Genomic DNA, 454,299 nt, shown 5'->3' with positions numbered 1-454,299 from the left:
TGCCGTCGCGGGCGGTCAGGACTGCGAGGGTGCGGTCGGCGAGAAACCGGGTGATGCCTCCGTCCAGCCGCGGCGGCAGGAGCATCCCTTCGAGCCGGGCGGCTTCGGCCTCGACCCCCGCCCGGTGCTGGACGTCCCGTTCGCCTTCGTGAAATCCCAGACTGTTCATCGTCGCTCCTGTCGGGTCTTGTCCGTCCGATTCAGCCGTGCACGTCGGCCGTGCACGTCGGGTGTGCGTGTGGGCTGTGCGCGTGAGCCGTACGTCTTCCGGCGGCCGGCCCGTGTGTCAGGCGCCGGCGGCCCGGTCGGTGTGGGTGCGCTCGTAGTGGCGGGCGACCCGCGCGCGGTTGCCGCAGATATTGCTCGTGCACCACTTGCGCCGCTTGTTCTCGGCGAGGAAGAGCATCGAGCAGGTCGGGTTGGCACAGCGGCGCAGGAGTCGGAGCCGTTCGGTGTCGGCGAGCAGTCCGATGGCCTCCACGGCGATGGCGGCCAGTGCCGCGTTCCCGCCGTGTTCGGTGTGCCAGCGTTCCTCGCGGCGGATGCCGTCGGCCGTCATGACCAGACGGGGGCTCACGGGAGCCGATGCCGCGGCGGCGTTGATGTCCTCCAGTGAATGGGACCGGGCGTCCCGGCCCTCAAGATGAGCGTCCAGGACGTCACGGATCGCCGCACGCAGTCGGCGCACGGCCGCAGGGTCCGGAACAGGCCCGGGCGGCAGGCTTCCCGACTGCAGAGCCCACCAGGTCGCGGAGGCCTCCGGGGTGCCGATTAGGTCGGTGACCGGTTCGGTCACCGTCATCAGCGTGTCGGCCAGGTCCAGCGCGACGAGCGGTTCACCGCCCATGGGGAACCCGGCGCCCTGCAGCTCATCTACACCCACTCGAATGCTCACCAAGCCACTATACCCATTAGCCCCCCCCGAGCGGAACCTGGAGTCGATCGGCCGATACAGACAGTGAGACGCACGGGCGGGGCGCCTATGCAACGCCCACTTGCGGGAGCTAGCTAATGGTTCTAGGCTCGTTCTATCCATTAAATGCGGGTTCGGTAGCCAAGAAGCCGGGATCACACCGCATCCGGCAGGCACCCACGCAGATCGCCCGCGTTCGACGAAAGGACCGGGCCATGGGACTGTCATGGCAGCAGGGACCGCTCTCCTCCACTGCGCTCGGAAGGTTCCTCACCCCTGAGCCGCTGCCGGAGCGACTGCTCTTCGCGGAGCGGCTGCGCCGCCGGATGAGGGTGAAGTTCGGCGGGGAATGGATCGCGGACAGCGAGGACGTCGTGCTGCTGCACGAGCCGGGACGCTATCCCGTCGCCTACTTCCCGCTCTCGTCACTGCGTTCCGACGTTCTGGAGGCCGGCGGACGCACCACCCAGCACCGTGAACTCGGCGAGACGTCCTGGTTCACCGTGGACGTCGGGGACCGCCGCACCGAACGCGCGGCATGGCAGTTCACCGGGCTCCCGAAGTACGCCGGCGAGCTGGAGGGGCGTGTCGCCTTCGCCTGGAGGGCCATGGACGCCTTCTACGAGGAGGACGAGCGGATCCTCGGGCACGCGGCGGACCCGTACCACCGCATCGACATCCGCGACACCTCGCGCACCCTGGAGGTGCGCTCGGGAGACACGGTGATCGCGCGGACCACCCGGCCGGTGGTGCTGTGCGAGTCCGGGTTCGCACCGCGGTGGTACGTGCCCCGTGAGGACATCCGGGAGAACGAACTCACGCCGGTGGAGGGCCAGACGTTCTGCCCCTACAAGGGGCTGGCCAGTTACTACGACATCGGCGGCGCCAAGAAGGCGGCGTGGTCGTACCGCGAGGCGTACGCCGAGGTCGGACGCGTCGACGACCTGGTCTCCTTCGAGCCCGACAAGGTCGAGGTCCATCTCGACGGTGAGCGGCTGCACCTCGAACCGGGCCAGCAGGTGGTGCCGCACGGGGTCGACCGGGGGCTGGGGACCGACGAGGTCCTCTCCCGCTGAAACCCAGCCCTTCACGGAAGAAGCCCAACCGCCCCAGGCCCGCACCTTCACCCGCTAGTTCTGGGCTTCCTTGATGCGCTGATAGTGGCGTCGGGCCTTCATACGGTTGCCGCACTCGGCCATGGAGCACCATCGGGCGCTGTTGGGTTTGCTTCGGTCGAGAAGGAAGCGTTGACACTCCGGGTTCGCGCAGGGCCTGAGCCGTCCCGGCTTGGTCTCCTGCAGGGCTGCCCAGGTCAGCACCGACTCAGCTGCCATACGGCGGGCGGCGGGTGCCTGAAGCGTCCATTCGAGCTTCCCGCCCGAGACGTCAGGAACGCTGCTGACTCCCTGCAGGAATTCACCCAGGCACACCGGTTCACGCTCGCCTCTCACGACGTCCTGAAGGGCGTCGCGTGCTGGACTCTGACTGACCGTTCAAAGCAATCTTGGAGGTTGATATGAGCAGCGTCGTGCATCACCGCACCGCCACCGTCAACGGTTTGGACGTCTTCTACCGGGAGGCCGGAGACCCCCAGGCACCGGCGCTCGTGCTGCTGCACGGATTCCCGACGAGCTCGCACATGTTCCGGAATCTGATCCCGGCGCTCGCCGACACCCACCGCGTCATCGCGCCCGACATGATCGGCTTCGGACAGTCGGCCATGCCGACGGTCGACGAGTTCGACTACACCTTCGACACCCTCACCGACGTGACCGCCGGCCTGCTGGAACAGCTGGGAGTCGACCGGTTCGCGGTCTACACGCAGGACTACGGGGCGCCCATCGCCTGGCGGCTCGCCACCCGGTCTCCGCGGAGCATCACCGCGATCATCACGCAGAACGGCAACGCCTACACCGACGGTTTCGTCAAGACGTTCTGGGACGGGCTGTTCGCCTACGCCGAGCACCCCACGCCCGAGAACGAAGCCCCCCTCCGCGGAGCCCTGACCCTCGAACTGACCCGCTGGCAATATCTGAACGGGGTCGCGGACCCGAGCCTCGTCAGCCCGGACAACTGGACCATCGATCAGGCGCTCCTCGACCGCCCCGGCAACGACGCCGTCCAGCTCGCCCTGTTCCGCGACTACCCGACCAATGTGGCCCTCTACCCGCAGTTGCAGCAGTACTTCCGCGACAGCCAGGTGCCACTGCTGGCCGTGTGGGGCGCCAACGACGAGATCTTCGGCCCCGACGGAGCCCGCGCCTTCCGGCGTGACCTGCCCGACGCCGACATCCACCTCCTCGACTCCGGACACTTCGCCCTGGAGAGCCACCTGGAGGAAATCACCGGTCACATCCGGGACTTCCTCGCCCGCGTCACCTCCTGACACACACAGCCCGCGTATCCCCGGCGGCGGGCCGGCAGGCCCCGGACCGGCCCGCCCCGTCAACCGTGCCGGCGCAGGTCGAGGAGGGACTCCGGCATCGGGTACGGCACGGTGCTCGCTTCCTTTTCGCTGCGGCTCAGGAGGAGATCGGTGACGGGGTCGTGTGCCGCTGGGGTCCGCTGTCGACCAGGGCGGCGAGGTCGGTGAGTACCGGGTGCGCGGTGACGTCCTTGAGGGAGACGACGCGGTCCAGGGTGATGGCGAGCTTCACCGCCGAGAGGGAGGTGCCGCCGCGGTCGAAGAAGTGGTCGCGGCGTCCGATCCGGTCCTGCGGGACGCCGAGGACCTTCGCCCAGGCGGCCGCCAGCCGCTGCTCGGTCGGTGTGGCCGGCGGCTCATGGCCCTCCTCGGCACCGGCGAGTTCCAGGGCGAGTTCCGAGACGAGTTCCGTGCCGAGCGCCGTCAACGCCTTCTTGTCGATCTTGCCGTTGGCGGTCAGCGGCAGGCTTTCGCGCCAGTGGAAGGCCGCCGGGACCATGTAGGCGGGCAGCGAGGCACCCAGCCGGTCGGTGAGGGTCCCGGTGCCGAGGGGCTTCGGGCCGGAGTAGAAGGCGATCAGGTGCTTGCTCCGGTCGGCGCGTTCGACCGCCACCACCGCACCGTCGCGGACACCGGGGAGACGGAGCAGCGTGTTCTCGATCTCGCCGGTCTCGATCCGGAACCCGCGGATCTTGACCTGGGCGTCTCGGCGGCCGAGGAACTCCAGCTTCCCCGAAGGGTGCCAGCGGCCGTAGTCGCCGCCGAGGTGGAGCCGTGTGCCTTCGCGGTACGGATCGGCCGGATAGGCGGCCCGGGTGCGTTCGGGGTCGTTGATGTAGCCGCGGCCGACGCAGACCCCGGAGAACGCGATCAAGCCCGGGGCGCCCAACGGCACCGGTGCGAGGTGCTCGTCGACGACGTATATACGTACGTTGTTGACCGCGCGGCCCAACAGGACGCGGTCCGGCGCCCGGTCCATCACGTCGTGGTTGGTGTCGTCCGAGGTCTCGGTGAGCCCGTAGGCGTTGACCAGCCGTGTCCCGGGCCGGACGGTGAACCAGCGCTCGGTGAGTTCCTTCTTCAGCGCCTCACCGGTGACCGACACATACCCCAGGGCGGGCAGTGCGCGAGGGCGCTGTTCGAGCTCGGTCAGGACGGCTTCGAGGTAGGAGGGCACGACCTGCAGGACGGTGACCTCGCCGTCGGTGATGGTGTCGAGGAAGCGCGGAACGTCGAGGATGACGTCCTGCTCGACGAGCAGGGTCCGCCCGCCGACCAGCAGTGCGGAGATCAGCTGCCACAGGGAGATGTCGAAGCACTGCGGCGCGGTCTGGGCCACCACCTGTCCCTCGCTGATCCGGAGGTCGTCGATCTTGGCGTAGAGGTGGTTGAGCATGCCGAGGTGTTCGCACATCGCGCCCTTCGGCTCACCGGTGGAGCCGGAGGTGAAGTAGACGTAGGCGAGTTGGTCGGGCGTGACGTGGATACCGAGATCGTCGTCGGATTGGTCTTCTTCGTAAGCCGTACCGACGAAGAGCCTCTCGGCTCCGGGCCGGGAGCCGAGGGCCCGGTCGAGGGTGGCGGTGCTGCCTGGTTCGGTCAGCACCAGGGTGCATGCGGCGCGGGAAAGGGTGGCGGCGATACGTTCGGCCGGAAAGTGCGGCTCGACGGGGAGGTAGACACCTCCGGCCTTGAACACGGCGATGACCGCGGCCAGCCAGTCCAGGTTGCGTTCGGTCACCACCGCGACGACGCCCTCGCGAGCGAGTCCGCGGGCCAGCAGGGCGCGGGCCAGCCGGTTCGCCCGGGCGTTGAGCTCTCCGTAGGTCCACTGCCGGCCGGCGTGCACGGCGGCGATCTCGTCCGGATGCGTCCGCGCCCGGTCCTCGAACAGCTCGTGCACTCTCCGATCGGGCAACTCCCGGACCGGTCCCGCAAGTCGTTCGAGCTGGAACCACAGTTCCTTCGCGGACAGCAGGCTCTGGTGTGCGTGTTCGGCATCGGGGTCGGCGGCGATCAGCGCGAGCGCGGTCAGGTGATATCCGGTGACACGGGCGGCGCTTTCGGCGTCGAGCGCGTCAGTGCGGTAGGTCAGCCGCAGTACGAGTCGGCCGTCGCGGTGGCGGATGCCCACCCGCAGCGCGGTGTCCTCGGTGAGACCCCCGTCGAGCGCGGTGGGATCGAGGACGGTCTCGAACGACGGCCCGGTCAAACCCAGTTCGCGCCTCAGAGCGTCGATGTCCTCGGCCGGCACGTCCTGGTGTGCCCGCAGTTCCGCGGCGACCCGGTGGGTGTTCAGCAGCAGCTCCCGCCATGAGGCGGGGGCCGTGGTGAGCCGGCACGGCAGCGGGCCGCCACCCCCGGCGACGTATCCGGTGGTGATCTCCTGCTCTCCGGACAGTGCCGCGAGCACCTTGGCGTGCGCGGCCAGCAGCAGCGAACCGAGCGGCATCGCCAGCTCGCCCGCCAGTCGGCGCAGCCCGTACACGGTGTCGTGGGGGACCGGTGTCTCGTACTCCCCCACCCCGGTCACCGGGTACAGGGTCCAGCGTAGGGCGGGGGTGAAACCGCCTGCCGTCAGTACGCCGCGCCAGTACTCACGGCCGGTCTGGGTGGGACTCATAAGCGTTGCCATCGGGTCTTTTCCTCTGCTTTTCGTCGGTGTCACGGTGTCAGTTGCCGTCAGATGCCCTCAGTTGCCGCGTACCGGGTCGGCGTGGATGCCGTGGGTGGCGTAGGTGATGTGGGTGGCGTTGTGTTCCCGCCGGCCCTTGAGGCGGGTTTCATCGGCCGCCGTCTCCCGGGCCGGGTTGCCTCCCCACTGGGCGTACGAGGGGATTTCCTCGCCCTTCATGAGGAAGGAGTCGGGGGCGAGCACGGCGCCGTCGCCGATCGTCACGCCGTAGTGCACGAAGGCGCCGACCCCGAGGGTGCAGCCGCTGCCGAGGGCGCTGCGGTCGGACTTGAAAGCGCCGTCCTCCTGCGAGTGGCACTGCATCACGGTCCCCGCGTTCAGCGTGCTGTCGTCGCCGACGGTGACGAGCGTGCGCTCGGGGAAGAAGCAGCCGTCGTCGAAGACCCGCTTGCCGATCCGGGCTCCCAGCAGCCGCCAGACCACGTTCTTGAAGGGGGTGCCGTTGAAGACCTCGATGTAGTGGACCGAGGCCATCTTCCAGAAGCGTTCGTGGCGCCAGAAGGAAGGCTCGTAGATGGAGCAGTACAGCGGCTTCTGCGGCTTGAATCCGGTGGAGGCCCGTTCGATCAGCACGAAGTAGATGACGGTGAAGGTGAGGGTGAGAACGCCGGCCAGGGCGATCGCGAGTGCGCCGAGCGCGGGGTAAAGGCCGACCGCGGCCATGGTGATGAGGGTGATCACGTAGAAGTGGAACAACCGTGCCAGCAGGTACAGGCCGGCGGTCGCGGCATTGTGCCTGTTCTTGGCGGCCAGGCGGCGGCGCAGCTCGTCGCCGGTCTGAAGGTGGTGGAACCTGTTGTCGCGCAGCACCGTGCGCGGGATCTCGAAGCTGGGTGAGCCCAGCAGGCCCACACCTTCGCGTACCGGTCCGTCGATGGGGACCATGACCTTCGTCGCGAGCAGACAGTTGTCGCCGGTCTTGCCCTGTGCGGGGTAGGCGATCTGGTTTCCGAGGAAGTTCCGGGTCCCGATCGACGTACGGGACACACGGAAGGACGTACTTGAGAAGTCGGCGTTCATGAGGGACAGCCCGTCGGCGATCATGGTGCCGCTGCCGACAGAGCTCAGGTACGGGTTCTCGTGGCGCACTTCGGTGCCGAAGTTCGACCCGGTCTGCTGGACGCCCGACAGGTCGTATCCGAGGTAGCGCAGATAGTGGACGATGGCGGAGCTGTCGCCGAAGAGCGTGGTGAGGAACCTCCTGTTGGTGATCAGCGTGATCGCCCGCTGGATGCCGTAGTGGAATCCGTACAGGGGATAGACCTTGCCGGGCCTGATGGCCCGGTGGAGCACTCGCGGGACGGTGCCGACGACCAGGAGGCCGACGAGGACGGCTCCGAAGCAGACGACCAGGGACGTGGCCAGGGCGTCGGTATAGAACGCCGGGCTGGTGAAGGCCACCGTCCGTGGCTCCAGGAGCGACCGAAGCCGGGGGACGTCGGCGAGCAGGATGGTCACGCCGCCCATCGCCAGCGGCAGATACACGAACAGAAGACTCAGCAGTTGCACAACGCAGTAGCGGGTCCTTTTGGCGGTGGCACAGTCGGCGGGGCCGACCGTCCGGTAGTCCACGTCGGTCGGCTGCGCCGGCGAGCCGTGCCGGCGTTCGCCCGCGGGCACCACCTGGCCGGTGTGCAGGGAGGAGGCGTGGCCGAGCTGAGCGCCGTCGCCCATCGAGGTCTCGATGTCGAGGACCGTGTGCTCGCTGACCAGCACGTCGCTGCCGAGGGTGACCGGGCCGGTCTGGATCAGGCCGGCATGGGCTCGGTAGCAGGACATGAGCACGTCCTTGCGGATGACCGTGCCCTCCCCGACCGTGAGCAGGTCGGTGCAGACCGGGATCGTGTGGGAGAGGATCGTGACCCCTCTGCCGATCCGCGCGCCGAGCGCCCTGAGGTAGAGCACGTGGAGCGGTGAACCGGCGAACAGGCGCACAGGGCTGGTGCGGATCAGGGTCTTGACGACCCAGAAACGCAGATAGGCCATGCCCCACAGGGGGAACGCGCCGGAACGCCAGCGGCCGATGAGCGTCCACTTCGCCACGATCGGGAGGGCGCACAGACCCACGAAGACCGCGCCGGCGAACAGGACCGACCGGAGGTAGAGGTCGAACAGGCCCGAACCTGCGGAGATCCACTCATAGCTTTCCTCGGCGACGAGGGCGGCGAGGCAGGAATAGCCCAGGAAGATCAGGAACTGCAGCATTCCGCAGCCGAGGTAGCGCCGTGTACTGGCCGCCGCGGACGCCTTGGTCCGCGCCGGTGCCTCGGTCCGCGTTGCCCCGTCGGGCTGCGCCGCCGCCTCGGTCCGCGTCCCCGCGGCGGTCGGTGTGCGCGCCGGTGCCGACGCCTCCGTCTCCGGTTCCGTCCTCGGTTCCAGAGCCGGGCCCGGAGCCAGGGACGGAGACGGAGACGGGACGGGGGTGGGCGCGGCGTCGGCGAGCGCGGCGTCGGCCAGCGCTGTGGCCAGACCCCGGATGGTGGGATGCTGGTAGATGTCCTTCATCGACACCGAAGGCAGATCCGCCCGTTTCCTGACGCGTGCACAGAACTGGGCCATCACCAGGGAATCGGCGCCCAGGTCGTTGAAGAAGTGACTGTCGGCCGACACCTGCTCAACGCGCGCGACGCCGGCCAGCACCTCGGCCAGCGCCTTCTCGGTGCCGGTCGGCGGGCCGACGCACCCACCGTCTTGGCGGGTCGAGATGTCAGCCGGATCGGCCGTCAAGACCTCCAGAGATTTGCTTAGCACGTGAGCTCCTCGGTGATGTTTCGGTCGGCGTAGTTCGGTGGGCTGGTTCTCTGGGCTGGTTCGGTGGGCTGGTTCGGTGCGGACGGATTCGCGATGTCCGCCTCTCCAGTAGGCCCGGCCGAGGAGTTCATGTCCTGCCCCTGCATTTCGGGGCTTGACGGAATGCACCGGCCTTGATATTTCGACCGCTTTACCGGTCTCGCTCCGTGTTCTCTCGCTTTCTGTGCGTTTTGTCGGGCGAGGCCGCTTATCCTCGAACAGGGGGTATGTCAAGTCCCGAATTTTGGTGGCATGACACGGCTGCCGTGATCCGGGCCTACTGGAGGTGTTCCGGCGAGTCCCCACTCACCGCCGAATTCCTCCCCGAGCCGCACCGAGACGGGTCAGCGGCCGGGAGAACACCCCGTCGCAGTCGAGGAGACAACAATGCCCGTCATATCCGTCCCCCAGGCCTTCAACGAGGACGACCTCTACGTCGACCTTGAGGGAATCGTCGGGCACCGGCTGTTCCTCAAGTGCGAAGGCTTCAATTTCGCAGGATCGGTCAAAATCAAGGCAGCCACCGAAATGGTCGAGGCCGCCGAACGCGACGGTCTGCTGACGCCGGGCTCGGTTCTGGTCGAGTCGTCCTCGGGCAACCTGGGCGTGGCCCTGAGCGTGATCGCGGCCAGCAAGGGCTACCGATTTCTGTGCGTGACCGACTCCCGCTGCAATCTGGCGACCAGGCTGATGATGGAGGCGCTGGGCAGCGAGGTCCACGTCATCACCGAGCCCGACCCCGTCGGCGGCTTCCTCGGCGCGCGCATCGATCACGTCCGCGCACTGTGCGCCTCCGAGGACCGCTACGTATGGCTCAACCAGTACACCAACCCCAGCAACGGCCTGGCCCACTACCGCAGCACCGCCCCGGCCATCGCCCGGCAGTTCCCGGACCTGGATGTGCTGTTCGTCGGGGCCGGCACCACCGGAACCCTGATGGGCTGCGCGCGCTACTTCCGCGAGTGGCACCGGCCGGTACGCATCGTGGCCGTCGACAGCGTGGGCTCGGTGACCTTCGGGGGCACCCCGGCCCGGCGGATGATTCCCGGCCTGGGCACCAGCAGGCGCCCGCCGCTACTGGACGAGTCCTATGTCGACGATGTGGTGTGTGTGGCCGAGGCCGACACCATCCGGGCCTGCCACCGGCTGGCCAGCCACGGGTTTCTCTTCGGGGGGTCCACCGGCACAGCGGTCAGCGGCGCGATGGACTGGCTGGCCGGGCAGGAGGGGCGCGAGCTGACCGCGGTGGCCATCGCCCCGGATCTGGGTGAGCGGTATCTGGAAACCATCTACCAGACCAACTGGGTGCAGGACCTGTACGGCGAGGACGTCCTCGACTCCCGGACGCAGCCCACCGTGCCCCAGCCGGTCTGACCCGTGGGAGGAACCCGTCCTCGCGAGATCGGGGACGCCGGTCCTGAGGGTGGAGGCGGCACGGTACGCCAGGTACCGGGCCGGAGCGCCCGGCCGACCAGTGACCGGGATGTCACACTCGGCCCCCCGTGAACCCTCCTGGCGGCGTGCCGCCCTTCGACCACCGCGGATTCGGTGAGAGCCGTGGCCGGACGCGCCAAGTCGTCCGGGTCGGGCGTCAGTCGGCCGACTGGCGGACCGCGATCGCGTTCGCCACGACCTTGCCGGGAGCCGATCGGAGCGGGATCGGCACTCCGGGGGTTCTCCGCGTCCGCCGGTCGTCTTCTGCGCGTCGCGGCCCGCACCCCGCACATCGCCGGGGTGATCGCCCAGACGCCGAACGTCGGCGGCCCGGCCGCCGCACGCCACGCCGCAACGCCACGCCACGCGTCACCGGAAGCAGCTCGTCCTGCTGCGGCTGCTCGGCCGTGGCGTCCTCGACTCGGTCGGCGGCCTCGTCGGCCGCCCGCCCCTGCTGGTGCCGCTCGGTGGCCCGCCCGGCACCGTCGCCACCCGCCGCCCGCCGCATCGACCTTGCCGCCCCCACGGTTCTCCTGCGTCGCGTAGGTCTCACAGGTCGGCCGGGACGACCTGAGGTCCGTGCCCACCGGCGGGACCTCCGGCCATACGGGACTACAGCGTCGTACGGGATTCGAGGTCGGCGCGGGTGTCGTTGCCGTAGACGCCCGTCTCGTCGCCCCGGATGCCGTACCAGAGCTGGAAGCGCGCGACCGCGGCGGTGAGCGTGGCGTCGTAGGTGCCGTTCGTGGAGCCGCCGTCGTACACGTTCGGGATGCGGAGCAGCCGTTGCTCCAGTTCGGTCACCTCGGAGCCGCTGTCCCCCTCGCGGAGGGTGCCCGCGCCGTCCGGGTCGGCGGCCTGGGACGGTGCCTGGGCGGCGGCCGTCGTGGGTGGGCTGCTCGCGGCCTGCCCGGCCGGGGAACCGCTGTCCGAGTCGCCCGGCAGTACGAACGCGAGAGCGACGCCGACCAGGGCCGCCGCGGTCACCGCGAGGGTGATCGTGGTGCGGCGCGAAGCGGAACCGGCACCATGGCCGTGCCCGCGCCCCGCTTTCGTGGCGTTGCCGAGCCCGTCCGCCGACGCGGTTCGGCGCGTGGTTTCCGACACCCCGCCGCCGACGTAGTCCTCCCCCACCAGGACGGGCGGCAGTTCCTCGGTCTCGTCCTCCACCGGCGGCGGAACGGCCTTCGTCGTGGTGACCGGCAACGGCACCAGTTCGTAGTTCTCGTCCGGGTCGGCCCCCCGCTGCTCCTCGCGCACCTCTCTCAACAGCTCCGCGAGCGCCTCCGTGCGGCGGCGGCGCTGAACATGGGTGGGCTCGATCGCCCGTCGCCTCACGGGCTGCCCTGGTTCGGGCGGTGTCGACACACTGCTCTCCTTCCGTGCGCGCGATCTCACGCCATCCCCGTGGAGTGATACGTGGATATGGGCCCTGAAGTTCAGCGGCGCGGATGGGTCGGGAAATTCGATGGGCATCCTGTCGCGGTCCCGACCCCATGGGATCCGATGAAAACGACGACACAGGCGAACCGGCTCGGACACAGCACGGTCGAGGTCACGCGACTCGGCTTCGGCGGCGGCCCCCTCGACACCTCACCCCACTACGGGATCGGTCACTCCGAGCGCCGGGTGGGCGACCTCCTGCGGACCAAGCCCCGCGAAGCGTTCACGCTGTCGACCAAGGTGGGCCGCCTGCTCGTACCGCAGGATCCCGCCGGCCGCATGGACGAGGGCTTCGAGGCGCCCGCGACACACCGCCGTGTCTGGGACTTCTCCCGCGCCGCCGTGCGCCGCAGGCGGCGATGGCGTTCCCGCTGCTCCATCCCGTGATCGTCGGGATCGTGGTCGGGATGCGCGCGGCCGACGAAGTACGGGCCGACGTCGAGTCCTTCGAGGCCGACGTACCGGCCGGGCTCCGGGACGACCGCCGCGACGAGGGTCTCCTCGCCCCGCGGACCGTCGGCCCCGGGCGCACATGAGCCAAGAAGGCCGCGACGACGGCCCCTCGCCACCTGCCAGGCCCCGGTCCTACAGCGTGAAGAATGGGCAAATATGGGGTAGGACCATCTTCGGGGAGCGGAGAGGGTCGCAGTGGCTGTGAGCGAGGAAAGAGACGTATCGGCCCGCCGGCGCTTCGACATGGCGGATGCCGCACCGCTGCTCCTCGATGCCCATATGACGGTGACCAGCTGGACCGCGGACGCCGAGCGCCTGCTGGGGTACACGCCCGCCGAGGTCCTGGGCCGTCGCGCGGCCGACCTGCTGCCCCCGCAGGACGCGGCACGCATCCCCGAGCTCGCCGAACGGTGCCGCGACGGCGGCGGCTGGGCCGGACTGCTCTCCGCGCTGCACCGGGACGGACACGCGGTCCGGTTGATGGTCCGCGTTGTTCCGATACAGGAGGGCGGCCCGATACGGGAGGGCGGCCCCGTACGGGAGGGCGGCCGGGCGCAGGAGAGCGACGGCCGGACACGAAAGAGCGGTGGGCCGGCACGGTGGGTGGTGCTGCTCGCCGATCTGGCCGACAGCCCCGGCTGGGACATGAGCCGGTCCGTGCTGGAGCGGATGAACGCCCGTTCGCCGGTGGGCATCGCCATCGTGGACATGGACCTGCGGTACGTGTGGTCCAACGCCGCGCTGGAGCAGTTCGGCGGCGGCCCGCCGCAGCAGCGGCTGGGGCGCAGACTCGCCGACGTACAGCCGGGTCTGGACGCCGAGACGCTGGAGGCGCAGATGCGCCGGGTGCTGGAGACCGGCCGGCCGGTCGTCGCCTACGAGCACGTGGGCCGTGTACGGTCCGCGCCGCATCGCGAGACCGCGCACTCCTTGTCGTTCATCCGGCTGGAGGACGACCACGGCCATCCGATCGGTGTGTACTACACCGTCGTCGACGTCACCGAGCGTTACCGTGCCCGGCGGCGGCTGGCGCTGCTGGACCGGGCCGGCGAGCACATCGGGCGCAGTCTGGACGTCGTGCAGACGGCGCAGGAGCTGGCCGATGTCGCCGTACCCGGGCTGGCCGACTTCGCCACCGTGGACCTGCTGGAATCCGTGCTCAAGGGAGCCGAGCCGGTGCCCGGTCCCGTGAATGACACGACCGTGGTGCCACTGCGGCGCGCCGGGCACCAGTCGGTCCGGGCCGGGGTCCCCGAGACCGTCGTCGGGATCGGTGAGGCCGCGACGTACCAGACGGGCTCTCCCCCGGTCCGGTGCCTGGCCGAGGGGCGGTCGTGGCGCGACGAGCGGCTGGACCCGCTGACCAAGGAGTGGGCCGGGGGTGTCGCCGGGGAGCGGGCCGCCTCCTTCCTCGACCTCGGGCTGCGCAGTGTGATGATCGTGCCCATCCTGGCCCGTGGCATCACTTTGGGGATCACCACGTTCTTCCGGCGCGACCGCGAGGAGCCTTTCGACGCGGACGATCTGGCCTTGGCCGAGGAGTTCGTCGGCCGGGCGGCGCTGTGCGTCGACAATGCCCGCCGCTACACCCGCGAGCGTGACGCGGCACTCGTGCTGCAGCGCAATCTGCTCCCGCACCGCTTCCCCGAGCAGGCCGCGGTGGAGGTCTCCGCCTATTACCGGCCCGCGGACGAGCTGACGGGCCTCGCCGGGGACTGGTTCGACGTCATTCCGCTGTCCGGCGCCCGGGTGGCCCTGGTCGTGGGCGAGGTGACGGGACACGGCATCGACGGCGCCGCCGCCATGGGACGGCTGCGGGCCGCCGTACAGACCCTCGCGGATCTGGATCTCTCGCCCGAGGAGGTGCTCGCGCACCTGGACGACCTGGTCAGCCGGGCCGCCCGGGAGGAGGGCACCGGCGCGGACACCCTCACCAGCGGTATGCAGGCCGTCGGTGCCAGCTGTCTGTACGTGGTGTACGACCCGGTGAGCGGGCAGTGCGCCATGGCGGGCGCGGGGCACCCCGCTCCCGCGATCATCGCCCCCGACGGCACCGTCACCTTCGCGGACCTCCCCCACGGTCCCGCGCTGGGCGTCAGCGGACTGCCCTTCGAGGCGGTCGAGTTCACCCTCGCGGAAGGCAGTGTGCTCGCGCTGCACACCGACGGGCTGATCTCCACGGCCCGTACCGGCCGGGACCAGGAGGCGGGCCGGGAGCGCCTGCGGCGCGCGTTGGGGGCGCACCGCCAGCCGTTGGACGGCCTGTGCCGCACCATCGTGGACGATCTCGTGCCGACCCGGCCGTACGACGACGTGGCACTGCTGATGGCCCGTACCCGCAGACTGGGCGCCGAGCGGGTGGCGACCTGGGAGCTGCCCACGGACCCGGCCATGGTCGCCGAGGCCAGGAAGGCGGCCACGCAGCAGCTGACCGCCTGGGGCCTGGACGAGCTGGCCTTCACCACCGAACTGGTCGTGAGCGAGCTCGTCACCAACGCCATCCGGCACTCGGCCGGACCGATCCGGCTGCGTCTGATCAACGAGCACGCCCTGATCTGCGAGGTCTCCGACAGCGGTGCCACCGCTCCGCATCTGCGGCACCCGAAGACGACCGACGAGGGCGGCCGCGGGCTGTTCCTCATCTCCCAGTTCACCCGGCGCTGGGGCACCCGCTACACCCCGGAGGGGAAGGTCATCTGGGCCGAGCAGTCCCTCACTCGGCCCGCGATGTGACGGACGGACGCGGACCAGTACCCGCGTGGTTCAGCAGTCGCGGAACTCGGGTGACTGGTTGAGGATCTGCGAGCGCATCGAGGTGAACCGGGTGTGGGTCGCGCCGCCCCTGCCCTCGGGGCGGAAGACGGCGACGCGGTGGCAGTTCATGAAGGCGAGGGTGACGCCGAAGTGCCGCTCCAGGCTGCCGCGGATCGCGTCGCTGGCGAGCGCCCGCAGCAGCTGACCGCGTTCCTTCTCGGAGGGCGGTGGGGTGTGGTTGTCGGCGAACTCCCCTGTCCCGTCACGGAGTTGGTCGGCGAGGTCGGCGATGAGGTCGTATGCGTACGGCAGGGACGTACGGACGGTTTCCACGAAGTCCGCTTCGCGGACCGGACCGCGTTCGGCTTCGGCGAGCAGCTTCGGGGAGACATCGAGTGACATGGGAGAGGCAGTCCTGTCGCTGGGTGGAAAAGATGGGGCGAATACGAGTGGGTGGTACGGGTGGATGGCACGAAGCCGCGGAACGGATGGATGGCACGAAAGCGCGGAACGGATGGGCGGTACGAGGGCGCGGAACGGATGGGCGGTACGAGGGCGCGGAACGGATGGGCGGTACGAGGGCGCGGAACGGATGGGCGGTACGAGGGCGCGGAACGGATGGGCGGTACGAGGGCGCGGAACGGATGGGCGGTACGAGGGCGCGGAACGGATGGGCGGTACGAGGGCGCGGAACGGATGGGCGGTACGAGGGCGCGGAACGGGAGGGTGGGGTCAGTCGGCGATCGGGTCGAGGGCCGTCGGACCGTGCCGGAAATCGGGGTCGATCTGCGCGGAGAGGTCGCTGCCGGTGGCCCGGTCGGCCCAGGCCGCGGCGTTGCGCAGATGGAAGGCGACGGCGTGTTCCTGGAAGAGCGCCCAGTCCTTCGTACGGGCGTCCAGGGCCGTCCGCATGCGGCGCAGCGCATGGATGGTGTGCGGTTCGAGGTCGCCCGGTGGGCGGCCCTGCTCCCTGGCGCGCACCCAGGAGGAGTGCTGGAGGTATGTCAGGAGGTCGTCGCCGACATGTTCCTTGAGGAAGAGCAGGTCGTCCTCGCCGGTGACCTTGTTGCCGATCACGGCGATGGGGATGCCGAACTCCTCGGCGTGGTCGCGGTACTGGCGGTAGACCGAGACGCCCTTGCGGGTGGGTTCGGCGACCAGGAAGGTCATGTCGAACCGGGTGAACAGTCCGGAGGCGAAGGCGTCGGCACCGGCGGTCATGTCGACGACGACGTACTCGCCGGGGCCGTCGACCAGATGGTTGAGGTAGAGCTCCACCGCTCCGAGCTTGGAGTGGTAGCAGGCCACGCCGAGATCGCTCTCGTCGAACTCGCCGGTGACCATCAGCGGTACACCGCCCACCGGTTGGAGGTGCGGGGTGTGCACCGCGTCGTCGTCGAGGAGACGCAGCAGGCGCGAGCCGCGGCCCGGTGGAGTGGTCTTGATCATGGCCTCGGACGAGGTGATGCGTGGGTTGACGCCGCGCAGGTGGTCCTTGATCTCGCCGAGCCGTGCGCTGAGGGGCGGGGCGGTGAAGGTCTCGTCGTCGCCGAGGCCGAGGGCCTGGGCGAGATGCTGGTTGATGTCGCCGTCGATGGCGACGACGGGCGCCCCGGAGTGCGCCAGATGACGGGAGAAGAGGGCTGACAGGGTGGTCTTGCCGCTGCCGCCCTTTCCGACGAAGGCCGCGCGCATGTCAGGCCTCCAGGCGCAGCAGGCCGCGCTCGTAGGCCTTGGCCAGCCGCTGCGGCACCAGGTGCGCGGTGCCGTCGACCGCGATCGGGACGAGTTGCGCGGGGGCGGCCTTCCAGCGCGCACGGCGATGACGGGTGTTGCTGCGGGACATCTTGCGTTTGGGAACGGCCATGTCGGTCTCCTCGGTAGGTGGACGCCGCCCACGCTATCTGAAAATGGATCTCATTTCCAAGCGGCGCGCGAAGTGTGTACGGAGGTGCACCGGCGCGCCGACACCCTTGTGACCAAGCGAAGTTGACAGATTGTTGACCAATTCCTTGGTGAGTGGTGACCAATTCCTTGGCCAGTGGTGACCGACGCCGCCCTAGGGTCTGCCGCATGTCCTCACACCCCCCACGGACGCCGGCTCTTCCTGTCCTCCCCTATCGCAAACCGACTCGTGACCGGGACTACTGGGTCTTCGACGACGTGCTGCCCGACGCGGATGCCGTCCGGGCCCGGTGCCTGGCCAAGGACGACTGGGTCAAGGGCTACCCGTACACCTCGGAGAGCTGGCCCGGCCTGCGGACGATGCCGGGACTCGAACCGGGCGAACTGGCCCGTGTGGAGCGGCTGGTGAAGAAGGCCACCGGTGCGAAGGAGCTGTGGGTGCAGAGCACGCCGTCCGGGGGCACGCTCAACCACAACTGTGTCCAGGTGGTCGGCAAGGGCGAGGGCGAGCCGCGCCCGCACACCGACTCCCGCGCGCTGTGCCGGTACGCCGCGGTGCTCTATCTCAACCCGGTCGTGCCCAAGGGGTGCGGGACCAGCTTCCACCGGCAGAGCCTGCCCGGCGGCCGGCTCGGCGGGAACGTGGTGGCGGCTCCCCACAACAACCTGGTCGACGCGCTGGGTACGCGGTTCGTGCCGCCGAACTCCTTCGTCGAGGACCTCGAAGTCCCCCATCGCTACAACCGGCTGCTCCTCTACCACGCCAACCTGATGCACAGCGCCACCGATTACTGGGGCAGCACCATGGAGGACAAGCGGATGACGGCGGTCTTCTTCTGGATGGCCTGAGCCACCGCACGCCGCTGGAGCAGTCGGCCGCCCTGCTGCACGGCGGGCCCGCGATCACCGGTTCCGGCGACTCCATCGAACTGCCACGCGGATCCCACTGGGCCGCCGCGCCGGACCACCCCTCCGAGTGCGCCGTCGCCCGCCCCCCGGGGAACACGGGCCGGCGCTGATGCAACGGCCCCGGGATCCGACCGTGCACGCGGGACAGCCGGCCACCCCCGCTCAAGGCCCTCGACCGGACCTGAGCCGCCCCGGCGCCCTGGCGCCCACCGTGGTCTCAGCACTGGGATCAACGCCGCCGAGCCCCTCCCCGCCCCGGGAAAGAAGTGACCACGGGTACGGGATATGACGCTCGTTCTTCGCACGGTGGAGGCGCCCGGCTCGGAAAAACACTTGCGCCTTATACACCTATTTTCTGACATGCGAACACTACGGCTCAGTTACGACGCCCTCAAGTCCTGGTGGACGGGCGGTGAGCTGGTCATGATGGGGGCATGACGTTGGCCTTGCGTGCCATGACGCAACTGGCGAGCTGGCCGGACCTCACGGAGGCCCGACCGAGCTGCGGCACGGGGCGGGCGCTGTGTTCGGCACAGGGCGAGATCGTGCATTTCCATTCGGATCACGACGTCGACCTGCACCTCACAGCCCGCGCCATTCGCCGTTTCGAGGATCATCTCAGGGGCGCGACCGCGGTCCGAATGGTGCCCGGTTCGCGATGGGTGACCATGCGGCTGGAGGTCCACACCGACATCGACCTCCTCCTGACACTGGTGAGCCTCGCCCTGCTGGCCCACCAGACATGGCCGGTTCCGGGCGACTCACCGGCGGCGCACTGCAACGACCGCCGCAGTACGGTACTTCCAACGGGCTGAACGCTTCCCCGTTCGGCACGCGGGACGCTGCCGCCGACCGGTGTGCGGCCGACGGCCGGTTGCTCACCGTCGACGACCACGCGCTCGCCAGGGTGAGCACGTACGGCGATGACATCCCCGGACCTCGCCTTGTCCACGCCGGGTCACCACCGCGGAAGTCGCGGCTCGTACTCGGGGTGGACACGCCGCATGTAGCCCGTGTCGTCGCGGGTGCGCAGACCGGAGGCCAGGTAGCGGCGGTGCAGACGTTCCAGGGCGCCGTGGTCGAGTTCGACGCCGAGCCCGGGACCGGTGGGGACCTTGACCGCGCCGTCGCGCAGCTCCAGGACACCGGGGACTATCACGTCGTCCGCAGAGTTCCACGGGTAGTGGGTGTCGCAGGAGTGGTCGAGGCGGGGGATGGTGGCGGCCACATGGGTCATCGCGGCGAGACTGATGCCGAGGTGGGAGTTGGAGTGCATGGACAGACCGATACCGAACGCCTCGCAGACGGCGGCGAGTTCACGGGTGCGGCGCAGTCCGCCCCAGTAGTGATGATCCGTCAGCAGTACCTGGATCGCGTTCTGTTCGATCGCCGGACGCAGGTGTTCCCAGGCGATCACGCACATGTTGGTGGCCAGTGGCACGGGTGACGTCCTGGCGACCTCGGCCATGCCCGGGATGGTCGGGGTGGGGTCCTCCAGATATTCGAGTACGCCGTCCAGTGCGCGGGCGACACGGTGCGAAGTCTCCACGGTCCAGGCCGTGTTGGGGTCCAGGCGGAGCGGGCTGCCGGGGAAGGCCTCGGCGAGTGCCCTGATCGCGGCGATCTCCTCGTCCGGCGGGAAGACACCACCCTTGAGTTTGAACGACTCGAATCCATACCGTCGGCTCATCATCCTGGCCTGCTCGACGATGCCCGCCGGGTCGAGGGCCGCGCCCCAGTCGTCACCGATCGCCGGACGGCCGTCGAGCGCCGGGTGTTCGGCCCACTTGTAGAAGAGGTACGCGGCGAAGGGCACGGCATCACGGACCGCGCCGCCCAGCAGATCGCTGACGGGCCGTCCGGTGAGCTTGCCCTGCGCGTCGAGGCAGGCCACCTCGACGGCGGAGGTGATCCAGCCGCGCTCGTGGGAGCCGGGCACGGTGGGCAGCAGGGCGACGTCGATCGCGGCGGTGACGGCGGTGGTGTCGAAGACGTCCATGCCGACGACCACCTTCGCGGCGGCCAGCAGCCGTTCGAGCCGGACGTCACCGCCGGGGGTCTCGCCGAGACCGACGGTGCCGTCGTCCAGGACGAGCTGCAGGACGCAACGCAGTGCGAGGGGCTCGTGCACCCCGCTGGAATTGAGGAGCGGCGGGTCGCTGAAGGCGATGGGTGTGACGACGAGTTGAAGGATGCGGCTGCCGGTCGAGCTCATGTGCGGACTGCCTCCAGGTCATGGTCGGTCGGCCGCACCGGTCGAGCCGGTCGAGCCATGCGCGGCGGCGCGGGATCGGGCAGGAGTGCCCGTACGCCGTCGACGGTCTCCTGTCAGGGGCGCACTCTGTTCATGTCCGTGAGCTCGCTTCAGCAATCTGAATCAACGCAATGGGCCGACGCAACGGGCCCCGGCACTCACACGTACTCGGTGAGTGCCGGGGCCCGTCGAAGGGTCATCGAGGTCCGATGACGCCTGGGGTCAGGAGCTGGTGCGCGTCGAGCGTCGACGGCGGGTGACGACGGTGATCGCGCCACCGGCCACGAGAAGGGCCGCGGCGCCGGCGGCGACCGGCAGCGTGTTGCCGCCGCCCGTCTCCGCGAGGCCGCCGGGCGGGGTCGACTGACCGCCGTTCGGCGTGGGAGCCGGCGGCGTGGTCGACTCGGACGCCGACGGGGTGGCCGGGGTCGTCTCCGGGGTCGACGGCTCGGCAGGCGTCGGGCTGCCGGGGGTCTCCGCGGGCGGCGTGGAGGCGGGCGGAGTCGTGGCCGGAGGCGTCGTCCCGGGCGTGCTCGGCGGCTGCGCAGTGCAGTCGTTCTTGCCGCCGTTCCAGGCCGCGATCAGCTTGTCCTTGATGACCGGACGGTCCGGCCCCTTGGGCAGGTCACCGTGCTCGAAGCCGTCGTTGGCGTCGAACTTGCCGTCGAACTTCACGGCACCGCGGTAGAGGTCGATCTGCGCGTAGCAGCCGACGTCGGGCACCGCGATGTCGAGGGAGTCGGTCGCGCCCGGCTGGACCTTGACGCTGTCGAAGTCGTGGAAGACCTGCTCGCCGGAGGTCCCGAAGTTGGCGCCGTGGGCGCGGTACGCCGCGAGGGAGGCGGTGCAGGAGCCGGCGTCGCCGGCCGCGCGGACCTTGATGTGCACCTTGCCGTCGTCGGTGGGCTTGAGGTTCTGGTCGTCGACGCGGACCGAGTCGTAGAAGTTCGTCCCGTCCAGGGAGAACTCGCAGCGATCCGCCGCGGTCACCGTACCGGCGCCCTTGCCGGGCTTGTAGGCACCGTTGTTGCTGTCCCAGCCGTCGCCGCCGGGAGTACCCGTGGCCCAGGCGCTGGTCGTGGCCGCGGAGAGGGCGAGGGCCGCCACGCCCGTCCCCAGCAGGCAGCGAAGGCTGACACGTCTCGCTATGGACATGCAGATCCCATCTTGATGAACAAGACCCGGTCGTCGGCGGCAGGGCAGCGCTGAGCAGCCGGGGGCCGCACCGGGGATGAGTGGTCGAAGAAACACTGGGCCCATTGGTCACTTGGGCCACAGCTCGACCACATCGTCGATCACTGCGGAGGGGCTGTCAACTGCGGTGAATTCACGGCTGCTTCACGGGCCGTCACATTTCACCCACAACAGGAACAAGCCATTCCACCGCGTTGCGACGGGACACGCCACGTTCACCGGGCGGTCGGCAACCGCGCCTCGGCGGGCGGGGCGCCGCCGCCGATCCAGCACGTCGCACGGGCCGGTCACCGAGCAAGCCGGCGAGCGGTTGCAGACGCCGCTCGACCGCGCCGCTCCCCGCCGACCGGCGCAATCCCGCCAGGGTCGGGGCCATGAAGAAGGCCGGCATGGACGTCGCCGACCGGCAGCCGAAGGCACTGACACCGAGGCGGTCCATGCCTCCACCCCTGACATCATCAGGGGCTGCGCCGACGCGTGCCCGGTCTTCCCCGGAAGGCACCGCCTCGACCGGGCGCTCGACGACCCGGCGGGACGCATGTCCCACCACACCCCGCCGAGGCACTCAGTTCCCTCGATCATCTGCACTGAGTGCCATCAGTACCGCGCGATGCTAGGTTCCCGTCCATGAGCGAGGCACTCCGGCACAGCGACACCGCCGACACAACGACGGTGAAACCGCCCATGCGGGACGCACTGGTCGCGGCGGCCTTCCAGCTCTTTCTGGAGCGCGGGTACGAACAGACCACCGTCGACGACATCGTGGCGCTCGCCGGGGTCGGCCGGCGGTCCTTCTTCCGTCACTTCCCGTCCAAGGAGGACGTGGTCTTCCCTGACCACGAGCGCTGCCTGACCGACATGACGGCGTTCCTGGCCGACAGCGCCGAGGAGGACGAACCGGTGCGGCGGGTCTGCGACGCCGCCCGGCTCGTACTGCGGATGTACGCCGAGAACCCGACCTTCTCCGTACAGCGCTACCGCCTGACCAAGAAGGTCCCCGGCCTGCGCGCGTACGAGCTGTCGGTCGTCTGGCGTTACGAGCGTGCCCTCGCGGCGTATCTGCGCGGGCGTTTCGCCGGCCGGCCGGACGGCACCCTGCAGGCCGACGTCATCGCCGCGGCGGTGGTCGCCGCGCACAACAACGCCCTGCGCTCCTGGCTGCGTTCGGACGGGCAGGACGACGCGGACGCCGCCGTGGACCACGCCCTCGGATACGTACAGGCCTCGTTCGGCGGCTCCCCCGGTGACGCACCGCCGGAGCCACAGGAGGACGTGGTCGTGGTCATCTCCCGGCGCGGGGCACCGATGTGGCGTGTGGTGCGGGAGATCGAGTCCACGCTCGGGCGGGAGTGAGACGGAGCCCGGACCGGGCCGATCCGGGGCCGAGACAGGCCGATCCGGGGCAGGCCGAAATCGGGAGAAGCCGAGGCCGGCGGAGGCCGAAGCCGGCCCGCGGCCGACAGAGTCCCGCAATTCCCGCCGGCCGACCGAGGCGTTGACACCCGCTCTGCCAATTGAGGGTACCGAGTGCCTTTACCCGTGGCACTCAGTGCCATATCCTGTGGCTCGTGCACGGCGACCCGGGCACATCGGACTCCGGCCGAGCGCAGGGAGATGACATCGTGTATCACCCAGGAATCGCCCTCCATCCGGGCATCGACCCCGCGACAGAGACACCCGGTACCGACCCCGCGCCGAACGGGACTTCGGCCGCGAACGCCCTTCTCTTCCAGCGGTGCCGTTGGTGCGGCACCGCGATGTACCACCGCCTCCTCTGCCCGGTCTGCGCGGGCAGCGACCTGCGGACCGAGGCGAGTGCGGGAACCGGCGTCGTACGCCATTCCACCGTCGTCCACCGCAACACCCCGGCGGCACGTAACGTCTGCCTCGTCGAGATGACGGAGGGATTCACCGTCCGCGGCCGGGTCATGGGACCGCCCTCCGACGTCCACAGCGGCGACCGGGTCCAGCTCAGCACCGCCCAGGACCCGGTGCGCCGCCAGCCGGTGTTCCAGCTCCTCGACGGCCCCTACCGGAGCTGGAGTTGACACGGGGCGACTGGAACGAACCGGTGCGCGCAGCCAGTTCGTCCAGTCGCCGGGAACGCATCCTCAGCTGTACGTGATGTCGGACGTCGCGTACTTGCAGTAGGTGCTGTCGGGGCCGGTTCCGTTCGTGGTCGGTTCCGCCCCCGTGTTGTTGCCGATGTACTTCTGGCAGGGGATGATCTTCTTGCCGGAGTCCCCTACGATCTTGATGCCCTTCAGGGTCGCACTGTCGCCGTAGTTGGTGTTGATGCCGACGAGCCGGCTTCCCTTGTAGGTGGCCTCAATCGTGTTGAGGTTGATCGTCCGCTTGAACTGGCCGCTCTTACAGTTGCCGCACGAGCGTACGAAGGTGCCGAAGTTCTGCACCGCGAAGTTCGAGACGTTCAGCGTTCCGGCGCCGTTGAACTGGAACACCTTGTCGCTGGCCTCCTTCGCGCCGCCGCCGGAGACGGTGTAGACGTTGGACGACGAGGAGCCGAGGAACGTCGCCGCGTCCTCGCCGACGTCCTCCCACCAGACGTTCTGCAGCGTGCAGCTGCCCAGGCAGTGGATGCCGTCCGCGGCGGGGGCGCCGATGATGACGTTCTTCAGGACGGTGCCGGCGGCCAGTTCCAGGATCGGTCCCTGGTCCTCGTCCTGGCTGTCGGAGCCCAGGTCGCCGGTGCCGTAGAGCCGCTTCATCGCGTAGTCCTTGGTACCGGAGACCGAGATGGTGGCGGAGACCGCCTGGCTGCCGTTGGCGGTCGGCCAGGTGGCGGCACTCGCCGGAGACAGGGCGCCCTCCGCCATGATCATGGCAGCCGAGAGGCCGAGTGCGGCCAGGGTGCCGGTCAGGGCGCGCCGACGGGCGCGCGGCCGTGCTGATGGAGTCATGTCCCGATTCCTTTTCTGCCCGTGGGGTGGTCAGAGCTTTCCGGCGCCCGCGCCGGACGTCACCGAGGCGACGACCGTGGAGGCGGGCTCGGCGGTGTAGCTGTAGGGCGGGGTGGTGAAGGTGCCCACCTGCGAGACCTCGGTGGCGGCTCCGCCCAGGTCGTTGCCGCGCAGGTTGGCGTAACCGTCGACGTCGCTGTCGCGGTTCGTCGTGACGGCGACCGTGGTGGTACGGAAGACGTTGTTCTCGACGAGCATCTGGGCGCCCATGCGGGAGTGCACGGCGGTGTCGGCCCCGACGACGTAGTTGTCGTAGAAGTGGCCGGTGCCGAAGCGCAGGCTGGGGATGCGCGAGTTGACGTTGTTGAACCAGTTGTGGTGGTACGTCACCCGCAGATGCCCGGTGTCCTCGCTCGCGTTGTTGTCGCTGTGACCGACGAGCGAGCCCTTGTAGTGGTCCTTGAAGGTGTTCCAGGACACGGTGACGCCGTCGGAGCCGTGGTTGATGTCGAGCAGACCGTCGTAGTAGTCCTTGTCGTGGTCGAGGTCGGACGAGAACGCGTTGTGGTCGATCCACACCTTCGTGGACGCCTGCACGGTGATGCCGTCGGCGGGCTTGAGCGGCTTGCTGATGTTCAGGTTGCGGACGACGACGTTGGTCACCTTCTTCAGCCGCAGCCCGCCGCCGGTGAATCCGGACGACGAACCCACGCCGAGAACTGTGGTGTTGGAGCCGATGTCGACCTGGCCGCTGAGCGTGATCAGGCCGTTCACACGCACCACCTTGGCGGTGTCGCCCGTGACAGCCGTCTTGAAGGCGTCGAGCGTCGAGACGGTGACGGCGGCGCCGCTCCCGCCACCGGTGGTCCCGGCACCGAAGCCGACCGGCGCGGTGTCGGCGGCCACGGCGGACGGCGGAAGGACGAGTGCGGTGGTCACGGCCAGCGCGGCCCCGGCGGCCGCGACCAGGGCGGGTCCGCGAGAGGGTGATCGTGGGGGGCGAGTACGCATGCGGGTGCGTCCCTTCGGGAGTGCCATAGGTCATATACACGAACGATGGACACCATGATGAACAGCGCGAAGCACACATGACACCCGCACGAAGACTCATCAGCTCCAGGGAGTGCGAACCTTCCCAGGTGGTGCGGCTCGGAGATCTGATGTCTCGTATACGAGATGCCACGCTCGGGTCACGCTACTGAACGGGAACGTAAGGGGTAAGCGCTTTCTAGTCAACGCTTCGCGCAGAACTCATCCGGTCAACTCCCCTGCCGCCCCCGGCCGCGTGCGCACCGCGAGGATGCCGCCCGCGATGGCCGGCACCCCGTGGCCGCCGTGACGGCCACGGGCCCCGTCGCTCCGGACTCGGCCAACTCGTGGTCCGAGGGACCACCCTGCGCACTCGGGCCGCCGTCCCCGGCGGCGTCTGTCGCCCGCGGACTCGCGTCGGCCGTGCTGCCGGGCCTCGTCGTCGCCTTGTCGCGAGTGAACAGCAGTGTCCCGAAACCGAGTTGGTCGTAGCCCCCGCTGTTGGGTCCGTAGTCGCCCCCGCCGCCCTCGGGGGCGGACCTCGCCGCGATGGCGGTGAGGTGCGGTGCCTCCAAGCCCCGGCGCTCGACGTAGTGGTTGGCGATCTGTCGCTGGAGGGCGGCAAGTGGCCGCAGGTCAGTCAGCCGGCGCGCGGGAACGGGTTGCCCAGTCCCGCGGACGTTCCGCCCGGCGGACTGCCTCGCGAACCGTCTCGCGGACTGTCTCGCGAACTGCCCAGGCATACGTTCCGCTTGTGAGCGTCGGGGCGTTTGCCGGATGCGTGAGCCGAGGGCCGTTAGCGTGCAGCTGCCACTGTTCATGTGAGTGTGCACCACGTGCACGAGGGGGGAACGTTTCCATGGGGAAGACACGCGTGCCCAGAGTGCTGGGCCGCCTGGCCTTCGCGTTGCTCGCGGGGGCCGTTCTCGTTCTGACCGGGCCGGGCGCCGCCCAGGCCACGGCCGTCGCCGAGATCCCGGCACCGACCGACGGCGGCATCTCGGCCACCGTCAGGTTCTACAAGCAGACGGTGCCGCAGCCCTACAACCCCGACCCCACCGCCTACTTCGGCGACCGCAAGTGCCTGGTCGTCTACCACGACTACGACCCGACTCCGGGCTGCGGCGGCTTCAAGCTCGACGTCGTCCTGCACAACGTACGCAACCAGCCCGGCTATCTGGCCGGGCTCAGCAGCGTGGGCGGCAGGTTCGCCGCGTACGCCGACACCGCGCGCACCTTCGGCTGTCTGCGTGCGGACGACTCCTTCGACCACGGGACGAGTTTCGTCGTCCGCACCACCCGTCAGCAGCTCCTGGACAACTACTTCTATCCGGACAGCAACTACATCCTGTCCTGGGACCGGGACCACGACTCGGACGAGGGTCCGAAGTTCTACATGAACTTCCCTCCCGTACAGGTGAGTTGCCCCGAGGGCATGACACCGACCCAGTACGGCCTCAAGGTCAGCGACATCACCGTCGGCATCGACGACCCGAATGTCTTCGGGACGACGACCTGGAGCACTCCGGGTCCGTTCTACGGATAGGTGCCGACAGGCACGGATCGGTACGGACACGGCGGACACGGCGGACAGCGACGTGCGAGGGCCCGGCCGGTGCCGGGCCCTCGCACGTTCTTCACTCGGTCAGGGAGATACGAATCCCCACCGTGCCGCTCTCGCCGCGTCGCAGGCGGCTGCCGAAGAGGCTGAGGCGGCCGACGATGCCGTACTTGCGGGCGAGCAGCCCGCGGTAGCGCGCGGTCCCCGCCGCGTCGAGGATCTCCGCCGTGGCGGGGACCTGGTCGCCGGTCGGTCTGCCGCGCACGTCGCACGGGCCCACCAGGACGTCGGCCCGGTTGCGGATCCGCTTCACCTTCCAGGAGTCCGCCCTGGACCAGGCGCCGAGCGCCGCACCGTCCCGGACCACCCACACGGGTGTCGCGACACCCGTGCCGTTCTTGCGGTAGCTCGTGATGAGCAGGTACTTGCCCGCACCGAGCGTCTCCAGCCGCATCTCGTCCATGCCGGGAGTCTAAGCAGTGCGGGCCCAAAGTCTCAGCAGTGCCGACCCGGAAATCCGGGCCGTCGGGTCAGGACAGCTGGCCGTCGTAGTCCGGCAGCTTGAAGGTGCGCTCGGCGTGGCCCCCGACGAGGTCGGAGTCGTTGTTGCCGACGTTGGCGATGATCGTGTAGCCCAGCGACTCGATCTCCGCGCGCTTGCTGGTCTTGTAGGCGCTGACCTGGTCGAACAGGTCGGGCAGGTCGCGCGTGTAGAGACCGGAGACCGGGTAGCCCACGGTCGTCAGGTTCCACTGCGTCAAGGCGGAGATGATGCCCGGACGGGCGCTGATGAAGAAGATGTCGACACCGCGGGAGCGCGCGTAGCGGGCGAGGTCGAGCGAGGGCTTGACCGCCGGGGTGGGCAGCTCGTACCAGGGGTGGAAGTCCGTTTCGAGCGTCGTGTTGTCGATGTCGAAGACGAGGGCCAGCTTCTGACCGGCGGTGTTCGCGGTGCGCTGCTCGACGTACGGCCGTGCCTGGTCGATGACGGCCTGGACATCGCTCTGCCAGGTGGCGTAGTCGACGGCGGCCGTCGTCGAGGCCGCCGCGCTCACCACCGTCTGGGCCGGAGCCGCGGCGGCGGCCCCCGCAGCGGTGACCGTCCCCCCGATGCCCAGCGCCACGACCGCCGAGACCACGCCGATGCGGCGCCCCACACCACGTCCTGTCATACCCGTCCCCTTTTAACGTAGGAGCGGCAAGGGTGCCTCGACCATCGCCGCGGCACAGATGATCGCGCGTATGGATGTACGAAAGAGGAAGACGGAGTTACTGATCGGTAGAGAATCTCGCAGCCGCCGTCCGCGCCGGTACGTGCGGTGGCAGACGGGGGCGTCACGTGTGAGCCTGGGCTCGCGGGTGGCGGGCCGCGATGCCGGACACACGGAGAGAGGCAGCTGGGATGGACGCACCGAACATCGTGATCGTCGGCGGCGGTTTCGCCGGCGTCGAGTGCGCGCGCGGGCTCGAACACGCACTCCAGCCGGGCGACGCCAGGATCACCCTGGTCAGCCCCACCGACTACCAGCTCTATCTGCCGCTGCTGCCGCACGTCGCCGCGGGTGTCCTCACCCCGCAGTCCGTGGCGCCCTCGCTGCGCCGGATCCTGCGCCGCACGGTGCTGATGCCGGGCGGAGTGGTCGGTGTGGATCCCGGCTCCAAGACATGCGTCGTCCGCAAGATCACCGGGGAACTCGCCGAGCTGCCGTACGACTACCTGCTCCTCACCCCGGGCAGCGTGACCCGCACCTTCGACATCCCCGGCCTCGTCGACGAGGCGCGGGGGATGAAGACGCTCGCCCAGGCCGTGTATCTGCGCGACCATGTGATCGCCCAACTCGACCTGGCGGCAGCCACGTCGGACGAGGAGGAGCGGGCGGCGCGGCTGCAGTTCGTGGTGGTCGGCGGGGGCTATGCGGGCACCGAGACCGCGGCCTGTCTGCAGCGCCTCACCACCGCCGCGTCGAAGCGCTACCACCCGCGCCTCGACCCCGACCTCATCAAGTGGCATCTGGTGGACGTGGCACCCAAGCTGCTCCCGGAGCTCGGCGACAAGCTGGGGGCGAGTGCGCTGCGGCTGCTGCGCAAGCGCGGGCTGCACATCTCCCTGGAGACGTCCGTCTCCTCCGTCACCGAGGACAAGGTCACCCTCACGGACGGCCGGGTGCTGCCCTCACGCACGCTGGTGTGGACGGCCGGTGTCGCGGCGAGCCCACTGGTCGATTCGCTGGGCGCGGAGACCGTACGCGGCCGGATCCTCACCGAGGCGAACTTCAAGGTGCCTGGCCTGGACGGGGTGTTCGCGCTGGGCGACGCGGCCGCCGTGCCCGACCTGGCCAAGGCCGACGGCTCCTACTGCGTGCCGACCGCCCAGCACGCCGCCCGGCAGGGCCGGCACGCGGCGAAGAACCTGGCGGCGCTGCTGCGCGGGCAGCCCACGACGGCGTACAAGCACAAGGACCTCGGCCTGGTCGTCGACCTCGGCGGCCACGACGCGGTGTCCAAGCCGCTCGGCATCGGCCTCAAGGGGATGTCCGCGCAGGTCGTGGCCCGTGGATACCACCTGTACGCGCTGCGCACCGGCGCGGCCCGGTTCCGTACGGGAGCCAACTGGTTCCTCAACGCGATCGCGGGCGACGACTTCGTGCGCACGGGTTTCCTCGCCGACCGCAAGGGAACTCTGCGGGACTTCGAGCAGGTCGAGGAGTATCTGACCCCGGAGCAGGTCGCCACCCGTTTCGGTGCGTAGTCAGCGTTCGGCGGTGCTCCCCAGGAGGGCGAGGTAGCGGCGGCCGAAGAGGTAGGCGTCGCCCGGCCAGCGGGCCGAGAGGTACGGGCCGTCCTGGACGACGAACGCGTGGGTGTCGTCGGCTGCGGTGCCGCGCCGGGTGAGCGTGCGGGGGCCGCGTGCGAACTGCTCGTCCGGGACGGCCAGCGCCGCCCTGACCTCGTCCTCGACGTACGCCGGGTAGGTGCGGTAGTAGCGGCCGAGGCGCCAGGCGGTGGTGAGGTACGCCGTGCGTTCCATGTACGTGGGCAGGCAGGTCGTCCGCCGGCCGGCCAGCACGCTGCGGCCGGTGGCAAGGTCCCGGGCGCGGGCGAGCACGAGGACGCCGTGGCAGATCGCGCCGACGGGCCGCTCCAGGGCCCAGAAGCGGGCGATCTGCCGTTGGAGCGGGGTGGAGCCGAGGTACTGCCGCATGCCGGGTGCGTGTCCGCCCGGCAGCAGCAGGCCGTCGTACTCCTCGACGTTCACCTCCGCCCAGGAGACGGTGGAGGTGAACTCCGGTGACTCGGTGAGCTGTCGGTAGAAGCGCCGGGGTTCCTCCGCGGCGCCCAGCTGTCCGAAAAGCACCCCCGTCAGCAGCCGCGGGTCCGCCGCGGGCCGGGTGCCCGCCCGCTCGGTGGCGAGCACGACCTCGTGTCCCGCGTCGGTGAGGATCCGCCAGGGTACGGCCACTTCCGTGACGTCGAAGTCGTGGTCGGGGACCGGCATCAGCACACGCATCCGCCCATCATGGCAGGTGGTGAAGTTACCACTGGTATCACCGGTGAAAGAGTGACAACTTCCCTTTCCGGATGGCCGGTTGGGCCCTACATTGCCGGTTGACACAACATCACAGAAAACGCTCAGGAGCTGATCCCGTGCCCGAGAACCCGGCAGCCTCCCAACTCCCTGCCGAGGGTCTGCTCAGCCGCATCGTCACCACGCGCCCGCACACGGCCCGGATCTGGAACTACTGGCTCGGCGGTGCCGACTACTACGAGGTCGACCGGGCAGCCGGAGAACAGATCCGCCAACTGCACCCGGGCATCGGCGACTACGCCCGGGCGGACCGGCTGTTCCTCGGACGCGCCGTGCGCCATCTGGTCACGGAGTGCGGGATCCGTCAGTTTCTGGACATCGGGACCGGTCTGCCGACCGCGGACAACACCCACGAGGTGGCGCAGCGGCTCGCCCCGGACGCCCGGATCGTGTACGTCGACAACGACCCGCTCGTCATGGCGCACGCCCGTGCCCTCCTCACCAGCACCCCCGAGGGCCGGACCGACCACCTCGACGAGGATCTCCGCAATGTGGACGCCATCCTCGAACGCGCCGCCAGGACACTGGACTTGAGCGAGCCGGTCGGATTGATGCTGCTCGGCGTCGTCATCTTCGTCGGCGACGACGCGGAGGCGTACGACGTCGTGCGCCGGCTGCTGGACAGACTGCCCTCCGGAAGTCATCTGGTCCTCTCGCACACGATCACCGACCCGGCGATGCCGGACGTGGACGCCGCCGTCGCCTACTGGAACCAGCACGGCACGCCCCGGCTCACCCAGCGCACCCCCGAGGCGGTCGTCCGGTTCTTCGACGGTCTCGACCTTCTGGAGCCGGGTGTCGTCTCGTGTTCGCGCTGGCGGCCCGATGCCTCCGAGACCACGGACGGGGCCGAGCCGCCCGAAGTACCCATGCTCGGCGGGGTGGGCCGCAAACTCTGAACCGGAGAACGTGCGGACGGTGAACGCGGGGACACGGGCGCACGTATGGAAGACAGGGCTCACGACCGGAGCCCCGGCGGCGTTGACGCCGCACCGTACGGCTTCGGGAGCCCATGCATGAGGCACGCACGACGACGGATCGTCCGACGAGGGGCGCGACTCGCGGCCGTCGGCGGGGTCCTCTGCGGAGGGTTGATGGTCACGCACGCCATGGCGAGCGAGCCGTCCGCCACGTCGCGTGCCCCGCAAAGCGCCACACAGGCCGCCGCCTACAAGGCGGCGGGCCTGGTGTCGACCCTCGGCACCTCCCGTACGGCGGGCAGTTGGATCGCCGCCGACGGCCGCCCCGTCGTCGCGGTGACCGACTCGGCCACGGCGGCCGAGGTGAAGAAGGCGGGCGCCCGCCCCAAGGTCGTGAGCCACAGCATGCAGGAACTCAATTCCGTGGCGAAGGCGTTCAAGTCGGCGCCGCGGGTGGCGGGCACCGCCTGGGCCATGGACTACGTCAACAACGAGGTGGTGGTGCAGGCCGACAGCACGGTCTCCGCCACCGACTGGTCCCGGATGAAGAAGCTCGCCGAGAGCATGGGCAGTTCGGTCCGCATGGAGCGCACCCAAGGCACGTTCACCACGCGGCTGAACGCCGCCCTGCCGATGTTCTCGACCGGCGGGCGCTGTTCGGCGGGCTACAACGTGACCAACGGGCGCAACGAGTTCATCCTGACGGCCGGGCACTGCGGGCCGGCCGGCTCCGTCTGGTTCGGCGACAACCAGGGCAACAAGCAGCTGGGGCAGACGGTCACCACGGCGTTCCCCGGCAATGACTTCTCCCTCATCCAGTACAACAACGGCCAGAACGACACCGGGAACAACGTCGTCTCGATCGGGGGCAGCAAGGGCGTCCAGATCATCGGCGCCGCCGATGCGACGGTCGGCCAGCGGGTCTTCCGCAGCGGCAGCACCAGCGGACTCCACGACGGTCAGGTGAAGGGGCTCAACGCCACGGTGAACTACCCCGAGGGCACCGTGACCGGTCTGATCGAGACCAATGTGTGCGCCGAACCGGGCGACAGCGGCGGACCGCTGTTCTCCGAGGGCATCGCGCTCGGTGTGACCTCGGGGGGCAACGGGGACTGCACCTCGGGCGGTACGACGTTCTTCCAGCCGATCACCAAGGCGCTCACGGCACTCGGCGTGAAACTGACCGGACCGGGCGCGGCGGCCCAGGGTGCGGGCGGCGGCGCCGCCCAGTCCTCCCCCGCGCCGGCCTCGTCGCCCTCGCAGGGCGCGGCGATCGCACCGGGCTCCGCCGCGCCGGGCTCGGTCCAGGCGGTCGGGGCCGGTGAGTCCGAGTCGCTCCTCGCCCGCCTCACGAACCCGCAGAACATCGGCCCCGGCCTGCTGGTCATCGCCGGCAGCATCATCGCGCTGGTGGCCACCCGCTACATCCGGACGGAACAGGATCGCAACCGCTACCGGCGGCAGTACTCACAGAGTTGGGGCTGAGGCACGGGCGAGGCGGTCGGGAACGGAGGGACGGGACCGGGACTCCGAGAGGAGCTCCGGCCCCGTTCGTCAGGGGACCTGTTCGTCCCCCGTTCGTCGGAGGACATGCTCATCGTGGACTGCGGAGCGGGCTGCCGAGCGAGGTCACGCCGCCTGTGTGGGCGACTGGGGGGCGGCCTCCGCCCACTCCAGGACGAGCCGCTGGTACTCCCGCCGCTCCTCCATGCTCAGCGTCCCGCCGGCCCGGAACCAGAGGGCCCGGATCTCCTCGTTGACATCGGCGGCAGAGCGCGCGGAGTCGGTTTCAGGAGTGGTGGACATGGCGTGAAGCATACGGGGCCCGGCGTGAAGACGATGTGAGTAAAGGTACGCCTTACGACATTACGGACCGTGAACCTGATCACTCGCCGGAAGCCCGGTCCGGTCGAGGATGGCCGATTCGGCGACGGTCGGCCCGGAGGCAAGTGCGGTCATGCGGGGCAGAATCCCCCAGCAAGAACGGCTCCACGACCTTCGATCCGCTCCTCGACCAGCGAAGGACACGCATCCATGACGTTCTCTCTCGGCATCGTCGGCGCCGGGCAGTTCTCCGAGCGGTTCGCCACCCTCTTCCGCGCCCATCCGGGCGTCGACGACGTCCACGTCACCGATCTCCTGTCCGAGCGGGCCGAGCGGCTGGCCGCCACGCAAGGGCTGTCGGGCACCTTCCCCTCGTACGAGGCGATGCTGGAGTCGAAGGCCGTCGACGCGGTCGCGATCTTCACCCAGCGCTGGACGCACGGCCCCCTGGTGCTGCGCGGGCTGAACGCGGGCAAGCACGTGTACTCCGCGGTGCCCATGGCGTTCAGCCGCAACGAGATCGCGGCCATCATCGACGCGGTGAGGACGACCGGACTGACGTACATGATGGGCGAGACCAGCCAGTACAACCCGGCGACGGTGCACGCCCGCGACCGGATCGCGGAAGGCGCCTTCGGGCGGATGTTCTACGCCGAGGGCGACTACGTCCACGACATGGATCTCGGGTTCTACGAGGCCTACCGGTACAGCGGCGGCGAGAACTGGAAGGCGACCGCCAGCTATCCCCCACTCCTCTACCCGACGCACTCGGTGGGAGGGGTGCTGGGCGCCTGGCGGACACACGCGGTGAGCGTGTCCGCGATCGGGGTGCGCGACGAGCGCGGGGACGGCGTCTTCGACAAGGACATCAGCCAGTTCGGCAATGACTTCTCGAACGCGACCGCGCTGTTCGAGGTGGCGGGCGGCGGCTCGTTCCGCACGAACGAGTTCCGGCGGGTCGGCTATCCCTCGCACATCCGGGAGTCGCGTTTCCGCTTCTTCGGTACGGAGGCGAGCATGGAACAGCTCGCCACGGTGAGTTTCTGGCAGGACAAGAAAGGGGTGAAGGACATCACCGAGCTGCTGGAGCCCAAGCCGACGCTCGCGCCCGACGATCCGTCGCTCCAGCACATCGCGCCGACGCTGCGGGCCGCGTTCACGTCCGGGTCGGCGCCGGTGCACGACAGGGCGCGGTTGCCGAGGGAGTTCGACCATCTCCACAACGGCCACGAGGGCAGCCACCACTTCCTGGCGGACGACTTCGTGACCGCGGTCAACACCCGTACCCTGCCGCCGGTGAACGCGTGGGTCGCGGCCCGCTACACCCTGCCGGGCATCGTCGCGGACGAGTCCGCACGGCAGGGTGGGGCCAGGCTGGAGATCCCCGACTTCGGGGACGCGCCCGAGGTGTGACGTCCGTCCGTGGCCGGGCCGGGGCCTGTCAGGTGCCCGGCTTGCGGCCGTACACGAAGACGTCGTCGCCGGTCTTCAGCAGTGACCAGTACTTCTTGGCGGTGGCCGTGGTCATGTTGACGCAGCCGTGCGAGCCCGGCGGGTTCCACATGCTGAGGCCGACCGAGTGGAAGGCCTGGCCGCCGTCGAAGAACTGGCTGTAGGGCATGGGCACGTTGTAGATGCTGGAGACGTGGTCGATGTCCCGCCAGTAGATCTTCTTCAGACCGGTGCGGGTCTCGTAGCCGTTGCGTCCGGTGCGGACCGGCACCGGACCGTAGACGAGCCTGCTGCCGTCCTGGATCCAGCTGAGCTGGAGCGTCAGGTTGACGCAGGCGATGCGGCCCTTGTTGACGGGACACTTGCCGTCCTTGTTGGGCTTGGTACCCACGGCCTTCTGCTTGTTCATGAGGTCCATCACGCCCCAGGTGACGGATCCCGCGTATCCCGCGTTCGGGGTGATGCCGTGCTTGGTCTGGAAGGCCTGGATGGCCTTGCAGTCGGCGGTGGACTGCCGGCCGTCGACCGGCCGGCCGAGGAACTTCTCCACCTGCTTCTGGTACGGGCCGGTCTGTGTCGTGCAGCTCGCGGCCTGCGCGGGCACCGTGCCCAGCGCGAGCGTCAGCGGTGCGAGAAGTCCGGTGATGCCCAACGCGACGGCTCCCCGCCTGCGGATGTCCCCCATGGCGTCCCCTCCGTATGGATGTTTCCTTCGTCGTCTGCCTGATAGACACCCGTCGGGGGACACCCGTTGTACGACTGTTCGGGCTGCGACGAAACGGTGACATGGACGGCAGTCCAGTTTCTCCGAATGGGACCAGGCTCCCGGCACACCGGCTGCCCTACTCTGCCGCCATGCACCCCGCACTCGCCGACGACCTCGCCCGGCTCCCCGAACTCCTGCAGTCCGCCCGCGACCTGGCCGCCGGGGAGGTGAGCGGGCTGGGCGAGCGTCCCGTCGCCCGGCTGGACAAGGCTCCCGAGCCGGAGCCGCTGCCGGCCGGGGGCCGAGGGGCCGAGGGCGCGCTGAACCGGTTCGCCGAGCGCTGGGCACCGGGCTTCTCCGGTTCGGCGGGCCCGCGCTACCTCGGCTTCGTCACCGGCGGCGCGACCCCCGCCTCCCTCACCGGGGACTGGCTGACCGGCGTCTACGACCAGAACGCGTCCGGGAGCGCCGGTTCCTCGGCGGCCGCGCTGGAGCGGGAGACGGTGGGCTGGCTGCGCGAGCTGTTCGGGCTGAGCGAAGCCCACAGCGGGGCGTTCGTGACCGGTGCGACCGTCTCCAACACGGTCGGTCTGGCGATCGCGCGGGAGTGGCTCGGCGAGCGGCGGGGCGTGTCCGTGTCGCGGGAGGGCGCCGCCGCCCTCGGGCCGGTCGACGTCCTGTCCGGCTCCCCGCACTCCAGCGTCGCCAAGGCACTGTCCGTGCTCGGCATCGGCCGGGACCGGCTGCGGGCGGTGCCGGTGCTGCCCGGGAACCGGGAGGCCGTCGACGTCGAGCGGCTGGCCGCCGCCCTGGACGCGCTCGACGGACGCCCGGCCGTCGTCGTGGCGAACGCCGGGACCGTGAACACCGTCGACTTCGACGATCTGCGGGCCATCGCGGCGCTCAGGGAGCGGTACGACTTCTGGCTGCATGTCGACGCGGCGTTCGGCGGTTTCGCCGCGCTGTCGCCGTCGTACGCGCATCTCGTCGACGGGCTCGACGCGGCCGACTCCGTCTGTGTCGACCTGCACAAGTGGCTCAACGTCCCTTACGACGCGGCCGTGCAGTTCACGCGCCACCAGGATCTCCAGGTCCGGGTCTTCCACAACGCGTCGCCCTACCTCGGCCTTCCCACCGGCGACCCCGACTTCCTGCACCTCACGCCGGAGAACTCGCGGCGGCTGCGCGCCCTGCCGGCGTGGTTCTCGCTGATGGCGTACGGACGCGCGGGGCATCGCGAGATCGTCGAGCGGAACGTCGCGCTCGCCCGGGACCTCGGTGAGCGCGTCGCCGAGATCCCGGGCTTGCGGCTGCTGGCGCCGGTGCGGCTCAACGTCGTGTGCTTCACTCTGGCCGACGAGCCCGGCAAGGAGCGCGTCGACGCACTGGCCAGGGCGGTCGCCGCCTCGGGCGAGGCCTTCGTGACGCCGACGTTCTACGACGGGACGCACGGCCTGCGCGCCGCGTTCAGCAACTGGCGTACGACGGAGGCCGACACGGAGCGGGTGCTCTTTGCCCTGCGGTCGGCAGCCCTCGGTTCGGCGGCACTGCGGCAGCGGGGTCCCGACGGGGGCGAGTGAGGAGAGCCGCCGCGACCGTCAGGCTCCCCTGCTCTGCCGTACCGCGACCCGGAAACCGGTGTTGACCGCCGTGAGGCCGCCGTCCACACTCAGCGTGGTCCCGGTGATCCAGGCGGCGTCGCCGGAGGCGAGGAAGGCGACGGCGGCCGCGATGTCGTCCGGTTCGCCGACCCGTCCCAGCGGATACAGCTCCGACGCCAGGGCGAGGTCGTCCTCGCGGCCCTCCCATGCCGTGGTGCGGACCGTGCCCGGCGCGACCACGTTGACCCGCACTCCACGGGCCGCCGCGTGCCCGGCGAGGGTGCGGGTCAGGGACATGAGCCCCGCCTTGGCCGCGCTGTAGGCGTGGTTGCCGAAGTCCTGGATGCCGTTCACCGAACCGATGTTGACGATGGCGCCGTGGCCCGAGGCCACCAGGTGCGGGAGCGCCGCGCGGCTGCAGCGGTAGGCGCCGGTCAGGGTGAGGTCGAGGTCGCGGGCCCACACCTCGTCCGGCTCGTCCTCGAAGAGCGGGGCGTCGGGGGTGCAGCCGCACACGTTGTTGACCAGGACGTCGAGGGAGCCGAAGGCGGCCACGGCGTACGCGACGGCCGCCTCCACCGCCGCCCGGTCCGCCACGTCGCACCCGAAGGCCTCCGCCCGCGCGCCGCGTTCACGGATCGACGCCGCCGTCTTCTCCGCCTCGGCCACGTCGATGTCGGTCACGAGCACCTGGGCGCCCTCCTCGGCCAGCCGGCGGGCGGTGGCCGCGCCGATGCCGCGGGCCGCGCCCGTGATCAGAACTCCGTGTCCCTCGAAGCGTCTCATGACAGATACGGTGCGCTCATGTCCGCGTTCGCACAACAACTTCCGGCACTGATCGGCGTGGTCATCGGTGCTCTGGGCTCGTATCTGGCGATCGTGCGGGGCGATCAGGCCCGCTTCCGCCGGGAGCAGACGGTCCGTTGGGAGGAGCGGCGGCTCGCGGCGTACACCGACTACGCGAGGTGCCTCAAAAGGACGGTCACGCTCACCTACCGGGTCGCCGCCGGTCAGGGGATAGATCCTCACCCGCACCCGCTGACCCCGCAGGAGGCGGCCCCCCTGATGGCCGAGGCCCTGGATGCCCGGGATCCGGCCTGGGAGGCGCTGTTGCTCCTCGGTGCGCCGGACGTGGTGGAGGTGGCCCGCGCATGGGCCGTCGTGGCGATCGACATGGAGCGCGTCCCGCAGGAGCGGATCCGTTCCACGGAGGAGTGGCAGGCGCTGCTCGAACGGCAACGCGCCCACCGCGAGGCGTACTACACCGCGGTCCGTCGCGATCTGGCACTTCCGCCCGGTCATGGGGCCCGCTGGGATCCCCACCTCCGCGTCTGACCTCAGCGATACCCCGTCACATCCGCCGGCCCGCCCGCGTCCTGGACCTCGACGAGGTAGCGCCAGGCGTCGGGGCGGCTCCCGTCACGGTCGGTGAAGCCGTACTCCTGGGCGAGCCGCCCGCTGGAGAGCGACCGTCCGTTCCAGCGCGCGACGTCCGGATCGGCGGCCAGCGCGGCCACGGCACGGCCGACGTAGAAGGGCGTCTCGGAGATGGCGAAGTGCGGGACGCACTCCAGGGCCTCGCGCCAGTTCTCCTCGCTCACGCCGAAGGTGTCGAGCATCATCTCCGAGCGCAGCCAGCCAGGGGTCAGCGCGACCGCGGTGGCGCCGCGCGGGCCGAGTTCGTGTCCCAGGGCGAACGCCATCCGCAGGACGGACGACTTGGCGAGGTCGTAGAAGAAGGAGACGCGATAGGTGTCCCGGCTGTACTCGGCGGTGCCGTCCGTCATTTCGACGACGAGACCGCCGGGGGTGCGCAGCAGCAGGGGCAGCGCGTGGTGGCTGGTGATCGCGTGTGTCTCGACGGCGAGGCGCAGCAGGCGCAGGCCCCGGTCGAGGTCGTGTTCCCAGACCGGGGTGTCCCACTCGAAGTGCTTCTCGCCGCCCCAGATGTCGTTGACGAGGAGGTCGAGGCGGCCCTGTTCGTCCGCGATGCGGGCGATCAGGGCCTCGACCTCGGCGGGGACCATGTGGTCGGTGGGCACCGCGACGCCGATGCCTCCGGCCGCGGTGACGAGGTCCGCGGTGTCCTCGATCGTCTCGGGGCGGTCGTACTCGGAGCGCCGTTCGCGCGTGCTGCGTCCGGTGACGTAGACGGTGGCGCCGGCCGCGCCGAGCTCCACCGCGATCCCCCGGCCCGCTCCGCGGGTCGCTCCCGCGACGAGCGCGACCCTGCCGTCCAACGGCCCTGGCATGTCCGACCTCCGTGCTCGTGGCGTTCACGGGCTGTCTTCGCCCCTGTGTCCCCACGAGGGTCCCTCGGAAGCCGGACATCTCCTGTCGTGATTCGCTGGTGTGTCGCGACGGGCCCGGCCCGGTCAGTGGCCGCGCTTGATCCACTCCTCCAGGTGCGGGGCCTCGGCACCGATCGTGGTCGAGTCGCCGTGTCCGGTGCGGACGACCGTGTCGGCCGGAAGGGTGAGCAGGCGCTCGCGGATCGACTCGACGATCGTCGGGAAGTGCGAGTAGGAGCGGCCGGTGGCTCCCGGGCCGCCCTGGAAGAGCGTGTCGCCGGTGAAGACCGTGCCCAGGCCCGGGTCGTGGAGGCAGACCGCGCCGGGGGCGTGGCCTGGCGTGTGCAGGACGGTCAGGTCGGCGCCGGCCGCCTCGATCACCTGCCCGTCCTGCAGCCAGGCGTCGGGAAGCCGGTCGGGGTGGGTCATCTTCCACAGCGGCAGGTCGTCGGGGTGGAGCCAGATCGTGGCGCCGGTGCGCTCGGCGAGGGCGGGCGCGGCGTCGATGTGGTCGTTGTGGGCGTGGGTGCACACGATGGCCAGCAGCCGCCGGTCGCCCACCGCCTCGGCGATGGCGTCGGCGTCGTGCGCGGCGTCGATGACGATCGCCTCGTGGTCGTCGCCGACGATCCATACGTTGTTCTCGACGTCCCAGGTGCCGCCGTCGAGCGAGAACGTGCCCGCGGTGACGAGATGCTCGACGCGCGCGCCCATCACAGCACCACCACCGAACGCAGCACGTCGCCGTGGTGCATCCGCTCGAAGGCGGCCTCGATCCCGTCCAGCGCGATCGTCTCGGTCACGAACGCGCCCAGGTCGAGCCGGCCCTGCAGATGCAGGTCGATGAGCATCGGGAAGTCACGGGACGGCAGGCAGTCCCCGTACCAGGACGACTTGAGGGCGCCGCCGCGTCCGAAGACGTCGAGCAGGGGCAGTTCGAGCTTCATCTCGGGGGTGGGTACACCGACGAGGACGACCGTGCCGGCGAGGTCGCGGGCGTAGAAGGCCTGCCGGTACGTCTCCGGGCGGCCGACCGCGTCGATGACGACGTCGGCGCCGAAGCCGCCGGTGAGTCCCTGGATCGCCTCGACGGGGTCGGTCGAGGTGGAGTTGACGGTGTGGGTCGCGCCGAGCTTCGACGCGGTGGTGAGCTTCCGGTCGTCGATGTCGACGGCGATGATCTTCGCGGCGCCGGCCAGCCGGGCGCCGGCGATCGCGGCGTTGCCGACTCCGCCGCAGCCGATGACCGCCACCGAGTCGCCGCGGCCGACGTTGCCGGTGTTGATGGCGGCGCCGATGCCCGCCATCACCCCGCAGCCGAGCAGCCCGGCGACCGCCGGGGAGACCGCCGGGTCGACCTTGGTGCACTGCCCCGAGGCGACCAGGGTCTTCTCGGCGAAGGCGCCGATGCCCAGGGCCAGGGACAGTTCGGTGCCGTCCTTGAGGGTCATCCTCTGCTTCGCGTTGTGCGTGTTGAAGCAGTACCAGGGCCGCCCGCGCAGACAGGCCCGGCACTGTCCGCACACCGCACGCCAGTTGAGGATGACGAAGTCGCCGGGTGCCACGTCCGTGACGCCGTCGCCGACCGACTCCACGATCCCGGACGCCTCGTGGCCGAGCAGGAACGGGAAGTCGTCGTTGATGCCGCCCTGCTTGTAGTGCAGGTCGGTGTGGCAGACCCCGCATGCCTGGATCTTCACGACGGCCTCTCCCGGCCCCGGATCCGGCACGACGACGGTCTCGACGCGCACCGGTTCGTTCTTGCCCGGGGCGATCACGCCACGTACTTCCTGCGCCATGGTGGTGAACCCTTCCGTAGATCGACGTTCGTCAACCGACCCTACGGTGTGACCCGCCGGTAACCGACCGGTAGAACACCCGGTGGCGTTCGGCCGCCCCGGTCCAGGTGTGGCGGGCGGCGAGCTTCCGGCCGAGCGTGGCGCGCACCGGGTCGTCCGAGGTGAGGGCGTCGCCGAGCGCCGCGGCGAAGGTCTCCGGTGTGTCCGCGAAGCGGGCGGCGCTCCCGAAGACCTCGCGCAGGACGGGCAGATCGCGGACGACCAGCGGGACACCCGCCGCGAGCGCCTCCATCGCGGCGATCCCGAAGCCCTCCTTGAGGGAGGGGAACGCGAAGGCGTCGGCCGCGGCCACGAGGGGCGGCAGATCTGCTTCCGGTACGACGCCGAGGACGACCGGCTCGACGGCGAGTTCGTCCGCCCGGGCCTCCCACCGCGCCCGGTAGTCCCGGTAGTCGAAGAGGGTCTCGCCGCCCGCGACGACCAGCCGTACGCCGGGGTGCCGGGCGCGCAGGAGGGCGTACGCCTCCAACAGGTCGAGGGAGCCCTTGCGGGGCTCGATCCCGCCGACGGTCAGGACGTAGGGGCCCAGGCGGGAGCGCCAGGCGGCGCGGGCCGCGGGATCGGTGGTCGCGAAGCGGTCGTGGGCCACCCCGTTGGGAATGACGGTGGGGCGGATCCCCCATCCTTCGGTGAGTTCGTCGGCGACCGCTCGTGAGACACAGAGGTGGGCGTACGGCTCCACGATGGCCCGTTCGTGGCAGGCGGCCAGTTCGGGGGTGGTGAAGTGGTCGAGGTGGTGGACGGTGCGGACGCAGCGGCCCGCCGCGTTGGCGCTGATGCAGTCCTGGGCGTGGACGATGTCGTACGCCGGCGCCTGTGGGGCGAAGGCCTCGCGCAGGGTGGCGATGGAACGGAGGATGCGCTCGCCGACGGTCTCGTCCGGCGGGCCGTCGGGGAACGGGACGATCCGTACGCGCACCTCGGCGTCGACCGCGCGGAAGAAGCCGGAGTCGCCGCCCCGGCCCAGCGACCAGACCGTGACGTCCTCGCCGGCCGCGGCGAGCGCCTCGGCGAGGGCGAGGGTGTGGACGACGCCGCCACGCGGCTTGGTGGAGTAGCTGAGCAGGGCGATCTTCACGAAGAGCTCTCCTGACGGGCGACCCGGGCGGCCCGGGCGGTCTTCACGCGGGGTTCGAAGGCGTCTCCCGGTACGCGGTGGGGCGCCGCTCGTCGAGGTGGCGCAGGACGCGGCGGGCGCGGTCGATCTCGGCCGCGATGTCGACCTCGGCGACGGCCAGGCCCGCCTTGGCCCAGGTGCGGGCGAGGATGTCACCGCCGGGGCCGACGACCTTGGACTGGCCGAGGAAACGCATACCGCCCATCGCGCCGGTCTGGTTGGAGGAGGCGAGGACGACCTGGTTCTCGGCGGCGCGCGCCTGGTCGTACAGGTCGAACAGCTTGGCCTGGCGGTCCTGGGCCATGCGCGGGGCGCGGTTGGTGATGCTGGTGGGCCACGCGGAGAGGCAGGCGAGGATCTCGGCGCCGTCCAGGGCGAGGGAGCGCGCGGACTCCGGGAAGGTCTTGTCGTAGTCGATGAGCATGCCGATCCGGCCGACCGGGGTGTCGAAGGCGTCGAAGCGGTCGCCGGGCGCGTACGCGGCGACCTCGCCGGCCGGGAGGTGGACCTTGCGGTGGCGGCCGAGGACACCGTCGCCGCTGACGCACACGGCGGCGTTGTAGCGCTCGTCGCCGCCGTCCTCGCAGTAGCCGACGCAGACCACCATCTCGGCGGCGAGACGGGCCACTCGGAGGATCAGCGGGTCGTCCGGTTTGAGGGCCGGGGGCAGCGCCTCGGGGTCGGGGTGGCGCAGGTCGGCGAGGTAGCCGCCGAGCGCGGCGTCCGGCAGCACGAGCAGTCCGGCGCCCGCGCCCCGGGCATCGTCGATGATCTTGGCGATTCGGGCGAGGTCGAACTCCAGGTCGCGGCCGAAGTGGGCGGCGGCGGCCGCGATCCGGACTGTGTTCATCGGTCGCTCACCGCTCCTCGCTCCCTCCGCGGCCTGCCTCGTTCCTCGGCCGGCCACTCCGCTCGCCGCGTCGGGTTCGCTCCCGTGCTCATGTGCCGGCTGCTCCTGCGTACGTGTAGGTTTCCGGGCGCCGGTCGCGCAGGTGCCCCATGGAGCGGCGGGCGGTCTCCAGGGCCTGGGCGACGTCGAGTTCGGCGATCGCCAGGCCGGCCGCGACACCGGTGTCGGCGAGGATCTCACCGCCGGGGTCCACCACTTTGGCGCTGCCGACGAAGCGTAGCGACCCGAAGGTACCCGCCTGGTTGGCGGAGATCCACACGATCTGGTTCTCCAGGGCGCGGGCCCGGTCGAAGAGGTCGAAGCGGCGTTTCCAGCGGTCGTCGACGAGCTCGGCCGCGGCGTTCGTACGGGAGCCCGGCCAGGCCGAGACGCAGACGCCGATCTCGGCGCCGTCCAGCGCGAGTGCCCGCGCGGACTCCGGGAACGCCTTGTCGTAGCAGATCATCATGCCGATCCGGCCGACGGGTGTGTCGAAGGCGTGGAAGCGGTCGCCGGAGGAGTAGCTCGCGTCCTCGCCGAGCGGCTGGTGGACCTTGCGGTGGTTGCCGAGCACACCGTCGCCGTGCACGCACACCACACTGTTGTAGCGGATGTCGCCCGCGGCCTCGCAGTAGCCCGCGACGACTGTCAACTCACCGGCCAGGGAGGCCAGTCGGCGTATCTCCGGTCCGTCGAGGGCGAGCGCGGGCGGGCCCTCGTCCAGTTCGCTGTCGTCGTCGAGGCTGAGCAGATAGCCGCCGAGGCAGGCCTCCGGCAGGGCGAGCAGACGTACGCCCGCGTCCCGGGCCTCCTTGATCAGCCGCTCCACGACGGCGAAGTCCTCTTCGAGGTCGCGGCCGAACTCGGCGGCGACGGCCGCCATCCGAAGCGTGCTCGTGCTGCTCATGCGGTCCCCATTCCGGTCACCGAGCCGCTGATCGCTTCGGTGATCTCTCCGTCGGGCCAGCGCAGCCCGACTCCCTGTCCCGTGGTCAGTTCCCCGCAGCGCGCGCCGACCGCGGGGCCCGCCGGCAGCGGTGGCGCGTCCCGCTCGTCCGTGGTGAGCATCGCGAAGCCCGGGAAACAGGTGAGCCAGTCCCCCATGGCCGCCGCGTCCGGCCGGGGCACGGCCGCCATGTCGAGCACGGCCCCGCAGCCGCTCGCCTCCGCGAGCATGCCGAGCGTCCCGGCGATCCCGGCCATCGACACGTCCTTCGCGGCGGCGGGCCGGGCGAGGGCCACCGCCGTGGTCATCGTGCGCAGTTCGTCCGGGCGCCGATGGGTGGAGGAGTCCCATTGGCCGCCCCGGTGGCCCGTGCGCCAGCCGCCGCCGAGGTCGGCGGTGAGCCGGACGGCGTGCCCGGGCCGCCCGCCACCGCCCGGCACGGGATGGTCCGAGCGGCCGAGCGCGGTCACGGACAGGGCGGCGGGGACGCCGAGTTGAGTGTGTCCGCCGAGGACCGGTACGCCGTACGCCCGTGCCGCGCGCCCCAGCCCCGCGAGGATCCGCCCGGCGTGCGAGGCGTCCCTGGCACCCACCGCGTCCAGCAGCCCGACGGGTGCGGCGCCCATCGCCGCGAGGTCGTTGACGTTGACGAGGACCGAGCACCAGCCCGCCCACTCCGGATCGCGCTCGACCATGGACGGCACGATCGCGTCGCAGGCGGCGATCACATCGGTGCCGGGGACGGGCGCGCCGTCGTCGCCCACATAGCCATGTGGTCCCGGGGCCAGCGGACCGAGCAGGGGGCCGAGTGCCGCCTTGGTGGCCGTCGCCCGGGCGGCGATCCGGCCGATCGGCCACCGCATGAGAACGTGCGGGGCGGCGGCGACCACGACCTCCCGGACGGTCTGCCAGCCGAGTCGCCCGAACAGCGGTCTGTTGCGGGCCTGAACGGTCGCGTCGAAGCGCAGGACGCCCTCGGCCTCCGCCCGTGCGCAGGCCGCCCGCACCAGGGCCGCGCCGATCCCGGCCGGGCCGCGGGCGCCGGGCGCGACGACCAGACGGCCGCCCGCCCACCAGCCGAGGTCCGGGCCGTCGTCCACGGGGCCCAGCCGGACCCCGCCGACGACCGTGCCGTCCCGGTCCCTGGCCACCAGGACGAGGGTGCGCGGATCCTCGTCGCGGTCGTCGAGGTCATGGCCGGTGAAGAGCCCCTGCTCATGGACGAAGATGTCCCGGCGCAGCCGCCGGTAGGCGCCGAACTCCTTTCTCCCCGAGGCTTCTTCGATGAGAAAGGGGGGCTGTCGGGCGAGGGTGCTGCGGTCGCCGAGCAGGGCGAGGATGTCCTGCGCCCGCTCCGGCGCCGGCACGGTCGTGGATCCGTCGAGGTACACGGCTCACCCACCCGCCGTCCTGAGCACACTGCACGCGCCGCAGGCCGCGCATCCGGCGCCCTGGTCGGCGCCGTTCATGCCCGCCGCGCGCAGCTTCGCGGCGACGCCCTCGGTGACATGGCGCAGCAGTTCGGCGTCCGGTGCGCGCACCCCGTCGCGGGCGGCGAGCGTGCCGCTCATCGGCCGGAAGGGGACGACGAAGGGGTAGACACCCCGGTCGATCAACTCCCCGGCGCCCGCGACGAGTTCGTCGGGGTCCTCGCCGAGCCCGACGAGGAGGTAGGTGGAGACGCGGTTGCGTCCGAACACCCTGACCGCCTCGTCCCACGCGGCCTCGTACTCCGCCAGCGGGACCGTGGACTTGCCGGGCATCCAGCGCCTGCGTACCGCGTCGTCGAGGGACTCCACGTGGATGCCGATCGCGGTGGCCCCGGCGTCGTACAGCTCCTGGATCCACCTCAGGTCGCCGGGTGGTTCGCACTGCACCTGGACGGGCAGCCCGGGCACGGCTTCGAGAACGGCGCGCACGGACCGTACGAGGGTGCGGGCGCCGCGGTCCTGGCCGGTCGTCGTTCCGGTCGTCATCACCATCTGCACGACCCCGTCCAACCGGACGGCGGCCTCGGCGACTTCGGCGAGCTGCGCGGGCGTCTTGGCGGCGACCGTCGCACCGGAGCGCAGGGACTCCTCGATGGTGCAGAAGCGGCAGCGGTCGGACTCCGCGTATCTGACGCAGGTCTGGACGACGGTGGTGGCGAGGACGTCGGCGCCGTGCAGCCGGGCGATCCGCTCGTACGGGACGCCGTCCGCGGTCGTCAGATCGTAGAACTCCGGCCGGCGTACGGCGGTCAGTGTCAGTCCGGTGTCCATCGAGGTCCCGTTCTCGTCGCCGAGCCACACCCGGCCGTCGCGTACGGAGTAGGGGCTCGCGGGGTTGCGGGGCAGCGCGGCGTTGACACCGTCGACCAGGCCGGTGCCCAGGACGAAATGTCCGTCGTCGCTCGGTCCCGCGCCGTCGGGCCGCCGTACGGGAGCCTCGGTCCGCACTCCGTGCAGGGCGAGTTCGGCGCGGGTGGTGATCCGCACATCCACCGCTGTCGACCTGGTGTCAACGCTCACGGTGTGCCTCTCAGAGCTGGTAGGTGGAGTTGATGACGGCGCCCTTGCGCGCGTAGTGGATCAGCGCGTCCTGGACGTCGAGCGGGTGGGTGGGGATCACGCCCTCGATCAGGTCCTCCTCGCGGGCGCCGTGCAGGGACAGGCCGAACCGGCAGCAGAACACCTTGCCGCCCTCGGCGATGAACGTCTTGAGCTGGTTGTTGATGTTGTGCTCGCCGGGGAAGGCGGAGTTCCCGGTGGTCGGGAAGCCGCGGGTGGCCAGGCAGTTGAGGGAGCCGGGGCCGTAGAAGTAGATGGCGGTCTCGAAGCCCTTGCGCAGGGCGCGGGTGGCCTGCAGGACGGCGACGAAGGAGACCGAGGACTCGTGGGCGATGCCGTGCACGAGGGTGAAGTAGGTCTCGCCGTCCTCGGCCTGGTAGTCGGGGAAGACCTTGGTGGAGCCGTAGATGCTGGAGCCCTCGGGGAGGGAGGGGTGCGGGATCTCGCTGAGGGACTTCTGTTCGACGTCGCTCAGTTCGGTGACGGTCTCGGACATGGCTGTCTCCTTGTGTGTGAGGGAGCGGGAGGGGTCGGTTCGTGTGCCGGGAGCGTGGCAGGGTCAGTCGTAGAGGGCGGCGAAGGTGTCCCTGAAGACCCGCTCGCCGAGTTCGCCGCCGCCGGTCGCGGCGGTCATCCGGGCGTACTCGCCCACGTAGTCGCCCCACGGCTGGTCGCTGGCGAAGAGCACGCGGTCGTGGCCGATGCCGCGGCACTCGATCTCCCGGGCCAGCCAGTACGGGGCGAAGCCGATGGCCCAGGAGAGGTCGGTGTAGACGCGTTTCCCGGCCTCGATCCAGTCGAAGAACCGGGAGCCGACGAGCTTGATGTGGCCGCTCATGCCGCCCCCGAAGTGCACGAGGTGGAGGGCGACCCGGTCGGCGTACCGGTCGACGAGATGGCCGACCTCGTCGATGTCGGAGGCGGCGCCGGGCGAGGTGTGGACGTGCACCACGAGGTTCAGGCGTGCGGCCTCGTGGAAGATCCGGTCGAGTACGGGGCGGCAGGCGGGGTCGGAGGCGCGGCCGCCCAGCAGGAAGCTGAGTTTCAGGGCGCGTACGCCGTCCTCGCGGGCCAGGGCGAGGGCGTGCGCGGTGCGGTGCTCGTCCTCGGGACGCGGGGAGACCCACAGTCCGGCCCGGATGCGGTCGTCGGTCTGGGCCGCCTCGACGGCCAGTTCGTTGAAGGAGAAGGCGACGGCGGGGTCGGGGACGCCGTAGTTGGGGATGACGAGGGCGCGTTCGGTGCCCTCGGCGTCCAGGTCCGCGACGAGTTGCTTGACGGTGGCGCGGGCGCCGACGTCCGGGTGGACGGGCGGACCGCCGTAGAAGGGGTGGGCGGGCAGGACACCGATGTGACGGTGTGCGTCGAAGACCATGGCGATGCTTTCAGCCGACGGGGAGAGCGGCGGCGAGTTCGGTGGGGGCGCCGGTGAGGGCGCCGCAGACGTCGGCGAGGCGGCGTGAGGCGTCGATGTGGTTCGCGAGGAACTCGGCGTCCCTGCCGACCGCTTCGAAGCGGCCCGAGCCCCACGAGTGCTGCCAGGGCAGGCCGAGGAAGTACAGGCCGGGGGTGCTGGTGGCGCCGCGTCGGTGCATGGGGTAGCCGCGGCCGTCGAAGGCGGGTATCCCGATCCACCGGTGGTCACGGGTGAAACCGGTGGACCAGATGACGGAGGTGATGCCGGCCCGGGCGAGGTCGAGCGTGTCCGGCTGCTGCGTGGGTTCCCAGACGGGACGGTAGCGGGCCTCGTCCGGGGCCTGGATGCCGTACGCCGTGATGTGCGCGTCGATGGCGTCCTTGATGCCCTCGGCGACGGAGTCGGCCCGGTCGAGGTTGACCAGCAGATCGTCGGCGAACTCCAGGACACCGCCGTCGACTCCGGTCAGCCGCCCGTACAGGCGCATGCCGTCACGGGCGAAGGCACGCAGGTCGATGTCGCGGCCGCCGTCCCGTCCGGTCACGTAGTGGTTCACCCGCATCCGGACGGCGGACGTGTCGTCGAAGCTGTCGATGCTCCTGGCGTAGTGGCCCATCTCGTCCAGCCAGGCCACGCAGTCACGGCCACGGTAGAAGCGGGCCACCCGGGGTGCGCTGCCGACGGCCAGATGGACCCGGCGGCCGGCGAGGTGCAGATCCTCGGCGATCTGGCAGCCGGACTGTCCGGTGCCCACCACCAGGACCGCTCCGTCGGGGAGCCGGTCGGGGTTGCGGTAACGGGAGGAGTGCAGCTGCTCGACGGCGCCGGGCAGCCGTTCGGCCATCCGTGGGATCGAGGGGGTGTGGTAGGGGCCGGTGGCGACGACCACCTGTTCGGCGGTGAACTCGCCCTGAGTGGTGGTGAGTTCGAAGAGCCCTCGGGGAGTGCGGTGCAGTCCGGTGACGCAGACGCCCTCGACGAGCGGCGGCGCGAAGAGGGCGACGTACTCCTCCAGGTAGCGCACGATCTCGTCGCGGACCATGAATCCGTCCGGGTCGGGCCCCTGGTAGGGGTGACCGGGCAGCCTGCACTGCCAGTTGGGAGTGACCAGGCAGAACGAGTCCCAGCGGCGCTCGCGCCACTCGTGGCCGACGCGATGCGCCTCGACGACGACGTGCTCGATGCCGCGCTCGCGCAGGCAGTGGCTGACCGACAGTCCCGCCTGGCCCCCGCCGACGACGGCCACCGGATAATGAGCCCCCGCCAGCCGGGGGCTCACCCTGTGCTCCTGGGTTCAGGCATGAAATCCTCCCTGCGAGGCGTAGAGGTGGTGACACCTCGCCGCTGCTTGTGAGGACCACTTCAGCCAGCACGGGTTGCCGGATCAATTCATCCGGAACAAAGGAGAGTTACCGAACCCTCACTCGTTGCCTCGCAGGCAATCACCGGTCGGACGGTGTGCGAACGGCGTCCGGTCCACCCTGTGCGGCCGGAGGGACTCCGCACCCGCACGATGCCCGCGCCGACGTAGCCTGAAGGGTCCGCGCCGAACTCCCGCTAGGAGCACAGTGAGCATCGCAGAACCGTCCGCCGGCCCGCCCACCTGGCGGCTGCTTCTCGGGTACGTACGACCGCATCGGTGGTCTCTGGTGGCGGGCGCGCTGCTGGCGTTGACGACCGGCGCCACCGGTCTGGTGCTGCCGCTGGTGGCGCGGGGGCTCATCGACAACCTCTCGCACGACCGGCCGATCGGACGGGCGCTTGTCGGCATGGCGGCGCTGGTGGTCACCAACGCGGCGGTGGCGGCGCTGGGTTCGTACGTGCTGCGGCGCACCGCAGAGTCGGTGGTCCTCGGCGCGCGGCGCGCCCTGTCGTCGTATCTGCTGCGGTTGCGCATACCGGCCGTCGACCGCAGCGAGCCGGGTGATCTGATGGCCCGCATCACCTCCGACACGACGCTGCTGCGCGAGGTCACCACCGATTCGCTGGTGGGCCTCGGCACCGGCGGGCTCACCCTGGTGGCGACGGTGGTGATGATGGGCCTGGTCGACGTGGTGCTGCTCGGCGTCACCCTGGGGGTGATCCTGTGCGCGGGGACGGTGCTCGGTGTGATCGTGCCGCGCATCAACCGGGCCAGCAAGCAGGCGCAGGACGCCGTCGGCGTGATGGGCGCCTCGCTGGAACGGATCCTCGGCGCGCTGCGCACGGTCAAGGCCTCCGGCGCCGAGCACCGCGAGGAGGAGACCATCCACGCGGCGGCCGAGGAGTCCTGGCGACAGAGCGTACGGGCCGCCAAATGGTCGGCGGCCGCGGGCAACACGGCCGGTCTGGCGATGCAGATCGCCTTCATCACGGTGCTCGCGGTGGGCGGCGCACGGGTCGCGACCGGCGCCATCGGCGTCGGCACCCTGGTCGCCTTCCTCCTCTACGTCTTCTATCTGATGTCGCCGATCCAGCAGGTCGTCGGCGCGATCACGCAGTACCAGACCGGCTCCGCCGCGCTCGCCCGCATCCAGGAGGCGCTGAGTCTGCCCGCCGAACCGGCCTCCCTGCCCGCGCCGCTGCCGACACCCGGCTCCGCACCGGCCGCGCTCGCCTTCGAGGACGTCCGCTTCCGGTACTCCGAGGACCTGCCGTACGTCCACCACGGGGTGACCTTCGACGTGCCGGCCCGCGGGATGACCGCGTTCGTCGGGCCCTCAGGCGCGGGCAAGACCACCGTGTTCTCGCTGATCGAGCGGTTCTACGACCCCGAGGCGGGCCTCATCACGGTCGACGGCCGGCCGCTGGAGGACTGGGATCTGTCCCGGCTCCGCTCCGCCATCGGCTATGTGGAGCAGGACGCGCCGGTGCTGTCCGGCTCCCTGCGCGACAACCTGCTGCTGGGCAACCCGGAGGCCGGCGACGCCGACGTCACGCGCGTGCTGCGGACCACGCGGCTCGACGGGCTGGTCGCCCGGCTGCCGCGCGGCCTGGACACCCTCGTCGGACACCGTGGCACCAAGCTGTCCGGCGGCGAGCGCCAGCGGATCGCGATCGCCCGCGCCCTGCTGCGCCGCCCGCGTCTGCTGCTCCTCGACGAGGCGACCTCGCAGCTCGACGCCGTGAACGAGGCCGCGCTGCGCGACACGGTCACGGATGTCGCCCGGACGACCACGGTCCTCGTGGTCGCGCACCGGCTGTCCACCGTCACCATGGCCGACCGCATCGTCGTGATGGACGCGGGCCGCGTGCGCGCCGTGGGCACGCACCGGGAACTGGTGGCCGGGGACCCGCTCTACGCGGAACTGGCCGCGACACAGTTCCTCGCGACAGCGGGCTGAGGACCGCGCAGCGACAGCGGGCCGAGGACCGCGCACCGCCGCGCGTTCTCCACACGAAGGTCCCTTCACCCATCGGACAAGGGCCTGCCCCCGGCACCGAGTGCCGGGGGCAGGAGTGGACGGACCTTGCCGACTAGCCCTGGACCGCCGGAAGCAGCCCGGTGACAGGGGCGACCAGGTCGGTGACCTGGTGCAACTGGTTGAGGTCGTTGAGGCGGTTGAGCCCGGACAACTGGCTGGAGATCCGTGGGACTTCGTCCTGGTGCTCCGCGGGGATGTCGCTCACGGCGAGCGCGTCGAGCTGGGTGAGCGGGTTCAGCTTCCCCGCGTCCGGGACCGCGGCGGCGGACGCCATCGGCGCGGCAAGGCCCGTGACACCGACGGCGAGACCGACGGCGGCGACCATACGTCGTGTTGAGATCATGCCTTCAGCAACGGCCCCGGACCGCCCCCGGTCACGGCCCTCCCCCGCCGCTCACCCGAGAAGCGCATCGGGCCGACTGGGCTTGCCGTGACCCCTGCGACGGAGGAGGCTCGGAAGAGAGGCCCTCGCGGCCCGCTCCTTAGCGGACCGCGGCCTTCCGAGGAGGTCAGCATGGGCACCATGGCAGGCCCCGCCTTCGACACCGAAGCGCTACGCCGGGGCATAGAAGGACACAGTGCGGCAGACATGCTGTCGCTCTACGCGGACGACGCGGAACTGACCATCGTCGACCGCAACACCCAACCCAGTCACCCGATGATCAAACACGGCCGTCGTGAGATCGCCGAGATGCTCGACGACGTCTACAGCCGGGACATGACCCACAAGCTGGAGGAGTGCGTCGTGCAGGGCGACCATGTCGCGTTCACCGAGTCCTGCCAGTACCCGGACGGCGTGCGGGTACTCGCCAGCTCGATGATCGCGCTGCGCGACGGGAAGATCGTCGAGCACACTCTGCTGCAGGCATGGGACGAGTAGGAAGGAACTGGCCGAAGGTCCAGATCACCTCCCGTCTGACCTGGACCTTCTCGGCCAAGGCGGCGATGGGTCGCTCGCACCCCCACCGGACTCGGCTGCCCCGACCAGTTTCCGCAGCAGGTCTGCGAGTGTCCGCTTCTCTCCTGCGGTCAGTACTGCGAGCAGCGCGTTCTCGCCCCTGTCCTCCGACACCGCGTGCCGTTCGAACGCGGCGTATCCGGCGTCGGTGATCCGCACCTCCACGCGCCGGCGGTCGGCGGTGTCGTGCGTGCGGGTGATCAGCCCCTCACCCTCCAGCGGACCGAGCCGTGCCGACAGGGCACCGCGGGTCAGGCCGAGCATCTCGGCGAGCCGCGAGGGGCTGGCCGCATAGGGCGGGCCGAGCCTGCGCAGCATCAGCAGCACCTTGAACTGCCAGTGCTGCAGCCCGTCGGAGTCGAGGGTCTCCCGGCGGGCCTGGGCGGCGTGCCGGGCCAGGATCGCGAGCCGGACGAAGATCTCCTCCTTGACCGGGTCCACCCAGTCGAGTTCCTTCGCCCAGACCGCGACGTGCCGGTCTACGGAGTCCGCCGCCGCCGAGGATTGCTTCTTCGAGTTCCTGTGCGCGTCCCCGTGCGCGTCCCCGTGCGCGTCCCCGTGCGCGTCTCTGTGCGCGTCTCTGTGCGCGTCCTGATGCGCGTCCATGTGCGTCTCCGAAATAGTTTTCTTGTGGATAGTTTTTCTGATTACTACTTTTCTCGCCATGGCAAACACCGCAGGCACCCTCCGTACGGCCGTATCGCTCAACGAACTCATCGCAGCGGCAAGGGAGTTGAGGATCGGCGGCCGTTGGGAACGCGCGGCGGCCCTGCTCGACTCGGCCGAGGCGACCGATCCCGGAGCCCGCGCGCGCATCGCCCTGGCCGCCGCCGAAGTGGCCCTGGAGAGCGACTGGTTCGCCGGGACCGCCCTGGCCGGGGCTCGGCTCGACACCGCGCACAAGCTCGTCGAGGAGTCACCGCTCGACAGCGGCTGGGACCTCGGCCTCCTCCGGCTGCGCCACGGCTACCTCGGGCAGATACGCGTCGACGGTACGTTCCGCGCCGGACCCGACGGCAAGGACCCGGCCGCCCTCGCCGCCCTGCGCGGCCGGGCGGAGGGGCTGCGCGACCGGGCCCCGGACGAGGTACGCCGGGGCTGGGCCGAGATGTACCTGGGTCTGATCGCCGACAATCTCCTGGCCGAGCGGGACCTCGCACCCGGCCACTACGAAGCGGCGCTGCGTGCCGCCGGCTCGGGTGACGACCTGCTCGCCCGGGAGGCGCTGCGGCACCTCGGCGATCACGACCACGACCGGGGCGAGAACGGACGGGCACGAGAGCGCTGGAGCCGGGCGACCGAGCTCGGTGCCCGGGCCGGAACCGTCCCCGGCACCCTCTCGCAGCAGCTGCTCCTGGCGGTCCTGGCCCGGGACGCGGGCGACGAGGCCGGGGCCACCGCGCTGGCCCGCGAGATCGCCCGCTGGGCCGGGGCCGTCGGCGCCGTCACCACCGAGGCACAGGCCGAGGGATTCCTGGCCGGGGTCGACCCGACGGCGCCGCCCGCCACGGGCGACTCGACCAGCGACTCGACCGGCGACTCGACCGCCCCGCCGTCGGCGCAGAAGCCGGCGTGACCGACCCTGCCCGGAGCCGGTGGCCGGCCCGCGGACCGGCCACCTACCGCTGCCCCTTCACCCCGATGTGAAGACCGTGCTCGTAGGGGTAGCCGGTGAGTGTCCGAACCTGTTGGTAGCCCGCCTGCCGGAGCCACTCCTCGTAGTTGCCGGCCGGATAGGCCATGCCCTGGCCGCTGGCCAGGGCATTCAGATAGAGCGACAGACGCGCCGCGTACCAGCCGCCGGTCTCGTCGTCCGATGCGTTGTACCCATAGATCAAGACCTGTCCACCGGGCGGCAGCACGTCCATGGCCTTGGCCAGCAGGGTCGTGATCTGTTCACCGGAGAAGATTTCCAGTACGTGGCTGAACAGCACCGTGTCGGCGCCGGTGGGAAAGGGATCGGCGAACAGGTCACCGGGATGTACCGTCACCCGCTCCCCGAAGGACGGGGCGGTGGCTTGCTCGGCAATGCGCGAAACACTCGGCATGTCGAAGATGGTCGAGGTCAGTTTCGGGTACCGGGCGGTCAGCCGCGTGCTGGTGGTGCCGTCGCCGCCCCCCACGTCGAGCAGCCGACGCGTCGCGGCGAACTGTTCGCTCTCCACGAGGGCGTCGACGCTGCGCAGGGTGAAGGCGCTCATGGCGCGGTGGAAGACGGCCTCCAGCCCCGGGTCGTGTGCCAGACGTTGGTAGAGAGTGGGTTCACTGCCCGGATGCGCGGCCAGCGCGGTGTTCGTACCGGCCCTCAGCGCTTCCGTCAGATGCGCGAAGGCGGGGTAGTACACCTCCCGCCAGCCGACCAGGATGTGCCGCCAGCTGTCCGGGGTGTCGCCGGTGAGCATGTCCTCGGCGACCCGGGAATTCCTGTAGTGCCCGTCGCGCCGTTCGAGGAGGCCGGTGGTGCAGACCGCATGCAACAGGACGCGGAGTGAGTGCGGTGGCAGTCCAGTGGCCCCGCGGAGTTCGTCGAAGGACGACAGTCCGCCGGACACAGTGGTGAACAGATCGAGTTCCAGCGCGGTGACCAGGGCGTTGAACAGGGCTGGAGCGTTCACCAGCAGGTGGAAGCGTTCAAGGACGGGGTCCTCGATGCGGTCCTCCATGGAGTCCTCGACGGGGTCCTCGATGGGGTCCCTCTCCTCATACGTCCGTGCGGATTTCATCCTGGTGGGCACCTCCATCGATCGGACGGCGCGCGGAGGCGGCGGCGATCTCGCCGCTCTTGCAGGTGACGCCGGTGAGCGGGGCGGAGCCGGCGAGTGCGCGGTAGATCATGCGGTCGGCATCGCCGTGGTCCAGTACGTAGTTGTGCAGCAGCCGGACGTTGTCCCAGACGGCGATGTCCCCCACTCCCCAACGCCGGCGCACCGTGCGCTCCGGGACCAGGGCGTGGTGAAGGAACAGGTCGAGGAGAGTGCGGGACTCCAGGTCGGACAGTCCTTCGACGGTCGACACGCAATTGGGGTTCAGGACCAGTGAACGGCGGCCGTCGGCGCGCTGGTCGACCGCGACCAGCGGATGGCTGACCACGGGCAGCGCCAGCAGCCGTGCACGCCGGTCCGGGTCGGCGCCCGGTGCGAGCCAGTCGGCGTAGAGCAGCCGCGCGTCGTGTGCGCAACTGAGGCCCTCTGCCAGCGTGCGCAGGGGTTCCGACAACGCGGCGTAGGCACCGGCCAGATCGGCGAAGAGGGTGTCACCGCCCGTCCGCGGAACGCGTGCGGCCTGCAGCAGTGAGTAGGTCGGCACCTCGCGTACGAAGGTGCAGTCCACGTGCCAGTTGGTTCCGTGCCGGTTGTGGATGTCGCGGCTGCGTAGGTCCTCGGGACGGACGCCCCCGGTCTGGTTGGCCAGCACCTCGGGATGGCCTGGCAGTCCCTGTTTGAGGGGATGCGCGGGCAGTACCGGGCCGAGGTGAGCGGCCAGTTCGACCAGGACCGCCGGATCAGTGGACTGACCGGGCAGGAAGATCACCCCGTGCGTGGAGATGAGGGCCTTGAGCCGGTCCGCGGCGGCCGCATCCACGTGCGAGATGTCAAGCCCCGACAGCTCTGCTCCGATGCTCCCGGTGAGGCGTTCGATCTCCCAGGCATTCTCCGACATGTGCTGGAGCCACCTCCTGTTCGCTGGTAGTCGTGGCGAAGGGGTCACCGGTCAGGCGGCGGCGAGCAGCACGTTCTCCATGGCGCCGCCCTGGGCCACACCCACCACGCCGGTGCGGCCGTCGGGGTAGTAGCGCGCGTACACTCCGCCTGGCCTGCCGCCGAAGAGGCAGGGGCTCAGGACCGGGGCAACTGAGGACCGGTAGGGCGTGCAGCCGGGTCCGGCCGCCATCTCCAGCTCGTAGCGGCCGGGTTCGACGTACTCCTGCACGATCGAGTCGCCGGCGTCGACGGCGCCGGCGACCGTCGCCTCCCACTGCGGCCGGGTGCAGGTACGGCCCATCACGACGCCCCGGCCCATCATGCCGACGGCCGGCTTCACCACGAAGGACTCGCGGCGCGTGGTGAGGAGTTGGCGCAGGTCCACGCGCTCGCCCCGCCATTCGACCTTGCCCTCACGGGCGACCCGGGTCCAGGGAACGTACCGGGTCACGAGTCGTCGGTCGCCCGCGGTCATCCAGGGGAGGCCCTCGGAGAGCCACGCCAGCACCTTCTTGTTGGCGACCAGGTAGCTGCTCTCCGGGGGGTACAGCACGCAGCCCGCGTCAAGAATGGCGTGCACCGGATCGAGTGGTTCGCCGCGGGAGACCCAGTCGGCGGGTGCGAAGTAGCGCAGCGCCAGCGGGAACCTCAGCCGTCCGGGTCGGCCGACCTTGTGCGGCAGGTCGCCGGGCTCCAGCACCTGCGCGTCGAAGCCGCGTTCTCGCAGATAGGCGGCCTCGCCGTCGAAGTAGCGGGTTGTCTCGCCCCGGCGGTCCACCCGGTTGCCCACCAGAGCGACCGCTCGTGGCAGGCCGAGCGTGCCGCACACCTCCTCGAACAGTGCGGCGCGAGCCGCGAACGGGTCGTCCACCGTGAAGGGCAGGGGCCGTCCGGGTGCGCTGAACAGGCGGGTCCAGGCCCGGTCGAATCCGTGGGCCTCCGTGGGCCCTCCGAACGCACCGCTGACGTTGAACTCCAGGAAGCGGGGGCCGTCGTGCCCGATGACGACGTCGGGGCGGGCCATCGCATCGCAATGGCGCAGCTCGAAGGCGTCGTCGTCGATGAAGAAGGGCAAGGTGTGGGCGGCGGGCCGGACCCCCAGGGCCGCGAGCCTGCCCGGCCGGTCGGGCGCGGCCTCCAGCAGCGCTTGGCGCAGCAGGCCGAGCAGGCCTCGGGTTGCCGAGAACAGCTCGTCGTAGGCGGACGGGGACACGGCGAACGGTTCGAGGGGAACGGGCTGTTTGTGCACCCAGGTTCCGCAGTCGCGCAGTTCGTCGCGGAGCACCTCGACGATGTCGTCCGCCGGGCTGCGTTCCTGGTGACGGTAGGGGGGTGCGTCGAACCATCGGTGGGTTTCCGATTCCACTCGAACTAGCCTTCCTGGGACCGGTTTCGGACACGGGACGAGCGGTCGGTGCGGCGCGCCCGATCACACATGGGCTCCCGCGTCCGCCTGTTCCTCCGGCGCCCGGTGGGCGGCGGGTCTGGTGCGCAGACGGGCACGGAGCGTCTCCAAAGCCGTGCGCGCGGCGTCCAGTTCACCGATGGGGAATCCGTCGGCCAGGTCCGCGATGTCGGCTGTGTGCGGTGCGTCGAGTGAGCGCGGCCCGGTGGTTTCCCCGTGCTCGTGCAGTTCGTGCAGCGCGGCGTTGAGGCGTCCGGTGAAGCGGACCGTCCCGTTGGCGATGTCCACTCCGTCCGCCGCGCCCACCTGCCGGTTCCATGCGACCGCTGCTTCCCGGGTGAGCCCGGGGGGCAGTGCCAAGCGCAGTGTTCCGCCGCGTATCCGTGCCGGGTAGCCGCCGGGGAGGCCCCACGGCCCCGGCACGCTGGTGTCCCAGTCGGCGCCGTACAGCAGTGCTGCGACCAGTCGGGCAGTGTTGCGGCCGGTCACCAGGTTGAGTCGTTCGCGGCCGGTGGCCCGCTGTGCGGCCAGGTGCTGTGTCACGTCGGGTACGGGCGTGCCGTCCAGCCAGGCGCGAGCCTCGTCGTCGGCCGAGCGGGGGCGGCCGAGGTGGACGTGGTGGGCGAGGACCTGCAGCCGCTTGGGATCGACGGCGCCCAGGGCGTGTGTGAGGGACGAGGCCACCAGCCCGGCGTTGCCGATACCGCACAGTACCGGCAGCCGGAGAGCGTGGAGCAGGGGATTGACCGCGTCCGGGAAACAGGCGTTGACCAGCTGGGTGCTGTGGCCTGCCGCTGCCACCGCGGTGGCGGCTCGGACGGCGAGGTCGGCCTGGAACGGCAGGGTGAGTCCGAAACCCGCTCGGGCGATCAGGTCGGTCCAGGCGCTGGGCGCGCGCTCGTGTTCCCAAGGAGAGTGCGTCGAGGCACAGACCAGCACAAGTTCCGGACGCTCGGCCCTGATCAGCTCACACAGCGCGTGGCCCCCCGTCGCGGCCCGGGCGGCGGTGAAGGTGACGCCCGTACCCGCGACGGCGGCGCGGGCGCCGGCGAGGTAGACCAGCTCCCTGACGGCCGGGTGCCGACGGCCCGTCACGGTGACGCGCAGTCCTGCGTGGCACAGATCCGCGAGGGCACAGCAGGTCGCGGTGGCCAGAGAACCGGTACCGAGGATCAGGACGCGAGCCATTCACTTCGCTCCGACGGCGGCGGCCACATCCGCGACACTCTGCACCAGGTGCGCGTCGCCGTCCTGCAAGGGTTCGTAGTCGGAGCGCGCGTAGGTTCCGGAGCCGTGGACGACGACCGTGCGGTGCGGACCGATGAGTCCGCGTTCCACTCCTTCCCGCACGCCGGTCATCGCCATCAGCAGTGACCACTCGGCGAGTTCGTCCGGGTCCTCGGGCAGGCTGAGTCCGGCATGGGCCAGTGCGGTCCGTACGGCCGGGTAGTGCCGCAGGCACTCATGCCGTGACACGACGATCCCGCCGCCGCCGAACTTGCCGATGATCTCGTTCATCCGCTGGGCGGTGGGCGGCCGGTGCGTGTAGAACGTGGGATCGATGATCTCGCTGGGGCTCTGCGTCGTGTAGGGGAAGCTCGGGTCGACGTCCTGGTGGTACAGGCGCGCGGCGGAGTCCCAGGCGTAGCGCGGCGCGTTGCGGCGATCGAAGCTGCCGAAGCGCTGGCTGAGCACCATGTCCGGGATGTGCAGGTGCTGGACGAGATACGACTCCGGCCGCTGGATGGACACGGCCTCGGGAGCGGCTTCCAGCAGGGACCTGCCGGTGTGATACCCCAGCAGGCCGAAGGCGCTGGAGACGGCGTGGGCGTGCGTGCGTATCTCGCCCGGGGAGATCGGGTCGGCGTCCTCTTCGAAGAATGCCCGGGTGGCGTCCGCCACCATGTAGTTGGCCAGCTCCAGTGAGAACCACATGCGGCCACCGGTGTGCCGGGCCCAGTCGGCCGCGTGTGTGCGGACGAACTCCCGAGCGAGCGGTTTGACGTCTTCGGCCTGTTGGCCTTCGTACAACAGAACGGGGTTGAGTGCGCGCAGTTCGGGGTCGGTGACGAGTCGGCTGCGGCGCAGCTTGTCGCGGCAGGCGGCAGGGCTGATCGTCACGACTCGCAGCTGGTGAGGTTCGGCCAAGCCCAGTTCGAGCGCCCGCAGCACGGCGTCGCGCAGGGCGGTTCCCTTGTTCGCGGAGGTGGGTGTGACCAGCAGGACGGGGATCCCGGTACGACGCAGGTGTTCCACCGCGCGCGCCACGATGAGCAGGGAAGCGGGGGTCTTGGTGGTCTGGGTGGCGGGGTTGGCGGTCAGGTCCAGCAGCCGCATCGGGTGCCCCTGGAAGTCCTCCAGCCGCCGCCAGGAGACGATCGCGGCGGCGAAGTACTCGCGGACCGCTTCATCCAGCTCGGGGAAGTGGAAGCCGGGCCGGAACTCCTCGGGCTGTGGCGTGCCGTGCGGCTCCTGACCGCATGCCGCCACGATGTCGGGCAGCCGGTGGTAGTGCTCAAGGACCGGATTGCGTGTGACGTTGCCGGCGGCCGCGTAAGTCGTCATGACGGCGCTCCGGACGGTGGCCGGCGATCCGTTTCGAGTCTGTTCACTGCGGCCCTTGCTCCCTGGGTTGAGGGGTGTCCGTGCCGAACCGTGCACGATGCGGGAAGGCGCCGAGGGCGCTGGTCGGGCGCCGGAGCGGGATTCAAGTGCCGAGGATCGACTTCAGAACGGCCACATAGTCCGAACCGGTGTCGAGCGGCGTGTATTTGGGCGGTTCGGCCTGGGTGATGAGGGCGTCGAGCGGCGCGACCACCACGCCGTAGTCGGGTCGGTGCTTGTACTGGATGGACATACGGTCCTGGCGCACCGCGCTCACCCGGTGCGGTGCCGCCCGGTGCCGCCCGTTGGACCAGCGCTGGACGTAGTCGGCGACGAAGACGAACAAGGCGTCCGGCTCGGTGGGCACTTCGGACCACGAGCCGTCGCTGCCGCGTACGTCCAGGCCGGGCTGGTCCTGGTGCAGGATGGTCAGCAGTGACAGGTCGATGTGCGGCGACATCGCGTAGTTGACCTTCGAGCCGACGTCGGACAGGTGGCTGGCGCCGTAGTAGTTCAGTCCGAGGCGATGGAGCGGCGTGTTCAGGTAACCGGTGAAGAAGTCCTCGTCCAGGCCCAGGTCGAGGGCGCAGGCGGCGAGGATGCCGTCGCCCAGTTCGGTCAACCGGTGGAACAGCTCCAGGGACCTGGGGAAGTGTTCGTGGTAGAAGTCCACGGACTCGGGAAGGGCCAGTTCATCGGTGACGTTGCCGATCCGGAACTGCTCGCAGGCTTCGGCGCCGCTGTGAGTGCGGCTCCTTTCCCTGCCGAGCCCCCGGTAGCCCAGGAACTGCGACTCCTCCGCCGCGTCGTACTTGTTCTTCTCGTCGGACGGCAGCCGGTAGAAGGCGCGCATTTCCGCGTAGACGTCCCGGATCAGGTCGGCGGGAATACCGTGGTCGAGGACGAAGAAGAATCCTTCGCGTCGACAGATGCCGCCGATGTCGTCAGCGACCGCCTGTCGCTCCTTCGCGGTCCAACCGGCCGCAGGACCTGGCAACTGTACGTGCGGTATCACCCTGTTACCTCCCGTTTCGTCGCCGATCGACGCGGACCGGACCGTTTCCCGGGCCACTTGGCCGCGTCGCGTCGATGGGGCCGGCCGCGCACGCCGCAAGGCCCGGCGGCCTGGCGGCGGGCCCGTCCCGAGGGCTGCGCCGGTAGGCGTCGAATGGAGCGCATGCAGAGCCGCTGAGCGCCGCGCCTGGTCCCTCTGGTGGGTTGTGCACTCCTGGACAGATGGCGCAGAACCCTGGTGGTCGAATGCAGGCTGCCGCGAGAACGGCACGAGGGAAATGAGACCGCCGCTCGCCCGCTTCGTCCGGACCGGGGCAGCAGTTCCTGTGTTGTCCCAGTCATCTTGTGAGCGCTGTGTAACCGCCGCAACCCCAAGGGGTCGACTTTCGGTCACCTTGCGTGCACGGAGCGCACCAGTTGTCGCACCGTGATGTATCTGTCGGGAGACGGCGCCTTTTTAACGAGCCATGACGTATTCACCGGCCACCTTGACGGCGGAAAATGCTCCTGGAATAGGTCGGTCGAATGTCCGAAAGTACGGTGCAGACCGCCGGGCACGGTCTTCCGTTCATCCTGCACATGCCCAACACTGAGGAGCCGCACCGCAGTTGGCGTCGACGATGGGCTGGACTCCGTCCGGCTCGTGCCACGAATACCGCCGCGCCTGTGCCGAGCCTGTGAGCTGTCCCGATGCGGTGCATGACGACAATCGATGGAGCACGCATGATGCTCAACAGTTTCGATGAATGGTCGCCGCTCAAGGAGGTGGTGGTCGGCTCCGCGACGAACTACACCTCGCATCAGCGTGAACTGTCCTTCGACCTCTTCTTCCACGACAACATCGCCGGTGACAACACCTCCCGCTCGGAGTGGTATTATCCGCGACTGACCACCGGTGGACGCAGCGAGTCGGCACCGAGTGGAACGGTGCCGATCAAACAGCGCTACGTGGACGAACTCGGTGAGGACCTGGCGGGCATCGTGGACGCTCTCACCGGGCTGGGGGTGACCGTCCACCGTCCGATGGAGCTGGACGCCGAGACGGCCGAGGTGCGCGCGCTTGCCTGGAGCGCCTCGGTGGTGCCTCCGCTCAACGTACGGGACAACACCCTCATCGTCGGCGACGAGATCATCGAAACGCCACCGATGATCCGGTCCCGCTACTTCGAGACCCAGTTCCTGACACCCGTGTTCCAGCGGTATTTCGAGCAGGGCGCCCGGTGGACGGTGATGCCGCGGCCTCTGATGACGGACGCGTCTTTCGACCTTTCGTACGCCAGGGTCAGCTCTGTCGGTGGCCCGACCGAGCCCATCGCCGATCCGCAGCCCACGAGCTACGACGTCGGCACGGAGATGATGTTCGACGGTGCACAGGTTCTGCGCCTGGGCCGGGACCTGGTCGTGAACGTCTCCACCGCCAACCACGTCCTCGCGTGCGACTGGCTGGAGCGTCACCTGGAAGGCCGTTTCCGCATCCACCGGGTTCACCGCATCAGCGACAGCCACATCGACAGCATGGTGCTCGCGCTGCGGCCCGGTACTCTCCTGGTCCGCGCACCCGAGCTGCGCGACAAGCTGCCGAAGAAGCTCCGCTCGTGGGACCTGATCGTGCCGCCGGCTCCGGAGCGCAACCACTTCCCCTCGTACGACGACGACGATCTGATCCTCACCAGCCCGTTCATCGACCTGAACGTGCTGTCCGTCTCCCCCGAGACGGTGCTCGTCAACGAGGCCTGCCCCGAGCTGATGCGCATGCTGGAGAAGCACGGCTTCACCGTGGTGCCCGTACGGCACAGGCACCGACGGCTGTTCGGCGGCGGATTCCACTGCTTCACCCTCGACACAGTGCGCGAAGGCGGGCTGGAGGACTACCTCGACTGAGCCGGTCCACGCCGGGACCGCCTGCCACCGAAGGAGACCGCGTGCTCGCTCCGGCTCGGCTCATTGGCATCGGGACCGCCCTGCCCCCGGTCTCCTACACCCAGGATGAACTCCTGCGGACCTTCGGGATCACCGATCCGGCGACCCGGGCGATCTTCCTCAACAGCACGATCCAGCGGCGCGGGCTGACCCTGCCGCCCCAACTGCCGGACCGGTCCCGTGCGGTGGAGTCCCAAGGAGAGTTGCTGGACAAGCATCTGACGCAGGGTCTGCGGCTGGGCAGGGAGGCCGTACTCGCCTGTCTCGCGGAGGCCGGAGCCGAGGTGACGGACGTGCGGCACCTGTGCTGCGTCACCTCCACCGGGTTGCTCACGCCCGGGTTCTCCGCCCTGCTGCTCAAGGACATGGGGATCAGTCCCAGCTGCTCCCGCCTGGACGTGGTCGGAATGGGATGCAACGCCGGACTGAACGCGCTGGCCTCGGTGGCGGGATGGTCGCGATGCCACGCCGGCGAGCTGGCCGTCATGGTGTGCATCGAGGTGTGCTCGGCGGCGTACGTCATCGACGGTACGCGGCGTACGTCCGTGGTCAACAGCCTCTTCGGTGACGGCGCCGCCGCCGTCGCGGTGACGGCCGGCGGCACACAACCGCCCTCCGCGGGCCCCGAACTGCTGGCCTTCGCCAGCCGGACCATTCCCGAGGCGGTGGACGCCATGCGATACGACTGGGACGACGAGCAGCACAAGTTCAGTTTCGCCCTCGACCCGCAGGTGCCCTACGTGGTGGGAGCGCATGCCGAAGAGATCATGGAAAGACTGCTGACGGGCACCGGGGTGCGCCGCTCCCAAATCGCTCACTGGGTGCTGCACGCGGGCGGGAAGAAGGTCGTGGACTCCGTCCGGGTCAACCTGGGCCTGAGCCGGCACGACGTCCGGCACACCACGGGGGTGCTGCGTGACCACGGCAACCTGTCCAGCGGGTCCTTTCTCTTCTCCTGTCGACGGCTCGCCGACGAAAAAGCGGCGGCCGGCGGGGACTTCGGGATTCTGATGACGATGGGTCCCGGCTCGACCATCGAAATGGCCCTGGCACGGTGGTGACGGGCCGGGAGGAAGGCGTGACGGTGCGAAGCAGCGGTGAGCAGGACCGGACCTCCGAGGGGCTGGAGCTGAGTCTGGACGTGGACGGCACGGGCCCCCTCCCCCGACTGACCGCGGAGCTCAACGCGGTGTGCGATCGCCTTGAGGAACGCACGGACCGGTCGGTGTTGGGGATTCGGTTGCTGCCGGTCCCGACCGACCGGAGATCCTGGCCCAGCGGCGTCGGTGTGCAGGAAGTCAACCGCTGGGAGCGGGCGGTGCGCCGGCTGGAGCAGCTTCCCGCGATGATCGTGACAACCGCCTCGGGAGTCTGCGGCGGTCCGGCCCTGGACCTGCTGCTGGCCAGCGACTTCCGGATAGCCTCGCCCGACCTGCTGCTGATGCTGCCCGTGAACGACGGGCATTTCTGGCCGGGCATGGCCGTGTACCGGCTTGCTCAGCAGCTCGGCGCCGGGCGTGCCCGGCAGATCGTGCTGTGGGGCGACGATCTCGACGGTGTCCGGGCGCACGAGCTCGGTCTCGTCGACCAACTCAGCGATGATCTGTCGGAAGCCGCTCACACGGCTGTGGTGCTGATGGGCCGCATATCCGACCGTGAGCTCGCGGTGCGCCGACAACTGCTGCTGGAGGCCCCGGCCGCCGAGTACCAGGACGCGCTGGGCGCCCATCTGGCCGCCTGCGACCGGGAACTGCGCCGTTTGGCCGCGATCAGTGGCGGGGAGACTGGCGTATGAGTTCCGCCATGCTTCCGGACACCCCTGCGCTTCCCTCGCCTCCGGTGCCGCGAGGGCAGCTCGCCCCGGACGCCGAGGCACTGCGGAGCTACATAGAGCGGGCAGAGCGTCTGCTGGCCCTGCTGCCGCCCCGGCCCGAGCGGGACACGGCGCGGGAGGCGCAGGCCGAGGCTCTCCGCGATGCCTGCAGGACGGCCCGTCACACGTTTCTGGCACGGCACGCGGAGCAGGTGTACGAGGTACTGACCGAAGGCCGCACGCGACGGCTCCGGCTGAACCCTCTGGTGCAGGAAGCACAGGCGCGATTCCCCGGCCTGGTGCCGGCCGCGGCCAGGCTCGCCGAGGACCGCGACCGTGTCCAGGCCCGGAAGGAAGGCCACGAGATCGATCTCGGTGTCTTCTTCGGCGCCCTGCTGCGCTGCGCCGTCGCCGGCACGCACCTGATGGAGACGATGCTGCACGCGGCACCTGGGTCCCATGACCTGCTGGAGGATTTCCGCCGCACCGACCGGCTGGAACTGAACTCCGTGCTCGTGGAGCGCCGCGGCCACGCCGCGCAGGTGACCTTCCGCAACAGCCACTGCCTCAACGCGGAGGACAACCAGCTCATCGCGGACCTGGAGTCGGCGGTGGATGTGGCGCTGCTGGACGACCGGGTTCGGGTCGGTGTGCTGCGTGGCGGGACGGTCGACCACCCGCGGTACGCCGGACGCCGGGTCTTCAGCGCGGGAATCAATCTGAAGGACCTGCGCAACGGCGCGATCTCCTATCTGGACTTCCTGCTCGGCCGTGAACTGGGATACGTCAACAAGCTCGCGCACGGCCTGCTGCCCGCGGAATCCGGTTGGCGGGTGCCCGCGGCGGTGCACAAGCCCTGGGTGGCCGCCGTCGACGCCTTCGCGATCGGCGGCGGTATGCAGCTGCTGCTCGTGGTGGACCGCGTCATCGCCGAGGACGGCGCGTTCTTCAGCCTGCCCGCGGCGGACGAGGGCATCGTTCCCGGTCTGGGCAACCTTCGGCTCACCCGGCTGACCGGCGCCCGGATGGCACGGCAGGTGCTGCTGTCGGGGCGCCGGCTGCGGGCGGGCGAACCGGGAGCGGAGCTGGTGTGCGACGAGGTGGTGCCGGCCGGCGAACTCGACGCCGCCGTGGAGCGGGCGGTGGCCGACCTGGCCGGCCCGGCGGTGGCGGCCAACCGCGCCATGCTGGCGCTGGCCGAGGAGCCGTGGAGCCACTTGCGCTCCTACCTCGCCGAGTTCGCGGTGGTACAGGCCGAGCGCATCTACAGCGCGGACGTCCTGGCCCGGGTGGAAAGCCGGTGGGCCGGGACATGAGTACGCCCGCGCAGAACCGGGCCACGGCGCTCGGTGTACCGGAGCCGCCCCGGCCGGTCGCCGCGCTGGACCGCTCCCACCTGCACTCCTCACTGACCGATCCACTGCTGAGTGCTGTGGAGTTCCTCAACGAGGTCATGCGCCGGTACCCCGACGCGATCTCCTTCGCCCCGGGTGCTCCGCACCCCGACACCTACTCCGATCTCGACGTGGAACGCTTCATTCGCAGGTTCCTCGACCATGCGGGCGCCGAGTGGGGCCACACACCGTCCGCTGCGCGCCGGCTGCTGTACGAGTACGGGCCGAGCCGCGGCCTGATCAACGGCCTGGTCGCCGATCTGCTCCGCCACGACCGGCAGGTGCACACCTCGCCGGAGGCGGTGGTGATCACTGTCGGGGCGCAGGAGGCGATGCTGTTGGTTCTGCGCGCCCTGATCCGCGGCGACGACGATCTGCTCGCCGTGGCGGACCCCTGCTATGTGGGAATGACCGGCACGGCACGGCTGCTGGGCGTGGAGGTGGTCCCGGTCGCGGAGAGGGAACACGGCCCGGATCTGGCGGCCCTGCGCGCGGCCTGCCGCATGGCCCGCCGCTCCGGGCGACGCGTCCGGGCGTGCTACGTGGCACCGGACTTCTCCAACCCCGGCGGGAACCACATGGATCTGGCCCACCGCAGAGAGCTGTTGGAGTTGGCCGAGGCTGAGGACTTCCTCGTGATCGAGGACAGCGTCTACGGTTTCACCGCCGCCGAAGACGAAGAACTGCCGTGCCTCAAGGCCCTGGATCGCGGCTGCCGGGTCGTCCACATCGGGACCTTCGCCAAGGTGTGCTTTCCCGGGGCGCGGGTGGGATACGTCGTGGCCGACCAGCCGGTGCGCTGCGAAGGCGCTCGCACCACGCTGTTGGCGGACGAACTGGCCCGGCTGAAGACGATGGTGACGGTGAACACCTCACCGCTGTCGCAGGCGGTCGTCGCGGGGATGCTGCTGGAGCACGGCGGATCCTTGGCGGCGGTGTGCCGGGCGCGTTCGGGACTGTACCGGCGCAACCTCGCCCACTTGCTGGACGAGCTGGACGGATTGCGGGACCAGGGGCTGCCGCGGGGCGTGGAGTGGAACCGCCCGACGGGCGGCTTCTTCGTCCGGATGCGCCTGCCCATTCGGGTGGACGACGAACTGCTCGCGCTCTCCGCAGCCGAGTACGGCGTGCTGTGGACACCGATGGCCGCCTTCCACCTCGGCTCCGGCGGCGACCGCGTCCTGCGGCTGTCCTGCAGCTACCTGGACGCCGAGGACATCACTGCCGGCGTGGCCCGGCTCGGCACCTTTCTCCGCGGTGAGGTGGGCCCATGACCTCTTCCCGAGTGCCCTCGCTGCCTGTCGAGCGGATCACTCCCTTCGACCCGCCGCCCGAACTGGCGCAGCAGCGGGCCGCCTCCCCCTTGAGCAGGTTGCGCTACCCCGATGGCCATCTGGGGTGGCTGGTCACCGGCTACCACCTGGCACGCCAGGTGCTGTCGGACCCACGGTTCAGTGCGCGCTCGGAGCTGAAACGGGTTCCGACCGCGCGCCCCGGCATCGAACCGTTCTACGGTGCGCCCGCGCTGCCCGGATGGCTGGTCGACATGGACGCACCGGAGCACACCAGGATCCGGCGGCAGCTGGCCAAGGCGTTCACCGCACACCGGATGCGGTCCCTTCGGCCGAGGATCGAAGTGATCGTCGGCGACTGTCTGTCCGCCATGGGCGAGGCAGGCGATCCGGTCGACCTGGTGGAGTTCTTCGCGCTACCGGTGCCGTCGCTGGTGATCTGTGAACTGCTGGGCGTGCCGTACACGGAGCGAACCGGCTTCCAGCGCGACAGTGCCACGCTGTTCAGCCTGGAGGCGACCGCGGAGCAGGCCGCACGAGCCATGGCGGATCTGGAGGCGTTCCTCACCGACCTGACAGCGCACAAGCGTCGGCGGCCCGGGGAGGACCTGGTCAGTACCCTGGCCGCCGACGGTGAGCTGACCACCGCCGAAATCGCGGGGGTGGCCGCCCTGCTGCTGTCGGCGGGACACGAGACGACCGCGGGCTCCCTGGGACTGGGGGTGTTCGCCCTGCTGAACCACCCCGACCAGCTGGCGAGGCTGACCGCCGAACCCGGTCTTGCCGACAGCGCGGTCGAGGAACTGCTCCGCTACCTGACGATCTTCCACTTCGGCGTGCCGCGCACCCCGTTGGAGGACGTGCCCCTGGCGGGAGAGGTGGTACGGACGGGTGAGGCGGTGACGGTGTCGCTCCCGGCGGCGAACCGCGATCCCGAGCGGTTCGCGGACCCTGATCGGCTCGACATCGGGCGACGCCAGGGGGGTCATCTCGCGTTCGGCCACGGGGTGCACCAGTGCATCGGGCAGAACCTCGCGCGCACCGAGATGCGGATGGCGTTCCCCGCTCTGTTCCGGCGTTTCCCGTCCTTGCGTCTTGCCGTGCCGCCTGAACAGGTGCCCCTGGGACGGGACAACGGCTTTTACGGAGTACACCGGTTGCCTGTGCACTGGTCGTGATCGCGCGGCCGTCGCCGGGCGGCCGCGCGATCACACCTGGTCAGGCGGTGAAGATCCGAGCGAGGCGCTCTTCCACCTCGTGCGCGGCCGAGAGGCTCTCCGCCACGACGCAGTGCAGCAGGGTGTCGTCGCGCCGGTCGAAGGCGCTGCTGATGATGACACCGGTCCGGGTGTCCGGATCGTAGGCGAGCCCCGCGTCGCGGAGCCGGTCGATGGCCGCGTCGAACGAGGGGACCGACCAGCCCCTGGGCCAGAAGCCCTCGAACAGGACCCGGTCCTTCATGTAGTTGCTGCCGACGATCTCGTCCCCGAAGACGCTGTACACATGCGTGGAGCCCGTGATGCGTCCGTTGTACTCGGTGAAGAGCAGTTGCCCGTCGGGGGTGACGATCGCATCGGCACTGAGCCTGCCGCGGTAGCCCATGCTCTGCAGGGGTTCGCACAACTGTCGGCCCTGGCGGGTGAGTTCCTCCAGCGCGTGAGGCGGTACATGGGCCGGTGGGATGATCTGCTTCGTGGTCACCGGCTCCGACAGCATCTCGCCGTGGCCGCCGAACGCGATGAGGTCATCCGTGATCAGGAATTCCGCGAAGCACGCCACGCTGTCGGGGAAATACCTTTCCACGACAAAGAGGTGCCGGTCGTCGTCGGTGAGCCAGTTCCAGCGGTCCTTCAGATAGCGCCGAACAGCGTCGTGGTCGGCGGCGACGACGACGTTCTTCGCTCCGACGGGCGTCACGCCGGGCACCGCGGACACGATCTCGTTGCCGGCGCCTCCTGACATGTAGTCCTTCTTCAGGATGGCGACGTGGCCGGAACCGACGAGTTCCCACACGGCCTCGACGGCGTCGTCCTGATCGGCGCACACGCGTCCCTCCGGCAGACCCGCGCCCGCCCCGGCGGCGATCGCCCGGAAGGCTGTCTTACTGTTCAGCAGGGCGCCTCCGCCCTGCTGGACGAAGGCATGGCCGGGGAGCGCCGCGGGGACCCCGAGGGCGGTGGCCAGACGAGCGACGGAGGCACCGGGCCACAGGGGCAGGATGCCCGTGACGGGGCGACCGGCGAGGGCCGAGCGGATCTCGGCGAGCAGACGCCCGTCGGTCAGGGTGGTCCCCGACAGGGTCTCGGAGCCGCCGTTGTCCGTGGGCGGTACCACGATGTGCAGGGACGATCGCCGTGTGCCCGTCATGCCGGTCACATAGTGAAGGAAGGATTCCTCCGGTGCGGTCGGCAGGACGACGATGTCGTCGTCCTGCGCGAACCACACCACGCGCTGATTCCACCAGCCCGACGCCGGGCGGGTCCGCAGCACCTCGTCGAAGTCATTGCCGACCACCAGGTTCACCATGCCGGGTCACCCGGTCCGGTACGAACTCGGTGTGCATGCGCGCGCGTTCATCATGGATGAGCACCCCCAACGAGTCGTCTTGGGCTGTTTCCTGTTCGGTTCGCCGGGTGACCGTGGTCACTTGGGGTCGCCGACGGACACGTTCTCTCCATTGCTGGGCCGACCGGGATCGGGGTCGGACCCGTGTGCGGGGTCAGCGGTCGTTCCGTACCGCCGGAGCGCGGGAAAGCAGAGCGCGATGAGTGCGATGGCGGCGACGGACGAGAGTCCGCCGGTGAAGAGGCTGACCGACGGACTGGTGGCCGAAGCGACCATCCCGCCCCGGAAGTTGCCCAGGTGCGGTCCGCCGGAGCCGACGACGAAGTCGACCGAGGTGGTACGGCCGCGGAACTCGTCGGGAATGCTCATCTGCACGATGGACCCGCGCAGTACGACGGCAATGGAGTCGGCCGCTCCCGCAACGACGAGCAGGGTGAGCGCGAGCCACAGGTGCCCGGTCAGTCCCAGGCAGGCGAGCGCTGTCCCCCACACGGCGCCGGCGCCCAGAAGCCAGGTGCCTTTGCGCGTGGCGCCACCGACGGGGCCGGACAGGGTCATGGCGAGGACTCCGCCGGCGGCCGGGGCGGCGTTGAGCAGGCCGAGAGTGGTGGGTGAGCCGCCGAAGTGAGAGTCGTTGAGGGCCGGGAGGATCGCAAAGGGCATCGCCAGGACCGTGGCACTGAGGTCGGAGAGCATCGCGCCCGCCACGATCTTGTTGTGACCGACGTAGCGCAGCCCTTCCCAGATCGACCTGATGCCCGGTCGGGAGAGCGTCCCCTCCACGCGCATCGGCGGGAGCCGGAACACGCCGTACAGCGCGGCGACGAAGGTCAACGCGTCGATGACGTAACAGATCCGCACGCCGCCGGCCGCGGCCAGGACGCCGCCCAAGCTCGGGCCCAGGAGGACGCTCGTGTGAAAGGCCAGCATCTGCAGGGTGAGTCCGGCGGGCAGCAGGTCCTTCGGCAACAGCCGGGGCACGAACGTACGGCGGGCCGGTCCGTCGACGGCGAAGAGCAGCGACTGCACGGTGGTGAGGGCGTACAGCAGCCACACGTTCTCGTTGCCCGCGAATGCCTGGACGGCGAAGAGCAAGGAGACCACGGACATGCTGCTGCCGGTCACCAGGACCAGTTTCCGGCGGTCCACGGCATCGGCCAGGGAGCCGCCGATCAAACCCATGACGAGAGTCGGCACGAGGGTCGCCAGCCCCACCGCGCCCACCGCCGCGGACGAGCCGGTGATCTGGTACACCTGCAGCACGACTGCGAACGTTGTCATCCTGCTGCCCAGTGACGACAGCGCACCGCCCGCCCAGAGCCGCCGGAAGGACGCCTCGGCCTTCAGCGGTGTGACATCGACGATCAGGTTTCGCATCGACGCCTTCACCGCGCCCTTCGTTCCGAGCCTGTTGAGCTGCCATACGGCGGCCCCGCCGTGTCCCCGCCGAACACGGCGTATCTGAACTCCGACGTGACTTTGCCCCGGCTGCTCGCGAGCCACAGCCGGTCCGGTGCGGGGATCATCTCGGACACGACGAGGGAGCGGTTCCCCGCCGCCTTCGCCAGGTGGGAAACCTGGCGGACCAGCAGCGGGCTGTCGAGGTCGCAGTAGAGCGGCTTCACCTCTTGGGGGAACTTCACGAACACGTGCCGGGGAAGCCGATGCCTGGTCCGCAGGTCCTGGACGCCCCGGAAGCCGGCAAACCAGGTACGGCCGTGGAACGCGGTGGCCGGCAGGGCCCACATCGCGCGCTGGAGAACCACTCGCCCGTGCACCAGGCGCGGCAGGCTGGGGCGGTCACCGAGGGGTACGGGCAGGCCGTCGACCCGCTGGGGGAAGGAGAACGGGGCGAACGGATTGCGGGCGCGCACCCCCTGCCAGTACAGGGGCGGCGAGGTGAGCCGCAGACCGCGATCGCCACCGGGCCGGTGCAGCCGCAATCCCCGTGCCGTGTCGCTGATCATCAGCTCGTGCAACCGTGTCCGCGCGTGTACCGACAGCGGTGAGCGGTCGCCGGCCTCGACGTCGAGACAGGGAAGGTCGGTGCGCGCATAGTGCTTGCTCCGGTGCCGGTGCGTCACATCGGCGAGGTCTTCGTCCGGCTCCAGGATGGCCCGATAGGCCTCGGCGACCTGTTCACCGAGTGCCTGATCGGGCGATGCCTTTTCCATCCACGGAGCGAACAGGCTGTGCGACAGACCCTCCTCGGCGGCGTGCAGATCCCCTACCACCGCCAGGAAGTCCCCACGGGCCACCGCGTCCGCATCCTCTGCGGCGAGCATCAGGTCGGGGTTGCAGACGGCAGGTGAGGGCTCGTCCGTGAGGGCACGTGCCGCGGCGATCGCCTCGGCGGAAATGTGGTGGACATGCCCGGTCTGCTGGGCCGGTGCGAGGAGCGCCGTCAACGCGACGGACCTGGCGGAGACCACGGCCTCCACTTCGTCGAATCCGGCGGACAGCGCCGCGTCGTGCCGCAGACAGGCGGTGACGAAGTCATGCACCGTGACGGTCGCGCCCGCTCCGAAGACACCCTGGAACCAGCGCCGCATCATCCGGCGCGTCTCCTGCAGCCGGACCCGGGGCAGCACCAGGAACAGGTCGTAGACGAAGGCGAGTTCACGCTCCATCAGACCGGGCAGCGGCTCACCGATCAGCATGGAGCCGTACTCGCTGCTGCAGTCTTCGTTGTAGACGGTGCGATCGCCGTACGTGACCCCTGCGGCCCGCCGCGGGGCCTCGCCCGTCGCCGCGGTGAACGCCGTCTCGACCGCGGTGATCGCGGTGGCTCGGCGGTGCTCGTCGGATGCCGACGCCAGATCCTCCAGCGCGGCTTCCACCGCGTCGAGATGCTGCTCCGCCTTGTGATGGGCGGACTCGACGGCGCGGCTGCGCAACAGTGCCAGCGCGTCGTGGACGCCGTAGGGAAATTCCGGGCCGGTCACCACCGCGCCGAGCTCTTCGAGTGAACGCAGTGCTGTCACCGCTCGGGCTTCGGGCAGGGGCGTGCCGCATACGGCCGCGTCCCGTTCGAGGATCTCGGCCACCGAGCGGCTGCCGTCGCACCAGCGCAGTATCCGCGCCTCGGTTGCGGTGAGGCGGCGCTCCGTCACGCCCGTCACGGCGTCGGGCAGCCGCTCGTGGCGTTGGGCGAAGTCGTAGCTGACAATGCTCACGTCGTTTCCGGCCAGGTGGCAGCCGGGCGTGGTGCGGGGCCGCCACCAGGAGTGGGGGGCGGCTGTGTCCGCGAGGAAGGACTCCTGCAGCCGTTCCGCCGCCCAGTACGAGAGCCGGACCTGCCTCAGCGGCGGACCGGGCTCGCGGCTCAGTCCTTGACGGCTGCGGGACAGCAGAGCCGGAGTGATGGGTCCGACGTGACTGGTCGTCTCGTTCTTCGCGCAGTACCGCTGGAGCATGCGGGTCAGTGTGTCGATCCGCTGCCGGTCCGCGCTGCGCCAGCCGTCCGTGGTGGCGGCTCGTCGGTCCACCCATGCCGACAACAGGCGCCAGAGCGAGGGATTCGCGAACTGAACGGCGTCGCGCAGCGCGGGCTCCTGCTGGAACCGCCGTATGACGGCTGTGGACGTCTCCACCACTTCTGCTTCGTAGGCAGCCTGTGCGGTGGTCGCGTCGCCGTGCCGAAGTGCGGACACCGCCGCACCGGACTGCAGGTTGTCGAGCCAGGAGGAGGGGAGGCCGGCGCTGCGTACGACCACGTGGGGGAGAGCCCGCCAGGGCGCTGGGACTCCGGTCACCTGCCGCTCCGCGCTGGGACGGCGCCCCGGGGCGGTGTTCGTAAGAAGAGGAGAACGTGACACCCCGCTGCCAGCAGGTCGGACACTGAACACCGCCCTCGTTACGTGTGAAACGAGCTGCGCAAGAAGTTCGATCGAGCCTGCCTATGGGGCGACAGCCCTGTCAAGTACGGCCCAGTGGCGTGGGGTGACCGCACAGTGATTTTTGGTCAACTCCTGGGGGTGGCGCAGTGACCCGTCCGGGTCGGCGGACGGCTCGTCGGGGTGGAAAGGGAAGAGACCGGCCGAACCGCTTCGCCTGCCGTCTTGCACAGTTGACCGGGCGCCGTTCTTGAGCGTTGGTGCCGCGGACTCACCACGGTGACCATCGATGGGGAACCAGGGACGGATCCTGATCATCCAAGTCCGTACGCGTAAGTTCGTACGCGTAAGTCCGTACACGTAAGTTCGTACACGTAAGTTCGTACGCGCACGAGAGATCGGGTTACGGGGGAACGACGGTGAACGAGGCAGACACCAGCACCGGGCACAACGGTCGAGCGCGGGTTTCCCCCTGGAGACCCGCTCTGGTCAACCTCGCCCTCGGTGTGCCCGCCGTCCTGCCGCTCTACCTGGCGTGGTGGCTGCTGACCGAGTACCTCCCGATGGACTGCCGGACCACGGCCGACCTCGCCACACCCGGCCTGACCAACTGCAACTACACCACCCTCGACCATGCCGGCGTCGTCATGTTCCTGCTGGCGGCAACCGGCGTCCTCATGATGGCACTGGTGATCGCCGTCGATGTGCTCCGCCCCCGCCGTCGGGGACAGCGCCTCACGACATGGCTCGGCACCGCGGTGTTGATCCCCCTCCCGTTCACCGTGCTCATGACCCTGGCCTGACGAACGGGTCCGTGCCGCGCGCCCGGGCGAGTGTCCCGCGACGGTGCCGGTCGGCACGCCGAAGGCGCTGTCGGGCGACCCGGCTTCGTGTCCTGCGCCCCCGGCGGCAGCGTGCGGCTCCTCGACGCGTACGACGTCGCACCGACGCGGCGCCCGGCAGGGGCGTTTCGGGGGCGCTCAACGCATCCAGGCGCTGTACGACATCACGTCCCCGGCCTTGACGCCGTACTCGGGATCGTCCTTGGTGACGGTGTCCTCGATGCCGAGTACGGCGCCGGTCCTCGGGTCGAGGATCAGCATCCGGCGAGTGGGGTACGCGGTGTCGTCGTACACGTACGCCTGCCCCTGCCTGCCCAGCCGGTCGGTGACCGCTCCGGCCGGGCGCAGCCCCTTCGCGTCGGCGAGGACGCGGAGGAGCGCGGCGTCCTCGCGGGTGCCGAGCGTCCAGTTGTCCAGCAACTCGGCGACGGCGTCGAGGAGTGGGGAGGTGCCCATCGTGCCGGTGCGGTCGGTCTCCGCAAGGTAGGCGCGCAGCCCCTCGGCGTCGTGCGGGGGCCGGGCCTGCGGCGGGGCGTCGCTCCAGCTCGGCGGGTAGGTCTGCCGGCTGAGCACGTGCCCGTCCTCGACCGTGCGGGGGACGGGGTCGGCGTCGGTGAGGACCGGCCTGCCCGGGTGGCGGGGGTCGGTCGCCACGACGAGTTCCGTGTGGCTGCCGTCGGCCTTCCAGCGGACCACGCGTTCCTCGGGGAGGGTGATCGGCGGCCGGGCCCCGGGCCCCAGGCCCATGCTCCAGGTCTGTACGTGGGTGCCCTGGACGAGCCGCAGCGAGCCGCTGGACGCCGCCACCGTGCCGGCGAGCCGGTCCAGGGGTACGGGGGTGGAGTCCGCCTCGACGATCAGTGGGCCCGGTGCGGCCACGGCCGGGGTGGTGGTCGATCCCGACAGCGTGAGCGTCAGGACGACGACACCGACGGCGGCCGCGGTAGCGACGCTCCAGACCCAGCGGCGCAGCGGGCGGGGGCGCCCGCTGTCCCGGTCGGCGTGCAGCAGTCGGTTGAGGCGACGCTCCGCGTGCTGGTCGAGGGGGCGGTCGTGGAAGCGGGGGTCGGCGGCGGTCACCGGGTTGGCGCGGCGCAGGATGTCGAGTTCGTCAGCCATGGCCGTGCTCCTTCGATGTGTCGCGGCCGGGCGGGGCGGTGCCGGCGGCCACGGTGACGTGCATACGGTCGATCTCGGCTCTGAGCCGGCGGCGGGCGCGGTGCAGGCGCATGGTCGCGGCGCGGGTGCCGCAGCCGAGGGCGACGGCGACCTCGTCGACGCCGAGTTCCTCCCAGGCCGTGAGGCGCAGTACCTCCTGGTCGGCCGGGGAGAGCCGGGCCAGGGCCTCGTGCACCCAGTCGCCCGGCGAGGCGGAGTCGGGACTGTCGACGACCTGCCTGCCGTGCGCGCTCTCGTCGTTGCCGAGCCGGTCGACGAGCCTGCGACGGCGCCCGTAGCCGCGTACGGCGTTGGCCAGGCAGTGGCGTGCCACTCCGTACAGCCAGGGAAGCGGGGACGGCGGGAGGTCGGACCGGCGCCGCCAGGCGACGGTGAAGACCTCCGCCACCACCTCCTCGACATCACTGCTCTGGCCGTCCAGTCGCCTCGCCACATAGCGGCTGACCGCCCAGTAGTGCTCGCGATAGGCAGCGGCGAAGATCTCGTCGTTGCTCATAGTCCGTAAGTGTCCGGCAGGGGTGCGATCGTCACAGCTGTCGGTGTGACGATCGTCGCTTCACCCAAGTGTGACGGTGGGCCCGGCGCCGGACACAGGCGGGGCATGGAAAGCACCACAGTGACGACGCCGTCCGCAGCCCCTCCCACGCGTGCGCGGCGTCCTGGATTCGCCGCGGTGAAGTGGCTGACCACCACGGATCACAAGACGATCGGCACGCTGTATCTGGTCACGGCGTTCGGCTTCTTCTGCGTCGGCGGGGTGATGGCGCTGCTGATGCGCGCCGAACTGGCCCGGCCCGGTCTGCAGATCATGTCGAACGAGCAGTTCAACCAGGCGTTCACGATGCACGGCACGATCATGCTGCTGATGTTCGCGACGCCGCTGTTCGCCGGTTTCGCGAACTGGATCATGCCGCTGCAGATCGGCGCGCCCGACGTGGCGTTCCCGAGGCTGAACATGTTCGCGTACTGGCTCTATCTCTTCGGCTCACTGATCGCTGTCGGTGGTTTCCTGACGCCTCAAGGTGCCGCCGATTTCGGCTGGTTCGCCTATGCGCCGCTGTCGGACGCGGTCCGCTCGCCGGGCGTCGGCGCCGACATGTGGATCATGGGTCTGGCCTTCTCCGGCTTCGGCACGATCCTCGGCTCGGTCAACTTCATCACGACCATCATCTGCATGCGCGCGCCGGGAATGACGATGTTCCGTATGCCGATCTTCGTATGGAATGTGCTGCTCACCGGTGTGCTGGTGCTGCTGGCCTTCCCCGTGCTGGCGGCGGCGCTGTTCGCGCTGGAGGCGGACCGAAAATTCGGTGCGCATGTGTTTGACGCCGCAAATGGCGGAGCCTTGCTCTGGCAACACCTCTTCTGGTTCTTCGGCCATCCGGAGGTGTACATCATCGCCCTGCCGTTCTTCGGCATCATTTCCGAAGTCATTCCGGTGTTCTCCCGCAAGCCGATGTTCGGCTACATGGGCCTCATCGCCGCGACGATCTCCATCGCCGGTCTCTCCGTGACCGTGTGGGCGCACCACATGTACGTCACCGGCGGCGTACTGCTCCCGTTCTTCTCCTTCATGACGTTCCTCATCGCCGTGCCGACAGGCGTGAAGTTCTTCAACTGGATCGGCACGATGTGGAAGGGGTCCTTGAGTTTCGAGACCCCGATGCTGTGGGCGACCGGCTTTCTGATCACCTTCGTCTTCGGCGGTCTGACCGGTGTGATGCTCGCCTCGCCGCCGATGGACTTTCCGGTCTCGGACTCGTATTTCGTGGTGGCGCACTTCCACTACGTGATCTTCGGTACGGTCGTGTTCGCGATGTTCTCCGGATTCCACTTCTGGTGGCCGAAATTCACCGGCAAGATGCTCGACGAGCGCCTCGGAAAAATCACCTTCTGGACGCTGTTCGTGGGTTTCCACGGCACGTTCCTTGTCCAGCACTGGCTGGGTGCGAACGGTATGCAGCGCCGTATTCCCGACTACCTGGCGGTGGAGGGTCTGACCACTCTCAACACGGTGTCGACCATCTTCTCGTTCCTTCTCGGCAGTTCCCTCCTGCCGTTCTTCTACAACGTCTGGAAGACCGCCAAGTGCGGCGAGAAGGTCGAGGTCGACGACCCATGGGGTTATGGCCGTTCGCTGGAGTGGGCCACGTCCTGTCCGCCGCCGCGGCACAACTTCCTCACGCTGCCGCGCATCCGCAGTGAATCCCCCGCCTTCGACCTGCACCACCCGGACATCACGGCGGCGGCCGTCCCGCCGGAGGCTCCGCGGAAGGCGCTGCGATGACGGCCATGGACGACCGTCCACCGGCCCCGCGCACCCTCGTCAACGAGTTCGAGGGCTATTTGCTCATCGAGGCCACCCGGGCCGAAGGACGGGCGGAGGCGGCTCGCTTCACCCGCTCCCTGGCCTGGTTGACGGACTCCCAGCGGGAGGAGGTGGAGGAGCGCTACACCGACACCTACCTGGCGCTCAACCGCCGCTCCTGGGAGCGGACGGCTCGGCGGAGCCGCGAACTGCGGTCCGAGTACGAGGCTGTGTACCGCGCCCTACGACGACGCCTGTGCACCGGGGTCGTACTCGCTGCCGCCCTCGCTCTGGTGATGCTCCTCTCCGTCAGCCGACGGTGACCTCGGGGGCGAGGCCGGCGCGCGGAAGCATCCTGGCCGAGGCGTCCGCCAGATCGCGCATCACCGACAAGTAGGGCTCGCCGCCGCCCAGCTCATCGAGAAGACGGTGGGCTTCGTCACGGAACTTGTGGAGGTCCTGCTCGAAAGACATTGCCGAACTCGCGCCAGAGCTCCGCCCTCCCCTTCTCGGCACCCGCCGACGCGGCGGCCATCGCGGTGACCATGCTGAAGGGGGCGCCGGATCTCCCTCGGTACGCCCTGACCACCGAGTCACGCGTGGCGGCACCCGCATCTGCGCGCAGATCACTCGGCTGGCCTTCGGTCGCGACGATCCAGCACCTCACGATCTCGGCCGTCAGGGCGCCGCGCACCGATTCCGCGACGGCCGACGACTGGACGACGAGAGAGGCAGGGGACTTCCGGCGACGACCGCGGCGAGCAGCGCCTCGCCCTCGCCGAGGCCACCGGCACCGGCACCGGCACCGGCACCGGCAGCGCCCTGCCCATCGGCCAGGTCGTCGAGAGGGCACGCCGACGTCCACCACCGCTCATGTACGACAGCCGGCGGCACGGCCGGTTCGGGCGTACCCGTCTCCATGGCGTGCACGATCAGCGGAAGCACCGCCAGCGGGTACTTGAACTCCCGGTTCCGCACGAGTTCCGCGACCGCGGCCCGTACCGCGCCGGACGGTCGCGCTGCGGGACACCGGCGGTGAGCCCTCCGTACCGGCCACAGCGAGCGCGGCCCGCGACCGCTGTCGGCCCCGGTCGTCCTCCCTGTGGAGGACGTGCCGAAGTCATGTCATGCATTCCGAGTAGCCGGGATGTTCGGCACGCGCACGACGACGCGGCAGGTTGTGAGCGGACAGGATGGGTGATGCCCGGAGCGCCCGTGTTCACATCTCGTCTCCGGGCCGTTGGGCCGTGCGGGCCCGCGGCTACCCCCAGCCGTGGGTCCGCCGGCAGGGGGCCTCCTCGAAGCGGAGGCGGTCCCGCCGCGCCGAATCCGTGGGGACGGGGCACGGCGCACCATCCCGGGCCCGGCGGTGAATACCGATGGATTCGCCGCCGGGTTCGAGAACAGGTCGTCTCACTGGGCCCCGGGGCCCTGCGGGCACCACCCCGCCGGTCGCAGAATCCCCAACAGCTGTCGGACCAGTTCCTCGACCACCTCGTCGAGGGTGGCGTCCACCCAGCCGGCGCGCCAGTCGTGCAGGAGGCCGTTGACGCTGCCGATGAAGGCGGTGGCGGCGAGCCGGTAGTCGCGGGGCGCCGCCTCGCCGCGGGCGGCGGCCGCGGTCGCCTCGGCGCAGATGAACTCGACCCAGCGGGCGCGGCGGGCGAGCCGCTGCTCCTCCAACCGCGGGCTGACGCCGATGACTTCGACGAAGGTGATGCGCACGCGGCGCGGATCGCCCGTCACGTTCGCGGCATAGGCCCGGAAGATCGCGGTGGCCCGCTCGGCGAGCGGCAGACCCTGGGCCCCGGCGAGCGCGGCGAGGGCGGCCTCCTCGGCCCAGTCGTTCACCTGGAGGTGCAGGGCGGCCAGGACGTCTTCGAGGGTGCGGAACTCCTCGTAGAACTGACGTGTCGACAGACCCGCCGCCTCGCTGAGCGCCGCGACGGTGGTGGACCGGAACCCGGGGCTGTCGCCGAACAGTTGGAGGGCGACGGCCAGGAAGCGTGCGCGCCGTTCGGCCTGCCGTTCCGCGGCGGTCCTGCCGCCGTAACGGCCGGTCGGCTGTTTGATCCTGCCCGCCACACGTTCCTCCCCCGTCGTGCGGGCGAACCGCTCGCCCTCGGACGATTTTGTCGTGCACGGACCCTTGTGGAGAGGGGCACCCCCTCCTTACTTTCCAGTAAGCAAAATCTGAACGCGCTCGTGTTCAGATTTTTCGGCACCCGCACCCCCCACCTACGACAAGGACCCGCCATGTCTGTCCTCAGACCCGGCCACCTCTGTACGCTCGCCGCCGCCGTCGCCCTCACCTTCACGCTCGGCGGTACGGCGACCGTGGCCTCCGCACAGGCCGCCGCGGCCGATCTGCGCGAAGTGATGTTCGTCGGCAACAACTGGGACGGCACCGCGGACGTCATCAAGTCCACCGGTGACTTCGCGAAGATCGGCCGGATCAATGTCGTCCCGGACAAGGACGCCCGGATGGCGGAGATCAACGCCGATCCCATCAAGTGGATCTACTTCCAGGCCATCCGCAACGGCGTCGGCGAGGGCCACGACCAGCTCGTGGACGACATGTACTCCACGCCCGACGGCAAGTCGGTGGTCGTCTCGCGCCCCAGCTTCGCCGACGTCGTCTCCATCGACCTCGCCACCGACAGGATCAACTGGCGCTTCCCCGTGTCGGGTTACCGCTCCGACCACATGGCGGTCTCCCCGGACGGCACCCGCGTCGCGGTCTCCGCCTCGACCGCGAACACCGTGCATGTGCTCGACATAGACACCGGCAGACAGCTCGGCTCCTTCGCCACCGGCGACAAGCCGCACGAGAACATCTTCACGCGCGACGGCAAGTACATCTGGAACATGGCCATCGGTGATGTGAACACCGCGCTCGACGACCCCTGGCTGGACTGGACGAAGGGCGACCGGCACATCACGGTCGTCGACGCGACCACCTACAAGCAGGTCAAGGTGATCGACATGCGGCAGCGGCTGGACGCGATCGGGCTCACCGACTTCTCCGACGCGGTCCGGCCCGCCGTCTTCAGCCCCGACGAGTCCAAGCTGTACTTCCAGGTGTCGTTCTTCAACGGCTTCCTGGAGTACGACGTCGCCACCGACCGGCTCACCCGGGTGAAGACCCTGCCGATGAACCCGGCGACCAGCACGGACCGCACCACCTGGGTCAACGACTCGCGGCACCACGGTATTTCGATGAACCCGGCCGGCACCAAGCTGTGCGTCGCGGGCACGATGGACGACTACGCGACCGTCGTGGACCGCTCGACGCTGCGGGAGGGCCCGCTCGTCCCCGCTTCCAAGCCGTACTGGGCGACCGTCAGCGGGGACGGCAAGGAGTGCATCGTCTCCGAGAGCGGCGCCGACCAGGTCACCGCCATCGACTTCGCCACCGGGCAGAAGACGGTGTCGGTACCGGTCGGCGACCACCCCCAGCGCGTTCGCCTCGGCCATGTGGAGGCGAACTGGACCAGTCCCACAACCAGTTGACCGCCTAGTTGACCGCGCTCGCGGCCCACGAGGTCAGTTCGGAGCGGGCCGCGCTCAGCAGATCGGCGGACGGGGCCGTCGCCCCGTTCGTGACCAGCGCGTAGTGCAGGGTCCCCGAGTCCGGTGCGGTGAGCAGCAGTCGGCGGCTGCCGGTGCCGCCCGGCTCGGGGGCCGCGGCGATCGGGGTCGTGGTGGTGTAGGCGGGCGGGGAGTACACCGTGCCGAGGTCCGAGACCACGGTGGTGGACGAGGTCGGGAAGGAGGCCGGGAGATGGAGTTCGGTGGGAGCGCTGCCGCCGCCCGAGCGCCACAGCAGCAGCCCGTACTGGCCCGATCCGACCAGTTGGGAGACGCGCGGCAGGGACGAGGGCACCGGATTCCAGGTCAGCGTGGTGGAGCCGTCCCGGGAGCGGTCCTCGTAGGTGAAGGCGACCGTGCTGCCCGAGGTCGCGCTCGGGTAGACCCGGTCCAGCAGGCGGGCGTCCTGGCGCAGTACGGCCGTACCCGAGTCGTCGAGGCGTACGGCGGAGAGGTCCTCGTCGTTCCAGGCGTCACCGGAGGTGAGGACCTTGCTCGCGTTGCCGTTCATCAACTCGTGATGGCGGCCGTTGTAGATGTCCCACTGCCACTGGTTGCCGGAGAGGACCGGGCCGGAGGACGCCGGTCTGGTCCACCAGGTGGCGCCCGGCAGGCGGGAGTCGAGGGCCTGGTACATCGCCTTGTCGACGGTCGGGGCCTTGCCGGCGACCGTTCCCGACAGCGGATGGCCGAACTCGCTGACGATCGCCGTCGTCCCCGCGGCCGAGGCGCGGTCGCGGACCGTCCCGAAGTCGGTGGCGTACTGGCCGTCCTCGGCATTGCCCCACATGAGGATGCCCGAGATGGCCTTCTGGTCGTAGAAGTGGGTGTTGAAGACATAGCGCGGGCCGAGCGTGCCCGCGTCCAGCAGGCCGCCCTCCTGCTTCTGGGAGTCGATGTTGGAGTTCCAGAAGAGGTTGGCTTCGACGAAGGCGGGCTTGCTCTGCCAGCCGGCCGCGTCCATCCGGGCCCGGAACTTCACATAGAACGGCCAGAGCAGGTCCCGCTCCCAGGTGCGGCTGGTCTGCCCGGAGTCATAGGTGCCCGCGTACGGCTCGTTGAACGGGTCGAAGCCGACCAGGCCCGCGAACTGGGCCGTGGTGAGGTGCTGTCTGACGTAGGTCATGGTGGCCTGGGCCGTGGTGAGGAAGGCGTCCTGGAGGCCGTAGGTGTTGTGCCAGAAGTCGTACTGCGCCTGCTTCACGGCCCCGTTCTGGGTGATGTTCTGGCCCCAGAAAAGGCAGATCCCGCAGGACTCACTGGGGTAGTTCCCGGCGTCCACGGCCCACTTGGGGGCGCCGTCGCCGGTGTACCAGCTGCCCGTGTTGAAGAGGTAGCGGGAGTAGAGGTCCTGGTGGAAGTCGGGGTACACACGGATCCCTACGTCCAGGAAGGCGCGCATCTGGTCGGTGGCCGCGGCGAGGTAGGCGGTGTCCACCTGGCCGCGCACGGGTTCGGCGTAGGCCCAGGAGAGCAGGAACCGTACGGAGTTGCCGCCGCCGAGGGCACGCAGGGCCGTCGCGGACTTCTTGGCGTCGGCGACCGAGGCGAAGGGCAGGCCACTGTTCTCTGCGAGTTTTGTCTCGCCGGAGACGTTGTAGCCGCGCAGGACGACCTCGCGGCCGAGGCCGTCGAGGAAGCGGCCCTTGTCGACCGTGAGAGTGGCCGCCGCCGGTGCGTCGAACCACAGGGAGTCGGGGAGTCCGTCCGCGGCGGCGGGCTGGGCGCCCGCCGCCGAGAGGAAGCCGGTGAGAAGTACCAGGACACCGAGCAGACGCGCGCGAAACTTCGGCATGTCCACAACAATCGCCGTTGCGCAAGGAGGCGTCAATACTTCTGACTCTGGAGTAAGTTTCAGCTTCTACACGCCCACTCGGCGCGTCAGGTTCAGCAGATACTCCTTCCGGTCCAGCGGATTGAGATCCGTACGCGGGCGATCGGGGACCACGCCCCGGACGACCGGCGCGTAGTGGTCGAAAGCGCATTCCAGCTCGCCCTCGCCGCGCGTCAGCCCCGGGAGCCGCTGCTCCAGTTCATGCACCCGGGCGACCGGGATCCGGCCCTCCAGCACACACGACGCGCCGTGCGTCCCGCTGGTCTCCGGAGCGGCTCCCCGTTCGGCCAGCGCGGGCAGCAGCACGCCCAGCGTGTCCGCCGGAGCCTCGATCCGGAAGCGGTGCATCGGCTCGTACACCCGGGTGCCCGCCGCCCGCAGCGCGCTCATCACCACCAGCGGGGTCAGCCCCCGGAAGTCGGCGCCCGTGCTGGACATGCTCTTGTCGAAGCCCTGGTGGGAGTGGCTCTGCCGGGGCGAATAGCCGGAATGGGTCATGGCGACCGCGCAGTCGGTGACCTGCCAGCCGTGGATTCCCTGCGCCAGCGTCTCCCGCACGGTGTCCTCGACCGCTTTGAAGAACGCGTACGGCATCGCTCCGAGTTCCACCTCCAGCCGGAATGCCACACCGGAGCCGACCGGCGCCGGCTCGATGCGCAGTCCGACGGTCGCGAGAAAGGGATTGGGGTCCTTTCCGTTGAACTCGACCGCCGCGCCGCCGCCCACCGGCCGCTCGACACACAGGGGGGTCGTCTCGCGGAACAGCACGTCGATGCCGAACTCATCGGCCAGCGTCGCCTGGATGACCTCTTTCTGCACCTCTCCGTACAGCGAGACGGAGGTCTCCCTGCGCAGGGCATCGTGGCGCAGACCGATCAGCGGGTCCTGTTCGGCCAGTTGGGTGAGCGCGGAATGCAGCGCCCCTCTGTCACCCGGCCGGCCGGGAAGGACCACGGTTTCGAGGGTCGGCGGCGAGAAGAGGTGCTCGTCCGCCGACGTCTTGCGCGGTACGCCGATGGTGTCGCCGATGCGGATGTCCGCGAGCCCCCAGAGCTTGCCGATCCGCCCGGCGGCCACGGCGGGCGCGCGCACCGCCGCGCCGCGGTCGAAGACGCTGATCGCCGTGACCTTGGCCTCCTCGGCGTCACCCAGGGGCAGCCGGTCGCGCGTACGCAGCGTCCCGGAGAACATCCGGGCGTACGCGATCTTCTCCCCGGCGGGCCCGCGCTCGACCTTGAAGACGGTGGCCGAGACCGGGCCGTCGGCGTCCCCCTCCGCGCGGGGCAGCAACTCCTTGATGCCCGCGATCAGTTCCCCGATGCCCGCGCCCGTCATCGCCGAGCCGAAGAACACGGGGTGCAGCAGGGCGTCCCCGGTCTGCCGCACAAGGGCGGTGCGGAGCCGGTCGTGCGACAGCCGGCCCTCGACGAACGCGGCCAGCAGTGCGTCGTCGTGCTCGGCGAGCAGGTCGAGCAGCGGCGCGCCGCGCCCGGCCTCGTCGAACAGGGCCGCACCGAACGGGGTGAAGCGGGCGCCCCGGGTGCCCGGTGCGCCGACCTCGCCCATCGGGACGATCGCCGGAGTGAGCCGTGCCGAGATGTTCTCCAGCACCCGCTCGCACCGCGCCCCGCCACGGTCGATCTTGTTCACGAAGACGAGGGTCGGGATCCGCAGGCGCCGCAGCGTCCGCATCAGCACACGCGTCTGCGCCTGTACGCCCTCCACGGCGGAGATCACCAGCACCGCGCCGTCGAGCACGCTCAGCACCCGCTCCACCTCGGCGATGAAGTCCGGGTGTCCCGGGGTGTCGATCAGATTGACCGTCACGTCGTCGATCGCGAACGAGACGACGGCGGATTTGATCGTGATACCGCGCTGCCGCTCCAGCGCGAGGGAATCGGTCTGGGTATTTCCGTCGTCGACGCGACCGATCTCGTCGATGACCCCGACCGAGTACAGCAGCCGCTCGGTCAGACTTGTCTTACCGGCGTCTACGTGCGCCAGAATTCCCAGGTTGAGCATATGCACCGGGTGTCATGTCCTTCGAAATGGGAGTGATTCCTTCCTGGGTGGACATGAGCGGTGTGCGCATTGCTGCTCCCTGATCTCCTGGCGGACGCGTCCCCCGTAGTGCAGCAGGCGGACTCGCGCGGCGGCAACGGATTAACGCTCAACAAATGCCTGCCGCAGCACTCGCCCCTCCCGGGACCCGGTCCTAGAGTGACGCACAGCACGTAAAATGGCTGATACCCCTCACCTTGCTCTCCGGGAGGGCACATGACCCGCATATCGGTGAAGGTGGACGGCACGACGTACGAGGACGAGGTGGAACCCCGCCTCCTCCTGGTCCACTATCTGCGCGACCGCCTGGGTCTGACCGGCACCCCGATCGGCTGTGACACGTCGAACTGCGGGGCCTGCACGGTCGACCTGGACGGGGAGACCGTCAAGAGCTGCTCGGTCCTCGCCGTCCAGGCGGACGGGAGTGAGGTGACCACCATCCAGGGGCTGGCCAGCGACGGGGAGTGGCATCCGCTGCAGAAGGCGTTCCACGAACTGCACGCGCTCCAGTGCGGGTACTGCACTCCCGGGATGATCATGGCGGCCCGGGATCTGCTCCGCGAGAACCCGGCCCCCGGTCCGCAGGACGTGCGGGAGGCCCTGGAGGGCAATCTCTGCCGGTGCACCGGCTACCAGAACATCGTGCGCGCGGTGCTCGCCGCCTCCGGACAGGAGGTCGCGCCGTGACCGACCAGATCACCGAACACGAACGCGAGGTCGGCCGCTCCCGCCCCCGCAAGGAGGACGCCCACCTGGTCACCGGGCAGACCAACTGGACGGACAACATCACCGTCAACGGCCTGCTCCACCTGGCGATCCTGCGCAGCCCCATGGCGCACGCCCGTATCGACCGGGTCGACGTGGCCCCCGCGCTCGAACGGCCCGGCGTCGTCGCCGCGTTCAGCGGCCAGGACCTCGCCGACGGACTGGGGTCGCTCCCCTGCGCCTGGCCGGTCACCGAGGACATCGTGCTGCCCGACCACCCGCCGATCGCGGTCGACGAGGTGCGGTACGCGGGCGACCCGGTGGCCGTCGTGGTGGCCCGCGACCGGTACGCCGCCGCCGACGCCCTGGAGTCGATCGAGGTCGACTACACACCGCTGCCCCCGGTGCTCGACCTGGAGGCCGCCCTCGCCGAGGACGCCCCGCTGGTCCACGCCGACAAGGGCACCAACCGCTGCTATGTCTGGCCGCTGGCCACCGGTGCGGACTACGCGACCGTACGGGAGCGCGCGGACGTCGTCCTCAAGCGCCGCTACCTGCAGCAACGTCTGATCCCGAACGCGATGGAGCCGCGCGCCGTCGTGGTCACCCCGCTCGCCGCCTCCGGCGAGTACACCGTCTACTCGTCCACCCAGATCCCGCACATCCTGCGGATCATGCTGGCCGTCGTCACCGGGATCCCGGAGCAGAAACTACGGGTGATCGCCCCCGACGTGGGCGGCGGCTTCGGCTCCAAGCTCCAGGTGTACGGCGAGGAGGCCCTCGCCCTGGCCGTCGCCCGGCGCCTGGGGCGGCCGGTGAAGTGGACCGAGTCGCGCTCCGAGGGCTATCTCGCCACCCACCACGGCCGCGGCATGATCCAGGACATCGAGGTCGCCGCCACCGGCGAGGGCAGGCTGCTCGGCCTCAAGGTCGACCTGCTCGCCGACATGGGCGCGTACCTGATGCTCGTCACACCGGGCATCCCGATCCTGGGCGCCTTCATGTACCCGGCGATCTACAAGATGGACGCCTACGACTTCACCTGCACCGGCGTCTTCACGACCAGGACCCCCACCGACGCCTACCGCGGCGCCGGACGCCCCGAGGCGACGTACGCCATCGAACGGATCATGGACGAGCTGGCCGTCGAACTCGGCCTGGATCCGGTCGAGTTGAGGCGCCTGAACTGGATCAGGCACGAGGAGTTCCCGTACACGTCCGTCGCCGGTCTGACGTACGACAGCGGCAACTACGAGGCGGCCACGGACAAGGCCCTCGCGCTCTTCGGATACGACGCGCTGCGCGCCGAGCAGCGCGAGCGCAATGAGCGCGGCGACCCGGTGCGCCTGGGCATCGGGGTGTCCACGTACACCGAGATGTGCGGGCTCGCGCCCAGCCGGGTGCTGCGGGACCTGCGGTACGCGGGCGGCGGCTGGGAGGCGGCGAGCATCCGAATGCTGCCGACCGGCAAGGTCGAGGTGGTCACCGGCACCAGCCCGCACGGACAGGGGCATGTGACCTGCTGGAGCCAGATCGCCGCCGATGTGCTGGGCGTGCCCTTCGAGGACGTCGAGGTGGTGCACGGCGACACCCGGGCGGCGCCGCAGGGCATGGACACCTACGGCTCGCGGTCGCTCGTCGTCGGCGGAGCGGCCGTCCATCACGCGGCGCGGAAGGTGGTCGAGAAGGCGCGGAAGGTGGCCGCGCATCTGCTGGAGGCCGATGAGCACGACCTGGAGTTCACCCACGGCGTGTTCTCCGTCAAGGGCTCGCCCGAGGCGCGCAGGACCATCCAGGAGATCGCCTTCGAGACCTTCTCCTCGCACGACCTGCCCGACGGCATGGAACCGACGATCAACGCCGAGCACCTCGTCGACCCGGAGAACTTCTCCTACCCGCACGGCACCCATCTGTGCGCGGTCGAGGTCGACACCGAGACCGGCCGCACCACCATCCGCTCGTACGTCTGCGTCGACGACGTCGGCCGGGTCGTCAACCCGATGATCGTCGAGGGGCAGGTGCACGGCGGGCTCGCGCAGGGCATCGCCCAGGCTCTGTACGAGGAGGCCGTGTACGACGACGAGGGCAACCTCGTCTCCGGCACCATGGCCGACTACCTGGTGCCCTCGGCGGCGGACCTGCCCGCGTTCGTGACCGCCCGGACCGAGACCCCCGCGACCTCGAACCCCCTCGGTGCCAAGGGGGTCGGCGAGTCGGGGACCATCGCCTCCACACCCGCCGTCGTCAACGCCGTCGTGGACGCGCTGCGCCCGCTGGGCGTGACCGAGGTGGTCATGCCCTGCACGCCGCAGCGCGTCTGGGAGGCCCTCGGGGCCGCCCGCGCCGCCAAGGAGGCCTCGACATGATCCCTCCCGCGTTCGAGTACACGAGGCCCGCGAGTGTCGAGGAGGCCGTGCGCACCCTCGCTGAGACGGGCGAGGACGCGAAGGTACTGGCGGGCGGGCAGAGTCTGCTGCCGCTGCTGAGGCTGCGGCTGGCCTTCCCCGAACTCGTCGTGGACGTCGGCCGGATCCCGGAGCTGCGCGGTGTCCGCGAGGTCGGCGGCCGGCTGGTCATCGGCGCGATGACCAGCCACCACGACGTCCTCCACGACCCGCTGGTGCGCCGGCACGCCGGACTGCTGGCGGCGGCCACCGCCACGGTCGCCGATCCCGCCATCCGCCACCGCGGCACCCTCGGCGGCGCGCTCGCGCACGCCGATCCCGCCAGTGACCTGCCCGCCGTGATCCTCGCGCTGGACGCGACGCTGATCGCGGAGGGGCCGACGGGGCGGCGCGCGATCCCGGCCCGCGCGTTCTTCGTGGACTATCTGCAGACCGCGTTGCGCCCGGACGAACTGCTGGTGGAGGTGGAGATCCCGACGACCGAGGGCTGGGGCTTCCACTACGAGAAGTTCCAGCGGGTCGCGCAGGCCTGGGCGGTGGTCGGCGTGGCCGCGCTCGTCCGCCGGGACGACGGGCACCTCGCCGAGTCCCGGATCGGGCTGAGCAACATGGGCTCCACTCCCCTGCGGGCCACGGCGACCGAGGCGGCCCTCAGCGGGGCGGACGCCGAACCGGGCGCGGTGGCGCGGGCCGCCGAGGCGGCGGCGGAGGGCACCCATCCCTCGTCCGATCCGTCGGCCTCGCCCGAGTACCGCGCGCACCTGGCCCGGGTGCTCACGCGGCGGGCGGTACTGGCCGCCCTGGAGTAGCGCGCATGCCCGAGCTGAGCGTGCCCCAGGTGAGCGGACCCGAGGAGGTGCGGGACCGGCTGGAGAAGACGGGCTACCTCGTCGACGACGGGCTCGCCGTGGCCTGCTTCCTCGCACTGCGGCTGCACCGACCGCTGTTCTGCGAGGGCGACGCGGGCGTGGGCAAGACCGCGCTGGCGTCCGCCCTCGCCGAGGCGACCGGCGCCCCGCTGATCCGGCTGCAGTGCTACGAGGGCATCGACGCCTCGCAGGCCCTCTACGACTGGGACTTCCCGCGCCAGCTGCTGCATCTGCGGGCGGCCGAGGCGGCGGGCGTGACGGACGCCGACCGGCTCGAAGGCGAGCTCTACGACCGGCGGTTCCTCGTCACCCGCCCGCTCCTGCGGGCACTGGAGACCCGGCCGTCCGTACTGCTCGTCGACGAGATCGACCGCGCGGACGACGAGTTCGAGGCCTTCCTGCTGGAGCTGCTGTCGGAGTACACGATCACCATCCCCGAACTGGGCACCCTGCGGGCCGAGGTGCCGCCGGTCGTCGTGCTGACCTCGAACCGGACGCGGGAGGTGCATGACGCGCTGAAGCGGCGCTGCCTGTACCACTGGTTCGACCACCCCGGGTTCGGCCGTGAACTCGCCATCGTACGAAGGAGGTTGCCGCAGGTCGCGGCTCGTCTCGCCGAACAGGTGACCGCGCTCGTCCAGGCCCTGCGCGCCGAGGACCTGCTCAAACCGCCCGGGGTCGCCGAGACCATCGACTGGGCGGAGGCCCTGGACGCGCTGGGAGCCACCGAGGTGGACGCGGAACTCGCCGTGGCCACGCTGGGGTCCGTACTGAAGTACCGGGAGGACACCGAGCGGGCCCGCGGGCTCGACCTGTCGGCGATCCTCGCGGCCCGAGAGACGTGACCGGGATGGGCCCGGCCATGGACACCGCAGTGGGGCGGGGCATCGACGCGACCGCCGTGGTCGTCGGCTTCGCGCGGGCCCTGCGCGCCGCGGGTGTCGACGCCGCACCCGACCGGGTGCAGGCCTTCCTCGGCGCGCTCGACGTTCTCGATCCCGTCGCCCGCTCCCAGGTGTACTGGGCCGGCCGGCTCACCCTGTGCGGTGCCCAGGACGATCTGGAGCGCTACGAGCGGGTCTTCGCGGCCTACTTCGGCGGGCGGACCGAGGGCACCCCGGCCCGGCCCGCTCCCCCGCCCCGGCAGCGGGCGGTCGTACGCGGCGCCGATTCCGCTCCCCGCGCGGCTCGGCGGGCCCCGGACGCCGTACCGGTGCCCTCGCTGGCCGCCTCCACCGACGTCCTGCGCCACCGGGACTTCGCCGAACTGACGGCCGCCGAGCGTGCCCGACTGCGGCGGCTGCTGGCCGCGTTCACGCTGCGCGGCGAAGCACGGCGCACCGCGCGACGGCAACCGGCCCGGCGCGGCGACATCGACCCGCGGCGCACCGTACGGGAGCTGCTGCGACACGGCGGCGAACCGGTACGGCCCCGACGGCACGCGCGCTCGGACCGGCCCCGCCGGGTGGTGCTGCTCGTGGATGTGAGCGGTTCGATGGGACCCTACGCCGACGCGCTGCTGCTGTTCGCACACGCGGCCCTGCACGGCGGCCGTACCGGGGGCGCGCACGGCGGCCGTGCGGGAGCCGGGGCCCGCGCCCGCACGGAGGTCTTCACGATCGGGACCCGGCTGACCCGGGTGACCCGGGAGCTGGCGCACCGCGATCCGGACACGGCCATGGCGGCGCTCGCGGCCGCGGTCCCGGACTGGCGCGGCGGCACCCGGCTCGGCGAGATGCTGCGCGGCTTCCTCGACCGGTGGGGGCGGCGGGGCATGGCACGCGGCGCGGTGGTCGTGCTGCTGTCCGACGGCTGGGAGCGCGGCGACCCGGCCCTGCTCGCGGACCAGATGCGCCACCTGCACCGGCTCGCGCACCGGGTGATCTGGGCGAATCCGCGCAAGGCCCGCCCCGGCTACGCGCCGCTGGCCGCGGGGATGGCGGCGGCGCTGCCGAGCGTGGACGCGTTCGTCGAGGGGCACAGTCCGGCCGCGCTGGAGCGGCTGGCGGCGGTGGTGAGAGGAGCGAGCGATGCGTGAGATCCTCCCGGCGCTGAACGGGTGGTACACGGCGGGTGCCCCCTTCGGGCTCGCCACGGTGGTCGCGGTCAGCCGCAGCGCGCCCCGCGACCCGGGCGCCGCGATGGCCGTGGGCCCCGGCGACGAGGTCGTGGGCAGTGTGTCCGGCGGCTGCGTCGAGGGAGCGGTCTTCGAGCTGGCCCAGGAGGTGGTGACGTCCGGCGAGGCACGTCTGGAGACCTTCGGGTACAGCGACGAGGACGCCTTCGCCGTGGGGCTCACCTGCGGCGGTGAGATCACCCTGCTGGTGCGCAGGGTGACGCCGGACGAGGACCCCTCCTTCGGCGCGGTGGCCGGGTCGGTGGCCGCCGGGCGCCCGGTGACCGTGGCGACCGTGATCGGCGGGCCCGCGCCGCTCGGGGCCACCCTCGCGGTGTGGCCGCGGGAGCAGGCCGGTTCGCTGGGCACGACCGGTCTGGACGTGGCCGTCGCCGCCGACGCCCGCGGCGAACTGGCCCAGGGCGCCACGATCCGGCGGCACTACGGTCCGCACGGCGAGCGCCGCGAGGACGCCGTCACCGTCTTCCTGCACTCCTTCGCACCGCCCCCGCGCATGCTGGTCTTCGGCGCGATCGACTACGCGGCCGCGGTGGCCCGCATCGGCGACTTCCTCGGCTACCGGGTGACCGTGTGCGACGCCCGCCCCGTCTTCGCCACGCCGAAACGGTTCCCGGCCGGCGTGGAGGTCGTCGTCGACTGGCCGCACCGCTATCTGCGCGGGACGACGACCGACCCGCGCACAGTGATCTGCGTCCTCACCCACGACCCCAAGTTCGACGTGCCCCTGCTGGAGGAAGCACTGCGCCGGCCAGCGGCGTACATCGGGGCGATGGGCAGCCGCCGTACCCACGACGACCGTCTCAAACGGCTGGTCGACGCCGGTCTGTCGGACGACGAGCTGTCCCGGCTGCGCTCCCCGGTCGGGCTCGACCTCGGAGCCCGTACGCCCGAGGAGGTGGCCGTGTCCGTCGCCGCGGAGATCGTCGCGCTGCGGTGGGGCGGCAGCGGGACGCCGCTGACGGCGACGGGCGGGGCGATCCATGCCGGGCGCCCGCACCTCGACGAGCCGGCCGGAGCGGCAGAAGGAACAGGAGGAGTCGAAAGAGCCGGAGGAGTCGGAGGGGTCGGAGGAGTCGGAGGAGTCGGAGCACCAGGAGGAAGAGATGGAACTGCACCATGAGTTCACCGTTCCCGTACCGGTCCGGGATGCCTGGCGGGTGCTCCTCGACATCGAACGGGTGGCCCCCTGCATGCCCGGCGCGACGGTGGACGACTACGACGGCAAGACCGTGACCGGTTCGGTGAAGGTGAGGGTGGGCCCGATCACGGTGACCTACCGGGGCACCGCCGTCTTCGAGGAGCAGGACGAGACGGCACACCGGATCGTGCTGGCGGCGAACGGCAGGGAGACCCGGGGCCAGGGCACCGCACGGGCCACCGTCACGGGCACGCTCAGCGAACACGACGGCGGCACGGCGGTGTCGGTGCGGACCGATCTGACCGTGACGGGGCGTCCGGCGCAGTTCGGGCGCGGGGTCATGGCGGAGGTGGGCGACAAGCTGGTCGGGCAGTTCGCGGACTGTCTGTCGGAGCGGCTCATCGCCTCGGAAGCACACGACGAGCCGATGGCCTCGGCCGTCCCGCCCGTCGAACGGGCCGGGCCCGTGGAACCGGTCGAACCCGCCGAGCCGATCGATCTGCTGCGCACGGCCGGGATGCCGGTCGCCAAGCGCGTGGGGGTCGCGGTGGCCGCGACCGTCACGGCGGTGGTGCTGTTCCTGCGCCTACGGCGGCGCCGGCACACCTGAGTCCGTCAGTCGGCCTCCGCGGGGGTCCCGGTGCGGGGCGGCAGCCGGTGCAGGGTCACCTCGGTCAGCCTGCCCTCGGACACGGTCGCCGTCATGTACGTGCAGTGGGGCCGGCGGCGGCGGTCGGTCGGGGAGCCCGGGTTGAGGAGCCGCAGGCCGGTCTCGGCGGTGGTGTCCCAGGCGATGTGGCTGTGGCCGAAGACCAGGACGTCGAGGTCGGGATAGCGGTCGGCGCAGCGGCGCTCCCGGCCCTGGGCGGCGCCGGTCTCGTGGACGACACCGAGGCGCAGGCCGTCCAGGTCCGCGCGGGCCACCTCGGGGAGCCGGGCGCGCAGGTCCGGGCCGTCGTTGTTGCCATGGACGGCGACGAGCCTGTGCGCCCGCTCCTCCAGCAGGTCGAGGGTGGCGATGTCCACCCAGTCGCCCGCGTGGACGACCACGTCGGCGAGCGGGAGTTCGGCCATCAGCTGCGAGGGCAGTGCCTTGGCCCGCTTGGGCAGATGGGTGTCGGACATCAGGAGCAGACGCACGGCGTCCAGCCTAGGTGGGCGGTGACGACATCGGCGCGCCCGGCGCACACCGGTCGACGTTCAGTCGCTGGGCCGACCGTCCGCGAGCCCGTCCACCAGCCGCCGTATCACCGCCAGGTCCAACGCGGGGTTCGCGGCGGCCGCATGGGCCAGCTCCTCGTCGTCGAGGAGCTCCGCCAGGCGGGGCGGCGGGAGATTCGGATGGCGGGCCAGCGCGGCGCGTACCCCCGGGTCCGGGTCCTTGGTGAGGCGCTCCACGGTGGCCGGCGCGGTCTCGGGGTCGCGTGCGACCAGGGCTCTGACCTCAGGGTCCTCGTGGTCGACGAAGGCCGCCAGGCCGGCGGTCGGGAAGTTCGGGCGGGTGATGAGGTGCGCGCGCTGGGGGCCGGTGTACTCCAGGAAGCTGCGCAGCAGGAGGGACGCGGGGGCGTCCGGATGGTTCTGGGCGAGCGTGACGCGTACACCGAGGTCGTCGTCGGAGGCGAGGCGTGCCACGAGGTCCGGCGGCAACGAGTGGACCGTGGCCGCCTCCCGGCGCAGCATCGGATGGGCGGAGCGTGCGTCCCGGCGGACGTCCTCGGGGTCCCGGGGCACCTCAGGTGCCTGGCGGAAGCAGAAGCCGCGGTCCATGGGGACCTCGTAGTCGATCGCGGCCCGCTCCGCCTCGCTCAGTGCGGGGTGCACGGACACCGCCAGCCGTACCTTCGGGTCGGGGTCCACGGCGAGCGCGCGGCGCTCGGCGGGCCCGAGATCCGCACGGCGTGCGATCTCCTTCCGTACCTCCGGGTCCGGATCGGCGGCCAGGAGGACCACCACGTCGGCGGGGAGGCTGGGGTTGCGGGCGATCATCGCCCGCTCGCCCTCCCCGACCGGAGCGGTCAGGACACGCTCCACCACGGCTCTGGTGAGCGGCTGGTTGCACAGCATGCCGGTGCGTGTGTGGCAGGACATGGCGGGCAGCGCGCTCTCCACCCACACCGGGTCCTCGTTCCGCGCGTGCAGCAGCGCCGTTTCCCGGACGTCCTCGTCGGGGTCCGCCAGCAGCGCGGCGCGCGCGGCGGCGGGCAGCCGGCCCCAGGCGCCGACCCCGCAGCGGCGGACCTTCGGATCCGGGTGGGTGTGCATGGACCGGCGCAGTTCGGCGGAGATCTGCTGGTGGAAGAAGCCCTCCAGTTCGTCACTCCCGTACGTACTGATCATGTGGATGACGGCCTCGTCCGGCAGCGGCTCGGGGCGGCCCCGGAAGGGCATCCTGGGCCCGTCGGCGAGGTGGGCGCGGACGAACCACTCCGGATCGTCGACCAGTCGTACCCGCCGGGCCGGCTCGACATGGGGATTGCGGGCCAGGAAGCTGCGGGTGTAGGTGTCGGGGTGCTCGATCGCCGCGTCCACCACGGCTTCGGGCAGGGCCCGGTCCCGGCACAGCACCATCCGTACCGCCGCCGGACCGTCGGCGAGCAGCCGCAGCAGGAGCTCCTGCGGAGTGGAGGGGTTGAGCGCCACCCCCGCCAGTCGTCGCGCGGCCGGATCGGCGTCCTCCCAGATCTGCTCAGGCGTGCGCACCATGCCCGGTGACCCCCCGTGTGTCGGTCGGCGCCGCCCCTCGGGGCGCCGGGTGCACGACCTTATCCGTCTCCGTCGAGCAGGACTTCGCTCCACACCTGTTTGCCGCCGCTGACCGGCACGGTGCCCCAGGTCGCCGACATCGCCTCGACGAGGAGGATGCCGCGGCCGCCGGTGGCCTCCCAGCCGATGCTGGTGGGCTTGATGGGCGTACGCGGTGAGGAGTCGGCGACGGAGACCCGCAGCCGGTGGTTGATGAGGGTGAGGTCCAGTCTGACCTGGCCGTCGGTGTGCACCAGGGCGTTGGTGACGAGTTCGGAGACGACGAGGAGCACGGCGTCCATCTTCTCGTCGGCCACGCCCCAGGAGCGCAGCGTGCGCCGGGTGAAGCGGCGGGCGTGCCGGACGGCCTCCGGGACGCGCCAGACCGTCCAGCTCTCCCGCAGCGGACGGGTCGCCAGACCGTCGTAGCGCATCAGCAGGAGGGCGACGTCGTCACTGCGGTTGGCGCCGGCGAGCAGCCCGTCGGCCACCATCCCGAGGTGGGCGGGGTCGGACGCGGCCAGCTCCCCGGCGAGCCGGTTCAGTCCGTCCTCGATGTCGACCTCGGCGGACTCGACGAGACCGTCCGTGGTCAGGGCCAGGATCGTGCCCGGCTGGAGCCGCAGCGGGCTCATCGGGAAGTCGGCCTGTCTGACGACGCCGAGCGGTGGCCCGCCCTCGGACTCGGCGATCTCCGTGCTGCCGTCCGGATGGCGCAGCACCGGCGGGAGATGCCCGGCGCGGACGTACCAGGCGGAGCCCTCCTCCATGTCCACGTCGACATAGCAGCAGGTGGCGAAGAGGTCCGTCTCAAGGTCCATGAGGAGACGGTTGGCGTGCGAGACGACGACGTCCGGGGGGTGCCCCTCGATGGCGTACGCGCGCAGGGCGGTGCGCATCTGCCCCATGAGGGTGGCCGCCTGGGCGTTGTGCCCCTGGACGTCGCCGATGACGAGCCCGACGTGGTTGTCGGAGAGCGGGATGACGTCGTACCAGTCGCCGCCGACCTCCAGGCCGGCCGTGGTGGGCAGATAGCGGGCGACGGCGACCGCGCCGGGGAGCCGCGGCAGGCGGCGCGGCAGCAGGGAGCGCTGGAGCATGCCGACCAGTTCGTGCTCGGCGTCGAAGGCGCGGGCGCGGATCAGGGCCTGGCCCGCGAGGCCCGCGGACGCGGTGAGCAGGGCCCGCTCGTCCGAGCCGAAGTCGTGCGGGGTGTCCCATCCGATCAGGCAGACACCGGCCATGCCGCCGGCCGCGGGCAGCGGCAGCACGGCGAGGCCGCCGGGGCCGACATCGGCGAGCGCGGCTTCCAGGGGCGCCCCGGCGGGCCAGACGACGGGCCGTCCCTCGTTGAGGGCCGACACCAGCGTCGGCATGGCGCGTACGGGCGCGTCGGGCCACTCCGAGCGCCATTCGGCGCGCCACAGCTCGGGCCAGGCGCCCGGTTCGGGCGGATCGAGGAGGGTGACGACGAAGCGGTCGCCCTCCAGTTCGGCGAGAGCGATCCGGTCGGCCCGCAGGGGCCGCCGCAGCGCGGCCGCCACCGCACGGCCCACGTCACGGACGGTGCCCGCGGTGGCGAGGGCCGAGGCGAGCCGCTGGACGCGGGCCACGTCGCTGACGCCGGAGCGCAGCTTGGAGGCGTCGGCGACGGTGCCCACGAGACGCGCCGGGCGGCCCTCTCCGCCGGGCAGCAGACGGCCGCGCAGCCGCAGCCACTTGGGCTCGCCGGAGGGCTGCAGGATGCGGAACTCCAGTTCCCGGTCGCCGATGGACATGTGGTCCGCCTCCACCACGGACATCAGCGTGGGCAGGTCCTCCGGGACGGTCATCGACAGCAGGCTCTCGACCTTGCCGTCGAACTCGGCCGGGCTGAGGCCGAACAGCTCCAGCATCTCGTCGTCGACCTCGACGTGCCCGGTGTCCATGGCGAGGTCGAACGAGCTGGTGGGCGGGGTGTGGGTGGCGGCCGCCGGGCCCGGCGGCGGGCTGACGCAGGCCTCGGCGATCAGGGCGAGACAGTCGCGGTCCTCGGCGTCGAAGCCGTCCGGGCGCTCGGCGGCCGCGACCAGACAGCCGCCGTCCGGCAGGGGCAGCACGGCCAGCCAGAAGTCCTGGAAGGGGAGTCGGCGGGCCTCGGCGCAGCGGGCGATGTCCGCCGGACCGAGCCACAGGGGGCGGCCCGAGCGGTGCACGTCCGCCGCGGGGGAGCCGCCGCCGGTGAGGACATAGCTGTCGCGCAGCCCGTAGAGCGTCCTGGGGACCCCTGCCGACTCGGCCAGGTGCAGTTCGCCGCCGGTGGGCGTGTACACCGCGGCGACGCTCGCACGGGCGAAGACGAGCGCCTGTTCGAGGACGCGGCGCAGTCGTTCGCGCGGGTCCAGGTCCGGGGTGGTGGTCTTGAGGGCAAGTTCGGCACGCAGCGTTCGCCTTCCGCGCTCCGCAGCGCCCTCACTGACCACGTCCGCAATTACAGCGCTTCCGGGGCGCTCGCGCAGCCCCTGTGACCGTTCCGAGGCCGTCGGGCCTGCGGCGAAGCCCATGAGCGGCACCGCGTGCCGCGCGTGGCGCTCGCCGTGCGGGAAGGGCCGACACGAGGGAGCCTTGATCCCTGAGACCCGTCGCGCGGCCCTGCGAGGAGGTGGTCGGCGTGTCCGACTTGCAGGGGTCCGAGCAGGCGCCGGCGGGTCGGCCGATGCCGGTCGGGCAGCCGCTGCTGTCGCTGACGCTGGCCTCGTTGCTGGAGGAGGTGCACGCCCACTCCGGCGGGGTGTACCTGCTGACGCCCGACGAACCCGTGCTGGAGATGGCGGTGATGGCGGGCATGCCCAGGGCGTTCGCGGCGCCGTGGGAGCGGGTGGGGCTCAACGCGCCGATCCCGGTGGCCGCGGCGGTGCGCGAGCGGCGGCTGATCTGGGTCGGCGGTGAGGAGGACATGGCGCGCCGCTTCCCGCGGATCTCCGTGGTGCTGCCCTACCCCTTCGCGCTGGCCGCCCTCCCGGTGGCGACGGCGCAGCGGACGTACGGGGCCGTCTTCGTGGTCTGGCCCGGCTCGCATCCCCCCGACCTCTCGGACCGGGAACGCGACCATCTCACCGCGTCCTGCGACCGGCTCGCGCTGCGCCTGGAGCGGGCGGCGGCCCAGAACCGTCTCATCCGCCCCGAGCCCGATCTGCTGGCGCAGGCCGCCACGGCGGCCACCGGGACGCTGGGCTCGGTGGAGGCGGCGCGGATGGTGGCTCGGCTGCCGTACGGGCTGTGCGCGCTCGATCTCCACGGGCGGGTCGGTTTCGCCAACGCGGCGGCGGTGGAGCTGCTCGGCGTACCGGTCGGCGGACTGCTGGGCAGCCAGTTGTGGGCGTCGGTGCCGTGGCTCAACGATCCCGTCTACGAGGACCGCTACCGGGCCGCGCTGATCAGCCAGCACGTGACGTCGTTCGTGGCGTTGCGGCCGCCCGGCGAGTGGCTGTCGTTCCGTCTCTATCCCAGTACGAACGGGCTGAGCGTGCGTATCTCCCGGGCCCGGGCGGTGACCGAGATGGGGCGCGCCGGGCCGCGGCCGGACGACGGCACCACCCCGGGCCTGATGACCATCTCCCATGTGCTGAGCCTGGCCGGCGCGCTCACCCAGGCGGCGGGCGTGCAGGACGTGGTGCAGCTGGTGGCGGACGAGATCGCGCCCGCCGTGGGCAGCAAGGCCCTGGTCGTCCTCGGCTCGCGGGCCGGCCGTATGGACGTGCTCGGTCACCGGGGGTACGCGGACGCGCGCATCGTGGAGCGTTGGCACGGGGTGCCGCTGAGCGCGCAGACCCCGGGCACCCAGGCCCTGAACACCGGCCTGCCGGCCTTCTTCGACTCCCGTCAGCAGCTGGAGCGGCTCTATCCGTCCCGGAACACGACACACGACGGCATGGCGGCATGGGCGTATCTGCCGCTGATCGCGTCCGGGCGTCCGGTGGGCACCTGCGTCCTCGCCTACGCGCAGCCGCACACCTTCCCGGCGGACGAGCGCGCGGTGCTGACCAGCCTGAGCGGTCTGATCGCGCAGGCCCTGGAGCGGGCCCTGCTCTACGACGCCAAGCTGCAGCTGGCACACGGTCTGCAGGCCGCGCTGCTGCCGCCCTCGCTGCCTTCGCTGCCCTCGATCGAGGCGGCCGCGCGCTATCTCCCGGCCACCCAGGGCATGGAGATCGGCGGGGACTTCTACGACCTGATGCCCTCGCACGGCCTGGCCGCGGCGGTCATCGGCGACGTCCAGGGGCACAACGTGACCGCGGCGGGGCTGATGGGGCAGATCCGCACGGCCGTACGGGCGTACACGACCGTCGGGCAGCCACCGGAGGAGGTCATGCGCAGCACCAACCGGCTGCTGATCGACCTGGGCTCCGAGCTGTTCGCGAGCTGTCTCTATCTGCGCCTCGACCCGGAGCGTGAGGTGGCCGTCATGGCGCGCGCGGGTCACCCGCCCCCGCTGCTGCTGCGGCCGGACGGGCGGGTCCGGGTGCTGGACCTGGCCGGCGGGCCGCTGCTCGGCATCGACTCCGCCGCCACGTACGCGACGACCGAGGTCCCGTTCGTCCCCGGTTCCGTGCTCGTCCTCTACACCGACGGTCTGATCGAGTCCCCCGGTGTCGACATCGAGGACGCCCTGGCCGACCTCGGGCGGCAGCTCGCCGGAGCGGGCGGGCAGCCGCTGAGCCGACTGGCCGACGACCTGGTCGAGCAGGGCGGGGCGACACCGCAGGAGCGACCCGACGACGTCGCGCTGCTTCTGCTGCGGGCGCGACCGCACGGCTGAGTGCGTACGACCGACTGTGTGGTGCCGGAACACGGGTGGGGTCCGGCCCTCCCGCCGGAGGGCCGGACCCTTCCACTGCCGACCGGACCGTAGTGGAACGGCACGGCCGGGTCAGTGGCTCGTGGTCACCGGCGTCACGGGGTGCTGGTCACCAGGCCGGAGCCGGCGTCCATACCGGTGCTGTTGCCGGACTGGTCGTCCGCGGACTGGTCGTCGCCTGCGGCCGGGTCCTCCGTGGCCGCGGGGTCGGTCGCGGCGGGGTCGGTGGCCGCCGGGTCCGTGGCGGCCGGGTCGGTCGCCGCCGGGTCAGTGGCCGCGGGGTCCGTGGCGGCCGCGTCTCCGGCACCCTCGTCTCCGGCACCCGCGTCTCCCGCGCCTGCGGCGTCACCGGCGCCGAGCGTCGCGCCGGTCGCCTCCAGGGCGGTCGTCACCGGCTGGAAGAAGGTCTCGCCGCCGACCGTGCAGTCGCCGCTGCCGCCGGAGGTGAGGCCGATCGCGCTGCCGTCCTGTGTGAACAGGGAGCCACCGCTGTCGCCCGCCTCGGCGCAGACGTCGGTCTGTATGAGACCGGTGACGGTGTCGACGCCGTTGGGGTCGGTCTCGCTCTGGAAGTTGACGGTGGCGTCAAGACCGGTGACCGAACCGTCGTGCAGACCGGTGGTGCTGCCCATCCGCAGAACTTCCTGACCGACCGTGGCCTCCGCGGCCTGGGCGATCTGGACGGTCTGCCCGTTGCCGACGTTGACCTCGCTCGGCGCCTGGGTGGCCGGGTCGTCGTACTTCACGAGGGAGAAGTCGCCGGCACCGGGGAAGGTGGCCTGGTCGACGGTCGCGATCGGCTGGCCGTCCTGCGAGTCCGACCACTGCTTGGCCGCGACACCGCAGTGCCCGGCGGTCAGGAAGGCCGGAGTTCCGTCACTCGCGGTGACATTGAAGCCGAGGGAGCAGCGGACACCGCCGGCGTCCGTCTGGGCGAAGATGGCGTCGCCGCCCGACACGAACGGCTTGAAGGTGCCGGCGGACTTCTTGACCGTGGCCACGCCGGAGCCGAGCGAGTCGACGGTCGACGTGAGCTTGGCCCACTTCGCACCTGTGACCGTACTGTCGGCGCTGACCTGGATCTTGTTCGTCTTGGGGTCGATGGACCATGCGGTGCCGGCGATGGTCGCGTCGGCCTTCAGCGTCTTGGCGGCGGTCTGCAGCGCGGACCAGCTGTTGTCGACGCTGCGGGGAACCGCGCCGGCCTTCTCGATCTGGTTGATCACATTGCTGTTGTCGCCGACGATATTGATGATGATCTGCTGCTTCGAGTCGTCGTAGTACGCGCCGCCGAAGGCCTCACCGATCTGGGAGGCAATGAGGGAGGCCAGATCCGAGGCGTCCGCGGACTTCAGCGTCTTGGGAGCGGCGTCCTTCGCGTCGGTCTGCGAGGCGTTGGCGTTGGGCAGCAGCAGGGCTGCCGCTCCGAGCGCCGCAACACCGCCTACAGCGATCGCGGCCTTGCGCTTGGGAATCCTTTTGTGACTCAACTCTTTGACCTCCTGGGGACGGGGCCGAGGCCACCGTCCGGCGGCTGACTGGGGGGGCGCCTGGATGCCTGTTGATACGCGCGAGCCGCGTGGGCTGTTCAACTGGGTTTGAGAAAAGCAGGAGTTGACTCGACCAAAGGCAGGCAATTACGAGGCAATCGGGCCCTCACGCCGAGTGAGCGGGGAACAATGCCTCGCATGACGCTGAACCTCACAGAAGCCGACAGGATCCTCTCCGCGAACTTCGCTCCCTGGGTGCTCGATCTGGGCCTGTCGGTGACGGAGTTGACCGAGGGCCGCGCGGTACTGCGGCTGCCCTGGTCCACCCGGCTCTCCCGGGAGGGCGGCTCCCTGTCGGGGCAGGCCCTGATGGCCGCCGCCGACACGGCGACCGTGATCGCGGTGTCCGCCGCCCGCGGCGCCTTCGTCCCCATGACGACGGTTCAGCAGTCCACCAGCTTCCAGCGCGCGGTCACGGATGCCGATGTGCTGGTCGAGGCGGTCCTCACCAAGCTCGGCCGCCGGATGGCCTTCGCCGACATCACGATGACCGCCGAGGGCTCCGGGGAGATCGCGGCACGCGCGAGCACCGTGTACGCACTTCTGGGCTGAACGACACGCTCCGCCACCACTCGATGACGGAACGTCTACGAACGGGAACGGAATCCCTGCTTCAGGGAATCTGCACATCGAATACGCAGGCACGTCACGGCGGAGGGTGGATCTGCACAGTCGCGCGCCCCCCGCGCGCGATTGCGGGGGGACTGTCCCTTTCGGCCGCGGGTCCACAAGGCCGGGGACGGAACGATGCCGTGCAGCATGTGAAGAACTGGCTGTCGAGACGTGCGCACGCCTGCACGGTTGGGCCGTCGCCGTGCTCAAGTCCGCAGGTGAGAGCCTTGGTTGATTGGATGCGTGCGCCGCGACCGTGCTTTGATCCGTTGCACCGCGGAGGTCGCGGCAGGCCTCGGCAACGGGGCCGCGCGGTCCTCGGAGACGAGGGCCGCAGGGCGCCCGGACACGGGTGCCGCACCCCCGCGGTGGCGGCCGTCATCTGTCCCCAGAGGGGGGCCGCTCTCCCCCTTATGAATATCCATACGAAGGGAAGTTCCCCCATGAACTCCACCCCCCAGGTCGCCACCGCCGAGATCTCGGACGCCGACCTCGACAACGTCTCCGGCGGTCTGTCGCTGAACGCCGTTGGCACCGTCACCGGCCTGGTCGACGGCATCGTCCCGGTCTCCGGCGTGGTGAACACGGTCGTCGGCACCGTCGAGGGTGTGACCGGCCTGAACACCACCCCGGTCACCGGCCTGGTCGCCGGTCTCTGATCGCATTCTGTGCCGTTGAGTCCCGGAACCACTCCCCGGTTCCGGGGCTCTCCGGTGCCGTGAATCTCTCCGACAGGTGAGGGAAGTACCGTGCAGTTCCGCCAACAGGCCCTCGCCAAGCTGCAGTCGCCCGAAGAACTCGACCTTCCGGTGCGCTTCGCCCGCCCGCAGGGCTGGCTCGCCCTGTCCGTGACCGTCGTCGTCATGGCGGCGGCGTCCGTGTGGGCCGTGACGGGCACCGTGGCGTCCACGGTGAGCGCGCCCGCCGTCCTCACGCACGGGGAGGGCAGTTACGTACTGCAGAGCCCGGTCGCGGGGCAGGTCACCGCGGTCCTGGCCAAGGAGGGCGAGCAACTGCCCGCGAACGCCCCCGTCCTCAGGGTCCGTACGGCGCAGGACGGCACGACCGTGGTCCGCACGGTCGCCGCGGGCCGCGTCACGGCGCTCGCCGCCACCATCGGCGCGATCATCTCGACCGGCGCGAACGTCGCCGCCGTGGAGAAGGTCGCCCACACCGACGATCCGCTCTACGCGACGGTGTACGTCCCCGCGGACAGCGCCGCCACGATCCCCGCGAACGCCGCGGTCGACCTCACCGTCCAGTCGGTGCCGACCCAGCAGTACGGGGTGCTGCGGGGCCATGTGAAGGCGGTCGGCCGGAGCGTGCAGACGCAGGCGCAGATCGCCTCCTTCCTCGGTGACGGTCAGCTCGGCGAGCAGTTCACCAAGAAGGGCAGGCCGGTGGCCGTCCTGGTCCGCCTCGACCGCTCCGCCGCCACCAAGAGCGGCCTGAAGTGGTCCTCGGCGGACGGACCGCCGTTCGCGCTCACCTCCATGACCCTGGCCACGGGTTCGATCCGGCTGGCCGATCAGCGCCCCGTCGATTGGCTCCTGCCGTGACCACCGCACCGGACACCCGGAGCAGACGACGCACCGCCCCGCCCAAACGCACGGTCCCCAAGGCGAAGGGAAGGGCGGTCCGGACGCCCACCGTCCTGCAGATGGAGGCCGTGGAGTGCGGCGCCGCCTCCCTCGCCATGGTGCTCGGCCACTACGGCCGGCACATCCCTCTCGAAGAGCTGCGCATCGCCTGCGGTGTCTCCCGGGACGGCTCGCGCGCCAGCAACCTGCTGAAGGCGGCGCGCGGTTACGGCCTCACGGCCAAGGGCATGCAGATGGACACCGCCGCGCTCGCCGAGGTGAAGGCGCCCGCGATCCTGTTCTGGGAGTTCAACCACTACGTCGTCTACGACGGCATGGGCCGCCGCTTCGGGCGTCGGGGCGTGTACATCAACGACCCCGGCAAGGGCCGCCGTTTCGTGCCGATGGAGGACTTCGACACCAGCTTCACGGGCGTGGTGCTGGTCATGGAGCCGGGGCCCGACTTCCGCAGGGGCGGCCGCAAGCCGGGCGTACTGGGTGCCATGCCGGCCCGGCTGCGCGGCACCTCGGGCACGATGCCCGCCGCCGTGCTGGCGAGCCTGCTGCTGGTCGCGGTCGGCGCGGCGGTGCCCGCGCTCAGCCGGACGTACATCGACACCTACCTGATCGGCGGCCGGACCTCGCTGCTGGGCGTGCTGTTCGCGTCGATGGGCACCTGTGTGGTGCTGACGGTGGTGCTGACCTGGCTGCAACAGGCGAATCTGCTGCACGGCCGGATCATCTCCTCCACCCTCAGCAGCGCCCGCTTCCTGCGCCACCTGCTGCGGCTGCCGGTCACCTTCTTCTCCCAGCGCAGCCCGGCCGACCTGGTGCAGCGGCTGCAGTCGAACGACGCGGTGGCCGAGACCCTTTCCCGTGACCTCGCGGCGGCGGGCGTGGACGCGATCGTCGTCGTCCTGTACGCGGTGCTCCTCTACACCTACGACCCTCAGCTCACGGCCGTGGGCATCGGCGTCGCGCTGCTGAACGTGGTGGCGATGCGCGTGGTGATCCGGCTGCGCGCGACCCGCACCGCGAAGCTGCGCGCCGACAACGCGCGCCTCACGACCACGGCCTACACCGGGCTCCAGTTGATCGAGACGATGAAGGCGACCGGCGGTGAGGACGGCTACTTCCGCAAGTGGGCCGGGCAGCACGCGACCACGCTGGAGGAGCAGCAGCGCCTCGGGGTGCCGAGCGCCTGGCTGGGCGTGGTCGCACCGACGCTCGCGACGCTCAACTCCGCGCTGATCCTCTGGATCGGCGGCCTGCGGGCGGTCGAGGGCCATATCTCCGTCGGTCTTCTCGTCGCCTTCCAGGCCCTGGTCACCCGCTTCACCGCGCCCCTCACCCGGCTGAACGGTGTCGCGGGCCGCATCCAGGACTTCGCTGCCGACGTGGCGCGTCTCAAGGACGTCGAGAACTTCCAGTCCGACCCGCTCTACGCCCGCTCCGGCAGCGGTGAGTCCACCCGCCGGCTCCAGGGCCATGTCGAGCTGGAGAACATCACCTTCGGCTACAGCCCGCTGGACAAGCCCCTGCTGACCGGCTTCTCGCTGACGGTCGGCCCGGGCCGGCAGGTGGCCCTGGTCGGCGGCTCGGGAAGTGGCAAGTCCACGGTCTCCAGGCTGATCTCGGGCCTGTACGCCCCGTGGGAGGGTGTGATCCGCATCGACGGGCAGCGGCTGGAGGACATCCCGCGGGGCGCGCTCGCCGCCTCCGTCTCCTTCGTCGACCAGGACGTCTTCCTCTTCGAGGGGACGGTCCGCGACAACGTGGCGCTGTGGGACCCGTCGATCCCGGACGAGGCCGTGGTCGCGGCGCTGGAGGACGCGGCGCTGTACGACGTCGTCATGCGCCGCCCCGGTGGCATCCACAGCCGGGTCGAGCAGGACGGCCGCAACTTCTCCGGCGGCCAGCGCCAACGCCTGGAGATCGCACGGGCGTTGGTGCGACGGCCCAGCATCCTGGTGCTCGACGAGGTGACCAGCGCGCTGGACGCGGAGACCGAGCAGACGGTCATCGACAATCTGCGCAAGCGCGGCTGCGCCTGTGTGGTGATCGCCCACCGGCTGAGCACCGTGCGCGACAGCGACGAGATCGTCGTCCTCCAGCACGGCACGATCGTGGAACGCGGGCGGCACGACGCCCTGGTGGCGGCCGGCGGTCCGTACGCCGACCTGGTCAAGGAGCGATGAGATGACCACGGTTCACGAGGGCGCACGCGAGGGAGACCTCGTCCTCGGCGCGCTCGGCGGCATGGGCACGCCCATCGACTGCTCCGGCCTGACCCGGCTCGACCTGGAGGGCCCGCAGGTCCTGTGGCTCGTCGCGGCGGGCGCCATGGACCTGTTCGCGGTCGACGCCGTCCAGCAGGGCCACTGGCACCACCTCGGCCGCCTCGAAGCGGGCTCCCTGCTGCTCGGCCCCGTCGCCGGCCCGCAACACACCCTCGTGGGGCGGCCGTTGCGGGACTGCGTGGTGCGCCGGATCGTGCTGCGCGAGCTGTACCAGCCGGTGGACACCCAGACCTGGTCCTACGACGACTACGGCAACCCCCAGTACGTACCGCCGACGTCGAGCCCGCTGGAGCACGCCCTCGCCCTCGGTGTCGGCCGCAGTCTCTCCATTCTCTTCCAGGCGCCGATGGCCACGGAGAACGCCGCCGTGCTCACCGACGACGACGTCTTCTGGATGCAGGTGCCGCCCGGGAGCGTCCAGTACGGCTCCCTGTACGGCGCCGAGGCGGCGGCCGATCTGCTGATGGACTCGGGTGTCTGGCAGGGCATGGTGGACCAGCAGTACCGGCTGCTGTCCACGCTCGACCGCTGGATCGAGCAGTTGGAGGCCAGCCACGAGGACCGTACGGCGGCGGGCATCAAGGCGGGCGAGGCCGTCCGCGCCCAGGCCGACCGGACCCTGCTGGCGTCGATCGGCAAGCAGTCGAAACGTCCGACGGCGGCCGACGCGGACGCCACGTACGCGGCCTGCAAGCTGGTCGCCCAGGCGTCCGGGATCAGCCTCGCGGAGCCCGCGCAGAGCGGGACGGAGAGCGACCGGCTCGACCCGGTCGAGCAAATCGCGCTCGCCTCCCGCGTCCGCACCCGTGCCGTACGTCTCGACGGGCGCTGGTGGCGGGACGACATCGGTCCGCTGGTGGGCCACCGGGCCGTGTCGGGCAGCCCGGTCGCCCTGCTCTGGCGGCGCGGCGGCTATGTGGCCCTGCAGCCGTCGTCCGGGCGGGAGACCCCGGTCGAGAAGGCCAACGCGCCGGAGTTCGAGCCACGGGCCGTGATGTTCTACCGTCCGCTGCCCGAGCGGAAGCTGAGTCCGCTGCGGCTGCTGCTGTTCTGTCTCCGGGGCACGGGCGGCGATCTGCGCAACCTCGCGATCAGCGGTCTCGTCACCGTCGCGGTCGGCGCGCTGGTACCGATCGCCACCGGCAAGGTGCTCGGCGAGTACGTGCCCAAGGCGCAGCACGGTCTGATCGTGCAGGTCTGTCTGGCCATCATGGTCACCAGCATCGTGTCGGCGGCGTTCATGCTGATGCAGAACCTCACGCTGCTGCGGATGGAGGGGCGGATCGAGGCGACGCTCCAGCCGGCGGTGTGGGACCGGCTGCTGAGACTGCCCACGAAGTTCTTCACGTCCCGCTCGACGGGTGAGCTGGCGAGTGCGGCCATGGGCATCAGCGCGATCCGCCGCCTCCTCGCGGGCGTCGGGCCGACGCTCGCGCAGGCGGGCACGGTGGGTGCGATGAACCTGGGGCTGCTGCTCTGGTACAGCGTGCCGATGGCGCTGGCCGCGATCGGCATGCTCGTCGTCATCGCGGTCGCCTTCCTCGGGCTCGGCCTGTGGCAGGTGCGCTGGCAGCGACGGCTGGTCGTGCTCGGCAACAAGCTGAACAACCAGGCGTTCCAGACCCTGCGCGGACTGCCCAAGCTGCGGGTCGCGGCGGCCGAGAACTACGCGTACGCCGCCTGGGCGGGCGAGTTCGCGCGCAGCCGTGAGCTCCAGCAGAAGGTCGGCCGTATCAAGAACCTCACGGCGGTGATGGGCGCGGTGTATCTGCCGCTGTGCTCGCTGCTGATGTTCATACTGCTCGCGGGTCCGGCACGCGGTTCGCTGTCGGCCGCCGACTTCCTCACCTTCAACACCTCGATGACCATGCTGCTGACCTCGGTCACCCAGATCACCGGCGCGTTCGTGTCGGCGGCGGCCGCGCTGCCGATGTTCGAGGAGATCAGGCCGGTGCTCGACGCGGCGCCGGAGGTGCGGGTGGCGAGCACCCGCCCCGGCGTCCTGTCCGGCGCGATCGAGGCCCGGCGGCTCTCCTTCCGGTACGCCGACGACGGTCCGCTGGTCCTGGACGACGTGTCGTTCGAGATCGGGCCGGGTGAGTTCGTGGCGATCGTCGGGCCCAGCGGCTGCGGCAAGTCCACGCTGCTGCGGCTGCTGATCGGCTTCGACAAGCCGGTCTCGGGGAGTGTGCTGTACGACGGCCAGGATCTGGCGGCCCTCGACCAGTCGGCCGTACGCCGTCAGTGCGGTGTGGTGCTCCAGCACGCGCAGCCGTTCACCGGCTCGATCCTGGACTGCATCTGCGGCACCGAGCCGTACACACCCGAGGAGGCGATGGCGGCGGCCGAGCTGGCGGGCCTGGCCGAGGACATCAAGCGGATGCCGATGGGGCTGCACACCATCGTCTCCGGCAGCGGCGCGATCTCCGGCGGCCAGCGGCAGCGGCTGATGATCGCTCAGGCGCTGATACGCCGGCCGCGCATCCTGTTCTTCGACGAGGCGACCAGCGCGCTCGACAACGAGACCCAGCGCACGGTCATCGAGAGTACCCGGGCGCTGAACGCCACCCGGGTCGTGATCGCGCACCGGCTGTCCACTGTGCTGGACGCGGACCGCGTCATCGTGATGGAGGACGGCCGGGTCGCCCAGCAGGGCCCGCCCGCGCAGTTGCTGGCGGACACGGGCGGGCGGCTGCACGAGCTGGTGCGGCGGCAGCTGGCCTGAGGGGTCTTCAGTCCGTCCCCGGCACCGGGGCGCCGGACGGAACTCCGGCCTCGACGTAACGGCCGTAGATCTCCTTCCAGGGCGCACGTGTCCCGGCGTGCGGGCCTTCGAAGCGCTCGCCCCGGGCCTTCGCGTCGAGGCCGGCGAGGCACACCTCCCAGCCGGCGCCGTTGCGCGCGGCGGTGTTCTCGGCCGCGAGGACGTCGGTGAGCGTGAAGTGGGTGCGCTTCTCGTCCAGGGCTTCGAGATCGAAGTGCAGCTCGTCGCCGCCCCAGTCGAAGGAGAGGTGCCGGGGCGGGTCCACGGCGAGGACCCGCCCGGTGGACTCCGGCATGTTCGGGTCACCGCTGAACCTGATCGTGCCGCCGGGGCGCAGCTCGATCTCCGCCCGGGACGGGAACCACTCGGCCAGCTCGTCCGGGTCGGTCACGAACCGCCAGACACGGTCGATCGGGTGGTCGTAGGTGCGGCTGAAGCGGACGGCGGGGCGGCCGTCGTCGAGGGTGAGGTAGCTGCCGGTGAGGGCGGTGGGTTCGGCGGACATATGGCTCAGTCCTCAGGGAGTGGGATCTTCCGGAACGTCCGACGGCTCCCCCGCCGGCTCCCGCGCCGGCTTCCCCGCCGTCGCGTCCAGGCGGCGGCCGAGGGCGTCCAGGCTCTCGTTCCACAGCTTCCGGTACGGGGTCAGCCAGGCGTCGAGTGCGGCGATCGGGGCCGGGTCGAGGGCGTAGACACGGCGTTGCGCGTCCTGTCGTACGCGCACCAGGCCCGCCTCCCGCAGCACCCGCAGATGCTTCGAGGTGCTGGGCTGGCTGAGACCGCACGCCGCCACGATCTCGCCGACCGGCCTCGGACGCTCCAGGAGCAGCGCGACGATCGCGCGACGGTGGGGGTCGGCGAGCGCGGTCCAGAGAGGGGCGTCGGACATGACCCCAATATGCCTGGCCAGTTATATTCCCGTCAAGGAATACATGGCCATGAGCAGCGCTTCTCCCGAGTGTGACGCCCGCCTCACCCGCCAGCCTCTGCGAAACGTTGCCGTTTCGCAGAGGCTGGTCTACTGTCGATGTGTACGAAACGGTTTCGTTTACGACTCCGTCATCCCGTGGTCATGAGCGACTTCCCTGGAGTGGTTCCCGCATGTCCCAGATCCTGACCGAAGGTGCCCGCAAGGGCTCCGTGGACGGCTCGTCCACTCCCTCGTCCAAGAGGTGGTGGATCCTCGCGATCATCGGCATCGCGCAGCTGATGGTGGTCCTCGACGCCACCATCGTGAACATCGCCCTGCCGTCCGCCCAGGCGGACCTCGGCTTCTCCGACGGCAACCGGCAGTGGATCGTCACGGCGTACTCACTGGCCTTCGCCTCCCTGCTGCTGCTCGGCGGCCGCATCGCCGACCTCTTCGGGCGCAAGCCCGCCTTCCTCGTCGGTATCGCCGGATTCGCCGGAGCCTCCGTGCTCGGCGGCGCGTCCACCAGTTTCGGCATGCTGGTCACCTCGCGGGCCCTGCAGGGTGTCTTCGGCGCGCTGCTCGCGCCCGCCGCGCTCTCGCTGCTGAACACGACGTTCACCGACGCCAAGGAACGCGCCAAGGCCTTCAGCGTGTACGGCGCGATCGCCGGTGCCGGCGGCGCGGTCGGGCTGCTGCTCGGCGGTGTGCTGACCGACGCCCTCGACTGGCGCTGGACGCTGTTCGTCAACCTCGTCTTCGCGGTCGTCGCCTTCGCCGGTGGCTGGGTGCTGCTGAGCAATCACCGTGACGCCGCCGACTCCAAGCTCGACCTGCCGGGCACGCTGCTGGTCTCCTCCGGTCTCTTCGCCCTCGTCTACGGCTTCTCCAACGCCGAGACGCACGACTGGAGTTCGCCCCAGACCTGGGGCTTCCTGGCCGCCGGTGGCATCCTGCTGAGCGCGTTCGCCTGGTGGCAGACCCGCGCCGAGCACCCGCTGCTGCCGATGCGTGTGCTGCTCGACCGCGACCGTGCCGCTTCGTTCGTCACCGTCCTGATCACCGGCGCGGGCATGTTCGGTGTCTTCCTCTTCCTCACCTACTACCTGCAGCTGAACCTGGGCTTCAGCCCCACCAAGACCGGTGTCGCCTTCCTGCCGATGATGGCGACCCTGATGATCATGGCGCAGGTCTCCACCACGATCCTGGTGCCGAGGATCGGCCCGAAGGTCGTCATCCCGGCGGGCTTCGCCATCGCGGTGGGCGGTATGGCCTGGCTGACCGGCATCGGAGTCGCCTCCGACTTCTCGACCGCCGTGCTGCCGCCGCTGCTTCTGATCGGCGCGGGCCTCGGCATCGTGATGCCGCCCGCCATGTCCCTCGCCACCAGCGGGATCGCGGCGGAGGACGCGGGTGTCGCCTCCGCGACGGTCAACACCATGCAGCAGGTGGGCGGTTCGATCGGTACGGCGCTGCTCAACACGCTGGCCGCGAGCGCCGCGACGAGCTACCTGGCCGGCAAGGACGCGACCAGCAAGCTGGTCCAGGCGCAGGCGACGATCGAGAGCTACACCACCGCCTTCTGGTGGTCGGCGGGCTTCTTCGCCGCGGGCGCGGTGATCGCCTTCCTGCTCTACCGCCGCGGAGCCCAGGACGCGGACCCGGACGCCGTGCGGGCCGTCCACATGTAAGCCCTTGTGATCACCCCCGGACCGAGGGGCCGCCGTCTTCAGGGAGACGGCGGCCCCTCATGCTTCGTCGGTAGCGGGCGGTCGCGGCGGCCAGCCGGGCCTGCTGGACGACCTCGTTCTGCGGTACGGCCGGTCGGTAGACGACGAGCGCGCGCCGCGCCTTCTCCAATCTCAACCCCCGTGGTGTGGAGGCGACTTCGCCGTCGTAAGCGAGCGCGTCCGCCCCGCCGAGTTCCGCCAGCTCGACCCGGGGCACCGCTTCGGCCGCGTAGACCCGGGAACGGCCGAGCGCACCGGCGAACGCGGAGACGATCACGCGGGTACGGGCGAGCCGGCGGGCCCCGTCGATCAGGCGCAGGTCGAGGAGCCCGTCGTCCAGGCGGGGCCGGAAGGCGGGTGCGAAACCCTGGGGTTCGTAGCGGCCGTTGCCGGCGAAGAGCAGCCACAGCCGGCGACGGCGTCCGTCGACGCTCAGCTCGATGGGGGTCGCGGTGCGCAGCACCCGGACGAGCGCGACGGCCGCGGCGGGCCATTTGCCCCAGCGCTCCTCCAAGTGCTCGCGCTTGCGGACGAGTTCGGGATACAGACCGATACTGAAGGTGTTGAGGAAGCGCACCTCGTGCCCGGCGTCCGACCTCGCCACCCCGACGTCCACGGCCACCGCCTCGCCCCGTGCGACCGCGACCGCCGTGTCCTCGAAGTCCGGTACGCCGACTTCCTGGGCGAAGTGGTTGAGGGTGCCGCCGGGAAACACCGCGAGGGCGAGCCCCCGTCCGGCCGCGGCCCGGGCGGCGGCGTTGACACTGCCGTCACCGCCGCACACGCCCAGCGCCCCGCCCGCCGCCCCGGCCCGCTCGACCGCCCTCTCCACCGCCCGGTCGAGCAGTTCGGCGAAGTCGTCGTCCGGGCCGCATTCGACCAGTTCGGCCCGCGGCAGCAGTCCGCGCAGCCGCTCGGCGGGCGGCAACGGCGTGCCGGGCGCCCCCGTCCCGGCCCGGCTGTTGACGAAGACGACGAGCCCCTCGCCGCCGGGCAGCGCGGGCGCGGGCGCCGAGGGCCGTTCGCGCTCCGGGCGAGCGGGACGCGGCGGCCACCAGCGGCAGGTGAGCGCGGCGGCCCCGATGCCGATGGCCACTCCGGCGAACACATCCGCGGGGTAGTGCACGCCCACGTACACGCGCGAGAAGGCGACCGTGGCCGCGATGGGCGCGATCAGGGCGCCGTATCCGGCGGATTCCAGGGCGACTCCGGTGGTGAAGGCCGCGGCCGAGGCGGAGTGCCCGGAGGGGAAGGAGGTGGTGTGGGGCTGCCGCTTGAGGTGACGGATCGACGGCACATGGTCCAGCAGCGGACGCGGACGCCGGGTACTTGCCTTCACGACGGTGTTGACCGTCAGCGAGGCCAGCGCGAGCGAGCCGACGCCCCGCAGGGCCGCCCGTCGGGCCGTACGGCCCCCGACGACCGCGAGGCCCGCCGCCGCGGCGAACCACAGCCGTCCGTGATCGGCGGAGTGGCTGAGCCGCCGCAGCGCCGGATCCGCGGCCGGCACCCGCGCCACGGCCACCCGTGTGAACAGCCGCCGGTCCAGCTCGCCGAGAACACCCATGCTCCACGGCTACGGCACCGCGCCGCGGTCCGCACCCCCGGGAACTCGGACCGGTGACAGAGCTGCTCCGGGCGGCGGGGGGATCAGCATCCGGCCGAGGGTGAGCAGTACGACGAAGCCCGCCGCGCGAGCAGAGGTCGGGTCTGGGAGCGCCACTCCGATACCAGATGCCTTCCATATGCATCTGCATGGAGTCAGCATTAGGTCAGATCCGGTCAGCCCGCGATCACAGTCAATACATCCGCCCTCAGATTCACCCGTTCGAGTGAACAGAATCTCGTTGCCGGGACCACGGGGATGTTTTCGGCCAACCGGGGTAGCTACCGAGATCAAATGACCCTCGCAGATTCCGGGCTTCCAGCGGCCAATCCCCATGCCCACAGCTATCCGCGTGGCCCGTTCACCGTGGTCGAGGTGACGGGAGAGATCGACATGGCCACGGCGGGCTCGCTCGCCGAGCACCTGTTGGCCGCCACGGCACGCACCGAGCCGGACGTGCTGGTCGATCTGCGCCGGGTCGTCTTCTTCGACTGCTCGGGGCTGCGGGTTTTGTGCCGCGCCGAGACGAGGGCACGGGAGCGCGGCGGACGCCTCCGTGTCGTCTCCGACCGGCCCCGCATCCACCGCCTCCTGCGCGCCGCACGCCTGCTCAGCCGCTTTCCGCCCCTGGCGGATCTGCCGGAACTTCTTCCTCCGCCCCGTCGGGAAAGCGAATCAGAACCCCGCCACCGACCGTGACCCGGGCGCTCGCGCCGATGACCTCGGGATCCTTGCCGAGCACCACCAGAGTGACGAGCAGGTGGACCCCGCCGGGATGAACGGGCAGCAGGAGCTGGGGAGTCGCCGAATACGTTCCATAGGCGTTGGCGTCCCGGGCACGGGTGACCGCGCCGGGGCGCGACGCGTCCCAGCCGTGCAGCGCGACGACCGTGCTCGTCAGCCCGTCCGGACGCCGTGCCCGCGCCGAGCCCGGCCCCGCGTACCCCTCCAGGGGCCCGGCGTCGTCCGCGAGCGCCCACCCCCCTTCCCGTACGGCCGCGCCGCGCGGCCCCGCCACCCGGTGCACCCGGACCTCCCAGGGCCCGTGCACCACACTGGTCGTCTCGACGCGGTGCTCCGCGCCCGCGAGGCGGGCCGTGTGCCAGGAGGCGGCGCGGCGGCCGGCCACGCCCAAGGGGTGGATCCGGCCACGGCGGGAGGCCGCGCCGTCCGCCGCGACCAGCGCGATCTCGTTGTCGATCCCGGACCCCGTGGTGTCGGGCGCGGTCGCGCTGGAATAGGCGAACTTCGTGTAGTGCGGGTTGTGCTCGTCCGGTGCCGGAGGCGGCGGCAGCCGGTCGCTGCCGTGATTCACCAGCCGTACGACGCCGTCGGCGGCCGTCGAGTGCAGCAGCCAGCCCGGGGCGGGCAGCGCCACGTAGGTGTCGGCCGTGTCGACCGGCCCGGGCTCCTCGGGCGCCGTCCACACGGGGTGGTCGGCGGGGAGCAGCAGACCGAGGAAGGCCTTGCTCGCCCAGTACGGGGAGGCGGGCCCGGAGTAGCGCTGGGTGACCGGGAGACAGGGGCGGTACCAGCCCAGCGACAGCAGCCCCTGCTCGTCGGGCACGCCGTGTTCGGCGAAGTGCTTGAGGGCTCCGGAGGCGAGGCGCCTGGTGCGGCCCGGTGCCAGCGGGGTCGCCCCCGCGAGGGCGCCCGCCCACAGGGGGGCGGTGGTCGCGAAACGGTAGGTGAGGGAGCGGCCCTGGTGCACGGGGGCACCGTCCGCGCCGAAGAAGTACTGGTGGACGCCGAGGAATTCACGCAGCCGGGCGCGGTGCAGGGCCACCAGGTCCGGGTCGGCCCGCGGTCCCGCGACGCGCGCCCACAGCATCGGGTAGAGATGCAGGGCCCAGGCGTTGTAGTAGTCGAACTTGCGGCCGTCGCCGTCCGTGTACCAGCCGTCTCCCCGGTACCAGTCCCCCAGCCGCGCCAGCCCCGCGTCGATCTCGGCCCGGCTGTGCGGGGCGCCGACGGAGGCGAGGAACTCCTCGGTGATGACCTGGAAGAGCCGCCAGTTGGAGTCGTTGACCGTCGCGCCGATGAATCCGCTCAGCCAGTCGGCGACCCGGGCGCGTACGGAATCGTCGAGGCGGTCCCAGATCCAGGGGCGCGTCTCGTGCAGGGCGATCGCGACCGACGCGGCCTCGACCATGGGCTGGCCCCGGTCGGTGATGGGCGGCCACCGGTCCGGGCCGTGCGGATCCGTCCCGGCGGCGAGCCCGGCCGCGTACCGCTCGATCAGTGCGGGAGCGACCTGCCCGCCGGCACCCGCGATGCGGAAGGCTGCGAGCAGGAAGGAACGTGCGTAGCCTTCGAGGCCGTCCGACCAGGGTCCGGAGTGGCTCGCCCGGCCCGGCAGCCGGTATTGGGCCCACTCCGGTGACGCGTAGGGGAGCAGACCGTCCAGGAGCCGGTCCGCGGTCGCCTCCCAGTGGGCACGGGTCCAGCCGGTGACGGGTGAGGTTGTGGGGTCGGGGGGCGGCAGGTGTGTCGGGGTGGTCGGCGACACATGCGGCGCGGTCATACGGGGGTGGGTCCTCCGTCTTCTAAGCCCCGGTCGGGGGCGGCTGAACGCTGTCGCGTACGACGATGTGGGTGCCGAGCAAGTGGTGGGCGCCCGCCGCGTGTTCGGGGTCGCGCAGGGCGATGCGGACGGCGGCGCGGCCGAGTTCCTCGGCGGGGGTACGGACGGTGGTGAGCGGGGGGTTGAAGTCCTCCGCGAGCGGGATGTCGTTGTAGCCGACGACGGAGATGTCCGCCGGCACCCGCAGCCCGGCGTCGGCGATGGCCCGCAGGACCCCGGCGGCGACCATGTCGTCCCCGGCGAAGACGGCGGTGAACTCCGGACGCCCGGACTCCCCACCCCCGATACCCCGCGCACCGGCGGCGCCCCGGCCACCGGACGCCGGGGCGTCGAAGGCCGCGGTCTCGGGGCAGGGGACGTACGGGGCCGGGGCTTCGGAGGTCGCGGGGGTTCTCGGGGTGGGGTGGCGGGTGGTCCTGAGCAGTTCCGTCATGGCGCGGTGGCCCGCCGCCCGGCCCAGGCCGCAGTCGACGACGTGGGCGGCCTCGGGGCCGAGGCCGTGTTCGGCGAGTGCGGCGCGGTAACCGGCGACACGCGCGTCGAGGGCCGTGTTGCCGGGCAGGCCGCCCAGGAACACGATCCTGCGGTGACCGGCCGAGAGCAGATGGCCGGTGATCGCGCGTGCCCCGGCCTCGTTGTCGAACTCGACGACGAGCGCCGGGATGTCGGGATCCGGCGCGGGCCTCCCGCACAGCACGAGCCGCGCGCCGGACGAGGCGAGGGCCTGGGCGTAGTGCGCGATACGCTCGCGGTAGGCGTCGTCCTCGACGACCCCGCCGACCAGGATCACCAGCCGGGCGCCCTCCTCGCGCATCAACTGGACGAACTCCAGCTCGCGTCCGGGGTCACCGCCGGTGGTGCCGACCAGACAGAGCCAGCCACGGACGGCGGCCTCCGCCTCGACACCCTCGGCGACCTGGGCGTAGAAGGGGCTGGTGACCTGGCGGAGCACGACGGCGACCATCTTGCGGCCGCCGCCGACGAGGGCGCGGGCGTGCGCGTTGGCGACGTAGTCGAGGTCGCGGGCGGCGCGCAGCACCCGGGCCCTGGTGGACGCGGGCACCGGGTGGTTGCCGCTGAGCACGCGCGAGACCGTGGCCATGGACACGCCGGCCCGCTCGGCCACCTCGCGGATCGTGACCCGCCCCTTCGACGTCATGTCGTTCCCCATCCCCATCCCCATGCCCATCCCCATGCCCATCCCCCGCGCCTCTCCTCCGACCGCCCACGCCGCCTCAGGTGTTGGCGGCGTGGTCCTTCGCGTACTCCTCGGCCATTCTGTCGCCGCCGCGGGCTCGCCATTTCTTTACCGCCGCGTCCAGTTCGGACAGCGGCTGGCGGCCCGCGACGACTCCGGTGACGGTGTCGTCCATCAGCGCCTTGAGCGTGGTGCCCTGGGCGGTGTACGTGCGGGACTGCAACCCGAAGGAGGCGTTGCGGATCGCGACCGGCACCACCTTCACCTGCCAGGCGTGCAGGGCCCGTACGGCATCCGGCATGCCCGGCACGAACAGCACCTGCGGACCCTCGGCGAGGTACTTCAGGGGCAGGTTGGTGTTGTTCTCGACGTCGCCGAGCTCGGTGGCCTCGGGCGAGCCGTCCCGGCCTCGGGTGAAGTGGGTGCCCTCGACGCCGTAGTGGACGAGTTCCCACTCCTTGCTGCCGAAGGGCGCGGCCAGGTGGTTCAGGATGCGCAGCAGCAGCGTGATGCGTTCCTTCTTCGCCTTCTTCAGGACGGTGTAGCCGAAGGAGCGGCGGCCCGCGACGATGCCGCCGGGGGTGCCGTCCACGCTGTACGGCAGTGCGGCGGCCGGGGTCAACAGGCCCTTGGAGTCGAGGTACCTGGGCAGATAGCCGCCGAATCCGTCCTGCAGGGAGCCGACCGTGCCGTTGAGGAAGAGGGTGCTCAGGTCCGACTGGGAGAGGGAGGTGGCGTCGGGGTGGTACGAGCCGTTCTTGCGCAGCCGCGCCTGGTAGGCGACCGCCGCCTTGTAGCGCTCGTCGCCGTAGTTGGCGTGGAAGGTGCCGTCCTTGTCCACGGCCCAGCCCTGCGGGGCGTTGTGCGCGGCGGAGTGCACCGCGTTGCCGAACAGCGAGCCGGCCGCGGCCCCGAGCGCGTACTTCTTGCCGCTCGTCCCCTTCTTGGCGACGGCGGCGAAATCCTCCGAGGTCCAGCCCTCCTTCATCCCCGCGTCGGTGAAGAAGCCCTGGTTGAGCCAGAGGGTGGAGCCGGGCAGCGGGCGCTCCAGGGGGATGCCGTAGATCCGTCCGCCGATCCGGCCCATGTCGCGCCAGGCGTGGGTGGGGATGTTGGCGAGGTTGGGGTGGTCCGCGATCGCCTCGCCGGACAGGTACGGGGTGAGGTCCTCGGCCCTGCGCTGCACGAACTGCGCCTCGCGGGGCAGCACGAAGCCGGAGAAGATGTTGATGATGTCGGGCAGGTCGCCCGGGTCACCGGCCATCACGGTGGCCATCTTCTTCTGGTAGTCGGTCTGCGAGATGATCGTGTACTCGATCTTCACACCGAGCGCCTTCTCGACCGCCGCCCAGAACTTGTTCGCGGAGGCCGGCTTGGGCGGTGTACCGAAGGTCACCGACATGACCTTGACGGTGGAGCCGTCTCCCGGTGTGTCCGGGACCGAGGTGACCAGGTCCGTGGGGTAGGCCGTGTAGCCGGCCTGGACTCCCGCGTCGCTGGGCGCGAGGTCGGGCCGGGGGCCGGCAAACGCCTTGTAGGCGGGCCAAGGGGCGAGCTTCTTGCCCGCGTTGGAGACATCACCGTCGTCCGAGCCGGTCGAGCAGGCGGTCAGGACACCGGGCGCGGCGAGCGCGGCACCGCCCACGGCGATCGAGCGCAGCAGGGTGCGCCGGGACAGGGAAGGCATGGGGGAAACCGACCTTTCCGGGTGGAGTCCGGGTGGAGTCCGGGTGGGCTCCGGGTGGAGGGAGTTAGTCAGCTCTTGATGGCGCCGGTGAGCACGCCCTTGGTGAAGTACTTCTGGAGGAAGGGATAGACGACCAGGATCGGTACGGTGGCGATCACCAGGACCGCCATCTGCACGGTCTGCGGAGCGTTGACGGTGCCCTCGCCCACGGTCGTGTCGGTGAGCCCGGAACCGGCCACCACGTAGGTGCGCAGCACCTGTTGGAGCGGCCAGTGGTCGCTCTCCAGGTACAGGGAGGCGTAGAACCAGGAGTTCCAGTACGCCACCGCGTAGAAGAGGCCGACCACGGCGAGGGCCGCCTTCGACAGGGGCAGCACGACCGACCACAGCACCCGCCAGTCCCCCGCCCCGTCGAGCCGTGCGGCCTCGTAGAGCTCCTCCGGGATTGCCTGGAAGAAGCCGCGCAGGACGACCAGGTTGAACACGTTCACGAGTACGGGCAGGATCAGCGAGCCGTACGAGTCGAGCATGCCCAGCTCCTTGACCAGCAGGAAGCCGGGGATCATGCCCGGTGGGAAGAGAAAGGTGAACAGGACCAGGAGCAGCACCGGTCTGCCGCCGAAGACGCGGGGACGGGACAGGGCGTAGGCGAGCGTGACCGTGCAGGCGAGGCTCAGCAGGGTGCCGACGAGGGTGACGCCCGCGCTGACGCCGAGGGCGTGGGTGACGATGCCGCCGTCGAGGATGTCCCGGTACGCCTTGAGGGTGGGGTGCTCGGGCCACAGCACCCAGCCGCCGTTCGCGACGACCTCGCGCTGGGAGGCGACGGAGGTCGACAGGATCACCAGGAACGGGACGCAGACCAGCAGGACGACGGCGACCAGCGCGACGGCCTTGGCCGCCTGGGTCGCGGGCCTCGGCTTCTCCATCCAGCCGGGCCGGGCGTGGGCGCTCACCGGTAGATCCCCTGTTCGCCGAGACGGTGGGCGGCCTTGTTGGCCGCGTAGACGAGCAGGGCGCCGACGACACCCTTGAACAGGCCTGCCGCGGCGGCGAATCCGTAGTCGCCACCGACGACGCCCTGGTAGTACACGAAGGTGTCGATGATCTCGGCGGCCTGCGGGCCGACCGCGTCGCGCTGCAGCAGCATCTGCTCGAAGCCGACGGAGAGGACGTCGCCGAGCCGCAGGATGAGCAGCAGCACGATCACCGGGCGGATGGCGGGCAGCGTGATGTGCCAGAAGCGGCGCCAGGGGCCCGCCCCGTCGATGGCGGCGGCCTCGTACTGCTGTTCGTCGACCTGGGTCAGCGCGGCGAGGAAGATGATCGTGCCCCAGCCGGCGTCCTTCCAGACGACCTGGGCGACGACGAGCGGCTTGAAGGCGTCGGGGTTGCCGATGATGTCCACGCTGTGCAGCCCGGCATCGCCGAGATAGCTGTTCACCATGCCCGTGTCGCCCAGGACCTGCTGGAACAGCGCGACGACGATCACCCACGAGATGAAGTGCGGCAGATACGCCACCGACTGCACGAAGCGGCGGACGCTGCTCCAGGTGAGGCTGTGCAGCAGCAGGGCGAGGGCGAGCGGGACGGGGAAGTAGAACACGATCTGCAGCAGCGCGATCCAGAGGGTGTTGAGGACCGCGTCCCAGAACTCGCCGTCCTCGAACATCCGCCGGAAGTTGTCGAGGCCCACCCAGGGGCTGCCCCAGATGCCGTCGAACGGCACGTAGTCCTTGAACGCGATGACGTTGCCGAGCAGCGCGCCGTAGTGGAACACCAGGAAGTAGGCGAGCCCGGGAAGCATCAGCAGGAACAGCGTCCGACTGTGCCGTCTTTGAAAACCTTTCCACTTCGTACGAGCGCCGGGTGGACGACGGCGAGCAGCGGTCGCCGTCGTCTTACCTGCGCGCTCCCGCAGCAACGCAGCCACGGAGCCTCCTCACCTCTGGGTGTCGGGTGAGGGGAAGTTAAAACGTTTCCAGAAGGGTGGTCAACACTTCTGACAAGACCGGGAGTTGGCGTGCGGGGATCGCGAGGGCGGCTCCGTCGTATACGACTTGGGCCCACCATGAGGTGGGGCACCGGTCCATCGGCTCCACATGGTCCCGAGGGCCGGCCGGCGGCCCCACTCCGCCTGACCGGCCCTCGGTGCGAGATCGCGCTGCGCTGCGCGACGGGGCTCGCACTTCCCCACCTACAGCCCCCGATCGACGCTCACGAAGGCCGCGCGATCCCGGTCCCTCAGAACGTGAAGACGGTCGTCCCGTAGGAGTTCTTCACGCACTCGTTGGCGAAGGTGCGCTCATAGGCGACGCGCTTGCCCTGCCAGACGCCCTCGACCGTGACGACCACGGGGTTGAACTGCCTGGTGCACAGGACCCCGTTCCTGGCCGGCAGGGCGTCGAAGTCGCCGCCCACTCCGCGGAGTTCGGCACAGGCCTGGAAGGCGGCCGGGTGGGTGCCGGAGGCGGTCGGAGCGCAGTTCAGCGTGACCGCGCGTTCCGGAGTGACGAGGGCGGCGCTCTCGCCGTGGCCCACGGTGAGCACCAGGGCCGAGGGGGCGTAGAGCCCCGAGGCGGCGTGGGTCGTGGCCGCGGGGGCCCGGGTGACGTGCGCCGTGGCCGCGGGGGCCTGGGGGGCCGGGGCCGGGGTGGCGAGGGCGGTCCCTCCGAGGGGTCCGCAGACGGCGGCGGCCGTGAGGGTGAGGGTCGCTGCCCAGCGGGCGGTGGTCGGCATTGTGTGCATCCTTCCGCTCGATCGAATGCCGTACCGGCTCGGTTGAGTGCCGGTGCGGCGAGCGCGAGTCTGCCGAGTCCGGTCCGGAAACACACATCGACCCCATGCGTTTCGGTAACTTTGAGTATTGAATCACTGGCGTGAAGTAACGAAATTCGAACGTTCAAGCCCCGGAACTGCGCGGCCGTTGATCGCCGGAGGCACCCACCTGGCCGGATTCCCCCGGCTCCGCAATAGGCCTGAAACATTCCGGTTCAGCCCCCGGCGGAGCCCCTTGCTTATCCGCCACAACGGAGTAATCGTCATTACATGATTACGACAGAGCAGCACGAGAAGCTGCGCGGCTGGTTCGCCGGCCGCCTGCCCGACGATCTCTTCGAGAGCCTGGCGGAGGTGACGGTCGACCGCGAGGAGATCACCGTCGTCGGCCGCATCCCCGAGCCCAGGCTCACCGAAGGCGCCTCGGACGCCGAGAAGGAGGCCGCCGTCCGGTCCCGTATCCAGGAGTTCCGCGAGCGCACCCGCGACGACCGGGTCGCGGTGGCACGAGAGGCGGAGCACAGGTTCCGCAAGAAGGTCTCCTGGGGAGTGGAGTGCGGCGGCGAACGCGCCCTGTTCACGCACATCGCCGCGCCCGTCATGACCCGGCTGCGCCAGCCCGAGCGCCAGGTCCTCGACACCCTCATCGCCGCCGGGGTCGCACGCAGCCGCAGCGACGCCCTCGCCTGGTGCGTCCGTCTGGTCCAGCGCCACACCGACGACTGGCTGACGGAACTGCGCGACTCACTCGAACATGTGCAGCGGGTCCGGGCACAGGGGCCGGACGCCACATCTCAGGACACCGCACCCGACGAGGAGTGAGCGACCGCGTCACACTGGCGACAGGGGCCGTGTTCACCTACCGATGACGGCTTCCGGCCACCGGGGAATCGGAGCTCACCGTGCCGGACATGGACGAGAACGAGGCGCGCCGCCGGTTCATGACGGCACGGGTGGCGCGCCTGGCGACGGTGGACACCGAGGGGCGCCCGCACCTCGTGCCCCTCGTGTTCGCGGCGCGCGGCGGCGAGATCGTGACCGCCGTCGACCGCAAACCCAAGAGATCACAGCGGCTGAGGCGACTGCGCAACATCGCCGCCCACCCCGCCGTGTGTCTCCTCGTCGACGTGTACGACGAGAACTGGGACCGGCTGTGGTGGGTACGGGCGGACGGCGACGCCCGGGTCCTGCCGCCCGGCCCGCAGCAGGAGTACACCGCGGCGATCGCCCTGCTGCGGGACAAGTACGCGCCGTACCGGCGGCAGCCGCCGGACGGTCCGGTGATCGCCGTCACCGTCCACCGGTGGCACGGCTGGCGCGCCGCGCCCTCGCCACCACACGATGGTCGACCGTGAGCCGCTCCGCCCAGGCGCCGTCTCGTGTCATGTCTCCGGTGCCCATGACGCGGTCGCCGACTGCGAAGCCGGTGGCTTCCGGTCCCACGGCTTCCACCACCCCGGCGAACTCCCACCCCAAGATGATTCGTCCGCCCGGTTCAGGTCGATGAGCTCGATGGCGAACGCGTCGAGCGAGTGGGCCTCTTTCGTCCAGGGGCGCACATCGTCGAGAGCACTTCTGGAAATTTCGGTGTCGCACTGGCCATGATGGCCCGGATCCATGGCCTGCGCCTCACCCTGGTGGTCGATCCGCACATCACATCCAGCAACCATGCGATTCTGAAAAGCTACGGTGCGCAGGTCGAGATGATTGACGGTGCGGCAACCGGAGGCAGCTACTTACCCGCGCGTATCGCGCGCGTGAAAGACATACTGGCCGCCGATCCCGCAGCAGTCTGGATCAACCAGTACGCCAACTCCCTGGGGCCTGAAGCGCATTATCGGAGCACCGCGGAGGAAATAGCCGAGGACTTGCCGAGCCACCCTGACTATCTGGTGGTTGCGTGAGCACAACCGGCACGTTGAACGGCCTGGCACGCCGGCTGAAGGAGTACTCCGAAGGGCTCCAGGTGATCGCTGTGGACGCCGTCGGATCGGTGGTGTTCGGCAACCCTCCCGGACCGCGCCAACTTCCCGGGATCGGTTCGAGCCGGGTGCCGGAGCTGCTTGACGAGAGCCTCATCGACCGTGTCGTCGAGGTGACGGACGAGGAATCGATCGCGGCCTGCCATGACTTGTTGTCCAAAGAGGCGATTTTCGCCGGTGGGTCCTCCGGATCGGTCATCGCAGCCATCCGGAAAATCATCCCTTCCATATGCCCCGCATCCTCCGTCGTCACCCTCTTCCCCGACCGAGGAGACCGGTACGTCGGCCTGGTCTACGGCGCGGCGACCTCCGAGGGCCTGCTCGCCGGGATGTCGGCCGAAGACAGCGATTCCCTCACCGGTGCGAGGGCGGATTCATGACCGCTCCGACGCCGACCGGTGCCACCGACGACTAGGCCGGCCGGCGTCCGTGCTGTCGTCTCATTCACGGAGCTGGGCCGGCTTCCAGCCGCGGAACGCAGCCGGGAGAGGTTCTGATCTCCTCATGGACGATGCAACTGCGCCTGCTGCGGGGGTGGCCGCCGACTTGGCGGAGAGCACCGACACAGGCCGGCTTCCGCCAGGAGAGGGCGTGGGGTCGACCCAAAGCCGGCTGACCTTCCCGAACGGGTCTCGAACAGCTGGACACCGTTGGCGCACTGCGCCTCAACCTATGACCACGGGGAAGGGCTCAAGTGAAGCCAGACCACATCAGGATTCTCGACCGCGCCACCGTGATGCGCTGCCTGGCCGAGGTCGATCCCGTCAGGGTGGTTGAGTCCGCGGTGCGCGAGCACACCCTGGGCCGCTCCGACCTGCCCGCCGAGGGTTACCTGGCCTGGGAGAACTCCGCCAACGCGTATACACGCTCGGTGGCGATGCTCGGACGCGTACAGCAAGGCCGGAGCATGGCGTACGGCATCAAGCTGATCAATGCCTCGGTGACCAACCCTGCCTTGGGCATCGAGCGCGCCGGCGGCTTCACGGTGCTTTTCGATCCGGAGACCGCCCGCCCGGTCACCCTGGTCGAGGCCGGACACGTCAGCGCTGTGCGCACTGCCGCTTACACGGTATCCAGCCTGCGCACGCTCGGCCCCAGGGACTTTGACGCGGTGACCATCATCGGATGCGGCACCATCGCGGCCATGCACGCGAAGCTGCTCGTCCACAACTTCCCGGCAGTCCGAGAGTTCCACCTGTACGACATCGTCCCCGCCCGGGCGGCCGCGCTCGGTCGGGATCTCGCAACGCACCACCCCGATGTGAAAGTCACCGAGCACCCGGACGTCGAGTCGTGCGTGAAGGCGAGCCACGTGGTTGTCACGCTGACAGTATCGTCCGAACCGTACATTCCGCCCGGCTGGTTCGCCCCGGGGACCTTCATCGCACACGTGTCACTCGACGACGTGATGCCGGCCGTGTTCCTGGAGGCTGAGGCGATCTACGTCGACGACATCGACCTTGTGCGGGACAACCCTCGTCGCGTCCTCGGATCGGTGATGCAGGCCGGCGACGTGGTGGCCGACACGGAATCCTCGCCCGGACACGGGCGTGCCGTGGCAAGGCGGTACGGAGAGGTACTGCTCGGCCGCGAAGAAGCGATTCGCCCGCGGGACGGCCTTGTCGTGAGCAACCCCTTCGGCATGGCGATCCTCGACGTGGCCGTCTGCCAGGAGGTGGCCGCACGGGCGGAGGCGGCCGGTCTGGGAACAGTCGTCGATCTCATGGGTGATTGAGAACGGGCAGACACATGAACCTGTTCCAGCCGGAGCCGGGCATCGAAGAAACCGGAGGCGAAACGATGACAGACCAGACGGCCGTTCGGGCTGACGGGCTGCGCCCTGCGCGCAGTTTCATCTCCCTGCACGACCTGACACCCGAGGAGTTGCAGACACTCGTCCGTCGCTCCTGCGCCTGGCACGAGAACAGACGCCCCAAGGAGCGCCCCCTGCAGGATCTTGTGGTGGGCACGCTGTTCACCCACACCTCGACGCGTACCCGGACTGCTTTCACCAGCGGTGCGGTACGGCTCGGCGGTACCGTGATCGCCTTCGGGCCGAACGACCTGCAACTCGCCACGGGGGAGTCGCTGTCAGACACCGGCCGCATCCTGGGGGGAATGCTCGACGCCCTGGTCGTGAGGAGTTCTGTCGGTGAGAATGATCTACGCGAGCTCGCCGGCACAGCCTCGATACCCGTCATCAACGCGATGGTGCGCGAAGAGCACCCGACTCAGGGTCTCACGGACATCGCTCTTCTCTCCCATCGCTTCGGTTCGCTGCGGGGGCTCCATCTCGCCTATCTCGGCGAGGGGAACAACACCGCCGCAGCCCTTGCACAAGGTCTTGCACTGGTCCCCGGAGCCACCCTGACCCTGGCGACGCCTGCCGGGTATGGGCTCGACCCCGCGGTCCTCGTTCGAGCCCAGGAGACGGCGAAGAAGTGGGGCAGCAAGGTCGTCGAGGTGCACCGGGTCGATGGTATCGACGGCGACGTGGACGTCGTCTACACGACTCAATGGCAGACCACCGGGACCAGCAAGAGCAGTCCGGACTGGCGGACGGCATTCACGCCGTTCGCCGTCGACGAGCGTCTGATGGCGCGGTGGCCGGATGCCTTCTTCATGCACGACCTGCCGGCCCGCCGGGGCGAGGAGGTCGCAAGTGGCGTACTCGACGGGCCCCGGTCGCTGGCCTGGGACCAGGCGCAGATGAAGCTGGCCAGTGCGATGGCCGTACTCGATTGGTGCCTGACCTAGACCGTGTCCTATGTGGTGAGACGGATGAGTCGTTTGTAGCAGCAGCAGGCGGCGGCGAGGCCGAGAAATGCCAGGTAGTTGCGGGAATGGCGTTCATAACGGTGGTTGGGTCGGCGACCCGGCTCCCGGAGCGATCTCTCGTTCCGCAGGGGCCGGGAATCGGACCGGGGCACTGTGGATCAAGGGGCCTGCGGTCGAGACCTGGAAGTTCAGTGCGGAGATCGACGCAACCGATCAGATGAAGGTCGCGTCGCCCAGCAGCATCCGGTCGGAGCGGCCCCTGCTGAGATGCTGGTTCATCGCCCCGGGGGTGTTCACGAGTGCCCTGGGCCTGCGGGCAGGGTCATTGCGTGATGAGGATTGGTCTGGTTCACGGGTCTCGTGAGTGATGTGGCGTCAGGTCCGTTGTGCGGCAAGGGGCCCCGGAGAGCAGGGCAGGCACGGCGCTGGTGATCATGTGATCACACACGCCCGCACCCACAAGGCGCGGTTCCTCGGCTACGACATCTGGACCAAGCACAACGACACCTGGCGGACGAAGGGACGACGAGTCCTCAACGGATCCATCGCCCTCGGCATCCCGCCGGAGACCGTCAACACCAGATGCCGGGCCTACCAGCGCGGACAGGGCAAACCTCTGATCCGCAACGACCTGATCCGCACCAGCGACCACAACATCGTCGCCACGTTCGGGATGGAATACCGCGGCTGGGCGCCCGATGTCCAGGGATGAGCCGACCGGCTCCGGCGATGGACGAATGCTCCACCTCGGGTGCGGAAGATGGATGTTTCATCTGCTGGCGCGGGCCTCGGGCTCGGCCTTAGCGTCGGCAGACCTGCCAAGGACGGCATCCGTTCACGCCGCACACCCCAGCGGCGACAACCGGCCATCCGCCCCTCCGCGCCACCATGCGCTCCACCGCCCGCGTGCGGGCACAGGCACTTCGCTGGAGCACCCCCTTGTCCGAGAACTCCCCCGCCACATCGTCGCCGTCTCTCACCGAGGTGGAGACCTACGGTGTCGAGCGCATCCCCGACGCGGACCGCACCGCGTCGCCGCTCGACCTGTTCAGGGTCGCTTTCGGTGGCGCGAACACCTTCTCCACCTGTGTCCTCGGGGCCTTCCCCATCCTCTTCGGCCTCTCCTTCTGGCAGGGGCTCGCGGCCACCCTCCTGGGAGTGGTCGTCGGTGCGCTGATCCTGTGCCCGATGGCGATGTTCGGCCCGGTCAACGGCACGAACAACGCGGTGGCCTCCTCCGCGCACCTCGGTGTGCACGGCCGGGTCGTCGGTTCGTTCCTGTCGCTGCTCACGGCCGTCGCGTTCTTCTCGATCTCGGTGTGGAGCTCCGGCGACGCCCTGGTCGGCGGCGCGCACCGGCTGTTCGGCCTGGAACGCAGCAACCTGTCGTACGTGGTCGCGTACGCGCTCTTCGGCTGCCTGGTGCTCGCGGTGTGCGTGTACGGCTTCCGGTTCATGCTGTTCGTCAACAAGATCGCGGTGACCTCGGCGACCGTGCTGTTCCTGCTCGGCGCGATCGCCTTCGCCGGTGACTTCGATCCGTCGTACGCCGGTGCCTTCACGGCCTCCGCCGACTCGGCGACACAGGCTCTGTTCTGGCCGTCCTTCATCGGCTCGGCGCTGATCGTGCTGTCGAACCCGGTGTCCTTCGGCGCGTTCCTCGGCGACTGGTCGCGCTACATCCCGGCCGACACGCCGCGCCGCAAGGTCGTCGGAGCCGCGTTCCTCTCGCAGATCGCCACCCTGCTGCCGTTCGTCTTCGGCCTGGCGACCGCGAGCATCATCGCGACCAAGGCGCCGAAGTACGTCGACCCGGCGGCCCCCGACTTCGTGGGCGGGCTGCTCGCCATCTCACCGAGCTGGTTCTTCCTGCCGGTGTGTCTGCTCGCGCTGATCGGCGGCATGTCGACCGGCACGACGTCCTTGTACGGCACCGGGCTCGACTTCTCGTCGGTGTTCCCGAGGCTCTCGCGGGTCCAGGCGACGATCCTGGTCGGAGTGCTGTCGATCGCGTTCATCTTCATCGGCCGCTTCGGCTTCGACCTGGTGCAGTCCATCTCGACGTTCGCCACGATGATCATTACCTGCACCACGCCCTGGATGGTCGTCATGATCCTCGGCTTCTACACCCGGCGCGGCTGGTACGACCCGGACGCGCTCCAGGTCTTCAACCGCCGTCAGCGCGGCGGCCGCTACTGGTTCACGCACGGCTGGAACTGGCGGGGCATGACGGCCTGGTGGGTGGCCGCGGTGGTCGGGGTGCTGTTCACCAACATCCCCGGCCAGTTCGTCGGCCCGCTGGGTGACCTGGCGAACGGCATCGACATCAGCCTGCCGCTGTCGCTGGCCGTCGCCGCCGTGCTGTACCTTGCGATGCTGCGAGTGTTCCCCGAGCCCCGGGCGGTGTACGGGCCCGAGGGTCCGCGGCTGGCCCGTGCGGTCGACGTGCCGGTGCCGCCGATCACCGGTCCCGGTGCGGAGAACGACGGCACCCCCGCGGTCCCCGCCATGGAAGGCAGCTGATGGAGTCCTGGCTCGATCTGTCCGTGCCCGTGGTCACCGGAATGCCCGTGTACCCCGGTGACCCCCAGGTGGAGATCTCCAGGGCGCTGCGGGTCGCCGAACACGGGGTCAACGTCCTGCGGCTGCACATGGGCTCGCAGTCCGGTACGCATGTCGACGCGCCGTACCACGTGGACGAGGCGTGGCCCACGCTGGACGAGCTGCCGCTGGAGCGGTTCGCGGGGCGCGCGGTGGTCGCCGACGTCCGCGGGCTGCCGGCGCGGGCGCCGGTCACACCCGACCTGCTGGCGTCCGCGCTGGACCTGGTACGGCTCCGGCCCGGCTCGATCCTGCTGCTGGCCACCGGCTGGTCGGCGCACTGGGGCACCGAGGAGTATCTGGCCCATCCCTGGCTCACGCCCGAGGCGGCCGAGGCCGTTGTCGCGGCGGGGGTCCGTACCGTCGCGGTCGACGCGCTGAGTGTCGACCCCACCGGGGGCGACACCGGGGGCGAGAGTCTTCCCGCGCACCGGATCCTGTGCGGTGTGGGCGGCGTGATCGCGGAGAACCTGACCGGGCTCGACCGCGTCGCCGACGCGCAGGCCGCGGGGTGCTCGGTCGAGGTCTTCCTCTTCCCGCTGCGCCTCGCGGACGCCGACGGCGCGCCGGTCCGTGCGACGGCCCGCGTCCACCCCGACCCGAAGCCCGCGTAACCGCGCGTTTCTTCGGCTGCGGGTGGGTGGGGGCTGAGCGCGCAGTTCCCCGCGCCCCTCAAGACGGGGCCACGCCCCGCATCGCCCGACTACCGGCCGGTGGTGGCTGAGCGCGCAGTTCCCCGCGCCCCTCAAGGCGGGGCTACGCCCCGAAACACCCACCCACCCGGGATCGCCCGGCTACCGGGCAGTGGGGGCTGAGCGCGCAGTTCCCCGCGCCCCTGAGGGCGGGGCTTCGCCCCGTGTCGGGCGGCTTTCGGGCGGTGGGGTTGAGCGGGCGGTTCGCCGTGGCCCTGGCGGGGTGCCAGGCTGCATCCTTCAGCCCGTCCGGCGCTTGAGGACAAGGCCGAAGGCCACACCCCACCCACCCCCACTCACCCACCCACCCCCGGCCCGCGATCCTCCAGCCCGTCCGGCGTTTGAGGACGAGGCCGTTCAGGCCGGTCTCGGGGGTCTGGGGGCGGAGCCCCCAGGTTGAGGATGGGACGGGTAGGGGCGGCGGGGGCGAGAAAACCGTGGGGGAACCGGGCCGGGGCTAGGGTCTGATCGTGCGGGCGATGTCGAGGGTGGGGCGCTGCCAGGGATCGCGGGGGTCGCGGGACGTCAGGGCGTGGATGCGCCGCAACCGGTAGCGCAGGGACTGCGCATGGAGGTGAAGCGCCCGCGCAGCGGCATTCGCCGAGCCGGTGTCGATGTACGCGGTCAACGCCTCCATGAGATGCCGCCGGCCCGGATCGGTGAGCGGACCGAGGACGACACGGGCGACATGCTCCGGCACGGCGGCCGGATGCCCGGCGAGCAGGGCGAGGACATGGGCGTCGGCGTCGGTGAGCACCCGCCCCGGCCGATGGGCGTGGGCGGGCGCCGTGTCGAGGGCGTCGGCGGCGAGCCGATGCGCCACGGCGACCCGGTCCAGGCTCTCCCCGGTGATCGCACAGCCCCGCCAGGCCCGCGCCGCCAGCACGTCCCCCACCCGGGCAGCGGCATCGACCGGCAGCAACAGAACCGCACGGGAGCCTCGTACCGTGGCGGGCGAGGCGACCTCGCCCCCCGGACCGGCCAACGCGTCGACCAGCCCCGTCGCCGCGTCGAGCGCCATGTCGGAGCGCTCCGCACCGATCGGCTCGGCCACCAGCAGACAGTACGGATCCGGGAGTTGGACCCCCAGTCGGGCCGACCGGTCCGCCACGGCGCCCACCGAGGCGTGCCGGCCCGCGATCAGGTCGTCGAGCAGCAGCCGCAACGCCCGGTCGCGGTCCGCGGCGAGGTCCTCGCTGGTGGCGGCGTACGCCGTGGTCATCTCCTCGGAGAGGGTGTCGAGCGCGGTCAGCAGCATCCGGGTGAGGGCGAACCCGTCCACCGCGGCGAGCCCCCGCGACCGGGCCGCGATCTCGTCCGTGAGGACGGTCGCGGCCACCCGGTAGGCCCGCAGCACCGCCTGCACCGGGCGCCCGTCCGCCGCGCGGGCCGCCGCGATGCCGCGCAGCCGCCGCAGGTCGGCCGGTCCCAGGGTGCTGTCGGTGGCCCACAGATGGAGGAGCCGCTCCAGCCCCCAGGCGGCGATGGCCCGCACCTCCGGCAGCCGGCTGTCGTCGAGCGCGGCGTACACCGGGACCTGTTGGTGCACCGCGTCGACGATCGCCTCCACGACACGCGGGTCGGCGAGCATCTCCTGCCGGACACGCTCCCGGGCGGCAACGGGCTCACTTGTCACAGGGTGATGATCCCAGCCGCACGATGTGCGCACCACGGTGGACGGATCTTGTCACAGTCGTAAGGATCGACGGCGTACAGCGCGATCTCAGGGACGAGAGGCGGGACGTACGGATGGCGAAGCACTGGGCCGACTTCCAGTACGAGATCTATCTGAACGGAATGACGGGCGCCGTACCGCGGCTGCCCACCGATCTGACCCGGCTGGAGGAGCTCACCGAGCAGCGGCTCGGACCCGGTCCGGTCGGCTATGTGGCGGGCAGCGCGGGCAACGGCAGCACCGCCAGGGCCAACCGGGCCGCCCTCGACCGGCGCCGGATCGTTCCGCGCATGCTGCGCGACGTGCACGAACGGGACCTGTCCGTCGAGGTGTTGGGGCGCGCGCTGCCCGCGCCGCTCGCGCTCGCGCCCGTGGGTGTGCTGTCGATCATGCATCCGGACGCGGAGTCCGCCGCCGCGCGGGCCGCCGCCGCGCAGGGCGTCCCGTACATCCTGTCCTCGGCGTCCAGCACGCCCATGGAGCAGGTCGCGGAGGCGATGGGGGAGGCGGAGCGCTGGTTCCAGCTGTACTGGGCGAAGGACCGCGAGGTCACCCGCAGCTTCCTCGACCGGGCGAAGGCGGCCGGGTTCACCGCGCTGTTCGTCACCCTCGACACTCCCCTGCTGGCCTGGCGGCCACGCGACCTGGACCAGGCCTATCTGCCGTTCCTGCACGGCGTGGGCACCGCCAACTACTTCTCCGACCCGGCGTTCCAGGCGGGCCTGGCCAAGCCGGTGCACGAGGACCCGAACGCGGCCGTGCTGCACTTCGTGGGCATGTTCGCGGACCCGGGCAAGACCTGGCCGGATCTTGAGTTCCTGCGGGAGAACTGGGACGGGCCGATCGTCCTCAAGGGCGTCCTGCACCCGGACGACGCCCGCCGTGCCGCCCACGCCGGGATGGACGGCGTGGTCGTCTCCAACCACGGTGGCCGGCAGGTGGCGGGGTCGGTGGCGGCCGCCGACGCGTTGCCGCGCGTGGTCGAGGCGGTCGGCGAGCAGCTGACCGTCCTCTTCGACAGCGGTATCCGCACCGGCGACGACGTCTTCAAGGCGCTCGCACTCGGCGCGCAGGCGGTACTCGTCGGTCGTCCGTACGCCTATGGGCTCGGCCTCGACGGACAGGCGGGCGTCGAACACGTCGTGCGCTGTCTGCTCGCCGAGTTCGACCTCACCCTCGCCCTGTCCGGACACGCCCGCCCCGCCACCCTCGGCCCCGACGACCTGATCGAGGAAACCGCATGAGCACGACCCGCACGACCGACACGACCGACTCCACGGCCGCCACGGCACCGAAGAACGTGCTGGCCGTGGTCTCGCCCCACGTCGGCGGCCGCACCGCCGGAGCCGCGCTCGCCGCCGTCTTCCCCGGCGGGGCCCACGTCACCGTCGTCGAGACGACCGACGAGGACCCGGCCGCGCTGCGCGAGGCCCATGTCATCATCACGGGCCTCGGCCCGGTGACCGCCGCGCACCTGGCCGCCGCACCGGACCTGGAACTGGTCCAGTGCGCGAGCCACGGCTTCGACTACGTCGACCTGGACGCCGCCCGCGCCAAGGGAGTACCGGTGTGCAACATCGGTTCCAGCGGCGCCGAGAAGCAGAACGTGGCCGAGCAGACCTTCGCCCTCATGCTGGCCCTGGCCAAACAGCTGGTTCCGGCGCACACCGCGCTCGTCGACGCCGACTGGGCACTGCCCCGGCTGCAGCGCTCCATCACCGAACTGTCCGGCAAGACCCTCGGCATCGTCGGGCTCGGCCACATCGGCGAGGAGGTCGCCCGGCGCGCGGTCGCGTTCGACATGAGCATCGTGTACGCCGGTCCGCGGTCCGTCGGCGCGGAGGCCGAGGCCCGGCTCGGCGGCGCCCGCCACATCGGACTCGACGAACTGCTGCGCACCTCGGACTACGTCACCCTGCACGCGCCGCTCACCGAGGAGACCCGGCACCTGCTCGACGCCGAGCGGCTCGCGCTCCTCAAGCCCACCGCGTTCGTGGTCAACACCTCGCGGGGCGCCCTGATCGACCAGGACGCCCTCGCGGACGCGCTGGAGGCGGGCGCCCTGGCCGGGGCGGGCATCGACGTCTTCGACCCCGAACCGCCCACCGCGGCCCTGCGGTTGCTCAAGTCCCCGAACGTGGTGCTGTCGCCGCATGTCGCGGGCGTCACGCGCGAGACGCTCGTACGGATCGCGCTGGCGGCGGTCCAGAACGCCGCCGAGTTCGTGGCGGGCAAGCCACCCCGGGACGTGGTGTCCTGACCCGGCACGTCGGCCCTGGACGTCGGCCCTACGTGTCGGTCCGGCAGCTCGGCCCTCGGCCTGCCGCCCGGCGCTCCGCAGTCCGCTACAGCCCCAACCGCTCCACCAGGGAAGGCAGTTGGATGGGCAGCGGCAGCACGGGCTGGGAGCTCGCGCGGTCGCCGACGGTCACGGAGCGGGGCTCGGCATCGGACTCCGACGGGGTCGCCGACGGGTCGGCCGACCCCTGCGCCGACGACTCGCCGGGCGACGCGCTCGGCGCGGCGGTGGTGCCCCGCGGGGACGGCGACTCGCTGACCGGCCGGGTCGAGGGGCTCGCCGTCCCCGCGATGGACAGCGACCCGGGGTCGGCCGACGAGGAGTCGGTCCGCCATCGCTGCGCGTCGGAGCCGTCCCGGTCCTTGACCACGATGTCGGCGCTCGGATCGGTGGAACTGGGCGTGACGGCCAGCCCCTCGCGCGACCGGGACAGCAACTCGCCCCGCACGGTGAGGTCGTAGCGCACATCACCGCCGTGCGCGTCGCTCTTCGCGGCACAGCGGTCCAGGACGACGACACCGTCGTCGGCACGCGAGTCCAGGCACAGCGTGGGGTCGGCGACGCTGCGCAACAGGCCGTCGCTCTCGTACGACCACTGCTGGGTCCAGGCGGACGAGCAGACGGCCAGCTCGGCCTCGGCACCGGTCTTCGCCCTGCCACCCCGGATGTCGAGGCAGAGGTCGGCGTCGAGGTTGCGCAGCCGGGTCTGCTCGGTGCCGGCGGACAGTCCGGCGGAGGTCGGGGCCGAGGAGCCGGAGGAGGGAGCCGTGGCGACGGGGCTGGGTGAGACGGTGTGGCTGCTGCCGACGCCCGTGGAGGCGGCCGGGTCGGCGCCTCCGTCGTCGTTGGACCACAGGCTGATGGTGAGCACGGTCACGAGCAGCACGGCCGAGGCCGCGCCCGCCCCCGTGAGCAGGGCCTTCGAGTGCATCTGAGCCGTCTGGACCAACCGTCCGGGTGCGGGGATCCGAGCCAGCAGACGATGCCGTCCAGCACTCCCCTGACGCGCGTCGGTCTCAGGGCTCCCACCGGTCGCGCGCCGGCCGCCGGTGGTGAGACGGCTCTCGGTGCCGACACGTCCGCCGGTGCCGAGAGCTCCGCCGGTGTCCACCCGTCCGCCGTCCGCGGGTCCGGCGCCGAACCCGGAGTCGTCCTGGGGGCGCACTGCTTGCTGCGTGCGCCCTGGGCGTGCGTCGAGATAGCGTCGCGCACCCCAGCCGAGCACCGCTTCGGCGAGCAGGATCCCCAGCCCGCCCTCGAAGTGACTGAGCTGCTCGGCGGCGTAACGGCAGTGGCGGCACTCCCCCAGATGCCGTCGGACATCCGGCAGGAAGGCACCGTCACGACGAATCGGGACGCCCAGCAGTCGGTTGTAGAAGCCGCATTCCTTGCTCGGCGCGAGTTCCCGGTGGGCGCGCACACAGCCCACCCGGAATTGCTCGCGGGCCTGCTCCAGAGCGGCCGCGGCGGTGTCGACGTCCACGCCCGACAGACCGGCGGGTACGGAAATGCGCTCGGCCTCGACCTCGGTGTGCCACAGCAGACACTGGGCGAGGGGCGGGAGCGCGTAGAAAGAGCGCTCGGCGAGCTTTCGGTTTTCGGCGGTGACGGCCTGCGCCGCCCGCATCCCGCGTCCCCCGGCGGGTTTCCTCAAATCCGGCAGAACACCGGATATCCGGTCCTCCCCGGACCACTCATTGACGGTGTCCCGCACGGTCACGAGGAGTCGGGGCCGCAGGGCCGCTCCGGACTCGCCGCGTATCAGACAGTCGAGCGCGTAATGGAAGGAGGTGGCGGCAACCATGGAGGCGACGTTCGCCGAAGAGGCGAGGCAGATGACCGCGTAGTCGTACGTCGGCTGCCAGTGCCGCGCCATCAGCAGGGCGACGGATTGTGTGGCCTCGCCCTCCGTCCGGCCTCTCAGTCGCGCCGCGAGGCCCTCGTCGGACTCCCCGGGGGCGCCGCCGGGAGGATAGGACGGACGAGGGGGATGGGGGGTGGGCACAGAGCGGATTCCTTCCACGGTGCAAGGTGGCACACAGAATTTTCCTGGCCGCCGAAAAGAGAGCCCCTGCCTGGTGCACACCTTTTTGACGGAGCGCCGGGAAAATGGCCGCCGACCCGGAATAATGAACACCGATTTCATACCCGGCCATTGACCCGCGCGGTAAGTTCACCCTCGCACAACACACTCATGACCAACAAGGCACTTGAGCAACATCCACATCTTTGAAAGATAGTCAGGAGACGTGGCAACTCGCGCCGCTCGCACCGGCTTTCGAAATTTCAAGCATCCACGTTCACGTTCCTCGTCGGCGCACCACGTTGATACACCACGTTCACGCGCCCTGTTCACCCGCCATCTTCATGGTCGCGTTCATGGCCGCGTCCATGGTCATATCCTGGTCGCATCCGTGGCCGTGTTCATGACGGCATTCATGGCAGTCTTGATGGCTGTCTTCATGACCGTGTTCATGCTCGCGCCCGTGCGCCCCGCGCACGCGCCGCGCACGCGCGCCCCGTATGAACCGCGCGCTCGGGCCGGAGCCCGTCGCACGCTCCCGGCGCACGCGACTCCGCAGTGCACTGGAACCCGGCCCTTCTCGGAGGCCCCGCGCAGGACGGCGGCTCTCCCGCGCGAAACCGGCCGCCGGCCCTGATCTCCCGCCCTCGGCCGGCGGCCCGGGGCTCAGATCTGCCAGGAGCGCAGCCGGTCGGCCGCGCCGTAGACATCCGACTTGCCCGAGATCAGATCACGCGCGAGGTCGACGAGCGCCCCGTACGGCGGATCGATCCCGACTCCGCTGACGAACATGTACGCCACCGCCGCCGAACAGGCGAAGCGGGCGTTGGCGGCCGGCAGTGGCTTCAGCAGGGCCAGGGTGTGCAGGAGGGCGGCGGCCCGCCAGGCCGGGTCGGAGTCGACGCCGAGGCGGGGCGGGTCGACGCGGTGCCGGGCGACGGCGGCGACCAGGGCCGAGAAGTCGTTGACCGTGGGCTGGTCGGGCAGCACCTCTTCATGGCGCTGCAACAGCCAGGGCACGTCGATATGGATGACGGGAGCCATGGGTCAGGCGGCCCGCCCCTCGCCCTTGCCGGGTGGTTCGTCCTCGGGGAAGGCCGCCGCGAACTCGTCCGCGTGCGCCGCGAAGAAACGGCGGAACACCTCCGCGCCCTCCTGCAGCGCCCGGTACCGCACGATGTCGGCCGCTGCCGCCTCCCGCACCAGGGCCTTCATCGACGTACCGCGCTCCTTGGCGATCTGTCTGAGGTCCTCTAGCTCGCGGTCGCTGAACTCCACATTCAGAGCTGGCATGCCGCCACGCTACCTCGAAGGTACTTACTCGTAAATACCACCAGCTCAGAGCCTATGCGCAGCGGTACCGGAGGCGGCGAGCGGCAGACGGATCCACGAGCGGAACCCCGCCCGAGCGGCTGCGGGCACTCAAGCCCGCCACAGCCCGCGCCTGCGGTAACCCGCCTCCCAGAAGAGCCGGTTGAGGATCCGTACGGGAGGCGGCAGCGCGCCGAGGAACCTGGCGCGGTCGGCGGGCGGCGCCGCGTCGACGATCCACGGTACGAAGAGCGCCGCCCCGCGCACGCCCTGCGTCCTGCGGATACGACCGGTGAAGGCACCCCAGTCCGCGGGCGTCAGCACCTCCTGGATGAGCGGCAGGGCGCTCTCCTCCTCGTGGGCGAGGTGGTCGTCGAGGGTCGACGCCAACGGGTGCACCAGGGCGGGGAGCTCGGCCGATCGGTTCTTCAGGGCCGAGTCGACGGCGGTGAGCAGCGGGTCGAGCCGGGCGTGCTCCGCCTCCATCTCGGCGAGGAGTGCGACATCCCTGGGACGGCCGGCCACCTTGCTCTGCACACGCGGCCACAGATCGCTGTCCTCGGCGGTGTGGTGGATGTGCAGCTGATGCCTGAAGTTGTCCCAGCCGGCCCGGACCTGGGGGGTGAAGGCGGTGCCGTCGGCCGCCGCGTCACGGAGGCGTTCCAGGTCGCGGCGGAAGGCGTCGTGGGCGGCGTACATGACGGTGAGGTCGATGGTGCCTGTGGCGGCTTCGGTGGTCATGAGGTGGCTTCCTCCAGTTCGGGTGCGTACACGGGCAGGGCGTGCGGGTTGGCCGACGGGCCGCGGTGACGGCGTACGGCGAGACAGGCGAGCGCGCCGGTCAGCAGGACGGCGGCCGGGACCAGGACGGCGGGGCCCATGGCGTGCACGAAGCCGTGGCCGAAGACCTGGCCGCCGAGTGCGCGCATCCGCTCGGCGATGTCGTGCGGCACATCGCTCGGCAGTCGCGCCGCCTGCCGCGCGTTCACATCGGTCTCCGCCCGGGAGAAGGCACCGACGAAGCCCTCGCGGTACCCGGCGGGCAGCTGTCCGGCGCGCTGCTGGGCCTGGTCGGTGAGCGAGGAGGCCAGCTGGGCCTGGAGCACGGCGCCGACGACGGCTCCCGCGAGCACCGAGCCGACCTGCCGCAGCGCGTTGCTGACCCCGGAGGCCGCTCCGGAGAGCCTCGCCGGTACGTTGCGCATGACCTCCGTGGCCATCGGTGCGAAGGTGCAGCCGGCGCCCAGGCCGGCGAGGAAGAGAGGGAAGGCGACCGCCGTCCAGCTCGACCCGACGTCGACCGCCGCCACGATCCACACCAGGGCCGCCGCCCAGGCGAGCAGCCCGGTCATCAGGATGTACTTGCCGCCGATCCGGTCCGCGAGGACTCCGGCCGGCCCGGCCATCACGAAGGAGCCGAGCGCGAGAGGCAGCAGCACGAGCCCGGACTTGAGGGCGCTGAAGCCCAGGACGGACTGCAGGTAGATGGTCAGCGGCAGGAACATGCCGATGACGCCGAAGGACACCGTGACGCCGACGAAGTTGATGAGGGTGAAGTTGCGGTCCTTGAAGAGCGAGAAGGGGACGAGCGGGTCGTCGCCCTGCCGACCACGCTCATGGCCGAGGAAGACGGCGAAGAGCAGTGCCGCCGCGCCGAACAGCGACCAGATCCAGGCGTTCCAGTCGTAGCGCTGCCCCTCGGTCAGCCCGAAGGCCAGGCAGAACAGGGCACTTGAGGCGAGCAGTACGCCCAGGGTGTCGAAGCGGTGGCCCACGGTGCGCCGCGAGCCGGGGATGACCGCCGCCGCGAGCCCCAGCACCAGCACCCCGAGCGGCAGGTTCACGAAGAAGATCCAGCGCCAGTCGAGGTGGGTGATCAGCGCGCCGCCGATGATCGGGCCGAGCGCTCCGGAGATGCCCGCGACCACGCCCCAGACCCCCATCGCGGCGCCCCGCCGGTCGGCCGGGAACACCTCCGCGATGATCGACAGGGTCTGTGGCATGAGCAGCGCCGCGCCCAGGCCCTGGACCACGCGGAACGCGATCAGTTGGGCCGGATTCTGCGCGAGGCCGCAGGCGAGGCTGGCGAGGGTGAAGAGGGCGACGCCCGCGAGGAACAGGTTGCGTTTGCCGCGCAGGTCGCCGAGGCGGCCGGCGGTGATCAGCAGGACGGCCAGGGCGAGGGTGTAGGCGTTGACGACCCACAGGATCTCGTCGAGGGAGGCGTTCAGGTCCTGTCCCATGTCGGGGATGGCGATGTTGACGATCGTGAGGTCGAGCAGCGTCATGAAGAAGCCCAGGGAGAGCGTGAGGAGGATCGCCCATGGGTTGCCGTGCCACTTGTCGTGCCACTTCTTGAACACGGTGTCTGTCTCCTTGTGTCGAGGCATCGGACTCGCGTTCAAGAGGGCGTGCGCTTCGACCGGTGTGACACCCCGGAGATCACATGAGACGTACGTCACATTTCGCTCTCCGGATGTCACGTTCGGGCTCGCTTCTCCCCTCGCATTAGGGAGCGCACCAAGGGAGGCAAGGCATGTCCGAAAGCCCCGCGACCGGGACGGCCGACGGCGCGACGCAGGTGTTCGTGCACCACCGCGAGCTGCTCTTCGCGATCGTCTACAACATCCTCGGCAGCGTCGCCGACACCGAGGACGTGCTCCAGGAGACCTGGCTGTCGTGGACGGGCCGCGCCCACCGCACCCCGCTGGAGGCCATCGCGAACCCGCGCGCCTACCTCGTACGCATCGGCGTGAACCACGCGCTCGCGCGGCGCGCCGCGATCACCCGGCGCCGCGAGACGTATGTGGGCCCCTGGCTGCCGGATCCGCTGCTCGACGAGCCCGCCCCCGAGGACTCCGGGGACGACCGGGCCCTGCGGTCGGAGTCGGTGTCGCTGGCGATGCTCGTGGTGCTCGAATCCCTCACTCCGCTGGAGCGGGCGGTCTTCGTCCTCAACGAGGTGTTCGGATACGCCCACACGGAGATCGCGGAGGTGATCGACCGCAGTCCGGCGGCGGTACGGCAGCTCGCGCACCGCGCGCGGGAGCATGTGCACGCCCGCCGGCCGCTCTACCGCGCCCATCCGCGGGTCCGCCGGCAGGCGACCGAACGTTTTGTCGAGGCCGCGCTCGGCGGGGACCTCGCCGCGCTGATGGAGATCCTCGCGCCGGATGTCACGGTGTGGACGGACGGTGGCGGCAAGGGCTCGACCGGGCTGCGGCCGGTGCACGGGCGGGACAAGGCGGCGCGGCTGTTCGCCGGTTACGCCACCCGGCGCGGCGGCAGCCTCGACATCAGCTACCGGCGTGTCAACGGCGACGACTCCGCGGTGCTCTTCGAGGGCGAGTCGCCGTACGCGGTCATGGTCATGGACCTCACGGCGGACGGCGAACAGGTGTCCGGCGTGTACATCGTCACCAATCCCGAGAAGCTCGCGCACGTGCGGCGCGACGAAGCGGCCGGCCCCGAGACGACCGAGGTCGCGGAGGGGGAGCGGGCGTGACGGCCATGGACGACCGGCGCGTGGAGGCGTCCGCCGGCGAGCGTGTCGCCGACTGGTTCGACGGCCGGCTCGGTGTCTACTCCCTCGGCAGGCGCTATCTGCGCAAGATCTTCCCGGACCACTGGTCCTTCCTCCTCGGCGAGATCTGCCTCTACAGCTTCGTCGTGCTGATCCTCACCGGGGTGTACCTGACCCTGTTCTTCCACCCCTCCATGAACGAGGTGACGTACCACGGCGGTTACGTCCCCCTGAACGGCGTCCGGATGTCCGAGGCGTACGCCTCGACGCTCGACATCAGCTTCGACGTGCGCGGCGGGCTGCTGATCCGCCAGCTCCACCACTGGGCCGCGCTGATCTTCCTCGCCGCGATGCTGACGCACATGATGCGGCACTTCTTCACGGGCTCGTTCCGCAAGCCCCGCGAGGTGAACTGGGTGTTCGGCTGGACACTGCTGCTCCTCGGCATGTTCGAGGGCCTCTTCGGCTACTCGCTGCCCGACGACCTGCTGTCCGGGACGGGGCTGCGGTTCGTGGACGGGGCGCTCCTGTCGATGCCGATCGTCGGCACGTACCTGTCGTTCTTCCTCTTCGGCGGGGAGTTCCCCGGCCATGACATCGTGGGCCGCTTCTACTCCCTGCACATCCTGCTGATTCCGGGGATCATGGCGGCGCTCGTCCTCGCCCATCTGATCCTCGTCGTGTACCACAAGCACACCCAGTTCGCGGGGCCGGGAAAGACCGAACGCAATGTCGTGGGCACCCCGTTCCTGCCCGTCTACCTGGCGAAGGCCGGCGGGTTCTTCTTCCTGGTGTTCGGTGTCATCGCGCTGATCTCGGCGGTCGCGACCATCAACCCGGTCTGGGCGTACGGTCCCTACCGCGCCGACCAGGTGTCCACGGGCGCCCAGCCGGACTGGTACCTGGGATTCGCCGAGGGGCTGGTGCGCGTCATGCCGGGCTGGGAGATCGTCGTCGGCGGGCACACACTCATGCTCGGCGTGCTGATCCCCGTCGTCGTCTTCCCGCTGCTGCTGGTCGCCATCGGCGTGTACCCGTTCATCGAGTCCTGGGTCACGGGAGACCGGCGCGAGCACCATCTTCTCGACCGGCCGCGCAACCGGCCGGTGCGTACGTCGCTCGGAACGGCGTGGATCAGCCTCTATCTGATCCTGCTCGCGGGCGGCGGCAACGACATCGTGGCGACGCGCTTCCATCTGTCGATCAACACCGTCACCTGGGCGGTGCGGATCTCCCTGTTCGTCGTTCCGGTCGTCGTCTTCATGGTGACCCGCCGCCTCTGCCTGGGCCTCCAGCAGCGGGACCGCGAGCTGGTCGCGCACGGCCGTGCGACCGGCGTCGTCACACGCCTGCCGCACGGCGAGTACGTCGAGGTGCACCGCCCGCTCGGCCCGGCCGAACTCCACACCCTGACCGAGCACGAACACCGCGGGTCCTCAGACCACCGGGACCTCCAGACGGCTGATCCGCAGCCCGCCGTCGGTGGCACCCGGGTGCCCGCTGGTCAGGACGAGCCGCAGCCGTGAGCCGCGTACCGCGTCGAAGGTGATCACGGTCGGCGCGTCGGACGCGGTGGCCCAGTCGACGGCCGCCCCCTTCACCGGCACATACCGCTCGCCGTCCCACACCGCGGCCTCCACCGACGCGGGCAGCGCGTGGGTGGTGTCGACGGTGAAGGAGACCTCGACGCGGCCGACCGCGCGGGGACGGGCCCACGCGACCGAGACCCAGTCCTCGGGGCGGGCCCCGCTGAACGCGGGCAGCAGGGCCGTGGCCGACTTGAGGAAGGCGTTGGACCAGCCCGTCGCCGCGTCGCCGTCGAGCATGGCGGCGGGCAGGGTGTCCGGTCGGCCCGAGTAACTGGCGTCCGCGAGTGGGTAGTCGGTGGCGCCCGACCCCGGATCGGGGGCGAAGACGGCGGGAGGCGTGGTCACCCTCGAACGCGCGGTCCTCGTGCGGAGGGTGACGGAGGCGCCCCGCAGCCCCGCGGAGCGGGCCGTCACCTTCAGTGCCCCCGGACGCGTGCCGGACCGTACGATCGCGAGTGCCCTGCCGTGGAAGGCCGTTCGCGTACGGGCCTGATAGCGCTCGGCGCTCTCCTCCCGGCCGTTGTCCAGACCGGCGAGCGAGCCGCCGTGCACGTCGAAGGCGATTCTGTGCTCCGCGTCGGGCACGACCACCCCCCGGGCGTCGACCACTTCGGCGGTCACGAACACCAGCGAACGCCCGTCGGCGGCGAGCGACCTGCGGTCGGACGTGAGGCGTATCGCGTGCGGCGCCCCGGCGGTGCGCAGGACGTCGGTGGCGACCGTACGGCCACCGCGGCGGGCCACCGCCTTCAACTCGCCCGGCGCGTACGGCACTTTCCAGGTGAGGTGGAGCTTGCCCGCGCTGCCGTTCGGGCTGGTGTAACTGCCCGGGTAGGGGCCCGAGGTGAAGGTCTTGTCGTCGCCGGTCGCCTCGGTGGTCTCCAGGTACGTACGGCCGTCGGTGGTCGTCTTGGTGTCGAACCGCCGTGTGCCGAGGGACTTTCCGTTGAGGAAGAGCTCCACCGTGTCGACGTTCGCGTACGCCCAGACCTCGACCGTGTCCCCGTCCTCGTGGTTCCACGTCATGGGCACCAGATGGACCATGGGCTCGCTCGTCCACTGACTTCTGAACAGGTGGTACATGTCCTTGGGGAAGCCGGCCGTGTCGACCGCGCCGAAGAAGGACGCCTTCACGGGGAAGACGTCGTACGGCGTGGGTTCGCCGATGTAGTCGATGCCCGACCACAGGAACTCCCCCGCGAACCACTTCCGGTCCCGGTCCTTCTTGTGCCCGTACTCGCCGCTCATCGTCCAGGACGCGAGGTTGTTGTCGTACGAGGAGACCGCCCGTCGGCCCGGTGTGTGATTCTCGCCGGTGTTGAGATGCTCCGGCTCCTGGTAGGTGCCACGTGTCGAGGTCTCGGACGACGACTCCGACTCGAAGAGGAAGAGGTGCGGATAGGCGGCGTGCAGGGCGTCCACCGACCTGGCGGTGTTGTAGTTCAGGCCGAGTCCGTCCAGCTTGGCGAGCATGAGGTCGGCCGCGGAGCCCTTCGTGGGCACACGGCGGTACTTGTCCGAGCCGATGACCAGCGGCCGGGTGTCGTCCGCGGCCTTGATCGCGGCGATGATCCGGTCCGCCATGGCGAGCCCGGCGGTGGACGTCGAGTCGGGGATCTCGTTGCCGATGGACCACAGGACCACGGCGGGCGAGTTGCGGGCCGCGAGCACCATCTCGGTGGCGTCCTTCTCGCACCACTCGTCGAAGAAGCGGCCGTAGTCGTATGTCGTCTTGCGGGTCCGCCAGCAGTCGAACGCCTCCACCATCATCACGATGCCGAGCTCCTCGCAGACCTGGATCATCTGCGGCGAGGGCGGGTTGTGGGAGGTACGGAAGGCGTTGACACCCATCGACTTCATGAGGGTCATCTGGCGGCGTACGGCGTCGATGCTGACGGCCGCTCCGAGCGCGCCCTGGTCGTGGTGGAGGTCGACGCCCTTGATCTTGGCGTGGGTGCCGTTGAGGTGGAACCCCTCGTCCGGGTCGAAGCGGAACGTGCGGATGCCGAACGGGGTGCGGCAGGTGTCGACGGTGGCGGAGCCGACACGCAGTTCGGTCTCCAGGGTGTAGCGGTGTTCCGGGGTCGCGAAGTCCCACAACCGGGGTTTGGCGACGGTGAGTTCATGGGTCTCGTCGAGGCGGTCGGCGACCGTGACCGTGGTGGAGGTACGGGCCGCCGTACGGCCGTCGGGGGCCACGATCCGCGAGATCACCTGGACCTCGGCGGCCGCACCGGACTCGTTGACGACGGTCGTCCGCGCCCGAACGACGGCCTTCGCCCCGGTGATGTCCGGCGTGGTGACGTACGTGCCCCAGCGCTGGACGTGCACGGGCCCGGTGACGACGAGACGGGCCTCGCGGTAGATGCCACTGCCCGAGTACCAGCGGCTGCTGGGGAGTTGGTTCTGCACCTTGACGGCGATGACGTTGGCGGTGGTGCCGTCCGTGTGCAGCAGATCGGTGAGGTCGAACGCGAACCCGGTGTATCCGTAGGGGTGGCGGCCGACCTCCACACCGTTGCAGTAGACGTACGCGTCCATGTAGACGCCGTCGAACTCCACGGAGATCCGCCTGCCGGCCGGCGCGGGCGGCAGGGTGAAGGTGCTGCGGTACCAGCCGAGGCCGCCCGGGAAGAAGCCGGTGCCGCTGGTGGTGCCGTGCTCCGTGGTGGGGGTCTGTTCGATGCTCCAGTCGTGCGGGACGGCGACCTCCCGCCAGTCCGAGTCGTCGTAGCCGGGCTGCGCGGCGTCCTCGTAGGCACCGCTGGGGTCGTTGATCCCACCCGGGTCGACCAGCGCGAAGCGCCAGCCGTCGCGCAGCTCGACAGTGCGGCGCCCCACGGCACTCCCGGGGGAATCCGCCCAGGCGTCGGCAGCGCCCAGGAGCGTTCCGGCCGCGGGTAAGGCGGCTCCTGCGATCAATACCGATCTTCGAGTGACCTTCATGGCGGCTCTCCCTAGTCAAGGGCCCATAAGTCATCACAACTGATCGTGAACAAACAGATTCTGACGGGGTGACACACATTCCCGTCAAGGGTGCGGCACTCACTTCCGTCCCGCGCATCACATCGGCCGGAATCCGTAGTACCGATGTGCCCCTTCGGCCGCCCGTGTCCCGGGTGCGGAACGCGTCCACGCACTAGGCTGGAGCCGGAGTGACCCGCTTGTTCACTGTGAGTGTGCGCAATGGAGTGGCGACGATGAGCCCGGTCCACCCCCTCGACGAGGCCGCCACAGCACGGGCGGTCATCGACGTGAACGGCACCCTCCTCCACTGGAGCGAAGGGGCCCGTCGGCTGCTGGGCCATGCCCCGGAGGAAGTCGAGGGACGGCCCGCCGCCGAACTGCTGGCCGCGGGTGCGGCCGCACCGGCCCCACCGGCCGGTCGCCGCTGGAACGGCACCCTCGAACTGCGCCACCACGACGGCCACACGCTCTCCGTGTGGCTGCTCGCCCACCGCAGGAAGCCGCGGGACGGCGGCCCGGCCACCTGGCTGGTGGTCACCCCGCTGGAGGTCCACGGCCCGCGCGCGCCGGACGACCCGCTGACGACGGCGGTGCTGGCGCAGTCTCCGTGCCCCATGGCGGTCTACGACGACCGGCTGCGGCTCTTCGGGGTGAACGACTCGATGGCCGAGGTGATCGGCCTCCCCGAATCCCGTATCCAGGGCCTCACGTACTCCGAGATCGGCGGCAAGGAGGAGAGCGAGGCCCTGGAGACACAGCTGCAGGAGGTGCTCGTCTCCGGAGTCGGTCGCGACGTGGAGACGTACCTGCAGACGGGCGGCGAGTACCGCGCGCACGCCTGGCTGGCCCGGATCGCCCCCCTGACGGACATCGACGGCCGGGTGCGGGGGGTGTGCGTGGCCGCGCACGACTTCACCGAGCAGTACCGGGCCCGCGAGCGGCTGCAACTCGTCAACGAGGCCAGCGTGCGTATCGGCAGCACCCTCGACGTCACCCGAACGGCCCAGGAGCTCGCCGACGTCTGCGTACCCGCCCTCGGCGACTTCGTCAGCGTCGATCTGCTGGATCCGCCGGAGCACGGGGGCGAACCCCACCTGGAGCCGCCGACCCCGCCGATCACCATGCGCCGCGCCGCCCACCAGTCGGTGAACCCGGGCTGCCCGGAAGCGGTCGTCAAGCCGGGCCATGTGGACGTCTACCCCGTCCACTCGCCGCAGGCGGACTCCCTCACCGCCGGCCGGACGATCGTGGCGCCCGACGACACCGCCACGCTGGCGGAGTGGCTCTCCTGGGACGCGGTGCGCGGCGCGCGCATCGCCGAGTACGGTCTGCACACCAGCATGTCGGTGCCGATCATGGCGCGTGGCCAGACCCTCGGGGTGGCCGTCCTCACCCGGTTCCGGCGCCCCGATCCGTTCACCCCCGACGATGTGCTGCTGGCCGAGGAGGTGACGGCCAGGGCCGGCGTCTGCATCGACAACGCCCGCCGGTTCTCCCGCGAACGCGAGACCGCCCTCGCCCTGCAGCGCAGCCTCCTGCCCCAGTCGCTGCCCCGGACGGCCGCCCTGGAGGCGGCCTCCCGCTATCTGCCCGCGGCGCGGGCCGGGGTGGGCGGCGACTGGTTCGACGTGATCCCACTGTCCGGGATGCGGGTCGCCATGGTCGTCGGTGACGTCGTCGGCCACGGCATCCAGGCCTCCGCCACCATGGGACGGCTGCGCACGGCCGTCCGTACGCTCGCCGACATCGACCTCGCCCCCGACGAGCTGCTCACCCACCTCGACGACCTCGTCGTACGGCTCTCCACGGAGGCCGGCGCCGAGGGCACCACCGGCGAGGTCGGCGCCACCTGCCTGTACGTGGTGTACGACCCGGTGTCACGGCGCTGCGCCCTCGCCCGGGCCGGCCATCCTCCGCCGGTCATTCTCACGCCGGGCGGTCCCCCCGTGCAGATCGAGCTGCCGGCCGGGCCGCCGCTGGGCCTGGGCGGGCTGCCCTTCGAGTCCGTGGAGCTCTCCCTTCCCGAGGGCACGCTGCTCGCGCTGTTCACCGACGGCCTGATCGAGAGCCGCGAGCGGGACGTCGACGCCGGCCACGAGCTGCTGTGCCGTGCCCTGGCGCAGTCCGCGGACTCCCTGGAAGGGGCCTGCCACGCCATTCTGCAAGCCCTGCTCCCGGTGGGCGGGGCCCAGGACGACGTGGCGCTGCTGCTCGCCCGGACCCACGGCCTCGCGCCGTCCCAGGTGACGACCTGGGAGATTCCCGCCGACCCCGCCCTGGTCGCGCCGATCCGCAAGCAGGTCGTCGACCAGCTGGACACCTGGGAGCTGAGCGCGGCCACGTTCACCGCCGAGCTCGTGGTGAGCGAACTGGTCACCAACGCGATCCGGTACGGCGAGCCGCCCATCCGGCTGCGGCTCATCCATGACGCCGAGACCCTGATCTGCGAGGTCTCGGACAGCAGCCACACCGCACCGCATCTGCGCCGGGCCAAGACCTACGACGAGGGCGGCCGCGGACTCCTGCTGGTCGCCCAGCTGACCCAGCGCTGGGGCAGCCGCCACACGGCCGACGGCAAGACGATCTGGGCGGAGCTGGCGCTGCTCGGGGAGTTCTGAAGGCAGCGACGCGGGTACGAAGTCGCGTGCGGGGCAGAGGGTGCGGCGTCTGATCTGATGGTCGGGCACCACGACCGTGTCCCGGAGGACCGAACACTGAACACCCCGCTCGCCGAATCCCTCTCCGTCGTCCTGCTCGCCGCCGTACTCGTCTGCGCCGTGGTCCGCCCCTTCGGCTGGCCCGAGGCGGTCGTCGCGGTCCCGGCCGCCCTGCTGGTGACGGCCACCGGCGCGATCTCCTGGGACCACGTCCGCGCGGAGGCCGGGCACCTGGGGCCGGTGATCGGCTTCCTCGCGGCCGTGCTGGTGCTCGCCCGGTTCTGTGACGACGAGGGGCTGTTCCACGCCTGCGGTGCCTGGATGGCCCGCTGGGCGGCGGGCCGGCCGGGACGCCTGCTGACCGCGGTCTTCGCGCTGGCCTCGGCGATCACCGCGGTGCTCAGCCTGGACGCCACCATCGTGCTGCTCACCCCGGTCGTGTTCGCCACCGCGGCCAGGATGGGCGCGCGTCCGAAGCCGCACGTGTACGCCTGCACCCATCTGTCGAACACGGCCTCGCTGCTGCTGCCGGTCTCCAACCTCACCAATCTGCTCGCGTTCACCGCGAGCGGGCTGAGCTTCACCCGCTTCGCCGCGCTCATGGTGCTGCCGTGGCTGGTCGCCATCGGGGCCGAGTATCTGGTCTTCCGGCGCTTCTTCGCCCGTGACCTGGCCGCGGCCGTCCCCGAGCGGACCGCCGACGAGCCGCCGGAGCTGCCCGTGTTCGCGCTGGTCACCGTGGGCTGCACGCTGGCGGGGTTCGTGGTCGCCTCCGCGGTGGGCATCGATCCGGCGTGGTCGGCCGCGGCGGGTGCGCTCGTGCTCGCCACCCGCGCCCTGGTCCGCGGACGCGCGACCGTCCTCACCGTGGTGCGGTCCGCCGCCCCGGCCTTCCTCGCGTTCGTGCTCGCGTTGGGCATCGTCGTACGCGCGGTGGTCGACAACGGACTCTCCGACGCCCTCGGCCACCTCCTCCCGGCGGGCGGCGGGCTGCCCGCGCTGCTCGGGACCGCCGCGCTCGCCGCCGTACTGGCCAACCTGATCAACAATCTGCCCGCGGTCCTGGTGCTGCTGCCGCCGGCCGCCGCGTCCGGACCGGGCACGGTGCTGGCCGTGCTGCTGGGGGTCAACATCGGCCCCAATCTCACCTACGCCGGTTCGCTGGCGACCCTGCTGTGGCGGCGGATCGTGCACCAGCACGAGCACGGCGTGGACCTGAAGGAGTTCACCCGGCTGGGTCTGATCGCCGTGCCCGCGGCGCTGGTCCCCGCCGTACTGGCACTGTGGTTCTCGCTCCACGTCATCGGCGGCTGAGCCGCCGCACCGTCCGTGGCCGGAGGCCGATGCTCATGCGGGTGATCGTCTGGCTCGTCGAAGGGACCTGGCCGGCCTGCGTGGACGCCGCACGGCGGCACGCACCGCGGGCGACCGAGGTCGTACTGCTGCACGTGAGTGAACCGGGGGTGCCCGGGCTGGCCCACGGTGCCTTCGCCGGGCTGCTCGGCCGCGGGCGTTCCGAGCGCGATCCCGGGGACCGGCTGGAGGATCTCGGCGCCTCCTCGGCGGCGCGGCTGCTCGACGCGGCGGCCGAACGCCTGGGCGGCCCGTGCGTGCGCCTGGAGCGCACCGGGCGTACCGAGCGGGAGGTGGTCGCCGCCGCCGAGGGCGCCGACCTGCTCGTGATGGCCCGGGACGGCGACCGGGCCCGGCTCGGCCCGCACAGTCTGGGACGGGCCGGGCGGTTCGTCGTCGATCACGCCCCCTGCCCGGTACTGCTGATCTGGCCCGAGGCGGCACCGGACGTCACGACCATCCCGCCTCCGCCCCCGGCTCCCGCTCCTCCCCCGTCTCGCCCGTCTCCCTCGACTCCCCCGCACCCCTAGCGGTGCCCCTTCGGTAGGCCCCCGGCGGAGTCCCGTACCGCTGCCGGAAGACCCGATTGAAGTGGAAGGCGCTGGTGAAACCGGAAGCGGCGGCCACACGTTCGACCGGGAGTTCGGTGGCTTCCAGGAGCCGGGCCGCGTGCAGCAGCCGGGCCTCGCGCAGGACCCGCATCGGGGAACGGCCGAGTTGCTCGGTGAACAGGTGGGCGAACCGGGACGGTGACAGGGCGACCGCCCCGGCCAGCGAGCGGACGGTGTGCGGCGCGCCCGGGTCGGCGGCGATCAGCGCCTCCGCCCGGCGGACCCGGGCGTCGACGTCGGGACCGCGCCGCTCCGCCCGGGCCGTGCTGAGCAGCACGATCTCCTCCAGGGAGCAGAGGGTCAGCTCCCTGGCGGCGGTGCCGTGCGCGACCGCGACCTCTCCGTCGGCGTTCGCCGCGCCGGTGGGCGGCGGGCCGGTGGGCGGCGGGCCGTCCCCCGTCCAGCGGGCGTCGGCGAGCATCCGGCGGAACGCCGCCTCGATACGTTCACCGCCCGCCGCGGGGCCGACGGCGTACACCCCGTCGGCGAGGGCGTACGGCCGCAGCCACCCGGACCAGGACGGCCTGGCCTGGCAGTGCGCCCACCAGAACGCCCAGTGCCCGGCGCCCGGTTCGACGGCGTAGCGCTGCGGCACGCCGGGGCCCAGGACCACCAGTTCCCCGGGGTCCGCCACCGTCCGTGTCGCGCCCTGCTGAAGTCGGCCCCGTCCGCCCGTGGTCCAGGTGAACAGCCAACTGTCACTGCCGTGCGGCCGGTTGACCCGGTATCCCGGTCGCTGGTCGAAGCGTCCGACGGTCACCAGGCCCGGCGGCGGGGACGGGGCAGCAGGCTCGGGCAACTCCTCAGCACGCACAGGCATCCTCCCGCAAGGCTCGTCGACCTAGCGTGAGGCACCGGGGACATCGATGAGAAGGGGCGGCTCGGATGACAGTCACGGACAGGAGTGGGCTCGGGCGGTCGGGCTTCGAGGAGCTCAAGGGGTTCGAGGAGTTCGAGGAGAACGGGTTCGTGGTGGTGCGGGGGCTGTTCACCATCGCCGAGATCGACGAACTGTGCGCGGAGTTCGCGGAACTGCGTGCCGCCGGACCGGTGCCGGGTCACTTCGAACCCCGGGTCACCGGGGCCGACGGCCCGGCCGATCCGCTGGACGTCCATCCCCGGGTCATGAACCCGCACCGCGTCAACGCGCTGTCCTGGCGCCGCCTCCTCGATCCCCGGCTGCGGGAGATCCTGGAAACCCTGCTGGGCGAGGAGGCGCTGGCGGCGCAGAGCATGTTCTACTTCAAGCCGCCCGGGGCCCGCGGTCAGGCGTTGCACCAGGACAACTTCTATCTGCGGGTCGAGCCGGGCACCTGTGTGGCCGCGTGGATCGCCTGCGACACGATCGACCGGGAGAACGGCGGACTGGAGGTCGTGCCGGGCACGCACCGCATGGACCTGTTCTGCCCGGAGGAGGCGGACGAGGAGCTGTCCTTCGTACGGGAGTACGTGCCGCCGCCGCCCGGTCTGGCCGTCGTGCCCGTCGACATGGCACCGGGCGACGTGCTGTTCTTCAACGGCAGCCTGGTGCACGGCTCCGGGCCCAACCGCAGCGCCGACCGCTTCCGCCGCTCGTTCATCGGCCATTACGTCGGTCGCTCCACCCACCGCATCGGCCGCCATTACTCCACGCTCACGATGGGCGGCGAGCCCGTCGCCCTGCCCGAGAGCGAGGGCGCGGGCCCCTGCGGCACGGAGTTCACCGCCGCGTCACCGCACTGACGTCGCCCTCGCTGCCCCGGCAGCGCGGCACCCGCGTCCCGGACCGACGGGCGATGCGGGCGGCGGCGTCGAGCAGCACGCTCTTGCCCGCGCCGGGGCCGCCCGTCAGCAGCAGGGACCCGGGCCGCCCCGTCGTGAGGTCGTCCACCAGCCGTGAGAGCAGGGTCAGTTCGTGGTCCCGGCCGACGATCCACTCGTCACCGGGCTGTGTCATGAGGCGGCTCCGGGGATCGCGTCGGCGGTGAAGGCGAGGACGGCGGCGGCGACCGCGCCGGGGTTCTCCAGGAGCATCTCGTGCGTACCGTCGATTCCGACGACCCGCACCGAGGACCGCCGTGCGGCCAGTGCGGCGAGATCGCGGGCGAGCCCCTTGTCGTACGCCGCCATCAGCTCGTCGAACCAGGGCATGCCGGGGACGGACGGCACCGGCCGCGCCGCCCGGCCGAGCAGCAGCGGCCGCCTCGTCCTTGCGAAGAGGTCGAAGAGATCGAAGAGATCGAGGGATTCGATGGCGGCCAGCATCTCCAGCGCGTGCTCGCGTTCGGGCCGCAGCGCCAGCCGTCCGTCGGACAGGTACCGCAGGGAGCGCAGCAGGGCCTCCTCCAACAGCTCGTAGGGGATGCCCAGTTGCTCGGACATCGTGCGTTGCCGGGCGAGCAGGTCCTTCAGGCCGTCGGCCGGAAGGGGTTCGCCGGACACCGCCGCGGCCGCCGACTCCCGTACCCGGGCGAGGCGTTCCTCGACGTGGACGGGGTCGAGGCCCACGTACTGGTCGGGACGGCCCCACCCGTATCCGTCCAGGTTCACCGCGCCCGGCGTCTCCTCCGGGTGCTCCAGCGCGTACCGCACGGCGATCATCCCGCCGAGCGAGTGCCCGACGGGCAGCGCGCCGGGGATGCCGTGCTCCTCCAGTACCGTCTCGATGTCCTGGATCACCCGGGGAAGGCTCCAGGTCCCGGACGGGGAGAGACCGTGTCCGCGCAGGTCCACGGCGAGTACCCGGTGCCGGGGGACGAGGCGCGGGGCGACGGCGGCCCAGTCGGCGAGCGTGCGCCCGGCTCCGTGCAGCAGGAGCAGCGGCGGGCCGTCACCCCCGTGGTCGTGTACGGCCAGTGCGATGCGGTCTCCGTTCATGTCCTGACAATAAGGCCTCGGGTCAGGGCTCCAGGAGCGGACGGAGCGTCGGCAGGGGGCCGCCCGGGAACTCCTGCAGCCGGCCGCCGGAGGCCGACGGGCCGAGGTCGACGACCGCCCGGCCCACCTGCTCGACCAGTCGTGTGACGCGCGCGCCGGCCCCGGGGACGAGTTCGGCGACGACCTCGCCGGAGGTGCGGCCGCCGAGGTCGGCGGCCCTGAAGTCGGGCGGTCCGAGCGGGTCGGTGGTGTCGATGACGATCTCCTCCTCGCCCGACTCGGCGACGGTGGCGGGCCGCAGGGTCTGCCCCGTCGAGGCGGCGAGGTCGCGCAGGGACTGCGGGCCCCGGCTGTCCGGCGCCGCGGGGTGCGACCTTGACGCGGGCATTCTCCAGGCGCTTTGATCTTTGCCGTGCCGAGGCGTGCAGCCGGGCACCCAGAGGTGCGCCCAGCCGGTAGCGGACACCGTCCAAGTCCGGCCAAAGTCGCCAGGATCGCGGGAGCGTCCGAGGCGGGGTCGTACTCGCGAACGATGGAGCGGGCATGCCCGTCACACGTGTTCCGCGCGTCACCGGCGTGGGGGCGGTTGCTTCCCTGGTGGCGCTCGTGACGCTGGTGAGCTGTGCGACCGGGTCGGACGAGCGGACGCCTCCCCCGCAGCCCACGGCCTCCGGGCCGGGCCCGAAGGGCGTTCGGCTCCCTCCGCTCCACGCGGGGTTCGACTACCAGATCGGCGGCGCCTATCGGCCACCGTCCGGTGTCCGTATCGTCAGCCGCGACCGGTCGGCGTCGCCCGCGCCCGGCCTGTACAACATCTGTTACGTCAACGCCTTCCAGGCGCAGCCGGAGGAGTTGACGTCCTGGCCGGCCGACCTCCTGCTGCGGGACGCGCGGGGCAAGGTCGTCATGGACCGTGACTGGGACGAGGCGCTGCTGGACATCGGCACGGCGGCCAAGCGCACACAGGTGGCGGCGCGGGTCAACCGGTGGATCGACGGCTGCGCGGACAAGGGATTCGACGCGGTCGAGCCGGACAACTACGACAGCTACACCCGCTCCGGGAAGCTGCTGACCGCGAACGACGCCACCGCGTTCATCACGCTGCTCTCGGCGCACGCGCACGCCCGGGGGCTGGCCATCGGGCAGAAGAACACCGTGGAGCTGGCCGGGCTCCGAGCGCCGACGGGGCTGGACTTCGCGGTGGCGGAGGAGTGCGGGCAGTACGACGAGTGCGGTACGTACGCGAAGGCGTTCCACGACCGGGTGGTCGACATCGAGTACACCGACAGCGGGCTGCGCAAGGCCCGCGCGGGCTACGGCGACCGGCTGAGCATCGTACGCCGGGATGTGCAGGTGTCGACGCCGGGCAGCACGGACTACGTCCGCCGGACGCGCTGACGGGCGGTGGCCCGGACCGGCGAGGGGCACCGGGCATACTCGCACCGAAGCCGGGCGGTTTCCGGATGAGCGGGTACGCACGGAGCGGACGTATCAAAGGGCATGTCGACATCCATGGCCAGCAGGCAGGGCGAGCGCCTGCCGACGAGCACCGCCAGACCGTCGGGCCGATGCGAGGGACTCCGGCGCCATCGGCGGTGGCTGCTCGGCCTGGCCGTGGTCGCCCTGCTGGCCCAGATGGCGGTCGCGATGGTCACGGCGGCCGTGCAGCAGACCCCGACGATCGACGAACCGGTGTACGTGGGCACGGCGGAGACCTATGTGCGCGAACACAGTCTGCGCTTCAACCCCGAGCATCCGCCGCTGGGCAAACTCATCATCGCGACCGGACTGGTGTTCGCCCATCCGCACCTCGACGACGCCCACTTCGCGGGCGATCAGTCGGCGCTCGGACGGCGGCTGTTGTACGAGTCGGGCAACGATCCCGGGCAGGTGATGCTGTGGGCGCGGCTGCCGGTGATCGTGCTGACGCTGCTGTTCGGTCTGGTCGTCCTCGCGTTCGCCCGTGAACTCTTCGGCGCCGTGGGCGGGCTGGTGGCGCTCGCCCTGTACGCGTTCTCGCCCGACATCATCGCCAACGGCTCGCTGGCCACGCTCGACGTGCCGGCGGCCGGATTTCTGCTGACATCGGTGTGGCTGGTGTGGCGGGCGCGGCGGCAGCGGCCGCTGCTGCACCTCTCGCTCTCGGGAGTGGCGCTCGGCGCGGCGGTCGCCACCAAGATGAGCACCCTGCCCGCGGTTCCGGTGCTGCTGCTCCTGGCGTTCCTCTCCTTCTGGCACGCACACCGCACGCCCGGCCGGGGCCTGCGCGCACAGCCGCGGCTCGTCGGCCTCGGCATCGCGGTGGCGGCGGGCATGGCGCTGACGGCCCTCGCCGTCGTCTGGGCGAGCTATCTGGTCGTCGATCCGCAACTGCGCTGGACGACACCCGCGGACGTCCCGGCCGTGCACGGCCTGCGAGGGCTCGCCATCGACTGGCTGCCGGTGCCGCGGCCGTACCGCGACGGCATGCGTATCCAGTTCGGCTTCGAGAACGACGTGTGGAGCGGCTTCCTGTTCGGACGGCTCTACCGCGGCTCGCTCTGGTACTACCTGCCGGCCGCCCTGCTGGTGAAGACACCGCTGGGCATGCTGGTGCTCTGGCTGACCGGTCTGGCCGTGCTGCTCGCCGTGCCCCGGCTGCGCTCCGCCGCCCCGTACGTCCTTCTTCCTCCGGCCGTGCTGCTGGCCATGGCGATGACCGGGTCCCGTGACCTCGGCGTCCGGTACGCGCTCTTCGTCCCGGTGTTCCTGGCGGTCGCGGCGGCCGGGGCGTCGGCTCTGCGACACCGCTGGGCGCACTTCGCCACGGCGGCGCTGGTCCTGTTCGTCGCGGTCAGTTCGCTGCGCGCGTTCCCGTACTACCTGCCGTACTCCAACGAGGCCTTCGGCGGGCCGGCGCAGACCCATCTGCGGCTGCACGACTCGAACGTCGACTGGGGGCAGGACCTGGGCCGACTGGCCGACCGGCTGGCCGAGCGGTATCCGGACGAGCGGGTCTGGCTGGTCTACAAGGGCAGCGGTGTCCCCTCGTACTACGGGATCGAGGCGGCCGATCCGCGCAAGGCGCCGCCGGGCGAGGTGCACGGACTGCTCGCCGTCTCGGACTCCGCGGTCGCGAAGGCCGACGGCCGGATGGCGGCGCTCCTCGACGGTGCCACCCCCGTCGACGAGGTCGGCCACTCGATCACGATCTACCGACGGCGCTGACCCGAGCGGTCACGGGCGGGACGTGAGCAGGTCCAGGGCCCGTTCCCAGGGGAAGTCCGCGCGCCGGCCGTCCGCTCCCGGCTCCCCGGAGTAGCGGTCGGCGAAGCGCACGCCCATGCCGTGCAGCCGGTCGAGGCTCGCCCGGTAGGCGGGGTGGGCCGCCAGCGCGTCGCTCACGCAGGGCAGTACGGAGATCGGGACGCCGAGGCCGTACGCCTCGTTCAGGGTGCCCAGGGCGAGGGTGTCGGATATGCCGGCCGCCCACTTGTTGACGGTGTTGAAGGTGGCCGGGGCGACGGCCACCGCGTCGGGGGCCGGAAAGGGGCGCGGATCGCCCGGGGCCCGCCAGGCGGACCTGATCGGGCGGCCGGTCTGTGTCTCGGCGGCCGGCGCGTCGAAGAAACCGAGTCCCTGCGGGGTGGCGACGACCCCGACCTCCCAGTTCCGCTCCTGTGCCGCGGTGATCAGTTTGCTGACGTCCTGTGCGATGCCGGCCGCGCACACCACGACGTAGAGGAAGGGCTTTTCGGCGTGTTCACTCACCCGGGAAACCCTAGTGAACCGCCAAAGCCCCGGTGAACCCCGCAATCCCTAGCGAACGGGGAAGGTGTCCCCGCGTTCGGATTCGGGACGCGGGCCGAAGATCCGGCGCTCCTTCTCCTCGATCCGTACGTCGTTGATGCTCGCCTCGCGCCGGGTCATCAGCCCGTGCTCGTCGAACTCCCACAGTTCGTTGCCGTACGACCGCCACCACTGTCCGTCGGCGTCGTGCGACTCGTACTGGAAGCGGACGGCGATGCGGTTGCCGTCGAAGGCCCACAGGTCCTTGCGCAGGGCGTACTCCTGCTCGCGCGTCCACTTCGCGGTGAGGAGTTCGACGATCTCGGCGCGGCCGGTGACGAAGGTGTCGCGGTTGCGCCAGACCGAGTCCTGCGAGTAGGCGAGCGCGACCTTGTGGGGATCGCGGGTGTTCCAGGCGTCCTCGGCGGCCTGGACCTTCTGGACCGCGGTCTCACGGGTGAAGGGCGGCAGGGGCGGACGATCGGACATGAGGGCTTCCTTTCCGTTCCACGAGACGGGAGAACGTGCGTTCTCCACCTCGGCTGCTAACGTAGAGAACGCTCGTTCTCACGTCAAGGAGCAACTCGCGCATGGACACCCCCGCCGCTCGTGAACTCGCCCTCGCCACCGCCCGGGAACAGGCACTGGACGCCGCGGAGGAGCTGTTCTACGGCCGGGGCATCCAGACCGTCGGCATGGACGACATCCGCGCCGCCTCAGGGGTCTCCCTCAAGCGGCTCTACCAGCTGTTCCCGGCGAAGGAGCTGCTGGTCGAGGAGTATCTGAAGCGCCGTGACGTGCGCTGGCGGCAGCGGCTGGCCGAGCATGTCGAGGGATACGGGGAGCCCGAGCCACGGATCCTGGCGGTGTTCGACTGGCTGGGGCGGTGGTTCGCCGAACCCGACTTCCGCGGCTGCGCCTGGATCAACTCGTACGGGGAACTCGGCGCGACCTCGCCGCGCGTGGTCACCCAGGTCGGCGCCCACAAGAGGGCGTTCAAGGAATACCTGGGCGGCCTGGTGTCCGACGCGGGGCTTCCCGCCGCCCTCACCGACCAGTTGTTCCTGCTGGCGGAGGGGGCCATGGTCACCGCGGGCATCACCCGGACCGCGGAGCCCGCCGAGCAGGCCGCCGGGGCGGCGCGGTCGCTCATCGGGGCACAGCGGCGATAGGCCGATCACCGGCGGGGACGGCCGACGCGCGCCGACCGTCCCCGCTCCCGTCCCTGCCCGTGACGAGTGGCGAGTGACGAGTGATCCTCAGCTCTCGGTGACGCTGATCGCGCCCACCGGGCAGGCCCGTGCCGCCTCCCGGACCAGTGGGTCGCCGCCGCCGTCCTCACGGCCGGGCAGCAGTGCGCTGAATCCGTCGTCGTCCTGGGTGAAGACGCTCGGCGCGGTCAGCGCGCACTGCCCCGCGCCGATGCAGATGTCCTTGTCGATGGCGATGTCGATGTCGATGCTCATGGCCGCCAGCCTCTTACCAGGTCACGGGGAGTTCCAGCATCCCCTGGATCGTGTCGCCGGGTTTGAAGGGAATGTCGTCCGCCGGTGCGGCGAGGCGCAGACCGGGCAGCCGGTCGAAGAGCGACAGCAGGGCGATCTCCATCTCGGCGCGGGCGAGGTTCTGGCCGAGGCACTGGTGGATGCCGAAGCCGAACGCGACGTGATGGCGGGCCGAGCGGTGCCAGTCCAGGGTGTCCGGCTCGGGGAAGGTGCCCGCGTCGCGGTTGATGACGGAGGTCGAGAAGACCACGCCCTCGCCGGCGCGGATCGTCGTGCCGGCCACCTCGATGTCCTCGGTGGCCACCCGCAGCAGTCCCTCGGCGATGGAGAGGAAGCGCAGCAGTTCCTCGACGGCGGTGGGCATGAGCGTCGGCTCGGCGCGCAGTTCGGCCAGCTGTTCGGGGTGCCGCAGCAGCGTGAACGTACCGAGCGAGATCATGTTCGCGGTCGTCTCGTGCCCGGCGACCAGCAGGATCGTCGCCAGGCTGATCAGCTCCGCGCGGTCCACCGTCCCCTCGCGCAGCTGCTCCTGGATGAGGTCGTCGAGGAGTCCGTCCCCCGGCTCCCGCAGCTTGCGGTCGATCAGCAGGCCGAAGTACGCGTCCAGTCGCTCACGGGCGGCCTGGGTGTCCTCGGCGGCGGGGCCGCGCAGCAGCCTGCGGGACTGCTCCTCGAAGAAGTCGTGGTCGGCGTACGGGACACCGAGCAGCGCGCAGATCACCATCGAGGGCACGGGCAGCGCGAAGGCGCCGACCAGATCGACGGGTGGCCCCTGCTTCTCCATGGCGTCGAGCAGCCGGTCGACGGTCTCCTGGATGCGCGGACGCAGGGCGGCGGTCCGCTTCAGGGTGAAGCTCGGCACCAGCATGCGGCGCTGGGCGTGGTGTGCGGGATCGTCGAGCCCGAGCAGCGCGACACGACGGTCACGGGAGCCGGCGAACCGCGCCGTGGGCATCGGGAACTCCGGGCGGGTGCGGTCGGAGGACAGTCGCGGATCCGTGAGGAGTGCGCGGGCGGTGGCGTGCCCGGTGACGACCCACACAGCGCGTCCGTCGAACAGGGAGACGCGGGAAAGGGGGCGCGCCTCGCGCAGGGTGTCGTAGGCGGTGGGCGGGTGGTAGGGACACGTACGGTCCTGGGGGAAGGCAACGGGTTCTGTCATGAGTGACCTCGCAAGCGATGGTTCCCTCTTGCCGATCTTGCCGAACACCATTAGATGCCCCAGGCACCTATAGGAGTCACGCAAAGTCCGGCCAGATGCCCTGAACGGAGTATCTGGCCGAACGCCGTCGCCGGTCCGGGTGGCCGCCGGGCTCCCACGGGCAGCGGTCACTGCCCGGGTGCCGCAGATACGGCGCGTGCATGGCTCGATCCAACCGCTTCCTCCACGGTACACACCCCGTGTTCATGGCTCGGCGGCGTCCTTCGTAATTCGCTTGCACGGGCGGCTCGGCGGGCCCCAGGATCTGCCCATGTCCACGATCGAAGCCCTCCTGCCGCCGACCTCCGCCACCGCTCGTCCGGTGCGGGTCCAGCAGCAGCCCGGCCGTCCACGGAGGCCCTCGCTTCCGCGGTCGTGACCGCCGCGCTCGTCGCGGGGCTTCTCGCGGGCTACGGCATCGCCGTCCCCGTCGGAGCGGTCGCGACCTATCTCGTCTCCCTCACCGCGCGTACCTCGCTGAAGACCGGCGGATGCGCGGCGCTGGGCGTGGCGACCGCCGACGGGCTGTACGCCCTGGTCGCCGCACTCGGGGGCGCCGCACTCGCCGCCGCGCTGCAACCGGTGCTCCTGCCGTTGCGCTGGGTCTCGGGGCTGCTGCTGACGGCGCTGGCCGTACGGGGCGCGGTCACCGCGGTGCGCCAGTACCGCGAACAGCGGCTCGCCGCCCGGTCCGTACCCGACCCGGTACGCCCGGCGGGGGCGTACCTGACCCTGCTGGGGATCACCCTCCTCAACCCCACCACCGTGATCTACTTCGCCGCGCTGGTCCTCGGCAGCCGTACGGCCGAGGCCGTGCGCCCCCTGGAGCAGGGGGCGTTCGTGCTCGCCGCGTTCGTCGCGTCCGCGAGCTGGCAGCTGCTGCTCGCCGGGGGCGGTGCGCTGCTCGGCCGGGCGCTGACCGGACGCCGGGGGCGGCTGCTCACGGCACTCGCGTCCAGTGCCGTGATCATGGCGTTGGCGGTACGGATGCTCGTCGCGCCGCCATGAGGATCAGGCGTCGGCGGCGGATTCGAAGGCGCGGGCCACGGCGAGACTGTCCTCGTACACGTGATGCCGTACGACGAGCCCGTCCTCGACCGTCAGATGCAGGGCGAACCGAGCGCTGTAGGCGCGGCCGGTGGCCCCGGCCGTCTGCCGGATCTCACCGAGCACGACGGCCTCGGTCCCGTCGACGAGGATCCGCTCGACCTCGGTGGCCGCGCCGCCGGGCACATGGTGTGCGGCCAGTTCACGGTAGTGGGCGGCGGCGTCGGTACGGGTGGAGCGGTGGCGGATCCACGGGGTCGTGGCGCGCCCGTGCTCCTCCCGCGGCCAGCTGAGCCTCCAGTCGCTCCGTTCGGCGTACAGTTCGGCGATCCGTTCGGGGTCGCCCGCGCCGATCCGGCGCAGCAGCTCCTCGACCACGGCACGTGTCGTCGAGGCATGATCGGTGACCACGGACATCGGCACGGGGTCGCCCCTTCCTGTGGCGTCGTGCGGGAACGGCTCCACCGTGCCGCACACCTCGCGCGGCCGCGATGACCCGCGAGGTAATGGTGCGGATGAATCCTGGTCCGCGCTGGTGTTGAATCATGCCGAGACATCATCAGTACGGTGCGACGAAGGGATGGAAGTCATGCCTCTTGAGGGTGAGTACGAGCCCAGCCCGACGCAGTGGGTGCGGGACCAGGTGGAGTTGTACGAGGGTTCCGGCGGCGCCAAGGGGAACACACTGCTCGACACGGGAATGCCGGTCATCATTCTCACGACCCGTGGTGCCAAGAGCGGCAAGATCCGCAAGACCCCGCTGATGCGGGTGGAACACGACGGTCGTTACGCGGTGGTCGCCTCGCAGGGCGGTGCCCCCAAGCACCCGGTCTGGTACTTCAACGTGAAGTCCGATCCTCATGTGGAGCTCCAGGACGGCGCCGGGCGCCAGGACATGACGGCCCGTGAGGTCACGGGTGCGGAGAAGGCGGAGTGGTGGGAGCGTGCGGTCGCCGCGTACCCCCCGTACGCCGAGTACCAGACGAAGACCGATCGGCAGATCCCCGTCTTCGTGCTGGAACCGCCCGCCTGACCAGCCGGCTGACCGACCGGCCGACCGGCTGACCCACCGGACGGAAATTCACGGGTGCCCGGCGCGCATGAACCGCGGCGCGCCGGGCACCCGTGCCTCAGGCCCCGCCGCGCCCCCCGTCGCGGCGGGGCTTTCCGACGTACGCCGCCGCCCTCTACCGGGCGTCCGGATTCGGTGACACCGTCTACGTCGACCAAGGAGGAGACGGTGGCCAGGTACAAGAAGCACAAGAAACTCAAGCTCCCCCTCGCCTACAAGCCCCTCGGCTTCGCGCTGAGCTGGGCGAGCGGCGCCCTCGCCGGGTTCGCCTTCCAGGCGGCCTGGAAGGCGATCCGCCACGAGGAGGACGCGCCCGACGCCCTGGACAAGGACCGCGGCTGGGGCGAGGTACTGCTCGCGGCGGCCCTGCAGGGCGCCCTGTTCGCGGTCGCCCGCAGCGCGGCGGACCGTACCGGCGCGAAGGCAGTCGAGCGTTCGACGGGGGTCTGGCCGGCGTCGGACAAAGGCGGCCGGGACTGAGGGCCCGCGCCGAGTCAGCCGTGTCGAGCCGCCTGGTCGTCCTCCGCCCGATGCCCGACTCCCGAAGTCAGCCCTGTTTGGGCGCGGTCGACGGCAGGAGACGCAGCGTGAAGGAGTGTCCGGACGGATCGGCGTAGCCGCGTTCCTCGAACGGGCCGGACGGGTCCTTGGTCTCGATCGCACGCCCGCCGAGGCCGATGACCCTCCGTTCCGTCTCGTCCAGGTCCGTCACCTGGAAGTCCAGGTGCACCTGGAAGGAGCTCTCGGGGCGCGGCCAGCTCGGCGGCGTTGCCGTCATGTCCCTGCGGAACGCCATCCGGATCCCGTCCGCGCCCCTGATCTCCACGCGGTTCGCGGTCGCGTCCGTCTCCTCGGCTTCGAGCAGTTCCTTGTAGAAGGCGGCGAGCTTCTCGGGCTCGGCGCAGTCCAGCACCACGACGCCTGCCGTGACCAGTGCCATGTGTCCTCCGTACGGGGTTCCCGGGCGCGGACGGCGGTTGGCCGCCCGCTGTTTCCCGGGTACCCCGTACGGCGCGTTCAGTCCCCCGCGGGCCGCGTCGCTCCTCCCCAGGGCGCACGGGCCAACCGCATGCACGCACCCCCTAACTTCCTGGACAGGTGTCCAGCTATAGTGGGCACCTGTCCAGGAAAAACCTGTCCGGACATGGCTGTGCACGAGGGAGCTTGCTGACGATGGAGACGGTCGCGAACGTGCTGGTGGGCCTGGTGGCCGCGTTGCACGCGTACATCCTGGTGATGGAGATGTTCCTGTGGCAGAAGAAGCCGGGACGGGGACTGCACGGCTTCGACTCCGACATGGCCCGGGCGACCGCGCCCATGGCCGCCAACCAGGGGCTCTACAACGGGTTTCTCGCGGCGGGTCTGGTGTGGGGCCTGATAGCCGCCGATCCGACCGGCTTCCGCGTCCAGGTCTTCTTCCTGGTGTGCGTCGTGGTCGCCGGGGTGTTCGGAGCGGTCACCGCGAACCGCCGGATCCTCTTCGCGCAGGCCCTGCCCGGCGCGCTCGCCCTGGCCGCCGTCCTCGTCGCCCGGTGACGTCCGAGGACCCGCGGGCCGCCCGCACCCGCGAGAAGCTGCGCCGGGCGCTGCTCGCGGAGTGCGCCGAGCATCCGCTCGAAGAGGTCGGCGTCGCCGCGCTGGTACGGCGCGCCGGGGTCGGCCGGGCCACCTTCTACGTACACTACGCCGACCTGGAGGCACTCGCCGTCGACGCCTGCGCCGATGTCGTACGAGAGGCGGTGGAGGCGCTGCACGCGTGGCGCGGCCGGCCCGACCCGGTGTCCGCGCCACCCGCCCTGCTCGCGTTCTTCGCCGACCTCGCCCCGCACGCCGGGCTCTACCGCGCGCTCCTGAGCCCGGGCGGCGGCGGCCCGCTCGGACATGTCCTGCACCGCGATCTGCGCGCCCGCAGCCTGGCCGAGCGCACCCTCGCAGGCGCCGCGGACGCCCCGCTGGTGGCCTCCGCCGTCGCCGCCACCTTCGCGGGGGTCCTCGCCGACTGGCTGCACGGACTGCTGGAGGGGACCCCCGAGGAAGTCGCCGACCAGGTCTGGCAGTTGCTGGTCGCGCTGCACATGAGCCGCTGACGCCGCACGTACCGAGCGGCTCACTTGCAGGCCACGGTGCCCTTCGTCGACGGCCACGCCTCCACGCCGTCGGGTGTGCGGACGTAGGCCGTCGCCCTGTCCGCCGTCAGCCACAGTTCCCGGTCGTGGAGGCGGTATCCCGTGTCGCGGGCGCCCGCGGGCATCCGGACGTCCCCGTCGTACGCGGCGGTGAGCAGGCCGCTCCCGAGCACCCCGTCCGGATCCCGCGCGTACTGCCTGCCGTCCGCGCCGCGGCCCGTCCAAAGGAAGCGCACGCTCTCCCAGTCGCAGTGCTCCGGGCCGACGGAGCTGCTCAGCAGGGTGGTGGGTACGCGGTGTCCCGTGCGGTCGGTCCAGATCTCGTACTCCTTGGTGTCGGTGAAGCTCGCCGGGAGTTCGGCCGGGTCGCAGGAGGCACTGGTCTCCGGGCCCCAACCGGGGCGGTGCGGCTGGTCCTTGGCGACCACCACGGCGACCCTGGTCCTGCCGTCGACGTCGTACGAGAACAGGACGCGGTCCCCTTCCGCGCGCTCCACCCGGTAGCCGTGGTCCGGGACGTCGGGCTGCTCCAGGTCGAAGTACGCGCTGAGACCTTCCTCGGGCGTCGCGCCGCCGTCTCCCTCGCCCCAGCCGTCGCCCCCGCTCCCCGAGTAGATCTCGCCTTCGCACTCCAGCGCCCGGCCGGCCGCGCCCGAACCCTCCTCGGCCTCGTGGGCGCTGCCGTCGGGGCTCTCCTCGAACGGCAGGTCCAGCGGTCCGGCGTACGGCGCGGCCGGGGGCGTACCGGTGACCACCAGGTCGTCGGGCGTCCCCCCGTCGTCGCATCCCATCGCCGTCAGACCGACCAGTACCGCCGTCGCCACGATCCCTTTGCGCATCCCGCCCCCGTTCGCCGTCCCGCGCACCGCGAGGTGCGTTCTCCCTCCTCCGACGCGGGAGTGAGGGTGATCGTTCGACGCTCAGCGGGCCGCCTGGAACGTGCGCCGGTAGGCCCCCGGCGAGACACCGATCGCCGCGTGCAGGTGCTGTCGGAGCGAGGTGCCGGTGGCGAAGCCGACCTCGCCGGCGATCTGGTCCACCGAGAGGTCGCTGGACTCCAGCAGATGGCGGGCCCGGGTGACGCGCTGCTGGATGAGCCAGCGGCCGGGGCTCATGCCCACCTCGTCGTTGAAGCGGCGGGCGAAGGTGCGCGGGCTCATCCGGGCATGGCTCGCGAGATCGGCCAGGGCCAGCGAGTCACCCAGACGGGCGAGGGCCCACACTCGGGTCGCGGCCGTGCTCGTCGCCGCGGGCTCGGGCACGGGCTGCTCGATGTACTGGGCCTGACCGCCGTCGCGCCAGGGCGGCACCACACAGCGCCGGGCCACCTTGTTGGCCAGCTCGCTGCCGTGGTCCTCGCGCACGAGGTGCAGACAGACGTCGACACCGGAGGCGGCACCGGCGGAGGTGAGGATCGTGCCGTCGTCGACGAAGAGGACGTCCGGGTCCAGCTCCACCCGCGGGAACATGCGCCGGAACTCGTCGACCAGCTGCCAGTGCGTGGTGGCCCGCCGCCCCTCCAGGAATCCGGCCGCCGCCAGCACGAACGCCCCCGTGCAGATGGAGACGATGCGGGTGCCCGGCCGGATGAGCGCGAGCGCGGCGGTGACCTCGGCGGCGGGCTCCGCGGTGACGCAGGCCGGGTCGATGGCGGGGATGACCACCGTGTCCGCCGTGCCCAGTATCTCGGGGCCGTGCTCGACGGTGACCGAGAAGTCCGCGTTGCTGCGCACCGGCCGACCGTCGACGGTGCAGGTCAGCACCTCGTACCGGCCGTCCGCCGCGCCGAGGATCCGGCTGGGGATGCCCAGCTCGAAGGGGTAGACGCCGTCCAGCGCCAGGACGACCACTCGCTCCGTTCGCAGCATGGCACGATCCTATCGAAGGTTGGCAATCATGCCATTTTCTTGTGGGGCGGGCACCGACAGGCTGGTTCACCATGAGCACTGTGAACACGATGCGAGTCATCACCCAGAACGCCCTCGGCGGCCCCGAGGTCCTGAAGGAAGTACAGGTGGAGCGACCCACTCCACGGCCCAACGAGGTACTGGTCCGGGTCCGCGCGGCGGGCGTCAACCCGACCGACTGGAAGCACCGCGCGACCGGCGGCTTCCTCGGCGAACCGCCCTTCGTCCTCGGCTGGGACGTCTCCGGCGTGGTCGAGGCGACAGGGATCGGTGTCGCCCGTTTCAAGGCCGGGGACGAGATCTTCGGCATGCTTCCCTACCCGTTCGGTCACGGCTCGCACGCCGAGTACGTCACCGCCCCCGCCCGCGCCTTCACCCACAAGCCGGCCGGGATCGACCACACACAGGCGGGCGCGCTCCCGCTGGTCTCCCTCACCGCGTGGCAGGCCCTGGTCGAGACGGCCGACGTACGGCCGGGCCAGCGGGTGCTGATCCACGCGGCCGCCGGCGGGGTCGGGCATGTGGCCGTACAGATCGCCAAGGCACGAGGCGCCCACGTCATCGCGACCGCGAGCGCGGGCAAGCACGCGTTCCTGCGCGACATCGGCGTGGACGAGGCGATCGACTACCGGGAGACCGACTTCACCGAGGCCGTACGGGACGTCGACGTCGTCCTGGACACCGTCGGCGGCGACTACTCCGTCCGCTCGCTGCGCGTACTGCGCCCGGGCGGGATCGTGGTCTCGATCATTCCGGTCGGTACGGAGGACTTCCACGAGGAGGCCGAGCGTCTCGGCGTACGGGCGGTCAGGATGCTCGTCGACGCCGACCGCACCGGCATGAAGGCGATCGCGGAGCTCGCCGAGGCGGGCAGGCTGCGCGCCACGATCGCCGAGACCTTCCCGCTGGCCGAGGCCGCCAAGGCGCACGCGCTCGGCGACACCGGCCGGACCACGGGGAAGATCGTCCTCGTTGTGGAGCAGTAGAACCAGAAGGAACTAGAAGGTGAGTACGGGCTTGATCGTCTTGCCCGCCTTCATGTCCCGCACCGCCTGCTCGATGTCCGCGAACGGGTAGGCGCTGATCAGGCGGTGCAGCGGGAGCCGTCCCTCCTTCACCAGTTGGACCAGGGCGGGGATGAACGTCTGGGTCTCGCTGTCGCCCAGGGTGAGGCCGACGATCCGCCTGCCGGGGATCAACCCGTTGACGTCCAGCGCCACTTCGGTACCGAAGGGCGGGGCACCGACCACGACCAGGGTGCCGCGCGCGGCGAGCGCGTCGGCGCCCTGGCGCAGCACGGCGACGCTGCCGGTGGTCTCGACGACGCCGTCGGCACCCCGCCCGTCCGTCAGCAGCGCGACGGCCTCACCGAGATCGGCCTCGCTCGCGTCGACGGTGTGCGTGGCGCCCAACTCCTCGGCCAGGGTGAGGCGTTCAGCGACCCGGTCGACCGCGATGATCCTCGTGGCGGGGGTCAGGGCGGCGGCCATCACCGCGGACAGCCCGACCGCCCCGGCGCCGAGCACGACGAGGGTGTCGCCCAGCCGGGGCCGCAGCACGTTCCAGACGGCGCCCACACCGGTCTGCACCCCGCAGCCCAGTGGGGCGATGGACTCCAGCGGTACGTCCGGGTCGACCTTGACGAGGCCGCGCTCGTCGACCAACGCCCGCTCGGCGAAGGAGGACTGCCCGAAGAAGTGGCCGCCGAGCGGCGTCCCGTCCCGGCTGATCGTGCCGGTGCCGTCGGCGCGCCGGCCGCCGATGAGGTTCAGCGGCAGCCAGGTGGCGCAGTAGGCGGGGTGCCCGTCACGGCAGTTGTGGCAGCCGCCGCAGGAGGTGAAGGACAGGACGACGTGGTCACCGGGGGCGACGCCGGTGACGTCCGGGCCGACGGCCTCGACGACTCCCGCTCCCTCGTGGCCGAGGACGCCGGGCAGCGGGAAGGGCAGACCGCCGCCGGCCACACCGAGGTCGGTGTGGCACAGGCCGGTGGCCACCATACGGACGAGGGCTTCGCCGGGGCCGGGCTCGTCGAGTTCGACATCGGCGAGCGTGAACGGCGCGCCCGCGGACTCGACCACGGCCGCGCGAGTGGTGGTGGGCATCGCGTGAACTCCTTCGTAGATCCCGGGCGGGCGCTCAGTCGAGCGAGACGACGACGGACTTGACCTTGGTGTAGGCGGCGAGTGCCTCGGGCCCGTACTCCCGGCCGAAGCCGGAGTTCTTGACGCCGCCGAAGGGGACCGCGGGGTCGAGCATCGCCCAGTCGTTGATCCAGACGATGCCCGCCTGGAGCCGGTCGGCGACGCGGTGCGCGCGGGCGAGGTCGGTGGTCTGGATGCCCGAAGCCAGGCCGTACGGGGTGGAGTTGGCCAGTTCGACGGCCTCGTCCTCGGTGTCGAAGGGCTGGACGGTGAGGACCGGGCCGAAGATCTCCTCCTGGATCACGCGGGAGTCGTTCGGCAGGCCCGCGACGACCGTGGGCTTGTAGTAGTAGCCGCCGTCGAGGTCGAGGCGCTCGCCGCCGCAGACGATGTGTGCGCCCTCCTTGCGGGCCAGGTCGACGTACTCCTCGACCTTCCGGAGGTGCTTCTCGCCCGCCATCGGCCCGACCACCGTCTCGGGCGCCCGGGGGTCGCCGACCGGGACGCCGGGGACGGCGTCGGCGAGGATGTTCAGCAGGGTGCTGTACACCGAGCGCGCCACCAGCAGCCGCGGGCCGCCCATGCAGAACTGCCCGGTGTTGAAGACGAAGCCCTTGATGACCGCGCCGACCGCCTTCTCCAGGTCGGCGTCCTCGAAGACGACATGGGCCGCGTTGCCGCCCAGCTCCATGGTGACCGGCTTGAGCGCCTCGCCCGCGACGCTCGCGGCGTGCCGCCCGACGGCGGTCGACCCGGTGAAGGCGAGCTTGTCGATACCGGGGTTGCGCAGCAGCGCCTCGCCCGCGACCGGTCCGCTGCCGGTGACGACGTTCACGACACCGTCCGGGACTCCGGCCTCCTGAAGCAGCCGGGCCATACGGAGGGCGCTGAGCGGGGTCTCGTCGGCGGGCTTGTGCACCACCGTGTTGCCTGCCGCGAGCGCCGGAGCGAGCTTCGAACTGGACAGGATCAGCGGGAAGTTGAAGGGCGTGATGGCGGCGACCACCCCGAGCGGTCCGCGGCGCGTGTAGGCGAGGGCGTTGAGCGGGGTGTCGCGGGTGGCGCCGTCCAGGGTCTGAGCGAGCGCGGCGCAGTACTCGTACTCGTCGGCCGCGGTGAGCACGTCGACAGGGCGGCACAGGGAGATGGGCTTGCCGACGTCGAGGCTCTCCAGGGCGGCGAGCTCGTCGGCGTTCTCACGGATCAGTTCGCAGACGCGGTGCAGCACCCGGCCCCGCTCCCGCCCGCTCGTCCCGGCCCAGGGGCCGTGGTCGAAGGCCTCCCGTGCGGCGCGCACCGCCGCGTCCACGTCGGCCGCGCCCGCTTCCGCGACCGTCGTGACCACCTGGCCGGTGGACGGATCGATCACGTCCGTACGCGCCCCGGCGGCCGCCTCGCGCCACTGTCCGCCGATGAACAGCCGCCCGGGCTCGCTCTCGAAGGTGGTCGTCATTGCCCACTCCTCAGCCTTGATGCCGTCATCCCGACAGTTTGATCGCTAAGATTTCAACCAACAGGATTCCTGTTGGTCCGCAGTCTCATTACGGACAGGTTTCCTGTCAATGCCTTAGGCTGAACCCATGGTCGGCACCCAGGCAACGAAGGCACCTCCGTCCCTGCTCTACATGGTCAAGCAGGTGGAGCTGGTCGTGCGCTCCCACCTCGACGAACTGGTGAAACCGGCGGGGATCACCGCGCTGCAGTACACCTCGCTCACCGTGCTGGAGCGGCACGACGGCCTCTCGGCGGCACAGCTCGCCCGCGACTCCTTCGTGACGGCGCAGTCCATGGCCGACCTGGTGCGCTCGCTGGAGAACCGCGGGCTGGTGCGCCGCGAGCGCAATCCGCGCAACCGGCGCGAGCTGCTGATCCTGCTGACCGACGAGGGGCGCGAGTTGCTCACGCGGTTCGCCGGAGCCGTGCGGGAGCTGGAGGAACGCATGGTCGAGGACCTCACGTCACACCAGACGGATCAGTTCCGCCAGGCGCTGTCCAAGGCGTGGCACGCACTCTCGTAGCCCGCACACTCATCCCAGGGGACGACTCACCGCCCAAATCGAAGACATATGTCAATCGAACATGCTGAAATTCACTCCATCGAGGGTAACTTGCAGGGCAAGGGGATGTTTTTGTCGACCCTGCCGCACGAACAGATAAGCAGCCGGTTGGAGGCGATGTCGTCGTGACACACGACCCCGCACCGATCACCCACCATCTGCGCGTCCGCCAGGACCGGGGTCATACGGTGCTGGAGCTCCACGGAGAGATCGACATCCTCGCGGCGCTGGAGATCACGCCCTACGTGGACGCGGTCACCGGACGCCCCGAACCGCAGATCGTGATCGACCTGCGGCCCGTCGAGTTCTTCGACTGCTCCGGGCTGCGGCTGCTCTACCGGGCCAGAAGCCGGGTCCTGGCCCGGGGCGGGCGACTGCACCTCGTCTGCACCCGGCCGCTGACCCTGCGCGTCCTCAAGGTGACCGGCCTGGCGCACCTCCTGCCGCCCTCGGCGTCGCTCGACGAGGCACTGGGGCAGCCCGAGGCCACGTCGGGCACCTTATGACCCCTCCCGATCACCGCTCGACGGCCCCTCCCCATCACCTCTCGACGGCCGGCCTCCGCCCGATGCCGGACCCCTGCCGGCCTCCGCCCGGTGCCACCCGCCCGATGCCGCCCGCGGGTTTCCGCCCGGTCACTTCAGGATCTTGGTGACCTGCCCCGCCCCGACCGTCCTGCCGCCCTCCCGGATGGCGAACTTCAGACCTTCCTCCATCGCGATGGGCTGGATCAGCTGCACGTTCATCGTGATGTTGTCGCCCGGCATGACCATCCCCGTGCCCCGGGGAAGGGTCACGACACCCGTCACATCCGTCGTGCGGAAGTAGAACTGCGGCCGGTAGTTGTCGAAGAACGGTGTGTGCCGACCGCCCTCGTCCTTCGACAGGATGTACGCCCGCGCCTTGAACTGCGTGTGCGGAGCGACCGAGCCCGGCTTGATCACGACCTGCCCCCGCTCGACGTCCTCACGCCTGATCCCGCGCAACAGCAGCCCGACGTTCTCGCCCGCCCGGCCCTCGTCGAGGAGTTTGCGGAACATCTCGATGCCGGTGACGGTGGTCCTGGTCTTCCGCTCGTGGATACCGATGATCTCCACCTCGTTGTTGACCTTCAGCACCCCGCGCTCGATCCGGCCGGTGACGACCGTGCCGCGGCCCGTGATGGTGAAGACGTCCTCGATCGGCAGCAGGAAGGGCCGGTCGACGTCCCGTGCCGGCTCGGGCACGAACTCGTCGACGGCCGCGAGGAGTTCGAGCACGGAGGCGCTCCACTTCCGGTCGCCCTCCAGTGCCTTGAGCGCGGAGACCTGGACGACGGGGACGTCGTCGCCGGGAAACTCGTACTCGGTGAGCAGCTCACGCACTTCCAGTTCGACCAGTTCCAGGATCTCCTCGTCGTCGACCATGTCCGTCTTGTTGAGCGCGACGACGATGTACGGCACACCGACCTGCCGCGCGAGGAGCACATGTTCCTTGGTCTGCGGCATCGGCCCGTCCGTCGCCGCGACCACCAGGATCGCGCCGTCCATCTGGGCGGCGCCGGTGATCATGTTCTTGATGTAGTCGGCGTGCCCCGGGCAGTCGACGTGCGCATAGTGCCGGTACTCCGTCTGGTACTCGACATGGGCGATCGAGATGGTGATACCGCGCTGGCGTTCCTCGGGAGCCTTGTCGATCTGGTCGAACGGCGTGAAAGGGTTCAGATCCGGAAACCGGTCGTGCAGAACCTTCGTCACGGCCGCGGTGAGTGTCGTCTTCCCGTGGTCGATGTGCCCGATGGTGCCGATGTTGACATGCGGCTTGGTCCGCTCGAATTTCGCCTTCGCCACTGCAAGCCCTCCTGATCACCTGGGTGACTCCGAGCGTTGCTGCGCCGCCTCCTGGCCGGGGCCGAGCGATGTGCCGAGCGCCGAACGAGGCCGGGCCGCGCGCCGAACGATGTCGAGCCAAGCGCCGGACGAGGTCGGGCCAAGCGCCGAACGAGGTCAGGAAGTGTCGCTCTTCCTGTTTATTCGCTCGCGGGCGCGTCGAACAGGGCGCTGACGGACTCACCGTTGTGAATGCGGCGCACGGCCTCCGCGAGCGCCGGGGCGATGGACAGGATCCGCAGCTTCTCGGTGTGCTCCTCGTGCGGCACCGGCACGGTGTTGGTGCACACGATCTCCAGGATGTCCTCCTGGTCGCTGAGCCGCTTGAGGGCACCCGCCGCGAACAGCCCGTGGGTGCAGGCGACCCGGATCGACCGAGGACCCAACTCCCGCAGCCGCTCCAGGAGTTCGAGGACGGTGCTGCCCTTGGCGATCTCGTCGTCCAGCACGATGACGTCCCGCCCGGTGATCTCACCGATGACGGAGCTGATGCTCACCCGGTCGTCGGCGAACCGCTGCTTGGCACCGGCGGCCACCTGGGCGCCGATCAGCCGCGCGAAGGCGGCGGCCTCCTTGGCGTTGCCCAGATCGGGCGACACGACCGTCGTACGGGACAGGTCGTACCCGCGGAAGTGTGCGGCGAGCTCCCGCAGGGCGTGCAGATGATCGACCGGCACCGAGAAGAACCCGTGGACCTGCGGGGAGTGCAGTGTCATGGCCAGCACACGGCTGGCCCCGGCCGCCACCAGCAGGTCGGCGACCAGCCGCCCGCCCATGGAGATCCGCGGCATGTCCTTCTTGTCCGAACGGGCATACGAGTAGTGCGGCATGACCACGGTGATCCGCCCGGCGGAGGCGCCCCGTGCCGCGTCGCACATCATCAGCAGCTCGACCAGGTGCTCCTGCACCGGGGTGACGAGCGGCTGCACGAGGAAGACATCGCGCTCACGGCAGTTGGCCTGGAGCTGGACCTCCAGGCAGTCGTTGGCGAACCGGCTGACCCGGGTCGGGCTGAGGGGCACACCGAGATGGGCGCAGACCTCTGCCGCCAGCTCGGGATGGGCACTACCGCTGAACACGGCGATGTCACGCACGACCGCTCCTCGCAAGATCGATCCGGGTGCGCCGCCGGTCGGCATGATCGACCCGGGATGCGTGCCTCATGCTACTGGCCCGGGCCAGGTACTCCCACCGGGGGAAATCCGGTTGCGGACGGTCACCGGGGATTGCGTCCTGACGGCCTCGCCGGTGCCCCTCGCCCATGGCTCGCGGTGCTCGCGCACCTGCACGGCGATCAGCAGACCACCGAGGCCGAGCACGACCAGCAGGAGAACGACGAGGACAACTCTGTCCAGGCCTCTGGTGAATGCCACGTCATCTGCCCCGTTCCAAGGATCTCTGGGTGTGCCGGTGTACCGGTGGGCGGACGCGGGTCCGGGCCCGCCCACCGATGGAAACCGGCGCTCTACGATCCGGTGTTGGTCAGGATGTGTACCTTCACCTTCTGGAAGGGCGGTCGGATCGAAGCCGGTAATCTGCACGCCCCGGGAACAGGGGACCCCGACGTCGCCTTCGACGCGATCGCCTTCGTCCCTCACAGCACGAAGGTCACCACGGCATGCGCACTCGACGACAGCGGTATCTGATGGGCAGGAGCAAGCGTCTGGGGCTCGGGCTGGCGGCCGTCGCCGTGGGCGCCGCCCTGGCGGTCACCTCCTGCACCACGCACAAGCAGGACCCGTCCCCCGTCGTCGGAGCCGACGACAAGCCGACGCCGAGCCCGCCGAGTCCCACGCCCTCCTTCACACCTCCGTCTGCCGCCTCCTTGCCCACACACGCTTTCCTGGCCAGTGAGATGCCGCGGTTGGGCGAGTCGGTCGCCATGGCCAAGGGGTACACCGGGAAGGCGTTCCTCGGCCGCCTGTCCAAGACCTGGGGCGTGCCCCTTGGCGCCCCGAAGGAGGAAGAGTTCCCGGGCGACCGGAAGAAGACCGTGGTCACGGGAGACAACGGCAAGGGCCTGTTCCTGCAGATGACGGTCACCAAGAGCGACGAACTCGTCTTCCTTGACTGCATTGCCGGGAAGGGCAACGCGCAAGCAAGTGCATTCCTGCGTGACTGTTCCACGATCGACGCACCTGGTGCCGATCGGGACAAGGTCGCCGACTGGTTCGACCCGGCCAAGAAGGAAGCCGATGACCTGTACCAGAAGAGAAAAGAGGCCACCGTCAGCGGCATTTTCAGCACCGGAAAGATCGTCATGTTCGTGAACAGGCTGTCCGACTCCGAGCACCTGAAGATCTTCGGTGGCGCGGTCGCCGAGAACTACTGACGCCTACCGGACCCGGCCCCTGGTCACCTCGGCGACCAGGGGCCTCCCCCATCCCGCACCGGACGGTCTCGCGAATGGCCGAACATGCCCTTCGGTACTGGTCAAGGAGGCCGAACGACCACCAGTCGACCCGTCACCCCTGGGTCGAAGGTCCACCTCTCGTCGGCCGTTACCACGCGACGGCTGCTCACCGGTCCGCGCGGTCGGCGCGGCCGGTGCGGGAGTCGAGCTGCGGCTGCCGGGACTCACCTACGGGGAGGGCGTCCGGTGGTCCCGACCATCGCACGACCGCCGCGGGTGACCCGGCGGATGCGGTACCGCGTGCGGACGCGACGCGCCCTCGGCGTACGGAGAACCGCGGTGGTCGGTGCCACCGGAGGTGGACGCGCTCCCCTTCGCGCTCCCCAGGGCGGTGCGAATCCGCCAACACGACGGCCTACCAAAGGATTTGGCGGGCATTCGGAGAGCAGGAAGGAGGACCGTCGACATGACGACGTCCATCAAGCGCCTGCCCAAGCGGATGCCGGCCTGGGCCAAGGTGATCACTGCCGTCGTGCTGGTGCTCGTGGTGCTGTTCGCCGGGCTGCGGCTGGCCGTGCTCCCGGGGCTGCGTGACCTCTTCGGTACGGAGACACACGACCGCTCCGGCCCCACCCTCCTCGAGTCCATCCAGGACATGAGCCGTTACGACGCCGCCTCGGGCAACTTCCAGGTGGTGGTGGACTTGGAGAAGGATGCCAAGTACCTGCCCGACGCGATCCGCGGCACCCGCACGCTGTACGTGGGCGCCGGTACGGTCGAGGCCTACGTCGACCTCGGCACGCTCGCCAAGAACGACGTGACGGTCAACTCCGACCGCACGACGGCCACCCTGCGGCTGCCGCACGCGGCCCTGGGCACACCCGCACTCGACCCCGACCGTTCCTACGCCGTCTCCAAACAGCGCGGTCTGCTGGACCGGCTCGGCGACTTCTTCTCCGACAACCCCAACACCGAACGAGCCGTGCAGAAACTCGCGATCAAGCACATCGGTGAGGCCGCGAAGGACAGCCGGCTCACCGCCCGCGCCGAGCAGAACACCACCAGCATGCTCGACGGCCTGCTGCGCTCACTGGGCTTCAAGGAGGTGAACGTCACCTACGGCGCCTGAGCCGCACACCGGAAGGCCGCGGCACGGCATCGAAGCCCGCTTTGCGGGTAACCGCGCTTCCCAAAGGGCAGTTGAAACCGGGAGAATCGAATGGTCCGTACGGCGTCACGCTGGAGCACCCTGCGCACCACCGGTACAACGAAATCCGGTCGGCGGACTTCGGCTCCCCCGCAGGAGCGCAAGTCGCTTCCGCTGCCCGTGCGGCTGCTCGTCATGCTGCTGGCCTTCGTGGCCATGGTGGGATTCGCGGTCGCGCTGGCCCGGGTGACGCTGGAGCCGTCTCCGGCGTCGAAGGCACTGATCCACACCAATCTGCACCCCGGCGACTCGCTGCGGGCCTATCTCGACCAGCCGGCGCTGCGCGACGCGGTGAAGCAGATCGGCGGAAACGTCCTGCTCGGGGTGCCCTTCGGGGTGCTACTGCCCGTGCTGATTCCGAAGGCTCGGGGGGTCCTGCGCGTTCTGCTGCTGACCGCGGTGGTCATGCTGCTGGTCGAGCTGGTCCAGGGCACGCTGATCACCGGGCGTGCCTTCGACATCGACGACGTCATCCTGAACACGTCCGGGGCGCTGGTGGGTTATCTGCTGCTGGGGCGGCGGATGGGCCGGGCGGTGCATCCGCGGCGCAGGCGCCGTACTTGGCGCACCCGGCGTGAGGCTCCGAAGTCCTGAACGACCGTATGCCGGCACCGTCCGCCCGCGGCCCCCACCGCGGGCGGACGGTGCCGGTCTGCCGGGGGCGACCGGTCAGCAGCCCATGGCCCAGGTGTGCGAGTCACCCCGGTCGTTCGCCACGGCGTTGTAGCCGACCTCCTCCCCCGGCGCGAGACAGATCGTCATGTCGCCGCCCTGCCAGGCATCCTCATAGACCTTGACGTGGTCCTTGACGCCCGGTCCGGACAGGCCGTGGTTGGCCCACGAGGAGTCGGTGTCGGCGATCCAGCTCTCCCACCAGCCGTCGTCGCCCGACCAGTTGGCGCGCTGGCCGTCGAAGTTGGCGTTCTCCCAGACGCAGAAGTTCCCGCTGGGGCAGTCGGCCGCGCCGGACGGGGTGGCCAGGGCCAGTCCGCCGGTGAGGGCGAGCAGGGCCGTGGCGGCGGAGAGGGCGAGGCGCTTGGTGATCACGAGGAGGTACTGCCTTTCTTCTGGGTTACCTGGACGGTCCGCTCGGCGTACAGATCCGCCGCGCGGCGCAGTGCGCGGGTGCGCAGCTGCCGATAGGTGGTCAGTTGTCCGCGCCGCTCGGCACGGACCCGGGCCAACAGGGCCGGTTCCAGCCGTGCCCGCAGCCGGGTGAGGCCGCTCTCGCGGCCGCAGCGCGCGGAGACCGCGGGGTCGGGACGGCCGGGGCGGGGCCCGTGCGCCGGGGTGACACAGCGGGTCCAGCGGACGGTCGCGGCGCGGTAGTCGGGGTCGTGTTTCATGCGCTGCTGGGCCTCGGCCCGCAGGTTGTTCACCACGACCCGGGTACGGAACCAGAGCCGCTGGTCGCCGTACAGATCGCGCTGCGCGGCGGCGAGGCAGCCGTCCGTGTGGGCGGTGACGGTGTACCCGGTGGCGAGGGTGACGGAGAGCTCGGGACGGCCACGGCCGAAGAGGGCGCCCTGCAGCCTGCGGTCCGCCGTGTCCCGGGTGCCTTGGGCGTCCGGGGCGTCCGGGGCGTGCCGCAGGGTCAGTCCCTGCCGGGCCAGACAGCGGTCGACGAGTACCTGCTGAGCGGTGTCGATGAGGTCGTCGCGGTCGCGCTCGGTCCTGGGCAGCGGAGGCGTGGCCCGCTGCGCCGTCGCCGTGGCGCACCCCGCCACCGCCAGCGCCGCCAGCGCGGCGGCGCACAGCGCGCGAAGGAGTCGCACGAGTCAGCCGACCTCGCAGCCCATGGGGGTGTCGGCGACGCCGTCCAGCCGGGCACCCCAGGGCCAGTTGTCCGCCAGGTCGTGCGCCCTGATCAGCCGGGCGTAACAGGTGCCGCGTCCCCAGTCGATGGCGTACACGGCGGTGTCGGCGTTGGACCGGAAGGAGGCGGCCTTGTCGTGCAGGAACTCCGGGACGTCCGTATAGCCGGGTGGGGTGTAGCACCACGACGAGCCGTGCTGTCCGGCGGCGGTCCAGAAGCACACGTCTCCGGCGCGGGACGCCCCATGCGTCGCGGCGCCCGCCGGTACGGCGGCGAGGAGGGCGGTCGAGGCCAGAAGACCGGTCGAGGCCAGGAGGGCGGCGGTGGGCACGGCGAAGCCACGGGACATGACGACTCCCAGGAGGAAAGAGGGGCGCCGGGGCGGTCGCGATCACCCGGCAAGATCAACCGTGCCCGCGTGGGAGTGGCCGCATGCGCGGTTCCCACCCATTGGTGATCTTTCCCGAGGTGTGGGGTCATTCCTCCTGAGACAGCTCGCACCGGCGCGAAACCCGCAGGTCCACGCGCTCCCCCACACTGTCGCCCCCGGTCCCGCCCGACAGGGCCTAGTAGATTGTCGCGGCTAATTTTTGGGATAGAGGTGGCGCAGTTTGATGCGTGCGTCGTGGGTGGTGAACTGCCAGTCCACCTGACGCTGGTCAGTGTTGGTGGCGTTCTGCCAGGCCGAGAGTTCAGTGTTGAGGGTGTCGAGGTCGCTGATCCGGCGGTCGAGGCATTGCCGGGTCAGCGCGGAGAGTTCGATCTCGGCGATGTTGAGCCATGACCCGTGCTTGGGCGTGTGGTGGATCTCGGGGCGTTGGGCCAGGGCGAATGCCTCTTCTGGTTCGAATGCCTCGTACAGTGAGGCGATGCCGTGGGTGTTGAGGTTGTCCATCACCAGCACCACGGCCTCGGCGTCGGGGTAGTCCACGCTCAGCAGCTGCTTGACCTGGCCGGCCCAGTCGATCCGGGTCCGCTGGGACAGCGCCTGAACGCGACGCCACCCACGCAGGGGTTCGACCCACACGAAGATCGAGCACGTGCCGCAGCGGATGTACTCGCTGTCCCGGCAAGCGTCGTGACCAGGGCGGGCCGGGAGCGGGTCGCGGACATCGGCGAGAAGCTGGTAGGGCTTCTCGTCCATGCACACCACCGGACGTGCCGGGTCGTAGGGCCGGGCATAGACGGCCAGCACATCTTCCATCCGGGCCGAGAACTCCGCGTTCACCCGTGGTGGGATGGTCCAGCACTTTCTCAGATGAGGACGCAGTTCCGTTTTTTAAGACCCGCCCGATGGTGGAGTGGTCCAGATCGGGGATGTCCTCGGCCAGCGCGACGTGCTTCTCCAACAGCCGCAGCGACCACCGGGTATAGCCCTGGGGTGGCTGTGAGCACGCCATCGCGATCAGTCGGGCTTCGACCTCGCCGGTCACCGGCGAGGGCACCGGTGGGAGGTCACGTCTCTTCCGCGCGATCGTGGCGTGCACATCGCCACCGGTCTCGGCGAAACGCTTGGCAACCAGCCGTAACGTCTCACCGGAGACGCCGAGCCGGGCCGCGATCACCTCCTTGGAATCCACGTCACCCACTGAGGTGTCCAGCGCAAGCAGCACCCGCGCACGCATGATCATCGAGGCCCCACGAACACCCGTCGTGGTCACCCGGACCAACTCCTCACGATCCTGCGCGGTCAACTTGACCGGCCGCTTCTTCTGCGAACCCACAACGACAGTCCTGTCTGGGAAAAAGGAAGGTACCCACCAGACGCCAGCATCCCAACCAGACATGCCATAACTAAGCAGCGACGCGCTACTAGATGAATGAGTCCAAGGGATGGCCTGCGGACATGAGACGAGGGCGTCCAATGTCAGTGTGTGAAGACAGACCTGGACACCCTCGCAACGGCACTCTATGCCCGGATCGACGACGAGTTGAAGGCTTCGCCGTGGCTGGCCCCGTACCGGCCCGCCGTCGGGATCGCACCCACGCTCAGTGACGCCGAACTGGTCACGCTCGCGGTCACGTCGGCGCTGCTCGGTTACACATCCGAGCGGCGCTGGCTGCGCCGCGTCGGGCGGGATTTCGGCCACCTCTTCCCCTACGTGCCCCAGCAGTCCGGCTACAACAAGCGGCTGCGCGCCGCGTCCTCGCTGCTCACCAGCATGATCCGGATCCTGGCCCGGGACACCTCGCTGTGGAGCGACGACGTGTGGCTGGTCGACTCCACCCCGGTCGGCTGCGGATGCTCCCGCGAGACGGCCAGACGCTCGGACCTGGCGGGCTGGGCCCAGTACGGCTACTGCGCGTCGCACTCACGGTACTTCTGGGGGCTGCGGCTGCACCTGGTGTGCACGCTGGGCGGGCTGCCGATCCTGTTCGCCCTCACCGGCGCGAAGGCCGACGAGCGCGAGACACTGCGCGACATGCTCGACACCGCGCCCGATGTCGAAGCAGCCCGCCCCGGGCAGACGATCATCGGGGACAAGAACTACTACGGCCGCGAGTTCGAGTGCGATCTTGCCGAGCGTCACCTGGAGTTGCTGCGGCCGGCCCGCAAGGGGGAGGCCGAACGGGCCGGAGCACACCTGTTCAAGCCGCTGCGGCAGGTCATCGAGTCGATCAACCAGACCTTCAAGGGGCAGCTCGACCTGGAACGACACGGCGGCAAGAGCCCGGCGGGGGTGGCGGTCCGCGTTCTGTGCCGGATCCTCGCGCTCACAGCGGCGATCTGGCACAACGACAAAACCGGACAGCCGATCAAGCGGTCACTGACCGCCTACGATCACTGACCGCAACGACACCCCTTGGACTCATTCATCTAGTGGGGTGACTGGGTCTAGTGGGGTGACTGGGTCTAGTGGGGTGACAGGACCTAGTGGCGTGACCAGGTGAACTTGTCGCCGCCCACCCAGCGCACCACGTCCGGGTCGTCGAGGTCGTGGACGATGATCCCGTGGGCGGCTGCCGCCTTCAGGACATCGGTGATCGCTCTCGCCTCACCGATCACTTCACCGTCGATCTCCACGACCCGAAACGGCGGCGTGCTCGGCTGCACCCCGAGCACCATGATCCGCGGGTAGGAGATGTGAGGGCACGCGATTTCGGTCATGAATAGAGCGTAGAACGATTCCCTCGGGTCAGCGGGGGCACGATTCGACCCCTGCAATCCCGGGCCGTCCGGCGCGGCCGGACACGGCCCGAACCGCCGGGTTCGCCCAGGTGGGTGAGGTGCGCCGTCGTCCCGGCCGACCGCGGCTGGGCAAGGCTGGACGAAGAGCCGGAGGAGCCGGAGGAGCCGGAGGAGCCGGAGGAGCCGGAGGAGCCGGAGGAGCCGGAGGAGCCGGAGGAGCCGGAGGAGCCGGAGGAGCCGGAGGAGCCGGAGGAGCCGGAGGAGCCGGAGGAGCCGGAGGAGCCGGAGGAGCCGGAGGAGCCGGAGGAGCCGGAGGAGCCGGAGGAGCCGGAGGAGCCGGAGGAGCCGGAGGAGCCGGAGGAAGGTCGTGGTGATGGATCCCGTCGAGGCCCTGGACCGGATCGCGTTCCTCCTGGAGCGGACCCAGGCCCCCACCTATCGCGTACGAGCCTTCCGCACCGCGGAGGCCGTCCTGGCCGCGCTGCCCGAAGGGGAGGTCGAGGAGCGCGTGGCCAACGGCTCCCTGGAGTCGCTGAGGGGCATCGGGCCGAAGACGGCGCAGGTGGTGCGTGAGGCGATGAGCGGCCAGGTTCCGGGCTACCTGGAGAAGCTGGAGCAGGAGGCCGCGGGACCACTCGCGGAGGGCGGCGAACGGCTGCGGGCCCTGCTGCGCGGCGACTGCCATCTGCACTCCGACTGGTCCGACGGCGGCAGCCCGATCGAGCGGATGGGCCGGACCGCGGCGCTCCTCGGGCACGAGTGGGCGGTGCTCACCGACCACTCGCCGCGGTTCACGGTGGCGCGCGGTCTGTCCGCCGAGCGCCTGCGCGAGCAGTTGGCGGTGGTGGCGGAGCTCAACCGCCGGTGGACCCCCTTCCGGCTGCTCACCGGCATCGAGTGCGACATCCTGGACGACGGATCACTCGACCAGGAGCCGGAGTTGCTGGAGCGGCTCGACGTCGTGGTGGTGTCGGTGCACTCCAAGCTGCGCATGGACGCACGATCGATGACCCGCCGTATGGTCGCCGCCGTACGCAATCCGCTGGCGGACGTGCTCGGGCACTGTACGGGCCGCCTGCTCACCGAGCGGCGGCGGCCCGAGTCGGAGTTCGACGCGGACGCGGTCTTCGCCGCCTGCGCGGAGTCCGGCACGGCCGTGGAGATCAACAGCCGCCCGGAACGGCTCGACCCGCCGCGGCGGCTGCTGCGTCGGGCGGTCGAGGCGGAGGTGCTCTTCTCGGTGGACACCGACGCGCACGCCCCCGGCCAGCTCGACTGGCAGATCCACGGCTGCGCGCGGGCCGAGGAGTGCGGGGTGCCCGCCGCACGCGTGATCACCACGTGGACCGCGGACGCATTGCTGACCTGGACCTGGGACCGCACGACACCGTCACGTGCGGCCGGCTCCTGACAATGCGTACGGGCGACCGCCTCCCGGCCTGTGGTCGGTCGGCCCGTTCGACCACTGCGGGTGACACACATCACCGCTCATGCCCTGGTCAAGGGGGAACACCTCCCGGTCGTTCCCCGTTGAACCCACCGTGGGCGCGGATGGAACAGTGTCCCCGGGCCTCACCTTTGCCCACAGGGACGATCGTTCGGCTGAAGCCCTGTGGAGCCCCTCGCCGAGAGGCGACCGCCATCCGTGCCCACCACAGACGGCCCCGACCGTGATTCCCCCGTCCGGTCGGGGCCTTTTCATGCCCGCGTTCATGCCTGCGTTCATTCCCGCGTTCATGCCCGCGTTCATGCCCGCGCCGAGGAATCCCCCGCTCCCCGCGACAGCGGCCTCCGTTTGACTTCGAGTGCGCTCCAATCCGTAGCGTCGAACCATGACCACTGCACAGCGCAAGATCGGCTCGGGGTTCGGCGCCCACAGCACCGCCGACGACGTCCTTCACGGCATCGACCTGACCGGGAAACTCGCGATCGTCACCGGCGGGTACTCGGGGCTCGGCCTGGAGACCACACGCGCCCTCACCAAGGCGGGCGCCCGCGTCGTCGTCCCGGCACGGCGCGTGACCGTGGCCCGGGAAGCGCTGGACGGCGTCGACGGGGCCGAGGTGGACGAGCTCGACCTCGGCGACCTCGACAGCGTCCGCGCCTTCGCCGAGCGCTTCCTCGCCTCGGGCCGCACGGTCGGCCTCGTCATCGACAACGCCGGAATCATGGCGTGCCCGGAGACGCGGGTCGGGCCCGGCTGGGAGGCCCAGTTCGCCACCAACCACCTCGGCCACTACGCGCTCGTGAACCGCCTCTGGCCCGCGATCGAGGCGGGCGGCGCGCGGGTCGTCTCGGTGTCCTCGGCCGGCCACCACAACTCGGGGATCCGCTGGGACGACGTGCACTGGGAGCACGGCTACGACAAGTGGGAGGCGTACGGCCAGGCGAAGACGGCGAACATCCTGTTCGCCGTGCACCTCGACCGGCTCGGAGCGGAGTCCGGCGTACGGGCCTTCTCCCTCCACCCCGGCGGCATCCTCACCCCGCTGCAGCGCCACCTCGCCAAGGAGGAGATGGTGGAGCGCGGCTGGATCGACGAGGACGGCAAGCTGCTGCACCCGTCCGCCTTCAAGTCGCCCCAGCAGGGTGCGGCGACCCAGGTGTGGGCCGCGACCTCGCCCCAGCTGGCCGGCCTCGGCGGGGTGTACTGCGAGGACTGCGACATCGCCGAGCCCGCTCCGGCGGCGGACGGCGACCGGACCGGCGTACGCGACTACGCGATCGACCCCGAGCAGGCCGCCCGGCTGTGGGCGCTGTCGGCGGAACTGACCGGGGTGAACGCGTTCGCGTGACACCCGAGCGACCGCACGACATCAGCATCAGCTGTGGGCCATGAACTCCCCTATGTCCGAGGTGAGTTGCTCAGCATGGGTGACGAAGAGGCCGTGGCCCGCGTGCTCGTGGACCTTGAGCGTGCTGTCGGGCAGCAGCTCCGCCGCCCGGCGGCCGGTCAGGTCCAGCGGCACAAAGGTGTCGTGCGTGCCGTGCACGACGAGGACGGGCAGGTCCAGCTTCGGCAGTTCGGGGGCGACGTTCAGGGTCGCTCCGAGGTCTATGAGTGCGGTGCCTGCCCGAACGGTCGACCGGAGGCAGCGGTCGATCAGGTACTCCACGTAGGCCGGGGAGACGTCGTTCCCGGGGAGATCGAGGGCGAAGAACGCGTGTGCCGCACTCGCGAAGAACCCGGCCCGGTCGCGGCGGAAGGTCTCGTTCCCGGCCCGGACGACGTCCGGGCCGATGCCTCCGGGACGGTCCGCGGACCGGACGATCCCCGGCACCATGCCCGACACGAGCACCGCCCTCGCCACCCGCTCGACGCCGTGCCGGGTCAGGCAGCGCACGACTTCGGCGGCCCCGATGGAATGCCCGACCAGCGTCACGTCCCGCAGATCGAGGTGGGTCAGCAGCCCGTTGACGTCGTCGGCCAGGCTGTCGAGGTCGAACCCGCCCCACACGTCCTCCGACCGGCCGTGCCCCCGCCGGTCGAAGCCGACACACCGGTGGCCCGCGGCGGCCAGCGGCAGCATCTGGTACTCCCACATCTCGGTGCCGAGGTAGGAGCTGTTGACGAACACGACGACCGGGCCCGTGGCCGGCCCGTAGTCGACGAAGTGCAGCCGAGCGCCGTCGACGGGGCTCTCGAAGTACGGCATGGGAATCCTCCCGGAATCCGGTGGCAGGGCGAGTGGGTACGTCCGTCATGCTTCCGGAGGGCCGGGGCCGGGTCGATTACCCGCGAGGTCATGCGAAGAGGTCCCGCATGCCACCGGAGCCCTGGATGGAGGGGGTCGCGCAGCACCCGGATCCCGCCGCCGGGGCGGCCGACGCTGCCGAGCGGGAGCTGCGGGACGCTCCCGCGTCAGTGCGGGGAACTCCCGGGTCAGTGCGGGGAACTCCCGGGTCAGTGCGGGGAGCGCTCCTCCAGCGCGGTGCGCCAGGCCGGGGAGGGCCCCTCGCTCAGCGGCTCGGCGCGTCGGCCGCCCCGCGCGAAGAAGTCGGCGAGCGGCAGGATCGCGGCGCCGACCGTGACGGCGTCCGGGCCGAGCCGGCCGAGGTCGATGGTGACGCGCTCGGCCGGGTAGCGCAGGGCGTACGAGGCCGCGTACCGGCGGACGGCGGGCAGAAAACGGGTGCCGAGCTGGAGGCCGGCCCAGCCTCCGATGAGGATGCGCTCGGGCTGGAAGAGGTTGATCAGGTCGGACAGGCCCGCGCCCAGGTACTCGGCGGTCTCCTCCAGGACGGCGAGCGCCACGGGGTCGGGCTCGACGCCCTCCTGTGCCGGGTAGGCCGCGGTGAGCATCGCGGTGAGCGCGGTCTCCTCGTCGGTGTCCTCCGGTGGGCGTCCGCCCTCCTCGCGCCAGCGGTCGAGGAGCGCCTCCGCGCCCGCGTACGCCTCCAGGCAGCCCAGGGCTCCGCACCGGCAGCGGCGCCCTCTGACCCGTACGGTCAGGTGCCCCCATTCCACCGACCGGCCGTGCTCCACGTCCTCCGTGACCAGGCAGGCGCCGACGCCCGAGCCGAAGAGGACCACGACCGCGTTGCGGGCGCCGCGTCCGGCGCCGAACCACATCTCGGCCTGGCCGAGGGTCCGGGCTCCGTTGTCGGCGAAGTAGGGGACGGTGTCGGGGAGTCGGCAGGCGGTGCGGAGCAGGGATTCCAGTGGGACGGCGTCCCAGCCGATCGTCTGGCCGTGCACCACGGCGCCCGACTCGGGCGTGCGGGCGACGATGCCGGGGACGCCGATGCCGACACCGAGGAGTTGTTCCGGGGCGATGTCCGCCTCGGCCAGCACCTCGGCGATGCCGTCACGAATGTGGCCGACGATGACGTCGACGTCGTATTCCTGACGCCTCACCGGCCGCTCCCCACCCCACCCGCGCCCCCCGGACGCCCCCGCCCCGCCCCGCCCCCGTCCACCGGACGCCCCCTCACCCACACGCCCTTGACCTTCGAACGGCCGCTCGCCCTCCGGCCCCCGGCCATCGAGCGGCCGCTCGGAATCGCCTCCCCGGCCGCCGGGCGCCCGACCGCCACCACCAGGCCCCCCACCCTCACCGGCGCCATCGCCATCGCCATCGCCGTCACCATCGCCGTCACCGGACAGCAGTTCAGGCTCGTGCCCGCGGCCCTCCCGCGGCCGCTCCGGCTCGTATCCCTGGCGCGCCAACGGCCTCTCCGTGCGGGCGAGTTCCGTGAGGGTCAGGTCGAAGAGCTCCACGCGGACGCGGGTCTCGCCGACATCGACGCCGATCATGTGGCCGCTGCTGGGCACGACCCGCAGCAGGGTGCGCGGGCGGCCGCCGTCGGAGTCGACGCTGCCGGCCTCCTCGACCAGCCCGTCCGCGACGAGTTCCGCGACCACGTTGCTGATGGAACCGGAACTCAGCCCGGTGGCCGGGCCCAGCTCGAAGCGGCTCATCGGCCCGTCGAAATACAACCGTTGCAGGATGGCGGTCCGATTGCCGCGTCGCAGGTCACGCACTGTCCGCCCGTTCCGCCCCGCCATGTGCATCCCCTCCGGCCGACCCGACCTGCAAGATACCGCTGCGCGATCCCTTGACGCGACTTTCTTGCGGGTCTTAACTCACGTCCTAAATTAAGCCATGAGGGGCGTTCGAGAAGTGAACACACCCGGCTCTCATGGCTCTCCCTCGGGGAAAGGGACAAACGCAGCCATGCGCAAAATCCGAGCCGCGGCCGCCGGTGCGGTCACCATCTCTCTGCTGACCGCCGTGACCGCCTGTGGCGGCGGCTCGTCGACGGGCGGCGGGTCCGACGACTCGCCGAAGACGCTCACGTACTGGGCCTCCAACCAGGGCGCCAGCATCGAGGTCGACAAGAAGGTCCTCCAGCCCGAACTCGACAAGTTCGAGAAGCAGACCGGGATCAAGGTGAAGGTGGAGGTCGTGCCCTGGTCCGACCTGCTGAACCGGATCCTCACCGCGACCACGTCGGGTCAGGGTCCCGACGTCCTCAACATCGGCAACACCTGGAGCGCGTCGCTGCAGGCCACGGGAGCACTGCTGCCGTGGGACGCGAAGAACTTCGCCAAGATCGGCGGCAAGGACCGCTTCGTCGAGTCCGCGCTCGGTTCGACGGGCGCCCAGGGCAAGGACCCGGCCGCGGTCCCGCTGTACTCGATGGCGTACGCGCTCTACTACAACAAGAAACTGTTCGCCGACGCGGGCATCGCGAAGCCGCCGGCCACCTGGGACGAGCTGATCGCCGACGGCAAGAAGCTCACCGGGAACGGGAAGTGGGGCCTCGGTGTGGAGGGCTCGAACCCGTCCGAGAACATCCACCACGCCTTCGTCTTCGCCAAGCAGCACGGCGCCGACTTCTTCACCGCGGACGGGAAGCCGGACTTCACCTCGGACGGCGCGGTCGCCGCGGTCAAGCAGTTCGTCGACCTGATGGCGAAGGACAAGATCATCGCGCCGGGCAACGCCGAGTACGCGCAGAACCAGTCCGTGAGCGACTTCGCCAAGGGCAAGAACGCGATGCTGCTGTGGCAGTCGGCGTCCGCCAATCTCACGTCGCAGGGCATGAGCGAGGACGCGTACGGCATCGCCCCGGTCCCCGTGCAGTCCGGCACCCCGGGGACCGGTACGAACGTCAACTCGATGGTCGCGGGCATCAACCTGGCCGTCTTCAAGAACTCCGACAATCTCGACGGCGCCACGAAGTTCGTGAAGTTCATGACCAGCGACGCCGAGCAGAAGATCCTCAACACGGCCTACAGCTCGATCCCGCCGGTCAGCACCGCTCAGACGGACGCCACCTTCAACACCCCGGCGAACACGGTTCTCAAGGACACGCTGGCCAAGAGCGCCGCCGCGCTGCCGCAGGTCGCCGACGAGTCCCAGTTCGAGACGGCGGTCGGTACGGCCGTCAAGGAACTGTTCGCCGACGCGGCCGCCGGACGCGCGATCACCACGGAGTCGGTGAAGGCCGAGCTCGAAAAGGCCCAGCAGCAGATGCCGAAGAAGTGAGCGCGAGCACCGACATGACCACCACGACCGCCTCCGCGGAGGTCGGCGGCCCGGCGGTGCGCAAGACCTCCCCCGGTGCGGCACGCGGCCCGCGCCGCACCGGGCGGATCCGCCGCGTCGCACTGCCGTACCTGCTGCTCCTGCCGGCCCTGCTCCTCGAACTCCTGGTCCACCTGGTGCCGATGGTGATCGGCATCTTCATGAGCTTCAAGGAGCTCACCCAGTTCTACATCCGCGACTGGGGCACCGCGCCCTGGTCGGGCTTCGACAACTACCGGGTGTCGGTGGACTTCAGCGCGCCCGTCGGCAAGGCACTGCTCCACTCGTTCCTCGTCACCGTCGGCTTCACCCTGCTCTCGGTCGCCCTGTGCTGGCTGATCGGCACGGCGGCCGCGATCTACATGCAGGACACCTTCCGGGGCCGCGGTCTGCTGCGGGCGCTGTTCCTCGTCCCCTACGCGCTGCCCGTGTACGCGGCGGTCATCACCTGGGTGTTCATGTTCCAGCACGACAACGGCCTGGTGAACCACGTCCTGCACGACCAGTTGCACCTCACCGACAAACCGTCCTTCTGGCTCATCGGCGACAACAGCTTCTACGCCCTGCTCACGGTGTCGGTGTGGAAGGGCTGGCCGTTCGCGTTCCTCATCGTCATGGCCGGACTGCAGAACATCCCCGGGGAGCTGTACGAGGCGGCGGCCCTCGACGGCGCCGGACTGTGGCAGCAGCTCCGCCGCATCACTCTGCCGTCGCTGCGCCCGGTCAACCAGGTCCTCGTGCTGGTCCTGTTCCTATGGACCTTCAACGACTTCAACACGCCGTACGTCCTGTTCGGCAAGGCCGCTCCGGAGGCCGCGGACCTCATCTCGGTCCACATCTACCAGGCGTCCTTCGTGACCTGGAACTTCGGCACCGGATCGGCCATGTCCGTCCTGCTGCTGCTCTTCCTGCTCGTCGTGACGGGCGGCTATCTGCTGCTGACCTCAAGGGGAAGGAGGACGGCCGATGTCTAGCACCGCGCAGGCGGCGGCCGGCGCCTCGAAGGCGCCCCGCTCACCGATGGCTCCGCCGCGGTCCTTCCTCTGGTCCCGGCGGATCTTCCTCACACTGCTCACCGGCTTCGTCCTGGTGCCGGTCTACGTCATGGTCTCCAGCTCCCTGAAGCCCCTCGCGGACGTCTCGGGGAAGTTCCGCTGGCTGCCCAGCGGTCTGACGTTCCGCCCGTACATCGACATCTGGTCGACGGTCCCGCTGGCGAGGTACTTCGTGAACTCGCTGATCGTGGCGGGCGCGGCGACGGTCTGCTCGGTGGTGATCGCGGTCTTCGCGGCGTACGCGGTGAGCCGTTACAGCTTCCGCGGCAAGCGCGTCTTCACGGTGACCGTGCTGTCGACGCAGATGTTCCCGGGCATCCTCTTCCTCCTCCCGCTCTTCCTTCTCTACGTCAACATCGGCAACGCCACGGGCATCGCGCTGTTCGGCTCGCGCGGCGGCCTGATCCTCACGTATCTGACCTTCTCCCTCCCGTTCTCGATCTGGATGCTGATCGGGTACTTCGACTCGGTGCCGCGCGATCTGGACGAGGCGGCGCTGGTGGACGGCTGCGGGCCGCTCGGCGCGCTGCTGCGGGTGGTCGTGCCGGCGGCGATCCCCGGCATCGTCGCGGTCGCCGTCTACGCGTTCATGACCGCCTGGGGGGAGGTGCTGTTCGCGTCGGTGATGACCAACGACACCACGCGGACGCTCGCGGTCGGGCTCCAGGGCTACTCCACGCTCAACAACGTGTACTGGAACCAGATCATGGCCGCCTCGCTCGTGGTGAGCGTCCCCGTGGTCGCCGGGTTCCTGCTGCTCCAGCGCTACCTCGTCGCCGGCCTGACGGCGGGAGCCGTCAAGTGACCGACTCCTCATCCCCTGAAGGGACTTCCGTGACCATCGACCTTGCCGCACTCCCCGAGGACTTCCTGTGGGGCACGGCCACGTCGGCCTACCAGATCGAGGGAGCCGTCGCCGAGGACGGCCGCTCGCCGTCCATCTGGGACACGTTCTCGCACACCCAGGGCAAGATCGACAACGACGACCACGGTGACGTCGCCTGCGACCACTACCACCGCTGGCGTGAGGACATCGCGCTCATGCGCCGACTGGGCACCAACGCCTACCGGTTGTCCATCGCCTGGCCCCGGGTGCTGCCGGGCGGCGACGGCCCGGTCAACGCGAAAGGGCTCGACTTCTACGACGCGCTGGTCGACGGGCTGCTGGAGGCGGGCATCACCCCCTCCGTCACCCTGTACCACTGGGATCTGCCGCAGGTGCTCCAGGACCGCGGTGGCTGGGCGTCCCGCGACACCGCGCACCACCTGGCCTCGTACGCGGCGGTCGTGGCGGAGCGCCTGGGCGACCGTGTCCAGCACTGGACCACGCTGAACGAGCCGCTGTGCTCGGCGTGGATCGGCCACCTGGAGGGCCGCATGGCCCCCGGTCTCACGGACCTGACGGTCGCGGTCCGCGCCTCGTACCACCTCCTCCTCGGCCACGGTCTGGCCGTGCAGGCGATCCGCGCGGCGGCGCCGGGCGCCCGGGTCGGCATCGTCAACAACCTCTCCAGTGTCGAGGCCGCCACCGACCGCCCCGAGGACGTCGCGGCGGCCCATCGGCTGGACGGACACACCAACCGGTGGTGGCTGGACCCGGTGCACGGCCGCGGCTTCCCGGCGGACATGCGCGAGGTGTACCAGGTCGAACTCCCGGAACTGCCGGGTGACTTGGAGACCATCGCGCAGCCCCTGGACTGGCTGGGTCTCAACTACTACTTCCCGTCCGCCGTCGCCGACGACCCCGCCGGCCCCGCCCCGCGCGTTCGCACGGTCCGCCGGCTCGGCGTCGAACGCACCGGCATGGACTGGGAGGTCGACGCCTCCGGCATCGAACGACTGCTGCTCCGCCTCACCGACGACTACGGCGCCCACAAGCTGTACGTCACGGAGAACGGGTCCGCCTATCCCGATGTCGTCCGTCCCGATGGCACCGTCGACGATCCCGAGCGCACGCGGTACCTCGAACAGCACCTCGCCGCCTGTGCGTCCGCGGCCCGCAAGGGTGTCCCGCTCGCCGGTTACTTCGCCTGGTCGCTGCTCGACAACTTCGAGTGGGCCTACGGCTACGACAAGCGCTTCGGCCTCGTGCACGTCGACTACGAGACCCAGCGACGCACGGTGAAGGGGAGCGGGCACCGGTACGCGGACATCATCAGGGCCCACCGGGAGAGGGGGCGCAGCGCGGCCTGACGTACGTCCCGGCCTTCGCGCTGGACCTGCGTGTTCCTCGACCGGAGCACGCGTCCGGCCGAAGGCGCGGGTCCGACGGGACGAGGTCGCGCCACCGCACCGAGGCCGTCCTGATGCCGCACGGCCGCAGCGCCCCCGGGCCTGGCGGCATCCGACCTCCAGTACAACAAGTACAGCTGGGCCCGGGACGGGCACCCGATGCGACGTGCCCGTCCCGCTGCCGGGAACGGCGGCTCCACAGCCGTGCCCCAGGTCGCCGACACCCGCCTGTCGACTCCCTACCGACCGATGTCGTCCAGGGCCGCCACGAGCTGCGGAGCCACTGCCTTGCGGGCCCAGGCGACGTGGTCGTCGCCCACGGCACGGGGGACGGTCTCGATGAGCATGATCAGGTAGAGGTAGCTGCGGTAGAGGGCGAGGCGCCGGCGGGCGGCGGCGTCGAAGTCCGCGGGCCCGCCCGCATTTTGATAGCCGGTCAGAAAAGCGGTGTCCTGCTCGATGTCGCCGAGCAGGGCGAGGGAGACGAAGTCCGCCAGGGGGTCGCCCCAGAACATGCGCTCGCCGTCGATGAGTCCGCCGATCCGGGGTGCCCCCTCCGAGCGGTCCACCAGGATGTTTCCCCGCCACAGGTCGAAGTGGACCAGGCGGGGAACGGTGACCGCGTCCAGGGCGTCGTACGCCGCCTTCGCGGTGCGGGCCACGTCGTCCACGGGTCGGGGCAGCCAGGCCCGGTGGCGACGGGCGTCGTCCAGGACGGCGTCGTACATGGTGGCGAAGGCAGTGCGCCAGTCCGGGGCGAGGGGGCCGAGGGCACCGGAGGGGTAACCGTAGCCGGGTCCGGTGACCTGGTGGAGTCGAGCCACCAGGCGGCCCAACTCCATGCGCAGGTCGGCCCGTTCGTATCAGTGAGCGTGTCGTCCCACACCTGGCCCGGGCAGGCCGTCATGAGGAGATGGCGGTCCCCGGTGGCCACGACGCGCGGCGCCGGTACGTCGACGGTGGCGGCCGAACGGTAGAACTCCGCCTCGGAGACGAGGAGTTCACGCTCGTGGCGCAGGGCCGGGGCGGTCTCCGGGGGCGGGACCTTGAGCACATAGCGGGTGCCGTCGGTGAGGAGGAGCTCCTCGACGGTGTTGTACGTGCCACCGTCGAGCGGGCGGCAGCGGGCGAGACGGTCCGGTGGCAGTCCCGCCGCGTCGAGAATCCGTCGTGCCCGTTCCCAGGAGTCCACGGTCATACGCCCCACCCCGTCCCTTCGGTCACCCGGCCGCGTACACGTCCTCCACGTGACGCCCGTTCGCGATCAGCTCGCTCACCCACCTCGCGGCGGCCGCCTCGTCCGCGTCCGGCGTACGGTCCCGGTACAGCATAGGTGAGGCCTCGCGGACACCGGGTGCCCTGCGTGAGCCCGGCCGGCTCGGCCGAGGCCCGCGTCCTGGCGCTGCCCTGCGGGGGCGCGGCCGACCGTACGGAACCGGTGGCCCGCGCCTACGCGCCGGGCGTACCGACTCGCGGGGTGTGGCCGCCCAGGGCCGTGCCCGCGCCCCGAGGCGCGCCGAAGCGGGCGAGGCAGTGCCACACCTTCTTCAGGTCCTGCGGTTCGTGGCGGCCGGTGCGGACGGCGTCCCCGATGGTCCTGGGGTCGAGGTGCCCGTCCTCGGCGATCCGGGCGCCGAGCGCGACGAACTCCGGGCCGCGGAAGTCCGGATGGCGGCGCAGTTCCCCGACCGGGAGTTCGATCAGGGACATCCCGGCCGCGACCCCGAAGGCGGAGGGCTCGGCGGCGCTGTCTGGGTAGCAGAAGGTGGCCCGGCGCAGCGCCGCGCCGGTCAGCCGGAAGTGCGAGGAGCCGAAACGGGGCGCCGCGCCGACGACTTGGCGCCGGAAGTTCAGAGCGCCGTACGCGGGACGCTCGTGCGCGGGCGCGTGGTCGTACGCCGTACCGAAGATCCGTCGCCGGGCCGCGTGAGCGGTTCGCGACATGGCGCAGGGCCCGCTCCCGCAGGGTGCGGCCGTCCCTGAAATCCATTGGATCCCTCCACTGAGGCTATGTACCTTAAGAAAAAACCTAGTACCCCTAGGTTTTGTTGTGTCATCGCCCCCACTACGGAGCCCCCTTTGAGATCACTCACCGAGCAGGACATCCGCAACTCATTCATCAACTGCTCCAAGGGGGAGGCCAAGCGGCTCGCGACCCCTCGCGACCTCGACCTGCGCCCCTGGGACGATCTGGACTTCCTGGGCTGGCGCGATCCCGGGGCGCCCGACCGCAGCTATCTGGTCACCGAACGGGCCGACGGCCTCGTCGGCATCACCCTGCGCTTTCCCCCCTCGCAGCGCGGCTTCCTGCACCGCAGCATGTGCTCGCTGTGCCTGACGACCCACCCGGGCAACGGGGTCTCGCTGATGACGGCCCGCAAGGCGGGCGCGGCCGGCCGCGAGGGCAACTCGGTCGGTGTGTACATGTGCGCCGACCTCGCCTGCTCCCTGTACGTACGCGGCAGGAAGGTCCCGGAGTCCGGCAGCCGCTTCGAGGAGAGCCTCACGACCGAGGAGCAGATCGCCCGGACGGTCGGCAACCTCTCCGCGTTCCTGGAGAAGCTCTACGACTGATTCGGGAGCGGTCCGAGCGGGGTGCCTCGATCAGCACGTTCGGTACACCTTCGAAAGGGGAACAGGCCAAGGATGCGAGACGTACGTGGTGCATGGGCCGTGGCCGGCGCACAGATCCGGAAGTGGCACCAGGAACCCGTGGTCGTCCAGTCGGTGCGGTCGGCGGTGGCCGCGACCGTCGCCTATGTGATCGCGCTGCGTCTCAGCCCCGAGTCCGCGCCGCTCACCGCCCCGCTGACGGCGCTCCTGGTCGTGCAGGTCACGCTCTACTCCACCCTCACCACCGGTATCCGCCGGGTGAACTCCGTGGTGGCCGGTGTCGTCGTCGCCATCGCGTTCAGCGTCCTGGTGGGTCTGACCTGGTGGAGTCTGTGCCTGCTCATCCTCGCCTCGCTGGCCGTCGGCCATCTCGTCCGGGTCAGCGAGTTCGTACCCGAGGTGGCGATCAGCGCCATGCTCGTCCTCGGCGTGACCAGGGTCGGGGACACGGCCTGGGCCAGGGTCCTGGAGACCCTGATCGGCGCGGTGGTCGGGCTCGGCTGCAATCTGCTCTTCGCTCCCCCGGTGTGGGTGGGCGCGGCCGGCGAGTCCATCGAGGATCTGGCACGGCGGGTACGCCGGCTGATGCTGCGCATGGGCGAGGAGGCCGCGGGCCGCACCCCCGTGGAGCACGCGACCGCCCGGCTGCACGAGGCACGCCGGCTGGACCACGACATCGTCCAGGTGGACGCCGCGCTGCGGCAGGCCGAGGACAGCCTCAAGCTCAATCCCCGCGTACGAGAGGGTCTGCTGCACCGGATCGTGCTGCGCACCGGCCTCGACACGCTGGAGATCTGCACGGTGGTGCTGCGAGTGCTCGCCCGCACGCTCGCCGACCTCGCCAAGGCGCGCGACCCCGAGCCGCTGTTCGAACCGCAGGTGGGCGCGGTGATCGAGCAGCTGTTGTCCGAAGTGGCCGACGCCGTGGTGAGTTTCGCCGTCCTGGTGACCACGGACGTCAGCCGCAGCGCCGAGTCGGCGGAGGCCCGGCTCGCCGCGGAGCTCGGCACGGCGGCGGCCACCCGCGACAAGCTGGCCCAGCTGCTGATCGAAGAGGTGCAGCGGGACTCCCGCCAGTGGCATCTGCACGGAGCCGTCCTCACGGAGGTCAACCGCATCCTGGACGAGCTCGACACGGAACATCGCTCACGGCGGCTCCTGGAGGAACTCGACCGCGGCGCACGCGAACAGCGCGAGCGCCGACCGCACCTCACCCGCCTGCGAGAACGCCTCTCGGAACGCCTGCGGATACCGCGAAGGCCGGGCCGGGGTCGGAACCGTCCTCCGGCCTCCGGTCGTTCTATGTGAGGAGAGGCGAGGAAGACCGTGCCGCGCCGGACAGCGGGCGGCGACGAGCGGGGGGAGCGGGCGGATGGCCGACGGCACGGTGCGGATCGACGGGAACACGCTGCGGTTGCCGGGGGGTGTGCGGGTCCGGTTCATGCGGACGCTGCGCCTGCCCGAGACGGGTACGCACGAACTGCCGCCGGGACTCGGCGAGTTCCCCGTCCGCCGCGTCGAGGACCACGCGGACACGGTGCCCGCCGAGTGGCGTGCGCGCGGCGGTGTGATGCTGCCGGTGTATCTGCGCGAGGCCATGTGGCTGGACTTCCAGGGCTCGGCGGAACCGGCCGCGCTGCAGGTCGGCGCCGGCAAGGTGTGCGCGGTCTCGGGCAAGCCGTGGAGTTCCCGGCTCGCCCGGAACCCGCAGAACTATGTGGTGCTGCCCCGCCAGCCGTGGCTCGACGGCATCAACTCGGGCAAGGGCACGGTCCGTCAGTTCGTGGCGGTGCCGTTGGGGCTCGGCGCCACGGTCGAGGGCCAGGTCACGGGCGAGGAGGTGTGGGGCGGCATACAGCTGCAGTCCTTCCCGCTGAATGACGCGGAGCTCGCGAAGTGGCGCGAGTTCGAGCGCCGCCGGGCCGGGAACACCAGGTCGGCCCCGACCCTGTCCGCCTACGGAGCCGCCCCGCCGGCCCCCGGTGCCGCTCCGGCCGCGCCTGCCGCCGCGCCCCCGGCCACGAGCCGCACCAGGAGCGCCCCGGCCATGGGGCTCGGTGTGGGCGGCTCCATGCGCCAGGAGGTCTACCGGGACGACCGGCGGCTCAGCGCCTGGGCCGGGGAGCCCGCCGGGCGCGTGTTCGTCCACCTCGTGACGCCGCCCGAGTGGCGCCGCATCACCGGCGAGGCTCCCCCGCCGTCTCCCGTGGACCGCGCGGCCTACACCCGGGCCGGACTGCCCTGGTTCGAGTACTACGACAACGACGCCCAGGACCTCGCTCCCACCGACACGCTGGGATCGGTGCAGCCGGTCGGCGAGTGGCTCGGCGACGATCACGAGCCCTGGCAGCAGCCGTCGCCCGGCCAGGTGCAGCCGCTCGGGGACGCGCCGGACAAGCCGGTCGAGGACGGTGACTGGTAGGCACGGTCGAGGACGGCGGACCGGTAGGCACTACAAGGACGACGAGTCGGCAGGTCCGGCGGGGACGACGGGTCGGCAGGCGCATGGGCCCGTTGCGTGCTGCGCAACAACCATTGCCGTTCTTGCACTTCCCGGGTGACGCAGGCCAAGGTGGCTGTCAGGACCGACGCAATCGACACCCGAGGTGCAGGTATGAGCAGTGGTGCGGGACCGGCGCGGGGCGCGGGCGACGGCTGGAGCAGGCGCCGGTTCGTCGGAGCGCTCGCGGGTGCCGCCGCGGTCGTGACGGTCCCGGCACCGGCCGCGCCACGCACCGGGCCGACGCAGGCCACGCCCCCGACGGGCGGCAGTCTCCCCTCCTCGGCGCCTTCCGCCGCCTCCTCCGCTCCCCCTCCCGCCGTCCGTCGGCTGTTCCTCGGCACCTACACCTCGGTGGACGGCGGTGGGAAGGGCATCGGCCTGGCGACGTACGACCCGGCGACGGGCGGCATCACGGCCACCGGCACCCTCACCGGTGTCGGCGACCCGTCCTACCTCGCGGCGCATCCCAACGGCCGCACGCTCTACGCCGTCAATGAGCGCCAGGAGGGTGGCGTGACGGCCGTACGGCTCACGAAGACCCCTGCGCCGCCGCAGGTGCTCGGCACCCGGAGCACCGGGGGCGCGGGGCCCTGCCATCTGTCCGTGCATCCGAGCGGGCGCTGGCTGCTGAGCGCCAACTACGGCTCGGGCAGTGTGGCCGTGCACCCCATCGACGACTCGGGTGCGCTGGGCGAGCGCACCGATCTGGTCACGCACTCCCGTCCGGCGCCCGGCCCGGGCCAGGACGGACCACACGCCCACCAGTGCCTCACCAGCCCCGACGGCGGCCATGTCCTCGCCGTCGACCTGGGTACCGACACCGTCTACACCTACCGCCTGGACCAGTCCAGGGGCACGCTCGCCGAGGTCTCCCAGGCGCACACCCGACCGGGTGCCGGGCCCCGCCATCTCACCTTCCACCCCGGCGGCCGCTTCGCCTACCTCGCCGACGAGGTCGACAACACGGTGACCGTCTGCGCGTACGACCCGGCGAGCGGACGGCTCACCCCGGGCGACCCGCAGTCCACGGGGACGGGCGGGGGCACGAGCTATCCGGCGCAGCTCCTGGTGATGTCGGACGGGTCGTACGCCTACCTCGCCAACCGGGGTGACAACAGCCTGACGCGTTACGCGGTCGAGGCGGACGGTGCCCGGTTGAGGCTGCTGGACACCGTGCCGGTGGGCGGCGACTTTCCGCGCCACATCGCCTTCTCGCCGGACCAGCGGCTGCTGTTCGCCGCCAACCAGCGGTCGGGCACGGTCAGTGTCTTCCACGTCGACGCGCGCAGTGGCACGCTCCGGCTCGCGGGCGAGCCGTTCGTCTCACCGGTCGCCGTCTGTGCGCTGCCGCTGTAGCGCGCGGGGGCGGAAGGCGGCGCTCGCCTGTGTGAGCAGCACATGCATCCGCTCGGTGAGCTGCGAGACGTCGTCGGCGGGCATGTGGAACGGCAGGCGTACGTCGCCGTTGCCGCGCGCCCGTTCGATGCGCAGGGTGAGGCCGTGCCGGTCGACGGCGAGCGGCTGGACGCGGACCGCGCCGTGCAGGCTGTCGGGCTCGACGAGACGGGTCAGCCGCTCGACGGCGTCCGGGTGCGCCTCGGCGAGGTGGGTGAGCAGGGTGGCCTCGGCCGTCGCCAGCGGGTCGGGGGCGGCGTCCGCGAACTCGTCGAGGTCGACCACGACCGCGCCGGGCGCCTCGCGCAGCACCACACGGGAGGGCTGGAACTCCAGGTGCCCCTCCGCCAGGACGAACCAGCCGGCGATCCAGAGGCGGGCGCGGACCCGGTTGCGTACCGGAACGGGCGCGACGTCCGCGAACTCCAGGACGGCGGACGGCTCCCCGCGCGGCGCGCAGACCGCAGCGGTGAGCAGCGCGCTGTCCTGCGGCACATGCAGCAGCACACGGCCGTCCGCGGTGACGGTGTGCGCGCCGACGAGTTCCTCGCGGCCGCCCTCCGCGGTCACCGCGCAGGACCATGCCGCGGCGAGCACCGAGCGGGCGCGCTCGGCTGCGGCGGGCGCGGCCGTCCAGGTCTGACGGTCACCCATGCGGTCACCCATCCCAACCTCCCTTAGGTAAGCCTTGCCTAACTTATCGGAGATCGGGGTGTACGCCAACCACGCCACACCTCTGACCTTCCTGTGGGTTACGGCGCGATGGCGCCCAAAAGCGCCCGCGCGCACAGATCGCGCAACTGCTCGCGGGTCAGCTCCGCCCCCCTGAGCCACTCCAGACAGACGGCGGTGGTGAAGGCGAGCCACCCGCGCACGGCGATCCGAAGCTCGGGCCCCGCCTCGGACGCCCCGGCGATGTCCGGGTCCGCGGCGAGCGCGGCCAGGATCTGCCGCTCCTGCGCGGCCAGCGCCCGCTGATAGACCTTGCGCACGGCCTGGTCGCCCGCCGCGTCGGCCCGGTGGAAGGCGCGAAAGCCGTGCGCGTGCGCCTCGACGTACGCCAGGAAGATGTCGAGCCCCGCGCTCAGCTGCTCTCGTACGGGAACGCCGGGCACCGCCGCCGTCATACGCAGCATGCGCTCGCTCTCGCGTTCCACGACGGCCGCGAAGAAGTCCCGCTTGGTCGGGAAGTAGTGATACAGGAGCCCGCGCGAGACACCGGCGATCTCGGCGACCTGCTCGATCCACACCTCGCCGTACGGGCTCTCCGAGAACAGCCGCGCCCCGACGCACAGGAGCTGCTCCCTGCGCTCCTCGGAGCTGAGCCGGCGACGCGTGCGCTCGCCCCGCTCCCCCTGCGCCCCTCGCTCCCCCGGTTCCCCTCGCTCCCCCTGCTCGCCCTGTCCGACCACCATGTCCGCACTTTACTTGACGTCGGTTCAACAACGGGACCAGACTGAAAACCGCTATTGAACCCGCGTACAACAGAGGCGGGACATCAGGGTCGAGCTGCCGCGGGCACAAGGGAGATGACGTCATGGCGGAGACGACAGGGGCCGTACTGCCCAAGGGGTTCCGCAGTGCGGAGCTGGGCTGGCCGGAGCTGCACCGCATCCCGCGTCCGCCGTACCGGCTCCCGGTGATCGGGGACGTGGTCGGCTCCAACGTCCGTTCACCGCTGCAGGACTCGATGCGTTTCGGGCGCCGGCTCGGACCGATCTTCCGGCGCAAGGGCTTCGGCAAGGAGATCGTCTTCGTCTGGGGCGCGGACCTCGCGGCCGAGCTGGCGGACGAGACCCGGTTCGCCAAGCACGTGGGCCTCGGGGTCGCCAACCTCCGGCCGGTCGCCGGGGACGGTCTCTTCACGGCGTACAACCACGAGCCGAACTGGCAGCTGGCGCACGACGTCCTGGCCCCGGGCTTCAGCCGCGAGGCCATGGAGGGCTACCACCCCATGATGCTCGCCGTGGCCGAGCGGCTGCTGGAGCGCTGGGACGGGGAACGGGCGGCGGGGCGCGCGGTGGACGTACCCGGTGACATGACGAAGCTGACGCTGGAGACGATCGCGCGCACGGGTTTCGGGCATGACTTCGGTTCCTTCGAGCGCTCCCGCCCGCACCCTTTCATCACCGCGATGGTGGGCACCCTGACCTACGCGCAGCGCCTCAACGTGCTCCCCGCGCCGCTGGCTCCGGTGCTGCTGCGCGGTGCCACCCGCCGCAACCGGGCGGACACGGCGTATCTCAACCGCACCGTCGACGCGGTCGTGGCGGCCCGCCGACACTCCGGTGGCGAAGGGGACCTGCTCGACCGGATGCTGGAGACGGCGCATCCGGAGACCGGGGAGCGGCTGGCGCCCGAGAACATCAGGCGTCAGGTGATCACCTTCCTGATCGCGGGCCACGAGACGACCTCGGGCGCGCTCTCCTTCGCCCTGCACTACCTGTCCAGGCACCCGGACGTCGCCGCCCGGGCACGCGCGGAGGTGGACCGGGTCTGGGGCGAGGCGCCCCGGCCGGGCTACGACCAGGTGGCCAAACTGCGGTACGTCCGCCGGGTCCTGGACGAGTCGCTGCGGCTGTGGCCGACGGCGCCCGCGTTCGCGCGCGAGGCCCGGCGGGACACGGTGCTGGGCGGTGTGCACCCGATGCGGACGGGTGCCTGGGCGCTGGTGCTGACGACGCTGCTGCAGCGCGACCCGGGGGTGTGGGGCGAGGACGCGGAGCGGTTCGACCCGGACCGCTTCGACCCGGCGGCGGTACGGTCCCGGCCCGCGCACACCTTCAAGCCGTTCGGCACCGGGGCGCGGGCCTGCATCGGGAGGCAGTTCGCGCTGCACGAGGCGACACTGGTGCTGGGCCTGCTGCTGCGCCGCTACGAGCTGCGGCCCGAACCGGACTACCGGCTGCGGGTCGCCGAACGGCTGACGCTGATACCGGAAGGGCTGCGGCTGCGCCTCGAAGACCGCAGGCCCGCACCCGGCTCAGTGCCGGACCGTCCAGTGGTCCGGACGGGCGACTGAGTCCGGCAGCCTGGTCCCGGCGCTGCCCCGGGCCGCGTTCAGCTGCGGCTGGGTCAGGAAGAAGGCGCCGGTCAGGTCCGCGTCCGTGAGATCGGTGTCGCGCAGATCGGCGCCGATCAGGTCCGCGCCGCGCAGATCGGCGCCGGTGAGATCGGCGGCGATGAGGTAGGCACCCCGCAGATCGGCACCCCGCAGGTCGGCGCCCTTGAGACGGGCGCCCATCAGGTCGGCGCCGCGGCGGTCCTTCTTCTTGGCGCGCCCGACTCCCGCGCGCAGGAGTTCGCTGGTCCGCAGCAGCAGGACGTTGACCTCCTGCCGGTGCGCGCCCACGTCCAGCTCCCCCAGCTCCTGCGGGGTCCGGCGGGTCAGCCGCTCCGTCCTGTCGAGCGCACGGCGGACATCTGCGTGTACCGGACGGGCCGCGGGGAGCGTGAGCGCCTCGTTCAAGTACCAGAGCAGTTCGTGGAGTTGGCGGACGACCGGGAACACGTCGAACATCTGCCGGGCACGCTCGGGCGGTCCCGAGCGCCAGTCCCGGCCACCGAAGGTGACCTGGGAGACCTGCTGTCCGGCACCGAAGCAGTCGTACACCGTGCAGCCGGTGAAACCCTTCGACCGCAGCTGCGTGTGGATACCGCAGCGGGAATCGGTCCGCAGGTTCGGGCAGGCCTCTCCGGCGTCCTTGTCGATCGCGAAGTCCGCCGAACGGGCGAAGGGCAGTGCGACACAGCACAGCCCGAAGCACCGACCACAGTCCGCTCGCAGATCGAGGCGCCGGTCCGAGACTGTTCCACCGTCTTCTCGCATGTCACCAGCCTACTGAGCGCCGATGGCCCGATCAGACCTCGTCGCGCGTCAGCGCCAGCAACCGGTCGAGGACACGCGGTCCGCCGGCCCGTACACCGTCGTGCTCGAACTCGTCCGTCACCCAGGTGCGCAGGCCCCGGACAGCCCGCGCGGTGCGCAGCGAGTGCTCGGTGTCGACGTACATGTCGTCGTGGTAGACCGCCGCGGCGACCGGCACCGCGTTGACGGCGAGGCGGGCGGGGTCGTACAGCGGCCGCCAGTCGGTACGGGCGGCGAGTTCCTCGGCGGTCTCGCGCAGCGGGCGCAGCGCCGGGTCGGCGTCGAACATCCAGGGGTGCACGGACTCGCCGGTGAACAGCAGCGGTCCGTCGCCCGTGAGGGTCTTGGCCGCGTCGAACTGCGGGAACTCGGCGCGCACCCGCTCGGCGGACCAGGCGGTGGGCCGGTCGTCCTGACCGTAGGTCGCCTCGTGGACCAGGGCGTAGAGCGGGTGCCCGGCGTACGACAGCAGGCTCTGTACCTCCTCCTGGAAGGCGTCGGAGAGGGCCGGACCCTGCGGGGTGCGGACGAAGGCCTGCTCCAGGAGGTAGTGCAGACGGTGGCTGCCCTCGCTGCCGCCGAGGAGGATGCCGAGGGACTGGAAGGCCTCGACGGTCAGGCGGTATCCGTTGCTCAGGACGGGTTCGTGGCGGACGAGGTACTCGGCGATCTGCCGGGCGCGCTCGATGTCCTGGGGGTAACGCGCGTAGTGTGCCGCGACTTTGCGTTCGACACGGGGATACGCGGCCCGGTAGACGTCGTCCGCGTGCGCGTCCAGCGCGGGCAGTCCGCCGGTGATCAGGGCCGCGCGCAGGCCTTCGGGGGCCGCCGAGAGATAGTGCACCGCGCAGAATCCGCCGAAGCTCTGGCCGAGCACGGTCCAGGGGGCGTCACTGGTGAGCCGGGGGCGAATGGTCTCGCAGTCGCGGACGATGGAGTCGGCACGGAAGTGCGTGAGGTACTCGGCCTGGTCGCGGGGGCCGCCGCGCAGCGGGAGCGTCTGGCGGTTGGCGGGTGTGGAGTGGCCGGTGCCGCGCTGGTCGAGCAGCAGCACCCGGAACTCCTTCAGCGCGCGGCCGAGCCAGGCCTGCTTGCCGACGAAGCGGTTGGCGCCGAAGCCGGGGCCGCCCTGGAGGTAGACCAGCCAGGGGAGGTCCTGGTGCGCCTTCTCGCTCGCGACGACCTCGCGGGCGAAGAGTTCGATGCGCTCCCCCGCCGGGTCGTCGTGGTCGAGGGGCACGCTGAAGCGGTGGTCGGTGAGGACGACACCGGGCTGACGGTAGGTGACGGTCAACGGGGCTCCCGAGACGTACGGATCCAGGCTGCGTCCCAGTTGAACACATGATCCGCGGGCGGCCGAGCCCGGGGATCAAGAAAGCGGTACTGAATGGTCGCTCAGCATGCCGGCCGGTGGGTGTCGAGCCGTGGCTCAGCGTGCCGCCAGGCTGGAGCGGCGGACCACCAGTTCCGGCTGGAGCACCACCCGCCGGTGCTCGTGCGGCGTAAGCGCCGTCTCGGCCTCCGTCTCCTCCAGCAGCAGCTCGGCGGCGAGCGCGCCCATGGTCATCGCGGGCTGGCGCACGGAGGTGAGCGGGACGGCCGCGGCGGCGGCGAACTCGATGTCGTCGTAGCCGACGATGGCGAGGTCGTCGGGGACGCCGACGCCCGCCGCGTACATGGCCTGCAGGACGCCGAGCGCGAGCAGGTCGTTGGCGCAGAAGACGGCGGTCGGACGCTCGGCGAGGCCAAGGAGCCGGGCCCCCGCGTCGCGGCCCGCGGACACGTCGAGGCGCTCGGTCGGCAGCTCCTTGAGCGCGGTGGGCGCGAGGCCGGCCTCGGCCAGCGCGTTCAGGGCGCCGGTGCGGCGGTCCCTGACCTGGTTGAACCCGGGCGGTCCGCTGACGTACGCGATCGACCGGTGACCCGCGTCGACGAGATGCCGTACGGCCAGTGCGCCGCCCGCCACGTCGTCGACCGAGACCGAGCACTCGGTGGTGCCCTCGGCGACCCGGTCGACCAGCACGAAGGGGATGCCGTTGCGGCGGAACGTCTCGATGTTGCGTCCGGTGGCGTCGGCGGGGGTGAGCAGCACTCCGCGGACCCGCTGCTCGGCGAAGAGCGACAGGTAGTCGGCCTCCTCGCCGGCGCTCTGCGCGCTGTTGCAGACCATCACACCCAGCCCGGCCTCCCGCGCGGCGCGCTCGGCGCCGCGGGCCACGTCCACGAAGAAGGGGTTGCCCATGTCGAGGACGAGCAGCCCCATGATCCGGCTGCGCCCGGCCCGCAGCTGGCGGGCGGACTCGCTGCGGACGTAACCGAGCCGGTCTATCGCCGACAGAACGCGCGCCCGGGTCTCGGAGGCGACGCTGTCCGGGCGGTTGATGACGTTCGAGACCGTGCCCACGGAGACTCCGGCGACGCGGGCGACGTCCTTGATACCCACCGACTGGGCCATCAGGCAGGAACCTCCAGGGGGACGAGAAGCGGCGGGCGGGCCTTCACATTACCCGCGCGTCCGCCGGCTTCATTGTTCATGCGGGCAGCCGGAAGTCGACGACGTGCAGCGCCGAGGGCGTGGTCCCGCTGGACTTCTCCTGGTACATGACCGACAGCGTCCCGTCCTGTGAGACGCGCGTCTCATCGATCACGACCTCGCCGAAGGCGTCCAGGCCGCCGCCGTCGTACAGGAGCGTCCAGTCGGTGTACCCGGAGGACTTCGAGGCGCCGGCGATCCGGCCGAAGGGCATGATCGCGTAGACGTTGTCGTACCTGTCCAGGATCAGCTTGGTGCGCTGGCTGGAGTTGAGCGCGATCGGGATCTCGGTCTTGGTCCAGCTGCCCGAGGCGTTCTTGCGCAGGTGGAAGACGCGGCCGTTGTTCGTCCGGTCGGTGACGTAGTTGGTGGTGCACTGTCCGAAGCGGCCGGGCACATAGCTGATGATCGCGTGCGGCAGTCCGGTGGAGTCGGTGGCCTGGCTCTCCTGGTTCATCAGGGAGTGGTCGGGGTTGAGAGCGTCGACGACGAGTCCGGCGTCGGTGACGGCCACCTTGTCGGAGCCGCCGGTGGTGCCGACGAGGGTGCCGGCGTCGTTGCGCCAGGTGCGGCCCTGGTCGGTCGAGTAGACGTAACCGGTGTCGTGGTTGGTGATGCCGCCGCCGTTGCACATCACGGCGGCGTTCTGTTCGCGCCAGGTGAAGAAGGAGTGCAGCCGCCCGTCGACGTCGTAGTCGATGCCGTGCAGGTACATGTTGCGGACGGTGCTGGAGCCGTGCTCGCTGGTGTATGTGCCGGTCGAGCCGGACCACTCCCCGAGAGCGGTCCAGGACGAGCCGTCGTACTCCGCGAGGGCGTTGCGCCCGTTTCCGGAGATGCCCACGCGGTAGCTCAACTGGAGCTTGCCGTCGGGCGTGGAGACGAACTGGGGGTAGGTGAACTGCGTCGTGAGCGCGAGGCCGTCAAGCGAGGTCTGTACGGCTCCGAGGACGGCGGAGGTCCAGGCGGTGGAGGCGGGGTTGTCGAGCAGCCCGGCCACGGACTTCACATAGAAGAAGCCGTCGCTGTGGGAGTCCATGTTGAGGTGCAGCCGGCCGTCGGTCTTCGACACGCCCATGGAGATCACGTTGTGCGAGTCGGAGCTCTTGAGCTGGTGGGCGAGGGTGACTTTCGACCAGCTCGACGCGCCGAGCGCCCGGCGGGCGACGACCGCGCTGCGGTCGGTGGTGTACCAGACGGCGTACTGGTGACCCTTGTAGGTCAACAGCCCGTTCTTCTGGAACGAGTTGTTGTTGACCAGACCGTCGTAGGACACGAAGAAGAGGGCCTGGGCGTCCAGTTGGGTGCTGCCGGTGAGGGTGACCGAGGGGCCGGGGTCGGCCGCGCGGGCCGTGCCGGCGGCGACACCGGGGCCTGCGGCGCCGGTCAGCAGTGCGGTGGCCAGCAGGGTGCGTCTCTTCATGTCCGGGACTCCTGGTGAGGGCTTCGCGCGGGTGTCGACGGAGGTCGGCGGGTGTCGGCCGAGGTCAACGGGGGTCGACGGAGGTCAACGGGTGTCAGGCGAGGTGGAAGACCTCGGTGAGGGGCTTCATGGCCTCGTCGGGTCTGGCGCCGTCCAGCGATTCGAAGAACGGCGCCATCTCCGCCTGCCAACGGGCGTTGATGTCGGTGGCTTCCATGCCGGCCTGCGCGGCCGCGAAGTCCTCGGTCTCCAAGTAGCCGACCAGCAGGCCGTCTTCACGCAGGAAGAGCGAGTAGTTGTGCCAGCCGGTGGCCGAGAGCGCCTGGAGCATCTCGGGCCACACGGCGGCGTGCCGCTCGCGGTACTCGTCGAGGCGGTCCGCACGGACCTTCAGCAGAAAGCACACGCGCTGCATCAAAGACCCCCGGGGTCCTAGAAGTTGAACTGGTCGATGTTCTTGGCGTCGAACACGGTCGGCTTGCCCAGGGTGATCACGCCGTCCTTGCCGATGGTGAAGGAGCCCATGTCACCGGCCTTGAAGGTCTCGCCCTCGGCACCGGTGATCTGCCCCGAGGACAGCGCCACGGCCGTACGCGCGGCGAGTTCGCCGAGCTTCGCCGGGTTCCACAGCTCGAAGGCGTCGACGGTGCCGTTCTTGACGTACTTGCGCATGTCGTTGGGGGTACCGAGACCGGTCAGCCTTACCTTGCCCTTGTACTTGGAACCGGACAGGTACTGGGCCGCGGCCTTGATGCCGACCGTGGTCGGGGAGATGATCCCCTTCAGGTTCGGGTGCTCCTGGAGCAGGCCCTGGGTCTGCTGGAAGGACTGCTGGGCGTCGTCGTTGCCGTACGCGACCTTGACCAGCTTGATGTCCTTGTACTTGGGGTCCTTCAGCTCGTCCTTCATGAAGTCGATCCAGGTGTTCTGGTTCGTCGCGGTCTGCGCGGCGGACAGGATCGCGATCTCGCCCTTGTAGCCGAGCTGCTCGGCGAGCAGCTGGACCTCGGTGCGGCCCAGGTCCTCGGCGCTGGCCTGCGAGACGAAGGCGTTGCGGCACTCCGGGTTGGTGTCGGAGTCGTAGGTGACGACCTTGATCTTGTTGCTCATGGCCTGCTTGAGCGCGGTGCACAGGGCGCCCGGGTCCTGCGCGGAGACGGCCATCGCGTTGACCTGCTGCTGGGTGAGCGTGTTGACGTAGCTCACCTGGCCGGAGGTGTCGGTGGCGCTGCTGGGGCCGACCTCCTTGTACGTGGAGCCCAGCTCCGTCAGCGCCTTCTCGCCGCCCTTGTCCGCCGAGGTGAAGTAGGGGTTGTTGACCGCCTTGGGCAGGAAGCCGACCGTGAGGCCCTTCTTCGTGGCCGCGTTCGGGTCGGCCTTGCCGGTCGCGGCGGCCGAACTGCCCTCGCTCTTCACGTCGTTCTTGGTGGTGCCGCCGCAGGCGGTGACGGCCAGGGCGAGCGAGGTGACGGCGGCGAGCGCCGCGCCGGTGCGACGGAGGGATGACTTGCGCATGGCGGGTTCCTTTTGACGGAGGTGAATGCGGCCCGCCCCTGAAGGGGCGCGGGGCTGTATCGGACATGCGGCTCTGCCGCGTGGGCGCGACCGGTCACAGCCGGCCCGCTGTTCTCGAACGGCCTATCCAGCGGAGCGTGCCGCCCTCGCTACGGAGATCTGCCGCGCGACCCGGGGGCCGAGCACGGAGACGACGAGCAGAACGCCGGTGACGACGATCTGCGACTGCGCGGAGACGTTCAGGAGGCTCATCACGTTCTGCAGCGCGCCGAGCAGGAAGACTCCCGCGATCGCGCCGCCGAGTGTGCCCTTGCCACCGTCGAAGTCGATGCCGCCGAGCAGGACGGCGGCGACGACGGAGAGTTCGAGGCCGGTGGCGTTGTCGTAGCGGGCGCTGGCGTAGTGCAGGGCCCAGAAGATGCCGGTGAGGGAGGCCATGAAGCCGGTGGCGACGAAGAGGATCAGCTTCTGCCGCTTGACGCGGATGCCGGCGAACCGCGCGGCCTCCTCGTTGGCGCCGATCGCGAACGACGAGCGTCCGAAGGGCGTGGCGTGAAGTACTACCACCGCTATCGCGAGGAGCACAAGGAAGGGCAGGAAGGCCTGCGGGACGAAGGTGTTCCCGATACGTCCGGACGCGAAGTCCTGGTACTGGGTGGGGAAGTCGGTCACCGCGTCCGAGCCGAGCACGATCTGCGCGATACCGCGGTAGGCGGCGAGCGTACCGATGGTGACGGCGAGGGACGGCAGTCCGAGCCGGGTCACCAGCAGACCGTTGACCAGCCCGCACACCACTCCCAGGAGCAGACACAGCGGGATGATCGTCTCGATGGTCATGCCCTGGTTCCACAGCGCGCCCATCACCGAGCCGGACAGTCCCGCCGTGGACGCGACGGAGAGGTCGATCTCCCCGGCCACCACGAGCAGGGTCATCGGCAGCGCGATCAGCGCGATGGGCAGCGTGTTGCCGATCAGGAACGACAGGTTGAGCGAGTTGCCGAACCCGTCCACGAACCCGAAGGAGAACAGCAGCAGGACGATGAGGAGGGCGCCGACGACCGTGTCCCAGCGGACGGCGCGCGCGAGGGGCGAGTCAGCCATTGCGGGCGTTCCTCTTCTTCAGTGCGGAGGCCACGCGGAGCGCGACGATCCGGTCGACCGCGATGGCGAGGATGAGCAGGATGCCGTTGATGGCGAGCACCCAGACGGAACTGACGCCGAGTGCGGGCAGCACGCTGTTGATGGAGGTGAGCAGCAGCGCGCCGAGCGCGGCGCCGTAGACGCTGCCGGAACCGCCGGTGAAGACGACACCGCCGACCACGACCGCGCTGACGACGGTGAGTTCGTAGCCGGTGCCGGTGCCGGAGTCGACGTTGCCGAACCGGGCGAGGTACAGGGCGCCCGCGAGGCCGGCGAGGCCGCCGCAGACGATGTACGCGGTCAGGATCCGCTTGCGGACGGGGATACCGGCGAGCCGGGCGGCCTCCGGATTGGAGCCCAGCGCGTACAGCTCGCGGCCGCTGCCGAAGTGCTTGAGGTAGTACGCGGTGACCAGCAGCACGGCCAGGGCGATCAGGGCGAGATACGGGACCGCCGAGATACCGCCGGAGCCGAAGTCGACGAAGCCGCCGGGGAGGTCGGCCGCGGTGATCTGGCGGGAGCCGACCCAGATGGAGTCGATGCCGCGGATGATGTAGAGCGTGCCGAGGGTGACGACCAGCGCGGGCACCTGGCCGAGGCTGACCAACAGCCCGTTGACCAGCCCACAGCCGATGCCGAGCAGAACGGCCAGGAACACCGCGACGACGGGGTTGCCGCCGCCGTGCAGATAGGTGCCGGCGGCGAAGGCGCTGATGCCGAGCGTGGAGCCGACCGACAGGTCGACGTTCCGGGTGATCACCACCAGCGACTGCCCGGTGGCGACCAGTACCAGGATGGTCGCGTTCAGCAGCAGGTCCTTGATGCCCTGCTCGGACAGGAACTCGCTGTTGCCCATCTGGGTGATGGCGATCATCACCAGGAAGACGACCAGGATGGCGAGTTCGCGCATCTTGAAGACGCGGTCCACCAGCCGGGTGCCGTTCGATTTGGGCACCTCGGCGGCGGGGGCGGGGTTGGGTGCGGTCACCGTCATACGGCGGCCCTCCGGGGGATGATCGACGTCTGACGGGCGGCCACCCGAGGGGCCGCCGGGGCGATGCGAGCGTCTTGCTGAAGAAAGGCGAACGTGGCGCGGCCGGCCCAGGCCCACCGGCGGGAGGCGACCGTGACGCGAGCCACCCAGGCCCACCGGGGAGAGGCGACCGTGACGCGAGCCACCCAGGCCCACCGGGGAGAGGCGACCGTGACGCGAGCCACCCAGGCCCACCGGGGAGAGGCGACCGTGACGCGAGCCACCCACCGGGACGAGACGGCCGTGGCGCGAGCGGCCCAGGGCCGCCGGGGGCGGGCAGGCCTGGCGTATTCGGCGCCCTCGACGGTCGCCCGCAGGGCAGTGGCAGACGGGGCAGGGGCAGGCGTCTTCGCGACGGCCGACGCGCTTCGGGCAACCGAACCGGCGGCTCCGAACACCACCCCGGCAGCCCACCCGGCCACAGCCGGAACGAAAAACCGCACGCCCGTCGCGATCACGTCCGGGCCTACCGGTATTCCCGGTGCCGCCGGAACCCCCGGTGCCACCGGAACCACAGAGACCGCCCGCGCCGCCGGAACCGCAGAGACCGCCAGTTCACCCGGTGCCGCCGGGACCACCAGGGCCACCAGGGCCACCAGGGCCACAGAGGCCGTCGGCGCCGCCGGAACCGCAGAGACCGCCGGGCCCCCCGGCACCCCCAGTGCCGCCAGCACGGCCGGAACCGCCGGAACCCCCGGAACCGCGCCCAGAATGGCGCCCTCGGTGGCCGTCACGCGGCAACCCTCCCCGTCGCGGCGGCCATCACGGTTTCCTCGGTGGCCTCGGAGCGGGGGATCTCCGCGGTGAGCCGGCCCTCGTGCATCACGAGCACGCGGTCCGCCATGCCGAGAATCTCGGGCAGGTCGGAGGAGATCATCAGGACGGCGACCCCGTCGGCGGCCAACTCACTGAGCAGCCGGTGCACTTCGGCCTTCGTACCGACATCGATGCCACGGGTCGGCTCGTCGACGATCAGCACCTTCGGGCCGGTGGCGAGCCACTTGGCGAGGACGACCTTCTGCTGGTTGCCGCCGGACAGCGTGGAGACGGTGTCCGCGAGCCGGGCGTACTTCACCTGGAGCTTGACCGCCCAGTCGAGGGACCGGCTGCGCTCGGCCGCACGGTCCATCAGCCCCGCCTTGACCGTCGTACGCAGCCCGGTCAGGCCGATGTTGCGCTCGATGGACATGTCCATCACCAGGCCCTGGGCGCGCCGGTCCTCGGGTACGAGGGCCAGCCCCGCGGCCATGGCCGTGGAGGGCGCTCCGTTCGTCAGGGACTTCCCGTCGACCTCGACCTCTCCGGCGTCCCAGCGGTCGACGCCGAAGACGGCCCGGGCGACCTCCGTACGCCCGGCGCCGACCAGCCCGGCCAGGCCGACGATCTCACCGCGCCGCACATCGAAGGAGACATCGGTGAAGACCCCCTCGCGGGTCAGGCGGCGCACGCTCAGGGCGACTTCGCCCGCCTCGACGTCCTGCTTGGGGTAGAGCTCGTCCAGGTCGCGGCCCACCATCCGGCGTACGAGGTCGTCCTCGGTCATGCCGTCGAGGGGCTCGCTGGAGATCCGGGCGCCGTCGCGCAGGGTCGTGACCCGCCGGCAGATCTGGAAGATCTCCTCCAGGCGGTGCGAGATGAACAGCACCGCCGAGCCCTGCTCGCGCAGGGCGCGTACGACGCCGAAGAGGCGGGCCACCTCGCTGCCGGTGAGGGCGGCGGTCGGCTCGTCCATGATCAGGACGCGGGCGTCGAAGGAGAGCGCCTTGGCGATCTCGACGATCTGCTGGTCGGCGATGGACAGCCCGCGCGCCGGGCGGTCGGGGTCGAGTTCGACGCCGAGACGCTTCATCAGGGCGGCGGTCGCCGCGTGGGTGGCCTTGTGGTCGATACGGCCGAGGGCGCGCCGGGGCTGGCGGCCCATGAAGATGTTCTCGGCGATCGACAGGTCGGGAAAGAGGGTCGGCTCCTGGTAGATCACCGCGATGCCCGCGTCGCGGGCGTCGGCGGGACCGTGGAAGACGGTGGGCTCACCGTCCAGCAGCACCCGACCGGCGTCCGGTCGGTGCACGCCGGCGAGCGTCTTGATGAGGGTCGACTTGCCCGCGCCGTTCTCACCGGCGAGTGCGTGCACCTCGCCGGGGAACAGTTCCAGGGACACGTCCCGCAGGGCGCGTACCGCGCCGAAGGACTTGGAGATGTCCTCAAGCGCCAGCACAGGGGCCGGACCCGCGTCGGACCGGTGGGTCATGGGAGCTCCTCAACGGCGTGGGCGGAGAAGCCCCACGACGTCGTGAAAGGTTTCAACTAGGTTGCCGGGACGTTAGACATGTAGCCCAGGTCACGTCAATGGGTTCGCGTCGAAATTTTCGATAGGCAAAGGTCACGACCGAGTCACGAAGGGCTGTCTGCGCGCAGGGGGTTGACAGCCTTTCGGGGGGCTCATAGCTTCAACCTTCTGAATCGTTTCAGAACGTTTCAGGCAGAAGAGCTGTTCAGGTCAGACAGCGGAGCTGTTCGGACCCACCTCCCCAGTCGTTCGAAACCGAAGCCACACCCGAAGTCACAGGAGCGCCGAAGTGACCGAGCTCGCCGCGGTGAAGGCCGCACTCAAGACCCAGGCAGTAGAGACGCCGTCGTGGGCGTACGGGAACTCGGGAACCCGCTTCAAGGTGTTCGCGCAGCCCGGAGTCCCCCGCAATCCGCGCGAGAAACTGGACGACGCCGCTCAGGTGCACACCTTCACGGGGGCCGCGCCGACCGTCGCACTGCACATTCCCTGGGACAAGCTCGACGCCTCCGACAGCTACGCGGAGCTGGCGAAGTACGCCGAGGAGCGCGGCCTGAAGCTGGGCGCGATCAACTCCAACACCTTCCAGGACGACGACTACCGGCTCGGCTCCATCTGCCACCCCGACGCCGCCGTCCGCCGCAAGGCTATTGATCACCTGTTCGAGTGCGTCGACATCATGGACGCGACGGGTTCGAAGGACCTGAAGCTCTGGTTCGCCGACGGCACGAACTATCCGGGCCAGGACGACCTCCGCGAGCGCCAGGACCGGCTGGCCGAGGGCCTCTCCCAGGTCTACGAGCGGCTCGGGGACGACCAGCGGATGCTGCTGGAGTACAAGCTCTTCGAGCCCGCCTTCTACTCGACGGACGTCCCGGACTGGGGTACGGCGTACGCGCACTGCCTCAAGCTGGGTCCCAAGGCGCAGGTCGTCGTCGACACCGGGCATCACGCGCCCGGCACCAACATCGAGTTCATCGTCGCCACGCTGCTGCGCGAGGGGAAGCTCGGCGGGTTCGACTTCAACTCCCGCTTCTACGCCGACGACGACCTGATGGTGGGTGCGGCCGACCCCTTCCAGCTGTTCCGGATCATGTACGAGGTGATCCGCGGCGGCGGGTTCACTCCGGACGTCGCCTTCATGCTCGACCAGTGCCACAACATCGAGGCGAAGATCCCGGCGATCATCCGTTCCGTGATGAACGTGCAGGAGGCGACGGCGAAGGCGCTGCTCGTCGATCGCCCGGCGCTGGCGGAGGCCCAGCGCGCGGGGGATGTGCTGGAGGCGAACGCCGTGATCATGGATGCCTACAACACGGATGTGCGGCCGTTGCTCGCGGAGGTGCGCGAGGAGGTGGGGCTGGCTGCGGATCCCGTCTCGGCGTACCGCCGATCCGGGTGGGGGGAGAAGATCGCGGCGGAGCGGGTGGGTGGACAGCAGGCCGGATGGGGTGCTTGAGCCGCTGAGTCTCGTCTGCCCAGTGCGGTCCGTTGCAGTCTGCGGGTCCGATGGGGCTGATCGCGCAGTTCCCCGCGCCCCTGACGGGGCGCTCAGCACAGGTATGTCACCTCACTTCACTCCTCTCTTTCTCTAAGGACCAGGAACATGGCTCCCCATCCCGAAGCCGCCGCTCTGCTGGCTCGTTCGCACCGGCTCGGTGCTGATCCGCGCAATACGAACTACGCGGGCGGCAACGCCTCCGCCAAGGGCACCGACACGGATCCCGTGACCGGGGGTGATGTCGAGCTGATGTGGGTGAAGGGGTCGGGCGGTGACCTCGGGACGCTGACCGAGGCGGGCCTCGCCGTGCTGCGGCTGGACCGGCTGCGGGCGATGACGGAGGTCTACCCGGGGGTGGACCGCGAGGACGAGATGGTCGCCGCGTTCGACTACTGCCTGCACGGCAAGGGGGGCGCGGCCCCCTCGATCGACACCGCCATGCACGGGCTCGTCGCCGCCGCCCATGTGGACCACCTGCACCCGGACTCGGGTATCGCGATCGCCTGCGCGGCCGACGGGGAGAAGCTGACCGCCGAGTGCTTCGGCGACACCGTGGTGTGGGTGCCGTGGCGCCGGCCCGGCTTCCAGCTCGGGCTGGACATCGCGGCGGTCAAGGAGGCCAACCCGCAGGCCGTCGGCTGCGTCCTCGGCGGGCACGGCATCACCGCCTGGGGCGACACGGCTCAGGAGTGCGAGCGGAACTCGCTGCACATCATCCGCACCGCCGAGGCGTTCCTCGTCGAGCGCGGCAGGGCGGAGCCCTTCGGGCCCGTCGTCGAGGGGTACGCGGCCCTGGAGAACGCCCGGCGCCGGGAGCGGGCCGCGGCATTGGCGCCGTACGTCCGGGCCCTCGCCTCGCAGGACAGGCCGCAGGTCGGCCACTTCACCGACGCCGAGGTCGTCCTCGACTTCCTCGCGAGCGCCGAGCACCCGCGCCTCGCCGCGCTCGGCACCTCCTGCCCCGACCACTTCCTGCGGACCAAGGTCCGGCCGCTCGTCCTCGATCTCCCGCCGACCGTGGAACTGGACGCGGCGATCGCGCGGCTCGAGCAGCTGCACGGCGAGTACCGCGAGGAGTACGCGGCCTACTACCGGCGGCACGCCGACGCCGGCTCCCCCGCGATGCGCGGCGCGGACCCGGCGATCGTGCTGATCCCCGGGGTCGGCATGTTCTCCTTCGGCAAGGACAAGCAGACCGCGCGCGTGGCCGGCGAGTTCTACGTCAACGCGATCAATGTGATGCGGGGCGCCGAGGCCGTCTCGACGTACGCGCCGATCGAGGAGTCGGAGAAGTTCCGCATCGAGTACTGGGCCCTTGAGGAGGCCAAGCTCCAGCGGATGCCGAAGCCCAAGCCGCTCGCGACCCGGGTGGCGCTGGTGACGGGCGCGGGCAGCGGGATCGGCAAGGCGATCGCCGAGCGGCTCGTCGCCGAGGGCGCGTGCGTAGTGATCGCCGATCTCAACGCGGAGAGCGCCGCCGAGGTCGCCTCCTCGCTGGGCGGGCCCGACAAGGCCGTCGCCGTCACCGTCGACGTGACCTCCGAGGAGCAGATCGCCGAGGCCTTCAAGGCGGCGGTACTCGCCTTCGGCGGCGTCGACCTGGTGGTGAACAACGCCGGGATCTCCATCTCCAAGCCGCTGCTCGACACCACGGCGAAGGACTGGGACCTCCAGCACGACATCATGGCCCGCGGCTCCTTCCTCGTCTCGCGCGAGGCCGCCCGGGTGATGATCCGGCAGAGGCTGGGCGGCGACATCGTCTACATCACGTCCAAGAACGCGGTCTTCGCCGGTCCGAACAACATCGCCTACTCCGCGACCAAGGCCGACCAGGCGCATCAGGTCCGGCTGCTCGCCGCCGAGCTGGGCGAGCACGGCATCCGGGTCAACGGCATCAACCCCGACGGGGTCGTACGCGGCTCGGGCATCTTCGCGGGCGGCTGGGGCGCGCAGCGCGCGGCCACGTACGGCATCGAGGAGGAGAAGCTCGGCGAGTTCTACGCACAGCGGACCATCCTCAAGCGCGAGGTGCTGCCCGAGCACGTGGCGAACGCCGTGTTCGCCCTGACGGGCGGGGACCTGACCCACACCACCGGCCTGCATGTCCCCGTCGACGCGGGTGTCGCGGCGGCATTCCTGCGATGAGCGAGCACGTGAAGAGCTTCGCCGCGGTCGACCTCGGCGCGTCCAGCGGACGCGTCATGGTCGGCCGTGTCGGCCCCGAGTCCCTGGAGCTGACGGAGGCGCACCGCTTCCCGAACCGGCCGGTGCGGGTTCCCGAGGGGCTGCGCTGGGACATTCTCGCGCTGTACGCGGGGGTGCTCGACGGACTGCGCGCCGCCGGGCAGGTCGACTCGGTCGGCATCGACAGCTGGGCCGTGGACTACGGGCTGCTGGACGCCGACGGGGCGTTGCTCGGCAACCCGGTGCACTACCGCGACACCCGCACGGAGGGGGTCGCGGAGAAGGTGTGGGCCACCGTGCCCGCCGCCGAGCTGTACGCGGCGACCGGGCTCCAGTACGCGCCCTTCAACACCCTGTACCAGCTCGCGGCAGCCCGTTCGACGGCGCAACTCACCGCCGCCGAACGGCTGTTGCTCATCCCCGACCTGCTGTCCCACTGGCTCACGGGCGAGGCGGGCACGGAGCTCACCAACGCCTCGACCACCCAGCTGATCGACCCGCGCACCCGCGACTGGTCGTACGACCTCGCGGAGCGGCTCGGCATCGACCTCAAGCTGTTCGCGCCGCTGCGGCAGCCGGGCGATCCGGCCGGTCTGCTGCTCCCGCGGGTCCTGGAGGAGACCGGGCTGAGCGGCCCGGTCCCGGTGACGGCCGTCGGCTCGCACGACACCGCCTCCGCGGTGGCCGCCGTCCCGGCGGTGGGCGAGCGGTTCGCGTACATCTGCACCGGCACCTGGTCCCTCGCGGGCCTGGAGCTGGAGCGGCCGGTCCTCACCGAGGCGAGCCGCGCGGCCAACTTCACCAACGAACTGGGCCTGGACGGCACCGTCCGCCATCTGCGGAACATCATGGGGCTGTGGCTGCTCCAGGAGTGCGTACGCGCATGGGGGCAGCCCGATCTGGGCGAGCTGCTGCGGACCGCCGCGGAGGTGCCCGCGCTGCGGTCGGTCGTGGACGCGGGTGACGCCGGGTTCCTCGCACCGGGTCGGATGCCGGCCCGCATCGCCGAGGCCTGCCGGGCCTCGGGACAGCCCGTGCCCGCCTCGCGCGCCGAGATCACCCGCTGCATCCTCGACTCCCTGGCGCTCGCCCATCGCAGGGCGATCCGCGAGGCCGAGGCTCTCGCCGACCACCCGGTCGACGTCGTGCACATCGTCGGCGGCGGCACCCGCAACGAACTGCTGTGCCAACTCACGGCCGACGCCTGCGGACTGCCGGTCGTGGCGGGCCCCGCGGAGGCGGCCGCGCTCGGCAACGTCCTCGTACAGGCCCGGGCCCACGGCCTGGTCGGCGACCGTACGTCGATGCGGCGACTCCTCGCCCGTACGCAGCCGTTGCGGCGGTACGAGCCCCGGGGCGACGCGGCGGCCTGGCGCGCCGCGGAGGACCGTCTCACCCGTCCGTGAACGGCGACTCGCCCGTGTCCATGAGCGGGGGCTCCCCAGCCGCTCGCCCTCCGCGTACCCTGCACTCATCCGATGATCGATCCCAAGGAGCCGCGATGCGTGTCGCCCTGTTCCTGACCTGTGTCAACGACACGCTCTATCCGGACACCGGCCGTGCCGTGGTGAAACTGCTGACCAGGCTGGGCGTCGAGGTCGACTTCCCGATGGCGCAGACCTGCTGCGGGCAGGCCCACTACAACACCGGGTACCGGCATGAGGCCGAGCCACTGGCCCGGCATTTCTCCGATGTCTTCGGTGCGTACGAGGCGATCGTGACGCCCTCCGGGTCGTGCGGCGCGATGGTGCGGGAGCTGTATCCGCGGATGGGCGAGCGGGCTCGGGCGGAGGGCCGCGGGGACACTCTCGCGGCCACCCTCGCCCCGGTGGTGCCGAAGACCTACGAGCTCACCGAGTTCCTCGTCGATGTGCTCGGCGTGACGGACGTCGGCGCGTACTACCCGCACACCGTCACCTACCACCCCACCTGTCACGGCCTGCGCAGTCTCGGTCTCGGCGACCGGCCCCGGCGGCTGCTCCAGGCCGTCAAAGGGCTGGAGCTGCGCGAGTTGCCGGGCGCGGACGAGTGCTGCGGGTTCGGCGGCACGTTCGCCGTCAAGAACCCCGACGTCTCGGCCGCGATGGGCGCCGACAAGGTGCACAACGCCGAGTCGACGGGCGCGGAGGTGCTGTGCGCCGCCGACAACTCCTGTCTGATGCACATCGGCGGCACGATGGCCCGGTTGGAGACGCGGATGCGGCCGGTGCACATCGCGGAGATCCTGGCCGGCACGGAAGAGGAGCCGAGCGCATGAGCGGTGGCACGTTCGTCGGCATGCCTGCGTTTCCCAAGGCGGCGCACGAGGCGGTCAACAACCCGACCCTGCGCGGCAATCTGCGCCACGCCACCCACACGATCCGCGCCAAGCGCGCGGTCGCCGTCGCCGAACTCGACGACTGGGCCGCGCTGCGCGAGGCCGGCAAGCAGATCAAGGACCACACACTCCGTCATCTCGACAGCTACCTCGTGCAGTTGGAGGAGTCGGTCATCGCGGCCGGGGGCATCGTGCACTGGGCCGTCGACGCCGACGAGGCCAACCGGATCGTCGCCGACCTGGTGAAGATGACCGGGGAGACGGAGGTCGTCAAGGTCAAGTCGATGGCCACCCAGGAGATCGGCCTCAACGAAGCCCTGGAGGCGGAGGGCATCCACGCCTACGAGACCGATCTCGCCGAGCTCATCGTGCAGTTGGGCAAGGACCGGCCCTCGCACATCCTCGTCCCGGCCATCCACCGCAACCGCGGCGAGATCCGCGACATCTTCGTGCGCGAGATGAGCGAGTGGGGCCGCCCGGCGCCGGAGGGCCTCACCGACACGCCCGCCGAACTCGCCGAGGCCGCCCGGCTGCACCTGCGCGAGAAGTTCCTGCGGGCCAAGGTCGGCATCTCCGGCGCCAACTTCATGGTCGCCGAGACCGGCACCCTGATGGTCGTGGAGTCCGAGGGCAACGGCCGGATGTGCCTCACGCTCCCCGAGACGCTGATCTCGGTCGTCGGCATCGAGAAGATCGTGCCCACCTGGCGGGACCTGGAGGTCTTCCTGCAGACCCTCCCCCGCTCCTCGACCGCCGAACGCATGAACCCGTACACCTCCATGTGGACGGGCACGAGGGACGGCGGAGCCGGGGAAGGGGACGGCCCCCAGACCTTCCACCTGGTCCTCATCGACAACGGCCGCACCGACACCCTCGCCGACGAGGTCGGCCGCCAGGCCCTGCGCTGCATCCGCTGCTCGGCGTGTCTCAACGTCTGCCCGGTGTACGAGCGCGCGGGCGGCCACGCCTACGGCTCGGTCTACCCCGGCCCGATCGGCGCGATCCTCAGCCCCCAACTCCGGGGCACCGCAAGCGAGATCGACGCCTCCCTGCCGTACGCCTCCACGCTCTGCGGCGCCTGCTACGAGGTCTGCCCGGTCGCCATCGACATCCCGGAAGTCCTCGTCCACCTGCGCGAACGGATCGCCGAGGGTGGTCAGGTGACGCGGGAGGGCAACAAGGTCGTCCTCAAACCCGCCAAGGGACACGCCGCCGAGCGGGCCGCGATGCGGGCGGCACGCTGGGCGTTCAGCCACCCCGGCGCGCTGCGCACCGGACAGCGGCTCGCCTCCCGCACACGCCGCTTCCATCCGCGCTCACTGCCGGGTCCGGGCAAGGCGTGGAGCGACACCCGGGATCTCCCGACAGTGCCCGCGGAGCCGTTCCGCGACTGGTGGCAGCGTACGCACGGCGGAAAGGACACGGACAAGTGAGCAGCAGGGATCTGATCCTGGGGCGGGTGCGGCGCGCGCTCGCCGACGTGCCGCGGGACGACACACCGTACGAGCAGGCCGTCGAGCGCGGGTACCTGCGCGAGCACGGCGGGCGGAGCGTCGAGCAGACGGTGGATCTGCTGGCCGAGAACCTCGCCGACTACCGGGCCCTCGTGCACCGTTGCGCGGCCGACGAGCTGGCGGCGACGATCGCCCGGCTGCTCACCGGGCACGGTTCGACGTCGGTGGTCGTACCGACGGGCCTGGACGAGGAGTGGCTGACGGCGACCGAGGTGACGCGGGTCCCGGACCGGGCCGAGGACACCTCGGGCGAGCTGGACCGGGTCGACAGCGTCGTCACCGCGTGCGCGCTCGCCATCGCCGAGACCGGCACCCTCGTCCTGGACGGCGGCCCGGACCAGGGACGCCGTCGCATCACGCTCGTCCCCGACCACCACATCTGTGTCGTCCGCGTCCCCGACCAGGTCGTCTCCTCCGTACCCCAGGCTCTGGAGCGCCTCGACCCGACCCGCCCGCTGACCTGGATCTCCGGCCCCTCGGCGACCAGTGACATCGAACTGGACCGGGTCGAGGGGGTGCACGGACCGCGCACCCTGGAAGTGGTGCTGGTGAGCGGGGAGTGACCGGCGCGGTTAGCGTGAGGGGATGATCCGGTTCGAACAGGTCACCAAGCGCTACCCGGACGGCACGACGGCTGTGGACGACCTCTCCTTCGAGGTCACCGAGGGCGAACTCGTCACGCTCGTCGGCCCGTCGGGCTGCGGCAAGACGACGACCATCATGATGGTGAACCGGCTCATCGAACCGACCTCGGGCCGGATCTTCGTCAACGGCGAGGACATCGCCGGCGTCGACCCGGTGCGGCTGCGGCGGCGGATCGGTTACGTCATCCAGCAGGTGGGCCTGTTCCCGCACCGGACGATCCTCGACAACACGGCCACCGTGCCCACGCTCGTCGGCTGGAAGAAGGCGAAGGCGCGGGCACGCGCCGCCGAACTGCTCGATCTGGTGGGCCTGGACCCGAAGACGTACGGCTCGCGCTATCCGGAACAGTTGTCGGGCGGCCAGCGGCAACGGGTCGGGGTGGCACGGGCGCTGGCCGCCGACCCGCCCGTCCTGCTGATGGACGAGCCCTTCGGAGCCGTCGACCCGGTGGTCCGGGAGCAGTTGCAGGACGAGTTCCTGCGGATGCAGGAAGCCGTGCGCAAGACCGTGCTGCTGGTCACGCACGACATCGAGGAGGCGGTCCGGCTCGGCGACCGCATCGCGGTGTACGGGCAGGGCCGCATCGAGCAGTTCGACACACCGGGGGCCGTGCTCGGCACCCCGGCCACGCCGTATGTCGCCGAGTTCGTGGGCGCCGACCGTGGGCTGAAACGGCTGTCGGTCACCGAGATCCAGCCCGACGACCTGGAACAGCCGCCCTTCGCCCGGCTGGACGAGCCCGCCGAGTCGGCCGCCGGCCGGCTGCGGGCGGAGGGCGCACGCTGGGCCGTCGTCCTGGACGCCGACAGCGATCTGCACGGCTGGGTCGGCATCGACGAACTCGCGGCGGGCGGCTCGGTACGCGACCGCGTCCACCGGATGAGTTCCTGGGTGCCGGTGGGCGCCCCGCTCAAGCAGGCCTTCGGGGTGATGCTCCAGCACGACGCGGGCTGGGTCGCGGTGCTGGACGGGGCGCACTTCCTCGGCGTACTGACGCCGGCGAAGCTGCACGAGGCGCTGCGGCGGTCGGTGGACGCGGACGCTTTGGGGGTGGGTCGGGGGGAGGTGTCGTTCGACTCGGTGACCGAGGCGTAGGCGCTCCGCTGGGTTGGGCGGAGGAGGGGGAGGGGGGACTGGGGTGCGTTTCGGAGTGCGGGTCCGATGTGGCTGGGCGCGCAGTTCCCCGCACCCCTATAGGGGCTCGGGGCGCGCGGACAGGCGCACCTCTGGATCCAGGCACCAGTCGAAGGCCGCGGGCCAGGGGCCGTAGCCCGCTTCGAGGTCCAGGTGGGCGGCGCCCGGAACGACGTCGGTGTCGAGGTCGAGGGGCACGCCGTACTCCTTGGCCGCGCCGCCCGGGCAGTACGGGTCGTCGTCGGCGGCCACGAGCCGGGTCACGGAGGCGGCGGCGCGCAGGTGCGCGGCGGTGGCGCCGGAACCGACGAACCCGGCGATGTCCTCGTGGCCGGCCATGACCTCGTCGGACGGCGGCGCGACGAGAAGGACCCGGTCGGCCCGGGCCCGGCCGCGGGCCGCCGCGTGCAGCCAGAGCGGGACGGCGAGGCTGTGGCAGACGACCACACGCTCCTGCTCGTGCCCCAGAGCGTCGAGGTGGGTGCGGAGCCGGTCGAGCCAGAGTTCCAGGTCCGGGTGGTCGGGGTCCGGGAGCTGTGGGTAGGTGACGGCGTGGCCGCGGGCGGTCAGCTCGTTCGCCAGCCAGTGCTCCCAGTGGTCCACGGGTCGGTGGTTCTGCCAGCCGTGCAGGATCAGGAAAGAACGCGAGTTCGAAGTCACCCTTCAGTATCGGCCACCAGGGGGCGGATTCAGGGCCCGTCCTCGGCGGGAACTGGGCACCGCCGGCGCACGTGTGTCGCTCCGCCGCGGGGGCACTCGAACCGCTGGAGGTCCACATGAACGCAAGTGCGACAGCACGGACCGGGCGCATCAGGGCCCGGCGCGCGGCGAGGGGGCCGGCGACGGAGTACGCCGCCCGGGCGGGTCTGACCGCGCGGGCGTGATCTACCTGCTGGTCGGTGTACTGGCGGTACGAATCGCCTTCGGGGACGGGAAGAAGCAGGCGGACCGCAACGGTGCCGTCGCGGAGATCGCCCAGCAGCCCTTCGGCGCGGTGCTGCTGTGGGCGCTGGGTGTCGGTCTCGTCGGCATGGCGGTGTGGCGGCTGTCCGAGGCGTGCCTCGGTTCCGTCGGGCCGGACGGCCGTGCGGCGAAGAAGCGGCTGCTGTCGGCCGCGCGGTTCGTGTTCTACGCGTTCGTCGCCTACTCGGTGCTGTCGTTCGCGGCGGGCTCGGGCAGTGGTGGGCAGGGTTCGAGTGACCAGCAGTCGCGGGATGTGACGGCCAAGGTGCTGGGTTGGCCGGCGGGGCAGTGGATCGTCGGGGCCGCCGGAGCCGGCATCGTCGTGGCGGGTGTGCTGATCGGTGGCCGGGCCGTGTTGCGCAAGTACCACAAGAAGCTGAAGCTCGGTGAGATGTCGACGCGCACACGACGGCTGGTGGATGTGACCGGCGTGGGCGGCGGCGCGGCGCGCGGGCTGGTGTTCGCCGTGGCGGGCTGTTTCGCCGTGCGCGCGGCGATCGAGTACGAACCCGACAGGGCGAAGGGGCTGGACGACACCATCCGCTCGTTCGCCCACACTCCGGCGGGACCGTGGCTGCTGGTGTGCGTCGCCGCCGGACTCGTACTGTTCGGCCTGTTCTCTTTCGCGATGGCGCGCTGGCGCCGGGTCTGAGCGCTCACTTCAGCAGACCCTTGTCCTTGAGACAGGTCCGCGCCACGTCCTCGGGCAGCCGTCGCCAGCTGTCCACCTGCCGGTTCATCGCGGCCAGGTCCGCGGTGGTGAGTACGTCGTTGAGCTTGCCGAGCGCCCTGGTGACGCCCTCGCCGCCCGCGCGCGAGCGGTTGACGACGGGCACGATGTAGTCGGCGTTCTGCAGATGCTTGTCGTCGGCCAGGAGGACCAGCCCGAACTCGTCCAGCGTCGCGTCCGTCGTGGTGGTGAGCACCATCTGGTCCTGGCCGCTCTGCACCGCCCGCTTCGCCTGGGTGGTGCCGACGCCCTTGGGGTCCACGGCGGTGATGTCGATGCCGTACGTCTTCTTCAGTCCGGGTTCGCAGTACGGCCGCTGGACGCACTCGTCGCCCGCCGCGAGCCGCACCGGCAGGCGGGACGCGCCGAGGTCGCTGAGCGTCTTCAGGTGATGCTGCCGGGCGTACGCCGCCGTCACCGCGAAGGCGTTCTGGTCGACGGCCCTGCCGGGGTCGAGGACGGTGAGGCCGCGCGGTGCGGCGAGCGAACGGAGCGCCTTCATCGTGGTGGCGAGGTCGGGCGAGCCCACGGGCGGCGCGTCGGCGCCGTGGGCCTTGGCGTTGAGCCAGTCCGCGAAGGTGGCCGCGTACTCCGGTACGACGTCGATCTGGCCCGATTCCAGCGCGGGTTCGTAGAGTTCGCGGTTGGCGACGGTCAGCAGGGATGTCCTGTATCCGGCCTGGTTCAGCAGCAGCGCGTACATCTGGGCCAGCAGGTCGCTCTCGGTGAATCCGGCCGAACCGACGGTCAGGCGCTTGCTGTCGCCGGGCGGTGCGGTGACCGCGCCGCGGTTCTCCAGGGACGGGCCGGTGGTGCAGCCGGTGAGCAGGAGTGCGGCGATGACGACGGCGGGTCGCCTCATCGCGAGCTCCTCGCCCCGCGCGGCGCGAGTCGTTCGGCGATCTCGAAGATCCCCTCGACGATCAGCGCGAACACGGCGACGAGGACCGCGCCGGCGACGACCTGCGGGGTGCTCGCGAGGTTGAAGCCCGCGGTGATGATCCGGCCGAGTCCGCCGCCGCCCGCGAGCGCGGCGATGGTGGCGGTCGCGACCAGCTGTACGGCGGCGATGCGTACGCCGTTCATGACCATCGGGAGCGCAAGGGGCAGCTCCACGCGAAACAACATCTGTCGCCCGGTCATCCCCATGCCGCGGGCCGCGCGCACCACGCTGCGGTCGACCTCGCGCATCCCGACGTACGCGTTGGTGAGCAGCGGTGGCACGGCGAAGAGGACCAGCGCGACGACGGTCGGGCCCTCGCCCCACTTGCCGAGCGGGGTGAGCAGCAGGAGCACCAGCACGGCGAAGGTGGGGACGGCGCGACCGATGTTGGAGATGTTGACGGCGAGCGCGCCGCCCTTGCCGAGGTGGCCGAGGACGAGGGCGATCGGCAGCGCGATCAGGCAGCTGATGACGAGACAGACGACGGTCAGGACGAGGTGCTGGGCGAGGCGGTGCCAGACGCCGTCGTCGCCCGACCAGTGCGCGGGGTCGGTGAGCCAGTCCCAGGCCTCGGTCAGGGTGTTCATCCGCGGGCGGCCCGGGTCCACGGGGTCATGAGCCGCTGCGCTCCCAGCAGGAACAGGTCCGCGGCGACGGCGATGACGACGCACAGGACGGACGCGGTGAGGACCTGTGCCTTGAAGTAGGTGTTCATGCCGGAGTAGATGAGATTGCCGAGTCCTCCGAAGCCGACGATCGCGCCGACCGTGACCAGCGAGACCGCCGAGACGGTGGCGATCCGCAGTCCGGCCATCGCGGCGGGCACGGCGAGCGGCAGCTCGACGGTGAGGAGGAGGCGGACGGGCCCGTAGCCCATGCCGCGTGCGGCCTGCCGGGTCTCCTCCGGGACGGCGCGCAGGCCCGCCAGGATGTTCCGTACGAGGACGGTCAGCGAGTACAGGACGAGGCCGGCGACGACCAGCGTGGCCGACAGCCCGTAGACGGGCAGGAGCAGCGAGAACATCGCGAGGGAGGGAATGGTGTAGAGGATCGTGGTCACCCCCAGCACCGGGCCGGCCGCCCAGCCCCAGCGGCGGGCGAGGACGGCCAGTGGCACCGCGAGGGCGAGTCCGACGAGCACGGAGACCGCCGTGAGCTGGAGGTGCTGGACGACCGCGTCGAGCAGGATCTGACGGCGGGTGCTCAGATACGCGCCGCAGATCCACTCGTTGCGCACGAGGCAGTCGTCCGGGGGCGCGGTCACGCGTCCATTCCATCGGCGGCGGGCGGGGGCGTCGCGTTCCGGTGACCCGTACGGGGTGCCGCCGAGCGCACCTCGGGATACGCGGTGGTCGCCCGGACGGCCGGACGGTCCGCTCACGTCCGCTCACGAGGCGGTGGGCCCGTCCCCGCACTGGCATCGGCGCGGCCGAGTGGCCCACGATGGACTCGAAGGACGACGGTGCACCACCGCCCGGCTCCCGACCTCGGAGGGGACGATGACGTCAGACGCCCGTTCGGCAGACGACGCGCCACGCGCGGTCCCGGAGGAGCCGACCGCATCCGCCGAGGTGACGGAACAGATCGTCGAACTGCGGGAGGAGATCGACCAGCTGAAGGAGGCCGTCACCTCGCATGCCACGGTGGACCAGGCGATCGGCATGATGGTCGCCCTCGGCCGGGTGACTCCCGACCAGGGGTGGGCCGTACTCCGGGAGGTCTCGCAGCACACGAACATCAAGCTGCGCAATATCGCCGAAATGATTCTCATCTGGGGACGGAAGGGAGATCTTCCGCCCGATATCCACGCGGTCCTGGAAGAGACGCTCGACAGATACGGGCCCACGCAAATTCCCGGCGCTCCCCCCGCTCCGTAACCGCGGAATTTGTTTGAATCGCGTCTGCCCAGGTAGTTCAGAGGGAGGTGGCACGCTGGCCAACCGCTCCCGGGAGGGTTCGGCAGTGAGCTCGCCTCCGACCGCCCGGTCGGGGCAACCCGTCGGGCGGCCGGGTGTGTCCGTCACTCGCGCACGGCGCCGACTCGGCGAGCACCTGCTCCCGCACCGTGGCGCAGCTGTGGCTCAGCAGGCGGGAGACGTGCATCTGGGAGATGCCGAGCTGCTCGGCGATGCAACTCTGTGTCATGCCCCGGAAGAAGCGCAGGTAGAGGATGGTCCGCTCGCGCTCGGGGAGCTCGTGCAGGGCCGGCTTCACCGACTCGCGGTCGATGACCAGGTCGAATCCGGTGTCGGCCGCGCCCAGCGCGTCGGTAAGTGCGTAGCCGTCGTCGGCGCCCGGCAGTTCGGCGTCCAGGGAGAGGGCGGAGAAGCTGTCCAGGGCCTCCAGACCGATGCGTACGTCCTCCTCGCTCAGCTGCGCGTACTCGGCGATCTCGGTGATGGAGGGCCCCCGGCCCGGCTTCGTCTGCGACAGGTCCTTGAGCGCGGCGCGCACCCTGTTGCGCAGGTCCTGGACACGGCGGGGCACATGCAGGGTCCACATGTGGTCGCGGAAGTGGCGCTTGATCTCGCCGGTGATGGTCGGGACGGCGTAGCTCTCGAAGGCGTTGCCGCGGTCGGGGTCGAAGCGGTTGACGGCCTTGACCAGGCCGAGCGCCGCGACCTGGGTGAGATCCTCGACGGACTCGCCCTTGCCGCGGTAGCGACCGGCGACGCGCTGCGCCATGGGCAGCCAGGACCGGACGATCTCGTCGCGCAGTTCCTGCCGCTCGGGCCCGTCGGGCAGCGCGGCGAGCCGGGCGAAGGCCGCGGCGGTGTCCGGGGCGTCGTCGTGGGGGTGTCGCTTGGCGCTGAGTGTGATGGACATGGTGCTCACAACTCCCTCAGGGGTTGCTGACGGGACAGTCCCCATGGGAGAGCGCACACGACATCGGACGGGACACACCCGCGATCTGGCGGACCAGCTCCCACGGACGTGCCTCCTGTCCGAAGCACTGCCACAAAATTACCCCATATCGGGCACCTTGAAACAGTCGAGAAACGTCGTACGGAGAAAACATGGAGGGAAACGGAGAAAACATCGATGCCGTCACAGATAACGTGACGCCCGGCAATGGGGCAGTCCGGGAGCGTCACATATCGACCGCGAATACGCATGCCGCGTATTCGCCGCGTCACCACCGGGCAATCGTCTGAAGATTGACCGGGCAATACACCGCATGAACCGGCGATTCGGGGAACTCGCACCCTCAGGAGGTGTCGATCATGATCCCCATTCTGCTGGTACTGCTTCTGATCCTGGTCCTCTTCGGAGCCGGGTTCGCGGTGAACATCCTCTGGTACGTGGCGCTCGCCGTGCTCGTGCTGTGGGTCCTCGGCTTCCTGGTGCGCGGCTCCGCGGGCGGCGGAAGGGCCCACTGGTACAGGTGGTGAATCGCCCGCCGGAACTCCTGCACGCAGGAGCCCCGGCGCACGGGACATACGGGACCGGCCGCCGAGGCCTCGCAGCCTCGGCGGCCGGTCCCGTTCATGCGGCGCGTCGACGTCGGCGGTCATTCGGGACGGGCGACGCCGGCGGCCCTTCGGGACAGAGTCCCTGAAACAGCAAGTCCTGATGTCGGCACACCCCGTTCGGATGACCGGCGGCGATGTCGCGACCCCAAGCCACCGGCAGCCCGACGACCTGCGCCCCTCACCGCATCACTCCAACTGCGGCGCCGTGCGCGCGATCCCGGATTCACCCGGCTCCCCCGTCGACCGTTGACGGCACAGCCACACCGTGGAAATCTAATGCTCAATGTAGAGAATGCACTTCTCACCTGCGAGATCGGAACTATTCGTCAGCATGGGCGTGCACCGCCTGCGGTCATGGCGTTCGACACCTTGGGCGTAGCGCCCGAACAGGAGAGGCAGCCCCGTGCCCCACTTCGCGAAGCCCGCCGCGGGAAGCTGGACCGCGCAGTATCCCGAACTGGGCACGAGTCCCGTGAACTACGAGGACTCGATCGATCCCGCGTACTACGAGGCCGAGCGCGAGGCCGTCTTCAAGCGGACCTGGCTCAACGTCGGCCGGATCGAGCAGGTCCCCAAACCCGGCCACTACTTCACCCGGGAACTCGCCGCCGCCGACACCTCACTGATCATCGTCCGCGGCCGCGACCAGCAGATCCGCGCCTTCCACAACGTCTGCCGCCACCGCGGCAACAAACTCGTCTGGAACGACTTCCCCGGCGAAGGAGTCAAAGGCACCTGCCACCAGTTCACCTGCAAATACCACGCCTGGCGCTACGACCTCACCGGCAAACTCACCTTCGTCCAGCAGGAGGGCGAGTTCGTCGACCTCGACAAGGACGACCACGGCCTGGTCCCGGTGCACTGCGAGGTGTGGGCCGGGTTCATCTTCGTCAATCTGGCGAAGGAACCGGAGCAGTCCCTGCCGGAGTTCCTCGGCCCGATGATCACGCCTCTCGACGGCTGCCCCTTCGACCGGCTGACCGAGCGCTACGACTTCCGCGCGGACGTCCACTGCAACTGGAAGGTCTTCCTGGACGCGTTCCAGGAGTACTACCACGTGCCCGTGCTGCACTCGCAGGAGGCGACCCCGGCGGCCCGTCCCAAGATGACCGGCTTCGAGGCACCGCACTACCAGCTCGACGGCCCGCACCGGATGGTCACCACCTCCGGTGCGCCGCGCCGGCTGTGGCCCGCCGACTACCAGTACCCCATCGAAATCGCCACGCGCAGCGGCCTGTTCGGCCCCTGGGCCGAGCCGGACCTGGGCGAAGAGCTCGGCGGGGCCCACCGGATCGCGGAACCACTGCCTTGAGCCGACCGCACCACCGAACCAGTGCACCAGTGCACCACTGCACGAGCCGCTCAAGCTCAGCGAACCACTCAATTCACCACCGGCGGGACACCCGCGTTGCGGTGTTCGAAGGGAGCGTTGCACACGGTGAACGACTTCGAGGCGATGAACTTCTTCCGGGACGACGGGCTCGTCGCGGACCCCTACCCCTACTTCGAGGCGATGCGCGGGAAGTGTCCCGTACGGCGCGAGAGTCATCACGACGTGGTGATGGTGACGGGGTACGACGAAGCGGTTCAAGTGTTCAACGACAGCGAGACGTTCTCGTCCTGCCTCTCGGTGACCGGCCCCTTCCCGGGGTTCCCGGTCCCGCTCGAAGGCGACGACGTGAGCGAGCTGATCGAGCGGCATCGTGCCGAACTCCCCTTCAGCGACCAGCTTCCGACGCTGGACCCGCCGACGCACACGGACCACCGCGCGCTGCTGATGCGGCTGATCACACCGAGACGCCTCAAGGAGAACGAGGCGGCGATGTGGCAGCTGGCCGACCGCCAGCTGGACACCTTCCTCGCCCAGGGCGAGGGCGACTTCATCAGCGGGTTCGCGGGCCCGTTCACCCTGCGCGTCATCACCGACCTGCTCGGTGTGCCCGATGAGGACCGCGAGGAGTTCGTCGAGGGGCTGGAGCACCGGCCGCAGGCGGACGGCGGCGTGGGCAGTACGGAACGGGAGATGGAGCACACGCCGCTGGAGTACCTGTACGGGCGGTTCGCGTCCTATATCGAGGAACGACGCCGCGAACCGCGCAACGACGTGCTCTCCGGCCTGGCCTCCGCGACGTTCCCGGACGGCTCGACACCCGATGTCGCCGATGTCGCCCGGGTGGCGACCAACCTCTTCGCCGCCGGTCAGGAGACCACGGTCCGGCTGCTCAGCTCCGCGCTCAAGCTGCTCGTCGAGCGCCCCGAGCTGCAGCGGCAACTGCGCGAGGAGCGCGACCGCATCCCCAACTTCATCGAAGAGGCGCTGCGGATGGAGAGCCCGATCAAGGGCGACTTCCGGCTGTCCAGGGTGCCGACCACGGTGGGCGGGGTCGACATCCCGGCAGGCACCACGGTGATGGTGCTGAACGGGGCCGCGAACCGCGACCCGCGTCACTTCGAGGATCCGGACTCCTTCGACCCCGCGCGTGCCAACGCCCGTCACCACATCGCGTTCGGGCGTGGCATCCACACCTGCCCCGGTGCGCCGCTGGCGCGTGCCGAGGGCCGGGTGGCGATCGAGCGGCTCCTCGACCGTACGGCCGACATCACGCTCTCGGAGCGCGTGCACGGCCCCGAGGGCGACCGCCACTACTCCTACATCCCGACGTACATCCTGCGCGGTCTGACCAACCTGAACGTCGAGTTCACCCTCGCCGAGGAGTCGGCGCGGTGAAGGCGAAGGTGGACGAGGACCGCTGCCGGGGACACGGGGTGTGCTGGTCGCTCTGCCCCGAGGTGTTCGACCTGGTCGACGACGGTTACGCGGTGGTGCTCACGCCCGAGGTGCCCGCCGCGTTCGAGGAGACGGTGCGTACGGCGATGGGCAGTTGTCCCGAGCGCGCCATCACCCTGGACTGACGGTCGCGGCCCGCGTTCGTCGCGCGGGCCGCGGCCGATGCCGCCTCGTCAGGCGGATCGCGGCGGTATCTCGAACCCGGAGACGATCACGACATTGCTGCCGGCCGCGGCCTGCCGCAGCGGCTTCGCCTCCTCGTACGCGGCCGACTCGTACCAGGCGCGGGCCGCTTCCACCGATGCGAATTCGAGCACGACCGTCGTGTCGCCGTGCCATTCGCCCTCCACGACCTGGGGTTGTGAATCCAACGCCAGGACGGAAGCACCGCTCTGAGCCATCGACACCCGGGCCGCCCGGCCGTACTCGGCCATGCCCGCCTGATCCTTGATGGCCTCGGTGAGAATGACATAACCCTTGGGCATTGGTCCTCCTTTGAAGCGGCAGATGGCGCCTGATGACGGTAAGTCAGAAATGAGAGGGAAATAAGTTATGCGAGATATGAGGTACGGCACAGCACCGGGCTCCTTGGCCGTCGGATGAGCACCGACGTGACGGACCTCGAACTGTCCTGCGGGCTCCCGCCGGGTCCCGCCTTCGCGGACCTCGCCGTACTGGCCGAGGAACTCGGCTACTCCAGGGTGTGGATCTACGACTCGGCGCCGCTGTGGGAAGACCCCTTCGTCCACCTCGCTCTCGCCGCGGAGCGGACCGACCGCATCCGTCTCGCCACCTCCGTCCTCATTCCCGACCAGCGGTCGGTGATGGCCATGGCGTCCGGCATCGCCACCGTCGCCCGTATCTCTCGTGGGCGCTTTCGAGCATGCTTCGGTACGGGCTTCACGGCTCGCCTCGCGGTGGGCGCGCGCCCTATGGCGTTGAACGCGCTCGCCGACTACGTCACCTCTCTGCGTCACCTGCTGGCCGGAGAGACGGCGCTCGCCGACGGCAAACCGGTCCGGATGCTGCACGCGGCCGGCCTGGCCCGGCCGCGGCCGATCGAAGTGCCCCTCTGGGTCAGCGTGTTCGGCCCCCGCGGGATCGCACTGGCCCAGAAGGTGGCCGACGGAATCATCGGGCCCCCGCACCCCACGCTCCCGACCGCGACGATCGTCTCCGGCACGGTGCTCGACCCGGGCGAGGACCGGGACTCGGACCGGGTCCGGGAGGCGGTCGGACCGTGGCGGGTCGTCGACTGGCACAACGCGTACGCCAAGGGCGGCGCCGAAGCGGTCGACGCCCTGCCCGGGGGCCGGGCCTGGCGGGAGGCGCTGGAGGAACTCGCCCCCGACGGCGAACGCCATCTGCTCACCTTCGAAGGCCATGTCACGCACCTCCCGGACCGCGATCGCCGGCTCCTCGAACACATCGACCTCAAGACGATGGTCGGCGACGCGGCCCGTGTCGGCAGAAGCCTCGTGCGGCTCGCCGACTTCGGCTTCCGCGAGGTCGTCTACACCCCGAGCGGGCCCGACGTGGCCCGCGAACTGCGCGCCTTCGCCACCGCCCACCAGCGGCGGCAGTCGGTGGCGGAGCGCTGAGCGGCGCCGGGGCCGGGCTCGGAGTCGCTCAGGTGCGGCCGGCTCGTGTCCGGACGGCGGCACACACACCGCCGTCCACGAGGAGGTCGATCCCGCTGAGGAAACCGGCTTCGGACGACAACAGGAAGGCGACGGCCGCGGCGACGTCCTCGGACCGCCCCCGCCGGCCGAGCGGGGTCTGCCGCAGCAGCAGTTCCATCCCCGGGTGGCTCGCGGATTCCTGCCGGCCCTGGGGGGTGTCGATGAGGCCCGGAGAGACCGAGCAGATACGGGCGCCCAGGGGGCCGATGCGCACCGCCTCCCGCTGGACGAAGCGATGCACCCCGCGTTTGGCCCACGAGTAGGCGATACCGGTGTTCTCGATCGCCGGCCCGACGGCCTCGTGGACGCGGTCGAGGAACCGCTCGTCGAGCGGCTCGTCCAGCACCGCGTCGACGGCCGGGTCCGGTTCGGTGCCGCCGAGCAGCGGGGCCATCGAGGCGAAGCACACCAGGGCCGTATCGGCGGTGGCGAGCGGGCGGAGCGCCTCGGCCAGCAGCGCCGTCCCGACCAGGTCGACGGTGAAGATGCGGCGCCAGTCGGCCATGGTGGGCGAGATGCCCGCGGCGTGCGCGACGGCACGCAGGGTGCCGAGTTCGCCGACGCGCGCGGCGAGCCCGGCGAGGCCCTCGGCGTCGGTGATGTCGAGCACGAACGGCTCGGCGGCGGCCCCGTGCCCGGTGACGGCCAGGTCCTTGGCGGCCGCGGTCACGGTCGCCTCGTCCCGGTCGACGAGGACCAGCGTGTCCACCTGGCCGGTGAGCCGCTGCGCGCAGGCCAGCCCCATGCCGCGGCCGGCGCCGGTGACGATCCCGACCGTCGTCATGCGTCTTCCCCCCACAGCCGCTTCAGCCCCGACTGAGCCAGCCGGCTCACCAGTTCGACGCGATAGCCGCTCACCGGGCTGCGCAGGAAGGCGAACGAGGCGCCGTCGGCACCCGAGCGCTTCGCCTCCTCGACGAAACCGTGGCGCACGAGCTCGGCGGCGTCCGCGGCGATGTCGTCGGACCAGTAGCCGACATGGTGGACGGCGCCTCCGGCCGCCGGTTCCCAGAGGGTTCCCGGAACGCGCCGGACGACTTCCAGCCGGGGTGCCGTCGTCGAGAACACACACCCCATCTCGACGACGGTGTCTCCGCCCGGCAGCGTCACCGGGACCGGTCCTCTGACCTCACCGCTCCACTCGTATCCGAACAGGGAGGTGAACTCGGTCAAGCTCGTCTCGAAGTCCTCCACGACGATGCCGAGATGAAACTGGTCCTCGGCCTTCAGCACCCGGCCGACAGCCGCCCGCCCGTACTCCATCGCTTCCAAGGTGTCTCCCTCGTCGTTGAGTTCAACCGCGGAAAGAAGTTCATTCTTTCAAATGAGAATGATATTCTCACCGGATCGGCGAACGCAATGGAGGGGTCGTCGATCAGCGTCAGCAGATCCTCGGCAGCTGTTCCCCGATCGGCAGGTCGACCACCCGGGTGCCGCCCAGCCCGGTGCGGGCCACCACCATGCCCGGATGGGCGTCCACGACCTCGCCGACGACCCTGGACTCCGCGCCGAGGGGGTGGGCCCGCATGGCATCGAGTACGGCGTCGGCGTGCTCGCGCGGCACGAACGCCACCAGCTTGCCCTCGTTGGCGACGTACAGGGGGTCGAGGCCCAGTACGGCACACGCGTTGGCGACGGCGGGCGGGACCGGGACGTCGCGCTCCCGGATGACGACCCCGGTGCCCGAGGCCGCCGCGATCTCGTTCAGGGCGGCGGCCAGCCCGCCCCGGGTGGGGTCGCGCAGCACATGCAGATCCGGGGTGACGGCGAGCATGGCGTCGACCAGACCGCCGAGCGCCGCGCAGTCGCTCTCGATCTCCACCCCGAACTCCAGGCCCTCGCGGACGCTCATGATCGCCACGCCGTGCACCCCGATCGCGCCGCTGACCAGCACGACATCACCGGGCACGACCCGCTGCGGGCGCAGGTCGACGCCCGCCGGGATGAGCCCGATTCCGGCCGTGTTGATGAAGATCCCGTCGCCGTGACCGGCCTCCACCACCTTGGTGTCACCGGTCGCGACCTCGACGCCCGCGGTCCGTGCCGCCGCGCCGAGTGCCTCGGCCACACGGGCGACGGTCTCCATCTCGACGCCCTCCTCCAGGATGAAGCCGCAGGAGAGGTACGCGGCCCGGGCGCCGCTCATGGCGAGGTCGTTGACGGTGCCGTTGACGGCGAGGTCGCCGATGCTGCCACCGGGGAAGAACAGCGGCCGCACCACGAAGGAGTCGGTGGAGAAGGCCATCCGGACACCGCCCAGCGACAGCGCCGCGGCGTCGCCCATCTGAGCGAGCACCTCACCGCCGAACGCGGGCGCGAAGACATGCTGGACGAGTTCGGCGGACAGCGCCCCGCCGCCCCCGTGTCCCATGACGACCCTCGGCTGGTCGCGCAGCGGCGCCGGGCAGGTCCAGACGGCGGGGTCGAGTACGGGCGTACGCAGTTCGGTGGCGCCGATGATGCTGGTGGTGCTGGTGGTCTCAGACAACGGGGGTCGCCTCCCGGGGCGCGGGGGTGATGTCCAGGCGCCGGTAGAGGTAGTACGCGGCGCAGGCGCCCTCGCTGGAGACCATGGTGGCGCCGAGCGGGGTGCGGGGGGTGCAGAGGGTGCCGAACGCCTCGCACTCGTGCGGCTTGAGCAGGCCCTGCAGGACCTCGCCGCTGCGGCATTCGGCCGGTTCTCGGGTCTGGATGCCCTCGACCGAGAAGCGGTGCTCGGCGTCGTAGGCACGGTATTTCGCCGACAGCCGCCAGCCGCTGTCGGGAATCACGCCGATGCCGCGCCAGGCCCGGTCGGTGACCTCGAAGACGTCCTCCAGCATGGCCCGTGCGGCCGGGTTCCCCTCCGGGCGGACGGCTCGGGAGTAGGCGTTGTCGACGGTGTGTTCGCCGCGCTCCAGTTGGACCACGGTCCGCCGTACGCCTTCGAGGATGTCGAGGGGCTCGAATCCGGTCACGACGATCGGGACGCGGAAGCGCTCCGCCAGCTCCGGGTACTCCCCCACCCCCATCACGCTGCACACATGACCGGCCGCGAGGAAGCCCTGCACACGGCAGCTCGGGGACCGCATGATGGCCTCGATGGCGGGCGGTACGCGCACATGGGACACCAGCAGGCTGAAGTTCGGGATGCCGAGCTTGCGGGCCTGATACACCGTCATCGCGTTGGGCGGCGCGGTCGTCTCGAAGCCGATGCCGAAGAAGACCACCTCACGGTCGGGGTGCCGCTGGGCGATCCGCAGGGCGTCGAGCGGCGAGTAGACGACCCGTACGTCACCGCCCGCGCTCCGCACCTGGAACAGGTCCCGTCCGGTGCCGGGAACGCGGAGCATGTCGCCGAAGGAACAGAAGATCACCCCGGGCCGGGAGGCGATCTCCAGCGCCTTGTCGATGACCTCCAGGGGTGTCACACACACCGGGCAGCCCGGACCGTGGATCAATTCGACCTGGTCCGGCAGGAGTTGGTCGATGCCGTGCCGGATGATGGTGTGCGTCTGGCCGCCGCAGACCTCCATCAGCGCCCACGGCCTGGTGACCGTGGCGTGGATGTCGTCGAGCAGCCTGCGCGCCAGCTCCGGGTCCTGGAACTCGTCCATGTACTTCACTTCCGCGCCTCCTCTCCCCCGGGCGGCAGCGTTTCGCCCGCCTCGGCGGCCATCTCCCAGGGGTCGCCGAACTCCTCCTGCAGCAGGCCGAGGGTGGCGAAGAGTTCGAGCGTCTGCTTCGCCGACTCCTCGTCGAGGCGCTGCAGCGCGAATCCGACGTGGACGATGGCGTACTCGCCGACCTTGAGGTCGGGCAGGTACTCCAGGCACACCTCCTTGACCACACCGCCGAAGTCGACGTTGGCCATCCGGGTGCCGTCACGTTCCTCGATGTCCAGCACTCTGCCGGGTACCGCCAGGCACATGGGCCTCTCCTCGCTGTTGGTCAGTCGTTGGCTCGGACACGGTCCTCGGCACGCGCGGCCACCACGAGCTGGCCCAGCGCCAGACCGCCGTCGCCCGGGGGGACCAGATGGTGGCGCAGGACCGTGAAGCCGTCCGCGCCGAGGGCCGCCGCGCAGGCCGAGGAGAGCAGCGAGTTGGCGAACACACCGCCGGTCAGCGCCACGGTCCCCACCCCGTGCCGCTCCCGCGCCCGTGCACAGAGGTGGTGCACGAGACCGGCGACGGCCCGGTGGAAGCGGGCCGCGACGACGTCCGGTCCGGCACCCGCGCGCAGATCGGCCACGATGGCGGCGAACACGGGCGCGGGGTCGGCGACGACGGGGCCCTGATCCGCCGGGCCTCGTGCGCCGGGTCCGCAGGCGCCATGCGTCCTCGGGGGCCCGCCGTCGCCCGGCCCGGCCGGCCGGAGGGCGAAGGTGTAGGCGCCGGGATCCCCGGCGGGAGCCCGCAGTGCGGCGGCCTCCAGTTCGACCGCCGCCTGGGCCTCGTATCCGGACCGGTGGCAGACGCCCGCCAGGGAGGACACGGCGTCGAAGAGGCGACCCATGCTGGAGGTGGGGACACAGTTCAGGTCGCGCTCCAACTGCCGTTCCAGCACGAGCCGTTCCTCGCGCGGGCAGGCGGCCACGCAGGCCAGCCCGTCCGACCAGCCGATCCCGGCCGCACGCAGATGGGCGAGCGCCATCCGGTACGGCCGCCGCACCGCCGCGTCACCGCCGGGCAGCGGCACATGGGCGAGGTGCCCGAAGCGGAGGAAGCCGTCGTAGTCCGCGAGCAGGAACTCGCCGCCCCACACCGCCCCGTCGTCCCCGTAGCCCGTGCCGTCGAAGGCGACCCCGATCACCGGCCGGCTGCCGTCCAGCCCGTGTTCCGCCATCGCGGCGGCGACATGGGCGTGATGGTGCTGGACGCGTACGACGGGCCGGCCCGCCGCGTTCCGCTCGGCCCACCGGGCCGAGCGGTACCCGGGATGCCGGTCGGCCGCGAGCAGTTCCGGTCGTACGGGGGTGATCGACTCCAGTTGCGCCGCGGCGCGTTCGAAGGCCCGCTGGGTGGCGAGGTCGTCCATGTCGCCGATGTGGGCGGACAGCCAGGCCCGGCGGCCCTCGCCGAGGCAGAGCACGTTCTTGAGGTCCCCGCCCACGGCGAGGGCCGGGCGCACGGGCACCGGAAGGGTGAGCGGCAGGGGCGTGTAGCCACGGGCGCGGCGCACCAGCAGCGGTTCGCCGTCGCACACCCGCACCACGGAGTCGTCGCACGGCACATGGATCGGCCGGTCGTGGGTGAGCCAGCCGTCGGCGAGGTGCGCGAGCCGCTCCACCGCTTCCCCGTCGTCGGTCACGATCGGCTCCCCGGACACGTTGCCGCTGGTCATGACGAGCAGCCGGGGCCCCTCCGGGTCACCGGGCAGACCGAACAGCAGGTGGTGCAGGGGGGTGTACGGCAGCATGACGCCGAGGTCGGGGCTGCCGGGGGCGACGGAGTCGGCGGGCCGAGGTCCCCCCGCCGCCACCGATGCCTCCGTACGGCGGCGCAGCAGCACGATGGGACGGGTGGCGCCGGCGAGCAGGCTCCGCTCCTCGGGACCGATCCGTACGAGGTGCTCGATGTCGTCGAGGCCGCGGGCCATGACGGCGAACGGCTTGTCCCCCCTGGCCTTTCGGCGGCGCAGCAGCGCGACGGCCGCCGGATCCGTGGCGTCGCAGGCCAGGTGGTAGCCGCCCAGTCCCTTGACCGCCAGGATCGCTCCGCTCGCCAGCAGCCCGCGGGCCTCGGCGACGGGGTCCGCCGCTGCGACGGGCTCCGGTGGACCGTCCGCGCCCGGTCGCGGCACGAGCAGCCGCAGTCGTGGGCCGCAGGCCGGGCAGGCGACGGGTTGCGCGTGGAAGCGGCGGTCGGCGGGATCGGCGTACTCGCGGGCGCAGTCGGAGCACATCGGGAAGCCGGCCATGGTCGTGTGGGAGCGGTCGTAGGGCAGTCCGCCGATGATCGTGAACCGGGGGCCGCAGTGTGTGCAGTTGATGAAGGGGTGGCGGTGGCGCCGGTCGGCCGGATCGGCGAGTTCGCGCAGGCAGTCGGCGCAGGTCGCGGTGTCGGGCGGGATCAGGGTGCCCGCCGGGCCGTGCGTGCGGGAGGCGAGGATGGTGAACGCGGCGTCGCCGGTGACGGGTACGTCGTCGTGGTGCACGGAGTCCACGCGGGCCAGCGGCGGTGCCTGGACGGCGATCCGGTCACAGAACCGGGCGACGGCGGAAGGGGTTCCCTCGACCTCCGCGATGACGCCCTCGGGGGTGTTGGTCACGTGCCCGGACAGGTCCAGGCCGGTGGCGAGCGTGTAGACGTACGGCCGGAAGCCGACGCCCTGCACCACACCCCGTACGGTGACCCGTCGGCGCAGCGGCGTCCCGTCGGCGACGGTGGTCGGGGACGGTGAACCGCTCACGGGTGGGAGTGCGCCATGGCGCCGGTGCCGTGCGGGTGGTCACTGCCGTGCTGGTGCTCATGGCCGTGCTGGTGAGGGTGGGGGTGGGAGGAGGTGTCCGGTCGGCGGGCCATGACCGGCTGGTGGAGCGGCGCGCCGTCCGCGGCCGCCAGCGCCCGGTCGAGCAGGGCGCCGACGCCCCGGTCCCGGCGGGCGGAGGTCAGCAGGACGTCCACTCCGGGGTTGACCCGTTCGACGTTCGCGCGGAACGCCGCCTCGTCGAACTCGACGGCCTCGGCGATGTCCGTCTTGGTGACCACCACCAGGTGGGCGAGGCCGAAGGCGGTGGGGTACTTGAGCGGCTTGTCCTCGCCCTCGGTCACGGAGGCGAGCACGACTCTCAGCGTCTCCCCCAGGTCGTAGGAGGCCGGGCAGACCAGGTTGCCGACGTTCTCCACGAACAGCAGCCGGGTGTCGTCGGGCAGCCAGCCCTCCAGGTGGCGGCCGAGCATCCCGGCCTCCAGGTGGCACAGCCCGTCGGTGAGGACCTGTTTGACCGGGACGCCCGAGCGCGCCAGCCGGTCCGCGTCGTTCTCGGTGGCGAGGTCGGCGGTGAGTGCCGCGACCGGCACGGACCGCTCCCGCGCCAGCACCAACTCCCGCTCCAGCAGGGCGGTCTTGCCGCTGCCGGGGCTGGACAGCAGGTTGACGACCGTGGTGCCGCGGGCGGCAAGCCCGGCGCGCAGGGTGTGCGCGGTCTCGTCGTTCTTGGCCAGGACGGCCTGCTGCAGGTCGACCACACGACACATGGTTCAGCGCTCCTCGGGAATCGGTTCGCGGACGGGTGCGCGCGCCGGGCCGTCCTCCCACCGCACGCTGACGATCCGCAGTTCACGGCCCGCCAGCAGATCGGTGGTGGCTCCGTCGCACCGCGGGCAGGTCAGCAGGGGTGGCATGCCGACGGCCCATTCGTGCGCGCACGGGGCGCAGCGGGCTCGGCCCGGGACCGCGTCGGTGACCAGTTCGGCGCCTTCCAGGACGGTTCCGGCGCAGGCCAGTTCGAAGCAGAAGGAGAGGGCATCGGGTACGACACCGGCCAGCTCGCCCACCTGAAGCCGTACCGAGCGCACGGCCGTGATGTCACCGGCGCGCTCCGCCGCCTCTTCCACCTGGCCGATCACCGCCAGCGCGATGGACATCTCGTGCATCGATCGGTCTCCGTCCCGGTGGAGGCCCGTCGGTCGGGCAGGGCGTCCGCCGCCCTCATTAGAGGGGAGGCGTCCCAGGGCGGTGGACCGGCACGCCGTCGCCACCCGGCCGCGTACGCCGTTCGCCGCAACGGCACCGCGACGTCGGCCGGGGAGCACGGGTGGCGGTTCACATGTTGTGCATCCGCAGGTAGCGCCTGATGTCGGGCAGGGACTGCACGACGGCGACGGCGACCACGACGGCCACCGCGCCCCCGATGAGGGTCCTGATCATTGCGTCTCTCCTCACTTCGCGGCTTCGGCGGCCGTGGCCCGCGGCGCGGACTCTCCCGGCTCGTCGGCCCGCCACAACTCTTCGATCAGCCGGACGGCCTCCGGTACGGCGGCCGACACCGGCGGGCTGAGACCGATCCTCTCCTCCACCGAGGCGGGCTCGCATCCCACCACCAGCGTGCGCCGCGGGGGCTGCCCGCCGGTTCCGGCACAGAGCGTCCCCAGCAGCGCGAGTACGGTGTCGGGAGTCATCCGGTGGCCGTCGATCGGTACGCCGTGCGAGGGGCCGCCGGCGGCGCCCTCGTGCTCGATGACGTACAGGGTGCCGGGTGCCTCGCCGCGCGCGGTGGCGTCCACCAGGATCAGGGTGTCGTAGCCGTCGAGAACCTGGAAGGCGAGATGGACTCCGCGTACCCCGATGTCCACGGCCTCGACGTGCGGGGGCAGTCGTCTTCCGGCGAGGGTGTGGACGGTCTCGACGCCGAAGCCGTCGTCCCCGAGGAAGATGTTCCCGATTCCGGCGACGAGGACCCGGCCTCGCTCCTGGCCGGACGGGTCGGGCGATCGGCTCATGCCTCGTCCTCCAGCGGTGTGACCTCGTCGGGCTGGAAGTACAGGAAACGGCCCTGTTCACGGCGGATGTCCGCGCCCGGATCGTCGTCCACCGTCACCGCCAGGTGCACTCCGCCGTCCACGTCGTGCAGGACGGCCTCGACCTTCGCCGTACGACCGGCCAGGAACAGGTCCTGGGCGTCGGTGCGCCGCAGGCCCGGTCGGAGCAGCACCCTGCTGCCCGCGCCCAGTGAGCGGCCGTCGACGACGACCCGGTCCCGCCCCGGGTCGAAGCCCGCCTCGCTCGCCGGGTCCCACCACGGGGTGTCCGGACGCGGGACCCCGTACTCGTCGGGAAAACCGTCCGCGGCCGGGGCGGTCGCCCCTGCCCCCGTCCCGCCCGCCCCCGTCACCTCGCGCAGACTGCGTACCGCCCCGTGCAGTCGCTCCAGCACCTCGGGGGGCATGGTGTCCGCCAGGTCGATCACGGCGGCCGCCCGCTCGTCGGTGCCCCGGGCCTCCCGTTTCTCCTCGTCGGTGAGGGCGGCCGTCCGCAGGGCGAGGATCTCGTCGATCTCGGTGGCGTCGTACAGGGCCCCGGGGCTCTCCGGCGCGATGGCAGGGTGGTCCTCCAGGATGATCGGCGAGGACAGCACCACATCCGCGCGGCCGGGTGCACCGGCGAGCACGGGCCAGGTGTGCAGATTGCGGCAGGACGCGATCGCGCCCTTCGCCCACTCGGGGGGATCGGTCATCGACAGGAACGATCCGGCGCTGAGCCCCATCAGGAGGTGGGCGGCGACCAGGGAGCGCGGGAGCGCCGCGTCGCGGTCGGCCGCCGAGCCCGCCGGGGGTGTCCAGGGGCTGGTGTTCTCGACGATCGCGGTCAGCCGCAGGACCCGGTAGGGCCCGTCGAGTTCGTCGGCCGACAGCCGCAGTACGCCGCTGATGTCCTCGTAGCGGCGGATCATACGGCCGGCCGTGTCGCCGTTCTCGTCGAGGACGGGCTCGGTCTCCTCCCCGGCGGGGCGGCCGAAGGGGACCCTGACTCCGTCGCCGAGGAGTTCGTCGACCGGCACGACCGCCTCGACGCGCTCCTCGCTCCCCTCGTCCCAGGGGACCAGGATCCGGTCCCCGAGCCGGAGTTCGGTGACCGTCTCGAAGCCGCCGTCCGGGAGCGCCCGTTGGACGGTGCGCCGCCGGGCGCGCAGGAAGCGCAGCTCGACGGCGAGGGTGGCGTCCGCCTTGGGTTCCATCAGGCATTCGGTGTGCTGGAAGTCGTGCTCCTCGCAGTCGGCGCCCCAGCCGGGCGGCACCAGTACACCGAACTGCCAGCGCAGCCGGTTCTTGGCCGCGGAGGCACGGTACGGGTAGAGCACATAGCCCTCGAAGAGGACGGCGTCGGCCACCTGCCGGGCGAGGGCGAGGCGGCCCTCGGTCTCCGGGGCGAACGTGGTCACGCTCACGGAGCGGTCCTTCCGCTGGTACTTGCGGTGCTGGCGGTACTGGTGAGGGCGAACCCCGGCCGCCGGGGTGGGTCGGGAGCCGCCGTGCCGTTCTCGTCGAGGTCGAGCAGGGCCCGCACGGTCGCTTCCCAGGAGGGCAGGGCCCGTCGGGAGCGGAAGGCGAGGAGGGCGTCCATGGTGTCGCGGGGCAGCCGGATCCAGCCGCAGCCGGGGAAGTGCTGTTCGACCATCTCCCGCCAGGTCGCGACCGGCATCCGGAAGAGGGCCTCCCGGTCCCACGGGACGGGTTCGACGCGGAATCCGCCCGCTCCGGTGAACGCCGTCCCGGAGAACAGCATCAGCAGGGGCACCTCTCCGGTGGTGAGCGCGGCGAAGTAGCGGGTCGCGGCGATGTCCATGTCGTAGGTGCAGGGCACGACCAGGTCCGTCTCGGTCTGTCCGGTGAAGGCGGGGACCATGACGGAGACCTGGGCGAACTGCACCGGTTGGAGGGTGCTGCCCCAGCGCGAGCGCTCACCGAAGAGGTCGGCGAGCCCGTCGGCCTCCTGCGTCTCGTAGCCGCGCTTCGCGGGCTCGATACGGATCTGGCAGCGCAGGGCCATGGCATGGACCGGTTCGTCACCGGTCGCGGTGATGCGCAGCCGGAAGACGAGCGTCGGTCCGGCGGCGAACCGGTCGGCGCGGACGCCGGTGCAGGCGAAGGAGAACTCCGTCACGGCCGTGCCTCCCGGCCCACGGTCCGGGCGCGGTGCGCGACCTGCTCGAAGAAGGCGTCCAGGGCGGCGCGGGCCTCGGCCCCGCCGTCGAAGCCCTGCCACAGCAGTCGCATCCGGCCGACCAGTTCGTAGCAGATGTCGATGGGCACGAGGTAGCAGACGCAGCGGCCCTCGGTGCGGCGCAGCAGCAGCGCCTCCACGTCGGGTTCGAGCAGCTCGGCCAGGCGGCTGTCGCCGAGGACGGCGGTCCAGGTCGCCGGGTCGAGCTCGCTCTCGGTGGCCCCCGCCGGGCTGGGGTAGAGGGCCACCAGCCGGTCGAGCGCGGCGTTGCGGAAGAAGAAGGCGACGCCGACCGGGATCTGCAGCGCCTCCCAGGCACGGTCGTCGAGGCGATGGTCCGGGTCGGTGAGGTAGCGGTCCGGTACCGCGCGGAAGCGGCCGAGGGCGGCGCCCGGCTGCTCCATCAGCAGGGCGCAGGACGTACAGGCGCAGGCGATGGCCCGCTTCTCGGTGTCCACCAGGTGGCGATGGCGCGCCTCGTCCACCGCCACCGCGCACAGCCCGCACCGCTCCGGCTGCGGCTCGCGCCCGGTCAGGAACCTGCGCAGACCGGCGGCTCGGGTGGCCGGGCGGCCCACGGAGGGGGCGCTCACGGGGTGTTCGCCGGAGCGGGACGGGCGGTGCCGGCACCGGCCCCGGGGCCGGTGCCGATCTGGAGCAGTGCGGGCTCCCCCGACCGGCCGACCGGCTGCACTTCGACGGCCGTGACCTCCGGTGCGAAGCAGGCGAGCGCGTCCTCGACCGCCTGCTGGACCGTCGTGGCGCTGCCGCAACCGCAGCCGCCGCCCCCTGCCACGCGCAGCGTGAGGGTCCCGGTCGTCTCGTCGAAGTCCACCACGTCCAGCTCCTGGTCGCGGACGGTGTCGAGCGCGCGGCCGATCCGGGTCGCCCGGTCCTCGGGGTGCAGATCGTGCAGGACGAGGAGGCTCGCGACCAGTTCGTCGCCGAGCACGCCCCCCAGGGGATCGCCGGGGGGTCTGCGGCCCTCGGACGCGGACAGCAGCTGGAGCAGCCGGGCCAGGCCCGCGCCGTAGAAGTCCATGAGGGCCTGCACGAGTTCCTCGGCCGCCGCGTGGGCGGCCGGGTCCCCGGTGGCGGCGAGCCGGTCGAGCACGTCCTCGATCCGCCGCCCGGTCCGCACCGCGTCCACTGCCGGTGTCGCCTTCTTCGGATCGATCGCCTTCTTCGGATCGATCGTCGTGCCCGCGCTCATCCGCCCAGTCCGCTCAGGCCGGTGGGAACGTGCATCTTCTGTACGGTCCTGCCGCCACCGACGTACATGTGGACACCGCAGGGCAGACAGGGGTCGAAGCTGCGGACGGCGCGCATGATGTCGATGCCCTTGAAGTTCTCCGGGGAGTTCTCCTCGAAGATCGGTGTGTTCTGCACGGCGTCCTCGTACGGGCCGGGCGTGCCGAAGGTGTCCCGGGTGCTGGCGTTCCACGGGGTGGGCGGGTACGGGTGGTAGTTGGCGATCTTGCCGTCGCGGATCACCATGTGGTGGGAGAGCACACCGCGTACCGCCTCGGTGAAGCCGACGCCGATGCTCTCGTCGGGGACCTCGAACTTCTCCCAGGTCTGGGTGCGTCCGGCGCGGACCTCCTCAAGCCCCTTCTCCGCGAAGTGCAGGGCGACGGCGGCGGTGTAGGCCTGGAAGTAGGTGCGCGCGCGGTTGCGTTCCAGCGCGTTGCTCCACTGCGGGATCTTCCACTCGAAGGTGGTCTCGGGCTTGGTCATGGTGCGGGGCAGGTTGATGACCACGCTGTTCCCGGTGGCCTTCACATAGCCGGTGTCGACGAGTCCGGACAGGGCGGTGGACCACAGGCGGGCGATGGGGCCGCCGCCGGTGTCCAGGGCGAGGTGGTCCTTGCCGTCGAACCAGCGCGGTGACATGACCCAGCTGTACTTGTCGTCGAAGTTCCGCTTCTGCGGGGCGGGCATGGTGTGCTGGTTCCAGGGGTGGCGGGGGTCGACCGGGTTGCCGAGCGGGTCGTGGGTGACGAACTGCTCCTGGCCCTGCCAGTCCTCGTAGTACGAACTGCCCAGCAGGATGCGGATGCCGAGGTTGATCTCGGTGAGGTCGTTGGTGACCAGCCTGCCGTCGACGATGACGCCGGGCGTGACGAACATCCGCCGGCCCCAGTCCGTCATGTTGGCGTAGGTGAAGTCGCAGTACTCGGGGTCGTTGAGCGCGCCCCAGCAGCCGAGCAGCACCCGTCGGCGCCCGACTTCCTCGTACCCGGGCAGCGCCTCGTAGAAGAAGTCGAACAGGTCGTCGTGCAGGGGGACGACACGCTTCATGAACTCCACGTACCGCATCAGACGGCTGAGGTAGTCCGTGAAGAGCTGGACGGAGGCGATGGTGCCGACGCCGCCCGGGTAGAGCGTGGAGGGGTGCACATGGCGGCCCTCCATGAGGCAGAACATCTCCCGCGTGTAGCGGCTCACGTGGAGGGCCTCGCGGTAGAACTCGCCTTCGAGGGGATTCAGGGACCGCATGATGTCGGCGATCGTGCGGTAGCCGTGCTCCGCGGCGTGCGGGGCCTCGGTGCGCTCGGCGAGTTCGAGGACGCCCGGGTTGGTCTCCTTGACCATTTTCTCGCAGTAGTCGACCCCGACCAGGTTCTCCTGGAAGATGTTGTGGTCGAACATGTACTCCGCGGACTCGCCGAGGTTGATGATCCACTCACCGAGGTGCGGGGGCTTCACGCCGTACGCCATGTTCTGCGCGTACACCGAGCAGGTGGCGTGGTTGTCCCCGCAGATGCCGCAGATGCGGCTGGTGATGAAGTGGGCGTCGCGGGGGTCCTTGCCGCGCATGAAGACGCTGTAGCCGCGGAAGACGGACGAGGTGCTGTAGCACTCCGCGACCCGCTTCTGCTTGAAGTCGATCTTCGTGTGGATGCCCAGGCTGCCCACGATCCTTGTGATCGGGTCCCAGGCCATCTCCATCAGGCCGCTACCGTCGCCGGCCGCCTTCGTCTTCGGTGCCATCGTGTGTGTCGTGCCCTTCTTCGCGCGGGTGGTCCGGGAGGGGTGGACGGGGTGGTGGGGATGTGCCTCAGGGGTGGCGGGGGCTCACCACGGCGGCCGGTATCCGGTGGTGAGCTTGTCCTTCCGGTGCCGCCACTTCGGCTCCTTGTCCACGGTCTCGATGGTCAGCGACCTGAGTCTGCGGATCACCGCGCCGTAGGCGCCGCTGGCCTTGGTGGACAACTTGGCGCCCGGGGGTTCGTCCATGAACGGCATGAACTTGTCGGGGAAGCCGGGCATGGTGCAGGCGATGCAGATGCCGCCGACGTTCGGGCAGCCACCGATGCCGTTCATCCAGCCGCGCTTGGGCACGTTGCACTTGACCACGGGGCCCCAACAGCCCAGCTTCACCAGGCACTTGGGCGAGTCGTACGTCTCGGCGAACACGCCCTCCTCGTAGTAGCCCGCCCGGTCGCAGCCCTCGTGGACCGTGGCGCCGAACAGCCAGGACGGGCGCAGCTTGTCGTCGAGGGGGATCATCGGGGCGGAGCCGGCCGCCTGGTAGAGCAGATAGGTGAGCGTCTCGGCGAAGTTGTCGGGCTGGATCGGGCAGCCGGGGACGCACACGATGGGGATGCCGGCCTGCGACTTCCAGTCCCAGCCGAGGTAGTCGGGCACGCCCATCGCGCCGGTCGGGTTGCCCGCCATGGCGTGGATACCGCCGTACGTGGCGCAGGTGCCGATGGCGACGACGGCCAGCGCCTTGGGCGCGAGCCGGTCGATCCACTCGCTGGTGGTGATCGGCTGGCCGGTCTCCGGGTTGTCGCCGAAGCCGCACCAGTAGCCCTCGGGCTTGATCGACTCATTGGGGATGGACCCCTCGACCACCAGCACGAACGGGTCGATCTCGCCCCGCTCCCCCTTGAAGAACCACTCGATGAACGTGTCCGCGCCGCCGACCGGGCCGCACTCGAAGTCGATGAGGGGCCAGTGCACGGCGATCTTCGGCAGGCCGGGCAGCTCGCCGAGCACGATCTGCTCGATGCTGGGCTGCATCGCGGCCGTGAGCGCGACGGAGTCGCCGTCGCAGCTGAGTCCTGCGTTGATCCAGAGGATGTGGATCGTGGGCGTCTCGCCGACGGGCGCACCGCCGGCGTCCGTCGCGCCGGCCGTACTCGGTGTCGCCGCTGTCATGGGACCGCCTCCTCGGGGAGGTGAGGGATAAAAGGCCGCATTTCGACCATCAGCTCTCTTGCTACCAGCCCCCGTCCCCAGTGAGAGGTCATCCAGGGCCGTTCCGGTGACACGGGCTGTGTCGGAGGTGCCGCGGCGTGGACGCCGGTCGTTCCTTGTGGACGAACGCGCGCCGCAGCGCGTGGTAGGGAGCTTCCGGGTCGTCGAAGGTGCGGCGCATCCGGGCCAGCTCCCGCTCCCGGAAGGCGGCCAGGGGCTCACCGCACTCCAGACGGTCCAGTTCCGCCTTCTTCGCGGCGATCCGGGACCGTGATCCGGGCAGTTCCGCCAGCCGGGCCGCGAGGCGGCCGACCTCCGGGGCGAAGTCCTGCGGAGCGCAGTCGACCACCCGGTCGACGAGCCCGAGGTCGCGGGCGCTCACGGCGCTCATCGGCAGGGCCTCGCGCAGCAGTCGGTCGGCCGTCGCCGTTCCCACGCGGCGCGGCAGGGTGTACGTCCAGTACTCCGATCCGTACAGACCCATGAGCCGGTAGTGCGGGTTGAGTACGCAGCCGGTGCGGCACCAGACCTCGTCGGCGGCGAGGGCGAGCATCACCCCGCCCGCCGCGGCGTTGCCCGCCACGGCCGAGATCACGAGCCGGTCCGTGGTGGTCAGGATCGCCTCGACGAGGTCGTCGATGGCGTTGATGTTGGCCCAGGACTCGGCGGCGGGGTCCTCGGCGGCCTCGATGGCATTGAGGTGGATGCCGTTGGAGAAGAAGTCCCGCTGCCCGCCCAGCACCAGCACCGAGGTGGGCCGGGCGCAGGCCTCCCGGTAGGCGTCGAGAAGGCGCCGGCACTGCGCCGTGCTCATCGCTCCGCCGGGGAACGAGAACGAGAGGAAACCGGCACTCCCGTCCTCCCGGTACTCGATCTCCGTCCATGTGCGCCGCCGGGGGTCCGCGGAAGTCGGCGGGGGGAGTTCCGGCAGCCGCGGCAACCGGTCGCCGAGGGCCTGTACGGCGGGCAGTTTGAAGGTGGGCGGCTGTCCCGGACCGCGTCGGCGGCGCAGTTCGGGGATCCAGACGGCGCCGTCCTTCGTCGCCCGGCAGACCGCCCCGGCCCGGGTGGCCAGCAGCTCCCCCGGGGTGCCGCGCAGGCCGCCCTCGGGGTGGCCGCCGTGCAGGTACCACTCGGCGCCGAGCAGGACGTCCAGTACACCGGGCTGCGAGTCCGCCGCGCGCAGCTTGCGCAGGACGGTCGCCGTGCCGTCCGCGTCCCAGTCGATCCGCCGGGCGCCCTGGTCGAGGTACGGGCGGCTGCGCACCGCGGTGTCCGGTGCCCGTGCCGAGCCCTGGGCGCGCGGAGTGTAGGTCCCGGAGGCGAAGCGCTCCACGGCGAGCAGGACGGCCGACAGCGCGGCGTCGGCGATCTCGCCCCGGTACAGGTCGCTCTTGCCCACCGGCGGGAGCGGGCAGGCCACGGACGCCCAGACGTCTCCGGCGTCCATTTCCTCGTCCGCCTGCAGGACCGTCACACCCCACCCTTCGGCGCCCTCCTGGATCGCCCGGTCGAGCGAGGACGGCCCCCGGTCCCCGAAGGGCCCCGGGTGGACGATGAAACACGGGTACGCGGCCCACACCTCCCGGGGGATCGCCGTCCTCAGCATCGGCGCGAGGACGAGCCGCGGCGCGTGCCGCCGGACGGCCTCGGCCAACGGACGGTCGGGCAGGGCGAGTTCCACGGCGACCGTGTGCCCGTGGTCGCGCAGCTCGGCGTGGACGCGCTGGGTGAGGCTGTTGAACGCGCTGGCCACGAGCAGGATGTGCACGGCGGGCTCCCGGCGGCGGACGGTGCGGGCGGCGATGCCCCGGTCGACTGCGATGCTCGGACACGCCGAACCGCCCGGCCCCGGCGACAGGCGGTGGGGTCACCCGAAAGCGGGTGCCCGGCCGCCACCCGGCGGCGCGGGGCGGGGTACGCCCGGGTACCACTCGGTGATCAAATGGGATGTAGCGTCGAACGCCTTCGCAGGACACGGTGGTTCGACCGTCGAGGGACCGTCCAACCGGAAGGGATCGGAATCGATGAACTCGGAATCGACGAACGACGTCACGGCCGAGGAACAGATCGGCTCGCTGAAGGAGGCCGTCGGGCGGTACGGCATCTGGAGTGTGGGCCTGCGGTCGGAGGATCCGGAGCGACAGGGGGAGCTCGCCGAGGCCGCGGCCGAGCTGGAGCGACTCGGCTTCGGCGCGGTCTGGCTGGGCGGCAGCAGCACCGCGGGCAACGCGGCGCCGCTCATCGCGGCGACCGAGCGGCTGATCGTGGGGACCAGCATCCAGAGCATCTGGACGCACGAGGCCTCCGAGAGCGCGGCGAGCTTCGCCGAGCTGGAGGCGGCCCACCCCGGCCGCTTCGTGCTCGGCCTCGGCGTGAGCCACGCCAAGCTCGCGGACCAGTACCGTCGGCCCTACGCGAGCATGGTCGACTATCTGGACACCCTGGACGCGGCGGGGGTGCCCGCAGGGCGCCGGACACTGGCCGCCCTCGGCCCGAAGATGCTGGGCCTGTCACGCGACCGGGCCGCCGGGGCGATCCCCTATCTCGTGACACCCGAGCACACCGCACAGGCCCGCGAGATCCTGGGCGAAGTCCCGCTGCTGGCACCGGAGTTGAAGGTCGTCCTGGAGACGGACCCGGACCGCGCCCGTTCCTTCGCCCGGAGCAGCCTCGGTCCCTATCTTTCGATGCCGAACTACACCAACAGCTTTCTGCGGCTGGGCTTCGCCGAGTCCGACTTCGCGGCCGGCGGCAGCGACCACCTCATCGACATGCTCTTCGCCTGGGGCGACGAGGACCGCATCCGCGCCCGTGTCAACGACTTCCACGAGGCGGGCGCGGACCACGTGGCGCTCCAGGTGGTCGACGACCAGTCCCGCGACATCCTTCCGCGCGAGGGGTGGCGCCGCCTCGCCGCCCTCCTCGCCTGATCCACGCCGCACCCACGCCGCACCCGGGGTGAACGCCGCGGGTGCGGCGCCCGCCCTGGCGGCACGACAAAATCGCGTGCGCCGGTTTGCGGAGTCCATCTCGTGGCCACACGGTGATGAAAGGTGCGCCGACCCGGCCGCACGCCTCTTTACCGGCGCGTTCGAGAGGGAAGCGATTGTGATGATCAAGGGCAGTGCCAGGACGCAGCAGATCAAGGGCAAAATGAGGGAGACCCTCGGCAAGGCCCTGGGCGACAAATCCATGCAACGGGCAGGCCGCAGCGAACAGCTGCGCGGCAAGGCCCATGAGATGACCGAAAAGGCCACGGCCCAGATCCGCAGGCGGATCAAGCACTGACAACGGGTGCCGGAGCGGCCACGGGCCGTGCGAGCACGACTGCCCGGCGGACGGCTTCCGACGCACGGCGACGGCTTCCGGCGGACGGCTTCCGGCACACGGCGACGGCTTCCGACTTCCGGCGGACGACTTCCGGCGGACGGCTTCCGACTTCCGGCGGACGACTTCCGACTTCCGGCGGACGACTTCCGACTTCCGGCGGACGACTTCCGACTTCCGGCGGACGACTTCCGACTTCCGGCGGACGACTTCCGGCGGACGGCTTCCGACTTCCGGCGGACGGCGGACGGCTTCCGGCGGCCGGCGGACGGCGGACGGCTTCCGGCGGACGGCGGACGGCTTCCGGCGGACGGCGGACGGCTTCCGGCGGACGGCGGACGGCTTCCGGCGGACGGCGGACGGCTTCCGGCGGACGGCGGACGGCTTCCGGCGGACGGCGGACGGCGGACGGCTTCCGGCGGACGGCGGACGGCTTCCGGCGGACGGCGGACGGCGGACGGCTTCCGGCGGACGGCGGACGGCTTCCGGCGGACGGCGGACGGCTTCCGGCGGACGGCGGACGGCTTCCGGCGGACGGCGGACGGCTTCCGGCGGACGGCGGACGGCTTCCGGCGGACGGCGGACGGCGGACGGCGGACGGCTTCCGGCGGACGGCGGACGGCTTCCGGCGGACGGTCTACCGCTGGCCGGGCCCGCCGGCAGGGGCTCGTCGGCGACCGACCGTACCGACCGGTCCGGGTACTCCGGCGAACACCGTTCCGGGTGCCGGGCCGGCGAGGAGCATGGGCGGGCCCGCACACAGCCGCGTTGCCGGGTTCACCGGGCCGGGTCCGAGGGGCCCGGAACCCCTGACGGAGGGCACCGAGCGCCATGACTCCTCAGCATCCCGCCGACCGCGGCGGCGACCGACGCGGCAGATTCGAACGGTTCGCCGAGGCCACATCGACGTTCACCAGTTCACCGCTCTTCTTCGCCTTCTGCCTCGCGCTGGTGTCCCTCACGGTCGCCGTGCACTTCGCCGGATTCCCCGTGAAGTGGTTCCTCCTGGCCGGCGAAGCCATGACCGCGGTGACGCTCCTGCTCCTGGCCCTGCTGAAGAACTCGGAACTCCGGGCGGAGCGAGCGATCCAGCGCAAGCTCGACGCGATCGCCGCCGCGCTGGTCGAAGCGCAGGAGGGCAGCCCCGGCAAGGCGCACGAGAGGCTCAAGGCCGTGATCCGGCTGGAGGACGAGATCTGAGGTTCTACCCCTGACTCCGTGACGTGGCGGCGCGGGCCTCGTCGTCGGCGTTCGCGACTCGGAGTTGCAGGTCGACCTCCTGGTCACCGGAGGAGGATCCGGACACCTGGACGGCGAAGGCCGAAGCGAGGGCTCCCCGCAGCCGGTCCACCGCCACCGGAGTGCCCTGGAGTTCCATGGTGACCGGACCGGTCAAGGACGTGTCGGCGGCAAGCGCGGCGCCGCGCGACACCAGAAAGGTTCCGGTCCATGTGTCGGGGCGGGCACTCGTGTCCTGTCGTGGCGTTTCGCCGCCGTGCTCGGCCGTGAAGCGCGTGCTCAGCGTGCGCAGGACGGTGTCCGCGTCGGAGGCGGAGCAGGTGTCCAGTACGACCTGGACCAGATCCTCGGGGAAGTCCTGCCGGGCAGTCGGTCCGGCGGACAACGAAGCGTCGTTCACGGTCGCCTCCTGTGATGTCGGCCCATCGGCATGACGTACCGGGTGGCCGCTCCCTGCCACGGCCATACCGATTTGCGCCATATTCACCGCTTTTCCCATCCCCGCGCTCCGAAACATCCGCGGCGTCAAAGGGCCCACCAGCAATACAGACGGTTTCCCGCCGAGCGCGCCCGGTCGGCCAGGCCCGAGAGGAGGTCCACCATCTCGGCCGCGGTCTCGGCGGTGACTCCGTGCTGTCGAAGTTCGTCGGTCTCGGACCACCGCCCGGCGGCTTCGGCCGGCGCGGTCCGCGTCGCCGAGGCCAGTGCCTCCCACAGGGTGTCGGACACGCTCATGATGAAGGCGCTCTCGGCTTCCGGGGACGAGAGCAGTTGCCCGGAGCGAGGGCGCTGGGACGCCTCCTCGTAGGTGCAGCCGCTCAGGATCGCTTCGAGCCGAGCCATCGCCACGACCGGATCCACGCCCTTGAGCGACACCACGTCGAAGACCGAAGGAGCCGGCCCACCGGGCTGCTCAAGAACGCGGACAGCCGTGTCGTCGTCGGGAGCCGCGAAATAGTCGCACATCACCATGCGGCGATACTCGCATCCGGCACCGACAGGGCCCCGCCCGAGCTGCCAAGGAACTCGGTGACGCCGGAGCGTCGAGCCCTCGATACGCACATTCGGGGTCCGGTCCGGTCAGGCGTCCAGGCCGCCTCGCTCGACGAGTTGGCCGACGATGACGTTGCGCTGGATCTCGTTGGTGCCCTCTCCGACGATCATCAGCGGGGCGTCGCGGAAGTAGCGCTCCACGTCGAATTCGGTCGAGTAGCCGTAGCCGCCGTGGATGCGGACGGCGTTGAGGGCGATCTGCATGGCCGTCTCGGAGGCGAACAGCTTCGCCATGCCCGCCTCCATGTCCACCCGGCGGCCGGCGTCGGCCTCGCGGGCCGCGTGCAGGGTGAGCTGACGTGCCGCGGTCAGTGATGTGGCCATGTCCGCCAGGTAGTTGCCGATCGACTGGTGCCGCCAGATCGGCTTGCCGAACGACTCCCGTTGCTGCGCGTACGCGAGGGAGTCCTCCAGGGCCGCCCGGCCGACGCCGAGCGCACGGGCGGCGACCTGGAGCCGACCGGTCTCCAGCCCCTTCATCATCTGCGCGAATCCCCGGCCCTCCACCCCGCCGAGTACGGAGTCGGCGGGCGCCCGGTAGTCGTCGAAGGACAACTCGCAGCTCTCGACGCCCTTGTAACCCAGCTTGGGCAGGTCGCGGGAGACGGTGAGTCCGGGGCCGTGCCCGACGAGAAGGATGGAGATCCCCTTGTGCGCGGGCGTCACGTCCGGGTCCGTCTTGCACAGCAGGGCGATCAGCCCGGACCGCCGGGAATTGGTGATCCACGTCTTCGAGCCGTCGACCGCATAGCCGCCTGGGACCTTGCGGGCGACCGTGCTCATCGCCTGGAGGTCGGACCCGCCACCGGGTTCGGTCAGAGCCATCGTCGCCCGGATCTCACCGGTGGCCATCCTCGGGAGGTAGCACCGCTTCTGTTCCTCGGTGCCGAAGCGCAGCAACAGTTTGGCGACCACGGTGTGGCCGCCCATCGCACCGGCCAGGCTCATCCAGCCGCGGGCGAGTTCCTCCGTGACGAGGACGTAGCACGAGGTGGAGACCGGTGTGCCGCCGTACTCCTCGGGGACGGCCAGCCCGAAGACGCCGAGCTTCTTCATCCGCTCGATCAGGGACTCGGGGTAGGTGTTGGCGTGTTCGAGCTCCCGTACGACGGGCTTGACGTCCTTGTCCACGAACTCGCGCACCGTGCCGACGATGAACCGCTCGTCCTCGGACAGGATGTCCAGAGTGCTCATGCTGTGCGGCTCCTTGAGGAAGGGATACGGGGCGGCCTGGCCGTCAGACGACCCCGTCGGCCCGGAGGGCGTCGATGTCGGCCGCCCGGTATCCGAGCCCGGCAAGGATCTTCTCGGTGTGCTCGCCGACGGCCGGGACGGCGTCCATCCGGGGTGTGATGCCGCCCAGATCCACCGGCGGCAGGAGGGCGGGCACCACGGCCCCCGGAATGTTCACGTCGCGCCAGCGGCCCCGCGCGTCGAGCACGGGATGGTGGAGGAACTCCTCGACGTCGTTGACCCCGGCGTTGGCGATGCCCGCCACGTCCAACAGGCGGCCCGCCTCCTGGCTGTCCAGCTCGCGGAACCGCTCGGACACGAGGGCGTTCAGCTCGTCCCGGTGCGCCACGCGGTCCGGGCCGGTGGCGAAGCGCGGGTCGTCGGCCAGTTCCGGTCGCCCCAGGAACCGCTCGCACAGGGCGAGCCACTCGCGCTCGTTCTGGATCGAGAACAGGACTTCCTTGCCGTCGCCCGCGGTGTAGGCGCCGTACGGGGCGATGGTGGCGTGCTGTGTGCCGACCCGCGGTGGCTGGGTGCCGCCGTGGCGCGTGTAGTACGCGGGCTGGCTCATCCACTCCGCCAGTGCCTCGAACAGCGAGACCTCCACGGGACGAACGACGCCGGTCGTCGCCCGGGTGAACAGGGCCGTGAGGATGCCCGAGTAGGCGTACATCCCGGCCGCGATGTCGGCGATCGACACCCCCACCCGGGCGGTCTCCTGTTCGGTGCCGGTCAGTGAGACAAGCCCGGTCTGGCACTGCACGAGCAGGTCGTACGCCTTGCGGGCGGCCCATGGTCCGCTGGTCCCGTACCCCGAGACGGTGCACGGGATGAGGGCCGGGAAGCGTTCCGCCAGGGCGTCCGCCGCCAGCCCCAGACGGGCGGCCGCGCCCGGTGCGAGGTTCTGTACGAACACGTCGGCCTCACCGAGCAGTCGCTCCAGGATGTCCCGGCCGCGCGCCGCCTTCAGGTCCAGGGTCACGGACTCCTTCGAGCGGTTGAGCCACACGAAGTAGCTGGACTCGCCGTGCACGGTGGTGTCGTACCGGCGGGCGAAGTCGCCCCCTCCGGGGCGCTCCACCTTGATCACGCGGGCACCGAGATCGGCCAGTTGACGCGTGGCGAACGGCGCCGCCACCGCCTGCTCGACGCTGACGACGGTGATCCCCGAAAGCGGAAGCTCGGTCATCGGGCGGCCTCCACACGGCTGGCTCGGCTGGCTCGGATTTACTCGATCGGGCGGCTCTTCACCATGCGTCCCCTCATGTACGGGGTGTCATACCATCATGGGCACTCATGTACGCGTCCGTGAAATAGCCAGGCGTGATGAAGCCATGCCGGATACCGATGGCCGGATGCCGATGTCTGGGTGCGGACAGCCGGGTGCGGATGTCAGGGAGAGCAGGTCGTGGACGTCAGACAACTCAAGGCACTCGTCACCGTCGCAGAGGTGGGCAGCGTCACGCGAGCCGCGGAGCTGCTGCATCTGGTGCAACCCGCGGTCACCCGTCAGATCCGCACACTGGAACAGGAACTCGGGGTCTCGCTGTTCGAGCGGACACGGCAGGGCATGCGGCCCACGGAGGCCGGCACGATCATGGTCGATCGCGCTCGCCGCGCCCTGAACGAACTGGAACGCGCGCGTGCGGAGGTCCAGCCGTCTCCGGACGTGGTGACCGGCATCGTCACCGTCGGCCTGCTGGAGAGCGCCACCGACCTGTTGGCGGAGCCGCTGGTGGCCGCGATCGCCCGCGACCGGCCCGGTATCGAGCTGCGCCTGATGACGGCGTACTCCGGTCATCTGCAACGGTGGCTGGACGACGGCGACCTGGACCTGACCCTGCTGTACAACCTGGCCAGCGGCCCCTCGCTGAACGCCCGCCCTCTGGTGCGGGAGAACCTGTGGGTGGTCGCGCCCCCTTCCGAGGCTCTGCGCGCCGACCACCCCGTCCCCTTCGCGCGGGCCGCCGCGCATCCGCTGGTCATGCCCGCTCCCGGCCATGCCCTGCGCAGCCTGATCGACGCCGCCGCCGGCCGGGCCGCGATCGAGATGGAGATCGCCGTACAGACCAACTCCATGCGGGTGCAGAAGCACCTTGTGGCGGCCGGTCACGGCTGGACGATCCTGCCCGGGGTGGGTATCGCCGAGGACGTGGCGCGCGGCGAACTCAGTGCCGCGCCGCTCTGCGAACCCGAGGTCTGGCGCTCGATCGTCCTGGGGACGCCGAGGACCGGGCGGACTCCGCCCGCGGTGGAGGTCGTCGCCCGAGAACTGGTCGGCCAGATCGAGTCGGCCGTACGCCAGGGCAGGTGGCCGTCCGCGCGGCTGCACACGGAGACCGCACCCTCCGCTCACGACTGATCTCGACTGATCATGACTGACGGCACGAGAAGCGGGTGTCGGCCCTCGCCCTCCCCACCGCGCGCCCAAGGACAGAAAAGGGACAGAAGGACGATGCAGCCCTCCCCGGCCTCGATCGGCTCGTATGTGGATTCATGGACTCCGGCACCGGTCACGGACGAAGACTCCCTGCCCGTCGGCCCGGTCGCGGCCCTCTCGGCGCTCCTCGACCTTCCGGATCCCGCCGCGCGGGCCGGAGACCCCCTGCCACCGCTGTGGCACTGGCTGTATTTCCTGAACTGGCCGCCGCAAAAGGATCTCGGAACCGACGGACACCCCCGCGACGGGCACTTCCTGCCACCCGTCCCCCACCGCCGGAGGATGTTCGCCGGAGGGCGCTGCGAGATCACGGAACCGCTCCGCCTCGACGAGCCGGCCGAACGCGTCAGCAGCCTGGGCGCCGTGACCGCCAAGCACGGCAGCACGGGTGAGCTCCTGTTCGTCACCGAACGCCGTGAATTCCGGCAGTACGGCCGCACGTGCCTGGTCGAGGAACAGGACATCGTCTACCGGTCCGAGCGCCGCTCCGCCGGGCCGAGCCCGGTCGTACTCGACGAGTCCGCGGTCCCGGAGGCCGAGGACGCCTGGCAGGTTCCGCTGCGCCCGGGCCCGGCACTCCTGTTCCGGTTCAGCGCCCTCACGGCGAACGCGCACCGTATCCACTACGACGCGCCGTACGCCAGGAACGAGGAGGGCTATCCGGGCCTCGTCGTGCACGGGCCGCTGCTGGCCGTGCTGATGCTCGAACTGGCCCGCCGCAACGCCCCGGGGCAACAGGTGCGCTCGCTGTCCTACCGGCTGCGACGGCCCGTGTTCGCCGGCGAGCACGTGCTGGCCTGCGGTACCCCCGCCGCGGGGCGGGCGGAGCTGCGCGTCGCCACCCGGCGGGAGGCACGGCACGCCTCCGCCGAGGTGACCTTCGCATGACCGGTGACCGCCTTCAGCCGGGCCTGCGTCCGGGCCGCGAGCAGCACCCGGGCGCCCTCGCGGGCGAACAGCCGAGCCGCCGTGGCGCCGCGGCCGCCCATTACTCCGACGATCCCGAGGTGACCGAGCCGGTGGGTGAGCTCCTCGCCGGCAGCGAGGAGTTCACCCGGCTGTGGGCCTCCCACGCCATGTGTGCCGAAACCACCCTGCACAAGACGCCATGGACGTGTCCCGCTCAACCACACCGATACGCCGGGGGTGTGACACGCCTGGTCAGCGGGACGTGCCGAAGTCCTGCGTCCAGTAGCTGCCGGGCTGCGCGAGGCCGACGCCGATCTCCTTGAAACCGCAGTCGAGGATGTTGCGCTTGTGGCCGGGGCTGGACATCCAGCCCGCCATGACCTGCTCGGGGGTGGAGTATCCGTAGGCGACGTTCTCGCCGTAGGCACTCCAGGTGTAGCCGGCCGCTGTGATCCGTTGGCCCGGATCCGAGCCGTCGGAACCCGTGTGCGACATGTTCTGGTGGCTCGCCATGTCCGCGCTGTGATCCTGGGCGGCCTTCGAGAGCTTCGCGTTCAAGGTCAGGGGGGAGCAGCCGACCTTGCCGCGCTCGCTGTTGACCAGGGTGACGACCTGGGCCAGGGCGTCGGATGCCGGGGTCGCCGCGGCGGAGGTGCTCGGGGACGCCGTGGCGGTCGCGGTGGGCGCGGAGGGGGCCGTTGAAGCGGGCGCCTCGGGCGCAGCGGTCGCGGTGGGGGCGGACGCGGCCGATGAAGCGGGCGCCGGGGACTGCGGGGTCCACGTGCCGCCCTTCCCCCACTGCCCCGTGGAGGCGTTCTTCCAGTTCTTCCACTGACCGCCGGATGCGGCATCGGTGGAGGTCGGATCGCTGCTACAGGCTATGGCGGCAGTCGGTATTGCCAGCGCGCTCAGTGCGACGGCAGCGATGGTCATCTGCCGGTAGCGCGTCGTCCTGCGGTGCTTGCTCATGCGGGCCTCGCTCGGTCGTGGCAGGGGCGTCTCCGGTGGGTCGGCTCTGCACGGACGATGTGCCTGAGCTGCGGTGACACCTTGTGGGGCCGTCATTGTTAAAACCTGAGTGAGTGTGCGGCAACGAGCGCCACTACTACCCGGCCCCGTAGCCCTCCACCGCCCTTGAATCGGGCGCACGGGTGTGCTGACCCGGCTGACCGGAGCGCGGCGACATCTGTCACTCCGTCAGGAGGCCCCATCCGCCCGGCGAGCGGAGCGACGGAACCGCGTGAAGTGCATGCCATCGAGTCATGTGCACCGTATGCCTGTTTCGGGGCGGCAAATCCGGCTATATCGCCCACAGGTCATGTACTACCGAAGCACGTTGATACGAGTTGCCGACGTGATGGATGTCACTGCGAGCCACTGCAACCATTCCCGCCGGAGGTGCGAGCGCCCCCGATGGTCGCGCCCCCGGCCCCAGTCCCGAGCAGGGCCTCCGCCCTCCGACGGCTATCCGGCGGTCGACGCGTTCAGATCACGGTTGACGGCGCGGGCAGCGCGCTCGACGGTCGCGACGCCGTCGCTCATCGTTCGGTTGTCCTGCGAGAGCACGGCCATTCCGTAGTCATGACCGCCGCCGGTGAACACACCGACGCTGTGCACCCGCCAGCCGTGGGTCGCACGCGACAGCCAGCCGTTCTTGACCTGGACGGTCGCCGTCGCGGGGGCCCCGGCCGGCGCTCCCCACCGCTGCTCGGGGATGACTCGGCTCATCAGGCGGAGGGCGTAGGCACGGGCATCCCGGTCGAGGACCGAGTTGTCCGAGGTGAGCAGCCGGAGCAGCTTCACCTGGTCGTCGGCCGTGACCTGGGTGCGCCCCCAGTAGCCCTTGGGCCCGGGGACGGTGTCGTGCATTCCCGCCACGGTCAGGAAATGCCGGATGCCGGCGGGGCCGACCTCGCGCCACAGGGCGTTCGTCGAGTCGTTGTCCGACTTGGTGATCATGGCGGTGGTCAACTCCACCTCGCGCGGGGTCAGACCCCTGTGCTGCTCCATGGCCTGACGCAGCAGCGCCCCCAATACCGTGACCTTGACCACGCTCGCCGAGTCGAAGGCGGTATCCGCCCGGAACGTGCACGACGTCGCCGTGGTGCGGTCGTACAGGGCGAGCGCCGAGGCGCCGTCGCGTCCGTGGAGGGCACCGGCGATGTCCTGCGCCAGTCGGCCCGCCAGCCCCGGCCGCTGCGAGGTGCACCGCACCTGCGAGCCGCCCACGGCGGCGGTAGCGGTGGTGCTCGCCTGCGCCGGAGCGGCGGCGGCGAGCGCGGCGAACACGGTTCCGGCGGCCAGCGTCGCGGCGAGTCCTCGCCGCGCGCGGCCCAGTATGTGCGTTCCCGGCATGGAGGTTCCGTCCTGCTCTGTGTCTGCGGTCGGTCGCATCGACAGTGCGCGGAAGAGGCCTTCGATGCGTTCTCTGGCAGGCGAACCGGAAGCGTCCCAGTTCCCCGAACGACGGCGACGCTACAGGGGCGGAGAAGGCAGTGATGCCCGGGATTTATAGATATGTCCGTATTGGGCGTTTTTTAGTGGTGTGACATTCATCAACCCATTCATCCGGCCATGGCGACCAGGGCTTGCCGGGGCGTGCCTGTCGCGGACGGTGCGCCCCGTACGGCGGGGCGCACCGGGTATGTGGTCTTCGCCGGATCCACCACTGGATCCCCCAGCACGATCCGGCCCGCCGCGTGCAGTGCGTCGCACTCGTCGGTGGGCAGGGCCACATGGCAACCTCCGCGCCCGGAACCGGAACTGACGGGTTGCCAGTAGCCGTACCGGCGACGCCCGTTGGCGTGCACCGTGAGGCAGACGGGAACGCGCTGCACGGTGATGAGACGCAGAACCTCGGCACCGCCCGGGCTGAGGGGAGCGGGCGTGCGCGGGAGTGGTCGGAGCATCGTCAGCGGTCTCCGTTCAGGGCTCGCGGCACGGCGCGGCGGCGGAGGGCTGGCGTCATGTGCGGGCGGCCTTTCGACGGACGGGTTCGATCAGATACCGCTGAGAGCGGTGACGTTCTCGCTGCTCAGCATTGTTGCGGATGGCACTGACAACGCGTTCGCGGCCGCTCCGGACGACTCCCCCGGATCCCGCTCACCGGTGGTGGGGCGGCGTCTGCACGCGAGGAGTGTCACCAGGGCAGGAAGGCGTGCACGTCCTTCCCGTCGGGCCGCACCACGACACTCACCTGAAGGCAGAGCGCATGGATGAGGTACCAGCCGATTCCGCCCGCGCCGCGGGACGGGTCGACTCGACGTGGCACGGGGGGCGTGGTGCTGCTGTCGCACAGCGTCACCTGCACGCCGTCGAAAGTGGGACGCATCCGGAGTTCGAAGGGACCCGGCGCGTACTGCACCGTGTTCGCGGCCAGCTCCGTCACCACCAGCAGAATGTCGTCCCGCTGCTCGGCCGATCCGGGGGGTGACGCCCGCGCCAGCTCCCGCAGATAGCCCTCCGCCGCGAGGCGCGCATCGGTCACGTTGCGCAACCGACCGGGAAACGTGCTGGTGAGGCTCCCGGACTCCTCGTCCGACAGTTGCTTGTCCCCACTCGGATCGTTGTCCATCGCCCCTCCCCGGTCTCGCCGCCGGGATGTCTCCCTGCTTCGTGCTTCGTGCTTCGTGCTTCGTGCCTCGTGCCTCGTGCCTCGTGGCTCGTGGCTCGTGCCTCGTGCTTCCGGCTTCCGGCTTCCGGCTTCCGGCTTCCGGCTTCCGGCTTCCGGCTTCCGGCTTCCGGCTTCCGGCTTCCGGCTTCCGGCTTCCGGCTTCCGGCTTCCGGCTTCCGGCTTCCGGCTTCCGGCTTCCGGCTTCCGGCTGGCGGCTGGCGGCTGGCGGCTGGCGACGGGTGTCCGCTTCGCACCACGGGCGACACTCACTCTTCGCGCCAGATCGCCTACGTACCGGTGCCCCAAAACCTCCGGGCGACCGTACGTCGCCGCAGCGCGCGCCGTTCCGCCTCGCTCATCCCGCCCCAGACGCCGATGGTCTGGCCCGTGTCGAGCGCCCAGCGCAGACACTCCTCTCGGACGGGGCAGTGCCCGCAGACCGCCTTCGCCTCCTCGATCTGCGGAAGCGCGGGGCCTGTGGTGCCGACGGGGAAGAAGAGATCGGGATCGACGGTCCGGCAGGCCGCGGACTCGCGCCAGTCGTCCATGAGGGGCCTCCTGTGATGCGATGGCGTGTTCGTGAAACTTCGGTCCCCCTCCGGGTCACCTTGATCGCACCCGCGAAACAGAAGGTTTTGCAGGGGCAGCGCTGCTTGAACGTGAAACAACGCGCACGGCCGTGCGCGGGCAGGCGGCCGACGGCGCCCGTCCGGCGCGGTGGAGACGCCCCGGTGGCAGGATGGGAGCACGGATGAGCGCCGCCGGCGCTTCGACGAACGAGCAGGTGGCACATGGCGCACGAGCCCGGCGAGGTCTGGGAGCAGTTCGCCGTCGCTCTCGCGGAAATGGCGCGGGATCTGCTGGCCCAGGACTCGGTCCAAGGCACCCTGGACCGCATCGTGGAGCATGCGACGGTGCTGATCAACGGATGCGACGACGCCGGCATTCTCACCGTACGACGGGGTGAAGTGCACGCTCTTGCGGCGACGAGCGACGTGGTGCGCCGTGCGGACCGGATCCAGCAGGATCTGCGGGAGGGGCCGTGCTTCGACGCCGTGACCGACCGCCGGCAGATCTACACCATCGAGGACCTGCGTCAGCCGCATGAGCGCTGGTCCCGGTTCGCCCCCGAGCTGAGGAAACTGGGCATGGGGAGCATGATGGGTTTTCTCCTCTTCACCGAGGACGACGCGCTCGGCGCCCTCAACCTGTACTCCCGCGAGCCGGGCACCTTCGACGAGGCCGCTCAGCGCGCCGGCTGGATCCTCGCCTCGCACGCGGCCGTGGCCTTCTCCGCCGCCCGTACGCATCAGCAGCTCGGTCACGCCCTGGAGACCCGTCACGAGATCGGCGAGGCCATGGGCATCCTCATGGAGCGCTACGAGCTGACCGAGGACACGGCTTTCAAGTTGCTCAAGAAGGCGTCCCAGGACCACAACATCAAACTGCGCGAGATCGCCCGCCGCATCTGCGAGACCGGCGAGAAGCCCGGCTGACCACCCGTTGCGCGGGCGGGGGTCGCTGCGCGACGATCACCGAAGTGTCGGCGCTACCACTGGTAGGGGAGGTACTTGCCGTCGAGGGTGATGACGACCCGGTCGCCCGCGGGGTCGGGCACGCGCCGCACGTCGAGGCGGAAGTTGATGGCGCTCATGATGCCGTCGCCGCACTGTTCGTGGATGAGTTCCTTGATGGTGGGACCGTAGACCTGAACGACTTCGTAGAGCCGGTAGATCGTGGGGTCCACGGGGACGGCGGCGTCCAGGGCTCCTCGGGTCGGCTGGAGCTGGAAGGCGAGCGTGGCGTCGTCGCCGAGTTCGAGGAGCGCCGCGGCCCGCGCCGCCTCGTCCTTGCCCATGGGGTGTTGGCCCAGCAGGGCAGCCGTGGTCCAGGCGAGCGGTTTACCCACGGCTTCGGCCAGTTGAGCCCATGTGATTCCGGTCCTCACCTTGGCCTGACGGACGGCTTCGGCGGCTTCGCGCTTGCTGAGCATGCACATCTCCGTTCCCGGGCAACGGTCCTGACGACACCTCGCGCCGACTGTAGTGCCCCGACGGTTCGGTCGGGACGAGGTGGGTGGGCGGTGCGCCGCCAGGCCTCAGGTGGTGCGCTGACGGATGAGGGCTCGGGGCCCTGTGCGCGGGGAGAACGGATCCGGTGCGCGGAGAGTAAAACCCACCCGGGACTCCGTCCTACACTGAGTTCCCCATCACGCCGAAGCGAGTTCCCTCGGGGTCCGGACGACCGTGTTCTCGTCGGATCCCCGGCGTGGAGCACCCGACAAGGAGCGCGTATGTCCGATGAGGCGATGGGTGACGACGTCTACCAGCCGGACGGGTCCGAGGTACAGGACGACGCCGGATTGCTGGACGTCTCCGACACCCTCGACGACCGGGGTGTCGACGAGGCCCTCGACGAGGGCTACTCACCCCCGGAGAGGCCCTGGGGGGTGGAGCACACCGGCGTCACGGCGGCCGAGCGGCAGCACGGGGAGAGCCTGGACGAGCGGCTCGCCGAGGAGGTGCCGGACATCGCCGTCCAGGACGGCGACGGCATCGGCGACCTCTGGGACGGTGACGGTGAACTCGTCGACGACGAGGTCGGAGACCAACGGGCCGGCCGCCTCGTGGCGCCGGACGAGGGCGCGCACGAGGACACCGAGAAGGACCTGATCGCCTACGACACGGGCATCGACGGGGCGGGTGCGTCGGCCGAGGAGGCCGCGATGCACGTGATCCCGGACTCCGAGTCCTTCTAGACCCTCCACTGGACCGGTCGAGGCTAGACCCGCCACTGGACCGGTAGGAGCCGCCGGCGGCCGCGCAGCCGCCATGACAACGACGGAGAGTTCATGGACGCACGGACGTGGGACGCGCTGGTGGAGTCGATGAAGAGCGCCTACACCACAGGCCTCGGCGAGGGCTCCGTACCGCGCCCGGTCATCATGCCGCTGGTGCGCGGCGAGTTGGTCGGACTGATCTGGGTGCGCCCGATCGAGCCCGGCGACGACGCGCTCAACGGGATCGCCGAGCTCTCGAACATCGCCGCGGCGGCCGGCGCCGACGAGGTCGTCCTCGCCTGGGAGACCCACGACGTCGCCACCGCCTGCCGACTGCCGCTCGTCGGCCCGGCGCCATGTCTGAACATGGTGCACGCCACGAAGGACGGTCACGTACTGCACCGGTTCCCCTACACCGCACACCTCCCCGCCCCGTCCCCCGGGGGCCCCGCCCCGGTCGAACCCGAGTGGCTGCCCGCACTTGAGCCGCAACCGGGCGGCGAGTTGGTCCCACCGGTCCGGGCCGCGGTCGACTACTCCTTCGTCCCGCTCGAACTGGACCACCCCTCCCCGTTCGGCGTCACCGTCGTCCTCATGGAGGAGGACGGTTACAGCGTGCGCCTGGCCGAGGCGTTCGCCGGCGGCTGAGCAGCGTCCGACGGCACTCGTGGGTCATCCTGGAGTGGGTGACCGCGGCCTGAGGGCACCGTCCAAGCCCTCAGGCGCCGCCCGGTCCCACGTCGTGGCCGTGACCCCGCGTTCACGCAGTTCCGCCTTGCGCACCTTGCCCGTCTCGGTGAGCGGCAGCTCCGCCACGGTCTCGATGTAGCGGGGAACGGCGAAGACGGGCAGCTCGCGCTCGCAGTGCCGTACCAGGTCCAGGGGATCCAGTGCGAGACCCGGCCGTGGGAGTACCGCCACCATCACCTCGTCCTCGGCGAGCTCCGAGGCCACCGGGAAGGCCGCGGCGTCGGCTACCGCGGGATGGGCGCGGATCGCCGACTCCACCTCGTACGAGGAGATGTTCTCGCCGCGCCGCCGGATGACGTCCTTGACACGGTCCACGAAGCGGAACCAGCCGTCGGGTTCGCGCACGACCCGGTCGCCGGTACGTCGCCAGGAGGCGGAGGCCGGCTCGGGTTCCCCCAAGTAGCCGTGGGAGAAGGCGAACGGGCGGTGGCTGCGGACGACCAGCTCGCCCGGCGTGCCGTCGGGGACGGGGGCGAGGTGTGCGTCGACCACGCGCGCGGAGAAGCCGTCGCGCAGCGTGCCGACGTAGCCGGGCCGCTGGTCCTCGGGGGTCGATCCGATGACGAGGTTCGTCTCCGTGGAGCCGAATCCGTCGACGAGCGTGACCCCGAAGCGCTCGCGGAAGGGCTGCCAGGCGCCACCCGGGGTGGCCGGGGAGAGACCACGCCAGGCCCGGTGCGCACGGTCCTGGGGGCCGGGGGGCTGTGCGAGGAGCATCGGCACCATCGCGCCGAGCAGGTAGACGGCGGTGGCGCCGGACTCGACCACCCGCTCCCAGTACCGCGTGGCGGAGAACCGCTCGTCGATGGCGCAGGTCGCGCCCACGGTCAGGGCGTGTGCCAGCGTGTTGAGGGCGTTGGTGTGGAAGAGCGGGAGACAGGTGTACAGGACGTCGTCGGCGGTGAGCCGCAGCGAGTCCGCGACGTTGTGGCCCCACCAGACGGTCTGGGCGTGCGGGCAGCGCACCCCGCGCGCCATGCCCGTGGTGCCCGAGGTGAACAGGACGAAGGCGGTGTCGTACGGGCGTACCGGGGCCGGCGCAAGCGCGCGGGCCTGGCCCGGTGCCGGGACATCGTCCTCGCCCACGGTCCACAGCGTGCCCCGGAAGCCGGCCTCGACCACGCGTCCCGCCGTTTCGGGCTCCGCGAGCAGGTACGCCGGATCCGCCTCGCGCAGCACGTGCCGCAGCCCGGCCCCGCGCAGACCGGTGTTGAGGGGGACCAGGACCGCGCCGAGCCAGGCGCAGCCGAGGATCAGGTCGACGAACTCGATCCGGTTGCCGGCCATGACGGCGACACGGTCACCCGGGCCGCAGCCGCGCGCCGCGAGTGCTCCCGCCATCGCAGCCGCCGTCGCACGGGCCTGCTCGTACGTCAGCGTCGCGTCCCCCACGCGCAGGAAGACACGGTCGCCGAACTCCTCGGCGGCCGCGTCGAGGAGCCCGGGAAGAGTGCCAGGAGGTCTCTCAGGAACAGGAAGAAGACCGGGAGCGAGGCCGGGAGCAGGGCCGGGAACCGGGCTGGTCACCGCAGGACCCCGGCGTCCCGCAGGCGTTGGATCCGTTCCGCCGGGAATCCCGCCACCTCGCTCAGTACGGCATCGGTGTCGGCGCCCAGTACGGGGGCGGGTTCGCGGATGCCGCCGGGTGTGCGGGTGAGACGGATCGGGACACCCTCGTGGAGGTAGGCGCCCGCCACCGGGTGCTCCCCGCGCACGTAGAAGCCGCGGGCCCGCAACTGCGGGTCGTGCTCGACGAGTTCGCGGCCGTCCTGCACGGCTCCGGCGGGGACCCCGTGTGCCTGCAGCAGTTCGGCGGCGGCATCGGCGGGCATCGTGCGGGTCCATCCGCCCAGGGCGTCGTCGACGAGGGCGGACGCGTGTCTGCGCGCCGGTGCCGTGCGGGTCCGCTCGTCGGTGGCGAGTTCAGGGCGGCCGATCACCTCGCACAGCGCCGCCCACTCGGTGTCGTCGCGCACGCTGACGGCCAGCCAGCGGTCGTCGCCCAGGCACCGGTAGACGCCCTGCGGGCTCCAGGTGGGGTGGGTGTTCCCGGTCGGGCCCGTCCCCGGTCCGGCGAGCAGACTGGTGCCCATGTGGGCGGCGATCGCCTCCAGTTGGGACAGGTCGATGTGCTGGCCCCGGCCGGTCTCGGTGCGGTGTTCCAGCGCGGCGACGGTGGCGAGCGCCGCGTGCAGACCCGCGACGATGTCCCCGTGGCCGTAGATCACCCCGACCACGTCGTCCGGTCCCCAGCCGGTCAGCCCGGTCAGCCCGGCGCTCGCCGAGACCGTGTCGGCGTACGACACCCAGCCGTTGCGCGGTCCGGTGTGTCCCATCCCGGACATACTCACGTACACGATCCCCGGGTTGATCCGGCGCAGCTCCTCGTAGCCCAGGCCGAGCTTCGTCATGACCGTGGAGCTGAAGTTCTCCACGAGGACGTCGCAGTGGGCGATGAGTTCCCGCAGTACCTCGACGCCTTCGGCGGTCCGGGTGTCGAGCGCGATGCCGCGCTTGTTGCGGTTGACCTCGTTGAAGTAGCCGTTGGTGTTCGGGTCCGTGTGGGGGCCCCGGGAGAGGTGCATGAAGGGGGCGAAGCGCGTGGGGTCGGGTCGGCCCGCGGACTCGACCTTGATCACTTCGGCGCCGTGGTCGGCCAGCACCTTGGTGCAGTAGGGCCCGGCCAGCACCCAGGTCAGGTCCAGGACGCGAATGCCGTCGAGGGCGGGTCGCACGGAGTCCCGCGGCGCGGCGACCGGCCGGGGCGCGCGCGGCTGGTCGAGCGATCCCTTGCCCTCGCCGAGCAGTCCCTGGTCCTCGTCGAGCAGTCCCTGGTCCTCGCCGGGCCCCGCCACGGCGAGTTCCGTACGGCGACGGCCTTCGGGGAAGGCGAAGGGGAATCCGAGGTCGGTCCGCTCCCCCCGCGGCGTCCGTACCCGGGTGAAGAAGTCGCGGGCGGCGAGCTGCGGGTTGTCCGGCAGTTCGTGCGGCAGGTCGACGGCGGCCCAGGGCAGTTTTCTGGCCTGGGCCAGCTCCGCGAACTCGGCCTTCGGCCACCGGCCCGCGAAATCCTGGACCACCTTGAACACATGCTCCTGGTACTTCTTGCGCTCGACCGGATCCTGCCAGCGCGGCTCCGCGAGGTCGGCCTCGGCGCCCTCCTCGCGCAGCCAGTCGAGCAGTGCGTCCCACATCCGGGGGCTGCCGCCGAGCCCGCCGCCCAGATGACCGTCGGCGGCGCGGAAGAGCCCGTGCGGTACGAGCGGATGCACGCGTCCGGGGCGCGGCGGCACCCGGTCCTCGTGCAGATAGGCGAGTGCTCCGGCCTCCAGCGCCGCCGCCGCGCAGGCCTGCGCGGAGACGTCGACGAGTTGCCCGGGCCCCGTGCGCCGGGCGCGCAGCCCGAGCAGGGCGGCGATCGCCGCGCCCACGCCCGCGAGTTGTTCCGCCTGGTTCTCGGGCAGCCGCAGCGGCGGGCCGTCGGGGTCGCCCACCTGCGCGAGCATCCCGCCCAGCGCCGCGACCACGAGGTCGGTGCCCTGCCAGTCGCTGCGCGGGCCGACCAGCCCGAAGGGGGTGACCCGTACGTGTACGAGATGGTCGAGGCCCTCGGCGATCGGCTCCGCGCCCGCGGTGGTCCCGTCGAGCAGCACGTCGGCGCCCTCCAGCAGACGGCGCAGCCCGGCGGCTCCGTCGGGCGTGGCGGCATCGAGGGTCACGGAGCGTTTTCCGGCGTGCCAGTGGACGAAGGCGTCGTCGCCCGGTTCGTGTCGGCTCGGGTCGCCTTCGGGGGGCTCGACCAGGATCACCTCGTAGCCGAGGCCGACCAGCAGTCGTCCCGCGAACCGGGTGAACGGGCTGGAGAGTTCGACGACTCGGAGCACTTTTCCTCCCGGAAGGGTCAGTGGTGGCGCTGGTTCAGGAAGCCGGTGACCACGCGGTGGTAGTCGTGCGGCCGTTCTTCCTGGGGGTGGTGGGAGGCCTCGCTCATCACGTGCAGATTGCCCCGGGGCACCATGCGGGCCAGCATCAGCGGATAGTCGGGGGTCAGGAACGCGTCGTACATGCCCCACAGGAAGAGCGTCGGCGCGACGATCCGGCCGAGTTCGGCGGTGAGGTCCTGCCAGTCGCCGCGCGGGTTGTCGGAGGCGCCGGCGAGCGCGGTCTCCTCGGGGTCGAGGCTCTGCTCGTAGCGGAGGGTCACGGTGGCGTCGGGGACGGCGTCGGGGTTGTACCACTCCAGACGTGCGATCAGCTCACGCATCTTCTGCCAGGAGGGGCCGGTGCCGCCGTAATAGATGTCGCGGGCGTTGCGTCCTCGGCGGCCGCCCTCCGGAAGGGGGGCGAGCGGGCCGTGGAAGACGGGCATGCTGCCGGTGATCACCAGCGACCGTACGCGCTCGGGGTACTTGGCCGCCAGGTTGAGCGCGATGGTCCCGCCCCACGAGTTGCAGACGAAGTCGGCGCGTTCGATGCCGAGGGTGTCGAGGAGCGCGACGGTCTTCGCGGCGTGGTAGTCCCACATGGGGCCCTCGATGACGGGCTTGGCGGACTTCCCGTACTGCAGGATGTCGACGAGGAGACACCGGCGGTCGGCGGCGAACAGCGGCGCGACCTGCCCGAAGTCCGACCAGCCGGTGCAGCCGGGGCCGCCGCCGTGCAGGAACACGGTCGGATTGTCCTCCCCCACCAGCTCGACGTAGTGGTACTTGACGCCGTCCGCTTCCGCGTAGGTGCCCTCCGGGGGCACCTGGATGTCCATGAGGTCCATGTCCCGATGGTGGGACGGCGGCGATCTCCGCCCAAGCGGATCGGTCCGCTGAGCGGGCCGGTTCCATGGCGGCCGACGGGGGCGGTCCTTAGCGTCCGGGCACGGGATCACCGCGGAGCAGGGAGGCGGCACATGTCCAGGAGCGCCGATGTGGAACTGGCCGAGGAACGGGCCCGGGCGTCGATCGGGAGCTGGGAACGGCGGTCGATGGGTGTCGTACGGGCCGAGGACGCGGCGGAGTTCGCCAGGGCGGCCGGAGAGCGTGCACCGCGTCTCGTCGATCCCGCCCGCGCCGACTTCACCGTCCATCCGATGTACGCGGTCAGTCTGTTGCGCGGGGCGCCCGGGGCCGATGCGGCGGAGTTCCGGCCCGACGGCATGTACCGCGACGAGGTCCCCGGTACCGCCGGGCTCGACGTCCGGCTCATGGCGGGCGGCCAGGACGTGCGCTGGAGGGGCGAGGTGCGGCCCGGTGACCGGATCGAGATGCGGCGCGTGCTCACGGCCGTGGAGCGCAAGGGCGGCGAAGAGGGATTCCTGCTGCTCACCGTCGAGAAGACGTACGGCGCGGCGCGCGGCACACTGCTTGAGGTCACGGAGAGGTTCATCGTCCGATGACGGATCATGTGCGGCGGGTCGTGGTGGGCCAGGAGGTGCCGCCGGTCGAGCTGACGCCCGACGCGATCACCCTGCTCCGCTTCGGCGCGGTCACCCGCAACGCCCACCGCATCCACTACGACACCGGGTTCGCCCACTCCGAGGGGCTGGCCGGACCGGTCGTCATGGCACAGCTCCACGGCTGTCTGTTCCACCGTGCCGCCGCGGAGTTCGCGGGTGCGGGCGGGCAGGTGCGGGAGGTGGGGTGGCAGAACCGGGCGCCGGCGTACGTCGGTGACCGGCTGGTGGTGACCGGTTCCGTGCGGTCGGTGGACCCGGTCGGCGGTGAGGTCACCCTGGACCTGGTCGAGCACTGCGGCCCCGGCGGCGTGGTGTGCTGCCGGGGCCGTGCGGTGGTCGTCCTGGGGTGAGGTCTCTCAGCGCAGTCACTCTCCGCCCAGTCACTCGCACCCCGTTTACTCGCCACCCAGTTACTCTCAGCCCAGGTCGAGCACCACCTTGCCGATCGCCTCCCCGGTACGCAGCCGCTCGGTGGCCTCGGCCAGCGCGTCGAGGCCGTGGCGTTCGATCTCCAGGGTCAGCTCCCCCGTCCGCAGCTCCGCCAGCAGCCCCTCCGCGTCCGCGGCGACCTCCTTGCCCCGTGACATCAGGTTGACCGGCAGCAGGGACACGTCGGCCAGCAGGAAGTCGGCGAGGTCCACGCCGAAGTCGCGTCCGGCGGTGTAGCCGACCAGCGCGGCGCGTCCGCGCGGCCGGACCAGCGGGAGGGCGTCCCGGAGCACCGGACCGCCCACGGTGTCGATGAGCACGTCGACCTGCCCGCCCACCGACTCCACGGACATCTCGGCGGCGAGGAGGGGCTTGGCGGGAGCCGGGACATGGCCGAGCTTGGCCGGGCGGCCGACCACGCCGACCACCTCGGCCCCGGCCCGCGCGGCGACCTGCACGGTCAGCGCCCCGACCGCGCCCGCCGCGCCGGTCACGAGCACCCGCTCCCCGGGCCGTACGTCCGCGACCGCGTGCACCGCCGCCCAGGCCGTGCCCGCCGGTGAGAACCAACTGCACGCCAGGGCCGGGTCCGTACCCTCCGCGACCGGTTCCACGGCGGCGTCCGGTACCAGCGCGTGCTCCGCCCAGCAGCCGTCCCGGCGCAGCCCGAGCCCTTTCCCGCCGAGCCTGACGAGGCTGCCCTCGGGGTGCGTGTCCGAGGCGAGGACGACCCCGCATCCCGTGGTGCCCGGCACCGCGGGCAGGTCGGGGAGGATGCCGAACTTGCCGTCCACGACGTTCAGATCGAGGTGGCCGACCTGGGCCGCCCGCATCCGTACGAGGGTGTGGCCGGGGCGGGGCTCCGGCACCGGGCGCTCCACCAGACGGGGCAGCGAGCCGAAGCTCTCCAGTACCAGGGCGCGGGACATACCGGTAGTCACAGCTTTACTCCGTATCGACGCAGGACTCGGGACGCCACGATCCGCAGCACGCGGTCGAAGACGAACCCGAGGATTCCCAAGGTGATGATTCCGACGAAGACCCAGTCGATCCGCCCGTAGTTGCGGGAGGTCCAGATCAGCGAGCCGAGCCCGACCCGTGAGGCGACGATCTCGGCGGAGACGATGGTCAGGAAGCTGTTGCCCATGGCGAGGCGCGCACCGGTGGCGATGTGCGGCACGGTCGAGGGCAGCACGATCCCCTGCAGGATCTGCCGACGGCTCGCGCCCAGGTTCTGTGCCGCCCGCAGCTTCGACTCGCTCACCGCCATCACACCGGCGCTGGTGTTCACCGTGACGATGAAGACGGCCGTGTAGAAGATCAGGACGACCTTGGACGACTCGCCGATGCCCAGCCACACCACCGCCAGGGTCACGAAGGCGACCGGTGGGATGAAGCGGAAGAACTCGATGTAGGGCTCCAGGAGTTGGCGCACCACCGGGACCTGCCCGACGAGCAGTCCCACCGGTGCGCCCACGAGCACGCCGAGCCCCCAGCCGATCAGGATGCGGCGGCTGGAGGCGACGATCGAGTTGGTCAGCGTGCCGTCCGCCGCCAACTGGCGTGCCGCGCTGAGGGTTTCGCTCGGGGAGGCGACCAGCGAGGAGCCGTACGCCATCGCCAGCAGCTGCCAGACGCCGAGGCCGACGAGGACGGACAGGGTGTACATGCCGAGCGCGCGCAGCCGTCCTGCGGTCACCCAGACCGGGCGTTTCCTGGTGGTCCCCGCGCCGCCGGCGGCGGCAGCTGTCGCGACGGTCATCGGTCGTCCTCCTCGGTGTCGAGTCCCTGGTCGTCGAGGCCCTGGTCGCGCAGCGCCTTGCGGACCTCTTCGCCGATGTCCTCCCGCAGTCGGCGCCGCAGTTCGACGGCGGACGGATCGTCCTCGTCGCGGGGCCTGGGGAGGTCGACGGGGTAGACGGACTTCACCGAGGCCGCCGGGCCCGCGGTCATGACGGCGATCCGGTCGGCCAGCAGGATCGCCTCGTCGATGTCGTGGGTGACGAAGACGACGGTGCAGCCCGAGGCGCGCCAGATGCGGTCCGTCTCCTCCTGCATCACCTGCCGGGTCTGCGCGTCGAGCGCCCCGAACGGCTCGTCCATCAGGACGATGCCCGGTTCGTTGGCCAACACGCGGGCGATCTGCACCCGTTGGCGCATGCCGCCACTCAGCTGCCCCGGAAAGCGGTCCGCGCAGTGCCGTAGCCCCACCAGGCCGAGGTACTCGTCGGCCACCTTCGCCTGTTCCGCGCGCGAGGCGCCGCGCATCCGCGGCCCGAACGCCACGTTCTGACGCACCGTCATCCAGTCGAACAGCGCCTCACTGCTCTGGAAGACCATGCCCAGCTCCGGGTCGGGACCGGTGATCGGGGATCCGCCGACGGACAGGCTGCCCTCGTCCACGGCCACGAAGCCGGCCATGGCGGACAGCAGCGTGGACTTGCCGCAGCCGCTCGGGCCGAGCAGGCACAGGAACTCACCGGCGGCGATGTCGAGGGAGATGTTCCGTACGGCCTGCAGGGAGTCGAAGCGGATACCGACGCCCTCGGCGGTCAGGGCCGCGCCGCGACCGCTGACCTGCGGGAGGTGGGTTTTCACGGCCTCCGTCATCATGATCCCTTCAAGTTCTTGGTGAACCAACCGCGTTGGACGGCCTTCGTCACATCCGGCTCGGCCTTGACCTTGCCGGTGTCCACGAAGAACTGGGCCGTGTCCGCGTATCCCTTGAGGTCCGCGTCGGTGAAGTCACGGGTTGCGAAGTCGATCTCCTTGATGGCGGTCAGGGTCTGGGCCGCCGGGACCTTCACCGCCTTCTCGGTCGCCTGGGCCGCGGCGTTCGGGTCGCTCTCGGTCAGTCGCGCCGCCTCCTCCAGGGTCTGGGCGACCTTGGTGGCGGTGTCGGGGTTGGCCTTCAGCCAGGCGGCACTCGTGAGCAGCCACTGGGAGTAGGTCACTCCGTAGGCGCCGGTGTTCTCCAGGATCCTGCCGCCCTGCGCGACCCCCTTGGTGGGCCACGGCTCCCACAGGACGTACGCGTCGACGTCGCCCTTCTTCATCAGGGCCGGGATCTCGGGCGGGTCGGCGGTGACGAAGTCCACCGACTTCGGGTCGATCCCCTTCGACTCCAGGAACCGGGTCGCGGCGAGTTCGGACAGCCCCGGGGAGACTGCCATCTTGCGGATCTTGGCGGGGGAGGTCACCTTCGGGCCGAGAACGACCTTGAGGTACTTGCCGGACTGCTCGTAGACCATCAAGGACCCAAGGTCGGGATCCTGGGGCAGCATGCTGATGGTGGTGGTGTCCGAGTTTCCGGACATCTGCACCTGGCCTGCGACCAGGTTGTTGACGCCTTCGCTGCCCTGCCCGAACTGGACGAGCTCGACGTTCACACCGTGCTTGGCCCACAGCCCCTTGGCGTCGGCGAGGAAGAAGGGTGCGTACGAGGCGTCGATACCGACGCCGATGCGGATCGTGGGGCCCGCGGCGTTCTTGCCGGAGCCGGCGGCCGAGTCGGTGGTGGCCGCGCTGCACGCGGTGAGCGAGAGCAGTGCGAGGGCGAGGGCGGCGGGGCCTGCGAAGGGGCGCCTGGACGTGGACCGTGTCTCCATGAACACCTCGGGGGTCGGTGGGAGACCGCCGGTGGCGGCTGGTCGTCGGGGGGACGGCCCGGGATGTGGCGCACGGTAGACCGGGGGGTGTCGTACACGCATCGACATGGGTCCGCTGAGCGGGACGCGCCGGTGAGGCCCGCTGTCCGAGCGATGTCCGCCGCCTCGCCCCGGGCCCCCGCGCCCGGTGACGCCGCGTACATGCGCGGTGCGTTCTGCTCAGTGGGACAGGTCCCTTGGGCGGATCCGCGGGCTCGCCGCATGCTCACTGTCACAGTTCACCCGGCAGCAGGAGGACACGCACGATGACGGTCGAGGATTCTCCCGACGCACAGACCACTGTCCGGAGCCGCCGCAGACCAGCCGGAGAACCCGGACGCCAGGACTGGAAGTCGTGGCCCCACTACGACGCGGCGGCCGCGGGCTTCCGGGGCTACTGGTACCCGGTCACCTGGTCCAGCCAGATCACCGCCGAGCCGCTCCCGTTCACGATCTGCGGTGAGAAGATCACGCTGATCCGGGACAACGGCACGGCGTACGCGCTGCACAACCGCTGCCCGCACCGCGGGGTGCCGCTGTCCGAGGGCAATCAGCAGTTCCCCGGCACCGTGAGCTGCCCTTACCACGGCTGGACCTTCGACCTGCCCACCGGCAAGCTCGCCGCGGTCATCACCGACGGGCCCGGCTGCCGCCTGACCGGCAAGGTCTCGGTGCGGACGTACCCGGTCGAGGAGCGTCTCGGCATGGTGTGGGTGTACATCCCCCTCACCGACGAGGAACCGCACCCCATCGACTCGCAGCTGCCCGAGGAACTCGTCTCCAACGCCTTCGTGATGGGCGGCCGGATCGACCCGCGCAGCGGCAACTGGCGCTTCGCCTGCGAGAACGGCTTCGACGAGGGACACGCCAAGTACCTTCACCGCACGGCACTTTGGCGGCTCTTCAAGCCCATGCCCACCTGGAACGTGACCCGGGTCGTGCCCAAGGGCCGCTGGATCTTCCGGGTGCAGGACGAGGTCTACTGGGAGGCCGACTTCCCCGGGGTCGGCCGCTGGACCAACAAGCGCTGGTGGAAGGCCCAGCCGCCGAAGGAGACCTTCAACATCGGCAACACGGGCAAGCCGGACAAGGTCGACCCGACGATCGAGGCCCAGGAGTTCCCCGGCTTCGCGTCCCTGTCGATGCCCGGCGTGCTGCGTATCGCCTATCCGAACTTCATCCACTACGAGTTCTACGTCCCCGTCGACGAGGACAACCACCGCTATGTCGGTGTGATGGTCAACTTCACCGAGGGCTGGGAGACCCTGCGGTTCTACGCCAAGTACCTGGGCGCGATCCGCTGGCTGTTCCACGGCCAGTTCTCCGGCCAGGACGCGTGGATGGTCGACATCACCGACGCTCCCCCGGAGAAGCTCTACCGCCCCGACATCTCGCTGACCGCCTGGCGGAACCTCAGCGAGGAGGAGTACGGCAAGAAGCTGGCCGGCACCGGCATGGACGCAGGCACGGATTCCGGCTCCGGCACCGACGAGAAGAAGGCATGACCATGGGCCGCACACTGTTCACCCTGCTGATCGGGGCCGCGATCGCGGTCGGACTCCCCTTCGCCAGGAAGCGTTTCGGGCGCACCACCATGACGCAGGTCCACAGGATCAACCAGTGACCGGCTCCCGGGAGTTGACGGGACTGGACGACCGGCGGGCGGGCTGGGTCCGCGACGCCTGGCAGAACGTCACCGGCGACCGGCTGCGCGAGCTGATCATCGGGCTCGTCGACATCCCGAGCCCCACCGGCGACGAAGGCCCGCTCGCCGCCCACATCGCCGACACACTGACATCCGCGGGGTGCCGCGCCACCGTCCAGCCCCTCGACGACCGGCAGGCCAACGCCTGGGCCCGTCTGGACGGCGACGGAACCGGCCCCGACCTCATGCTCTACGCGCCGATCGACACCCTGACCGTGGGCGAGGAGAGCGAGGATCTCCCGTGGATCGGCCCCGAGCTGCGGGACGACATGCGTCCGCGGGCCACCGTCTACGACGACCTGGTCGTCGGCCTCGGGGCGTCCAACCCCAAGGGCCACGCCGCGTGCGTGATGATGGCCGCCGAGGCGATCGCGCTCGCCGGGGTCCCGCTCACCGGTGACCTGGTCGCGGCGTTCGGCGCGGGCGGCATGCCCACCAACGCCCGGCCGGTCGGCACCCGCCGCAACACCGGGCAGGGGGCGGGGTGTTCGTTCCTCCTGGAGCAGGGCCTGTGGACCGACTACGCGGTCATCGCCAAGCCCGGCTGGACGGTGTCCTGGGAAGAGGTCGGTCTCGTCTGGTTCGAGATCACCGTACGAGGCACGCACACCTACGTCGGCTCGCGCCACCGCCTCCCGTACGACAACGCCGTCGCCCGCGCCGGTGAGGTCGCCCTGCACCTGGAGGAGTGGTTCGTCGAGTACGCGGAGCGGCACACCACCGGGACGGTCGCGCCGCAGGGCATCGTCTCCTCGGTGCGCGGCGGCTGGCCCCGGATGGCGGCGGTGACCCCGGCCGTCTGCACCCTCATGGTGGACCTGCGCATCGGCCCGGACACCACACCCATGCAGGCCAGACGGGAGTTCATGGCCGCCGTCGACGCCCTCCGCGGCAAGCTGCCCGCCCTCGACGTCTCCGTCGACATGGTCCTGGCGATCCCCGGGACGCGGACCCCTCCGGACAGCTGGATCTGCCGCAGCGCGACGGCCGGCTGGGCGGCGTTCGAGGGGCGGGAGCACGAGGTCCTCCGGGGCAACAGCGGTGCCACCGACGCCAACATCCTGCGCGGGCGCGGCATCCCCACCGTACGGGTCGGCATGCCGAAGGTCGCCGAGGCCCCGTTCGACATCGACTTCGCCCGAGGCATGAACACCGTCTCCGTACGGGCCATGGAGAAACTGACACGCCATCTGATCCGCACGGCGGTCGACACCGCCACCCGGTCCCGCGACGAGGTGGAAGGAGTGACGTCATGACCGAGATCGTCCTGGGTGTGGGCGCGTCGCACAGCACGCTGATGAACACCCACTGGGAGGAGACCTTCCACAAGGACCGCGCCGAGCGGTTCCGCGACGCGCTCGGCGAGGCACGCGAGGCGCTCGCCGCGGCCCGGCCCGACACGGTGGTCCTGGTCGGCTCCAACCACTTCCGGGGTTTCTGGCTGGACCTGATCCCGAGCTTCACCATCGGCGTCGGCGAGTGCGTGGCGAGCGGGGAGTCCGGTACGCCGAAGGGCCCGCAGCCGGTGGACGTCCCGCTCGCCCAGCACATCGCCGACTCCCTTGTGGAGCAGGGTGATTACGACCCCGCCTTCTCGGCCAGGCTGCAGATCGACCACGGCCAGTCGCACGCGATCCAGTACCTCCTGGAGGGGCTGGACGTCGAGATCGTACCGATCGTCGTGAACGTCTTCGCCCCGCCGCTGCCCACGCTCACACGCTGCGAGGGGCTGGGCCGGGCGATCCGGGACGCCGTGCTGGCGTTCCCCGGTGACCGTCGCGTCGCCGTCATCGGCTCGGGCGGACTCTCGCACCGGCTGCCCTGGCCGGACTGGCGCGCACCGCACGGCGAGGACGAGGAGTTCATGGTCGGCGCCTGGCTGAACGGCCGGAACAACTGGCAGGACTACGACGTCAGGCGCCGCGAGATCATCCGGGCCGCCGAGGCCGCGCTGAACCCTCGGTTCGACGACGAGTTCCTGTCCCTCGTCGAGAACGGCGAGACGCACCGCATCACCGAGTACACCACCGACGAACTGGAGAAGGTGGCGGGCAACGGCGCGCAGGAGGTGCGCACCTGGCTGCTCATGTCGGCGCTGCTCGACCACATACCCGGCCGGCGGCTGGCGTACGAGCCGATGCCCGAGTGGCTCACCGGCATGGCCGTCGCCGTCCTCGACCCCGCACACACCGACGAAAGGCAGTCAAGGCAGTCATGAGCATCTGGACCGAACTCTCGGGCATCGACTACCGGCACGCGTACGTCGAGACCGGCGACGTCACCACCCGCGCCCTGCAGGCCGGCCCCGAGGACGGCGAGCACGTCGTGTTCCTGCACGGCACGACCGGCCACCTGGAGGCGTTCGTCCGCAACATCCCCGCGCACGCCTCGGCCGGCTACCGCTGCCACGCCATCGACATGCTCGGCCACGGCTACACCGGCAAGCCGGACCGCCCGGGTGAGATCCCGGCGTACGTCGAGCATCTGATGGCGTACCTCGACGCGGTGGGAGCCGAACGCGCACACCTGGTGGGCGAGTCGCTGGGCGGCTGGGTGTCGTCCTGGGCGGCGAGCGAGTACCCGGACCGGGTCGCCTCCCTCCAACTGCTGTGCATGGGCGGCACCAAGGTCAACCCGGCGGTGATGGAACGGCTGAAGACCTCCACCCGCGAGGCCGCTCTCAAGGAGGAGATCTCCTACACCCGGGAGCGGCTGGCGCTGCTGTGGGCCGAGTGGGACGAGGACCTGGGCGAGGAGCTGACCCGGGTGCGGTACGAGATCTACCACCAGCCCGAGTTCCGGCGGAACCTGCACAACCTGCTGGCGCTGCAGGAGGTCGAGGCACGCGAACGCAATCTGCTCCGCCCCGACCGCATGGCGCGGATCAAGGCCCCGACCCTGGTGGTCTGGGGCAACAAGAACCCGCTCGGCGACGTCCCGGAGGCCGAGGCGATCGCCGCCGCGATCCCCGGCTCCCGCCTGGAGGTCTTCAACGAGTGCGGGCACTGGCCGCAGCACGAGAAGGCCGAGCTCTACAACCCGCTCAGCCTGGCGTTCCTCGCCGAGACGTCGTACGCCGACCCGTCGTGAAGTCCTCGCCGTGGCCCGTCGACCGCGAAGCCCTCGCCTCGGCCGTCGGCCGTCAAGTCCGCCGCAGCCGCTGCCGGTCGAGCCCTCGCCGCAGTCGCTGACGGTCACGTCACCGCCGTAATCGCCGACCGTGAAGTCCTCGCCGTAACCGTTGATCGTGAGGTGCCTGCCATGACCGTCGTCCCGATCGCCCGCGCCGCGGCCCCCGCTCCCGCCGCGTCGCCCGCTTCCTGTCCCGATCCGATGAACTCCGTCCTCGGCAAGGTGCGGCCCATCCTGGAGGCGTTCAGCGTCGACGACGACTCGCTTTCCCTCGCCGACCTCGTGCGCCGTACGGGCGTGGCGAAGGCCACCGTGCACCGGCTCTGCCAGGAGCTGGTGGTCTGGGGGCTGTTGGAGAGAGCGGGCTGCGACTACCGGCTCGGGCTGCGGCTGTTCGAGATCGGCCAGCGGGTGCACCGGCAGCGGATCCTGCGCGAGGTGGCGCAGCCGTACATGGAGGATCTGCTCCTGGCCACCCAGGAGACCATCCACTTCGCGATCCACGACGGCCTCGACGTCGTGTACCTGGAGAAGATCCTGCCGCACCGGGGGCTGAGCGAGGAGTCCCGGGTGGCGGGCAGGCTCCCGCTGTACTGCACCGCCACCGGCAAGGCGATCCTGGCCTTCTCCCCCGCCTCCCTGTTCGGCGATGTGGTCAGCAACGGGCTGAAACCGTTCACCCGCCACACGATCACCTCCCCGGGGCGGCTGCGCGGCCAGCTGGAGCGGATCCGGGAGCAGGGCATCGCGACCGAGGCGGAGGAGATCAGGCTCGGCTACATGAGCATGGCCGTGCCGGTCTTCGGCCGGCAGAACGCGCTGGCGGGCGCGTTGTCGATCACCGCGCCCACCTACCGGGTGGACGCCGCCGCGCACGCGAGCGCGCTGCGCACCGCGGGGCTGGGCATCAGCCGGTCGCTGCGGTCGGCCCTGTGAGCACGCTGGACGAGGTGCTGGCCCGGGCCCGCGGTCTGATCGGCCGCTGGGAGGACGAGGACTGCGGCACGGTGACCGTCAAGGACTTCTGCCGGTACGCCGCGGCACTCAACGACGTCGACTACATCCGCCGGGCCCGGGCGCGGGAGGCCGAGGGTGCGGCGGTCGAGGCTCCCGCCCTGTTCCTCGCGGCGACCATGAGCTGGGAGGACGGGCCTGCCGAGCAGGAGCTGCGGCCGGACGGGCTGGCCGTCCGGGAGTCACCGTGCACCCAGGGCCTCCCGGTGCGTCAGGTGCACGGCGGCCAGTCCGTACGGCTGCTCCGCGCCCCGCTCGCGGGTACCCGGGTGACCGCCTCGCGTGCGGTCACCTCCGCCGAGCGGAAGCGGGGCCGGTCCGGGGCCTTCGTCCTCCTCGGCCTCAGCACCCGCTTCACCTCGGCGGACGGAGAGGAGCTGACGACCGTGGACGAGACGATCGTCGTACGGGAGGCCATCGGCTCCGGAGCGGCCTCATGAGCGCCCCCGCCTCCGTCCCCGCCCCTGTCCCCGCCCCTGTCCCCGCCGTGGGTGACATCTGCCCGCCGCGGCGGTACACCCACACCAGTGTGCAACTGTTCCGCTTCGGCGCCGTGTCGTGGAACTCCCACCGCATCCACTACGACGCCGAGTTCGCCGCCGCGGAGGGCTTCCCCGGCGTGGTCGTGCAGTCCACCCTGCACGGCGAGACGCTCACCCGGTACGCGTTGGCGTGGGCCGGACCCGACTCCCGCCCGACGGCGGTGAGTTGGCGCAACCTCGCGACCGCGGTGGCCGGCGAACCGCTCACCTGGACCGCGACCGTCCGTACGGTCGAGGGCCCGCGCGTGTCGCTCGACGTGGCGATCCTGAAGTCCGACGGCACCCCCTGCGTCACGGGGACCGTCGAGCTGGACCTGGGCTGAGCGGTGAGTCACCCGGTGTCCCGTCAGGCGGACCGGTTCCGTAGGGCGGAGCGGCAGGCGTCCCTACGCTCCTGGACCATGAGCGTTCTTGCTGATGAGCCGGTCACCACGGGCGATTCCCCGGTGGTCGAAACCGACATCCTGATCATCGGTGCCGGCCCGTCGGGCCTCTACGGCGCCTACTACGCGGGCTTCCGCGGACTGCGCGTCACGGTCATGGACGTACTGCCCCAGCGCGGCGGCCAGATCAGCGCGATGTACCCCGAGAAGCCCATCTTCGACATCGCCGGCTTCCCGGCGGTGCGCGGGCGCGACCTGGTCGACAACCTGGTCGCGCAGGCGGAGCCGTACGGCGTCCGCTATCTCCTCGGACAGCGGGCGGTCGAGCTGTCCCACCGGCCGGACGGCCGTCCCGTCGTCCGCAGCGACACGGGAACGACCGTACGGGCCGGGGCCGTTGTGATCACCGGCGGTGTGGGAACCTTCACCCCCAGGCCGCTTCCGGCGGGCGAGCGCTACCTCGGCCGCGGTCAGGTCTACTTCGTGCCGGACCCGGCCGACCACACCGACCAGGACGTGGTCGTGGTCGGCGGCGGAGACAGCGCCTTCGACTGGGCGGCGACGCTCGCCCCGATCGCCCGGTCCGTCACGCTCGTCCACCGCACCGCCCGCTTCCGCGCCCACCACGCGAGCGTGGAACGGGTGCGGACCCTCGGCATCGAGATCATCACCGACTCCGAGGTGAGTGCGCTGCACGGCACCTCGGCGGTGGAGCGGGTAGAGGTCCGGCACCGCGCCACCCGGGCCACCCGGCTGCTCCCGGCGCACACGGTCGTCGCCGCCCTCGGCTTCGTCGCCGACCTCGGCCCGCTCCAGAACTGGGGACTGGAACTCCAGGCCCGGCGGATCGCCGTGGACACCCGGATGGCCACCAATCTGCCCCGGGTGTTCGCCGCCGGCGACATCACCGACTACCCGGGCAAGGTGCGGCTGATCGCCGTGGGCTTCGGCGAGGTCGCCACCGCCGTCAACAACGCGGCCACCGTCATCGATCCGGAGGCGGCGCTGTTCCCCGGTCATTCCACGGACAACGGGCATGCCCCGGACAAGGAGAACTGACATGGCCTATGTGATCGGCCCGGCCTGTGTCGACATCATGGACCGGTCGTGCATGGAGGAGTGTCCGGTCGACTGCATCTACGAGGGCGAGCGCAAGCTCTACATCAACCCGGTGGAGTGCATCGACTGCGGCGCCTGCGAGACCGCCTGCCCGGAGCAGGCGATCACCGTCGACCGCCTGGCCGACCCGGAGTTCCGCACCGACAACCGCCGCTTCTTCGAGATACCCCTGCCGGGCCGTACGACCGCGCTCGGCACACCGGGCGGGGCGAGCGGCCTCGGCCCGGTCGGCGTGGACACTCCTCTGGTCAACTCCGCTTCGGGCAGCACCCGATGAGCGCCGCGGAGGTCGCGAAGGCGGCCGACTCACTCCTGGAGGCCACGCGGACCGGCGTGACCTGCCCGCCCCTGCGCACCCGCCTCAGCGATGTGGCCGCCGCGTACGCGGTGCAGCGCGTGAACGTCGAGCGGGGTCTGGCCGCCGGGCGGCGCGTCGTCGGCCGCAAGATCGGACTGACCTCGCCCGCCGTGCAGAACCAACTCGGTGTGGACCAGCCCGACTTCGGGACGCTCTTCGCCGACATGGCGGTCCCCGAGGGCACCACGATCGCGGCCGGGCGGCTCATCCAGCCCAAGGTGGAGGCCGAGGTCGCCCTCGTCCTCGGCGCCGAACTGCCGCACCGCGACTGCACGGTGGCCGACGTACTGCGCGCGGCCGACTTCGCGCTGCCCGCCCTGGAGATCGTGGACAGCCGTATCGCCGACTGGGACATCGGCATCGTCGACACCGTCGCGGACAACGCCTCCAGCGGCCTCTTCGTCCTCGGCGGGACGCCCGTGCCGCTGAGGGGCCTCGATCTGCGGGGCGTACGGATGACGATGACCCGGGGCGGCGAGGTGGTGTCCGAAGGGACCGGCGCCGACTGCCTGGGCAGCCCGCTCAACGCGGCGGCCTGGCTCGCCTCGACCCTGGCCACGATGGGCGATCCCCTGCGGGCCGGAGACATCGTGCTGACCGGCGCGCTCGGCCCGATGGCGGTCGTGTCCCCCGGTGACCGGTTCGAGGCACGCATCAGTCAACTGGGCCGTGTGCAGGCAGAGTTCGCAACAGAAGAGGGGGACAAGGCATGAGCACCCGCACCAAGGTGGCCGTCATCGGCTCCGGGAACATCGGCACCGATCTCATGATCAAGGTGCTGCGGTTGTCCGAGACCCTGGAAATGGCCGCGATGGCCGGTATCGACCCGGACTCCGACGCCGACCGCCTCCGCCCGAGGCGCGCCCCGCGGTGGCGAGGGCGGACCTCGGCCGGGCGGGCTCCTTCTGGACGCCCGGACCGCATCTCCACGAGATCGGCCCCGCGCCTGCCCCGTCCGGGAGCAGGGCCATGCCCTTCGACACCGCGGACGCGCACGCACGGGGCGCCGCCGCACAAGCCCGTCCCGACCAGCCGCAGCACCGCCCGAGGTGCTGCGGCTGCGGGGCGTGTCAGACCGTCCCGGTGGGGTCGGCCAGCATGCGGGCGATGCCCTGCTCGCTGAAGACGTCGCGGCGGGCGAGGGCGATACCGCCGTGGATCGCGGAGTTCTCACCGAGCTGGGTCGTGGTGATGGTCAACTTGCGGGTGGCCAGCGGCAGGGCGCGCTGATAGACCACGGCACGGACCCCTGAGAGCAGGTCGTCGCGCAGCTCGCTCAGCGGGCCGCCGAGGACCAGGGTGCGCGGGTTGAACATATAGACCAGCATGGCCACCACCTCGCCGATCTGGACGGCGGCCTGGGCGCAGGGCGCGTACGGCGGGCGGGTCGTTGTTGGCGACACGTTCCGCCAGTGTGTGGGCCCCGTACAGCGGATCCTCGTCGGTCGACTCGGGGATGCCGAGGCTGAGCAGAACGGCCCGGTGGGAGGCGAGCGCCCCGACGCAGCCCATGTTGCCGCAGGCGCACAGGACGTCGCCGCCGCTCACGGCTCGGATGTGCCCGACGTCGCCGGCCGCACCGTCCGCCCCTCGGAACACCTCGCCGCTCTCGGTGATGATCCCGGCCCCGATACCGGAACCGATCTTGACGCACAGCAACGGGGTGTCGACCTGGTCCTGGACGGCCTCGCCGAGGGCCATGAGGTTGGCGTCGTTGTCGACCACGGCGGGGGCACGGAAGATCTCGCGCAGCTTCTCGGCCGCGGGATAGCCGTCCCAGCGGGGCATCCCGGTCGGCCGCATCGCGCAGCCGCGCTGGGTGTCCACCGGCGCCGGCAGGCCCATCACCACTTCCCTGACCCGGTCCGGGTCCCGCCCGCACCTCTCCACCAGGCTCAGCAGCCGCTCGGACACCGCCTTGAGCACGACTTCCGGGCCCGCGGCGAGCGGGACGGCCACACTCTCCTGCGCGAGCACCCGCCCGCTGAGATCGGCGATCGCGACCTGCGGTTCGGCGCCCGACACGTTCCTCGGCAGCGCGAGCCAGACGGCCCGCAAGGCCCTGGACGCGGGCCGGATCGGCACCCCGATCGGTGCCTCGGCGTTCATCGGCCACAGCAAGGCCGAGACCTGGCACCCGGACCCGCGTTTCCTGTTCCAGCCGGGTGGCGGCCCGGTGATGGACATGGGCCCGTACTACTTCGCGATCCTCGTGAACCTCCTGGGCCCGGTCCGTTCCGTCACCGCGGCGAGCCGGATCGGTGCCCCGACGAGGACGGTGACCGCGCCGGAGCGTGCCGTCGACTCCATCGAGGTCACGGTCCCCACCCACGCCGGCGCGGTACTGACCTTCGCCTCGGGCGTCATCGGCACCACGCAGATGAGCTTCGACGTGTGGGACACGGACCTGCCCTTCATGGAGATCTACGGCACCGAGGGCACCCTGTCGCTGCCGAACCCGAACCACTTCGACGGCGACGTACGCCTGCGGCGGCACGGCGAGACCGAGTGGCGGGTGCTGGAACCGACCGTCGGGCCGTTCGGTGCCGTGGGCACCCGCGAGCAGGCCCGGCGCGGCCTCGGCGTGCGCGACCTCGCGGACGCGGTCGAGGGCGGCCCGCACCGCGCGAACGCCTCGTTCGCCTTCCACGTGCTCGAAGCGCTGTGCGCCGTCGACGAGGCCTCCCGGCAGGGGCGCGTCGTGGAACTGGACAGCACCTGCGACCGCCCGCGGCCCCGCTACTGAGCCAAGCCCTCCGTCGCACCGGAGTCCCGGGCCGCACACGAACGAACGTACAGCCGCCGTAATTCAGCCAGGGAGGCTCGCAGTGCCCGACGCTTATGGATTCACCGCGTACGGCGGACCGGAGGTACAGCGGTTCCTCGATCTGCCCAAACCCGTACCCGGACCTGACGAGTTGCTCGTCACGGTGTACGCGGCAGGGGTCAACCCGGTGGACTGGGGAGTCCGCGCCGGTATGCACCGTGCCTTCCTCCCCCTCGGCCTGCCGGCCGTTCTCGGGCGTGAGGCCTCGGGCGTGGTGGAGCGGCTCGGCGAGGGGGTCGAGGGGTTCGCCGTGGGAGACCCGGTGTTCGGCACCAGCTTCCGGGGCTCCGGCGGCTACGCGCGCCACGCGCTCCTGACCGCGAGCCAAACGGCCCACAAGCCCCGCGAGGTCTCGTTCACCGACGCGGCCGTACTGCCGGTGGCAGCCGTCACCGCGTACGACGGGGTGCGGCAACTCGGTGTGGCGGCCGGCGAGACCCTGCTGATCCTGGGAATCGGCGGCGGAGTCGGCGTCGTGGCGGCGCAACTCGCCCGCGAGGCCGGAGTGTCCGTCGTCGGCACCGCTTCCGCGGCCAAAGGGGAGTTCGTCGAGTCGTTGGGCGCCACAGCGATCGACTACGACGGCGCCGACTTCGGCAAGCGGCTTGCGGCGGCCCTGCCTAACGGGGTCGACGCGATCTTCGACCTCGCGGGCGGTACCGCGCTCGACAGCGTCTCGGCGGTGTTCTCCCCCGGCTGCCGGGTGATCTCGGCCGCCGACCCCGGGACGGCGGCCCGGTACCGCGCCGGGTCGATGTCCCGCACGAGCTCGACCGCCACGCTCACCGAGCTGGCTCGGCGGGTGGCGGAAGGCCGGCTCGATCCCCAGGTCCGCCAGGTCTTCCCCTTCGCGGAGGCCGAGGCCGCACTGCGCGAAGTCGAGTCCGGTCACCCCTGGGGCAAGGTCGTCCTGGATCTGCGCGACACCTGACACGCACCGTCCGCCACGGCGTCGGCTCGGCGCCAAAACGGGGCGAACGCTCCCATCAACCCACCCTCGTTCACCCATGGTTCCCCCGAACACCCCAAGGAGCATCGATGTCACTGACCAAGTCGGCCCGGCCGCGTCGACTGATGGCGAGCGCCGCCGCGGGCGCGGCACTGCTCACGTCCGCCGCGTGCAGCGCCGCCACCCAGCCCACCGGCGCGCACTCCGCGACCGCCGGCCCGGTGCGCAACGGAGGCACCCTCGTCGTCGCGCAGACCAGCGATGTCGACCCCGGCTCCTTCCTCAAGACCTCCTTCGGCAATCTGCTGTCCGAGTACCAGGTCTTCGAGACGCTCACGGTCATCGGCGCCAGGACCGGCCGGCCCAGCGGCGTCCTCGCCACGTCGTGGACGCTCGCCCCCGACGCCAGAAGCATCGACATCACCCTCCGGGACGACGTGACGTTCCACAGCGGCCGCAAGCTGACGGCGAGCGACGTCGTCTTCACCCTGAAGAAGGTGCAGGACCCGGCGACCGGAGCGGCCAACCAGCCGATCGCCGCGCGAATCTCCTCGATGAAGGCCAACGGCGACCATCAGCTCACCCTCACCTTCTCGCAGCCGACGCCGAACATCTTCGACCTGTTCGAGACGATGCCGATCCTCAACCCGTCGGCCTACGCCGACTACGCGGCGGGCAAGGTCGTCGACGGCACCGGTCGTTTCACCTGGAAGTCGTGGACACCCGGCGGCAAGGTCGAGCTCACCAAGTACGCGCAGTACCGCGACGCCAAGAACACGCATCTCGACAAGATCGAGATCAACATCATCAACGACCCGACCGCCATCGTCTCGGCGATCCGCAGCGGTCGCATCCAGTACGGCGTCGGAATGCCCTCCCTCGACGCCCGCAGCCTGAGCAAGCAGCAGGGCTACGCGCTGGTGACGTCGGGCGGATCGGCGATACCGCTCGCCCTCGACGTGACCAGGGCTCCGTTCGACAACAAGACCGTCCGCCAGGCGGTCCAGTACGCGATCGACCGCGACCGCATCGTCTCTCAGGTCGAAGGCGGCCAGGCGCAGGCGACGGACCTGCCGTGGCGTACGTCCACCGTCGGCTACAACGACACCCAGGCGAAGCACTACACGTATCAGCCGGACAAGGCCAAGAAACTGCTCGCCCAGGCAGGCGTGAAGAACGCCTCCTTCGACGTCGTCACGCTCAACACCCCCGAAGCCACCGGCATCTTCCAGATCGTCAAGAACAACCTCGCCGCCGTCGGCCTGAACGCCAAGCCCGTCCTGCTCAGCGCCACCGAGTACGACGAGCGGATCGCCAGACAGAACATGGGGACACCCGCGGTCCTGATGATGAGCAGCAACGCGCTGTCACCGGCGACCCAGGTCGTCAGCCGACCGGAGTTCGTCGCGAACGGCAACCTCCTGAAGCTCGAGAACGCGCAGTACACGAAGTTCGTGGAGAAGATCGGCACCGCGACCTCGACCGATGACCAGAAGGCGGCGGTGCACGACTACAACGACTACTTCCTCGACCAGGCGTTCGCGGTCCCGCTGATCACACGCCCGACCATGACGGTCCGGTCGACGTCCGTCGGTGGCATCAAGGCCGCCCGGACAGGCTTCCTGGACCTCGGCACGGCGTGGCTGTCGAAATGATCCGGTTCCTGATCCGCAAGGTGCCGTCGGTGGGGTTCGTGCTCCTCGCCAGCTCGATCGTCGCCTTCGCCCTGCCCCGGCTCGCCCCCGGAGACGTCGCCGTCACCCTCGCCGGCTCGGACCCGACCGCCGCCAACATCGCCGCCATCCGGCGGCAGTTGGGGCTGGACCGACCGCTCGTCGTGCAGTACGGGGACTGGATCTCCGGGCTGTTCCACGGCGATCTGGGCCAGTCCTACCTCCTCCATCGCAGCGTTTCGAGCCTCATCGGCGACCGGCTGGAGAGCACCGTCGAACTGGCCGTGTTCGCCACCCTGCTCGTCGTCCTCATCGGGACCACGCTGGGAGTGCTCGCCGGCTCGACCAGGCGGTGGTGGGCGCGGGCGGCCCTCGACATCGGCAACAGCGTCCTGGTCGCCGTACCGTCGTTCCTCACCGCGCTGGCGCTGATCCTCGTCTTCGGCGTGTACCACCGCTGGCTGCCCGTCAGCGGCGAGGTGAGCGTGCTGCACGATCCCGCGATCGGTATCCAGTATCTGGTCCTTCCCGCGGTCGCGCTGGCGCTGTCCCCCGCCGGGGGTGTGGCCCGACTCCTCCAGACGGAGATGGCCCGCGTCCGGAACGAGGACTACGTCGATCTGGCCCTGGCCAAAGGGGTCTCGCCCCGGCGGATCACGCTGCGCCATGTGCTGCGCAACAGTTTCGGCACCGCGGTCGTCGCGATCGGACTGGAGATCGGCACCCTGCTCGCCGGCGCCGTGGTCATCGAGGCCGTCTTCAACCGCAACGGCCTCGGCCAGCTCGCCGTGTCGAGCGTGCAGACACGCGACTTCACCGTCCTTCAGGTGCTGATCCTCGGTGTGGTCTGCGTGGCGGTGATCTGTCAGATCGTCACCGAGATCGTGTTGGCGGCGCTCGACCCGAAGATCAGATTGGGAGACCGGTCATGACCGATGTTCCCCTCATGCCGTCCGCCGCGGCGCCGGTGGCGACGCGCCGGAGGCTCCATCCGACACTGGCCCGCTATCTGTCGGCCTTCCGCACCCCGAAGGGCGTCATCGGGCTGACGATCCTCGTGGGCATGGTGCTCGCCGCCCTGCTCGCTCCCGTCCTGTTCTCGGCGGGCTTCGACCAGCAGGGGCCGGACACCTTCGCCGGACCGTCGAGCCGGCATCTCTTCGGTACGGACGAGTTCGGCCGCGACATCTTCGTCCGGAGCGTCTACGGTCTGCGCGTCGACCTGAGCCTCATCCTCACCGCGGTGCCGCTCAGCATGGCGGTCGGCACCCTGCTCGGTCTGTGCGGCGCGCTCTCCGAATGGCTCGGCTCGGGAGTGCAGCGACTGCTCGACGTGGTCATCGGCTTCCCCGGACTGATCCTCGGGGTCTGCCTGGTGGCCATCCTCGGCCCCGGCTGGTTCGCGTTGTTCCTCACCATCCTGATCGGCGGTCTGCCGAGCGCGGGGCGTCTGGCCCGCGGCGCCTGGCTCACCCAGCAGGGCAGGGAGTACGTCCTCGCCGCCCGGGTGCTCGGCGTCTCGCGCCGGCAACTGCTCGTCCGGCACGTCCTTCCCAATGCGATGGACGCCATCGTCGTGAACGGGGCCGTCTGGATGGTCATCGGCGTCTACATCGAGGCCGGACTGTCCATCGTCGGCCTCGGCGTACAGCCACCGACGCCCTCGCTCGGCGTACTGCTCAACAACGGCCTTCGGTTCGTGACCCAGTCCCCCACCTACATCATCGGCCCCGCGGCGCTGCTCCTGCTGCTCGCGGTGGGCGTCGGCCTGATGTCGGACGCGCTCAACGAGGCGGTGAATCGCCGATGAACCCGACGACCGACCCAGCCATGACCGAACCTCCGCCGCCGACGGCGGCCCCCGGCAGGGGCGTGCCGCTGCTGCGCGTCGAGGGCCTGGGCACGGAGTTCCGGCTGAAGAGCGGCGACGTCAAAGCCGTCAACGACGTCAGCTTCGACATCTACCCGGGCGACGTCCTCGGCATCGTGGGCGAATCCGGCTCGGGCAAGTCCGTCACCGCGCGATCCATCATGCGGATGGTGCGCCCGCCGGGCGAGATCGTCGGCGGTTCGGTGCGGTTCGACGGCGAGGATCTGCTCGCGCTGCCCGAGAGCGAGATGCGGCGCCGGCGCGGCAGCAAGGTCGCGCTGGTCTTCCAGGACCCGCAGGCCGCGCTCAACCCCGTCATGAAGATCGGCGACCAGATCGTCGAGGCCATGACGGTCCACGGCGTCGACAGGAAGACCGCGCGCTCGCGGGCGGTCCGGCTTCTGGAGCAGGTCGGCATACCCGACGTCCGGACGAAGATCGATCAGTACCCGCACCAGTTCTCCGGTGGCATGCGCCAGCGCGTCGTCATCGCGATCGCCCTGGCCAACGATCCGGCGCTGCTCATCGCCGACGAGCCGACGACGGCTCTCGACGTCACGATCCAGGCCCAGATCCTGCGGCTGCTGGCCAGGCTGCGCACCGAGCTGGGCATCGCCGTCGCGATCATCACGCACGACATGGGTGTGGTCGCCGAGCTCTGTACGGACGTGGTCGTGATGTACAGCGGTCGTACGGTCGAGAAGGGAACCGTCGAACAGGTCTTCGAGCATCCGCGCCACCCCTACACCGCGGCGTTGCTGGAGGCCATGCCCCGCCTGGACGACGAACGGATCGGCCGGCCGCTGCCGGCGATCCCCGGCGCCCCGCCCGATCCCGCCGCGCTCCCGCCCGGCTGCGCGTTCGCGCCCCGCTGCCGGTTCGCCGAGGACAGGTGCGCGCACGAACCGCCGGCGCTGCTGCGGATCGGGGAGTCGGCGCAGACCGCGGCATGCTTCGTGGCCCAGCGCGGCGTCGACGTCTGCGCAGGCAGCACTCCTGGGGCAGCGCGCGCCAAGGACACGGCACCCGTACCGCGGACCGCTCCCACGGCGGCCGAACCCGTTCTGGAGATCCGCGACGTCAGGGTCGACGTCGGATCGCGACGGCGCGGACTGTTCCACCGGGAACCCCCGGTGTACGCCGTCGACTCGGTGAGCCTGACCGTGCACGCGGGCCGCACCCTGGGGCTCGTGGGCGAGAGCGGCTGCGGCAAGTCGACGCTGTCGCGCGGTGTCGTCGGCATCAACCCGATCACCGAGGGGTCGATCGTCGTCGACGGAACCGATGTGAGCGCGATGCGCGCGGAGGACCTCAAACGGGTCCGGTCCTCGGTGCAGTACGTGTTCCAGGACCCCTACGCGTCGCTGAACCCACGGCGCACGATCCGTCAGTCCCTCACCGAGGCGCTGGCGATCCGGGGCATCGCCGGACAGGCACTCGAAGCGGCCGCGTGCTCCCTGATGGAGCAGGTGGGGCTGCGCCCGGAGCATCTCGACCGCTATCCGCACGCGTTCTCGGGGGGACAGCGCCAGCGGATCGGCATCGCGCGGGCGCTGGCCCGCGAACCGCGCACGCTGGTCCTCGACGAGCCGGTCTCGGCGCTGGACATGTCGGTCCAGGCACAGATCATCAACCTGCTGGAGAAGCTGCAGAACGAACTGGGACTCGGTTACCTCTTCATCGCCCACGACTTGTCCGTCGTCCGCCACCTCAGCGGCACGGTCGCCGTCATGTATCTCGGCAGGATCGTCGAGTACGGCGACGTCGCCGATGTCTACGGCAACCCTCAACACCCGTACACCGCCGCGCTGTTGTCGTCCTCGCCGGTACCGAGCGTCGCGGCGCGCCCGCGGGAGGGCATCGTCCTGCGGGGCGATCTGCCGAGCCCGGCGAACCCGCCCTCCGGCTGCCGGTTCCGCACCCGGTGCCCGATCGGCCCGTTGGTGCACTCGGACCGCACGATCTGCGCGGAGAGCGATCCGCGTCTTGCCCTCACCCCCTCCGGCCAGCGGGCCGCCTGCCACTTCCCGGGCGAACTCGCGGGTCACTCCTGAACCACGTCCCGACCTCACCCCGGCTCCGGGCTGCCCTCGCCCCGAAGGCACGCCCCGAAAGGAACTCGTATGCGTATCGCGCTCAACCCCATCCAGTGGATGGCCAGCGACGACGGCTGGATCGACCCGTCCAAGGCACCCGAACGGCAGCGGCTGCTGTCCCTGATCAAGCAGGCCGGCTTCGACTCGGTCATGGCCGAAGTCCCCGCCGACTGGACCGTCGTGCGCTACCGGGCGGTCCTGGACGAGGTCGGCCTGACACCGGCGCCCGGCTACTTCGTGTGCCGTTCGGACGGCCGGGACGGAAACGAGGACGACGTGGTCGCGAGCGCCGCCGCCCTCGCGCGTCAGCACGCCGAACTCGGCATGACCGAGATCGGCCTCGGCCTGGCGATGGGCAAGGACATGCCGCGTGTGGCACACCCGGCACAGGGGTACGACGCGGATCCGTCCCGCGTCGGGGCCGTGACGGCGTTGATCGGGAGGATCGCCGACGTCATGGTCGCCGAGGGCGTCCGGCCCAACCTGCACCCGCACGTCGGCACCTGGATCGAGACCGAGGAGGAGGGCCGCGCCGTGCTCGACGCCCTCCCGGAGTCCCGGCTCGGCTTCCTGCCCGACACCGGGCACCTGGCCTGGGCGGGCTCGGACGTCGGCAAGTTCGTCGCCGACTACGCGGAGCGGATCCCCTTCGTGCATGTGAAGGACTGCCGGCTCGGCGTCGCCGCGCGGGGCCGTGAGAAGGGCTGGGGCTACCAGCAGACCGTCCTGGCCGGCCTCTGGGCCGAGCCCGGCCGCGGCGAACTCGACCTCGGCGGAATCATCGGCAACCTCCCCGGCACGTTCGACGGCTGGCTGATGGTCGAGGTCGACCGCCCGGACATCGCCGACCCCTACGAGAGCGCCGTCACCTCGGCGCGCTGGATGCACGCCAAGTTCCCCGAGGCGGAAACGCCCTGACGACACCCGCGCGCCTCGACGTCTCCCGTGCCGCGCCGACCGCCGGGGTGTGCGCGCCGCCCCCGGCCGGTCGGTGGTCCACCACGGTACGGATCCCGGACGCGGCCGTCCCCGCCCCGACCCGGCCCACAGGTGGATCTGGTCGGCCACCTGCCCGCGGCTCCGGAACCGTTCCCGCACCCTCATTCGGGTACCGCGGCGCGGCCGGGGTCCGGGCGGATCAGCGGTTGCGCAGTACGGCCAGCGTGGCGGCCAGGTCGGTCGCGCGGGGCCGGTTGTGCGGCAGCTTGGCGAGCACGGCCGCCATGCCGCAGGTGTTGGTGACCGCGGAGAGGACGAGGGCGCCCGCGACGCCCGCCGACAGGAGTTGGAAGGCCGGGTGCGCGACGAGACCGAGGCCGAGGCCGACGAGCACGACCGTGCCGGCGGTGAGGCGCACCTGGCGTTCCATGCTCCAGGTGGCACGGGGGAGGTCGCAGACCGCGGGCCGGTGCAGGTCGTGGCCCTCGGCCGCCCAGGCGCCGGTGCCGCCGGCCAGGGTGGCGGCGGGGATGCCGTGCTCGGCCAGCAGCCTGCAGGCGTTCTCGGAGCGCGCGCCCGAGGCGCACACGACGAGGACGTCGCCGTTCTCGGCGGCCTGCCGTATCTCGGGCAGTGCGCGCCGGACGTGGTCCAGGGGGATGTTGAGGGCGCCGGGCAGATGGCCCGAGGCGTACTCGCCCGGGGTCCGTACGTCGATGACGGTCAGCTCGTGCAGCCGGGTGCGGGCCTGCTCGGTCCCGAGGACGGCGGGCGTGAGGGCAGCGGTCATGGCTGGTGGGATCCTTTAGTGTTCGACGGTACTGAGTACCGGGGCGTACAGTACCCCTAGGGGTATATACGGAGGAGTGGTCGTGGAACTGGATCTCGCGGGTGCGGAACTCAAGTCCGTGCTGAACCGGCTGCGCCGGGCTCAGGGCCAGATCGCCGGTGTGATCCGGATGATCGAAGAGGGCCGTGACTGCGAGGAAGTCGTCACACAGCTCGCCGCCGCCTCCCGCGCCCTGGACCGGGCGGGCTTCGCGATCATCGCCACCGGTCTGCAGCAGTGCCTGACCGACACCGAGAAGGCACAGCGCAACGGCGAGACGACGGAACAGATGCGCGCCCGGCTGGAGAAGCTCTTCCTGTCGCTGGCCTGAGGTATCCGGACGTCGGCCGCCCCGCCGGGCACCACCGGGCGGTCGGCGCGCGTCACACGATCACGTCGATCAGCATGAAGGCGGCCACCGCCAGCAGCACCAGGGCGAAGATCCGCTGGAGCGCGCCCCCGGAGACCTTCGCGGCCAGGCGCCTGCCGTCCCACGCGCCGAGGATCGCGGCCCCGGCGAAGGGGGCGACGACGGCCCAGTCCAGCCCGTCGGCCGTACCGGCGCGTGTCACCAGCGCGGCCAACGAGTTGACGGAGATGACCAACAGGCTGGTGCCCACCGCCTCCTTCATCCGCAGTCCGAGCACTCCCACCAGGGCGGGTACGGCCAGGAAGCCGCCGCCGACCCCCAGCACACCGGTGACCGCGCCCAGCCCCGCACCGGCTCCCGCCGCGCGCCCCGGACGTACCCGTCCGGCGGCCGCCGTGTGCCCGGGTCGCAGCATGCGTACCGCGGCCAGCCCGGCGACGGCGGAGAAGGCGCAGGTCAGCGCGGCGTCCGGCAGTCGTCCCGCGAGCGCGCCGCCGAGGACGGCCGGGCCGATCCCGGCCGCCGCGAACAACAGCCCGACGCGCCAGCGGACATGGCCGTCGCGGGCGTGTGCGGACAGGGCGGTGGCCGAGGTGACGGTGACGATGACCAGGCTCGCGGTGGAGGCCGCGACCGGGGTGAAGCCGAGCAGATAGATCAGGGCGGGCACGGCCAGCACACTGCCGCCGCCCCCGAGCGCCCCGAGCGCCAGACCGATGACGGCCCCGGCGACCAGGGCGAGTATCAGAGCACTCACGCGACCGTGCCGTCCTCGCCCCGCGCGTTCACCACGGGCAGCCCGGAGCCTGCCCAGTCCCGCATCCCGCCGATCACGTCGACGGCCTCGGCGCCCCGGGCGGTCAGCAGCTCGGCCGCCTGCCGGGAACGGTTGCCGGAGCGGCAGACGACGACCAACGGCCGCCCCCGGACCTCGGCGGGCAGACCGGCCCCGGCCTCCAACGCCGACAGCGGCAGGTGTACGGCCCGGGGCGCGCGGCCCGCCTCCCACTCGTCCGGTTCCCGGACGTCCAGCAGTACGGCGTCACCGCCTCCCGCGGCGGCGTCATCGCCGCCGGTGCGCGCCACCGCCTGTCGCACCGTGATCCGCCCCGGCTCACCTCGGAACACACTCATCGAAACCCTCCGCCCCTCACGACTCGGCATGGACCGCTGCGACAGCCGTCGCGGTCAGGCGTTCTTGACGGTGAGTCCGGCCTTCTCGGCGTTGTCGTAGGCGTCGTCCACGGCGACGACATCGCGGCCCGCCGCGTCCAGCAGGGAGGCGGCGATGGCGGCACGCATTCCGCCGGCGCAGTGCACCCACACCTCGCCCGGAGGGATCTCGTCGAGCCGGCGGTGCAGGGTGTGCAGGGGGATGCGGACCGAGCCCTCGACGAAGCCACCGGCCTGTTCGGAGGCGCGCCGGACGTCCAGGACGACCACGCCTTCGCTCCCGGGCCGCCGCGCGGCGAGGTCGGCGAAGGTGGCTCGCCGGAAGGACCTCGGCGCCTCGCCCTCGCGCACCCAGCCCGACGGTCCGCCCGTGGCCGCGGCGGCGGGCCGGTCGATGCCGACCCGGACGAGTTCCCGCTGCGCGGCGGCCAGTTGCCCGGCCGATTCCGCGAGCAGGGTCACGGGCTTGCCCCACGGGATCAACCAGGCCAGATAGGTGGCGAGTTGGCCCTCGGCCTCGAAGTTGAACGAGCCCGAGACATGCCCGGCGGCGAAGGCGACACGGTTGCGCAGGTCCGCCACCCACTCCCCCGCGGCCAGCCGGGCGGCGATCTCGTCGGCGTCGGACACGGCGGGCGGGGTGAGGTCGACCGGCGCGGGCCCCGCGGCGTTGGCCGGGCCCATGTGGGTGTAGTACGCGGGGACGTCGTCCAGTCCGGCGAGCAGCTCGGCGACGAAGGTGTCGACGTCCCGGACGAGCGCCTCGTTGCCGGCCTTCTCCTTGCCGATGGTCGTGTCGCCGCCGTCCGACTGGCCGGCGGAACAGAAGCTCCCGAAGCCATGGGTGGGCAACACGGCTGTCTCGTCCGGGAGTTCGGCCGCCAGGCGGTGCGCCGAGGCGTGCTGGGCGCGGGCGAGTCGCTCGGTCAGGCGCGGCTCGACGAGGTCGGGGCGGCCGACCGTGCCGAGGAGCAGCGAACCACCGGTGAACACCGCGACCGCCGCCCCGCTCTCCTCCAGCACATACGCCGTGTGGTGCGGGGTGTGCCCGGGGGTGGCCATCGCCCGCAGGGTCAGCCCGGCGCTGCCTTCGCCGTGCTCGGCGTCGTCGATGGACACGCGGTCCCCGTCATGTACCGGTGTCCGTGCGTACGAGACCCGGGCGTCGGCGGGGACCAGGTAGGTGGCGCCGGTGATCCGTGCCAGCTCCGGTCCGCCGGTGACGTAGTCGTTGTGGAGGTGCGTCTCGACGACGTGGGATATCCGCACCCCGCGCCGCACCGCGGCCGCCAGCACCCGGTCGATGTCGCGCGGCGGATCGACCGCCACCGCGGTGCGCTCACCGCCCGCGAGGTAACTGCGGTTGCCGAGGCCTGCCAACTCGATGACGTCGACGAAGAACACGCCGGTGACTCCCTTCCAGTGGAGAATTACCCCCGGGGGTATGTAATCGACACTAGCACAGGTACCCCCGGGGGTATCCGATCAGGAAGGTGGAGCGCCACCGCTCCGCTATACGAGGCCCTTGAGCATGCCGTGCCAGTACAGGGCCGGCAGGCCGTAGCGCTTGAGCAGCCACATGTCGCGGCGCTCCTTGGCGGTGTCGAGCAGGGGGATGCTGGGGGCGGGCTGCTGGTCGTAGTCGAACTCCGCGAGCAGCATCCTGTCCCGGGCGGTGACCAGCGGGCAGGACGTGTAGCCGTCGTAGCGGCGCGGCTCACCACGCCGCTCACCACTCCGCCCACCCTTCATCTCGGCCAGCAGGTTGGCGACCACCACCGGGGCCTGCTTGCGGACGGCGGCGCCGGTCTTGGAGGTGGGCAGGTTGGCGACGTCACCGAGGGCGAAGACATTGCGGTGGCGCGGGTGTTGAAGGGGGTACCGGTCCACCTCCACATAGCCGTAGGGGCTTGCGGGGTCGGCGAGCGGGCTGCTCTCGACCCAGTCGGGGGCGCTCTGCGGCGGTACGGCGTGCAACAGGTCGAACGCGAGGCTCTCCTCGGTGCCGGCGGCGTGGTCGGCCAGGGTCAGTCGGCGGGCGGCGCCGTCGACGGCGGTCATCTCGGAGTTCAGCCGGACCTCGATGCCGTAGCGGTCGGCGACCCGCTCCAGGGCCCGGCGCCAGACCGGCACCCCGAACATGGAGTCGGCGGGCAGCACGAGGACCACCCGGATCCGGTCAAGGAGTAGTTGCTGGAGACGGCACCGTGCCCGACGGCCGCGTCCAGACCGGGAACCCCGTCCCAGTCGAGTTGCAGACCGGGCGCCATCACCAGGTAGTCGTAGCCGATGGTGCGCTCGGTGGTGGTGACGGTCCGCGCCTGCGGGTCGACGGCGGTGGCGGCCTCGCGGATCCAGCGCACCTTCCCCGGTATCACGGAGGCTTCGGCGCGGCGGGTGATGCCGAGCGGGGCCCGACCGCCGCCGACCAGGGTCCACAGCGGCTGGTACCAGTGCGTGCGAGCCGGTTCGACCACCGCGACGTCGGTGACACCTGCGCGCCGGAACCGGGCGGCGGCCGTGATCCCGGCGGTTCCCCCTCCGACGATCAGCACACGGTGATGGTCCCGGGCGGGACGGGGGACGGAGGACGTGGATGGCATGAAGGACACCTCGCCGTCTGGCGAATATACCCCCGCGGGTATTCCACGACGACAGGACGAAGCGGGCGCCAGGGCCAACGACGGCACCGGAAATTGCCACACAGGCAAGAGGAGTTCCTGCGCCCATGCGCGGGCCGGTGACATGAAGCGCATCTTGCGGACACTGTCCGCAAGTCCCTGTGTTGGCCCTGCCCGGAAGTCCGCACCAACCCACCACGAGGCAGTGACGTGACAACCCATCAGACACAATCGAAGGCCACCGAGCGGGCAGGCACCGGCGGACGCGGCGTGGTGGCCGCACTGCTCCTGGCCGCTTTCGGCGCCGGCCTCGCGCAGACGGTCGTCGTCGCCGCGCTGCCCGCCCTGCAGAGCGACCTGAACACCTCGATCACGGACTGGTAGTAGCGCGCGGCCCAGTGGGCGTCGAAGCCGGCGTCCTCCAGGATGACCGGAATCGCCTCGGTCAGCTTCAGCACGCTGGGGCCGCGGTTGCCTCGTGTGAGGACCAGATCGGTCAGGCCCTGGTAGGCCAGCAGCTGGGAACGCATCGCGTGGGCGAGTGTGCGCAGCCGGTCCTCCCAGGGGCCCTCGTCGGCAGCCGGAACGGGCAGATCCCGGTCGGCGATCGCGTCGGCCACCAGGTCGAGCAGGTCGTCCTTGTCCGAGATATGACGGTAGAGCGCCATCCGCGAGACACCGAGCCGGTCCGCCGGCCGCCGGATGCTGAGGGCTTCCAGCCCTTCGTCACGGGCGATGTCCAGGCCCGCGGCCACAATCTGCTCCCGGTTCAGGGTGCCCCAGGGCAGCGGGGATCGAGCCGGGGAATTCGGCTGCCGGTCCATGCTGGGGAACGTACTGTGCCCCCCCTGGCGGATGCGCCCGGCGGGGCGTTCGCGGTGAGCCCTTCGCCCCACCGTGCCGCACAGAGCGACGAGCGGGCGGTCGGCCGAGCGGGCGGGGCCAATGGCCGTAGGTCGCGCCGCGGCGTCAGGCGGGTCTCGGAGGTCGGATCCATCCCAAAGACCGCTCGACCGCCTGCTGCCAGCACTCGTACTCCCCCTCTCGCCGTACGGGGTCCATGTCCGGAAGCCACTGGGCGGCCCGGTGCCAGTTGCGGCGCAGGACCTCCAGGTCCGGCCAGTAGCCGGCCGCGAGGCCGGCGGCGTAGGCCGCGCCGAGCGAGACCGTCTCGGCGACCATGGGCCGTACCACGGGCACATCGAGCACATCGGCCAGGAACTGCATGAGCAGATTGTCGGAGGTCATGCCTCCGTCCACCTTGAGCTCCCTCAGGGCTAGCGCGGAGTCGGCGTTCATGGCGTCGACGACCTCCCGCGTCTGCCAGCCGGTGGCCTCCAGGACGGCGCGGGCCAGATGGCCCTTGGTGATGTACGAGGTGAGCCCGACGATCACACCGCGGGCGTCGCTGCGCCAGTGCGGAGCGAACAGACCCGAGAACGCGGGGACGATGTAGCAGCCGCCGTTGTCCTCGACGGTGCGCGCCAGGGTCTCGATCTCGGGTGCGCTGCTGATCAGCCCGAGCCGGTCGCGGAACCACTGGACCAGCGAGCCGGTGACCGCGATCGGGCCCTCCAGAGCGTAGGCCGTGGGCTGGTTCGCGATCTTGTACGCGACGGTGGTGAGGAGCCCGTGCCGGGACCGGACGACCTCGGTGCCGGTGTTCATCAGCAGAAAGCTGCCGGTCCCGTAGGTGCACTTCGCCTCGCCGGGCGAGAAGCAGGTCTGTCCGAAGAGGGCCGCCTGCTGGTCGCCGAGGGCGGCCGTGATGCGGACGCCCGGGAGCACCGAACGGTCCTCGCCGTAGATCTCGACGGAGGGCCGGATCTCCGGCAGCATCGCGCACGGCACTCCGAAGAACTCGTTCAGCTCTTCGTCCCAGGTCAGCGTTCTGATATTGGCGAGCATGGTACGGCTGGCGTTGGTGGCGTCGGTGATGTGCAGGCCGCCGTCCGTACCGCCGGTGAGGTTCCAGATCAGCCAGGTCTCCATCGTGCCGAACAGCACCTCACCGTCCTGGGCGCGCTTCTCCAGCCCTCCTACGTGGTCGAACAGCCAGCGGATCCGGGGCGCGGAGAAGTAGGTGGAGGGGGGAAGGCAACAGCGTTCGAGGAAGAACTCGTCCCCGGGGTCCTTGCTCAGCTCCTCGACGAGGGGACCGGTGCGGGTGTCCTGCCAGACGATCGCCCTGCCCAGCGGGACACCGGTCCGCCGGTCCCAGAGCACCGTCGTCTCCCTCTGGTTGGCGATGCCCATGGCGGCGATCTGTCCGGCGTCCACGCCGACGTGGGACAGCGCTTCGGGGACGATGCGCTGCAGATTGCGCCAGATCTCGACGGCGTCGTGCTCGACCCAGCCGGGCCGGGGGAAATGCTGCTGGTGCTCCCGCTGGGCAACCGTCACCAACCGCCCACGGTGGTCGAACAGGATGCATCGCGTAGAGGTCGTGCCCTGGTCGATGGACATCACATACCGTTCAACCATGATCGGGCCTGCCTTCCGATCCATCGTGGAGGTTCTGGGACCTACCAGCGGGCCGCGCCCAGCTCTCTGGAAATCACCCGCGCGGCCTCTCGGAGCAGCGCGACCAGGGCCGGTCGAGGCCGGCCTTTGGCGTCGCAGATCCGCTCGACCGGACCGGACACGCCGATCGCGCCCACCACGAGGCCGCCGTGCCCCCGGATCGGCGCGGCGACACCGGCCTCGCCCATGGTCATCTCCTGCACCTCGGCGCCCCAGCCGAGCTCCCGGATCTCGGCGAGCGCCCGGCTGAGGTCCTCCGGGCGGACCAGGGTGTGCCGGGTGTACGACTCCGGTTCGGACACCAGCAACGGGTCGACCGGCGTGGCCCCGAAGGCCAGCAGGACCTTGCCGAGCGAGGAGGCGTGCAGCGGCAGCAGCGCGCCCACCTCCAGGGTCTGGAGGGTGTCGTCCGGCCGGAAGACATGATGGATCACGAGCACCTGGCCCTCCAGGGGCGTGCCCAGGCGGACGGTCTCCCCACTGCGGGCGGCCAGGGCGTCGGCCCAGTTGATGGAGCGCGACCGCAGCTCGTTGACGTCCAGATAACTGGTGCCGAGGTGCAGCAGCGCCGCTCCGAGCTGATATTTGCCGGTCGCCGTGTCCTGCTCCACGAAGTCCACGTGCTGCAGGGTGCGCAGAATGCCGTGCGCGGTGCCCTTGGCCAGCCTCAGTGACGACGCCACCTCACCGAGGCCGAGCCGACGGGGACCGCCGGCGAGCAGACGCAGGATCGCCGCCGCCCTCTCAATGGACTGGACTGGGCCGGCCATAAGGCGATCCTAGTCCGTTTTCTCCCTATTTCGTGACTGGCGTTCGGTAATGGCGACCGCCATTCATTGACCGCCCTCGTTTCGGTCCTTAGCGTGACACAACGCCCGGCCTCCGGTCGGCGGCGCGGCCTCAAGGAGGAGGGCACATGACAGTAGCGCAGCTCAATGCCGCGCCCGGCGAGGACGTCGAGTACGTCTTTCCGCTCCCACACGCACCCAGGGCTGCCTCGGCGGTACGCCATCGCGCGCACTTGGTCCTCACTGGCTGGAACCTGCCTTCGGACAGCGCCGAAGACGTACTCCTGGTGGTCTCGGAGCTACTCACCAATGCGATCGTCCACGCTCTGCCCCCGGCGAAGCTGCGGCTGTCGCGGGTGCTGGTGGGCGGGCAGGCGGCCGTACGCGTCGAAGTGACCGACACGGGGCCCGCGGCGTCGGCCGGGCTGTCGGCTCCCGCGCTGGATCCGGACGAGCACGGCCGCGGGCTCTGCATCGTCACCGCACTGTCGGCCCGGTGCGGTGTGGCACCGCGCCCCGGCGGGACCAGCCGATGGGCAGAGGTGCTCGTGGCGTGAGATCACGGCCGAGTCGGGATACCGGCCGGGGCCGGATACCGACGGACTCCGGTATCTACCGAGCCCGGTACCGACGGAGCCCGGTCACCGGCTGATTCCGGCCTTGTCGCAGGCGGGCCGGAGGTCCGGGGTGCAGATCTCGTCGATGGTGTACATGCCGCCCTTGACGAGGGTCTTCTCGATGTCGCCGACCATCACCGCGCTCGGAGTGAGCAGAACGGTGGGGATGCGTTCGTTCGTGGGACTGTCGGTCGTCGTCCTGGCAACGCCGCTGAGATCCTCACCGCGCCCCAGGGCAACGGCCATGGCGGCGGCCGCGTCCGCCTCCGCCCGGAAGGGTTTGTACACCGTCATGTACTGCTCGCCCTTGACGATGCGCTGCACGGCGTCGAGGTCGGCGTCCTGGCCGGTGACGGGGGGAAGCTCGCTGACACCGGCGCTCTTGAGAGCGGCGATGGCACCGGCGGCGATGGAGTCGTTGGCCGCCAGGACACCGCCGATGCGTTCCGGGCCCAGAGCCGCCACGGCGGCGGTCATGTTGGCGTGGGCGCTGTCCGTGCTCCAGCGCATGATGTCGTACGACCTGCCGACCTTCACCTTGCCCGCGAGGACGGACAGCGCGCCGCGCTTGTACCAGGTCTCATTGGGGCTGCTCGGGTCGCCGTTCATCACGACGACGTCCCCGCTCTTCGCCCTGTCCTCCATGGCCTTCAGGAGCGCCTCGCCCTGGAGCCTGCCGACCTTCGCACCGTCGAAGCTGACATAGCCCGAGATCGGGCCTTCGGCGAGCCGGTCATAGGCGACGACCGGGACACCCGCCTCGTGTGCCTCCTGGAGCGAGGAGCGGATCGCCTTGGTGTCGACGGCGTCGAGGATCAGGACCCGGGCCCCTTTGGTGATCATGGACGTCACCTGTTGCCGCTGCCGCATCGGGTCGTTCTCGGCGTTGGCGTACTCCACGGCGCAGCGGGGACACAGTTCCTTCAGCCGCTTCTCGATCAGTGGCCTGTCGGACTGCTCCCAGCGGGGGACCGCTCGGCTCGGAAGCAGCAGGCCGATGGTGAAGCTGTCCTTGCCCGTCTCGTCGTCTCCCCCACAGGCGGCCGGCGACATCGTCATGAGTCCCACGACGAGCGCCGCGACGATGTGTCGCGTACGGATTCTCCTCATGGCAAACCCCCTCGTTTCATGGCAAACCCCCTCGTTCCCTTCGGGGTCCCTGGTCCTCGTCCTCGGGAGCCGACTCGGACCGCGGTACGACGATCTCGCTCCACACCTGCTTGCCACCGGCCACCGGCATCGAGCCGAAGGACTCCGACACCGCTTCGACCAGAAGCAGTCCTCGGCCGCCGGTCGCCTCCCAGTCCATGATCACCGGCTTGGCGGGGGCACGCGGGGAGGAGTCGCTCACGCAGATGCCTATCCGGTCTCCGCGCAGGGCCAGATCGAGACGGACCGGGCCCTGGGTGTACAGCAGGGCGTTGGTGACCAGTTCGGACACGACCAGCAACGCCGCGTCGGCCACTTCTTCGACGTTCCACCGACGCAGCGTGCGCGCGGTGAAACGGCGGGCGTGCATGACGGCGTCGGGCAGCCGCCACACCTCCCAGCCGACCCGTATCGGCCGGGTCTTCATGCCGTCGTAGCGCAGCAGCAACAGCGCCACGTCGTCCTCACGACGGTCGACGTCGCCGAGCAGCGCGTCCGCCATCCGCCCGGGATCCACCGGATCAGCCGCGGCGAGCGCGGTGCGTGTCCGCCGCATGCCCTCGTCCAGGGGCAGGTCCGTGGCCTCGACCAGGCCGTCGGTGACCAGGGCCAGCACCGTGCCGGGGGCCAGCGCGACCGCGGTCATCGGGAACTCCGCGTCCGCGAGAATGCCCAGTGGAAGCCCGCCCTCGACCTGTATCTCCTCGGTTCTGCCGTCGGGATGGCGCACCAGCGGAGACAGGTGTCCGGCCCGGACGAACAGCGTGTTGCCCTCCTCCATGTCCAGTTCGACATAGCAGCAGGTGGCAAACAGATCGGTCTCCATACCGACGAGGAGCCGGTTGGCGTGTGAGACGACCACGTCGGGCGGGTGGCCCTCCACCGCGTAGGCCCGCACCGCGGTACGCATCTGGCCCATGATCGTCGCGGCTCCGGCACTGTGCCCCTGCACGTCACCGATGACCAGCGCGACCCGACCCTCGGAGATGGCGATGACGTCGTACCAGTCACCGCCCACCTGCAACCCCCGTCTGGCGGGCAGATAGCGGGCGACCGCCGTCCCCCCGGGCAGCTCGGGGAGGCTCCGGGGCAGCAGACTGCGCTGCAGCATCGTCGCCAGTTCCTGCTTGGCGTCGTGTGCGCGCGCCCGCTTGAGTGCCTGCCCGACGAGCGCCGCGGTGGCGGTCAGCAGGAACCGCTCCTCCGGGGCGAACGTGTGCGGCTGGTCCCAGCCGACCAGACAGACTCCGGCGACCCAGCCCTTGGCGGGAAGCGGCAGGACGGCCAGGCCTCCGGCGCCGATGCCCGCGAGTCCGGGTTCGAGGGCCGTACCGGCGGACCACAGATCCATACGTCCGTCCCGCAGCGCCAGCTGCAGGGTGGGCAGGGCGCTGATCGGTGCGTCGGGCCACTCCGAACGCCACTCGGAACGCCATGCCTTCGGCCAGGCCGCGGGCTGCGGCGGGTCGAGCACGGTGACCACGAGCCGGTCCTCCTGCAACTCGGCGAGCGCCACCCGGTCGGCGCCCAGCGGCTCACGCAACGCGGTGACCACCACCCGGCTGACGTCACGGACCGTTGCGGCGTCGTCGAGCGCGGCGGTCAACCACTGGATCCTGGAAACGTCGTCGGCGCTCTGCCGCAGGACCGTGGTCGCCGTCATCACGCCCAGCACCTGCTCCGGCCGGGCGTCGGTGCTCACCACCACCCGGCAGCTCAGGCTCAGCCAGCGCATTTCACCCGTGGGGCGGCGGACACGGAACTCCAGCTCCCGTCGGCCGAACGCCTGGGTGGACGGCTCCAGGACCGACATCAGCGCGTGCATGTCCTCGGGGAGGGCACGCGCGAGCAGGGTGTCCGCCTTGCCGTCGAAGTCGTCCGGCGTGATGCCGACCAGGTCGAGCAGAGTCTTGTCCGCCTCGATCAGGCCGGTGTCCGGCACCAGGACGAACGAGCCGACCCGCAGACTGCGCAGGGCGGGACCCAGCAGCGACGACGGCGCGGGTCGGCCGGGACCGGCCTGGCTCATGTCCTTGATCGCGTCGGCGTACCGCTCCAGGAAGCGCCGTTGCTCGGCCTCGAAGCCGTCCGCGGAAGCACCCACGAGGACGAGGCAGCCCAGCCGTCCGCCCTCCGTCCCCAGGGGCAGCGCGGCGAGCGACACCTCCGCTCGTGACGACGTCGGCCCACCCTCGGGGTAGGAGGCGAGTGCCGCGGAGTTCAGCCACAGCGGTCGGTCGGTGCGGAAGGCCTGCGCCGCGGGTGAACCACCGGACAGGGGCAGACACTCCGGGAGCTCGTACTCGCAAGCGGCGACTCCGGCCGTTTCCACCAACCGGAGCTCTTCCTTCTCGACAGCGGGCAGATAGACCGCTGCCAGCGCCGCTCCGGCGAACGTCAGGACAGGATCGCTCGCGGCAGCCTCCGGCACCGGAGGCGGTGAACCGGTGTCCGCGGCGTCGGCCTCGGATGTCCGCAGCTCCGAGACTCCGGCCCGGACACCGCCGTCATGAGGCATGTCCGCGACCTACCTCCCGTTCGTGCGGCTGGTGGCGACGGGTTGAGATCGGGCACCCCACATACCAGAATCGCATATATGGATGAACCAGACGATTCGCTCGATTGCCATCAGTGGCGGGCCGGGCCTCCAGTCCTTCCGCGCCGAACCGTGTCGGACCATGACGGACCATGACGCGGTGGTTCGTTCCTGCGTTCGCAGACCACATCGGCCGGTGTCACACTTACGACGTGGTCGTCCTGCCACTGCCGCGGTGGGTTCCAGGCGGATGTCCGGCGCCGGCATCGTGGCCGTCTGTCGGCTGCCGGACTCGTGCCGGCGGTATGCGTGGCCGGGCGAGGAGGCCTGTATGACCATGCGCGATGCGGGAGCCGCCGGTGCCGGGCCGGTCGGGTCGACGGCCCACGTCTTTGGGACGGCCGCCGACGCTCCGCGACCGCAGGAGCCACGCCTGCATGAGCCACGCCCGCAGAAACCGCAGCCTCAGAAGCCACAGCCGCGGCCGCGCGTGAGAGCGGGGACCGGCGTTGGCCGGGATCTCCCTGCCGACCTGGCCACCTGGTGCCGCGCGACCGGCACCGTGGCACCCCGCCAGACGCGGCCCGTACGGCCCGTCCGCCCCGCGCACGAGCAGTCCACGGCCCGCTGCCCACGCGCCGTTTCCCCCGCGCCGCGCAAGAAGCCGAAGGGCAAGGGAGGTCTCTCACATGAAGGCCTGCATCCGGGGCGCGGCATTGGCCATGACCGCGATCTCGACGGCCGTCGCTCTCGCGGCCTGCGGGCAGGGCGTCGGGAACAACTCCGACGGGGGAGACACCTTGAAGATCGGTCTGCTGCTGCCGGACGCCACCACGGCTCGTTGGGAGACACAGGACAGGCCCTTGCTCGAGAAGAGGATCATGCAGCTGTGCGCCAACTGCAAGGTCGAGTACGCCAATGCCAGGAACGATGTGGCCTTCCAGCAGGAACAGATGGACTCGGTGATCACCAAGGGTGTTGACGCCATCCTGCTCGTGGCCGTCGACTCCAAATCGCTCGGGGCCGCGGTCAGGAAGGCCGCCGCGGCACATGTCCCGGTCATCTCGTACGACCGTCTCACGGAGGGCCCGGTCTCGGGTTTTGTCTCCTTCAACAGCGAGGAGGTCGGCAGGCTCCAGGGCAGTGCGCTGCTGAAGGCCATGGGTGACAGGGGGCACCAGCCCGAGATCGTCATGATGAACGGCGATCCCAGCGACCCCAACGCGGTGGCGTACAAGAAGGGTGCACTGTCCGTACTCAAGGGGAGAGTGAAGATCGGCAAGGCGTACGACACCCACCAGTGGAGGACGGAGACCGCGAACACGAACATGTCCGGCGCCATCGCCACCCTCGGTACCGACAACATCGACGGGGTCTACGCGGCCAACGACGGTCTCGCCGCAGGCGTTATCTCCGCGCTGAAAGCCAACAAGGTCCACCCGCTGCCCCCCGTCACCGGGCAGGATGCCGAGCTGGGAGCTTTGCAGCGCATCGTCGGCGGTGATCAGTACATGACCGTCTACAAGCCCTTCAGACCCGAGGCTTCCGCGGCCGCCGCCATGGCCGTGGCCGCGGCTCGCCGTGAGGACCTCGACCGGGTGGCCATGGGCAAGGTGCGGACCAGCGACGGGAAGACGGTTCCGGCCGACATTCTCACCCCCGTGCCCGTGACCGCCGACTCCATCAAGGACACGCTGGTGAAGGACGGCGTGTACACGGTTCGGCAGATCTGCACCCCTCGGCTCGCGGCCGCGTGTGACAAGGCCGGACTTACCTGACAGGACAAGGCCGGACTCACCTGACAGGTCGGCTCCAGCCAGGTCCGGGTCCGGGGAAGGAGGTGGTTTCCTTGCCGGCTCCCCCTTTGCTGGCGCTGCACGGCGTGTGCAAGCGCTTCGGCGTCCTCGACGTCCTGACGGAGATCGAGCTGGAGATCTACGCCGGCCAGGTCGTCGCTCTTCTGGGCGACAACGGGGCCGGGAAGTCCACTCTGGTCAAAGTGATCTCCGGTGTCGCCCCGGCGGACAAGGGCGCCATCGAGTGGAAGGGCCGGACGGTCTCCATCAGGCGCCCCCACGACGCCCGGGACCTCGGTATCGCCACCGTCTACCAGGACCTCGCGCTGTGCGGGAACCTCGACGTCGTCGGCAATCTGTTCCTCGGACGGGAACTCAGCAGATTCGGGTTCCTCGACGAGGTGGAGATGGAGCGCCGCACCAGACAGTTGTTGGAACGCCTCACCAAAGGTGTCCCCGATCTGCGTGCTCCCGTCGCCTCACTGTCCAGCGGCCAGCGGCAGGCGGTCGCCATCGCCCGCTCGCTCCTCGGCGACCCGCGGGTCCTCCTCCTGGACGAACCGACAGCGGCTCTGGGCTTCGAGCAGACCATCGGGGTCCTCGACCTCGTCGACCATCTGCGCGACCGCGGCCTGGGAGTACTGCTCATCAGCCACAACATGGGCGATGTCAAAGCTCTCGCGGACCGGGCCGCCGTGCTGCGGCTGGGTCGTAACAACGGCTTCTTCGACGTGAACACCACGTCTCAGGAACAGATCGTCGCCTCCATCACCGGCGCCACGGAGAACGCGCCCCGCCGGACGGCCCCCCAGGAGGCGGGGTGGTGAAAGAGGTGCGCAACATGGCGGACAACACGCGGGTCGATCCCAGCGCCCCCGAGGCCGAGGGCCAACAGCCGCGCCACGGGCGGGCCCTCGCCCTCGCCGTGGAGCGCTGGGGTGCCGTCTTCCGGCGCAAGCTGAGCACCGGCGGACTGGGCTCACTCCCCGTCGTGCTGGTCCTCGCCACGGTCTGGATCACCTTCCAGTCCCTCAACGAGAACTTCCTCTCCCCCCGGAACCTGTCCAATCTCAGCGTGGACATCGTGGGCACGGGCCTGATCGCGGTCGGCATGGTCTTCGTGCTGCTGCTCGGTGAGCTCGACCTGTCGGTCGGTTCGATCAGTGGTCTCGCGGCGGCCGTCTTCGCCGTTCTGAACGTGAACAACGGCGTACCCGAATGGCTTGCCGTCATCGTCGCGGTGCTCTTGGGCACCCTGGTGGGAACTCTCCAGGGCTTCTCCTTCGCCAAGACCCGGGTACCCGCGTTCGTCGTCACCCTCGCGGGGCTGCTCACCTGGAACGGCCTCATGCTCTACGTCCTCGGGACCAGCGGCACCGTCAACCTCGACGAGAACGGGCTTGTCGCCAAGCTGACCAGCTACTACTTCACCAACGACGGCGCCGCCTACGGCCTGGCGGCGGTCGGCGCGGGCGCGGTCTTCCTCGTGTCGTACCAGGACAGGCGGCGCCGCAAGGCCGTCGGCATACCGCATCGCTCGCTCCGGGGAATCGTGCTGCGCACGGGAGTGATCGCGGTGATCGCGTTCGCCGCCGCGTACATGCTCAACCGTTTCCAGGGGCTGCCGCTCGCGCTCCTGATCCTCCTCGTGGTGGTGGCCGGCCTCGACGTCGTCCTCCGTCGCACCCGCTACGGGCGGCAGGTCTACGCACTCGGTGGCGGCGTCGAGGCAGCCCGTCGCGCCAGCCTCAGTGTGACGGGGGTGCGGACCGTGGTGCTCGCGGTCTCGGGCACCATGGCCGCCATCGGCGGCCTGTTCCTGGCCTCGCGCATCACCTCGGTGAGTCAGACTTCAGGCTCGGGCGTCCTGCTGCTCAACGTCATCGCGGCGGCCGTCATCGGTGGCACCAGCCTGTTCGGCGGACGCGGCACCACCTGGTCCGCGGTGCTCGGCATGCTGATCATCCAGTCGATCGCCTCGGGCATGGCGATCACCGACACCCCCGCCGCGGTCCAGTTCGTCATCACGGGCGGGGTGCTCTTCGCCGCGGTGGTCATCGACTCACTGTCACGACACTCGCAGGAGGCACATGGGCGGGCCTGACACGTCTGTCTCGGCGGCACCGACAAGGGCCCACGCGGCGGAAGCACTCCCGCGGCGCAGCCCGCCCGATCGCACGAGCCTTGGCGCCTCAGCCGTCGGAGGCGAGGCGGTCCAGCCACTCGCTCAGCAAGTACCGCTCCGCGCTGCTGAGAGTCGTCTGTTCGGGCAGCGCGGCGCGCAGGGCGCGGGCGGCGCCGGCCGGGCCCGCGTCCTGCACGGCCGGCTCCTGGTTGGTCACCGCGGCGACCATGGACTCCCGCAACGCGGCCAACAGGGCCGGATCGCGCCGGTCTTCGGGCAGGGACAACCAGGTGAGCACCGCACCACGCGCCGTGGCGTGGATGAGCATGGCCGCAAGCTCCTCGTCGACGCGCAGCCAGCCGCCGGCGGCGAGGCGGCGGATACGGCCCATCAAGATCTCCATGCCGGCCTTGAAGGCATCCGACGTGACTCTCCGGGGCTCGCTGTACATCAGCCTGTACAGGGCGGGATGGGTCAGACCGAACTCGACCGCCAGGTCCCAGCCCGCCTTCAGGTCCTCGATGGGATCTTGCGGGTCGGGGTCGACGTGCTTGGCCGCGAGAAACGTGGCGTAGCCATGCTCGGCCACCGCTTCGAGCAGCCCGTTCTTGTCGCCGAACAGTCGATAGATGACCGGTGCCTGCATGCCTGCCGCAACCGCGACCGCGCGGGTGGTGACGGCGTCGCGGCCCTCACGCTCCAGCAGGTCGGCGGCGGCATCGATGACGCGTTGCCGGGTCTGCTCACGACCGCTGACTGCGGTGTCCGGGTCCGACGCGGGGTCGGGGTCGACGGCGGCAGCGCTGTCCTTCGCGGGTGATCGTGGCGGCATATATCAACGATACCGCACACACGCTTCCGTCGTTATTATCAATGATACGGTGATTCTGATTCCACTGGAAATGCCACCGGAACCAGACCCCTGGAGCGCAGCATGATCATCGTGACCGGAGCCACCGGACAGCTCGGACGCCAGATCGTCGAGCGGCTGCTGACCCGCGTACCGGCGGACCAGGTCGGCGTCAGCGTCCGCGACCCACAGAGGGCGCACGCCTTCGCCGACCGGGGGGTACGGGTGCGGCGGGGCAGCTTCACCGACGCCGACAGCCTCGCCCACGCCTTCGAGGGCGCCTCCCAGGTGCTGATCCATCTCTGTCGACAAGATGGGCGAAGAGGCCGTACGGCAGCACCGTGCCGCGATCGACGGGGCCGCCAAGGCCGGCGCCCGCCGCATCCTCTACACCAGCCACATGGGGGCCGACGCCTCATCCCGTTTCCAGCCCTGCCGCGACCACGCCGCCACCGAGGAGGCGCTGCGCGCCTCCGGCGTGCCGTTCACCTCGCTGCGCAACGGCTTCTACGCCGCCAGCGCCATGCAGTTCCTCGGTCACGCCCTGCGGTCCGGCCAGGTCGACCTCCCCGCGGACGGACCGGTCGGTTGGACCGCCCACGCCGACCTCGCCGACGCGACCGCCGCCGTCCTGGCCGACGAGGGCCGCATCGACGGCCCCACGCCGCCGCTGACCGCGGCACAGGCGCTGACCTTCGACGACATCGCCCGCATCGCCACCGACGTCACCGGCCGCACCATCACGAGGACCGTCGCGGCCGACGACGAGTTCCGGCAGCAGTTGGTGGGGCGCGGCGTCCCCGCCGAGGCAGCGGACCAGTTGCTCGGCATCTTCGCGGCCGCCCGCGCCGGCGAATTCGCCGCGGTCGACTCGACACTGGCCACCTTGATCGGTCGGGAACCCATCGCCTTGAGCACGCTCCTGCGCGAGCAACTGTCCGACGACGGGCACTGACGGACTCCCTGTCCACCTGACGACGGGCAACGGTCGTTGACAGGTTTCGCGTCTTCGTGGTTCGTGGCGCTCCGGTGAGGGGCGCGGCGGGCGCCGTGTCCCTCACCGGTCGAGCAGGACGGGGGGACCGGGCAGAGGAGCGCTTTTGCCGCCATGTGCCATGTGCAGATCAGCAGACCGTATGCTGAGGGCGCTCATGGGGCCGCTCGACAATGACGTTCATGCGGAGGGGTACGTGGAAGCGCTGGAACCCGAGGATCCGCGTTCCGTCGGGGGGTACGAGTTACTCGGACGCCTGGGAGCGGGCGGTATGGGCAGGGTCTTCCTCGGGCGCTCCCCGGGCGGCCGGAGCGTCGCGGTCAAGGTGGTGCACGCGGAACTGATGCGTGAGCCGGATTTCCGCACCCGGTTCCGCCGGGAGGTGCAGGCGGCCCGGCTGGTGAGCGGCGCGTTCACCGCACCGGTGGTCGACGCCGACCCGGACGCCCGTCGGCCGTGGCTGGTCACGAGTTACATCGCGGGCCCGTCGCTGCAGCAGGCCGTCAGCAGCCAGGGGCCGCTTTCCCCGCCCGACGTGCTGGCCCTGGCCGCCGGGCTGGCCGAGGCCCTGACGTCCATTCACGGGGCGGGACTTGTCCATCGCGACCTCAAGCCGTCCAACGTGCTGCTCGCCGAGGACGGACCGAGAGTCATCGACTTCGGCATCGCCCGACTCATCGAGGCCAGCATGCTCACCAGGACCGGGTTGATGGCAGGCTCCCCGGGCTACATGTCCCCGGAACAGATCAGCAGCGGTGAGATCACCCCCGCCAGCGATGTGTTCTCCCTGGGCGCGGTCCTGGCCTACGCGGCCACCGCGAGGAACCCGTTCGGCGACGGACCCACCCCCGCGCTGCTCTACCGCCTCATCCATGCCGAGCCGGACTTCGACACCGTCACCGACCCCGCCCTGCGCGCCCTCATCTCCGAATGCCTGGCCAAGGATCCCGGGTGGCGCCCGACGCCGCGTCAGATCCTCGCCCGGATCGGTAACGGCGGCCCCGCGGCGGGCCCTGTCGACCCGCGGTCGGCCCACGGCCTGCCGCCCGTCGCCGACCGTGCCCACATATCCACCGCGTACGGCCCTGCCACCGCCGTCGCGGACACGGCGCTCCAGACCACCGCCGTGCAAACTCCCGCGCGGCCCGGCCCGACCCAGTTATATCCGCCCGGCTCGCCGGCCCCGGCCGTCGGGGAAGGCCGTACCCGCCGGGCCCTCCTCCTGTCAGGCTTCGCCACCGTGGCCGTGGCGGCGGGCGTCACCACCGGAGTTGTCCTCACCCGGTCCCACACACAGCGGTCCGCCGCGTCTTCGTCCACCTCACCCGGCTCGTCCCCGTCCTCCGCGCCACCGGCGGTCGTCCTACCGACGCCCGTCGGCTCCTGGCCACTTGACGAACGTTCCGGTACGTCCGTGTCCGACGCCGTCGGCGGCCACAACGGCATCGCATCCGAAGTCCAGTGGCAAGCAGGCCCGGACGGTGCCGCCCAGTTCGACGGTGTCGGTAGCCAGATCACCACCGAGGGCCCGGTACTGACCACCGGTCCCAGCAGCAGCTTCACCGTTTCGGCGTGGGTCTATCTCCCCAAGATCCCCAACTTCTTCGCCACCGCCGTCAGCCAAGAGGCAGACCCCGACAGCGGCTTCTACCTCCAGTACTCGAGCGACGACCTCCGCTGGGCCCTCTCCCGCCCCGGCATTCGCGCACTGTCGATCAACGCTCCGGCCACGAACACCTGGACCCATCTGGTCGGTGTCTGCGACGCCGTCGGCGACACACTGCGCCTCTACGTCAACGGCGTACAGGAGGGCACCACGGCCGACACCAAGTCCGTCGACTCCACCGGTCCCCTGGTCATCGGCCGCGCCAAGTCCGCAGGCCGTCCGACCGACTTCTTCCCCGGCAGCATCAAGAACGTCCAGGTCTTCGACCAGGCCCTCTCCACGGCCCAGATCAAGACCCTGGAGTGACGTACAGGCGGCGGCGCGGGTGAGTGCGGCGACAGAGAGGAACCGTCTGCCGAGCGCCTGCGGCGGCGCGCCGCGCGAGTTGCGGGTCACGGGCTCCGCGGATTGACCGCGTCCGGCAGGCCGACCATCTGAAACCGGCACACCCGAACCCGGCGGCCGGTGTCGACCGCGGCAGTGAGCGCGGCGGGATCGGCTCCCACCAGGCTTCCAGGCACCCGCCCCCTACAGGCTTCAGCCAGCGGCAGTCCCCCGGCGGTGGGCCTCGAAGCCGGCGCATTCCGGGAAGTGGCGGGCGGCGCCGGCCGAGTCGGAGGACTTCCCGCACCTGGTCGAAGCCCTCGACCACGCGGACCGCAAGCTCACCGGACTCACCGGACTCACCGGACGTCGGCGGTTCGAGCGGACGACCACGGTCCGCTCCCCGGCGACCGAGCAGGCCTCGACTACGTTCGCCCAGGTCGCCAGGCACTACGGCGTCGGAGTCGACGCCGGCAGCCGGGTCCATCACCCGCAGGACCAGACAGGTCCAGACCCGACCGACCGGACCTCAAGCCCCAGTGACTCCAGCAACCCCAGCAACCCCATCGACCCCATGAAGGCGCCCGGCGTGACGCACCTCATCCTGCTTGCAGGAACCAACGACATCGTCTTCTCCATCACTCCCGGCGAAATCGACCATGAGTTCGCCGGGATCATGAAAACCGACGCGCCCGTTGGAACCGCAGATCTCATCCGCGCGTACCGACAGATCCTCGAACGAGCACACGCGCACGGCGTGACGGTGTTCGGCGCCACCCTCACACCCATCGGCGGTTCCGACTTGAGCACCCCGGACGGAGAAGCGGCCCGCCAGCGAACCAACGACTGGATCCGCACCAGCGGGGCGTTCGACGCGGTCCTCGACTTCGACGCCGTATGGCGCGCCCCCGAAGACCCCGACCGCATCAAGGACGGTTTCGACATGGGGGACCATCTGCACGGCAACGACGCCGGCTACACAGCACTCGCAGACTCGATCGACCTCTCGTTGTTCGACTGATCGCTCTCAGCCCCGATCGTTCATGAGTCGTCATGGGTTCGCCGACGGTGACTTTGCGCTTGCCCGGTGGGGGATTCGAGGGCTGAGGCAGGTTGGCGGCCCGCCTGTCGCGTCGGGTGAGCGCCGGGTTCCACTACTCCGGTGTGCTGCTGCGGCTCATCGGGCACCCCACAACCGCCGCCCTCGACAAGACCTACGGAGAGGACCCGGGACACCTCTTCACCTGGAGGGTGCTTCTTTCCGTGCATCTGACAGGGCAGAAGGATGAGCCGGGCCCGCACCACCGCAATGGTGACGCGGGCCCGCGCGTATGTGTGCCGGTCGGTACTGCACGCCGGGTGACGCCTTACACGTCGGCGTCCCTTCGTGCCCACGGCGTGGTTCGGCCCGCCCCGCGCGCGTGCTGCGACGCCGCGCGACCAGGGGCTGGACACGCCTGAGGGGCCGACACATCGTGCCGGCCCCTCAGATTCCAGTAGCGGGGACAGGATTTGAACCTGCGACCTCTGGGTTATGAGCCCAGCGAGCTACCGAGCTGCTCCACCCCGCGTCGGTTAACTCCACCCTACGCCAATTATCCGGGCCCCGAGACCATGATCGCCTGCCCGCAGTGCCGAACGGATCCCAAGACGGGCCGGCCTTCCCCGCCCTGGCTCTGTCCACACCGGCATCGACGTCTACGGTCGACGAATGCGTACGGACGCACACCGTCGAGGGAGCGGATGAGGAACGGGGAGCAGTCGCCGTCCGCCGTGAAGGCGCCGCGTGAGCTCGGACGGACGGCCGGACACGGCTGGAAGCCGGCAGCAGAACTCTCTCCCCCGCGTAGACAAGACCGTCAAACGCCCCGAGCCCTCACCGAACACGACCGGTCGAGAGGTCGGAAATCAAGCTCTAGGGTCACGGTATGTCCAGAACAATCATATGGCTCCTCGCATGCGTCGGGTTCGGTGTGACCCTGTGGCTGCTGACCAGCGCACCCGACATCAGCTCGGGCTACCCCCGCTCCAACTGCCACGCCGTCCTCGGCACCGAATGGAGCCCCAGCTACGGGTCGATGGACAAAGGGGTGGAGACGACGTGTGCCTCCTTCCAGACACGACGCCTGGGGTGGGCGGTGCTGGTATCGGTGCCGACGGTGGTGCTGGCGGCGGCAGGACTGCGCAGGCGAGACGCCTGAGCTTGTTTGCGATCCCGCGATCGAGACGGCATACAGTTCAATCTGATGCTCAGTTCCCGGACGGGCAACGGCACTTGATCAGCGCCCCGATGTGCTGACGCCCACGAGACGACGCCGGGATGCCATACATGTTGGTGAGCGAGTTCCTCAGTCGCGAGGGGGTCGAAACGGTGAAGAACGCACTGGAGGGCTTCGCGGGCCAGACGAGCGATGAGGAATGGGGGGCGGCCGTCGATCTGGTGGCATGCCGTGTCATCGCCGTCGACACGGCCCGGATCAAAGCCCATGCTGTCCAGCAGAGGCAGGGTCCCTGACGCTTGAACAGTTCGTTCTCCGTGGTGTGGATGCGAAGGAGAGCGAACGCCTGGCACCGGTGATGCGGCCATGACCGAGCTGGAGTCCGAGTTGTTGCCTCGTGGACGCCCAGCCCCGCGCAGCCACTGACGGCCTTCGCGGGGCTGAAGATCTTGCCTGCTTCCACTGCACTGGCGGCGGACCGGCCCGCGCATGAGGCCGGGGCGCGGCGCGCGCTGGCCCAGGATCCGAACTTCCCGCACTGGAAGGTGGACGGCAATGCCTGTTCCGAGCCTGCTCACGGTCTTTGCCCACCCGGACGACGAGTCCCTGTCGGCGGGCGGAGTGCTCGCCCGTCACGCGGCCGGCGGCGCTCGCACTGCAGTGGTCACGGCGACCTGGGCCGCAGGCACCCCGCGCGCCGTGGAGCTCGCCGAGGCGTTGCAGATCCTTCGCGCCGGGCCGCCGCGGATGCTCGGATACGCCGATGCTCGCGTCCCTCAGTCGGCCCCGGGCCGGATACGGTTCTGCGATGCGCCGCTCGACGAGACGGTGCGGGAACTGGTCGCGCATCTTCGGGAGTTCCGCCCGGAGATCGTGGTCACCCATGACGCCTACGGCGGACTGACCGGCCATGAGGACCATGTGCACACCCACCGGGTGACCATGCTCGCGGTTCAGGCGGCCGGGCTTGAGCGGCTGTATCCGGACGCCGGTGAGCCGTGGCAGCCGAGCGCCTTGTACCTGGCTGCGCACCCGCACTCGGCCATGCGGGTCTGGGGCGGACACCTTGCCCGTACGGGCAAGGCGATGCGCAGTGTGCCGGACGATCGCATCACCGCGACCGTCGATGTCAGCGCCTGGCTGGAACAGAAGATCGCCGCCGTACTGGCTCACCGTACCGAGGTGGAGCGGGGAGCCGTCCCAGGGCTGATCGCCGGTCTTCCGGTGTCCGACCGGGAGCGGATGCTCTCCACCGAGTGGTACATCCGCCACGACCCCGTTCCCGCGGCGACAGCACAAACGGAGCTCATGGCCTGAGTGTGGCCACCGAGAGCGAGCCGGTGCAGTTCTGGCTGTCCAACCTGCCCTCCGGGATGCCGCTGACCACGCCGGTGCGGCCGGCCAAACTGCGCTGGCGCATCGAGCACGACCACCGCGAAATGAAACAGGCCCTGGAACTGGCCCACTTCGAAGGCCGCACCTGGAGCGGCTGGCACCACCACGTCACCCTCGTCTCCGCCGCCCACGCCTTCTGCACACTGCACCTACTGGCACACCGCCCAAAAACAGAGCGTCCGTCGCCGGTCTTGGTGCACGGTGCCGGTCAGGGCGCGCGGATGTGGCGACGTCAATTGGGAGCGTTGTCCGACGACTTCCACGTCGTTGCTCTTGATCTGCCGGGGTTCGGCGGCACGCCGGGCCCGTTCAGCTTGACGGCGGCAGTCGAATCCGTCACCGAGGTCGCCCGACAGCTGCGGCCTGTTCACCTGTGCGGCCACTCTCTTGGGGCGATCGTGGTGGCACGGGTCGGAGCTGAGAAGCCGGACCTCGTGGCCCGGTTGGTTCTGTCCGGTGGTCCTGAGATCGCACCCGGCAAGACGCCACCACGGCGGCTTCGCCTTGGCGGAATGGCCTTGTCCGCGGTGGCGACAAGACCCCAGGACGGGACGGACCGCCAGGCGGCGGCCGTGGTCCGGTCCGTGAAGGCCGTTGCGCTGAACGGTCGTTGACCCGACGCCATCACGCGCGTGGTCCTGCGCGGCACATCGGCGGCAAACACGTCGTGGAACCGGTCGGGGCGCAGGTACAGATCCTCGCCGGTGGTCCCGTCCGCGTTGGTGAAGGGCACCGGGTCGAGAGCGGCCTGGATCTCGCTGCCCGGATACTTCTGGATCAGTTCTCCGAGGACCTCGCCCTTGTCGGGGACGAAGGCGGCAACGTACACGAGCGCCTTGACGTGGGGATTGCCCGCCGCCGCGTTGGTGATGACGGCGCCGCCATAGGAGTGGCCGACGAGCACGATCGGGCCCTTGACCGACTTGAGGAAGCTCGCGATGTAGGCCGTGTCCGTGGGCAGTCCGCGCAGGGGGTTGGCCGGTGCCGCCACGGCGTAGCCGTCCTGTTGGAGTTCGCTGATCACGCCGTTCCAGTTGGACGCGTCGGCGAATCCCCCGTGCACCAGGACGACCGTGGGCCTGGGGCCGGACGGCGCCGCGTCGCTCTGCCCACCGGGATCCGCCGCGGCGGCGGATCCCAGGAGGGTGGCTGCCGCTGTGGTCGCGACGGCCATGGTGAGCAGGGCACGCAACCAGCTGCGGAGATTCCTCAAGGGGTGGCTCCTGAGGCAGCCTTCTTGATGAGTGCGGCGACCTCGGCGGGCTTGGACACATAGACGGCGTGGCTGCCGCCGGTCTCACTCACCGTCGCCCCGGCCCGCTCGGCCATGGCGCGCTGGGCCGGGGGCGGGATCATGCGGTCGTCGGTGGCGACCAGGTAGAAGCTCGGCCTGGTGCGCCAGGCGGGCCGACCGACCGTCCCGCCCAACGCGTCCAGGCCCCAGGGCACTTGGGAGTCGGCCAGGAAGCGTGCCTCGTCGGCGGGCAGGTCCCCGGCGAAGGACGCTGCGAACTTCTCCCGGTCGAGGAAGAGGAACCCTTCCTCGGGCGGCAGGATCGGCGGAACGGGAGCGCCGGGCGGAGGGTCGGCGATGAGGGTGTTCACGGACTCGCCCTTGTCGGGCGCGAACGCCGCGACGTACACGAGCGCGGTCACCTTCTCGTGGTTGCCCGCTTCGGAGATCACCGCGCCGCCGTAGGAGTGTCCGACCAGTACGGTCGGGCCGTCCTGGGCGTCGAGTACCTGGTTGGTCGTGGCAACGTCGCCTTCGAGCGAGATCGTGGGGTTCTGGACGACGCTCACGGTGTAGCCGTCCGCGCGCAGCTGCTCATAAACGCCTCGCCAGCCCGACCCGTCGACGAATCCACCGTGAACGAGAACGACGTTCCTGGCTTGCCTGGCTTCCCTCGCTTCCTGCGCTTGCCTTGATTCCTGCGCTTGCCTTGTTTCCTGCGCTTCCGGTGCTTCCGGTGTGGTGCTCACGATGCGCCAGCTCCTTCGTGTGGTGAGTTCTTGGTCATGCAAGGTTGCGGAAGTCGTGCGAGAGGGACGGCCAGGGACCAGACCGGCCTACTGGGGAATGGCCGTCACCGGTGCCTGGGCCAGCAGCCGCGCCTGGGCACGGGCGGGATAGACCTTCGTGAAGACAGCGGGTCCGACGAGCCCGGCGACATGGGCGGCGATGCCCACCCAGGCCGGGGCGTCCACCGCGCCGCAGACGGCCAGACTGACGCCGATGAAGGTGAAACCCGCACCCCAGGCGCTGGTGATGTGGTTGTTGACCCGGATGAACTCCGGCATGTCCCAGTACTCGCGAGGTGTCTGGCGCCGGGCGATGCCCAGCGTGAAGGGGCGACGGATCGCCAGGGTCCCCCAGGCGGTGGCGGCCAGCCAGCCGAAGGAGATGACGTCGGTGTGGTCCGCCAGAGCGGAGTCCGGCCTGGCAACAGCGACGGCGCCGACCACGACGAAGTACGCGACGGTACTGATCTCCAGGATCAGAGCATCGAGGCCGACCCCACGGCGGCGGTCCTGCAAGAGGAGCAGCAGCCCCGAGACGAGACCCCCTAGCGCGCCCCAGCGCCAGTCGAAGGACGAGACGACGCCGGCGACGATCCAGGGGATGAATCCGCGCAGATAACCCATTTGATGTTCCTCGGTGAAATGGAATGGATGGCTGCGGAGGAGTACTGCTCCGAAGCCACCCAGTGACCTGACGCCGACTAGATGCACGGCGCGCGTCGAAGTTCGAACCAAGGAGTGTGACGCTCGTCACAGGGCGCTATTGCCGGCTCTCCCCTGGGCCCAGCGCTACCGGAGCAGGTAGGAATGCCTGGCCGCAGCGACAGGGATAGCAACAGGGATAGGGATAGGGCCGTCGCCGTCCCACTCGGTCCGGTCCGTGGTTACGCGTCTCGGTCGGCCTCCCGAGCCGCACGCTCCAGCCGGCTTCGATGGTTCTCCCACCACGCCGAGTCGCCCGGCGGCATGCTGTCGTTGGTCTCGTTCATCCCCACTGCACCGTCTATGAGCTCCCGGACGATATCGGCGTGCCCGGCGTGCCGGTGCGTATCAGCGATCACGCGCACTACGGCATGATGCAGCGTCACCTCGTCCTTGCCGTTCGGCCACCACGGCACCCTGCCGATGGTGTCCAGCGCCAGCGCGTCGATCGTCGCGTCCGCGTGCACCCACGCCCGGCGGTAGAGCTCCACGACGTGCTCGCGTGACTCGTCGACGGTGGCCCACATGTCCGCGTTGGCCTCGGCACCGTCTTCGAGCCAGGGCAGCGGCTCGCCGGACGGCCGTCCGAAGGTGTCGCCGAGGTAGCCCAACTCCACGCCGGCAACGTGTTTCACCAGGCCCAGGAGGTTGGTGCCGGTCGGCGTCAGCGGACGGCGGATGTCGTACTCCGAGAGCCCTTCGAGCTTCCACAGCAGGGCGTCGCGGGCGGACTGCAGATAGAAGTGAAGGTCAGCCTTGGGATCCGAGTCGGTCATGGGGTCAGTCTGCCGCTGGCCCGATCTTTGTTCACCGCCCCGCACAGGGACAGACCCCGCTCGACCAGGTACCGCCCGGTCACATCACACTCGTCCGGCGTCTCCCGTCGGCTCCGGGCGGACGGCCCGGCCCTCAAGCAGCCATTCGCGAGCCGTACTCCACGGTGACGGAACGCCGCCACAGCACTTCACCGAAGCACTGGCCCAGAGCGCCATCGTCGCAGCGTGCTGTGCCGCCTCGATCCCGATGGCACTCTTCGGCCCGTGGTCCTACCCGCCGTGATTCATGGCACCGCCCGCCACCAGGGTGGTGAAGTCATGGTCGAGGCCAGGCCGACCGACCTGACGGTCCGGCACGACAGCCCGGTCCTCTGGGTCTCGGACGCTCACGCAAAGCGTCCATGCACGGCATCCACGTACGACGTCCATGTACGACGTCCATGCACGACATCCATGCACGACATCCATGCACGACGTCCATGCACGGACGACGTCTCCCTGGTTCATGACGGCCGCCCGCCGAACTGCCAGTTGTGGACCTCGATGTCCGCATACGGGTCCGGGGGCAGGACGGCGCGTGCGGTGTCCGGGTCCGTCGCCCGGACCAGCGCCGCTGTGCCCAGCCAGGCGGTGCCGTCGTCAGACAACAACGGCCCGTACGCGATCAGTTCGTCCCGGTCGGGCGGCACGGCGAGGCCGGCGGCCTGCCCCGTGCCGAGGCCCAGCACCAGGTACCGGTTGCCGCCGGTCCGGCCACCGGGGAAGTCCCACATGGTGCGCCCCAGCATGTTGCGCCATCGGCGCACCAGCACGTCCCGGTACACGCCGGCCTGGTAGCCCGGCTCGTCGAAAGCGAACGCGCGGGCGGCGGCGGGATCCGGCAGGTCGACGATGTGCACACTGCCGGTGGGCGTGTCACCGTCACCGGCGAAGGTCGGGCCGCGGGCGATCATCTCCTTCGCGTACTGGTCCATGTAGGACCAGTGCTCTTCCAGCAGCTCCTTGCGCAACGGGACGGAGCCGGGCCGATCGCGGTGGTAGCAGAAGAATTCCATGGCCACAGACCCTTCCCCAACCTGGGGCAACATCTCAACCGAGTTTGGCGACGATGACCGCACGCTCCCAACGCGGCGGCGCTCCGTCAGACGGCGCAGCCATCACGAAAGCGCGGTCGCAACCCAGCAATTGGCCGTCTTCGGCCATCTCTCACTGTGAGCGGCGACTGTCCTGTGTCACCGAACCCTGAGCGCGTGCCGTCGAACGTCGAGCAACTCGGCGTGGGTAAGGCCGAGTTCCAGTTCCCCACGCGCGCATGTCCCTGGCGATTTCCTCCCGCACAGTGGCCTGGTCCCGCACGCGTGGTCAGATCAGAACCGGCACGGCCATCACAAGAAAGGGCCCGCTCGGCCAAGTCCCACAGCACGGCGACGACTTCCTCGACCGGGACGGCCGACCGGCCACGGCGAACGCACCGGCCGCATCAGGCCCTCGCCGACTCCCTGGGGCACTCTGGTCACCGGCACCGACCGGCGGCGCAGGGCGGGCCACGCCGCCTCCACCTCAATGGCACCGGACAGGGACTCGACGGGTACGAAGCAAGCCCTCGGCTGCGAGTTCGGCGGCCCCGGGCGGCAGCCGGCGCGCCACCTCGGTCGCCCCCAGATCCATGGACGATGTGCTTGCGCAGCGGGCGACCGCCCGTGAGTCACCCGGACTCGACGTCTCCCGATCGCGTCGGGACCGGGACGGCGTCCAGCGCGGCGAGCGTCGCATCGTCGAGCACGATCGCACCCGCGGCGACGTTCGCCTGAAGGTGCTCGGCGTTCGCGGTACCCGGGATGAGGAGGACGTTCGGGGCGTGGTGGAGCAGCCAGGCGAGTCCGACCTGCGAGGGAGTGCCGCCCAGGGACTGTGCCACGGCCACCACGGCAGGCTCGTCGGTCACCTTCGGCAGGCCGGGGATGGCACTGCCGAGCGGGAAGTACGGTACCCAGGCGATGTCCTCGGCGGCGCAGAGGACAAGCAAGTCCTCGTCGTCGCGCGCCACGAGGCTGTAGGCGTTCTGCACACAGGCGATGCCCGCGGGGATCCCCCGGCGCAGACTGTCCAGGGTCACGCTGCTCAGCCCGATCGCACCGATCTTGCCCTCGTCGCGCATCGCAACCATGACCGCGAGCTGGTCGTCGATATCGACCAACTGGTCACCCTCGGCCCGCAGACCGGGCCCGGTGTCCGCACGACGCAGGTTCACCAGCGGGATCTGGTCGAGACCGAGACTGGTGAGGTTGTCCTCGACACTCGCCCGCAGTTCCTCGGGCCGCTGCGCGACGCGGAGCGGTATGGGCCCGCCGGGGTTCGGGGTGGCACCGACCTTGCTGACGACGAGGACGCCGTCCTCGGGGCGGATCGCCTCACGGATGAGGCCGTTGACGAAACCGTCGCCGTAGAACTGGGCCGTGTCGATGTGGTCGATGCCGAGCTCGACCGCGCGGCGCAGGATTGCGACAGCCGCGGCGCGGTCGCTGTTCGAACGTAGCTGCATCGCCCCGTAGCCGACGCGGGAGACGGTACGGCCGGCGAGCAGACCAGGGCCTCCGGGGCGCGGGGCGCCGGTGGCCGTGGCCCCCTGGAGAAGGGACATCCGGAGAGGGGATATCGGTGGAGGTCATGAAAATGCTGCCCTCGTACGACGACAGGGAAAGCGGAGAAGTCTCCGCTACGTCGACTGTAGCACTACCGGAGGCTCCTCCGTTTTGGCTCTGCCCGAACCGACACCCCTCGATGTCCAAGCCGATCCGCCCGCCGGGACCGGAACCGGCCGGCCCGCGCCGGTGCGCGGCGCAATCGTGAGCAGCTCTTCGCTGCCGTACGGGCCGCCTTCACGGCCGCCGACGACACGGTCACGCTCGAAGCCATCGCCCGCGACGCCGGGGGCGACACCGGCATCGGTACCGGCACTGCCCACAACCCGTATGCCACCGCTTCCATCTGCTCGGGCGTCAGATGCAACCGCCACCACTTCTTCCCGTGATCACCCAAGGCCGTACAGCCGCGCTCCGCCGGCCTCCGCTCCCGTGCCGACCCGCCCACACCGCACCGGGCGGCCCGCCGGCGCCGACAGCTCCGTACGGTCCTCCCGCCCGGTCGGCTCCACCAGGCCCTGGTTCTCTGGGCCGTTGACGTGGCGCCGACCCGGCGGGAGGAATTCGGGGGCCGGTGTCCGGCCGAGCCCGGCCGCCTGTCCGCGCTCATGCCGCGCCTCCGGCCAGGCCCCGCTCACCCGAGCCGGACAGGCACCGTCGTGTTCCTGCGACCCGACCCGAACGACGAGCCGTCGCCGGCCCGTCGTCGGCCGCTCCACGGGTCACTCACGGTCCCCCTCGCGCCGGCCCTCCTCGTACTAGTCCTCCTCGCGTCGGCCCCCCTCGTGCTGGCCCTCCTCATGCTGGCCCTCCTCATGCTGGGCCTCCTCTCGCTCGCCCTCCTCGTGCTCGCCCTCCTCTCGCTGATTCGCCGCGACCAGTGCCTCGACCATGTCGACGGCGCTGCCCTCGTGGTCGCTGCCGGCCGTTCCGCTGCCCTGCTGGAGGTTCGCGGCCCGGTCCACTTCAAGGATCGAGTCGGCGTGCGAGTTGTCGATCACGGTGATCAGGCTGCCGCCCGCGGCCGCCGGTGCCGCCGCGGCACCCAGCACGGCCGCCGTCAGCACAGCGGCCGTGCACAGGCGCAGCGAAGGAACGCGCTCCGGGGTCACGCGTTCACGCCCTGGGGTTCCGGCCGCAGACGTGCGATGTTGCGCTCCAGCAGCTGGGTGGCGGTCTTGACGCCGACACCGTTCACCGTGTTCACCACGGGGAGCCGGCCGTCCGCCGTCCTGAGGTCGGCGAGCGCGGAGTGCATCGCCTGGTGGGCCGCGAACAGACACGGCGTGCTGTAGATGGCGACGTCCACGCCGAGTTCGGACAGCTCGGTCAGCGAGAGCCTGGGTGACTTGCCGCCCGCGATCTGGTTGAACAGCAGTGGCTTGTCGCCGACCACCTTGCGGATCCGTCGGATCCACTCCACGCTGCGCACCCCGTCGACCAGCACCACGTCCGCGTCGGTCGCGGCCAGCTTCTCGGCCCGGTGCAGGATGTCGTGCTCGTCGGTGGCGTCCGTACGGGCCACCACGACCATGTCCTGCCGGGTCGCCAGCACCATCTCCAGCTTGGCGAGGTACTCGGACAGCGGCAGCACCTGCTTGCCGTCGGCGTGCCCGCACCGGCGCGGCCGCTTCTGGTCCTCCAGGATCACCCCCGACGCCCCGATCCGCTCCAGCCCCTCCACCACGTGGCAGGCGACCTCGGGATCGACGTATCCGTCGTCGATGTCCACCAGCAGGTGGTGCCGCGGGAACGCGCCCCGCAACCGCTGGACGAACGCCACCATGTCCGGCCAGGCGATGAAACCGATGTCCGGCAGCCCGTAGTAGGAGGCCGCGAAGCCGAAGCCGGAGACGAACATCCCGTCGTAGTGCTCGGCCGCGATCGACGCCGAGTACATGTCATACACGCCGATCAGCGGAGTGGTCTCCGGCTCGGCGATCTGCTCCCTCAGCTTCTTCCCGTAAGTCAACGTCCGGTTCCTCTCATGGGGTTGAACACGTCGTTCGGAAAGGGCCGTCGCGACACGACCGCCCTTTGCCAGGACAAGAGGATCCCTATAGCGATACCGAACTCTCTCCTTGGAAGGGCTTTACTCACCTCAATGGCGCAAGCGGTTCACCGGAGAAACGTCACTCATCCCCCGTCCGGGCCGCCCCGTCGGTCCCGGGTCTCTGCCTCTGCCTCTGCCTCTGCCCCGGGTCTCAACAACGATGTGCCCGCCCACGCGAGCGGGATCGGCATCGACATCGACATCGACATCGGGAGACGATCAGCAGGAGCGGCGGGTCCCATCCCTCCCCCGTGGCGTCCGGGACCATGGCGTAGGACCGGGTGAGGACGCGCGCCCTGAGAAGTTCGAACGGCGCATCGTGTCACTGGGAGGGGCAGGCTCCCCACGCCCGACCCACCCATACTCGACTCCATGAACAGCAAGGACCAGCTGGGACGATTCCTGCGCACGCGGCGCGCACAACTGCGGCCCTCGGACGTCGGGTTGTCGACCTACGGGGAACGCCGGCGAGTGCCCGGGCTGCGCCGCGACGAGCTGGCCCAGTTGGCGGGGGTGAGCCAGTCCTACTACACGCGGCTGGAGCAAGGGCTGTCCCTCAACGCCTCGGTGGAGGTACTGGATGCGATCGCCCGGGCGCTCCGCCTGGACGAGACCGAACACCGCCACCTCCACGATCTCGCCGGGGTGGTGCGCAAGAGCGGCAAGGGTCGCTCTCGCCGGCCGGCACCCGAGCGCGTCACGGAGACGACGAGACAGCTGATCGCCGCGTTCGGGGACACTCCGGTGATCGTCCTGGGCCGCAGGAGCGACGTCCTGGCATGGAACCGCACCGGGCACGCGCTGTTCGCCGGACATCTTGATCCGGACAGTCCCGAGCAGCCGGCCCGGCGGCCCAACACCGCGCGGCTCGTCTTCCTGGACCCTCACACACGTGATCTGTACGAGGACTGGCCCAGAAAGGCCAGGGACGCGGTGGGCAAGCTGCGCCTCGCGGTCGGCGAATACCCCGACGATCCGGCGCTGGCCGAACTGATCGGCCAACTGAGCATGAAAAGCCGGGAGTTCACCTCCCTGTGGTCGGAACACCGCGTTCGTGCCTGGGACATCGCAACACACCGGATGCGGCATCCCCTGGTCGGCCCCATGGACGTCGCCCAGCAGGCGATGCCGGTCCCGAACGAGCCGGGACAGCGCATCGTCGCCGTCACCGCGGAGGCGGGATCCTCCTCGCAGGCCGCGCTGACCCTGCTCACTCAGGTCACAGCCCCCGGCAGGGACGACCGCGGCAGTCACCCGGCTGATGCCGCCGCCCGTACGCAGCCCGCCGTCGACCCGGGTTCCGTTTCCCTCCGCTAGCCCCGTACTTCGCGGGTCACCGTTTCAGGTCATTGGCCAGTGGGTTTGGGTGACTTCGATGCCGAGGAGGTCCAGGAGGTGGAGTTGGACGCCGCGGGTGATCTGGACGGTGGGTGGGTCGGTGACGTTTCCGATCCGCAGGGTGAGTTCGCCGAGGTGGTAGAGGATCATCCGGCCGGTTGGCCGCACTCGGCGGTTGTCCGGGTAGAGGCCGACCATGGTCTGCTCGGGGCCCAGGGCTTGTCTGACCTGGCGTTCGATCAGGCTGAAGACCAGCAGGGCCAGGCAGATGACCTGGATCAGGGCGGCGACGCGGTGGTTGTGCTGCACGAACAGCGGGGTGACCGCCAGGGGGCCCTTGAAGTCCGCGTAGCGGCGCTCGACCGATCCCTGGCCCTTGTACTGGATCAGGACCCGGCTCGGGGATGCCTGCTCGGCAGTCAGCGCCGTCAGCAGGGCGTACCATCCGTCGGCGGCGGCTTCGGTCCGCAGGACGTCCTGGTCGAAGTGCCAGGCCAGGGTGGGCCTGCCGTGGTCGTCCTCGCTGATCTCGGTGCGCAGGCAGGAGACGACCCGGCGGGTCCTGGCGATCACCCCGACACGGGCGGCGATCTTCTCGGCGGTGTTGTAGTACCTGCCGCCGGCTCCGCGCCGGACCTTGTCCAGGTCCTCGGTGGCGCGGGTGAGGCGTTTGGTGCGGGCGGCCTGCTGGCCTGCGGCGTTGCCGGTGGAGTGGACCAGGATTCGGCGAACTTCCAGGACCGGGTCGCGCTTGCGCGAGCCGTTCAGGGTGTGGACGTCTTCCAGTACCCGGTAGACCTCGCGCTGGGCGGGGTCCTTGTCCGCGTCGCGGCCGGGCACCCAATCCACGACGGTGGCGGCCTCCAGGTCCAAGGCGGCGTAGAAGCCGTCCTTGACCTGGGCTGCCGGGACCGGGGCGATGAACGCCGTCCCGGCTTCCAGCAGTGCGGCGACGTTCGGGTAGGAGACCAGCTTGGAATCGGCGACCAGCAGGAACTCCTGCTCGCCGGCCAGCTTCTGCAGGTCCTTCATCGCCCCGACGACCTGGGACACTGAACCGTTCCGGATTCGGTAGAGACTCTAGATTGTGGCTGTGGCCTGCAGATTTGGCTGCTGTTGGTAATAGACGGCTTCGTATTCGGCTGGCGGGACGTGGCCTATCTCACCGTGGAGTCGGCGGTGGTTGTACCAGTCGGCCCACTCCGCCGTGGCCAACTCGACGTCGCTGAGGGCCTTCCATGGCCGCTGAGGCTTGATGAGCTCGGTCTTGTACAGGCCGATCGTCGATTCCATCAGTGCGTTGTCGAGGGCGTCGCCGACGGTGCCGATGGACGCCGCGATCTGTTCGGCGGTCAGGTGGGCGGCGAGGCGGAAGCCCATCCGCGCGCTGTCCGGGTCATGTAACCACGGGGTGTGCGCAGTTCGTTGCCCGCGGTCATACGCCTCACCAAGAGCCGTCATAAGCACCGCCTTTGCCCGTCGCACATGCTCTGACCAGCGCATCCGGCCGCGCGACGCGTGGGCGACGATCTGAACGGCAGAGCGGGCTTCCGCCTTATAGGGGGCCTCGGATCCGCCTATGGCCAAGACGGAATCCCCGGAAGACGTAGGCGCTTTGGACTCCCGTCACCTCATGGACGAGGTGACGGGACAACGGAACGCGGCCCACCCGCGGCCCGTTCGTCCCCCGCTTTCCCATATGAAGGACGGACCTCATGGGTTCTGTTGATTTGTCCGGGCGTGTGGCCCTGGTGACCGGAGCGACCAGCGGTATCGGCGCCGCGACCGCGGCGCTGCTCGGCGAGCGCGGCGCGCACGTGCTGGTCGCGGGTCGCGACGCAGCCCGCGGCGAGACGGTCGCCGCCGCCATCCGGGAACGCGGTGGCAAGGCGGACTTCCTCGCCGCCGACCTCGGGGATGCCGAGTCTGTGCGACAGCTGGCACAGAGGGCCACCGAACGGGGCGGAGGCCGCGTGGACATCCTCGTCAACAGCGCGGGCATCTTCCCGTTCGGCCCGACGGAACAGACGTCGCCCAGCGACGTGGACGCCGTCTACGACCTGAATGTGAAGGCACCGTTCCATCTGGTGGCGCAGCTCGCCCCGGCGATGGCCGATCGCGGGCACGGCGCGATCGTCAACGTCAGCACCATGGTCGCCGAGTACGGCGTCGCGGGGATGGCGCTGTACGGCTCCAGCAAGGCCGCGGTGAACCTGCTGACGAAGGCGTGGGCGGCCGAGTTCGGCCCGCGCGGCGTGCGGGTCAACGCGGTGGAGCCCGGTCCGACCCGTACGGAGGGTACGGCCGGCATGGGCGAGGATCTCGATGCCCTGGCCGCGCAGGCACCCGCCGGACGGCCCGCCGAGGCGCAGGAGATCGCCGAGGCAATCGCCTATCTGGCCGGTGACACGGCAAGCTTCGTGCAGGGCGCGATCCTGCCGGTCGACGGCGCCCGTCAGACGGCCGTCGCAGGGGGCTCCGGGCGCATCTCCCGCGTCCGGCGCCCCCTGCCCGTGGCGCACCACTTGAAAGGGCCCGGACTCAGCCACTCACCGACCGGTCGGGCAACGGCTGCTGCCAGCCGGGCGGAGCCAGCGTGAAGGCCCGCCCGGACATGACCGCCGCCGGCTTCACATCGGCGATCAGCGCCCGCCCCTGCGGAGCATCCGGCCCGAGGTCGCGGCCATGGCCGTGACCGTGACCGTGGCCGTGGCCGCGCAGGATCGCGGTCGGCTCGTCGTACCAGGCGGGGCTGCCCGAGTGAGGGAATCCGACCCATTGGCAGACGTCCAGTTCACCGTTCTGCAGCGCCACCAACTGTTCCGCCGTGGACAGGTGCCTGGCCCGCACCCGTGTGTCCGGATGCGCCTCGGCCGGCTCGGCCGGCGCCGGGTCGAGCAGCCCAGAGGACAACTCCAGCGGGATCCCGATCCGCAGCGCTGGTGAACCAGGGCGGGCAGGGCCTGGCGGCCGGTGGTCGGCCGGCGCCGTCGGGCGGACAGCAGCCGCAGGGTGGAGCTGGACACGTCGGCGCCGGACGGGCGGACAAGCACACGAAGTCCCCCGCGGAGACGGATCCCTTGGTCGAACGCCCCTCCACCAGGGGTTCCGTCGCCCAGTCAGCTCAACTGGCAAGCACACGCCGCAGGTTGCCAGTTGAGCTGACTGGCGTGTGGATCGGAAACGCCGTTGAACACCCTCGCGGCGCGCCCGGGCCTACCCGGGAGTGATGAAGCGGGCCCGCCACAGGTCGCGGAGCAACGCGATCTCGGCCATGTGGTGGATGAATTCGAGGTTGGCCCCGGACAGCACGACGATGAATGGGTCGTCGGGGTCGGAGCCGTACGGGTACTGCGAGAAGCCGACCGTGTCGAGCTGCTCGTCGGTGAGGGCGGCGACGCTGTCTCGCCAGCGGTCGATCAACGTCCAGAACCGTTCGAGTGTCAAGGCGGCGGACGGGGTGAAGTCGACCATCAGCTTCGGATCCTGCCGCCGTTCGCCGAAGGTCCACTCCCATCCGCCCGCGAACTCGTAATGCAGGTGCCCCAGCCGCCACGCAATGGTCGTGATCGGCGTTTTGTCAGGCTCCGGCGTACCGGTGTGGGCGAGGATCCGCTCGACCCGTTCGATACTCACACTCCAGTCATCGGCGATCTTGGCAACGGACATGCCGCCTGCGGCCTGCCGGGCGACCTCGGCGTACTCGTTTGCCGGGATCTGCGGTTCGCCCTGGTCGAGCACCCACTCGCCCGGCCCGAACGCCCTGGGCGTCGTCGCCTCGCCCCGGCGCCGGATCGACCAGCAATCGGGCATTGGCTCCCACAGGTACTCCTCGTCACCGAGCCCCGTCAGCCGCACCTGGGCCATCTCCCTGGCGTGGTCGAACTGGTCGAGCAGTAAGCCCAAACGGTCGGTCCGCGCGCCCGCAATCTCCATGCCTGGCTCCCTTCACGGTCATGCCACGTAACTCACTGCGCTCAGGCGGAAGTTAACGCCTCACCTCATGGGGCGCGACCGATTTCCGCGCCGATTGATCCGCTGAGCGACGGCCGTTACCGGGTCCGCGGGCCTTCGCGCGGGACAGTCATCGGCGAGGCCGACCCTGCTGACCAGGACGTCGACGTGGCGGTAGAAGGGCGTCTCATCGGATCTTGCAGGCGGACCTCGCGGCAGCTTCTGAACTTGATGGGGTGATGTCGGGCTGTTCGCCGTGGCGCGCTTCGAGGACGGAGAGAGCAATCGGCGGTCTCGGCATCGGGCTGACCGAGTTCCCGATCGCCGGACTGTTGCCGCAGGTGGCGTCGAGTTTCGCGGTGTCCGAAGCGGCCGCGGGCCGACTGATCTCCGGGTACGACGCGTTGAGTGTCGCCGGTCGGCTCGATCATCTCGTCCAAATCCAGACATTCTGGACGAGGCAGTCAAGAAACAGGCTCCAGCCCCGGCCGTGATCGTCCTCAGCGGGTTTCGATGTCCCACCGAACCAGTACCACTACCTGGCGTCAACCGCTTCTTGTTCCCTGGCCGCCGCGTCGAACAACGCCGCAGCCGCCGTACGGGCGGTCGTCGCCGCCGACGGATCCCGATCCATCCGCGCCGACACCCCGGCGCCGTCGTACAGCAGGTGCAGCTGCCGTGCCAGATCTTCGGGGTCGGCGACGTCGGCCTCCCGCGCCAGATCCGTGAACAGGGTCCTCACCCAGAGCCGGTACCGGTCGGCGGCGCCCTCGACCGGACTGCCGGGCTGCGCCTCCGCGCTGGCCGTCACATGCGCACAGCCGTTGAAGCCGGGCTCGGTGAACAGCTGGCCCTGCGCGTCGAAAACCCCCAGCAGCCGCTCACGTGGCGTCCGGAACCGGGTCAGGGCGCGCTCGACCTGCTCACGGGTACTGGCGTGACGGGCATCCAGGTAGGCCTGCACCAGCTCTTCCTTGCTGCCGAACAGGTTGTAGAGCGACGCCTTGGCCACGCCGGCCTTCTGCACGATGCGGTCGATGCCGACGCTCTGTACGCCCTCGCTGTAGAACAGCTCGTCGGCGGCGGCCAGCAGACGCTCACGCGCGGAGGGTTTCGAGGCGTTGACCTTGCTCGGCATGGGGCCTTCCTTCTGTCAGACCGACGGTTCAGTCTACTGCTCCGTTCGAGGGGGCATACGACTCCTACCCGGCACAACAAGGGTGGACAGACCTGTCTTCCCGGTCAACGTGCAGAGGCGGTCACCGTGGCTCAGGTGACCGCCTCTGCACCCACGCAGTGCGTCGGGCCCGGTCACGCCTTCCGGTGGCACGTAGTCGGGCGCGCGGTCGGGTATGAAGTCGGGGACTTCGTGGCCGGTCCACTTCCCCTCCGCGCCGTCCCACCACACATATGCCTTGCGGCCGCTCCACGGGCTGCTGTCCGGGGCCGCGGAGGCGCGGTTGTAGAGGATACGGCGGTTGGCGGGCCAGGCCCAGGCCCAGTCGGCGGCTACGTAGTCCTGCTCCGTGTGGGGTGTGCGGCGAGCGGCGTGGTTGACGCCGTCGGCGTACACCCCGCAGTAGATCCAGCAGCCGCAGCGGGTGGATCCGTCGTCTTTCAATTCCGTGTAGGCGGAGAGCGGACCGCCGTCCGGGCCGTGTCCGTTGATCTCGGCCAGGATCGTGTCGGCGACCGGCTCGCGCAGCGGCCCTTCGACGGGGTAGTCCCAGGTGAGGTCTCGGACGGGCTGGTCCATGGGGTCGGTCGAGCCGGCCAGCTTCTCCTTGATGCGTCGGCCCAGGTGGTACATGAACCACAGGTCGCTGCGGGCGTCCCCTTCCGGTTCCACGGCCGCGTGGTGCCACTGAACCCACCGGTTGGTGTTGGTGAACGAGCCGGATTTCTCGGTGTGTGCGGCGGCGGGGAAGAAGAAGACCTCGGTACGGATCGATTCGGTGCTCAGTTCACCCGTTTCGATCTCCGGTCCGTCCTGCCACCAGGTCGCGGACTCTATGAGGGAGAAGTCTCGGACGACCAGCCACTCCAGATTGGCCATGCCCAGGCGTTGGAGGCGGGTGTTGGCCGACCCGACGGCCGGGTTCTCGCCCATCAGGAAGTAGCCCTTGCAGTCGCCGTCGAGCTGCGCCATGACCGTCTCGTAGGTGGAGTGAGAGCCGGTGAGGCGCGGCAGGTGGTCGAAGCAGAAGTCGTTGTCCGCTGTGGCGGCGTCGCCGTAGTACGCCTTGAGCAGGCTGACGAAGTATGCCAGGTGCGTACACCCATGACGTGTCCTCTCGGGCGGCCGGACTCCTGTCAACAGTCGCGGGCATCTCTCCCAGCGTCACGTACCGGGGCTCCCGCGGCGCGCGGAGCGTCAGGCGGGCGGTTCGTCGGGCACAGGATGCTCCGGACGTCGGCTGCCGGAGTGCGGGGCGCCCCTCCGGCCGGTGCCGGCCTCGTCCGTATCGGGAATCGCCAGGTCTGGCTCCTCCTCGGTGACGGACTGCGCCGGGGCCCCGACGACGTCCCAGGGGTCCTCGTCGGCGGTGGCCTGCTGATCGGGCGGATCCCTGGGCACCGGCTTCGGTGTCGGCCTCCCGCTGTTCCCAGGGGATTCCAGGCGTCGCTCGGTCACGGCGTTCTCGCTTCCTCGCACAAGGGGGTGCCGTGAGTCGCAGGTACCCCGGCGGCCGACGATGATGCTGCCGACGATCGAGGCCCCGCCCCGAGGCCGGTCGGCGGCTGCGCAGAGCGTTGACGAGTTCCCCCTCGGTCGTACGCGACCGCCCTCGATCCCGACGTTCTTCCGCCTCTGCGGGCAGGTCGCCCTTGGTGCGCTCCCAGAGCGAGCCGGCCGGGTACCTCGGCAGGCCGAAGGTCAGTTCGCTGCACGATGCCAATCGGTGACCGTCAGTGACGGAAGCAGTTTCCGACCTCCGTCACTCCTCGGCGCCGGCCCTGTCCCACTCCTGAGCCCACTCATCGGCGGCGAGTCCAGAACCGTCACTGTCGGCTCCAGGTGTTCCTGCCCTGCTGTGAGACTTCGGTTGCGGTCGGAGCTGCGCGGCGAGGGCGGGACCGAGCAGGTAGTCGCTGTCGGCGAAGAACTCCACGCAGGTCATGCCGGTGGCGGGGTCGCAGGCCGGCGGTGTCCCGCTGACGCCGGGGTGTACGCCGTTGACGTTCGCCCGGCCGAGCTGCTTCACGGTGATCTTGGTAAGCCCGCGAACGAAGAGGTCAGCGCCGACCTCTCCCAGGGCCTCAAAGACATCGGCTTCTCCCCCGCCCCGAACGCCGTCACCTACCTGGCGGCGAAGCCATGCAGGCGCAGGACTGACGCTGGAGATTCAAGTGTGCCGTCACCACAGCTCAGGGCCGCCGCCGTGCCACTCGATGACCGGTGAGTCCGCGACATCGATCTCATCCAGACCAGCCCAGCCCGCCTGCCGCATGATCTCGGCCAAGCCACGCAGACTGCACGCCGCCCCCGCAGGCTCCCCGTCCACGCGTACTTGGCGCCCCTCCCCCTTGACGGGCGGGTAAACGATCACAGAACGCTCGGTCATTCGGCAAGCATCGCCCGCAGCCATACGCCGCGCATCCGGACGTGGCCCGCGGTGCAGTGCCAAACGCCGTGCTGCGTGCTCCGACACCACAGAATCAAACACCGGGTGCTGCACAGTGTTCTGGAACAAGACACCGGGAGAGGACGACCTCTCAGTGAACGAGCGCCTTGCGCAGCCCGGGCTTCGACGCGTCGGCCCACGCAGTCGGCAGTTCCCGTTCGCGTCCTTCGGCCATGGCTTGCTCCTGGCCGTACAACAGTCCCCAGGTGAAGCCGGGCTCTCCCGCCGCGTGTGCCGCCAGAGCCAGGTGCCGCAGGGCGTCCCGCGCAACGACGCTGTCCTGATGGTCCCCGAGCACCTTCTGTACGGCCTTGACGCGCTTGCCGAGCCGCTTGGCGGGTTTGCCGAGCGAGGCGCGCGCCGGTTCGATGGCATACCGCGTCTTCTTCGCCGCCTTGCGGGCCTGATGGAGGGCCGCGTCGCGTTCCGTCCCCGGCGAGAACTCCAGCGCGTGTGCCACTCGGCCAGCCAACTGGCCGTACTCCTTGAGGATTGCCTTGACCGTGACTTTCTCCGGCTGGCGAGCGGCTTTACGACGCAGCGGGGGCTGCTGCGTGAGCGTGGCCAAAGAATTCAGGAGGGCCAGGTAACGGGGTGAGAGCAGAGCGTCGAGAGTGCGCTGCCGCGCCTCGGAGGTGCGGGAGACGTTCCACACCTGCAACCGGGCTCCGACGGGCCCAAGGACCAGCTCCCGGGGCACGGCCCCGATGCGCCCGCCGAGCCGTTCCGTGAGGACCTCCTGGTCGCGTTCGGCGCCCAGCTCGCCGCCCAGCCACTTGAGCTCCTCGCGGATCGGATCGGTGACCTCACGCTCCAGCACCGCCCGGTAGGAACGCAGGGTGCTGCGCAGTCGACGGCAGGTGACGCGCATCCTGTGCACCGAGTCCGGCAGGCCGCGGCGTACCGCGGGATCGAGGTCCACCAGGGCGTGCATCTGCCCGTCCATATACCTGAGGATCTCTTCGGCGGCCGAACCGGGTACGACGGTCTCGGCACGCGTGTCCGGCAGGCGTGGCGCTGCCGTTCCTGTTTCCTCCAGGGCCCGGCTCAGCTTGGACGGGTTGCCCGCGCGGTTGATGCCGTTCTTGTACAGCGCCTTGTCCACGAGGTCGAGCAGCAAGGGATCGGCGTCCTCGGCGAGCTCGACCTCCATCTCAGTCCATGAGGCCCGTGCGGTGGCGCCGAGCAGGGACTCGGCGCGGACCCTGTCGAGGCTCAGCTCAGCAAGGACCACGCCTTGAGAATCGACGAGGTGCCGTGTGCTGCGGGTGGACCAGATACGGACGACTGGCCTCAGCTCTCCCCCTCGGGTGCGAGAAAGGGCCAGGTTACGCAGGGTGTCCGGAACCGTGTCGGACAACGGGACCTGCACCTCCTCCCGGCTGTCCCCGGACATCGGCAGTTTGAGGTGCCAGCCCGCATCCGCCCCACCGGTCCTTCGCCGGAGCACTGCCGACGCGCCGACCAGGCGCAGGTCGTCAGTGTCGTAGTACACGGCGTCCAGTTCGTCGCGGCCCTTTCCCACGACCGATGCGATGCCGTCCACGCTGGTGAGGTCAGGCAGCCACGAGGTGTCATTGGCCGACGGGGCTTCGTACTTTCGCTCTGTCTCTCGCTTCAAATGGGTCATACCGGGCGCGTACACGCCTCAGCGCCGCTCAAACACTCGTGACGTGCAGCCGTGCGTAAGCCCGTCAAAGATTCGAGTACACGGTATGGCGTGGCATGCACGGCCTGAGCGCCGACGCAGGTAGCGTCGCTCCGGACGATCACGCTCCTGCCTGGCCGGTAGCTCGCAGTGCGGGACCGAGTGGTCGAGTGAGTCGCTACGCACGCACTTCGCCGGCCTCCGGATTCCACCGGGTCGGCTGCCCACCGTGCTGCCTGTGCGCCACTCCCATCCCAGCACCGCGTGGTAGAAGTCCTCCGCCCCTTAAGATGGCGCGTGGTCAGACTCGCCCAGCAGGGCGCTCCGAACGCCGAGTGACTGGTGGTGACCTCACCGTGCAGTGCTGCGTCGCTCCCCATCGTCGTACCGCCTGACCTGCCTGACACCGCGGTCACCATGGGCCGTGGATGGACCCCATTCTCGGTGGTCGCCCAAAAGCCGGGTGCCTCTTCGAGCGCTCCGCAACCGCTGTTCCGCGCGCACCGATCGACGCCAGACGAGTCGAACTGCCTGCCGTGGCGCGCAACAGACCGAGGTGGTCGGGCAGCTGTCCCGACCACCTTGAGTCGGCTCACGCAGCCAAACCGCAGGTGGTGCCGACCACGAGATGTTCCGACTCGGCGTTCACTCGGCTCGGTGCGTGCCGTCGGACGTGCCGCCGGAGCGAGCAGTCCTACCGGCCGGTCCTCTTCACACGGTCTGTCGCCTTTTCCGCGGTCTCCTGCGCCTTACCGACGATCTGCTCACCACTGCCCTCGGCCTGCATGCCCTCGTCGTGCAGGGCCTTGCCGGTGGTCTCTTTCATCTTTCCCTTGACCTGCTTGGCCTTTGCCTTCGCCTTACTCATGACCCGTTGCCCTCCGATGAGGCTCGAATTGCTGCTTTTACCATGCGCTGGGCATGACGACTCCGCAACCGGCAAGGCGGCCGCCCAGCCGTGTCCACGGAATGCGGCAGCGCCAAGAAATGCCAGGGAAGCGTTCTCGCCTGGCGAGAACGCTTCCGTCCTGCTGTCGTCCCTGGCGGTCATGCGGCAGTGGACCACTGGAGATCATTAAGGGTGTGGGTTATGTGGGGTCGTGACGGCTGTCGTGGGCCGTGACGGCTGTCGTGGGCCGCGCTATGCCGGCGGGATGAGGTCTCCCGATGGCGGAGGGCTGACGGCTGAGGAGCGGGCTCGGCGTGAGCGGGTCCGATTGGCGGCCGCTGATCTGATCAAGGCAGGGGCCAGTGACCGGGAGGCGGCCCGGCGGTTCAGGGTGACCCGGATGTCGGCGAACCGCTGGCGGCGGGCGGACTTCGGGCGGCCGACAGGCCCTGGTCTCCAGGGGCCCCGGCGGTGCCCGCTGCAAGCTCGATGCGGGGCAGCTGCGCGTGCTGGAGGCGGTGTTGGACGCCGGCCCGGCCGCCGCCGGCTGGAGCGACCAGTGCTTGACTCTGGCGAGGATCGCCGAGGTCGTGCGCCGCCGGTTCGGCGTCGAGTGCACCCTGGCCGGGCTGGACTTGCTGCTGCACCGCATCGGCTGGAGCGTGCATTGCCGGCCAGACCACGGGAGATCTCCTCCCGCTCGGCCAGACTCAGCACAGTCTTCGCCCGAGTGCGCTCGCTTCGCCCGAGTGCGCTCGGCGGGTACGTAGCCGCCGTTCGCTTTCACCACGCCGTGGATCGAGCCTGGAACCTTGCCCAGCGCGCGGCCGATCTCGCTCAGCGACTACCCTTCCTTCCAGCGTCGCCAGACCTCCCGCTTCTGCGAGTCCGACATCCCCGGACGAGCGATCCTCGCCACCCGCAACACTTCCGGCACCTGTTTTACCTGGGATGTTGCAGCGACCGGTGGAACCCAAGGTCGCTTTTCTCAAGATCTCGATCATCTTCGCCTGCTCGGCGGTCAGCTTCCGCAGCCGCCGAAGTTCCTAGCCTCTCGGCGATCCGCAGGCCCGGTCCGGGTCGGCAAGGGGCAGCAGCCGTCCGAGCTGGATCTCTGCCCTGACGACGTTCATGACACAGTCGGCGAGTGCCTGCAGGCCGGGAGGGTCTTCCGCACGCAGCGCCTGGGCGGCCGCGTTCACCGTGGCCAGTCCCTCGACGGCCTTGCGGCAGTGAGGACAAGACACCGTGTGCGGGTCTGCGGTCGGCGGCACCGCGTCCTACGCCTGTTCCCAGACCCGGCTGAGCAGGCGGCCGACAGTACCTCGTTACCCGCGAACGGGGGCACATCGGCTGCGGTTTGGCTGGTGCGGACCCGTCGGCTCGGGGCGGTTCGGAAGGCTGGCTATGCGGGTCGTCTAGCGCCATGGGTCCATCGCCTCCCGCAGGGATCGGCGTGCTCTGAACAGTCTGCCGCGCACCGTCTGCTCACTGGTCCGTGTCACGTGGGCGATCTCGTTGTAGGGCAGGCCCTGCAGTTCCCGCAGGATCCAGCAGATCCGCTGGCCGGCGTCCAGCTCGGCGAGCGCGCGGGACAGCGCCTCGGTGGCCGCGTCCTGCTCGGCGGACCGGGCGGGCTGGCTCCTCGCGTCGCCCGTCGCGGGTTCGGCGACGGTGTCCAGAGGGAGGGGCGGCGGTCGGCGCCGCCGTCGCATGGTCAGGCAGCGATTGATGGTGATCCGGTACATCCAGGTGCGGAACTCCGCACTGTGACGGTACTCCGGTAGACACCGCCAGGCGCTGACAAAGGCGTCCTGAACGGCCTCTTCGGCGTCCTGGGGTTGCCGAGCATGCCACGGGCCAGGGCCAGGAGGGACCGGTGGTGCCGCTGGACGAGAACGGCGAAGGAGTCTTCGTCTCCCTCGGCCGCCCGCACGGCAAGCACTCCGTCCGGCAGGTCGCATCCCAGCCGTGGGGAAGCAGTACGTTGAATCATGACGTTCTCGCAGGGGGCTCGGAAAGAGCGTGTACCCCCGCCACGCCTGTGTGACGCACATCACATGTCACGTCTGTGAGAGGTACGCCGCCCCGGTGTCCAACGTCTTGAGAGACACCACGCAGGTGTCACACCGAGCCACTCGAGGCGACCGCCATGACGGACAACATCACCAGCGTCGGCGGGGGCAGCCGCCCGACACAGGCGTGAGCGCGCTGAAGGGCCGTACCGGGGCCGGAGCACCGGCCGAGACACGGGGGAAGACCACCATCGCGGACGGTGTGGTGGCCAAGATCGCAGGCATGGCCACACGCGAGGTACCGGGCATCCACAGCCTGGGAGCGGGGATGGCCCGCGCCTTCGGCGCCATGCGGGAACGCGTCCCGGGCGGAGGCGGAGGCGTCACGCGCGGAGTGAAGGTCGAGGTCGGCGAGCGCCAGGCCGCGGTGGACCTGGACGTCGTCGTCGAATACGGCGTCTCCATCGTCGACGTCGCCGGCGCCGTACGCACCAACGTGATCAGCGCCGTGGAGCGGATGACGGGCCTGGAGGTCGTCGAGGTGAACATCGCCGTCGACGACGTCCACCTCCCCGACGAGGAGGAAGAGGCCGAACGGGACGAGGGCCGCGTGAGGTGACCGACCGCCGTGACCACGGCCATGCCCTGAGCATGAGCAGGTGCTCACACGGACGATCACGTTCGCGAGACGGGTGAGTGCATGATGAACGCAGCAACGACGGCCTCGCGGCCGGCATCGCCCTGGGCTTCGCCGGATACTTCGGCGGCTTCTGGGCATTCCTGCTCGTCCTGGTTCTGGGTGCGGCGGGGCTGTTCGTCGGCCTCGTCGTGCAGGGCGACCTCGACCTCCATATGCGGAGGCAGCGGTGAGTACCCGGCCCGGTTCCCAACCCCCGGGCGAAGGGGCCGGCCCACCGGGGCGATCCGCCGACCTGCCGCCCCCGGCCGAACGGGGCGCCACCGTCATCCCGGACAGGGTGGTCGCCCGTATCGCCGCCAAGGCCGCACGCACAGCCCAGTCCCGGCGCGCCGCCATACCGCCCGACCGGAGCGGACCGGCGGCACCCAGCGCCTCCGCAGCCGTCCGTACCGGATCGGTGCGCCTGCACCTGGCCATGGACCTGCCCTACCCCACCGACATCCCCCACGTCTGCGAACGGATCCAGCACGACGTCGCCGAACGGGTGACTCAGCTGACCGGCCTGAAGGTGGGAGAGGTCACCCTCACCGTCCGGCGGCTGGTGACCGCCGCCGACGCGAGCCGGGGACGGGTCCGATGAGGCGCCACGCGACCCGGGCCGCCGGGCACGCCGCGCAGAAAGGAGGACCGGAATGACACCCGACCCGGACCCTCCCGCACGCAGCTCCACGCCATCCGCGCGCCGTGCCACCGTGCCGATGACGAAACAGCCCGAGGAGCCGAGGCAGCCGACAGAGCCCGGTCCACCCGAACACAACCCGCCCCTTCCGCCGGACCCGGTAGCGAGCGAGCACGACAGACGGCACCGGACCCACCGCCCGTGGTCCGCGCGCCGCATTCCGGCCGCGCTGGTCGCCTCGGTAATTCTCGTGGCGGCGGTCGCGGCGCTGTTCGACGTCGTCGCCGTACGGGCGGGACGCCCTGCGGCAGCCTGGCGACGGCACCTGGCCGACGAACTGGCCACCCGCCCCGTAGACGACGTGTGGGTGCTCACGGGAGCCGCCGTGGCCGCCGCGCTCGGCATCTGGTTGATCGTCCTGGCCCTCACCCCCGGCCTACGCCACTGGCTGCCCCTGCGCTCCCCCGCGCCCGGGCTGCGGGCCTCCCTGGACCGCGACGGCGCCGCCGGCCTGCTGCGCGACGCCGCCATCCGAGTCCCAGGAGTCAGCACGGCTCGCATCCGGGTGCGCCGCCACCGCGTCAAGGCCCGCGCGGACGTCCGCTTCCGCGACCCCCAGCAGGTGAAGGACGACCTCACCGCCGACCTCGACGAGGAGCGCGATCAGCTCGTCCTCGCCCGCCCTCCCCGCATCGTCGTACGAGTGCGGCAACGCACCCACTGACCCCCCGCACCGGAGCCCACACCATGACGCAGCGAACCGTACTCAACCGCAGTCTGCTGGCCCTCGCCGGACTGGTACTGCTCGGCGGCGGTCTGCTGATCCTCTTCGCCGGGCTCGACGTCTACCGGCGACACGATCTGGTCCCGCCCGTCGGCTGGCCCCTGACCACCCCGCCCGACGTCCTGCTCGGCTCCGCCGACCGGGCCCGCTGGAACAGTCAGGGCTGGTGGTGGTGGCCCGCCGTCATCGCCGCCCTCACGATCGTCGCCCTGCTCGCCCTGTGGTGGCTGCTCGCCCAACTGCACCAGCGCCACCCCGGAGCGCTGCCCGTCGGCGGCACACCCCCGCAGGAAGGCGTCGAACTGCGCGACCACGCGCTCAGCGACGCGATCGCCGCCGAAGCCGGCGCCCTGCCGGGGGTTGAGCATGCAACCGTGCACATCACTGGCCGGCCTGCCCACCCCCGCACTCACATCACGCTCGCTCTCACCCCCCAGGGTGCACCCGGCGCCGCCCTCGACGCCCTGTGCGAAGGCCCGCTCCGTACCGCTCGTCGGTCCACCGGCTCCCCCGACACCCCCCACATGCACACCGACGTCCGCCTGCAGGTCGCCCGCCACAAACCGCAGCGCGCGCAGTAAGGCGGGAAGCCGACCATCCATCCCGTGGACCATCTGGATCGTCTGGTCAGAGCGCGTGCCTCGACAGACAGAGCCGACGAGAACGTTCATGCACTCGGCTTTCCTCGCGACCTGTGCATCGGCCTCCCGGCGCTGTGGCGGCGGGACGGCGCAGGCCAGCTGGGCGAAGCCCTGGATGGAGGTGGGCGGCGTACGGAGTTCGTGTCCGGCGTCGACGACGAAGCGGCGCAGTCGGGACTCCAAGAACTCCCTTTGCCTCAAGGCCTGTTGGAGGAGGTCGAGCATGTCCCTCAGAACACGGCTACGTTGAGGGCCAGGAGCTTGGACATGGCCCTCGCCACCGTGTCGAGCGGTAGGGCGACCACGAAGGTGGTCCCCTGGATCGGGCCTTCCGCTGGCCTGTCTCAGCAGCGGATCACCGCCGGCGCTTCGATGCCTGACCGTCTCGCCGCTCCCCTTGGCTTCGGGCGGTCTGGCCAGCGGGCCGGTGCACCAGCAGCTCCACGGACAGCGGCAACGCAACCGAAGACCACCCGGCGACCAGTACCGGCTTCCACTCCAGAGCCCGAGCAGCCACGATATTCGCGGCCAGTGAGAACGCACGGCCCGAGCCGAGCGTCTCCCCTCGGCGTGGCCTGCCCCGAGAGTCGACCGGCGTTCCCCGGCTGTCAGATCCCGGCGTCTGGCCGGAGTGAGTTCCTGCCCTCGCACGACACTGGCGCACGGCGCCATCGAACGCGATGCGACTCGTCCACACGGCACAAGGCCTGCGGCGGCTTATGCAGACCTCGTACGGCCTGACGCCGACCGGCGCCGCCGGTACTGAGACCCAGGGCGGTCAGGACATCGGAACGCTCTTCGTCGCCGTGCTTCGTGGCCGTGGAGACCAGCGGGCACTGTCATTGACCAGCCTCGCACCGATGGCGCCGACGCTGGACAAGCCATCAGGCGGGCGCGGGCACGGCGCTTGAGCCACCGCGCGATCACCTGCGTCCGGCGCAGTATCGATGCTGGCGACACCAGACCCCGAAGATGCGGCCCCCCCCGTACGCCCGCGATCAGTGCCCGCTCCGCTTACGAAGGTGGCCCGCCGCCCTTTCCGTCATCTCATGTGCCTTGGCGCGCAGCTGTTCTCCACGCCCGGCCTGCTGCATTGATGAGTCCCCCAGGGCCTTGCCGAGAGTCTCCTTCATCTTGCCCCTGATCTGGTGCACCCTCGCATTGGCCTTGTCCTTTGCCATCAGAATCGCCGTCCTCTCGAAGACGCTGGGAAGGCGGCCCGTTCAGGACCGACACATCTTTGTTCACCGTGCGCCTGCTCACGGGGCTCGGCAACTGGGAGCACTTCGGTGCCTGCGTCGGCAGCGTCCAGGCTGGCCATTCGCGGAGTAGCCACCGCCGCCCCGCGAAGCCCGCAGACCACCACAGGACTGTGCTCGATCCCCAGAAGGAAGGCCGACCAAACTGCCGGCCCGCGGGTTGGGCGTCCGCCAGCCCGTCAACTCTGGTCCTCCTCGTCGTACTCGTCCTCGGGCCCCTCCTCGTCGTACTCCTCTTCTTCCTCTTCTTCGTCGGGCGCCTCTTCGTCGTGCTCCTCCTCCTCCTCGTCCTCCCCTACCGCTTCCTCCTCTTCCAGTGCTTCCTCGTGGCTGCGGACCACCTCGCCGTCGCGGATCTCTCCGCGCCAGCCCTCGACTTCCTCGTCGGCGAACGTGACATAGCGCTGGAAGTTCTTGAAGTCCAGCCGCAAACGGCGGCCTTGAGCACGCCACAGGTTGCCCGTCTTCTCGAAGAAACCCGATGGGTAGTACTCGACGACAAGCACGATCCGCGTCAGGTCGGGCGTGATTTCGTGGAAACTGACACAGCCGTGAGTAGTACCCTTCGCGCCCTCGGAGCTCCACACGATTCGCTCGTCCGGAACCTGTTCCTGAACCGTCGCCTTCCAAGCGCGAGTCGAGGGGCCAACCTTCACCTTCCAGTCACTGGCGGTCTCGTCGTTCCGGGACACACTCCGTACGCCCTTGGTGAAGTCGCTGAACTCCTCGTACTGGGTCCAGTAGTTGTACGCCACGCGGATCGGCACACCCACGTCAAGCACTTCAATGACGTTCATCACCTTGGTGCTGCCGGACTTGCCTCCGCGTCCCCCGCCGAAAATGCCCTTGACCTTTCCCATCACCTTGTCTTTGAGTCCCTTGGCTTTCTCACCGACGAACGCCTTCAAGGGGGAATCACCTTGGAGGATGCGTCCGCCGATGCCGAGAGGAGATCCGCCGTTCTCGGCCGTGTCAAGGAGTTGGTCGGTGACATCCCCCAACTTTTCCCCGGCCTTGTCGACGAGATGTTCGACCTGGGCACCGAGGAAGTCGGTCAGTTCGTCCCGCAACATGTCGAGGCCGGAGCCCTCTCCCCGGCTGGAGTCACGCTCTTTGTCGGCCATGACCTACCTCCGCCGCGCGGGAGTCTTCTTGGCAGTCGCCTTCTTCGCGGGGGCCGCCTTCTTGGACGGGGCTTTCTTCGCGGACGCGCTCTTCGTCGGTGCCCTGTTCGCGGCCGCCTTCTTGGCAGGGGGTGGAGACTTCTTTGCGGTCTTCTTCGCCGGCGCCGACTTCTTGGCGGCAGTCTTCTTGGCTGGGGGCCTCTCCGCCACGGTCTTCTTCGCGGGAGTCCTCTTCCTGGCGGGAGCGGCTTCCTTGGCGGCCGCCCTACGGGGAGAGGGGCCGGCCGCGCGCTTCCTTCCCGCTACGGGGCGGCGACGCCGTGGCGGTTCCTCCTCAGCCTCCTCCTCCGGTTCTTCTTCCTCTTCTTCCTCCTCCGCTTCTGCCTCTGGTTCTTCTGCCTCCGCTTCTGCCTCTGGTTCCTCTTCTTCCTCCTCCGCTTCTGCCTCTGGTTCTTCTGCCTCCGCTTCTGCCTCTGGTTCTTCTGCCTCCTCTTCCTCCTCTTCTTCGAATTCCCCCTCAGGCTCTTCCTCTGATTCTTCCTCCTCTGGCTCCTCCTCGCCCTCCGTCTCGTCCTCGTCTTCGTAGCGCTCCTCGCCCTCCTCCGGCTCTTCTTCGCCCTCTTCCTCCTCGCCCTTCCTCTCACCGATGCGCAGCGTGCGCTCATGGAGAGAATCAGCGAGGCTGGCGAGGCGCCGGTCGGCGGTAGCGGCCAGGGCTTTGCGTCCGGCGCCCAGTAGCTCGCCGCGTACCTGCTCGTTCAGCTCGGCTACTCCAGGAACGTCACCGAGTTTCTGCAGGCCAGCCGTCAGCAGCTGCTGCGGTTCGAGCCCAAAACGGCGACCTGCGAGATAGGTTGCCATCCCGAAGGCGAGACGGCCTTTCTTCGTACGCCCGAGCACATAGCCAGCTGCGACCGCGGCGGCGAGGCCGATCTTGGTCGTGTCATTCATGAGCCGGTTCCCTTCGGAAAGGGGAGGTGAACACACTCGAATACGGGCCAACGTCCCCTGCCCAACCAGTGATGGAGACAGAAGCGGATCGCACACGACGCGTCTCTCGGCCCGCTGCGAGCACTCAGTCACCATGCGAGGTCGTGGCCCCACCGGGCAGGTTCACTCAAGCCAACCATGCCCGGCGATACATGCCTCTATATGATGGAATTATAGTGTTTGTGCGTTGAGTATGGCGCGCTCCGACCACCGGAGAGACCATGGCCGCAGCAGAACCCCCGCGACGATCCAGCAGCAGTAGCCGCAGAACGGACCGAGGGACCGCAGGTGGCCCCCGGCGCCGTGCCGGCAAGGGCAACGCAGCCTGGGCCATTCGTTCCGCCGTCGAACAACTTCAGGAGTTGCTCGGGCGGGCCCCCGAGTCCGTCTCGGCACTGAAATCCACCGAGGCCGGTTGGGAGGCCGACGTGGAGGTACTCGAACTGGAACGCGTCCCCGAAACCACCAGCGTGATGGCTACCTACCGAGTGACGCTGGACGAGGAAGGCGACCTGGTGGAGTACCGAAGGACGCGCCGCTACAGCCGCGGTCAGATCGACCGGCTGGGCTGAGGCCGCAACGGCCATGAAGGGAGGCACCATGACGGTGGTGCCGCAGAGTGGAGGAAGTGTCGCGCGTGGTGGTGGCGGCACCAGCCTCTACGACGTCTTGGAACTCATTCTGGATCGCGGGCTTGTCATCGACGTCTTCGTCCGCGTGTCACTGGTGGGGATCGAAATCCTCAAAATCGACGCTCGCATCGTCGTGGCCAGCGTCGACACCTATTTGCGTTTCGCCGAGGCATGCAACCGTCTCGACCTCGAGACTGGGAGGAAGGCACCCGCCCAGTTGACCGACATCGTCGGAGAGACGGTGGAGAGCGGAGCGAAAGGCAAATCCAAGGGGGCCCTCTCCGGCGCGGCGGAAGCGGTCACCGATTCCCTCAAGGGGATCACCGGCCGTGACGACGGCGAAGAGGAGGAGGCCGAGGAAGAAGACGAGGGCAAGGAAAAGGAACCCGTGGAGAGGCGACGGCGGCGGCTCGGCGCACCTCCCGACGTGAGCGCGAATAAGGCTCGCCCGGCGAGAAGGAATGAGCATGGCCGTATACATCTACTCCATCACCGGCAAGCAGCACCCGCTCCGCCTCGACGGATTCGGCGGAGTCGGTGAGTCACAGGCGGGCTTGCGGGCAGTGACGGCCGGACAGCTGTGTGCTGTAGTCAGCGATGCGCCAGAGGATCTACGCCCCAAACGCCGCGACATCCTCGCCCACCAGGAAGTGCAGGAGTGCCTCATGGCTGACGGCACTGTGCTCCCCATGCGGTTCGGCCTCATCGCCGAGAACGACGAGGCCGTCCTGCTGGCCCTGGAGCAGAATGCCGCGGACTATACGGACAGGCTTCAAGTACTGGAGGGGTGCACCGAGTACCACCTCAAGGCGTCGCAGGACGAAAACGCGCTCCTGCGGCAGATCCTGCGGGAGTCGGACGTGGCGCGAGAGCTCAACGACGAGATCCGCGGCGGCACCGCCGCCCCCGACACATCGCTGCGACTCGGTGAGCTGGTCGCCCAAGAGGTGCAGGCACGGCAAGAGGCGCTGGCGGCGGGTGTGGTCGAAGCACTGCGCCCTTTCGCCCGGACGCTTGAATCATCCCAGCCGACGGGTTCGGACTTTCTCAACGTGTCGTTCCTGGTGACCGAAGACCAGGAAGAGGCATTCCTCACCTCCGAGTTGAGCGTTGCCCATCAGATGGGCGACGACTTCGACTTCCGGCTCAACGGCCCCCTGCCCCCCTACAGCTTCGTCTGAAGGAATCCTCATGGGACTGCTCACACAGCTCGTCACCCTTCCCCTGGCGCCCGTGCGCGGCGTCGTATGGGTCGTGGATCGCGTCCTGGAGGAAGCCGAGAACGAGTACTACGACCCCGCACCGGTGCACCGCGAACTCGCCGCACTCGAACGCCTCCTCGTCGCGGGGGACATCGATGAGGAGACGTTCGACCAGCGCGAGGACGAACTGCTCGACCGGCTGGAGGAGATCCGTGCCTATCGGCAGGGCTGACACTCCTGATCCGGCACGAGGGAATACGAGGCCGCAACCGTGACTGAACCCCTGGCCAACAGGCTTGGTTCCTATCCGTCCCGAGCAGCCCCACCCTACGGGCAGGGCTCCTCCGCGAATCTCGCCGACATCCTTGAACGGGTACTCGACAAGGGCATCGTCATCGCGGGCGACATACAGATCAACCTTCTCGACATCGAGCTGTTGACCATAAAACTGCGCCTCCTGGTCACCTCCGTCGACAAAGCGAAGGAAATGGGCATCGACTGGTGGGAGCACGACCCCGCGCTCTCCTCTCGGAGCAGGGGTGAACAGTCACTGACCGAGGAGAACCGCCGGTTGCGGGCCGAGATTGATGCCATCCGCCAGGGCAACGCCCTCCCCGCGGAGGAGGAAGCGCCTCGGGACACGGGCAGCCGTCGCCGGGGAAGTGCTCGCGATGAGTGACCTGCTGACATACGCGTATGCGGTGATACGCAACGCTGAGGGACTGCAAGAGGCAACCGCGCCGCTCCAGGGCGTCGCCGACACCCCGGTCAGCCTCGTCACCGAGGCCGGCGAAGCTCAGTTGGGGCTCGTGGTGAGCCATGTGCCCGCACAAGACTTCCACGAGGACGCTCTCAAGCAGCATCTCGAGGACCTGGGGTGGTTGGAGGCGGTGGCCCGCGCTCACCACGGCATCATAGAGGCCTTGGGCAAGCGCACTACCGTCCTTCCGCTGCGCCTGGCAACCGTCTACCTCGACGACAACCGGGCTCGGGAGGTGCTGGAAGCCGGGCGGACCATGTTCGCGGAGCGCCTGGCTCGACTCTCCGAACATGTCGAATGGGGGGTCAAGATCTATGTCGAGCCATCTGTGGCCCTCGTGGCCCCGGCTGTTCCCGCGTCAGACCTGCCCCCCGGGCGCGCCTATCTGCGTAACCGCCGACAACAGCAAAGTGTTCGCGACACCGTGTACCAGGCGGCGCAGAAGGCCGCCGAGCGGGTGGAGACCGCGGGCTACAAGCACGCCTCCGACCGTGTCCGGCACCGCGTACAGCAGGGTCCTCTCGCTGACGCGGCCGGCGCCGTCGGCGAGAACGTCGTCAATGACGCGTACCTTGTGCCCCTGAAGCGTTGCGACGATTTCCTGGCCGCGGTGACGCGTGCCGCTGACGGGCTGGACGGGGTACGGGTCGACGCCACCGGCCCCTGGGCTCCGTACTCCTTCGCCATGCCACTCGGTGAATCCGGCGGTGCCGCAGAGGGAGCATCCCCGTGATCACGCCTGGCCCTCCGCCGGAAGCAGAGCGCCTGCCTCAGCGGCAGGTCGCTCTCATCGATCTGCTGGACCGACTTCTGAGCGGTGGGGTCGTCCTCACCGGTGACGTTGTACTGTCCATCGCGGACATCGATCTAGTACGTATCTCACTGCGTGCCCTGATCGTTTCCATCAGCGAGAAGAACCCCTCGCCGTGGACGAGGACCAACCCGCTGCGAGGCGACGGCCGTGACAGCTGAGGGAGAGAGCCAGCCGCCGCGCCGCGCCGACGAGGTCGCGGAGGCCGCGGCCCGCGCCTTCCGGCTACTGCCCGCCGCCCCACGCGACTTGGACCCGCTGGCCGGCAAGGGCTCGCGTTCCCCGGCTCGGCGGATCAGCTCCGATCGCGACACCGTCGAACGGGACCTCATCCGGCTCGTCCTCACTCTCGTGGAACTGCTGCGCCAGCTCATGGAACGGCAGGCCCTGCACCGCGTCGACCAGGGAGACCTCACCAACGAACAGGAAGAACGCCTGGGAACGACACTCATGCTGCTCCACGAGCGTATGAGCGACCTGTGCGCCCAGTACGGACTGACCATGGAGGACCTCAACCTCGACCTCGGGCCGCTGGGCACACTACTGCCGCCCTCCGACTGAAACCCCCGGCAACGCGGCAATACCGCTGTCCGTGCGGTGGATACGCGAAGGAGGCACGGCGATGAACTCAGAGCCTTCGCTGTCCTTCCGCGCCCAGTCTCTCGTCGAGGCCCGCGGACCGGCAGACGCCTCAGCTCGGGTCATCATTCCGGGCCAACCGGGCTTCGTCTGTGCCAGGTTCGTGGCCGCAGCGGGTACACGGTTCGCTGGGCGGCACCGGTCGTCCGGAGGAAGCTGGCGTGGAGGAAGAACCGTGGACGGGATCGTGCTGCTCAAGGAAGACCACAAAACGGTGGAGAAGCTGTTCAAGCAGTTCGAGAAGGCCGGCGACGACGCGCACGCCGAGAAGCGGAAGATCGCCGACCAGGTGATCGAGGAGCTCACCACCCACACCTGGATCGAGGAGAAGATTTTCTACCCGGCCGCCCGCAAGGCGGCCCCCGACACCAAGGACCACGTGCTGGAAAGTGTCGAGGAACACCACGTCGTACTGTGGATGCTTGCCGAGCTCAAGGACCTCGCCCCGGCCGATGAGCGGTTCGACGCCAAGATGACCGTCCTCATGGAGAACGTCCGCCACCACGTCGAGGAAGAGGAGAAGGAATGGTTCCCCAACGTCCGCAAGGCCATGGGCCGCAACCGACTCACCGAACTCGGCGAACAGATGGAAGCGGCCAAGAAGAAGGCCCCCGGTGATCCCCTCGGCGTTCCCAGCGCCGACCAGTAGACCGCCCACGGCCCGGGCGCCTGCCGCGGCGGAACCACCCATCGGCCTACCTCCGCCCTCCCCGCTGCTGCCCCCGCCCGGCTCAGCCATCGATGTCCGGGAGGTGCGCGCCGCGCCGCCATGCTTCAACTCCGGCCCCCACGGGCTCGAGTATGACCAAGCAGCAGCTCAAAAGTGCCCTCGGCCGCTGGTCCGGGGCACCGGGATGCCGCAGCCTTGTGCGCCCGGCTGGGCGCACCGCAGATAGGCATCCGCTCCGGTGGACGCTCCACACGGTCCGTTACGGCAGGAGGTTTTCTTGTATGGCTGTTCGTCATCACCTGATTCGTCGTTCCCCGGACGCGGTGTGGGCAGTGCTCGCCGATCCGGCCCGGTACGGGGAGTGGGTGGTGGGACCCTCCGAGTCCACGCCCCTCGACCAGGCGTGGCCCGAGGTCGGTTCCCGGATCCGTTACACCCTGCGGCTGGGTCCCTGGTCGGCGGACGGGGTCACGACCGTCCGCCACAGCGAAACGGGCAGGGAGCTGGAACTGGAGGCTTCGTTCAAGCCACTGGGCACCGCGAGGATCTTCCTCCAGCTCCGGCCGTGGGGCGAGGAAACCCTCGTCGTCTGCGACGAGCACCCCCTGCGCGGTCCGGGCGGCGTGCTCCATAATCCCGCGACCGAAGCGCTGCTGCAGCTGCGGCACCGGGGCATGCTGGCTCGCCTGGCCAGGGTCGTGGAACAGCAGCACGAGGGGGCCCGCCATGCCTGACGCGGTAGTGATCGGTGCCGGCCCCAACGGGCTGGTGGCCGCGAATCTGCTGGTGGATGCCGGCTGGAGCGTGGAAGTCCTGGAAGCGCAGGAAGAGCCGGGGGCGCGGTCCGCAGTGACCGCGGCGTCCACCGCGACTACGTCTCGGATCTCTTCAGCGCCTTCTACCCTCTGGCCGCCGTCTCACCGGTCCTCGCCCGCCTCGACCTCGCCGCGGAAGGACTGCGGTGGAGCCATGCCCCGCGTGTGCCGGCCCACCCGCTGAGGGACGGCGGGTGCGCCGTTCTGGAGCGCCGCGTGCAGGACACCGCGGCCGGGCTGGCAGAGTTCGCAGCGGCCGACGCAGACGCCTGGCAGGACATGTACGACGTGTGGAACCGTGTCGGGCCGGACCTGGTACAGGCCATGTTCACGCCCTTTCCCCCGCTCCGCACTGCAGGAGGCCTTCGGCTCGCCCGCAACCCGTCCCTGCCGGTGCGCCGCCTGGGCGAGGAGGAGTTCACAGGAGAAGAAGGACGTCTCCTGCTGGCCGGCAACGCCCTCCACGCCGACCTGGCGCCCGAGTCCGCCGGCAGCGGCGGCTTCGGCCGGCTGATGTCGATGCTCGGACAGAGCCATGGATTCCCAGTCCCCGTCGGCGGCGCCGGCGCCCTGACGGCGGCGCTCGTGAGCCGCCTCCAGCGCCACGGGGGAAGCCTGCGATGCGGCGAGCACGTCGCATCCGTCGTCGTGCGTAGCGGAGCGGCCTTCGGTGTCGAGACAGCCGTCGGGGAAGCCGTCGCGGCGCGGCGGGCCGTGTCGGCCGACGTGTCGGCGCCTGCCCTCTACCGGGACCTCGTGGGCGAAGAACACCTGCCGGCCCGCCTCCTGCGGGACCTGGAGCGCTTCCGGTGGGACTTCGCGCCTTTCAAAGTCGACTGGGCGCTGACGGCCCCGGTGCCGTGGGACACACGGCAGGCCACCGGGGCGGGGACGGTCCATGTGGCCGACGGTATCGACGGCCTGGCCCGGTTCGCCTCCCAGATCGCCATGGGACAAGTTCCCGACGAACCGTTCGCCCTCGTCGGCCAGATGACCACGGCCGATCCCAGCCGCTCCCCCGTCGGCACGGAATCGGCCTGGGCCTACACCCACCTTCCGCAGCACCTCACCACCGACGCAGGCCCCGACCGCATCACCGGCCGATGGGACGCCCGCGAACAGGAGACCATGGCCAGCCGCATCGAAGCACAGGTGGAACGGCTTGCGCCCGGCTTCCGCACGCTGATCGGCGCTCGCCGGATCCTTGCCCCCACCGCTCTCCAGGCACGCTCTCCAGGCCATGAACGAGAACCTCCACAACGGCGCCATCAACAACGGCACCACCGCCCTGCACCAGCAGGCCGTCTTCCGCCCCGTACCCGACACCGGCCGACCCGAGACTCCTGTCAAGGGCCTCTACCTCGCCTCTGCGGCCGCCTGCCCAGGGGGCACAGAACTGAGGACGTTCTTGCACGCCTCATTCGAGCGGCGTCAAACGCGACAACCCGCTACCGAGGGCTTGCGCAGGCATCGGGTCAGGTCGATTCGAATTCCATGGCTTGGGACAGCCGGGCATCCCACTCTCCTACGCCGTCAGCGTTGGCAGAGATCACCGCGTAGCGCCACGAACGGCCATCCGACGGCGCATCCACGTAGAGGACAACACCTTCACCCCGTGCCAGGTCGAAGGCGAGGCGGTGTTCCCGCAGCCGGGCGAGGGCTTGATCGAAGTAGAAGGGCCGTCGTGTATACCCCTTGGACACCGACCATGCCGGACGGGCGACCGCCGACCCCGCCGTCAGCCGGGTGACCATCGTGTGGGGCGTTGTGGTCGCGGTACGGCGGATGTTGCTCTCGTCGGCATACGCCGCGCCGTCCGTGCTCACCAGCGCGTCCACTCCAAACGGCCCCGCATAGCCGTGGTCGGCCAGATGGCGGCCCAGTTGGAGCCCCCACTCCTCCAAATCCCCGGCCACGTGCGCGCAGGAAGGCGGCAGCGGAGAAACGTACCCCGTGAAGGAGCCCTGATCTGTGTGCATCGCACCGCTGAACAGGACTCGCGTCCCCGAGGTGGTGGTCTCCAGCTGGATGCTGACCGACGTGGCCACGTCCACGCACTCCTCCACCACCCACATCCCCGCAGGACCACCGATCGCATCCAGCTCCAAGGCTGCCCCGCCTTCGAGGTCGCCGCGCGCTACGAAGCGCATCCCGTGGCCTCCGGCAGAGCGGTCAGGCTTGATCACCACTCGCTCGTACTGGCCCAGAAACTCGCGTACGACCCCGTCCACCTCGGGGCGTCGGCACACCTGACCCGTCGGCAGTCGCATCCCCAGGCGCTCGGCCACCTCGCGAAACCCGGCCTTCGTGTTCAGCAGCATGGTCATTTTCAGCGCGGCCGCGGCGTCGTCAACCGTGGGGTAGGGGTGGACCGTGAGGCCGAGATCCCGCGCGAAGCCGATCGCCGACTCATCCAGCGCTGTCGGCAGCAGGACGGCACCCGGTTCGCCGGCAAGAGCCCGCAGTCGGTCGGTGAGCCCAGCCTGGCGTACCGCCTGCGCCAGGGGGACGGCACCGACTGGCGGTACCGCGATCACCGTCACGCTCTCGCTGGACACCCCCGTCAGGCCGGTCACATATTCCAGGAACTGCCTTCCCAGAGGTACGGGGCTCACCAGTACGTCTCCGGGCCGCAGAAGCCACGCCTTGCGCGGCGCCTGCTGTGCCCACTCAGCCAGCACCTCGCCCTCGTCGAGATCCACTGCTAGGTCCGAAAGAAAGTTCGCAAAAAAAATCAAAGCACTTCCCTTACTCACCGGTGTGCCGCTCCCTCATCGCCGACTCCCGTGCGCATCCGAATCACGCCTTCCATGGGCGTCAGCTCCGACGAGGCTCTGTCCAGCCCGTGCATGTACCTCCCCCTTTCTTCCCTCACCGCGGTCACGCCGAGGCCGGTCTTGCACAATTGCCACTCCTCAACAGGGCAAACGGCACGGGGAGGTGAGACATCGTGCTGAGATGGCACAGGACGCCAGAAAGAGCGAAATCGACGGTCGTGCACGCATCCGATTCCGTTCGGCAAGGCGTGCGGGCGTCGAGTAGCAAGCGAGTTGACCTGCTCCTCAGCGTGAAGACCATGGTCGCGGCCATGAGCGCGAGGCTCCCGCGACGGGTAAGCCTTTCATCGAAGCATCAAGGGCGGAGGAGGAGAACAGTCTCCCAACCCTCGCCCAAGCGTCGACGGAGCTGCCGAGGCGCTTTCCCGGGCCCGAGAGTTGTCACCGTCGCCCGGCACTGCCTGGACAACCTGCGCCCCATCACGCGCGCTCTGAACTACGTCATCGAACAGCAAGGGGCTCAAAGACCTGCCCGGCTTCCTCCGCCTCGGCTTCGGCTCCCTGCTTCGAACGGTGGTCACCGCGATGGAGGAGACACACCAGGCCACCCCCATCGTCCCGGACCATCTCGGCCAGGTCACCGACGAGGCGGCTGGCGGGCTCGACATCATTCAGCAGTGTCCCCTGGCCGACCCGAAAAGCCGACGAGCGCACCCGGCCGGGTCGGCCTCTCGCCGGTTGCGCTGTAACCCCCGTCGGACGCCGTTCTGCTGGTGCGCTGGCGGACGACTCCTCGCACACGGCACAGCCTCCGCATCCGGGGCTGACAGAGAGGGCCCGCCCTACTTCCGAACCATCCTGGACCACCCTTTCCCGGACGACGGTGCCTAATCCAGGATCGCCCGGAACGATTCGTGACGCCCGCCGGTGCTCGCGGTCAGCACCGGGGCTACGGGCTATGCACGAGGAAACGAATACCCAGATATCGGGCATATCGTTCACCACGAGGGGCACTCGGCCGCCATGAGCGCCAAGACAGGAACCCTGGGGTCCTACTGGCTGGAGTCCGCGCCGCCCGGCGACCCCGCTCCCCCGCCGTCCGGTGACCTCACCGTCGACGTTGCCGTAGTCGGCGCCGGCATCGCCGGACTCAGCACGGCCTGGGAGCTGGTCCGGCAGGGACGCGAGGTGGCCGTCCTGGAGGCCGATCGCGTCGCCGCCGGGGTCACCGGCCACACGACGGCCAAACTGACCGCCCTGCACACCCTGGTCTACGACCACCTGCGCCGCACTCGCGGCCTCGCAGGCGCACGCCTGTACGCGCGCTCGCAGACCGCGGCGATCCGCCACGCCCGCGAGATCGTCGACGAGCTCGGCATCGACTGCGAGTGGGAGGAGGCGGCGGCCTGCACCTACGCCGAGGATCCGCGGCGCACCGGCGAGCTGCGGGCGGAGGCCGAAGCCGCACGTGAGGCGGGTCTGGCGGCCGAGTTCGTCACCGAGACCGACCTGCCCTTCGCGATCGCCGGCGCGGTCCGGGCGAGCGGGCAGGCGCAGTTCCATCCCCGTAAGTACCTGCTGGCGCTCGCCGAAGACCTGCGCCGACGCGGCGGCACGGTGTACGAGGGAACACGCGTCGTCGGCCTCGCCGAGGGCGAACCCTGCGTCCTGCGCACCAACACCGGTGTGTCGGTGCGCGCCGACGAGGTCGTGATCGCCACCCACTACCCGATCTTCGACCGGGCCCTCCTCTTCACCCGCCTCAGCCCACGCCGCGAACTCGTCGTCGCCGCGACCATCGACGAGGACCGCGCCCCGCGGGACATGTACATCACGCCGGAACAGGCCACGCGCTCGGTGCGCAGCGCACCGTACGGGGACGGCAAACGCCTGCTGATCGTCACCGGGGAACACTTCGCGCCCGGCACCGCGGACGTGGAGGAGCGGTTCGCACGGCTGTCGGACTGGGCCGACGACCGCTTCGCCGGGCTCACCTTCACCCATCGCTGGGCCACGCAGGACAACGACCCCACCGACTCCGTCCCTCTGGTCGGACCGCTCCACCCCCGCAGTCGGCACACGTACGTGGCCACCGGCTTCGGGGGCTGGGGCCTGAGCGGCGGCATCATGGCGGGCAGTCTGCTCAGCGACCTGATCAACGGCCGCCCGGCCGCCTGGAGCAACCTCTACGACCCGCGCCGCCTGGCCTCCGTTTTCCACGAAGGGACGTCGTTCCTGAAGCATCAGGCCCACGTGGCCCGGCACTTCATCGGCGACCGGATATCGCCCGCGACCAGCCCCGCACCGGACGGCATCCCCCCGGGCCACGGCACCGTGGTGCGCCTGGGCACCCGGCAGTACGCCGTCCACCGGGACGAAAGCGGCTCGCTCCAGGCGGTCTCGGCCCGCTGCACCCACCTCGGCTGCATCGTGTCCTTCAACCACGCGGAGCAGACATGGGAGTGCCCATGTCACGGATCGCGCTTCGCCCCGGACGGACGGATCCTCCAGGGTCCTGCAGTACGCCCTCTGGAACAGCGCGACATCCCGGAGTAGTCGCGACGCGAGGTAGGTGCCAGATACACCACATACGCAAAGAGGGACAATTTCCCTACATGGCGACGCACAAGCATCGCCCTCGTCGAAAGCAGGTCGACTCATGGCGAAGAAGCCACACGCATCCGAACCACCCCACGGACAAGGCCCGAGCCGGCACGAGGGCACCCAGCAGCACGGTTGGTCTCCCGACGTGGACGAGACACGTCAGCAGGACAACCCCAGCGCCCACCGTTCCTTCCGCACCGCCGAGCACGGCGGCGGGAAAGGCCCGGGACGGACGAAGTCCAAGGAAGAGACGAAGTCCGTACCGGGCGACACGGTGAAAAGCGACACCGCACGCGGCGAGGAGTACGCCGACAAGGACGAAAAAGGCCGACGGGACACGGGCCGCAGGGGTCGCTCCCAGCGCCCCAGCGGCACCAAGGACGCCTCCGCGACGACCGGCGTCGACCCCCAGGACCCACCATCCCGACGCCGCCCAGGCTAATACTATGAGGCGCCGAGATCCCGACCGTCCGAAGCCGTCAGGATGCCGCGGGCCGGACCGGTGGCGACACCACCTTTCGGTCCCCTCTGAAGTCGGCCCGCTCCACCGCGTCAGCGGCGTCCACTCCGAGCAGGCCCGCATGTGCGGGAGCCTCTCCGACCCGCCACCGGCCTGAGCTGTTCGGCAGCCGCTCTCATGCTTCTCCACGGCCGCATGAGCGACCTGTGCGCCCAGTACGGACTGACGACGGAGGTCCTCGACCTCGGGCCGCTGGGCACATTGCCGCCGTCCTCCGACTGAACCCAGCAGGAGAGCGGTGGCCTCGGTCCAGCCGCGGAGAAGAGCGGCCATGTGAGACGTTCTGGATCACGGGTACTCCGTACACATGGATTTCTGGTCGAAAGAACCGCCATTGCCCCCGAGTCGGGGCAGGATTTCGACGGCGATTGCTGAGTACTTGAGAAGTACAGGGCCGCCTCCCGACGATACGGCGATTGCAGACGCATCCCCCTTCGGCGAGGACTGGCAGCTCGGCCTCTATCTCTGTTACGAGCTGCACTACCGGGGTTTCGCCGACGTGGACGCCGCCCGTGAATGGGACCCCGACCTGCTCAAGGCCCGGGCAGCCCTGGAGCGCCCCTTCCTCAAGGCCCTGCGCCACCAGGCGACACGGCATGAACGCGCCGCCGAGGCGCTGGACGAGCTGCTCGTCGAGCCCATGGGCGGCACCGGGGTCACCCACTACCTCCAAGACGACGGGGAGCTGTGGCAACTGCGCGAATACGCCGCACAGCGTTCGCTGTACCACCTCAAGGAGGCCGATCCGCACGCTTGGGTGCTGCCCCGCCTGTGGGGCCGGGCGAAGGCCGGAATGGCAGCCGTGGAGTTCGACGAGTTCGGCGGCGGCCGGGCGGATCGTGTGCACGCGCGGCTGTTCGCCGACCTCATGGCCGACCTCGGCCTGGACGCCACTTACGGGCGCTATCTCGACTCTGCCGGGGCCGAGGCACTCGCCGTCGTGAACCTGATGTCCCTCTTCGGACTGCACCGCGCCCTGAGAGGCGCGTTGGTAGGTCACTTCGCCACCGTCGAGATCACCTCGTCGCCCGGTTCGCGGCGGCTCGCTCAGGCCATGCGGCGCACCGGCGCGGGACCGGCCGCCGAGCACTTCTACGACGAGCACGTCGAGGCCGACGCCGTACATGAGCAGGTCGTGCGCCGGGAAGTCGTGGCGGGCCTCCTCGAAGAAGAACCCCACCTGGACGGTGACGTCGCGTTCGGCGTGGACGCCACCAGCTACGTCGAGGACCGACTTGCCGAACGACTCCTCGGTGCGTGGCGGGCAGGCGAGTCATCGTTGCGTACGCCCGTCTGACCAGCCGGCCCGGCCCCGAACAGGTTCTCCGACGCCCCCCGAGAACCGGAGATGAAACCCCCATGACTCTCCTTGCTCTTCCCGGTGTCTACGCCCCGCAGGACGACACCGATCTGCTTGTTCAATCCCTGCGTCAGGAACCCCTCCCCCCGCAGGCTCACGTCCTCGACATCGGCACGGGTACAGGAGCTGTTGCTTTGGCCGCCGCACGGCTGGGCGCGAAGGTCACAGCCGTCGACATCTCCTGGCGGGCGGTTCTCAACGCCAAGGTCAACGCGGCGTTGGCGCGACTTCCGCTGCGTGTCATGCGCGGCAACCTGCTGGCTCCGGTGTCAGGCCGATCTTTCGATCTCGTCCTGTCCAACCCGCCGTACGTACCCTCACCCGACTCTGGCTGCCCCCGCCGCGGCGCCGCCCGGTCCTGGGACGCGGGCTATGACGGCCGACTTCTGCTGGACCGCATATGCCGGGACGCACCCGCGCTCCTTCGGCCCGGTGGAGTTCTCCTCCTCGTCCAGTCCGCCCTGAGCAGCGTGGAAGAGACGCTGAGACTGCTTCGGGCGGCAGGCCTGAACGCAGACGCCGTGGAACACCGCTACATCGCGGTCGGGCCCATCCTTCGCTCCCGAAGCAGTTGGCTGCGAAGCCGCGGCCTGCTGGAAAACGACGACGAGAAGGAAGAGCTGGTGATCATCCGTGCCGAACGACTCCGCTGAACGACGCCGCCGCATCACAGCACAGCGCGCAGGACCCCTACTCGTTGAAGGCCCTGTCGAAGTCACCCTGGACGACGGCACCACCGTGTCGTCCGACCGATTCTGCGTAGCCCTGTGCACCTGCCGCCGCAGCCGCACCTACCCGTGGTGCGACACCAGCCATCGCAGGCCCGCCAGGCCGAGCCAATCAGACAGTCCGGGGCCCGAGGCGACACCGGAACCCAATCCCTGACCCACGCCAACGCTCACTTCTCCGCCGGCCCCGGCAAGCCCGGCATCGCACATCGCCGTGCGCAGGCCGCCGACCAGGTCCGGCACACGCGGAAGACGGCCCGACGTCCGTGCTCAGCACGAAACTCCGGGCTACTGCGCTCGCCGAGGGCCTCAGCCGCTGCCTCGACCAGCCCATCACCGTCGCCTCGCCCGCGAGACCCCCGCGCCACGCTGCGCGGCAGTCCCGGTGCCGTCGCCAACGCGTCGGCACCCGGCGCCGGCCCGTCCCGCACGGCCGGAGAGAGGCTGTGCACCACGCCGTACCCGCGGTCGAAGCGACTGGCCGCCGCGGCCGGGCCAGTCCACCGGTCCATCGCGCCCCGGCTTGAGCGCGGACGCCTCCCGAGCAGCCGCCGGGATCGCCTGAACTCCACTCAGGCGGACCGGCTTCTGTCGCCGCCACTGCCCGCGGCACGAGTTCATCCCTGGGGGCAACCTGGGGAGTATGGACCGTGCTGGGGAGCGCGTGGGGAGAATCGACTAGAAGAGCTCGAGCCGGTGACCGGCCTGGCCGCAATCATGGAGTTCTACCGACTCTTTTTCTCGCATGCGGCCGACAACAAGCACGTTTGGACGACCACGGTGCTCGAAGACGGCACCCTCGAGGTCCGTTTCATAGCAGCGGGACGCACGGCCGACGGCCCCCTGGTGGCCAGGAGGGGCACCGAACAAGCGACCGTCAACGCCGACGGCCTGATCACGAACCTGCATGCCAAATCGTCGGTTCTGGCATAGCTGGGGCGGACCAGCCCGAGCGTCCTGTTGATGCTGCGTGCCCAACCCCAGGCGACTCGAAGCGGAGCCACATAGCTCGGGATCGCCGGTCGGCCAAACCGGCCATTCCGCGCATCACAAATGGTCCACCGCCCCCGTCTGCCCGTACGGCGAAAGGCATGGCCTGGACAACCATTCAGTCCACTGATCCGCCATGGCCTGACAGTCGCACGTACCCGGCCGCACTGACTGAGCGCCGCCTTGTCCCGTTCGGCGGCGGGCCGGGCGGGCATCTGCACGCTGAAGCCCATGCGGTGCAGCAGCCGGGTCACCCCGGAGACGCTGCAGGAGAGGTGAAACTTCCGCCCGATCAGTGTGCGCACCCCTGCGGCGGTCCACACCTGGTCGTCCCTCCAGCCGTGCGCAGTCGGCCCTTCTTCCAGCCAGACGGCGAGCCTGGCCTGCAGGCCGGGGCCGAGCCGGCAGTCGTAGCCCGGGGGCCCCTGGGAACGCAGCGCTTCCCGTCCACCCAAGCCAGGAGGCGCAGGTGTGACGCATCGAGTGCAGCGGATAGTGCGGGACGAGCTGTCGCTCGCCGTCGCTGTCGAAGTAGTGGGCGCCGTCGACGGCCGGCCACCAGGTCTGGCGGCGCCAGTTGCTGTCGGCAAGGAGGCGTCGGGCACGGCCCTTGGTGACGGTGGTGAAGACCACGGCGTCACGCTCCAGCCGGTGGATGTGACGTTCGAGGGCCTCCAGAGCATGGGGCGGGAGCGGGACTTCCCTACGGCTCTTGGAACTCTTCGGATACTCCTTGATGCCGCTGCTCCGGGTGTTGACCTCCACCACGAACAGGCGCGAGCGGCGCTGATCGATGCGGTGTCGGTGCAGCCGGAGAGTTCGCCCCAGCGCAGCCCCGTATAGAAGCCGAGCAGGCACATCATCCGCCACGCGGCGGGGGTTGCGGAGAGACGTACAGCTACGACGAGCAGCCTGCCCCATGCGATCCCCCCGGTCGCGGCCTCCCGAAGTATGCGCACACCGCCCCGCCCGGCAACGAGGCAGCAGACAGGCAAGAAGACGGCATTCCGCACGGGGCGCGGGCGCACGGGTCTACGGACGGCTGAAGGTGTACGCCGTGGACGCGCCGAGTCCGGTGACAGTGAACGAGGCGGCGCTGGTGGTGCCCACCTGTGTGCTGGTCGAGCCGGACACCTGAAGGATCCGGTAGCCGGTCACGCCGACGTTGTCGGTCGACGGGTTCCAGGCCAGCGAGACCGAGTTGCTGGTGTGCCCGGTGACGGTCAGTGCGCCCGGCGCGGTGGGCGGTGTGGTGTCACCACCGGTGGGGAGGGTCGGCTGGGTGGGGCGGGTGGCGGTCAGTGCCAGCTGGCCTTTGAGCATGCGGCCGCCGTCGCCGGTCAGGCGCAGGTAGTAGTCGGACGAGCAGGCGGTGCCGTCCTCGTCGAGGGCGAGGAAGCCGGAGTTGGTGGGCACCCATGCCTGGGTCTCGGCGGTCTTGGCGATCTGGTTGCCCTCGTTGTACTCGTCGAACATCGAGATGTAGATGCCCTGCACCCCGGCCCGCACCACGTTGTAGAACTGCCGCCACATGAAGTCGCCGTGCGCGCGCTGCCGGCCGGAGACGTCGCCGGGCAGGACGCAGGGCTGGTAGTCGATGCCGTTGGCGTTGCAGTCGGCCTGGTCGCCGACGGTGTAGGTGTTTTGTAGGCGTTGTCGGCCTCGGTCACATTCCCGATGGCGCCGACCATCCACGGCGAGATCATGTTGAAGGCGTGATAAACGCCCAGATAGCCGGCCCGTGATCCCCCGGTGCCGGTCCGCCATTCGCGCGGGACGCCGCCGATGACGTAACAGCCCTGTCCCTTGAACCAGTTGACGACGTCGAGGCAGGCATCGGCGGTGAAGGGATGGTTGGGGTCGTCGAAGCCGAAGCCCCAGATGCAGACGACCGGCTTGCCGTTCTGCTTCGCGTACGCCGAGGACGCGGTGTGCGCGGACATCTTGTTCGTCCAGTCCGTCTTGATCTCGGACTGCATGTTCGTCCAGTTGGAGACGTCGTACATGATGTAGAACTTCCGGCCGTACGACTCGGCGGCGCTGCGCACCTTGGTCGCCATGGCGTCGCGGGTGGGGCCCTCGCCGCCGGTGGGGTTGAAGCGCTGGAGTGCCGCGGTGTCGATGTTGTTCTGCTGCATCCACAGGAAATGGGTGTTCACCGTCTGCTGGTCGTAGGAGGAGAACAGCTTGGCGGGCCGGCCGTTGCCCAGGGCGGCGTACGACGTCTGGTACGTGTTGGTGTACTCCCGCACATCGGGCCAGCAACTGATGCCGGTGTTGGTCGGGGACGGCGGCTGGCCCCAGTTCTGGGTCCAGTGCCACCAGCCGTTGATGGGCGCGCCGTCGCCGATGCAGGCGAACCAGCCCTGGTAGCCGACGCTGATCTTGCCGACCACGTCGCCCGGCGGGCTGGCGCCGACGCGGCCTGGGCGAGTACGGTCTCGGTCGCTCCCACGGTTCCCACCGCGGTGGCCGCGATCGCGACCCTCAAGAAGACTCTGCGTGTGACACCCATCTCGACTCCTTTCGGTGGTCGGTGCCGCCGAGCGCACCTGCGCTCGGCGGCACCATCAAGTCAGGTCAGGTGTTCCAGACCTGGAATTCCGAGATCTGACCGGCCGGCCAGCCGTTGTTCGCCGTGATGTTCACCCGGACGTATCGCTGGGTGGCCGCGGGGAACGTGATGGTGACCGTGTTGTTGGTGGCGGGGTCGAAGGTGTACATGGCCGACGACTTGATGGTGGTGAAGGCGGCGCCGTCGGTGCTGCCCGACAGGGACAGCGTCTGGTTACGGGCGCCCCAGCCCGCCGGGAGCTGGAGGACGACGCGGTCGGCGCTCTGCGCGGAACCGAGATCCACCTGGACCCACTGTGGGAAGGCGTTGTTGGCGCTCTCCCAGTAGGAGCCCTGGTTGCCGTCCGTCACGTTCGACGACGCGTACACGTCGGTGTGGCTGGACTCGGTGGTGGCCGCGCCGGCTGCCAGGTTCCTGCTCACCGTGCCGGCCCCGGTGCCGGTCAGCGCGACCGTGGTCGTGCCGTTCGACGCGTTGCTGGCGATGCTGAGATCACCGGTGCGGGTGCCGGACGCGGTGGGCCTGAACGTGACGTTGACCGTGCAGGAGGCGTTCGCCGCGATCGACGTCCCGCAGTTGTTGGTCTGCGAGAAGTCGCCCGTGACGGTGATGCCGGAGACGGTCGCGGCCGCGGTTCCGGTGTTGGTCACCGTGACCGTCTGTGCGCTGCTGGTGGTGTTGAGCGCCTGGGTGGGATACGACAGCGACGTCGGGCTGGTCGACAGGGTCGCGTTCGAGGAGCCGCCGTCGCTGGGGAACACCTCGAAGTCCGACAACTGGGCGGCGTTCCACCCTGTGTTGGCGGTGATGTTCACCCGCACATATCTCGCCGTGGCCGCGCTGAACGTGATGGTCACCGTGTTGTTGTTGGCGTTCGGGTCGAAGGTGTACCCGGCCGATGCCTTGATCGTCGAGAAGCTCGAACCGTCAGTGGATCCCTGCACCGACAGGGTCTGCGTGCGAGCCGACCACGCCGTCGCCGGCGGGAGCTTGAGCACGACCTTGCCGACGCTGTAGTTCTGGCCGAGGTCGACCTGGGCCCACTGCGGGAACGAACCGAGCGTGCCCTCCCAGTACGTCGAGGCGTCCGGGTCGGTGAGGTTCGAGGCGACGTACGGGCTGTTGCTCGAACTCGCCGTCGCGGGCCGCCCGGCGGCGATGTTGGTGGTGCTGTCGATGCCGTTGCCGGTCAGGGAGACGACAGTTGGGCTGTTGTTGGCGTTGCTGGTGACGGTCAGGTTGCCCGCGCGCGATCCGCCTGCGGTGGGCTTGAACCCGACGGTCACCGTGCAGGACGCGCCGACCGCGAGGGTGGAGCAGTTGTTGGTCTGGCTGAAGTCACCGGTCGCCGCCACGGCCGAGACGGTCGCCGACGCGGTGCCCGAGTTCGTCACCGTCACCGTCTGCGCGGTGGCCGACGAGCCGACCACCGTGGCGGCGAAGGACAGGCTCGCCGGGTCGGTGTTCAGCACCGGGCCCGGCGCGGTGCCGGTACCGGAGAGGCTGACCGTGTTGGTGACCCCGCCCGCGTTGACGGTCAGAGCGCCGCTACGGTTGCCGGTCGCGGTCGGCGCGAACTTCACACTGACGGTGCACGAGCCGTTCGCCGCGATCGACGAGCCGCAGGTGTTGGTCTGGGAGTAGTCGCCGCCGGCGGAGATCGACGCGACGGACGCGGCGGTGTTGGTCGGGTTGGAGACCGTCACGGTCTGGGCGGCGCTCGTCGAACCGGTCGCGACCGAACCGAAGTTGAGCGCGCCGGGGGTGGCCGTCACGCCTTCGGGCGGGTAGGGCGGGTAGACCGGTGCCGGCCAGCCGCCGCAGTACGGCGTGCCGCTGATGCCGGAGTTGCCGCCGCCGTCGGTGACGACGAAGTTGCCGCCCGAGCAGTTGTACACCGGGGACGAGTAACCGACGCCGGTCGCCGTGACGTTGGTGAACTTGGCGGCGCCGCCGGTCTGTTCCTGCAGGGCGAAGGTTCCGGTGCCGGCGATGGTCACGTTGCTGAGGTTGACCCCGCTGATGGTGCCCTCGACCCACTGGACGGCTTCGTACGGACTCTGCTGGATCAGCGCGTTGGTCACGTTGATCGGGCCGGTGATCGCGCCCTGGCTGCCGTCGAACCACAGGGCGCCGACCCCGAACTGCCAGTTCGGGTCGAGGCTGCCGGCCCGGATCATGGTGTTGTCGGAGATTGTGGTGGTGCCGACCGGCGTCGACGTGAAGCGCTGCCCCACGTGGATGCCGCCGCCCTGGGCGAGGCCGGTGTCCACCACGCGGTTGCCGCTGACGGTGTTGTCGTGGCCGCCGTAGATCGCGATGGCGTTGGCGAGGATCTGCAGTGACACGGTGTTGTCGGAGATCGTGTCGTTGGCGTCGGCACCGATGCCGGAGTCCGCCCAGGTGGCGATGCCGTCGTCGCCGGTGTTGCGGATGTCGCTGTTGGTCACCTTCGAGTTGGTGACGGCGCCGTGGAAGTTGATGCCGTCCGCGGTGGTGTCACGGATGCGCAGGCCGGTGAACGTCAGCCCGTCCATCGGTCCGTCCATCCAGGCGCCGACCTTCATGTGGTCGATCCAGAGGCTGGAGACGGTCGAGTTGCTCATCGCGCCGCCGATGCCGTTGACCTGGGCGCTGTCGTCGCGTTCCTGCACATTGCCGAAGATCGCGAAGTTCTGCAGGCGCACATTGGTGCTCGCCGAGGGCGCCGAGTTGCCGTAGAAGCCGGGTGCCGTGCCGATGACGGTCGAGTACCACATGCCGGCGCCGGCGATCGTGACGTTGTTGACGCTGATGTGGCCGGGGATGTTGAAGGTGCCCGGCGGGATCCACACGGTGCCGCCGGGTCCTGCCGAGCTGATCGCCGCGTTGAACGCGCTGGTCGCGTCGGCCACACCGGTCGCGTCGGCGCCCTTGCTGGTCACCGACACCGACCCCGAGGGTGCGGTCAGGGCGGCGCCGACCTGCTCGAAGTCGGCGAAGTCGATCGTGTACGAGGAGGCGGTGTCCTCCGCATCGACCTGCAGCTTGAAGGTCGTTCCCGCCGGATAGGTGGTGGAGAACAGGCGGTGGGCCTCGTCGTAGAAGTGGTGCGGGTTGCTGCCCGGCGTGTTGGTGAAGGGGTAGCTGCCGTAGTACCAGCTGTAGGCGTTGGTCAGGGTGAAGTTCGGCTGCTTGACGTCGTCGATGTACAGCGACAGCGGGGCGGTGTAGACCGAGCCGCCCGAGGTGTCGGGGATGCTGTACCGGAAGTTGATCGAGTTGGTCGCCACCGGCGTGGTGAACGTGACGTACTTGCCGGTGCCCTGCAGTGTCGTCGCCTTGCGGTACGACGCCTCGTCGGCCAACTGGCCCTGGGTGTAGCTCGGGCCGATGGGCGTGCCGTTGGTGGCGGAGTTCTCCGCCTGGACCTCGACGTACGGCAGGCTCGCGCCGCTGCCGCCGGTGGCGGTGGACGCCGCCCAGGCGGGTTGGACGGCCAGTGCGACGACGCCGACGGCGGCCAGCATCGCGGTGCTCACCGCCCAGACGAGGACGCGTCTCAGATCTCGGATGGAATGGAACACGTGCCACTCCTTTCATCACGAAATGCCGGAACTGTGCCGCTGACGCCGCCAGGGAGGGAGGGACGGGCTCAAAGGGAGCGGGGGGAAGGCAGGGGGCGGTAACGACGCGTGGGGGACCGTAATATCGTCGACACGGACACGCAAGAAGTAGACAGAACATTGCAACAATAAAAATTTAGCCTGCAAGATCTAATGTGCCGTCTTGAGGGTGCGCCCAGCACCGGACCGCGCAGGCCGCGCACATGGCGGTGCCGCCGGACGGTGTGTCCGGCGGCACCGTGGAGAGGGTGGGGTCAGGAGGTCCAGATCTGGAATTCGGAGACCTGGCCCGCGGGCCAGCCGTTGTTGGCGGTGATGGTGACCCGGAAGTAGCGCTGGGTGGCAGCGGGGAAGGTGAGCGTGACGGTGTTCCTGGTGCTCGGGTCGAAGGTGTAAGCGGCTGAGGACTTCAGAGTGGTGAAGGTGGTGCCGTCGGTGCTGCCGCCCAGGGTCAGGGTCTGGGTGCGGGCGCCCCAGGTGGCGGGCAGCTGCAGGACCACGCGGGAGGCGCTCCGGGCCGAGCCCAGGTCGACCTGGACCCACTGCGGAAACGTGTTGTTGGCGCTTTCCCAGTAGGAGCCCTGGTTGCCGTCCGTCACGTTCGACGACGGGTATACGTCGGTGTGGCTGGACTCGCCGGCGGGCTTGCCGGCGGCGAGGTTGGTCCCGGTGGTGTCGGTGCCGGTGCCCGACAGGGCCACCGTGGTGGGGTTGTTGGACTGATTGCCGGTGAGAGTGAGGGCGCCGGTGCGGGTGCCGGAGGCGGTGGGTGTGAAGGTGACGGAGACCGTGCAGTTCGCGCCGGCGGCCAGGGAGGTGCCGCAGGTGTTGGTCTGGGCGAAGTCACCGCCGGCGGTGACCCCGGTGATCGAGGCGGTGGCGGTGCCGGAATTGGTGACGGTGACGGTCTGCGCGGCGCTGGTCGTGTTCACCGCCTGGTCGGCGAAGGTCAGTGATCCGGGAGACGCGGTCAGGGTGGCCTGCGGTGAGCCGCTCCCCGCGGCGAGGCCGAGGTAGTTGATGTTCCAGCCGCCGCTGTCCTGGTTGAGCGTCAGAATCTGTCAGCCCGCAGGCAGGACCACATGCGTGGTCACAGTGGCCCAGGTCTGCCAGTCGCCGGTGGCGGGCAGGTCGACGGCTCCGGTGAGGTTGGTGCCGGAGGCGTCCGACAGGTGCAGCGCGCCTGCCACCGCGGACGGAGCCGCGACCCGGAGGCTGAGGGTGTAGGTGCCGGCCGTGGCGACGTCCACGGTGCAGCGGAACCACTGTCCGCCGCCGGTCCAGCCCAGGTTGTAACCGCCCCCGGTGTCCGAGGTGTTGTCCAGGTCCACGCCGTCGGCACGGTAGGAGTTGGCGTTGCCGTTGACGGAGGTGACGTTGTACGCCACCCCCTGGCCGCCGGTGTCGTAGTTCTCCGCCTGCACCGTGCCGGGCACGGCGGCAGGGGTGCCGCCGTAAGGACCCTCGGGAGCGGGCGGCGGCCAGTGGTTGTCACTCAGCGTCGCGACGAACCCGGTGGAGTTGTTGACGAAGGCCGAGGCGCCGGAGCCGAGTCCGGTGACCGTGTTGCCGGTGATCGTCGCGGAGCCGGTGGGCGCGGGGTAGAACGACGGCGAGATCGCGATGCCGTTGCGCCCGGGGCTGTTGACGGTGTTGTTCTGCAGCAGGGTGTTGGTCGAGGTCGAGAAGGCGATCCCGTCGTAGAGGGAGTCGGTGACGGTGTTGTCGGTCACCGTGACCTTGTCGACGATCCCGGTGTTCTGTCCGTCGCCGCCGTTGCCGATGTGCAGGGCGGGCTGGCCCTGGCTGTAGGCGTTGCCGCCGGAGCGGACCACGGTGTTGCCCGTCACGGTCGCGGACAGCAGGTCGCTGCCGTTGACACCGAAGCGCCCGGCGCCCAGACCGATGTAGCGTGCGGTGTCGCTGATGTAGTTGTTCTTGACCTGGTGGCCGCTGCCCCCATAGATCCCGACGCCCTTGCCGCCCCATGGTGCGATCGAGGTGTTGTCGCTGACGGTGACATTGCTCATCGGGTTGTAGGAGGTCTGGGAACCGTCGCTGTTGGTGTTGTAGTTCACCGAGTTGATGGCGATCGCGTCGTCCCCGGTGCCGCGGACGAAGTTGTTGGTGACCGTCAGGTTGTTCCCGGTGTCCGCGCCCAGCGAGACGTTGTTGACGTTGATTCCGTCCGCCCAGATCGACGTCAGCCTGCTGTTCTGTACCTTCCCGCCGGTGCCGGAGGCCCAGAAGCCCGACATGGTGTGCTGGGTCCAGATGCCGTCGGCCAGCCAGCCGGTGCCGGTGGTGTCCATCGCGCCGCCGTCCCCGCCGATGGTGCTCCGGCTGACGGCGTTGGCGTCGATGTGGAAGTTACGCACCGTGCAGGAGGTCAGGTCGAACAGGGCCGCCAGCGGTGTGCTGTTGGGGACCGGGACGTCACGGTAGATCGTGCTGTACCACAGGCCCGCGCCCGCGATGGTGATCCCCTGTGCGTTCAGTCCCGCGGTCCCCTTCACGTAGAAGGTGCCCTGCGGGATCCACAGGGTCTTACCCTCCTGCTGGGCCTGGTCGATGCAGGTCTGGATGGCGGCTCGGCTGTCCACCGACTGGCTGTCGGCCGCGCCGTTGGTCGGATTGTTGTCCGCCACCGCACCGCAACTCGTGATCGAGATCGAGTTCGTCGGCTGCGTCAGCGGCGCGGGCGGGTTCTCCACGTCGACGGAGTCCACGTCGTAGAAGGACGCGCCGTTGTCGGAGTCCTTACGCAGCGAGAACGTGGCGCCCGCCGGGATCGGGGACCCGGTGACGAAGGTGTGCGACTCGTCCCAGAAGACCCTCGGGTCGCCGTCGGCCGGGTTCTGGTTGTCGCTCGTGTTGTAGTTGCCGTTGCCCTCGTACACCCAGCTCTGCCGTGAGTTGAGGTTCAGCGCCTGCCGGAACACCCCGTTGACGTACAGGTTCAGCGTTCCGGTGATGCCGCCGCCGGATGCCGAATCCGGGATGCTGGCGCGGACGTTGAGGAAGGAGATCGGCTGCCCGATGGTGTTCGTCCACTGCGCCGACTGGCCCGTGCCGCCCAGGTGGACATAGGAATGGCCCGAAGCCTCCAAGGCGGCGCTTGAGTACTGCGTCGTCGGGGCCGAGGTCAGCGACCGGACGGCCGCACCCCCGCCCGGCATTCCCGCCTCGGCCTCGTAGACCGAGAACGGCGTCGTCGCACCCACCGCCGCGCTCGCTGCCGCCTTGGACGGCGGCGCCTCCTGTGTGGCGGCGGCCGGTAAGACGGACACGCACATCGCGCCGACCGCGGCGACAGCGGCCACCGCCGGTCGCCGGGGTCTGGGGATCGTCAGCATCTGATGCTCCTTCAAGGAGTGCGGGAAACCGGCGCCCCGACCGTACAGAGCCCTCATCCACCCCGCTAGATTCTGACGAACTAAAGAATGAGCCACGCAAGTTGTTGCAAGTTTCTTACTTCAGTACGCAAATATCGGATGGAGCGTGGCATGGCCCCTCGGCGCCTTGCCGGTGCAGAGATTCCCGTCCAAGGTCTGCACCTGCAGAAGGTCGCAAACGGCCGGTGCTCGCGGGGTGGGCGTGTCAGGCTGGTTGAGCATGCTGTGCTCGCCGGCCTGCTCCACCACCTCCCGAAGGACAGGCTCCGGCACCTCCTGCTACCGGTACGCCCCGACAGGCTCTTGCGGTGGCACCGCGATCTGCTCAAGCGACGCCATGCTGCGACCTGCGCGCCGAAACCTCACGGACGCCCACCCCGATCCGCTCGATCCGCGCCCTGGTCCTGCGCCTGACCAGCGAGAACAGCGCGTGGGGAGATCGCCGCATCCACGCCGAGCCCGCCGCACTCGGCGTCAAGGTCGCCGCTCGACCATCTGGGAGATCCTCAAAGAACTTCGCGGTCATCGAGCATTCAACGAGGCGTATCCGGATTCCTCGGCGCCACCGCACACCCGACCGCGGAATGGCTCGTGCAGCTCGGGCGCAACCTCCTCACGGACCTGGAGGGCGCGGGCAAAGCAGAAACGGCCGTGGGACTGCGGGCGGAAGGAGGACCCGAAGCCACCTCGCTGGGTTGAAGTCGGGCGGTTCGCCCTCTCCGGAGGCCGAACCGTCCGTATCGCCCGTACCCTTCGTGGTGTCTACAGCGTCACACAGCGGGCGCCAAACCACTGGAGGCAACACCACGTGCTGATCGCTCAGCGTCCGTCCCTCACCGAAGAGGTCGTCGACGAATTCCGCTCCCGGTTCGTGATCGAGCCGCTGGAGCCGGGCTTCGGCTACACCCTCGGCAACTCCCTCCGCCGCACCCTCCTCTCGTCGATCCCCGGCGCTGCTGTCACCAGCATCCGCATCGACGGCGTTCTGCACGAGTTCACCACCGTGCCGGGCGTCAAGGAGGACGTCACCGACCTCATCCTCAACATCAAGCAGCTGGTCGTGAGCAGCGAGCACGACGAGCCGGTCGTGATGTACCTGCGCAAGCAGGGCCCGGGTCTGGTCACCGCCGCCGACATCGCGCCCCCGGCCGGTGTCGAGGTGCACAACCCCGACCTCGTCCTCGCCACCCTCAACGGCAAGGGCAAGCTGGAGATGGAGCTGACCGTCGAGCGCGGTCGCGGCTACGTCTCCGCCGTGCAGAACAAGCAGGTCGGTCAGGAGATCGGGCGCATCCCGGTCGACTCGATCTACTCGCCCGTTCTCAAGGTCACCTACAAGGTCGAGGCGACCCGTGTCGAGCAGCGCACCGACTTCGACAAGCTGATCGTCGACGTCGAGACCAAGCAGGCCATGCGTCCCCGTGACGCCATGGCGTCGGCCGGTAAGACGCTGGTCGAGCTCTTCGGGCTCGCCCGCGAGCTCAACATCGACGCCGAGGGCATCGACATGGGCCCGACCCCCACGGACGCCGCCCTCGCCGCCGACCTGGTACTGCCCATCGAGGAGCTCGACCTCACCGTCCGCTCATACAACTGCCTCAAGCGCGAGGGCGTCCACTCCGTGGGTGAACTCGTCGCCCGCTCCGAGGCCGACCTCCTGGACATTCGCAACTTCGGTGCGAAGTCCATCGACGAGGTCAAGGAAAAGCTCGCCGGCCTGGGCCTGGGCCTCAAGGACAGCCCGCCCGGATTCAACCCGACCGCCGCCGCCATCGGTGCGGACAACGACGCGGACGCGGGTTTCGTGGAGACCGAGCAATACTGAACGCTGCGCCGCGCCGGTCATAGAGATACTTTGCGGACGGGGACAGGTGAACCTCCACGCTGTTCCCTGCCCGCTGGGCGACCTCTACCGGGTCCGCGCCCGCGCGCAAAACCCGGCGAAGGCAGCCGACGACGAAACGGCGCAGCTCCGGCGCTTCACCTACAATCCGCTGCTCGGCCGGCCGACGGTCGCCGGCTTCCGGCCTTGCCTGCTGTGGGCGTCACCCCAGCTGGTCTGGCGCGAGGCGACCCCGGCCGGCATCGACCACACGTGGGCGTACGTCAGGCACCTGACCGCAGAGGAACTGGGGACAGTGTGGTGTGCGGGCACGTACAGACGAGCGCCATCGGGAGGAAATGCGCGGTCGGCCATGTCTCAGGCGGTGGCGGGTCCGCCCAGTCGCTCCTAGGGTGCGCCCATGCTCGATGGCCCAACCGTTCGGCAGGCCACCGCCCATCTGCTGTCCGCGCCTCGCACCTTGAGCGCCGCGGTCGCTGCGCTGCCCGCGGCCCCGGGCCTGTACGCCTGGTGGGCGCCGCCCGAGGTCCCGGCCCCCTTCCCCGGGCCGGTCAACTTGAGCGATTCCGCATCGCGACTGCTCTACCTGGGTAAGGCCAGTCGGCTGCGCTCCCCTATCGCCTCGAACCACTTGAGGGATTCCGGACGCTCCACCCTGCGCCGCACCCTCGCCGGACTCCTCATGCCCGCCGGGGGCTACCGCACCACTTGGACCGACCGTGTCGTCCTGATCCCCGAGGACGAACACGCCTCACCGACTGGATGCACCAACACCTCGCACTCACCTGGAGCGAGCACGCCGACCCGGTCCCACTGGAGACGGACCTGATGGTCGGCCTGTGCCCACCACTGAACCTGGCCGGAGCAGACCACGGCGCCCCCCGGGATCGCATCAAGCAGGCACGAGACTTCTCCTACGCCAACGCCGGTCCCGTCCGGACAAGCAGCCCGGCTCTCAGTGAACCCTTCTCGTCAACCTCTCGCGACGGTTGGTGGTCTTCGTTCAGGTGGTGCGGCCGTGTTCGAGCTGGAACAGGACGTGGGCGGCTCGGGCGATGCGGGTGATGCTTGCCGGGTCCAGGCTGAGCCGGCGGCCTTGAAGGCCACCTTGAGCAGGGCGTTGGCGCGCCCGGCCACCGTGTGGATACCACGGATGACCTTGTTGAACGTCTGCTGTTCGACGTCGAGTTCACGACCTTTCGGCTTCTTGACCGGGTGGCGGAAGCCGTCGCCGGCATTCTCGTGCCCGAGGTCGGTCAGGGCGGGGACGTTCAGCGTGGCCGCGAGCCGGTTCGGGGCGTCGATCGGGCTGTGAGTGCGGCGCGTTCCATGCCCGGTGGGTTCCGATCGCCTCGGACATCACCGGAGGAAAGCTCATCGTCGACCATCGTGACGGAGACCGGTTCGGGAACGTGCTCTACGGGCTGCACGCCGGGGACACGGAGGGGCCGGAAAAGGTGTGGAACAGCCTCTCGCACATGTTCCGGGGCCTTCTCGACGCTCTGACCGGGGGGACGGAGGTCCGCCTGCCCGGCTATGCCGATCCGGTGGCACCTCATCTGTCCGGCACAGGCGACGATGCCTTCGTGAGGTGGGAGTAGGGCAGAGCGGCGGCCCGGAGCATGATGCGTCGGACCGCCAACCTGCCGAGCGGCTCAGGGATTACGGGCTGACCACGCACACCTCATCGGGACGGCAGCCCTCCGCTCCCGGCGCCTTGATGTAGAAGGCGTCGTTGTCGCCCCTGCGCGCCTTGGTGTACAAGGCCCCGAGGCCCCGGCCGGCGGCCTCGTTCCCGCCAGGTGGCCGGGTGCGCATTGACGGTGGAGCCGGGCGGCTCGATCGTGCCGGTCTCGAAGGTGGCGTAGTTCACCGGGGCCCTCTGCGCTCGCATGGTCCGGATGCCCGCCGCGAACTGCGTGGCGGTGGACCGGCCGTCCCAGGTCCCGGTGGCGACCGTCTTGGAGAGTGGGCACTACGCTCGCCTACCCGGGTCCAGTGCCATCACCACCCTTGCGAAGCTCAGCCATCCCAACTGCAATGACCATCGACCACCGGATCATCGCCTCGCCGGAAGCGGGCAGAGTCTCGCAATCACAGGCCAGAAACGCACACATCGTGACGGAGGTCCCCGGGCCGGAGAGGCTCATCGTCCACACTCCGAAGGCCGCCATGGAGATACCCGGGTCGATGACGAGCGCACAGTCACCGTCTTCGATGCGGACGCAGGCGTGGCTGTACTTGGTGAGACGCATCCGATCAACTTGGCGGCGGGCGGACGGCGGACGGGACCCACTTCTTTGGCAGTTCAGCGGTGCACCCCCGACACGACCGGGGGCCGCTGTCATAGGCGGCAGAAATGCCCCAAATCCGGTCTCGACATCGCAGGTCCAGGACGTATGGCCCGTCTGTCCGCTGCCAAACGGGGGCGGTTCACTGCCGCCGCCACCCTTCCGAGTCCCCAACTCGCTTTGAATCATGCCTAGTTGGAGGCTCGATTACCCAGCGCATTCACAGCTGCACATCATGGATTTCCTCAGATTCGCCCTTAGCTTCCTTACCCCTGACTGGAAACCACGAGCAACACCAGCAGCAGCCGCACTGAACCGGTGCTGCCCCGGTGCACGATCTGCTGCACTGCGCTGGTCAGCGATGCGCTGCCTCTGTACCACCAGCAGACCAAGAACCCGCTGGCTGCCGTTCACCCGTTCTGAAGCAGAGCCTGGCCTGCCGACAAGCCGCCTCCGAAGCCCGTCGCTGCAGCCATACCCTCCCCATGGCGGTCCGTCCAAGGCTGAGTACGGCAGCAGCGGCACGCCGGGACATTGGGGGATTCCCATATGAGCCCCCTCGTCACGAACGTCTCCTCCCCTTCGTCACCCAGGCACTTGGGGACGCCTTGCCCCAGCACAAGTGACGCCCCGTCAGGAAAGTCAGCATTGGGTCAGCATCAGGCCGACTGAACCCGCCTGCAGATGGCCGGACAGGAGAACGCAGCGTTGTCCGTCGATGGACTTCGCAGGGGCGATCGGCCCCTCGGGAAAACGGGGTGTCGGGCGGGGACAGCCGCGTCCCGCGAGAGGCCTGCACCAGCGCTGGAACCCCAGGTCAGCGCACTCTTCCGCGCGGTTTCAGTGGTACGGGCGGGAGTTCAGGAGCGGGCAGTGGAGCCCCGTCGTACCCCACCACCTCACCGAATCGGGAGCTCGTCATCCAGTCCGCACGGGCCTGTGCGATGTCCTCGTTGGACCGTCCGATGAAGTTCCACCACATGATCAGCTCCTCCTCGAACGGCTCGCCGCCGAGGAGCATGAGGCCCGCGTCCGACTCGGCACGCAGAGGGAGTTCGCTGCGGCCGCAGCCGAGGTAGAGCATCGAGCCCGGCAGCAGCGGTACGCCGTCGACGTGCGCCTCGCCGGACATGGACAGGACGGCGTACTCGAAGTCGGGCTCCAGCGGCAGTCGTACGTCGGTGCCGTGCGCGAGGGCGAGGTCGGCGCCGACGATCGGGGTGTACGTCGTACCGGGCGAGGCCGTGCCGTCGACGGTGCCCAGGATGAGCGTCGCCTTGAGACCGGGGGCCGTGACGAGGGGCAGTTCGGCGTGGTGCTCGAAGTGCGGTTCGGTGTGGCGGTGGCTGTCGGGGAGGGCGACCCACAGCTGCGCGCCGTGCAGGAAGCGGGCGTGCGACTTGGGGCTCTCCTCGGAGTGGCTGATGGCCCGGCCCGAGGTCATGAGACCCAGTTCGCGTGGGCGGATCGTCTGCAGGCTGCCCGTGGAGTCACGGTGCAGCACCTCGCCCTCGTGCAGCCAGCTGACGGTCTGCAGTCCCATGTGCGGGTGCGGCGGGACCTGCATGCCGGGCTCGTCGGCGATGTCGTCGGGCCCGTAGTGATCGACGAAGCACCACGCGCCGATCATGCGGCGGCCCAGGTTGGGCAGCAGGCGGCGGACTTCGGTGGACTCGCCGAGCTTGACCCGACGGGGACTGAGGAGTTCACGCACCGGCTCGGCCACCACGAAACCGCGGCCACCGCACAGTGCGGGAACTGCCTCGCGATCAAGATTGCTCATGGCGCACAACCTAACCCCGTCAAGGACCGTCCGTCAGGCATCCGTCGCCCGTCGGACTCCGAGGGACCTCCTCGGACTCCCCCGGATTCTCCCACCTTCCACCGGGCTCAGCGAAAAATAGTAGCCATGTATGGTTTTTCTTATGAGTTCGAGTTCAAGTGCGAGTTCAAGTGCGAGTTTGGTACCCGAGCACGCGACTCCGGGATTCCTCGTCTGGCGGCTGTCGATGAAATGGCGGGTGGCCGTCGACCGGGCGGTCGCGCCGCTGGGTCTGACCCATGCCCAGTACTCGCTGGTGGCGTCGCTGTACGGCATGCACCGGGCCGGGCGGCGGCCGAGTCAGCGTCAGCTCGCCGATCACACCGGACTCGAAGCGCTCTACGTCTCGAAGCTGGCCCGCGCCCTGGAGGCGGCGGGTGTCGTCGACCGGACGCGGGACCCCGCCGATCCCCGGGCGGTCCAACTGTCGCTCACGCCGCACGGGCGCGAAGTCGCACGCCGTGCCATCAGGGTGGTCCAGGACCTGCTGGACCAGCTCCTCGAACCCCTCGGCGGGCTCGACGGCGAGCGCACGGCGGCGTTCGGCCGCGAGCTGGCGGTCCTGCTCGACGTACCGCTCAATCCCTCTGCCGAATCACCTGGCGCGACACATTCCGAGCCACCCACCAAGCCGTCCACCGGGTCACCTGTCGAGTCACCCGCCGACCCACCCACCGACCAGGAGCAGTCATGAACGGTGGAACGGTCGAGCGCGCCTGGCTTGTCGGGCGGCTGACCGGAGCACTGAAGATCCAGGAGTCGGCGGCCGAGGAGACCGTCGACGAGTTGACGGCCCTCAAGCTGCTGGCGGAGCCGGCCTCCGGGCGTGTGTCGCTCACCGAGCGCGGCCGGGAGGTGTTCGAGGAGATGCGCACGGGCGGACACGCGATCGCGGCCCAGCTGTACGCGGGCATTCCCGCCGAGGATCTGGCGACCGCCGACCGCGTACTGACCCTCGTCACGGTGCCCGGCCCCTCGCGTGTCACACCGCCCTGGGCTCCATCAGCCGGCCCAGCAGGTCGTCCAGACTGACCAGGCCGGTCAGCCGACCCGAGTCGTCGCGCACGACGGCGAGGGAGGCACGGCGCAGGCGGAGCTGTTCGACGGCGTGGGCGACCGTGTCGTGCGGGGCCAGTTCCGGTACGGGACGGGCCAGCTCGCGGGCGAGCGCGGCGCGACCCTGGGCACGGGCGACCAGGGCGTCACGGGCATGCACCGAGCCGACGACCGTGGCCCCGTCGCGGACGAGCAGGCGGGTACGGTCGCTGGCGCCGGCGACGCTCAGTACGGCGTCGATCCCGGCGTCGGCGGGGACCGAGGTGATGCGGTCGGCCGGGACCTGGAGGTCGCCGACCGGGTGCTGCGGCGCGGTCAGCGAACTGGTGATCAGTTCGGAGTCCTCCTTGCTGATCAGGCCGAGCCGCTCCGACTCCTCGACGAGATGGGTGAGTTGCTCACGGTTGTGGACCGAGGCCAGCGCGTCGCGCGGGGTGACCCGGCAGAGCCGGACCAGTGCGTTGCTCACCTTGTCCAGCCCCACGATCAGCGGGCGCACCGCCCGGATCATCGCCCGGAAGGGCGGGGTGAGCAGCATGGCGGACCGCTCCGGGTGCGCGATGGCCCAGGACTTCGGCGCCATCTCGCCGACCACCATGTGCAGGAAGACGACCACGAACATCGCGAGCGCGAAGGACACGCCGTAACTCAGACCGTTGGGCAGGCCCGCCTGGTGCAGCAGTGGGTCGAGTTCGTGCGAGATCGCGGGCTTGGACACGGAGCCCAGGCCCAGTGTGCAGACGGTGATACCGAGCTGGGCGCCCGAAAGCATGAACGACAGCCGCTCCAGCACCTTCAGGGCGCGGGTGGCCCGCGTGTCGCCCGCGGCCGCTTCCCGCGCGAGCGCGAGGCGGTCGGCGGCGACGTACGCGAATTCCTGGGCGACGAAATAGCCGGTGCCGGCGGTCAGGACGAGAACGGCCAGCAGGCCGAGTGCGGCACTCATCGAACACCACCCCACTGTGTGCCGCGATCAAGAGAAATCAGGCGGGGTGGTCCGGGACTGTGTCCCGGGGGGTCCGTCGGTCTGGCGGACAAGGAAGCGCTCCTCTGGGCCGGTCTGTGCCCTGGGAAACGATTCTGTTCGCAAACGAGTTCCCAGGCCGCCTACAGGGGTGTGGCCGCGCGCAGGATCAGGACCATCGTCACGGCCGAGTTCGCCGACGACATCGCGGACAGGAGCGTGCCGACCGCGGCGCCCCAGGCGGCCAGCCCCACCGACGTGAACACGGACGGCCAGCTGCGGGCCGCGGGCGCCGGCCGGAGCAGGGCGGCGACCCGCCGCGGCACGGGACCCGCGGATGCGAACCCGGAGAAACCGGAGAAACCGGAGAAACCGAAGAAAGCAGAGAAACTGCCGGGCCCGCCGAACCCGCCGAACCCCGCGCCTCCACTCCCTTCTGCGAATGCGGGCACCGAGCCCCCGCCGGACAGCAGGGCGGCCTTGCCGATCGCCCGTGCCACCACCCGGCGGCTTCCGACCGACCGGGCCGCGTCCTCGTCCGCCCACCGCTCCGTGGTGTAGACGACGGCCGTACGCAGCGGCCCCAGGAACGGGTTGGCGCGTGCCGCGAGGCGTACGGCGAGCAGATACCGGTGGTGACCGGCCGTCAGATGAGCGCGCTCGTGCGCGAACAGGGCGCGGCGCTCCGGCGCGGTGAGGCCGTGCAGCAGGGCCGTGGTGACCACCACGCGGTCACGGCGACGGCCCGGCAGGGCGTAGGCGTAGGGCTTCTCCTCGGGAAGCACGACCACGGCGGAGGCGGGCAGTCCGGCGAGTGCCCGGCGGGCGCGGCGGGTGACCCGGTGGTGGCGCCACAGGGTCCGTGCGCAGACCGCCAGGACCAGCGCCAGGGCCGGGATCGCCGCCTGGCCCGCGATCTCGTCGTACGGGACGGCCGCGCGGACCTCGGGGTCGGACCAGCCGTCCGGGAGCGGGTTGCCGGGCAGCTGTGCGGTCCCGACGACCATCAGCAGCGCCAGACAGAGGGTGCTGCACAGGGCCATGACGGTGGCGACCGCCGTCAGCAGCCGGGTGGCCGTGCGCGGATGCAGCTGCAGATGCAGTTCGGCCAGGCGTGCCACCGGCCAGGCGCTGAGCGGCAGGACCAGCGGCAGAAAGACGAAGACCCCCATGAGCCGTCAGTCTTCCGCACCACCGGGCGTCCCGTCCGGCGTCCTGCACAGCGCCCCGTCAGGCGCCCGTCAGGCGTCCTGTACAGCGCCCCGTCAGGCGTTCCGGCCGGCGTCCTCCACAGCGTTCCGCCGGGCGTCCTGTACAGCGGTCCCGTCAGGCGTTCCGTCAGTCGTTCCCTCCGGCGCGTGCGCCGCCTCCAGGAGTGCGCGCAGCACCTGTTCGTCGTCCGGTGGCAGCGCGGTGACGAAGCTGGCGAGGACGGCCTCGCGGTCGCTCTCGCCGTCGAGGAGCCGGCGCATCTTGAGCGCCGCGAGGCCCGCGACACCGACCGTGGGGCGCCAGACGAAGGAACGTCCCCGCCGTTCGCGGGCCACCACGTCCTTGGCGAGCAGCCGGGTCAGGATGGTGACGACGGTGGTGTAGGCGAGATCGCCGCCGAGGCGCTCCTGTACCCAGGCGGCGGTCACCGGGGCCTGGGCCGCGCGCAGCGCCGCGAGCACCTGGCCCTCCAACTCGCCCTGTCCGCGCCGTCGGGAAGGCCGGTGCGGGTCCTCGCGGTCGCGCTGCGCCATGTCCGTCTCCCTCCGGCGTTCACCTACCGGATCACGCTACCTGGCCTCCGTCGGTGCGCCTGCCCTGTCGGTGCGCGATCTCGCCAAGGACGACGTCCACGGCGATGAACACCGCGAGCGGGATACCGAGCAGCGGTACGAAGTAGCCGAGGAGGGCGACGGCCGCCATGAGCGGGACGAGGAGCTGCGGCGGGACCTGCTGCCAGGCGCCGCGCGGGATGGGGCGGCCGAACGCGGAGGCACGGCCGCGCTGCCACCACATGCGGTACCCCCACAGGATCAGCAGGACCAGACAGAGCGCGAGGGCCATCAGGGCGAGCTGGTTGACGAGGCCGAAAAGCACACCGGTGTGGGCGTCGATGCCCCAGCGGGTCAGCTTGGCGAGCAGCGGGTAGTCGGCGAAGCGGAGTTCGTCGGTGACCTTGCCGGTCGTCGGGTCCACGGCCACGGCGTCCTGCTTCTCGGGCCAGCTGCGCTGGACCTGCCTGACCACGTACGCGGAGGAGGCGTCGGCGGGTGGGACGATCTCGACGGGGTCGCCGAGGCCCTTGGCGCGGGCCGCCGCGAGGATCTTGTCCAGGTCCTGGGGCGTGGTCGTGGTGGTGGCCCCGTCGGCCCCCGTGCCGGTGTGGCCCGCGTGCTCGCCGCCGCCCGCCGCCGGGGCGGACACCGACGCGGACACCGAGGGGGTCGCCTGGCCGAGCGAGGTCCTGAGCTCGTCGATGTTCGCACCGGCGTACGTCGACCAGGTCAGGCCGGTCGCCGAGAGGAAGAAGAACCCGGCCGCCGCCCAGGCGCCGACGGTGCCGTGCAGCCCCAGCGTGCGGCGGCGTCCGGACGTGCCCCGCACCTTGCGCCGGGCGCGCCGACGGCCGAACCACAGCACCAGGCCGCCGCCCGCGATCACCCACAGCCAGCTGGCGGCGAGTTCGCTGTAGAGGCGGCCGTTCTCGCCGAGGTGCAGATCGCGGTGGAGTTCGTCGATCCAGGTGCGCAGCGGGAGGGCGCCGGTCGACCCGTACTGCTCCAGCGCTCCGCGCACCTTCGCGGTGTAGGGGTCGACGAAGACCGCGAGCGTGTGGTCCGCGTCGACGCCCGGGACTCCGGAGAGCAGCACCCTGGTCGACGCGTCCGCCTCCGGTGAGGGCCGTACGGCGGAGACCGTGCCCTGCGGATGGGCCTTGCGGGCGGCGGCCACCTGCTCGACCAGCGGCAGCTTGTGGTCGCCCACCGTGACGGTCAGCTCATCCGCGTAGACGATCTTCTCGGCCTGGTACGAGGCGGCGTACAGGAAGCCGGTCAGGGCCGCGATCAGGAGGAACGGTGCGACCAGCACTCCGGCGTAGAAGTGCAGGCGGAGTATCAGGGGGCGCAGGGGGGCCGTTCGGGAAGGGGCCGGGGCGACGGGTTTCGGGGAATCGTCCGTCGTGATCGTGGGAGCGGTGGACATCGGCGGGCTTCTCCGGTCGTTCGGATGGGGTGGACATTCGGACGGGCATGGGGACGGGGACGGGGACGGGGACGGGGACGGGGTGTGGGCCGGGAAGTCGGGCTTCTCTGCCGGTGGTGGTCCAGTAGTCGGGGCGCGCAGGGGCGGAGTTCCCGAGCGGGCACGTGACGTGGGTCACACCGGGTGGCGAGGCGGACGCGCCTGGCGCCGATTCGCTTGCCGCGCTCCGGCTTGGCATCCTGGCGCGATGGCATCCGAACGTGACCTCAGCACCTCCCGCCCCCTGAGCGATCTGGTCGAGGAACTCCTCGCCCATGAAGGCCCGTTGCCCATCGTCGCCGCCGGGGACCCGGTGCTCCGCCGCCCCGCCGAGCCCTTCGAGGGCCAGCTCGGTCCGGGGCTCCTGACCCGCTTCGTGGCGGCCCTGCGCGCGACCATGCACGCGGCGCCGGGCGTCGGCCTCGCGGCACCGCAGGTCGGCGTACCGCTGCGGCTCGCGGTCATCGAGGACCCGGCGCCGGTGTCCGAGGAGGTGCGGGAGGTGCGCGGGCGGGTGCCGCAGCCGTTCCGGGTCCTGGTGAATCCGTCGTACGAGGGGGTCGGCGCGGGGCGGGCCGTGTTCTTCGAGGGGTGTCTGAGCGTGCCGGGCTGGCAGGCCGTGGTGCCCCGGCACGCCGAGGTGCGGCTGACGGCGCTGGACGAGACGGGCCGTACGGTCGACGAGGTGTTCACGGGCTGGCCCGCGCGCATCGTGCAGCATGAGACGGACCACCTGGACGGTGTGCTCTATCTCGACCGCGCGGAGTCGCGTTCGCTCTCCTCCAACCAGGCCATGGCGGAGCGCTGGAGCCAGCCGACGCCCCGGGAGGCCGCCGCGGCGCTGGGCTTCACCCTGCCCGACTGAGTCCGGGGCCGCCCCGGGCGACGGAAAATCGGAGGCGCTCCACCGGACCTCCTCGCTAGCCTGATCCCATGTCCACGCCCCGCGTCTCTTAGCTCAAGGACCCGCTTCCACGCCACCCGTGTGTCCTTTGGCCGATTGATTCCCCGGAGCGTTTTCCATGATCACCGTGCGCGGTGTCGACGTGCGCGTCGGCGCCCGTCTGCTGCTGTCCGACATCTCCTTCCATGTCTCCCCCGGCGACCGCATCGGCCTGGTCGGCCGCAACGGCGCGGGCAAGACCACCCTGCTCAGCGCCCTCGCGGGGCAGGCGCGGCCCGCCGCCGGGTCGATCTCCCGTACGGGGGCGCTCGGTCACCTGCCCCAGGACTCCCGTCCGGCCGATCCCACGATCACGGTCACCGACCGCATCCTGTCGGCGCGCGGCCTGGACGAGTCCGTACGCGCGCTGCGGGCGGCCGAGGCCGCGATGGCCGACGCGACCGAGCGCGCGATGGCCGCCTATGTGCGGGCCGAGGCCGGGTTCCAGGCCCGCGGCGGGTACGCGGCCGAGGCCGAGGCGGCCCGGGTCGCCGCGGGTCTCGGGCTGCCGCCCCGGGTGCTGGACCAGCCGCTGGGCGCGCTGTCCGGCGGACAGCGCCGCCGGGTCGAGCTGGCCCGCATCCTCTTCGCGGACCGGGGCACCCTGCTGCTGGACGAGCCGACGAACCACCTGGACGCCGACTCGATCGTCTGGCTGCGCGGCTTCCTCACCCACCACCAGGGCGGTCTGGTCCTGATCAGCCACGACACCGCCCTGCTGACTGCCGTCGTCAACCGTGTCTTCCACCTCGACCCGCGGCGCGCCACGCTCGACGTCCACAACACCGGCTGGCACGCCTACCTCGCCCAGCGGGACGCCGACGAGCGCCGCCGGGCCCGGGAGCGCGCGGGCGCCGAGCGCAAGGCGGCGGCTCTGCACGCGCAGGCCGACAAGATGCGCGTGCACGTCTCGACGGCGATGGCGGCGAAGAACATGGCCCGGCGCGCCGACCGTCTGCTGGCCGGGCTCGAACCGGTCCGGCGCCGGGACAAGGTGGCCCGCATCCGGCTGCCCGAGCCCGCGCCCTGCGGGCGGACGCCCCTCGGCACGGTCGCCCTCACCAAGTCGTACGGCGCTCACCGCGTCCTGAGCGGGGTCGATCTGGCCGTCGACCGGGGCAGCCGGCTGGTGGTGCTCGGCCCGAACGGCGCGGGCAAGACCACGCTGCTGCGGCTGCTCGCCGGGCAGGAGAGCCCGGACGGCGGCCGGGTCGTCCGGGGGCACGGGCTGCGGCTGGGCTATTTCGCGCAGGAGCACGACACGCTGGACCGGGACGGCACGGTCCGCGGTCATCTCGCCGCCGCCGCGCCGCACCTCACCGACGGGGAGGTGCGGCGTGTGCTCGGCTCGTTCCTGTTCACCGGGGACGACGCCGACAAGCGGGTGGCCGTCCTGTCGGGCGGCGAGAAGACCCGGCTCGCCCTGGCCGGGCTCGTGCACTCCGGCGCGAACGTCCTGCTCCTGGACGAGCCCACCAACAACCTCGACCCGGCCTCCCGTGCCGAGGTGCTGGCCGCGGTGGGCACGTATCCGGGCGCGATCGTCATGGTCACCCATGACGAGGGCGCCATCGAGGCCCTGCGCCCGGACCGGGTGCTGCTGCTCCCGGACGCGGACGAGGACCTGTGGAGCGAGGAGTATCTGGAGCTGGTCTCGCTCGCCTGACGTGCCGCCGTCCGCCCGGCGAGGCCGTATGCCCGGCCGCTTGCGCGGCGGGGCATCGGGCCGGGCCGCTCACACGTCCCGGTACGCCTCCAGCAGCCGCAGCCACACCTCGCTCACCGTCGGGTAGGACGGGACCGCGTGCCACAGACGGCTGATCGGTACCTGGCCCACGACCGCGACCGTCGCCGAGTGGATCAGTTCGCCGACGCCGGGACCGACCAGGGTGAGGCCGACCAGGACCTCACGGTCGAGGTCGACGACCATGCGGGCCTTGCCGCGGTAGCCGTCGGCATACAGGCCCGCGCCCGCCACGGAGGACATGTCGACGTCGACGGCGCGGACCCGCAGGCCCGCGCTCTCGGCCTCGGCGAGGGAGAGGCCCACGGCCGCGGCCTCCGGGTCGGTGAAGACGACCTGGGGGACGGCCCCGTGGTCGGCGGTCGCCGCGTGCGCGCCCCAGGGGTCGGACTCCAGGAGCGGCACCCCGGCCGCGCGGGCGGCGATGGCGGCGCCCGCGATCCGGGCCTGGTACTTGCCCTGGTGGGTGAGGAGCGCGCGGTGGTTGACGTCACCGACGCCGTACAGCCACTTGCTGCCGACGACCCGCAGGCTGTCGTCCACGTCGAGCCACGAGCCCGGCGCCAGACCGACCGTGTCGAGGCCGATGTCGTCGGTGTGGGGCACGCGGCCGGTGGCGAAGAGGATCTCGTCGGCCTCGATGCGGTCGCCGCCGTCCGTCAGCACCACCACGGTCGAGCCCTCGCGGGTCACCGCGGTCACCGAGGTGCCGGTGCGGACCTCCGCGCCCGCCTCCTTCAGCGCGTCGGCCACCAGTTCGCCGGCGAAGGGCTCCATGCGGGGCAGCAGCGCCGTACCGCGGACCAGGAGGGTGACCTGGGAGCCGAGTGCCTGCCAGGCCGTGGCCATCTCGGTGGCGACGACACCACCGCCCACCACGACCAGCCGGCCCGGTACCTCGTGCGCGCTGGTGGCCTCGCGGCTGGTCCAGGGCTTCACCTGGGCGAGCCCCGGCAGGCCGGGCAGGAGTGCGCGGGTGCCGGTGCAGACGGCGACCGCGTGCCGCGCGGTGAGGACGCGCCGCTCGCCGTCCGGGCCCTCGACGCTCACCCTGCGCGGCCCGTCGAGGCGTCCGTGGCCGCGGTGGAGATCGGCTCCGATGCCGTTGAGCCAGTCGACCTGTCCGTCGTCCTTCCAGTGGGAGGTGTAGTAGTCGCGGTGCGCGAGGACCGCGGAGGCATCGAGGGGGCCTTGTACCGCCTGGCTGAGACCGGGCACGCGGCGGGCGTCGGCGCGGGCGATGACCGGGCGCAGGAGGGCCTTGCTGGGCATGCAGGCCCAGTACGAGCATTCGCCGCCGACCAGTTCGCTCTCCACGACCGCGGTGGAGAGGCCGGCCGCGCGGGCGCGGTCGGCGACGTTCTCCCCCACGGGCCCGGCACCGAGCACCACGACGTCGTAGGCGATGGATTCCGTTTCCGTCATGGGGTCAGTCTGGTTGCTGGTGTGCGTCGTGGCCACACGGGTACGCGCGCGGAATACGCCGCCCCGGAGTGGCGTTGTGCACACCGGCTTCGCCCCGAGGCCCGAGGCCCGACATCAGGAAGAGGTAGTCACGCCATGAGCAGCACGATGGAGCTGACCAAGGAGAACTTCGACCAGACGGTCACGGACAACGAGTTCGTCCTGATCGACTTCTGGGCCTCCTGGTGCGGGCCGTGCCGTCAGTTCGCCCCGGTGTACGAGAAGGCTGCGGAGGCCAACCCCGACCTGGTCTTCGCCAAGGTCGACACCGAGGCGCAGCCCGAACTGGCCGCGGCCTTCGAGATCCAGTCGATCCCGACTCTCATGATCGTCCGTGACCAGGTCGCGATCTTCTCCCAGCCCGGGGCCCTGCCCGAGGCGGCCCTGGAGGACGTCATCGGACAGGCCCGCAAGCTGGACATGGACGAGGTCCGCAAGTCCATCGCGGAGCAGCAGGCTCAGCAGGCCAAGTAGGCCGAGCGGACCTTTCGCAGGTCAGAACGGGTAGGGCGCCACATCCCCGCGCACCGTCGTCCAGCGCACGTCGGTGAAGGCCTCCAGGTTGGCCTCACCGCCGAAGCGGGCGCCGGTGCCGGAGGCGGCGATCCCGCCGAAGGGGGCCACGGCCTCGTCGTTGACGGTCTGGTCGTTGATGTGGACGATCCCGGTCGGGATGCGCTCGGCCAGGTCCAGTCCGCGCGCGGTGTCCCTGGTGACGATCCCCAGGGAGAGGCCGTACGGTCCCGCCGCGGCGAGGGCCGCGGCCTCGTCGGCCGTGCTGAACGACCGTACGGGCGCGACCGGGCCGAAGACCTCCTCGGCGTACGCGGGCGTCGCCTCGTCGACTCCCGCGAGTACGGTCGGCCGGTAGAACAGCTTCTCGTGTGTGCCGCCCGCCGCCAGCTTCGCCCCGCCCGCCGTGCTGGACTCCACCAGCCCCTGGATCTTGGCGAGTTGGGCGCTGTCGATGAGGGGACCGAGGTGCACCTGCTCGCGGTGCGGGTCGCCGACGGCCAGCGAGTCGGCCTTGGCGGCGAGCCGCTCGACGTACTCCTCGTACAGGGACGCGTGGACGAGGTGACGTCCGGTCGTCATGCAGATCTGGCCCTGGTGGAAGAACGAGCCCCACGCGGCCGTGGAGATCACCGCGTCGAGGTCGGCGTCCTCCAGGACGATCAGCGCCGAGTTGCCGCCCAGTTCCAGGTGCGCGCGCTTGAGGAGACGGCCCGCCGCCTCGCCCACCGCGCGTCCGGCGGCGGTCGAGCCGGTGAAGGAGATCACCGGTACGCGCGGGTCGGCGACCAGTGCCTGGCCCGCTTCCGGGCCGCCGGGCAGGATGTGCAGCAGCCCCTCCGGGAGGCCGGCCTCGGCGAAGACGGCGGCGAGCGCGAGGCCGCCGCAGACGGCGGTGCGCGGGTCCGGCTTCAGGACGACCCCGTTGCCGAGCGCGAGCGCCGGGGCCACCGAGCGGATGGAGAAGATCAGCGGGGCGTTGAACGGGGATATCACGCCCACCACGCCCACCGGGACGCGTCGGGTGTACGACAGCCGGGGCGCCTCGGACGGGAGGATCTGGCCGCTCGGGCGGGAGGCGAGGGCGGCGGCCTCGTAGCACTCCTGGGCCGCGACGTGCAGTTCGAAGTCGGCCTTGCCGGGGATGGATCCGGACTCGCGCACGATCCACTCGCGCAGTTCGTCGGCGTGCGTGGTGAACAGGTCGCCGGCCTTGCGCAGCACGGCGGCGCGGACGAAGTGCGGCGCCTTGGCCCAGGCGGACTGGGCAGCCGCGGCCTCCCGCGCGGCCGTGGCGACGTCCTCGGCGGCAGAGAGCGTGACCGTGGCCAGCGTGTCGCCGGTGGCGGGCTCGGTGACGGCGTACGCACCGCCGGCCAGGGTGCGGGACTGCCAGGTATTGGGGTCGAGCAACGGCATGTCGGCTCTCCGATCGTTCACTGATCACCGCCGGGACTCACGGTCCCAGCGGAAGTCCCGTGTAATTCGCGGCCAGTTCGGCGGCCGCGTGGCGGGATGCCGTGATCCGGCGCAACCGGGCGAGCTGGATCCGGTGGTCGAAGGCATCCCCATTTGGTTGAGCGTGCAACATCCTAGTCATGTCGTACGAGAAGCGGGTGGCCTGCCACACCCGCTCCAGGCACACCCGCGAGTAGCGGTCGAGGAGTCGGTTCGACCCCGTGCGGTACAGCTCGGTGAGGCCGCGCGCCAGCACCCGTACGTCGGAGACGGCGAGGTTGAGGCCCTTGGCGCCGGTCGGCGGCACGATGTGCGCCGCGTCCCCGGCCAGGAACAGCCGTCCGTGGCTCATCGGCTCGTGGACGTAACTCCGCAGAGGAGTCACCGACTTGGCGATGACGGGGCCGCGTTCGAGGTACCAGTCGCCGTCGACGGCGAAGCGCGCGGCGAGTTCGTCCCAGATGCGCTCGTCGGGCCAGTCGCCCGCGGCGGTGCCGTTCGGGACCTGTAAATACAGTCGCGAGACCGTCGGGGAGCGCATGCTGTGCAGGGCGAAGCCCGTGACGCCCCGCGCGTAGACCAACTCCTCGCAGGAGGGCGGCACATCGGCGAGGATCCCGAGCCAGGAGTACGGATAGTCGTGCGCGTACGTACGGCTCGCCCCGGTGGGGAACGCCTCGCGGGAGATGCCGTGGGAGCCGTCGCAACCGACCACGTAGTCGCAGCCGAGGGTCTGTTCGTGGCCGTCGTGCAGAAAACGCACCACCGGCGACCCGCTCGTCGGCCGCTCGACGGCGAGCGCCTCGGCCGCGAACAACAGCGGTGGCCCGTCCGCGAGTTGGAGGGCGATCAGATCCTTCACCAGCTCCGTCTGGGCGTAGATCGTGACCGTGCGGCCGCCGGTGAGGGCGGGGAAGTCGATGTGGTGGCGCTCACGGTCGAAGCGCAGCTCGATCCCGTGGTGGACCATCCCCTCGGAGTCCAGGCGGTCGGCGGCGCCGCAGGCGCGCAGCGCGTCGACCGTGCCCTGCTCCAGCATTCCGGCGCGCTGACGCCGTTCGGCGTAGGCGCGCGGCCTGCTTTCCAGGACGACGCAGTCGATGCCCGCGCGGTGCAGCAAACGGGCCAGCAGGAGCCCGGCGGGGCCGCCGCCGATGATGCCGACCGTGGTCCGCATGACGCGCCTCCCGTGTCCGGTCCGGCCAGGACCTCACCGGCCCGGCCGGGTCTCACCGGTCCGGGCGGGTCTCACCGGTCCGGGCGAGGCATGACCGGTCAAGCACGGACATGCCCGGTCCCGCCGGGGACCGGCTCCAGCCTCTCTCAGCTGGAGTCGCGGTGCACCACCCGCGCGCCCAGTACCTCGTGGGCCTCGGGCGCCATCCCCGGTTCGCGCACCGCGCGGTCGACCAGTTCCGCGAGGTCGCGCCCGGACGGCAGCTCGATGTGCACCGTGCTGAGGCGGGGCCGCAGCAGGCGGCCGAGCATCAGGTCGTCGGCGCCGATCACGGCCGCCTCGTCCGGGATGCCGACGCCCTCCTCCTGGAGCGCGCGCATCAGCAGCATCGCGTACTCGTCGTTGTAGGCGAACACGGCGTCCAGGCCGAGCGCGCGCCAGCGCGCCGCGAGCCGGGCGGCGGACCCCTCCTCGTACGCCAGCGGCAGCTCGGTCACCGAGGCCTCGGCACCGGTCAGCGCACGGCGTACGCCGTCGAGCCGGGACTTGGAGAAGGTCTCCAGGCCGGGTTCCTCGGGAACCACTACGCCGATCCGGCGACGGCCACGGGCCAGCAGATGGGCGCCCGCGCTGTGGCCGACCCGGTCGTGGTCCATGAGCAGCGCGTGCGCGCCCTCGACGCACTCGGGGCCGAGCGTGACCACGGCCCGGGCGCCGGAGCGCTTGAGGACGGCCACGCCCTGCGGACCGAGGTCGCTGCCGGGCACCAGGACGGCCACCGGCCGCAGCTCGGCCCAGGCGCGGGCGGCCTCGTCGCCGTAGAGGCCGACACTGCCGTACTGGACGACGGTGTAGTCCAAACGGCCCAGTGCCCACTGAAGTTCGTTGAGGAACTGGCTGTAGAGCGGCCCCACGGGCACATCCGGGGTGGGCATCAGGACCATACGGCTGTGCCCGGCGCGCAGGGAGCGGGCGGCGGCGTGCGGGACGTAACCGAGTTCCTTGGCCGCCGCGTGGACGCGGCGGCGGGTGGGCTCGCTGATCCGGACGGCGCTGGTGTTGTTCAGAACGTACGAGACGGTGGCCCGGGAGACGCCTGCCAGGCGGGCCACATCGGCACTCGTCGGCACGGGTCGTTGTGCGGGCGACGGCGGGACGGGCTGTTTCGGTATCTGCACCATGACGTGTCGCATCCTTGCAGAAGCCCCGCGCGCCCTTTCGCGCCGGGGGAACCCCGCGAGCCGCCCGGGCCGGAACACCCCTTCCGGCGGCGGAACTTTCGCATCGGATGCCGGATGACCCGTCAGGCGGTTACCGTGCGGTAGACGACGTGCCTCCGGAGGTGGTCCCGTATGGCTCACGACCGTGCCGCAAGTCTGGCGGAGTGCGCTCGCGCCCTCGCCGCCGGGGAGGTGAGCGCGCGCGAGCTGGTGGAGCGGGCGCTGACCCGGATCGAGGCGACCCAGCGCACCCTGAACGCCTTCCGTGTGGTGCGCGGCGAGGCGGCGCTCGCCGAGGCCGAGGCGGCGGACAGGGAACTGGCGGCGGGGGTGCGGCGGCCGCTGCTCGGAGTGCCGGTGGCGGTGAAGGACGACATGGACGTGGCGGGCGAACCGACCGCGTTCGGCTGCCGGGGCGTCTTCCCGCCCGAGGCCGAGGACGGGGAGGCGGTACGCCGGCTGCGCGCGGCCGGGGCGATCGTCATCGGCAAGACCAACACCTGCGAACTGGGCCAGTGGCCCTTCACCGAGGGGCCTGCCTTCGGCGCCACCCGCAATCCCTGGCACGCCGAGCACACCCCGGGCGGCTCGTCCGGCGGCTCCGCGGCGGCGGTGGCGGCGGGGCTGGTGCCGGCGGCGCTCGGCTCGGACGGGGCGGGCTCGGTGCGTATCCCGGCCTCCTGGACCCACCTGATCGGGATCAAGCCACAGCGCGGACGTATCTCGACCTGGCCGCGCGCGGAGTCCTTCCAGGGCATCACGGTCAACGGAACACTCGGCCGCACGGTCGCGGACGCGGCTCTGCTCCTCGACGCGGCGAGCGGCAACCACGACGGCGATCTGCACCGCCCGCCCACCCTGCGGGTGTCCGACGCGGTGGGCCGCGAGCCGGGCCGGCTACGGATCGCGCTGTCCCTGAAACCGCCGTTCACGGCGCTGCCCGCGCGGCTCGACCCCGTCGTACGGGCACGGATCGTCGCACTCGCGGAACGGCTCGCGGCGCTCGGCCACACGGTGGAGGAGGCGGAGCCGCGCTACGGACAGATCGGGCTCACGTTCATCCCGCGCGCCACGGCCGGGATCGCCGAACGGGTCCGCGACCTGCCCCACCCGCACCTCCTCGACCGGCGGACCCTGGGCGCCGCCCGGCTCGGCCGGCTGCTCGGCGGCGCGCCCCTGCGGGTGGCCCGGCGCGCCGAGGTCACCCTGCACCGCCGGATCGGCGCGCTGTTCGACACCTATGACGTCCTGCTGGCGCCGACGACGGCCGCACCCCCGCCGCGCATCGGCTCGATGGTCAACCTGAGCGGCCTCGGCACCGACCGGGCCATGATCGCCGCCTGCCCCTACGCCTGGCCGTGGAACATCCTGGGCTGGCCGGGCGTCAATGTCCCCGCGGGTTTCGTCGGCGACGGCCTGCCCGTCGGCGCCCAGCTCCTCGGCCCGGCGAACAGCGAGCCGCTGCTCGTCTCGCTGGCCGCCCAGTTGGAGGCCGACCAGCGCTGGCACGAACAGTGGCCGCCGCACGGGGCGCCGGCGAATTCCCCGGCGGTGTAGGCGAGTTCGGCACGGAGGCACTGACCAGCGGATTCCGGCCGTACGCTGGGCCCATGGACGATGCGTCGATGGTCGGATTGATGGGGCGGGTCACCGGCACGATCGGGCCCGGGCTCGTCGGCGAGGTGATCGTCCGGGTCCGCGGCGGCGCCGAGCACTTCCTCGCCTACCCCGCCGTGGCGAAGGAGCGGATCGAGTGCGGCACGGTGGTCATGGTGGTCGAGTACCTGCCGCCGCGCACGGTGTACGTATCGGCCGCGTACGACAGTTGACAGCTCGTCTGTGCACCCTCCGCCCCAGGTGAGAGCGGTGTGCGTCAAGATTGCAACAAGGATGCGTCAGCGTCTGTACCCCGGCCCTGCCGAGGAGCACACTCCCGTTCGTTCGGTGCCGACAGGGCACCATCAAAAGGGGGCGTATGCCGATGGTTGTCGGCGTCGTGGCGGGGGTTGTTGTCCTCGCACTGATCTTCATCGTTGTGGTCTTCAAGCTCATGTGGCGTGTCGCGGAGCCCAACGAAGCACTGATCATCTCCGGTTCGAAGCATCGGACCGAGGGCCTCGAAGAGGGCATGGGATTCCGCATCGTGACGGGGCGCGGCACGCTGGTACTGCCGGGCGTGCAGGCGGTGCGCAAGATCTCGCTGGACCTCAACGAGACCGAGCTGCACGTGGACTGTGTGACCACGCAGGGCATTCCGCTGAAGGTACGGGGCGTGGTCATCTTCAAGGTGGGCGACGACTTCGTGTCGATCGCCAACGCGGGTCGTCGCTTCCTCGACCAGCAGAAGATGATGTCGGAGCGGGTGCACAACGTGTTCGCCGGTCATCTGCGGTCCATCGTCGGCGGGTTGACCGTCGAGGACATGATCCGCGACCGGGAGAAGCTGACCGGCCAGACCCGGGCCGCGTGCGGTACGGAGATGGAGAAGCTCGGTCTGATCGTCGACTCACTGCAGATCCACGAGATCGAGGACCCGACCGGGTACATCAAGAACCTCGCGATGCCGCACGCCGCCGCCGTACAGCGGGACGCGCGCATCGCGCAGGCGGAGGCGAATCGTCTCGCCACCGAGGCCGAGCAGAAGGCCGCGGCGCGGATGTCGGAGGCCACCCGGGACAGCGAGATCCTGCAGGCCGGGTACCAGGCCGAGCGTGACAAGGCGGCGGCGAAGGCCCGGCAGGCCGGACCGCTCGCCGACGCGGCCGCCCGGCAGGACGTCGTCGTCCAGGAGACACGCATCGCCGAACTCGATGCCCTCCGCCGCGAGCAGCAGCTCCAGGCGGACGTCCGCAAGCCGGCGGACGCGAAGGCCTACGAGACGCGGGCGCGGGCCGAGGCCGAGCGTGACGCGCGTATCTCGGCGGCGCAGGCCAAGGCCAAGGAGACCGAGCTCGCGGCCGCGGCGGAGGCGAACCGGGTCAAGACGGCCGCGAACGCCGAGGCCGAGGCGACCAAGGCACGGGGTGCGGCCGCCGCCATGGCGACCAAGGCCACCGGTGAGGCCGAGGCCGCCGCGGCCCAGGCCAAGGGCCTCGCCGCCGCCGAGTCGACGCGCGCGCAGGGTCTCGCCGAGGCGGAGACCATCAAGGCGAGGGCGGCCGCCCTCGCCGAGAACCAGGAGGCGGTGGTCGCCCAGCAGCTCGCCGAGAACTGGCCGGAGATCGTCCAGGCGGGCGCCAGCGCGTTCGGGAACGTCGACCACATGGTGCTGCTCAACGGCGCCGACGGCATGTCGGACATGTTCGCCAAGGCGCTCACCATGGGCGGCACGGGGCTGGGCCTCGCCCGTCAGCTGCTCTCGTCGATGAACCAGGACGACAACGCGGGCAAGAAGACCGCGGCCGACCTCAACGGGTTCGTAGCGCCGCGCTCGGAGAAGGTGCCGGTGGAGAGGGACGACAAGGAGTGATGCCGGTGGGCGACGACAGGAAGTGATGCCCGTGGGCGACGACAGGAAGTGATGCCGGTGGGGGACGACGAGGAGTGATCCGGGATCGTCCCCCGTGTGCCCGCGGGCGGTTCCATGCCCGCTCGCGGGCGTTCGCCTCAGCTGTGGGCCCTCGGATGCGAGGGCCCACAGCGCTGTGACGGGGTCGGTACTTGCGCGGCACCGCCCCGGCGTGAGTACTCTCGGCGCGTTGGCCGAAAATATCCCTTCCCCGTGCGACAGCACCGTCCCGCAATCCCCCCCGCAGGACAGAGGAGACCGGACGTGTCCGAGGCACCCGCGCAGAGCACGGCAGCCGCCGCGGTCGAGCCGCTCGACGCGGACGTCCCACCGCTGAGCCTGGTGCGGGAGCCCGGCCCGCGTCAGGACCCGCACAAGAGCGTACTCGGCAAGGCCCGGCTGATCCTGGAGGCGTTCAGCGTCGAACGCGATCAGTTGTCGCTGTCCGAACTCGCCCGGGAGACGGGCATCGCGAAGGCGACCGTCCACCGCCTCGCCCAGGACCTCATCGACTGGGGAGTCCTGGAACGCCGGGGCACCGACTACCAGCTCGGGATGCGCCTGTTCGAGCTGGGGCAGAACGTGTCCCGTCAGCGCCTGCTGCGCGATCTGTGCCGCCCTTACATGGAGTATCTGCTCAAGGCGACGAACGAGACCGTCCACCTCGGGGTGCGCGACGGGCTCGACGTACTGTACGTGGAGAAGCTCTCCTCCAACGCGCTCACCGCCCGTCCGACACGGGTCGCGGGGCGGATGCCGCTGCACTGCACGGCGACCGGACGTGTCCTGCTGGCCGACGCCGGCCCGGACGTCCTGCGGGACGTCGTCCACAGCGGTCTGAGTCCCTTCACCTCCCACACGATCACCTCGCCCCGGCGTCTGCGGGAAGAGCTGCGACGCATACGTCAGGACCGGGTGACCGTGGAACGCGAGGAAATCCGGGTCGGCTACCTGTCCGTCGCCGTTCCGCTGGTGGGCGCGGACGGCGGGACGGTGGCCGCCCTGTCGATCACGGCCATCGCCGCCCGGGCGGACGTCAGGCGCTACAGCCACCTGCTGGAGTCGGTGAGCAGGGCCATCTCACAGGCCATGGAGCGCAGCGCCTTCGGCGACTGAGCCGTCCGCCGGGCACCACACCAAGGACGACCGACGCCGCCGGCGGACGAGGAGTACCTCCTGGTCGCGGCACCGGGCTGGGCGCGCCACGTCGCGGCACACCCGGCGGCCGACGACCCCGGCACCGCGGTCCGCGACATACCCCTGGTCACCTACGCCGAGGACCTGCCCATCGTGCGCCGGTACTGGCGCAATGTCTTCGGCCGTCAGCTCGCCGCCCGCGCCGCGGTCACCGTGCCGAACCTGTACGCGGTCGTGTCCGCGGTCGGCGCGGGCGCCGGCTACAGCGTGCTGCCCCGCTCCCTGTGCCAGGAACACCTCGCCGACGGCCGTCTCGTGCTGCTCCACGACCCCGCCGAGCCGCCGCTCAACACCCTCTTCCTCGTCCAGCGCCCCGGCGCCGACGCCAACCCGGACGTCGTACGGGTCCGCGATCGCCTGCAGCACGCGGCCCGCGCCTGGTAGCCGGGGGGGGAGGACGGCGGCGCGGTTCCGGCCGCGGGCCCGGGCCGTGGCCCCCGGTGCCGTCGGTGGCGTCGGCGGCGTCGGCGGCGTCGGCGTCGGCGTCGGCGGCGGCGTCGGCGGCGGCGGCGTCGGCGGCGGCGGCGGCGTCGGCGGCGGCGGCGTCGGCGGCGGCGGCGGCGTCGGCGGCGTCGGCGGCCAGGAACGAACTCTCCACCCGGTCATGGCGCGTGACCCGTGGGAGCCGGGAGACGCGAACTCGTTCGCCGCAACCATTGGTTCACCGCCCCGGCATTGCCGGTGTCCCTCCCGGCTGCGAGTCTCGTGCGCGAAGGAACTTCCCGCTCCGCACTCCTCGCCGCACCGGGCACAGGTAGCGCGGAGGAACGAATTCGGGGAGTTGTCGACGAAGGAGCTGTGGTGGCAACCCATTTGACCGTGACGCGCACCGAGATGCTGACGCCCGGCCTGCGCCGGGTGTGGTTCCACAGCGAGGACCTCTCGGCCTTCGCCGACAGCGTCGACACCGACCGCTATGTGAAGCTGGTGTTCCCGAAGGAAGGCGTCCACTACCCGGAGCCTCTCGACCTGCGCGCCCTGCGCCGCGAGCTGCCGCCCGAGGACCTGCCCGCCGTCCGTACGTACACCGCGCTCTTCCCCGACCTCGGGTCGGGGACGCTGGCCATCGACTTCGTGATCCACGGTGCCGAAGGCATCGCCGGTCCCTGGGCCGCGGCCGCCACCAAGGGGGACCGGCTCATGGTCAACGGGCCCGGAGGCGGCTACCGGCCCGACCCGACCGCCGACTGGCATCTGCTGGTGGGCGACGAGTCCGCCCTCCCGGCGATCACGGCCGCGCTGGCCGAGTTGCCCGGGGACGCGGTGGCCAGGGTCGTGGCCCTCGTCGACTCCCCCGCACACGAACCGGACCTGCCTCTCCCGGAGAACGGCGAGGTGACCTTCGTCCACCGGAGCGGAAGCGATCAAGGGAACCCACTGGAAGCCGCCGTACGGGAGATGGACTGGCTGCCCGGCCGAGTGCACGCGTTCGTGCACGGCGAGGCGCAGGAGGTCATGCACGGGCTGCGGCCCCATCTCCTCGCCGAGCGCGGTCTGCCGCGTACGCAGGTGTCCGTCTCCGGCTACTGGCGGCGCGGCAGGTCGGAGGACGGCTTCCGGGTCTGGAAGTCCGACTTCGCCCGCACCGAGGACACGGGCGAGCCGGACCGCCCCTCGACCGCGGGCCGCCGCGGCGGATCGGGGACCCGCCGCCCCTGACACGTTCGCGCAGGGCAGGGCACCTTGCGGGCATCACAACACCCCGGTCCGCGAGTTGGTCCGGGCAGGCTCTAACGTGAGCCGCGTGACTGCCTTTACCGATGACAGCGCCGCTGACGTCCCCGGCCGCTACGGCCCTTCCGCCACCACCGAGGCCGAGCCCCGCGAAGTCGGACGGGTGCGGACGGAGTACTCGCCCGCGCACGACGGCGACCCCGATCCCGGCGAGATCGTCTGGACATGGGTGCCGTTCGAGGAGAACGACGGCCGGGGCAAGGACCGTCCCGTGCTCGTCGTCGCCCGCGAGGACACCGGCACCCTGCTCGCCGTCCAACTGTCGAGCAAACGGCACGACGGGGACCGGGAGTGGGTCCCGATCGGGAGCGGGCCGTGGGACCGCTCGGGCCGGGACTCCTGGGTGGATGTGGACCGGGTACTGCGGCTGCACGAGTCCGGGATGCGCCGCGAGGCGTGCGCGCTGGACCGGATGCGGTTCAACTCGGTGGTACATCGGCTGCGGGAGCGGTACGGGTGGCGTTGACGGCCCGTAGGTAGGCTGCGGGGGCGTCGCAGCTGGTCGCTCCCACGCGGCGAAGCCGCACGGTGTCGCGACCCCGCACTCCTAAGAGGGTGTCCTATGTGGTGAGGCGGAGGAATCGTTTGTAGCAGCAGAGGGCCGCGGCGAGGCAGAGAAAGGCCAGGTAGTTGCGGGGATGGCGTTCGTAGCGGGGGCTGAGTCTGCGGTAGCCGGACAGCCGGCATGGTCCGTTCGATCACCCACCTTCGGCGGCCCAAACGTTCGCTGGACTCGATCCCCTTGCGGGCGATGCGCACTCTCGCTACCCCAGCTCGGCGGCCCGCGCGTCGATCGGGTCCGTCGGGAGGTCGAAGTCTTTGTCGGCGGGCATGTGCGCGGTGTTGATCGTGGTGAAGTACCCGAGCGTGGAACCCTCGCGGAAGATGACCACCTTCACCGGGCCCTCACTGCCGTCGCCCTGCCGAACCGCGGCGGTGAACGCCGCGGCCGGAGCCCCGGTGTCCAACACAGGGCCGGGCTGAGGGAGCGGCGGAAGAAGCTTCGCGGAGCAGCGCTGCGGACCGTCACTCTTCTCGACTGGTGTCAGCGGTCCGCGGTCGTAAGTTTGACGGTTTGCGGGATCTCCACCTCGGTCGAGCCGACGACGGGGTCGTCTCCGGTGACATTGAAGGTCACGAAGTACTCCACCGTGTTTCCCACACGGCCGACATCCAGATAGAGGGGCAGCGTCTGCTTTCCGACCTTCGTCGTCAGCCGGAGGCCGACGGAACCCTGAGCCGTGAGGTAATCGTCATAATTCGCCACCCCCACGTGGTCACTGTCGTTGCCGCTGGAACCCGTGAAGCTCTTACAGTCGGAAACCGCGTTCGACAAGTTGGCCATAACCTTGTCGGTATCCCCGCCGGAATACGAGGCAAGCCGAACACGCACCATGACCCCGGAAAGGTTCTTCGCAGCCGCACTGCGCTCCACGGTCGCGACCGGCTTGACGGCTCCGGTTTCACTCAGCGCGTCGGCGACGGGCTGACAGGCCGGTTTGTCAGCCACCATGCGCGCCCCGCCGATGGGCCCGGACGGTGACTTCGGAACGGCCACCTCGAAGCCCGGCACATCGCCGCTCTTGACCACAGCGCTCTCAAGTTGCTTCCGCGTCAGCGTCGGCGCCGCCTTCCCGCCGGAGGCAGCCGGCCTCGCAGCCGCAGAAGTCTTCCCGCCTGACGCCGAGGGATTGCCCGCATTCGAGTCGTGCCCACCACACCCCGTGGTCAGCAACAGCGAGCTTGCCGCGACCGCAACCAGGGTTAATCCCGTCGACCTGTCCATGAATTCTCTCATCTTTTCCGTCATCAACTCTCATCCATCGGATGCCTGCCAGACCATCCGGGTCTTCCTCGGAACCGACCTGATCACCACCGTCCCCCGAGTGACCAGGAAAGACGTGGTGGTCCGCAAGTCCGGCGAACACAACCGCCGGAAGATCGTCTAGGGCAGACGTCAAGCATCACCCGACGCCAACCCCTCAAGCATCACCTGAGACTCGACACCGCCTTCGTGCTGTGCTGTGGCCGTCGGCTGGTCGTTCGGCTGGAGTGTGGTCCGAAGCATCGGACTGGCCGGTGTGATTCTGCGGGCAGCCGGGGTGATCGTTGTTCGGCCGGTCCGGGGCCGTGTTGCAGGGGTACCGTCTGAAGTGTTGCCGCAGAACGGAGTTCGCCGTGTCGCAGAGCATTGAGGAGCACACCGGCGCTCGGATCGCCCGTATCCGGAAGCAGCGCGGCCTGACGCAGCAGGGCCTGGCGATGCGGGCTCACGTGTCGAAGTCGCTGTTGTCGAAGGTGGAGTGCGGGCAGAAGGCTGCCTCTCCGGCTCTTGTTGCTGCCTGTGCCCGCGCGCTGGGCGTCTCGACGTCCGATCTGCTGGGGCAGCCGTATGCCGAGGAGTTGCGGCGGGACCGTATGGACGCCTTGATCCAGCCGATCCGTGAGGGGCTGGAGAGCTGGGATGTCGCTCTCGGCTGGGAGACGGTTCCGCGTCCGGCCGCGTTGATCCGGGCTGATGTCCAACGGGCCCTCGTGCAACGCCGGCAGGCGCAGTACACGGACATGGTGCGCGACCTGCCCGGGTTGATCGATGAGTCGGTGCAGGTGGTGCACACCAGCACCGGGGAAGAGCAGCGGCTGGCCTACGAGTGTCTGGCGGGGACGTTCCGGTGTGTGTTCACCGTGGCGTGGAACTTCGGCTATATCGACCTGGCTACCGTTGCGCTGGACCGGCTGGCGTGGATCGCGCCGCGCGCCGACGAGCCGGGGCTGGCCGCCATGTATGCCTATCTTCGCGCACAGACCACGATGTCGTCCGGCCGGTACGACGTGGGTCTGCGGGTGATTGACCGCGCTCTGCGGGATCTCGACGGCCTGGAGGCGCGCCGCCCGGCAGGCGTTGAGGCCATGCGGGGTGTGATGCATCTGCGGGCTGCGGTGATCGCGGGGCGGATGCAGGACCGGGACCAGGCGGATGCCCGCCTGGCCGAGGCTCGCTCTCTGGCCCGGGCCACGGGCGAGTTGCCCGATTTTGGCGTCACCTGGGGGCCGGTGAACGTCGGTGTGCATGCGGTGGCCATCGCCTCGGAGATGGACGACTTCGGCCGCGCGATCGAACTCGCCCAGGATGTGCACATCCCGCGAGGCTGGACCCGTTCCCGTGCCGGACACCACTGGATGGATCTCGGCCGCTCCCATGCCTGGGCCGGCCACCCGGAGGAAGCGCTGGACTGCCTGCACCAGGCCCGGCGCATCGCGCCACAGCAGACCCGCTACCACCCGACCGTGCGGGACACCGTGCTGGCCCTCAAACGGCAGGAACGGACACGTAACAGTTCGCTGGCGCAGTACGCGGAGTGGGTCGGCATATAGCAGGTTCCCGGCGAGAGGAGTTGCACCGCTTGGTGCAACTGCTGTGCATCGCCGGTCGGCAGGCTGACGCTCAGTCAGGACCCCCGCGACCGGGCGAACGGTCCGGGGGCGTGGCCAACGCTGACAAGGAGCGCCGACGTGCCGCACTGTATCGCCCACATCTTCGAACTACTGCTACGGCTGCTACGGCCTGCACCGGGCCGCCACCGCGCACCGGATTCCCGTTCCGCCCTCCTCGTTGTGGAGGCATCCACTGAATGTCCGCCCCGCGTACCCGCTGCCCCGGTGCTGCACGGTGAGGACATCGGACTGGTCCGCCCGTACCCGCTCGCGCACGAACAGCGGGAGCAGCAGTGCCGACGGGCACCGCGGCGCGTACTGTGGCTGGCCGTGCACGGAGTCGACACCGGCTCCCTGCTGACTCGCAGCATGGAGGGGCGAGCCTGATGAGCCTCACGAATCAGGTCCGCCTGCTCCCCTGGGCCGGGCCGGAAGGAAAACCCTGTTACCTCGCAGGCGACGGGACCGGATACCTGTCGCGCCTCGCTGACAACATGGAGTCAGCTCAACTCGGCTTGGCCGGTGAAGTCGTTCAGGAGGCACGCCACATTCTGGACGGGCGCCAGTGGACGCCTGGCGAACTACACCTGTTGGCAGTCCAGTTGACCGAGGCACTGACGAACGTCCACCGGATCGCAGTGAGCCGAGGAGCACGCCTGCCCGCACTCGCCTACAACGACCTCGACACCGTGGACGACCTGGAGACCGAGTACGAGGAGCGGGACAGACCCCATCCCGTCCCGCTCGACTGACCGCCCATCGCGATCTCCCGTTCCGGCCGACGCCCGTCCCACCCGGCCGGATCAGGCAGCCAACGGAAATCCCCGGAAGGCCATGGCTCTCCGGGGATCTTCACTGCCTGCCGTCAGGCGCCCTTGGGACGCTTGGCGCCTCGGCCCTGGCTTGCCTGCTCCAGGCGCTCAAGACGCTCGCGCATGTCGGCCATCTGCTCCAAAATCAGGTCCAGCTTGCCCGCCGGGTCGACGTCCCCGGACCCTGGCGGCGCGGACTGCGGCGACTGTGCGGAACCGTCGCCGGTACCCCCCGCGTCTGCCGGTTCGCCCCAGAAGAGGCTTTCGCTGATGACGTACGCCAGTTCTTCCGGCTGCGGCTCGCTCGGCCGGGTGCGGGAGGGAACCTTCTTGCGCGGGTTCTTGTAGCCCTTGCGGGCATGTCCTTCCAGGGCCAGCGCGGCCAGGGCCTGCTCAGTGTTCCCCTCACTGTGGCCGATGGCCTCGGCGGCCTCCGCTGCGGTCAGCCGGGTGCCCTTGGGCAACGAGCCGTTGCGGATCTTCTGGACAAGGGCCGCGTGGGCGAGATGCCGCCCGAGGGCGGGATCGTCCGCGTCGCGCGCATAGGCGTCATGGCTGTGCTCTTCGTCCTCGTAGCGGAGCCATTCGTTGCGTACGAGCAGGCTGACCGCCGTGTCAATCACGCGGACCGGTACCGCGTAGTGGTCGGCGAGTGCTTCACGGCCCGGCAGCTTGATCCCCGGGGTGAGGCTGCCGGAGCGGATCCGGCGTTCCAGAACACCCGAGAAGCCCCGCCGGAATAAGATCCGGCGAGGCTTCTCGCGAACCCGATTAACGATCGAACTCTGGCAATCCGAGCCCATCGCGATGAGCCCTCGCAAGCGCACCCTCTTCGATGCCGATTTTCCCTTCATCGGCAACACGAAGGAGAGTAACTCTCATGGATGCTTAATCAACGTGCGGCGGCACGTCGATTGCCCACAAGTACCCCGTCGTATCAATCTCCCAGGAACACTCAAGGCTGCGGAGCATGGCATCAACCATATCCCCGGCGTCGTCATTCTTGATGATGATGCGGACCGTTGAATGCCCGGACTCCGACATAAACTCCTCGAACACGAACTCTCTGCGCTCGCGATCAGCTCTGACCCGCACAATGCCCCCAAAGGCGATCCCCTTCACGTAGAAGGGAGTGTTCCGAACCTGGACCTCCATCTTTGCGGAGGTCTTCCCAGTCCAGAGCCTCTCTGCAGAGGCATGGGCCCAATCGGCAGTCTCGTCAGGGAGGTCGAAGGCCACCTTGTACAGCCTCTCAGGCTTACTCTCTGTCGCCGAATCGCCACCACTAGGGTTCGAGGAATTCTCTGAGCTCATCGCCCCAATCCTCCAGAGGCTTCGTGGACTTATCCCTATTGCATCGCCGACAGGCCCCGGCGCCGTTGTGTTCGCCACCATGCCCGCCACTCGCACGAGGCTCAACGTGATCAATCTGAGCATCGTCCGGCCGACCGGGAACGCCGCTCGTCGAGGGGCGACGTGTCACATCCTGCCCACAGTAATCACACTTCAGGACGTCCGACTCCGTCTCCAGCGCGACGCCATCGACCTCCTCGGCCACACCCTCCGCGACCCCACCCAGCCCGCCACCCGACCCGACAACGGCGACGAACCGCCACTTTGTACAGCACCCGTCCACTGACGTTGCCGTCAGCTACTGCCGTCAAGGGCATGTTGAAGCCCCCTCCGAGGCAAGCGGGAGGGGGCTGCAACGTGCCCTAAAGCAAGAATTGGAGCGCTAATTCCTTACATAGCGATAGAGTGCCTCAAATCTCGCCGAATTTCACTGTCAGGCAATTCTGGCCGGACCATGGGTCATACTGACCGCCTAATCAAAGCCGCCAATACGAGCTCCACAGTTTCGTCAACAAGAACGATCGCACCCAGCTCGCCAGCTCTCACAGACAGCAAGCCTACCCGGCCATCCGAATCTTCGAGGGCAGGAAAGAAGAGATCCCATCCGATTCGCGAATCCCGAACTTCGTCGATCGAGTCATATCTGTACCTATAGACATCAAGCACCTCCTTGGCTGGCGGGAAGGTGACTTCGACGACGCAGTCAGACTCGGAGGCCAGCGCGGCAACCAACCGATCGACGTCCTCCACGAGAGCCGCAGGCCGGAACGCAGATAGCAGCTCCGCGATGTTCCCAACTGTTACCTGCTTCACGGCATTCCCCTCCACGCCGCATATGCATTCCCTGTCATCGTTCCCTCGATTTGCACCTCGAACTCGCCTCTGAATTCTACCCAAGGCTCGTCATTGCTGTGAACATGCGGCCGCCCGGCAGGAACTTTCGACTTTATCACTACACCAACGCCAGTCGGCCCCTTAGTTGCTGCCCGACGTGCCGCTGCCTCACTTGTTGACCAACTGGTGAATGGACTATCGGTGTCACCAAGATGGTGTGACTCCGCCGAAGCATTTCCTCCACGGGGGACGGCCACACCATCCACCGCCGCATCGAAACCAGGGTGCCCCTCTGGGACGCGACGATAGACGGTCGTCCCACCACCGCAATTGTGAACGAGGACCGGAGTGGCACCAGCCAGCACATAGTACGTGTGCAGGCCAGGCCGCTCCTACCTGCAAGTTTGCTGGTCAGCGGGCGATTTGACAGTCGCCGGATGTTCGTGCTCGTGCGCTGGAGTCAGCTGGTGTTGCCGTCACTACTGCCGTCAGCGGTCTACACCGCCTGGGGAATTCCAGGAATTCCGAATGCGTGTCAAGCGGCTTTGTCGTGCGGGGTGAGGCTGATGGTCAGGTCGGCGCCGAGAGCCTGAGCCAGGCGGCGCAGGAGGGGAAGCGTGGGCACGGTCCCGCCGCCTTCGAAGCGGGAGATCTGCGGCTGCTTCATCCCGCACCGCTCGGCCAGCTCGGCCTGGGACAGCCCGAGCTCGATGCGCCGGTCGTGGACGAGTTGCCCGAGCTCACGGGCGAGCGCGGAAGGCGGGTCCTGCATGGTTCCTCCCCGCCTCAGGCCGCTGGGGCGACGATGGTGACGGTGGGCTCGTCTCCGCCGGCGAGGTGCACGTCCACCGTGAGGTCCAGTGCGCGGGCCAGGCGCATGATGACCGCGATGGGCGGCAGCTCGGTGGCCGTCTCGATGCCTTCGATGTCATCGACGTCGACGTGCATGCGCTCGGCGAGATCGGCCTCGCTCAGGCCCAGCTGCTTACGCCGGTCGTAGACGGCCTTGCCCAACGTCATGGCCAGGCCGGCCTCTTCGTAGACCCGGTCGTACTCGGGGTCAGCGTCCAGGTGTTCGCCCAGCAGCTGGCGGTGGCGACGGGTCCTCCATTCGCTGTGGTTCATCGGTTCTCCTTGAGGTTGCGGCTGTAGAGGTCGTGCTCGGCGGCGGCTTCATGCTCTGCCTCGCACAATCGCTGTGCGGCGTGGGCACGGTCCACTTCGGCCTGCTCGCGCATCTTGGTCTTGCGGAACACGGTGAGCAGCACGACACGTCGGCCGGGTGCCAGCCAGTAGGTGATCCGCTGATGGGCATCGCCCAGGCGGAAGCGCAGCTCGCGGAGCTTGCCGCCCAGATGGCGGGAGTGCGGTTCGTCGAGCGTGGTGGGCTGCTCGGCGAGCAGGTCGGCGACGCGTTCGGCCTGCTTGTAGTGATGGGCGGGAATGTTCTCCAGCCACAGCCGCACCTCCGGCTCGATCTCGATCGAGTACCGCCCACTGTCCATAGCGCCGATGATATATGGCATGGGGTGCGAGAGCGCGACTTCGTACTTCAGGTCGTGTGCCGTCGCCGCGACCGCAGCCGCTCCAGCGTCGCACGCCCCCGGTACTCCCCCCCTTCGCCCTGATGCCACGGCGCCGCCCGCAAACCAGCGGCAGCCTGCCGAGGCGGCGCAGGGTCGGCTTCTTTCGGCAGGATCGGGCCAGAGCGGGAGAGGCAGCGTACGGCCGGGCTGGTGCGTCGCCCAGTCTGGCGGCGCGGGGCCGGGGCGGGAGGAGTCGGCCCCTGGTCGGCCATGTGCCTGCGATCCGGCCGCAGGACGGTCGTCGGCGACAACTTGCTGTGCGACGTGAGGCCGCACGTTCTGAAGTGAGGTCCGTCTCGTGAAGAGGTTCAGGCACGACAAATCCTCCGGATTAGTGTCTCAAATCTGTCCCCGCGCTCACATGCGTTGCTGGAAACGGCAGGGTGTGAAGCTGAGCGTTCAAGCCCAAGGGCAACTCGGCCATCGAGATGCCACAGGTGAGGGGAAGGCTGGACGGGCGAACTCGCGTGAACCCCTGGTAAATGTCTCGTCATATCGACCCTGCAGATGGTTTGCATTCGGCAGGGAGTGGCCCGCGCTGCGAGGCGCAGACGGCATCCGGCGCAAGCAACGCCGGTTGTGGGACACCGTCGGCCACGGGACAGAGGGGGCGCCCACCCCAGCCGCAACTTCAGCGTGTGGAACACGGAAACCCTGTTGGGGTCCGGAATCGACCGGTAAGCCGACCGCAAGGAAGGCCCAAGTCCCCAGCTGGAACAGGATGACCCAAGAAGCGAACGCCGGTAGGCCGAAAGGCCAGGGGAAAACCGAGGAGCGGCCGACTTCACGCGCCTCTGGGCATAACCCGCCGGATACGGGTACTGGTGACCCGGCCCGAAAGGGCGCCGACGTGGGTCAGGTGAGCCTTTGAAGCCCCAACGCAAGGACGCCGGAACCGAAGGACAAGTTGGATGCCGGAGGCGTGGATGAGCACCACAGTGGCAGGAGCAACTGCCCTTGCGCCCGAGGTGAACGGACCAGAGGACGGGAAACTCGACTGGCACGGCATCGACTGGGCCACATGCGGGGAGAACGTACGGCGGCTGAGGCAGCGGATCTTCAAGGCATCGCGGGAAGGGGACCACAAAAGGGTCCGTAACTTGCAGAAGCTCATGCTGCGAAGCCACAGCAACACGCTCGTCAGCGTGAAGCGGGTAACCCAGCAGAGCAGTGGACGAAAAACGGCCGGAATCGACGGGAAACGTGCCCTCACCCCTGAGGCGAGGGCACGGTTGGCGACCGAGACCCATCGGTCGGCACGCCCCTGGAGAGCCCTGCCGGTGAAGCGTGTGTACATCCCCAAAGCCAACGGGAAGCAGCGCCCGCTCGGCATCCCGGTCATCGGTGACCGGGTGCTCCAGGCCCGCGTGAAGAACGCGCTGGAGCCCGAGTGGGAGGCGCGATTCGAGGCGAGATCCTACGGGTTCCGCCCTGGTCGCAGCTGTCAGGACGCCATCGCGGCCATCCGGGCCTCGGCCCGAGGAAAGCTGGCCAAGCGCCGCTGGGCGCTGGATGCCGACCTGGAAGGGGCCTTCGACCGAATCAGTCACGACCACCTGAACGCCATGATCGGGCAGTTCCCCGCCAGGGACCTGATCCGCGGATGGCTGCGGGCCGGCGTGATGGAGAACGGGCGATGGGCACCGACCGTGGAGGGAACTCCACAGGGCGGTGTCATCAGCCCCTTGCTGCTGAACATCGCGCTCCACGGGATGGAGCAGGCAGCGGGATTCCGATACGAGCGGAACAAGGCCCGAAAGGGCTGCACCGCCTCCGGAGTACCCGTATTGATCCGATACGCCGACGACTTCGTGGTCCTGTGCCACACCGAGGAAGAGGCATACCGGGTCAAGAAGGAACTGACGGACTGGCTTGCTCCCAGAGGTCTCTGCTTCAACGAGGCGAAGACTCGGGTCGTACACCTCGACGAGGGGTTCGACTTTCTGGGATTCACCGTGCAGCGGCACGGCGAAAGCCTGTCCATCAGGCCGAGTAGAGAGGCTTGCAAAAAGCTCCGGAGACGGCTCCGGGAGGAAATGCTGCGCTTGCGCGGCGCCAACTCCCTCGCCGTGCTGGCCAAGTTCGTCCCGATCGTTCGGGGATGGACCGCCTACTACCGGGGCGTGGCCTGTAATCGAGCGTTCAACTCGATGGACTACTACATGTTCAAGCTCCTCTACAAGTGGGCGAAGCGCGGCCACGAGAACCGCTCGGGGCTGTGGATCAAGAACCACTATTTCGGCAGGTTCAACAAGGCCCGGCAGGATAAGTGGGTTTTCGGTGACCGGCATACGGGTGCCTATCTCTCCAAGTACGCCTGGGTCCGCCACGCCAGATACATCCCGGTGAAGGGGGCCGCATCGCCGGACGATCCGTCCCTTGCGGGGTACTGGCAGGCCCGTCGCCGCCTGAAAACGCCTCCGCCGATGGACAAGACCAGCTTGTACCTGGCGGCCCGGCAGAAGGGCGTATGCCCGCTCTGCCGACAGGCGTTGATCAGCGGAGCCGAATACGAACCGGACAGCCCACGGGAGTGGATTGAATGGTTCGCGGCGTCGAAGAAGATGCTCAACAAGCATCACTTCGTTTACCGCCGAGACGGCGGCACGGACCAACGAACCAACCTTCGCCTGGTACACACCGAGTGCCACCGCCAGCATCATGCGGGTGACAGCAAGCGGACTCAGAGGTAGCCCGTTCGGGTGATGCCCTCGGGGCTTGCTTGAGCCGGATGCGATGAAAGTCGCACGTCCGGTTCTGAGGGGGCCGGGGCGCAGCAATGCGCTCCGGCTACCCGACCCGCCAGGAGCCCGGTTCCGGTCATCCCGGCAATCTGGCCGGTTGCCGCTCTCGCAGTCCTGGACCGTTCCCTTGCCGGGGCGGCTGACCTCCCGAGCGAACAGCGGGCTTGTCGGCGACGGCGGTCAGCCAATGCGGGCGGGGCCCGCCTTGAACCTCGTAGAGAAAATCTGAACGCACGCCCTCCGCCCTCCGCCCTCATCCGGCAAGGGGGTCAGCGGTCGCTGGTCTCCAGGGACTCGACACGGGCGCGGAGTTCGGCGAGCTGCTCGACGGCCTCGGCCAGCGCCTGCTCCAACGCCTCAACGCGGGCCGTGGTCCTGCCCGCAGGAGCGCTCGCCTCCCCCGGGCCTTCGTCCTTGGTGTGGTCGTAGTGAGCTACGAAGGCGCCCTTGCCGGGACGGGAGACCGCCCACCCCTCCTGCTTGAGCAGGGTCATGGCCTTCTGCACGGTCAGGCTGGAGGCCCCGAACTCCCGCATCAGCAAGGCCTGCGTCGGCAACGCGTCACCCGGCCGCAGCCCGCCGGAGCGAATCTGCTCCCGCAGGGTCTCGGCGATGACCTCGAACGTCAGCTGCACCCCGCCACCCGCCGGCCTGCGCCCGCGCCGCGTCGCCTTTACGCCCGCCACCCCGCCGCCTTCCATGCCGTCTATCAGCTATTTCCGGCCCGTCCAAACCGGGAAACCGGCCCCACACTACCCGCGTCCCGCCGCCCACAGAAAGGAATGAGGAGGGATGCACTTGAATGCGCCAGTGGGCCGATGTTAACGTCACGCACCCGCTGGTGATCAACACCGCGCCCCGCCGACCAGCCCTTACTGGTCCGGCCCCGCGCCCAACTCCGAGGCGCCCCGTTCCTCTGTGAGCCGATCACTTCGGCCTGCCCACGTCACCCCGCGCCGTACCGCTTCCGCGCTCCCGCCGAAAGGCCGCTTTCCGCATGCCCGCACAGCTTCAACTCTCGTATCCCGCGACCGTTCCGACCGCCTCGCGTCCGTCGTCGGCGTTCACGACGCCGACCTACCCGGCGGACGTCACCGCCTCTGCGGCGACAGGGCGGGCGCTGGAGCGTCGCGCCAGGCTCACCGCCAAGCTGGCGAAGCTCGCCGCCACCGGCCAACTCGCAGCCCTCGCACGACAGATATCCGGACTCGGCGGCTGCGCGCACCCGATCCGCCTGACCGGGCACCGTACGCGCCTGGACGCCGTTACCGGTGCGATCCTCGACCACTTCGACTCCGGCCGGCTGCCGGCGGGCGAACTGCTGGTCCGCTGCGGCAACCGCCGTGCCACCCGCTGCCCGGCCTGCTCCAGCGTCTACCGCTACGACACCTACCAACTCATCGCCGCCGGAATGCGCGGTGGCAAGACCGTCCCTACCAGCGTCGCCGTGCACCCGCGCGTGTTCGCCACGCTCACCGCGCCCGGCTTCGGGCCCGTCCACAACCAGCCCGACACCGGCCGCTGCCACTGCGGCCAGGTCCACCCCCGACGACGACCCGCTCCTCGGCACCCCGCTCGACCCCGAGCACTACGACTACACCAGCGCGGTGCTGTGGAACGCGCACGCCCCGGCGCTGTGGGCCCGCTTCACCACCCACCTACGCCGCGAGATCGCCAAGGCCGCCGGGCTCACGCAGCGCGCGCTGCGCCATCACTCCACCCTCTCGTACGCCAAGGTCGCCGAGTACCAAAAACGCGGCCAGGTCCACTTCCACGCCGTCATCCGCCTCGACGGACCTGCCGGCCCCGGCAACACCCCGCCCGCCTGGGCCACCGTCCAGCTCCTCGACCACGCCGTCCGCGCCGCCGCCACACGCACCCGCGTCCACCACGGGGGCGAACCGACGAAGCGACCGCAGCCCGCCGGGGACATCCCCGCGTCCCAGCCCCAAGACTCAAATCGGGCGGGCCGGTTGGTGTTCCGCTTCGGGCGACAGATCGACGTCCGCGCGATCCGCAGCACGGACTTCACTGGAGACGGCCCGGTCACCGACCGGCACGTCGCCGCCTACATCGCCAAGTACGCCACCAAGGGCGCCGAGACCACCACCGGCACCCTCGACCGCCGCCTCCGCTTCCTCGCCGAACTCGCCGGCTACGACATCACCGACCACGCCCGCCGCATGATCCACACCGCCTGGCACCTCGCCACCCACCGCCAGCACACCCACCTCCGCCTGCGGCAATGGGCCCACATGCTCGGCTTCCGAGGCCACTTCTCCACCCGCACCCGCCACTACTCCACCACCCTCGCCCACCTCCGAGCCGAACGCACCGCCTGGCGAACCAGCCAACTCGACACCCAGACCCCAGCCCCAGCACCGGCACCGGCACCGGCACCGGCACCGGCTGAAACGCAGGTCGGTCAGACAGGCGGCAGGCCGGTCGGTGACCGCGCCGGACACTCCACTGACCTGGCCGCCGGTCACCGTCTCGGTCACCGCAACATCGCCGGTCAGCACGTGGACTCGGACACCACGCTGGTCATCTCCCACTGGCAGTACACCGGAACCGGCCTCCTACCCGAACTCGAACACCTCGCCAACCTCCTGACCGCAACACGGCAAACCCGACCCGAACAACCGACCCGAACCCGACGCTCGAAGCGCTCCGGCGACCGCACCGGTCACCCAGTCGGTCACTCCACTGATCGCCTGACCAGTCCTGTCCGACCTGGGGCCATCGCGTGACCGCCGGCACGGAACTCCTCACCGTCCCCCAGGTCATGGAACGCCTCCAACTCGGCCGCACCGCCGTCTACGACCTCATCCGCACCCGGCAACTCGCCTCCCTCACCCTCGGCCGCGCCCGCCGCATCCCCACCCACGCCCTCACCGACTTCATCCACACCCGCCTCGAACAGGAAGCCGCCTGATGACCACGCCCCGCGACACCCCCGCCTCCCGCCGCGTCCGCGCCAACGGCGACGGAACCGTCTACCAGCGCAAAGACAGCCGCTGGGAAGCCGCCGGATACGTCCTCGCCCCCGGCAACACCCGCAAGCGCATCCGCGTCTACGGCACCACGCGCAAAGACGCGCTGGCCAAACTCACCGAGAAGATCGCCGCCAGCAACCGCGGCCTCCCCATGCCGTCCGCACAGGGCAGCCTGGCCGCGTACCTGACGTACTGGCTGGAGAACGTCGCCATCCACCACCTCCGCGAGAACACCCACACCCGCTACGCCGCCTGCGTCAACCGGTACCTCGTCCCCGGCCTGGGCAAGAAGAAGCTCAGCAAGCTCACCGCCAAGGATGTCCGCACCTGGCTCAACCAGCTCCGCACCACCTGCCAGTGCTGCGTACGCGGCCTCGACACCGCCCGCGATGAGCCCCGCTGCTGCGCTGCCGGAGAGTGCTGCTCCAGGCGACTCTCGCCGCTGGCCCTGGCCTACGTGCACTCCGTGCTCAAGTCCGCTCTGGAGCACGCCGTCCGGGAGGAAGAGATCCCGCGCAACGTCGCCCGCAACGTCCGCACCGGCACACCCCGACCCCGCCGCTTCGAACCCCTCACCGCCGACGAAGCCCGCCAGCTCCTCAGCGCCACGCACGGTCACCGGCTGCATGCCCTGTTCGAACTCGCGCTCCACACCGGCCTCCGCAAGGGCGAACTCCTCGGCCTGCACTGGGAAGACCTCAACCTCGACACCGGCACCGCTGCCATCCGCCGAACTTTGCAGCGCACCAGCACCGGCGGACTCACCACGTTGCCCACCAAGACCCGGGCCTCCGAGCGCCGCGTTGCTCTCCCGCCTCGCTGCCTCCATTCGCTGAAGCAGCACCACGAACAGCAGCAGCGCGAGCGTGAGGCAGCAGGCACCGAGTGGCGTCAGAACGGGTACGTGTTCACCACGCCGCAGGGCCGTGCGATCGACCCGACCAACCTCACGCGCACCTTCACCATGCTCCTCCGCAAGGCTGGCCTCCGCCGCATCCGTTTGTTGAGTCGGCCCGGGGCGCGGTGCCGGGATTGCTCCCGGTCCGTTTCCCCGGACCGCTCGCCGAACCCGCCGTACCGATCTCTCGGTAACGGGCTCTCCACGGTGTCAGCCGTCAGGCAGTGGCAGGCCAAGGGGTTGGGATCTTGTTGCCCCGGTAGGTGTAGCGGGTGACCGCCACCTTCTCGATCCGGAAGAACTCAATCCCGTCCGCTGCGATCCGCCAGCGCCCGGTGGCGGCGGTCAGATGGCGGCGGAGTTGTCCCCAGCTCCAGCCGTGGCGGGCTCTCAGCAGGTGGGCGAGTCTCCAGAACGTGAAGTCGTCCAGTTTGCTGAAGGTCCGTTTCGCCACGGCATGTTTGAAGTAGTTGGCCCAGCCTCGCATGATCTGGCCCAGCCGGGTCAGGGTCGATGCGAGGTCCCACTGCGATGTCTTGTGCGTCAGGGCACGGATCTTCGCCTTCAACGTCCGGACGGGCCGGGCATCGATGAAGGTGTAGACGTACCACTTGTTCGTCCCCCTCTTGCGTTTCCACCGGATACGGAAGCCGAGGAAGCTGAACCCGTCACTCATGTGGACCACCTGGGTTTTGGCTGGTGACAGCCGCAGCCCCATGGTGGCCAGCACACGGGCGACGTCTTCGCGCAGCGCTTCGGTGTCCTCACGCGAACCATGCACCAAGATCACGAAGTCGTCGGCATAACGGATGATCCGCCACGTCGGCCGGCCACGGGAGTGCCGGTAGGTTCGCTTTCCCCGGGTGGACATCGTCCCGCCGTCCTTCCACGGCGCCATCACGTGCTCGTCGAGCGCGGACAGCGCGATGTTAAAGATCAACGGCGACAGGATGCCGCCCTGGGGTGTGCCGGTATGGGTGTTGCGCTGCTCACCGAGTTCGGTGAGCACACCGGCCTTGAGGAACGCCTTGACCAGGGCCAGCACGCGCTTGTCCTTGACGCGTGTCCGCACTCGGTCCATGACGAAGGAGTGCGAAAGGTTGTCGAAGGCCGCCTCGATGTCCGCGTCCAGCACCCACCGGTAGCCCCGGGTGCCGAAGTGGTGGATCTCGGCGATCGCGTCGTGCGGCCTGCGCCGGGGCCGGAATCCGTAAGAGACCGGCACGAAGTCGGCCTCAAAGATGGGTTCCAGCACCAGTTTCAGCGCTGCTTGGACGACCCGGTCGGCAAGCGTGGGAATGCCCAGCTTGCGGACCTTTCCCGACCCACCCGGCTTGGGGATCTTTCGTTCCCGCACCGGCAGCGGCCGGAACGAGCCGTCCTTGAGGGCGGCCCGCAGATCATCCAGGAAACCGGGGACCCCGATCTCCTCCTCGACCTCAACGGCCGTCAGGCCGTCGACGCCGGGAGTGTTGGCCCCCTGATTGCCCGCGACCCGGACGAACGCCATGATCAACGTGGCCGGGTCGTACACGAAGTTGAACAAGTCATCGAACCGGCGGCCCGGATCGGCCGCCGCCCAACGGTGAAGCTTGGTCTGCATCCCCGATACCCACGTCCACGACCCGCCAGGTCCCGGACGCAGAGCGCCGCCGTTCAGCAGTGCATCTTCCGGCATTACAGTCTCCAGTCCTTCTCGAAACCGCTGCCGCCCTTCCCCATGCGCGCGGGCTTTCCCCGGCTCGGAGTACTACGGCGGCTCCGCCCCGTCCCAGGCCGATCGGCGGTCGGTGAGCCCAGCCCCAACCCCCCGCGCTGGATACGCGGGCTGAGGGCAGACCCGGAACGGTTCCCGTGTTCACAGTGATTCGCTCGTCGAAGTAGGAGCCCGACTATGCCCCTGCGGCATCGCTGCGAGTACGCCGCAGTCCTTCCTCGCAGCCTCCCTGGCAGCTCATGCCCACCGCCTCAGGAGTTCCCCGCCCACACGCTCGACGGGTGCGCGCCGCCCCCGGCCCAGATCCACCAGGTTCGAGCCGGTGCCGCATCAAGGGGGTGTCACACGCCGGTTCCTCGCGTACTCCTCTCCGTCCCGCTAGCCGGACCCGCACCATCTGGCAGTACTGGCACGTCCCGGCGTTGTCAGGGCTGCTCCCACCCTCCCCGGCACCACCCGGCTCAGGCTGCCCCCAGCTCCACCGTCCCGCTGCGACGGGATCAGCGGCGAAGGCCTCTCACCCCCACTCGAACCACTGCGCCTCACGGCGCACCCACGACCTCCGGCACTCGACCGCCACCTTGCTCCTGGAGCAGGGGGTTGAGCTGGTGGTGATCAAGGAACTTCTCGGCCACGCCCACATCGGCGTCACCGCCACCGTCTACGCGCACGTCCGGCTCCGCCTCCAACGCGACGCTATCGACATCCTCGGCCACGCCCTCGACCGCCCCTGACACACGTACGGCAACGGCGGCGGACGCCAGGTGGCGTCCGCCGCCGTTGCCGTCATCTACTGCCGTCAAGCCGCAAAACGGCCCCTGTAGGTGACACCTACAGGGGCCGCATCTTTGCGCTTGGATGCGCAGCGAATCGGAAGCCCTAAATCGGCTCGCCCGCCACTCCGCTAAATCCGACGAGGCCGTTCCTCTTCGCCATGTCAAGAATCTCAGGGAGATAATCCAGTTGGCGGACGGAAAGGGTCAGGAGGACGTACTTGCCCGCATCATCCGGTTCCTCTTCCAGGTCGAACCGAGACGGCTCAAGAACGTCGTCCACATCTGGCCATCTAGTCAGCAACTCCTCCCGGAACCGCAATACGTCAGGGCTCACGACAAGGTCGCTGGTGTCACCCTCGGCAAGGTTGTCGAAGATTTCCTCAGGATCCCCAACACCGCGCTTCCAGAAGCTGAAGTCGCTACTCACTGGCCATCCTCTCAGGTTAGGGGTTGCAGATTGGACACACTGTACCGCGCCGGACGACCGAGGTTTCAAACCCGTACGTCTTCGCTAGCCATTCGTCCTTCCTGCGCTGACCCCTGGTGTAATTCGATTTATTCACCTTCACCTCATAAATGTGAAGGTTTCCGTCCGGGTTCCTGACTGCGATATCCACTTGACGCCTACCGTAAGGGGTCCACAAATCAAGTCCATTCCCGTAGCTCTCGCTATAGATATCAGACTTGTTGTAGAACTTCTCAAACGTCTCCGTCATTTCATCGACACCGGCAGCGCCACGGGCTTTGTCATGCGGGCGAATGCCGCAGTTGCTGTTGTGAACGAGGACAGGGGTCTCGCCCGCCAGCACATAGTACGTGTGGAGGGTACCGACGGTGAGGTCGTACGTGGTGCTGCGCTGGTGGAAGTTGCGCACCCCGCGGATGACGACCGTCGTACCGTCCGGCTGACGGAGCTTTGTGCCCGAGGTGAGGTAGTGGGCATCGGTCCAGCGGTGGTAGGTGGCGTCCCGGAACCGATTTCGATCCTACGCTGTTGGCGGGTCGACCACTATTGCAAAGTCCCTAATATCGCCTAGCGCGTCCTCGGCAATGCCGCCCAAAACCGCATCGCCGAGATGCCCCTCCAGAAATTCAATGATTCGGTTACTAACCTCTCCGCGCATCCGCCCAAGATGACCCATGCAAGTAACCGCCAATGCTCGCAAGGCCGGATCATTCGCTTCATCTACCTCGCGAAGCAATAGATCTTCCAGCCAAAAACGATCTGGATCATGATACGTGAGGGAGAGGAGTGCCTGAGTCGACCGAGTTAGATCGTCACTAGCCAGTCCATTCAGCATGTCCATACGCCACACTAGTACTCCAGCTGTAGATCGTGATCTTGCTGGCCCGGTACCAGGTCTCGGGCCGAACTGATCCCCATCTCAATTGGTTCGGTCCGATGTGCTCGCTGTCTCAGCTGGAGTGGTCAGTGGAGGGGCTGATGGTGCTGTCCCTGCCGTAGAAGCGGCCCTGATCACACAGGGCGTCGATCTCGGCGTTGTCTTCCTCGCTCAGTTGCTCGTCCAGCGCGACACTGATGACGTGTCGGGCTCGGGACAAGCGCCGGGCGACATCCCAGTCGACGATGAACTTGGCGATGGTGTGCTCGTCGGCGGTTCCGAATGCCATGCGGGATCCGAGTTGGTCGAGGGAAACCACGAACTCGTTCAGGTCCTGCAGGACTGCGACGGCCTCGTTGAGGGGTATGCGGATCTCTCGGGAGGACATGTCCATCGGCCGACTCAACTCCAGAGCTGGTGCTTCGGCCCTGACCGTGATCCTGCTGGTCGGGGCCGGTCCGGGAACGGGTGCGGCCACCGGTGATCATCGGTGTGTGAAGACAGAAGATCAGACGGTGGCCGCAGGTCACAGCATAGATCCTGCCCGGTGGCAGGAGACGTTCGAGGTCCTGATGGGCCGTATCGCGGGACGGTTCGTCCGGGTGGAACCACGGCGGCGGGCGCGGGCGTTCGTGCTCGGCTTGCTGTCGGACCTGCCGCGAAAGAACTGAACCGTTCCGGATTCGGTAGAGACTCTAGATTGTGGCTGTGGCCTGCAGATTTGGCTGCTGTTGGTAATAGACGGCTTCGTATTCGGCTGGCGGGACGTGGCCTATCTCACCGTGGAGTCGGCGGTGGTTGTACCAGTCGGCCCACTCCGCCGTGGCCAACTCGACGTCGCTGAGGGCCTTCCATGGCCGCTGAGGCTTGATGAGCTCGGTCTTGTACAGGCCGATCGTCGATTCCATCAGTGCGTTGTCGAGGGCGTCGCCGACGGTGCACCGGGCCACCTGATGTCCTTGCCGTTTCAGTTCGGCCCAGATCTTGCGGGCTCCGTGGACGCTGTAGTTGTCGCGGTAGATCTTGGTGATGAGCGGTGCCAGTTCCGCGTCCCGCAGTGAGCGGGCCGACGGCATGCGCTTCTTGTGTGCGTAAAAGGTGGACGGGTGGATGCTGCAGTCGTGCTCGGTGAGCGTCCTGCAGATCGGCTCGACTCCGCCGAAGCGGTCGCGGTGCTCGTCGATGAACGCTACGAGCGTGTGTGTGGCCGGTCGAGCTCGGCCGCGAAGAAACTCGCCGCAGCCTTCAAGATCTCGTTCGCCCGCTTCAGCTCGGCGACTTCTTTCCTGAGGGACTTGAGCTGGGCGGATTCCCCGGTCGTGGTACCGGTCCGGGCACCGGCGTCGACTTCGGCCTGACGCACCCAGTTCCGCAGGGACTCCGGCCCGATGTCGAGTTTCGCTCCGATCGAGCGGATCGCCGCGGACTCGGTCTTGTACTGATCACGAGTCTCCAGGACCAGACGCACGGCCCGCTCCTTGAGCTCCTTGGGGTATTGCTTCGCCATAACGGACTCGATCCTTCCAAAAGATCGAGCCTCGATCAAACCCGGAACGGTTCAACCGGCTCCGGCCCGCACATCCGCGTTCCCGTCCGCGCGGCCTCGACCGCCACGGCGATCGACACCGTGCGTCCATCGGACGTGCGGTACGCACCCGCCGCGACGATCCCCTCCGTCCGCTGTGCGATCGCACGCAGGCGCGTGCTCACGGCGCGACCCCCGTACGCGCCGCGAGCACGCCCTGCGCGATCTCCCCCGTCATGTCCCCCGTCGTTTCCCCCGTCGTGCCCATGAACGCATCGTGAGCGATGCTGGTCGTACGGCGCAACGGAATTTCGCGGCGCCGTAAACAGTGCTTCGCGGCCCTGCAAACAGTGCCCCATGACACCGCGAGCGACGATTTGCACCCTTGTGCGAACCGCCGAGAAGGTCTTGGGTGGGACGAGCGATGCCGGTCCGGCACCACAGACGTCGGGCCGGCGGCATGGTGGAATCTCAGGAGGATCCCGACATGTCCGATTCGGTGAGTGACTGTGCGGAGCGCCGCTCCGCCGTCACCGAGGCCGAGGTGGAGGCGCTGGTCAGGGGCATCTGCTTCAAGACCGGACCGCCCCGTACCCTCGGTGTGGAAGTGGAATGGCTCGTCCACGAGCTGCGGCAGCCGCAGCTCCCGGTAGCACCAGAACGACTCGAAGCGGCCTACGCCGCACTGCGGACCCTGCCCCTGCGTTCGGCGCTCACCGTCGAACCCGGCGGTCAGCTGGAGCTCAGCTCCCTTCCCGCCGCCTCCCTGATGGAGTGCATCGGGTCCGTGTCGGCCGACCTCGACGCGGTACGCGCGGTACTGCGCGAGGCGGATCTCGACCTCAGCGGGTACGGCCACGACCCCTGGAACCCCCCGAGCCGCTACCTCCATGAGCCGCGCTACGACGCCATGGAGCAGTACCTCGACCGGGCCGGCCCCGAGGGACGGGCCATGATGTGCTCCTCCGCCTCCGTCCAGGTGTGCCTGGACGCCGGGTACGAGGAGCCGGGCCCGCTCGGGCACGGGCGCCGCTGGTGGCTGGCGCACCAGCTGGGCGCGGTCCTGGTGGCCGCGTTCGCGCACTCGCCGGTGGCCGAGGGACGGTACACGGGCTGGCGCTCCACGCGGCAGTCCCTGTGGACGGCGATGGACCCGGGACGGTCCGCAGCGCCCCCGCTGGGCGGCGATCCGCGCGCCGCCTGGGCCCGGCGCGTCCTGGACGCGCCGGTGATGTGCGTCCGGGCGCCGGAGGGCCCCTGGGACGTACCGGAGGGCCTGACCTTCCGGGCCTGGACCCGGTCCGACACACCGCCGGACCGGGCGGATCTCGACTACCACCTGACGACGCTGTTCCCGCCGGTCCGCCCGCGCGGCCATCTGGAACTGCGCATGATCGACGCCCAGCCGGGCGAGGACGGGTGGATCGTGCCGCTTGCGGTGACGGCGGCACTGTTCGACGACCCGGAGGCCGCGGAGATCGCCTACCGGACGGTCAAGCCCCTCGCGGAACGGGCGGATTCACGGGCGGCTCCGTGCAATCCGCTGTGGGTGTCCGCCGCGCGGTACGGCCTGACCGATCCCGAGCTGCGCGAGGCCGCCGTCACCTGTTTCGCGGCCGCCGCGGAGGCGCTGCCCCGGATGGGCGCCACCGCCGAGGTGCAGGAGGCCGTCGCGGAGTTCACGGATCGCTATGTGGCCCGCGGCCGCTGCCCCGCCGACGATCTGCTCAGCCGGTTCCACAGCCGGTATCACGGTCAATTCCACGGTCAGTACCACGACCGTTCCGACGGCCCGTCCCAGGGCCGGTCCAACGGTCGGTTCCACGGGAAGGACAACCGCACATGACCGCCCCCGCATCACCCACGGACCCGGAGTCGCTCCGGGAGCGCGCGCTCGACGCGCTCACCACGGCCCGTGACCGCACCGCGCTCCTCACCTCCTGCGTGGAGGAACCCGAACTGACCGCACAGCACTCGCCGTTGATGTCTCCGCTGGTCTGGGACCTGGCCCACATCGGCAACCAGGAGGAGCTGTGGCTGCTGCGCGCGGTCGCCGGGCGGGAGGCGATGCGGCCCGAGATAGACGGGTTGTACGACGCCTTCGAGCACCCTCGCGCCGAGCGCCCCTCGCTGCCGCTGCTGCCGCCCGCCGAGGCACGCCAGTACGCGGCCGAGGTGCGCGGGCGGGCGCTGGACGTCCTGGAGAGCACGGCGTTCCGGGGTACGCCGCTGACCGAGGCGGGCTTCGCGTTCGGGATGATCGCGCAGCACGAACAGCAGCACGACGAGACGATGCTGATCACCCATCAGCTCCGCAGGGGACCCACGGCCCTCACGGCGCCGGATCCCGCTCCCGCGCCGCCGTTCACGGGCCCCGCCGAAGTCCTGGTCCCCGGCGGCCCGTTCACGATGGGCACGTCCACCGAGCCGTGGGCGCTGGACAACGAACGCCCCGCGCACCGGCGCGAGGTAGCGCCCTTCTTCATCGACACCACTCCGGTGACGAACGCCGCGTACCGGGCCTTCGTCGAGGACGGCGGCTACGACACCGAACGCTGGTGGACCCCGGAGGGCTGGGACCACATCCGCACGCACGGCATCGAGGCGCCGCTGTTCTGGCGCCGCGAGGGCGGGCAGTGGCTGCGGCGCCGCTTCGGTGTCACCGAGGTCGTGCCGCCCGACGAGCCCGTGCTGCACGTCAGCTGGTACGAGGCCGACGCGTACGCCCGCTGGGCCGGACGCCGGCTGCCCACGGAGGCCGAGTGGGAGAAGGCCGCCCGCCACGACCCGGTGTCCGACCGTTCCACGCGCTACCCGTGGGGCGACGCCGACCCCGCCCCCGAGCACGCCAACCTCGGTCAGCGCCATCTGCGCCCGGCCCCGGCGGGCAGCTATCCGGCGGGGGAATCACCGCTCGGCGTACGGCAGTTGATCGGTGATGTGTGGGAGTGGACGTCGAGCGACCTGCAGCCCTATCCCGGGTTCGCGGCGTTCCCGTACAAGGAGTACTCGGAGGTGTTCTTCGGTCCGGAGTACAAGGTGCTGCGCGGTGGCTCGTTCGCCGTGGACCAGGTGGCCTGCCGGGGGACGTTCCGCAACTGGGACTACCCGATCCGGCGGCAGATCTTCTCCGGGTTCCGTACGGCCCGCGACGGGAACGCCTGATGTGCCGTCATCTGGCCTACCTGGGGCCCGCGGAGCCGCTCGGACGGCTCCTCGTGGAACCGCCGCACAGTCTGTTCCGGCAGTCGTGGGCGCCACGGCGGCAGCGGCACGGGACGGTCAACGCCGATGGTTTCGGGGTGGGTTGGTACGCGGAGGGGGACCCGGTGCCCGCCCGGTACCGGCGCTCCGGGCCGATCTGGGGCGACCAGTCGTTCGCGGACCTGGCCCGGGTCGTCAGGAGCACGGCGCTGCTCGGCGCCGTACGGGACGCCACCGTGGCGGGAGCGGACGGGGAGGCCGCGGCGGCACCGTTCGCCGCGGACCGCTGGCTGTTCAGCCACAACGGCGCCGTACGGGGCTGGCCGGGCTCCCTCGCCCCGCTGGTGCCGGGCCTGCCCCCGGCCGAGTTGCTGTCCCTGGAGGCCCGCTGCGACTCGGCGCTCGTCTGGGCGCTGCTGCTGCACCGGCTGCGCTCCGGTGACAACGAGGGCCAGGCGCTGGCCGACACCGTCCTGGAGGTCGCCGAGGCGGCCCCCGGGTCCCGGCTGAACCTGCTGCTCACCAACGGCGAGACGATCACGGCGACGACCTGGGGCGACACCCTCTGGTACCTCGCCGAGCCCGGCCGCCGCACCGTCGTGGCGTCCGAACCGTACGACGACGACCCGCACTGGCAGGAGGTGCCGGACCGCACGCTGCTCGCGGCGAGCCGCACCGACGTCCTGCTCACCCCGCTCAAGGACCCGCACGTACCGGAAGGCGCGCACGCCTCCATGGCATCCGCCCGCACCAAGGAGCCCAGCACGTGAGCCCGTTCCTTCTCACCCGCACCCTGCCCGAGGACGCCACGGACGCCGCGCTGCGCGTCGACGTCCTGCACGGCCTCACCCACACGCCCAAGACGCTGCCGCCGAAGTGGTTCTACGACGCGCACGGAAGCGAACTCTTCGACCGGATCACCGAGCTGCCCGAGTACTACCCCACCCGGGCGGAGCGCGAGATCCTGATCGCCCGGGCCCCCGAGATCGCCGCGACGACCGGTGCCCGCACCCTCGTCGAGCTGGGGTCCGGCTCGTCCGAGAAGACCCGTCATCTGCTCGACGCACTGCCGGGGCTGCACACGTACGTTCCGGTCGACGTCAGCGAGAGCGCCCTCACCCAGGCCGGACAGGCGCTGATCGCCGAGCGCCCGGGGCTCGGCGTGCATGCGCTGATCGCCGACTTCACGGGCGGCCTCGCGCTCCCGGGAACGCCCGGGCCACGGCTGGTGGCGTTCCTCGGCGGCACCATCGGCAATCTGCTGCCCGCCGAACGCGCCACGTTCCTGGCGTCCGTACGGGCGCTGCTCTCCCCCGGCGACACCCTGTTGCTGGGCACGGACCTCGTCAAGGACGAGTCGGTGCTCGTCGCCGCGTACGACGACGCGGCCGGGGTGACGGCCGCGTTCAACAAGAACGTCCTCACCGTCGTCAACCGCGAGCTCGGCGCCGATTTCGAACCGGACGCCTTCACCCATGTGGCCCTCTGGGACGCCGAGCACGAGTGGATCGAGATGCGGCTGCGGTCACAGACCGAGCAGACCGTGAAGATCCCCGCGCTCGACCTGGCGGTCGACTTCGCGGCGGGCGAGGAACTGCGCACCGAGATCTCGGCGAAGTTCCGCGAGGAGGGGGTACGCCGCGAACTGGACGTCGCGGGGCTCGACCTGGCCCATTGGTGGACCGACCGGGAAGGACGTTTCGCGCTGTCGCTGAGCGTGGTCCGCTGAGAGTGATCCGCGACGGCTGTGACTACTGACGATGGTTGTCACATACCGAGGCTTGTTGTCACCGTGATCGGGTCTCAGCAACAGTGTCAGCCATGGCCTGGGTAGGTGCCGTCGGTCGACATCGGGTGTCGAAAGGCGACAGCGCCGACACCCGATGTCGGCAACCGGCGTCGGCTCCGCCCAGAGGGCAACACGCATCAGTGTCCGTGCGATTGCCGATGGTCCCAAGAGCTAGGAATTCGGCGGTGAAGGCGGGCTGGAGCATCGGCTCGTCTCCCGTGCGCGTCGCCCCTCCGCCGGCCGTGGTGACGAACGCCCGGTACTTCTCACAGCCCGACCATTGCGATGAGCACCGACATCGCGGTGCGGTGGCCGGTGTTGACGAACACCTCGTTCTGCCGATCACGAGCGCGGTCGCCGAGGGAAGGCCGAGGGCCGCCTTGGGGGCCGGCCTTTCGTCGCTTCTTTGGGTGCTGGGCATGGCTGTGCTCCTTGTGCGGATCGCTGGGGACGGGCTGCGGATGACTCGATCCGTGAACGATCCTGCTCGGCGGCCGCGGGGTCTGGTCAGGAGGAGGACAGGTCCACCCGGTAGATCGTGCGGCCTCCCACGAGTTGACGGCCCGTCACCAACTCGGGCTCGATGCGGATGAAGACCTCCTCGGGCGAGGCCACCCAGGAGCGCGGGCCGATGCGGGTGAGCCGGCCGTGCTCGACGGGATCGGTCACCACCATGGCGCGGCCGGTGACCACGACACTCCAGCCGGAGTGGGCCGCCGCATCCACCTCGTCCGCTTCGAAGGCGATCACCGCACCGTCGATCGCGGCGGCCAGTTCCGAGTCGGCCGAAGTCCGCATCAGTACCGCGGAATCGGTGTCCAGACAGAAGTTGACCGGCAGAACGGCAGGCAGGGCCCAGCGTGTGTGCACGACCCGGCCGATCGTGGCCCGCGGCAACAGACGCAGGCACTCCTGGCGGTCGAGTTCACGGAAGCCATCGTTGGGATTCATCACCGGGTTCAACCTTCATGGGGTACCGAGGTACACGTTCATCCTGCGGGGCGGCGAGGGACAGGGCGGGGACCTGTCGGTTCAGCGCGGCCGGAGAGCGACCGTCCTTCGGAACCCGCTCTTGACCAAGCGGTCAGCGCACCGCGATCCGGCGCCCGGTGGTGTCGACGGGTTCGAGCCGCACCCACACGTCACGCTCGCCGCCCGCCCATGGACCGCTGTACGCGAGCTCCGTCAGCCGACGCACGGCATCGGGGTCCGTCACGGCCCGGGCGAAGCCGCGTATGAGCACACTCCAGCCCTGGCTGAGCGCCTCGTCGATGTGGTCGACCTCGAAGGCGACGTACGCTCCTACGGCTGTCGCGGGCACGGCGTCAGGTGCCGTCCTGAACATGACCTCACCGTCGATGACGGTGTAGTTCAGGGGGACGATGATCGGCCCGTCCGGCGTGTCCATCGCGAGCCTTCCGACGCCGTGCCTGGAGAGCCGGGTCCGGCACTCCTCGGCGCTGAGTTCGAACAGCTCGGGGTGGCGGGCGGCCCGGCCGATGCCGGGTGGCAGATCGGCGTCGCTGCCGCGCAGGTCCGCCACGCTCGTCTGCAACGCGTCCGCGAGCCGGATGAGGACGGCGGTTCCGGGCATCGCGGTGGGCTGTTCCTCCAGGTACTGGACGTAGCCGGGAGCCGTGCCCGCCCGGGAGGCCGCCTCCTCCCGGGTCAGTCCGAGCTCCTCACGTCGCTGAGCGATGCGACGCCCGATGTCGCCCCGTGCGCTGTCCGCGGTGGCGGACACCACGTTCGACGGTGTCTGTTCCGACATGGCCGTTCACTTCCTTGTGTCAGGACGTCCTGACCGTCAGGGCGTCGTGCTGGGGTCCGCCGAGGACGACCTTGAGCGCGCCGGTGTCGGCGGCCCGCGAGAAGACGTCGTACGCCTCCTCCATCGCGTCCAGCGGGAAGGTGTGGGTGACCAGGGACGACGTGGGCAGCTGCCCGGCGGCCATCATGCGCAGCAGGGTGGGCGTGGAGTACGTGTCGACCAGGCCGGTGGTGATCGTCAGGTTCTTGATCCACAGGTCTTCGAGGTGGAGGATCGCGGGCTTGCCGTGCACGCCGACGTTGGCCACGTGTCCGCCGGGCCGCACCATGCGCGTACACGCCTCGAAGCTCGCCGGCACCCCCACCGCCTCGATGACCACGTCGGCCCCCAGGCCCTCGGTGAGGTCGGCGACCAGTTGCTCCGCCTCCTCCCCCGCCACAGCCACGGCGTCGGCGCCGAGGCGCTTGGCGGCGTCCAGCCGGGCCAGGGCCAGATCCACGGCGATGATCTTCTCAGGGGTGTAGAACCGAGCCGTGGCGATCGCGGCGAGTCCGATGGGCCCCGCACCGACCACGACCACGGTGTCCGCGGGCCGTACCCGCCCGTTCAGCACGCCCACCTCGTAGGCGGTGGGGAAGATGTCGGCCAGCAGCACGGCGTCCTTGCTGTCCACCGCACCGGGCAACAGATGGGTGGACAGGTCCGCGTACGGCACGCGGACGTATTCGGCCTGCGTGCCGTTGACCAGGTGGCCGAGGATCCAGCCCCCGCCGGCGCGGCACTGCCCGTACGTGCCTTCCCGGCAGAAGCGGCAGCGGCCGCATGCCGTGATGCACGAGACCAGGACCCGGTCGCCGGGGCGGACCATACGGACGTCGCTGCCCACGTCGACGATCTCCCCGACAGCTTCGTGTCCGAGCACCGTGCCGGGGCGGACCTCCGGTACGTCGCCCTTGAGGATGTGCAGGTCGGTCCCGCAGATCGTGACGGCGTCGACGCGGACGATCGCGTCGGTGGCATCCTGGATTCCGGGGTCCGCGACAGCCTCCCACGCGGACTTCCCGGAACCGTGGAACACGAGTGCTTTCATGACGACCTCTTTCTGGGCCTGGCGAACGCCGGTGGCGGGGGACGACGGCGTGTGGGCGCCCTCTTGCGTACGGCAGCCCCTTGTCGACGGAATCACCGGCTCAGACGGTGGTGGGACGCCCGTCGACGACCTCCTGGCGCGTGGATTGACCTCGTATGTCCAGCCTGAGCATGACGCTCGCTGTCCGCTTGGGCCGGTCGGTCCCCATCGGAGGGCCGGGCGGGACCGTTCGGGCCGACCGACGGCCCCGCGGTACCGCCTGGTCGGCCCCTGCCGCCGTGCGGTCCCCGCTGCCACCGTCCTGTCCACGACGAGACGACGAGGAGGTGCAGTCAGATGCGCGGGACCAAGCGTGTGAGGCAACTGCTGTGGCGGTGGCGGAGCAATTCCCTGCGACGACACGACGATGTCGTGGAGGCCTGGATCGTGCTGGCCGTCTGGACGGTCATCGCGATCGGCGGCACCCTGACCGGTGTGCTGACGGCCCATGCCGCCGACGAGTCCTTCGCGCAGCTTCGCCGCGAGCGGCACCCGGTCCAGGCCGTCCTCGTCGAGAGCACGGCCCGGACCGTGGCAATCGGGGCGATCGGGGCGGGTACGCCCTACGACCGGGTCCGAGCGACGGTCCGCTGGACGGCGGCGGACGGCTCCACGCACACCGGCCGGGCCCTCGTGGACACCGGGCACCAGACGGGATCGAAGGTCGTCGTCTGGCTGAACAGCAAGGAGCGGCTCACCACGGAGCCGACGTCCGCCTCGGCGGCCGGCGTCGAGGCGGGCGCGTTCGGAGCCGGAGCCGCACTTGCCTTCGGTGGCCTGGCGTTCGCCGCCGGGCGCGTCGCGCGGTGGCGGCTCGACCAACGGCGCTCCGACCAGTGGGAGCGTGAGTGGGACCAGGTCGGACCGCAGTGGCGGCGCAAGGCCACGTGAGGCGCAACCCGGTACGAGGGGCCGCCCCGAGTGGAGACACCTGTGCAGGGCGACCACGACCTGGTCGCCCCGTCGTCGTGTGAGCGCCCCCCCCCCCGAACCCGGCGGACGCGTGGGCCGACAGGTCTCCTCGTACGGGCCCACACGGCCCTCGCGGGGTGCCCGGGAAGCGGCCAGGCCGGCGTTGAGCCCAACTCGGCGTCTGCCACGCCGGGGTGCAGGAGCTGGTCACCATGACGGCCCGGCGTGCCTGCCGTGGATTCCTCTTCTCCCGTCGAGCCTGGTACCGGGGTGAGCATGGGTGCAGGGGCCGGGCAGGCCCTTCCGAGGGGCCCTTCGGCCCATGGTGAATGCGGGGCCCGGAGAAGAGATTGGAGGTGGCAGGTTCGCGCTCCTGGAAGAGGAGCCCGAGGAGGAGGACAGGATCATGAACGCTTCCCCCACATCCAGCATGCTGCGGGCATTGCCCGCCGAGCACGCCGAACGGCTGATGAACATCGCCCGGGAGGTGTCCTTCCCCCAGGGAACCCGCCTGTTCGAGGAGGGCCGGCACGCGAACCGGTTCTGGATCATCCGTACCGGCACGGTGGCCCTCGACATGCGCGTGCCCGGCCGCCGCGCGGCCGTCATCGAGACCCTCGGGCACAACGAACTCATCGGCTGGTCCTGGTTGTTCGCACCGCACACCTGGCACCTGGGCGCCGCGGCCACGAGCCCGGTACGTGCGTACGAGTTCGACGCCGAGGTGGTACGGGCCATGTGCCAGGCCGATCCCGCGCTGGGAATGGCCGTGGGCCAGTGGGTGGGAGACACCGTCGCCCGCCGTCTGCGGTCGGCCAGGACCCGGCTGCTGGACCTGTACGCGCCCTACGGCAGCGGAAGTCTTCGTTGACCGCGTCGCAATCCACCAAGGACTCACCGTGCACGGCACCCCGCACATCGTCAGCGACGTGATGACCCACACCGTCGCCGCCGTCGGCCGCAGCGCCGACTTCAAGGAGATCGTGCAGTTGATGGAGCAGTGGAAGGTCAGCGCCCTGCCCGTCCTGGAGGGCGAGGGCCGGGTGATCGGCGTGGTCTCCGAGGCCGATCTACTCCCCAAGGAAGAGTTCCGCGACAGCGATCCGGACCTCCCCCAGTCCCGACTCCGCTCGACCGGGGGGACCCCCATCACGCAGCTGCGGCGGCTCTCCGATCTCGCCAAGGCCGGCGCTGTGACCGCCGAAGAACTGATGACGGCCCCGGCCGTCACCGTCCGGGCGAACGCGACCCTCGCACAGGCCGCCCGGACCCTGGCCCGCGCCAAGGTCAAGCGGCTGCCCGTCGTCGACGAGATGGGCCTGCTGGAAGGCGTCGTCAGCCGCGGCGATCTCCTCAAGGTGTTCCTGCGGGACGACGAGGACATCGCCGAGGAGGTACGGCGCGAGGTGGTGTCGTATCTGTCCCATGCGCCGTTGTCACCGGTGCGGGTGCAGGTGCACGACGGGGTCGTCACCCTCGCCGGGCGTGTCCGGGACACCTCGTTGGTGCCCGTGGCCGCGCGCCTGGTGCGGGCCGTCGAAGGTGTGGTGGACGTGGAGTTCGAGCTCACGGGGCCGGCCCGCTGACCGGAGCGTTGACCGGGGGCCGATTCGACGAGCGCGGTCAATTTGGGCCGGTCGGCCCTAGTGTGTTCGGCCCCGGAGAGTGATGATCGTCGTCACAGCCAGCTCGTGGTCCGCAGTCCACCACTGAACAAGGGGTCGTCATGGCCGAGGCGCGCACGTTCACGGAACAGAACCCCATCCGGGTCTTCCTGCTGGACGACCACGAGGTGGTGCGCCGCGGTCTGACGGATCTCCTGGCGGCCGAGCCGGACATCTCGGTGGTCGGCGACGCGGGCAGTGTCGAGCACGCGCTGGTGCGCGGCCCGGCACTGCGCCCGCATGTGGCGGTCCTGGACGTACGTCTGCCGGACGGCGACGGGATCAGCGTCTGCCGGGAGCTGCGCAGCCAGATGCCGGAGCTGGCCTGCCTGATGCTGACGTCGTTCGACGACGAGGATGCCCTGCTCGACGCGATCATGGCCGGAGCCTCGGGCTATGTACTCAAGCAGATCAAGGGCTCCGACCTGGTCGCGGCGGTCCGCACGGTGGCTTCCGGTCAGTCGATGCTGGACCCCACGACGACCGCCCGGCTGATGCGGTCCCTGCGCGCGGACCCCGTCGAGGGTCCGGCCCTCGCTCCCGAGCTCGCCAGTCTCTCGCCCCGTGAGCGCGACATCCTCGCGCTGATCGGGGACGGGCTCACCAACCGGGAGATCGGCAAGAGGCTGTACCTGTCCGAGAAGACGGTGAAGAACCACATCTCCCGGCTGCTGGCCAAGCTCGGCGTCCAGCGCAGGGTCCAGGCGGCGGTGCTGGCCAGCCAGCTGGAGACCCCCGATACCGCGGACCGCCCCGCACATTGACCCCGTGCCCCTTCAGGGGCGCGGGGAACTGCGCGACCAGCCCCCACCCACCCGCAGCCGACGATCCCCTCGGACACTCAGGGAGCCAACAATCTCAGCCGCCCGCCGTCCCCGCGCCGGGTGCACCCACCGGTACCCGCCACACCAGTCGGGTGCCGCCGCCCTCGGGCCGTTCGCCGAGAGTCAGCGTGCCGCCGAGGGTGACGGCCCGCTCCTCCATGTTCTTCAGCCCGCTGCGCTGGACGTCACCGGACATCCCGCAGCCGTCGTCCGTCACCGTGAGGGCCAACTCGCCCGCGGTGCACTGGAGTCGGACGTCCACGGCGTGCGCTCCGGAGTGCCGGGCCGCGTTGCTCAGCGCCTCGCCGAGCACCGCGACGGCGTGGTCGGCGATCCCGGCGGGGACATCCGTCTCGACGAGCCCCTCGATCCGCAGCGCGGGCGGGAACCCGAACGACGTGCTCGAGGCCGTGACCGCCTCGGAGACCCGGGCACGGAGACCGTTGCCCTCCCTGCCGCCCCCGCCGTGCGTCCGCAGGCCGAAGATCGTGGAGCGGATGATCTTGATGGTGTCGTCGAGGTCGTCGACGGTCCGCGTCAGTCGCTCCATGCCCTCGGCGTGTTCCATGAAGCGCTGGGCGCTCTGCAGTGTCATGCCTGCCGCGAAGAGCCGCTGAATGGCGAGGTCGTGCAGGTCCCGGGCGATGCGGTCGCGGTCCTGGAGCAGCGCGATCTGTTCCGCGTCCCGCCGCCGCTCGGCCAGTTCCAGCGCCAGCGCGGCCTGGTCGGCGAACCCGAGCAGCGGTCCGGTGTCCGCCTCGCCGAAGGGTGTACCGCCCTGGACCCGTCCGAGCAGCAGCACGCCCCGCGCCTTCCCGCTGGTGCCGAGCGGTACCGCGACCACGGGTCCGAGCCCGGCCCACTGCGCTTCGCCCTCGCCCACGCGGGCATCGTGTGCGATATCGGCACTGACCACCGGCTCCGCGGAGCTCAGCGCGGCTCCGACGAAGCCGTCCCGGGCCGACATCACCAGGCCGCCGCCCTGCTCCGCGCCGAGCCCGACGGCCAGCGCGGGCCGCAGCACATCTTCGCCCGGTACGCCCTCCGCGATCATTCCCATGTCCGCGGAGACGATCTTCCGGGCCTCGTCGACGATCAGCTCCAGTACCTCCGCGCTCGGCGCACCCGTCAGGAGGACGCTCGTGACCTTCCCGCTGGCTCGCTGCCAGCGTTCGCGAAGCCTGGTCTCCTCGTACAGCCGTGCGTTCTCGATGGCGACCCCGGCGGCCACCGCCAGCGTCGACAGGACCGACTCGTCCTCCGCGTCGAACTCCCTCTCGCTGCGCTTCTCGGTCAGATACAGGTTCCCGAACACCTCGTCGCGCACCCGGATCGGTACGCCGAGGAAGGAGTGCATCGGCGGGTGATGGGCCGGGAAGCCGTACGACTCCGGGTGCTCGGAGAGCTCCGGCAGCCGCAGGGGTACCGGGTGCCGGATCAGCTCGCCCAGGAGCCCGTGCCCGCTGGGCAGTGCCCCGATCTCGGACCGCCGCGCCTCGTCGATGCCGACGGTGATGAACGCGGACAGCTTCTGGTCGCCGCCGATCACGCCCAGGGCCCCGTACTCGGCATCCACCAGGACCACGGCGGCCTCGACGATGCTGCGCAGCACCTGCGGCAGGTCCAGCTCCCGTCCGACCGACAGGACGGCCTCCAGCAGGCTGTGCAGACGGTCCCGGGTGCCGCGAACGGCGTCGATACGCACCTGCAGCTCACCCAGCAGCTCGTCGAGCCGAAGTTTGGGCACATGCTGCTCGGATCCCGCGCGTGCGTCCGCGCCCATCGCTTCCTCCGGCCGGTTCAGCGGACAGGACCGCGCACCAGTTCGCCTGCCCTCACCGTACTGCTTGGGAGCCTCGGCATCACCACGCACTGCTCCGACGACAGGGATCCTGAACCCAGTTCATGCAATCAGGGCGTCTTCGGAGTCCCGTCCGGTCGCATCAGGCTTCAGGTCGGGATCGGGCGCAACCGGAATGATCCCGGTTGCGCCCGATCCCGAAGCGGCGCGGGGTTCAGCGCGCCGGCTCTCCGGACAGCAGTTCGATGCCGATACGCGCGGCCCACGTCTCGATCTGCTCGAAGTCACGGAAGTCCCCGCCCTTCCCGGAGGAAACGATCTTCCGGGCGACGAATCCCTTGGCCCTCTCCTCCAGGCAGCCGCCGAACGTGACGTGTTCACGGGCATCGAGCCGGGTCATGGCCCGCCGCACGCCGGGGACGGGCGGGATGTCCTTCTCCGTGGCCGAGGCGTCGAGCGGACCGCTGCTGAAGAACCACAGCGGACGCCCGGCGAGCGCGCGGCCGTGCCGACGGACGAAGCGGCGGGCGTCCTTGTGCCAGCGCCCCGCGTACACTCCGCCGCCCACGACCACGGCGTCGTACGACTCGACGTTCGTCACCGAGTGAGCGGGCACCGCCTCGGTCGGCACGCCCTCCTTGCACAGGGCTTCCGCGATGGTCTCGGCGATCCGAGCGGTCGATCCGTTGGTCGTCCCATAGGCGACGAGGACCTTGTTCAGCATGTCTGTGCGCCTCCACTCCCCGTTTGCCTCAGAGCTTTCGCAGCCATTCCTCGGTGACACCGTGCAGGGCCGGCTCGTCCGGCCGCTGGTGCGAGTCGTCCATCCGGTGGGTGAGCTTGTCGACCACCGCGACCACGCCGTCGATCCGGTCGGTCATGGAGACGGCGATCTCAGCCTCGCTCCGGCGCTCCACATGGCCGCCGAGGGTGACGACGCCCTCGTGCACGCCGACCTCGACGGTCGAGGGGGTCAGCCACAGCGTGCGGACCAGCACCTCGTCGATCACCTCGCGGCGGATCACATCGTCCGGCTGCAGGAAGACCTGGATCAGGTCGCGGCGGGTGACGACGCCGACCAGCCGGTCCTCCTCGTCCACCACCGGCAGCCGCTCCACGCGGCTGTGCGCCATGGTCCGGGCGGCCTCGGCGATGGTGTCGTCGGCGTGCACGGTGACCGCCGGCACGGACATCAGTTCTCCGGCGGTGCGGGCGTGTGTCTTCGCGGCCTGCCGACGGGCGCCGCGGGTCGGCCCGGCGAACCGGAAGCGGCGCGGCGTCTCGTAGGGGTCGGGGATGTCCGCCTGCCGGACCATGAGGTCGGTCTCGGAGATCACGCCGAGAACCTTGTCGTCCTCGTCGACCACCGGCAGCCCGCTGATGCGGTGTTCGGCAAGCAGCCGTGCCACTTCCTTGAACGGGGTGCCGTACCGGGCCGTGACGACCTCGGTCGCCATTGCCGATCCGACCTTCTTCTGCCTCATGTCTGTTTCCTCCTCAACGCAGTCGGCGCAGATAGGGGTCCTGAGCGCGGCGCGGAAGCAGGCGGACGCGTGCGTCGAGCACGGTGACCGCGGCCGGTGTCGCGAGGACGGGGTTGAAGTCGGCCTCGGTGAGCTGCGGCAGGTCGCCCGCCATACGGGAGAGCCGCAGCAGGAGCTGTTCGAGGCCTTGGAGATCGGCCGGCCGGCTGCCGTGCGCGCCCAGCAGCAGTGGCGCGCAGCGCGGCGCGGTGATCAGGTCGTGCACGTCGTGGTCGGTCAGCGGGGCCAGGCGGGCGGCGTGGTCGGCCAGCACCTCGGTCGCCGTACCGCCGAGCCCGAACAGCACCAACGGGCCGAAGACCTCGTCCTGCGCCACGCCCGCGAACAGTTCGGTGCCGCGCGCGGCCAGCGGCTGGACGACCACTCCGGTCATGAGTCCGGCGAAACGGGTCTCGAAGTCCCGGAAGGCGGCCCGTACTTGGGCGTCACCCTGGAGGTCGAGATGGACCGCGTGCTGTTCGGTCTTGTGGACCAGGCCGGGCCAGTGGGCCTTCATGACCACGCGGCCGTCGGCACCGCGCAGCCGTTCGGCGGCGATGACGGCGTCGTCCTCGGTCTCGGCCCAGGCCCAGGGCAGTTGCGGAATGCCGTAGCAGTCGAGGAGTTCGGCGCAGGTGCGCGGGTCGAGCCAGCCGCCGTCCGGATGGGCGACGAGGTAGGTCTCGGCGACCACGTGCGCCCGGGCCGTGTCGATCTCTGTGAGTTCCGGGATCGTGCCGGCGGGCCGGTTCAGCCAGGCCGCACGACGGGCGGCGTGCGCCAAGGCCCGTGCCGCCGCGCCAGGTTCGGCGTACGACGGGATGGTGCCGCCCTCCCGCGCGGGCAGCAGCTTGACCGCCAGGTCCTGCTCCAGCCGTACGACGACGACCGGACGTTCCCGCCTTCCAGGGCCGCTGGTCAGGGCCCGCACGAGGTCGTCGCCGGTCGCGGCCGCGACGGCCGTGGGGACGAGGGACAGCAGGACGGCGTCGATACCCGGGTGCCGCATGATCCGGTCCACGCAGTCCCCGAGCTGCTCCTCCGTGACGGCCGCCGTGGCGTCGACGGGGTTGCCCACGGCGGCGCCCTCGGGCAGCACGGCGAGCAGGTCGTCGATCAGTTCGGGGGTGGGGACGGGCAGCGACAGTCCGGCCTCGGCGCAGGCGTCGGCCGCGAGGACACCCGCGCCGCCCGCGTTGGTGACGATGGCCACGCGGGTTCCGGACGGGAGCGGCTGGGAGTGCAACAGGGCGGCGGTTTCCAGGAGTTCACCCACCGAGCGGGTGGCGGTGATGCCCGCCTGGGTGAACAGGGCCTGCCTGGTCATGGTCGGGGTGGCGGCGGCCGCGGTGTGCGAGGCGGCGGCACGGCGGCCCGCTTCGGTGCGGCCGGCGTCGACCGTCAGGACGGGCATCCGGCGGGTCACTCGCCGGGCGGTGCGGGAGAACGCCCGCGGGTTGCCGAAGGACTCCAGGTGCAGCAGGGCCAGGTCGGTACGGCCGTCGCTCTCCCACCACTGGAGCATGTCGTTGCCGCTGACGTCGTACTTGTCGCCGAGCGACACGAAGGACGAGACGCCGATACCGAGCCGGGACAGCCCGTCGAGCAGGGCGATGCCCACACCGCCGGACTGCACGGCGACGCCCGCCGTGCCAGGACGCGGATGGTCGGCGGCGAAGGTCGCGTCGAGGCGGAGCCTCGGGTCGGTGTTGGTGATGCCGAGGCAGTTGGGCCCGACCAGCCGCATGCCGTACGTGCGGCACGCGGTCATGAGCGCCTCCGCCTGCTCGCCGTCCAGGCCGGCCGACACCACCAGCAGCGCCCGTACTCCGGCCTTGCCGCACTCTTCGGCCGTGGCCGGGATGGCTGCGGCCGGTACCGCGAGGACCGCGAGGTCGGGGGTCTTGGGCAGCGCGCTCACCGACGGGTAGGACGGTACGCCCAGGACCGACGTGACGCTCGGGTTCACGGCGAAGAGCCGCCGGGTGAAGCCGCCCGCGTGCAGATGGTGCAGGAGAGCCCGCCCCACCGATCCCGGCCTGCGCCCGGCACCGACCACGGCGATCGCGTTCGGCCGCAGCAGCGGCTCCAGACTGGCCACATCGGCGGCCCGGCCACGGGCCTCGACGGCCGAAAGATAGGTGTCGTCCTCGTCCAGCACGATGGTGCAGCGCACCTCCGGACCCTCGAACCGACGTGCGGCGCGCAAGCCAAGGTCGGTGAAGAGCCGGAGCACTTCGTAGTTCTCACTGAGCGCGTCGGCGGTGAACATGGTGATGCCGTCGGCGCGGGCGGCGGCGACGAGGTGTTCGACGAGGAGCGTGCCGACGCCTCGGTGGTGCAGCCCGTCGGCCACGGCGATCGACATCTCGGCCGTCTCGGGGTCGTCGCCGACCTCGTACTCGGCCAGACCGATCACCCGGCCCTGCGTCTCGGCGAGCAGCGCCCGGTAGCCGGGGCGCGCCGGCGCCGAGGCCCGGTCTGCGGCCAGGTCGGCGGAGCTGCGGCTCGCGGCGAAGAACCGCAGCCGGAGGTTCTCCGGTGACATCTCCTCGTAAAGCCCTCGCAGCTGCTCATGGTCACCGGGGCGCACGGAGCGTATGCACACAGTGGTGCCGTCCGCGAGCAGGGCGTGCACAGTGGGGCGGTCGCGCTCGTCGTCCGTCATCTCGGGCCTCCTCAAAACCTCTCGACCCTTCGAGCATCCAGCGATCCACGGGCCCGCCCCAGGGGCTGATCGGGTGCACCGTATGGGCCGGTCGGCCCCTGTCTCACGGGCCGGTCCACGGCGGATGGTGGACACCCTGGACTCCGGTACATAGGGAGGGACGAACTGCCATGACCGGGCCGATCGTTGTCGGGGTCGATGCCTCCGCGGCCGGCGGGTGACGCGGAGCTGCGCGGCGAGAACAGCGTTCCGGGTGCGGCCATGCCTTCCGTTGTCCATGAGGTGGCCGCTCGCTCGGACCGGCCGGTGGTGCTGGTGCCGGGCGGCCCGGTCCCTGCGGGCGGCGGGCGGCGGGCGGAGTGGGTGACGCCGGGCGTCGACGCCCGTGATCCGGTGAGCGCCGTCGTGGACTTCCCGCCGAGCGGTGGATGCCGTACGCGCTGCCGGAGGAGGATCGGGGCGCGTGGGAGGACCAGGAGGTGCAACTGCTGTCGGACGCGCTGCGGCCGTGGTGGGAGAAGTATCCGCAGGTGCACGTCTACGAGGACGTCCGCCTCCAGAGCCCCTCGGCCGCCCTGGTCCAGGCGTCGGCCTCGGCGGGGCTCCTGGTGGTCGGCCGTGCGGGCCTGACGCTCGGTCCCACCCTGCGGGCCGTGCTGGAGCAGACCGGGTGCCCGGTGGCCGTGGTTCCCGACTGCCGGACCCCGGTCAGCGGTCCGGCAGGGTGAGGGTGCAGGATTCGCCGGGCGCCACGGACACGGTGCGGTCCGCGAGGGTGATGTCGATCGGGTCCTGGTCGGACGCGGGCACGGCCATCATCAACTGGCCGGAGGCCAGGCGCAGTTGCACACCGCGATGGCCGCGGTAGCGGATCGCGAAACCGTACTCGGACAGCTCCGGCAGCGGCACCGGATCGAGCCGCAGCGCGCCGTCCCGGGTCTCCAGACCGGTCAGACAGCGCTGGACGAGATCGAGGGTACCGGCCATGGCACCGAGGTGGATGCCCTCCCCCGTGGTGCCGCCCTGCAGATCGGCGATGTCCCCGGCCAGGGCCTCATGCACGAACGTCCACGCCTCCGCGCGCCGCGCCCGGGCCAGCACCCACCCGTGCACCAGGCTGCTCAGCGTCGAGCCGTGACTCGTGCGGCGCAGGTAGTGGTCGACGGTACGCCGCCAGACGGTGTCGTCCACCTCGAGCCCGAGCCTGCGGAAGAGCCCGCCGAGCTCGGCGGGCGAGAAGAGGTATCCCAGCATGAGGACGTCCGCCTGTTTGGACGCCTGGTAGCGGTTGACGCTGTCGCCCTCGGCCTCCAGAATCCGGTCGAGCCGCCGAATGTCGCCGTACCGTGCCCGGTAGCGGGCCCAGTCCAGCTCCTCCAGTGCTCCGTAGCCCTCGAACTGGCTGATCACCCCGGCGTGGAAGGGCACGTACAGCTTCCGGGAGACCTCCTGCCAGCCGTCGAGTTCGGCCGTGTCGAGGCCGGTGCGCTCGCAGAGGTCCCGGCGCGGCAGTTCGGGCAGGTCGTGCAGGACGTCGAGGGTGCGGGCCAGCACCCAGGCCGCGGTGACGTTGGTGTACGCGTTGTCGTCGAGCCCGGGACGCTCGGTGCCGGGGTAGGCGTCGTGGTACTCGTCGGGGCCGACGACGCCGCGGATCCGGTACCGGCCGAGCGTCCCGTCGTACGCCGCGAGGCCGGCCCAGAACCGGGAGATCTGTACGAGCATCTCGATGCCCTTGGTGTGCAGGAACTCGGTGTCGCCGCTCGCCTCGCAGTACTGCCACACGTTGTACGCGATCGCCGAGCCGACGTGGTGCTGGAGCCGTGAGTGGTCGGGCAGCCAGCGCCCGGAGCGCGGGTTGAGGTGCAGTTGCTGGGTCTCCTCCCGGCCGTCGCTGCCGCTCTGCCATGGGTACATCGCACCGGTGTGCCCGGCGTCGCGGGCGGCCCGGCAGGCCTGCTCGAGGCGGCGGTGGCGGTAGGTGAGCAGGGCGCGGGAGACCTCGGGGAAGTGCAGGTTGAGGTACGGCAGGACGAACAGCTCGTCCCAGAAGACGTGCCCGCGGTAGGCCTCGCCGTGCAGACCGCGCGCCGGGACGCCGACGTCCAGCTCCGCGGTGTGCGGGGAGAGCGTCTGGAGCAGGTGGAACAGGTGCAGCCGCAGCACCGGGCCCGCACTGTTGGGCACGTCCAGTTCGGCGTTGCGCCACAGCTGTTGCCAGGCCGTGCGGTGGGAGTCCAGCAGGGTCGCGAAGTCCGGAGCGCGGCCGACCCGGTCGAGGGCGGCGTGCGCCGGGTCCTTGATGGCCGGGTCGTGGGAGGTGTGCAGGGCGACCGTCTTGTCCACGCTCACCGTCCGGCCGTCGGTCAGGGAGAGCCGCAGCAGCTGAGCGGCCCGCGCGTCCTCGTGTGCGTCCACGGTCCGGGCGGATACGTCGGCGACGGTGCGGGCCGCCAGGCCGATCCTGATGTCGGAGGCGCTCGTCCGGCACTCCAGCCAGATCGTGTCCGGCGCGGCGGTGCCGGTGCGGACGTCCGTGAGGTGCCGAGAGGCGAGTGAGCGGTAGCGCTCCACTTCGGTGTTGGCGACCCTCCCGTCGAGCGCCGACTCGACCTCGATCTCCCCGGACCACCCCTGAGCCGTCAACTCCGTGCGCAGCAGAGCCAGATGGGGGTCGGCCATGTGGACCAGCCGCAGCTGCCGTACGGCGAGGCGCCGGCCCACACCGTCCTCGACGTACTCGTATCGCAGTGTGCGTTCCAGTGTGCCCGCGCGCAGGTCCAGGTTCTGGCGGTGGTCGAGGACCTTGTGGGTGTCGGGCGTGAGCCAGTTCCCGGAGGCGGTACGGAGACGGAGCGGCAGCCAGTTGGGGAGGTTGACCATGTCCTCGTTCTCGACCCGGTGTCCGGCCACGTCCGAGGTGAGGCGGTTGTAGCAGCCCGCCACGTACGTGCCCGGGTAGTGGACGGAGTCCGCCGCGCACTCGGGAGCCGCGCCCCGGGTGGCGAAGTAGCCGTTGCCGAGGGTGCACAGCGCTTCCCGCAGCCGCTCCTGCGCCGGGGCGTAACCCTCGTACTCCCAGGTCCAGTCGGGCATCTTCATTCCGCCTCCTGTTCCAGCAGCTCCGCGAGGTCGTCGACCACGAGGTTTGCGCCATGCTTCAGGAGCGCGGCCCGGGTGGCCGGGGTGCGGGCGCGGTCGACACCGACGACGAGGCCGAAGCCGCCGCGTCGTCCGGCCTCGACTCCGGCGCGGGCATCCTCGACGACGGCGGCGTGTTCGGCAGGAACCCCGAGGCGGCGAGTCGCCTCCAGGAAGAGAGCGGGGTCGGGTTTGCCGGGCAGGCTCAGCCGAGCCGCCTCCCCGCCGTCCACCAGGGCGTCGAAGAGGCCGCGTACTCCCGCGTGTTCGAGGAGTTCAGCCGCGTGCCGGGAGGCGGAGGCGGCGGCCAGCGGGATCCCGGCGGACCGCAGAGTGCGCAGCAGGCGGACCGTGCCCGGGTAGGCGTCGATGCCCCCGGCGCGCAGCCGCTCGGTGAACAGCCGCTCCTTGTGGGCGGCGACGGCCCGGACCTCTGCTTCGGAGGGCCGCAGCTCGCGGGCGTCGAGGAAGGCCGCGGCTCCGTCGAGACGCGACTTGCCGTCGACGTACCGCAGATAGTCCTGTTGCGGGTCGAAGGGGCACTCGCCACGGGGGCGCAGAAAAGCGTCGAAGGCCGTCTTCCACGCGGCGGCGTGCACCCGCGCGGAGTCCGTGATGACACCATCGGTGTCGAGGACCACGGCCCGCGTCCCCCACAGCGCACGGGGTACGCGGGCCGTGCCGCTCCGCTGCGAGCTCATCGGTCGCCGCTCACCAGTGCCGTGAGGTCGAGGAGCCGGTTGGTGTAGCCCCACTCGTTGTCGTACCAGCCGAAGACCTTCACCAGCGTGCCGTTCGCCTGTGTCAGGGCCGGATCGAGGACGCAGGACGCGGGGTCGCCGATGACGTCCCGGGAAACGATGGGCGCCTTCGACACGCGGAGGATGCCGTTCAACGGGCCCTGAGCGGCCTCGGCGAAGGCCGTATTGACCTCGTCCACCGTCGCCTCGCGCCGCAGGACCACCACAAGGTCCGTGAGCGAGCCGTCCTCGACGGGCACGCGGACCGCGATGCCGTCCAGCGCACCCGCCAGTTCGGGCAGCACCAGACCGACGGCGCGGGCAGCCCCCGTGCTGGTCGGGATGATGCTCAGCGCCGCCGAACGGGCCCGCCGCAGGTCCTTGTGCGGGCCGTCCAGCAGGGACTGGTCGTTGGTGTAGCCGTGGATGGTCGTCATCACGCCGCGCTCGATGCCGAAGGTCTCGTGGAGCACCTTGACCATCGGAGCGACGCAGTTGGTGGTGCAGGAGGCCGCCGAGACGATCCGGTCGCTGTGCCGGTCGTACGTGGCGTCGTTGACGCCCATCACGATGGTGGCGTCCGCGTTCTTGCCGGGCGCCGAGAGCAGCACCGTGTGGGCGCCGTTCTTCAGGTGCAGGGCGGCGGAGTCGCGATCACGGAAGCGGCCCGTGGACTCGATCACGATGTCGGCGCCGTGGTCGGACCACTGGAGGGCTGCCGGGTCGCGCTCGGCGGTGACGGCGATGCGATGGCCGTCGACGGTGATCGAGCTGTCGTCGTGGGTGACCTCGCGTCCGATGCGGCCGAACGTCGAGTCGTACTCGAGCAGGTGGGCCAGGGTGGCGGGCGGGGCGATGTCGTTGACGGCGACCACCTCGACGTCCTGGGTGCCCGTCTCCGCCCGGTCGAGTGCCGCGCGCAGATAGGTGCGGCCGATGCGGCCGAAGCCATTGATGCCGACGCGTACGGTCATGGCGTTGAACTCCTTTGCCGTGTGGGAGATTTCAGCCGGTGCGGGGAGGGGATGTCAGCCGGTCCAGGTCCAGTCGGCGACCTCGGGCAGGTCGGTGCCGTGTGCGCGGATCCAGGCGTGGTGACGGGTGCGGGCGTCGGCCATCCGCTGGCGTACGGCGGCTGCGCGCACGCCGAGGCCGGGGACGCGGTCGATGACGTCCATGACGAGGCGGTAGCGGTCCATGTCGTTGCGGACGACCATGTCGAACGGCGTGGTCGTGGTGCCCATCTCCTTGTAGCCGCGTACGTGGAGGTGGGCGTGGCCGGTGCGGCGGTAGGCGAGGCGGTGGATCAGCCAGGGATAGCCGTGGTACGCGAAGATCACCGGCCTGTCGGTGGTGAACAGCCCGTCGTACTCGAAGTCGCCCATCCCGTGCGGGTGTTCCTCGCGCGGCAGCAGCCGGGTCATATCGACCACGTTGACTACCCGGACGGTGAGTTCGGGCAGATGGCGGCGGAGCAGATCCGAGGCGGCCAGGATCTCCTGGGTGGGGACGTCACCCGCGCAGGCGAGGACGACATCCGGCTCACGGTCGCCGTTGGCCGAGCCCGCCCACTCCCAGATGCCGGCACCGCGGGCGCAGTGGGCGCGGGCCTGGTCCATGGAGAGCCAGTCGAAGCAGGGCTGCTTGCCCGCGACGACGACGTTGACGTAGTCGCGGCTGCGCAGCACGTGATCGGCCACGGACAGCAGGGTGTTGGCGTCCGGCGGCAGATAGACCCGTACGACCTCGGGACTCTTGTTGAGGACGTGGTCGACGAAACCGGGGTCCTGGTGCGAGAAGCCGTTGTGGTCCTGGCGCCACACGTGCGAGGTGAGCAGGTAGTTGAGGGAGGCGATCGGGGCCCGCCATGCCAGCTCCCGCGAGGTCTTCAGCCACTTGATGTGCTGGTTGACCATCGAGTCGACGATGTGCACGAACGCCTCGTAGCAGGAGAACAGCCCGTGCCGGCCGGTCAGTGTGTAACCCTCCAGCCAGCCCTGGCAGAGGTGTTCGGAGAGGATCTCCATGACCCGGCCGTGCCGGTCCAGGTGCTCGTCCACCTGGAGGGTCTGGGCCTGCCAGGCCTTGCCGCTGGCGCCGAAGACGGCCCCCAGCCGGTTGGAGGCGGTCTCGTCGGGACCCACCAGCCGGAAGTCACGCCGCCCCGACGTGTCCTTCATGACCTGCTCCAGGAGGTCGCCCAGGATTCGGGTGGGCTCGTGCAGGGTCGCGCCCGGCTTGTCGACGGGCACGGCGTAGCGGTCGAGGGAGGGGATCGGCAGATCGCGGACGAGCAGGCCGCCGTTGGCGTGCGGGGTGGCGCCGAGGCGGCGGGCGCCCTCGGGGACGCAGGCGAGGACGTCGGCGACGGGGCGTCCCTCGGCGTCGAAGAGCTCCTCGGGACGGTACGAGCGCAGCCAGGTCTCCAACTGCCGCAGGTGTTCCGGGTTTTCGCGGACCGCGGCCAGCGGCACCTGGTGGGCCCGCCACGTTCCCTCGACCGGCTCTCCGTCGACCTCCGCGGGTCCCGTCCAGCCCTTCGGAGTGCGCAGCACGATCATGGGCCAGTGCACCCGCTCGGCCACGCCGTCCTCGCGGGCGGTGCGCTGCATCAGCGTGATGCGGTCCAGGGCCCCGTCGAAGGCGTCGGCCATCGCGCGGTGAATCTCGTGCGGGTCGTCGCTGGTCACGTGGATCGGATCGTGGCCGTAGCCGCGCAGCAGCTCGTCGAGTTCGGCCTCCGGGATGCGGGAGAGCACCGTCGGGTTGGCGATCTTGTAACCGTTGAGGTGCAGGATCGGCAGGACAGCGCCGTCGTGGACCGGGTCGAGGAACTTGTTGGAGTGCCAGGAAGCCGCCAGCGGCCCGGTCTCCGCCTCGCCGTCGCCGATCACGCAGGCGACCAGCAGGTCCGGGTTGTCGAAGGCGGCCCCGTAGGCGTGCGCCAGGGAATAACCCAGCTCACCGCCCTCGTGGATCGAGCCCGGCGTCTCGGGCGCGACGTGGCTGGGCACTCCGCCGGGGAACGAGAACTGCCGGAACAGCTTCCCCATGCCGGCCGCGTCCCGCGAGACACTCGGGTACGTCTCGCTGTAGGTCCCCTCCAGCCAGGAGTTGGCGAGGACCGCGGGCCCGCCGTGACCGGGGCCCCACACGCACAGCGCGTCGATGCCACGCGCCTTGATCACCCGGTTGAGGTGCGTGTGTACGAGGTTGAGGCCGGGTGAGGTGCCCCAGTGGCCGAGCAGCCGCGGCTTGATGTGCGCGGGGGTCAGGGGCTCGGTCAGCAGCGGGTTGGCCAGCAGGTAGATCTGTCCCACGGCGAGGTAGTTGGCGGCCCGCCAGTGGGCGTCCAGAGTGCGCAGTTCCTCATCGGTCAGAAAGGTGCCGTCCTGGTGTTCGACCTTGGGCAGTTCGACCTTGGGCATGGTGACTCCGTAAGTCATCGAGGTGCGTCACGAGGTGTGTCGTGCGTACTACTGAGGGCGCCGGGCTCGTGGTGGTCTTCGAGGGCCGGGACGCGGCGGGCACGGGCGGCATCGTCAAACGGGTCTCGGAGCATCTCGACCATGCGTCGAGCCGCTGCTCCGCGCTCATGTCCGTTGCGGTACGACGGCGACGGGGCAGGCGGAGTGGTGCAGGGCCGTGTGGGCGACCCGGCCGAGCTGGAGCCCGGCGCGTCCGGCGCGTCCGGCGCGTCCGGCGCGTCCGGCGCGTCCGTGGTGCCGCTGGACACCGCCGACGAGCAGGTCGGCGTCGGCCGAGGCGTCCAGCAGGACCCGGCGGGCGCTGCCTTCGGCGGTCCTGCGGCGCAGTTCGACGGCCGGGTGCTCGGCCGCGGTGGTACTCAGGGCCGAATCCAGGATCTCCACCGCCCGCTGCTCGTGCAATCGGGCCGGTTCATCCGTGAGCAGGGGGTGGTCGGTGTTCTCGTACGCCGGGCAGCGCCATGCCCGTACGGCGTCCAGGGCGGCCTTGCGGACCTTGGCCTCTTCGAAGGCGAACCGCGTGGCCGCCATGCCGTGCGGTTCCTCCCCGACTCCGAGGACCACGCGCCGGTGTGTCCCGACCCTTGCCTGGTTGTCGTGGTTGCGGCGCAGCACGATCACCGCGTCGTCGGGCAGGACCTCGGTGGTGACCTTCGCATCAGGGGCGCGGCGGTGGGCGCCCCGCGCGGCGGCCTCCAGCGAGGCGTACACCAGGCGCACCTGTGCATCGCGCAGCGCGGCCTCGTCGGTCGCCCGGTCCACGGCGCGCAGGCTGGGCTCCGAGCCGTCGACACCGACGATCAGGGGCAGCTCCACCGTCCTCACCGTCCTTCACCGAAGTCGAAGACGATCCGGGCCTTCACCTGACCGCGCAGCACGGCGTCGATGGACTCGTCGACCGAGACGAGGGGCCGGGACTCCCGGATGACCCGGGTCCGGCCCGCCGCGTGCCGTACGAAGACCTCTGCCAGATCCTGCCGGGTACCCACGATCGAACCGATCACCGACGTGCCGTTCAGCACCGTGTCGAAGATCGGGACCTGAATGGTCCCGCGCGCGGGCAGCGCCACCATCACGAGCTTCCCGCCGCGCCGCGGTCCCGCGTACACGGCGGAGAACGCGGCCTCGTGCACCGCCGGCGCGATCGCGGCGTGCGCACCGCCGAACCGCTTGAGCACCTCGGCCGGGTCGTGCTTGCGGGCGTCGATGACGAGGTCGGCGCCGAGTTCCGAGGCGAGTTCGAGCTTCTCGTCGGTGACGTCGATCGCCGCCACCGTCGCTCCGGCGATCTTCGCGTACTGGACCGCCGGATGGCCCGGTCCTCCGACGCCCGAGATGGCGACGAGCTGGGCAGGACCGACACCGGCGACCTTGAGCGCCTTGTACCTCGTGACGCCGGCGCAGGTGAGCGGGGCCGCGTCGAGCGGGGAGATCCCGTCGGGCACCGGCTGGGCGAAGTCGGCCCGGGCGAGCATCTTCTCGGCGTACCCGCCGTCGCACCCGTATCCGGTGTTGACCTGCTGCTCGCAGAGCGTCTCCCAGCCGGACAGGCGGTGCTCGCACCGTCCGCAGGCCGAACCGAGCCGGGGTACCGCCACCCGCTGCCCGAGCGCGAGGTGCGTGACACCGTCACCCCGTGCCTCGACCAGCCCGACGCCCTCGTGACCAGGGACGAAGGGCGGGTTCGGCTTCACCGGCCAGTCGCCGTGCGCGGCGTGGATGTCGGTGTGGCACAGCCCGGAGGCCTCCACCCGGATGCGGACCTGGCCGGCGCCGGGCTCGGGGTCGGGGCGCTCCTCGATGACCAATGGCTCACCGAACGCTCGTACGACTGCCGCCTTCATGGGTATCTCTCCTCGGAGGGTGAGTCGTGTCGGGTGATCAGTCGTGTCGGGCGTCAGTCGTGTCGGGCGTCAGTCGTGCGGGACCACGGCGACGGCGGCGGTGGCGTGGTGCAGTACGGCGTGGGCGACCGGCCCGATATGAGCGCCGAGCGCGGAACGGCGGACACGGCGGCCGACGACGACCAGGGAGGCCTCACGGGAGGCGTCCACCAGGTGATTGGCCGGCTTGCCGGACAGCGAGTCCTCGACGACGTCCACCGAGGGGTACTTCTGCCGCCACGGCCGCAGCACCTCGGTGACCGCGGCGGCCTCCTCCGCGGCGATCTGCGCGTTCAGTTCGAGGTCCGGGGGCATGCCGTACGCGATGTAGGACGGTTCGTTCCAGGCGTGGACGACACGCAGCGAGGTGTCTCGCAGGACGGCCGCCTCGAAGGCGAAGCCGATCAGGGTGTCGTCGGGGGCCGTGGTGTCGAGTCCGAGCACGACGGGGCGGGCGGGCGGCACGGCGGAGTCGGTTCCCGAGGTGTCTTCTCCGGCCCGTACGAGGACGACCGGGCGCTCGGCGTGCGCCACGACGGCCAGGCCGACGGAGCCGACCACGAATCCGCCCACCCCGCTCAGACCGCGGGATCCGAGCACCAGCAGTTCGGCGTCCCTCGCGGCGTCGGTCAGCACCTCGGCCGGCCGCCCGGTGACCTGCTCGACGAGCACGTCGACCTCCGGGCGGGCCGCCCGCAGTCCGTCGGCCGCCTCACGCGATATCCGTTCGCTCCATTGCTGCTCGGTCTCGGGGCCGGGCAGCAATGCCTGAGCGATGGGTACCGGGGCGGGTTCCCAGACGTTGACCAGCTTCAGCGGCAGCCCGCGGAGCTGCGCCTCACGGGCCGCCCATTCGGCGGCGGCACCGCTCTCGGGCGAGCCGTCGAGGCCTACGGTGACGGTGCGGGACATGATCTCCACCTCCTGAATCGGAATCGCGCGATCCCGACTCCAGCGTCGTGTCATGGGGGGTTCGCGGTGCAGGGGCCGCAGGTCCCCGGAAGGGGCCGATCGGCCCTATGGACCCGCGGGACGGACGTAGGGGGGCGGCACCTGTCCGGGTGCCGCCCCCCTACCGCGGTCAGCGCAGCCAGCCGTTGTTCCGGACGAACGGCAGCCTGGCCCAGAGCTTGCCGACGCCCAGGGTGTCGCCCGCGGCGGCCAGCGCCAGGGCGACGAGGACGAAGGCGTAGACGAGGTGGTAGTCCACGAACGGATTGGAGGACATGCTCGCCGAACCGTCGGACAGGTGCTTGGCCGGAGGCCACTCGGCGATCCACATCAGCGCCATCATCACGGTGCCCGCGACCGCGGCCAGCCGCAGGGCGATGCCGCCGATCAGGGCGAGTCCGACGCCGAGCAGCCCGGCCATGAACAGCCAGTCCGCCCAGGTGTCGCCCGCCCAGGAGTGGAAGGTGGACTCCATCGGCCCGGCGGCGACACCGCCGAGGAAGCCCTTGGTCGGCGAGCCACCGTCGGTCCAGCCCTTGCCGGACGGGGTGGCATAGCCGAACCCGAAGGTCTTGTCGAGGAACGCCCACAGGAAGACGAACCCGGTCAGCAGCCGCAGCGACGCGAAGGAATAGGCCCGCAGAGTGTGCGCGTCGGTGCTCGCCGACACGCCGGACCCAGGGGTGGACGCGGTCCGGTTCCCGCGGAAGGAGGACAGATGGAACCCCGGGCTCCGGTGAAGGTGCTCGTGCACGGCCATGATGGTGATCCCTTCGGGGAATCGGAGAGTGTCGGATCCGTTCCCGACAGCGACCACTCTGGTGGCGTGGGGCAGGTGGCGCCCGATGCCGAAAGGCCGTGACCATGGGGCTGAACGTCCCTATCCGCAAGGCCTGTTGGCCTTGCCGTCCGGAATGTCTGTGGCACTGCGGCGGAGGCGCCCGCCCGGGTCGCCCGCCTCCGGCTCGGGGATCACACGTCCACTCAGTCCCGGTGACAGGGTCTTTTCGTCCCCTGCCGCAGTTGCGGCACACCGGCGGTCTCATCAGAGGGAGGGGCGTCGGAGGGCACCCGTCGCCGCCGGATTCGAGGGCACTCCATCTCCGCGACGAGCTGCGTTCCGCGACATCTCCGTTCGACCACGTTCGGATGCTCATCCGACTCGGCTACGGTCCGGAAGGGCCTCCCACTCCGCGCCGCGCACCGCGTCTCTTTCTCGGCCTCGACGGCACCGGCCCTCGGGCGGATCAGCGCTGACCGATCAGATCGTGGAAACAGCGCGGGCGCAACGGCAGAACGGTCTCGTCGGTTCTCATTCGACCGTGTGGCTGCGGACCCTCGGCACCTATCGCTGCGCTGCGGTATTGATCGCGAAGGCGCTGCACACTGGCTGGAGCGTGTGCGTGACCTTCGGCCGGCCGACCTCGAAGGCATGGCTCGCGGTGCTGCTGACCAGGTGCACCTCGCAGGCCTGCGTGATCGCGGGCTTCCCGGTGGCCTCCGGTCACCCGACTGGCGATCCCGCACGCGTCCGCCTCAGCATCGACGTCTCTCGCCCACCGGGCCAGTCGGCCGTAGCCGGGGCCGACCGGCCCATGGGGCGACGGTCCGGAGCGCCGCACAGTGGAAGGGAACACACGTGACGAAGGAGGCGGGAGTCATGCAGCACCGGATGGTGAGTGATCTGATGACGACTTCGGTGGTACGAGTACGTAAGGACACCGGCTTCAAGGAAATCGCCAAGCTGCTCGCCGAGTACGACATCACAGCGGTACCGGTCGTGGACGACGACGACCGGCCCGTGGGCGTGGTCTCCGAGGCGGATCTGCTGCGCAAGGAGGCGTGCCAGCTGGACCCCGCGGGGCTGCTGCCGGTCCTGCACCCGCGCCCCGTCGACCGGGCCAAGCAGGAGGCGACCACCGCTGAAGGCCTGATGAACAGCCCGTCCATCACTGCCCGGCCGCAGTGGACGGTGGTGGAAGCCGCCCAGGTGATGGAGCGCTACCGCATCAAGCGGCTGCCGGTGGTGGACGAAGGCGACCGGCTGGTCGGACTCATCAGCCGCGCCGACCTGCTGCGCGTGTTTCTGCGCAGTGACCGTGCCATCCGGGAGGAGATCTCCAGGGAGGTACTGGTCCGCACACTGGGCATCACGCCCGACACGGTGACCGTGCACGTCGTGGACGGCCGGGTCGCCCTGAGCGGAACCGTCGAACGGAAATCCCTCATCCCCGTCGCCGTGCGGTTGTGCCAGGGCGTGGACGGCGTGGTGGACGTCACCGAGCAGCTGAGCCACCGGACGGACGACACCTCCGAAACCCTGGACACCGGCTCAGGACGCCGCGCTCAACTGGCGCCCTGACATGCGCGGTGCGGCAGCACGCCTCGGACGGCACCGAGTTGTGGCCTGCGCCCGCGGGCGCCTGAGCGGCCGGATGCCGTCCAGGACCGCGGGCCTTCGCACACGACATCTCAACGATCAGGCCTCAACTCGTTTGTTCACCAAGCTCTTTCTTGACCTGCGGGCCGCGACAACCCGCGGCAGCTCCTGTCGGACCACCTGGTAGCGAGTACGGTCATCGGCGGTGGCCGGCCACGCTGTTCGGCGCGGTCGTCGTACGCCGGTGCGCGTGGTGGGCGCCCGGCGCCACCAGCGCTGTCCAGCGGTCGGTCCAGCTCTCGCGGAGTCGCACGGCCGAGCGGTGCGGCCGGTCAGGCGTGCGGCACACCGGGGGGCCGGAGGACGGGACCTGGGACACCGGGGCCCAGGGGGCGCGTGGAATCCGCCGACGCCGTCACACCCATGGCGCTCCGACATCTCGCGCACCGCCGCACCGTGAGGCACCGTGGAGTGACGCGTGGCGCACCCGCCACGGCGGAGAGGAGCACCCGCATGTCCGACCACACGTACCGGGTCACCGAGATCGTCGGCACCTCCCACGAGGGCGTCGACCAGGCCGTCCGCAACGGGATCGCCCGCGCCTCGCAGACCCTGCGCAACCTGGACTGGTTCGAGATCACCCAGGTCAGGGGGCAGATCGTGAACGGGGAGGTCGAGTACTACCAGGTCGGCCTGAAGGTCGGCTTCCGCCTGGAGGACGGCGCCTAGCCGCCGGCCGCCGGTCCGGGGCAGGGACGGCGTCACTCGTCGTTCACCCAGCGCATGAGCCGCTGCAGAGGGTGGAAGCCGTCGTGGGAGAGGCCCGGCGGCATCCCGCCCGCCCGGCCGAGCGACACCACGCGCTGTACCCCGGCGCAGGCGAGGGCGTCACGCAGTTCCGCCTTGCGTGCGTCGGGGTACACGCCGACCGTCTGGGTGGCGACGCCGGCATGCGCGAGGGCGTCGGACAGCGCAGCGACCGGAACGACGTTGACGATCTTGCCGTCGGGGTGGAAGTCCACCGGTTCGGGCGAGCGGATCACCAGCCCCCGGCCGTCGTATGTGCCCCATACCCGGTACTCGGGTTCCATGGACCGCAGTACGTCGATCTCCTCGCGGAGCCCGGCGGCTACCCGCGGACCGCCGGCGGAACTGAACTCCCGTGCCACACCCAGGCGTTCACAGAGCAGCGCGGCATAGCGGTCGGTGTCCTCCTCGCTGCCCTCGACGAACTGGAAGCGACTGGACACACAGGCCTGCTGGTTGAAGAACGTGGCGTCCACCGCGGCGGCGTCCACGGCCCGCGCCAGTGTCTCCTCGGAGCTGAACGCCTCGCGGCCGATCACCGAGATCGAGGTCTTGGGGTCGAAGGAGACGAGCTCGAATCCCGGGCCCACGTACTGCAGGGCCCCGCGGATGGTGGCCTCGCCGCCCCAGGCGACCAGCTTGTCGAAGAACTGCGGGCGGAACAGCACACTCTCCACGCTCGCGTCGCCGCCCCGCCAGTACACCGCGGAGAACGAGCGCACCACGGGATGCCCGGGAGCGACCGAGGCCATCGTGCGCAGGATCGCGGTCGCGGTGAACACGTCGTTCGACGGCAGCTTCAGCAGGTTGACACCCTTGGTCAGGGCGCCGCGCACGACGGACATCGCCGCCACACCGGGTGCGTTGCCCGCGATGATGTGCACCAGACGTGGCGGGAACGCGCGGGTGGCCGCGATCCGCTCGTCGGGCAGCCGTACTTCACGCCAGCCGTCGAGCACGTCCGCTCCGCCGAGTTCATGGTCGATCTGGGCGTACAGGCCTGGCCGCTGGAAGCTGCGCCACAGCACGGCGTAGGCGCGTTCGAGCACCTCCGCGGGGAGCGGGCTGACGTGCACCATGCGCTCCAGGGCCTCGGCGAGCAGGCCTTGCCGGTCCGCCTTGAGCGCCGCCCCGGTCTCCACGAGCAGGTCGACGATCTCCGCGCTGGGCACGTCGAAGGCGGGCCCGGGCTCGGTCCGGGGCCACACCAGACGGTCCAGGTCGAGTGCCGGAGCCGTGAAGGCCGCGCCGCCACCGCCGTGGACGGTGTGCGGGCCCTGGACCACGTCGCCGCGCACCACGTGCACCACGGCCACCGGTCCGTTCTCCGCCTGCCCCCGGGCCGCTTCGGCGCCACGAGCCATGGTCCCGCTCATCCGTGGATCATCCCCCGCACATAGGAGTCGAGTGTCGCGGCACAGGTGATCTTGTCGTCGCCGCCGAGGTCTCCGTAGCGTCGGATGTCCGGCAGGACCACCGGGCCGGATCTGCCGCAGTCGCACGGCGAGAAGTCCACGAAGACCCGGTCACCGCTGATCAGTCCGCCCCAGCGTCCTTCCAGAGACACGTCCAGGAACGCGAACCGCCCCTCCGCGACGCCGTGTTCGCGGTTGAGGAGCACCTCGCCCGCCTCGTCGAGGACCAGCGGGATCACCCATGGAGGTACGTGGTAGTTGCCCTTCTCGCAGGCGAGGCAGGAGCCCTGAAGCTCCGTCATGCCGTAGCTGCGCACCCGCCGTACGCCCTGGTAGAAGGCGGCGAACTGTTCTTGGTAGTCGTCGGGCAGCGCGCGGCCCTTGTTGCCGCCGCCGCTGAGCACCAGCGTGTCGGGGTGGAGGCTCCCGTCGGGGATGCCACGGGCCCGCAGGGCCTGGATCAGGGCGAACTGCTGGTTGTTCATCCCGGCGATGAGCAGCGGTTCGTCGTGGTGCTCGGCGATGTCGTCGACGATCCGGGCCAGGGACGCGCCGAGTTCCTCCTCGCGGGCCGCGGAGACGGCCTCGAAGGAGCCGATCTCCTGCGGGGTCGCGGTGCCCTCCGCCATCCGCCGGCGCAGCAGCGCGCTGCTCATCAGCTCGGACACCCTCAGCGGGTCCTCCGTCAGCAGCCGTGTCTCCCCGGGCCGCGCGAAGACCTCCGCGTGCCACCGGAAGCCGTCGATGGAGCGCATCGGACCACTGGCCGGAGCGAGCAGACAGGCACGGCGGGTGGGTTCCGGCGGCAGCGGGTCGGGCCAGCAGGTGAGGTGCTCCAGGATGTCGTGCAGGAACCGCAGGTCGGTGTCGTCGCAGTTGAGGAAGGACACCTTCCCGGAGGTGCCGCTGGTGATGTACGGGCGATGACCGGCGGCCGTGATCCGGTCGGTCCACTCGTCGATGTCGCGTACGCCGTCGACGTCGACCTCGGCCGGTTCGACCGCCGACACCGTCGAGTACCACCGCAGCAGCCGGTCCCACCGGCCGCCGGTGATGAGGGACACGGGGTACGACTTGTAGCTGGTGTGCGAGAACAGCAGCGGGACGAGGTCCGCGAGGCCGGTGATCTCGTGCACACCGGTCTCCTGCGCGCGGGTGCGCAGCAGCGGGATGCGTTCGCGGTGGGCGGCGAAGGCCTCCCGCGCGGCTTCGAGTCGTAGCTCCGCCACCTCCTTCGCGGGCCGGTCGAAGGGGTCGCCGGTGGCGACCAGGGTCCGGATCTGCTCGCGTGCGTCTGCCACAGCAACCACAGCAACCCCACCCTCATCAGGTATTCAAGATGAATTATCTACCTCAATGAACGTAGGGGTGTCGCTCCGGAGCGTCAAGACGTGCGACGGACACTCCAGTCGAAGCCGCCGCGGCACACGAGCGTGCCCGTCGCGTCGGTGATCTCCGCGTGCGTGGCGAACCTGGCCCGGTCGGTATCGCCCCGCAGCAGCGGACGCAGGGCGCCGAGGGCCTCCTCGGACAGACGGCAGCGGGCCACCAGCCGTCCTCGCGCGGGTGCGAGGAACTCCAGGGAGGCGGCCCTGCCCAGCGGTACGACCCCCGCGAACTCGGCGGCGCCCGCGCTCGCGGCGATGATCGCGCCCAGCCCCGCCGCGTCGACGAGGGTGATGAGACCGGAGGAGTGCAGCGAGCCGATCACGTTCGTCAGCGCCAGGGGTGTCTCCAGCGCGATCTCGGCCGCGCCGTCGGCGGCCTCGATCACCTCGACACCGGCGGTGCGGTGCGCGTGGATGGGGTCCAGAAGGGTGCGTGCCAGCACGGTCATGTCCATCCGCGCAGCCTGGCAGGGTCCTCTTACGACCGGGTGACTCCGGGGCGACGGACGGAGTCCTGCCCGGCAGGGCCGTCCGCGAGGTACGAGGACTCGATCGCGGCCAGGTCGCGGCGCAGCTCCCGTGGGGTGCCGGCCATTTCGACCCGGCCACGGCGCAGCACGTAGACCCGGTCCGCGATGTCCAGCACCTTGCGCACGTGCTGCTCGACCAGCAGCGCGCCCAGGCCGTCGTCCGCCGCCGCGCGCACCGCCCGCAGCAGGCGTTCGACCACCAGCGGCGCGAGCCCGAGCGACAGCTCGTCGGCGAGGAGCAGCCGGGGAGCGCGGCACAGGGCCCGTGCCAGCGACAGCATCTGCTGTTCGCCGCCCGAGAGCATGCCCGCGCCCGTCCGGAGGCGTTTGCCGAGTTCGGGGAAGAGTTCCAGGGCCTGGTCGGACGTCACGCGGCCGACCCGCAGGTTGTCCGCGGTGTCGAGGCGGGTGAAGACCGCCCGTTCACCGAGGTACGCGAGGCCCTCGCGGGCACGGCGGTGCAGCGGCGCCCGGCCGGCCTCGCCCAGCCAGCGCACCTCGCCGCCCATCGGGGCCAGTTCGCCCGCCAGCGCCCGGAGCGTCGTGCTCTTCCCGGCGCCGTTGGGGCCGAGCAGCGCGACGACCTCACCGGGGCGCACCTCCAGGTCGAGATCGCGTACGACGGGCTGGATGCCGTATCCGGCGGACAGGGCGCGCGCCTCGATCAGGGGAGTCGCGGGCACGGGTGCCGAGGACGTCACCGGCTCCGCCTCGGAGGGGTCGTGTGCGGTGTGCTGCACGGGTGTTCTCCTTCCTTGGGCCGGGGGGCGGCGCCGCGCACATGGACACGGCTCGCCCCGCCCGGCAGCCGTTCAGCCGTTCAGCCGTTCAGCCGTTCAGCCGGCCTACTTGGCCGTCAGCACCTTGCGGACGTCGACGAAGGTCGACCCGGACTTGGCCCACTCGATCTTTCCGTCGTGGATGGTCAGTTCGGTGGCGGTGGTGTTGTGGATGCGGTTCAGGCCCTTCATGGGCAGGGCGGTCGACGCCTTCCAGTTCAGCGGCGGGGTCAGACCGCCGGTGTCGATGCCCTCCGTGGTGTCGAGCTCTTCCACCAGCGCCTTCGACGTGATGTCCGGGAGCTTCTTGGCGGCCTCGGTGAAGACCTTGAACGCCACCCAGGTCGTCCCGTTGGCGCCGTTGCTCGTGTCGATGTCCTTGCCCTTGGCGGCTGCCACGAAGTCCTTCCAGGCCGCGTCCGAGGTCGGCGGGTAGTAGCCGGTGACGGCGGCGCCCTCCAGCGGGCTGCTCGCCCCGCCGGTGCTCCGGGCGAGGTCCGGGGTGAGGTTGCCGACGACGCTGCCGAGCTCGGTCTTCGCACCGGACTGCACGTACGACTTCACGAACAGGTCCGAGTGGGTGCCCAGGATGACGCTGACGCAGTCGGTGCCCTTGGTGGCGGCGGCGACCTGCGGAGCGAGGTCGGTGGCGGTGAGCGGGACCTTCAGGTCCTTGGGCGGCGCCCCTCCGGCGGAGGTCACCCCGAGCGTCAGGAACTGGGAGACGATCGCGGCGGCGGCCACGTCGTACCGTACGCCGGAGATCTTCTTGCAGCCCTGCTCCACCAGCTGCTTGCCGTGCGCGGCGAAGACCACGGGGGTGCCGCCGTTGACCGGGAAGGACATCGGGCTGGAGAACTCGGCCGCCGAGACGCCCGTCCCGCCGATGTAGGGGATGCCGGCCTTCTCCAGGATCGGCATGTAGCGGTCCCCGGCGAGGCTGTACGAGCCCACGACCGCTACCACCTTGTCGGCGACCGCCTGCTGGGCACACTTCTCGGCCTCGTCCGGGTCGTTCTTGTCGTTGCAGGTGAGCACCTTCAGCGGTCCGCCCTTGATCCCGCCGTGCTCGTTGACCCACTTCTCGTACGCCTGGGCGGTGAGGCGGACACCGGGCTGGGCGCTGCCCTGGGTGTTCTCCGGCGTCCAGACCATCACCTTGACGGGCGTGCCGGTCAGCGTGGGCGCCGACGAGGTGCTGCCGGAGGCCTGGCCGCCGCAGCCGGCGGCGAGCAGGGCTCCGGTCACCGCGAGACAGGTCGCCGCTGCGGTTCTGCGTGGGCGTGAGTGGTTCATGGTGCCTCCACGTGGGCTCGCGCCCTGGATGGGCGACGTCGAGATTGCGAACAGCATGGAGGGAGTCGTTTGGTTAGAGAAGTACTCTTGCCGAAATTATCTAAATAAATGTGCTGTCTAGCCTTGCCGGGGAACCGGGCGTTCGCTACTCATTGAGCACTGGGAGGTACATCTGGTGGACGACATCCTGCGCTTCGCGCTTCTCGGCCTCGGGCTCGGTGCGCTGTACGCGCTCACCGCTCAAGGCATCGTGTTGATCTACAGGGGCTCCGGCGTCCTCAACTTCGCGCACGGCGCGATCGGGATGGCCGCCGCCTATGTGCAGTGGGAGCTGGCCGTGCAGCACGGCATGCCCTACTGGCCCGCCGTCGGGTGCGGGGTGCTGGGCGCCGCGGTGCTGGGGGTGCTCACCCATCTGCTGGTGATCCGCCCGCTGCGCCGGGCGTCCTCGCTGGCCCGGCTGGTCGGCACCCTGGCGGTGTTCATCGTGCTCACCGCCGTCGCCGTCAAACGCTACGGCGACAGCGTGCAACTGGTGCCGGGCAAGCTGCCGTCCGGGCTGTGGAAGATCGGCGGGGCGACCGTGTCCCAGGACCGGATCTGGCTGCTCGGGATCGCGGTGGCGGTCACCGCCGTCCTCCATGTCCTCTACAAGCACACCCTGTTCGGCCTGGGCACCACCGCGGTCGCGGAGAACCAGCAGATCGCCGCCTCGCTCGGCTGGTCCGCGGATCTGATCGCCGCCGCCAACTGGGGTCTGGGCTCGGCGCTCTCGGGTCTGACGGCCATCCTGATCGTGCCGGTCATCGGTCTGTCGGTGACCGGTCTGACCACACTGCTGCTGAGCGCGCTGGCCGCCGCCCTCGTCGGCAGGTTCTCCTCGTTCCCCGTCACGCTGACGGCCGGTCTGGTCATCGGGATCGTGCAGTCCGAACTGACCCGCTTCGGCTCCGGCGTCACGGGGCTCGCCTCCTCGGTGCCGTTCCTCGTCATCGCGCTGATGCTGGTCGCGCGCGGCCGGGCGCTGCCGCTGCGGGGGACCTTCCTCGACCGCCTGCCGGCCCTGGGCAGCGGACGCGTACGGCCGGTGCCCCTGGCCCTCGCCGTCGCGCTCGCCCTGGTGCTGGTCAGCCTGTCCACGCCGCTGTGGGCCGACGCGATCACCAACACCCTGGTGCTCTCGCTGATCATCCTGTCGATCGTCGTGGTCACCGGGTACGCGGGACAGGTCTCCCTCGCGGCGTACGCGCTCGCCGGGACCGGTGCCTTCATCGCCGGGCACGCGGCGGCCGACTGGGGCTGGCCCTTCGAACTCTGTCTGCTGGTCGGTGTGTTGGGTACGGTTCCGATCGGCCTGCTGTTCGCGCTGCCCGCCGTCCGGACCCGCGGCGTCAACCTCGCGATCATCACCCTCGGCCTGGGCACCACGCTGGAGGCCATGGTGTTCCAGAACACCGACCTCTCCACGACTCCCGGCAGCGACGGCATCGCGGTCGGCAAACAGACGCTCTTCGGGATCGGCATCTCCGGTGTCGACCACCCGCAGCGGTACGCCGCCGTGGTGCTGGTGATGTTCGTCGGCGCCACCCTGGTCGTCGCCAACGTCCGGCGCGGTCGTACGGGCCGCAGGCTGATCGCGGTCCGCGCCAACGAACGGGCCGCCGCGGCCCTCGGCATCGGTGTCCGCGCGGCGAAGCTGTACGCCTTCGGCCTGTCCTCGGCGATCGCCGCACTGGCCGGGGTGCTCACCGGCTTCCGCTCGACGTCGGTGGTGCTCACCGATTTCGCGAGCTTCGACTCGATCACCGTGCTCGGGCTCGCGGTCATCGGCGGCGTCGGCTTCCTCGTCGGCCCGGTCTTCGGCGCGACCTTCGCCGCGGGCACGGTCGGCGCCCGCTTCGGGGACCTGGTGCTGCCCGGCCTGAGCGAGTGGATGCCGCTGATCGGCGGCATCGTCCTGGTACTCACCCTGGTGGGCAACCAGGACGGCATCGGGCGGGAACTGGGCAGGCAGGCGGCGGGCGTCGAACGCAGGCTGCGCCGCAGGTCCGGGCCGGCCGTGGTCCCACCCGAGACCGACGCCTCCCCCGCCGCACAGCATGTGGACCGAGCGGCACCGCTCCCGCTGCGCGTGGAGGGCCTGACGGTGCGCTACGGCGGTGTCGTCGCCGTGGACGGGCTGTCGTTCGACATCGAGCCCGGCCAGGTCGTCGGTCTCATCGGGCCCAACGGCGCCGGAAAGACCTCCGCCATCGACGCGGTCACGGGCTTCACCCGGGCCGCCTCCGGCAGTGTGTGCCTCGGCCGCCGGGACGTGACCGGTGTACCGGTGCATCTGCGGGCCCGCGCCGGCCTGAGCCGCTCCTTCCAGTCCCTTGAGCTGTTCGAGGACATGACCGTGCTGGACAACCTGTACGCGGCCTGCGACCGGCCCGGACCCTGGGCGTACCTCAAGGACCTGGTGCGTCCCGGGAGCCGCCCGCTGCCCACCCATGTGCTGGTCGCCGTCAGGGAGTTCGGTCTCCAGGAGAGCCTGGACCGGGCGGTGGGCGACCTCTCCTACGGCGAGCGTCGGCTGCTGGCCATCGCCCGCGCGGTGGCGGCCTCGCCGTCCGTCCTGCTCCTGGACGAACCCGCCGCCGGGCTGTCCGACGAGGAGACCGGGGAACTGGCCCATCTGGTACGCCGGTTGGCCGCGGAGTGGGGCATGGGCGTGCTGCTCGTCGAGCACGACGTCGACATGGTCATGAGCGTCTGCGACCAGGTCGTCGTCCTCGACTTCGGACGCCGGATCTGTGTCGGCACCCCGGAGGAGGTGCGCCGGGATCCGGCGGTGCGGGCCGCCTATCTCGGCGAGCCGGCACCGGAGGATTCCGTGGCCACGTAGGCCTGCGGGCCGGTGCGAAGCCAATGGCCGGAGGGGGGACCCCCTCCGGCCATTGCCGTGAACCGGTCGCTCACGCGTCCCGCAGGTCCGCCACATACGGCTGGTGGGCGAGCAGCCCGCCGTCCACGCACAGGGTCTGTCCGGTGATGAACGCGGCCTCGTCGGAGGCGAGGAAGACGACCGCCGAGGCGATGTCCTCGGGCCGCCCGAGCCGCGGGGTGAGATGGTGGCGCAGCATCGCCTCCTGGATCGCCCCGTGCGCCGAGTCCGCGCTCGCCCGGGTGACGATGAACCCCGGCGCGATGGCGTTGCAGCGCACGCCCTGTTTGCCGTACTGGGTGGCCACGTACTGGGTGAGGTTGATCAGCGCGGCCTTCGAGGCGCCGTACGCGGGATTGCGCAGGTCGCCCGCGAGGCCGGCTCCGGACGAGGTATTGACGACCGAGCCGCCGCCGCGTGCGATCAGGTGCGGGACCGCGGCCTGGATCGCGACCATCGTGCCGCGCAGGTTGATGCGCATGGTGTCGTCCCAGACCGCCGGGTCGGCCTCCGCCACCGCGAGGTCCCTACGGGCGGCCAGCTGGGTGGCCGCCGCGTTGTTGTGCAGGACGTCGAGGCCGCCGTACGTCTGGACGGCGGCCTCCACCATGGCCCGTACGCTCTCGACGTCGCCGAGGTCGACCGGGACGGCCGTCGCGGATCCCCCGGCGGCGCGGATCCGTTCCGTCACCGCCTTGGCGCCGTCGAGGTTCAGATCGGCGACCACGGTGTGCGCGCCCTCGGCCGCCACGCGTTCCGCGGTGGCGGCCCCGATGCCGGACGCGGCTCCGGTCACAATGGCGACCTTGTCTTCGAGTCGTCCACGTCCCATGGTCAACTCCCTTTCTTTTTATGTCAGTTCAGGATGTCGGTTCGTTGCCGACCACCGACACGAAGGACACGCACTCGCCCGGTCCGCCGCCGAGGTTGTGCGTGAGGGCGAGCGAGCGCCCTTCGGCGAGCGTCCGGACCGTGCGTTCCGGCGGTGCCTCACCGCGCAGCTGCAGCCAGGCCTCGAACATCATGCGCAGGCCGGAGGCCCCGATGGGGTGACCGAACGCCTTCAGCCCGCCGTCCGGGTTCACCGGCAGCGGGCCGTCCAGGTCGAACGCCCCGCTGGTGACGTCCTTCCAGGCCTGGCCGCGCTCGGAGAAGCCGAGGTCCTCCATCAGCACCAGTTCGGTGGGCGTGAAGCAGTCGTGGACCTCGGCGAGCGCGATCTCGGCACGCGGGTCGGTGACGCCCGCCTGCCGGTAGGCCTCCCGGGCCGAGGCCACGACCTCGGGGAAGGTGGTGAAGTCGTACTCCGGGTCGAGGAGCCCGTCCGCCGGGCCCGCGACGAAGGACAGCGCCTTCACGAAGATCGGCCTGTCGGTGTAGCGGTAGGCGTCCTCGGCCCGTACGACGATCGCGGCGGCCGAGCCGTCGGAGACCCCGGAGCAGTCGAAGACGCCGAGCATGCCCGCGATGATCGGCGCCGAGCGGATGCGCTCCAGCGGGACCTCCTTGCGGAACTGGGCGCGGGGGTTGCGGGCGCCGTTGCTGTGGTTCTTCCAGGCGATCCGGGTGATGACGTCCTTCATCTCGTCCTCGCCGAGGCCGTACTTGGCGGCATAGGCGGGTGCGAGGAGGGAGAAGTTCGCCGGGGCGGTGATCTCGCCCCGGCTGTCGTCGCCCGCGCCCGGCATGGTGGTGCCGGAGAGTCCTGACATGCCGGAGTCCTTGAGCTTCTCCACGCCGACCGCCATGGCCACGTCGTAGGCACCCGAGGCGACCGCGTAACAGGCGTTGCGCAGCGCCTCGGAACCGGTCGCGCACATGTTCTCCAGGCGGGTGACCGGCTTGTACGGCAGATGCAGCGGCCGGCTGAGCGTGAGGCCGGAGACGCCCGAGGCCTGGGTGCCGAGCCAGAACGCGTCGATGTCGTCGAGGGTGATGCCGGCCGAGGTGACCGCCTCGCCCACCGCGTCGACCAGCAGGTCGTCCGCCGAGCGGGTCCAGTGTTCGCCGAAGAGCGTGCAGCCCATACCGACGATCGCGACCCGGTCCCGTATTCCGTGCGAGCCCATCCGCGTCTCCCTCAGCTCTCGCCCGTGCGCACCGGCCGGGCCTTCCAGAAGTAGTTGTGGACGCCGGCCGCCGTGACCGTGCGCCGGAACGTCATCTCCACCCGGGCGCCGATGACGGCATCCGCCTCGGTGGCGTCGGTGAGCTGGCAGCGGAAGCGGCCTCCGCCGTCGTAGTCGACGACCACGACGAGCATCGGCGGACTCGGTGTGTGCGCGAGCCGGTCGACCGTGAACGTCGCCACCGTGCCGAGTACGTCGGCCATCGGCTCGTCCGTCATGGCGTCGACGCTCCGGCAGGACACGCACACCCGGTCCGGCGGCAGATGGCGCGTCCCGCACTTCTCACAGCGGGACGCCACGAAGCCGTACTTCCAGGCGTTGCGGCGATGGGCGGGTGGCGCGTACGGCGGCTCGGGGTCCGGTCGGCGGGGCGGTTCGCGGTCCAGGAGGCCACGCCAGGAGAGGTAGGTGGCGTACGGCATCGGGGCGCTGCCGACGGCGATCTGCGCGGCGACCGGGCGGGCCGCGCGGTGGGCCGGCAGGGCGT

422 protein-coding genes, 1 tRNA gene and 31 pseudogenes (2 of these 454 running past the window's edge) are annotated in these 454,299 nt (G+C 70.4%); 211 read left to right on the top strand and 243 right to left on the bottom strand.

The genetic code is table 11. From position 1 onward, the window contains the following. Nucleotides 1-169: the 5' portion of a pyridoxamine 5'-phosphate oxidase family protein gene (locus RV986_RS49075; protein ID WP_475923586.1), read on the bottom strand. 761 nt of this gene lie to the left of the window's left edge; 169 of the gene's 930 nt are visible here — the first part of the coding sequence; it begins with the start codon at nt 167-169; its stop codon lies beyond the left edge, outside the window. Between the two features lie 117 nt (nt 170-286). After that, nucleotides 287-895 carry a CGNR zinc finger domain-containing protein gene (locus RV986_RS49070; protein ID WP_475923585.1) on the bottom strand — a complete coding sequence of 203 codons (609 nt, stop codon included), beginning with the start codon at nt 893-895 and terminating at the stop codon, nt 287-289. Between the two features lie 233 nt (nt 896-1,128). Here RV986_RS49070 and RV986_RS49065 point away from each other — a divergent pair, with 233 nt between their 5' ends. After that, nucleotides 1,129-1,989, top strand: a complete 861-nt coding sequence (locus RV986_RS49065; protein ID WP_475923584.1) for a DUF427 domain-containing protein — start codon at nt 1,129-1,131, stop codon at nt 1,987-1,989. A gap of 54 nt (nt 1,990-2,043) precedes the next feature. Here the strand turns inward: RV986_RS49065 and RV986_RS49060 are convergent, their stop codons facing one another. Further along, nucleotides 2,044-2,343 carry a CGNR zinc finger domain-containing protein gene (locus RV986_RS49060; protein ID WP_475923583.1) on the bottom strand — a complete coding sequence of 100 codons (300 nt, stop codon included), beginning with the start codon at nt 2,341-2,343 and terminating at the stop codon, nt 2,044-2,046. Between the two features lie 86 nt (nt 2,344-2,429). On the opposite strand from RV986_RS49060, the gene RV986_RS49055 reads away from it, so the two are divergent. Next, the gene (locus tag RV986_RS49055; protein WP_475923582.1) at nt 2,430-3,299 is read left to right on the top strand and encodes an alpha/beta fold hydrolase; all 870 of its coding nucleotides are present in this window, start codon (nt 2,430-2,432) and stop codon (nt 3,297-3,299) included. A gap of 136 nt (nt 3,300-3,435) precedes the next feature. Here the strand turns inward: RV986_RS49055 and RV986_RS49050 are convergent, their stop codons facing one another. Both RV986_RS49050 and RV986_RS49045 read right to left on the bottom strand, forming a co-directional pair. Continuing rightward, complete coding sequence (locus tag RV986_RS49050; protein ID WP_475923581.1) at nt 3,436-5,973, bottom strand: non-ribosomal peptide synthetase; 2,538 nt, start codon at nt 5,971-5,973, stop codon at nt 3,436-3,438. 57 nt (nt 5,974-6,030) lie between these two features. Further along, entirely contained in the window at nt 6,031-8,784 is a 2,754-nt protein-coding gene (locus RV986_RS49045; protein ID WP_475923580.1) for a Pls/PosA family non-ribosomal peptide synthetase, read from the bottom strand. Between the two features lie 426 nt (nt 8,785-9,210). Here RV986_RS49045 and sbnA point away from each other — a divergent pair, with 426 nt between their 5' ends. Next, on the top strand, nt 9,211-10,197 hold the full coding sequence (sbnA, locus tag RV986_RS49040) for a 2,3-diaminopropionate biosynthesis protein SbnA (protein WP_475923579.1): 987 nt from the start codon (nt 9,211-9,213) through the stop codon (nt 10,195-10,197). 672 nt (nt 10,198-10,869) lie between these two features. On the opposite strand, the gene RV986_RS49035 is transcribed toward sbnA, so the two are convergent. Further along, nucleotides 10,870-11,625 carry a peptidoglycan-binding domain-containing protein gene (locus tag RV986_RS49035; RefSeq protein ID WP_475923578.1) on the bottom strand — a complete coding sequence of 252 codons (756 nt, stop codon included), beginning with the start codon at nt 11,623-11,625 and terminating at the stop codon, nt 10,870-10,872. Between the two features lie 138 nt (nt 11,626-11,763). Between RV986_RS49035 and RV986_RS49030 the strand changes: the two genes are divergently transcribed. From RV986_RS49030 to RV986_RS49020, 3 genes are all read left to right on the top strand, one after another. After that, nucleotides 11,764-12,087 (top strand): hypothetical protein, encoded by a 324-nt coding sequence (locus RV986_RS49030; protein ID WP_475923577.1) that lies wholly within the window; start codon nt 11,764-11,766, stop codon nt 12,085-12,087. Then, a complete protein-coding gene (locus RV986_RS49025; RefSeq protein ID WP_475923576.1) occupies nt 12,084-12,236 on the top strand; it encodes a hypothetical protein in 153 nt (50 codons plus the stop codon). The genes RV986_RS49030 and RV986_RS49025 overlap by 4 nt, the downstream gene beginning before the upstream one ends. Before the next feature lie 160 nt (nt 12,237-12,396). Then, nucleotides 12,397-14,886 (top strand): SpoIIE family protein phosphatase, encoded by a 2,490-nt coding sequence (locus RV986_RS49020; protein WP_475924691.1) that lies wholly within the window; start codon nt 12,397-12,399, stop codon nt 14,884-14,886. 30 nt (nt 14,887-14,916) lie between these two features. On the opposite strand, the gene RV986_RS49015 is transcribed toward RV986_RS49020, so the two are convergent. The 3 genes from RV986_RS49015 to rpmF all read right to left on the bottom strand — a co-directional run bounded on the left by RV986_RS49015 (nt 14,917) and on the right by rpmF (nt 16,774). Beyond that, a complete protein-coding gene (locus tag RV986_RS49015; protein ID WP_475923575.1) occupies nt 14,917-15,309 on the bottom strand; it encodes an SCO5389 family protein in 393 nt (130 codons plus the stop codon). Nucleotides 15,310-15,639: 330 nt separating this feature from the next. Further along, complete coding sequence (locus RV986_RS49010; protein ID WP_475923574.1) at nt 15,640-16,602, bottom strand: ATP-binding protein; 963 nt, start codon at nt 16,600-16,602, stop codon at nt 15,640-15,642. Between the two features lies 1 nt (nt 16,603). Next, a complete protein-coding gene (rpmF, locus tag RV986_RS49005) occupies nt 16,604-16,774 on the bottom strand; it encodes a 50S ribosomal protein L32 (protein WP_475923573.1) in 171 nt (56 codons plus the stop codon). A 206-nt stretch (nt 16,775-16,980) separates the two neighbouring features. On the opposite strand from rpmF, the gene RV986_RS49000 reads away from it, so the two are divergent. Both RV986_RS49000 and RV986_RS48995 read left to right on the top strand, forming a co-directional pair. Further along, nucleotides 16,981-17,661 carry a DUF6445 family protein gene (locus RV986_RS49000; protein ID WP_475923572.1) on the top strand — a complete coding sequence of 227 codons (681 nt, stop codon included), beginning with the start codon at nt 16,981-16,983 and terminating at the stop codon, nt 17,659-17,661. 494 nt (nt 17,662-18,155) lie between these two features. After that, nucleotides 18,156-18,536 carry a luciferase domain-containing protein gene (locus RV986_RS48995; RefSeq protein WP_475923571.1) on the top strand — a complete coding sequence of 127 codons (381 nt, stop codon included), beginning with the start codon at nt 18,156-18,158 and terminating at the stop codon, nt 18,534-18,536. Between the two features lie 143 nt (nt 18,537-18,679). On the opposite strand, the gene RV986_RS48990 is transcribed toward RV986_RS48995, so the two are convergent. Both RV986_RS48990 and RV986_RS48985 read right to left on the bottom strand, forming a co-directional pair. Next, nucleotides 18,680-19,936 carry a glucarate dehydratase family protein gene (locus RV986_RS48990; protein ID WP_475923570.1) on the bottom strand — a complete coding sequence of 419 codons (1,257 nt, stop codon included), beginning with the start codon at nt 19,934-19,936 and terminating at the stop codon, nt 18,680-18,682. A 261-nt stretch (nt 19,937-20,197) separates the two neighbouring features. Further along, nucleotides 20,198-21,130, bottom strand: a complete 933-nt coding sequence (locus RV986_RS48985) for a hypothetical protein (protein ID WP_475923569.1) — start codon at nt 21,128-21,130, stop codon at nt 20,198-20,200. Between the two features lie 723 nt (nt 21,131-21,853). Here RV986_RS48985 and RV986_RS48980 point away from each other — a divergent pair. After that, a complete protein-coding gene (locus RV986_RS48980; protein ID WP_475924690.1) occupies nt 21,854-22,522 on the top strand; it encodes a TetR/AcrR family transcriptional regulator in 669 nt (222 codons plus the stop codon). A 269-nt stretch (nt 22,523-22,791) separates the two neighbouring features. Beyond that, nucleotides 22,792-23,217: a Zn-ribbon domain-containing OB-fold protein gene (locus RV986_RS48975; protein WP_475923568.1), complete on the top strand. Its 426-nt coding sequence runs from the start codon at nt 22,792-22,794 to the stop codon at nt 23,215-23,217. A gap of 63 nt (nt 23,218-23,280) precedes the next feature. On the opposite strand, the gene RV986_RS48970 is transcribed toward RV986_RS48975, so the two are convergent. Together RV986_RS48970 and RV986_RS48965 are read right to left on the bottom strand one after the other, a co-directional pair. Further along, a complete protein-coding gene (locus tag RV986_RS48970; protein WP_475923567.1) occupies nt 23,281-24,090 on the bottom strand; it encodes a pectate lyase in 810 nt (269 codons plus the stop codon). Nucleotides 24,091-24,120: 30 nt separating this feature from the next. Further along, entirely contained in the window at nt 24,121-25,101 is a 981-nt protein-coding gene (locus tag RV986_RS48965) for a pectate lyase family protein (RefSeq protein WP_475923566.1), read from the bottom strand. Between the two features lie 877 nt (nt 25,102-25,978). Here RV986_RS48965 and RV986_RS48960 point away from each other — a divergent pair. Continuing rightward, nucleotides 25,979-26,665, top strand: coding sequence for a hypothetical protein (locus tag RV986_RS48960; RefSeq protein ID WP_475923565.1), 687 nt, complete (start codon nt 25,979-25,981; stop codon nt 26,663-26,665). 91 nt (nt 26,666-26,756) lie between these two features. Here the strand turns inward: RV986_RS48960 and RV986_RS48955 are convergent, their stop codons facing one another. Both RV986_RS48955 and RV986_RS48950 read right to left on the bottom strand, forming a co-directional pair. Further along, entirely contained in the window at nt 26,757-27,143 is a 387-nt protein-coding gene (locus RV986_RS48955) for a PPOX class F420-dependent oxidoreductase (protein ID WP_475923564.1), read from the bottom strand. Between the two features lie 67 nt (nt 27,144-27,210). Next, on the bottom strand, nt 27,211-27,852 hold the full coding sequence (locus RV986_RS48950) for an HAD family acid phosphatase (protein ID WP_475923563.1): 642 nt from the start codon (nt 27,850-27,852) through the stop codon (nt 27,211-27,213). 230 nt (nt 27,853-28,082) lie between these two features. Between RV986_RS48950 and RV986_RS48945 the strand changes: the two genes are divergently transcribed. Then, nucleotides 28,083-29,429 (top strand): NAD(P)/FAD-dependent oxidoreductase, encoded by a 1,347-nt coding sequence (locus RV986_RS48945; RefSeq protein WP_475923562.1) that lies wholly within the window; start codon nt 28,083-28,085, stop codon nt 29,427-29,429. Here RV986_RS48945 and RV986_RS48940 read toward each other — a convergent pair whose 3' ends face one another. Then, complete coding sequence (locus RV986_RS48940; RefSeq protein ID WP_475923561.1) at nt 29,430-30,188, bottom strand: type 1 glutamine amidotransferase domain-containing protein; 759 nt, start codon at nt 30,186-30,188, stop codon at nt 29,430-29,432. Between the two features lie 137 nt (nt 30,189-30,325). Between RV986_RS48940 and RV986_RS48935 the strand changes: the two genes are divergently transcribed. Beyond that, on the top strand, nt 30,326-31,165 hold the full coding sequence (locus RV986_RS48935; protein ID WP_475923560.1) for an SAM-dependent methyltransferase: 840 nt from the start codon (nt 30,326-30,328) through the stop codon (nt 31,163-31,165). Nucleotides 31,166-31,282: 117 nt separating this feature from the next. Beyond that, nucleotides 31,283-32,671, top strand: a complete 1,389-nt coding sequence (locus tag RV986_RS48930) for a S1 family peptidase (protein ID WP_475923559.1) — start codon at nt 31,283-31,285, stop codon at nt 32,669-32,671. Between the two features lie 144 nt (nt 32,672-32,815). On the opposite strand, the gene RV986_RS48925 is transcribed toward RV986_RS48930, so the two are convergent. Beyond that, on the bottom strand, nt 32,816-33,004 hold the full coding sequence (locus tag RV986_RS48925) for a hypothetical protein (protein ID WP_475923558.1): 189 nt from the start codon (nt 33,002-33,004) through the stop codon (nt 32,816-32,818). 216 nt (nt 33,005-33,220) lie between these two features. On the opposite strand from RV986_RS48925, the gene RV986_RS48920 reads away from it, so the two are divergent. Next, the gene (locus RV986_RS48920; RefSeq protein ID WP_475923557.1) at nt 33,221-34,423 is read left to right on the top strand and encodes a Gfo/Idh/MocA family protein; all 1,203 of its coding nucleotides are present in this window, start codon (nt 33,221-33,223) and stop codon (nt 34,421-34,423) included. A 28-nt stretch (nt 34,424-34,451) separates the two neighbouring features. Here RV986_RS48920 and RV986_RS48915 read toward each other — a convergent pair whose 3' ends face one another. Further along, a complete protein-coding gene (locus RV986_RS48915; protein ID WP_475923556.1) occupies nt 34,452-35,147 on the bottom strand; it encodes a L,D-transpeptidase family protein in 696 nt (231 codons plus the stop codon). Between the two features lie 170 nt (nt 35,148-35,317). Here RV986_RS48915 and RV986_RS48910 point away from each other — a divergent pair, with 170 nt between their 5' ends. Continuing rightward, complete coding sequence (locus RV986_RS48910; RefSeq protein WP_475923555.1) at nt 35,318-36,748, top strand: pyridoxal phosphate-dependent decarboxylase family protein; 1,431 nt, start codon at nt 35,318-35,320, stop codon at nt 36,746-36,748. Between the two features lie 18 nt (nt 36,749-36,766). Here the strand turns inward: RV986_RS48910 and RV986_RS48905 are convergent, their stop codons facing one another. Continuing rightward, nucleotides 36,767-37,555 (bottom strand): SDR family NAD(P)-dependent oxidoreductase, encoded by a 789-nt coding sequence (locus RV986_RS48905; protein ID WP_475923554.1) that lies wholly within the window; start codon nt 37,553-37,555, stop codon nt 36,767-36,769. A gap of 18 nt (nt 37,556-37,573) precedes the next feature. Here RV986_RS48905 and RV986_RS48900 point away from each other — a divergent pair, with 18 nt between their 5' ends. Next, nucleotides 37,574-38,104 carry a hypothetical protein gene (locus tag RV986_RS48900; RefSeq protein ID WP_475923553.1) on the top strand — a complete coding sequence of 177 codons (531 nt, stop codon included), beginning with the start codon at nt 37,574-37,576 and terminating at the stop codon, nt 38,102-38,104. Between the two features lie 2 nt (nt 38,105-38,106). Here RV986_RS48900 and RV986_RS48895 read toward each other — a convergent pair whose 3' ends face one another. The 11 genes from RV986_RS48895 to RV986_RS48845 all read right to left on the bottom strand — a co-directional run bounded on the left by RV986_RS48895 (nt 38,107) and on the right by RV986_RS48845 (nt 49,116). Continuing rightward, nucleotides 38,107-39,021 (bottom strand): SDR family oxidoreductase, encoded by a 915-nt coding sequence (locus tag RV986_RS48895; RefSeq protein ID WP_475923552.1) that lies wholly within the window; start codon nt 39,019-39,021, stop codon nt 38,107-38,109. A 123-nt stretch (nt 39,022-39,144) separates the two neighbouring features. Continuing rightward, entirely contained in the window at nt 39,145-39,774 is a 630-nt protein-coding gene (locus RV986_RS48890) for an MBL fold metallo-hydrolase (protein WP_475923551.1), read from the bottom strand. Continuing rightward, entirely contained in the window at nt 39,774-40,859 is a 1,086-nt protein-coding gene (locus RV986_RS48885) for an S-(hydroxymethyl)mycothiol dehydrogenase (RefSeq protein WP_475923550.1), read from the bottom strand. The genes RV986_RS48890 and RV986_RS48885 overlap by 1 nt, the downstream gene beginning before the upstream one ends. A 31-nt stretch (nt 40,860-40,890) precedes the next feature. Next, nucleotides 40,891-41,997, bottom strand: a complete 1,107-nt coding sequence (locus tag RV986_RS48880) for an MSMEG_0565 family glycosyltransferase (RefSeq protein WP_475923549.1) — start codon at nt 41,995-41,997, stop codon at nt 40,891-40,893. A 43-nt stretch (nt 41,998-42,040) separates the two neighbouring features. Next, nucleotides 42,041-42,886 (bottom strand): carbon-nitrogen hydrolase family protein, encoded by an 846-nt coding sequence (locus tag RV986_RS48875; RefSeq protein WP_475923548.1) that lies wholly within the window; start codon nt 42,884-42,886, stop codon nt 42,041-42,043. An 88-nt stretch (nt 42,887-42,974) separates the two neighbouring features. Next, nucleotides 42,975-43,832: a carbon-nitrogen hydrolase family protein gene (locus tag RV986_RS48870; protein ID WP_475923547.1), complete on the bottom strand. Its 858-nt coding sequence runs from the start codon at nt 43,830-43,832 to the stop codon at nt 42,975-42,977. Continuing rightward, nucleotides 43,829-45,262 carry an MSMEG_0567/sll0787 family protein gene (locus tag RV986_RS48865; RefSeq protein ID WP_475923546.1) on the bottom strand — a complete coding sequence of 478 codons (1,434 nt, stop codon included), beginning with the start codon at nt 45,260-45,262 and terminating at the stop codon, nt 43,829-43,831. Before RV986_RS48865 ends, RV986_RS48870 begins: the two co-directional genes overlap by 4 nt. Nucleotides 45,263-45,265: 3 nt before the next feature. Continuing rightward, entirely contained in the window at nt 45,266-46,381 is a 1,116-nt protein-coding gene (locus tag RV986_RS48860) for an MSMEG_0568 family radical SAM protein (protein ID WP_475923545.1), read from the bottom strand. A 10-nt stretch (nt 46,382-46,391) separates the two neighbouring features. Continuing rightward, nucleotides 46,392-46,916, bottom strand: a complete 525-nt coding sequence (locus RV986_RS48855) for an MSMEG_0572/Sll0783 family nitrogen starvation response protein (protein ID WP_475923544.1) — start codon at nt 46,914-46,916, stop codon at nt 46,392-46,394. 63 nt (nt 46,917-46,979) lie between these two features. After that, nucleotides 46,980-47,795: an amidohydrolase family protein gene (locus RV986_RS48850; protein WP_475923543.1), complete on the bottom strand. Its 816-nt coding sequence runs from the start codon at nt 47,793-47,795 to the stop codon at nt 46,980-46,982. Nucleotides 47,796-47,805: 10 nt separating this feature from the next. Further along, nucleotides 47,806-49,116, bottom strand: a complete 1,311-nt coding sequence (locus RV986_RS48845; RefSeq protein WP_475923542.1) for an MSMEG_0569 family flavin-dependent oxidoreductase — start codon at nt 49,114-49,116, stop codon at nt 47,806-47,808. 289 nt (nt 49,117-49,405) lie between these two features. Here RV986_RS48845 and RV986_RS48840 point away from each other — a divergent pair, with 289 nt between their 5' ends. Further along, nucleotides 49,406-51,160, top strand: coding sequence for an ABC transporter ATP-binding protein (locus tag RV986_RS48840; RefSeq protein WP_475923541.1), 1,755 nt, complete (start codon nt 49,406-49,408; stop codon nt 51,158-51,160). 133 nt (nt 51,161-51,293) lie between these two features. On the opposite strand, the gene RV986_RS48835 is transcribed toward RV986_RS48840, so the two are convergent. After that, nucleotides 51,294-51,584, bottom strand: coding sequence for a hypothetical protein (locus RV986_RS48835; RefSeq protein ID WP_475923540.1), 291 nt, complete (start codon nt 51,582-51,584; stop codon nt 51,294-51,296). 171 nt (nt 51,585-51,755) lie between these two features. On the opposite strand from RV986_RS48835, the gene RV986_RS48830 reads away from it, so the two are divergent. Continuing rightward, nucleotides 51,756-52,121: a nuclear transport factor 2 family protein gene (locus RV986_RS48830; RefSeq protein WP_475923539.1), complete on the top strand. Its 366-nt coding sequence runs from the start codon at nt 51,756-51,758 to the stop codon at nt 52,119-52,121. Between the two features lie 24 nt (nt 52,122-52,145). On the opposite strand, the gene RV986_RS48825 is transcribed toward RV986_RS48830, so the two are convergent. Next, nucleotides 52,146-52,805 carry a MarR family winged helix-turn-helix transcriptional regulator gene (locus RV986_RS48825; RefSeq protein WP_475923538.1) on the bottom strand — a complete coding sequence of 220 codons (660 nt, stop codon included), beginning with the start codon at nt 52,803-52,805 and terminating at the stop codon, nt 52,146-52,148. Between the two features lie 58 nt (nt 52,806-52,863). On the opposite strand from RV986_RS48825, the gene RV986_RS48820 reads away from it, so the two are divergent. After that, complete coding sequence (locus RV986_RS48820) at nt 52,864-53,775, top strand: hypothetical protein (RefSeq protein WP_475923537.1); 912 nt, start codon at nt 52,864-52,866, stop codon at nt 53,773-53,775. Between the two features lie 43 nt (nt 53,776-53,818). Here the strand turns inward: RV986_RS48820 and RV986_RS48815 are convergent, their stop codons facing one another. The 6 genes from RV986_RS48815 to RV986_RS48790 form a co-directional block, all read right to left on the bottom strand. Beyond that, nucleotides 53,819-54,922: a methyltransferase gene (locus RV986_RS48815; protein WP_475923536.1), complete on the bottom strand. Its 1,104-nt coding sequence runs from the start codon at nt 54,920-54,922 to the stop codon at nt 53,819-53,821. Next, complete coding sequence (locus tag RV986_RS48810; protein WP_475923535.1) at nt 54,900-55,859, bottom strand: TauD/TfdA dioxygenase family protein; 960 nt, start codon at nt 55,857-55,859, stop codon at nt 54,900-54,902. The genes RV986_RS48815 and RV986_RS48810 overlap by 23 nt, the downstream gene beginning before the upstream one ends. 51 nt (nt 55,860-55,910) lie before the next feature. Further along, nucleotides 55,911-57,266, bottom strand: a complete 1,356-nt coding sequence (locus tag RV986_RS48805) for an ATP-grasp domain-containing protein (RefSeq protein WP_475923534.1) — start codon at nt 57,264-57,266, stop codon at nt 55,911-55,913. Between the two features lie 63 nt (nt 57,267-57,329). Then, nucleotides 57,330-58,493, bottom strand: a complete 1,164-nt coding sequence (locus tag RV986_RS48800; RefSeq protein ID WP_475923533.1) for a hypothetical protein — start codon at nt 58,491-58,493, stop codon at nt 57,330-57,332. Further along, complete coding sequence (locus RV986_RS48795) at nt 58,494-59,870, bottom strand: DUF6002 family protein (RefSeq protein ID WP_475923532.1); 1,377 nt, start codon at nt 59,868-59,870, stop codon at nt 58,494-58,496. Nucleotides 59,871-60,012: 142 nt separating this feature from the next. After that, a complete protein-coding gene (locus RV986_RS48790) occupies nt 60,013-60,906 on the bottom strand; it encodes a 2-oxoglutarate and iron-dependent oxygenase domain-containing protein (protein ID WP_475923531.1) in 894 nt (297 codons plus the stop codon). Nucleotides 60,907-61,646: 740 nt separating this feature from the next. Here RV986_RS48790 and RV986_RS48785 point away from each other — a divergent pair. Genes RV986_RS48785 through RV986_RS48760 form a run of 6 tightly spaced genes read left to right on the top strand, consistent with a single transcriptional unit; the run spans nt 61,647 to nt 68,520 of the window. Continuing rightward, nucleotides 61,647-62,804 (top strand): glycine amidinotransferase, encoded by a 1,158-nt coding sequence (locus RV986_RS48785; RefSeq protein ID WP_475923530.1) that lies wholly within the window; start codon nt 61,647-61,649, stop codon nt 62,802-62,804. A gap of 41 nt (nt 62,805-62,845) precedes the next feature. Next, nucleotides 62,846-63,904, top strand: coding sequence for a 3,5-dihydroxyphenylacetyl-CoA synthase DpgA (dpgA, locus tag RV986_RS48780; protein ID WP_475923529.1), 1,059 nt, complete (start codon nt 62,846-62,848; stop codon nt 63,902-63,904). 17 nt (nt 63,905-63,921) lie between these two features. After that, a complete protein-coding gene (dpgB, locus tag RV986_RS48775) occupies nt 63,922-64,638 on the top strand; it encodes an enoyl-CoA-hydratase DpgB (protein WP_475923528.1) in 717 nt (238 codons plus the stop codon). Then, entirely contained in the window at nt 64,635-65,972 is a 1,338-nt protein-coding gene (dpgC, locus tag RV986_RS48770; protein WP_475923527.1) for a (3,5-dihydroxyphenyl)acetyl-CoA 1,2-dioxygenase DpgC, read from the top strand. The genes dpgB and dpgC overlap by 4 nt, the downstream gene beginning before the upstream one ends. Continuing rightward, nucleotides 65,969-67,324: an aminotransferase-like domain-containing protein gene (locus RV986_RS48765; RefSeq protein ID WP_475923526.1), complete on the top strand. Its 1,356-nt coding sequence runs from the start codon at nt 65,969-65,971 to the stop codon at nt 67,322-67,324. The genes dpgC and RV986_RS48765 overlap by 4 nt, the downstream gene beginning before the upstream one ends. Next, the gene (locus RV986_RS48760; RefSeq protein ID WP_475923525.1) at nt 67,321-68,520 is read left to right on the top strand and encodes a cytochrome P450; all 1,200 of its coding nucleotides are present in this window, start codon (nt 67,321-67,323) and stop codon (nt 68,518-68,520) included. The genes RV986_RS48765 and RV986_RS48760 overlap by 4 nt, the downstream gene beginning before the upstream one ends. A gap of 40 nt (nt 68,521-68,560) precedes the next feature. On the opposite strand, the gene RV986_RS48755 is transcribed toward RV986_RS48760, so the two are convergent. The 3 genes from RV986_RS48755 to RV986_RS48745 form a co-directional block, all read right to left on the bottom strand. After that, the gene (locus RV986_RS48755) at nt 68,561-69,868 is read right to left on the bottom strand and encodes a preATP grasp domain-containing protein (protein WP_475923524.1); all 1,308 of its coding nucleotides are present in this window, start codon (nt 69,866-69,868) and stop codon (nt 68,561-68,563) included. Between the two features lie 117 nt (nt 69,869-69,985). Beyond that, nucleotides 69,986-71,284, bottom strand: coding sequence for an MFS transporter (locus tag RV986_RS48750; RefSeq protein ID WP_475923523.1), 1,299 nt, complete (start codon nt 71,282-71,284; stop codon nt 69,986-69,988). An 8-nt stretch (nt 71,285-71,292) separates the two neighbouring features. Beyond that, nucleotides 71,293-73,662, bottom strand: coding sequence for a lantibiotic dehydratase (locus RV986_RS48745; RefSeq protein WP_475923522.1), 2,370 nt, complete (start codon nt 73,660-73,662; stop codon nt 71,293-71,295). 500 nt (nt 73,663-74,162) lie between these two features. Here RV986_RS48745 and RV986_RS48740 point away from each other — a divergent pair, with 500 nt between their 5' ends. Further along, nucleotides 74,163-74,546, top strand: a complete 384-nt coding sequence (locus RV986_RS48740) for a hypothetical protein (protein WP_475923521.1) — start codon at nt 74,163-74,165, stop codon at nt 74,544-74,546. Between the two features lie 177 nt (nt 74,547-74,723). On the opposite strand, the gene RV986_RS48735 is transcribed toward RV986_RS48740, so the two are convergent. Then, nucleotides 74,724-75,704, bottom strand: coding sequence for a CU044_5270 family protein (locus RV986_RS48735; RefSeq protein WP_475923520.1), 981 nt, complete (start codon nt 75,702-75,704; stop codon nt 74,724-74,726). Next, complete coding sequence (locus RV986_RS48730; RefSeq protein WP_475923519.1) at nt 75,697-76,260, bottom strand: RNA polymerase sigma factor; 564 nt, start codon at nt 76,258-76,260, stop codon at nt 75,697-75,699. Before RV986_RS48730 ends, RV986_RS48735 begins: the two co-directional genes overlap by 8 nt. Before the next feature lie 105 nt (nt 76,261-76,365). Here RV986_RS48730 and ctaD point away from each other — a divergent pair, with 105 nt between their 5' ends. Both ctaD and RV986_RS48720 read left to right on the top strand, forming a co-directional pair. After that, the gene (ctaD, locus tag RV986_RS48725; protein ID WP_475923518.1) at nt 76,366-78,051 is read left to right on the top strand and encodes an aa3-type cytochrome oxidase subunit I; all 1,686 of its coding nucleotides are present in this window, start codon (nt 76,366-76,368) and stop codon (nt 78,049-78,051) included. Continuing rightward, nucleotides 78,048-78,395, top strand: coding sequence for a hypothetical protein (locus tag RV986_RS48720; RefSeq protein WP_475923517.1), 348 nt, complete (start codon nt 78,048-78,050; stop codon nt 78,393-78,395). The genes ctaD and RV986_RS48720 overlap by 4 nt, the downstream gene beginning before the upstream one ends. On the opposite strand, the gene RV986_RS48715 is transcribed toward RV986_RS48720, so the two are convergent. From RV986_RS48715 to RV986_RS48705, 3 genes are all read right to left on the bottom strand, one after another. Further along, entirely contained in the window at nt 78,382-78,546 is a 165-nt protein-coding gene (locus RV986_RS48715; protein ID WP_475923516.1) for a hypothetical protein, read from the bottom strand. The genes RV986_RS48720 and RV986_RS48715 overlap by 14 nt on opposite strands. 204 nt (nt 78,547-78,750) lie before the next feature. Beyond that, nucleotides 78,751-79,050, bottom strand: a complete 300-nt coding sequence (locus RV986_RS48710) for a hypothetical protein (protein WP_475923515.1) — start codon at nt 79,048-79,050, stop codon at nt 78,751-78,753. Nucleotides 79,051-79,485: 435 nt separating this feature from the next. Then, complete coding sequence (locus RV986_RS48705) at nt 79,486-80,157, bottom strand: TetR/AcrR family transcriptional regulator (protein WP_475923514.1); 672 nt, start codon at nt 80,155-80,157, stop codon at nt 79,486-79,488. Nucleotides 80,158-80,328: 171 nt separating this feature from the next. On the opposite strand from RV986_RS48705, the gene RV986_RS48700 reads away from it, so the two are divergent. Next, nucleotides 80,329-81,585, top strand: coding sequence for a YncE family protein (locus RV986_RS48700; protein WP_475923513.1), 1,257 nt, complete (start codon nt 80,329-80,331; stop codon nt 81,583-81,585). Nucleotides 81,586-81,589: 4 nt separating this feature from the next. Here RV986_RS48700 and RV986_RS48695 read toward each other — a convergent pair whose 3' ends face one another. Continuing rightward, entirely contained in the window at nt 81,590-83,458 is a 1,869-nt protein-coding gene (locus RV986_RS48695; protein WP_475923512.1) for an endoglycosylceramidase, read from the bottom strand. A gap of 66 nt (nt 83,459-83,524) precedes the next feature. After that, on the bottom strand, nt 83,525-85,525 hold the full coding sequence (locus tag RV986_RS48690) for a GTP-binding protein (protein WP_475923511.1): 2,001 nt from the start codon (nt 85,523-85,525) through the stop codon (nt 83,525-83,527). Nucleotides 85,526-85,774: 249 nt separating this feature from the next. On the opposite strand from RV986_RS48690, the gene RV986_RS48685 reads away from it, so the two are divergent. Genes RV986_RS48685 through RV986_RS48655 form a run of 7 tightly spaced genes read left to right on the top strand, consistent with a single transcriptional unit; the run spans nt 85,775 to nt 93,422 of the window. After that, the gene (locus RV986_RS48685; protein WP_475923510.1) at nt 85,775-86,245 is read left to right on the top strand and encodes a (2Fe-2S)-binding protein; all 471 of its coding nucleotides are present in this window, start codon (nt 85,775-85,777) and stop codon (nt 86,243-86,245) included. After that, nucleotides 86,242-88,629 carry a xanthine dehydrogenase family protein molybdopterin-binding subunit gene (locus RV986_RS48680; protein ID WP_475923509.1) on the top strand — a complete coding sequence of 796 codons (2,388 nt, stop codon included), beginning with the start codon at nt 86,242-86,244 and terminating at the stop codon, nt 88,627-88,629. Before RV986_RS48685 ends, RV986_RS48680 begins: the two co-directional genes overlap by 4 nt. Further along, nucleotides 88,626-89,477 carry an FAD binding domain-containing protein gene (locus RV986_RS48675; RefSeq protein WP_475923508.1) on the top strand — a complete coding sequence of 284 codons (852 nt, stop codon included), beginning with the start codon at nt 88,626-88,628 and terminating at the stop codon, nt 89,475-89,477. Before RV986_RS48680 ends, RV986_RS48675 begins: the two co-directional genes overlap by 4 nt. 5 nt (nt 89,478-89,482) lie before the next feature. After that, nucleotides 89,483-90,382 (top strand): AAA family ATPase, encoded by a 900-nt coding sequence (locus tag RV986_RS48670; protein WP_475923507.1) that lies wholly within the window; start codon nt 89,483-89,485, stop codon nt 90,380-90,382. 17 nt (nt 90,383-90,399) lie between these two features. Next, a complete protein-coding gene (locus RV986_RS48665) occupies nt 90,400-91,575 on the top strand; it encodes a vWA domain-containing protein (RefSeq protein ID WP_475923506.1) in 1,176 nt (391 codons plus the stop codon). Next, a complete protein-coding gene (locus RV986_RS48660) occupies nt 91,568-92,794 on the top strand; it encodes an XdhC family protein (RefSeq protein WP_475923505.1) in 1,227 nt (408 codons plus the stop codon). The genes RV986_RS48665 and RV986_RS48660 overlap by 8 nt, the downstream gene beginning before the upstream one ends. After that, a complete protein-coding gene (locus tag RV986_RS48655) occupies nt 92,778-93,422 on the top strand; it encodes an SRPBCC family protein (RefSeq protein ID WP_475923504.1) in 645 nt (214 codons plus the stop codon). The genes RV986_RS48660 and RV986_RS48655 overlap by 17 nt, the downstream gene beginning before the upstream one ends. A 5-nt stretch (nt 93,423-93,427) precedes the next feature. Here the strand turns inward: RV986_RS48655 and RV986_RS48650 are convergent, their stop codons facing one another. Genes RV986_RS48650 through RV986_RS48640 form a run of 3 tightly spaced genes read right to left on the bottom strand, consistent with a single transcriptional unit; the run spans nt 93,428 to nt 98,019 of the window. Further along, nucleotides 93,428-93,952 (bottom strand): metallophosphoesterase family protein, encoded by a 525-nt coding sequence (locus RV986_RS48650; RefSeq protein WP_475923503.1) that lies wholly within the window; start codon nt 93,950-93,952, stop codon nt 93,428-93,430. A 60-nt stretch (nt 93,953-94,012) separates the two neighbouring features. Further along, complete coding sequence (locus RV986_RS48645) at nt 94,013-95,518, bottom strand: hypothetical protein (RefSeq protein ID WP_475923502.1); 1,506 nt, start codon at nt 95,516-95,518, stop codon at nt 94,013-94,015. A gap of 59 nt (nt 95,519-95,577) precedes the next feature. Then, nucleotides 95,578-98,019: a SpoIIE family protein phosphatase gene (locus tag RV986_RS48640; protein ID WP_475923501.1), complete on the bottom strand. Its 2,442-nt coding sequence runs from the start codon at nt 98,017-98,019 to the stop codon at nt 95,578-95,580. 179 nt (nt 98,020-98,198) lie between these two features. On the opposite strand from RV986_RS48640, the gene RV986_RS48635 reads away from it, so the two are divergent. Next, nucleotides 98,199-100,355 carry a SpoIIE family protein phosphatase gene (locus tag RV986_RS48635; protein ID WP_475923500.1) on the top strand — a complete coding sequence of 719 codons (2,157 nt, stop codon included), beginning with the start codon at nt 98,199-98,201 and terminating at the stop codon, nt 100,353-100,355. 134 nt (nt 100,356-100,489) lie between these two features. Here the strand turns inward: RV986_RS48635 and RV986_RS48630 are convergent, their stop codons facing one another. Then, nucleotides 100,490-101,884: a S1 family peptidase gene (locus tag RV986_RS48630; RefSeq protein WP_475923499.1), complete on the bottom strand. Its 1,395-nt coding sequence runs from the start codon at nt 101,882-101,884 to the stop codon at nt 100,490-100,492. A 198-nt stretch (nt 101,885-102,082) separates the two neighbouring features. Here RV986_RS48630 and RV986_RS48625 point away from each other — a divergent pair, with 198 nt between their 5' ends. The 5 genes from RV986_RS48625 to RV986_RS48605 all read left to right on the top strand — a co-directional run bounded on the left by RV986_RS48625 (nt 102,083) and on the right by RV986_RS48605 (nt 109,161). Beyond that, nucleotides 102,083-102,496 (top strand): PaaI family thioesterase, encoded by a 414-nt coding sequence (locus tag RV986_RS48625; protein WP_475923498.1) that lies wholly within the window; start codon nt 102,083-102,085, stop codon nt 102,494-102,496. A 503-nt stretch (nt 102,497-102,999) separates the two neighbouring features. After that, the gene (locus RV986_RS48620; protein WP_475923497.1) at nt 103,000-103,215 is read left to right on the top strand and encodes a type A2 lantipeptide; all 216 of its coding nucleotides are present in this window, start codon (nt 103,000-103,002) and stop codon (nt 103,213-103,215) included. 90 nt (nt 103,216-103,305) lie between these two features. Beyond that, a complete protein-coding gene (locus tag RV986_RS48615; RefSeq protein WP_475923496.1) occupies nt 103,306-104,115 on the top strand; it encodes a hypothetical protein in 810 nt (269 codons plus the stop codon). Continuing rightward, nucleotides 104,112-106,334, top strand: coding sequence for an NHLP family bacteriocin export ABC transporter peptidase/permease/ATPase subunit (locus RV986_RS48610; RefSeq protein WP_475923495.1), 2,223 nt, complete (start codon nt 104,112-104,114; stop codon nt 106,332-106,334). Before RV986_RS48615 ends, RV986_RS48610 begins: the two co-directional genes overlap by 4 nt. Before the next feature lies 1 nt (nt 106,335). Further along, the gene (locus tag RV986_RS48605) at nt 106,336-109,161 is read left to right on the top strand and encodes an NHLP bacteriocin export ABC transporter permease/ATPase subunit (RefSeq protein ID WP_475923494.1); all 2,826 of its coding nucleotides are present in this window, start codon (nt 106,336-106,338) and stop codon (nt 109,159-109,161) included. A gap of 7 nt (nt 109,162-109,168) precedes the next feature. Here the strand turns inward: RV986_RS48605 and RV986_RS48600 are convergent, their stop codons facing one another. Then, nucleotides 109,169-109,705, bottom strand: a complete 537-nt coding sequence (locus tag RV986_RS48600; RefSeq protein WP_475923493.1) for an SRPBCC family protein — start codon at nt 109,703-109,705, stop codon at nt 109,169-109,171. Nucleotides 109,706-109,717: 12 nt separating this feature from the next. Further along, on the bottom strand, nt 109,718-110,089 hold the full coding sequence (locus tag RV986_RS48595; protein WP_475923492.1) for an ArsR/SmtB family transcription factor: 372 nt from the start codon (nt 110,087-110,089) through the stop codon (nt 109,718-109,720). A gap of 212 nt (nt 110,090-110,301) precedes the next feature. Here RV986_RS48595 and RV986_RS48590 point away from each other — a divergent pair, with 212 nt between their 5' ends. Then, nucleotides 110,302-111,801: an MFS transporter gene (locus RV986_RS48590; protein ID WP_475923491.1), complete on the top strand. Its 1,500-nt coding sequence runs from the start codon at nt 110,302-110,304 to the stop codon at nt 111,799-111,801. A 10-nt stretch (nt 111,802-111,811) separates the two neighbouring features. Here RV986_RS48590 and RV986_RS48585 read toward each other — a convergent pair whose 3' ends face one another. Next, nucleotides 111,812-113,407, bottom strand: a complete 1,596-nt coding sequence (locus RV986_RS48585; protein ID WP_475923490.1) for a phosphatase PAP2 family protein — start codon at nt 113,405-113,407, stop codon at nt 111,812-111,814. A 333-nt stretch (nt 113,408-113,740) separates the two neighbouring features. Here RV986_RS48585 and RV986_RS48580 point away from each other — a divergent pair, with 333 nt between their 5' ends. Then, nucleotides 113,741-114,145, top strand: coding sequence for an STAS domain-containing protein (locus RV986_RS48580; RefSeq protein WP_475923489.1), 405 nt, complete (start codon nt 113,741-113,743; stop codon nt 114,143-114,145). Here RV986_RS48580 and RV986_RS48575 read toward each other — a convergent pair. The 6 genes from RV986_RS48575 to RV986_RS48550 all read right to left on the bottom strand — a co-directional run bounded on the left by RV986_RS48575 (nt 114,057) and on the right by RV986_RS48550 (nt 121,654). Then, nucleotides 114,057-115,970, bottom strand: a complete 1,914-nt coding sequence (locus RV986_RS48575; protein WP_475923488.1) for a DUF2264 domain-containing protein — start codon at nt 115,968-115,970, stop codon at nt 114,057-114,059. The two genes, RV986_RS48580 and RV986_RS48575, sit on opposite strands and share 89 nt — an antisense overlap. Nucleotides 115,971-115,992: 22 nt before the next feature. Further along, nucleotides 115,993-117,189, bottom strand: coding sequence for a LacI family DNA-binding transcriptional regulator (locus tag RV986_RS48570; protein WP_475923487.1), 1,197 nt, complete (start codon nt 117,187-117,189; stop codon nt 115,993-115,995). A gap of 76 nt (nt 117,190-117,265) precedes the next feature. Beyond that, a complete protein-coding gene (locus RV986_RS48565; RefSeq protein ID WP_475923486.1) occupies nt 117,266-118,915 on the bottom strand; it encodes a type 2 periplasmic-binding domain-containing protein in 1,650 nt (549 codons plus the stop codon). A gap of 68 nt (nt 118,916-118,983) precedes the next feature. Next, nucleotides 118,984-119,871, bottom strand: coding sequence for a carbohydrate ABC transporter permease (locus RV986_RS48560; RefSeq protein ID WP_475923485.1), 888 nt, complete (start codon nt 119,869-119,871; stop codon nt 118,984-118,986). Beyond that, nucleotides 119,868-120,722 carry an ABC transporter permease gene (locus tag RV986_RS48555; protein WP_475923484.1) on the bottom strand — a complete coding sequence of 285 codons (855 nt, stop codon included), beginning with the start codon at nt 120,720-120,722 and terminating at the stop codon, nt 119,868-119,870. Before RV986_RS48555 ends, RV986_RS48560 begins: the two co-directional genes overlap by 4 nt. Before the next feature lie 437 nt (nt 120,723-121,159). Further along, the gene (locus RV986_RS48550; protein WP_475923483.1) at nt 121,160-121,654 is read right to left on the bottom strand and encodes a subtilase-type protease inhibitor; all 495 of its coding nucleotides are present in this window, start codon (nt 121,652-121,654) and stop codon (nt 121,160-121,162) included. 309 nt (nt 121,655-121,963) lie between these two features. Between RV986_RS48550 and RV986_RS48545 the strand changes: the two genes are divergently transcribed. Both RV986_RS48545 and RV986_RS48540 read left to right on the top strand, forming a co-directional pair. Next, nucleotides 121,964-122,515 (top strand): hypothetical protein, encoded by a 552-nt coding sequence (locus RV986_RS48545; RefSeq protein ID WP_475923482.1) that lies wholly within the window; start codon nt 121,964-121,966, stop codon nt 122,513-122,515. Between the two features lie 80 nt (nt 122,516-122,595). After that, nucleotides 122,596-123,048, top strand: coding sequence for a TIGR03668 family PPOX class F420-dependent oxidoreductase (locus RV986_RS48540; protein WP_475923481.1), 453 nt, complete (start codon nt 122,596-122,598; stop codon nt 123,046-123,048). Here the strand turns inward: RV986_RS48540 and RV986_RS48535 are convergent. Next, a complete protein-coding gene (locus RV986_RS48535; RefSeq protein WP_475924689.1) occupies nt 122,984-123,145 on the bottom strand; it encodes a hypothetical protein in 162 nt (53 codons plus the stop codon). The two genes, RV986_RS48540 and RV986_RS48535, sit on opposite strands and share 65 nt — an antisense overlap. Before the next feature lie 149 nt (nt 123,146-123,294). On the opposite strand from RV986_RS48535, the pseudogene RV986_RS48530 reads away from it, so the two are divergent. The 3 genes and pseudogenes from RV986_RS48530 to RV986_RS48520 all read left to right on the top strand — a co-directional run bounded on the left by RV986_RS48530 (nt 123,295) and on the right by RV986_RS48520 (nt 126,432). Next, nucleotides 123,295-124,055, top strand: a pseudogene (locus RV986_RS48530) (pyridoxal-phosphate dependent enzyme). Nucleotides 124,056-124,411: 356 nt separating this feature from the next. Next, nucleotides 124,412-125,410: an ornithine cyclodeaminase family protein gene (locus RV986_RS48525; protein WP_475924688.1), complete on the top strand. Its 999-nt coding sequence runs from the start codon at nt 124,412-124,414 to the stop codon at nt 125,408-125,410. A 65-nt stretch (nt 125,411-125,475) separates the two neighbouring features. After that, complete coding sequence (locus tag RV986_RS48520) at nt 125,476-126,432, top strand: ornithine carbamoyltransferase (RefSeq protein WP_475923480.1); 957 nt, start codon at nt 125,476-125,478, stop codon at nt 126,430-126,432. 8 nt (nt 126,433-126,440) lie between these two features. On the opposite strand, the pseudogene RV986_RS48515 reads toward RV986_RS48520, so the two are convergent. Continuing rightward, nucleotides 126,441-126,548 (bottom strand): annotated as a pseudogene (locus RV986_RS48515) (IS5/IS1182 family transposase); the annotation flags it as partial. Nucleotides 126,549-126,889: 341 nt separating this feature from the next. On the opposite strand from RV986_RS48515, the gene RV986_RS48510 reads away from it, so the two are divergent. The 3 genes from RV986_RS48510 (at nt 126,890) to RV986_RS48500 (ending at nt 129,668) form a co-directional block, all read left to right on the top strand. Beyond that, nucleotides 126,890-127,165 carry a hypothetical protein gene (locus tag RV986_RS48510; protein WP_475923479.1) on the top strand — a complete coding sequence of 92 codons (276 nt, stop codon included), beginning with the start codon at nt 126,890-126,892 and terminating at the stop codon, nt 127,163-127,165. A 176-nt stretch (nt 127,166-127,341) separates the two neighbouring features. Beyond that, complete coding sequence (locus tag RV986_RS48505; protein ID WP_475923478.1) at nt 127,342-128,976, top strand: purine-cytosine permease family protein; 1,635 nt, start codon at nt 127,342-127,344, stop codon at nt 128,974-128,976. Then, nucleotides 128,976-129,668 (top strand): cyclase family protein, encoded by a 693-nt coding sequence (locus RV986_RS48500; protein ID WP_475923477.1) that lies wholly within the window; start codon nt 128,976-128,978, stop codon nt 129,666-129,668. The genes RV986_RS48505 and RV986_RS48500 overlap by 1 nt, the downstream gene beginning before the upstream one ends. A gap of 535 nt (nt 129,669-130,203) precedes the next feature. On the opposite strand, the gene RV986_RS48495 is transcribed toward RV986_RS48500, so the two are convergent. Further along, the gene (locus tag RV986_RS48495; protein WP_475923476.1) at nt 130,204-131,382 is read right to left on the bottom strand and encodes an RsbRD N-terminal domain-containing protein; all 1,179 of its coding nucleotides are present in this window, start codon (nt 131,380-131,382) and stop codon (nt 130,204-130,206) included. A 113-nt stretch (nt 131,383-131,495) separates the two neighbouring features. On the opposite strand from RV986_RS48495, the gene RV986_RS48490 reads away from it, so the two are divergent. Continuing rightward, complete coding sequence (locus RV986_RS48490; RefSeq protein WP_475923475.1) at nt 131,496-132,665, top strand: lactate 2-monooxygenase; 1,170 nt, start codon at nt 131,496-131,498, stop codon at nt 132,663-132,665. Further along, complete coding sequence (locus RV986_RS48485) at nt 132,662-133,681, top strand: 2-hydroxyacid dehydrogenase (protein WP_475923474.1); 1,020 nt, start codon at nt 132,662-132,664, stop codon at nt 133,679-133,681. The genes RV986_RS48490 and RV986_RS48485 overlap by 4 nt, the downstream gene beginning before the upstream one ends. Nucleotides 133,682-133,766: 85 nt before the next feature. On the opposite strand, the gene RV986_RS48480 is transcribed toward RV986_RS48485, so the two are convergent. The 5 genes from RV986_RS48480 to RV986_RS48460 all read right to left on the bottom strand — a co-directional run bounded on the left by RV986_RS48480 (nt 133,767) and on the right by RV986_RS48460 (nt 139,417). Then, entirely contained in the window at nt 133,767-135,725 is a 1,959-nt protein-coding gene (locus tag RV986_RS48480) for an RICIN domain-containing protein (protein ID WP_475923473.1), read from the bottom strand. A 684-nt stretch (nt 135,726-136,409) separates the two neighbouring features. Continuing rightward, a complete protein-coding gene (locus tag RV986_RS48475; protein WP_475923472.1) occupies nt 136,410-136,787 on the bottom strand; it encodes a toxin Doc in 378 nt (125 codons plus the stop codon). A gap of 3 nt (nt 136,788-136,790) precedes the next feature. Continuing rightward, complete coding sequence (locus tag RV986_RS48470; RefSeq protein WP_475923471.1) at nt 136,791-137,036, bottom strand: hypothetical protein; 246 nt, start codon at nt 137,034-137,036, stop codon at nt 136,791-136,793. Nucleotides 137,037-137,165: 129 nt separating this feature from the next. Continuing rightward, nucleotides 137,166-137,795, bottom strand: a complete 630-nt coding sequence (locus RV986_RS48465; RefSeq protein ID WP_475923470.1) for a hemerythrin domain-containing protein — start codon at nt 137,793-137,795, stop codon at nt 137,166-137,168. Beyond that, the gene (locus tag RV986_RS48460) at nt 137,792-139,417 is read right to left on the bottom strand and encodes a DHA2 family efflux MFS transporter permease subunit (protein WP_475923469.1); all 1,626 of its coding nucleotides are present in this window, start codon (nt 139,415-139,417) and stop codon (nt 137,792-137,794) included. Before RV986_RS48460 ends, RV986_RS48465 begins: the two co-directional genes overlap by 4 nt. A 173-nt stretch (nt 139,418-139,590) precedes the next feature. Here RV986_RS48460 and sigJ point away from each other — a divergent pair, with 173 nt between their 5' ends. Beyond that, complete coding sequence (gene sigJ, locus RV986_RS48455; RefSeq protein ID WP_475923468.1) at nt 139,591-140,559, top strand: RNA polymerase sigma factor SigJ; 969 nt, start codon at nt 139,591-139,593, stop codon at nt 140,557-140,559. 5 nt (nt 140,560-140,564) lie between these two features. Beyond that, the gene (gene qcrB, locus RV986_RS48450; RefSeq protein ID WP_475924687.1) at nt 140,565-142,103 is read left to right on the top strand and encodes a cytochrome bc1 complex cytochrome b subunit; all 1,539 of its coding nucleotides are present in this window, start codon (nt 140,565-140,567) and stop codon (nt 142,101-142,103) included. Here the strand turns inward: qcrB and RV986_RS48445 are convergent. Continuing rightward, complete coding sequence (locus RV986_RS48445; protein ID WP_475923467.1) at nt 142,014-145,112, bottom strand: glycoside hydrolase family 2 TIM barrel-domain containing protein; 3,099 nt, start codon at nt 145,110-145,112, stop codon at nt 142,014-142,016. The two genes, qcrB and RV986_RS48445, sit on opposite strands and share 90 nt — an antisense overlap. Before the next feature lie 254 nt (nt 145,113-145,366). Between RV986_RS48445 and RV986_RS48440 the strand changes: the two genes are divergently transcribed. From RV986_RS48440 to RV986_RS48430, 3 genes are read left to right on the top strand one after another with little or no spacing between them, the layout of a single operon-like run. Further along, nucleotides 145,367-147,751 carry an ATP-binding SpoIIE family protein phosphatase gene (locus tag RV986_RS48440; protein ID WP_475923466.1) on the top strand — a complete coding sequence of 795 codons (2,385 nt, stop codon included), beginning with the start codon at nt 145,367-145,369 and terminating at the stop codon, nt 147,749-147,751. Nucleotides 147,752-147,808: 57 nt separating this feature from the next. Next, the gene (locus tag RV986_RS48435; protein ID WP_475923465.1) at nt 147,809-149,104 is read left to right on the top strand and encodes an arsenic transporter; all 1,296 of its coding nucleotides are present in this window, start codon (nt 147,809-147,811) and stop codon (nt 149,102-149,104) included. Between the two features lie 35 nt (nt 149,105-149,139). Beyond that, nucleotides 149,140-149,673, top strand: a complete 534-nt coding sequence (locus tag RV986_RS48430; RefSeq protein WP_475923464.1) for a universal stress protein — start codon at nt 149,140-149,142, stop codon at nt 149,671-149,673. Here the strand turns inward: RV986_RS48430 and RV986_RS48425 are convergent. Continuing rightward, on the bottom strand, nt 149,594-150,574 hold the full coding sequence (locus RV986_RS48425; RefSeq protein WP_475923463.1) for a helix-turn-helix domain-containing protein: 981 nt from the start codon (nt 150,572-150,574) through the stop codon (nt 149,594-149,596). The genes RV986_RS48430 and RV986_RS48425 overlap by 80 nt on opposite strands. A gap of 65 nt (nt 150,575-150,639) precedes the next feature. Here RV986_RS48425 and RV986_RS48420 point away from each other — a divergent pair, with 65 nt between their 5' ends. Then, complete coding sequence (locus RV986_RS48420; protein ID WP_475923462.1) at nt 150,640-151,476, top strand: phytanoyl-CoA dioxygenase family protein; 837 nt, start codon at nt 150,640-150,642, stop codon at nt 151,474-151,476. On the opposite strand, the gene RV986_RS48415 is transcribed toward RV986_RS48420, so the two are convergent. From RV986_RS48415 to RV986_RS48405, 3 genes are read right to left on the bottom strand one after another with little or no spacing between them, the layout of a single operon-like run. Further along, on the bottom strand, nt 151,454-151,690 hold the full coding sequence (locus RV986_RS48415; RefSeq protein WP_475923461.1) for an ATP-binding protein: 237 nt from the start codon (nt 151,688-151,690) through the stop codon (nt 151,454-151,456). The genes RV986_RS48420 and RV986_RS48415 overlap by 23 nt on opposite strands. Then, the gene (locus RV986_RS48410) at nt 151,687-152,610 is read right to left on the bottom strand and encodes an alpha/beta fold hydrolase (protein ID WP_475923460.1); all 924 of its coding nucleotides are present in this window, start codon (nt 152,608-152,610) and stop codon (nt 151,687-151,689) included. Before RV986_RS48410 ends, RV986_RS48415 begins: the two co-directional genes overlap by 4 nt. Nucleotides 152,611-152,632: 22 nt before the next feature. After that, nucleotides 152,633-152,998, bottom strand: a complete 366-nt coding sequence (locus tag RV986_RS48405) for an NAD(P)-binding domain-containing protein (protein WP_475923459.1) — start codon at nt 152,996-152,998, stop codon at nt 152,633-152,635. Nucleotides 152,999-153,153: 155 nt separating this feature from the next. Here RV986_RS48405 and RV986_RS48400 point away from each other — a divergent pair, with 155 nt between their 5' ends. Beyond that, nucleotides 153,154-154,008, top strand: a complete 855-nt coding sequence (locus tag RV986_RS48400; protein ID WP_475923458.1) for an endo alpha-1,4 polygalactosaminidase — start codon at nt 153,154-153,156, stop codon at nt 154,006-154,008. Between the two features lie 114 nt (nt 154,009-154,122). Beyond that, nucleotides 154,123-155,817, top strand: coding sequence for a phospholipid carrier-dependent glycosyltransferase (locus RV986_RS48395; protein ID WP_475923457.1), 1,695 nt, complete (start codon nt 154,123-154,125; stop codon nt 155,815-155,817). A 9-nt stretch (nt 155,818-155,826) separates the two neighbouring features. On the opposite strand, the gene RV986_RS48390 is transcribed toward RV986_RS48395, so the two are convergent. Both RV986_RS48390 and RV986_RS48385 read right to left on the bottom strand, forming a co-directional pair. Continuing rightward, complete coding sequence (locus RV986_RS48390) at nt 155,827-156,360, bottom strand: flavoprotein (protein WP_475923456.1); 534 nt, start codon at nt 156,358-156,360, stop codon at nt 155,827-155,829. Between the two features lie 48 nt (nt 156,361-156,408). Continuing rightward, nucleotides 156,409-156,867, bottom strand: coding sequence for a nuclear transport factor 2 family protein (locus RV986_RS48385; RefSeq protein ID WP_475923455.1), 459 nt, complete (start codon nt 156,865-156,867; stop codon nt 156,409-156,411). A 101-nt stretch (nt 156,868-156,968) separates the two neighbouring features. Here RV986_RS48385 and RV986_RS48380 point away from each other — a divergent pair, with 101 nt between their 5' ends. Beyond that, nucleotides 156,969-157,550, top strand: coding sequence for a TetR/AcrR family transcriptional regulator (locus RV986_RS48380; RefSeq protein ID WP_475923454.1), 582 nt, complete (start codon nt 156,969-156,971; stop codon nt 157,548-157,550). Between the two features lie 87 nt (nt 157,551-157,637). Here RV986_RS48380 and RV986_RS48375 read toward each other — a convergent pair whose 3' ends face one another. Continuing rightward, complete coding sequence (locus tag RV986_RS48375; protein ID WP_475924686.1) at nt 157,638-157,832, bottom strand: ferredoxin; 195 nt, start codon at nt 157,830-157,832, stop codon at nt 157,638-157,640. 25 nt (nt 157,833-157,857) lie between these two features. Continuing rightward, a complete protein-coding gene (locus RV986_RS48370) occupies nt 157,858-159,045 on the bottom strand; it encodes a cytochrome P450 (protein WP_475923453.1) in 1,188 nt (395 codons plus the stop codon). A gap of 414 nt (nt 159,046-159,459) precedes the next feature. On the opposite strand from RV986_RS48370, the gene RV986_RS48365 reads away from it, so the two are divergent. After that, complete coding sequence (locus RV986_RS48365; RefSeq protein WP_475923452.1) at nt 159,460-160,092, top strand: LysE family transporter; 633 nt, start codon at nt 159,460-159,462, stop codon at nt 160,090-160,092. A 3-nt stretch (nt 160,093-160,095) separates the two neighbouring features. Here RV986_RS48365 and RV986_RS48360 read toward each other — a convergent pair whose 3' ends face one another. Continuing rightward, nucleotides 160,096-160,548 carry a nuclear transport factor 2 family protein gene (locus RV986_RS48360; RefSeq protein WP_475924685.1) on the bottom strand — a complete coding sequence of 151 codons (453 nt, stop codon included), beginning with the start codon at nt 160,546-160,548 and terminating at the stop codon, nt 160,096-160,098. 172 nt (nt 160,549-160,720) lie between these two features. Between RV986_RS48360 and RV986_RS48355 the strand changes: the two genes are divergently transcribed. Further along, nucleotides 160,721-161,164 carry a nitroreductase family deazaflavin-dependent oxidoreductase gene (locus tag RV986_RS48355; RefSeq protein WP_475923451.1) on the top strand — a complete coding sequence of 148 codons (444 nt, stop codon included), beginning with the start codon at nt 160,721-160,723 and terminating at the stop codon, nt 161,162-161,164. A gap of 207 nt (nt 161,165-161,371) precedes the next feature. After that, a complete protein-coding gene (locus RV986_RS48350; RefSeq protein WP_475923450.1) occupies nt 161,372-161,683 on the top strand; it encodes a DUF4235 domain-containing protein in 312 nt (103 codons plus the stop codon). Nucleotides 161,684-161,750: 67 nt separating this feature from the next. Here RV986_RS48350 and RV986_RS48345 read toward each other — a convergent pair whose 3' ends face one another. Continuing rightward, nucleotides 161,751-162,143 carry a VOC family protein gene (locus RV986_RS48345; protein ID WP_475923449.1) on the bottom strand — a complete coding sequence of 131 codons (393 nt, stop codon included), beginning with the start codon at nt 162,141-162,143 and terminating at the stop codon, nt 161,751-161,753. A 233-nt stretch (nt 162,144-162,376) separates the two neighbouring features. Between RV986_RS48345 and RV986_RS48340 the strand changes: the two genes are divergently transcribed. Next, nucleotides 162,377-162,739 (top strand): DUF1304 domain-containing protein, encoded by a 363-nt coding sequence (locus RV986_RS48340; RefSeq protein ID WP_475923448.1) that lies wholly within the window; start codon nt 162,377-162,379, stop codon nt 162,737-162,739. Further along, nucleotides 162,736-163,290 (top strand): TetR/AcrR family transcriptional regulator, encoded by a 555-nt coding sequence (locus RV986_RS48335; RefSeq protein WP_475923447.1) that lies wholly within the window; start codon nt 162,736-162,738, stop codon nt 163,288-163,290. Before RV986_RS48340 ends, RV986_RS48335 begins: the two co-directional genes overlap by 4 nt. Nucleotides 163,291-163,310: 20 nt before the next feature. On the opposite strand, the gene RV986_RS48330 is transcribed toward RV986_RS48335, so the two are convergent. Both RV986_RS48330 and RV986_RS48325 read right to left on the bottom strand, forming a co-directional pair. After that, entirely contained in the window at nt 163,311-164,168 is an 858-nt protein-coding gene (locus RV986_RS48330; RefSeq protein WP_475923446.1) for a hypothetical protein, read from the bottom strand. Between the two features lie 81 nt (nt 164,169-164,249). Continuing rightward, on the bottom strand, nt 164,250-165,197 hold the full coding sequence (locus tag RV986_RS48325; protein WP_475923445.1) for a GlxA family transcriptional regulator: 948 nt from the start codon (nt 165,195-165,197) through the stop codon (nt 164,250-164,252). A 71-nt stretch (nt 165,198-165,268) separates the two neighbouring features. On the opposite strand from RV986_RS48325, the gene RV986_RS48320 reads away from it, so the two are divergent. Continuing rightward, a complete protein-coding gene (locus RV986_RS48320) occupies nt 165,269-166,222 on the top strand; it encodes an NADP-dependent oxidoreductase (protein WP_475923444.1) in 954 nt (317 codons plus the stop codon). A gap of 12 nt (nt 166,223-166,234) precedes the next feature. Here RV986_RS48320 and RV986_RS48315 read toward each other — a convergent pair whose 3' ends face one another. Beyond that, entirely contained in the window at nt 166,235-167,341 is a 1,107-nt protein-coding gene (locus RV986_RS48315) for an NAD(P)-dependent alcohol dehydrogenase (RefSeq protein ID WP_475923443.1), read from the bottom strand. A 34-nt stretch (nt 167,342-167,375) separates the two neighbouring features. Continuing rightward, complete coding sequence (locus RV986_RS48310) at nt 167,376-168,833, bottom strand: aldehyde dehydrogenase family protein (RefSeq protein WP_475923442.1); 1,458 nt, start codon at nt 168,831-168,833, stop codon at nt 167,376-167,378. Between the two features lie 127 nt (nt 168,834-168,960). On the opposite strand from RV986_RS48310, the gene RV986_RS48305 reads away from it, so the two are divergent. Together RV986_RS48305 and RV986_RS48300 are read left to right on the top strand one after the other, a co-directional pair. Next, nucleotides 168,961-169,398 (top strand): MarR family winged helix-turn-helix transcriptional regulator, encoded by a 438-nt coding sequence (locus RV986_RS48305; protein ID WP_475923441.1) that lies wholly within the window; start codon nt 168,961-168,963, stop codon nt 169,396-169,398. A gap of 164 nt (nt 169,399-169,562) precedes the next feature. After that, nucleotides 169,563-169,943 carry an anti-sigma factor antagonist gene (locus RV986_RS48300; protein WP_475923440.1) on the top strand — a complete coding sequence of 127 codons (381 nt, stop codon included), beginning with the start codon at nt 169,563-169,565 and terminating at the stop codon, nt 169,941-169,943. 129 nt (nt 169,944-170,072) lie between these two features. Here the strand turns inward: RV986_RS48300 and tuf are convergent, their stop codons facing one another. Both tuf and RV986_RS48290 read right to left on the bottom strand, forming a co-directional pair. Beyond that, complete coding sequence (tuf, locus tag RV986_RS48295) at nt 170,073-171,266, bottom strand: elongation factor Tu (protein WP_475923439.1); 1,194 nt, start codon at nt 171,264-171,266, stop codon at nt 170,073-170,075. Between the two features lie 179 nt (nt 171,267-171,445). Then, nucleotides 171,446-172,399 (bottom strand): ribose-phosphate diphosphokinase, encoded by a 954-nt coding sequence (locus tag RV986_RS48290; protein ID WP_475923438.1) that lies wholly within the window; start codon nt 172,397-172,399, stop codon nt 171,446-171,448. Between the two features lie 177 nt (nt 172,400-172,576). Between RV986_RS48290 and RV986_RS48285 the strand changes: the two genes are divergently transcribed. The 4 genes from RV986_RS48285 to RV986_RS48270 all read left to right on the top strand — a co-directional run bounded on the left by RV986_RS48285 (nt 172,577) and on the right by RV986_RS48270 (nt 175,459). Beyond that, the gene (locus RV986_RS48285) at nt 172,577-172,951 is read left to right on the top strand and encodes a hypothetical protein (protein ID WP_475923437.1); all 375 of its coding nucleotides are present in this window, start codon (nt 172,577-172,579) and stop codon (nt 172,949-172,951) included. After that, the gene (locus RV986_RS48280) at nt 172,924-173,637 is read left to right on the top strand and encodes a hypothetical protein (RefSeq protein WP_475923436.1); all 714 of its coding nucleotides are present in this window, start codon (nt 172,924-172,926) and stop codon (nt 173,635-173,637) included. Before RV986_RS48285 ends, RV986_RS48280 begins: the two co-directional genes overlap by 28 nt. Before the next feature lie 487 nt (nt 173,638-174,124). After that, the gene (locus tag RV986_RS48275) at nt 174,125-174,787 is read left to right on the top strand and encodes a DUF4230 domain-containing protein (protein WP_475923435.1); all 663 of its coding nucleotides are present in this window, start codon (nt 174,125-174,127) and stop codon (nt 174,785-174,787) included. Between the two features lie 90 nt (nt 174,788-174,877). Continuing rightward, entirely contained in the window at nt 174,878-175,459 is a 582-nt protein-coding gene (locus tag RV986_RS48270) for a VanZ family protein (RefSeq protein WP_475923434.1), read from the top strand. Nucleotides 175,460-175,534: 75 nt separating this feature from the next. On the opposite strand, the gene RV986_RS48265 is transcribed toward RV986_RS48270, so the two are convergent. The 5 genes and pseudogenes from RV986_RS48265 to RV986_RS48245 all read right to left on the bottom strand — a co-directional run. After that, nucleotides 175,535-175,912 carry a peptidase inhibitor family I36 protein gene (locus tag RV986_RS48265; protein WP_475923433.1) on the bottom strand — a complete coding sequence of 126 codons (378 nt, stop codon included), beginning with the start codon at nt 175,910-175,912 and terminating at the stop codon, nt 175,535-175,537. Continuing rightward, nucleotides 175,909-176,640, bottom strand: coding sequence for a hypothetical protein (locus tag RV986_RS48260; RefSeq protein WP_475923432.1), 732 nt, complete (start codon nt 176,638-176,640; stop codon nt 175,909-175,911). Before RV986_RS48260 ends, RV986_RS48265 begins: the two co-directional genes overlap by 4 nt. Nucleotides 176,641-176,643: 3 nt before the next feature. Continuing rightward, nucleotides 176,644-177,030, bottom strand: coding sequence for a hypothetical protein (locus RV986_RS48255; RefSeq protein WP_475923431.1), 387 nt, complete (start codon nt 177,028-177,030; stop codon nt 176,644-176,646). 234 nt (nt 177,031-177,264) lie between these two features. Beyond that, nucleotides 177,265-177,909, bottom strand: a complete 645-nt coding sequence (locus RV986_RS48250; RefSeq protein WP_475923430.1) for an IS630 family transposase — start codon at nt 177,907-177,909, stop codon at nt 177,265-177,267. A 112-nt stretch (nt 177,910-178,021) separates the two neighbouring features. Then, nucleotides 178,022-178,306: pseudogene (locus RV986_RS48245) on the bottom strand (helix-turn-helix domain-containing protein); the annotation flags it as partial. A 249-nt stretch (nt 178,307-178,555) separates the two neighbouring features. Here RV986_RS48245 and RV986_RS48240 point away from each other — a divergent pair. Then, nucleotides 178,556-179,470, top strand: a complete 915-nt coding sequence (locus RV986_RS48240) for an IS982 family transposase (protein WP_475922630.1) — start codon at nt 178,556-178,558, stop codon at nt 179,468-179,470. Between the two features lie 83 nt (nt 179,471-179,553). Here RV986_RS48240 and RV986_RS48235 read toward each other — a convergent pair whose 3' ends face one another. Then, nucleotides 179,554-179,790: a hypothetical protein gene (locus tag RV986_RS48235; protein ID WP_475923429.1), complete on the bottom strand. Its 237-nt coding sequence runs from the start codon at nt 179,788-179,790 to the stop codon at nt 179,554-179,556. A gap of 394 nt (nt 179,791-180,184) precedes the next feature. Here RV986_RS48235 and RV986_RS48230 point away from each other — a divergent pair, with 394 nt between their 5' ends. Together RV986_RS48230 and RV986_RS48225 are read left to right on the top strand one after the other, a co-directional pair. Further along, nucleotides 180,185-181,222, top strand: coding sequence for a PHP domain-containing protein (locus RV986_RS48230; protein ID WP_475923428.1), 1,038 nt, complete (start codon nt 180,185-180,187; stop codon nt 181,220-181,222). A 421-nt stretch (nt 181,223-181,643) separates the two neighbouring features. Beyond that, nucleotides 181,644-182,606, top strand: a complete 963-nt coding sequence (locus RV986_RS48225) for an SDR family NAD(P)-dependent oxidoreductase (RefSeq protein ID WP_475923427.1) — start codon at nt 181,644-181,646, stop codon at nt 182,604-182,606. A gap of 27 nt (nt 182,607-182,633) precedes the next feature. Here RV986_RS48225 and RV986_RS48220 read toward each other — a convergent pair whose 3' ends face one another. Together RV986_RS48220 and RV986_RS48215 are read right to left on the bottom strand one after the other, a co-directional pair. Further along, nucleotides 182,634-183,467 carry an alpha/beta fold hydrolase gene (locus RV986_RS48220; protein ID WP_475923426.1) on the bottom strand — a complete coding sequence of 278 codons (834 nt, stop codon included), beginning with the start codon at nt 183,465-183,467 and terminating at the stop codon, nt 182,634-182,636. A gap of 248 nt (nt 183,468-183,715) precedes the next feature. Then, a complete protein-coding gene (locus tag RV986_RS48215; protein ID WP_475923425.1) occupies nt 183,716-185,320 on the bottom strand; it encodes an ROK family protein in 1,605 nt (534 codons plus the stop codon). A gap of 169 nt (nt 185,321-185,489) precedes the next feature. On the opposite strand from RV986_RS48215, the gene RV986_RS48210 reads away from it, so the two are divergent. Genes RV986_RS48210 through RV986_RS48195 form a run of 4 tightly spaced genes read left to right on the top strand, consistent with a single transcriptional unit; the run spans nt 185,490 to nt 190,093 of the window. Further along, on the top strand, nt 185,490-186,806 hold the full coding sequence (locus RV986_RS48210) for an ABC transporter substrate-binding protein (RefSeq protein WP_475923424.1): 1,317 nt from the start codon (nt 185,490-185,492) through the stop codon (nt 186,804-186,806). A 14-nt stretch (nt 186,807-186,820) separates the two neighbouring features. Next, the gene (locus RV986_RS48205) at nt 186,821-187,819 is read left to right on the top strand and encodes a carbohydrate ABC transporter permease (protein WP_475924684.1); all 999 of its coding nucleotides are present in this window, start codon (nt 186,821-186,823) and stop codon (nt 187,817-187,819) included. Continuing rightward, nucleotides 187,812-188,705 (top strand): carbohydrate ABC transporter permease, encoded by an 894-nt coding sequence (locus RV986_RS48200; protein ID WP_475923423.1) that lies wholly within the window; start codon nt 187,812-187,814, stop codon nt 188,703-188,705. Before RV986_RS48205 ends, RV986_RS48200 begins: the two co-directional genes overlap by 8 nt. Nucleotides 188,706-188,734: 29 nt before the next feature. Beyond that, nucleotides 188,735-190,093, top strand: a complete 1,359-nt coding sequence (locus RV986_RS48195; protein WP_475923422.1) for a GH1 family beta-glucosidase — start codon at nt 188,735-188,737, stop codon at nt 190,091-190,093. Nucleotides 190,094-190,371: 278 nt separating this feature from the next. On the opposite strand, the pseudogene RV986_RS48190 reads toward RV986_RS48195, so the two are convergent. Both RV986_RS48190 and RV986_RS48185 read right to left on the bottom strand, forming a co-directional pair. Continuing rightward, nucleotides 190,372-191,330 (bottom strand): annotated as a pseudogene (locus RV986_RS48190) (phosphotransferase family protein). A 251-nt stretch (nt 191,331-191,581) separates the two neighbouring features. Continuing rightward, nucleotides 191,582-192,046 (bottom strand): annotated as a pseudogene (locus tag RV986_RS48185) (DUF3626 domain-containing protein); the annotation flags it as partial. Between the two features lie 165 nt (nt 192,047-192,211). On the opposite strand from RV986_RS48185, the gene RV986_RS48180 reads away from it, so the two are divergent. The 4 genes from RV986_RS48180 (at nt 192,212) to RV986_RS48165 (ending at nt 196,604) form a co-directional block, all read left to right on the top strand. Then, nucleotides 192,212-192,706 carry an FBP domain-containing protein gene (locus RV986_RS48180; protein ID WP_475923421.1) on the top strand — a complete coding sequence of 165 codons (495 nt, stop codon included), beginning with the start codon at nt 192,212-192,214 and terminating at the stop codon, nt 192,704-192,706. A 72-nt stretch (nt 192,707-192,778) separates the two neighbouring features. After that, on the top strand, nt 192,779-194,053 hold the full coding sequence (locus tag RV986_RS48175; RefSeq protein ID WP_475923420.1) for an FUSC family protein: 1,275 nt from the start codon (nt 192,779-192,781) through the stop codon (nt 194,051-194,053). A 64-nt stretch (nt 194,054-194,117) separates the two neighbouring features. After that, the gene (locus RV986_RS48170) at nt 194,118-195,167 is read left to right on the top strand and encodes a hypothetical protein (protein WP_475923419.1); all 1,050 of its coding nucleotides are present in this window, start codon (nt 194,118-194,120) and stop codon (nt 195,165-195,167) included. Between the two features lie 192 nt (nt 195,168-195,359). Then, nucleotides 195,360-196,604: a lactonase family protein gene (locus RV986_RS48165; protein ID WP_475923418.1), complete on the top strand. Its 1,245-nt coding sequence runs from the start codon at nt 195,360-195,362 to the stop codon at nt 196,602-196,604. Here RV986_RS48165 and RV986_RS48160 read toward each other — a convergent pair. After that, nucleotides 196,572-197,297 carry a DUF2470 domain-containing protein gene (locus RV986_RS48160; RefSeq protein ID WP_475924683.1) on the bottom strand — a complete coding sequence of 242 codons (726 nt, stop codon included), beginning with the start codon at nt 197,295-197,297 and terminating at the stop codon, nt 196,572-196,574. The two genes, RV986_RS48165 and RV986_RS48160, sit on opposite strands and share 33 nt — an antisense overlap. 98 nt (nt 197,298-197,395) lie before the next feature. Then, a complete protein-coding gene (locus RV986_RS48155; RefSeq protein ID WP_475923417.1) occupies nt 197,396-198,058 on the bottom strand; it encodes a TetR/AcrR family transcriptional regulator in 663 nt (220 codons plus the stop codon). A gap of 122 nt (nt 198,059-198,180) precedes the next feature. Here RV986_RS48155 and RV986_RS48150 point away from each other — a divergent pair, with 122 nt between their 5' ends. Beyond that, nucleotides 198,181-199,665, top strand: a complete 1,485-nt coding sequence (locus RV986_RS48150) for a cytochrome P450 (protein ID WP_475923416.1) — start codon at nt 198,181-198,183, stop codon at nt 199,663-199,665. On the opposite strand, the gene RV986_RS48145 is transcribed toward RV986_RS48150, so the two are convergent. The 9 genes from RV986_RS48145 to RV986_RS48105 all read right to left on the bottom strand — a co-directional run bounded on the left by RV986_RS48145 (nt 199,627) and on the right by RV986_RS48105 (nt 210,403). After that, nucleotides 199,627-200,472 carry a pentapeptide repeat-containing protein gene (locus RV986_RS48145; protein ID WP_475923415.1) on the bottom strand — a complete coding sequence of 282 codons (846 nt, stop codon included), beginning with the start codon at nt 200,470-200,472 and terminating at the stop codon, nt 199,627-199,629. The two genes, RV986_RS48150 and RV986_RS48145, sit on opposite strands and share 39 nt — an antisense overlap. Before the next feature lie 31 nt (nt 200,473-200,503). After that, nucleotides 200,504-201,805 carry an alpha/beta fold hydrolase gene (locus RV986_RS48140; protein ID WP_475923414.1) on the bottom strand — a complete coding sequence of 434 codons (1,302 nt, stop codon included), beginning with the start codon at nt 201,803-201,805 and terminating at the stop codon, nt 200,504-200,506. Between the two features lie 135 nt (nt 201,806-201,940). After that, nucleotides 201,941-202,966, bottom strand: coding sequence for a LacI family DNA-binding transcriptional regulator (locus RV986_RS48135; RefSeq protein ID WP_475923413.1), 1,026 nt, complete (start codon nt 202,964-202,966; stop codon nt 201,941-201,943). Nucleotides 202,967-203,042: 76 nt separating this feature from the next. Continuing rightward, on the bottom strand, nt 203,043-204,467 hold the full coding sequence (locus RV986_RS48130) for a BNR repeat-containing protein (RefSeq protein WP_475923412.1): 1,425 nt from the start codon (nt 204,465-204,467) through the stop codon (nt 203,043-203,045). A 94-nt stretch (nt 204,468-204,561) separates the two neighbouring features. Further along, nucleotides 204,562-204,882 (bottom strand): L-rhamnose mutarotase, encoded by a 321-nt coding sequence (locus RV986_RS48125; protein ID WP_327433972.1) that lies wholly within the window; start codon nt 204,880-204,882, stop codon nt 204,562-204,564. A 17-nt stretch (nt 204,883-204,899) separates the two neighbouring features. Further along, nucleotides 204,900-205,982 (bottom strand): rhamnose ABC transporter substrate-binding protein, encoded by a 1,083-nt coding sequence (gene rhaS, locus RV986_RS48120; RefSeq protein ID WP_475923411.1) that lies wholly within the window; start codon nt 205,980-205,982, stop codon nt 204,900-204,902. A 123-nt stretch (nt 205,983-206,105) separates the two neighbouring features. Continuing rightward, entirely contained in the window at nt 206,106-207,083 is a 978-nt protein-coding gene (locus RV986_RS48115) for an ABC transporter permease (RefSeq protein ID WP_475923410.1), read from the bottom strand. Then, nucleotides 207,076-208,116 carry an ABC transporter permease gene (locus RV986_RS48110; RefSeq protein ID WP_475923409.1) on the bottom strand — a complete coding sequence of 347 codons (1,041 nt, stop codon included), beginning with the start codon at nt 208,114-208,116 and terminating at the stop codon, nt 207,076-207,078. Before RV986_RS48110 ends, RV986_RS48115 begins: the two co-directional genes overlap by 8 nt. A gap of 769 nt (nt 208,117-208,885) precedes the next feature. Further along, entirely contained in the window at nt 208,886-210,403 is a 1,518-nt protein-coding gene (locus tag RV986_RS48105) for a sugar ABC transporter ATP-binding protein (RefSeq protein ID WP_475923408.1), read from the bottom strand. Nucleotides 210,404-210,731: 328 nt separating this feature from the next. On the opposite strand from RV986_RS48105, the gene rhaI reads away from it, so the two are divergent. From rhaI to RV986_RS48070, 7 genes are all read left to right on the top strand, one after another. Continuing rightward, nucleotides 210,732-211,901: an L-rhamnose isomerase gene (gene rhaI, locus RV986_RS48100; protein WP_475923407.1), complete on the top strand. Its 1,170-nt coding sequence runs from the start codon at nt 210,732-210,734 to the stop codon at nt 211,899-211,901. 147 nt (nt 211,902-212,048) lie between these two features. Continuing rightward, nucleotides 212,049-214,088: a bifunctional aldolase/short-chain dehydrogenase gene (locus RV986_RS48095; protein ID WP_475923406.1), complete on the top strand. Its 2,040-nt coding sequence runs from the start codon at nt 212,049-212,051 to the stop codon at nt 214,086-214,088. Then, nucleotides 214,085-215,533: a rhamnulokinase gene (locus RV986_RS48090; RefSeq protein ID WP_475923405.1), complete on the top strand. Its 1,449-nt coding sequence runs from the start codon at nt 214,085-214,087 to the stop codon at nt 215,531-215,533. Before RV986_RS48095 ends, RV986_RS48090 begins: the two co-directional genes overlap by 4 nt. A gap of 95 nt (nt 215,534-215,628) precedes the next feature. Beyond that, a complete protein-coding gene (locus tag RV986_RS48085; protein WP_475923404.1) occupies nt 215,629-216,384 on the top strand; it encodes a (Fe-S)-binding protein in 756 nt (251 codons plus the stop codon). After that, nucleotides 216,381-217,877 (top strand): LutB/LldF family L-lactate oxidation iron-sulfur protein, encoded by a 1,497-nt coding sequence (locus RV986_RS48080; RefSeq protein WP_475923403.1) that lies wholly within the window; start codon nt 216,381-216,383, stop codon nt 217,875-217,877. The genes RV986_RS48085 and RV986_RS48080 overlap by 4 nt, the downstream gene beginning before the upstream one ends. Continuing rightward, entirely contained in the window at nt 217,874-218,521 is a 648-nt protein-coding gene (locus tag RV986_RS48075) for a LutC/YkgG family protein (RefSeq protein ID WP_475923402.1), read from the top strand. Before RV986_RS48080 ends, RV986_RS48075 begins: the two co-directional genes overlap by 4 nt. Before the next feature lie 22 nt (nt 218,522-218,543). Further along, nucleotides 218,544-219,698, top strand: a complete 1,155-nt coding sequence (locus tag RV986_RS48070) for an ABC transporter ATP-binding protein (RefSeq protein ID WP_475923401.1) — start codon at nt 218,544-218,546, stop codon at nt 219,696-219,698. Between the two features lie 96 nt (nt 219,699-219,794). On the opposite strand, the gene RV986_RS48065 is transcribed toward RV986_RS48070, so the two are convergent. After that, nucleotides 219,795-220,397 (bottom strand): RBBP9/YdeN family alpha/beta hydrolase, encoded by a 603-nt coding sequence (locus RV986_RS48065; protein ID WP_475923400.1) that lies wholly within the window; start codon nt 220,395-220,397, stop codon nt 219,795-219,797. Between the two features lie 116 nt (nt 220,398-220,513). On the opposite strand from RV986_RS48065, the pseudogene RV986_RS48060 reads away from it, so the two are divergent. Next, a pseudogene (locus RV986_RS48060) lies at nt 220,514-221,352 on the top strand (DUF1206 domain-containing protein). 4 nt (nt 221,353-221,356) lie between these two features. On the opposite strand, the gene RV986_RS48055 reads toward RV986_RS48060, so the two are convergent. Genes RV986_RS48055 through RV986_RS48045 form a run of 3 tightly spaced genes read right to left on the bottom strand, consistent with a single transcriptional unit; the run spans nt 221,357 to nt 223,637 of the window. Beyond that, nucleotides 221,357-222,292, bottom strand: coding sequence for an ABC transporter substrate-binding protein (locus tag RV986_RS48055; RefSeq protein WP_475923399.1), 936 nt, complete (start codon nt 222,290-222,292; stop codon nt 221,357-221,359). After that, nucleotides 222,289-222,960 (bottom strand): ABC transporter permease, encoded by a 672-nt coding sequence (locus RV986_RS48050; RefSeq protein ID WP_475923398.1) that lies wholly within the window; start codon nt 222,958-222,960, stop codon nt 222,289-222,291. Before RV986_RS48050 ends, RV986_RS48055 begins: the two co-directional genes overlap by 4 nt. Then, nucleotides 222,957-223,637, bottom strand: coding sequence for an ABC transporter permease (locus RV986_RS48045; protein ID WP_475923397.1), 681 nt, complete (start codon nt 223,635-223,637; stop codon nt 222,957-222,959). Before RV986_RS48045 ends, RV986_RS48050 begins: the two co-directional genes overlap by 4 nt. Before the next feature lie 235 nt (nt 223,638-223,872). Between RV986_RS48045 and RV986_RS48040 the strand changes: the two genes are divergently transcribed. Beyond that, a complete protein-coding gene (locus RV986_RS48040; protein WP_475923396.1) occupies nt 223,873-224,250 on the top strand; it encodes an ANTAR domain-containing protein in 378 nt (125 codons plus the stop codon). 37 nt (nt 224,251-224,287) lie between these two features. Here RV986_RS48040 and RV986_RS48035 read toward each other — a convergent pair whose 3' ends face one another. Further along, entirely contained in the window at nt 224,288-225,199 is a 912-nt protein-coding gene (locus tag RV986_RS48035; protein ID WP_475923395.1) for an RNA polymerase sigma factor SigF, read from the bottom strand. Nucleotides 225,200-225,597: 398 nt separating this feature from the next. On the opposite strand from RV986_RS48035, the gene RV986_RS48030 reads away from it, so the two are divergent. The 4 genes from RV986_RS48030 (at nt 225,598) to RV986_RS48015 (ending at nt 228,759) form a co-directional block, all read left to right on the top strand. Continuing rightward, the gene (locus tag RV986_RS48030) at nt 225,598-225,765 is read left to right on the top strand and encodes a hydrophobic protein (RefSeq protein ID WP_475923394.1); all 168 of its coding nucleotides are present in this window, start codon (nt 225,598-225,600) and stop codon (nt 225,763-225,765) included. 484 nt (nt 225,766-226,249) lie between these two features. Further along, nucleotides 226,250-227,158, top strand: a complete 909-nt coding sequence (locus RV986_RS48025; protein ID WP_475923393.1) for an aromatic ring-hydroxylating oxygenase subunit alpha — start codon at nt 226,250-226,252, stop codon at nt 227,156-227,158. A 126-nt stretch (nt 227,159-227,284) separates the two neighbouring features. Next, nucleotides 227,285-228,574 carry a cytochrome P450 gene (locus RV986_RS48020; RefSeq protein ID WP_475923392.1) on the top strand — a complete coding sequence of 430 codons (1,290 nt, stop codon included), beginning with the start codon at nt 227,285-227,287 and terminating at the stop codon, nt 228,572-228,574. Then, nucleotides 228,571-228,759 (top strand): ferredoxin, encoded by a 189-nt coding sequence (locus tag RV986_RS48015; RefSeq protein ID WP_475923391.1) that lies wholly within the window; start codon nt 228,571-228,573, stop codon nt 228,757-228,759. The genes RV986_RS48020 and RV986_RS48015 overlap by 4 nt, the downstream gene beginning before the upstream one ends. A 48-nt stretch (nt 228,760-228,807) precedes the next feature. On the opposite strand, the gene RV986_RS48010 is transcribed toward RV986_RS48015, so the two are convergent. Continuing rightward, nucleotides 228,808-229,119: a DUF1330 domain-containing protein gene (locus tag RV986_RS48010; protein WP_475923390.1), complete on the bottom strand. Its 312-nt coding sequence runs from the start codon at nt 229,117-229,119 to the stop codon at nt 228,808-228,810. 114 nt (nt 229,120-229,233) lie between these two features. On the opposite strand from RV986_RS48010, the gene RV986_RS48005 reads away from it, so the two are divergent. Further along, nucleotides 229,234-230,235, top strand: coding sequence for an LLM class flavin-dependent oxidoreductase (locus RV986_RS48005; RefSeq protein ID WP_475923389.1), 1,002 nt, complete (start codon nt 229,234-229,236; stop codon nt 230,233-230,235). Nucleotides 230,236-230,263: 28 nt separating this feature from the next. On the opposite strand, the gene RV986_RS48000 is transcribed toward RV986_RS48005, so the two are convergent. From RV986_RS48000 to RV986_RS47920, 17 genes are all read right to left on the bottom strand, one after another. Beyond that, entirely contained in the window at nt 230,264-231,100 is an 837-nt protein-coding gene (locus RV986_RS48000) for an SDR family oxidoreductase (RefSeq protein WP_475923388.1), read from the bottom strand. Then, a complete protein-coding gene (locus RV986_RS47995; protein WP_475924682.1) occupies nt 231,097-231,579 on the bottom strand; it encodes a VOC family protein in 483 nt (160 codons plus the stop codon). The genes RV986_RS48000 and RV986_RS47995 overlap by 4 nt, the downstream gene beginning before the upstream one ends. A gap of 118 nt (nt 231,580-231,697) precedes the next feature. After that, nucleotides 231,698-232,804 (bottom strand): hydrogenase expression/formation protein HypE, encoded by a 1,107-nt coding sequence (hypE, locus tag RV986_RS47990; protein WP_475923387.1) that lies wholly within the window; start codon nt 232,802-232,804, stop codon nt 231,698-231,700. Then, nucleotides 232,797-233,921, bottom strand: coding sequence for a hydrogenase formation protein HypD (gene hypD / locus RV986_RS47985; RefSeq protein WP_475923386.1), 1,125 nt, complete (start codon nt 233,919-233,921; stop codon nt 232,797-232,799). Before hypD ends, hypE begins: the two co-directional genes overlap by 8 nt. After that, complete coding sequence (locus tag RV986_RS47980) at nt 233,918-234,226, bottom strand: HypC/HybG/HupF family hydrogenase formation chaperone (RefSeq protein ID WP_475923385.1); 309 nt, start codon at nt 234,224-234,226, stop codon at nt 233,918-233,920. The genes hypD and RV986_RS47980 overlap by 4 nt, the downstream gene beginning before the upstream one ends. A gap of 20 nt (nt 234,227-234,246) precedes the next feature. Continuing rightward, the gene (gene hypF, locus RV986_RS47975; protein WP_475923384.1) at nt 234,247-236,709 is read right to left on the bottom strand and encodes a carbamoyltransferase HypF; all 2,463 of its coding nucleotides are present in this window, start codon (nt 236,707-236,709) and stop codon (nt 234,247-234,249) included. Beyond that, nucleotides 236,706-237,497: a hydrogenase nickel incorporation protein HypB gene (gene hypB, locus RV986_RS47970; RefSeq protein ID WP_475923383.1), complete on the bottom strand. Its 792-nt coding sequence runs from the start codon at nt 237,495-237,497 to the stop codon at nt 236,706-236,708. Before hypB ends, hypF begins: the two co-directional genes overlap by 4 nt. A gap of 3 nt (nt 237,498-237,500) precedes the next feature. Then, nucleotides 237,501-237,896: a hydrogenase maturation nickel metallochaperone HypA gene (gene hypA, locus RV986_RS47965; RefSeq protein ID WP_475923382.1), complete on the bottom strand. Its 396-nt coding sequence runs from the start codon at nt 237,894-237,896 to the stop codon at nt 237,501-237,503. Nucleotides 237,897-238,065: 169 nt separating this feature from the next. Further along, complete coding sequence (locus RV986_RS47960; protein WP_475923381.1) at nt 238,066-238,170, bottom strand: DUF6893 family small protein; 105 nt, start codon at nt 238,168-238,170, stop codon at nt 238,066-238,068. 11 nt (nt 238,171-238,181) lie between these two features. Continuing rightward, nucleotides 238,182-238,742 carry a hydrogenase maturation protease gene (locus tag RV986_RS47955; RefSeq protein ID WP_475923380.1) on the bottom strand — a complete coding sequence of 187 codons (561 nt, stop codon included), beginning with the start codon at nt 238,740-238,742 and terminating at the stop codon, nt 238,182-238,184. Then, complete coding sequence (locus RV986_RS47950) at nt 238,739-240,187, bottom strand: hypothetical protein (RefSeq protein WP_475923379.1); 1,449 nt, start codon at nt 240,185-240,187, stop codon at nt 238,739-238,741. Before RV986_RS47950 ends, RV986_RS47955 begins: the two co-directional genes overlap by 4 nt. After that, on the bottom strand, nt 240,184-240,903 hold the full coding sequence (locus RV986_RS47945) for a DUF6084 family protein (RefSeq protein ID WP_475923378.1): 720 nt from the start codon (nt 240,901-240,903) through the stop codon (nt 240,184-240,186). Before RV986_RS47945 ends, RV986_RS47950 begins: the two co-directional genes overlap by 4 nt. Further along, complete coding sequence (locus RV986_RS47940; RefSeq protein ID WP_475923377.1) at nt 240,900-241,556, bottom strand: DUF5947 family protein; 657 nt, start codon at nt 241,554-241,556, stop codon at nt 240,900-240,902. Before RV986_RS47940 ends, RV986_RS47945 begins: the two co-directional genes overlap by 4 nt. After that, a complete protein-coding gene (locus tag RV986_RS47935; protein WP_475923376.1) occupies nt 241,553-242,176 on the bottom strand; it encodes a hypothetical protein in 624 nt (207 codons plus the stop codon). The genes RV986_RS47940 and RV986_RS47935 overlap by 4 nt, the downstream gene beginning before the upstream one ends. Next, nucleotides 242,173-243,957, bottom strand: coding sequence for a nickel-dependent hydrogenase large subunit (locus RV986_RS47930; protein ID WP_475923375.1), 1,785 nt, complete (start codon nt 243,955-243,957; stop codon nt 242,173-242,175). Before RV986_RS47930 ends, RV986_RS47935 begins: the two co-directional genes overlap by 4 nt. A gap of 84 nt (nt 243,958-244,041) precedes the next feature. Then, the gene (locus RV986_RS47925) at nt 244,042-245,130 is read right to left on the bottom strand and encodes an NADH-quinone oxidoreductase subunit B family protein (protein ID WP_475923374.1); all 1,089 of its coding nucleotides are present in this window, start codon (nt 245,128-245,130) and stop codon (nt 244,042-244,044) included. An 88-nt stretch (nt 245,131-245,218) separates the two neighbouring features. Next, nucleotides 245,219-246,940: an enoyl-CoA hydratase-related protein gene (locus tag RV986_RS47920; RefSeq protein ID WP_475923373.1), complete on the bottom strand. Its 1,722-nt coding sequence runs from the start codon at nt 246,938-246,940 to the stop codon at nt 245,219-245,221. A 256-nt stretch (nt 246,941-247,196) separates the two neighbouring features. Here RV986_RS47920 and RV986_RS47915 point away from each other — a divergent pair, with 256 nt between their 5' ends. From RV986_RS47915 to RV986_RS47905, 3 genes are all read left to right on the top strand, one after another. Continuing rightward, the gene (locus RV986_RS47915; RefSeq protein ID WP_475923372.1) at nt 247,197-248,102 is read left to right on the top strand and encodes an LLM class F420-dependent oxidoreductase; all 906 of its coding nucleotides are present in this window, start codon (nt 247,197-247,199) and stop codon (nt 248,100-248,102) included. Nucleotides 248,103-248,130: 28 nt separating this feature from the next. Continuing rightward, the gene (locus tag RV986_RS47910) at nt 248,131-248,460 is read left to right on the top strand and encodes a CsbD family protein (protein ID WP_475923371.1); all 330 of its coding nucleotides are present in this window, start codon (nt 248,131-248,133) and stop codon (nt 248,458-248,460) included. 870 nt (nt 248,461-249,330) lie between these two features. After that, nucleotides 249,331-249,699: a low affinity iron permease family protein gene (locus RV986_RS47905; protein ID WP_475923370.1), complete on the top strand. Its 369-nt coding sequence runs from the start codon at nt 249,331-249,333 to the stop codon at nt 249,697-249,699. A 4-nt stretch (nt 249,700-249,703) separates the two neighbouring features. On the opposite strand, the gene RV986_RS47900 is transcribed toward RV986_RS47905, so the two are convergent. From RV986_RS47900 to RV986_RS47885, 4 genes are all read right to left on the bottom strand, one after another. Beyond that, nucleotides 249,704-250,138, bottom strand: coding sequence for a hypothetical protein (locus RV986_RS47900; protein WP_475923369.1), 435 nt, complete (start codon nt 250,136-250,138; stop codon nt 249,704-249,706). Nucleotides 250,139-250,263: 125 nt separating this feature from the next. Further along, complete coding sequence (locus tag RV986_RS47895; protein WP_475923368.1) at nt 250,264-250,710, bottom strand: hypothetical protein; 447 nt, start codon at nt 250,708-250,710, stop codon at nt 250,264-250,266. A gap of 108 nt (nt 250,711-250,818) precedes the next feature. After that, nucleotides 250,819-251,985, bottom strand: a complete 1,167-nt coding sequence (locus RV986_RS47890; RefSeq protein WP_475923367.1) for an acyl-CoA dehydrogenase family protein — start codon at nt 251,983-251,985, stop codon at nt 250,819-250,821. A 43-nt stretch (nt 251,986-252,028) separates the two neighbouring features. After that, a complete protein-coding gene (locus RV986_RS47885; protein WP_475923366.1) occupies nt 252,029-253,213 on the bottom strand; it encodes a CaiB/BaiF CoA transferase family protein in 1,185 nt (394 codons plus the stop codon). Between the two features lie 219 nt (nt 253,214-253,432). Here RV986_RS47885 and RV986_RS47880 point away from each other — a divergent pair, with 219 nt between their 5' ends. The 3 genes from RV986_RS47880 to RV986_RS47870 all read left to right on the top strand — a co-directional run bounded on the left by RV986_RS47880 (nt 253,433) and on the right by RV986_RS47870 (nt 255,696). After that, nucleotides 253,433-254,386, top strand: a complete 954-nt coding sequence (locus RV986_RS47880) for a LysR family transcriptional regulator (protein ID WP_475923365.1) — start codon at nt 253,433-253,435, stop codon at nt 254,384-254,386. Between the two features lie 93 nt (nt 254,387-254,479). Further along, the gene (locus tag RV986_RS47875) at nt 254,480-255,352 is read left to right on the top strand and encodes an HTD2 family dehydratase (protein WP_475923364.1); all 873 of its coding nucleotides are present in this window, start codon (nt 254,480-254,482) and stop codon (nt 255,350-255,352) included. Continuing rightward, on the top strand, nt 255,349-255,696 hold the full coding sequence (locus tag RV986_RS47870) for an MmyB family transcriptional regulator (protein WP_475923363.1): 348 nt from the start codon (nt 255,349-255,351) through the stop codon (nt 255,694-255,696). The genes RV986_RS47875 and RV986_RS47870 overlap by 4 nt, the downstream gene beginning before the upstream one ends. Here the strand turns inward: RV986_RS47870 and RV986_RS47865 are convergent. From RV986_RS47865 to RV986_RS47845, 5 genes are all read right to left on the bottom strand, one after another. Beyond that, on the bottom strand, nt 255,626-256,342 hold the full coding sequence (locus RV986_RS47865) for a CAP domain-containing protein (protein ID WP_475923362.1): 717 nt from the start codon (nt 256,340-256,342) through the stop codon (nt 255,626-255,628). The genes RV986_RS47870 and RV986_RS47865 overlap by 71 nt on opposite strands. Nucleotides 256,343-256,837: 495 nt before the next feature. Next, entirely contained in the window at nt 256,838-257,728 is an 891-nt protein-coding gene (locus RV986_RS47860; protein WP_475923361.1) for a serine hydrolase, read from the bottom strand. Between the two features lie 209 nt (nt 257,729-257,937). Continuing rightward, a complete protein-coding gene (locus tag RV986_RS47855) occupies nt 257,938-258,282 on the bottom strand; it encodes a hypothetical protein (protein WP_475923360.1) in 345 nt (114 codons plus the stop codon). A 230-nt stretch (nt 258,283-258,512) separates the two neighbouring features. Beyond that, nucleotides 258,513-258,947, bottom strand: coding sequence for an ATP-binding protein (locus RV986_RS47850; RefSeq protein ID WP_475923359.1), 435 nt, complete (start codon nt 258,945-258,947; stop codon nt 258,513-258,515). Between the two features lie 326 nt (nt 258,948-259,273). Next, the gene (locus RV986_RS47845) at nt 259,274-259,534 is read right to left on the bottom strand and encodes a WhiB family transcriptional regulator (RefSeq protein ID WP_475923358.1); all 261 of its coding nucleotides are present in this window, start codon (nt 259,532-259,534) and stop codon (nt 259,274-259,276) included. Between the two features lie 243 nt (nt 259,535-259,777). Between RV986_RS47845 and RV986_RS47840 the strand changes: the two genes are divergently transcribed. Continuing rightward, entirely contained in the window at nt 259,778-260,482 is a 705-nt protein-coding gene (locus tag RV986_RS47840; protein ID WP_475923357.1) for a GAF and ANTAR domain-containing protein, read from the top strand. 53 nt (nt 260,483-260,535) lie between these two features. Here RV986_RS47840 and cynS read toward each other — a convergent pair whose 3' ends face one another. Further along, nucleotides 260,536-260,979 carry a cyanase gene (gene cynS, locus RV986_RS47835; RefSeq protein ID WP_475923356.1) on the bottom strand — a complete coding sequence of 148 codons (444 nt, stop codon included), beginning with the start codon at nt 260,977-260,979 and terminating at the stop codon, nt 260,536-260,538. Between the two features lie 300 nt (nt 260,980-261,279). Between cynS and RV986_RS47830 the strand changes: the two genes are divergently transcribed. Beyond that, on the top strand, nt 261,280-261,744 hold the full coding sequence (locus RV986_RS47830) for a DUF5709 domain-containing protein (RefSeq protein ID WP_475923355.1): 465 nt from the start codon (nt 261,280-261,282) through the stop codon (nt 261,742-261,744). A gap of 93 nt (nt 261,745-261,837) precedes the next feature. Next, on the top strand, nt 261,838-262,413 hold the full coding sequence (locus RV986_RS47825) for a hypothetical protein (RefSeq protein WP_475923354.1): 576 nt from the start codon (nt 261,838-261,840) through the stop codon (nt 262,411-262,413). A gap of 24 nt (nt 262,414-262,437) precedes the next feature. Here RV986_RS47825 and RV986_RS47820 read toward each other — a convergent pair whose 3' ends face one another. Genes RV986_RS47820 through RV986_RS47810 form a run of 3 tightly spaced genes read right to left on the bottom strand, consistent with a single transcriptional unit; the run spans nt 262,438 to nt 267,286 of the window. After that, nucleotides 262,438-264,042, bottom strand: a complete 1,605-nt coding sequence (locus RV986_RS47820) for an AMP-binding protein (RefSeq protein WP_475923353.1) — start codon at nt 264,040-264,042, stop codon at nt 262,438-262,440. Beyond that, a complete protein-coding gene (locus RV986_RS47815; protein WP_475923352.1) occupies nt 264,039-266,399 on the bottom strand; it encodes a CaiB/BaiF CoA-transferase family protein in 2,361 nt (786 codons plus the stop codon). The genes RV986_RS47820 and RV986_RS47815 overlap by 4 nt, the downstream gene beginning before the upstream one ends. Nucleotides 266,400-266,416: 17 nt before the next feature. Further along, nucleotides 266,417-267,286, bottom strand: coding sequence for an alpha/beta fold hydrolase (locus RV986_RS47810; protein ID WP_475923351.1), 870 nt, complete (start codon nt 267,284-267,286; stop codon nt 266,417-266,419). 132 nt (nt 267,287-267,418) lie between these two features. Here RV986_RS47810 and RV986_RS47805 point away from each other — a divergent pair, with 132 nt between their 5' ends. After that, entirely contained in the window at nt 267,419-267,904 is a 486-nt protein-coding gene (locus RV986_RS47805) for an FAS1-like dehydratase domain-containing protein (RefSeq protein WP_475923350.1), read from the top strand. Then, entirely contained in the window at nt 267,901-268,314 is a 414-nt protein-coding gene (locus RV986_RS47800; RefSeq protein ID WP_475923349.1) for a hotdog family protein, read from the top strand. Before RV986_RS47805 ends, RV986_RS47800 begins: the two co-directional genes overlap by 4 nt. Nucleotides 268,315-268,380: 66 nt before the next feature. On the opposite strand, the gene RV986_RS47795 is transcribed toward RV986_RS47800, so the two are convergent. From RV986_RS47795 to RV986_RS47780, 4 genes are read right to left on the bottom strand one after another with little or no spacing between them, the layout of a single operon-like run. Then, nucleotides 268,381-269,334 (bottom strand): quinone oxidoreductase family protein, encoded by a 954-nt coding sequence (locus RV986_RS47795; protein ID WP_475923348.1) that lies wholly within the window; start codon nt 269,332-269,334, stop codon nt 268,381-268,383. Further along, nucleotides 269,331-270,155, bottom strand: coding sequence for an ABC transporter permease (locus RV986_RS47790; RefSeq protein WP_475923347.1), 825 nt, complete (start codon nt 270,153-270,155; stop codon nt 269,331-269,333). Before RV986_RS47790 ends, RV986_RS47795 begins: the two co-directional genes overlap by 4 nt. Beyond that, the gene (locus RV986_RS47785) at nt 270,152-270,991 is read right to left on the bottom strand and encodes an ABC transporter ATP-binding protein (protein WP_475923346.1); all 840 of its coding nucleotides are present in this window, start codon (nt 270,989-270,991) and stop codon (nt 270,152-270,154) included. The genes RV986_RS47790 and RV986_RS47785 overlap by 4 nt, the downstream gene beginning before the upstream one ends. A gap of 11 nt (nt 270,992-271,002) precedes the next feature. Then, nucleotides 271,003-272,001: an ABC transporter substrate-binding protein gene (locus RV986_RS47780; RefSeq protein WP_475923345.1), complete on the bottom strand. Its 999-nt coding sequence runs from the start codon at nt 271,999-272,001 to the stop codon at nt 271,003-271,005. Nucleotides 272,002-272,306: 305 nt separating this feature from the next. Between RV986_RS47780 and RV986_RS47775 the strand changes: the two genes are divergently transcribed. The 11 genes and pseudogenes from RV986_RS47775 to RV986_RS47725 all read left to right on the top strand — a co-directional run. Next, complete coding sequence (locus tag RV986_RS47775) at nt 272,307-273,545, top strand: Rieske 2Fe-2S domain-containing protein (RefSeq protein WP_475923344.1); 1,239 nt, start codon at nt 272,307-272,309, stop codon at nt 273,543-273,545. 115 nt (nt 273,546-273,660) lie between these two features. Next, nucleotides 273,661-275,001: a M20 family metallopeptidase gene (locus tag RV986_RS47770; RefSeq protein WP_475923343.1), complete on the top strand. Its 1,341-nt coding sequence runs from the start codon at nt 273,661-273,663 to the stop codon at nt 274,999-275,001. Further along, on the top strand, nt 274,998-275,963 hold the full coding sequence (locus tag RV986_RS47765; protein WP_475923342.1) for a DODA-type extradiol aromatic ring-opening family dioxygenase: 966 nt from the start codon (nt 274,998-275,000) through the stop codon (nt 275,961-275,963). The genes RV986_RS47770 and RV986_RS47765 overlap by 4 nt, the downstream gene beginning before the upstream one ends. Continuing rightward, on the top strand, nt 275,960-276,835 hold the full coding sequence (locus RV986_RS47760) for an alpha/beta fold hydrolase (protein ID WP_475923341.1): 876 nt from the start codon (nt 275,960-275,962) through the stop codon (nt 276,833-276,835). Before RV986_RS47765 ends, RV986_RS47760 begins: the two co-directional genes overlap by 4 nt. A gap of 171 nt (nt 276,836-277,006) precedes the next feature. After that, nucleotides 277,007-277,813 carry an IclR family transcriptional regulator gene (locus tag RV986_RS47755; protein ID WP_475923340.1) on the top strand — a complete coding sequence of 269 codons (807 nt, stop codon included), beginning with the start codon at nt 277,007-277,009 and terminating at the stop codon, nt 277,811-277,813. Beyond that, a complete protein-coding gene (locus tag RV986_RS47750; protein WP_475923339.1) occupies nt 277,810-278,331 on the top strand; it encodes an FAS1-like dehydratase domain-containing protein in 522 nt (173 codons plus the stop codon). The genes RV986_RS47755 and RV986_RS47750 overlap by 4 nt, the downstream gene beginning before the upstream one ends. Beyond that, nucleotides 278,328-278,756: a hotdog family protein gene (locus RV986_RS47745; protein ID WP_475923338.1), complete on the top strand. Its 429-nt coding sequence runs from the start codon at nt 278,328-278,330 to the stop codon at nt 278,754-278,756. Before RV986_RS47750 ends, RV986_RS47745 begins: the two co-directional genes overlap by 4 nt. Before the next feature lie 78 nt (nt 278,757-278,834). Continuing rightward, complete coding sequence (locus tag RV986_RS47740) at nt 278,835-279,875, top strand: NAD(P)/FAD-dependent oxidoreductase (RefSeq protein ID WP_475923337.1); 1,041 nt, start codon at nt 278,835-278,837, stop codon at nt 279,873-279,875. Nucleotide 279,876: 1 nt separating this feature from the next. Next, a complete protein-coding gene (fdxA, locus tag RV986_RS47735; protein ID WP_475923336.1) occupies nt 279,877-280,212 on the top strand; it encodes a ferredoxin in 336 nt (111 codons plus the stop codon). Next, nucleotides 280,209-281,006 (top strand): 2-keto-4-pentenoate hydratase, encoded by a 798-nt coding sequence (gene mhpD, locus RV986_RS47730; RefSeq protein ID WP_475923335.1) that lies wholly within the window; start codon nt 280,209-280,211, stop codon nt 281,004-281,006. Before fdxA ends, mhpD begins: the two co-directional genes overlap by 4 nt. Then, nucleotides 281,003-281,131 (top strand): annotated as a pseudogene (locus tag RV986_RS47725) (acetaldehyde dehydrogenase (acetylating)); the annotation flags it as partial. The gene mhpD and the pseudogene RV986_RS47725, both read left to right, overlap by 4 nt. A gap of 232 nt (nt 281,132-281,363) precedes the next feature. Here the strand turns inward: RV986_RS47725 and RV986_RS47720 are convergent. Beyond that, nucleotides 281,364-281,696, bottom strand: a complete 333-nt coding sequence (locus RV986_RS47720; protein ID WP_475924759.1) for an ROK family protein — start codon at nt 281,694-281,696, stop codon at nt 281,364-281,366. A gap of 22 nt (nt 281,697-281,718) precedes the next feature. Then, a pseudogene (locus RV986_RS47715) lies at nt 281,719-282,252 on the bottom strand (ROK family protein); the annotation flags it as partial. Here RV986_RS47715 and RV986_RS47710 point away from each other — a divergent pair. The 7 genes from RV986_RS47710 to RV986_RS47680 all read left to right on the top strand — a co-directional run bounded on the left by RV986_RS47710 (nt 282,212) and on the right by RV986_RS47680 (nt 290,626). Continuing rightward, nucleotides 282,212-283,039: a Gfo/Idh/MocA family protein gene (locus tag RV986_RS47710; RefSeq protein WP_475923334.1), complete on the top strand. Its 828-nt coding sequence runs from the start codon at nt 282,212-282,214 to the stop codon at nt 283,037-283,039. The pseudogene RV986_RS47715 and the gene RV986_RS47710 sit on opposite strands and share 41 nt — an antisense overlap. 82 nt (nt 283,040-283,121) lie before the next feature. Next, nucleotides 283,122-284,051 (top strand): NADP-dependent oxidoreductase, encoded by a 930-nt coding sequence (locus RV986_RS47705; RefSeq protein ID WP_475923333.1) that lies wholly within the window; start codon nt 283,122-283,124, stop codon nt 284,049-284,051. Nucleotides 284,052-284,158: 107 nt separating this feature from the next. Then, nucleotides 284,159-285,724 (top strand): ABC transporter substrate-binding protein, encoded by a 1,566-nt coding sequence (locus RV986_RS47700; protein WP_475923332.1) that lies wholly within the window; start codon nt 284,159-284,161, stop codon nt 285,722-285,724. Continuing rightward, nucleotides 285,709-286,674, top strand: a complete 966-nt coding sequence (locus RV986_RS47695) for an ABC transporter permease (RefSeq protein WP_475923331.1) — start codon at nt 285,709-285,711, stop codon at nt 286,672-286,674. Before RV986_RS47700 ends, RV986_RS47695 begins: the two co-directional genes overlap by 16 nt. Next, nucleotides 286,671-287,552: an ABC transporter permease gene (locus RV986_RS47690; protein ID WP_475923330.1), complete on the top strand. Its 882-nt coding sequence runs from the start codon at nt 286,671-286,673 to the stop codon at nt 287,550-287,552. Before RV986_RS47695 ends, RV986_RS47690 begins: the two co-directional genes overlap by 4 nt. A gap of 20 nt (nt 287,553-287,572) precedes the next feature. Next, on the top strand, nt 287,573-289,666 hold the full coding sequence (locus tag RV986_RS47685; RefSeq protein WP_475923329.1) for an ABC transporter ATP-binding protein: 2,094 nt from the start codon (nt 287,573-287,575) through the stop codon (nt 289,664-289,666). A 69-nt stretch (nt 289,667-289,735) separates the two neighbouring features. Beyond that, complete coding sequence (locus tag RV986_RS47680) at nt 289,736-290,626, top strand: sugar phosphate isomerase/epimerase family protein (protein ID WP_475923328.1); 891 nt, start codon at nt 289,736-289,738, stop codon at nt 290,624-290,626. A 220-nt stretch (nt 290,627-290,846) separates the two neighbouring features. On the opposite strand, the gene RV986_RS47675 is transcribed toward RV986_RS47680, so the two are convergent. After that, nucleotides 290,847-291,437: a rhodanese-like domain-containing protein gene (locus RV986_RS47675; protein ID WP_475923327.1), complete on the bottom strand. Its 591-nt coding sequence runs from the start codon at nt 291,435-291,437 to the stop codon at nt 290,847-290,849. Nucleotides 291,438-291,519: 82 nt separating this feature from the next. Between RV986_RS47675 and RV986_RS47670 the strand changes: the two genes are divergently transcribed. Further along, nucleotides 291,520-291,807, top strand: coding sequence for a metal-sensitive transcriptional regulator (locus RV986_RS47670; protein ID WP_475923326.1), 288 nt, complete (start codon nt 291,520-291,522; stop codon nt 291,805-291,807). A 52-nt stretch (nt 291,808-291,859) separates the two neighbouring features. On the opposite strand, the gene RV986_RS47665 is transcribed toward RV986_RS47670, so the two are convergent. The 7 genes and pseudogenes from RV986_RS47665 to RV986_RS47635 all read right to left on the bottom strand — a co-directional run bounded on the left by RV986_RS47665 (nt 291,860) and on the right by RV986_RS47635 (nt 298,933). Next, nucleotides 291,860-292,603, bottom strand: a complete 744-nt coding sequence (locus RV986_RS47665; protein ID WP_475923325.1) for a sulfite exporter TauE/SafE family protein — start codon at nt 292,601-292,603, stop codon at nt 291,860-291,862. Next, the gene (locus tag RV986_RS47660) at nt 292,600-292,980 is read right to left on the bottom strand and encodes a rhodanese-like domain-containing protein (RefSeq protein ID WP_475923324.1); all 381 of its coding nucleotides are present in this window, start codon (nt 292,978-292,980) and stop codon (nt 292,600-292,602) included. Before RV986_RS47660 ends, RV986_RS47665 begins: the two co-directional genes overlap by 4 nt. A 54-nt stretch (nt 292,981-293,034) precedes the next feature. Next, nucleotides 293,035-294,423 carry an MBL fold metallo-hydrolase gene (locus RV986_RS47655; RefSeq protein ID WP_475923323.1) on the bottom strand — a complete coding sequence of 463 codons (1,389 nt, stop codon included), beginning with the start codon at nt 294,421-294,423 and terminating at the stop codon, nt 293,035-293,037. A 108-nt stretch (nt 294,424-294,531) separates the two neighbouring features. Further along, nucleotides 294,532-295,622, bottom strand: a pseudogene (locus RV986_RS47650) (NAD(P)/FAD-dependent oxidoreductase). A 239-nt stretch (nt 295,623-295,861) separates the two neighbouring features. Next, nucleotides 295,862-296,464: a TetR/AcrR family transcriptional regulator gene (locus tag RV986_RS47645; RefSeq protein WP_475923322.1), complete on the bottom strand. Its 603-nt coding sequence runs from the start codon at nt 296,462-296,464 to the stop codon at nt 295,862-295,864. A 145-nt stretch (nt 296,465-296,609) separates the two neighbouring features. Then, nucleotides 296,610-298,124 carry a glycerol kinase GlpK gene (gene glpK, locus RV986_RS47640; RefSeq protein WP_475923321.1) on the bottom strand — a complete coding sequence of 505 codons (1,515 nt, stop codon included), beginning with the start codon at nt 298,122-298,124 and terminating at the stop codon, nt 296,610-296,612. A 41-nt stretch (nt 298,125-298,165) separates the two neighbouring features. After that, the gene (locus RV986_RS47635; protein WP_475923320.1) at nt 298,166-298,933 is read right to left on the bottom strand and encodes an IclR family transcriptional regulator; all 768 of its coding nucleotides are present in this window, start codon (nt 298,931-298,933) and stop codon (nt 298,166-298,168) included. 146 nt (nt 298,934-299,079) lie between these two features. Here RV986_RS47635 and RV986_RS47630 point away from each other — a divergent pair, with 146 nt between their 5' ends. Then, entirely contained in the window at nt 299,080-299,508 is a 429-nt protein-coding gene (locus RV986_RS47630; protein ID WP_475923319.1) for an ATP-binding protein, read from the top strand. Between the two features lie 84 nt (nt 299,509-299,592). Here RV986_RS47630 and RV986_RS47625 read toward each other — a convergent pair whose 3' ends face one another. Together RV986_RS47625 and RV986_RS47620 are read right to left on the bottom strand one after the other, a co-directional pair. Next, entirely contained in the window at nt 299,593-300,678 is a 1,086-nt protein-coding gene (locus tag RV986_RS47625) for a substrate-binding domain-containing protein (RefSeq protein ID WP_475923318.1), read from the bottom strand. 16 nt (nt 300,679-300,694) lie between these two features. Continuing rightward, nucleotides 300,695-303,235: a SpoIIE family protein phosphatase gene (locus tag RV986_RS47620; RefSeq protein ID WP_475923317.1), complete on the bottom strand. Its 2,541-nt coding sequence runs from the start codon at nt 303,233-303,235 to the stop codon at nt 300,695-300,697. A gap of 707 nt (nt 303,236-303,942) precedes the next feature. Between RV986_RS47620 and RV986_RS47615 the strand changes: the two genes are divergently transcribed. The 3 genes from RV986_RS47615 to RV986_RS47605 all read left to right on the top strand — a co-directional run bounded on the left by RV986_RS47615 (nt 303,943) and on the right by RV986_RS47605 (nt 307,153). Then, nucleotides 303,943-305,031 (top strand): substrate-binding domain-containing protein, encoded by a 1,089-nt coding sequence (locus tag RV986_RS47615; RefSeq protein ID WP_475923316.1) that lies wholly within the window; start codon nt 303,943-303,945, stop codon nt 305,029-305,031. A gap of 71 nt (nt 305,032-305,102) precedes the next feature. After that, nucleotides 305,103-305,876 (top strand): ATP-binding cassette domain-containing protein, encoded by a 774-nt coding sequence (locus tag RV986_RS47610; protein WP_475923315.1) that lies wholly within the window; start codon nt 305,103-305,105, stop codon nt 305,874-305,876. Between the two features lie 14 nt (nt 305,877-305,890). Continuing rightward, a complete protein-coding gene (locus RV986_RS47605) occupies nt 305,891-307,153 on the top strand; it encodes a sugar ABC transporter permease (RefSeq protein ID WP_475923314.1) in 1,263 nt (420 codons plus the stop codon). Between the two features lie 88 nt (nt 307,154-307,241). Here the strand turns inward: RV986_RS47605 and RV986_RS47600 are convergent, their stop codons facing one another. Next, a complete protein-coding gene (locus tag RV986_RS47600; RefSeq protein WP_475923313.1) occupies nt 307,242-308,006 on the bottom strand; it encodes a TetR/AcrR family transcriptional regulator in 765 nt (254 codons plus the stop codon). A gap of 102 nt (nt 308,007-308,108) precedes the next feature. Between RV986_RS47600 and RV986_RS47595 the strand changes: the two are divergent. The 3 genes and pseudogenes from RV986_RS47595 (at nt 308,109) to RV986_RS47585 (ending at nt 312,029) form a co-directional block, all read left to right on the top strand. After that, nucleotides 308,109-308,979, top strand: a pseudogene (locus RV986_RS47595) (SDR family oxidoreductase). A gap of 181 nt (nt 308,980-309,160) precedes the next feature. Continuing rightward, nucleotides 309,161-310,990, top strand: coding sequence for a protein kinase domain-containing protein (locus tag RV986_RS47590; protein WP_475923312.1), 1,830 nt, complete (start codon nt 309,161-309,163; stop codon nt 310,988-310,990). Nucleotides 310,991-311,582: 592 nt separating this feature from the next. Next, on the top strand, nt 311,583-312,029 hold the full coding sequence (locus tag RV986_RS47585; protein WP_475923311.1) for a GDSL-type esterase/lipase family protein: 447 nt from the start codon (nt 311,583-311,585) through the stop codon (nt 312,027-312,029). Between the two features lie 476 nt (nt 312,030-312,505). Here RV986_RS47585 and RV986_RS47580 read toward each other — a convergent pair. Next, a tRNA-Met gene (locus tag RV986_RS47580) sits at nt 312,506-312,579 on the bottom strand. Nucleotides 312,580-312,936: 357 nt separating this feature from the next. Between RV986_RS47580 and RV986_RS47575 the strand changes: the two genes are divergently transcribed. From RV986_RS47575 to RV986_RS47555, 5 genes and pseudogenes are all read left to right on the top strand, one after another. Continuing rightward, the gene (locus tag RV986_RS47575) at nt 312,937-313,209 is read left to right on the top strand and encodes a hypothetical protein (RefSeq protein WP_475923310.1); all 273 of its coding nucleotides are present in this window, start codon (nt 312,937-312,939) and stop codon (nt 313,207-313,209) included. Nucleotides 313,210-313,328: 119 nt separating this feature from the next. Next, a complete protein-coding gene (locus RV986_RS47570) occupies nt 313,329-313,523 on the top strand; it encodes a hypothetical protein (protein ID WP_475923309.1) in 195 nt (64 codons plus the stop codon). 259 nt (nt 313,524-313,782) lie between these two features. Then, complete coding sequence (locus RV986_RS47565) at nt 313,783-314,544, top strand: PIG-L deacetylase family protein (protein WP_475923308.1); 762 nt, start codon at nt 313,783-313,785, stop codon at nt 314,542-314,544. Between the two features lie 20 nt (nt 314,545-314,564). Next, nucleotides 314,565-314,795, top strand: a pseudogene (locus RV986_RS47560) (IS701 family transposase); the annotation flags it as partial. A 48-nt stretch (nt 314,796-314,843) separates the two neighbouring features. After that, nucleotides 314,844-315,089: pseudogene (locus RV986_RS47555) on the top strand (alpha/beta fold hydrolase); the annotation flags it as partial. On the opposite strand, the gene RV986_RS47550 reads toward RV986_RS47555, so the two are convergent. The 8 genes and pseudogenes from RV986_RS47550 to RV986_RS47515 all read right to left on the bottom strand — a co-directional run bounded on the left by RV986_RS47550 (nt 314,990) and on the right by RV986_RS47515 (nt 322,736). Further along, on the bottom strand, nt 314,990-315,835 hold the full coding sequence (locus RV986_RS47550; RefSeq protein WP_475923307.1) for an alpha/beta hydrolase: 846 nt from the start codon (nt 315,833-315,835) through the stop codon (nt 314,990-314,992). The pseudogene RV986_RS47555 and the gene RV986_RS47550 sit on opposite strands and share 100 nt — an antisense overlap. Further along, a pseudogene (locus tag RV986_RS47545) lies at nt 315,832-316,512 on the bottom strand (alpha/beta fold hydrolase); the annotation flags it as partial. The gene RV986_RS47550 and the pseudogene RV986_RS47545, both read right to left, overlap by 4 nt. A 180-nt stretch (nt 316,513-316,692) precedes the next feature. Further along, entirely contained in the window at nt 316,693-317,268 is a 576-nt protein-coding gene (locus RV986_RS47540) for a hypothetical protein (RefSeq protein WP_475923306.1), read from the bottom strand. A gap of 260 nt (nt 317,269-317,528) precedes the next feature. After that, complete coding sequence (locus RV986_RS47535; RefSeq protein WP_475923305.1) at nt 317,529-318,122, bottom strand: DinB family protein; 594 nt, start codon at nt 318,120-318,122, stop codon at nt 317,529-317,531. Between the two features lie 503 nt (nt 318,123-318,625). Then, nucleotides 318,626-319,177, bottom strand: a complete 552-nt coding sequence (locus tag RV986_RS47530; RefSeq protein ID WP_475923304.1) for a YciI family protein — start codon at nt 319,175-319,177, stop codon at nt 318,626-318,628. Nucleotides 319,178-319,827: 650 nt separating this feature from the next. Beyond that, nucleotides 319,828-320,763: an aldo/keto reductase gene (locus RV986_RS47525; RefSeq protein WP_475923303.1), complete on the bottom strand. Its 936-nt coding sequence runs from the start codon at nt 320,761-320,763 to the stop codon at nt 319,828-319,830. Nucleotides 320,764-321,522: 759 nt separating this feature from the next. Next, nucleotides 321,523-321,876: a hypothetical protein gene (locus RV986_RS47520; protein WP_475923302.1), complete on the bottom strand. Its 354-nt coding sequence runs from the start codon at nt 321,874-321,876 to the stop codon at nt 321,523-321,525. Continuing rightward, nucleotides 321,873-322,736, bottom strand: a complete 864-nt coding sequence (locus tag RV986_RS47515) for an isocitrate lyase/PEP mutase family protein (protein WP_475923301.1) — start codon at nt 322,734-322,736, stop codon at nt 321,873-321,875. Before RV986_RS47515 ends, RV986_RS47520 begins: the two co-directional genes overlap by 4 nt. 453 nt (nt 322,737-323,189) lie before the next feature. Between RV986_RS47515 and RV986_RS47510 the strand changes: the two genes are divergently transcribed. After that, complete coding sequence (locus RV986_RS47510) at nt 323,190-324,134, top strand: helix-turn-helix domain-containing protein (RefSeq protein WP_475923300.1); 945 nt, start codon at nt 323,190-323,192, stop codon at nt 324,132-324,134. A gap of 24 nt (nt 324,135-324,158) precedes the next feature. On the opposite strand, the gene RV986_RS47505 is transcribed toward RV986_RS47510, so the two are convergent. Both RV986_RS47505 and RV986_RS47500 read right to left on the bottom strand, forming a co-directional pair. Continuing rightward, nucleotides 324,159-325,208, bottom strand: coding sequence for an IS1634 family transposase (locus RV986_RS47505; RefSeq protein WP_475923299.1), 1,050 nt, complete (start codon nt 325,206-325,208; stop codon nt 324,159-324,161). A gap of 27 nt (nt 325,209-325,235) precedes the next feature. Then, nucleotides 325,236-325,523 (bottom strand): annotated as a pseudogene (locus RV986_RS47500) (integrase core domain-containing protein); the annotation flags it as partial. Nucleotides 325,524-325,870: 347 nt separating this feature from the next. On the opposite strand from RV986_RS47500, the gene RV986_RS47495 reads away from it, so the two are divergent. Continuing rightward, nucleotides 325,871-326,755, top strand: a complete 885-nt coding sequence (locus RV986_RS47495) for an SDR family NAD(P)-dependent oxidoreductase (protein ID WP_475923298.1) — start codon at nt 325,871-325,873, stop codon at nt 326,753-326,755. On the opposite strand, the gene RV986_RS47490 is transcribed toward RV986_RS47495, so the two are convergent. Together RV986_RS47490 and RV986_RS47485 are read right to left on the bottom strand one after the other, a co-directional pair. Further along, the gene (locus RV986_RS47490) at nt 326,697-327,068 is read right to left on the bottom strand and encodes a hypothetical protein (protein WP_475923297.1); all 372 of its coding nucleotides are present in this window, start codon (nt 327,066-327,068) and stop codon (nt 326,697-326,699) included. The genes RV986_RS47495 and RV986_RS47490 overlap by 59 nt on opposite strands. 303 nt (nt 327,069-327,371) lie before the next feature. Further along, nucleotides 327,372-328,091: a DinB family protein gene (locus RV986_RS47485; RefSeq protein ID WP_475923296.1), complete on the bottom strand. Its 720-nt coding sequence runs from the start codon at nt 328,089-328,091 to the stop codon at nt 327,372-327,374. A 215-nt stretch (nt 328,092-328,306) separates the two neighbouring features. Between RV986_RS47485 and RV986_RS47480 the strand changes: the two genes are divergently transcribed. After that, nucleotides 328,307-328,603, top strand: coding sequence for a hypothetical protein (locus RV986_RS47480; protein ID WP_475924758.1), 297 nt, complete (start codon nt 328,307-328,309; stop codon nt 328,601-328,603). Between the two features lie 41 nt (nt 328,604-328,644). Here the strand turns inward: RV986_RS47480 and RV986_RS47475 are convergent, their stop codons facing one another. From RV986_RS47475 to RV986_RS47445, 7 genes and pseudogenes are all read right to left on the bottom strand, one after another. Then, nucleotides 328,645-329,247 carry a TetR/AcrR family transcriptional regulator gene (locus tag RV986_RS47475; RefSeq protein ID WP_475923295.1) on the bottom strand — a complete coding sequence of 201 codons (603 nt, stop codon included), beginning with the start codon at nt 329,245-329,247 and terminating at the stop codon, nt 328,645-328,647. A 150-nt stretch (nt 329,248-329,397) separates the two neighbouring features. After that, nucleotides 329,398-330,375 (bottom strand): annotated as a pseudogene (locus tag RV986_RS47470) (molybdopterin-dependent oxidoreductase); the annotation flags it as partial. A gap of 108 nt (nt 330,376-330,483) precedes the next feature. Then, complete coding sequence (locus RV986_RS47465) at nt 330,484-330,744, bottom strand: hypothetical protein (protein ID WP_475923294.1); 261 nt, start codon at nt 330,742-330,744, stop codon at nt 330,484-330,486. Nucleotides 330,745-331,048: 304 nt separating this feature from the next. Next, nucleotides 331,049-331,315, bottom strand: coding sequence for a hypothetical protein (locus tag RV986_RS47460; protein WP_475923293.1), 267 nt, complete (start codon nt 331,313-331,315; stop codon nt 331,049-331,051). 153 nt (nt 331,316-331,468) lie between these two features. Next, nucleotides 331,469-331,675 carry a hypothetical protein gene (locus RV986_RS47455; RefSeq protein WP_475923292.1) on the bottom strand — a complete coding sequence of 69 codons (207 nt, stop codon included), beginning with the start codon at nt 331,673-331,675 and terminating at the stop codon, nt 331,469-331,471. A gap of 151 nt (nt 331,676-331,826) precedes the next feature. Beyond that, nucleotides 331,827-333,365: a CYTH and CHAD domain-containing protein gene (locus RV986_RS47450; RefSeq protein WP_475923291.1), complete on the bottom strand. Its 1,539-nt coding sequence runs from the start codon at nt 333,363-333,365 to the stop codon at nt 331,827-331,829. 712 nt (nt 333,366-334,077) lie between these two features. Beyond that, entirely contained in the window at nt 334,078-334,434 is a 357-nt protein-coding gene (locus RV986_RS47445; protein ID WP_475923290.1) for a CsbD family protein, read from the bottom strand. Between the two features lie 103 nt (nt 334,435-334,537). On the opposite strand from RV986_RS47445, the pseudogene RV986_RS47440 reads away from it, so the two are divergent. Beyond that, nucleotides 334,538-334,937 (top strand): annotated as a pseudogene (locus RV986_RS47440) (winged helix-turn-helix domain-containing protein); the annotation flags it as partial. A gap of 381 nt (nt 334,938-335,318) precedes the next feature. On the opposite strand, the gene RV986_RS47435 reads toward RV986_RS47440, so the two are convergent. Continuing rightward, a complete protein-coding gene (locus tag RV986_RS47435; protein WP_475923289.1) occupies nt 335,319-335,519 on the bottom strand; it encodes a hypothetical protein in 201 nt (66 codons plus the stop codon). Between the two features lie 171 nt (nt 335,520-335,690). Beyond that, nucleotides 335,691-336,268 (bottom strand): annotated as a pseudogene (locus RV986_RS47430) (RNA polymerase sigma factor). A 206-nt stretch (nt 336,269-336,474) separates the two neighbouring features. Between RV986_RS47430 and RV986_RS47425 the strand changes: the two are divergent. From RV986_RS47425 to RV986_RS47405, 5 genes are all read left to right on the top strand, one after another. Continuing rightward, nucleotides 336,475-336,906: an Asp23/Gls24 family envelope stress response protein gene (locus RV986_RS47425; RefSeq protein WP_475923288.1), complete on the top strand. Its 432-nt coding sequence runs from the start codon at nt 336,475-336,477 to the stop codon at nt 336,904-336,906. Nucleotides 336,907-336,983: 77 nt separating this feature from the next. Then, nucleotides 336,984-337,157: a hypothetical protein gene (locus RV986_RS47420; protein ID WP_475924757.1), complete on the top strand. Its 174-nt coding sequence runs from the start codon at nt 336,984-336,986 to the stop codon at nt 337,155-337,157. Next, nucleotides 337,154-337,567, top strand: coding sequence for an Asp23/Gls24 family envelope stress response protein (locus tag RV986_RS47415; protein WP_475923287.1), 414 nt, complete (start codon nt 337,154-337,156; stop codon nt 337,565-337,567). The genes RV986_RS47420 and RV986_RS47415 overlap by 4 nt, the downstream gene beginning before the upstream one ends. A gap of 52 nt (nt 337,568-337,619) precedes the next feature. Then, complete coding sequence (locus RV986_RS47410; RefSeq protein WP_475923286.1) at nt 337,620-338,330, top strand: DUF6286 domain-containing protein; 711 nt, start codon at nt 337,620-337,622, stop codon at nt 338,328-338,330. 23 nt (nt 338,331-338,353) lie between these two features. Beyond that, nucleotides 338,354-338,971: an alkaline shock response membrane anchor protein AmaP gene (locus RV986_RS47405; protein ID WP_475923285.1), complete on the top strand. Its 618-nt coding sequence runs from the start codon at nt 338,354-338,356 to the stop codon at nt 338,969-338,971. Between the two features lie 1,058 nt (nt 338,972-340,029). Here RV986_RS47405 and RV986_RS47400 read toward each other — a convergent pair. The 3 genes from RV986_RS47400 to RV986_RS47390 all read right to left on the bottom strand — a co-directional run bounded on the left by RV986_RS47400 (nt 340,030) and on the right by RV986_RS47390 (nt 342,365). Continuing rightward, the gene (locus RV986_RS47400) at nt 340,030-340,212 is read right to left on the bottom strand and encodes a CsbD family protein (RefSeq protein WP_475923284.1); all 183 of its coding nucleotides are present in this window, start codon (nt 340,210-340,212) and stop codon (nt 340,030-340,032) included. A gap of 257 nt (nt 340,213-340,469) precedes the next feature. Then, entirely contained in the window at nt 340,470-341,414 is a 945-nt protein-coding gene (locus tag RV986_RS47395) for an SRPBCC family protein (protein WP_475923283.1), read from the bottom strand. 3 nt (nt 341,415-341,417) lie between these two features. Then, nucleotides 341,418-342,365, bottom strand: coding sequence for a histone protein (locus RV986_RS47390; protein WP_475923282.1), 948 nt, complete (start codon nt 342,363-342,365; stop codon nt 341,418-341,420). 260 nt (nt 342,366-342,625) lie between these two features. Here RV986_RS47390 and RV986_RS47385 point away from each other — a divergent pair, with 260 nt between their 5' ends. The 12 genes and pseudogenes from RV986_RS47385 (at nt 342,626) to RV986_RS47330 (ending at nt 349,493) form a co-directional block, all read left to right on the top strand. After that, the gene (locus RV986_RS47385) at nt 342,626-342,976 is read left to right on the top strand and encodes a gas vesicle protein GvpO (RefSeq protein WP_475923281.1); all 351 of its coding nucleotides are present in this window, start codon (nt 342,626-342,628) and stop codon (nt 342,974-342,976) included. Between the two features lie 28 nt (nt 342,977-343,004). Next, nucleotides 343,005-343,477: pseudogene (locus RV986_RS47380) on the top strand (gas vesicle structural protein GvpA). A gap of 26 nt (nt 343,478-343,503) precedes the next feature. After that, entirely contained in the window at nt 343,504-344,217 is a 714-nt protein-coding gene (locus RV986_RS47375; protein WP_475923280.1) for a GvpL/GvpF family gas vesicle protein, read from the top strand. 10 nt (nt 344,218-344,227) lie between these two features. Beyond that, nucleotides 344,228-344,470 (top strand): gas vesicle protein GvpG, encoded by a 243-nt coding sequence (locus tag RV986_RS47370; protein ID WP_475923279.1) that lies wholly within the window; start codon nt 344,228-344,230, stop codon nt 344,468-344,470. A gap of 39 nt (nt 344,471-344,509) precedes the next feature. Continuing rightward, nucleotides 344,510-344,917 (top strand): gas vesicle protein, encoded by a 408-nt coding sequence (locus RV986_RS47365; RefSeq protein WP_475923278.1) that lies wholly within the window; start codon nt 344,510-344,512, stop codon nt 344,915-344,917. Further along, the gene (locus tag RV986_RS47360; protein ID WP_475923277.1) at nt 344,910-345,731 is read left to right on the top strand and encodes a GvpL/GvpF family gas vesicle protein; all 822 of its coding nucleotides are present in this window, start codon (nt 344,910-344,912) and stop codon (nt 345,729-345,731) included. The genes RV986_RS47365 and RV986_RS47360 overlap by 8 nt, the downstream gene beginning before the upstream one ends. Then, a complete protein-coding gene (locus RV986_RS47355) occupies nt 345,728-345,970 on the top strand; it encodes a gas vesicle protein (protein ID WP_475923276.1) in 243 nt (80 codons plus the stop codon). The genes RV986_RS47360 and RV986_RS47355 overlap by 4 nt, the downstream gene beginning before the upstream one ends. Further along, the gene (locus RV986_RS47350; protein WP_475923275.1) at nt 345,960-346,370 is read left to right on the top strand and encodes a gas vesicle protein K; all 411 of its coding nucleotides are present in this window, start codon (nt 345,960-345,962) and stop codon (nt 346,368-346,370) included. Before RV986_RS47355 ends, RV986_RS47350 begins: the two co-directional genes overlap by 11 nt. 253 nt (nt 346,371-346,623) lie before the next feature. Continuing rightward, nucleotides 346,624-347,097: a hemerythrin domain-containing protein gene (locus RV986_RS47345; RefSeq protein ID WP_475923274.1), complete on the top strand. Its 474-nt coding sequence runs from the start codon at nt 346,624-346,626 to the stop codon at nt 347,095-347,097. 302 nt (nt 347,098-347,399) lie between these two features. Continuing rightward, nucleotides 347,400-347,852 carry an SRPBCC family protein gene (locus RV986_RS47340; protein ID WP_475923273.1) on the top strand — a complete coding sequence of 151 codons (453 nt, stop codon included), beginning with the start codon at nt 347,400-347,402 and terminating at the stop codon, nt 347,850-347,852. Beyond that, nucleotides 347,845-348,117, top strand: a complete 273-nt coding sequence (locus tag RV986_RS47335) for an FAD-dependent oxidoreductase (protein WP_475923272.1) — start codon at nt 347,845-347,847, stop codon at nt 348,115-348,117. The genes RV986_RS47340 and RV986_RS47335 overlap by 8 nt, the downstream gene beginning before the upstream one ends. A 32-nt stretch (nt 348,118-348,149) precedes the next feature. Beyond that, nucleotides 348,150-349,493, top strand: a complete 1,344-nt coding sequence (locus RV986_RS47330; protein ID WP_475923271.1) for a phytoene desaturase family protein — start codon at nt 348,150-348,152, stop codon at nt 349,491-349,493. Here the strand turns inward: RV986_RS47330 and RV986_RS47325 are convergent. After that, entirely contained in the window at nt 349,409-350,689 is a 1,281-nt protein-coding gene (locus RV986_RS47325) for a preATP grasp domain-containing protein (protein WP_475923270.1), read from the bottom strand. The two genes, RV986_RS47330 and RV986_RS47325, sit on opposite strands and share 85 nt — an antisense overlap. 1,044 nt (nt 350,690-351,733) lie before the next feature. Here RV986_RS47325 and RV986_RS47320 point away from each other — a divergent pair. From RV986_RS47320 to RV986_RS47295, 6 genes are all read left to right on the top strand, one after another. Beyond that, nucleotides 351,734-353,266 carry an FAD-dependent oxidoreductase gene (locus tag RV986_RS47320; RefSeq protein WP_475923269.1) on the top strand — a complete coding sequence of 511 codons (1,533 nt, stop codon included), beginning with the start codon at nt 351,734-351,736 and terminating at the stop codon, nt 353,264-353,266. 103 nt (nt 353,267-353,369) lie between these two features. After that, entirely contained in the window at nt 353,370-353,756 is a 387-nt protein-coding gene (locus RV986_RS47315; RefSeq protein WP_475923268.1) for a hypothetical protein, read from the top strand. 385 nt (nt 353,757-354,141) lie between these two features. After that, complete coding sequence (locus RV986_RS47310) at nt 354,142-355,131, top strand: iron-containing redox enzyme family protein (RefSeq protein ID WP_475923267.1); 990 nt, start codon at nt 354,142-354,144, stop codon at nt 355,129-355,131. 62 nt (nt 355,132-355,193) lie between these two features. After that, entirely contained in the window at nt 355,194-355,847 is a 654-nt protein-coding gene (locus RV986_RS47305) for a HemK2/MTQ2 family protein methyltransferase (RefSeq protein WP_475923266.1), read from the top strand. After that, on the top strand, nt 355,828-356,079 hold the full coding sequence (locus RV986_RS47300) for a CDGSH iron-sulfur domain-containing protein (RefSeq protein WP_475923265.1): 252 nt from the start codon (nt 355,828-355,830) through the stop codon (nt 356,077-356,079). The genes RV986_RS47305 and RV986_RS47300 overlap by 20 nt, the downstream gene beginning before the upstream one ends. A gap of 539 nt (nt 356,080-356,618) precedes the next feature. Then, the gene (locus tag RV986_RS47295) at nt 356,619-356,855 is read left to right on the top strand and encodes a hypothetical protein (protein ID WP_475924756.1); all 237 of its coding nucleotides are present in this window, start codon (nt 356,619-356,621) and stop codon (nt 356,853-356,855) included. Nucleotides 356,856-357,082: 227 nt separating this feature from the next. Here RV986_RS47295 and RV986_RS47290 read toward each other — a convergent pair. Continuing rightward, nucleotides 357,083-357,367: pseudogene (locus RV986_RS47290) on the bottom strand (helix-turn-helix domain-containing protein); the annotation flags it as partial. Between the two features lie 16 nt (nt 357,368-357,383). Here RV986_RS47290 and RV986_RS47285 point away from each other — a divergent pair. Further along, on the top strand, nt 357,384-357,755 hold the full coding sequence (locus tag RV986_RS47285) for a hypothetical protein (protein ID WP_475923264.1): 372 nt from the start codon (nt 357,384-357,386) through the stop codon (nt 357,753-357,755). 201 nt (nt 357,756-357,956) lie between these two features. Here RV986_RS47285 and RV986_RS47280 read toward each other — a convergent pair. The 4 genes and pseudogenes from RV986_RS47280 to RV986_RS47265 form a co-directional block, all read right to left on the bottom strand. Then, nucleotides 357,957-359,427, bottom strand: a pseudogene (locus RV986_RS47280) (fibronectin type III domain-containing protein); the annotation flags it as partial. Between the two features lie 65 nt (nt 359,428-359,492). Continuing rightward, nucleotides 359,493-363,053, bottom strand: coding sequence for a choice-of-anchor D domain-containing protein (locus tag RV986_RS47275; protein ID WP_475923263.1), 3,561 nt, complete (start codon nt 363,051-363,053; stop codon nt 359,493-359,495). A gap of 293 nt (nt 363,054-363,346) precedes the next feature. Further along, nucleotides 363,347-364,114 (bottom strand): discoidin domain-containing protein, encoded by a 768-nt coding sequence (locus RV986_RS47270; RefSeq protein ID WP_475924681.1) that lies wholly within the window; start codon nt 364,112-364,114, stop codon nt 363,347-363,349. A gap of 39 nt (nt 364,115-364,153) precedes the next feature. Further along, complete coding sequence (locus RV986_RS47265) at nt 364,154-366,448, bottom strand: carbohydrate-binding protein (protein ID WP_475923262.1); 2,295 nt, start codon at nt 366,446-366,448, stop codon at nt 364,154-364,156. A 195-nt stretch (nt 366,449-366,643) separates the two neighbouring features. On the opposite strand from RV986_RS47265, the pseudogene RV986_RS47260 reads away from it, so the two are divergent. The 3 genes and pseudogenes from RV986_RS47260 to RV986_RS47250 all read left to right on the top strand — a co-directional run. Beyond that, a pseudogene (locus RV986_RS47260) lies at nt 366,644-367,123 on the top strand (integrase); the annotation flags it as partial. Nucleotides 367,124-367,295: 172 nt separating this feature from the next. After that, entirely contained in the window at nt 367,296-368,312 is a 1,017-nt protein-coding gene (locus RV986_RS47255; RefSeq protein ID WP_475923261.1) for a DNA-directed RNA polymerase subunit alpha, read from the top strand. A gap of 418 nt (nt 368,313-368,730) precedes the next feature. Further along, entirely contained in the window at nt 368,731-369,159 is a 429-nt protein-coding gene (locus RV986_RS47250; RefSeq protein WP_475923260.1) for a GIY-YIG nuclease family protein, read from the top strand. 174 nt (nt 369,160-369,333) lie between these two features. Here the strand turns inward: RV986_RS47250 and RV986_RS47245 are convergent. Then, nucleotides 369,334-369,629: pseudogene (locus tag RV986_RS47245) on the bottom strand (transposase family protein); the annotation flags it as partial. 1,809 nt (nt 369,630-371,438) lie between these two features. Next, the gene (locus RV986_RS47240) at nt 371,439-372,404 is read right to left on the bottom strand and encodes a pirin family protein (protein ID WP_475923259.1); all 966 of its coding nucleotides are present in this window, start codon (nt 372,402-372,404) and stop codon (nt 371,439-371,441) included. 142 nt (nt 372,405-372,546) lie between these two features. Here RV986_RS47240 and RV986_RS47235 point away from each other — a divergent pair, with 142 nt between their 5' ends. Both RV986_RS47235 and RV986_RS47230 read left to right on the top strand, forming a co-directional pair. Next, nucleotides 372,547-373,137, top strand: coding sequence for a MarR family winged helix-turn-helix transcriptional regulator (locus RV986_RS47235; RefSeq protein ID WP_475923258.1), 591 nt, complete (start codon nt 372,547-372,549; stop codon nt 373,135-373,137). Continuing rightward, a complete protein-coding gene (locus tag RV986_RS47230; protein WP_475923257.1) occupies nt 373,134-373,475 on the top strand; it encodes a hypothetical protein in 342 nt (113 codons plus the stop codon). Before RV986_RS47235 ends, RV986_RS47230 begins: the two co-directional genes overlap by 4 nt. On the opposite strand, the gene RV986_RS47225 is transcribed toward RV986_RS47230, so the two are convergent. The 4 genes from RV986_RS47225 to RV986_RS47210 all read right to left on the bottom strand — a co-directional run bounded on the left by RV986_RS47225 (nt 373,426) and on the right by RV986_RS47210 (nt 377,658). Beyond that, nucleotides 373,426-374,445, bottom strand: coding sequence for a hemolysin family protein (locus tag RV986_RS47225; RefSeq protein ID WP_475923256.1), 1,020 nt, complete (start codon nt 374,443-374,445; stop codon nt 373,426-373,428). The two genes, RV986_RS47230 and RV986_RS47225, sit on opposite strands and share 50 nt — an antisense overlap. Nucleotides 374,446-374,606: 161 nt before the next feature. Continuing rightward, the gene (locus RV986_RS47220; protein ID WP_475923255.1) at nt 374,607-375,635 is read right to left on the bottom strand and encodes a M56 family metallopeptidase; all 1,029 of its coding nucleotides are present in this window, start codon (nt 375,633-375,635) and stop codon (nt 374,607-374,609) included. 93 nt (nt 375,636-375,728) lie between these two features. After that, nucleotides 375,729-376,208, bottom strand: coding sequence for a BlaI/MecI/CopY family transcriptional regulator (locus RV986_RS47215; RefSeq protein ID WP_475923254.1), 480 nt, complete (start codon nt 376,206-376,208; stop codon nt 375,729-375,731). A 31-nt stretch (nt 376,209-376,239) separates the two neighbouring features. Next, nucleotides 376,240-377,658, bottom strand: a complete 1,419-nt coding sequence (locus RV986_RS47210; protein WP_475923253.1) for a PepSY-associated TM helix domain-containing protein — start codon at nt 377,656-377,658, stop codon at nt 376,240-376,242. A gap of 247 nt (nt 377,659-377,905) precedes the next feature. On the opposite strand from RV986_RS47210, the gene RV986_RS47205 reads away from it, so the two are divergent. Both RV986_RS47205 and RV986_RS47200 read left to right on the top strand, forming a co-directional pair. Continuing rightward, on the top strand, nt 377,906-378,562 hold the full coding sequence (locus tag RV986_RS47205) for a peptide deformylase (RefSeq protein WP_475923252.1): 657 nt from the start codon (nt 377,906-377,908) through the stop codon (nt 378,560-378,562). 157 nt (nt 378,563-378,719) lie between these two features. Next, nucleotides 378,720-380,306 (top strand): ABC-F family ATP-binding cassette domain-containing protein, encoded by a 1,587-nt coding sequence (locus tag RV986_RS47200; RefSeq protein ID WP_475923251.1) that lies wholly within the window; start codon nt 378,720-378,722, stop codon nt 380,304-380,306. A 69-nt stretch (nt 380,307-380,375) separates the two neighbouring features. Here RV986_RS47200 and RV986_RS47195 read toward each other — a convergent pair whose 3' ends face one another. Then, nucleotides 380,376-381,809 (bottom strand): dihydrolipoyl dehydrogenase family protein, encoded by a 1,434-nt coding sequence (locus RV986_RS47195; RefSeq protein ID WP_475923250.1) that lies wholly within the window; start codon nt 381,807-381,809, stop codon nt 380,376-380,378. Between the two features lie 135 nt (nt 381,810-381,944). Here RV986_RS47195 and trxA point away from each other — a divergent pair, with 135 nt between their 5' ends. Beyond that, nucleotides 381,945-382,322 (top strand): thioredoxin, encoded by a 378-nt coding sequence (gene trxA, locus RV986_RS47190; protein ID WP_475923249.1) that lies wholly within the window; start codon nt 381,945-381,947, stop codon nt 382,320-382,322. Nucleotides 382,323-382,343: 21 nt separating this feature from the next. On the opposite strand, the gene RV986_RS47185 is transcribed toward trxA, so the two are convergent. From RV986_RS47185 to RV986_RS47175, 3 genes are all read right to left on the bottom strand, one after another. Continuing rightward, a complete protein-coding gene (locus RV986_RS47185; protein ID WP_475923248.1) occupies nt 382,344-383,780 on the bottom strand; it encodes an aldehyde dehydrogenase family protein in 1,437 nt (478 codons plus the stop codon). A 37-nt stretch (nt 383,781-383,817) separates the two neighbouring features. Continuing rightward, nucleotides 383,818-384,996: a 4-hydroxybenzoate 3-monooxygenase gene (locus RV986_RS47180; RefSeq protein WP_475923247.1), complete on the bottom strand. Its 1,179-nt coding sequence runs from the start codon at nt 384,994-384,996 to the stop codon at nt 383,818-383,820. Between the two features lie 146 nt (nt 384,997-385,142). Continuing rightward, the gene (locus RV986_RS47175; protein WP_475923246.1) at nt 385,143-386,177 is read right to left on the bottom strand and encodes a LacI family DNA-binding transcriptional regulator; all 1,035 of its coding nucleotides are present in this window, start codon (nt 386,175-386,177) and stop codon (nt 385,143-385,145) included. A gap of 171 nt (nt 386,178-386,348) precedes the next feature. Here RV986_RS47175 and RV986_RS47170 point away from each other — a divergent pair, with 171 nt between their 5' ends. From RV986_RS47170 to RV986_RS47135, 8 genes and pseudogenes are all read left to right on the top strand, one after another. Continuing rightward, a complete protein-coding gene (locus RV986_RS47170) occupies nt 386,349-387,773 on the top strand; it encodes an amidase (RefSeq protein ID WP_475923245.1) in 1,425 nt (474 codons plus the stop codon). Nucleotides 387,774-387,826: 53 nt separating this feature from the next. Continuing rightward, nucleotides 387,827-388,045, top strand: coding sequence for a hypothetical protein (locus tag RV986_RS47165; RefSeq protein ID WP_475923244.1), 219 nt, complete (start codon nt 387,827-387,829; stop codon nt 388,043-388,045). Between the two features lie 146 nt (nt 388,046-388,191). Beyond that, a complete protein-coding gene (locus tag RV986_RS47160) occupies nt 388,192-389,685 on the top strand; it encodes a flotillin family protein (protein ID WP_475923243.1) in 1,494 nt (497 codons plus the stop codon). Nucleotides 389,686-389,988: 303 nt separating this feature from the next. Then, complete coding sequence (locus RV986_RS47155; RefSeq protein ID WP_475923242.1) at nt 389,989-390,840, top strand: IclR family transcriptional regulator; 852 nt, start codon at nt 389,989-389,991, stop codon at nt 390,838-390,840. 36 nt (nt 390,841-390,876) lie between these two features. Continuing rightward, nucleotides 390,877-391,305 (top strand): annotated as a pseudogene (locus RV986_RS47150) (substrate-binding domain-containing protein); the annotation flags it as partial. Between the two features lie 46 nt (nt 391,306-391,351). After that, complete coding sequence (locus RV986_RS47145; RefSeq protein ID WP_475923241.1) at nt 391,352-391,738, top strand: hypothetical protein; 387 nt, start codon at nt 391,352-391,354, stop codon at nt 391,736-391,738. Further along, nucleotides 391,723-392,580: a siderophore-interacting protein gene (locus RV986_RS47140; RefSeq protein WP_475923240.1), complete on the top strand. Its 858-nt coding sequence runs from the start codon at nt 391,723-391,725 to the stop codon at nt 392,578-392,580. Before RV986_RS47145 ends, RV986_RS47140 begins: the two co-directional genes overlap by 16 nt. A gap of 85 nt (nt 392,581-392,665) precedes the next feature. Continuing rightward, a complete protein-coding gene (locus RV986_RS47135) occupies nt 392,666-393,121 on the top strand; it encodes a type II toxin-antitoxin system PemK/MazF family toxin (protein ID WP_475923239.1) in 456 nt (151 codons plus the stop codon). Nucleotides 393,122-393,215: 94 nt separating this feature from the next. Here the strand turns inward: RV986_RS47135 and RV986_RS47130 are convergent. From RV986_RS47130 to RV986_RS47120, 3 genes and pseudogenes are all read right to left on the bottom strand, one after another. After that, nucleotides 393,216-393,507, bottom strand: a pseudogene (locus tag RV986_RS47130) (transposase); the annotation flags it as partial. Then, a complete protein-coding gene (locus RV986_RS47125; protein WP_475923238.1) occupies nt 393,420-393,626 on the bottom strand; it encodes a hypothetical protein in 207 nt (68 codons plus the stop codon). The gene RV986_RS47125 and the pseudogene RV986_RS47130, both read right to left, overlap by 88 nt. Nucleotides 393,627-393,700: 74 nt before the next feature. Further along, nucleotides 393,701-394,246 carry a hypothetical protein gene (locus tag RV986_RS47120; RefSeq protein ID WP_475923237.1) on the bottom strand — a complete coding sequence of 182 codons (546 nt, stop codon included), beginning with the start codon at nt 394,244-394,246 and terminating at the stop codon, nt 393,701-393,703. Between RV986_RS47120 and RV986_RS47115 the strand changes: the two genes are divergently transcribed. From RV986_RS47115 to RV986_RS47100, 4 genes are all read left to right on the top strand, one after another. After that, nucleotides 394,239-394,604, top strand: a complete 366-nt coding sequence (locus tag RV986_RS47115) for a hypothetical protein (protein WP_475924755.1) — start codon at nt 394,239-394,241, stop codon at nt 394,602-394,604. The genes RV986_RS47120 and RV986_RS47115 overlap by 8 nt on opposite strands. Before the next feature lie 229 nt (nt 394,605-394,833). Further along, the gene (locus RV986_RS47110; protein WP_475923236.1) at nt 394,834-396,030 is read left to right on the top strand and encodes a helix-turn-helix domain-containing protein; all 1,197 of its coding nucleotides are present in this window, start codon (nt 394,834-394,836) and stop codon (nt 396,028-396,030) included. 285 nt (nt 396,031-396,315) lie between these two features. Next, on the top strand, nt 396,316-396,477 hold the full coding sequence (locus tag RV986_RS47105) for a hypothetical protein (protein ID WP_475923235.1): 162 nt from the start codon (nt 396,316-396,318) through the stop codon (nt 396,475-396,477). A gap of 203 nt (nt 396,478-396,680) precedes the next feature. Then, nucleotides 396,681-396,842, top strand: a complete 162-nt coding sequence (locus RV986_RS47100; RefSeq protein WP_475923234.1) for a hypothetical protein — start codon at nt 396,681-396,683, stop codon at nt 396,840-396,842. Between the two features lie 113 nt (nt 396,843-396,955). On the opposite strand, the gene RV986_RS47095 is transcribed toward RV986_RS47100, so the two are convergent. The 7 genes and pseudogenes from RV986_RS47095 to RV986_RS47065 all read right to left on the bottom strand — a co-directional run bounded on the left by RV986_RS47095 (nt 396,956) and on the right by RV986_RS47065 (nt 400,594). After that, nucleotides 396,956-397,756 carry a GntR family transcriptional regulator gene (locus RV986_RS47095; RefSeq protein ID WP_475924680.1) on the bottom strand — a complete coding sequence of 267 codons (801 nt, stop codon included), beginning with the start codon at nt 397,754-397,756 and terminating at the stop codon, nt 396,956-396,958. A gap of 34 nt (nt 397,757-397,790) precedes the next feature. Then, a complete protein-coding gene (locus tag RV986_RS47090; protein ID WP_475923233.1) occupies nt 397,791-398,297 on the bottom strand; it encodes a DUF4265 domain-containing protein in 507 nt (168 codons plus the stop codon). Next, nucleotides 398,188-398,460, bottom strand: a complete 273-nt coding sequence (locus RV986_RS47085; protein ID WP_475923232.1) for an HNH endonuclease — start codon at nt 398,458-398,460, stop codon at nt 398,188-398,190. Before RV986_RS47085 ends, RV986_RS47090 begins: the two co-directional genes overlap by 110 nt. 254 nt (nt 398,461-398,714) lie before the next feature. Then, nucleotides 398,715-399,068, bottom strand: a complete 354-nt coding sequence (locus RV986_RS47080) for a hypothetical protein (RefSeq protein WP_475923231.1) — start codon at nt 399,066-399,068, stop codon at nt 398,715-398,717. 556 nt (nt 399,069-399,624) lie between these two features. Further along, nucleotides 399,625-399,840: pseudogene (locus tag RV986_RS47075) on the bottom strand (helix-turn-helix domain-containing protein); the annotation flags it as partial. Between the two features lie 35 nt (nt 399,841-399,875). Further along, nucleotides 399,876-400,214, bottom strand: a complete 339-nt coding sequence (locus RV986_RS47070) for a helix-turn-helix domain-containing protein (protein WP_103815984.1) — start codon at nt 400,212-400,214, stop codon at nt 399,876-399,878. After that, nucleotides 400,211-400,594, bottom strand: a complete 384-nt coding sequence (locus tag RV986_RS47065; RefSeq protein WP_019886780.1) for a type II toxin-antitoxin system RelE/ParE family toxin — start codon at nt 400,592-400,594, stop codon at nt 400,211-400,213. Before RV986_RS47065 ends, RV986_RS47070 begins: the two co-directional genes overlap by 4 nt. Before the next feature lie 1,007 nt (nt 400,595-401,601). On the opposite strand from RV986_RS47065, the gene ltrA (RV986_RS47060) reads away from it, so the two are divergent. After that, nucleotides 401,602-403,368 carry a group II intron reverse transcriptase/maturase gene (ltrA, locus tag RV986_RS47060; RefSeq protein ID WP_475917395.1) on the top strand — a complete coding sequence of 589 codons (1,767 nt, stop codon included), beginning with the start codon at nt 401,602-401,604 and terminating at the stop codon, nt 403,366-403,368. 320 nt (nt 403,369-403,688) lie between these two features. On the opposite strand, the gene RV986_RS47055 is transcribed toward ltrA (RV986_RS47060), so the two are convergent. Further along, complete coding sequence (locus RV986_RS47055; protein WP_475923230.1) at nt 403,689-404,054, bottom strand: GntR family transcriptional regulator; 366 nt, start codon at nt 404,052-404,054, stop codon at nt 403,689-403,691. A 362-nt stretch (nt 404,055-404,416) separates the two neighbouring features. Here RV986_RS47055 and RV986_RS47050 point away from each other — a divergent pair. From RV986_RS47050 to RV986_RS47040, 3 genes and pseudogenes are all read left to right on the top strand, one after another. Then, nucleotides 404,417-406,169, top strand: a pseudogene (locus RV986_RS47050) (replication initiator). Next, nucleotides 406,166-406,354, top strand: coding sequence for a helix-turn-helix domain-containing protein (locus RV986_RS47045; protein ID WP_365434528.1), 189 nt, complete (start codon nt 406,166-406,168; stop codon nt 406,352-406,354). Before RV986_RS47050 ends, RV986_RS47045 begins: the two are co-directional and overlap by 4 nt. Beyond that, nucleotides 406,354-407,589 carry a tyrosine-type recombinase/integrase gene (locus tag RV986_RS47040; RefSeq protein WP_475923229.1) on the top strand — a complete coding sequence of 412 codons (1,236 nt, stop codon included), beginning with the start codon at nt 406,354-406,356 and terminating at the stop codon, nt 407,587-407,589. Before RV986_RS47045 ends, RV986_RS47040 begins: the two co-directional genes overlap by 1 nt. Here the strand turns inward: RV986_RS47040 and ltrA (RV986_RS47035) are convergent. Next, entirely contained in the window at nt 407,531-408,916 is a 1,386-nt protein-coding gene (gene ltrA / locus RV986_RS47035; protein ID WP_475917391.1) for a group II intron reverse transcriptase/maturase, read from the bottom strand. The two genes, RV986_RS47040 and ltrA (RV986_RS47035), sit on opposite strands and share 59 nt — an antisense overlap. Nucleotides 408,917-409,578: 662 nt before the next feature. On the opposite strand from ltrA (RV986_RS47035), the pseudogene RV986_RS47030 reads away from it, so the two are divergent. Further along, nucleotides 409,579-409,764: pseudogene (locus tag RV986_RS47030) on the top strand (tyrosine-type recombinase/integrase); the annotation flags it as partial. 145 nt (nt 409,765-409,909) lie between these two features. On the opposite strand, the gene RV986_RS47025 reads toward RV986_RS47030, so the two are convergent. The 4 genes from RV986_RS47025 to RV986_RS47010 form a co-directional block, all read right to left on the bottom strand. Then, complete coding sequence (locus tag RV986_RS47025) at nt 409,910-410,233, bottom strand: hypothetical protein (RefSeq protein WP_475923228.1); 324 nt, start codon at nt 410,231-410,233, stop codon at nt 409,910-409,912. 16 nt (nt 410,234-410,249) lie between these two features. Further along, entirely contained in the window at nt 410,250-410,681 is a 432-nt protein-coding gene (locus tag RV986_RS47020) for a hypothetical protein (RefSeq protein WP_475923227.1), read from the bottom strand. A gap of 111 nt (nt 410,682-410,792) precedes the next feature. After that, the gene (locus tag RV986_RS47015) at nt 410,793-411,113 is read right to left on the bottom strand and encodes a hypothetical protein (protein WP_475923226.1); all 321 of its coding nucleotides are present in this window, start codon (nt 411,111-411,113) and stop codon (nt 410,793-410,795) included. A 109-nt stretch (nt 411,114-411,222) separates the two neighbouring features. Next, nucleotides 411,223-411,543, bottom strand: coding sequence for a hypothetical protein (locus tag RV986_RS47010; RefSeq protein ID WP_475923225.1), 321 nt, complete (start codon nt 411,541-411,543; stop codon nt 411,223-411,225). Between the two features lie 121 nt (nt 411,544-411,664). Here RV986_RS47010 and RV986_RS47005 point away from each other — a divergent pair. Beyond that, nucleotides 411,665-411,817, top strand: a pseudogene (locus tag RV986_RS47005) (IS701 family transposase); the annotation flags it as partial. Between the two features lie 27 nt (nt 411,818-411,844). Here the strand turns inward: RV986_RS47005 and RV986_RS47000 are convergent. Together RV986_RS47000 and RV986_RS46995 are read right to left on the bottom strand one after the other, a co-directional pair. Continuing rightward, a pseudogene (locus tag RV986_RS47000) lies at nt 411,845-412,656 on the bottom strand (integrase core domain-containing protein). A gap of 35 nt (nt 412,657-412,691) precedes the next feature. Continuing rightward, entirely contained in the window at nt 412,692-412,859 is a 168-nt protein-coding gene (locus RV986_RS46995) for a hypothetical protein (protein ID WP_475923224.1), read from the bottom strand. 302 nt (nt 412,860-413,161) lie between these two features. On the opposite strand from RV986_RS46995, the gene egtA reads away from it, so the two are divergent. From egtA to egtD, 4 genes are read left to right on the top strand one after another with little or no spacing between them, the layout of a single operon-like run. Next, on the top strand, nt 413,162-414,520 hold the full coding sequence (gene egtA, locus RV986_RS46990; RefSeq protein ID WP_475923223.1) for an ergothioneine biosynthesis glutamate--cysteine ligase EgtA: 1,359 nt from the start codon (nt 413,162-413,164) through the stop codon (nt 414,518-414,520). Next, nucleotides 414,517-415,839 carry an ergothioneine biosynthesis protein EgtB gene (egtB, locus tag RV986_RS46985; RefSeq protein WP_475923222.1) on the top strand — a complete coding sequence of 441 codons (1,323 nt, stop codon included), beginning with the start codon at nt 414,517-414,519 and terminating at the stop codon, nt 415,837-415,839. Before egtA ends, egtB begins: the two co-directional genes overlap by 4 nt. After that, nucleotides 415,839-416,648, top strand: a complete 810-nt coding sequence (gene egtC, locus RV986_RS46980) for an ergothioneine biosynthesis protein EgtC (RefSeq protein ID WP_475923221.1) — start codon at nt 415,839-415,841, stop codon at nt 416,646-416,648. The genes egtB and egtC overlap by 1 nt, the downstream gene beginning before the upstream one ends. Beyond that, the gene (gene egtD / locus RV986_RS46975; protein WP_475923220.1) at nt 416,645-417,607 is read left to right on the top strand and encodes an L-histidine N(alpha)-methyltransferase; all 963 of its coding nucleotides are present in this window, start codon (nt 416,645-416,647) and stop codon (nt 417,605-417,607) included. The genes egtC and egtD overlap by 4 nt, the downstream gene beginning before the upstream one ends. A gap of 232 nt (nt 417,608-417,839) precedes the next feature. Here egtD and RV986_RS46970 read toward each other — a convergent pair. From RV986_RS46970 to RV986_RS46955, 4 genes and pseudogenes are all read right to left on the bottom strand, one after another. Next, nucleotides 417,840-417,935, bottom strand: a pseudogene (locus RV986_RS46970) (pyruvate formate-lyase-activating protein); the annotation flags it as partial. 239 nt (nt 417,936-418,174) lie between these two features. Continuing rightward, nucleotides 418,175-418,618: a pyridoxamine 5'-phosphate oxidase family protein gene (locus RV986_RS46965; protein WP_475923219.1), complete on the bottom strand. Its 444-nt coding sequence runs from the start codon at nt 418,616-418,618 to the stop codon at nt 418,175-418,177. A gap of 133 nt (nt 418,619-418,751) precedes the next feature. Continuing rightward, nucleotides 418,752-419,438, bottom strand: coding sequence for a helix-turn-helix domain-containing protein (locus RV986_RS46960; protein ID WP_475923218.1), 687 nt, complete (start codon nt 419,436-419,438; stop codon nt 418,752-418,754). Nucleotides 419,439-419,457: 19 nt separating this feature from the next. Continuing rightward, nucleotides 419,458-420,528, bottom strand: a complete 1,071-nt coding sequence (locus RV986_RS46955) for a zinc-dependent alcohol dehydrogenase family protein (RefSeq protein ID WP_475923217.1) — start codon at nt 420,526-420,528, stop codon at nt 419,458-419,460. A 336-nt stretch (nt 420,529-420,864) separates the two neighbouring features. Here RV986_RS46955 and RV986_RS46950 point away from each other — a divergent pair, with 336 nt between their 5' ends. From RV986_RS46950 to RV986_RS46935, 4 genes are all read left to right on the top strand, one after another. After that, a complete protein-coding gene (locus tag RV986_RS46950; RefSeq protein WP_475923216.1) occupies nt 420,865-421,458 on the top strand; it encodes an Rv1733c family protein in 594 nt (197 codons plus the stop codon). 427 nt (nt 421,459-421,885) lie between these two features. Beyond that, on the top strand, nt 421,886-422,350 hold the full coding sequence (locus RV986_RS46945) for a Crp/Fnr family transcriptional regulator (protein WP_475923215.1): 465 nt from the start codon (nt 421,886-421,888) through the stop codon (nt 422,348-422,350). 28 nt (nt 422,351-422,378) lie between these two features. Beyond that, nucleotides 422,379-423,065, top strand: a complete 687-nt coding sequence (locus tag RV986_RS46940; protein WP_475923214.1) for a CBS domain-containing protein — start codon at nt 422,379-422,381, stop codon at nt 423,063-423,065. Between the two features lie 140 nt (nt 423,066-423,205). After that, nucleotides 423,206-423,907: a response regulator gene (locus tag RV986_RS46935; protein ID WP_475923213.1), complete on the top strand. Its 702-nt coding sequence runs from the start codon at nt 423,206-423,208 to the stop codon at nt 423,905-423,907. A 94-nt stretch (nt 423,908-424,001) separates the two neighbouring features. Here the strand turns inward: RV986_RS46935 and RV986_RS46930 are convergent, their stop codons facing one another. From RV986_RS46930 to RV986_RS46915, 4 genes are all read right to left on the bottom strand, one after another. Then, the gene (locus RV986_RS46930; RefSeq protein ID WP_475923212.1) at nt 424,002-425,750 is read right to left on the bottom strand and encodes a sensor histidine kinase; all 1,749 of its coding nucleotides are present in this window, start codon (nt 425,748-425,750) and stop codon (nt 424,002-424,004) included. Between the two features lie 232 nt (nt 425,751-425,982). After that, nucleotides 425,983-426,492 (bottom strand): flavodoxin domain-containing protein, encoded by a 510-nt coding sequence (locus RV986_RS46925; protein ID WP_475923211.1) that lies wholly within the window; start codon nt 426,490-426,492, stop codon nt 425,983-425,985. Between the two features lie 28 nt (nt 426,493-426,520). Next, nucleotides 426,521-427,252 (bottom strand): CBS domain-containing protein, encoded by a 732-nt coding sequence (locus RV986_RS46920; protein ID WP_475923210.1) that lies wholly within the window; start codon nt 427,250-427,252, stop codon nt 426,521-426,523. A 13-nt stretch (nt 427,253-427,265) separates the two neighbouring features. Further along, nucleotides 427,266-429,959, bottom strand: coding sequence for a bifunctional acetate--CoA ligase family protein/GNAT family N-acetyltransferase (locus RV986_RS46915; RefSeq protein ID WP_475923209.1), 2,694 nt, complete (start codon nt 429,957-429,959; stop codon nt 427,266-427,268). Between the two features lie 428 nt (nt 429,960-430,387). Here RV986_RS46915 and RV986_RS46910 point away from each other — a divergent pair, with 428 nt between their 5' ends. Further along, nucleotides 430,388-430,687, top strand: coding sequence for an adenine nucleotide alpha hydrolase family protein (locus tag RV986_RS46910; RefSeq protein WP_475923208.1), 300 nt, complete (start codon nt 430,388-430,390; stop codon nt 430,685-430,687). Here the strand turns inward: RV986_RS46910 and RV986_RS46905 are convergent. Genes RV986_RS46905 through RV986_RS46890 form a run of 4 tightly spaced genes read right to left on the bottom strand, consistent with a single transcriptional unit; the run spans nt 430,668 to nt 437,253 of the window. After that, entirely contained in the window at nt 430,668-433,055 is a 2,388-nt protein-coding gene (locus tag RV986_RS46905) for a glycoside hydrolase family 65 protein (protein WP_475924679.1), read from the bottom strand. The genes RV986_RS46910 and RV986_RS46905 overlap by 20 nt on opposite strands. A gap of 2 nt (nt 433,056-433,057) precedes the next feature. Further along, complete coding sequence (locus RV986_RS46900) at nt 433,058-433,801, bottom strand: HAD family hydrolase (protein WP_475923207.1); 744 nt, start codon at nt 433,799-433,801, stop codon at nt 433,058-433,060. After that, nucleotides 433,798-434,814 (bottom strand): type I glyceraldehyde-3-phosphate dehydrogenase, encoded by a 1,017-nt coding sequence (gene gap, locus RV986_RS46895; RefSeq protein ID WP_475923206.1) that lies wholly within the window; start codon nt 434,812-434,814, stop codon nt 433,798-433,800. Before gap ends, RV986_RS46900 begins: the two co-directional genes overlap by 4 nt. A gap of 54 nt (nt 434,815-434,868) precedes the next feature. After that, nucleotides 434,869-437,253, bottom strand: a complete 2,385-nt coding sequence (locus tag RV986_RS46890) for a phosphoketolase family protein (protein ID WP_475924678.1) — start codon at nt 437,251-437,253, stop codon at nt 434,869-434,871. A 56-nt stretch (nt 437,254-437,309) separates the two neighbouring features. On the opposite strand from RV986_RS46890, the pseudogene RV986_RS46885 reads away from it, so the two are divergent. Then, a pseudogene (locus RV986_RS46885) lies at nt 437,310-437,381 on the top strand (hypothetical protein); the annotation flags it as partial. Nucleotides 437,382-437,433: 52 nt separating this feature from the next. Here RV986_RS46885 and RV986_RS46880 read toward each other — a convergent pair. From RV986_RS46880 to RV986_RS46865, 4 genes are all read right to left on the bottom strand, one after another. Then, nucleotides 437,434-438,144: a universal stress protein gene (locus RV986_RS46880; RefSeq protein ID WP_475923205.1), complete on the bottom strand. Its 711-nt coding sequence runs from the start codon at nt 438,142-438,144 to the stop codon at nt 437,434-437,436. A gap of 5 nt (nt 438,145-438,149) precedes the next feature. Continuing rightward, on the bottom strand, nt 438,150-439,172 hold the full coding sequence (locus RV986_RS46875) for a zinc-dependent alcohol dehydrogenase (protein ID WP_475923204.1): 1,023 nt from the start codon (nt 439,170-439,172) through the stop codon (nt 438,150-438,152). Nucleotides 439,173-439,241: 69 nt separating this feature from the next. Continuing rightward, nucleotides 439,242-440,123 carry a universal stress protein gene (locus RV986_RS46870; RefSeq protein WP_475923203.1) on the bottom strand — a complete coding sequence of 294 codons (882 nt, stop codon included), beginning with the start codon at nt 440,121-440,123 and terminating at the stop codon, nt 439,242-439,244. A gap of 169 nt (nt 440,124-440,292) precedes the next feature. Continuing rightward, complete coding sequence (locus tag RV986_RS46865) at nt 440,293-440,922, bottom strand: hypothetical protein (protein ID WP_475923202.1); 630 nt, start codon at nt 440,920-440,922, stop codon at nt 440,293-440,295. 900 nt (nt 440,923-441,822) lie between these two features. Here RV986_RS46865 and RV986_RS46860 point away from each other — a divergent pair. After that, nucleotides 441,823-442,524, top strand: a complete 702-nt coding sequence (locus RV986_RS46860; protein WP_475923201.1) for a CBS domain-containing protein — start codon at nt 441,823-441,825, stop codon at nt 442,522-442,524. Nucleotides 442,525-443,055: 531 nt separating this feature from the next. Further along, nucleotides 443,056-443,271, top strand: a complete 216-nt coding sequence (locus RV986_RS46855) for a dodecin (protein ID WP_475923200.1) — start codon at nt 443,056-443,058, stop codon at nt 443,269-443,271. 32 nt (nt 443,272-443,303) lie between these two features. On the opposite strand, the gene RV986_RS46850 is transcribed toward RV986_RS46855, so the two are convergent. From RV986_RS46850 to RV986_RS46830, 5 genes are all read right to left on the bottom strand, one after another. Continuing rightward, nucleotides 443,304-444,725, bottom strand: a complete 1,422-nt coding sequence (locus tag RV986_RS46850; RefSeq protein WP_475923199.1) for an acyl-CoA reductase — start codon at nt 444,723-444,725, stop codon at nt 443,304-443,306. Beyond that, nucleotides 444,722-446,065, bottom strand: a complete 1,344-nt coding sequence (locus RV986_RS46845) for a hypothetical protein (protein ID WP_475923198.1) — start codon at nt 446,063-446,065, stop codon at nt 444,722-444,724. Before RV986_RS46845 ends, RV986_RS46850 begins: the two co-directional genes overlap by 4 nt. A gap of 83 nt (nt 446,066-446,148) precedes the next feature. Continuing rightward, entirely contained in the window at nt 446,149-446,607 is a 459-nt protein-coding gene (locus RV986_RS46840; protein WP_475923197.1) for a DUF4442 domain-containing protein, read from the bottom strand. A 23-nt stretch (nt 446,608-446,630) separates the two neighbouring features. Continuing rightward, nucleotides 446,631-447,422 (bottom strand): ABC transporter ATP-binding protein, encoded by a 792-nt coding sequence (locus RV986_RS46835; protein ID WP_475923196.1) that lies wholly within the window; start codon nt 447,420-447,422, stop codon nt 446,631-446,633. A gap of 105 nt (nt 447,423-447,527) precedes the next feature. Continuing rightward, nucleotides 447,528-448,757, bottom strand: a complete 1,230-nt coding sequence (locus tag RV986_RS46830) for an ABC transporter substrate-binding protein (protein WP_475923195.1) — start codon at nt 448,755-448,757, stop codon at nt 447,528-447,530. A gap of 175 nt (nt 448,758-448,932) precedes the next feature. Here RV986_RS46830 and RV986_RS46825 point away from each other — a divergent pair, with 175 nt between their 5' ends. Next, nucleotides 448,933-451,644 carry an ABC transporter permease subunit gene (locus RV986_RS46825; RefSeq protein ID WP_475923194.1) on the top strand — a complete coding sequence of 904 codons (2,712 nt, stop codon included), beginning with the start codon at nt 448,933-448,935 and terminating at the stop codon, nt 451,642-451,644. 70 nt (nt 451,645-451,714) lie between these two features. On the opposite strand, the gene RV986_RS46820 is transcribed toward RV986_RS46825, so the two are convergent. The 3 genes in view from RV986_RS46820 to RV986_RS46810 are tightly spaced (at most 28 nt apart) and all read right to left on the bottom strand, a layout consistent with a single transcriptional unit that may run on beyond the window. After that, nucleotides 451,715-452,515, bottom strand: coding sequence for an SDR family NAD(P)-dependent oxidoreductase (locus RV986_RS46820; protein WP_475923193.1), 801 nt, complete (start codon nt 452,513-452,515; stop codon nt 451,715-451,717). A gap of 28 nt (nt 452,516-452,543) precedes the next feature. Then, complete coding sequence (locus RV986_RS46815) at nt 452,544-453,752, bottom strand: acetyl-CoA acetyltransferase (RefSeq protein WP_475923192.1); 1,209 nt, start codon at nt 453,750-453,752, stop codon at nt 452,544-452,546. An 11-nt stretch (nt 453,753-453,763) separates the two neighbouring features. Next, nucleotides 453,764-454,299 carry the 3' end of an OB-fold domain-containing protein gene (locus RV986_RS46810; protein ID WP_475923191.1) on the bottom strand. The gene runs 889 nt beyond the window's last position, so 536 of the gene's 1,425 nt are visible here — the last part of the coding sequence; its start codon lies off the right edge, out of view — the gene reads right to left on this strand; it ends in the stop codon at nt 453,764-453,766.

Source organism: Streptomyces sp. RLA012 (assembly GCF_056270325.1).
Note: the sequence above shows the minus strand (reverse complement) of the source record. Positions and strands in the feature narration are given on the sequence as shown.

Bases quoted from the DNA above. Each gene is read 5' to 3' on its own strand.
- RV986_RS49065 (WP_475923584.1), top strand. From the start codon at position 1,129: ATGGGACTGTCATGGCAGCAGGGACCGCTCTCCTCCACTGCGCTCGGA.
- RV986_RS49055 (WP_475923582.1), top strand. From the start codon at position 2,430: ATGAGCAGCGTCGTGCATCACCGCACCGCCACCGTCAACGGTTTGGAC.
- RV986_RS49050 (WP_475923581.1), bottom strand. From the start codon at position 5,973: ATGGCAACGCTTATGAGTCCCACCCAGACCGGCCGTGAGTACTGGCGC.
- sbnA (WP_475923579.1), top strand. From the start codon at position 9,211: ATGCCCGTCATATCCGTCCCCCAGGCCTTCAACGAGGACGACCTCTAC.
- RV986_RS49030 (WP_475923577.1), top strand. From the start codon at position 11,764: ATGAAAACGACGACACAGGCGAACCGGCTCGGACACAGCACGGTCGAG.
- RV986_RS49020 (WP_475924691.1), top strand. From the start codon at position 12,397: ATGGCGGATGCCGCACCGCTGCTCCTCGATGCCCATATGACGGTGACC.
- RV986_RS49015 (WP_475923575.1), bottom strand. From the start codon at position 15,309: ATGTCACTCGATGTCTCCCCGAAGCTGCTCGCCGAAGCCGAACGCGGT.
- RV986_RS49010 (WP_475923574.1), bottom strand. From the start codon at position 16,602: ATGCGCGCGGCCTTCGTCGGAAAGGGCGGCAGCGGCAAGACCACCCTG.
- rpmF (WP_475923573.1), bottom strand. From the start codon at position 16,774: ATGGCCGTTCCCAAACGCAAGATGTCCCGCAGCAACACCCGTCATCGC.
- RV986_RS49000 (WP_475923572.1), top strand. From the start codon at position 16,981: ATGTCCTCACACCCCCCACGGACGCCGGCTCTTCCTGTCCTCCCCTAT.
- RV986_RS48995 (WP_475923571.1), top strand. From the start codon at position 18,156: ATGACGTTGGCCTTGCGTGCCATGACGCAACTGGCGAGCTGGCCGGAC.
- RV986_RS48990 (WP_475923570.1), bottom strand. From the start codon at position 19,936: ATGAGCTCGACCGGCAGCCGCATCCTTCAACTCGTCGTCACACCCATC.
- RV986_RS48985 (WP_475923569.1), bottom strand. From the start codon at position 21,130: ATGTCCATAGCGAGACGTGTCAGCCTTCGCTGCCTGCTGGGGACGGGC.
- RV986_RS48980 (WP_475924690.1), top strand. From the start codon at position 21,854: ATGCGGGACGCACTGGTCGCGGCGGCCTTCCAGCTCTTTCTGGAGCGC.
- RV986_RS48970 (WP_475923567.1), bottom strand. From the start codon at position 24,090: ATGACTCCATCAGCACGGCCGCGCGCCCGTCGGCGCGCCCTGACCGGC.
- RV986_RS48965 (WP_475923566.1), bottom strand. From the start codon at position 25,101: ATGCGTACTCGCCCCCCACGATCACCCTCTCGCGGACCCGCCCTGGTC.
- RV986_RS48960 (WP_475923565.1), top strand. From the start codon at position 25,979: ATGGGGAAGACACGCGTGCCCAGAGTGCTGGGCCGCCTGGCCTTCGCG.
- RV986_RS48955 (WP_475923564.1), bottom strand. From the start codon at position 27,143: ATGGACGAGATGCGGCTGGAGACGCTCGGTGCGGGCAAGTACCTGCTC.
- RV986_RS48950 (WP_475923563.1), bottom strand. From the start codon at position 27,852: ATGACAGGACGTGGTGTGGGGCGCCGCATCGGCGTGGTCTCGGCGGTC.
- RV986_RS48945 (WP_475923562.1), top strand. From the start codon at position 28,083: ATGGACGCACCGAACATCGTGATCGTCGGCGGCGGTTTCGCCGGCGTC.
- RV986_RS48940 (WP_475923561.1), bottom strand. From the start codon at position 30,188: ATGCGTGTGCTGATGCCGGTCCCCGACCACGACTTCGACGTCACGGAA.
- RV986_RS48930 (WP_475923559.1), top strand. From the start codon at position 31,283: ATGAGGCACGCACGACGACGGATCGTCCGACGAGGGGCGCGACTCGCG.
- RV986_RS48925 (WP_475923558.1), bottom strand. From the start codon at position 33,004: ATGCTTCACGCCATGTCCACCACTCCTGAAACCGACTCCGCGCGCTCT.
- RV986_RS48920 (WP_475923557.1), top strand. From the start codon at position 33,221: ATGACGTTCTCTCTCGGCATCGTCGGCGCCGGGCAGTTCTCCGAGCGG.
- RV986_RS48915 (WP_475923556.1), bottom strand. From the start codon at position 35,147: ATGGGGGACATCCGCAGGCGGGGAGCCGTCGCGTTGGGCATCACCGGA.
- RV986_RS48910 (WP_475923555.1), top strand. From the start codon at position 35,318: ATGCACCCCGCACTCGCCGACGACCTCGCCCGGCTCCCCGAACTCCTG.
- RV986_RS48905 (WP_475923554.1), bottom strand. From the start codon at position 37,555: ATGAGACGCTTCGAGGGACACGGAGTTCTGATCACGGGCGCGGCCCGC.
- RV986_RS48900 (WP_475923553.1), top strand. From the start codon at position 37,574: ATGTCCGCGTTCGCACAACAACTTCCGGCACTGATCGGCGTGGTCATC.
- RV986_RS48895 (WP_475923552.1), bottom strand. From the start codon at position 39,021: ATGCCAGGGCCGTTGGACGGCAGGGTCGCGCTCGTCGCGGGAGCGACC.
- RV986_RS48890 (WP_475923551.1), bottom strand. From the start codon at position 39,774: ATGGGCGCGCGCGTCGAGCATCTCGTCACCGCGGGCACGTTCTCGCTC.
- RV986_RS48885 (WP_475923550.1), bottom strand. From the start codon at position 40,859: ATGGCGCAGGAAGTACGTGGCGTGATCGCCCCGGGCAAGAACGAACCG.
- RV986_RS48875 (WP_475923548.1), bottom strand. From the start codon at position 42,886: ATGAACACAGTCCGGATCGCGGCCGCCGCCGCCCACTTCGGCCGCGAC.
- RV986_RS48870 (WP_475923547.1), bottom strand. From the start codon at position 43,832: ATGAGCAGCACGAGCACGCTTCGGATGGCGGCCGTCGCCGCCGAGTTC.
- RV986_RS48855 (WP_475923544.1), bottom strand. From the start codon at position 46,916: ATGTCCGAGACCGTCACCGAACTGAGCGACGTCGAACAGAAGTCCCTC.
- RV986_RS48850 (WP_475923543.1), bottom strand. From the start codon at position 47,795: ATGGTCTTCGACGCACACCGTCACATCGGTGTCCTGCCCGCCCACCCC.
- RV986_RS48835 (WP_475923540.1), bottom strand. From the start codon at position 51,584: ATGATCTCAACACGACGTATGGTCGCCGCCGTCGGTCTCGCCGTCGGT.
- RV986_RS48830 (WP_475923539.1), top strand. From the start codon at position 51,756: ATGGGCACCATGGCAGGCCCCGCCTTCGACACCGAAGCGCTACGCCGG.
- RV986_RS48825 (WP_475923538.1), bottom strand. From the start codon at position 52,805: ATGGACGCGCATCAGGACGCGCACAGAGACGCGCACAGAGACGCGCAC.
- RV986_RS48820 (WP_475923537.1), top strand. From the start codon at position 52,864: ATGGCAAACACCGCAGGCACCCTCCGTACGGCCGTATCGCTCAACGAA.
- RV986_RS48815 (WP_475923536.1), bottom strand. From the start codon at position 54,922: ATGAAATCCGCACGGACGTATGAGGAGAGGGACCCCATCGAGGACCCC.
- RV986_RS48810 (WP_475923535.1), bottom strand. From the start codon at position 55,859: ATGTCGGAGAATGCCTGGGAGATCGAACGCCTCACCGGGAGCATCGGA.
- RV986_RS48800 (WP_475923533.1), bottom strand. From the start codon at position 58,493: ATGGCTCGCGTCCTGATCCTCGGTACCGGTTCTCTGGCCACCGCGACC.
- RV986_RS48795 (WP_475923532.1), bottom strand. From the start codon at position 59,870: ATGACGACTTACGCGGCCGCCGGCAACGTCACACGCAATCCGGTCCTT.
- RV986_RS48785 (WP_475923530.1), top strand. From the start codon at position 61,647: ATGATGCTCAACAGTTTCGATGAATGGTCGCCGCTCAAGGAGGTGGTG.
- dpgC (WP_475923527.1), top strand. From the start codon at position 64,635: ATGAGTTCCGCCATGCTTCCGGACACCCCTGCGCTTCCCTCGCCTCCG.
- RV986_RS48765 (WP_475923526.1), top strand. From the start codon at position 65,969: ATGAGTACGCCCGCGCAGAACCGGGCCACGGCGCTCGGTGTACCGGAG.
- RV986_RS48760 (WP_475923525.1), top strand. From the start codon at position 67,321: ATGACCTCTTCCCGAGTGCCCTCGCTGCCTGTCGAGCGGATCACTCCC.
- RV986_RS48755 (WP_475923524.1), bottom strand. From the start codon at position 69,868: ATGGTGAACCTGGTGGTCGGCAATGACTTCGACGAGGTGCTGCGGACC.
- RV986_RS48750 (WP_475923523.1), bottom strand. From the start codon at position 71,284: ATGCGAAACCTGATCGTCGATGTCACACCGCTGAAGGCCGAGGCGTCC.
- RV986_RS48735 (WP_475923520.1), bottom strand. From the start codon at position 75,704: ATGGCTGACGAACTCGACATCCTGCGCCGCGCCAACCCGGTGACCGCC.
- RV986_RS48730 (WP_475923519.1), bottom strand. From the start codon at position 76,260: ATGAGCAACGACGAGATCTTCGCCGCTGCCTATCGCGAGCACTACTGG.
- ctaD (WP_475923518.1), top strand. From the start codon at position 76,366: ATGGAAAGCACCACAGTGACGACGCCGTCCGCAGCCCCTCCCACGCGT.
- RV986_RS48720 (WP_475923517.1), top strand. From the start codon at position 78,048: ATGACGGCCATGGACGACCGTCCACCGGCCCCGCGCACCCTCGTCAAC.
- RV986_RS48715 (WP_475923516.1), bottom strand. From the start codon at position 78,546: ATGTCTTTCGAGCAGGACCTCCACAAGTTCCGTGACGAAGCCCACCGT.
- RV986_RS48700 (WP_475923513.1), top strand. From the start codon at position 80,329: ATGTCTGTCCTCAGACCCGGCCACCTCTGTACGCTCGCCGCCGCCGTC.
- RV986_RS48695 (WP_475923512.1), bottom strand. From the start codon at position 83,458: ATGCCGAAGTTTCGCGCGCGTCTGCTCGGTGTCCTGGTACTTCTCACC.
- RV986_RS48685 (WP_475923510.1), top strand. From the start codon at position 85,775: ATGACCCGCATATCGGTGAAGGTGGACGGCACGACGTACGAGGACGAG.
- RV986_RS48675 (WP_475923508.1), top strand. From the start codon at position 88,626: ATGATCCCTCCCGCGTTCGAGTACACGAGGCCCGCGAGTGTCGAGGAG.
- RV986_RS48670 (WP_475923507.1), top strand. From the start codon at position 89,483: ATGCCCGAGCTGAGCGTGCCCCAGGTGAGCGGACCCGAGGAGGTGCGG.
- RV986_RS48665 (WP_475923506.1), top strand. From the start codon at position 90,400: ATGGACACCGCAGTGGGGCGGGGCATCGACGCGACCGCCGTGGTCGTC.
- RV986_RS48660 (WP_475923505.1), top strand. From the start codon at position 91,568: ATGCGTGAGATCCTCCCGGCGCTGAACGGGTGGTACACGGCGGGTGCC.
- RV986_RS48655 (WP_475923504.1), top strand. From the start codon at position 92,778: ATGGAACTGCACCATGAGTTCACCGTTCCCGTACCGGTCCGGGATGCC.
- RV986_RS48645 (WP_475923502.1), bottom strand. From the start codon at position 95,518: ATGGTGCGCACGCCTGAGCAGATCTGGGAGGACGCCGATCCGGCCGCG.
- RV986_RS48625 (WP_475923498.1), top strand. From the start codon at position 102,083: ATGACGCTGAACCTCACAGAAGCCGACAGGATCCTCTCCGCGAACTTC.
- RV986_RS48620 (WP_475923497.1), top strand. From the start codon at position 103,000: ATGAACTCCACCCCCCAGGTCGCCACCGCCGAGATCTCGGACGCCGAC.
- RV986_RS48605 (WP_475923494.1), top strand. From the start codon at position 106,336: ATGACCACGGTTCACGAGGGCGCACGCGAGGGAGACCTCGTCCTCGGC.
- RV986_RS48600 (WP_475923493.1), bottom strand. From the start codon at position 109,705: ATGTCCGCCGAACCCACCGCCCTCACCGGCAGCTACCTCACCCTCGAC.
- RV986_RS48595 (WP_475923492.1), bottom strand. From the start codon at position 110,089: ATGTCCGACGCCCCTCTCTGGACCGCGCTCGCCGACCCCCACCGTCGC.
- RV986_RS48590 (WP_475923491.1), top strand. From the start codon at position 110,302: ATGTCCCAGATCCTGACCGAAGGTGCCCGCAAGGGCTCCGTGGACGGC.
- RV986_RS48585 (WP_475923490.1), bottom strand. From the start codon at position 113,407: ATGGGTGTTCTCGGCGAGCTGGACCGGCGGCTGTTCACACGGGTGGCC.
- RV986_RS48580 (WP_475923489.1), top strand. From the start codon at position 113,741: ATGACCCTCGCAGATTCCGGGCTTCCAGCGGCCAATCCCCATGCCCAC.
- RV986_RS48575 (WP_475923488.1), bottom strand. From the start codon at position 115,970: ATGACCGCGCCGCATGTGTCGCCGACCACCCCGACACACCTGCCGCCC.
- RV986_RS48570 (WP_475923487.1), bottom strand. From the start codon at position 117,189: ATGACGTCGAAGGGGCGGGTCACGATCCGCGAGGTGGCCGAGCGGGCC.
- RV986_RS48565 (WP_475923486.1), bottom strand. From the start codon at position 118,915: ATGCCTTCCCTGTCCCGGCGCACCCTGCTGCGCTCGATCGCCGTGGGC.
- RV986_RS48555 (WP_475923484.1), bottom strand. From the start codon at position 120,722: ATGCTTCCCGGGCTCGCCTACTTCCTGGTGTTCCACTACGGCGCGCTG.
- RV986_RS48550 (WP_475923483.1), bottom strand. From the start codon at position 121,654: ATGCCGACCACCGCCCGCTGGGCAGCGACCCTCACCCTCACGGCCGCC.
- RV986_RS48545 (WP_475923482.1), top strand. From the start codon at position 121,964: ATGATTACGACAGAGCAGCACGAGAAGCTGCGCGGCTGGTTCGCCGGC.
- RV986_RS48525 (WP_475924688.1), top strand. From the start codon at position 124,412: ATGCGCTGCCTGGCCGAGGTCGATCCCGTCAGGGTGGTTGAGTCCGCG.
- RV986_RS48520 (WP_475923480.1), top strand. From the start codon at position 125,476: ATGACAGACCAGACGGCCGTTCGGGCTGACGGGCTGCGCCCTGCGCGC.
- RV986_RS48505 (WP_475923478.1), top strand. From the start codon at position 127,342: ATGCGCTCCACCGCCCGCGTGCGGGCACAGGCACTTCGCTGGAGCACC.
- RV986_RS48500 (WP_475923477.1), top strand. From the start codon at position 128,976: ATGGAGTCCTGGCTCGATCTGTCCGTGCCCGTGGTCACCGGAATGCCC.
- RV986_RS48490 (WP_475923475.1), top strand. From the start codon at position 131,496: ATGGCGAAGCACTGGGCCGACTTCCAGTACGAGATCTATCTGAACGGA.
- RV986_RS48485 (WP_475923474.1), top strand. From the start codon at position 132,662: ATGAGCACGACCCGCACGACCGACACGACCGACTCCACGGCCGCCACG.
- RV986_RS48475 (WP_475923472.1), bottom strand. From the start codon at position 136,787: ATGGCTCCCGTCATCCATATCGACGTGCCCTGGCTGTTGCAGCGCCAT.
- RV986_RS48470 (WP_475923471.1), bottom strand. From the start codon at position 137,036: ATGCCAGCTCTGAATGTGGAGTTCAGCGACCGCGAGCTAGAGGACCTC.
- RV986_RS48465 (WP_475923470.1), bottom strand. From the start codon at position 137,795: ATGACCACCGAAGCCGCCACAGGCACCATCGACCTCACCGTCATGTAC.
- sigJ (WP_475923468.1), top strand. From the start codon at position 139,591: ATGTCCGAAAGCCCCGCGACCGGGACGGCCGACGGCGCGACGCAGGTG.
- qcrB (WP_475924687.1), top strand. From the start codon at position 140,565: ATGGACGACCGGCGCGTGGAGGCGTCCGCCGGCGAGCGTGTCGCCGAC.
- RV986_RS48445 (WP_475923467.1), bottom strand. From the start codon at position 145,112: ATGAAGGTCACTCGAAGATCGGTATTGATCGCAGGAGCCGCCTTACCC.
- RV986_RS48440 (WP_475923466.1), top strand. From the start codon at position 145,367: ATGAGCCCGGTCCACCCCCTCGACGAGGCCGCCACAGCACGGGCGGTC.
- RV986_RS48435 (WP_475923465.1), top strand. From the start codon at position 147,809: ATGGTCGGGCACCACGACCGTGTCCCGGAGGACCGAACACTGAACACC.
- RV986_RS48430 (WP_475923464.1), top strand. From the start codon at position 149,140: ATGCGGGTGATCGTCTGGCTCGTCGAAGGGACCTGGCCGGCCTGCGTG.
- RV986_RS48425 (WP_475923463.1), bottom strand. From the start codon at position 150,574: ATGCCTGTGCGTGCTGAGGAGTTGCCCGAGCCTGCTGCCCCGTCCCCG.
- RV986_RS48420 (WP_475923462.1), top strand. From the start codon at position 150,640: ATGACAGTCACGGACAGGAGTGGGCTCGGGCGGTCGGGCTTCGAGGAG.
- RV986_RS48415 (WP_475923461.1), bottom strand. From the start codon at position 151,690: ATGACACAGCCCGGTGACGAGTGGATCGTCGGCCGGGACCACGAACTG.
- RV986_RS48410 (WP_475923460.1), bottom strand. From the start codon at position 152,610: ATGAACGGAGACCGCATCGCACTGGCCGTACACGACCACGGGGGTGAC.
- RV986_RS48405 (WP_475923459.1), bottom strand. From the start codon at position 152,998: ATGCCCGCGTCAAGGTCGCACCCCGCGGCGCCGGACAGCCGGGGCCCG.
- RV986_RS48400 (WP_475923458.1), top strand. From the start codon at position 153,154: ATGCCCGTCACACGTGTTCCGCGCGTCACCGGCGTGGGGGCGGTTGCT.
- RV986_RS48395 (WP_475923457.1), top strand. From the start codon at position 154,123: ATGGCCAGCAGGCAGGGCGAGCGCCTGCCGACGAGCACCGCCAGACCG.
- RV986_RS48385 (WP_475923455.1), bottom strand. From the start codon at position 156,867: ATGTCCGATCGTCCGCCCCTGCCGCCCTTCACCCGTGAGACCGCGGTC.
- RV986_RS48380 (WP_475923454.1), top strand. From the start codon at position 156,969: ATGGACACCCCCGCCGCTCGTGAACTCGCCCTCGCCACCGCCCGGGAA.
- RV986_RS48370 (WP_475923453.1), bottom strand. From the start codon at position 159,045: ATGACAGAACCCGTTGCCTTCCCCCAGGACCGTACGTGTCCCTACCAC.
- RV986_RS48360 (WP_475924685.1), bottom strand. From the start codon at position 160,548: ATGTCCGTGGTCACCGATCATGCCTCGACGACACGTGCCGTGGTCGAG.
- RV986_RS48355 (WP_475923451.1), top strand. From the start codon at position 160,721: ATGCCTCTTGAGGGTGAGTACGAGCCCAGCCCGACGCAGTGGGTGCGG.
- RV986_RS48345 (WP_475923449.1), bottom strand. From the start codon at position 162,143: ATGGCACTGGTCACGGCAGGCGTCGTGGTGCTGGACTGCGCCGAGCCC.
- RV986_RS48340 (WP_475923448.1), top strand. From the start codon at position 162,377: ATGGAGACGGTCGCGAACGTGCTGGTGGGCCTGGTGGCCGCGTTGCAC.
- RV986_RS48330 (WP_475923446.1), bottom strand. From the start codon at position 164,168: ATGCGCAAAGGGATCGTGGCGACGGCGGTACTGGTCGGTCTGACGGCG.
- RV986_RS48325 (WP_475923445.1), bottom strand. From the start codon at position 165,197: ATGCTGCGAACGGAGCGAGTGGTCGTCCTGGCGCTGGACGGCGTCTAC.
- RV986_RS48320 (WP_475923444.1), top strand. From the start codon at position 165,269: ATGAGCACTGTGAACACGATGCGAGTCATCACCCAGAACGCCCTCGGC.
- RV986_RS48315 (WP_475923443.1), bottom strand. From the start codon at position 167,341: ATGCCCACCACCACTCGCGCGGCCGTGGTCGAGTCCGCGGGCGCGCCG.
- RV986_RS48310 (WP_475923442.1), bottom strand. From the start codon at position 168,833: ATGACGACCACCTTCGAGAGCGAGCCCGGGCGGCTGTTCATCGGCGGA.
- RV986_RS48305 (WP_475923441.1), top strand. From the start codon at position 168,961: ATGGTCGGCACCCAGGCAACGAAGGCACCTCCGTCCCTGCTCTACATG.
- RV986_RS48280 (WP_475923436.1), top strand. From the start codon at position 172,924: ATGCGCACTCGACGACAGCGGTATCTGATGGGCAGGAGCAAGCGTCTG.
- RV986_RS48275 (WP_475923435.1), top strand. From the start codon at position 174,125: ATGACGACGTCCATCAAGCGCCTGCCCAAGCGGATGCCGGCCTGGGCC.
- RV986_RS48270 (WP_475923434.1), top strand. From the start codon at position 174,878: ATGGTCCGTACGGCGTCACGCTGGAGCACCCTGCGCACCACCGGTACA.
- RV986_RS48255 (WP_475923431.1), bottom strand. From the start codon at position 177,030: ATGTCCCGTGGCTTCGCCGTGCCCACCGCCGCCCTCCTGGCCTCGACC.
- RV986_RS48235 (WP_475923429.1), bottom strand. From the start codon at position 179,790: ATGACCGAAATCGCGTGCCCTCACATCTCCTACCCGCGGATCATGGTG.
- RV986_RS48230 (WP_475923428.1), top strand. From the start codon at position 180,185: ATGGATCCCGTCGAGGCCCTGGACCGGATCGCGTTCCTCCTGGAGCGG.
- RV986_RS48225 (WP_475923427.1), top strand. From the start codon at position 181,644: ATGACCACTGCACAGCGCAAGATCGGCTCGGGGTTCGGCGCCCACAGC.
- RV986_RS48220 (WP_475923426.1), bottom strand. From the start codon at position 183,467: ATGCCGTACTTCGAGAGCCCCGTCGACGGCGCTCGGCTGCACTTCGTC.
- RV986_RS48215 (WP_475923425.1), bottom strand. From the start codon at position 185,320: ATGGCGGGGCGGAACGGGCGGACAGTGCGTGACCTGCGACGCGGCAAT.
- RV986_RS48210 (WP_475923424.1), top strand. From the start codon at position 185,490: ATGCGCAAAATCCGAGCCGCGGCCGCCGGTGCGGTCACCATCTCTCTG.
- RV986_RS48205 (WP_475924684.1), top strand. From the start codon at position 186,821: ATGACCACCACGACCGCCTCCGCGGAGGTCGGCGGCCCGGCGGTGCGC.
- RV986_RS48200 (WP_475923423.1), top strand. From the start codon at position 187,812: ATGTCTAGCACCGCGCAGGCGGCGGCCGGCGCCTCGAAGGCGCCCCGC.
- RV986_RS48175 (WP_475923420.1), top strand. From the start codon at position 192,779: ATGCGAGACGTACGTGGTGCATGGGCCGTGGCCGGCGCACAGATCCGG.
- RV986_RS48170 (WP_475923419.1), top strand. From the start codon at position 194,118: ATGGCCGACGGCACGGTGCGGATCGACGGGAACACGCTGCGGTTGCCG.
- RV986_RS48165 (WP_475923418.1), top strand. From the start codon at position 195,360: ATGAGCAGTGGTGCGGGACCGGCGCGGGGCGCGGGCGACGGCTGGAGC.
- RV986_RS48160 (WP_475924683.1), bottom strand. From the start codon at position 197,297: ATGGGTGACCGTCAGACCTGGACGGCCGCGCCCGCCGCAGCCGAGCGC.
- RV986_RS48155 (WP_475923417.1), bottom strand. From the start codon at position 198,058: ATGGTGGTCGGACAGGGCGAGCAGGGGGAGCGAGGGGAACCGGGGGAG.
- RV986_RS48150 (WP_475923416.1), top strand. From the start codon at position 198,181: ATGGCGGAGACGACAGGGGCCGTACTGCCCAAGGGGTTCCGCAGTGCG.
- RV986_RS48145 (WP_475923415.1), bottom strand. From the start codon at position 200,472: ATGCGAGAAGACGGTGGAACAGTCTCGGACCGGCGCCTCGATCTGCGA.
- RV986_RS48135 (WP_475923413.1), bottom strand. From the start codon at position 202,966: ATGGCCCAGTCGGTGGGTATCAAGGACGTCGCCCGCGTCGCCGGAGTC.
- RV986_RS48130 (WP_475923412.1), bottom strand. From the start codon at position 204,467: ATGAAGAGACGCACCCTGCTGGCCACCGCACTGCTGACCGGCGCCGCA.
- RV986_RS48125 (WP_327433972.1), bottom strand. From the start codon at position 204,882: ATGCAGCGCGTGTGCTTTCTGCTGAAGGTCCGTGCGGACCGCCTCGAC.
- rhaS (WP_475923411.1), bottom strand. From the start codon at position 205,982: ATGCGCAAGTCATCCCTCCGTCGCACCGGCGCGGCGCTCGCCGCCGTC.
- RV986_RS48115 (WP_475923410.1), bottom strand. From the start codon at position 207,083: ATGGCTGACTCGCCCCTCGCGCGCGCCGTCCGCTGGGACACGGTCGTC.
- RV986_RS48110 (WP_475923409.1), bottom strand. From the start codon at position 208,116: ATGACGGTGACCGCACCCAACCCCGCCCCCGCCGCCGAGGTGCCCAAA.
- RV986_RS48105 (WP_475923408.1), bottom strand. From the start codon at position 210,403: ATGACCCACCGGTCCGACGCGGGTCCGGCCCCTGTGCTGGCGCTTGAG.
- RV986_RS48095 (WP_475923406.1), top strand. From the start codon at position 212,049: ATGGCTCCCCATCCCGAAGCCGCCGCTCTGCTGGCTCGTTCGCACCGG.
- RV986_RS48090 (WP_475923405.1), top strand. From the start codon at position 214,085: ATGAGCGAGCACGTGAAGAGCTTCGCCGCGGTCGACCTCGGCGCGTCC.
- RV986_RS48085 (WP_475923404.1), top strand. From the start codon at position 215,629: ATGCGTGTCGCCCTGTTCCTGACCTGTGTCAACGACACGCTCTATCCG.
- RV986_RS48080 (WP_475923403.1), top strand. From the start codon at position 216,381: ATGAGCGGTGGCACGTTCGTCGGCATGCCTGCGTTTCCCAAGGCGGCG.
- RV986_RS48070 (WP_475923401.1), top strand. From the start codon at position 218,544: ATGATCCGGTTCGAACAGGTCACCAAGCGCTACCCGGACGGCACGACG.
- RV986_RS48055 (WP_475923399.1), bottom strand. From the start codon at position 222,292: ATGAGGCGACCCGCCGTCGTCATCGCCGCACTCCTGCTCACCGGCTGC.
- RV986_RS48050 (WP_475923398.1), bottom strand. From the start codon at position 222,960: ATGAACACCCTGACCGAGGCCTGGGACTGGCTCACCGACCCCGCGCAC.
- RV986_RS48040 (WP_475923396.1), top strand. From the start codon at position 223,873: ATGACGTCAGACGCCCGTTCGGCAGACGACGCGCCACGCGCGGTCCCG.
- RV986_RS48035 (WP_475923395.1), bottom strand. From the start codon at position 225,199: ATGTCCATCACACTCAGCGCCAAGCGACACCCCCACGACGACGCCCCG.
- RV986_RS48030 (WP_475923394.1), top strand. From the start codon at position 225,598: ATGATCCCCATTCTGCTGGTACTGCTTCTGATCCTGGTCCTCTTCGGA.
- RV986_RS48010 (WP_475923390.1), bottom strand. From the start codon at position 229,119: ATGCCCAAGGGTTATGTCATTCTCACCGAGGCCATCAAGGATCAGGCG.
- RV986_RS48005 (WP_475923389.1), top strand. From the start codon at position 229,234: ATGAGCACCGACGTGACGGACCTCGAACTGTCCTGCGGGCTCCCGCCG.
- RV986_RS48000 (WP_475923388.1), bottom strand. From the start codon at position 231,100: ATGACGACGGTCGGGATCGTCACCGGCGCCGGCCGCGGCATGGGGCTG.
- RV986_RS47995 (WP_475924682.1), bottom strand. From the start codon at position 231,579: ATGGAGTACGGGCGGGCGGCTGTCGGCCGGGTGCTGAAGGCCGAGGAC.
- RV986_RS47980 (WP_475923385.1), bottom strand. From the start codon at position 234,226: ATGTGCCTGGCGGTACCCGGCAGAGTGCTGGACATCGAGGAACGTGAC.
- hypB (WP_475923383.1), bottom strand. From the start codon at position 237,497: ATGTGTCGTGTGGTCGACCTGCAGCAGGCCGTCCTGGCCAAGAACGAC.
- hypA (WP_475923382.1), bottom strand. From the start codon at position 237,896: ATGCACGAGATGTCCATCGCGCTGGCGGTGATCGGCCAGGTGGAAGAG.
- RV986_RS47960 (WP_475923381.1), bottom strand. From the start codon at position 238,170: ATGATCAGGACCCTCATCGGGGGCGCGGTGGCCGTCGTGGTCGCCGTC.
- RV986_RS47955 (WP_475923380.1), bottom strand. From the start codon at position 238,742: ATGAGCCGATCGCCCGACCCGTCCGGCCAGGAGCGAGGCCGGGTCCTC.
- RV986_RS47935 (WP_475923376.1), bottom strand. From the start codon at position 242,176: ATGAGCGCGGGCACGACGATCGATCCGAAGAAGGCGATCGATCCGAAG.
- RV986_RS47930 (WP_475923375.1), bottom strand. From the start codon at position 243,957: ATGGCACCGAAGACGAAGGCGGCCGGCGACGGTAGCGGCCTGATGGAG.
- RV986_RS47925 (WP_475923374.1), bottom strand. From the start codon at position 245,130: ATGACAGCGGCGACACCGAGTACGGCCGGCGCGACGGACGCCGGCGGT.
- RV986_RS47915 (WP_475923372.1), top strand. From the start codon at position 247,197: ATGAACTCGGAATCGACGAACGACGTCACGGCCGAGGAACAGATCGGC.
- RV986_RS47905 (WP_475923370.1), top strand. From the start codon at position 249,331: ATGACTCCTCAGCATCCCGCCGACCGCGGCGGCGACCGACGCGGCAGA.
- RV986_RS47895 (WP_475923368.1), bottom strand. From the start codon at position 250,710: ATGGTGATGTGCGACTATTTCGCGGCTCCCGACGACGACACGGCTGTC.
- RV986_RS47890 (WP_475923367.1), bottom strand. From the start codon at position 251,985: ATGAGCACTCTGGACATCCTGTCCGAGGACGAGCGGTTCATCGTCGGC.
- RV986_RS47885 (WP_475923366.1), bottom strand. From the start codon at position 253,213: ATGACCGAGCTTCCGCTTTCGGGGATCACCGTCGTCAGCGTCGAGCAG.
- RV986_RS47875 (WP_475923364.1), top strand. From the start codon at position 254,480: ATGCAGCCCTCCCCGGCCTCGATCGGCTCGTATGTGGATTCATGGACT.
- RV986_RS47870 (WP_475923363.1), top strand. From the start codon at position 255,349: ATGACCGGTGACCGCCTTCAGCCGGGCCTGCGTCCGGGCCGCGAGCAG.
- RV986_RS47865 (WP_475923362.1), bottom strand. From the start codon at position 256,342: ATGAGCAAGCACCGCAGGACGACGCGCTACCGGCAGATGACCATCGCT.
- RV986_RS47860 (WP_475923361.1), bottom strand. From the start codon at position 257,728: ATGCCGGGAACGCACATACTGGGCCGCGCGCGGCGAGGACTCGCCGCG.
- RV986_RS47855 (WP_475923360.1), bottom strand. From the start codon at position 258,282: ATGCTCCGACCACTCCCGCGCACGCCCGCTCCCCTCAGCCCGGGCGGT.
- RV986_RS47850 (WP_475923359.1), bottom strand. From the start codon at position 258,947: ATGGACAACGATCCGAGTGGGGACAAGCAACTGTCGGACGAGGAGTCC.
- RV986_RS47845 (WP_475923358.1), bottom strand. From the start codon at position 259,534: ATGGACGACTGGCGCGAGTCCGCGGCCTGCCGGACCGTCGATCCCGAT.
- RV986_RS47840 (WP_475923357.1), top strand. From the start codon at position 259,778: ATGGCGCACGAGCCCGGCGAGGTCTGGGAGCAGTTCGCCGTCGCTCTC.
- cynS (WP_475923356.1), bottom strand. From the start codon at position 260,979: ATGCTCAGCAAGCGCGAAGCCGCCGAAGCCGTCCGTCAGGCCAAGGTG.
- RV986_RS47830 (WP_475923355.1), top strand. From the start codon at position 261,280: ATGTCCGATGAGGCGATGGGTGACGACGTCTACCAGCCGGACGGGTCC.
- RV986_RS47825 (WP_475923354.1), top strand. From the start codon at position 261,838: ATGGACGCACGGACGTGGGACGCGCTGGTGGAGTCGATGAAGAGCGCC.
- RV986_RS47810 (WP_475923351.1), bottom strand. From the start codon at position 267,286: ATGGACCTCATGGACATCCAGGTGCCCCCGGAGGGCACCTACGCGGAA.
- RV986_RS47805 (WP_475923350.1), top strand. From the start codon at position 267,419: ATGTCCAGGAGCGCCGATGTGGAACTGGCCGAGGAACGGGCCCGGGCG.
- RV986_RS47800 (WP_475923349.1), top strand. From the start codon at position 267,901: ATGACGGATCATGTGCGGCGGGTCGTGGTGGGCCAGGAGGTGCCGCCG.
- RV986_RS47790 (WP_475923347.1), bottom strand. From the start codon at position 270,155: ATGACCGTCGCGACAGCTGCCGCCGCCGGCGGCGCGGGGACCACCAGG.
- RV986_RS47780 (WP_475923345.1), bottom strand. From the start codon at position 272,001: ATGGAGACACGGTCCACGTCCAGGCGCCCCTTCGCAGGCCCCGCCGCC.
- RV986_RS47775 (WP_475923344.1), top strand. From the start codon at position 272,307: ATGACGGTCGAGGATTCTCCCGACGCACAGACCACTGTCCGGAGCCGC.
- RV986_RS47765 (WP_475923342.1), top strand. From the start codon at position 274,998: ATGACCGAGATCGTCCTGGGTGTGGGCGCGTCGCACAGCACGCTGATG.
- RV986_RS47760 (WP_475923341.1), top strand. From the start codon at position 275,960: ATGAGCATCTGGACCGAACTCTCGGGCATCGACTACCGGCACGCGTAC.
- RV986_RS47755 (WP_475923340.1), top strand. From the start codon at position 277,007: ATGACCGTCGTCCCGATCGCCCGCGCCGCGGCCCCCGCTCCCGCCGCG.
- RV986_RS47745 (WP_475923338.1), top strand. From the start codon at position 278,328: ATGAGCGCCCCCGCCTCCGTCCCCGCCCCTGTCCCCGCCCCTGTCCCC.
- RV986_RS47740 (WP_475923337.1), top strand. From the start codon at position 278,835: ATGAGCGTTCTTGCTGATGAGCCGGTCACCACGGGCGATTCCCCGGTG.
- fdxA (WP_475923336.1), top strand. From the start codon at position 279,877: ATGGCCTATGTGATCGGCCCGGCCTGTGTCGACATCATGGACCGGTCG.
- mhpD (WP_475923335.1), top strand. From the start codon at position 280,209: ATGAGCGCCGCGGAGGTCGCGAAGGCGGCCGACTCACTCCTGGAGGCC.
- RV986_RS47700 (WP_475923332.1), top strand. From the start codon at position 284,159: ATGTCACTGACCAAGTCGGCCCGGCCGCGTCGACTGATGGCGAGCGCC.
- RV986_RS47690 (WP_475923330.1), top strand. From the start codon at position 286,671: ATGACCGATGTTCCCCTCATGCCGTCCGCCGCGGCGCCGGTGGCGACG.
- RV986_RS47685 (WP_475923329.1), top strand. From the start codon at position 287,573: ATGACCGAACCTCCGCCGCCGACGGCGGCCCCCGGCAGGGGCGTGCCG.
- RV986_RS47680 (WP_475923328.1), top strand. From the start codon at position 289,736: ATGCGTATCGCGCTCAACCCCATCCAGTGGATGGCCAGCGACGACGGC.
- RV986_RS47675 (WP_475923327.1), bottom strand. From the start codon at position 291,437: ATGACCGCTGCCCTCACGCCCGCCGTCCTCGGGACCGAGCAGGCCCGC.
- RV986_RS47660 (WP_475923324.1), bottom strand. From the start codon at position 292,980: ATGAGTGTGTTCCGAGGTGAGCCGGGGCGGATCACGGTGCGACAGGCG.
- RV986_RS47645 (WP_475923322.1), bottom strand. From the start codon at position 296,464: ATGGACCGGCAGCCGAATTCCCCGGCTCGATCCCCGCTGCCCTGGGGC.
- glpK (WP_475923321.1), bottom strand. From the start codon at position 298,124: ATGGTTGAACGGTATGTGATGTCCATCGACCAGGGCACGACCTCTACG.
- RV986_RS47635 (WP_475923320.1), bottom strand. From the start codon at position 298,933: ATGGCCGGCCCAGTCCAGTCCATTGAGAGGGCGGCGGCGATCCTGCGT.
- RV986_RS47630 (WP_475923319.1), top strand. From the start codon at position 299,080: ATGACAGTAGCGCAGCTCAATGCCGCGCCCGGCGAGGACGTCGAGTAC.
- RV986_RS47625 (WP_475923318.1), bottom strand. From the start codon at position 300,678: ATGAGGAGAATCCGTACGCGACACATCGTCGCGGCGCTCGTCGTGGGA.
- RV986_RS47620 (WP_475923317.1), bottom strand. From the start codon at position 303,235: ATGCCTCATGACGGCGGTGTCCGGGCCGGAGTCTCGGAGCTGCGGACA.
- RV986_RS47615 (WP_475923316.1), top strand. From the start codon at position 303,943: ATGAAGGCCTGCATCCGGGGCGCGGCATTGGCCATGACCGCGATCTCG.
- RV986_RS47605 (WP_475923314.1), top strand. From the start codon at position 305,891: ATGGCGGACAACACGCGGGTCGATCCCAGCGCCCCCGAGGCCGAGGGC.
- RV986_RS47600 (WP_475923313.1), bottom strand. From the start codon at position 308,006: ATGCCGCCACGATCACCCGCGAAGGACAGCGCTGCCGCCGTCGACCCC.
- RV986_RS47590 (WP_475923312.1), top strand. From the start codon at position 309,161: ATGCTGAGGGCGCTCATGGGGCCGCTCGACAATGACGTTCATGCGGAG.
- RV986_RS47585 (WP_475923311.1), top strand. From the start codon at position 311,583: ATGAAGGCGCCCGGCGTGACGCACCTCATCCTGCTTGCAGGAACCAAC.
- RV986_RS47575 (WP_475923310.1), top strand. From the start codon at position 312,937: ATGTCCAGAACAATCATATGGCTCCTCGCATGCGTCGGGTTCGGTGTG.
- RV986_RS47570 (WP_475923309.1), top strand. From the start codon at position 313,329: ATGCCATACATGTTGGTGAGCGAGTTCCTCAGTCGCGAGGGGGTCGAA.
- RV986_RS47565 (WP_475923308.1), top strand. From the start codon at position 313,783: ATGCCTGTTCCGAGCCTGCTCACGGTCTTTGCCCACCCGGACGACGAG.
- RV986_RS47540 (WP_475923306.1), bottom strand. From the start codon at position 317,268: ATGGGTTATCTGCGCGGATTCATCCCCTGGATCGTCGCCGGCGTCGTC.
- RV986_RS47535 (WP_475923305.1), bottom strand. From the start codon at position 318,122: ATGACCGACTCGGATCCCAAGGCTGACCTTCACTTCTATCTGCAGTCC.
- RV986_RS47530 (WP_475923304.1), bottom strand. From the start codon at position 319,177: ATGGAATTCTTCTGCTACCACCGCGATCGGCCCGGCTCCGTCCCGTTG.
- RV986_RS47525 (WP_475923303.1), bottom strand. From the start codon at position 320,763: ATGTCCCTTCTCCAGGGGGCCACGGCCACCGGCGCCCCGCGCCCCGGA.
- RV986_RS47510 (WP_475923300.1), top strand. From the start codon at position 323,190: ATGAACAGCAAGGACCAGCTGGGACGATTCCTGCGCACGCGGCGCGCA.
- RV986_RS47495 (WP_475923298.1), top strand. From the start codon at position 325,871: ATGGGTTCTGTTGATTTGTCCGGGCGTGTGGCCCTGGTGACCGGAGCG.
- RV986_RS47485 (WP_475923296.1), bottom strand. From the start codon at position 328,091: ATGGAGATTGCGGGCGCGCGGACCGACCGTTTGGGCTTACTGCTCGAC.
- RV986_RS47475 (WP_475923295.1), bottom strand. From the start codon at position 329,247: ATGCCGAGCAAGGTCAACGCCTCGAAACCCTCCGCGCGTGAGCGTCTG.
- RV986_RS47455 (WP_475923292.1), bottom strand. From the start codon at position 331,675: ATGACCGAGCGTTCTGTGATCGTTTACCCGCCCGTCAAGGGGGAGGGG.
- RV986_RS47450 (WP_475923291.1), bottom strand. From the start codon at position 333,365: ATGACCCATTTGAAGCGAGAGACAGAGCGAAAGTACGAAGCCCCGTCG.
- RV986_RS47445 (WP_475923290.1), bottom strand. From the start codon at position 334,434: ATGACCGCCAGGGACGACAGCAGGACGGAAGCGTTCTCGCCAGGCGAG.
- RV986_RS47410 (WP_475923286.1), top strand. From the start codon at position 337,620: ATGACACCCGACCCGGACCCTCCCGCACGCAGCTCCACGCCATCCGCG.
- RV986_RS47405 (WP_475923285.1), top strand. From the start codon at position 338,354: ATGACGCAGCGAACCGTACTCAACCGCAGTCTGCTGGCCCTCGCCGGA.
- RV986_RS47400 (WP_475923284.1), bottom strand. From the start codon at position 340,212: ATGGCAAAGGACAAGGCCAATGCGAGGGTGCACCAGATCAGGGGCAAG.
- RV986_RS47395 (WP_475923283.1), bottom strand. From the start codon at position 341,414: ATGGCCGACAAAGAGCGTGACTCCAGCCGGGGAGAGGGCTCCGGCCTC.
- RV986_RS47390 (WP_475923282.1), bottom strand. From the start codon at position 342,365: ATGAATGACACGACCAAGATCGGCCTCGCCGCCGCGGTCGCAGCTGGC.
- RV986_RS47385 (WP_475923281.1), top strand. From the start codon at position 342,626: ATGGCCGCAGCAGAACCCCCGCGACGATCCAGCAGCAGTAGCCGCAGA.
- RV986_RS47375 (WP_475923280.1), top strand. From the start codon at position 343,504: ATGGCCGTATACATCTACTCCATCACCGGCAAGCAGCACCCGCTCCGC.
- RV986_RS47370 (WP_475923279.1), top strand. From the start codon at position 344,228: ATGGGACTGCTCACACAGCTCGTCACCCTTCCCCTGGCGCCCGTGCGC.
- RV986_RS47360 (WP_475923277.1), top strand. From the start codon at position 344,910: ATGAGTGACCTGCTGACATACGCGTATGCGGTGATACGCAACGCTGAG.
- RV986_RS47340 (WP_475923273.1), top strand. From the start codon at position 347,400: ATGGCTGTTCGTCATCACCTGATTCGTCGTTCCCCGGACGCGGTGTGG.
- RV986_RS47335 (WP_475923272.1), top strand. From the start codon at position 347,845: ATGCCTGACGCGGTAGTGATCGGTGCCGGCCCCAACGGGCTGGTGGCC.
- RV986_RS47320 (WP_475923269.1), top strand. From the start codon at position 351,734: ATGAGCGCCAAGACAGGAACCCTGGGGTCCTACTGGCTGGAGTCCGCG.
- RV986_RS47315 (WP_475923268.1), top strand. From the start codon at position 353,370: ATGGCGAAGAAGCCACACGCATCCGAACCACCCCACGGACAAGGCCCG.
- RV986_RS47310 (WP_475923267.1), top strand. From the start codon at position 354,142: ATGGATTTCTGGTCGAAAGAACCGCCATTGCCCCCGAGTCGGGGCAGG.
- RV986_RS47305 (WP_475923266.1), top strand. From the start codon at position 355,194: ATGACTCTCCTTGCTCTTCCCGGTGTCTACGCCCCGCAGGACGACACC.
- RV986_RS47265 (WP_475923262.1), bottom strand. From the start codon at position 366,448: ATGCTGACGATCCCCAGACCCCGGCGACCGGCGGTGGCCGCTGTCGCC.
- RV986_RS47250 (WP_475923260.1), top strand. From the start codon at position 368,731: ATGCTCGATGGCCCAACCGTTCGGCAGGCCACCGCCCATCTGCTGTCC.
- RV986_RS47240 (WP_475923259.1), bottom strand. From the start codon at position 372,404: ATGAGCAATCTTGATCGCGAGGCAGTTCCCGCACTGTGCGGTGGCCGC.
- RV986_RS47235 (WP_475923258.1), top strand. From the start codon at position 372,547: ATGAGTTCGAGTTCAAGTGCGAGTTCAAGTGCGAGTTTGGTACCCGAG.
- RV986_RS47230 (WP_475923257.1), top strand. From the start codon at position 373,134: ATGAACGGTGGAACGGTCGAGCGCGCCTGGCTTGTCGGGCGGCTGACC.
- RV986_RS47225 (WP_475923256.1), bottom strand. From the start codon at position 374,445: ATGAGTGCCGCACTCGGCCTGCTGGCCGTTCTCGTCCTGACCGCCGGC.
- RV986_RS47220 (WP_475923255.1), bottom strand. From the start codon at position 375,635: ATGGGGGTCTTCGTCTTTCTGCCGCTGGTCCTGCCGCTCAGCGCCTGG.
- RV986_RS47215 (WP_475923254.1), bottom strand. From the start codon at position 376,208: ATGGCGCAGCGCGACCGCGAGGACCCGCACCGGCCTTCCCGACGGCGC.
- RV986_RS47210 (WP_475923253.1), bottom strand. From the start codon at position 377,658: ATGTCCACCGCTCCCACGATCACGACGGACGATTCCCCGAAACCCGTC.
- RV986_RS47205 (WP_475923252.1), top strand. From the start codon at position 377,906: ATGGCATCCGAACGTGACCTCAGCACCTCCCGCCCCCTGAGCGATCTG.
- RV986_RS47200 (WP_475923251.1), top strand. From the start codon at position 378,720: ATGATCACCGTGCGCGGTGTCGACGTGCGCGTCGGCGCCCGTCTGCTG.
- RV986_RS47195 (WP_475923250.1), bottom strand. From the start codon at position 381,809: ATGACGGAAACGGAATCCATCGCCTACGACGTCGTGGTGCTCGGTGCC.
- trxA (WP_475923249.1), top strand. From the start codon at position 381,945: ATGAGCAGCACGATGGAGCTGACCAAGGAGAACTTCGACCAGACGGTC.
- RV986_RS47185 (WP_475923248.1), bottom strand. From the start codon at position 383,780: ATGCCGTTGCTCGACCCCAATACCTGGCAGTCCCGCACCCTGGCCGGC.
- RV986_RS47180 (WP_475923247.1), bottom strand. From the start codon at position 384,996: ATGCGGACCACGGTCGGCATCATCGGCGGCGGCCCCGCCGGGCTCCTG.
- RV986_RS47175 (WP_475923246.1), bottom strand. From the start codon at position 386,177: ATGGTGCAGATACCGAAACAGCCCGTCCCGCCGTCGCCCGCACAACGA.
- RV986_RS47170 (WP_475923245.1), top strand. From the start codon at position 386,349: ATGGCTCACGACCGTGCCGCAAGTCTGGCGGAGTGCGCTCGCGCCCTC.
- RV986_RS47165 (WP_475923244.1), top strand. From the start codon at position 387,827: ATGGACGATGCGTCGATGGTCGGATTGATGGGGCGGGTCACCGGCACG.
- RV986_RS47160 (WP_475923243.1), top strand. From the start codon at position 388,192: ATGCCGATGGTTGTCGGCGTCGTGGCGGGGGTTGTTGTCCTCGCACTG.
- RV986_RS47095 (WP_475924680.1), bottom strand. From the start codon at position 397,756: ATGAAGGGAAAATCGGCATCGAAGAGGGTGCGCTTGCGAGGGCTCATC.
- RV986_RS47090 (WP_475923233.1), bottom strand. From the start codon at position 398,297: ATGGTGGCGAACACAACGGCGCCGGGGCCTGTCGGCGATGCAATAGGG.
- RV986_RS47070 (WP_103815984.1), bottom strand. From the start codon at position 400,214: ATGAACCACAGCGAATGGAGGACCCGTCGCCACCGCCAGCTGCTGGGC.
- RV986_RS47065 (WP_019886780.1), bottom strand. From the start codon at position 400,594: ATGGACAGTGGGCGGTACTCGATCGAGATCGAGCCGGAGGTGCGGCTG.
- ltrA (WP_475917395.1), top strand. From the start codon at position 401,602: ATGAGCACCACAGTGGCAGGAGCAACTGCCCTTGCGCCCGAGGTGAAC.
- RV986_RS47040 (WP_475923229.1), top strand. From the start codon at position 406,354: ATGACCACGCCCCGCGACACCCCCGCCTCCCGCCGCGTCCGCGCCAAC.
- ltrA (WP_475917391.1), bottom strand. From the start codon at position 408,916: ATGCAGACCAAGCTTCACCGTTGGGCGGCGGCCGATCCGGGCCGCCGG.
- RV986_RS47015 (WP_475923226.1), bottom strand. From the start codon at position 411,113: ATGGACATGCTGAATGGACTGGCTAGTGACGATCTAACTCGGTCGACT.
- RV986_RS47010 (WP_475923225.1), bottom strand. From the start codon at position 411,543: ATGGACATGTCCTCCCGAGAGATCCGCATACCCCTCAACGAGGCCGTC.
- egtA (WP_475923223.1), top strand. From the start codon at position 413,162: ATGTCCGATTCGGTGAGTGACTGTGCGGAGCGCCGCTCCGCCGTCACC.
- egtB (WP_475923222.1), top strand. From the start codon at position 414,517: ATGACCGCCCCCGCATCACCCACGGACCCGGAGTCGCTCCGGGAGCGC.
- egtC (WP_475923221.1), top strand. From the start codon at position 415,839: ATGTGCCGTCATCTGGCCTACCTGGGGCCCGCGGAGCCGCTCGGACGG.
- RV986_RS46965 (WP_475923219.1), bottom strand. From the start codon at position 418,618: ATGAATCCCAACGATGGCTTCCGTGAACTCGACCGCCAGGAGTGCCTG.
- RV986_RS46960 (WP_475923218.1), bottom strand. From the start codon at position 419,438: ATGTCGGAACAGACACCGTCGAACGTGGTGTCCGCCACCGCGGACAGC.
- RV986_RS46955 (WP_475923217.1), bottom strand. From the start codon at position 420,528: ATGAAAGCACTCGTGTTCCACGGTTCCGGGAAGTCCGCGTGGGAGGCT.
- RV986_RS46950 (WP_475923216.1), top strand. From the start codon at position 420,865: ATGCGCGGGACCAAGCGTGTGAGGCAACTGCTGTGGCGGTGGCGGAGC.
- RV986_RS46945 (WP_475923215.1), top strand. From the start codon at position 421,886: ATGAACGCTTCCCCCACATCCAGCATGCTGCGGGCATTGCCCGCCGAG.
- RV986_RS46935 (WP_475923213.1), top strand. From the start codon at position 423,206: ATGGCCGAGGCGCGCACGTTCACGGAACAGAACCCCATCCGGGTCTTC.
- RV986_RS46930 (WP_475923212.1), bottom strand. From the start codon at position 425,750: ATGGGCGCGGACGCACGCGCGGGATCCGAGCAGCATGTGCCCAAACTT.
- RV986_RS46925 (WP_475923211.1), bottom strand. From the start codon at position 426,492: ATGCTGAACAAGGTCCTCGTCGCCTATGGGACGACCAACGGATCGACC.
- RV986_RS46920 (WP_475923210.1), bottom strand. From the start codon at position 427,252: ATGAGGCAGAAGAAGGTCGGATCGGCAATGGCGACCGAGGTCGTCACG.
- RV986_RS46915 (WP_475923209.1), bottom strand. From the start codon at position 429,959: ATGACGGACGACGAGCGCGACCGCCCCACTGTGCACGCCCTGCTCGCG.
- RV986_RS46910 (WP_475923208.1), top strand. From the start codon at position 430,388: ATGCCGTACGCGCTGCCGGAGGAGGATCGGGGCGCGTGGGAGGACCAG.
- RV986_RS46905 (WP_475924679.1), bottom strand. From the start codon at position 433,055: ATGCCCGACTGGACCTGGGAGTACGAGGGTTACGCCCCGGCGCAGGAG.
- RV986_RS46900 (WP_475923207.1), bottom strand. From the start codon at position 433,801: ATGAGCTCGCAGCGGAGCGGCACGGCCCGCGTACCCCGTGCGCTGTGG.
- gap (WP_475923206.1), bottom strand. From the start codon at position 434,814: ATGACCGTACGCGTCGGCATCAATGGCTTCGGCCGCATCGGCCGCACC.
- RV986_RS46875 (WP_475923204.1), bottom strand. From the start codon at position 439,172: ATGAAGGCGGCAGTCGTACGAGCGTTCGGTGAGCCATTGGTCATCGAG.
- RV986_RS46870 (WP_475923203.1), bottom strand. From the start codon at position 440,123: ATGTCCCGCACCGTCACCGTAGGCCTCGACGGCTCGCCCGAGAGCGGT.
- RV986_RS46865 (WP_475923202.1), bottom strand. From the start codon at position 440,922: ATGGCCGTGCACGAGCACCTTCACCGGAGCCCGGGGTTCCATCTGTCC.
- RV986_RS46860 (WP_475923201.1), top strand. From the start codon at position 441,823: ATGCAGCACCGGATGGTGAGTGATCTGATGACGACTTCGGTGGTACGA.
- RV986_RS46855 (WP_475923200.1), top strand. From the start codon at position 443,056: ATGTCCGACCACACGTACCGGGTCACCGAGATCGTCGGCACCTCCCAC.
- RV986_RS46850 (WP_475923199.1), bottom strand. From the start codon at position 444,725: ATGAGCGGGACCATGGCTCGTGGCGCCGAAGCGGCCCGGGGGCAGGCG.
- RV986_RS46840 (WP_475923197.1), bottom strand. From the start codon at position 446,607: ATGGACATGACCGTGCTGGCACGCACCCTTCTGGACCCCATCCACGCG.
- RV986_RS46830 (WP_475923195.1), bottom strand. From the start codon at position 448,757: ATGAACCACTCACGCCCACGCAGAACCGCAGCGGCGACCTGTCTCGCG.
- RV986_RS46820 (WP_475923193.1), bottom strand. From the start codon at position 452,515: ATGGGACGTGGACGACTCGAAGACAAGGTCGCCATTGTGACCGGAGCC.
- RV986_RS46815 (WP_475923192.1), bottom strand. From the start codon at position 453,752: ATGGGCTCGCACGGAATACGGGACCGGGTCGCGATCGTCGGTATGGGC.